This window comes from Azospirillum sp. HJ39 (assembly GCF_041507355.1).
In the GTDB taxonomy this organism is placed as follows: domain Bacteria; phylum Pseudomonadota; class Alphaproteobacteria; order Azospirillales; family Azospirillaceae; genus Azospirillum; species Azospirillum thiophilum.
Genome location: NZ_CP167911.1, coordinates 1,983,268 through 2,433,385 on the forward strand (window position 1 = coordinate 1,983,268; position 450,118 = coordinate 2,433,385).

The window sequence follows — 450,118 nt, forward strand, 5'->3', positions numbered from 1 at the left end:
ACAGTCGACCATTGCGCACAGGCCGACAGCAGGCCGATCCCAACCAGCCAGGGCAGATCGCCAACCGGCGGCTCCACCATGACAGCGGAAGCCGGCACCGCCACGATGGCACTGACCAGGATTGCGGCAACCGCAACCACCACGGAGGCCGGGTTCGTCCTGGCGAGCCGACGCATGGCGATCTGACTGCCGGCCCCGGCGAAGGCGGCGACCGCCAGAGAGGCGACAGACCAGTCCCAATGCGGAGTGCCGATCGACATCAGGCGGGGCCAGAGCGCCACCAGTGCGCCGAAGATGCCGATGCCGGCGGCCACCCACACCCGGCGGTCCGCGCCCTCGCCCAGGAACACGCGCTGCATCGGGATGACCAGCAGGACCCGCGTGTACATGAAGGCCGTCACCAGGGCGACCGGGAGCGCGGACGAACTGTAGGCATGGACCAGGGCCATCAGCGACACCGCACCCACCGCGGCCCGGATCAGGTGTCCCTTGGGGTCCTGGAGCCGGCGCAGATGCAGGAAGGCCCGCCATGCCACCACAGCCAGGATGATTCCGCCAGCAGAGCGGAACAGGGCCATCTCCAGGGCGGGGAGCTTCGTGGAGAGATGCTTGATGAGGAGATTGGCCGCCATGAAGCTGAGGGCGGACGCCAACGTCCACAAGGCACCCTTGGTCACGGTTCCCACGGTCGTATTCCTTACGATCTTGTTGTCCGGTAGATCGGCGGGCCGCATCGGTCGACGAAGGCCATCGTTCATCCAGAAGCTGGACCAGAGCTGGGGACGCCCGTGCAATTGCGGAGTACCAGCCCGCCCGGCAGCAATGGCCAATCTAGTGGCGGCTTTAAGGAGAACGCACGAAGTTTGCGAGGAACCGATGGCAGTCGGATCGGATCACATAAAATCGGCATCGATTCGAAGCGTGAATCCGATCGCCAGACGAAGCCGTCAACTCGGCTCCCGACCGGTTACTGCAAAGTCGTATGTTCCGGCATGACAGGCGACGCTTGATCGGTGTTCCGTCGCTTCGAGCAGCGAAACCTCAGACGCGGCCTGCTCTCCTCGACCACCGCACGTAGCAGGCCGTACTGGTCAAGCTGGTTGACCAAGCCGCGGAAATAGCTCAGCGCAGTCAAGCGCAACCCGTCGGTCAGGGAACCGCCACCGCGTGCCAAGTCCACCTCCGCTGCCAACGCAACCACTGAAACCCCGCGCCTCCGCGCGACATCCTCCAGCGCCTCCCAATAACTCTGTTCCATCCGCACGCTGGTGCGACGTCCATTGACCCTCAGGTTCCGGCAGATCATCGACATTTCTCCTGCACTTGACACATATCGTCGTATGCAGGCCATCGGGATAGGTCTGTGAAGTTGTTCACTCCCTTGAACGGGGAGCCTGCGACTGCCTGTCGCATCCGCCACAAATGGTGGATTGACCGATAGATTGGACATCTCCACTGAGGGCCGCCTGTGCAACATAGGGCCCGACGTCTGAGCTTTGCGTGGCGCGTCATCGCTCGGACGCAAACCAGTTGCAAATATCATGGCTTATCAGCGGGTCGAGGTTCTGACGGGGACGGAACCGCGGCGGAGTTACACGCCGGCAGAGAAGGCCCGGATGGTCGACGAGGCGTTCCGCCCCGAGGTGGTTGTCATAGTGGCGGCCTGCCGGCAGCTCGGCCGGCACAAGAGCTATGAGACGACGCGGCGCTATCTGCGTATCGCAGAGGCCGCCGCACGTCAGACCGTCGAGGGAGCAACCATGGCGTCGCTGCGTGTGGGAACCGGTTCGGCTTACACACAAGAGTTCCATGCGGCACCGATAGATGACGAATCGGCACCCGATGGTGCAGGCAAAGAAAAAGCCTTGGAACCGTTAGGTTCCAAGGCTTTTCCGCTCCCTTCGGAGATGGTCGGAGCGACAGGATTCGAACCTGCGACCCTCAGACCCCCAGACTTGAGAGGAACCGCTAAGGTGTTGAAATTGAATAAGAGAAGGGTGGCGTAAATCCGCCGAATATCAGCGATTTCTGCCAAGGTTCCCAAACAGCCTCCCAAACAGCCGGCTGCGGATGCAGGCCAAGCTGACGCTGCTGGAATTGATCACTGCTGGCCGCTAAGGTTCACTCCAGTGGTATAGGGGGGACGTTAATGCGCGCGGCACTTGTTGGCATCAGAAGCCGAGTCGGGGAGATGGGGAGCATCGCACGAGCGGTGCTCTGGGCGCTTGCCTCCTCCATCACCTTCCAAGGCCTTTCCACTCTGATGAAGCTGCTGGGCGCCACACTTCCCCCGCTGGAAATTGCCTTCGTTCGGGGTGCCGCAGCTCTGGCACTGTTGGCGGTGACATGGCGAGCGCTGAAGGCATGGCGATCAATCCGGGCCCCCTGGATCCATGGTCTACGGGCTGGGCTCGGTACCATCGCGTTGCTGTGCAGCGTCTACGCCCTTTCCACCAGTATGCCGCTGGCCCTCGTCAGCGTGATTCTCTACTCACGAATCCTCGTGATGATCCCGCTGGCCCGCATGACGCTGGGCGAACGGACAAGCCCGCGCCTGTGGCTTGCAACCATTGCCGGTTTCGCCGGGGTGCTTTTGGCTGTCTCCCCTGCCCTTGCGCTGCCGGACCAACTTCTGGGCGTGCTGGCCATCACTGCAGCGGCCATTACCTCCGCCGGATCGCAACTGGCAGTTCGCCGGCTAACTGCGACGAACCCCAGCAGCCTTATCGTTGCGCTCTATGCCCTGCTTTCCACGATCCTGCTGGCCGCGCCGGCCGCCGCGGTGTGGGTGCCGCCCTCCGAGGCGGAAATGATTGGGCTTCTGAGCATCGGCCTGTTTGGCGCGGCGGCCCTGTACTGCACTGCACAAGCCTACCGCCATGCCCCAGCCACCATCGTGGCTCCGCTCAGCTTCTTGGAGATCCCGCTGGCCGCCGGCCTGGATTACCTGATGTGGGGAAAGGTGCCCACATGGCAAACGGTGATCGGCGCCCTGGTCATTGTCTCAGCCACCTATGCGGTCACACGCGCCCAAAGTGTTCACGCGTGAACACTTTGGCAGAATGGAACGGCATCACGATCTGGTAACGCGGAACCTGCGTTGGACTCAATTCGCTGACCCAGTTGGATTTACCACCTATCGGAAGCTTGCCTGCCCTCAGCATCTGCCTTCCGCACCATCGTTTGATGTGTTACACCACATCAAACACTGTGTTGGGAGTGACGGTGCGGTGCCATACACTGAATTCCTTATCGAGCTAGAGCGAGCGGGACTCAGTGTGCGTAGCTTCGCTGAACTTATTGGCATGAACCCTAATTCAATTACAAATTACGCCGCGCGGGGAGTGTTGCCGCAACACATTGCTCTCGTGGCTGTCCTTGTTGCTGAAATGGCGGTGCATGGGATCGACTATCGGACAGCAATCTCAAAAGTTGCACCGACGAAGAAACCCCGTGGCGCCACGCATCGCGGCCATTTTGGTGGTGATCGTCAGACAAGTATGGATCTGCAATCGTGAGCATGCAGGTCTCAAAAGAGCCCAGCCATGACTAACTGGTTAGCGCTACTTGAAGATTTCGGCGCCGATCGGCAGGGGCTGCATGCGCTCGATTCCGATGGACCGGAGTTGCTCCCCTATGCCACGCTTGTCAACGCACGTCGCGACAACAATTCTATTTTAGGAGTCGTTGGCGCTGTCTACGAATGGCAAGAAGCGCCGCTCATTTTCCTCGTCGATGCTGAACAGATCGGCAGCGACATGAATATCCATGTGCTACGGCGCCTGCTAGCAATGCGGGGCGATGCCCCCTATCTCGGTATCGTCGCCCCTGGTCGGCTTGACGTTTATACCATTGCGCTTGACCGCAAGACACCTTCCAAGGCGAGAGTTACTCTCGACCGATCAACTCAATCAGCCAAGGATCTATTTCCCGATTTAGCCAATCGCCGCCCGAAAGCCACTAGAACGAAGCAGGGCTGGATTTCCAATGTTGTGCTCAATCTGCTTACTGACGCGATTGATCGTCTGATCGGATTAGAACTTGCACACGGAGACGCCATATCGTTAGTTGGTCGCGCCCTTTTTGCTCGCTTTCTTGGGGATCGTGATCTGCTTCCAGCAGACATGTCCGCACCCAGGGTGTCAGCTGCTCTTTTCGACAATAGCGATAACGCACGCGCAACATGCGTTTGGCTTGATGGGACGTTCAACGGCGAGCTTCTGCCACTATCGGACGATCTTTTCGACCGCTTACCAACTGAGGCATATCATATCCTTGGCAACATCATGGCTCGCGCCATGGGTGGCCAGTTATTTCTCGGTTGGGAGGAACGCTGGGATCAACTCGACTTTGCGCACATTCCAGTTGGGGTTCTAAGCCAAGCGTATGAATTGTATCTGCGCAGTCATGCTCCAGACAAACAGCAACGAGAAGGTGGATATTATACCCCCCGTCCCATTGCCGACTTGCTCGTACGCGCATCATTCCGTGCGCTGGAACGTAGCGGAACCAGCGTCAGTGCGCGTATTCTTGATCCGGCGGCTGGCGCGGGCGTATTTCTGCTTACTGCGTTCAGAGAATTGGTCGCCGCTCGATGGCGTGCAGACGGTAAGCGGCCGGGAACGCAGCAATTGCGCGATATTCTCTACAACCAAATTACGGGCTTCGACATCAACGAGGAGGCGCTTCGTTTCGCAGCCCTTGCGCTTTACTTAATTTCAATTGAACTCGATCCTGAACCTCAGCCCGTTGATAAACTTCGTTTCAATGATCTTCGCGGCAGCGTGCTGCATCGCGTTGAAACAAACACGAATGAACCTGGCGCAGGACTCGGCAGTCTTGGGCCTTTGGTCGGTGATCATCATAATGGACAGTATGACATAGTTGTTGGCAACCCACCTTGGCCAGCGGGTACAAAGCTGTCAAATTGGTCAATGGTGGTGACGACGGTCAGCCGCATTGCCAGTAATCGCGTCGGCACAAAAATAGCGCCGCCGCTTCCCAATGAAGTGCTCGACCTTCCATTCGTTTGGCGCGCAATGGAATGGGCAAAACCAGGCGGTCAGATTGCCCTTGCACTCCATGCTCGTCTGCTTTTCCAGCAAGGGGACGGCATGATCGAAGCACGGCAAGCGCTCTTCCAAGCCCTTGATGTGACCTCGATTATTAATGGCGTCGAGCTCCGGCAGACTAAGGTCTGGCCAGAGATCGATGCGCCTTTCTGCTTGTTGATCGCAACTAACCGTAAGCCAGAGGTGGGCGCTGGTTTCCGCCTGATCAGTCCTCGACTCGAAAACTCACTCAATGCATCTGGCGCCATGCGCATTGATGCTCACTCAGCAGAGATCATTGCAACGCAGCAGTTGATCGAAACGCCGGACATCCTCAAAATTTTGTTCCGCGGAACTAGAGCGGATCTAGGGTTGATTGAGCGCATTAGGACAAAAGGATTCCCCTCGCTTGAGATGTTCTGGCGAGATGCAATTGGTACATCTGAACGGGGCCGTATGTTAGGGTCTGGACAGGGGTATCAGGGTCTTCGAGAAAGCAGTCGAATTAGGAAAAATGGTGATGGCAAGCCGGGTGCCGATGCGCGTTATTTGCACCAACTGCCAGATGTTACCGTCGATTCCTTGAAGAATATTTTGATCGATACAGATCAACTCGATCCTTTTTCTCGTGACCGGATTCACGATCCTCGTGATCCGCGTCTGTTTGATGCTCCAATTACGATTGTACACAAATCACCGCCTGCAGAGTATTGCCGGATCCGTGTCGGGATCTCTGATAAGCCCGTTGCTTATAACGAAAGCTTCTACGGCTATGCTCCTGGGAAGTTCGAGGGGGCTGACTTGCTAGTCCGCTACCTCGCGCTCGTACTTGGCAGCAAGTTCACTCTATGGCTAGCACTCATCACAAGCGGTGAGTTTGGGTTTGAACGCGAGGTTATCGAGAAGGCCGCGCTTGATCGTATTCCATTGCCAGACTTCCGTGATCTGACGCCCGGCAATTTGGATGAGATTACTACACTCTTTGAGGGGTTGCGCCGCTCCGAAAGGAGCTGGGACGATGTTGACCGCTGGGTCGCGGAACTGTACGGCCTCGGTCCTATCGATTTGCAGATCATTTCCGATACGCTTGCCTTCAATCTCCCCTTCGCCGAGACACGAAGTGCGGCCCAGGCTAGGCCGGACCAGACCACTACGGCGGATTTCTGTGCACTGCTCCAGAACGAGCTTACGCCCTGGGCTAAGCGCTTCAGGTCGGAAATCAGGGTGAGCATGGTGGCTAACCGTCCGACCTCCCCCTGGCTCGGATTTATTTTGTATTCTGGTCACAAAGTGCCGAGCGCCGACGCCGAACAGGATTGGGATGGGCTGCTGGCCATGGCCGATGCTACTGCCTCAAGTGAAATGATGGTGGAGGATAATAGCGGTGCACTCCTTGTTGTGCGTCTGGCCCAGAAACGCTACTGGACTAAAACTCAGGCGCGTTTATTAGCTCAGCATATTATCTGGTCACGCCTTGATTTCTTGAAAGGGCTATTTCAGAAATGACATCGACGGCACTATTACCCCGTCCAGACCAAATCGCCGAACTGACGCGTGGGCTCGACTTACCGCTGCCACCGATCGATGATTTCCTCCTTTCTGTTATAGCTGACGGGGTGGTTCAGGCCTTTAAGGATGTTCGCCATGATTGGCCAAATGAAATTTCGACGGGAAACGAAGATGAACTCACAACCAAGTTGCAATCGCGCCTTAACGCCATGATTGATGATGACCCACTTTGGGGTCAACTCGTGGCATCTGTCGGACGAGGTCAAGAAAGCTTGAACTTTGACGGCTCCCATTTGCATAAACGCCCGGATCTCACAATTAATCTTACGGCCAGAACGCGCCGGTTCCCACTAACTGCTGAAGCTAAAATCATCGACGCTTCCAAGGGAGAAAACCTCTATTGCAGCGAAGGCATACGACGGTTTCTCAACGGCGAATATAGCTGGGGTAGTCGTGAAGCGTTCATGATCGCCTATGTGCGCGATGGCTCCACTATTGCAACCCGCTTGGAGCCGTATTTATCGCTGCCAACACAGAAGACGATCTATGCAGTCGAAGATCTCAAAACCTCATATACGCTAGACCCATGCGACACAGCAAAGTCACGGCATAGCAGGTCTTTTGTCTACACTCACATGACCCCGCCTGCGAACGCCCCGGGATCCATTAATCTCTGGCACCTCTGGGTTGACGCAACAATAGTCGCGCTGCCCTAATGAGCAATAACTCAAATTGCTTCTACTATCTGTTTTCGTGCTAATCGATCCGAATTGACTTCAGTTTGTTTCAGCTATCTTTTGCGATCGATCGCCACCCGCATAGCCGGGCACCGGTCAGATTGTGCGCCAGCAGCTGCTCGGCCGTGCGATCGGTGAACACATCGGCCCGGCTTGTGTAGATCGGGCGGAAGGCGGCGCACCCCCCTTCAGTCCCTGCTCCACTGGTCGCGCAGCCGGTCAGCAGCGCCAGCAGGATGCCGGCGCAGATCATCCTCAATCCCATGGCGCACCTCTGCGTTCCGGAGTGCCTGTGTGGTCGACGCGATGGCGGCGTCCTGCCGCCCGGCCTGGCGCTGAAGCGCGCCATAGGCGGCAATCCCCGCCAGCACGGCGCCGGCGAGGATCAGGCCGGCCGCGGCCCGGCCCCAGCCCGTGGCAAGAAAGGCCAGCATCATGCCGCCTTGCGCCGGTCGTCCCAGCGCCTGACCAGCATCACCGCCACCGCCAGCCCCAGCAGGGCGGCCACCGTCCAGCCCAGCGCCCCCGACGGCAGGGCCTGCAGCAGTTCCTTGATGGCGGTCGAGACGTCACGCGCCTGGTCCAGCAGCACCGCGATACCGGCGAGGCCGAGCGCCCCGCCGCCGCTGACGGCGCTGACCGACCGGGTCATCGGCTTCATCGCCGGCGCCGGCTCGGCACCCCGGCCGACCGGGTGCGTCCCGTCCGACAGGAACAGCGACGCCTCGGCCGCCCGGCGCTTCACAAGGCCGGCCATCACCTTGCCGCCGCCCCGGGTCCATTTGGCGAACTCGGCCGCGGCGCCGGCGACGTCACCAAGGTTCAGCTTGCGCAGCATCGTGGAGGGCTGGCCGGTCTTCAGCGTGACGAACCCGTCCTTGCCGGCATCCCGGCCCTTGGCCTTCCGGCCGGCGCCGACATTGAAGACGAAGGACACCAGCGCCCCGAACTGGTTGTCGGTCAGCTCCACGGTGACGGCGCGGTCGACGATCGCCGCGGCCTCACCCAGGTCGGCCTGCAGCAGCTCCTCGGCCTGCGCCTGGGCGATGCGCAGGCCGGGACGGACGTCCGGGCCGGTGTGGCCGTAACCGATCGTCCAGGGAGCGCCGCCGGTGGCGGGATCGGGGTAGGCGGTGAGGCGCAGGCCCTCGGCCTCCTTCACCAGGTCGACGGCGGCTTGCGGAATGGCGCGCATGGGATCCTCCGGGCATGAAAAAGGCGCCTCGCGGGCGCCGGGTCGGTCGGGGTTGGAGTGTTGTCGCGGCCTATCCGGGCCAGCCGGAAAGCTCGTCGACCGTGGCGGGATCGTCGGAGGCCTGCGCCGCGTCCTTCAGGTCGCGGGCGTGCTGGACGATGGCGGAATAGGCGATCCCCACCGCGGCGGCCAGGGCGATGCCGTCGGCGGGACCGGGCAGCGGCAGGCGGGTGTTGTCGATGGCGATCCAGCCTTGGGCATAGCTTTCGGGCCAGGTTGGCAGCGCACCCGACAGCACCAGCCCCGCCGTGGTCGCCATGCCGCCCAGGTCGGTGCGGCTGCCGTCGGCCATGCTGAAGCGCTTGCCGGCATGCAATGCCCCCAGCCCGAGCCGGCGGTCCCGCTCGGCATCGATGGCCCGGGCCTTGACGCGGCGTGCGGTGGCAGCTTGCGCCTCGATCTCGGCTGGCGTCAGGTCCACCTGTTCATAGGTGACGGTGGCCGCCTCGTCGCCGATCTCCCATGCTTCGACCGGCCGGCGGACTGCGCGCTTGCCGGCCGTCGCTGGCGGGCCGGGGTCGACGACCGGCCGAACGGTCAGGCCCGGGCACATGGCTGCCCAATCGTCGGCCGCCCACAGCGTCCAGGCCTCCGGCGGGTGGGCGATGACTTGCACCTCCTCCTCCTCGACCATTTCAGGCGGCGCGTCCGGGTCGTCGCCCTGGACCGGCCGCTGGACGGTGACGCGGGTTTCGCAGGGGAAGCCGGCCGGCGAGTGGAACACGGACCTGGAGCCGTCCGGATAGATGATGATTGCGGGACGTTGCATGGCCGCGATCCTCAGCAGGGCGGGAGAGTGGGAAGGGTGTAGCTGGAGGCGGTGGTGATGCAGGCGCCGTATACACTCAGGTCGTTGAATGCCATGTACAGGGACTGGCCTCCGGCGACATCAGACCCCACGCATGCAGTCGTCCCCGCGACCTTCGTATAAGCCCCGGTGACACTGGCGACTTGTACCCCTTGGCAATAGCCCCTGGTTGTCGTGCCGTCGTAAGTGATCAGCAACTCGCGGAAAGCATGGTCATTCCAGGAGCCCGACGTCGCCGGCATTGTCATTACCGTTGGACTCCCCGTTCCAAAAAATTCCCACTTGAGGGCCGGAGAGGGACACCAGATGTGGTTCTGAATGCCACCGGCACCCCACGAACCTGCACCCGCGCCATTCTGCAACACCACGCCTGCGGCAGGCCCAACGGAGCCGAAGATCGCCAAGCGCATCAGAATAGAGAAGGGTGCGCCACCGATACCCAGGTCCCATTTGGCCGTCGGCATCACTATGCGGCCGCTTTGCTCTGTCCGCATGGTGGATTGATAGTCGGGCCATTTCTGCGGCACGACGGCACTCAGCCCGATGGACCCGTAGTAGGTCAGCGGGTTGCCCAAATCATCCGTTACCGGCTGTGTGCCCGGCACGCCGTCGGCGCGTAGGAAGAATGTGCGCGACCCGGCAGCCGGATCAATGGCGCAGGCTTTACCAGCTCCCATTCGCATGGTCCCGAATACGGCCATCATGCCCCTCCGGCGATGCTGTAGATGATGACGCTACTGGAGACGATCCAGTAAGTGATCACGCTGTACTTGCCGGCGGCGGTATTGACGGTGCCGTTGCCCATCTTGATCCAGTTGGCGCCGAAACTGACCGTCCGGCCGCCGGTCGCGTCCTCATGCAGCAGGATTTCACCGCGCTGCCCGACCGGGTATGTGGACGGATTGGCCAGCGTCAACGGGCCGGTCAGGTCGCCGACGGCGAAGTCCTGATAGGTCGCGAAATCCAGCGTCAGGGTTGCAGCGTAAGCGATTGCCCCCTGCTTCGCCGTCGCCGGGCCGCGGAACTTCGTCGCCTCAAGCTCGATCGGGCCTGTGTTCGGGATGCGCAGCCGTTCGGTGCCGTTGTTGACACGGATGCTGTAGCCGCTGGCGGCTGTCTGCAAACCGTTGAGGACCAGATACCCGGTCGCCGCATCCCGCTGGACCGAGTAATCCTCACCTGCGCTCGGACCCATCAGCCAGATCGCAGGGTTGTAAGCGGCGCGGCCGGGGTTCAGGTGGACGGCCCCAGGAACCCACCGCATCGACTCTATCGCAGCAACCACCGCCGACAGCGTGTCCGCCCCGCCGACCTGGGCGATGCCGGTGTTGCTGTCCCCCATCACCGCCAATCCTGGCGCCGCCACCGATCCCGGGGGCAGGCTGGCGCCACCCACATCGCCCTTGTCGCCGGTCCGCGTCCAACCGATTGCCACGGTATCGCCGGCGGCAAAGCCGCCCGGGCCGCCGATGCAGGCAACCGCCACCGTCCTATAGGCACCCGAGCCGGACACGCCGGTCACCTGCAGGTCGAGATACTTGCCGGCATCGCCCACCTTCACCAGCCGCGCCCGCGCCTTGGCTGCCGAACTGCTGGCGCCCAGGTCGGTCAGCATGTCGCCGATACCGGTCCCGGCAGCGTCGGTGACCGACACCAGCAGGCTGTAGCTGCCCACTGCCGGGGCGGCGGTGGTGGCGCGCAGCGTGCCGGCTGCCGGGGCGGCCACCAGGGTGGCGGCGTCCCATTTCAGCACGACGACCGACTGCGCCGCGGCCATGGCCCCAGCGATCTCACCCACCCCGTTTGCCACCGTGCCGATGTCCTGGATGCAGGGATCCCAATTGTCGGCCATGCCGCCGACCCCGGTGAGGCCGCCCGGGTTCTGCGCCGTCTTCTCGTCGCCGTTGTAGTAGCCCAGCAGGCGTTGCGCCGCCGCCAGCATGGCCGCCAGCATCGTCATGTCGTCACCTCACCAAGGGAAATCGTCGCGGCGCTGTGCAGGTCGTTCAGGTACTTGTGGGAGAAGTCCTCGATGACCTGGAACAGCCCGCCATAGCGGAAGCAGTCGAAGGGGCTGTCGGTGTCGGGCAGCCACACCGCCGGCCGGTCGGCGTCGAGGAAGGCGACCAGGTCGAACAGCCGGTCGCGGTCCCCGGCCTCGTTCACCGTGCGATCGAGCGTGGCGGTGCGCCGGCCGCGGCCGGGCTCCACCGCCACCCCGCCGCCGGCCAGCTCGGTCGCCTTGCCGCCGCGGCGGTAGCCTTCCGCCGACGCGCCGGCATGGCGGTCGATCGCCAGGCTGTCGCCGGCCCAGCCATGGCCGATGCGGTAGGCCGGTTCGGTGGTGGCGTAGCGGCTGCCGGTCACCCGGTAGGCCGGGCCGTAGAGCGTCCAGCGCAGCACCTGCGCGCTGCACAGCGGCATCGTCACATGGATGTTCGTCGGGTAGCGCAGGAACTCCCGGGCGCCGAGCTGGCCCAGCACGGTGTTCTCGCCGCCGAAGCGCAGGGTCTTCGGGTCGTAGAGCCCGGGCAGCACCAGCCGGTCGATGCCGCCGGCGGATTGGGTGGTGAAGGCCAGCGAGGTCCGGGCGCTGGTCTTGAACGCCTCCAGCCGGATACGGCCGGTCTTCCACAGGTTGGTGCGGTAGAGGCCGGCATAGGTCAGGTCGATCGGCCGCGGCCACTCCATCTCCAGCACCACCGGCTCGTCGCGGGTGCCGATCCGGGTGGACACCGCGGCGTCCACCAGCGGCAGCGTCTTCAGCGCATCGAGCGGCGCCGTTGCCGCCCAGCCGCCAGCTTGGCCGGTGACGTCGCAGTCCTGTTCCGACAGCTCGTTGATATGGGCCAGCAGTCCGGTGGCCATGGCTCACCGCGCCACGTAGAGGGTGGCGCCGCCGGCGCGGTCGGCGATGGTCCGGCCATAGACCACCACCGGCGCCCCGTCGGCAAAGCCGGCGATGTCGTCCTCCACCGTCACGGTGTCGCCGATCCAGACGCCGGGCGCCCCGTCCAGCGCCGGCAGCTCGTAGAGGGTCGGCGGTGCCGACAGCTCGGCCACCCAGGCCGGCAGCTCCGCCGCCGCGTCGGTGCTGAAGGTCAGGGCGGTTTCGATGGTGGCCACCTTGGCCGTGCTGCCCCAGGCCGCGGCGATCTCGTCGTCCACCGCGGACGGCACCTCGATCCATTCCTGCGTCCAGCGGGTGGCGTCGGCCGCGGTGGCGTCGGTGGCGGCGCTGCTGTACGGGCTGGGGTTGTGGGCGCAGCGCAGCACCACCTGTTTGGCCGGCGGGTTGTGCTGACCCTCGACATATTGCAGGCCCGTGGTGGTGCCGGCGGCGCTGCTGTAGGCGCGCACCGCCGCCGCGACGGTGGGACGGGGAACGCGGGTCACCACCAGCTGGCCGGCAGTGCCGACATACCAGCCGCCGCGCGGAACGCTACCGACGAATTTGGCATAGGCGGCGGCATGGGTGGTGCCGTCGCCGGCGGCGAGGAACAGCCCCACCGTGCGCGGCACAGCGTCCATGCCGGCGCTGTCCACCGTGCTGGCCAGCCCGGCGCCGGTGGCCAGGGCGGCGATCAGCTCGCCGATATAGCGGCGGTAAACGCCGGCGAATTTCCGGCCCAGCACCTCGACGCGGAAATCGGCGTATTTCACCGTGGTGGTGATGATCCCGCTGGCGAGGTCGACCGTGAAGTGCGCGTTGTCCGCCGGCGTGGTGCCGCTTTGCTTGGCCACCCCGACACCGGATGACCAGCCGCGCGGCACGTCCTGAACCGGCTTGCCGCCACCGACGGACCAGCGGTGGAAGCCGTCGATGATGCCCAGATAGGTCGGCTGCGCCATCGGGCAGTGCCCGAGCGGCAGCTCCTTCAGCGTGTCCTTCAGCTCGGCCGGCCCCTCGTAGCCGCCGGTGCCCTTGTAGCGGTCAACCTGGATCGGCGTGTCGTAGTCGAGGCGCTGGTCGTAGATCGGCAGGGCGATCTCGGTGCGCTTGGGCTTGGGCTGGCCAACCCGGGCGGTCCAGATGGTCACCGCCTCGGCCAGCGGCGCCCCGTCCTCGATCTCCCGCTCGGTCACCGACTGGATGACATAGTCGCCGGTCAGCAGCAGGTTGAGCGGCCGGTCATCGAGGGCGACGCGCAGCCAGGCGCCGGTGTCGAGGTCCTGCAGGGTGGGAAAGCGCTGCGCCGGATTGCGGGTGGCCTCGTTGCGCAGCACCAGATCGCCAATCCGCAGCTCGGCTTGCCCGTCCGCCGCGCCCAGGCTGCCGATCGACACCGACGCATCGGCGCCGGCGGTCACCAGCGGCAGCCAGGTGATGTTGGGCGGATCGTCGGCCGGGCCCGACTGGTAGCCGGGGAAGGTGGCCAGCGGCAGCCGGTGGCGGTGACCGCTGGGGCGGTGGAACAGGGTCAGGTCGACAAGACGCACCTTCATCATGCGGCCCTCCGGGTGTTGGCGAGTTTGCGGGGCAAGTCGCCGGTGGCAGCCTCGACGCGGGCCAGCAGGGCGGCGGCATCGGCACCGATGCGGGCACGCTGGGTCAGGGCGTCGCGGCCGAGCGCGCGGACCTCGTCGCGCAGGCCTTCGACCGCCGACAGCAGCTCGGCGACGCCGGCGGCGCCGGCATCGAGCTCAGGACGGCGGAAGGAAACCATCGGCGCCGGCGGCATCGGGTCGCTGCCGGGCAGCCGCAGGTCGAGGGCCACCGGGATGCGCCGGCCGTCGGGCAGCGGCACATGGGCCTCGGCGGTGTGGGCGCCTTCCGACACCCATGCCAGTTGCGGACCGTGGGAAATGCCGCCAGTGGCAAAGCCCGGGATGCCGGCACCATGCGCCTGTGCCAGCACATTCGCCTCGAAGGCGGCCCGGTGGCCGAGCTGCACCCAGGCATTCAGCCCGGCATCGAGCCCGCCGTCATAGCCGGCACCCCGCACCGCGGCGAGCCGTTGCGCCTGGGTCAGCGCCTCCCACGCCCGGCCGACGTCGTCGGGAGCGCCGTAGCGCGCCCCGCCGGCGATGGCGGTGACGTCGGCGCCGAAGGTGGCGGCGCGCTGGGTCGAGCTGGCCAGCCACAGGTTGAAGGCCTCGTCGATGTCCCCGCCCCAGCCCATGGCGCGGGCGATGCCGTGCTGCTGCTCGGCCGACAGGCCATCCCATGCCGTCTGCACCGCCACCGGCGCGCTGTAATGCATCCGACTGTCTGCTGTGCCGGTAAGCTGCAGCAGCGGCGTCAGCGCCGCCTGCCAGACGGCGTTGCTCTGGTCCAGTACGTCGCGCAGGCCGGACAGGCTGCCCAGCTGGCGCTGTCCGATCGCCGCGGCCTCGGCCCGGGCGCGTTGCAGCTCCTTCAGCTGGTCCTGCGCCACCTGCAGGTCCTTGGTGGCGGTGTCGAGGCTCAGCCCGCTGGTGTCGCCCAGCTCGGCAAAGACCGCGTCCACCTTGTCGAACAGCGCCGACGCGGTGCCGCCGCTGGCCGCCTTCTCCAGCGCCACCAGGGTCGGGCCGAGCTGCAGCAGGGTCTGGCGCGCGGTCTCCCTGTCGGCATCGGTGGAACCGGCGTCCTTCAGCACCGCATAGGCGGCGTCGAAGCGGCCGGTCGCCTCCTCGATCTTGCGGCGCGGCGCCAGCGGCGAGTCGTCGCCTTCGCGCAGCGCCGCCCGGGCGTCCTTGAACTGCTGGGCGGCCTGCAACAGGGCGATAGCGCCGGACTGGATGGAGTCGACCACCTCCTGTTTGGCGGCGATCTCCCGATCGTAGGCGTCCAGCAGGTCCTGCTGGGCGAGTTGGAAGGCCTGGGCGGCCCGCTCGGCCGCCTGCACCAGGCGCAGCTGGGTGGTGTCGTAGCCGGCCGCGGCGGCTTCAGCGAGGGCCGTCGCCTGCTGGGCGTCGAGCGCGATCAGCCCGGCGCCGCGGCTGTTGCCGACCGCCGCATGCATGCGGCCGGCGATGTCGGCCTGGTAGGAGGCAAGCGCCTTGGCCTTCTCGGCCGCCGCCTGGGCCGCGTCGGCACTGTCCTGCCACGCCTGGGTGAGCATGCCCACCATGCCGGTGTACTGGTCTCCGGAAATGGTGCCGTCGTACAGCGCACTGTTCAGCCGGCCCAGCGCCGCCCGCTCGGCCTCGATCGTCAGTACGCCGCTGGACGCCGCCTTCTCCACCCCCTCGATGACAGCGGCGAGGGCGGTCACCGCCGCGTCGGTGCGGTCAAGCCCCAGCCCCTGCAGCCGGTCGAGCGCGCCGGTCCTGGCGGTCGGGTCGATCAGGGCCTCGATGGCGACGGCGCCTTGCCGCTGCACATAGGCCACCGCGTCGGCGTAGCTGTCCTGCAGGCGCCTGGTGTAGCGCGTTGCCAGTTCGGCCACCTCGCCGGTGGTGTAGCCCAGCGCCAGCAGGGCCGGCCGGAACTGTTCGAACTCGATTTCCGCCTGCCTGGTGGCGGCGGCCATGCCGACCAGCGGCTTGGTCGCCGGGCCGAGCCCCATCATCGCCTCGATGCCCTTACGGGCGGCGCCGGTCAGCTCCGACTCGGTGGCCAAACCCAGTTCGCTGGCCTTGTCGCGCCAATCGGTGATGTTTGTCCTGACCTGGTCGCCAATCGCCTTGGCCGCTTCGGTGAAGGCCTTGATCTGGTTGTTGGTCGGATCCAGGCTGGCGTTCATCAGGTCGAGCTGCTGGCGGAAACCGGCGGCAAAGCCCAGGTCGGTGGCCAGCCCTTCGGCGGTCGTCGCCTTGGACGTGGCCAGCGCCTTCCTGGTGTCGTCATTGAGGCCGGTCAGCTGGCCGGTGCCGATCAGCCCCTTCAGGCTTTCGCGCATGTAATACTGGATCGCCTCGTCCTGCGACCCGAACGACGCCCGCTTGCCGGCGTTCTCGCCCTGCTGCGGCGTGACGTACCATTTGTTGTCCTTGGCGAAGAACTGCAGCAGGCCGGTGTTCAGCCCGTCGCCGCCGGTCAGTTTGCCGCCGACACCGGCCACCACCGTGTTCATGGCGGTGGCGACGGCGTCGGTGACCTGCTGCATCTGGCCGGCGTCGGCGCCGTTGTCGGCGAGCGCGGTGTCGGTGCGGAACCCACCCTTGCCGTCGATGACGACGTTGCCCGACGCGTTCGGCCCGACGCTCGCCTTCTGGGTGCCGACCATGCCCATGATCGCGCCGACCACGGCGCCGATCGCGATGCCGATCGGACCGCCCAACGAGGACAGCCCCATGATCGACGCGAGATAGGCCGACCCGGCCCCGGCCGCCGCGCCGGACAGGCCGCCCACCGCCTTGCTGTTGGTCGCGGTGCCGAGCGCGCCGCCGACCAGGCCGCCACCGAAGGCGCCGGCGCCGGCGGCCCCCAGAACGCCGCTCAGCGTGCCGCCCGCCGTGCCGGCCGCGCCGCTGGCGGTGCCGCTGTAGGACGCGTTCAGCGCCGCGGTGTTGCCGGCGTTCACGATGCCGTTGGCCGCGTTCAGGCTGCCGGCCTGGATCGCTCCGGTGGACGCGCCGATGATCGGGTTTGCCGTGCCGATGACGGTGGCACCGCCGCCGACCGACGACATCGAGACGGCCGAGCCCCACAGCGGGGTGTTCATGATGCTGTCGAGGCCGCTGGTCAGCCCCAGCTTGTCCGCCGCCCAGCCGGCCCCCTTCGACAAGGCGGTGTTGGTCAGGCTGCCCGCCAGCCCGCCACCCTGTCCCGTTTGCCCGCCGTTGCCGCCGCCCAGGTCGAACAGGGTGGGCAGGTTGGTGCCCAGCACCGCGTTCTTGACCGGGTTGATGACGGCCATCTTCAGCGCGAGTTGCTGCAGCTCGACGCTGACGGTGGCGATCGCGTCGGCCCACGACATCGTCGATTTGCCGGCGGCGGACAGCTTCTGCAGGATGGCGTCGAAGCTGCGGTCCCCGAACTGCTCCAGCTCCTGATAGGCGGCGCTGGTGCGCTCCAGCGCCAAAGTCTGCCGGGCGAGGGCTTCGGCGTTGGCCAGATAGGCCTCCCCCTCCCGGCTGGCGGCGTCGATGTTGTGCTCGCGCAGGTCGATCAGCGCCTGGGTGCGGGCCAGCTCCACCGCGCGCTGCTCGGCCGACGCGCCCATCAAGGCCAGCTGCTGCTGTCCCAGCTCCAGCTGGTCGCGCTGCCGCTGCAGCAGCGGCCCGGCCGCTGCCGCCGACTCCAGCTGCTGCGCCCGGGTCAGCAGTTCGATGTAATGGGCCTTGGCCTCGTTGTAGGCCTGGGTTCCGTCCTCGCCCTCCTTCAGCGCCAGCGTGTGGGCCTGTTCGGCGACCTCGGCCGCCTCCACCGCCTTCGGACCCTGTTCATAGGCGGCCACCAGCGCCGTGGCCGCGCGGATGCGGTCCTGGATCGGCTGGTCGGCGTCCTTGCGCAGCTGCTGGACAGTCAGCGCCTCGAGGCGGGCTTCAGCCGATGCCGCCGCGTCGCCGTAGCCCTTCAGCCCGGCCGCCGCCACCCGGTTGGCCGAAGCGGCGGCGCGCTGGGCGGCCTCGCCCTTGCCGGCGGCAGCGGTCAGGCGCTGCTGCGCGGCGACGTCGAGATTGATCTGGGTGACCTGCGCGCCCACATCGCCGCTGAACTCGGCCCGGGCCTTGCGCAGCAGCTGGGTGCGGACGGCCGACTCTTTCGTCGGATCGAGGCCCTCGCGCAGCCGCTTGGCGACCTCGACGTCGACCTCCGCGACCTTGATGCCCCAAGGCTCGGCAGATGCGCGAGCCTTTGACAGCTTTTCGGTGGCGTCGGCCTCCAACTTCAGCAGCCGCACCGCTTCCGCCGCTTCCGCCGGAATCACACGATTCTGCAGGACCGTGCGGGCGACGCTGCGCTGGGTGTCCCAGCCCTGATAGGCGGTGTCGTCGGAAGAGCGGCTGCGGTCCTGCAGGCCGGTCACCACCGGCGTCTTGGCCTCCGGCGGCGGGCCGACCATCTCGCCGACCCGGCGCTCCAGCCCGTCCGGCAGCGACAGGGTCCAGCTCTTTCCCTGCAGCTCGGCCAGCTTGGACGCCACGCCACCCACCGCCGAGCCCAGCCCGGCGAAACGCGAGGCGGCACCGTCGGCGGTCTGGCCGGCGGCGAGCACCGCCCTGGCCGCCTCGTTGGCCGGGTCGTTCAGCAGCGCCAGCCGGGCGGCCAGCTCCTTCGCCGTCCGGGAGGCGGCTTCGGCCTTGGTTGCCGGATCGGCCAGCCGCTGCGCCAGCTCCTGCAGCGGCCGGCCGGCGGCGCCGGCGGTGCGGCCGACCTCGTCCAGCACCCGCACCAGGGTGGCGATGGCGTCGGGATCGTCGGCCGCGGCCGAGTGAAAAGCGGCGAACGCCGTTCGCAGCCGGTCGACCTGGTCGGCGGCCAGACCCATCGTCTCGTAGACGCGGGCCGAGCTGGCGCTGTCGGTCGAGACGTTCCAGTTGCCCGACACCGGCCGGGCCAGCGAGTCGGCACCATAGACCGCGGCCGACGCGGCGGCGCGCTGGGCGGCGATCGCCTTGGCCTGTTCGGCGAGCGCTTCGTCCAGCTTGATCCGGGTCACCGCCCGCATGGCATCGGACAGCCGGCCATACTCGCGGGCCAGCCGCTCGACGTCGCCGGCGGCGTCCTTCACCGCATCCTGCGCTGCGCGCTGCGCATGCTCGAAGCTGCTGGCCGCCTCTTCGGCCACCGTGGTGCGGGTGGCGAAGATGGCCACCGCCGCGGCGCCGGCCAGCAGGGCGGCACCGACCGGACCGCCGACCAGGGCCATGGCGCCGGACAGCAGGGCCATGCCGCGCGCCGCCACCGTGGCGGCGACGCCGGTACCGGCGATGGCGGAGGCCTGGGCGCCCGTCGCCATGGTCAGCGCCGCCGTGGTCTCGGTGACGCGCAGGTCGGCCGCCGCCCGGGCGTTGCGGGCGACGATCAGCGCCTCCTCGGCCTGCACCAGGCGCGCGGTGCGGCCGATGGCGCCGTCCAGCGCAAGCGCCGCCTCATACTGCGTGGCGCGGGCGGCGAGGTCGGCGCGGGCCTTGGCCTGGGCGGCCTGCGCCGCGGCGACGTCGGCGGTTGCCGCCTCGACCGACGCGGCGGCGCCGGCGCGCAACGCCGCCTCCTTCTGCAGCAGGTGGCCGGTGTTGCTCACCAGCTCTTTGCGCAGCGCCACCTGGGACGCGACGAACTGCGCCCCGGCGCCGATCGCCGGCGCCAGCCCGCGGGCGGCATAGACCGCGCCCAGCGCCGTGGCTGCGGTCAGCGCACCGGCGGCCAGCGTGTCGAAATTGTCGGCCACCGCCAGCAGGCCGCGCGACAGCGCCGCCGTGGTGCCGGTCGCCTGGTTCAGCTGGCCGATCTGGCGCTGGGCGGCGTTGGCCAGCACGGTCAGGCTGTCGCTTACGCTGGTGGCGATGCGGCCGAACTCGCCGTCGATGGCGGTGCTCTGGCGCAGCAGCGCGGTCACCACCTTGTCGGCGGTCAGCGCCCCCTGTTCGGCCAGCGACTTCAGCGCGGCGCGCGGCACCCCCAGCCCGTCGGCGAGCGCCTTGGCCAGCCGGGGCGAGGCCTCCATCACCGAATTGAACTCGTCGCCGCGCAGCACGCCGCTGCCCATCGCCTGCGACAGCTGCACCAGGGCGCCGGCGGCGGTGCCGGCCTCGGTGCCGGAGATGCGGAAGGTCTTGGAGATGGTCTCGGTCAGCCGGATCACCTCACCCTGCGACTTGCCCATGGTGAGGGCTGCATCGGCCAGCGAGGTATAGAGCCCGACCGTCGGCTCCAGCGCCGAGCGGGCGCGCTGGGCGGCCTGGAACAGCTGCTCCTGGACGGCGGCGGCCTTGTCGCCGGCACCGGCATAGAGGGCGATCTTGGAGGCGGCGAGCGACCACGCGTCTGCGGCACGGATCGCCTCGCCGGCCCCCTGCGCCAGCCCGATGCCGGCGACCACCCCGGCGACACGGCCGGCGGCACTGCCCAGCAGGTCGAAGCTGGAGGAGGCCCGGCGCACGGAGCCATCGACGCGGCCGGCGAACTGGTCGACGCGGGCCTCGGCCTGCGACAGCACCCGCCGCAGGCCGCTGTCGTCCGCACCGACCGGCACCATCATGCCGGGGAAATCAGCCATGCCGGTCTCCGGAAACGAAAAGGGCGCCGGTCACCCGGCGCCCATGCCCTGTTCCGGGCGCTTCAGGCCGAACACGGCCCGCGCCCGATCCTTCAGCTCCGCCACGTCCTTGGGCTTGCGGCGCGTCCTGCGCCTGGCCCCGGGGGTGGTGGCGGCGAGGAAATCGACCTTCCCGTCCAGGGCGAGCTGGATGTCGGGGAACGGGGCGCCCAGCGCCTCGCTGCGCGACCATCCGAGCCACCCCGTGGCGTATGCGAACATCCGGTCCACATACTCCGGGAAGGTCAGCCGGCTTCCCCCGACGGGGCGGCCTCGCCGTCCGCCTTCACGCTTTCCGACTTGGGCGCCTTGCCGCCGCCGGCAAGGAAGTTGAGATACAGCAGCACCTGCGGCGCCACCGTGATGACGCCTTCGGCGAAGATCGCCTCGGCGGTGGCCTCGGCCGCCTTGCCGACCCGGCCGGCGGCAGCGCTGACGACGTTGACCAGCGTGTCGAAGTCGAAGGCGTTGGTGTTGGTGAAGGCCTGGTTCAACCCGCCATAGAGGCGGCAGATGGTGCGCGACGCGCGGACGTTGGCGAACAGCTCGACGTCGTCGCCGTCGAGATGGATGGTCATCACGCCGTGCGCGAAGCGCGGCGCCGTGCTGGGGGCGGTCATGGCTGGATCTCGCTATGGACGGGGAAGGTGCCGGCAGCCAGGACGGGCCGCCGACGTCAAGGGCGGGAGGTCTGCGCCGGCGCTTAAGCCTCGTCGGCGGCCACCTCGATGGGCTCGGCGTCGATCTCCAGCCCGACGCTGGCCTCGATCACCTTGTCGTTGGAGCCGATCTCGGTGGTGTAGGACATGACGTAGGCGCGCAGGTAGATCGTGGTCGGGGTGCCGCCGTCGGGGGCGTCGTCGAACTCGATCTTGATGTTGTAGGCCGCCTTGCGGTTCTTCGCCGCGGCGCGGATCGCCGTCTGGCCGGCGCCGGTCGGCACCCGGGCCAGCTTCAGCGTGCCCGAGCCATAGTCGACGGTGCCCTTCTTCTTGTGGACCGCGCCGTCGCCCAGCGTCTTGTAGGTGACCTTCTCGAAGGTCTCGCCGAAGGCGCCGATGTCCTCGATCTCCTCGACCTCGGTCCAGGCGAGCGCCTTGTACTGCGCTTCGGTGGTGCACAGGGCGGTGGTGGACAGGAACAGGCGCGTGCCGGCGCTCTGGACAGCGTTGCCGCTCATGGGAATGCCCCTCCTTCGGGCAGAGAAAAGGCCGCCCGGAAACCGGACGGCCGCGATGGGATGGACGTGGGACTCAGGCGCCCGGCTCAGGCACCAGGATCAGGCATCCGGCTGGCCGTAGCCGGTCTGGTAGGTCACGGCGAACTGCAGGCGGGTGACGCCGGCCTTCAGCTCGCCGCCGGTCAGGCGGTCGGTGACGGTGCGCACCAGCTCGATGCGGTCGACCAGCCCGCCGAAGCGCCGGCCGGCGGCCATCGCCTGCTCGATGCGCAGCGCCATGGCGTCGAGCCGGTCGTCCAGGTCGCCGGCGGTGCCGTCGGCGCGGACATAGCCGTCGACATAGAGGTCCAGGCGCCGCAGCTGGCGCCGGCTGCCCATGGTCAGTTCCTGCGCCGTCTCGTCGGGGGTGAACAGGCCGATGCAGGGCAGCGCGTCGGCCGGCAAGGGATCGTCCCGGTTGGCCGTGACCGGGGCGACCGCCCCCAGCGCCGCGGCGATGGCACTGCGGATCTGCGTGCGCCGGTGCATCACCGCGACTCCCGCAGCAGCAGCACGGTCATGCCCTGCCCATCCGGCCGCGGCTCCGACACGGTGAAGGTCAGGCCGCGCACCTCGATGGCGGCGCCGGCGGGCACCGGCCCGCCAAGCTCGGCGTCGACCACCGCCAGCGAGGTCACCAGCGTCGACACCGGCCCGCCGTCGGTGTCCTGCTGGTAGTGCCGGCGGTCGAAGATGCCGGTGACGGTGATGTCGGGCCGGCCGGGCCGGCGGATCACCGCCGGTTCACCGAAGGCGCCGGCGCAGGCGCTGTTCAGGTCATCGAAGAACATCGGCAATCCTCGAAACGCGACGGGCGGCCCGAAGGCCGCCCGTGTCGCGTCGCTGCTGGTAATGATGGTGCGGATGGAGCCTCACCCCTGCAGGGCCGCCCAGGCCCGGTCACGCTGGTCGGCGGTGACATCCACCCCCAGCAGCTCGCCCAGCGCCTTCAGCTCCGGCTTGCCGGCCTTGAAGTGCTTGGGGTTGGCCGGGTCGAGCCGGCCGATCGCCGCGATGAGGCGGTCGGGCGGCAGGTCATCCTCCCCGGCCTCGTCGCCGGCCTTTACCCAGCGGGCGAAGCCGCGGGCGACCAGCGAGGCGGCGTCGGCATCGTCCGGATCCTTGACCTCGATGACGGCCCCCGGCCGCAGCGTGGTGTCCTTGTCCACCTTCACGGTGGCCAGCAGGCGCAGCTTGGCCATGGCTCACCTCACCGTCACGGCCATGCAGGCGTTGGGACGCCGCGGGTAGACCAGCGGCGCCGACTGGCTCAGCAGCAGGCGCCGGCCCGGGTTCTCCTCGATCCAGCTCTTGGGGAAGACCTCGAGCGCCTGGTAGCCGGCGCGCGGGTCGAGGATGGCGCCATGGGCCTGGGTGCCCTCCATCGCCCCGGTGGCGCCCAGCAGCACGGTATGATCGGGCAGCAGCGCCCGGGTCGCCCCGCCGTCGGCGTAGGTGTCGTTGTAGGTGTACAGCTCGACCATCCCGATGCGGCCCTTGAACACCGGCGTTCCGGGAACGCCGGGCTGAAAGCCCATCTGCACGATGGCCGCCTGTCCCAGGGTCCGGTCCAGCACCTTCTCCAGCTTGGGGTCGGCCTCGAACAGCGCCCAGGCCTTGGCGTCCATCACCACGACATTGACCGCGGCGCCGGACTTCCGCCCGACCAGGTCGATCCACTCCGACAGGTCGGCGAAGGGCGACACCCCGGCCTCGCCCCAGCGGGCGGCGGCGGACAGCAGCAGCGACAGCTCGCCGGCGCGCTGGAAATCGACCAGCACCTCCGGATAGTCCGGCCCCTTGACCACGCATTTGCCGGTGCGCAGCACTTCGGCCGCCATCACCTCCTTGCGGCGCAGGATCTGGGTCAGCTGGCGCTGCAGCTTGGCCCCCAGGATCGCCTGTTCCCGCGCCCCGGCCGACAGGGCGCCGCCCAGCGGCTCGCCGGCGAGACGGCGCAGCGGCTCGTCCGGCTTGATGTCGTGCAGCGGCTTCACATAGGCCGGGGCGAACATCCGGGTCTCATAGCCGGTGTCCGACCCGACGCGGCCGGCCGACAGCGGCGAGACGAAGGGCGCGACCTCGATGTCGTCGACCTCGACGTCGAACAGGATCTTCCCGGTGTCGCTGAAGCTGGCCAGCGGGAAGAACATGTCCAGCAGGAAGCGGGGGGCCTTGGCGCGCAGCGACCGCAGCACCCCCAGCATGGCGAGGGTGGAGTAGATGTCCATGGGCGGGTGTCCTCAGAGGAAGATCGACAGGTCGCGCAGCGCGTCGGCCACGCTGTCCGCGCTGTGGCCGGCGCCGAAGGTCAGTTGGTCCGCGGTGAAGGCGCCGGTGAAATAGGCGATGGCCTCGACGTCGGCCGCGGTGGCGTCGACCGGCTCGGCCAGGATGGCGCGCACCGCTTCGGAGCCGTCGCCGGCGGCGGCAGCCGACAGGGTGAGCTTCTTGCTGGCGGCGATGCGGCCGAGCACGGCGCCGGCCGGGAGCACGCCGGAACCGCCGGCGATGGTCACCAGCCGGGTGACGCGGGGGAAGTCGCCGCCGATCAGGGACGGCAGCGGCTGGTTGCTCTGGGAAGAGAAGCTGGCGGAGCTCATCGGGTGCCGTCCTTCTTCGGAATGAGGCCGACGGCGGCCATGCTGGCCAGCACCGCGGCGGCGGCCTTGTCGTCGTCGCTCAGGCTGCCGGCGTCGGTGGCGGCGCCGACGGTCGGGGTGGGGTGGGCGTCCATGGCGGCGAGCGCCAGCGGGTTGCCGGCCGGCGCCGGGGCGGGCACGCTGGCGCCGGCCGGCGCGGCCTCCAGCGCGGCGCAGGCGGCCTCGACCGTCAGGTCGGTGTTGAAGGCCAGATGGGCGGCGAGCTGGACGCGGCCGGCAGCGGCGGGCGCGGCGAAGATGGCGGCGCAGCGCTCGCGCTCGCCGGGGGCGGCGGCCTGCTGGCCATTGGCTTCCGGCTCGTCTCCCGGCGCCGGCTTCTCCTGGTCCTCATCCTGCGGCGCGGCATCGTCGCCGGCGCCGGCCTTGGTGGTGGTGTCGTCCTGCGCGTCCTCCCCGGCCGCCTTGGAGCGGCCGAAGGGGTTCAGGTGGGCGAAGCTGAAGCTCTTCACGGATTGTCCCTCACATGGTCCAGCAGGGCCGAAAAGGCCCGGTCGGGTGGCAGGACCGCATCGGCCAGCCCAAGGCGCACGGCCTCGGCGGTGCCGACCGGCCCCTGGAAACAGCGGGCCTCGGTGGCAAGGACCGCCGCCAAATCCAGCCCGCGGGCGCGGGCGACGGTTTCGGCGAAGAGCTGGCGCAGCGCGTCGACCTGCCCCTGCCAGTCGGCACGCACAGCCTCGGGCAGCGCGGCATAGGGGTGGCCGTCGGTCTTGTGGGCGCCGGATTGGACGATGGTCGGCACCAGCCCGGCCTCCTCCATCATCCGGGACTGGTCCCAGTGCATCAGCCAGACGCCGATCGACCCCACCCCGCCGGTGCGCGGCACGGCGATGCTGTCGGCGGCGCAGGCGAGCGCGTAGGCGGCGGAATAGGCCTCCTCGCTGCAGATTGCTGCGACCGGCTTGCCCGCGGCTTTCTTGGTGGCGACGATCCAGTCCACCAGGTCGAAACAGCCCTGGGCGATGCCGCCGCCGCTGTCGATGTCGAGGCAGATCGCCCGCACGTCCGGATCGGCAAAGGCATGGGCGAGCTGGACCCGCAGCCCGTCATAGCCGGTGGCCCAGCCGGCGCCGATATAGCCGAGCTTGGGCACCAGCAGCCCGGCCACCGACACCAGCGCCACGCCCCGATCCACCTCGTAGGGCCGGCGCGCACCGTTGACCTCGCCCAGCCGGAGGCAGCCAGCCGGCAGCTCGGCCCCGGCCCGGCCCAGCTGCACCAGGCGCGCGGCCGCGATCTCGGCCCATGCCGGGGCCACCAGCAAGGGCTGCATCGTCTTCAGCATGTCGGGGGGACTCCGTCAGGCGCCGGCGGCTGCCGGCTCGGGCTGCGCGTTGTCGGTCGGGTCTGGAGAGGGCATGAAATTCACCTCGGGCAGGGTCAGCCCGCGCGCCTTCAGCGCCTCCTGTTCCAGCGCGATCTGGTCCAGCAGGTCGTCGAGGTCGCGGCCCTGGTCCAGCGCCTCGTCGCGCAGGGTCGAGATGCCAAGCCGGACCCGCATCGCCGCGGCGGTGATTTCCTTCACCGGGTCGACCCAGCCGCGCGCCGGACCGCGCCACACCCCGCGCAGCCAGGCCTGCCGCCGCGCCCGGCTCTCCGCGAAGCCCGGCAGGTCGAGGTAACCGCGCCACACCGCCTCCTCGATCACCAGGTCGAGCGTCGGCCGGCACCAGGTCAGCGTCTTGTGCATGCGCAGGAACAGCACGAAGCGCCAGCCCTCCAGCAGCGACGCCCGGGCCGAGCTGTAGTTCGTCTTCGAGAAATCGCGCATGAAGGTCTCGTAGGTCATGCCGATGCCGGTGGCGATCAGCCGGCTGACCGTGGTGACGAACCCGTCCATGCCGGCGCTCGGCCGGTTGGACGAGTAGCCCTTCAGCGTCTCGCCCGGCAGCAGCCGCGGGATGGCGCCGCCCGGGCCGATGCCGAGCTGGACCGCCGGCTGGGCGTTGCGCATGTCCATGTAGGCGTTGGCATCGCCGAACAGGTCGACCAGCGTCTGGCCGTCGGCCGGGCTTTCCAGCACCGCGGCGATCACCGCGTTGACCACCGCCGCCTGCAGCTCGGCGCGCTGGAACCGGGCGCGCTGCTTCAGCTCGGTCATGACGGGTGCGAACACCGACACGCCGCGGTGCTGGCCCGGCCGCTTCTGGTCGAAGGAGTGGATCACGACCCGCCGCCCGCCCGGCCCGCGCAGCGCCACCCGCTGCCACTCGGGCGCCGCCACTGCCGCCGCCACCGCCCACGGCATGTAGAGGTCGCCCGGATGGCTGGACCGGATGTGGTAGGCGACCGGGGCGCCGTAGCCGTCCAGCTCGACGCCGTCGCGCAGGCGCGGGTCGCCGATGCGGTCCTGCGGGTTGGACAGGCGGTCGGCCTCCACCGTCTGCATGACGGTGGCGAAGCGGCTGCCCAGCCGGCGCTGCCGCTCGGGCAGCCACAGGGCGAGCTGCAGGCTTTCGCCGTTGACCAGGTCGGACTGCACCGACTGGCGCAGCATGGCGCCGAAGGGCAGCTGGCCAGTGACGTCGCAGGCGTCGCGGTCCTCGCTCCATTCGTGCCAGATCGCTTCGATCCGCCGGGCGGCGTCCTGCGCCCGGTCGCGGCCGATGCCGAGCGCCCGGTAATCCGGCATCGACTGGAAATCCAGCCCGAAGCCGATGGCGCTGTCCTTCAGCGACTGCACCGCGCCGGAGACGAGCGCGTCGTTGCGTTCCAGGTCGCGGGCGCGGGCGGCGATGGTCTGGCGGTCGCCGTCGAGGTCGGCATCGGCCGAGCCCGCCGCCGGCGTCCAGTCGCGCAGCTCGGGCGCGCTGCCCGATCCGGCAAGGAAGGCGCCCATCGCCGCCTGCGCCCGGGCGCGGCGGATGTCGGATTGCGGGATCGGCCGGCCGTGCCGGTCGAGGATGACCGGAGCGGTCGCCATCAGCCGATGGTCCGGACATAGGGCGACACCGCCGGTCCGCGCCGGCCCCGGGCCGCGGCGATCCGGCGCTCCAGCGAGGCGATGTAGCCGGCGAGCGCCTGGACGTTGGCCGGGGCGTACTCGACCACGCGGTCGCCGAAGCGGACGCTGACCGTCTGCCGGCCGAGCTGCAGGGCATGGTGGGCGGCCCGCGCGTCGGCGAGCCACGCCTCCAGACTGGTGACGTCGGTCATAGGTAGAGTTCCCCCTTGTCGGTCGAGGCCGCCGGCGCCGGCGGTTGGACTGCCGCGGCCGGCTGGCTCAGCCTGCGCGCCCGGGCGACCGCCGCCGCGATGGCGTCGGCGGGTGTCGACTCCGCGTTGGCGGCCTCGACCTCATCCGCCGGCGCCGCATCGGCCTCGCCCAGCTTGACGTATTTGCCGGACAGCGCCTGAAGGCCGCACACCGCGGCATAGGCGTAGACGAAGCACACCCCGGCCTCATGGGCTTCGGCCGGCTTCTGCCACACCGTGTATTGCTGGCCGCGCGGCACGATCAGCCGCTCGCGGGTCAGCTGGGCGAAGAACTCCTCGTCCAGCTCGCGGGCGCCGTCGATGGCGGCTTGCGGGAAATGCACCCGCCGCGGCCCCGGCCTGTCCACCGGCAGCGAGCCATAGGCCCAGTCGCGCGCCGCGTTGCCGCCGATCATGTACCAGACATGGCCGAGCTTGCTCGACGGCTTGCGCGGCCACACCCGGCCCCGCTGCCCCCGGCTTTCCGAGCGGCCCTTGATCGCCCACACCCGCCGGGCCCGGCGCTTGTTGGCGAAGGCATAGACCTCCTGCGTGTGGTGGCCGCCCGAATCGATGCAGGTCGCCTGCACGTCCAGCGTGCTGCCGTCCGCCTTGCGGTAGCGCCGCAGCAGCACCCCCTCATCCAGCGCCGCCCACACCTCGGCCTTGGTCGGATCGCCCGGCAGGATGAAATGGCCGATCAGCCAGACCTCGAGCCCGCGGCCCCAGCCATAGGCCGATGCCTCCAGCCGCGGGTTGACCTTGCCGGACTGGACGTCCACCCCCACCGTGATGAACTCCACCCCGGCCGGCACCTCTGCCGGGTACGGCTCCATGCGGTCGATGAAGCTGGCGCTCCTGATCTCCTGCCCATAGGTCGCCCGGTAGGGCCGGCCGAGCCGCAGGTTGACGAAGGGCTGCACCAGCGTCGCCGGGTCGGCCTGCGCCTCCAGCCATTCCTGGACGATCACCGGCCACGCCGCATTGGGGTTGAGCGACATGCCGGTCCACAGATGCATCCCGACATGGCCGGGCACCTTGGCCCTTGCGGTCGGCCGCCACTCGCCGTTGGCGTCCATCCACGCCTTGTGCCGCTCCTCGATGACGCAGCCGCAGGTGCCGACGTACCACACCTTGTCCAGGGTGCCCTCGGCGTCCAGGCTCCATTTCAGCCCGTGCGGCACGTCCGGCCCGCCCCAGTCGAGATACTGCCAGCCGTCGAGCCGGCCGGCGGCCTCCGAGCATTGCGGACAGGGCACGAAGTAACGCCGCTGGTCCGACGCCAGCCACAGCCGCCACACCCGGCTCGTCTCGTACAGCAGCGGCGTGGAGCCGCGCACCATCGAGCGGTTCCAGAAGGTTTCGCCGCGGGTCCAGAACAGCTTGAGCTTGTCGCCCTGGGTCCTGGCGCCGGGCGTCCAGCCGTCGCCGTCGATCTCGTCGGCGAACAGGAAGCGGGCCGAGTAGCGGCGGAAGGCGTCGTCCGACGCGGCCCCGACCACCCGCACGCTGGCGCCGTTGCTCAGCTGGTAGAAGGCGGCGTTGTCCTGTTTCTCGCCCTTCCTCACCGGCCGCAACAGCGGCTTCAGCGCCGGGGTGTCGCGCAGCATCGGCGCGATCTCGCCGCTTCCGAAATCGTCGGCATCCGGCACGGTGGGTTGGGCGATGGCGCACAGCGTCGGGTCCTGGTGCAGGTGGTAGCCAACCGCCAGCGTGGCGCAGCGGGTGTAGCCGACGCGTGCCGCCTTCAGCACCGTCAGCAGCGGCACCGCCGGGTCGCACATGGCGTCGACCAGCCCGCGCTGGTAGCCGTAGAGCGTCACCTTGCCGTGCTCGGCCCCGGTGCCCTTCGGGATCCAGCCATGGCGCTCGGCCCACACCGAGCCGCTCATCCGTTCCTGGAACTTCAGGCTGCCCTCGAACAGGGCCAGCAGCGCGGTGCGCAGCTCGCCCCGTCCGGTCCGGTAGTCGCCGTGACGGTGGGCGCTGACCCGCGCCGCCGCTTCAGGCCCCCGACTCATCGCCCCACATCTTGACCAGCTCGCCCCGTGCGGCATCGAAGGCCTGGTTGATTTCCTTTTCCGCCAGTGCCTGGATTTCCGGCGCCCCGGTCATCGCCGCGGCGCGGCCGGCGATCTTGGCCACCGCGTTCGACAGGCCGGTGCGCAGGGAGATGCAGAAGCCGGCGACGTCGGCCGCCGCCTCATGACGGTTCACCACCTCGTTCAGCGCCTCGTCCGCCCGGATCTCGGCGACCACCGCATCGGCCACCGCCTTGCGGCGCTTGGCCTCGTCGGCGGTGATGACGCCGATCTCGCCCTCATAGCCGGCGGCAACGTCGGCCACCGCGCGGTCGACCAGCCAGCGATGGACGTCCGCCGTCGCGAAGGCCCATTCCCGGCCCTTGGCCCCCTTCTCGGCGAAGGGGCAGCCGTCGCGCACCCATGCGTCGACGGTGGGCAGCGAGACGCCGAACAACTCGGCCAGCTCGGCCCGGTTCACCCGTTGGCCCGGCTTGGACATAAACAAAAACCTCGATTCAAAAATGTCTCACGGAGGGGACCGGTGCGGCCCGAATTCCCCTCGCGGGGGGCCCCCCGGGGAAGGACCCGTCGCCCCCGGCCCGTCGTCGCCAGTCCGTCAGCGCCGGGCGGCGAAGCGGGCGTTGACCGTCCGCACCGCCTCCTCGATGCGGCGACCGACGTTGGCCCGCACCGCCCGCTCGACGATGTCGTGGAAGCGGAAGCGCGGGCGGTAGCTCGGCGCCCGGACGAAGATCACCACCGGCCGGGCGTCGGCGCCGTCGCGCCGGTAGATGCCCGGCGGCAGCCCGCCAGCGTTGCCCGGCAGCGCGGCGAAGTGGCCGCTGCGCCGGCGCTTCCTCATGCTGCGGGCGCTGCCCGTGCGGTTGGCGCTGTAGCCCTGTTCCCCGAAGGCCCGGGTCTGCGACAGGATGCGCACCACCTCCGACCGCCGCATGTTGCCGTAGGCGTCGAGGCTGGCCTCCTCGCCCGGGACGGCGAACATCCCGGCCGGCAGCAGGCCGGCGGCCCGCAGCTGGCGCTCCATCCGCTTGTCCCGGCGCGGCCCGCCCTCGACGTTGGGCAGCAGGTAGCGCGCCGCCGGCGTGCCCTTGCCGGCGTCGCCCTTGAAGCCCACCCACGCCACCGGGTCGGCCTTGGTGGCGGGCCGGACGAAGGTGGAGTTGATGGTGTAGGGCGTCGGCCGGTCGAAGGTCTGCGGCAGCGCCCGCTGCACCGCCAGCCTGGCATCCTGCGCCGTCCGGGTCAGCGCCAGCGGCAGGGCGTAGCGGGTCAGTTGGTCGCCATACTGGCGGATGGCCCCCTTCACCCGGTCGGCGGAAGCCCGGATCGTCGCGTCGGTCATATCGATTTCGTCCCGATTGTGACGGTCGTCACTGCCGGCCGGCGCCCGAAAGACGAGACTGGCGACACGATGCCGCTCAACCGAAGGCCCTCCGGAATGTGCAAAACCGCCAGGATCGTCATATTTCAGAAGCCCCAGCCTCTGGCGATCTGCCTGGAATGCGGAGCGCCCTACGGCACGTTGGAGGCGATCACCCACGGGTGCAGAACCCGGACCCCCACCGGCCGGTGCGAGGGTGAGGTCGTTGCACGCTGGAACGACGACGATTGGACCGCCTGCCCATCCTGCGACAGCACCGGCTGCCCGGGCTGCGGCGATGTCGGCTGGCTCGCCGTGCCCTACTGAGTCCGCCGACGGCCTCACCGCCTGGGATCGTCGAACTGTTCACGCGTGAACGGTTTGCCCGGCCGCCGCAGCCGGTCGCGGACGTCCAGCGCCAGCAGCACCAGCCGCCCGACCACCAGCGCCACCGTGCCCCAGAAGGCCAGCTCCTGCGCCGGCCCGTGCAGGGCGTCGAGCCACCAGCCCATCGTCCCGCCGATGGTGACGATCACCCCGTCGGCCGCGGCGCGGTTGGTGAGGCCGTGCATCACGTCCTCCATCTGCATGGTCATGCCGCCAGTTCCTCGACCAGGCCGGCCAGCCGCTGCCAACCGGTTTCGAAATAGCGCCGGTCGCGCTCGATGCCGACGAAGCGCCGGCCGGTGCTCAGCGCCGCATGGCCGGCCGATGCGCTGCCGAAGAACGGGTCGAGCACCGTCTCGCCCGGCGGGCAGACCGTGCCGATCAGCTCGGCCAGCAGTCCCACCGGCTTCTCGGTCGGATGGGCGCCCAGCCGCACCGGCGGATGACGCAGCACGTTGGCCACATTGCGGCGCAGCGGCTCGGCCCCCTTGCCCTTGGTGAAGTGGTGGATCAGCTCGTGCTGGTGGCGGAAATGCGTCCCCATGCCGAAATGGGTCTTGTCCCACACCAGCAGCCCGACGCGCTTGAGGTCGGCGCTTTCCATCGCGTCGGCCGCATGGCCATTGAGGAACAGCGCCGCCTCGCCGCCGTCGATGGCGTCGGCCAGATGGTCGCCCATGCGCCAGTCGATGAAGGCCAGCACATGGCCGCCCGGCTTCAGCACCCGCTGCCACTCGATGGCGCAGGCGCGCAGCAGGTGGAGGAAGCCGCGCGTGCTCAGGCTGTCGGAGCCGAACCACCGGTCCCCGCCACCCTTGGTTGACCGGGTCATGGTCTTGCCGCAGGCGGTGCGGCCGGCTTCGCGGGTGGCGCCGCTGGAATAGGGAACGTCGGTCAGCACCAGGCTGACCGAGCCGTCGGGCAGCTCCCGCATCCGCTCGATGCAGTCGCCCAGCATCAGCGTCGCGGCGCCGATCGTCACGGAATTGGGGATCATCGCGAAACCCTTGGATTTCTGCCGTTTTTCAGGGGGAAGCTTGCGATAATGCGGGTTTTCGCAAGCTCAAGGACTCAGGCCGCCGCGACCGTCAGCGGCTTCACATAGAAGGCGTCGTCGCCGCCCTCGACGGTGACGCCGTCGATGGTCGCCGCCACCTTCGGCTCCGCCAGCAGCGCGGCCTGATCGACCTCGTTCCTGGTGCGGATGAAGCGCCGCAGCTTGCGGTCCGCCTCCAGCAGCGCCAGCAGCGCGCCGGCATCGGCCACCACCAGCTTGAGCGGCACCTTCTTCAGCCCCATCGTGCCGGTGGCCAGCGCCACCGACTTCTTGCCGCCGGTCAACAGGTTGGCCCGGTTGGCGTCGAAATAGCCGCGCAGCAGCTCGGTATCGGCGGCGATCTTCGCCCGCAGCGGCGCGGCGGCCTCCTCATAGGCGAGTTTCGCCTGCGCCACCGCCACCTCCGCCGCCGCCTTCAGCCGGCCGAGCTGCACTTGCGCGGTGCCGATCCGCCCGACCACGGCCGCGGCCTGGTCGGCGGTGCGGACCCTGGTCGGCGCCGGCCTGCGGGCCGGGACGGTTTCGCCCATCTCAATCCTCCGTTATCAGCGCCGCCATCTGGCCCGCCAGATCGGCGCGGTTGTCGTCGTAGGTCTGCAGCACCCGAACATCCCGGTGCCGCGAGAAGCGTTGCACCGCCCGGATGTTGCCGTTGCTGGCGTCCAGCGCCGCGGTGATCGCCGAGTGCCGCAGCCCGTGCGGCCGGGTGGCGAGCCCCACCCCGGCGCCCAGCTCGCGCACGATCCGGTAGACCGCCGCCCCGGTGAGGCGCCCCTCGCCGCGCCCGGCGGCATCGAGGCGATGGAACAGCGGCCCGGGCGCCTTGCCCCGCACCGCGATCCAGCCATCGAGCGCCGCCCGGGTCGCCGCCGGCAGCGTGACCCGCTCGCGCTGGGTCCGCCCCTTGCCCAGCACCGCGACGGTGCCGCGCCGGCTGTCGTAATGGTCGAGGTCGAGCGACACCGCCTCGCCGCGGCGCAGGGCCACGTCATGCAGCAGCCGGACGATGGCGGTGTCGCGCAGCCCCTTGGCGTCGGTCCGCCCCCTGGCCTGCGCCACCATCGCCCGCACGCCGTCCCGCCCCGGCCCCCGGGTGTCGCGGTAGGCGACGGCGTCGACATTCTCGATCTCCAGCCCCCAGGTGACGAGCCCCAGCGTGTTGCCCAGCTTCACCACCGACCGCAGCGCCGCCAGCCGGCGGTTGACGGTCGCCGGCTGAAGCCCCCGCCGCAGCATGTCGGTCCGGTAGCCCAGCGCCAGCGCGTTGGCCTGCCCATGCGCCACCGCCAGCAGCATCCGCACCGCCTGTTCGGCGGTGGCGGCGAAGCGGCCGAGCCCGTCCTGCCGCACCACGAAGGCACGGAAATCCTCATGGTCGCGCCGGTAGGCCCGCACCGTGTTGGCCGAGCGCCCGGCATAGAAGGCGTCCAGCAGATGTTCCTGGATACGGTCCAGCCGCAGCGCCGGAGCATGCCGGGCGTCGCTGACGTCCTGTCCGGCCGCATCGCCCGGCAGGACGGGGAGCGTCATCCGTCCAGCGCGTCGCGCAGCTCGGCGACGGTCAGCTCCTCCGGCAGTTCGCGCAGCGTCGCCGCCACCTGCTGGCGGAAGCACTCGACCGCGCCGTCCGACGGCCACGCCGCCGCCGGCCGGTCGCCATGGGAAAGGCCGGCGCCGGCGGCCAGCGCTTCACGGATCAGCTCGTCCATCCGGATATCCTGTCAGGGCTGCCGCGCGACCGCCCGCGCATCGGCGGTGCGGCCAGCGGCATGGTCGCGCAGCCTGTCGAAGAGGGGCGCGCAATCCTCCACCAGCCCGATCAGCCAGGGCGCCCCGATCCAGCCCTGTTCGGTCCGGATCTCGATCGCCTCGATGTCGGCGCGGAAGGGTCCGGCCCGGTAGAGGATGCGCACGTCGAACCGACGATCCACCGGGCCGAGCCGAAGCCGCAGCACCCCGTCCCATTCGGTCCGCATCGCCGCCCCCGGACAGCAGAAGGCCCGCCGCGGCAACTGCCGGGCGGGCCTTCGATCACACGCAGTTCGTCCCGCTCACCCTGTCAAGGAATTGACCTTCCGTCAAGGACTATATTCCCATGGCGCGGCCAGTGCGGCAAAGCCGGTGAGCACATGATCGCGCAATCCCCGGCCATCGATCCACCCCAGCAGCGCCGCCATGCCGGCATGCCAGCCGGCATAATCGGTGTTGGCCTCGACGATCTCGGCGTCGCTGTGCGCCGGTTCCAGCGGGCACCATTTCACCTGGACCTGCCGGCGCCCGTCGCCGAAGGTCCGGAAATGGAAGCCGCGCTCCTCCTCGACGATCCGCCGTTGCCCGCGGGCGTCGAACAGCGACTGGCCGCCCAGCAGATACCGCTTGGCCAGTTCCGAGCGGGTCGGCACGACCTCCCACCGCTCGGCCAGCACATGCCGGTATCGGCCGCGCGCCTCGCTCGGCCGCTTGACCGCGACCATCGGCGGCACCAGCGGCAGCCAGTCCGGCCGGGTACCGGCGCGTCCATGGAGCTGGACGAGGCGCCGCTGCCAGGGATCCAGCCAGCCCAGCGCGTTGGCGACGGCTTCGGCATCGGGATGGACCTTCACGGCGATGCCGCGCACCGGCCCGCCGCCGTCCACCCGGTCGCCGGTCTCGTTCCGGCGCAGCAGCGCGGCCACGCCGTCGCCGCTCACCCCGCGCGGCTGCCATCCGCGGTCGTTCGCCGCCGCCTCGATGTCGAACAGCCCGGACTGGGCTCGGTCGGCCTGCTGGTCCCGCAGTGCCCAGGTGACGAGGCGTTCCAGGTCGAGCCGCCGGCGGGTGTCGCAGCGGGCGAAGGCGATGGCCATGATCCAGCCCTCACGCCGCCACGGTGAGCGGTGCCGTGCCCGCCTGCGACAGCCCGGGCCCCAGCAGCAGCGCCACCCCGGCCACCAGCGTATCGAGCGCTTCCATCGGGATCAGGCTGGGGTCGATCCGCCCACAATCCTGCAGGTAGCGCGCCTTGGCGAACAGATCGTCGGCCGACACCACCTCGCCGGCCGCCAGCAACTGCTCCAGCCCGCCCCGCAGCCGGTCGGCCGGCTCGCACTCCGCGCAGCCGGCCAACTGTTGGTAGGCGAGGAACAGCGGCATCAGCGACGCGGGTTTGGACATGGGCAACCTCCGGGCAAACCCCTGGCATGGCAGCACCACACCGGAGAGTTAGGATTGTTTGCCCAAAAGGATTACCAATTCCTTGCCGATTGTCACATCGATCAAATTTTGCAGCTGAATTTCACTATACCGCTATCGCAATGAACAAATACTCAACATTAAGTGCGATAATCCTTTATGGAATTTTTATCCAATTCATTTGCTGGAACCAATTTATAATGCCGCTCTTCGACCACCTTCACCTCATCGTCTTGAAGAGTCAATTCAAACAAGGCAACGATACCGTCTTCCATGAACTGCGCAGATATAGCTCTGCATCGCATTCCAGGGAATTTTTGTTCTACGAAACGAACATCCTGCGTTGTTTGTACAACGCCGATTTGGTCGGTCCCGCCTTTCGCCTGGACCGGAATGATATAGTGGCAGCCATGCTTATCGAGTCCGACATACAGCTCGTCGATCTCGATTTGCCCTATTCCTTTGACCGTTGTCCGCAGATGGTTCTGCAGACTGTATGTTGTAAGACCCAGAAAGGTGTCGATCAGTCGATTGTACCGGACGATGGCAAGCAGGGCCTGTTCATCGTCGAGCGCATAGGCCCGGATCAGTTCCGGCGTGGCATCGGGAATGGAAATCCGCGCCAGATCCTGGCGCGGCAAGATACGAGTCTTCTTCACCAACCTGAAACGATAACGCGCACGTCCGGCCCCCTCGATAATCCACTCCAGGCCTTCCGGTTGCGTGCTAAGGATACGATCTGGAAAACCGATCCTGTAGCGGAGGGCATAGGGAACATCGCCCTGATTTTTCGGCAGCTTCACACCAAGCTCTTGCGCAACCGTCTCGATTTCGGTCCGCTCGAACTCGAACTGCGCCTCCCCCTTCTTCCAATGCTTGAAGAAAATCGACTCTATAATTAATTGATACGTATTAGGACGCTCGACTTTATTAGCCATTTGCAATCTTTATCCTTTTATATTCCGCTTCAATTTCTTCTTGCTTGCGCTTCTTAGCGCCGCTTTTCCGGTCCCGTTTGCTGCTAGGCCGCGCAACGGAGAAATGTTCCGAGGCCTCCGACAGATCCATATAGAGAAGGCCGACATCGCCCAACCGGATCGCCTTCTCCGGCCGGACCGGCTCGACACCCAAAGCCTCGATCGCGCATTCCCCGATCGCCCGCGCCAGCGGCGCCGGAACCGCGTTCCCAACTTGCCGGGCACCGTGCCATTTCGTGGCGTGAAGCCTGAACCAGTCGGGAAAGCCATGCAGACGCGCCATCTCGCGGACGGTGATGCAGCGATCGAGCTTGTAATGGATGGGCCGGGGACTGGTGAACGCGCCGCGCGCTCCGTCGGTGCCGGCGCGCAGGGTATTGCAAAGCCCTTGCGGCGCCAGCTTGAAAAAGCGGCTGATCGGCTCGACGGAACCGGGTTCGGTCGCCCCGAAGCGGCGGCGCGATATGGCGGTATGGTCGGTCCGGGCGCTGGACGTCAGAAGCCCCGGATCCCACTCCCTGGTGTAACCGTAATGCCAGGCCCCATTGCTCAGGCACCGCATCTCGGAGGCATAGGCCGACGGCTTCCCGAAGCCGGTCGTGCGCACGCTGTCGCTATCGACCAAGCCGAAGAACCCATCCGCATCGGGAAGATCGCCGATCGCATCCGCGCAGGTCGGCCCCGTCGACAATCCCTTCACCGGCTTGCGCGCATCGGCGGCGTTCACGCTCGGCGTTGGATAGTCCGGGAGCGCCAACCCCTTCTTCGCCCCTAGAAGAATCAGGCGCTGCCGATGCTGCGGCGTTCCGTAATCGGCCGCGTCGAGCACCTTCCACGGCAACCGAACCGCATAGCCTGCGCGGTCGAACGCCTCCACCAGTTCCTGAAGAAACGCCTTGTGCTTACCGACGGTCAGACCCTTGACGTTCTCGAACACGAACGTCTTGGCATCCAATTCGGCGACGATCCGCACGAACTCCAGCACCAGGCCGTTTCGCGGATCCTCCAGCGCCCGTTGCCCGATGAGCGAAAATCCCTGACAGGGCGGACCGCCGAACACACAATCGACCGGCCGGCTGCCGATACCGGCGGCGACTCGGATTTCGGCAGCCGTCAAACCGACGACCGACCGCGGAATCACTGCGGTCTCGGGGAAATTGAACTTGTGGACAGCGCAGTGGATCGGATCGATCTCGACCGCCGCCACGACATCGAAACCTGCCTGCTCGAACCCGAGCGACAATCCGCCGGCCCCTGCGAACAAGTCGATAGCGATGGGTCTCACGCGTGAAGCTTTCTGAACCGGTTAAGCGTCCAGCACGTTAGCCGGTTTCGGAAGCGCTGTGGACCGGGATTTTGCCGCTCTCCAGAACGGGTAGCAGGACTGCCGAGAGGGTCGCCTCGTCCGCGATCTCGCACTGCCAGAGCGTCAGAACCCGCCAGCCCAACGCCTCCAGTTCGGCCGCCTTCACGGCGTCCCGCCGGCGATTGGCTTCGAGCTTCGGCCCCCAATACTCCAACCGAGACTTCGGCGCGCGGCCCTTCTCGCAACCGTGATTGTGCCAGAAACACCCGTGAACGAAGATGGCAAGGCGGCGCCCTGGAAGCACGATGTCCGGCCGCCCCGGCAAATCCTTGCGATGCAGGCGGTACCGGTATCCGCGCGCATGCAACCACCGCCGAACCGCCCATTCGGGTCCGGTGTCCTTGGTCTTCACCGCCTGCATGATGCGTCGGCGCTGTTCGGGCGTGCGGGTGTCCGTCATCCGCAACGATATAGGGCGATCGGATCGGCAATGCTTGGAGGCGACCGAATTTGCAGCTCCCACCCAATCCCGAACAGCAAGGCGCGGGGTTCTTCGTCGGCCCGAAGCCTATCCCGGCGGAATGGCGGACGGCCCTACGGACCGCCGGCCATTCCTTTGGATCGCCACGAGATCGCTTTTGCCCGCCGCCCCTACCCCACCCGGCCCGCTTGGGCGGCGATGGTCTGACGGATGAGGGTCGCCTCGCGTTCCAGGATTTCGGCGACGGTGTCGAGCGGAGAGTTGATCGCCTCGGTCGCGGTCTTCAGTTCCTTCAGGGCGTCGCTGTGGGCCTTGATGGCGTGCATCAGGCGGAAGCCCTCCTGCCGCAGCTCGGGCGGCAGGGCGCGCAGATGGGCAAGGGCGAGGTCCATGCTCTCCTCGCGCGTCCGGGCGGGCGGCGGGGGCAGAGCGGCGGGCTCCTCCGGCCGGGCGGCGGACAGCGAGGCGATGTCGATCCGCTCACCCCGGCGCAGACGGTCGAGCGCCCGGTCGGTCAGGGCGGAGCGCGCCCGTTGCTCCTCCTCCTGCCCGATCCGGCGGGCGCGGCGGTCGATGGCGTCGATGTCGGCGCGGGTGAGGGCCGGCGCCGGGGCGGGATGCGCGGTCCCGCCGGTCACGGCGTCGAACAGCTCGACCATCTGGATCGTCACCAGCGCGGCGCGCTCGGTGTCCGACTTCGCCGTGATGTAGAGCGCTTGCCGTTTGGTGAGATAGAAGCTCTTGGACGGACGACCGCCACGCCGGCTGGGTTTCTCGGCTTGCCGAGAAACCTCCCCGAAGGTCGTGAGCGCGTCCATGTGCCGCTCGATCAATTCCCGGATCGAATGCAAATTTTTCATCCCCAGAGCTTCGGCAAGCCGAAGGTCACGGATACGCGGCTCATGATTGATCGTGATGTCGATGTCGATAGGTGATAACGCGGGCAAGACTTGCCCGTCGTCGCCCATGCTGTCCATGGCGATAGCCTCCTAGTCGGCGTTGCCGACGGAGGGCCGCTTGTCACGACGACCCTGGCGCCGGGGGCTGACAACCTGACTAGGACAGGCCGGACTATTTCCCTTGCGGGTGTTGTATTCATCCGTCCCCCGGCATAGGGGCATGCACCGGACAGACTCCGGGCATGAAAATAGCCGCATCGCGAAAAACGCGCGGGCGGCTTGCCGCCTAGTCATGGAGTTGTCAGGCTCCAGGCCGAAAGATCGCTCCACCGAGGCGGAGCGTCAAGGGTGACGATACCGCAATCCTTAGCTGATGCTGTTATGGTTCCCAATCCCATGGGACTGAATTAGCTTGATATTGTTGCCAATCGCGTTCTGAACCAGCGACTGCCCTTCCGGCATCTTTTCCGTCAACAGCGCCCGCAACTCGTCCAACAGAGCGGGGTTGTCGGTCAGCAGCTTGGTCAGCTGTTTGCGCACGTCACCCTGGTTGTCGGCATCGGCAGGCGCCTGTTCCAGTTCCGCCAACGCCTCCGCGCCCCGTCCGGTCAGCTTGTCGCGCATCCACCCCAGCAGCTTGAACCCCTGCCCCGCGACCTCTTTCCCCACAGCCTTCGCCGCCTCCTTCCCCGCCTCCGTCAAATACGGCGATAGAGCGTCTACCGCAGCCTTAGAAACGTCCATTGCGGTGATCAATGTGTCACTCATGCCTCTGGCTCCTCGGATTTGTTTTGAAGACGCTGGAAAACTTCCGCGATCGGCATGAGCAGCCTTTCATCAGGCTCCTGTTCCAGGCGCCCGCACCGTTCGATGTACCGCCGGGCAATTCCTCCCATCAAACCGGCAAAAGCTTGCGGAAGCTGAAGAAATAGAGATGAAAGCGTCGCAATCGCCTCCCGATCCAACTCAAGGGCGGCGGCCCCATCCCCCAAGCCATCCTGGCAATTTGCCAACACTGCCAAGGACCGGGCGAGATCGGGGGTGAAGGCGTCGGGACGCTGTTTGGCCAGCTGGCGGTATAGGTCGGCTGCCTCGGTCGCAGCGGCCAGCGCGTTCTCTCGACGGCCCAAATTGCTCAAGCTGATCGCCAGATTGTTCAGGCTGGTTGCGAGATCGGGGGTGAAGGCGTCGGGACGCTGTTTGGCCAGCTGGCGGCGCAAGGTGACGGCCTCGGTCGCAGCGGCCAGCGCGTCCTCTCGACGGCCCAAGTCGCTCAGGAAACTCGCCAGATTGTTCAGGCTCATGGCGAGATTTGGGGTGAAGGCGTCGGGACGCTGTTTGGCCAGCTGGCGGTATAGGTCGGCTGCCTCGGTCGCAGCGGCCAGCGCGTCCTCTCGACGGCCCAATGCCATCAAGAGGTTCGCCAGAGTGTTCAGGCTGCCCGCGAGATCGGGGGTGAAGGCGTCGGGACGCTGTTTGGCCAGCTGGCGGTATAGGTCGGCTGCCTCGGTCGCAGCGGCCAGCGCGTTCTCTCGACGGCCCAAATTGCTCAAGCAGATCGCCAGATTGTTCAGGCTGGTTGCCAGATTTGGCGTAAAGGCGTCGGGACGCTGTTTGGCCAGCTGGCGGTATAGGTCGGCTGCCTCGGTCGCAGCGGCCAGCGCGTCCTCTCGACGGCCCAATGCCATCAAGAGGTTCGCCAGAGTGTTCAGGCTGCCCGCGAGATCGGGGGTGAAGGCGTCGGGACGCTGTTTGGCCAGCTGGCGGCGCAAGGTGACGGCCTCGGTCGCAGCGGCCAGCGCGTCCTCTCGACGGCCCAAGTCGCTCAGGAAATTCGCCAGATTGTTCAGGCTGGTTGCGAGATCGGGGGTGAAGGCGTCGGGACGCTGTTTGGCCAGCTGGCGGCGCAAGGTGACGGCCTCGGTCGCAGCGGCCAGCGCGTCCTCTCGACGGCCCAAATTGCTCAAGCGGATCGCCAGATTGTTCAGGCTGCCCGCGAGATCGGGGGTGAAGGCGTCGGGACGCTGTTTGGCCAGCTGGCGGTATAGGTCGGCTGCCTCGGTCGCAGCGGCCAGCGAGTCCTCTCGACGGCCCAATTCGCTCAGGAAACTCGCCAGATTGTTCAGGCTGGTTGCGAGATCGGGGGTGAAGGCGTCGGGATGCTGTTTGGCCAGCTGGCGGCGCAAGGTGACGGCCTCGGTCGCAGCGGCCAGCGCGTCCTCTCGACGGCCCAAGTCGCTCAAGCGGATCGCCAGATTGTTCAGGCTGCCCGCGAGATCGGGGGTGAAGGCGTCGGGACGCTGTTTGGCCAGCTGGCGGCGCAAGGTGACGGCCTCGGTCGCAGCGGCCAGCGCTTCCTCTCGACGGCCCAATTTGCTCAGGCAAGCCGCCAGATTGTTCAGGCTCATGGCTATATCGGGGGTGAAGGCGTCGGGACGCTGTTTGGCCAGCTGGCGGCGCAAGGTGACGGCCTCGGTCGCAGCGGCCAGCGCGTCCTCTCGACGGCCCAAGTCGCTCAGGAAATTCGCCAGATTGTTCAGGCTGGTTGCCAGATTGGGGGTGAAGGCGTCGGGACGCTGTTTGGCCAGCTGGCGGCGCAAGGTGACGGCCTCGGTCGCAGCGGCCAGCGCGTCCTCTCGACGGCCCAAAGCGCTCAGGCAAGCCGCCAGATTGTTCAGGCTCATGGCTATATCGGGGGTGAAGGCGTCGGGACGCTGTTTGGCCAGCTGGCGGCGCAAGGTGACGGCCTCGGTCGCAGCGGCCAGCGCGTCCTCTCGACGGCCCAATTTGCTCAGGAAACTCGCCAGATTGTTCAGGCTGGTTGCCAGATCGGGGGTGAAGGCGTCGGGACGCTGTTTGGCCAGCCGGCGGCGCAAGGTGACAGCCTCGGTCGCAGCGGCCAGCGCGTCCTCTCGACGGCCCAAAGCGCTCAAGTTGTTCGCCAGATTGTTCAGGCTGGCAGCCAGAATTACGGCCTTATCAGGATTATCATCGATGCCCTGTCGCCGAAGAGTGACCAGCCGTTCGTTGGCAGCGCACGCACATTCCCGCAGTGCCACGGTCTGTTCCGGGATCGCGTCCGCTATGGCGGCAAGCACATCGTCCGACTCGGCCCGTCCGATCAGATGATCCAGCCATTGCAGGCTGTCATGCTTCGGATCATGACCGGCATGGTCAACGGCGGTGCGGATGATGGTCTGGGCGACTGCGACGCCGGCCCGGTCCCATGCCCGGCCAACAATCACAATCTGCTTGGTTAAAGACCGTCCTTTGCAGCGTAAGACCTGTAGAAGGAAAGCGCCGCCGATCAGATCGGGGCGGACCGCATCGACTCCCCAGTTAGGTCCAGGCAATCCGTCGGCCAGCCATTCGGCGATGCTCTCGGGGGAAACGTTGGTCCATGACGGGTTGGTGGTTCGCTCTTGATCGACCAGCTGTTCCGCTTCGTCCCGGTCGCATCCACCTTGAAGGGTGACGCAGGCCGCCAGATGGCTGAAGAACGACTCGGCGACACCATGCGCCTTCGCGATCCGCCCCAACCGCGCCTCCTCCTTCGCGGCGATGTTTCCGGCCAGTTCCGTCCGCGACCGCGATAGGGCGGCGCGCGCGCCCACATCCAGCGCCACGATGGCCGCCATCATGAGATACAGCGGCTCGTTGTCGAGGCTGTCCGCTGCCAGGTCGCGGTCGAACACCGGGTCGGCCCCCGGCGCCGGCGGGCGTGGCGCCGGCGAAACCGACTCCAGGCGCGCCGCCTGCTCCATGATCTCGGCCATCAAGCTGCGGCGGTCTTCCACATTCGCCAGGGTCGGCAGGGCGAACGGCTCCACCCCTTCCAGGAAATAGTCGCCACCACGGCGGGACAATCCCTTTTGCCGGCCCAGATCGGCCCACCAACCGAGGTCGCGGTCGGCATGACGTTCCAGCAGCAGGATGCGCAGCGGATGCTTCTCCGCGTCGGGGTCCGGGCGGAGGGCCAGTTCGTCCAACCATTGCCGCAGGATGGCCGTATTTTCGGCGGCGTAGTCGATGACCAGCAGGGTCGGACCTTTCCACAGCCAGGTGGACAGGTTCTGATCGTTATAGAAGGTGACCAGTCTGTCAGAGTTGACGAAGCCGGCGGTCCAGCCAGCGGTTGCGGCCCGTTCGCACAGTTCGATGCCGAACCGCGTCTTGCCCGCCCCGCCCCGCCCGATCACGCAATCCACCGCGATCGGCGCGGGAGAGGTCAGCCACCGACCGAACCGTTCCAGGGCATCACCCCTCCCGACCAGCGTGGTGGTCCGGAAATCGGCAAACAGCAGTTCGCGGTTCGACCTGGGCACGGTCCCTTTCCGCTTGTGCGCTTGGTAAAGGGTAAGGGACGCGCGGCCCAGCGTGATCGTTACGGTGTTGTTGTTCCCATCCACGGAAACGAGAACGTTGTTATGACCGTTCGCTGTCTGCTCTGGCACGGGCGACATCTCCTGGTTTTCTCAATCTTATGGAGAGAATCGGAGATCGTCACGCACTGAACGAACGACAGACGGCGACAAAAACACGCGAGCGGACTTGCCTCGGCGGAAGGGTGGCCGCTACCCCCGCAGCCCCGCGTTGTGCAACTCCACCACATGCCGGACCACATCCGCCGCAGCCGGATCGGGGGCCACCATCACCAGCAGGTAGCGGCGCACGCCGTCCAGCTCGACGGTGATGGCGCCTGGATCGTCCGGGTCCGTGCTCCACGGCAGCGACAGCGCCGCGGCGAAGCGCGACTCGCGGGGCGGCCGGGCCGGCGCCGGCGTCACCGCCGGCACCTTCAGCGCCTCCACCTCCGCCCTTGTCACCGCCGGGTGGATCGTGCCGGCGTCCAGGGCCTGCTGGCGGGTGTCGTCCGGCAGGGTGGCGATGGCGTAAAGCGTGCTCATCGCTTCCGGCAGACGGTCCAGAGGCACCTGCCCCTCGTCCACGAAGGCGGCGATCTCGCGCAGCTTGCGGGCGGTCGAGGTGCTGAACGGAAGGTCGGTCGCCACCATCGCCTCGTACTCGCCATGGGGCAGAGCCGCCTTGGCCTCGTTCAGGCGGCGGCCGACGGCGATGGTCGCCTCCAGAGCGTTCGACCATTCGCGGCGGATGTCGGCGGCGAACTCGGCCCGCGTGGTCAGCGGGCGCGGGGTGGCCAGCATCGACAGGCGGGCGTCGCCCAGGCTGCGGCGGGCGGGCGGCCTGGGATTGTGCTTGGGCCCTGAGTCGGATCGGGACATGGGGTCAGCCCTCCATCGCGGCGGACAGGTGGAGCCAGAGGTCGCGGAACAGCGGGCCGGTGCGGGTGCCGGGGATCTCCGCCGTGCCCAGCCCGGCGATGAAGCTGCGCGGCACCTCCTGAAGCTGCGGGATCTCCACCGGCGCCACCGCTCCCATGGCGGAGACGATGGCGCGGGTGTCGGCGGTCTCGCGCAGGCGCGGGACGACCTGGCTCAGCAGCAGACGCATCGGCCGGCGCCGGGCGCGCAGGTAGGGCAGCATGGCCTGCATGCTGACCAGATCCTCCGGGCCGGGGCGGACGGGCACCAGCACCAGATCGGCGCAGTCGAACAGCAGGGCGGTCGCCTGGGGGAAGTTCTCCACCGCGGTCGGGGTGTCGATCACCAGCAGGTCGAGGCCGGGCGGAGTCGGCCGCTCCGTCACCGCGCCCAGCGGGCGCTGTTCGTGGAGGATCGGGGCGGCGTCGGCCGGGCGCAGGCCGTGCCAGTGGGTCAGCGAGCCTTGCGGGTCGGTGTCGAGCGTGCCCACCCGCCGGCCGGCGACGGTGGCCGCGACGGCCAGATTGCGGACGGTGGCGGTCTTCGGACCGCCGCCCTTCCCCTGGACCACCAGGATCGTCCTCATGCCCGGTCCCCCTGCCCGGCCCGGCCCGCCTGGGCGGCGATGGTCTGGCGGATGAGGGTCGCCTCGCGTTCCAGGATTTCGGCGATGGTGTCGAGCGGGGAGTTGATCGCCTCGGTCGCGGCCTTCAGCTCCGCCAGGGCGTCGCTGTGGGCCTTGATGGCGTGCATCAGGCGGAAGCCCTCCTGCCGCAGCTCGGGCGGCAGGGCGCGCAGATGGGCAAGCGCGAGGTCCATGCTCTCCTCGCGCGTCCGGGCGGGCGGCGGGGGCAGAGCGGCGGGCTCATCCGGCCGGGCGGCGGACAGCGAGGCGATGTCGATCCGCTCGCCCCGGCGCAGGCGGTCGAGCGCCCGGTCGGTCAGGGCGGAGCGCGCCCGTTGCTCCTCCTCCTGCCCGATCCGGCGGGCGCGGCGGTCGATGGCGTCGAGATCGGCGCGGGTGAGGACCGGCGCCAGGGCGGGATGCGCGGCCCCGCCGGTCACGGCGTCGAACAGCTCGACGATCTGGATGGTGACGGTGATGGCGCGTTCGGTCTCGGCCTTGGTGCAGAGATAGACGGCCTGCTTCTTCGTCAGCCAGAACTCGGTGGCGGGGCGTCCTCCCTTCCGGGAGGTTTGCGCCACCGTGGCGCAAACCTCTCCAAGCCGTTCCAGAACCCCCCGGTGGCGCTCGATGAGCTTCCGAATGTCGCGGACTTGGGAGAAGCCCAGAACCTCCGCAAGGCGGAGGTCGAGGACGCGCGGCTCACCGCTGATGGTGGTGTCGATGTCAGACAGAGATAACGCGGGCGTGACTTGCCCGTTATCGCCCATGGTGATCATGGCGAAGCCCTCTTGTGCGGCATTGCCGGCAACAGGAAGGCTTCTGAAGACCGCCCTGGTGCCGGGGGCTCAGAACCTGCACAAGCCAGGCCGGACTATTCCCCTTGCGGGTATTGTATTATCCGACCCCCGGCGAAGGGGCATGCTACGGACGGAATCCGGGCATGAAAAGAGCCGCGTTGCGAAAATCGCACGGGCGGCTGACCGCTTGTGGGGAGGTTCTGAGGCTCCGGTGGGAAGGGTCGCTCCGTTGGGTGTGGGGCGTCAAGAGCAGAGACACCCCCACACAGTCAAACAGCGAAACTAAGCTGCCTCGAAGACGAGCTAGATTCCCGGCTCCATATCCATGCATCAAAGTCGCGGCGAGACAGTTCCAGAAGATCGGCCGCGAAACAGAAAACCTTTCTCAAAAAGAGGTAGTCATCATTGCTCACGCCAACTCGTTTCGCAAAATTACGCACATGCCTATCCACTGCAATGGAGTCGACTCCAACTAAACATGCCATATAATCCACAGTTTTCGGCCCGACCCCATTTACGCCCTGAATTTCTTCGCAGAATTCTGCATCCTGAAGATGATTTTTCAAGTCTCTCGCAAGCTCGATATTTCTATCTTGCAAGAAGCAGACAAGTCGCTCGAAACGTGCGATCTTCTGTGGATGGTTCCAATTCAGGAAAGAAGACGTCATCCCTTCTTCGACCACTTCCATCAAAGACGATGTCGTATCCTTCTCAGGGTACAAACGCAAGATTGCCACCACTCGGGGGCGAACGACTGATTTATAATTTAGGCCTGACTGAAGCACGGCATCTGCAAGTATACCGCCCATATGCTGACAACTGGCTCGGGCGCCCACCTGCCTATAGAGCACGCCCTCGTCCTTCGCGTGATCCGCAATGCGGCGTGCTGCAAGCAGCATTTCCATGGTCGAAGTGCACATTAGAATACCTCGATCTCCATGAGCCCAGCTGTCTTCAGGTCTATACGAGCTTGGCCTCCACGAGCGCCTTCAGCCGTTCTACGCAGTTCGGACACGCTCCGCAAGGGAAGTTACTAGCAGCTTGACAGGAATAGGTTCTGCCAATTGGGACACCAAGCTCAACAGCCCTGCGTGCAACCTCCGCTTTTGAAGAATAGCGAAAGGGAGAGAAAAAACGAACAGGCCCAATACTCTCAGATAATTGCTCCATTTTATTCATAAATTCCGCAGTGCAATCAATTTCCTTAGCATGATTGCTATTTATGAAACCTGTATAGACTTCTGTTAAGCCAACCGTCTGCGCACGTGCAGCTGCTGCCGCGTAAAATAATGTGGTGCGGTAAGGAACATACAGATCGTCGTCCTTGACATCATCCGCCCAAAGGTCAGCTTCTTTTATAAGTCGAGATGACGACCCCCTAAACAAATCTGAGATATTAACCCTTTCCGGCTTTTGCATCGAAGGGGGTAACACCTCATTAACTTTTTCCCATTCTGTCTCGACGCAATGTTGTCCATAATCGAAGAACAAAGGGTAGACAGAAACACCTTCAGAAATCAGTTGGTATGCAACGGTTGTTGAGTCTAGGCCACCAGATGCCATTAACATTACTTTATTCATTTCCCGACCCTTATCTTTGACAATTCCTCAAACAACCCGTTGAGACATCTGTCCAAATCAGACGAATATACATCACTACCCGAGATAACCATCGTATTGTTGTTTTCCACTCTCGGATCAAATGTTATTACAGGCTTCCCCATAGAAATAGCCATACCGATCTCGACCAGCGTGCCAGGATCTCGGCCTAACGGAACAGCGAATACAGCCTTACAATCATTAAGAAGAGAGCAGTCTTTTTGATATGTGGCCTGAAGCACATCAGGGGTTGAGTCCACCTTCATTTCGCCATTTTCTAGAACCGGGCGTCGCAGGCGGAAATTATGATAATTTAATGATGCAATAGCTTTGTCTAGTTCTGGTTTTTGAATATATGAGAAATCTGGTGCCGCTAGATACACCTGAATGTCTTGACGCTCATGCCAAGGAAGAACCGTTCCTCCCAATGACTTTAAGTCATCAAGGCTAAGGCACAAATCCCTTTGAAAATCCCGTTTCAGGTCGTCGGGAAAGGTTGTTTGAGAATAATACATGGCCGCGCGTGAACCTCTCCACGCAGCTTCAACCCATCCTCGTTCCGAATATCCGACCATAACAGCCGAGTAAACATCTCCAACACCAACTGAATTTACCGTTGACCCAAGAACAGCGGGTATCATCTCCGCCCGCCCGACTCCTATTTCAAATAATCTGCTTCCTCCCCTGTTTTCTTTCAGAAGAAATACTTCAGGTCTAACTGCGTTTACATGTGATATAATGTTGTCAACGCAATCCTTCCCATATTTTAAGAACATATCAGAAGAAGTTGATATTATTATGGATTTTACTTTTCCGTCATAAGAGGAAAGCGAATGAATGTCAGGAACATTGTAAGCAATATCGAAACTGAATTTAACATCATCTTGAAATTGCTTTCTCAAGTCTCCTAAATTGTAACTTCCTGGAAATATTAGCACCTCTTTATATGGAGCGAGCTGACCGCTCACATCGAAAACATTGACTGTCTTTTCGTCTCTTAAGATGTCTTCATATCCTTGATCAGCGACTTCCGTCACATCGCCAATCACCATTACATTTGGAGAACCGTCAACCTCTCCAAGAAATATGAATTCTGAACATCCATGATGATGAAGAAAATTCCTGGCATTACCGACCAGATATTTTGGGCATATAGCAGCTACGGCATAATCTATACCAGCTGCCCACAGCCCTCTAGCCGCATGTACTACTCCTCCCAATCGAAGTTTGCACTCAACTCCCGGCCGAGCGAGCGTAAAATCAACAATAATCTCACCAACAATCAGTAATTTCCCGGCCATCACATTATTACCTTGGCACAAAATCAGCAGTAACAGATGGAACAGGAGAGTTCGTAGAGGCAGTAACGATGCCGTCGTAAACAACTCCACTCTTTACGCACGCTGCATAACGATTAAGTGACGTAGGAAGCGCTCCAACTCTGAGCCCCGCACTGTCAACAGCATAAAGCCGGACGTTGAAAATGACCCTAAGGGGGGTGCCTACCCCCGGCACAGTACCATGCGTGGTATAGTAATTGCAGAGAGCAACCTCTTCAAGAGTGCATTGGAATGCTTGTCTGCAGGGGTCGTTACCACTCGATCCGCCGGAACTGCCACCACCGGTCTTTGAAGAGGTCGAGCCAGAATAATCCGTGAAGCTACCGCCACCTGAACTGCCCATTTTCCCACCTTGAATGCTTTGTTTACGACCTATGATTCATAGCGGGCAGAATTTTACCTCTTTAGAGATGCTCTTCAAGCATTTTTGCAACGCACCTCACGTCCGATAGACAGCCGGATCAGGTCCGCCGTGGTCAACAGACGCTCGTTCACCCGGTGTAGCGCGCCGCACCGATAGACCCTATGGCCGGCGGCGCGCAGGGCCTGGACGGCGCGATAGAGGGCATCGGCCTCGCGCTGGGGCTGCACCGGCTGGTGGCGCGCGGTGCGGGGCGGATCGCCCAGATCCAGGCGGAACTGCCGGTCGGGCCGGCGGCGGGACAGGGTGCCGGGCTGGACGGGCATGGCTCAGGCCCTCCCCTCGATGCCGGCGGCGAGATGGGCGCGGACGGCGGCGATGGCCGTGACCGGGATCTCACACTCCGGGCTGTCGGGCGGATCGCCCCAGAAGCTGTTCCAGCCCGGCCGGCCGCAGTTGAACCAGCGGTCGAGCTGCTGGGCGAAGTCCCGGACGCGCATCGGGTGCAGCTGGGGGCATCGCTCGGCCAGGATGGCCTCGATGGTCGTCCGCGACGGACGGTGCGTGTCCAGCGGCTCCGGCGCCGGCGACCGTCCGCAGGCCTTGATCCGCGACTCGGGGGCCGGCGGCATCGGATCGTCGGTCCAGCGCTCTTGGACCAGCCATGTGGCCGGATTGCAGGGCCGGGGCGCGTCGGGTTGCGCCAGCCGCTCGCGGTAGCGATCCACACCGGATAGCAAATCCTCCCGCGCCGCTCCCCGTTTCCGGGCGGCGAGGTAGGCGCGTTCGGCAGCGGCCCGGCCGACCCGGTGCGGATAGCGCCCGTACCAGTCGGCGAAGTCCGCCGCCAGCGAGGACCGGGCGGGCGGCGGATGCGCCAGCGGTTCGGCTGGTGGATCGGCCGGGGGATCGGCTGTCGGCGGGGGGCTTTGGGGGGTGTTTTTTCTTTCTGTAATCTGGACTCTGGAATCTGCCGCGCGCAGAGGCGGTGACGTCACAGCCGCCGATTCGCCGGCCGGTTCCTCGACGGCGGTTCGGCGGGCCCGGTGATCGCGCATCCGCTCCGCGCCGTTGTGGTCGCTCTTGAACTGGCGCTTGTCCCAGGCGCTGAGACGGTCGCCGTCCAGCGTCACACCCTGCATGGCGGCGCGAATCGAGGCGACGGCGGCGGCGGACAGGTCCAGCGCCGCGCCGATCAGGCGGTCGCTCCAGCCGGCCAGCGTGCCGCGCGGCACGATTCCGGAGGCGTGGCACAGCATGGCCGCCCACACCGCCAGCACGGCATGCACCGGCTGGCCGCTGTCGGCCGCGACCAGCCGCCATTTCGGATCCATGGCGGTCTCGTTGTACAGGCGAACCCATTTCATGACGAATCCTCCCCCGGCGGCGCGGTGGCCGGCCGGTGGCAATGCGGCTCCCTGCGGGCGCACGGGTTCGTGGCTGCAAGGAACAGCGGATTTTAATCCTGATTTCTGTTAGCCTCTGGACGCAGATCGCCGCGTTCCCGCCGTGGGCACGGCAGGGGCATCGGGCATTGGCGATGATTGCGGTCCTAGCGGGGCGGCCCCGGCGGGGCCGTCCCGTCTCAGGGCGGGGCGCGCGGATACAAGGCGAGGCTCCAGCGTTCACCGCCGCGCGGGCGCGCAACGGTGGGGACAAGACGGGTGCGGCGCGGCCACCGGCAAGGGCGGACGCTGGGCACCGGATGACGGGGGCTTACGGGGAGAAGCCGGCGCCGGTCAGGGCGGCGCGCGTGGCGATGCCATCGGGCAAAGCTCCAGGGTTCACCGGCGCGGGGGCGCGCGGCGTTGGGGTGCAGACGCGCATCGCTTCCGGCCGTCTGGCGGCCGAAAGCGGCGCGGTCTTCAAAGTCGATGGGGGCGGCAGACTGGCGACCGTGGAGCGGTCGCACGGCGGGCCGCGCGCCATGGCGCAGCCGGCGCGATGGCGGACCGGTCGGCGGAAGCGACTGATTTTCAGGATAGATCTGGGATCCGAAGGTGAGCTGGCAGTCGGGCGACGCCCGATCATGCGGATCCCCGATGCGGAGATGCCGGCCGCAAGGCATGCAGGCGGTTGGTGGCGCGCTGCATCAGCGCCAGCAGCTCGGCCGCGTCGTCGTCCGGCAGATCGGCCAGAGTGTCGACATGGTGGAGCGCCCGCACCAGGCGGTCGACGCTGCCCCAGGTCACCGCGGCAGCGGACTGGAACGCCGGCCACGCGGCCAGAACGGCGCGCTGCGCGTCGGTGAGGGCCGGGTCAGCGGGCGGCATGGCCGGCCCCAGGCAGGGAAAGCGGCCGGAGTCGGATGGCGACTCCGGCCGCAGCCGCTCCGCCGGTACGGACAAGGGACTCGGCGGAACGGTGACGGTGGCGCCGGGCGAATCGGCCGGCCGGACTCGGGGCGCTCCCGATTGACCGGGCCGGGCGGGCGGCGCCTGATTCGGCGACGGGAAAGCGTTGCGCCCGAGCCGGAGCTTGGGGGTTGCGCAGTCGCCCACTGCGAGCGATGCTTCCCACCGAAACAACCAAGGGTGTGGCGCCTTGCCGAGTCTCCCTGTTCATGTCCGTCGCCTCTTCCCACGCGGCTTTCCCAGGATCGGCGCGCTGAGGTCGCTGGCGGCCAGCGCGATGGGATCGGTCATGAAGTCGGCGGGAATCACCGCCTCCATGGCCCGCAGGGTCGTGGCGGTGGGGTTGCCTTCCTGGCGGAGCACGTCACGCACGGTGCTGGGCGGCACGGCTGCGGCTCGGCCGAATGACTGCGCGGTCCACCCCTGATGCCGGGCGAAGGCGCATATCCGATGAATCGAGGCATCGATGTGCATGACGTGTTTCATGCCCATCAAAATCAATCGCTATACCGAGACTGTCAAGAGGATGCTTCGGTGCTGCACGAGATGAATTCATCGGTACGGCGTTCTCGCGCTTTTGCACGGGGTCCGCATAATGCCGGCATGGATACGCCGCCCAAGACCGACATCGCCGCAGCACTCAATCGTGTTCTGCAAACGCACAAAGAGCGTCTGCGGTCCAAGAACCATTGGGCTGGATTGTCGAAGCTGCCAGCCACAACGGTCCTGGACGCATTCAATGGCGCGAACAGCACCATCGACACCTTAAACAAACTTGCGGACGGCGCCGGCATGTCGCTGGCCGAGCTGCTGGCCTACGGCGACCCCGATTGGGAAATGCAGGTGAAGACCCGCCGGACCTTCCGCTGCTGGTCTACCGAGGACTTTGACGCCCTGATTCGGGTTCTTGAGCGGCGAATCGAGCCGCGCGACTGCGACGCATCCTGATCCACCGCTCGATCAGCGGCAGGACCTTGTCCGCGCCTTCGCGCCGGCACAGCTGCGTGACCAGTTCGGTTGCGCGGTCCTCGCGCGCCTTGCGATGCGATAAGTCTTCGGTCTGTACGTTCTTCGGTGTGTTTGGCACCGCCAACCCCCCATAAATCAACACTCCACCGGGGCCGGCCCCGGTAGGCGGACAGGTGTGCGGCTGGGCACGGGTGCGCGCCCCAGCTCAGCACGGCTCATCGATGCGGTTGGCAGCCGCGTGGGTGGGGAGATGGGGTCTCCCTGCCTCCGCCTCCCCAGGCGGGGAGGCAACAGGCCACGGCATCCTATGGCAGAGCCCCAGCTGCGTTAAAGGAAAAGTTGCGTCGTTCCACATCCGAACTCCGGAGGTTGCGCGACAGGCGCGCGTGACGGCGGCAGGCCTTGCGCGAAACGCGCGCGGACAGGGCCGAAGAGTTGGTCGCTTTACCGTGTTTTTTGGGATTGACTCGATAACGGTATACCGCCCATCCTAATACAGGGTATGGCGTGGATGCCAGACCCGTTGAGAGGATGCTTTCGGGGAGTCAGCCGATGAAGGTGGCGATCAAGGTTCCGTTACAACGGCGGGACGGGCCGCAGAATGTGCCGATGGACCGGTCCTTCGGCCGGCTGTCGTGCCGGATGGAGCGCACGCTGCGCCACATGGTGCCGGCGCTGCCGAAGGGCGGCTCGACGCCGCTGGTCGCCTACAACGTGGTGGTCGACAACCGTTGGACCTCGCACCGGACTTCGATGCGGCTGGACGTGACGTCGTGGCTGCTGCTCGACCACATCGCCGAGACGGAGGGTTATGCGAACCGCGACGTGCTGATCAGCGCGGTGCATGAGCGGTTGCACACCGCGGACCTGCCGCTGACGGCGATGGTGCGGCTGTTCCTGCAAACCTACACGGCGCCCGAAGCGGTGCTGGAGTTCCTTGGCCAGTCGCCTCGGGCCCATGGCCGGGGCTTCGTCACCAATCCGCTGACGAACTGACATGGCGTGCGCAGGGCAAAGCACGGCCAGCCTGATCCGGTGGCATCTGGAAGAAGCCGGACGGGCCGAGCTGGAGGCAGGGAACACCAACCTCCCCCACCGCCGGATGCGCCTGCTGTCCGCTGCCCGCTTTCACCGCGATTGCGCAGACTTGGCACGGGAGGAACTGCCGTGATGTCCACCCTTGAGGCGACCGATTGGCGGGTGTGCCACGCCGCGCGCTTCGACAGCCCGGGCGAGGTCCGCCGGATCCAGTTCCGGCTGGGCGAGCGACTGGTTATCCTCGCCGTGGGCGAGGTGCCGGTGGTGTGCGACATCCTCGCCCCCGGCGTCTACACCGTCGACATCCCGGCCCACTACCCGCGCGCCAGCTTCCCGGTGCTGGTGGTCGCGGTGCCGTCGATCGTCGCCTATCTGCTGGCCCATGGCGGCCCGACGAAGGCACTGCCGGCCGTCCCGCTGGCCGATCCCCACACGGGAGGTGCGAGAAGGTGAGCACGCTCCGCATCGCGGCCGATCCGGCGGCCCTGGAAAGCCTCTATGGGCTGGACCGCTCGGTTCGCGTGGCGACCGCCGCCACGCTTCTGGATGCCGACGAAAGCCATATCCGGCAGTTGCTTCGGGAAGGGGAGTTGGAGGGCCATCGCCTCGGCAAACGCGGCGTGCGCATCTCCGTTGCCTCGATCGAAGCATACCGGCAACGCGGCGCCATCCGGCCGGCGAAGCGGTCGGCGCAGAAGCCTCCCAAGCCGGCGCCGGCGACCGCTGCCCACCGTGAAGCCCTCGCCGCCTTGCGGGACATGGGAGTCCTGGCGCAGCCTGCGTTGACCAAACCCACAACGCGGCGACGGGGATGACTGTTTACCTAAACAAGGCGCGCGGCCGCTGGATGTATAATTTCGTCCGGAATGGCCAGCGGCATGCCGGCTATTGCGTCGATCCGGCGTCGGGCGAACCGGCGAAGACCAAGACGGACGCCAAGCGCATCGAGGAGGTGCTGAAGGTCGAGGCGGCCAAGGAACAGCCAAGGGCGGTTCCGGCCGGCGCCTTCACGCTCGCGCAGACCTTCGCCGCGCTTGCGACGCGCAAGCGTGGCGGAAAGAACTGGCCCAACGAGACCGTCTATATCCGCGAGATGCTGGTCTGGTTCGGTGCCGACGTGCCGGCATCGGAGATCACCGAACAGCGGATATGGGAGTATGTCGCCTGGTCGCGCGAACAGCCGGTCATGATCTATGTCGGCGGATCGAAGAAGCGGGATCCCGAGTCGGATCCGGCGAAGCTCTACCGGCCATCCGACCGCAAGCGCGCCGACTCGACCATCAACCGCTATCTGATCTGTCTTGGCGAGGCCCTGCGGCTGGTCCATGGGCTGAAGGACACCGGCGGACGCCCGCTCCTTGCCGAGCTGCCCAAGGTGCCCCGGCTGGCGGAACCGGAGCACCTGCCCCGCCCGGTGTCCGACGATGACCTGCAGGCGATCATGCAGAGGGTGCCCCAGCATCTCGCCGACGGCATCCTGCTGGCCCGCCTCATGGGCTTCCGGAAGGGGGAGGTCTTCGCCCTTACGGTCGATCAGGTCGATTTCCAGAACCGCGGGGTGTGGCTGGAGGCCAGCTCGACGAAGGCGAACCGGGCCGAGTTCATCGCCGCCGGAACGGAGGCCATGGAGGTGCTGACCCGGCTGGTCGCCCAGGCGCGCGGTTGGAAGCAGCTGCACCTGCTGACCTACCAGCGCGGCGAGAAGGGCAAGCGCCTGCCGGTGAAGAACCCGAAGCGGGCCTGGCAGACGGCCATGAAGGCGCTGGGGCTGCAATACCGCTTCCATGACACGAAGGCGAGCTATGTGACCGCCGTGGCCCATGTGGCGACCGCCGCCGTCACCCAGCAGCTGGCCCGGCACCGGAGCTATGAGACGACGAAACGGTATCTCCGGGTGGCCGACCAAGCGGCGCGCAACGCGGTGGAGGCGATCCCGATGAAGGCCTTCGCCAATGCGATGGCGTCGCCAAGTCGCAAACAAGAGTCGCAAACGGATGGAATGGCGGCGACGAAGGCACCGCAGGAACCGGGCAAAGAAAAAGCCTTGGAACCGTTAGGTTCCAAGGCTTTTCCGCTCCCTTCGGAGATGGTCGGAGCGACAGGATTCGAACCTGCGACCCTCAGACCCCCAGTCTGATGCGCTACCAGGCTGCGCTACGCTCCGTCATTTTCACCGCAGTTGCTTGCGGCTTGGTTCCTGAAGGGAACGGGACTATAGCGAGACGCTTTCGCGGGCGCAACCATTCCCGTAAGGTTTTTTATGTCTTTTTATCACTCCTTTCAGACAGACGTGACAAGACGGAACGCAACGATCTGAGCTCGTCCACCACCAGCATGATTTCCTGGCGCAGGCTGTCGGACAGCACCGACATGTCATCACCGTCGAGCGGATCGCCTAAAGCCATCTCCTCGCCGTCTTCGGATTCCGGCTCGTCGACATCCTCGGGCGACGGCGGCGGCGGATCCGATATGCGCCCTTCCTTCAGAAGGCGTTGGACGCCCTTGATCGTATAGCGGTCTTCATACAGCAGCACCTGGATGCGCCGCAGCAACTCCACATCCTCCGGCCGATAATAGCGCCGGCCTCCGCCACGCTTCAGTGGACGGATCTGGGGGAACTTCGTCTCCCAGAAACGCAGGACATGCTGAGGCACATTCAGGTCGGTCGACACCTCGCTGATCGTGCGATAGGCCGTGGCGGATTTCATGGCACGATCAGGCCGCCATCCGGCAGCGGGCAAGCCAAACCACGATCGGAGCGGCGATTCGGCACGGCAACGGGCGAGGACGTCGTGTCATCGGGCACGACCGTTCTCAGGACAGCGCCCGTGCAGGCGTCGGCGCCCCCCCCTCCTGCACCTCGTTGATGCGGTTCTTCAGCACATGGCTGGCGCGGAAGACCAGGACCCGGCGCGGCAGGATCGGCACCTCTTCACCGGTCTTGGGGTTGCGGCCGACCCGCTCCCCCTTCTGGCGGACCTGGAAACTGCCGAAGGACGAGATCTTCACCATCTCCCCCCGTGACAGCGCGTCGGAAATCTCATCCAGGACGGTTTCGACCAGATCGGCCGATTCGTTGCGTGAAAGACCGACTTCCTGATAGACGGCCTCGCTCAATTGGGCGCGCGTGACGGTGTTCTGGGACATGGCTCGACCTCCCCCGCAACCATTGCGAAGACGGTAATCCGGGGGAAGAAGGTCCGTCAATTCAAAAGCTTGGCAGCAGCAAACCGCCCGGGCGACGCCAGGGCGGCAGTGCAGTGCAGCAGAACGCCAAGCCGGTACCTGGAAATGGGTCCTACCAGCGGATCAGCGCCGAACCCCAGGTCAGGCCGCCGCCGATGGCCTCCATCAGGATCAGATCGCCGCGCTTGACCCGGCCGTCCGCCACCGCCTCGCCCAGGGCCAGCGGAATCGAGGCCGCCGAGGTGTTGCCATGGCGGTCGACCGTCAGCACCACCTTCTCCGGCGGCAGCTTCATCTTGCGGGCCAGCCCGTCGATGATCCGCCGATTGGCCTGGTGCGGCACCATCCAATCGATGTCGGAGGCCTCCAGGCCGTTGGCGGCCAACGCCTCCTCCACCACCGCCGACAGCTTGGACACGGCGTGACGGAAGATCTCCTGTCCGTGCATGCGGACATGGCCGATGGTTCCGGTCGACGACGCCCCGCCGTCGACATAGAGCAGGTCGTACTGGCTGCCGTCGGAATGCAGATGAGTGGACAGCACGCCGCGGTCGCTCGAGTCGCCCTTGCCTTCATAGGCGTCCAGCACGATGGCACCGGCACCGTCGCCGAAAAGCACGCAGGTGGTACGGTCGTTCCAGTCGAGCAGCCGGGAGAAGGTCTCCGCCCCGATCACCAGGGCGCGGCGGGCCTGGCGATTGCGCAGGAAATTGTCGGCGACCGAAAGCGCATAGACGAAACCGGCGCAGACCGCCTGGATGTCCATCGCGAATCCGGTCGTGCCCAGGGCAGCCTGGACCTTGGTCGCGGTGGCCGGAAAGGTGTTGTCGGGGGTCGTCGTGGCCAGGATGATGCAGTCGATGCTGGCTGCAGGCACCCCGGCATGTTCCAGCGCACGCATCGCCGCCGCAATCGCGAGGTCGGAGGTCTTCTCCCCCTCCGCCGCGATATGGCGGGACTTGATGCCGGTGCGCTGGACGATCCACTCGTCTGTCGTGTCGACCCGCTGTTCCAGATCGCGATTGGTGACGACGTTGCCCGGCAGGAAGATGCCGCAACCCAGGACTCGGGAACGCATGACCATGTTCAGCCCGCCGCCGCCTTCGTGTCGGGAAGAGAGGCCGCGTCGGCTATGCGTCCCATCTCTTCCTTGATGCGTTCGTTGAATCCGTGGGTCGCCAGATTGATGGCGACGGCAACCGCGTTGGCGAAGCCGACCGCGTCGGTGCCGCCATGGCTCTTCACGCAGACGCCGCGCAGCCCCAGGAACATCGCGCCGTTGTAACGCCGCGGATCGATCCGTTCACGGAAGCGCTTGAAGGCGCCGCGTGCCAGCAGATAGCCAATCCGCGCCAGGAACGACGTCGCGAAGGTCCGGCGCAGGAATTCGGAGAACAGCTTGGCCGTCCCCTCCGCCGTCTTCAGCGCCACGTTGCCGGTGAAGCCGTCGGTGACGATGACATCCACTGTGCCGAGCCCGATGTCCGTACCCTCGACGAAGCCATGGAAACGGCCGGGCAGCGGCATGTCGCGCAGGCTGGCCGCCGCGGCACGCACCACCTCGTTGCCCTTCATGTCCTCCGACCCGATGTTCAGCACACCGATCGACGGCTCCGGCAGGCCCAGGATGGCACGCGCGAAGACGGCCCCCATCACGGCGAACTGGACGAGATTCTCGGGCTGGCATTCGGCGTTGGCGCCGAGATCCAGCATCACGCTCTCGCCCCGTTGCGTCGGGAAGAAGGATGCCATCGCCGGCCGGTCGATTCCCGGCAGCGTCTTCAGCACGAATTTCGCCATCGCCATCAGGGCGCCGGTGTTGCCCGCCGACACCACGCACGCAGCCTCGCCCGCCGCAACGGCGTCGATGGCGAGGCGCATGCTGGACTGGCGGCCGGCACGCAGCGCAACCGCCGGCTTGGCGTCACCGGCCACGAAGTCGGCGGTATGGCGGATTTCCGCCACCGCCTTCAACGCAGGCCGCTGGTTCAGCAGCGGTTCGACCCGCTGCCGGTCGCCATACAGCAGAAAACGCACGTCGGGATGGCGCTCCCGCGCGATGTCCGCCCCGGCCACGACCATGTCGGGGCCGAGATCGCCACCCATGGCATCCAGGGCGATGGTCAGGCGCTGGCTCACCGCGAACAGGCTCCCCGGCTAGGACCCCGGCAGGGACGGCAAACGCCCCCGGTCATCGGGACCTCAGACAACGCGATCGGGATCAAGCGGCCGCGGTGCCGCTCTGAACCACTTCGCGCTGGTCGTAATGGCCGCAAGACCCGCAGACGTGGTGCGGACGCTTCAGCTCGCCGCAGTTCGGGCACTCGTTGTAGGCCGAGGTCGGCAGAGCGTGGTGCGAACGCCGCATGTTGCGCCGCGACTTGGAGGTCTTCTTCTTCGGAACAGCCATGACCGTAAACTCTCTTCATTGGAAAGGGCGGCCCGAACAGGGGCCGCCCAGCGCGAGCGGCATTCAATAAGGCAAATGCCCCCAAAGGGCAAGCCCGAACAACCCCCTTTTCACACAGGAAAGACCACTCATTGGAGGGGGCGAAATCCTTTGTGAAATCCTCGGGCACCGCGGGGGTCAGCTCCGCGATTTCAACTGCTGCAGCACGGCGAAAGGGTTCGGCTTCTCGGGCTCCTCCACCACCGCCGCCTCGTCCGGACCGTCATCATACCCTTCGAACGCGACGCCAGGGGCCTGGGGATAGGGGTCGAGGCCCAGCGACAGATGCTGCGCCGCCAGCTCGCCGATGTCGATTCGGTTGTTCTCCATCGGCTCGGGACTCTCCTCGTCCGACAAAGACGGGTCGATATCGATCTCCAGCCCCGGATCCTCGATCATCGACTCCGGCGCGAACAGCGCCTCGAACGATTCGCTGACATGGGCCGGCACCGGTTCCAGCGAGACGACACAGGTCTGGACCACGTCGGCCTCCAGCGTGCCGGACACGCGGATCATCTGGCCGCCGCGCACCGCGCGCAGCCGCACGGTCGCGGTCAGGCTGCCGATCTCCTCCAACTCCAGCCGCTCGGCGAGCGCGCGCCGCTCCGCCTCCGTCGCCTCGATGGTCTCGGTCACGTCTGCGCGCCGCACGGCGTCGGCATTGACGATTCGCGAGAATTCAGGGGCCGGCATGGCGCGGTTCTCAGGGCTCATGGCGAAAGACTTTCTGATCGGAAAACAGCGGCGGGCGACCGGGCGCCCCATTCCTTCTGTCACATGCAGCCGCGGACGGCGAAAGGCAAGCCCTCAGACGCCGCGCGGACACGGCATCCACATGGATCCATATAGATATAGAGTGCAGCCATCATGCCGGCACCGGAGCGAAGCGGGCCTCGCCCCGCAGCAGCGTCTCCAATGCGAGCGCATCGAGCGTCGCCGCCGACGCGCGGACATAGGCGGCCATCGCGGCGAGCGCGCCGTCCGGCACCGGGTCGACCGTGCCGTACAGGTTGTTGTCGAGCGCGACCTCCAGCCTCCGGTCGCCGGTTTCGGCCAGCGCCTCGTCATAGGCGCGGATGCGGCCGGCCATGCCGCGGGCCATGGTCTTGACCCGGCGGGCGATGCCGCTGTCGCCGGCCCCCATCTCCATCAGCGACTTCTCGAAATCGTCGACCATGGTTTCGTAGAGGCGCCGGGACAGCGCGGCCGCCTCGCCCCCCTGCCCCTTCAGCCGGCGCATGACCAGGAACAGATGCAGGGCCATCATCTCGAACCGGCCGTCCAGCGTATCGGGCACGCCGAGCACACGATAGAAGCCAGGTTCGCGGGCCTGGCCGACCACCGCGGTGAACAGGCCGGCGACCGCCGCGGCGATGCCGGCCGACCCGCCGCCACCGATACCGCTCCCAATCCCCAGGCGGCCCATCAGCCGGCCGATGATGCTGTCCGACACGAACGGATCCCCTCTCCCGACTCGGAGTCTCGTTGACAGGGCGAAGCGCCCGGTGCGATTGTCCGGAATTGCGTGGACGGTCGTCCGCTGCCGGCGCCGTCCGCCCCGCCGGCTCCATCATAGCCCGAGCACCATGACCAGATCGAACTTTTCCGCTCTCCGCACCGCCCTGCTGGGCAGCGCCCTGCTCGCCGCCACCGCAGCGGCCGGCTGCTCGCCCACCGTCGCCACCCGCGGCAACCTGACGGACCCGGAACTGGTGGCCGAACTGCAGCCCGGCCAGAGCCGCCGCGACGATGTCGCCGCTGTGCTGGGCACGCCGACCTCGGTGGGCACCTTCGATCCGAATGTCTGGTACTATATCGGGCAGAAGACCGAGAAAACCGCCTTCTTCGAGCCGGAAGTGACCGAGCGCCGAGTCGTCATCGCCCATTTCGACGATGCCGGCATCCTGCGCCAGCTCAAGACGCTGGATAAGTCGAACGGCAAGGACATCGACCTTGTCGAACGCACGACGCCCACCTCGGGCCGCGAGATGGGCTTCCTCGAGCAGATGATGGGCAACGTCGGCCGCTTCTCCGCCAAGGACGCCAAGGGCAAAGGCCCGGGCAGCTGATCGGACCGGCTTCGGTGAGTACTGCCGAAACCGACCTGCGCCATATGCTGGCCGCCCTGTCGCTCGCCGCGCGCGGGCTGGGGCGGACCTGGCCCAATCCGGCGGTCGGCTGCGTGCTGGTCCGCGACGGTTCCGTGATCGGCCGCGGCTGGACCCAGCCGGGTGGCCGTCCCCATGCGGAGACGGAGGCGCTGGCCCATGCCCGCGCCCTCTCCGGCGGGGCGGCGGGCGCAACCGCCTATGTCACGCTGGAACCCTGCAACCATTACGGCAAGACACCGCCCTGCGCCCTGGCCCTGGTCGAGGCGAAGGTGGCGCGCGTGGTCGTCGCCTGCGGGGACCCTGACCCGCGGGTCGCCGGCGGCGGGCTGGCCCGGCTGCGCGACGCCGGCATCGCCGTCACCATCGGCCTGTGCGAGGCGGAGGCACTGGCCCTCAACGAGGGCTTCTTCAACCGCATCACGCTGGGCCGCCCACTGGTCACCTGCAAGGTCGCCAGCACGCTGGACGGCCGCATCGCCACCCGCAGCGGCGAGTCGCAATGGATCACCGGCCCGACCGCGCGGGCCTGGGGCCATCGGCTGCGCGCCAGCCATGACGCCATCCTGGTCGGCATCGGTACCGCGCTGGCCGACGACCCCGAGTTGACCTGCCGCCTGCCCGGCCTCGAAGACCGCAGCCCGGTGCGCGTGGTGGTCGACAGCGGCCTGCGCCTGTCCCCGACCGCTAAGCTCGCCACCGGTGCCCGTCGCATTCCGACCTGGGTCGTCACCCGCTCCGCCCCCGATGCCGCCCGCGCCGAAGCACTCGAAGCCCTCGGAGTGGAGGTGATCCAGGCCGCCGCCGGTCCGGACGGCCGCGTCGATCCTGCCGCCGCCCTCGCCGCGCTGGCGTCCCGCGGCCTGACCCGCGTTCTGGTCGAAGGCGGCGCCACGCTGGCCGGCGCGCTGTTCGGCGCCGGGCTGGTCGACCGGCTGGAATGGTTCCGCGCCGCGTCGCTGATCGGCGGCGACGGGCTGCCGGCGGTCGCCGGCTTCGGTGTCGAGGCGCTGGCAGCCATGGCCCGGTTCGAACGCACCGCCGTCCGTGCCGCCGGGGCCGACCTCGCCGAAGGCTACCGCCGGGTCGAAAGCTACCGCCGGGTCGCACCGGCGGAAACGGCCTGACCGGATATGTTTGGCCGACGCAACAGACCGTTGCGTCCCACGCGGCATCGCGCGCGCTTCCCCTGGCCGTGAAACCTGCTAAATTCGCCGCATGTTCACCGGAATCATCACCGATGTCGGGCGCGTCCGGGCCGTAGAGCGGCAGGGCGACACCCGGTTCACCATCGAGACCGCCTTCGACACGGAGACGATCGCGATCGGGGCGTCCATCGCCCATAACGGCGTCTGCCTGACGGTCATCGAAAAGGGACCAGGGGTCTACGTCATCCAGGCGTCAGGGGAGACCCTGTCGAAAACGACGCTCGGCGGCTGGGAGCCCGGCACTCGGATCAACCTGGAACGCGCGCTGAAGGTCGGCGACGAGCTGGGCGGCCACATCGTGTCCGGCCATGTCGACGGCGTCGGCCGGCTGCTGTCGATCCGCCCCGACGGCGAGTCGCTGCGCCTGACCTTCGAGGCGCCGGACAACCTCGCCAGATACATCGCCTCCAAGGGCTCCGTCGCCATCGACGGCGTGTCGCTGACCGTCAACGAGGTCGACGGCAACCGCTTCGGCGTCAACATCATCCCCCACACCCAGACCGCCACCACCTTCGGCGGGCTGAAGGAGGGCGATGCGGTCAATCTCGAAATCGATATGCTGGCGCGCTACGTCGCCCGGCTCGCGGGGCAGGAATGACGTCCGAGTTTCACAACTACCTGTCGACCGCCGAAGAGATCATCGAAGAGGCGCGTCAGGGCAGGATGTTCATCCTGGTCGACGACGAGGACCGGGAGAACGAGGGCGATCTGGTGATCCCCGCCTCCTGCGCCACGCCGGAAGCGGTGAACTTCATGGCCAAGCATGGGCGCGGCCTGATCTGCCTCACCATGGACCGGCCGAACATCGAACGGCTGCGCCTGCCGCTGATGGCGCAGCAGAACGCCTCGCGCCACCAGACCGCCTTCACGGTGTCCATCGAGGCGCGCGAGGGCGTCACCACCGGCATCTCCGCCGCCGACCGCGCCCGCACCATCGCGGTCGCCATCGACCCGGCGTCGGGTCCGCAGGATCTCGCCACCCCCGGGCACATCTTCCCGCTGCTGGCGCGCGAGGGCGGCGTGCTGGTGCGCGCCGGCCATACCGAGGCCTCGGTCGACATCGCCCGGCTGTCCGGCCATTCCTCGTCGGCGGTGATCTGCGAGATCATGAACGACGACGGCACCATGGCCCGCCTGCCGGACCTGGTGCAGTTCGCCCAGTTCCACGGGCTGAAGGTGGGCACCATCGCCGACCTGATCGCCTACCGCCGCCGCACCGAGACCATCGTCGAGCAGGTGCTGGCCGGCAATCTCGACAGCAGCTACGGCGGTCGTTTCCAGAGCTACGTCTACATCAACAAGATCCAGTACGCCGAACACATCGCGCTGGTGCGGGGCGACATCTCCGGCGACGAGCCGGTGCTGGTGCGCATGCATGCCCAGTCGGTGCTGGACGACGTGCTGGGCGACCGCAACTCCGGCCGCGGCAACGACCTCCATGCCTCGATGGAACTGATCGCCAGGGAAGGCCGCGGTGTCGTCGTGCTGCTGCGCGAGCCGAACCCGAACGGCCTGTCCACCGTCCTGAAGGCCCGGCTGGAAGGCCAGGCCAGCAGCGCGCCGGAACTGCGCGATTATGGCATCGGCGCGCAGATCCTGCTGGATCTGGGTGTGCGCAAGATGGTCCTGCTGTCCAACCGCAAGAAGCCGATCATCGGGCTGGAGGGCTACGGCCTGACCGTGGTCGGCCATCGTGCGATCACGCCGGGCGCCGCCGATCCCGGTGACGACTGAGGGTTACGACTGAGGACAAGACCGCCGCCGGATGACCGACACGCCCCACATCATGGTCGTGGACGCCCGCGTCCATGAGGACATCGCCGAGGAGCTGGTGCGTGGCGCCGTCGCGGAGCTCGACCGCGCCGGGGCCACGCACATCCGTTATGGCGTGCCCGGCTGCCTGGAGCTTCCGGCGGCGATCATGTACGCCATCCGCTCGATGGATTTCTTCACCGCCCGCAAGCGCTTCGACGGCTATGTCGCGCTGGGCTGCGTGATCCGGGGCGAGACGACACGGTACGACACGATCTGTGCCGAAAGCGCCCGCGGCTTGCAGGATCTGGCGCTGCGCTACAGCCTGGCGGTCGGAAACGGCATCCTGAATGTGGAAAATCGCGAGCAGGCCTGGGCGCGGGCCACCGTCGGATCGGTCAATATGGGGGGGCGCGCCGCGCGGGCCTGTCTTGACATGATTGACCTGAAGCGCAAATTCCGCCTCTATCCGCGCTGATCCCGGCATCTCCCCTTTTTTAGCGACTGCATGACCATGAGCAACGACGACGCGGGCAGCCCCGTGACACCCGAACGCGCCCCCGGCGAATCCAAGGGCGGGAAAAGCAAGTCCCGCAAGAACAAGACCGGCGGCGGCTCGGCCAAGGCCCGCCGCAAGGCTGCCCGTCTGGCCGCGGCCCAGGCGCTCTACCAGATCGACCTCGCCCAGGCGCCGGTCGAGAATGTCGTCGGCGAGTTCGTTGCCCACCGGCTGGGCGAGGAGATCGACGGCGCCAAGTTCGTCTCCGGCGACCCGCAGCTGTTCGCCGACATCGTCCGCGGCGCCACTCACCGCCGGGCCGAGGTCGACGGGGTTCTGGGCGCCGCGCTCGACCCGCGCTTCCCGATCGAGCGGCTGGAGCTGCTGCTGCGCGCCATCCTGCGGGCCGGCGCCTATGAGATCGCGGTCCATCTCGACACCCACCCGCGCATCCTGATCAGCGAGTATGTCGATGTCGCCCGCGCCTTCTTCTCCGGCCGCGAGCCGGCGATGGTGAACGGCGTCCTCGATCATGTGGCCCGCGCGCTGCGCGCCGACGACCTCGCCAAGCCCGACCCCGACCGCAGCCCGGCCGACGAGTGAGCCGGGAGCCCTCTCCCCACCAGGGAGAGGAGCAACAGGCGTCCCCACCAAGAGCACGCCCAAGACCATGGCCACCAGCACCACCGGCGAGTTCGGCCGCATAGCCCGCTTCTTCAAGCCGCTCGCCGCCGGTTTCGCCGGGGCCCGCGGCCTGCGGGACGATGCCGCCGTGTTCGGCGTGCCGGAGGGGCGGGAACTGGTGGTCACCACCGATGCCATGGTCGCAGGCGTCCATTTCTTCCCCGACGACGCGCCCGGCGACATCGCCGCCAAGCTGATGCGCAGCAACCTGTCCGACCTCGCCGCCATGGGGGCGGAGCCACTGGCCTACACGCTGGTGACCGCCCTGCCCCGCGGGCTGCCGGACTCCTGGCTGGAGGCGTTCGCCGCCGGCCTGGGCGCGGATCAGCAACAGTTCGGGATCGCGCTGGCCGGGGGCGATTCGGTGTCGACCACGGGTCCGGTCACCCTGTCGGTGACCGCCTTCGGGCTGGTGCCGGCAGGCCGGGCCCTGCCGCGCTGGGGCGGGCGACCGGGCGACCGGGTCTTCGTCACCGGAACCATCGGCGACGCCGCGCTGGGGCTCGAGATCGCCTATGGCCGGCTCGACCTGCCGGACGAGGAAGCCAGCGGCCATCTGTTGCGCCGCCTGCGCCGGCCGGACCCGCGCACCGGCATCGGCCCCCGCCTGATCGGGCTGGCCGGCGGCGCGCTCGACGTGTCGGACGGTCTGGTCGCCGATCTGGGCCATCTGTGCGAGGAGTCGGGCTGCGCCGCCCTCCTGCAGGCCGATGCGGTCCCGCTGTCGGACGCCGCCCGCGGGGCCATTGGCGGCGACCCGGCCCGGCTGGCGCTGGCGATCACCGGTGGCGACGATTACGAACTGCTGTTCAGCGCGCCCGAATCGGCGCGGGACGCCCTCGCCGCCCTGTCGGCCGCCGGCGGCGTCGCCATCACCGAGATCGGCTTGCTCCTCCCAGGGGAGGCCGGCGCCGTCACCGTCCTCGACGGCACGGGCACGGCCCTGCCGCTGACCCGCCGCGGCTGGGACCATTTCTGACCCCGCTTGCGCCTTTGCCATCGGTCCCTATGACACCTTAAGACAATGGAAAGCATCCGCGTCGCAGGGTGCGGCTTGGTGTTTTGCGAAGGTGTGCTGCGGTGGTCAAGGCCCTGATCGTGCTCGTGCTGGGCATCGTGCTGCTGGGCGGCGCCAGCGTCGGCGGCTGGTTCGCCTATCAGAAATACTATGTAGACCGGCAGGACGAGCCGAAGAAGGTCGAACCGCCGCCCAAGCCGCCCACCGCATTCGTCCGGCTGCCGCCGTTGGTGGTGCCGATGATCGGCCCGTCCCGAGTCGAGCAGTTCGTGACCGTCGTGGTGGCGGTCGAGGTGGTTCTGGAAAAGCAACCGATGGTCCAGGCCAACCAGCCGCGCCTGACCGATGCCTTTCTGACCGCGCTCTATGGCGGCATCGCCGACCAGTCGATCCTGAAAGGAGCATTGGTCAATATTCCTGCCGTAAAGGCCAAATTGGTGGAGGCTGCCGGCAAAATCGTGGGCAAGGATGCGGTGCAGGACGTTCTTGTCCAGGCGGTTACGCAGCGCAATCTCTGAACGCTTCTCCCCCCACACGCATTCGGCACCCATTGTGCGGTGCAGAAGCGCAGCGGTACCGACAAAGGTCAGTACCACCCCTGGCCATTTCGCCGCGCTGCCATTGACGGTGCGGCGGTTGCAAAGCGCTGCCGCGGGGGGCATGCTTTTTCCGACAATACTTGCGCCCGACTACTCCCTCTCTTCGCAGACATCGGGAGACAGCCTTTCCGGGGCGCGACCTTAAAATCAAACGGGGGATGCGATGGCTTTAGCGTTCATCGTCATCATCGCCGCCGGCCTGCTTGCGCTGGCCTACGGTTTTCGCACCGGAAAAGAAGTCATGGCCGCATCGCCGGGATCCGAACGGATGCAGGCCATCGCCGCCGCGGTGCAGGAGGGGGCGCGTGCCTATCTGAACCGCCAATACACCACCATCGCCATCGCCGGATCCGTGCTGCTGGTCATCCTGTGGGCGACTCTCGGCTTTCCGGTCGCGCTGGGCTTCCTGATCGGCGCCGTGCTGTCGGGCAGCGCCGGCTACATCGGCATGAACGTGTCGGTCCGCGCCAACGTCCGCACGGCGGAGGCGGCGACCCGCGGGCTGGCGCCGGCGCTTGACATCGCCTTCAAGTCGGGCGCCATCACCGGCATGCTGGTGGTCGGGCTGGGGCTGCTGGGAGTCGGCGGCTATTTCGGCGTCCTTACCCTGATCTACCGCGTCAACGACCCGGTGGAGGTGCGCACCGTGCTGGAGGCGCTGGTCGCGCTCAGCTTCGGCGCCTCGCTGATCTCGATCTTCGCGCGGCTGGGCGGCGGCATCTTCACCAAGGGGGCCGACGTCGGCGCCGATCTCGTCGGCAAGGTCGAGGCCGGTATTCCGGAGGACGACCCGCGCAACCCGGCGGTCATCGCCGACAATGTCGGCGACAATGTCGGCGACTGTGCCGGCATGGCCGCCGACCTGTTCGAAACCTACGCCGTCACCATCGTCGCCACCATGCTGTTGGCGGCGATTTTCTTTTCCGGCGGGGTTTTGCGGCTGATGCTGGTCTATCCGCTGCTGATCGGCGCGGTCTGCATCCTGGCCTCGGTCGCCGGCACCTTCGCGGTGAAGCTGGGCGCCGACAACGCCATCATGAAGGCGCTCTACAAGGGGCTGGCGGTGGCGGCCGGGTTGTCGCTGGTGCTGATCCTGATCGTCACCGCGATCCTGTTCGGCTTCACCCGCGCCATCGTCATGGCCGACGGCACGGCGATCACCGGGTTCAACCTGATCGTCTCCGCCCTGGTCGGGCTGGGCGTCACCGGCCTGCTGGTCTGGATCACCGAGTACTACACCTCGACCGCCTTCCGGCCGGTGCGCAGCGTCGCCAAGGCGTCGGAGACCGGACACGGCACCAACGTCATCCAGGGGCTGGCGGTGTCGATGGAATCGACCGCCCTGCCGGTGATCGTGATCTGTGCCGGCATCCTGATCGCCCATGGCCAGGCCGGAGTCTTCGGCATCGGCATCGCCGCGACGACGATGCTGGCGCTGGCCGGCATGGTGGTGGCGCTCGACGCCTATGGGCCGGTCACCGACAATGCCGGCGGCATCGCCGAGATGGCAGACATGCCCGCCAACATCCGCGTCACCACCGATGCGCTGGACGCCGTCGGCAACACCACCAAGGCGGTGACCAAGGGCTATGCAATCGGCTCGGCCGGGCTGGCGGCGCTGGTGCTGTTCGCGGCCTATGTCCAGGATCTCGGCCACTATTTCCCCAACGTACCCGTCGAGTTCCGGCTGAACGACCCCTATGTCGTGGTCGGGCTGCTGGTGGGCGGGCTGCTGCCCTACCTGTTCGGCGCCATGGGCATGACAGCGGTCGGCCGTGCCGCCGGATCGGTGGTGGTCGAGGTGCGGCGCCAGTTCCGCGAGATCCCCGGCATCATGGAGGGAACCGCCAAGCCGGACTACGGCCGTGCCGTCGACATGCTGACCCGGGCCGCGATCAAGGAGATGATCATACCGTCCCTGCTGCCGGTGCTGGCCCCGGTGGTGCTGTACATGGTCATCGCCGCCATCGGCGGGCAGGCCGCCGGCTTCGCCGCACTCGGCGCCATGCTGCTCGGCACCATCGTCACCGGCATCTTCGTCGCCATCTCGATGACCTCGGGCGGCGGCGCCTGGGACAATGCAAAGAAATACATCGAGGAGGGCAACCACGGCGGCAAGGGGTCCGACGCCCACAAGGCGGCGGTGACCGGCGACACCGTCGGCGACCCCTACAAGGACACCGCCGGCCCGGCGGTAAACCCGATGATCAAGATCACCAACATCGTGGCGATCCTGCTGCTGGCGATCCTGGCGCAGTATGGATGAAAGGTTGGGGCGGGGAGCATAGCGAATTCAGCTGCTGCCCCCGCCCCAATGGAACTTACACCCCCGGCGAAGCCTCCGGAGCCAGCTGCTCCACGAACTCGTTGAAGTCCGAGGCTTCGCGGAAGTCCTTGTAGACCGAGGCGTAGCGGATATACGCGACCTGATCCAGGGTCTGCAGGGCCTCCATGATCTTCTCGCCGATCTGCTTCGACGGGATCTCGCTCTCGCCGGAGGATTCGAGCTGGCGGACCAGGCTGTTCACCACCCGGTCGATGCGGTCGCCGTCGATCGGGCGCTTGCGCAGCGCGATCCGCATCGACCGCAGCAGCTTCTCGCGGTCGAAGGGTTCGCGCTGGCCGTTGCTCTTCACCACCGTCAGCTCGCGCAGCTGGACGCGTTCGAAGGTGGTGAAGCGGGCGCTGCAGCTCGGGCAGAAGCGCCGCCGGCGGATCGCCGAGTTGTCCTCCGTCGGGCGCGAGTCCTTGACCTGGGTGTCCTCGTTTCCGCAGAACGGGCAGCGCATCTCGTGGTTTCCCCGTGGATTACAGCGTGGGCGATCACAGTGTCGGGTAGATCGGGAACTGACGGCACAGGCCGCGGACACGCTCGCGCATCGCCGCCTCGACCGCCGTGTTGTCGCCGGAGTTGCTGGCGGCCAGCCCGTCCAGCGTCTCCACGATCATCTCGCCGACCTGTTTGAACTCGGCAACGCCGAAACCGCGGGTGGTCGCCGCCGGGCTGCCCAGACGGACGCCCGAGGTGATCATCGGCTTCTGCGGATCGAACGGCACGCCGTTCTTGTTGCAGGTCATGCCGGCATGCTCCAGGCTGGCTTCCGCCGCCTTGCCGGTCAGGTTCTTCGGCCGCAGGTCGACCAGCACGATGTGGCTGTCGGTGCCGCCCGACACGATGTCCAGCCCGCCGTCGATCAGCGTCTTCGCCAGCACCTGGGCGTTGTCGACCACCGCCTGGGCATAGGTCTTGAACTCCGGACGCAGCGCCTCGGCGAAGGCCACCGCCTTGGCGGCGATGACATGCATCAGCGGGCCGCCCTGGAGGCCGGGGAACACCGCCGAGTTGATCTTCTTGGCGATGTCTTCCCGGTTGGTCAGCACCATGCCGCCGCGCGGGCCGCGCAGCGTCTTGTGGGTGGTGGTGGTGGCGACGTCGGCATAGGGGAAGGGGTTCGGGTAGACGCCGCCGGCGATCAGGCCGGCATAGTGGGCGATGTCCACCATGAAGTAGGCGCCGACCTCGTCCGCGATGGCGCGGAAGCGCTGATAGTCGAGCACGCGCGGATAGGCGGAGCCGCCGGCGATGATCAGCTTCGGCTTGTGCTCGCGCGCCAGCGCCTCGACCTGATCGAAGTCGATCAGGTGGTCGTCCTTGCGCACGCCGTACTGAACGGCCTTGAACCACTTGCCCGACATGTTGGGCGCGGCGCCATGGGTCAGGTGGCCGCCCGCGGCCAGCGACATGCCGAGCACGCAGTCGCCCGGCTGCAGCAGGGCCAGCATCACCGCCTGGTTGGCCTGGGAGCCGGAGTTGGGCTGCACGTTGGCGAAGTCGCAGCCGAACAGCTTGCAGGCGCGCTCGATCGCCAGCGTCTCGGCGACGTCGACGAACTCGCAGCCGCCGTAGTAACGCTTGCCCGGATAGCCTTCGGCATACTTGTTGGTGAGGACGGAGCCCTGCGCCTCCAGCACCGCCTGCGAGACGATGTTCTCGGACGCGATCAGTTCGATCTGCTCCTGCTGGCGCACCAGCTCGTCGCGCACCGCGCGGGCCAGTTCGGGATCGGTCTCGGCGAGCGAGGCGGCGAAGAAGCGGCCGATCTCGGCGGCGTTGGTGGTGGTCATGGCGGGAGGCTCCTCATCGAAGGCATGAAGCGGTCCGGCAAGGATCGGACAGGTCGCTCCAAACGGGTCGTACCGGGATCTTTCGCGCCCCGGTTGCGGGCCTTGCGGCCGAGTTCGTCAGGTTCGCGGACGGGCTTCAGCCCATCCCGGCAAAATGGGCGTCAGCCCATCTTGGCGATGCGGCGGCTGTGGCGCTCGCCGCCTTCGAAGCCGGCTTTCAGGAAGACCTCGACGCAGTCCTTGGCGATCTCCGGACCGACGATGCGGGCGCCCAGCGCGATCACGTTGGCGTCGTTGTGCTCGCGCGACAGGCGCGCGGTCGTGACGTCGTGGACCAGCGCGGCGCGGATGCCGGGATGGCGGTTGGCGGCGATGCTGATGCCGATGCCGCTGCCGCAGATCAGCACGCCGCGCTGCGCCCGGCCGTCGGTGACGGCAGCGGCCAGGGCCGCGGCGAAGTCCGGGTAATCCACCGAGGCCGGACCGTCGGTACCGAGATCGAGGACGGTGTAGCCGGCACCTTCAAGTTGCCGGGCGATCTGAGCCTTCAGCTCATAGCCGGCGTGGTCGGAGGCGAGCGCTACGGTGCGGACGGTCATGACGGCGGAAACTCCGGTGCGTGCAGTACGGATACGGTAACGGATGCTGCGGCAAAAGACGCCGGAACCCTACCAGATGTCGATGCGAACCGCCACTGCCACACCATGACATGGATGCATGGCAATGTTGGGAATGACGAGGCCGGGAACGGCGGTGACCCCCGGGCCGATTACGCTCTTCCCCTCCCGGCATCCCCGATGCCACAGCACCACGCCCCTGCTTCTGTCACGGCTCCTGCCCCGACATCACGAAAGTTTAGACACGGATTTCACCTCTTCGTTGTCGAGCTGGCCAAACAAGGGAGATAGCCGATTCGTTATAGGACGAGGCAATCGGCCAATTGCCGCACCGGGGTCGGCGGAAAATCCAAAGCCGGGTCTTACTAGACAGCCCTTAAAGGCGCGGCACAGCCACAACCGGCGGACGGTTTTCAGCGAAGGCTGATTTATGCCGTATTCCTTTGTTCTGATCGACAAGAGCAACTAATTTGCCGCTTGCCGAATTTATATTGACACCCAAATCACGGTATGCAACTTGGTTCCTACGGACAAATGAAAAACCAGGACACAGTGCAATGAGCGACCAGCTTCGCGCCGATGTACCGGACAATGCGCTGCTGCGGATGACCGCCGACATCGTATCGGCGTATGTCAGCAAGAACGTATTGCCTGCTCAGCAAATCCCCGACGTGATCAATACGGTCTATTCGTCGCTGACCGGCCTGAATGGTCAGCCGCGTGAAATCGCGGCGGAGCCGCTGAAGCCTGCCGTTCCGATTCGAAAGTCGGTCACGCCGGAATACATCGTCTGCCTGGAAGACGGTAAGAAGCTGAAGATGCTGAAACGGCACCTTCGCTCGACCTACAACATGTCGCCGGACGAATATCGGGTCCGTTGGGGACTTCCGCCCGATTATCCGATGGTTGCACCGAATTATGCCGCGCAGCGTTCGGAATTCGCCAAGCGCATCGGCCTGGGCCGCAGTTCCGGCCGCCAGACCCGCCGCAAGGCCGGCTGACTCCGCATCGTCCGTATGCAACGCGGGCCGGTTCCCCTGGGAACGCGGCCCGCGCGCGTGTCCGGCCCAGCCGACCGAGCCGTACTGGATTCACGGAGCTCGCGTCGGATCGATCGAAGGCGGGATCGCTTCCACCTGACCGGCGGCCTCAGTTGGCACAGCCCTTGCGGCCGGAAAGGCGGCAGTTGAAGCGCTCGACATTGCGGCCCAACTCCCGCCCGGTCGCCATATTCTCGTCATTCAGGCAGGTCAGGTAGGCCATAGACTTGTCGACATAGTCCTTCACCTCGCCTTGGCAGGACGACATCCTGTCGGCGCTGAAAAAGGTGGACGGATCGTCCATGCACAACGGCACGCCCGGCTTAAGGCACCCCGCAACCGTTGCGGCCGGCTGGGTTTCGGCGGCATTCGCCGGGGCGGCCGGCTTGTCGCCCGGCCGCCCCCCGCCGGCATGGCTCTGCGACGTCTGGTTGGCGGCGGAGGCCGGCCGGGACGCCGCCTGGGATGCCAGCAGGGTAGCGGCCAGCACCGCCGATATCACCGACACCCGCAGGAAAGCCGTCACACGAGCCATCGCCCCGATCCTCCGCTGTTTCGTTCTTCCAGCCGAACGGCGCCGGACGAGCGCCCTTCATAAGCGCCGTTCGTTCAGCGAAGGGCGGTTCTACAAGCGTTACACCCCCTGCGCCAGTGTCAACGGGCAGGCATAGGTCTACTGTCCGGGGCGAGCGGTTCGCTCTACGACCGGCGGTTCGGCACTGGGCAGTCACACCCGGCCTCCACCGTCGGCGTGGGCATGCCGGCGCTCACCATCAGCAAAAGCCAGACTTCGATCCGCGCCGCCGGGCTCTGCCCGACGGCGCGTTTTCTTAGATCGGATCAAAAGCGGCATCGATTTGAAGCGTGAATCCGATCGCCAAACGAAGCTGCAACGGACGCAGTCAACGCCCGCCGCCCAATCCCTACCTGCCCGGCGCCGGCTTGCCCGGTCCAGGCTTGCTCTGCACGAAGCGCAGCTTGTTGATCGCGGTGCGCTTCAGCAGTTCCAGACTGCCGGTCGCAGGGCCGGCCACCGTCACCTCCACGCCGGTCTTGGCGTCGATGGCGACCACCTTCAGGTAGCTGCCCACCCGCTGGAACTCGAACAGGACCTCGCCGTTCCCGCCTGCCGCCGTCATATGCCCCTCCTTTGCCCGAAGGCCAGCTCCGTTCGAGACCGCAACACCCGGCCATCGTTCCTGTTGTCCACGCTGCCAAGTCGGCGCGCCGGAGCCCCGCTCCGCAAACATCCACAGCGACGAAGGACCACACCCATGGCCGCCAAGACGATGCAGGATCTGCTGATCGAGGATCTTCGCGACATCTACCACGCCGAGAAGCAGATCGCGAAGGCCCTGCCCAAAATGGCGAAGGCCGCCAAGTCCGACCAGCTGCGCCAGGCGTTCGAAGCCCATCTGGAACAGACCAATGGTCAGATCGAGCGGCTGCAGCAGATTTTCGAGGAGTTGGACACCCGGGCACGCGGCAAGCATTGCGACGCGATGGAAGGGCTGATCAGCGAGGCCCAGGAAATCCTGGAGATGGGGCTGGCCCCCGAGGTGCAGGATGCCGCACTGATCGCCGCCGCCCAGAAGGTGGAGCATTACGAGATCGCCAGCTACGGCACGCTGCATGCCTACGCCACCGCCTGCGGCCTCGACAGGGTCGCCCAACTGCTGGACGAAACGCTGCAGGAGGAGAAGGATACCGACATGCTGCTGAACAAGCTCGCCATCGGCGACGTCAACAAGAAGGCACTGGCCGCCGGCGGGAAGAAGGCCGCCTGACCTGCGGCAAACCCTGACTTGACGCCCCTGGGCCGTCGAACGGCCCAGGGCGCGGTTGCAACCGCCGCATCGGACCGGTAGGCTCCATCCTTCCGGTCCTTTGCGGTGTCCTGCCATGCGCGGCTTTCTGCCTGCCCCGATTCTTGCCCTGCTCCTGATGCTTTCGGCGGCGGCACTCCATCCCGCCACCGCATCGGAAGGGGCGCCGGGCGCCCTGCCGCCGTCGGTGCGCATCAAACCGCTGATGGTGCCGGTGGTGAATGGCGGCCGGATCGAGAAATACACCCAGGTCGAAGTGAACCTGGAGATCGGCGACGCCCTGCGTCTGGGCGAGGTGCAGCTCAGCATTCCCCGCCTGCACGACGCCATCCTGACCGCCATCTACACCGGCATCGACGAAGGGTGGATCGTCCGCGGCAACATCGCCAACGTCCCGGCGCTGCGCCGCCGCATCGGCGAATCGGTGGTCGCCATGTTCGGCAAGGATGTCGTCACCCGCATCCTGATCACGCCGATCGCGCGCCAGTCTTCGCTGCAATAGGCCTGGATCGAGGATCGGACGCATGGCACTCGTCTATGTCGCGCGCAGCGCCGCCCTGACCAAATGGGCTTCCGACGTCGGGCAGGGCAAGCAGATCTTCAAGCTGGCCGTCGCCGGGAACGAGGCGGAGGCCAAGGCCGCGATCGCCGCCGGCTGGGGCGGCGAGACCGATTGGAAGCTGATCCAGTCCAAGGAGGTCGAGGGGCTGGACGAGGAGACCGCGGTCGCCCGGCTCACCCGGCGGGAGAAGGTGATCGATCCCACCTATTACCCCCGCCTGAAAGGGGCCGCCGGCGTGTTCCGCATCACGCTGACCAATGTGCAGAACGCGTTGCTGGTCGCCAAGGCAATGACGGCCGACGAGCCGCTGACTGACGTCAAGGTCAAGCCGAAGGACATCGCCGACTACATGATCCGCAACGCCATCGCCTGACGGCGGGCTGAGGGGGGGCGCTCTGTCCGCTCCGTGTCGAAGCGGAGCCGGACATCCCGCTCCGTCCCTGCCGGGTGTCTTGCCGTTTCGAACCTCCCCTGCCACAGCCCCCTCATCCAACGGTGCCGCATGCCCGTACTGCCGATCCGCCGCCGTCCGTTCGACGCGCTGACCCTTCGCGAACTGCATGACCTGCTGGCCTTGCGCAGCCGCGTGTTCGTGGTGGAACAATCATCCCCCTATCCCGACATCGACGGCCGCGATCCCGGAGCGCTGCACCTGATCGCAACCGATGGCACCGGTGCCGTCGTCGGCTGCGCCCGCTGCCTCGACCCGGACGGCGACGCTCCCGACGCCCCGGTGTCCTTCGGCCGGCTGGCGGTCGATCCGTCGCAGCGCGCCACCGGACTGGGACGGGCGCTGGTCGCCGACTCCCTGGCCGTGCTGGCCGACTCCTGGCCCGACCGCGACGTCGTCATCGGCGCACAGCTGTACCTGGAGCGCTTCTACGGCGGCTTCGGCTTCCTGCGGGACAGCGAGGTCTATGACGACTTCGGAATACCTCACATCGACATGCGGTTGCGCCGCTGATTTCTGAAAGAACCCCTCTGGTATCCAAAGAGAAACGGACCACCTTCACTTGCATACCGTTGCATTGCAAGTGAAGACTCCTGCCATGATTGGCATAACCAGCGGCCTCCATTGGTTAGACTTTCGCCGGTCGTTCTATTCCTTATGTAACAGGCCACGGATTTCGGCATACGCGGAATTTTCGATGATCGAAATCGATTTCGCCACCGTATCTGAAGCGGTGTCCGATCGGGTCAGGCCCTGACCTTTTCGACCACCACCTCCGAGCGGGGCGATAGTCCGCGCGAACGTCAAGTCCATCCGGTCACATGAGGCGCATGAAGATGTCCTGGTTCACCAACCTTCGAATCGGCGGAAAGCTGCTGACGGCCTTTGCCGCGCTGATCGTCATCACAGGTGCGATCAGTGTCGGCAATTATGCCACCTTGTCCTCGATCCAAACCTCGATCGGCTGGACGCAGCACACATATCGCGTGCTCCAGACCACCGACGCGGCGATGACCGCGATGATCGACCAGGAAACCGGGTTGCGCGGCTATCTGCTCAGTGGCGACGAGGCCTTCCTCGAACCCTATCGCCGGGGCGGCCAGGCGTTCGACCGGGCGCTGGCCGAAGTAAAGGCGCTGACCGCCGACAATCCGCAGCAGCAGGCACGGCTGGAGCAGTTGCGCGGGCATGCCGCCACCTGGCGACAGACCGTCGCTGAAAAGGAAATCGCCCTGATGGCGAAGGCGGAAACGCGCGAGGAAGCCCGCATGATGGAAGCGGAGGCGCATGGCAAATCCTCGATGGACGGCATCCGGACGCTGGTTGTGCAGATCGAGGAGGCCGAACGCGCTTTGCTGTCGCTGCGCGACGCGGAACAGAAGGCCGCCTTCTCCACCGGCTATACCACAGCCATCGTCGGCGCCCTGCTGTCCCTCCTGATCGCCGTCGCCGCCGGCCTGCTGCTGCGCGGAGCCATCGCGGCGCCGATCCTCGCCATGACGACCGCGATGGGCCGGTTGGCCGGCGGCGACCGGTCGATCGAGGTTCCCGGCGTCGGCCGCAGGGACGAGATCGGCGCCATGGCCGAGGCCGTCGACGTCTTCAAGCGCAACGCCATCGAGGCAGATCGCCTCGCTGCCGAACAGCGCACCGAGGAGGAGGCGAAGGCACGCCGCGCCGCCCGCCTGGAAGAGCTGATGCGTGCCTTCGAAGGCAACGTCACCACCGTGGTACAGAACCTGTCGGGCGCGGCGACACAGATGCAGCAGTCGGCCGGCACGCTGAACGCCACCGCGGACGAAACCAACCGCCAGAGCACCACCGTGGCGTCGGCCGCCGAACAGGCGTCCGCCAACGTCCAGACCGTCGCCGCCGCCGCGGAAGAACTCTCCAGTTCGATCGCCGAGATCGGCCGTCAGGTCAGCCAGTCGACGCGCGTCGCCGAACAGGCGGTCAGCGGGGCGAACCGGGCCAGCGACGTCGTCTCCAGCCTTGCCGACGGGGCGCAGAAGATCGGCGAAGTGGTCGAGCTCATCAACGACATCGCCGCCCAGACCAACCTGCTGGCCCTGAACGCCACCATCGAGGCCGCCCGAGCCGGCGAAGCGGGCAAGGGATTCGCCGTTGTCGCCAGCGAGGTGAAGAGCCTCGCCAACCAGACCGCCAAGGCGACCGAGGGCATCACCGGCCAGATCGCCGCAATCCAGGGAGCCACCCGCGAGGCCGTTGCCGCCATCGGCGAGATCGGCCGCATCATCACCGAAATCAGCCAGATCTCGGCAACCATCGCGTCCGCGGTCGAACAGCAGAGCGCGGCGACCCAGGAAATCAGCCGCAACGTCCAGGAGGCGGCGCAGGGCACCCAGCAGGTGACCGGCAACATCGTCGGCGTCACCCGTGCCGCCGGCAACACCGGTCGAGCCGCCGGAGAGGTCCGCTCCGTGGCCGACCATCTGAGCACCGAATCCGCCCGCCTGCGCCAGGAGGTCGAGAGCTTCCTCGACGGGGTGAAGGCTGCGTGACGGTTGCTTTCGGGGGGCATCGCGGCGATGCCCCCTCGCATACCCGCAGGCATGCCCGCGGGCGTGCGCTGTCAGTGCGACAGCAGCAACGGCACCGGGCAGGTCCGCAGGACATGCCGCGTCCCGCTGCCGCGGTGCAGGAACGGGAAGCCGTAATGGCCGTGGGCACCCATCACCAGAACATCGGCACCGGTGTCCATGGTGCGGGCCAGCAGGGCGTCCATCGCGCCGATGTCGGTGACGGTGAAGTGGGTCTGCTCCGCCGTCACGCCGTGGAAGGCGAGATGGTCGAGCACCCCGACGCGCGGCGCCTCCGCCGTCGCGCCGGACGCCTGGGTCAGCACCGTTACCACCGTCACCTCGTCGGCCTTCTCCAGGATCGGCATGGCGTCCGACAGCGCACGGGCGGCCTCGCGCTCGGCATTCCAGGCCACTGCGACCCGCTTGCCGATCACCGGGAAGCGGCCGGCATAGGGAATGACCAGCACCGGACGGCCCGAGTTCAGCACCACCTGCTCGTTCAACTCCTCCGGCGCCGCGTGCGACCCGGCTTCGCGGTCATATTGGCCCAGCACCGTCAGGTCGGCGAAACGCGACCAGATGATCACCTCGCGGATGACGTGGTTGTATTCGCCGTGGGTCAGTCCGTGCCAATGGCCCTGCAGCCCGGCGGCGGCCAGCTTCTCCTTGAACAGCTCCTCGCTGCGGGCGGCGGCTTCGACCAGATGCTCGCTGGACCGGCGGGCGATCACGCTGGTGGCGTTGCGGTCGCCCTGGGCGAACAGGCCGCGCAGGAAGGCACCGTGGCGCTGCGCCAGCGCGATGGCGGCGTCCAGCCGCGCCTCGACATGCGGGCTGCTGTCGAGATGCACGAGGATGTGCTTGTAGGTCATGCGGGCTCTCCCGGTATGTGGGGCGATGTCTTGTGACGTCGGCCATTCTCCGCCAGCCGGATGACCGGACCCGCGGATTGTTTCATCTGCATCATGTTTGAGCACACGGCATCCGTCCAGCCTGCCGTCCGTGCAGCCTGCGGTGAAAGGTCGCAAGGGCAGGCCAGGCGCCCATGCGCACCGGCGCCGCACCGGTCAGGCGTCGCGGAAACGCCCGTAAGTGTAATGCGCTGCGCAGGCGCCCTCCGCCGACACCATGCAGGATCCCATGGGATTTTCCGGCGTGCAGACGGTGGCGAACAGCTTGCAGTCGACCGGCCGCTTCACCCCGCGCAGGATGGTGCCGCAGTCGCAGCCCTTGTGGTCGGGCACGCTGGCGCCGGCGATGGGGAAGCGCCGCTCGGCGTCGAAGGCGGCATAGGCCTCGCGCAGCATCAGGCCGCTGTGGGGGATGCTGCCCAGACCGCGCCATTCGAAGGACGGTCGCGTCTCGAAGATTTCCGCCACCATGGCCTGGGCCTTGCGGTTGCCGTCGGCGGTGACGGCGCGGGTGAACTGGTTCTCCACCTCCGCCCGCCCCTCGTTGATCTGGCGGACCAGCATCAGGATGGATTGCAGCACGTCCAGCGGCTCGAATCCGGAGATCACCACCGGCTTGCCATGCTCTGCCGCCGCCGGCGCATAGGCCTCGGACCCGATGACGACGGAGACATGGGCCGGCCCGACGAATCCGTCGAGCGAAAGCCCCTCCTCCGCCCCGGACAGGATGCCCTGGATGGCCGACGGGGTCAGGACATGGTTGCAGAAGACGGTGAAGTTGGTGAGCCCCTGTGCCGCCGCGGCACGCACCGCCAGGGCGGTGGGCGGAGTCGTCGTCTCGAAGCCGATGGCGAGGAACACCACCTGCCGGTCCGGATTTTCCGCCGCGATCCGCACCGCCGCGTCGGCCGACACCACCATGCGGACGTCCGCGCCCTGCGCCTTGGCCTTCAGCAGGCTGAGCCGGCCCGACCCCGGCACCCGCATCACGTCGCCATAGGTGCACAGCGTCACCTCCGGCCGGCGGGCCAGCGCGATGGCGTCGTCGATCCGCCCCACCGGCAGCACGCAGACCGGGCAGCCCGGCCCGTGGATCATCCGGACAGTGTCCGGCAGCAGGTCGGGGATGCCGTAGCGTGAGATGGCATGGGTATGGCCACCGCAGAATTCCATCAGATGGTAGGAGCGGTCCGGCCGCACCTCCCGCGCGATGGCTGCTGCGACGTTGCGGGCAAGGACCGGATCGCGGAACTCGTCGACATACTTCATGGGCGCTCCCTCTGGCCCGCCATTTCACCCGCAAGCCGGACCGTTCGCGTTGATACGGATCAAGACGAAAGCCGAAGCGCCGTCGCGCCCCTCCCCCCGCCGGGCGGGAGCATTGGAGCGCCCGCCCCTACGCCTCCACCGGCTCGGCGTCCTTCAGCCGCTCCCAGATCGCTTCGAACTCCGCATGCCGGCCGGCGAACAGGCCGATCAGGCGGGGGTCGAAATGGGCCTTCGGATCGAGGCGGTCATCGCCGTTCAGCAGGATGTCGACCGTCTTCTCGTGGCTGAAGGACGGCTTGTAGGGCCGGGCGCTGCGCAGGGCGTCGTAGCAGTCGGCGATGGCGACGATGCGGGCGGCGAGTGGGATTTCCTCGCCCTTGAGGCCGCGGGGATAGCCGGTGCCGGCCCATTGCTCGTGGTGGCACAGCGCGACCTCGGCCGCCATCTTCAGCCGGTCGGATGCGATCAGGATGTCGTGGCCGTAGACCGGGTGGCGCCGCATTTCCGCCATTTCGCGCTCGTCCAGCCGGCCCTTCTTGTGCAGCACGGCCTGGTCGACGCTCATTTTGCCGACATCGTGCAGGGCGGCCGAAAAGCGGATCTCCTTGCAGAAGGCGCGGCTGCAGCCGGCCCAGGTCGCCAGTGCGTAGGAATATTCGTTGACCCGCAGGATGTGGTTGCCGGTGTCCTCGTCATGCACCTCTGCGGCCCGGGCCAGCAGGTTGACCGACACCATGAAGGCGCGTTCCGTCTCTGCCTGCAGTTCGGCGACCCGGCGGCGCTCGCGGGTCAAGGCACGGTTGCGTTCGGTCAGCCGTTCCATCGTCGCGGTGCGCTCCAGGGCGCGGCCGACGATGTGGTTGACCGGGGCGATCATCTGCTCGTGCTCGGCCAGGAAGGTCAGCGGCCCGCTCTCCCCGCTCGACGGGTGCCTGTTGATCAGCTGGACGACGCCGATGGGTTGGTCGCGGAAGCCCTTCAGCGCGAACGCCATGATCGAGCGGGTGCGGAATCCGGTGCGCAGGTCGAAGGCCGGATTGAAGCGGTATGGCCGGTCGTCCGGAATGGCATAGGCATCGTCCAGCAGCAGGGTTTCGCCCGTGGTCGCGACATAGCCGACGATGGAGGTTTGGTCCACCGGCAGCGTGAAGACAGTCGAGCGGGCGCGGACCACGTCGTTCTGCACGCTGACGGCTTCCAGTTGCCGGCCCCGCCCCCGTCCATGCAGCATGAAGATCGTGCCGGCCTCCGCCCCCGTCACCTCGCGGCATTTGCGCAGCACGCGGGCGCTCAGCGCGCGAAGCGACTGGTTCGGCTCGCTTTCGATGAATTCCAGAAACTGGCCGACCAAACCCACAGCGCACTCCCCCACACCGATGCGCCAGAAGATTACTCCATATGCCGCAGTACGATGAAGGGGCAAGCAATGGCCGAGATCACCCAAAGATCACAAGTCACAGCCATCGCGAATCACGTCCATTGCGACTCACAGGGCCATCCAGCCGCCGGCCCACAGCCAGACCGCCGCCACCGCCATGGACAGCAGCGCCATCGGCACGCCGCAGCGGGCATGTTCGACGAAGCCCAGCCGCACCCCGGCCGCCGCCGCACGCTCCGCCACGATGATGTTGGCGAGGCTGCCCGGCAGCAGCAGGTTGCCGGCCAGCGTCGACAGCAACGCCAGCCCGTACAGCGCCCCCTCCGGCGGCGACGGCCAGGCGGCCAGCAGCAGGATCACCGCCGGGACGTTGCCGATGCTGTTGCTGCCGGCCAGCGCCAGCGGCAGCATCACCGCCAGCCGGTCGGGCAACCAGCCCGCGGCCTGCAGGTCGCCGACGAAGGCGGCCGGAATGCCGGTCAGCCCAAGCGCATGGTTGATGGCGAACAGGGCGGCGAACAGCACCAGCAGGTGCCAGTCGACCATGCCCAGCATGTCGCGGCTGGCCATACGGCGGCTGATCATCATCACCCCGGCCACCAGCAGCACCGAATGCTCCTGCGGGATGTCGCGCGTGAACAGCAGCAGAAGCGCCAGCGTCGCCGCCACCGCCTTGCCCAACTGCCAGCGGTCCAGCGTCACCGGCGCCACCTCCCCCATCCCGTCGGGCAGGCCGAACCGGCCGCGCCAGACCAGCAGGACGGTGACATAGACGATGACCATGGCCGCCAGCGCCGGGACGCCGCACACGGCCAGAAAGCGCCAGAAATCGAGATGCCCGACCTGCCCGATCAGGATGTTCTGCGGATTGCCGATCACCGTCGCCGCCGACCCGGCATTGGCCGCCCCCGCCAGCGCGATCAGGTAGGGCCGCGGGTCGAGCCGCCGGGCCTGCAACCCCAGGCACAGCATCGGCGTCATGGCGAAGACGACCACGTCGTTCGCCAGCACCGCCGACAATCCACCGGCGACCGCGACGATCACCGCCAGCAGCCGGGCCGGCGACCGTGCCGCCCGGGCCACGCGCAGGGCGCACCAGTCATAGAACCCGCTGCCGGCATATTGCGCCGACAGGATCATCAGCCCCAGCAGGATGAAGATCGTCGGGAAGTCGACCGCCTCCACCACCTGGCCGGTGTCGAGCGCGCCGGCCGCCAGCAGCAGGATCGCCGCGACCAGCGCGATGCCGGTGCGGTCGATGCGCAGGCCGGGGAAGCGCCCCAGGGCCATGCCCAGATAGGTCGCGGTGAACAGAAAGAGAATGGTGGCGGTCATGGATACCGGATCGCGGGGGGGAAGGCTCAGTCGAGCGAGATCGTCGTGCCCTCGCGCGCGGCGAAGCAACTCGGGAACTCCGCCTTGGCCGCGGCCTCGATCCGTTCCATGGTCGCGTCGTCGTGGTCGGGATCGTGGTGGAACAGGCCCAGCTTCTTCACATGGGCGGCGCGGGCGATGCGCACCGCCTCCATCCAGGTCGAATGGCCCCAGCCGACGCGCTGCGTCCATTCCTCGTCGGTGTAGGTCGAGTCGTAGAGCAGCAGATCGACGCCGTCGACCAGATTCAGGATGTTGCGGTCGGGCTGGTCCGGCACATGTTCGGTGTCGGTGACATAGGCGACCGCCCGGCCCTGATATTCGATCCGGTAGCCGGTGGCGCCGTCCGGATGGTTCAGCGCCGCGGTGTGGATGCGCACCCCGCCTTCCAGCTTGAAGCTGTGGCCGGGCGGCACCTCCAGGAAGCCGATGTCGCCGCCCATGGTGCGCAGCGGCACCGGGAACAGCGGCCGTTCCATCTGGCGCGCCATCACCGTTTCGATGTCCGGACTGCCGGTCAGGTGGCCGGAGATCACCCGCAGGCTGAAGCCCTTGGTATAGGCCGGCGCAAAGAAGGGAAAGCCGCTGATATGGTCCAGATGGGTATGGCTCAGCAGCAGCGTCGCGCTGGTCACCCCCTCGGCCAGCAGCTTGCGTCCCAGCATCCGCAGGCCGGTCCCGGCATCGATGATGATCCGCTGCCGCCCGGCCTGCACCTCGACGCAGGAGGTGTTGCCGCCGAAGCCCAGATGCGAGGCCATCGGACAGGGAATCGTGCCGCGCACGCCCCAGAAGGTGACCGTGAACCCCATTACCCCGCCTCCAGGGCGCAAGCCTGCGCCGCATCAACCCCTTTTGGGTGGCGAGTTTACCGCGATTCATCGCGATGTAAGCAGGATTTCCCAGGCCGGGCCATCTGTGGCCCGATCCGGGAAAACCTGCTTACACGGATGTCGCACCGGCAGCGGGCTCTCACACCTTGTAGGCCAGCCGCAGCCCGCCCCAATGGCGGCCGCGGACGGTCACCGGGGCCGAGACGTCCTTCATCAGGACGAACTTGCCGCCGCCCATGTCGCGCCGGTAGGTCTGCAGCAGGAAGGGCTTGGTGTTGCGCCCGGCGGCCAGCCCGACGCGGTCGTTGAAGATGCGGCGATTGCGGCAGTTGGCGGCATTCCACACCGGGTCGCGGCCCTGGGGCTGGCTGAACTGGCGATTGTGGGTGGGCAGATAGCCGTTGTCGTCCACCGTCACGCAGAACACGATCCGGCCGTTGGCGGACAGCACCGGCTCCTGGATGCCGGGCAGCACGCGGTCGCACAGCTGGGTGAAGCGGGCGGTCACCTGCTGCGGGTCCGATCCGGGAACCGGCTGGTAGGCACGGTCGAACAGGTCGGCCTCGCTGATGTCGCCACGGGCCAGAGCATCGTCGAAGGCGGCGGACACCTTGGCGGCGGCGTTCTTCACCGCGGCGATGAAGGGGGTGTCGACCGTCTCGATGTTCAGTTCGGCGGTGACGCCGATCAGCCGCTCGCTCATGCCGACCAGGCTGTTCACCCGGTCGCGCGCCTGGGCCAGATTGTCGCTGGACAGCTTCACGCCGGCCGCCAGATCGGTGATCTCGCGTTCCAGTTCGCCGCAATTGGTGCCGATCTCGGCGGACGCCGCGTCGATCTTGTCGGTCTCGCCGGTCAGTTCGCGCATGGCGCGGCCGACCGTCTCGATCACCGTACCGATGGCCGTGGTGCCCTCGTTGACGGCGCGGGCCTTGACCGCGCTCGCCGCGCTCTCGACCATCAGCCGCTGGGCCTGCTCGTTCAGGTATTTCAGCGTCGCATCGATCTCGGTCGTCGCCTCGCTGGTCTTGGTCGACAGCGACTTCACCTCGTTGGCGACCACGGCGAAGCCGCGCCCGGCCTCACCCGCCCGGGCCGCTTCGATGGTGGCGTTCAGCGCAAGCAGGTTGGTCTGCTTGGCAATGGTGAAGATCTCCCTGGCGACCTTGCCGACCCGGTCGAGCGCATCGCGCAGACCGGCGATCTGCGCTTCGATGCCGGTCACCGACGACACCAGCGCATGGATGTCGGACAGCGACCGCTGCACCTGGTCATGCGAACTGTCGACCTCCTGCCGCGCCTGTTCCGTCACCGACCGGGCGACCGACGACGCTTCGGAGATGCGCTGCGTGCTGCGCGACATCTTGGCGCCGGTGTCACGTAGCTGTGCGAAGACCTCTGACTGGTGGGTAACGCGTGCGTTCACATCCTCGATGTGGCCGGCGATGTCTGCGATCTCGATGCCGAGATTGCCCGCCTCAGTCGCGATGTCCGCGATCAGATGCGGCCGAAGCCCGAAGCTTCCATCCATTATGCCCACCGTTCTTGCTGTTTTGTAGCTAGGCGCTTTCTCCCAAGCACTATTATTGCGTTTTTTAGATAGTTTCGCAACGGATCGGCAGGCCGAGTCGAACCCGGCCCCCCTGTCCATTGGTAGGATACCTTTAGGGGAGGGTACGCCATGAGATTGTGCGGCATGGCCCTTTCAGCCCGATATACGCGATATACGGGTTTACCCGAAGTCCGGCGGATCTCCGGAGGACAGGTGCGCACCCATCTCTTCCCGCGCCCCTCATCCCGCGATGCGGTTGTCGAGACGCTCGTCGGCCAGCCCGGCCGGCTCCTGATGGACCAGCACCTCGGCATTGACGAAGGCGTCGCGCAGCCGACGCTCCACCCGGTCGGCGATGTCGTGGGCGGCGGTCAGGGTCAGCGCGCCGTCCAGTTCCAGATGGAGCTCGATGAAGAGGCCGGTGCCGGCATTGCGGGTCCGCAGGTCGTGCAGGCCGCGCACCCCCGGTTCGGCACGCGCCAGTTCGACGATGCGGGCGCGCTCCTCCTCCCCCAGTTCCCGATCCATCAGCACGTCCAACGCGTCGCGCGCCACGGTGCGGGCGCCGTTCAGCAGGAACAGCGCGATGCCGATGCCGAACAGGGGATCGACGATGGCGAGCCCGGTGGCCCCGGTCAGCAGGATGGCGGCGATGACGGCGCCGTTCATCAGCAGATCGCCGGAATAATGCAGCCGGTCCGCCCCGATGGCGACGGAGCCGGTGGCCGCCTGCACCCGGCGCTGGAAGGTGACGAGGCCGGCCGTCAGCACGATGGACAGCAGCATCACCGCAATGCCCATCGCCCCTTCGCCGATCGGCTCCGGCCGGATCATGCGGCGCGCCGCCTCGACGCTCAGCAGCACGGCCGAGCCGGCGATGAAGGCCGCCTGGGCCAGTCCCGCCAGCGCTTCCGCCTTGCCGTGGCCGAAGCGATGGTTGGCGTCGGCCGGGCGCAGGGCATGGCGCACTCCCAGGAGCGTCACCACCGAAGCCATCAGGTCGGTGCAGGAATCGATCAGCGATGACAGGATGCTGACCGAGTCGGTCAGCAGATAGGCCCCCAGCTTCGCCACGATCAGGGTGGAGGCCACCGACACGCTGGCGTAGGTGGCGTAACGGCGCAGGCGATCCCCCTGCGCGTCGCTTTCCATTCGTCCGCTCACATCCACCCCCTGGCCCGATCGGCACCCTGTCCGCCTGCGCCCGCGGCTGCCGCCGCTTACGGATACAGCCGTTCGGTCGACCAGACCGGTGGATTGCCGTCCGCGTCCCCGCCGGCGCGACTGTAGACCAGCCGGTCATGCAGCCGGAAGGGGCGGTCGCGCCAGAACTCGATGCGCGACGGCAGCACGCGGAAGCCGGTCCAGTGCGGCGGCCGCGGCACCGCGCCCAGCGCGAACTTCGCGGCGAATTGCGCCACCCGCTTCTCCAGCTCCCACCGGCCCTCCAGCGGGCGCGACTGCTGCGAGGCCCAGGCGCCGATCCGGCTTTCGCGCGGGCGGCTGTCGAAATAGGCGTCGGCCTCGGCATCGCTGACGATCTCCACCGGGCCTTCCACCCGCACCTGCCGGCGCAGGGTCTTCCAGTGGAAGCACAGCGCGGCGTTCCGATTCGTCAGCAGTTGCCCGCCTTTGCGGCTCTCGGTGTTGGTGTAGAAGACGAAACCGTGCGGATCGATGCCCTTAAGCAGCACCATGCGGACCGACGGCACCCCTGCCGCGTCGGCGGTGGCCAGCGCCATGGCGTTGGGATCGTTGGGCTCGCTCTGTTCCGCCTCCTTCATCCATTCGGTGAAGAGTTCGTAGGGGTCGCGCTCGTTGGTGTCCGTCATGCCTCGTGGGTCCTGTCCCGATGGTCCCGTTCCGTCCCGCCGCCGGCATGGGCCGGCGCGGAGCGATCCCGTGCAAGAAAGCGTAAGGGTCACAGCCTCATCACAATTCACAGCAAGGATAGGGTCGCTTATATCACTGTCCACCGCGACGCCACCGATAAGCTGCCGCGGCAACCAACCTTTTCGAGGCGCAAGTATGTTCGTGAAGAAAGTCGTTCCGGCCCTGATCGTGACGGCCCTGCTGGCCGGCTGCACGATGGGCGGCCAGAAGGAAACGGTCGGCACCGTCGGCGGCGCCGTGGCCGGCGGCCTGATCGGCTCACAGATCGGCGGCGGAACGGGCAAGCTGGTCGCAACCGGCGTCGGCACGCTGCTGGGCGCCTTCATCGGCCGCGAGGTCGGCAGCTCCCTCGACAAGGCCGATGCCGGCTATGCCGAGACTGCGGCCCGCCGGGCCTATGCCGCCCCGCTCGGCGACCGCATCGACTGGAACAACCCGCAGTCGGGCAACTCCGGTACCATCGTAACCACCCGCGACGGCTACAGCAACACCGGCACCTACTGCCGGGAGTTCCAGCAGACCATCGTGGTGAAGGGGCGTACGGAGCAGGCGTACGGAACCGCTTGCAAACAGGCCGACGGTACGTGGAAGATCGTCGGCAACTCGTAACCCGCAACCCTTGAGCCCCGGTTGGGGCGGGAATTCTCTGCCCGTGGCAACGCGCGATCCCTACAGCGTTCTCGGCGTCAGCCGGTCCGCCAGTGCCGACGACATCAAGAAGGCGTACCGCAAGCTCGCCAAGCTGCATCACCCGGACCTGAAGCCGGGCGACTCCGCCAACGAGGAGCGGTTCAAGGAAATCTCGGCCGCCTACACGCTGCTGTCGGATGCCGAGAAGCGCGCCCGCTACGACCGGGGCGAGATCGACCCGTCGGGGCAGGAACGGCACGCGGGCTTCGGCCCGCGCGGCCGGACCAGCCGCGGCCGGGCCTACAGCGGTACCGCCGACGATTCCGCCTTCAACGGCGGCGGCGGCGACGACTGGTTCTCCGACCTGTTCGGCGGCGGCCGGCGCCGCCCCGGCACCGCAGGGGCGGGAGCTGGCGGCGGTTCCGCCGGCCCCAAGGTGCGGGGCAGCGACATCTCCTATTCCGTCACCGTCCCCTTCATCGAGGCGGCGGCCGGGGCCAAGCGCCGCATCAACCTGTCCAACGGCAAGAGCATCGACGTCGCCATCCCCCCCGGCACGGAGAACGAGACGAAGCTGCGGCTGAAGGGCCAGGGCCTGCCCGGCATGGGCGGCATGCCCGACGGCGACGCCATCGTCGAGGTGCATGTCGAGCAGCACCCCTATTTCACCCGGCAGGACAGCGACATCCATGTCGAGCTGCCGATCACCCTGAACGAGGCGGTGCTCGGTGCGACCATCCATGTCCCGACCATCAGCGGCAAGGTCGCGGTGAAGGTACCGGCGGGCGCCAACACCGGCTCTGTCCTGCGGCTGCGCGGCAAGGGGGTCATGAACCAGGCCACCAAGCAGCCGGGCGACCAGTATGTGAAGCTGAAGGTTGTCCTGCCCGACCCGCCCGACGCGGAGTTGGTCAAGTTCGTCGAGCAGTGGGCGAAGACCCGCAGCTACGATGTCCGCAAGAAGGCGGGTTTGGAGTAAGAGCAGGCCACGCCTGAAATGCTGTTCAGGCGTGGCTTTGCCCGCCCACACGCTACCCGTTTTGCTATTGGCGCATATCCACCGGCTGCCCAATGACGCGCGGCCTCGATATCGCTCACCTCTCTCGATCTGTGCCTTCAATTTGCAGGCTTTCGATGCTACGGTGATTTCCAGCCGCCGAAACACCGTAAAAGTAAAAAAGAGTAAATAAGCGATGTCTGCTACCAGAAGCGACCTGGGTGAATGGGTTCTTTATGTTGACAAAAAATATGGCGGAGCCCTCGGAACCCCGGATTTTCTTAGAGAATTTGGGAATTTCAGGATAACACTGGACACAAAAGTCGACGAAACCCTTTGCCCATTTTCAGAAGAGTATTTCAACCAACAACTTTCGGTCTATGAGGAAATTTCAGGGCGACGGCTGAACCAATCGGATGGAGAATTGCATCCGGTTAACATCCCGTCACTGCTTCACGCTGCAAATCCACTAGGAATTCGTAACGTTTCGCATGCTTCGGAGTTGGCACGCGCCCTTACCGCGCTGCTGTCGATTTCCCAGCTTGGCGTTGGCGCCAAGGTATTGGATATGGGGGCAGGCCATGGCCTCAGCTCCGAGCTGTTTTCCTTCTGCGGAGCGAATATTCACGCGATCGATATCGACCCGGCCCTCTCGGAACTCAGCAGACTCAGGAGCCAAAGACTGGGATATCCAATAAAACGAAGCATGATGAATTTTGACGATTCCGCAATACTTGAAAACAAACACTACGATGCCGCCTATTTTTTCCAGTCGCTCCATCATTGCATCAGGCCGTGGCAACTAATATCAATACTAAAAGAGAAAATCGTTGACGGTGGAGTCATAGGATTTACCGGTGAGCCCATCCAAAAATCTTGGTGGAAGCATTGGGGGATTCGGCTCGACTATGAGTCTGTGTATGTTGCACGTAAATATGGCTGGTTCGAATCCGGATGGTCTCACAAATTCATCCGTGATTGCTTCGAGCGGAACTCAATGAAGCTGAAGTTCTTCAGCGGTGGCCATGGCGGCGGAGAAATCGCCATCGCTTCCGCCGATGAAAACAGGTTGGCAGCCATAGCCGGCCGTGCCCGTGCCCTTGGGCACGCGGAAGTCATGAGAAGCGGCAACGAGTCCCAGCCTTCCGAGCATTATCAAACCCAGATTGGCGAGGCGGCGGAACTGTGCGGACGGACCGCATTCCGCACCAGCGTTCCACGGCGCAATGGAAGCTACCTGTGTTTCGGGCCTTATGCGACCCTGGAACCGGGGCACTATAGCGTATCGCTTCTGCTGGAGCGCTCAGACGGTCACGATGCGGCTACACCCGAGTCACGGGCCGTATTCGATGTCGTGCGCAATTGGGAAAGGAATATTATTCTCCAGAAGGAGTCTTATTCCGTCGAGAAAAACAAGCTCCTTCTCATAGAGAAAAATTTCACGATAGACAGCGAGCTCCAGAATATGGAGGCCCGGTTGGAAATCATCGGGCCTGATACATGGACCTGTACATACCCTCATTTCCGGAAACTCTGATCCGGGAGGCGGCAGCCTAGCCGGTATTCTGGCGTTCAGCTGAGCGCCAACCGGATGGGAGCATTCAGGTTTTCACTGCGCGCAACGGAACCGCTCCGGTCCCTTGCCCCATCGGCTGCCCTTCCGGCGGCGGCTCGTCGTTCAGCAGCAGCTTGATCGGCACGTTCAACAGATCGCCCTGCCGCGCCTCGGCGGCGTCGAGCAGGCGGGCGGTGCGCTCCTGCCAGGGCAGGTCGAGCCCGCCCAGCCCATGGACGGAGCCGCGCATGCCGATGCCGAGCGCCTTCATCAGGTCCAGCAGCGTCGCCTCTCCCATGTCGCGGGTCGCCACCCAGGCGTCGCGCGTGGTGTGGGCGACCCAATGGGCGTCGCGCAGCTGTTCCAATATGCCGTCGATCAGCAGGGTACCGACCGGCACGCGGCCGACCAGGGTGCGGCGACGCAGGCCGACGCCCAGCCGGCTCGCCTCCATCAGCTCGTGCAGCACGGCCAGCGCCAGCGCCAGCCGCTGGGCCGGCAGCAGCCCCTCCATGCCGCCGCGGGTGACCTTGCCGGCCCGCCATTCCGGCAGCGAGGCGGCGACCACCGCACCGAACAGCACCGTCGACCAGGCGATGTAGAGCCAGAACAGGAAGATCGGCACCACCGACAGGGCGCCGTAGATGGTCTGGTAGGCCGGATATTCGCGCATGTACCAGCCGAAGACCGCCTTCGACCCCTCCAGCAAGATCGAGCCGATGGCGCCGCCGCACAGCGCATCCAGCCAGAAGACATCGCGGTTGGGGATGATCAGGTACAGAAGCGAGCAGCCCAGCAGTTGCAGGCCGAAGGGCAGCAGCATGCCGATGCCGGCCAGCGGATGGACCACTCCTTCCAGGTGCGCCAGTTCCAGTGCGGTCCACAGCGTGCTGGACAGCGACAGGCTGGCGCCGGCGAACAGCGGCGTCAACGAGACCACCGCCCAGAAGGACAGGATGCGGGTCACGTAGGACCGGGGTTCCCGCACCCGCCAGACGGTGGCGAAGGATCCCTCTATGGTCCAGATCAGCAGAACCGCCGACATCGCCAGCCCGATCACCCCGAAGATCGGCATCTGCCCGGCATTGGCCATGAAACGGCCGAGATATTCCAGGATCGCGTCACCGATCTCCGGCACCAGGTTCTTGATCAGGGCGGTCTGGATCCGCATCTGCAGCGCGCTGAAGGCCGGAAAGGCCGAGAAGATGGCGAAGCCGATGGTCATGATCGGCACGATCGCCAGCAGCGAGGTGTAGGTCAGCGCCGCCGCGGTCTGGAAACAATTGTCGTTGTAGAAGCGCAGCATCGAATGGCCGAAGAAGCCGCCCAATTCCCGGAGGCCGGACAGGATGCGGCCGCGCTCCTCCTGGTGGCGGAAGCCGTCAGGATGGGGCATGCGACGACTCCCGTGGCAAGACCGCCCGCGTCGGTTTGACCGATGGATGCTTTCGTGTAGGATGCGCCCCACTTTTCGCGGCAATACCCGCAGCACTTCCGTCGTTCACGAGGTTCCGATGTCCAATCCGATGCCGCTCATGGCCGGCAAGCGTGGCCTGATCATGGGCGTGGCCAACGATCGTTCGATCGCCTGGGGGATCGCCTCCACCCTGGCCCAGCACGGGGCGGAGCTCGCCTTCACCTATCAGGGCGACGCCCTGCTGAAGCGGGTGAAGCCGCTGGCCGAACAGGTCGGCGCCAAGCTGGTCCTGCCCTGCGACGTGACGGACGAAGCCAGCATCGACTCGACTTTCGCCGCCATCGAGACGGAATGGGGTGGGCTGGACTTCGTGGTTCATGCCATCGCCTTTTCCGACAAGAACGAGCTGGACGGGCTGTATCTGGATACGACGCGGGCAAACTTCCTGCGCACCATGGACATCTCCTGCTACTCCTTCACCGCGGTGGCGCAGCGCGCCGTGCCGCTGATGAAGGACGGCGGCAGCCTGCTCACCCTATCCTATTACGGCGCCGAGCGCGTCATGCCCCATTACAATGTGATGGGTGTCGCCAAGGCGGCGCTGGAGGCCAGCGTGCGCTATCTGGCCGTCGATCTGGGTGGCCGCGGCATCCGTGTCAACGCCATCTCCGCCGGTCCGATCAAGACGCTGGCCGCCAGCGGGATCGGCGATTTCCGCTATATCCTGAAATGGAACGAGCTGAACGCCCCGCTGAAGCGCAACGTCACCATCCAGGAGGTCGGCGGCGCCGGCTTGTTCCTGATGTCCGACCTGGGCAGCGGCGTCACCGGCGAGGTGATGCATGTCGACAGCGGTTATCACACCGTCGGCATGGTCGCGGTGGACGAGGCGGCCGAGGTCGCCAGCCTGCTGGGCTCCCTGGGCGGCGGGGCGAAGACGGGCGCCTGAGCCGGCCGTCCTTGCCGCACCGGCAATGGCCATCGTCATGATGAGGAGGGGGATCGGTCTGCCGATCCCCCTTTGCGTTTGCGAAAACGGCGTCTATGATTTGTACGAAATTCGCGGAGCTAGGTAATATTCATGCGCGCTCGCAAGAAAATGGACTCGGTTTCTCCGATTCTTGAGCAAATTCTCTACGGCGGCTCCAGCGTGTCGATGAATCTCATCGCCATCACACGCGAGATCCCCGAAGAACAGCGCATGTTCAAGGCGCAGGGGCTGAACAACTCCATCCTGTTCAAGTACCCCAGCTTCGACGATCGCGACGACGACGGCGGCGATCCGATCGCAGAGGACGAGGAGATGGAGGGCGGCGAACGGCCGGTGGAAACCGGCATCTACGTGCCGCACAACGCCAAGTCGCCGGAGGCCGGCGGCGTCGCCGTCTATCTGCGCGGCCGCAACAGTGCCGCGCTGCTGGAAGAACAGTTCGGCATCAAGCACAGCCCGCAGGAAAACGGCATCATCGGCGACATGAAGATGCTGTCGATGATCGACGACGTGCCGTCGCTCGACGCCTTCCTGCTGAAGACCTGCTTCGAGGCCGAGAAGGTCAACGTCGATCCCCGCCATTGGCTGATCAGCAACGAGGAGGACCACCAGCTTCGCCGCCTGATCCGCGCCCGCATCGAACCGATCGTCCGCAAGGCCCTGTCAGGCAGCCAGGGCAGCGCCCAGAGCGTCGAGCGCTTCCTGGAAGCGATCTGGAATCCCAACCTGGAAGAAGCTGGCCTGTTCGTGTCCGCCTTCGGCATCGAGCGGTCGGAAGCCGACACCATCTTCAGCGCCTGGAAGGGCACCACCTTCTACGAATACCAGTTGCGCCGCATCGCTCCGCGCGCCCGCACCATCCTGACCTGGCTGAAGTCGCGCGACTGCATCCCGGTCGACATCCGCATGCACAAGCCCTACGAGACCCAGCTGCTGATGCACATCGAGAAGGTGGGCAAGCTGCTGGAGACGACACTGCTCGACATCCGCACCATCCTGTCGGATTACGAGACCTCGTTCAGCAGCTTCATGAACGGCCAGCCGGAACCCTTCCGCGACTATCTGCGCAGCATCCGCTCGCGCTACTGGCTGCTCGGCTACTGCGTGTCGGCGCTCACCAGCGTGGCCCATCTGGACGCCCGCTGTATGAAGAACACGCCGTCGCGCAAGCTCTATTTCGAGGGTTTGCAGAAGCTGCTGCGCCAGTTCGACGTCGCGCTCGACCGTCGGCGCGAGCAGAAGGGCGCCTTCTGAGGCGGCCTCTTCTCTCCCTCGCCGGAAGCCCCAAAGAAGAAGGGCGGCGCCTCGCAGCGCCGCCCTTCTTCTTTTCGGAACCAACCGGTTCGGGTGGATCAGGTGCCCTGCGGCTCCGGACCCATGCCGCTGCCTTCCTGCCCGCTGCTCGGCGGGACGGAGGAGCGGCGGCCGCTGCCGGTGGTCGGACGCGGCGGGACGGCGGAGATGCTGTCGCGGTCGTCGTCGCGCAGGATCGGCTCGCCGCGCAGCAGGCGGTTGATCTCGTCGCCGCTCAGCGTCTCGTACTCCAGCAGGCCCTTGGCCAGGGTGTGGAGCTGGTCGATGTTCTCGGTCAGGATCACCCGGGCGCGGTCGTAGCTCTCGTCGACGATGCGGCGGATTTCCTCGTCGACCAGCTGGGCGGTGCGATCGGACATGTTCTTGTGCTGGGTCACCGAATGGCCCAGGAACACCTCCTGCGTCGGCTCGCCGTACAGCAGCGGGCCGAGCTTGTCGCTCATGCCCCACTCGGTCACCATGCGACGCGACATCTCGGTCGCCATCTTGATGTCACCCGACGCGCCGGTGGTCACCCGATCCTTGCCGAAGATCAGCTCCTCGGCGATGCGGCCGCCCATGGCGACGCACAGGTCGGCCAGCAGCTTGGCCTGCGACAGGCTGATGCGGTCGCCTTCCGGCAGGCGCATCACCATGCCCAGCGCACGGCCGCGCGGGATGATGGTGGCCTTGTGGACCGGATCGCTGTCGGCGCAATGGATGGCGCAGATCGCGTGGCCGGCCTCATGGTAGGCGGTCAGCTTCTTCTCGTCCTCGGTCATCACCATGGAGCGGCGTTCCGCACCCATCATGACCTTGTCCTTGGCGGCCTCGAACTCGGCCATGCCGACGACGCGCTTGCCGATGCGGGCCGCCAGCAGCGCCGCCTCGTTGACCAGGTTGGCCAGATCGGCGCCGGAGAAGCCGGGCGTGCCGCGGGCGATGACCTTGGCGTCGACGTCCGGAGACAGCGGCACCTTGCGCATGTGGACCTTGAGGATCTTCTCGCGGCCCAGCACGTCGGGGTTCGGCACCACGACCTGGCGGTCGAAGCGGCCCGGACGCAGCAGCGCGGGGTCGAGCACGTCCGGACGGTTGGTCGCGGCGATGAGGATCACGCCCTCGTTCGCCTCGAAGCCGTCCATCTCGACCAGCAGCTGGTTGAGCGTCTGCTCACGCTCATCGTTGCCGCCGCCCAGGCCGGCACCACGATGGCGGCCGACCGCGTCGATCTCGTCGATGAAGATGATGCAGGGGGCGTTCTTCTTGCCCTGCTCGAACATGTCGCGGACACGGCTCGCGCCGACGCCGACGAACATCTCGACGAAATCCGAACCGGAGATGGTGAAGAACGGCACGTTGGCCTCGCCGGCGACGGCGCGCGCGGTCAGCGTCTTGCCGGTTCCGGGAGGGCCGACGAGCAGGCAGCCCTTCGGGATCTTGCCGCCCAGCCGCTGGAACTTCTGCGGGTCCTTCAGGAACTCGACGATCTCCGTCAGCTCCTGCTTGGCCTCGTCGATGCCGGCGACGTCGTCGAAGGTCACGCGCCCGACCTTCTCGGTCAGCAGGCGGGCACGCGACTTGCCGAAGCCCATCGCCTTGCCGCCGCCGGACTGCATCTGGCGCATGAAGAAGATCCAGACGCCGATCAGCAGCAGCATCGGGAACCAGGACAGCAGCACCGAGAACAGCGACGGCACGTTGCTGTCGTCGGGGACCGCATTGATCCGGACGTTCTTGTTGGTCAGGCGCTCCACCAGCCCCGCTTCGGGCGGGACATAGGTGCTGAAGGAGCGGCCGTCGGTGAAATGGCCGGAGACCTGGTTGCCTTTGATCGTCACGTCGGCGACCTGGCCCCGATCCACTTCGGCGAGAAGCTCGCTGAACGGAACGGTCGTCTGCGGGCTGCGGGTGGAGGAACTCTGGAACAGATTGAACAGGGCCACGAGCAGCAGCCCTATGATGATCCAGAGCGCGAGGTTCTTGCCGAAATTGTTCACGTCACACGCCTTTCTGCGAACCCATCGCCATGCGGTGCGCCGACAAGGCCGCACCCCGGTCTCCTACGGGCACGTTCCCAGATTAAATAATGCCGCCCCGGTCCGAAACAACCGTAAAAGCTGGTCTTCCCAACGACAAAAGCGGAACGAAGGTCGCGCGATCCATCGGGTGCTGTCCATCCGCGTCAAACCCGTATGCGCCGCCAAATGTCGGCAATGCAAGCAGTTCGTTTCCCGACCAAAGGCTTGGCAGCGAATCCCGCACCGGGGCGGGCAACTCGGGCACGCTTCCGGCAGGCTGCCGGCCCACCCATTCGCGCCAGCCGGCGGCCCCCAGCGCCGCCACCGTGACGGGGCGCTGGCGAAGCGGCGACAGCCGGAGGTCGAAGCGACGGTCCCAGCGGATCCGCCCGCCAGGCGGCACGGCCAGACGTTCGACCGCCGCCGCCGGTTCGCGCGCGATCATCACCGTGCCGCGCCGCATCCGCACCGTGCAGCCGGCGAGCGTGCCGCCCTGCCCTGCAGCCAAGGCGCCGAGCAGCCGCTCGACCGCCTCGTCGCGAATGGGATGGGCCGGGGCGCCGATGGCCGAGAGCCCACGGGCCAGCAGCCGCAACGCGATCTCCTCCGGCGCTGCCAGCAGCGGTCCGGGCGCCAGCGTCATCCAGCCTTCGGGGTGCAGGGTCGCGGTCTCCGCCAAAAGCGCGGCGGTCACGCGCTCCAGTGCGGCGCGCGCCCGGCCGGCGCGGCGGGCGACGTCGCACAGGCGGTCGCGGTCCAGCCCCTCCTCCGCCAGCGTTTGGCGGACGGCGCGCAGCCGGGCACGGGCGAAACGGGGATTGCGGTTGGAGGGATCCTCGACCCAGTCCAGCCCCTCGGCACGGCAGGTCGCCAGCAGCCGGTCATGGGGGAAGCCCAGCAGCGGCCGGATCACCCGCACGGCGCCCTCGGCGCGCACCGGCGCCATCCCGGCCAGTCCGTCAATGCCGGAGCCGCGGGCCAGCCGCAGCAGCACGGTCTCCGCCTGATCGTCCTGGTGATGGGCGAGCGCCAGATGCAGGATCCCGGCATCGGCGCAGGCATCGGCGAGCAGGCGGTGCCGTGCCTCCCGCGCCGCCGCCTGCAGCCCGGCGGCCGGTTTGTCGCCCTCCCAGCGCAGGATGCGGTGCGGCACGCCGAGCCCGGCCATTGTCCGGCCGACCGCCTCCGCCTCCGCCTCCGAGTCGGGGCGCAAGCCATGGTCGACCGTCAGCGCCAGCAGGCTGCCGCCGCGCTGGGCGATCCAGCGGCGCAGCAGCAGGACCAGCGCCAGGCTGTCACCGCCGCCGGACAGGCCGACCGCGACCGCCGGAGCCGGCTCGAAGCCCCCTCGCACCGCCCCCGAAGACGCCCCCGGAAAAGTCATCGCGCGGTCGAACTCGCCCGACTCGATCGGGCGGACGTGGTCGCGACCGGATGCAGTCCCGGCCATCAGGCCGGGCAATTGATGCGCTTGCGCTCGGTATCGGCCCGGCGCTTCACGCTGGCCGATGCCTCGGGGAATTTGCTCAGCAGCTGGGCGAAGGCGGTGCAGGCGTCCGACTTCTTGTTCATCTGCTGCAGGGTCATGCCCAGCTTCAGCAGGCTGTCGGCCGCCTTCGGGTTGTTGCGGTACTTCGACAGCACCTCGGCGAAGGCCTGGGCCGCTTCCGGGAACTTGTTGCGGACGTAATAGCTCTCGCCCAGCCAGTACTGCGCGTTGCCGGCATAGGCGTGGCTCTTGTTCTTGACGATGAACTCCTGCAACGCCTTCTCCGCCCGGTCATAGTCGGAGTTGCGCAGCAGCTCGAAGGCCTGCTCATACTGCTTTTCCGGCGACAGGCCGGCGGTGGAGGGCGGATTGGCCGCCGCACTCTGCGCCGGCTTGTCGGCGGCCTTCCTGTCCTCAGCCTTCGCGGCCTTGGTCGGGGCCGAATCGGACATCGCGCCGCCCATCGCTCCCCCCATGGCGCCGCCGCCCTTCTCCAGCTCCTTCAGGCGGAAATCGATGTCGGCGTTCACCTTCTCCAGCCGCTCGCGCAACTGGGAAACCTGATAGGTCGATTCCTCGTACTTGCCGGTCAGGTCCGACATGACCCGTTCCAGGTTCTGCAGCCGGATCTCGAAATCGGCGGCCACGGACGGCGACAGCTGCGCCACCTCCACCGGGCCTCCCGATTGAGCGCCGCCAAGCGCCGCCACCTGGGTTTCCAGCGAGTGCAGGCGGTCGATCTGGCTCTTCGACTGGGCAAAAGCCGGGCTTGCCGCGAGCAGGCTGCCCAGCATCAGGGCGGCGACGGGACGGATGTTGGTCATGCGCGTGGGATCCTGGGAGAGATCTGGGAGAGACCTTAGGAGAGATCGGGGCCGGAAGCGGGCCGAAGCCCTGCCCACGGCGACCGTAGGAAACGAAAGAGGCGAGGCGATGGCGGCTGTTTAGCAGAACTCGCGCGCGCCCGCCAACAACCAGCCGACCAAAAGACCCGGGCCAAAAGAAAAGGCGCCGCACCGGTTGCCCGGCGGCGGCGCCCCTTCCAATCCCCCTGAGGCGGGGACCGGCGTCAGTTGACGACGGTCACGCCACGGCGGTTCTGCGACCAGGCGGCCTCGTTCGAGCCGACCACCGCCGGACGCTCCTTGCCGTAGGACACGACATTGACGCGGTTGGCGGGGATGCCCTTGGCGGCCAGGTAGTTCTTCACCGAGTTGGCGCGGCGCTCACCCAGAGCCAGGTTGTACTCGCGGGTGCCGCGCTCGTCGGCATGGCCCTCGACGGTGACGGTGACCGAGCCGTAGGTCTGCAGCCACTTGGCCTGACGGTCCAGCGTGGCGCGGGCCTCCGGCGACAGGTCGAAGCGGTCGAGGCCGAAGAAGACGCGGTCGCCGACGTTGACGACGAAATCTTCCGCCGAGCCCGGACGGACCGACGACTGCTGGGCACCGGTGTTGGCGCCGTTGGCGGCGTCGTTCGGCGTGGATTCGCAAGCGGCGAGCAGAGCGACCGCGGCGAGAGCGAGGAACTTCATACGCATGTTCAGGGACCCCTTGAACGACACTCGTTGATTGGCCGGTTCTTGTCTGCACGGGAACCGCTTCTTTCCGCCAAGCCCCGACGAAAAGACGACATCCGACCTTTGTCTTGAGCATTGCTCCCGCGCTGCCGCAAAATAGGACTACTCCACTAGGGAATCAAGGGCGACCACGCCGGATCCGATCCGTCGACGGGCGTGCTGACCCGGCGTTCGTTCGCGCCGGTGATGTCGATGCTGTACAGCTTGGCATTGCGGCCGCGGCCGTCGCCCGACGGCAAGTCCTTGAAGAACATGAGGACGCGGCCGTTGGGTGCCCAGGTCGGCCCTTCGACATGGAAGGCTTCGGTCAGGATCCGTTCTCCCGTCCCATCCGGACGGACTACGCCGATTGCAAAGCTGCTACCCCGTTGGCGCGTGAAGGCGATCAGATCGCCGCGCGGCGACCAGACCGGCGTCCCATAGCGGCCCTCGCCGAAGGTCAGCCGCTTCACGCCCGACCCGTCGGCGCTCATGGTGTAGAGCTGCTGCGTGCCGCCGCGGTCCGACTCGAAGACGATCCGCTGGCCGTCAGGCGAATAGCTGGGGCCGGTGTCGATGCCCGGCGCGTCGGTCAGCTGGGTCTGGCGGCGGGTGCGCAGGTCCAGCGTGTAGATGTCGGTGTTGCCGTTCTGGGCCATCGACATGATGACCTTGTTGCCGTCCGGCGAGAAGCGCGGAGCGAAGGTCATGCCGGGGAAGTCGCCCAGCACCTCCTGGCGGCCGGTGTCGATGTTGAACAGGTACACGCGCGGCTTCTTGTTGAAGTACGACATGTACGTGATTTCCTGCGACGTCGGCGAGAAGCGCGGCGTCAGGACCAGCGTCTGGCCGTCGGTCAGGAACTGATGGTTGGCGCTGTCCTGGTCCATGATGGCCAGCTGCTTCTTGCGCACGTTCGCCGGGCCGGATTCGGCCACATAGACGATGCGCGTGTCGAAATAGCCGTCCTCGCCGGTCAGGCGCTTGTAGATGGCGTCGGCGACGATGTGGGCGATGCGGCGCCATTCCTGCGGCGAGGCGCTGTAGCTCAGCCCCTGCATATACTGGCCGGCGGCAACGTCCCACAGGCGGAAATCGACCTTCATCCGGCCGTCGCCGCCTGTCGTGGTGTTGCCGGCGACCAGCGCCTGGGCGCCCAGCGCCTTCCAGTCCTGGTAGCGCGGCTCGCCGGTGCGCAGCTGGTCCGGCGTCTGCAGGAAGCCGCGCGGGTCGAGCGGCTTGAACAGGCCGGAGCGCTCCAGGTCGTCGGAGATGACCTTGGAGATGTCGGCGCCCATCTGCGCGTCACGCCCGCCCGATCCGGCGAAGCTGGTGATCGCGATGGGCAGCGGCTCGGACACGCCCCGCGTGATGTCGATGCGCAACTCGGCGCGCGCCTCCTGCGGAGCGGCAACGCCGAGGGAGAGGAGAAGCGCGCCGGTGGCCCCGGCCAGCTTCATCAGAAGCCTGGTCTTCGTCTTCATGGTCAGAACATGTCCCTCGGGTCGAAATTGAACACGATGAAGCGCCAATCCTCATAGGTCTGGGGCGTGAACTCGCTGGCCAGCAGTTCCAGCGGGCTGGAGCGCTTGACCGCGCGCACGGCGGCATCCGCCGACGCGCGGAAGGCCGCATCGCTCATGTAGCGCGACCGGTACTTGTCGTCGATCCAGGCGCGCACCACGCTGTGGTCGCGGCCGACCTCGACATGGATCTCGATCTGCATCGAGCCCGCGTCCTTGCGGCCGCTGTCGAAGTTCCAGTTCTTGCTGAGCTGCCCGCGGATGGCGTCCAGCGCCCGGCCCGACGGCTTGAACGGCCGTTCGGGGCCGTTCGTCGCCTTCGCCGCCCCGGCCGGAGCCGCGGATGCGGTCTTCTGGCTGGGCTTGGCGTCGCTGTTGGCGCTGGCCGATGCCTTGCCGTCAGCCTTCGGGTTGTCCGACGGCTTGATCTTCCCGACGTTCGACAGCAGGTCGGACAGCGGGTCGGTCTTGGCCGCCGGCTTCTCCGGCTGCTTTGCCGGGACGTCGGGCTTCTTGGCCTCGGCCTTGGGCGGCTCGGCCTTGGCGACCTCCTTGGCCGGCTCCGGCTTCTTCGGCTCCGCCTTGGGCGGTTCCGGTTTCGGCGGCTCGGGCTTCTTGGGCTCGACCTTGGGGGGCTCCGGCTTCGGCGGCTCGGGCTTGGGCGGCTCGGGCGGCTTCGGAGTCGGCGACGGCGCCGGATCCGGAGGCGGAGGTGGCGGCGGAGGTGGCGGAGGCGCCGGGGTCGGCTTGGGTGGCGGCGTCGGCTCGCGCGGGGGCGGCGGCACCTGGGCGACCTTCGGCGGCTCCGGAATCCTGGTCGGCGGCGGGGGCGGCGGAGGCGGTTCGTCCTCCTCGTCCGGCGGCTCGGGGGCCGGGGGCGCCGGTTTCGCCTCGGGCACGGGCGGGCGGGCCGCGGCGTTGGCCGCCGGCTTCGGTTCGCCCTTCTCGACGCGGGCGGCCTGGGTGATCTCGCCGATGTCGACGATCTCGATCGGGATCGAGGCCGTCACTTCGAGCTTGCGATCGCTGGGCGGCAGGCCGAGCACCATCAGCGCAACCAGCGCGACGTGCAGCACCGCCGAGGCGATCAGGGGCTTGCGCATGGGAGTTCCGCCCGCCTCAACGCGCCGGACCGGGCGCGCCGACCCGCGCGCTGGACGCGGCCGGACCGTTCGGCATCTCGGCGACCAGCCCGACCTTCTTGAAGCCGGCGGCGCTCATCGTGCCCATCACCTCCAGCATCTTGCCGTAGGCGATCTTGGCGTCGCCGCGGACCAGGATGCGGGCCTCGGGGTTGTTGTTGGTCACCGCGATCAGCAGCGGCACCATGTTGGTCAGTTCCACCGGCGTCTCCTGCACGAAGACGCGGCCGTCGGTCTGCACGGTGACGAACAGCGGATCCTTCTGCTGCTCCAGCGGAGCGGCGTTGGTCTTGGGCAGGTCGACCGGCACGCCGACGGTCAGCATCGGGGCGGCGACCATGAAGACGATCAGCAGGACCAGCATGACGTCGATGAACGGCGTCATGTTGATCTCGGCCATCGCGCGATAGCCCCGGCGCTTGCCGCGCCCGTGGGATTTGCCTGCGAGTTGTCCGGCCATGGTTCAGGCGGCTCCCCGCTCCTCGAGGTGGCGGGACAGGATCGCCGAGAACTCGCCCGAGAAGGTGTCCAGCCGGTCGGCATAGCGGCCGAGATCGGTGGAGAACTTGTTGTAGGACAGCACCGCCGGGATGGCGGCCAGCAGGCCCATGGCGGTGGCGAACAGCGCCTCGGCGATGCCGGGCGCCACCACGGCGAGGCTGGTGTTGCCGGAACCGGCGATCGAGGTGAAGGAGTTCATGATGCCCCACACCGTGCCGAACAGGCCGATGAAGGGGGCCGTCGAGCCGACCGAGGCCAGGAAGGTCATGTAGCGCTCGGCCCGCGCCATCTCGCGGCCGATGGTCACCGCCATCACCCGCTCGACCCGCTGCTGCAGCGAGCTTTTCATCGTGCCGCCGATGCCGCGGTCGGCGGCGTGGCGCCATTCGCGCATGCCTGCGGCGAAGGTGGCGGCCATCGGATCGGCCGGCGTCTGGCCGATGCGGTCGTACAGCGCGTCGAGCGAACCGCCGGACCAGAACGCCTCCTCGAAGGCGTCGGCCTGGGCATTGAGCCGCCGGATGCGCATCAGCTTCTCGATGATGATCGCCCAGCACCAGATCGAAGCGACGACGAGCATCAGCATCACGATCTTGACGATCGCATCCGCCTGCCAGAAAAGGCCGAGGATGGTGATCTCATGTGCCGTCGTGGCGGCGGCATTGCCGGCCAGTTGGGCGGTTTGCAGGGCGTCCATCGCAGTCAGTCTCGCGTTTGCGCAGTTGGCACGGGGTAGAGGCGGGAAGAAGGGTCAGGCAGGCTGTAGGGATTTTTGCTTGGCATGCAGTGTCTCCATCGCCGTACGCACCGGTTCGGGAAGGCGCACGGCCCGCCCGGCCCGGTTGATGGTCACCAACTGCAGGTCGGCGCGCGCTAGCACGCGACCGTCGCGGCGGATGGCTTGTGCAACTGCGAAGGAGGCACCGCGGATATCGACCATTCGGGTTTCGACTTCAAGCGTGTCCTCCAGCTTGGCAGGCGCGTCAAAATCGATGGTCAGGCGCCGTACCGCAAATGACACACCTGTGACATCGCCCGAGCCGGCTGCCATTTCCGCCTGACGGAAGCCCATCAGGGTGAGCATCTCCGTCCGCGCCCGCTCGGCGAAGCGCAGGTAGTTGGCGTGGTAGACGATGCCGCCGGCATCGGTGTCCTCGTAATAGACCCGCAGCGGGTAGCGGTGGGTGCCGTCCGCCGCGAACCAGCCGGACAGCGACGGCGCGGAGATCGGTGCGGCGTCACTCATCGGCGTCGCCCCCGGTGGCATCGCCCTCGGCGGCGTCCGGAATCCGGTCCAGCAGGTCGAGCTGCCGGATCGGCGCGCTCGGCGGGTTGAGGCCGAGATAGCGGAAGCCCTGGTCGGTCAGCATGCGCCCGCGCGGGGTCCGCTGCAGGAAGCCCTGCTGGATCAGGTAGGGTTCGACCACTTCCTCCAGCACGTCGCGCTGCTCGCCCAGCGCCGCGCCCAGCGTCTCCACCCCGACCGGCCCGCCGCCATAGTTGGTGGCGACCAGCCCGAGATAGCGGCGGTCCATGCTGTCCAGCCCCAGCCGGTCGACCTCCAGCCGGGTCAGGGCCGCGTCGGCGACCCGCTTGTCGACCTCCTCCACCCCGGCGACCGCGGCAAAATCACGCACCCGGCGCAGCAGCCGGCCCGACACGCGGGGCGTGCCGCGCGCCCGGTTGGCGATCTCGCGCGCCCCCTCAGGCGTGATGCCCATGCCGAGCACGCCGGCGGCGCGGCGCACGATCAGTTCCAGTTCGTCCGGTTCGTAGAATTGCAGGCGGACGGGAATGCCGAAGCGTTCGCGCAACGGGCGCGTGATCAGGCCGCTGCGCGTCGTCGCGCCGACCAGCGTGAAGGGCGGCAGGTCGATCCGGATGGACCGTGCCGAGGGGCCTTCGCCGATGATGAGGTCGAGCTGGAAATCCTCCATGGCGGGATAGAGCACCTCTTCCACGGCGGGATTAAGGCGATGAATCTCGTCGATGAAGAGGACGTCGTGCGGCTGCAGGTTGGTCAGCAGGGCGGCGAGGTCGCCCGCCCGTGCGATGACCGGGCCGGAGGTGGCGCGGAAGCCGACCCCCAGCTCGCGGGCGACGATCTGGGCCAGCGTGGTCTTGCCCAGCCCCGGCGGGCCGAACAGCAGCACATGGTCGAGCGCCTCGTTGCGGGAGCGGGCGGCCTGGATGAAGATCGACAGGTTCTCGCGCGCCTGGCGCTGGCCGATGAACTCGGCGAGCGTCAGCGGGCGGATCGACGACTCGGACGAATCGCCGGAGCCCTGGCCGGGCTGGACCAGACGATCGTTTTGGGGGTCGCTCATTGGCTCAGTTCCTTGAGGCCCTGGCGGATCAGATCGGACACGCCGGCGTCATCGCCCAGCACGCGCCCGGCGGCAACGACCGCGCCGAAGGCCTCCGACCGGCCGTAGCCGAGATTGACCAGCGCCGACACCGCATCGGCCAGCGCCGGGCCGGTGCCCGGAGCGGCGGCGGGGGTACCCTTGCCGGCCGGCGCGCCCGCACTTGCCGCGGGGCCGAGCGCCAGATTGCCGACCTTGTCCTTGAGTTCGTTCAGGATGCGCGCCGCCACCTTGGGCCCGACGCCGTCGGCGCGCACCAGCGCCGTCTTGTCCTGCGCGGCGATGGCGCGGGTCAGCTGGTCGGGGTCGAGCACGCCGAGGATCGACAGCGCCAGCCGGGCGCCGACGCCCTGGATGGTGGTCAGCAGCTTGAACCAGTCCCGCTCCGCCTGGTCGCCGAAGCCGTGCAGGACGATGCGTTCCTCGCGGATGAAGGTTTCGACCACCAGCGACAGCCGCTCGCCCACCGCCATGCGCGACAGCGTGCGGTTGGAGCAGGACAGCAGGTAGCCGACGCCGTTCACGTCGAGCACGACCCAGTCGGTGCCGGTGGAATCGACGGTGCCGGTCAGCTTGGCGATCATGGATCAGGACTCCGAATCCCTCTCCCGCCCCGGGAGAGGGTGGCCCGCAGGGCCGGGTGAGGGGTTCGCCGCGGCGACCGGCCGTCGCAGGACGGAGGTTTCGTCCAGGCGTGCCTTGATCATCGTCAGGACACCGTCGAGGTTGTCGCCGACATCCGTGTTCCAGAAGCGCATGATGCGGAAGCCGGCCTGCTCCAGCATCTTCGTGCGCCGCTCATCATGGGAGGCGCTCAGTTCGGCGTGCTGGCCACCATCGAGTTCGATGATCAGCCGGTGGTCGTGCGAGACGAAGTCAACGGTGAACCCAAATATGGGTTCCTGACGCCGGAATTTTGCCCCAAGCTGGCCGTTGCGCAGCTTCTGCCACAGCATTTTTTCCACCTCGGTGGAATCGCCGAGAAGCACACGGGCGCGTTCGGTTTCCTGAGGGCTTGGGAAGCGTTTGGCCTGATTGGCGAGGGACGGTGCGGATAACCCCTCACCCTCCCCGCCTACGGCGGGTCCCCTCCCTCTCCCGGGGCGGGAGAGGGCGCTTTGCGCCTGTTTCGGCACGTCCCCCCGCCGCCACATCTGCCAGCTCGCGCGGTGGTGCGCGTGGCAGATCGCCACGGCCAGCGCGTCGGCGGCGTCGGGGCTGCCGATCTCGCAGCCGGGCAGCAGCAGGCGCACCATCGTCTGGACCTGCGCCTTCTCCGCGCGGCCCTGCCCGACAACCGCCTTCTTGACCATGTTGTTGGCGTATTCCGCCACCGCCAGCCCGGCCTGGGCCGGCACCAGCAGGGCCACGGCGCGGGCCTGCCCCAGCTTCAGCGTGGAAACCGCGTTGCTGTTGACGAAGGTTTCCTCCACCGCCGCCTCGTCGGGGCCGTAGCGCTCGACCACCGCCGACAGGGCGTCGTGCAGCTGCACCAGCCGCTCGGCCAGCGGACAGGAGTCGTCGGAATGCACCGCGCCGTCGGCGACGTGGGTCAGGCGGTTGCCCGCCACGTCGATGATGCCCCAGCCGGTGTGGCGCAGGCCGGGGTCGATCCCCAGCAGCCGCACCGGCGAAGGCCCCGCCGCATCATTCCGCCGTCCGGCCCGCGCAAACACGGCACCCGCTCTCCGCCTGCAAGACCAGCGCCCAGATTACGCGGTCAGCTTCTGCATCAGCTCGTCGGAGATGTCGAAGTTGCCCTCGACCACCTGGACGTCGTCGTTGTCCTCCAGCACGTCCAGCAGCTTCAGCAGGCTGGCCGCGGCATCCTCGGAGGGCGCGACGGTGTTCAGCGGACGCCAGGTCAGGCGCGCGCTCTCCGCACCGCCGAACCTGGCCTCCAGCGCGTCGCGGACAGCGCCGAAATTCTCCACCGTGCTCGTCACCTCATGGCCGTTCTCGTCGGATTCGACGTTGTCGGCACCGGCCTCCAGCGCGGCCTCGAACACGGCGTCGGCATCCGCCGCGGCCGCCGGGTAGAAGATGGCGCCGATGCGGCTGAACATGAAGCTGACCGAATTGGTCTCGCCCAGGCTGCCGCCATACTTGGTGAAGCTGGAGCGCACTTCCGCGGCGGTGCGGTTGCGGTTGTCGGTCAGCGCCTCGACGATCAGCGCGACGCCGCCGGGGCCGTAGCCCTCGTACCGCACCTCTTCATAGTTGGCGTCGTCGCCGCCGCCGGGCGTGCCCTGCTTGATGGCGCGGTCGATGCGGTCGCGCGGCATGTTCTGCGCGCGGCCGGCCAGGATGGCGGCTCGCAGGCGCGGGTTGGCCGCCGGGTCCGGCAGGCCGCTCTTGGCGGCGACGGTGATCTCGCGGGCGAGCTTGTTGAAGATCTTGGACCGCTTGGCGTCCTGCGCACCCTTGCGGTGCATGATGTTCTTGAACTGGGAATGACCGGCCATGGGTCGAACGAGCCTCGAAACGGAATTTGAGCGATCGGCGGGGTGAGCGCACGACACATGTAACAGGTCTGCCGCCCCACCGCACCTCTTCGGCGCGGGAGACGACACCCACGGGATTAGAAAGTCAATATGGCGAGAGTGCGGCGCCGATGGCAGCGCGCGTCACGCCGCCCGGCCGGCTACTGCATGCGTTCCGGCAAGGTCTGGCTCAGCCGGCCGCCGATGCGCAACGGCTCGATGCGGAGCGCCAGCCCGCTGCGGTCGTCGGTCTCGACATAGCAGCCGCAGACGGTGCCCTCGCCTTCGGCCGGCGTCAGCCGCTCGGTCGGCAGCTTGCGCACCATCTTGGCCAGCGCAATCTCCTTCTTCATGCCGATGGCGCTGTCATAGTCGCCGCACATGCCGGCATCCGACTGGTAGGCGGTGCCCTTCGGCAGGACCATGTGGTCGGCCGTGGGCACATGGCTGTGGGTGCCGACCACCAGCGAGGCGCGGCCGTCGCAGAAATGGCCCATGATCATCTTCTCGCTGGTCGCCTCGCCATGCATGTCGATCAGCACGGCATCGACGCCGCCCGCTCCCTGGCCGGCCCCGAGCCGGTGCGCCTTCAGCACGCGGTCGACCGCGGCGAAGGGATCGTCCGTCGGTTCCATGAACAGGCGCAGCAGGACGTTGACCACCAGCACCTTGCGCCCGCCGCGCGCCTGCAGCAGGACGAAGCCGCGGCCGGGCGTGCCCTCGGGGTAGTTCAGCGGCCGGATGATGCGCGGCTGCTGCTCGATGGTGCCGACCAGTTCCTTCTGGTCCCAGGTGTGGTTGCCCAGCGTGACGACGTCGATGCCGGCGGCGAAGAACTCCTCGGCGATCTTGACCGTCACGCCATAGCCGCCGGCCGAATTCTCGCCGTTGACCACGGTCAGGTCGGGGTCGAGCCGCTCGCGCAGCGCCGGCATGTGGGCGATCACCGCATCGCGCCCGGCCCGGCCCACCACGTCGCCGAAAAACAAAATCCGCATCGCCGCCCCTGCTCCTGAAACCTATTTGCGTATCCGAAGCGTCTCGCGCTCCGTGACGATCCAGTCCAGCCGCTCGTCGTGGCCGTCCACCGGCACTGCCGGCACCTCCTGTGCGGCGAAGGCCACGCCGACCGCCAGCACCGCCCCCTCATCCCGCAACCCGTCGAGCGTCCGGTCGTAATAGCCGGCGCCGTAGCCCAGACGGTGGCCGCCGCGGTCGAAGGCGAGCAGCGGAACCAGCAGCAGCGACGGGCGCAGCAATGCGCGGCCCTCCGGCGGCTCGTGGATACCATAACGCCCGACCGTCATCGGCCCGCCGGGATCCCAGTCGCGGAAGGCCAGCGCGGTGCCCCGCGGGCCCGACACCGGCAGGGAAACCGGGTACCCGAGATGTCCAAGATGGAGCAAAGCCGGCCGCGCGTCGAGTTCCGAGCCGAGCGGCCAGTAACCGCCTGCGGCACCGCGCGGCAGCTGCCCGTCCCGCGCCAGTTCGGCGATGCGGTCGCGCACCGCAGTGGCGGCAACGGCACGGTCGGGATCGGCGATGGCATCGCGCCGGGCACGCGCCTCGCGTCGGGCGGCGTCCTTGGCTTGCGGGTTCGTCATCGCGGATCGGGATTGCAGGCGCGGGCGGGAGGAAAAGGGTGGAAGGTGCCGCCTCGGCCGGTGGCCATGTGCCTATCCTCCATGGCCTGCATGAGCAGGTGGGCGCCATGTATCCGGCCCGATGAGCCGGACAGGGACAGCTCCCTAGAGATCAAGGTTATCGGCCCTGGGGATTAATGCGGCCTGTCGAACCAGGCAGCGGTCCTTCCGTGTACCAATCTAGGCGCGCTCGAGCCGCGCGGCAACCTCTTCGATGCGTTTTGCGACATGATCGAGTGCGCCGGCGACCGCAGCCTCGTCGATGGCGGGCGCGATTCCCTTGCCGGACAGCACGTCCTGCAGTTCGTCGGCCAGCACCAGGCAGGTCATCAGCATCATCTGCGCTTCCGAACCGCTACGGCCGCCGCCGGTCAGCCGGCGCAGGCGCTCGTCGACATAGGCGGCCAGTTCGCGCAGCCTCGCCTCCTGCCCGTCCTCGCACAGCATGCGGTAGAGGCGGCCGTTCACCTCGATGTCGACCTGGGGCATGGTGTCAGCTCTCCAGCACGTGTTGCAGGCGGGCGATGGCGACCTCCAGCCGCTGGGACACCGCCTCCGCCGTCGCCTGGGCGGTCGCCCGCTCGGCCCGCGCCGTCTCCAGCGCCTGCGCCAGTTCCTGTTCGCGCCGGCCGACCCGTTCCTCGCGGGCGGCGGCCGCATGGTCGAGCCGTTCCACGGCCCGGCCGAGGCGGTCGATTGCGGCTTTCAGGGTATCCATCAAGTCAACCTCGGCCTGTGGGCACGTCATGCCGAAGCGGCGAAGGCCGGAGGCGAGGCACCCGCCAAGCCGAGCCGCTGCGGTTCGGAACGCATAGAGTTGGGCCGGCACCGGGGCCGCGTCAACCGTTACGACCGCATCTTCCGCGGAAAGCCGATACCGGATACCAGGACGTGACGGAAGGCCGCAGCCCGCCGGACGGACCGGCCCGCCTTCCGCAGGTCGTCTTCTGCCATGCCCGCGCCTATCCCATTCCCATGTTGACCTGCGGACGGCGGTTCTGCATGGTGCGCCCGTTTCGCGGCGCCCAAGGGGCGACCCGCGCGACCAATATTGCCGACGCCGCACCGCGCACCCGCCCCATCAGGAATCGCCAGATGTCCGCTGCCTCCGCCCAGCCCTCCCTCCACACGATGGCCAGCGCGATCCGCGCGCTCTCCATGGACGCGGTCGAGGCCGCGAAGTCCGGCCACCCGGGCATGCCGATGGGCATGGCCGATGCCGCCACGGTCCTGTTCACCCAGTACCTGAAATTCGATCCGAAGAATCCGGCCTGGCCCGACCGCGACCGTTTCGTGCTGTCGGCCGGCCACGGCTCCATGCTGCTCTACTCGCTGGCCTACCTGACCGGCTACGAGCGCATGACCATCGACGAGATCAAGCGCTTCCGCCAGTTGGGCAGCCTGACCCCCGGCCACCCGGAAGTCGACCCCAGCCTCGGCATCGAGATGACCACCGGGCCGCTGGGCCAGGGCGTCTCCACCGCGGTCGGCATGGCGCTGGCGGAGCGGATCACCAACGCCCGCTTCGGCGACGAGCTGATCGACCACTACACCTACGTCATCGCGTCCGACGGCGACCTGATGGAGGGCGTCAGCCACGAGGCCTGCTCGCTCGCCGGCCATCTCGGGCTGAACCGCCTGATCGTGCTGTGGGACGACAACCACATCTCCATCGACGGCTCGACCGACCTCAGCTTCACCGACGACACCCAGGCGCGCTTCCGCTCCTACGGCTGGAACACCATCGCCGTCGACGGCCACGACACCGACGCGGTGTCGAAGGCCATCGCCCAGGCGCGGACCTCCACCGACAAGCCGACGCTGATCGCCTGCCGCACCATCATCGGCAAGGGTGCGCCGAACAAGGCCAACACCCATGGCTGCCACGGCTCGCCGCTGGGCGCCGACGAGGTCGCCGCGACCCGCGCCGCCATCGGCTGGACCCATGAGCCCTTCGTCGTTCCCGACGAGGTGCTGTCGGCCTGGCGCGCCGCAGGCACCCGCAGCGCCGACGCCTACAGCGCCTGGAGCAGCCGCCGCGCGACCATTACCGAGGCCGCCGGCAAGGCGTTCGACGAGGCTTTCGGCCGCGGCGTGCCCAGCGCCCTGGCCGACACCATCGTCGCCTTCAAGGAGAAGGTCAGCGCCGACAAGCCGAGCTGGGCGACCCGCGTCGCCTCGGGCAACACGCTGGAGGTCCTGGTCCCGGCGATCCACGAGCTGATCGGCGGCTCCGCCGACCTGACCCCGTCGAACAACACCAAGGTCAAGAACACCGCAGACGTGAAGGGCAAGGGCGAGTTCGCCGGCCGCTACGTCCGCTACGGCGTGCGCGAGCACGGCATGGCGACGCTGATGAACGGCATGACGCTGCATGGCGGCGTCATCCCCTACGGCGGCACCTTCATGCAGTTCGCCGACTATTGCCGTCCGGCGATCCGCCTCGCCGCGCTGATGAAGCAGCGCACGGTCTTCGTGATGACCCACGATTCGATCGGGCTGGGCGAGGACGGTCCGACCCACCAGCCGGTCGAGCATCTGGCGGCGCTGCGCGCCATCCCCAACCTGCTGGTTCTGCGCCCGGCCGACGCGGTCGAGACCGCCGAGTGCTGGCAGATCGCGCTGGAGGCCACCGGCGCCCCGTCGGTGCTGGCGTTGACCCGCCAGAACGTGCCGACGCTGCGCACCGAGCACACGCCCGAGAACCTGTCCGCCCGCGGCGCCTATGTCCTGGCCGAGGCCGAGGGCGAGCGCAAGGCCACCCTCCTCGCCACCGGCTCGGAAGTGTCGCTGGCGATGGAGGCCCGCAAGGCGCTGCAGGAGCAGGGCATCGGCACCGCCGTTGTGTCCATGCCGAGTTGGGAGCTGTTCGAGCGCCAGGACGACGCCTACAAGGCATCGGTGCTGGGCACCGGCGTGCGCGTCGGCGTCGAGGCGGCGATCCGTCTGGGCTGGGACCGCTGGCTCGGCGACAAGGGCGCCTTCGTCGGCATGGCCGGTTTCGGCGAGTCGGCGCCCTACCAGGAGCTGTACAAGCATTTCGGCATCACCGCCGAAGCGGTCGTGGACGCCGTCAAAGCCCGTCTGTAAGGGCGCGTCTCTGAGAGAAGCCGAAGGGACGCCCCGCCCATCCCGGGCGTCCCGTATCCAAACTGGAGGAAGTCATGGCTGTACGGGTAGCGATCAACGGTTTTGGCCGCATCGGCCGTCTGGTTCTGCGCGCCATCTACGAGAGCGGCCGCAAGGACGTCGAGGTGGTGGCGATCAACGACCTGGCCGACCTGAAGGCCAACGCGCACCTGCTGAAGTACGACAGCGTCCACGGCCGCTTCCCCGGCACCATCGAGACGGGCGACGGCGTCCTGATCGTCAACGGCCACTCCATCAAGGTCGTGCAGGAACGTGACCCGGCCAAGCTGCCGTGGAAGGAGCTGGGCGTCCAGATCGCCATGGAATGCTCGGGCATCTTCACCAAGCGCGCCGATGCCGCCAAGCACCTGGAAGCCGGCGCCGAGAAGGTGCTGATCTCCGCCCCGGCGACCGACGAGGACATCACCGTCGTCTACGGCGTCAACCACGACAAGCTGACGGCCGAGCACAAGATCGTCTCCAACGCCTCCTGCACCACCAACTGCCTGGCCCCGGTGGCCTTCGTGCTGAACAATCTGGTCGGCATCGAGAAGGGCTTCATGACGACGATCCACTCCTACACGGGTGACCAGCGGATCGTCGACACCAACCACAAGGACCTGCACCGCGCCCGCGCCGCGGCCCTGAACATGATCCCGACCTCGACCGGCGCGGCCAAGGCGGTCGGCAAGGTCCTGCCGGAGCTGAAGGGCAAGCTGGACGGCACCGCCATGCGCGTTCCGACCCCGAACGTGTCGGTCGTCGACTTCAAGTTCACCTCCAAGCGCGCCACCTCGGTCGAGGAGATCACCAAGGCGATCAGCGACGCCGCCAACGGCCCGCTGAAGGGTGTGCTGGAAGCGTACACCGAGGATCTGGTCTCGACCGACTTCAACCACGACCCGCACAGCTCGATCTTCGCGCTGAACGAGACCAAGGTCATCGACGGCAACTTCGTCCGCATCATGACCTGGTACGACAACGAGTGGGGCTTCTCCAACCGCATGAGCGACACCGCCGTCGCCATGGCGAACGCGAAGTAATCTCCGCTCCGGCATGAAAAAGGCGCCTTCCTCCGCGGGAAGGCGCCTTTTTTGTCTATCCCCTTATGCGGCCCGCACGGTCGCCAGGAAGTCGCCGACCTGCGCGGTCAGGCCAACCGCCTCCTTGGACAGCCCGGCCAACGCCTGGGCCAGTTCGCGCGCGGTGCGGCCGCTTTCGTCGGACGCCGCGGTCACCCCGGAGATGCTGGACGACACCTCCCCCGTCCCGGCCGCCGCCTGCTGGACCGACCGGGCGATCTCGGCGGTTGCGGCATTCTGCTGCTCCACGGCCGCTGAGATGGCGGTGGCGATGGCGCTCAGCCGTTCTATGACCGCCGAGACCTTCTGGATCTCCGTCACCGCCTGACCGGTCACGGCCTGGATGCCGCTCATCTGGCCGCCGATCTCGTCGGTGGCCTTGGCCGTCTGGTTGGCGAGCGCCTTCACCTCGCTCGCCACCACGGCGAAGCCCTTGCCCGCCTCGCCGGCCCGCGCCGCTTCGATCGTCGCGTTGAGCGCCAGCAGGTTGGTCTGTCCGGCGATGCTGTTGATCAGCCCGACGACGGCACCGATCCTGTCCACCGCCTGGGCCAGGCTGCCGATGCGGCCGGTCGCTTCCTGGGCCATCCCGACGGCGTCGGTCGCAACGCGGCTGGCCTCCGACACCTGCTGCCCGATCTCGACGATGGAGCCGGACAGCTGCTGCGACGCGGCGGCGACGGTCTGCACATTGGCCGCCGTATCGGTGCTGGCGGTCGCCATCACCCCGGCAAGCCGGCTGGTCTGTTCGGCCGCCTCCGACATCGCCCGCACCTTCTGCTCCAGCGTGCCGGTCGTCGTCGTCACCGAGCGGACCATGCCTCCCACGGTTCCCTCGAAGCGGGCTGCCAGCTGGTCCATGGAGCGCCGCCTGTCGTCCTCGGCACGGCGGGCGGCGTCGGCCTGCTCGGTTTCAAGCCGCCGGCGGGCCCCGGCATTCTCCTTGAAGATCTGCACCGCCCGGCCCATGTCGCCCAGCTCGTCCCGGCGGTCGATTTCCGGAACGACGACCGACAGGTCGCCGTCCGCCAGGGAGCGCATGCTGTCCGACAAGCGGCGGATCCGCCGGCTGATCGAGTTGCCGACCAGCGCGATCAGGACCACCACCGGCAGGGCCAGGCCGCCGACGATGGCCGCCATGGTCCAAAGACTGCTGGTGAAGCGGGCGTCGAGATCGTCGATGTAGACACCGGTGCCGATCGTCATCTGCCAGGGCTCGAACATCTTGACGTAGCTGAGCTTGGGCAGCGGCAGTTCGGTGTTCGGCTTGGGATACATGTACTCGATGAATCCGTCGCCCTGGTTCCGCGCGGTATCGACAAGCGCACGGACGAAGTACACGCCGTTCGAATCCTTGTTGTCGCGCTGATCCTTGCCGATGACGTCGGGCCGGACCGGATGGATGATGGTCTGGTAGGTCATGTTCTGGGCGAAGATGTAATCCTTGCCGTTGTAGAACATGGTATTGACGTTCGCCTTGAACCGCTCGAACGCCTGTTCGCGCGTCAGGCGTCCCGCCTTGACCTCCGCCTCGTACCCGGTCGCCAGCCCATGGGCCGCCTGCACGACGGAGCGCAGGGTTTCCTTCCGGTCCTCCAGCATGCTGCGCTGGTTGAGCCACAGGGCCGAAGCGGCAAGTGCGATGGACACGGCGCCGGCCAACGCCACAAGCGCCCACAGCCTCGCCCGCAAGGTCATCTTCGGTCCGTTCATTGCGGCAATCTCCCTTATCGTTCAGGGATCCTGCAGCAAGGACGATGCCAATCGAAAGGGCCGGCGGCGCTACGGCCGCGCAACGATCAAGCACACGGACAGCTTGCCATTCCGCCAATCCGTCAGGGCGGCATGGGCATTCGGCATCGCATTTTGCGACCGCTCACCCGGCCTTCGCATCCATCACGCCGGCGGCACGGCCCAGGCATTCGGCGATCCAGGCGGACAGGCTCTTCCCTTCGCGCGCCGCGCAGTCGGCAAGCGCCCGGTGCAGGATCGGGTTGATGCGGATGGCAAGACGTCCGGAGAAAGGCTGCTCCCCCTCCCCCCCCATGTCGCAGGAGAGATCGAGGTAATCATCCACCGCACGACGGAAAGACTCCTGCAGCTCGTCCACAGACCGGCCGGAAAAGGTGATGCCGTCGTGGGTGTTGATGACCTCGCCGACAAAGACGCCTTCGTCGTTGTCGAAGTCGATCTGGGCCTTGTAACCCTTGTATTCCATCATCGCGGCAATCCCGAGGGAGCTATTCCCATGAAACGGACACCGGCATGCACATGCCGTGTCCGATATGACCGACCATATACCGGGAGCGCGATCGCAGGGTTTGACCTGCCTCAATTCTCTCAACCGGTTGGCCGGGAGTCGGCCGAATCGCCGGTTCCGGTTGTGCCGCGGCCGGCGCTAGACTGCGCCTTTCCCCGCCCGCCCTGCCCGTCCGTCAACCGATGATCCCGCCCATGCCGCCCTACCCGATCCTGATCCGCGGCCTCGATGACGCGCTGGCCGCCGCCGCCGCCGCCGATGCGCTGGCTTTGCCGCTGACGCTGATGGCGCCGGAGGGTTGCGGCGCGCTGTGGCTGCTGGAACTGCTGGAGCGGGTGCGGCGTGCCCATCCGCGACTGGAGGTCGCCGCGCTGCTCGATTGCGGCGACCGCGCCGGGGAGGCACAGGGTGCGCTGGCGGCCGGCGTGCCGCAGCTGCTGTTCACCGGACGCGCCGATCTGGCCGGGCGGCTGGCGGCCATCGCCGCGGCCGGCGGGGCGACGCTGCTGACCCGCTGCCCGCCGCTGCTCGACCTAGGCACCTGCGGCCCGGCCGAAGGTCAGGGGCTTCGCCGCCGTTCCGCACGGGAGGCCCTATGCCGCGACTGGCTGTCCGGGAACCAAGGTCAGCCCGGGACTACCGCTTTTTCGCACAGCGCCGCCGCGCAAAGGTGGTGTAAATTCACCTAACGATATTTTTGTGACACGCGCCTCCTCCCTCCGATGTCGGACGAAACGCCCATGAGCATCACCAGCCTGACCCCGCCGGAGAAGACGATCGCGCAGCCCCGCCATTCGGGACAGGCCGGACTCCACCGCCTGGATGGACGGGCGGGACGCCATCCGGCCGATCCGGAGCCCGGGTCGGAAAAGATGCGCGGCCTGCGGCTGGTGGCCGTCTGGGTTGGGCTGACAGCGGCGTCCTGGGCGGTGCTGGGCGGCGCCGGCTATGGACTCTATGCGGTGGTCGGGTCTCTTCTGCCCTAGCCCGTTCGGCCGGCGGAAACCGCCCGGCCGGGCCGCCGCCGGCCGCAGGCCCTAGGCCGTTCAGGCGTGGCAAATGGCCGCTTTATGCCCCTCCCGCCGTTGCAAAATGGCCGAATACGGGCTAAGACGGCGCCATTTCCAAGAATGCCCCAGGGGAAGAGCCACAATGAAGCTCACGCGCCGCGTCAAAGACATTCTCGCCAATTACGAGAGCGACAATCCCGGCACCAAGGCGAACCTCGCCCGCATCCTGATGGAAGGCAAGCTCGGCGGCACCGGCAAGCTGGTGATCCTGCCGGTCGACCAGGGCTTCGAGCATGGCCCGGCCCGCAGCTTCGGCCCGAACGACGCCGGCTACGACCCGCACTACCACTACCAGCTGGCCATCGACGCCGGCTGCAACGCCTACGCCGCCCCCCTGGGCTCGCTCGAGGCCGGCGCCGGCACCTTCGCCGGCTCGATCCCGCTGATCCTGAAGATGAACAGCGCCAACAGCCTGTCGACCCAGAAGGAAGCGGCCGACCAGGCCGTGACCGCCTCGGTCCAGGACGCGCTGCGCATCGGCGCGTCGGCCATCGGCTTCACCATCTATCCCGGCTCCGACTGCATGTACGACCAGTACGAGGAGTTCCGCGAGCTGTCGAAGGAGGCGAAGTCCTACGGCCTCGCCACCGTGCTGTGGTCCTACCCGCGCGGCGGCGCCGTCACCAAGGACGGCGAACTGGCCATCGACGTGATCGGCTATGCCGCCCACATGGCCGCGCTGCTGGGCGCCCACATCATCAAGGTCAAGCTGCCGTCGGCCACGCTGGAGCAGCCGGAAGCCAAGAAGATCTACGAGTCCAAGCAGATCCCGATCGCCACCCAGGCCGAGCGCGTGAAGCACATCATGCAGTGCGCCTTCAACGGCCGCCGCATCGTCGTCTTCTCCGGCGGCGCCACCAAGGGCGAGGACGCGGTGTTCGAGGATGCCCGCGCCATCCGCGACGGCGGCGGCAACGGCTCGATCATCGGCCGCAACGCCTTCCAGCGCCCGCGCGAGGATGCCCTCAAGCTGCTCGACCGGATCATGAAGATCTACCAGGGCCGGGAGTAACACTTGGCCAAGGGAAAGCCGTCGCAGGTGGAACCTGCCGCCTGCCGACTGTACCTCGTGACGCCGCCGGCCCTGGAGCCGGCGGCGTTCGCGCCGCTTCTGGCGGAGGCGCTGGATGCCGGCGACGTCGCCTGCGTCCAGCTGCGTCTGAAGGACTGTTCCGACGACGACATCCGCCGGGCCTGCGACCTGCTGCGCCCCATCGCGCAGGAGCGCGAGGTCGCCTTCATCCTCAACGACCATCCCCGGCTGGCTCGCGAGACGGGATGCGACGGCGTGCATGTCGGCCAGTCCGACACCCCCTATCGCGACGCCCGCAAGATCCTCGGCAACGATGCCATCGTCGGCGTCACCTGCCATGACAGCCGCCATCTCGCCATGATCGCCGGCGAGGAGGGGGCGGACTATGTCGCCTTCGGCGCCTTCTTCCCCACCGCCACCAAGACCGCCGAGTATCAGGCCGAGCCGGAGCTGCTGCGCTGGTGGTCGGAACTGATGGAGGTTCCCTGCGTGGCGATCGGCGGCATCACCGCCGACAACTGCGCGCCGCTGGTCACCGCAGGCGCCGATTTCCTGGCCGTGGTCAATGCGGTCTGGGGCCATGCCCAAGGTCCGGCTGCCGGGGTCAGGGCGCTGAATGCCGCCATCGAGGCGGCGCTTGCCGGTTCGGCCGGCTGAGCGTACATATGCCGGCCCTGCCGGTTCGTCTTCTGGATGCCGGCCCTGCCGACCGGCACCCTTAAGCGGACTTTCCCAGGATCATGGACCTTCTGACGCCCGAGTCGCTGGGCATCCTGTTCGCCGTCGGCCTGCTGGCCGGTTTCGTCGATTCCATCGCCGGCGGCGGCGGCCTGCTGACCATCCCCGCCCTGCTGGCGGCCGGACTGTCCCCCGCCGAGGCGCTGGCGACCGGCAAGCTGCAATCGAGCTTCGGATCGCTGTCCGCCACCATCAAGTTCGTCCGCCGCGGCGAGGTCCATCCCTCGGCGATGCGGACGATGATCGTCTGCACCTTCGTCGGGGCCGGGGCCGGGGCCACGCTGGTCCAGATGCTCGATCCCAGCTTCCTGCGCGACATCATCCCGATCCTGCTGATCGGCATCGCCGTCTATCTGCTGCTGTCGCCCAAGGCCGGCGACGTCGACGCCCACCAGCGAATCGGCGAACACGCCTTCGCGCTCAGCATCGGCACCGGCATCGGCTTCTATGACGGCTTCTTCGGGCCTGGCACCGGCACCTTCTTCGCCATCGCCTTCGTCTCGCTGCTCGGCTACAACCTGCGCAAGGCGACGGCCCATACCAAGGTGCTGAACCTGACCAGCAACGTCGCGTCGCTGCTGTTCTTCATCGTCGGCGGCCATGTGCTGTGGACGGTGGGGCTGGTGATGGGCGTCGCCCAGTATATCGGCGCCCAGGCCGGCGCCCACATGGTGATCCGCAACGGCGCGCGCGTCGTGCGGCCGATGCTGGTGGTCGCCTCCATCGTCATCACCGCCAAGCTGGTGTGGAGCGACGACCAGAACATCCTGCGCCAGATGTTCTCCGCCGCGGTCGCCTGGATCGCCTGACGGCCTCGGCCCGCCGGCCGTCCGCCGGCTTTTCCCATTTTCCCGATCGCCCGCGATAATTCGCCGCACCGACTGACCGGCGAAGGTCCGCACCGCCGGAGCACCTCGTCCGGCCGGCGGCGGTACATCGCCTCATACATATTTTTTGCCTTCCGCTTTCCGATCAGGCCGGCAAGACTGTTCGTCCGTCCAACAAAAAGTGGTGGCCGCCCCTTTACGTAAGCGTCAGTTCGTGTATCATTGCGTCAACAACACAATTGGGGGAAGGAACCATGTCTCCGACGACGCTCAAGACACGCCTGATGACCGCCGCCGCCATCGCGGTGGTCGCGCCGCTCGCGACGGCCTCGACGGCCTTCGCCGCCGGCTTTGCGTTGAAGGAGCAGAGCGTATCCGGCCAGGGCACCGCTTATGCCGGCGTCACCGCCGGCGGCAACGGCGATGCCAGCGCCATGTTCTACAACCCGGCCACCATGGGGCTGGTCACCGGGACCGAGGTCGTCCAGACCGCCACCGGCGTCATCGTCAAGTCGAAGGTCGAGAACGCCCGCGCGACCCGCGCCGCAAGGCTGGGCGGCACCTCGATCGGCGGCAACGCCTCGCCCGGCGACATCGCCCAGGACGCCATCGTCCCGGCCGGCTATTTCGTCTATTCGATCGACGACGACCTGAAGGTCGGCCTGTCGGCCAACGGTCCCTGGGGTCTCGTCACCGATTACGGCGACAACTGGATCGGCCGCTACCACGGCATCCGGTCCGACCTGCGCACCTACAATTTCGTGCCGTCGGTGTCCTACCGCATCAACCCGACGATCATCATCGGCGGCGGCGTGCAGATCCAGTACGCCAAGGCGAAGCTGTCGCAGTCGTCGGACTTCGGCGCCAGCCGGCTCGGGCGCCCGGGATCGCTCGACGTCAAGAGCGACGTCACCGGCGACGATTGGGGCTGGGGCTTCACGCTCGGCGCCCTGGTCGAGCCGGTCAAGGGCACCCGCGTCGGCCTCGCCTACCGCTCGGCGGTGAAGCACACGCTGACCGGCAACATCTCCTTCACCGGCCTGCCGTCGGCGCTCTCCGGAGCCCTGCCGGCCCAGGGCGCCAACGCGGATCTGACCACCCCGGACATCGCCTCCATCGGCCTGTACCATGAGGTCGACGACCGCTGGGCGGTGATGGCCGACGTGCAGTGGACCAACTGGTCGCGCTTCCGGGAGCTGCGGGTCAACATCGCCAATCCGGCGCTCAACTCGGTGACCGAGGAGCATTGGAAGGACACCTGGTATTACGCGCTGGGCACCTCCTACAAGGTGACCGACAAGCTGACGCTGCGTGGCGGCATCGCCTTCGACAAGGGGTCGGTCGACGTCGACTACCGCACGCCGCGCATTCCGGAGCAGAACCGCTATTGGCTGTCGGTCGGCGCCGGTTATCAGGTCACCGACAGCATCCGGGTCGACGCCGCCTATTCGCATGTCTTCATCCCGAAGACCTCGGTCGCGCTGAGCGACGACCTGACCGGCCCCGAAGCCGGCCGCGGCAACCTGACGGCCGACTACAAGAGCAGCATCGACCTGATCGGCCTGCAGGCGAAGTTCACCTTCTGACCGGGCTTGCCCTCTCCCGCCCCGGGAGAGGGAGGGACCCGCCGCAGGCGGGAGGGTGAGGGGCAATCCGGACATGGATATTGATCCTTGGATTGCCCCTCACCCTTCCCAAGCTCAGCTTGGGCCCCTTCCCTCTCCCGGGGCGGGAGAGGGAGAGCCCCACCATCTCAGAATCCTGCCACCGGCAGCCACAGCACCTGATCGATGCTGTCCGCACCGCTGCACAGCATCGCCAGCCGGTCGAACCCCATGGCGATGCCGCTGCTCTGCGGCATGCCGAGCTCCAGCGCGGCGAGGAAATCCTCGTCGACCGGGAAGCGTTCGCCGTAGATCCGCTCCTTCAACTCCATGTCGGCCTCGAAACGGGCGCGCTGCACCGCCGGGTCGGTCAGTTCGCCGAAGGCGTTCGCCAGCTCCAGGCCGCAGGCATACAGCTCGAACCGTTCGGCCAGCCGCGGATCCTCCGGCTTCGGCCGCGACAGCGCCGCCATGCACAGCGGATAGTCGGTCAGCACGCAGGGCACCCCGGCGCCGAGATGCGGTTCGATCCGTTCGAACATGATGCGGAAGACGATATCCTCCCAGCGGTCACCCGCATGGGGCGCGATGCCGATGCGCGCGGCCTCCGCCGCCAGCGCCGCCGGATCGGGATCGTGGCTGCCGTCATAGGTCGCCATCAGGTCGATGCCGGCATAGTCGGTGAAGGCGTCCGGCACCGTCAGCACCCGCCACGGCGCGAAGGGGTCGCAGGTCATGCCGCGGAACTCGAAGCGCCGCCGCCCGCCCGCCTCGGCCCCGGCGCGCAACAGGTCCTGACAGTCGCCGATCAGGGTGCGGTAGCCGTCGCCCGCCCGATACCATTCCAGCATCGAGAATTCCGGGGCGTGGGTACCCGACCGCTCGCCGTTGCGGTAGACATGGGCCAGCTGCCACAGCCGCGGCACCCCCGCGACCAGCAGCTTCTTCATGGCGAATTCAGGGCTGGTGTGCAGGTACAGCCGCCGCCGGTCGTCGGGATGGGGTCCCTGCAGCTCGGTGGCGAAGGCCTGGAGATGCGGTTCCATCCCCGGCGAGACCTGGAGGGCCGGCGTATCGACCTCGACGAAGCCCTGGTCCTCGAACACGCGGCGGACGGCGCCCAGCACCCGGCCGCGCGCGGCCAGATAGGGCCGGCGGCGGGCCAGCGCCTCGGGATGCCAGGGGGGAAGACCGGAGGGGAGATCGGTGGATCGGGGACGAATGGACATAAGGAGCGCTCTTGAGGAAGGCTGGGGCGGAAATCGGGCCGGGAAGACTGGACGATGCTGCGGGCCGGCAGGACGATTTCCACCCTGACCTTATCGCTTCCGGAGCGGCGTGATAGAGTGGAACGGCCCGCATCCGATCCCGGAGCCTCCCGCATGTCCAGCCGCCGGCCGCCGGTGCGATCCCCGTTTCCCGGTTCGGACCGTCCCGGCCCGCGGCACAATGGAACATGGAACAGGGCCGGTCCACTGTTTCACCCGGTTTCAAATGTTCCATTCCTGCCGTCCGGCCGGCGGCCCGGCCCGATTCGCCACACAATCGCCCGGCACGCCGGCCTTTACCGTTCCGCGTCGTTGCCTATGCGCGGTCAAGCTGGTAGGGTCCGCGCCGCCCGCATCTTGGAATTCACGAGTACGCCATGAAGGTCAATGCCAATACGATGCGCCCCGGCCATGTGCTGGAGCACAACGGAAAGCTCTGGGTCATCACCAAAACCGCCATCGTGCAGCCTGGCAAGGGCGGCGCCTTCATCCAGCTGGAAATGAAGGACGTTCGCACCGGCAACAAGTCGATCGAGCGGTTCCGCACCCAGGAGACTGTCGAGCGCGCTCGCCTGGACGAGCATGAAATGACCTTCCTCTTCGCCGAAGGTGACAGCTTCACCTTCATGGACAAGGAATCCTTCGAGCAGGTCAGCATCCCGCGCGACATCATCGGCGAGCCGGCGGTGTTCCTGCAGGACGGCATGGAAGTCACCGTGCAGAGCCACGAGGGCAGCCCGCTGGGCGTCGAGATCCCCGGCAAGGTCACGCTGCTGATCACCGAATCCGACCCGGTGGTGAAGGGCCAGACCGCATCGTCCTCCTACAAGCCGGCCAAGCTGGAGAACGGCGTGTCGATCCTGGTTCCGCCGCACATCGAGGCCGGGACCCGGGTCGTCGTCGACACCGCGTCGGGCGAGTATGTCGAGCGCGCCAAGGACTGATCCTTCTCCGGTCCGTCCTGCTGTCACCGGTCTTCGCCAAGCGCGGAGGCCGGTGTATTGTTTTCTGGTTCCTGCATCAAACGGTACACCCACACCCATGGCCACCCGCTCCGCTCTCATCAACGTCATGGTCCGCGCCGCCGAGAAGGCCGCCCGAGGTCTCGTCCGCGACTTCGGCGAGGTCGAACATCTCCAGGTGTCGCGCAAGGGGCCGGCCGACTTCGTGTCCGCCGCCGACCTGAAGGCCGAACGCACCCTGCGCGAGGAACTGCAGAAGGCGCGGCCGGAATTCGGCTTCCTGATGGAGGAGAGCGGCGCATCCAAGGGCAGCGATGCCGATGCGCGTTGGATCGTCGACCCGCTCGACGGCACCACCAACTTCCTGCACGGCATTCCGCACTGGGCGATCTCCATTGCCGCCGAGCGGGGCGGCGAGATCGTCGCCGGCGTCATCTACGCGCCGATCGGCGACCAGCTGTTCTGGGCCGAGAAAGGTGCCGGCGCCTTCGTCAACCACTCCCGCCTGCGCGTGTCCGAACGCCGCCGGCTCGAGGATTGCGTGATCGCCACCGGCATCCCCTTCAAGGGCCGCGGCGACCATGCCGGTTTCCTGAAGGAGCAGGAGGCGGTGATGAAGGAGGTCGCCGGCATCCGCCGCTTCGGCGCCGCCTCGCTCGACCTCGCCTATACCGCCGCCGGTCGATTCGACGCCTATTGGGAACGCGGCCTCGCGCCGTGGGATTGCGCCGCGGGCGTGCTGATGGTCACCGAGGCCGGCGGTTTCGTCGGCGAGATCGACGGTGGACGCAACCCGGTCTTCACCGGCAACGTGCTCGCCGCCAACAGCCATCTCCAGGTGCCGGTCGCCCGCCTGCTGAAGAGCGCCAAGGGCTGAGGCGTTGCGGCTGGAGCGATCGATAGGCTATGGTTCGCAGATCAAGGGTTTGAGTGGACACATCGCTTTGGGCCGCTGGGAACACGCCGACCGCAAGCTCCGTGCCGTCGCCGCCACGCTGTGCGCGGTCTGGGCGCTCTGTGCGCCAGCGCAGGCGGCAGCCCCGCCTGCGCTGTCTCTGGAAAACGCGGTTCCGCTGCCTGTCCCGCCGCGCCCGAGCCTGCGCACCCCTCCGACCGTGAAGGCACCGCCGCGGCTCGTCCTGCCGCAGCCGCTGGAAGCGCCGCCGTTGCCCGACTTGACGGAAGGCCCGGCCCAACCGGCGCCGCGTACCGCCGCCCGCGATCAGGGGACGCAACCGTCCGCCCCGGCCTCCCAGGCGCCGGCGCCCCCGCCGGTCTCCGGCACCGCACCGGTGGAGCCGCCGCCTGCCCCGCGGACCGACACAGCGGCGCTGCCGCCTGCCCCGGAAGCGGCACCCCCTGCGGCTAGCCTGCCACCTTCGAGTGTTTTGAGCCTTGCGTTCCAGGGCGACGCCACCAATCTGCCCGATACGGCCGACGCCCTGGTCGACCGGATCGTCGAGCGGCTGCGCGCCAGCGACACCGCAAGGCTCCAACTGAGGTCCTATGCCAGCGGCACCGCGGACACGGCGCGCGAGGCACGGCAACGCTCGCTCGCCCGGGCGCTGGCCCTGCGCGAGCGGCTGACCGCCTTCGGGATCCGGAGCGCCCGCGTCGATGTCCGCGCGTTGGGCGTCGAAGAGGGAAGCGGGGCGGCCGACCGTATCGACATCGTATTTCTGAACGAGTAGCGCCCACCAGTAGAGCCCACAGTGCGCGGGGTCTGATCGGAACATCCCCTTCGGAGCATCATGACCGCCACCATCCCGACGTCCCGACCGCAGGAGATATCCGCCCTCATGACACGCCCCGCGCGGTTCCTGACCCGGATGATCCTGTTCCTGGTGGTTGTCGGCATCGTATGCGGGCTGCTGTTCCCCGCCCTGCGCTCCGCCTTCCTGAACAACGCGCCGCTGAACGGCGTCATCCTCGCCACGCTGCTGGCCGGCATTGCCTTCATCTTCCGCCAGGTGTTGATGCTGCGCCCGGAGGTGGACTGGCTGGAGCAGTATCAGAGCGGGGTTTCCCCCGCCACCCTCCAGGAACCGGTCCTGCTGGCGCCGATGGCCCGCATGCTCGGCGAGCGGCGCGGCCGGCTGACCCTGTCGGCGCTGTCGATGCGTTCGCTGCTGGACGGCATCGCGTCGCGACTCGACGAATCGCGGGAGCTGTCGCGCTACCTGATCGGGCTGCTGATCTTCCTCGGCCTGCTCGGCACCTTCTGGGGACTGCTGCACACCGTGCAGTCGGTCGGCAGCGTCATCGGCAGCCTGTCTGTGCAGGGCGGCGACGTCGGCACCATGTTCTCCCATCTGCAGCAGGGGCTGGAAGCGCCGCTGGTCGGCATGGGCACCGCCTTCTCCTCCTCGCTGTTCGGTCTGGCCGGATCGCTGGTGCTGGGCTTCCTGGAACTCCAGGCCAGCCAGGCGCACAACCGCTTCTTCCAGGATCTGGAGGATTGGCTGTCGAGCGCCACCCGGCTTTCGAGCGGCGCTGCCGGCGGGCTCGAATCGGGCGACCATTCGGCGTCGGCCTACCTCACCGCCCTGCTGGAGCAGACCGCCGAGAACCTCGACTCGCTGCAACGCACCGTCGCGACGGCGGAGGAAGGCCGCCGTGCCGCCAACGCCAACCTGATGGCCTTGACCGAACGGCTATCGAGCCTGACCGACCATATGAGGGCGGAACAGCAACTCCTGCTGCGTCTGGGCGAGAACCAGCTCGAGGTAAAGGGGTTGCTCGACCGGCTGGCGGACAATGCCACCGCCGGCTTCGACGACGCCTCGCGCCAGCATCTGCGCAACATGGACATCTACCTCGCCCGCATCGTCGAGGAGTCCTCCAACGGCCGCGTCCAGGCGGTGCAGGAAATCCGCAGCGAGATCAAGCTGCTGGCCCGCACCATCGCCGCGCTGGCCGAAGAAGCCGACCAGCAGCAGCGCTGATCTTACAGGGCGTCCTCGCGCCCGAACGGAGAGACCATGGCCAGCCTCAGCCGCCGCAACGGCCATCGCGACGCCAGCGCCTGGCCCGGCTGGGTCGACGCCCTGTCGTCGCTGGTGATGGTCGTCATCTTCCTGCTGATGGTCTTCGTGGTGGCGCAATTCTACCTTGCCTCCGCCCTGACCGGCCGCGACGAGCAGCTGACGGTGCTGAACCGCAAGATCGCGGAGATGAACGACCTGCTGGCGATGGAACGCGATGCCAACGCCGACCTGCGGGTCAACATCACCCAGCTGTCGACCGAACTGCAGACCTCCGTCGCCTCGCGCGACGACATGACGCTGACGCTGAGCCAACTCCAGGAAGACCGCGACCGCACCGCCCGCACGCTGGAGGAGTTGCAACGCAACGTCCGCGTGGACCGTGAAAGCCTGGACCTGAAGCTGAAGGAGATTCTCAGCCTCCAGGCCGACATCAAGGCGCTGCGCGACGCCCGCCAGAAGCTCGAAGGCGAACTGGCCGCCGCCGTCGCCGCGACCAAACTGACCGAGCAGCAGCGCCAGGCCCTGCTTGCGGAGCTGGGCACCACCCGCGACCGCGCCAAGGCGCTGGAAGCGGAGCTGGCCACCGCTGCCGAAAAGACGATGCTGGCCCAGAAGGACATCGACCAGCGCGACATCCGGCTCAAGGCCCTCGACTCCCAACTGGCCGACGCCCGCACCCAGGCGCAGACGGAATTGGCACAGCGCGACCTGCGCATCCGCGACCTGATGGCCTCCCTGACCGGCGAGCAGGCGGAGGGGACGAAGAGCAAGCAGCAGGTCGATCTGCTGAACCAGCAGCTTCTGGCTTTGCGCGAGCAGTTGGCCCGCATCGCCGCGGCGCTCGAGGCGTCGGAGAAGGCGTCGTCCGAGCAGAAGGTGCAGATCGCAGAGTTGGGCGCACGTCTTAACCAGGCGCTTGCCGCCAAGGTGCAGGATCTCGCCCGCTACAAGTCGGAATTCTTCGGCCGCGTGCGTGAGGCGCTGGGCAGCCGGCCCGACGTCCGCATCGTCGGCGACCGCTTCGTCTTCCAATCGGAACTGCTGTTCCCCTCGGGCTCGGCAACATTGGAAGAGGCCGGCAAGCAGCGGCTGGCCGACCTCGCCCGCACTCTGCTCGAGATCGGCAAGGCCATACCGTCGGACATCGCCTGGGTTCTGCGGGTGGACGGCCACACCGACGTCAAGCCGGTGCGCTTCCAGTTCGCCTCCAACTGGGAGCTATCGTCGGCCCGCGCCATCTCGGTGGTCAAGTATCTGATCGACCAGGGCATTCCGCCGGAACGTCTGGCCGCCGCCGGCTTCGGCGAGTTCCAGCCCCTCGACCCCGGCAATTCAGACGAAGCGCTGGCGAAGAACCGCCGGATCGAGATCAAGCTGGACCAGCGATAGGAACCGGCGGCCTCAGCCCTTCCACTCCTCGCGCAGGATGGCGTAGAGGACGTGGTCGCGCCATGCGCCGTCGATCCGCAGATAGCCGCGGGCATAGCCCTCGTGGGTGAAGCCGACCTTTTCCAGCAGGCCGCGGCTTGGCAGGTTGGTCGGCAGGCAGGCGGCCTCGACCCGGTGCAGGCCAAGCTGGCCGAAGGCGAAGTCGAGCACCAGCCGGGTACCGCCGGACACGTAGCCGCGCCGGGCATGGGGCTGGCCTGCCCAATAGCCGAGCGTGCCCATCTGCGCCACGCCACGGCGGATGTTGGTCAGGCCGAGCCCGCCGACCAGGGCGTCGGTGGCACGGTCGAAGATCAGGAAGCTGTAGCCGAGATCGTCGCGCCATTCCTGCGCCTGCCGCCGCAGCCGGCGGGCGAAGGCGGTGCGGGTCAGCGCATCGGCCGGCCAGGTCGGCTCCCATGGCGTCAGGAAGCCGCGTGAGGCGTCGCGCAGGTCGGCCCACTCCCGCCAATCCCGCGGCAGGGGCGGCCGGATGTAGCAGTGCGGCCCATCGAGCCGCATGGCCGGCGGACCGATCAGGCCGCTGCCGAGAAGGCGGATCATCGGATGACCGTATCCCCTCTCTCCCCCGAAAAGGGGGAGAGAGGCTCGGAAGGAGGGGCAGCGACCGCAGTCGTCATCGTCAGGCGAGGCGCTCCGCGATGCGGTCGTAGCTTTCCAGCTTGTCGATGGGACCGAGGGCAGCCACGGTCGGACGGCTGGTACGCAGGCGGGCGGCGGTCTTGATCACCGACTCGCGGTCGACGCCGTCGATCTTGGCGACGATCTCCTCCACCGGGATCGGGCGGTCGTAGATCAGCACCTGCTGCCCCAACTGCTCGCAGCGCGACATGGTGCTTTCCAGCGCCATAAGCGTCCCGGCCTTCAGCTGGGCGCGGGCGCGGGCGACCTCGTCCTCGGTGACGTCGGCCCCGACCTTGGCGATCTCGTCGCAGACGACCGGGATCAGTTCGGCCACCTCGTCCTCGCCAGTGCCGGCATAGACGCCGAACAGGCCGCCGTCATGGTAGCCGCCGGTGAAGGTGTAGATCGAATAGACCAGCCCGCGCTTCTCCCGGACCTCCTGGAAAAGGCGCGACGACATGCCGCCACCCAGCAGGGTGGAGAGCACCGAATGGGCATAGAAGTCCGGATCATGGACCCCCACCCCGTCGAAGCCCAGCACCAGATGCATCTGCTCCAGGTCGCGGTCCTCGCGGAAGTCGCCGCCGGTGTAGCTGGCCGGCTCCGGCTTGGGCGGCGCCCCGCTCGGCAGGTCGCCGAAGGCCTTCAGCGCCAGATCGACCAGCCGGTCATGCTCGATCCGGCCGGCGGCGGACAGCACCATGCCGGGCGCACCGTAATGGCCGGCGATATAGTCGACCAGCGCATCGCGCGGCAGCGCCCCGACGATCTCGGCGGAGCCCAGCACCGGGCGGCCGATGGCCTGCCCCGGATAGGCAGTGGACTGGAAATGGTCGAAGATGATGTCGTCGGGCGTGTCGGCGCTCTGCCCGATCTCCTGCAGCACCACGGTCCGCTCACGCACCAGTTCCTCGGCGTCTAGCATCGAGTGCTGGAGCATGTCGGCGATGAGGTCCAGCGCCAGCGGCGCATCCTCGTGCAGGACCTTGGCGTAATAGGCGGTCTGCTCGCGGGTGGTGTAGGCGTTCAGTTGCCCGCCGACATTCTCGATCTCCTCGGAGATGCGGAAGGCGGAGCGGCGGCGGGTGCCCTTGAACAGCATATGCTCGACGAGATGGGCAACGCCATTGACGCTCGCCGCCTCGTTGCGGGTTCCCACCCCGACCCAGCAGCCGAGGGATACGGACTGCACGTCGGGCATGGTGTCGGTCGCGACGCGAAGCCCGTTGGGCAACGTCGTCACACGAATGGAACTCATGCGGCCTCCTGGGCGGCGCGGGCGCGCGCGGTTACGAAGTCCTGCACTGCCTTCAAATCGTTCGGCAGCTCGGACAGGCGCTCCTCGCGCACATAAAGATCGGACAGGCGCGGCGGCAGGTCCGGCCGGCGGCCGGTCGCCTTCTCCACCGCGTCGGGGAACTTGGCGGGATGGGCGGTGGCAAGCACCACCATGGGAACGGACGGATCGACCCGGCCAGCGGCAACGGCGGCACGGGCGGCGCCGATGCCGACCGCCGTGTGCGGGTCGAGCAGATAGAGGCTGCCCTTCCAGACGTCGGCGACGGTCGCCATGGTGGCGGCCTCGTCCACCCGATGGCCGGAGAAGATCGCGAGTGCGCGGGCGAGCTGGGCCTCGGTCACCGCGAACTTGCCCTCGGTGCGGAAACGGTTCAGCGCCGCCGTCACCGCGGCGCCGTCACGGTCGAGCAGGTCGAACAGCAACCGCTCGAAGTTGGAGGAAATCTGGATGTCCATGCTGGGAGACAAGGTAGGCACGACAGGCGCCGCGACCATGGCCCCGCTGGCGAAAAAGCGCGCGAGGATGTCGTTGCTGTTGGAGCCCACCACCAGCGCCTCCACCGGCAGCCCCATGGCGCGGGCGCCGTAGGCGGCATAGACGTTGCCGAAATTGCCGGTCGGCACGGTGAAGGCGACCTTGCGCTCGGGCGCGCCAAGCGCCACCGCGGCGGTGAAGTAATAGACGATCTGGGCCATGATGCGCGCCCAGTTGATCGAGTTCACCGCCGACAGCCCCATCCGGTCGCGGAAGGCGGCGTCGTTGAACATCGCCTTCACCAGATCCTGGCAATCGTCGAAGGTGCCCTCCAACGCGATGTTGTGGACGTTGGGCGACAGCACGCTGGTCATCTGCCGGCGCTGCACCTCGGACGTGCGGCCCTTGGGGTGCAGGATGAAGATGTCGACGTTCCGGCGGTCGCGGCAGGCCTCGATGGCGGCCGAGCCGGTGTCGCCGGAGGTGGCCCCGACGATGGTCACCCGCTCGCCGCGCTTGGTCAGCACATGGTCGAACAGGCGGCCAAGCAGTTGCAGCGCCACGTCCTTGAAGGCCAGCGTCGGCCCGTGGAACAGCTCCAGCACCCAGGTGGTGGGGTCGATCTGCACCAGCGGGGTCACCGCGGCATGGTCGAAGCTGGCATAGGTGTCGCGGGCGATGGCGCGGAACTCGTCCTCGGCGATCGCGCCGCCCAGGAAGGGCAGCATGACCCGCACCGCGATCTCGCTGTAGGGCAGGCCACGGAGCGCGCGGATGTCGTCGGCCGTGAACTGCGGCCAGCTCTCCGGCACGTAAAGCCCGCCGTCACGGGCCAGCCCGGCCAGGAGAACGTCTTCAAAACCCAGGACCGGGGCCGCGCCCCGCGTGCTGACGTACCGCACCGTTTCCACTCCGTCCGATGAAGTGGGCATAGTTAGCGAGGACCCCGCCCGCACGCAAGCGGTGCGGGACGCGCGGCGCATATTCCCCCGGCGTGGGTGTGCCTGGTGAACGCGGGCCGCCGAGCGGGGATGGAACGTTTGGAACGCCGTGAAACGGTTTTCCGGGCGCTGTTCACCTGTTCCATCGCCCCGCGGGACAGGCCCTTACCCGAACAGGGCGTCGATATCGGCCTGGCTGATGTTGCCGCTGTCGGGGGTGGCCTCGGCCGGACCGTGCAGGTCGAGATCCTCGTCCTTCTTGGTGACCGACGGCGGGAGCGGCATCGCCTCGAACTCGCGCTTGTTCCACAGCCCCATCATCGCGTCGACGCGCTCCTCGATGAAGGACATGGCGCGGACGACCTTGGTGATGCGCTGCCCGGTCAGATCCTGGAAGTTGCAGGCCTCGTAGATGCGGACGATGACGTCGACCATGTCGTTGACGCGGTCGTTGTGATAACCCTCGGGCAGCGAGGATTTCAGCTCCGAGACCACCTCTTCCAACTCTTCGGCGCAGGCCATGATGGTGTTGGTCGCGGCCTCCGTCGCGGCGACGACGGCGCTCAACTCCTGGCTGGCCTGCTCGAACTTGTCGTCACCGGCCAGCGGGTGGCGGATGGCGGCCATCTCCACCTTGGTCGCCTTGATGCGGCCGGAGATGTCGGCGATCTCCACCTGGATCTGGTCGATCTGCGCCGCGTCCATTGCGAGGAAGCGGTCCAGCTTGGCGCCGAGATCGCCGATCGCCCGGATGACTTCGGTGTTGTCGGCCTGGACCACCTGGGTCGGCGCCGGAAGGGCGGCGGCTGCCGCCCCATCCTCGATCAGTGCCTGGAACGGGTGCCCGGACTTGCGGGCTTTCTGAAGCTCGGCCATGAAGGGCTTGGTCATCTGCTTCATCCTCGGTCCCGCCTCTCGGAAACGGCCGGCTGTGGCCTTGTGTGATGGATTGTCGGTGGAGTGTCTGCTGGCGTGTCTGTTCTGTGTCGTTAGGCTCGTCAGGCCCCGTCCGGCCAATCGGCCGGCCGGTCGGGTAGACCTGTTGGGGGACATCGGGTGGAAGCAGGCCGGCTGCCGGACTGGCCGGGCCGGCCGGCCTCCTATCCGAAGAGGGCGTCGATGGCCGCCTGGTCGAGCGGGGTCGGAGGCTCCGCTGCGACAGGCGCCGGGGGTGCGGCCGGCTTGGGCGGAGCCTTGGCCTTCGGCGCGGCGCCGGGGGGCTTCGGCACCGGCTTCTTCGCCGGCGGAGCGGCAGGCGCCGGGGCGTCGAACATGCTGTCGATGTCCGCCTGGCTCGCCTTGGCCGGAGCCGCGGCGGGTGAAGGCGCGTCGAACATGCCGTCGATGTCGGCCTGACTCGCCTTGGCCGGAGCCGCGGCGGGTGAAGGCGTATCGAACATGCCGTCGATGTCGGCCTGGCTCGCCTTGGCCGGAGCCGCGGCGGGTGCAGCCTGGACCGGAACCGGAGCATCGAACATGCTGTCGATATCCGCCTGGCTCGCCTTGGCCGGAGCGGCCTGAACCGGCGGCGGCGGTGGCGGAGGCGCGGCCATCGGCGCCGGACTGTCGAACATGCTGTCGACGTCGGCCTGGCTGACGCCGTGGCCGTCCAGTTGCGGGCCGTTCAGCAGATGGGCGTCGGGGCGGCTGTCGGTCTGCTCCTCCTTCACGACGATGCCGGCGAGGCCGTCCTCGCCCCAGATGCTGATCATCGCCATCACGCGCTGCTCGATGTAGCGGAGCGCGTTCACCACCTTGCTGGTGCGCTGGCCGGTCAGATCCTGGAAGGAACAGGCGGTGAAGATGTCGTTCACCTGCGTGTCGATCTCGTTGCACATCGACGGGTCGGCCCCGCTGGCGCGCAGCTTGCCCGCCAGATCCATCAGCCGTTCGGCGGAGTTCAGGATCTCGAAGGACGCACGTTCGGTCGAGATGACGATGGCGTCCAGTTCGTTGGTGGCGGACAGGATCTTGTCGCCCGACCCGTCCGGGGGCCGCAATGCCGCCACCTCGCGCCGCGCCTGCTCGATCGAGGCAGCCATCTCCATCAGCTCGCGGCGCAGGACGCCGACATGCTTGCCGGCCTCCACCGCCTCGTTCTGCCGGCTCCAGGAGTCGCGGAACTCCTGAAGCATTGCCCGCACCTCCTCCGTCGCGGCCCCGAGGGACCGCCGGTGAAGCCGCCGCAGGAACGCCCTGCCCTTCGCCGACCGGGCGATGGCGTCCTCGATCTGCTCGAACTCTTCATCGGACAGCTGCGGAAGCTGCTCCAAACCGGTCCACTCCCCAAACTGGATGCGTCAGACGCCGCCTGTGCAGGCGAAGCGCCGGACTTGAGCCGCCGTCCGCCCGAACCGGCAGCGTTGGCCGGTCGCGCTGGCCGATCCCCGGGATCGGCCGTCCCGATCAGCCGCCGATGACGGCCTGGATCTTCTGCTTCAGCGTGTCGGCGTTGAAGGGCTTGACGATGTAGTTGTTCACGCCGGCCTGCTTGGCGGCGATGACGTTCTCGGTCTTGCTCTCGGCGGTGACCATGATGAAGGGGGTCGCCGCCAGCTTGGCGTCCGCACGGATTTCCTTCAGCAGCTGCAGTCCGGTCATCGGCTCCATGTTCCAGTCGGAGATGATGAGGCCGAACTTGCTCTCGCGCAGCTTCGCCAACGCCGACACGCCGTCGCCGGCCTCGTCGATGTCGGTGTAGCCGATCTGGGTCAACAGGTTCCGCACGATGCGCCGCATGGTGGCGTAATCATCGACGACGAGGATCTTCATCTAGACGTCTCCGCAATATTCCGTTGCCGGTGTCTCACCGGCCGTTACGCCCACCCGGCGCGGGGGCTGCGCCGTAAACCGGGAAGTGATGCCGACTGTAGTGCCCTAACTGCCGCCAAAAGTCATCCCCTTGGGTCACACTGAAGCAGGTGGGTAAAGAACGTGTTACCACGAGCATCGGCATTCCGGCGATTCAGCCCGGCCGGCATCGGGAGCGCCCCCGATGGACAGCGCTCCCATGACAGGTCATGAGCCCCGGCCGGTCATGTGCCGCAGCTCACAGGGGCGCGGTCGCCGCTTCCAGCCAGCGGCGGGTCTCCCCGTCCAGCAGGGGGGACAGCGACTCGCACACGCGGGCGTGGTAGGCATCGACCCAGGCGGTTTCGGCACCGGACAGCAGCGCCGGCTCGATCGCCTTGCGGTCGATCGGCACCAAGGTCAGCGGCCGGAACCCCAGCATCGGCCGCTCGGCCCCCGCCAGTTCGCCCTCCGCCTCCAGCGGCTCCACGACGATCAGGTTCTCGATGCGGATGCCGTAGGCGCCGGTCCTGTAGTAGCCGGGCTCGTTCGACAGGATCATGCCGGGCTGGAGCGCCACGCTGTTGCCGATCTTGGAGATGCGCTGCGGCCCCTCATGCACCGACAGGAAGCTGCCGACGCCGTGGCCGGTGCCGTGGTCGTAGTCCAGCCCGGCCTGCCACAGCGGCAGCCGCGCCAGCGCGTCGAGCTGCGAGCCGGTCGTGCCGCGCGGGAACCGGGCGGTGGACAGGGCGATGTGGCCCTTCAGCACGCGGGTGAAGCGGTCGCGCATCTCCGCCGCGGTTTCCGGGGCGAGGTCGCCCACCGCCAGCGTGCGGGTGACGTCGGTGGTGCCGTCGAGATACTGGGCGCCGCTGTCGAGCAGGAACAGGCTGCCCGGCTCCAGCCGGCGGTCGGTCTCCGGGGTGACGCGGTAATGGACGATGGCACCGTTCGGCCCGGCCCCGGCGATGGTGTCGAAGCTGACGCCGCGGAAACGCTCGTTCTCGCGGCGGAAGGCCAGCAGCCGCTCCACCACCGCCAGTTCGGTCAGCCCGCCCTTCGGCGCCTCCTCCGCGAACCAGCGCAGGAAGCGGACGATGGCGGCGCCGTCGCGGATGTGGGCGGCGCGGGTGCCGGCCAGCTCCGCCTCGGTCTTGCAGGCCTTGGGCAGGGCACAGGGGTCGCCGTCGCGCTCCACCCTCGCCCCCGCCAGCTGCAGGCGGTCGACGATCCAGGCCGAGGTACAGGACGGGTCGGCAAGCACACGGGCGGAGCCGCGGGCGACGGCGTCCAGCGCCGGCCCGAACTCCTCCACCGGCCGCACGCGCACCCGGTTGCCGAGATGGGCATGGGTCTGCGGCGCCAGCTTGCGACCGTCCAGGAACAGGTCGACCGACGCGTCCGCCGACAGGATGGCGAAGGACAGCGGCAGCGGGGTGCAGGGCACGTCGGCGCCGCGGATGTTGAGCAGCCAGGCGATGCTGTCGGGCTGGGTCAGCACCGCGGCGGCGACGCCCTTGCGCCCGAGCTCCTCGGCCAGACGGCCGCGCTTGTCGGCGGAGCTTTCGCCGGAGAAGGCCTCGTCCTGCGGCACGACGGGGGTAAGCGGGGACGGCGGCTGGCCCTGCCAGACGGAATCGACCGGATTGTCCTCGCAGGGGAGCAGCAGGATGCCGGCGCGCTCCAGGACGGGGCGGGTCTTCTCCACCCAACCGATGGTGTGCAGCCAGGGATCGAAGCCGAACCGCCCGCCGCCGGGCAGCGCCGCGACGATCCAGTCGGTCAGCGGATCCTCGACCAGATGCCGGTATTCATAGAGGTCGGCCGGCACCTCGGCCCGGACCTGGAGCGTGTAGCGGCCGTCGACGAAGATGGCGGCGCGGTCGGCGGTGACCAGCATGTTGCCGGCGGAGCCAGTGAAGCCGGTCATCCAGGCCAGCCGCTGGGCACGCGGCGGCACATATTCGCCCTGATGCTCGTCGCCGCGCGGGACGATGAAACCGTCGAGGTCGCGGCGCTTCAGCGCGGCGCGCAGGGCGGCCAGCCGCTCCGCCGGACCGGGGCGGGCCGGCTGCGGCTCGGCAGCCAGCAGCGCCTTCAGCGCCTGGAGCTGGTCGGCCAGCGCGGGCGGCAAGTTCTCGCCGACCAGCACCAGCCAGGCCGCCGCATCCTCCGCCTCCGGCGCCGCCAGCACGCCGGCGAGCAGCGCGCGGACGTCCGCGGGGGTGCGGCCGGTCCCGGCCTCGGTCAGCAGGGTCGCAAGGGCGTCGTCGCCACGGTAAGCGCCGGAGTGGTTCGCGCTGGGCACGGAACGGATTCCTCGGAAGGGTGGAGCCTGTGTCCCCAGGCTAGGCACCCGGCCGGGTCTGCGCAAGCGGCGGTGCTGCGTCCATGGCGGTTGGGGTGGTCGGGTACGGCGGGTAGCCCCCACCTATCCTCCCTCGCTGGGCGGGGGAGGGTCAGGGTGGGGGCGAACTCCCCTAAACCGGCAACCCCGCGTCGTCGGGCAGTCCCAGCCGTTCCAGCACGCGCTTGCGCGCCTCGCCGCGCTCGACGTCTGAGACGTGCAGCAGCCCGCCGATCCGCCGCAGCAGGCTGGCCTCCAGGTCGTTCAGCACGCCGTCGGCGTAGGCGACCTCCCACAGCATCTCGACGATCCACAGGCGCCGGCCGGGCGGGCAGCGCTCCAGGATGACGGTGACATAGCGGTGGTAGGGGGAGACGTCCTCCGTGTCGAACACGGCGGCGGACAGCAGGTCCTGCGCCTCCTCCTCGCTCAGCTGGAAGTGGCGGCGGGCGGCGGCCATGATGCGGTCGCGCTCCGCCTGGGTGATGGTGTCGTCGGTGCGCGCGGCCTCGACCATCAGGGCGGCGGCGGCGGCCTGCAGGGCGTCCTCGCCCGGCTCGGCGCCCTCGTCGCCTGCGAACAAGGACCGGATGCGGTTCAGCATGGTGGCTCCCCAGGACTGTGTCGGGACATCGTCCCTAGGGGAAATCGCAATCCGGCCCTTTGGTTTCAACGGCCCCCGGCTTAACGCTTGACCACAAGAGTGGTCCATTCCCCGACCGGGATGCGGGCGACCAGCCGCAGGCCCTGGTTGCGGTGCGCCTGGATGACGTGGCGCTCCTGCCGGTTGAGCAGGCCGGCCAGCACGGCATAGCCGCCCTTCTTCAGGTGGCGGCGCAGCTGCGGCGCCATGCGCGACAGCGGGCGGGCCAGGATGTTGGCGGTGATCAGGGTGTAGGGCTTGTGCCGCCCGACGATGCGGGTGTTGTAGCCGTCGCCGCCCTGGGCGCGGATGCTGTTCTTCGCCCCGTTCAGCGCGGCGTTGATGCGGGTGACGCGCACCGCCTCCGGGTCGATGTCGACGGCGGTCACGGCGACGCGCCAGCGCTTGGCAACCGCCAGCGCCAGGATGCCGGAGCCGCAGCCCATGTCGAGCGCCCCGCGCCGGCCGCCGCGCGGCAGCTTCAGGTGGCGCGACAGCCGGTCGAGCGCCTGGAGGCAGCCGTTGGTCGAGCCATGCTCGCCGGTGCCGAAGGCGGTGGCGGCATCGACCAGCAGCGGGATGCTGCCGGCGGGAACGGTGCCCTCATGGTGCGAGCCGTGGACGAAGAAGCGCCCGGCGCGAATCGGCGGGAAGCCCTGGTAGCTGTGCGACACCCAGTCGATCGGCGGCAGGTTCTCCACCGCCAGCCTCGGCTCGTCGATGCCCAGCGCCTTGGCCAGCACGGCAACGCGGGACTGAAGGCGCGGTACGTCGGGGGGGCCGTACAGCGTCGCCTCGACCAGCCAGTCTCCGCCCTCCTCCAGTTCGAAGGTCGACACCGCATCGGCATGGTCGCCCACCGCTTCGGCGAAGGCCGGCACATGGGATTCGGGAACGACAAGCGCGATGCGCCAGAGCGGGGTTTGCGACATGACAGGGGCTTTCCGACGACGACGCGTGAACAGAGGCGGCGTTTTTAGCATCAAGCCGGAGCGAGACCAAGGCTTCCGGTTGTCGGGGACGATCCCTATCGCAGCCGTCCTAGCGACCCGGCCTCATCGCGCCGACAGCCGGTCGGCGATGTCGTGCATGCCCTGGGCGCGCAGGACCGTCTGGCGATGGCGCAGCAGGCGGCCTTCCAATGCCTTCTCCATCCCCGCACCGCCGAGCGTCAGGCCGTCGGCTCCCTTCAGCCGGTCGGCAAGGCCGCGGGTCAGCGCGCCTTCCGCCTTGGCGTCGCGGCGGTCGAGGGGCTGGTCGGTGGCGATGCTCCGGCGCAGGCGATCCACCAGCACGCTGCGGCTTTGTGGCGCACGGCCTTGGAAGGCCAGGCGGCAGACCCGGCGAAGCGATGCCGCCATCGGCGCCAGCGCCGGGTCGGGGTCGCGGTCGAACAGGCCGTCGGCCAGTGCGCAGAGACCGTCATGGAGGCTGGCCTGCGGCCCAAGCAGCTCCTTCACCGTGTCGGCGGACCCCATGACGTCGGCCACCACCCCATCCAGCAGCGCCAGATGGCGGGGCACGGCCCCGTCGCCCATCATCGCCAGCAGCAGGTCGAGCTTGCCTGCAAGCGGGCCGCCCGACTCCAGGTGCTGGGACAGCAGCGTCAGGAACAGGGCGTCATGGCCGGCTTCCCCCACCGCCTCGAAGATGCGGCGACTGGTCGCAGGCAGGTCGTCGGCATCGAAGCGGGGCAGCCGGCGCCGTTCGGCCAGCGCATCGCGGGCAGCCCCGGTGACCGCCTCCACCAATTGGCGCAGTTCGCGGGCGCGGGCGGCGTGCGATACGCCGTGGAGGTCGGCATGGTGGCGGGCGATGGCGTGGATGGCGGCGCCCAGCAGCGCCCCCTGCTCGTCCAGCCGGCGGAACAGCGGCCAGGAATGCAGCAGTTCGGTCGGGGTGACGCGCTGGGCATCCAGATAGGGGCGCAGCAGCCGGCCGATCACCACCCGGCTCTCGAAGCTCCGCAGATCGTCCGGCTCGCGGCAGAGCGGCGCCCCCTCCGCCGTGCCGCCGAGGGTCAGCCCCTTGTGCTGGGACCGGACCGCGGTCTTGTGCAGGATCACCGTTTCCAGCGACAGCCCGGCGACAGTGCGGAACTTCACCACCTTCGCCTCGTCGACGCCGGGGGCCGCCAGCTGCGAGCGGGCGGCGGACAGCGCCGACTCCTGGTCGGTGTAGGCGCCCTCGATGAGCCAACGGCCCTCGCGGCGACTCTGCACCTCGAAACTGATGCTGCCCGTCCCGAACACGGCGGAAGCCCCCGGTGCTGTTGCAGTCCTGCAATCCTGGACCACGACGGCCTGCAGGCGCTGTGACGACCGTCACAGTGCGGCAAACCGTCCACCCCGAGGGTCAGGTCGCCTTGTCGGCGGGGACGACGAAACTGTCCATCACCTTCTTGGCACCGGAATGGTCGAACTCGATCTCCAGCTTGTCCTCCGCCACCGCGATGACGGTGCCGTAACCGAATTTCTGATGGAACACGCGCGCACCCTTGGCAAAGGGCGCGTCGGGCCGCGGACGCGGCGCCGCGGCATAGGCGCCCTGGTCGAGCGTGATGGTCTTTGGCGCCGGAGCCTGCCGGGTGGAGCCGCGGAACTGGAAGCCGCCCCCCATTCCCCCGCCCATTCCGCCGGCACCGTAGCCTGCCGCCCCGCCGGCAAAGCCGCCGCGCCCGCCGCTGCCGGCGAACAGGCCGTTGGCCGCCTCGATCTCCACATTGTCCTGCGGCAGCTCGTCGACGAAGCGCGACGGGATGGAGCTGACCCAACTGCCGTAGAGCCGCCGGTTGGCCGCGTGGCTGACATAGGCGCGGCGACGCGCGCGGGTCAGGCCGACATAGGCCAGCCGCCTCTCCTCCTCCAGCCCGGCGATGCCGGTCTCGTCGAGCGCGCGCTGGTTGGGGAACACGCCCTCCTCCCAGCCCGGCAGGAAGACACGGTCGAACTCCAGCCCCTTGGCGCCGTGCAGGGTCATCACCGTGACCTGCTCGATCCCGGCGGCCTCGGCATTCTCCATCACCAGCGCGACATGCTCCAGGAAGCCCGGCAGGTTCTCGAACTCCGCCATGGCGGTGACCAGTTCCTTCAGGTTCTCCAGCCGGCCGGGCGCCTCGGGCGTCTTGTCCTCCTGCCACATGCGGGTATAGCCGGACTCGTCCAGGATGCTACGGGCGAGCTCGGTGTGCGGCACCGTCTCCATCAGCGTCCGCCAGCGGAAGAAGTCCTGCAGCAGGCCGCGCAGGGTGGCGCGCAGCTTCGGCTTCAGCTCGTCCGTTTCGGTCAGCAGCCAGCCGGCCTCGGTCAGCGACAGCCCGCGTGCCCGCGCCGCGGTGTAGAGGGTCTGCATCGCCGCCGGGCCGACACCGCGCTTGGGCAGGTTGACGATGCGCTCGAAGGCGAGGTCGTCGTCACTGGAATTCACCACGCGGAAATAGGCCATCGCGTCGCGGATTTCCTGCCGCTCGTAGAAGCGCGGGCCGCCGAGCACCTTGTAGGGCAGGCCGAGCGTGATGAAACGCTCCTCGAACTCGCGGGTCTGGAAGCCGGCGCGGACCAGGACGGCGATCTGCGACAGCGGCGTGCCCTTGCGCTGCAGCGCCTCGATCTCCTCGCCGACCCAGCGCGCCTCCTCCTCGCCGTCCCACACCGCCTTGACCTTCACCGGCTCGCCGCCGTCGGCCTCGGTCCACAGGGTCTTGCCGAGGCGGCCCTGGTTGTTGGCGATCAGGCCGGAAGCGGCGGCCAGGATATGGCCGGTCGAGCGGTAGTTCTGCTCCAGCTTGACGATGGTGGCGCCGGGGAAGTCGGTTTCGAAACGCAGGATGTTGCCGATCTCGGCACCGCGCCAGGCATAGATCGACTGGTCCTCGTCACCGACGCAGCAGATGTTCTTGTGCGCCTGCGACAGGATGCGCAGCCAGAGATACTGGGCGACGTTGGTGTCCTGGTACTCGTCGACCAGGATATACCTGAACTTGCGGTGATACTCGGCCAGCACGTCCGGGTGGCCCTGGAAGATCGACAGGTTGTGCAGCAGCAGGTCGCCGAAGTCGCAGGCGTTCAGGGTGCGCAGCCGATCCTGGTAGGCGCGGTAGATCGCCACCACCCGGCCGCCGGCCACGTCGCCGCCGTCGCTGTCCGCGAGGCGGTCGGGGGTCAGGCCGCGGTCCTTCCAGCGCTCGATGGCGCCCAGCACCTGGCGGGCTGGCCATTTCTTGGAATCGATGTTCTCGGCTTCCAGCAGCTGCTTGATCAGCCGGACCTGGTCGTCGGTATCGAGGATGGTGAAGTTCGACTTCAGCCCGACCAGCTCGGCATGGCGGCGCAGGATGCGGGCGGCCAGCGCATGGAAGGTGCCGAGCCACCAACCCTCCGGCTCGATCCCCATCAGGTGGGCGACGCGCTCGCGCATCTCGCGGGCGGCCTTGTTGGTGAAGGTCACCGTCAGGATCTGGAAGGCGGCGGCGCGGCGCGTCATCAGCAGATGGGCCAGCCGGGTGGTCAGCACCCGCGTCTTGCCGGTGCCGGCGCCGGCCAGCACCAGCACCGGACCGTCCAGCGCCTCCACCGCCGCCCGCTGGGTCGGGTTCAACCCGTCCAGATAGGCGAAGCGCTGCACCGCGGCCGCCAGGGCGGCGGAAGAGGCTGCGGGGGGAGCGGCGTGGCTCAGCGGATCGTCGTCGTACGCGTCTGACATGGGCGGCCCGGCCTGGGGATAAGGAGAAAACTCAGCGCAAGCATGGGAATGCTGTCTTGCGATTGGAACGTATATAGCACAGGCCGCGCGTCCACGAACCCCGTGAGAGGCCATCGCACCCATTCTGGCGACGCGCCTCGCGGCGCACCCGGGGCGGACGGGGTTCCAGCACTCCGTGTGGGGATGGCCGGAACGGGCCGCTCTACGGCATTGTGACGAATTCCGCTTAGGCCGAAAGGCCGATGGTGCAGCCATACGCCTCTACCGACCGGGCGACGGAACAGTCGTCCATGGCTTATTCCTGCCGATAATCAAGTCTCAGGGCGCTTATGCTCAGAGTCCCGATCAAATCAAGGGAAGCACGTTAACGATTTCCCCGTTTATGTCACAGGCAGTTACTCCTACAGACCAGAGAAAACACAATTATGACCGCATCTTGTCTTATCCGGTCTTACGGCATATGCCCATTGCTGGACGCGAAATTTACCTAAGCGAAATTTTGCAGCGCGCAAATCGGGGGTATCTATGGATCACAACGAGGCACCCCCGCACCCTGACGGGGAAGCGGACCGGACGCAGGAGCGACGGTCGGGGATGCCCCGGATGCGCCATTCGGCGCCACATCGATCGGAACGGAACAAAAGGCGGGCTGCGACCATGGATGCCATCAACGTTTTCCTCATCGACGCCAACAAGCTCTTCCGTGAAGGCATGAAGCGCCTGTTCGAAGGCACGCCCTTCAACGTCGTCGGCGAGGCCGGCACCCTGCGCGAGGGGCTGTCGTCGCTCGACACCGGCACCACCCCCGACCTGATCCTGATCGACCTGCCGAGCGGCGCCGATGAGGAGGTCGAGGCGATGCGCGTGCTGCGCGAAGCCCATCCGTCGATCCGGATCGTCATCCTGACCAACGACCTGTGCACCCGCCGCCTTTCGGCCGCACTCGGCGCCGGCGCCGGCGGCTATCTGCTGAAGGACATCGCCTGCGAGGCGCTGATGCAGTCGCTGAAGCTGGTGATGATGGGTGAGAAGGTGTTCCCGACCCATCTCGCCGCGCTGCTGGTCAGCGGCCGCACCGACGACATGGGGACCGAACTGCCGACCCGCCGCAAGGGCCTGTCGCAGCGCGAGGTCCAGATCCTGCGCTGCCTGCTGAACGGCAACAGCAACAAGATGATCGCCAACCACCTGAACATCACGGAAGCCACCGTGAAGGTTCACCTGAAGAGCCTGCTGCGCAAGATCAACGCCTCGAACCGCACCCAGGCCGCCATCTGGGCGCTGAACAACGGCATCGGCGACCAGACCGCCGAGGCCGGCGTCGCCGCCACCGTCTGATCCGCCGGCCTGCCGCTTTCTTCCGACTTCCGGTCCGACGTCCGCCATGGCCGTCCGCCCCTCCATCCGGGGGCGGCGGCTGGCGGAGCGGGTGCCGGACGACCCGCGGAGCGGGCGCCGGGCATAGAGGAACCGGCCTAAGACCAAAAGCGGGCTACAGGGCCGGAATGACCATGCTTATGTGAACGTCCGGGCCGATGGCGCCACCCCGGCGTCCCATCGCCGCAACATCTGGAAATGCCCGCGATGAACGTGCTGATCGCCGACGATCACCTGTTGTTCCGAGACGGTCTGCGCCGCCTGCTGGCGCAATTCGATGCCGACATGACGTTCTTCGAGGCCAGCACCTATGACGAGGTGCTTTCCCTGTGCGACGGGACGCGGCTCTTCGACCTGATCCTGCTCGACCTCGGCATGCCCGGCTGGACCGGCTTCTCGGCCTTGGGCGACATCCACGCCAACCTGCCGAAGGCGCTGCTGGTGGTGGTCTCGGGATCGGAGAAGCGCTCCGACCTGCTGGCCGCGCTGGAGAACGGCGCCGCCGGCTACATCCCCAAATCCTCCAGTGCCAAGGTGCTGCTGGGCGCCCTGCAACTGGTGCTCGCCGGCGGCATCTACCTGCCCGAGCAGGCCATCCGCGGCGGCGACCGCGTCGACCAGGCCCATGGCGGTCATGGCGGCAACGGTTCCGGCGAACAGATGGACGATTCCGCGCCGCTGGGGAACGGCAACGGCGACCAGCTGACGCCACGCCAGCGCGATGTTCTGGCCCGCCTGCGCGACGGCAAATCCAACAAGCAGATCGCCCACGAACTGGGGCTGACGGAAGGCACCGTGAAGGTTCACGTCACCGCCATCCTGCGGCATCTGGGCGTGCGCAACCGCACCCAGGCGGCCCTCACCGCGCAGAGCTTCTGACGCCGGACGGCCCGCCGCCCCGCGCGCCCGTCGAATTCCCTGTCGAATTGAGCGCAGGCGCATGCCTTGCCACCCGCCTCCGCGAGGAAGACGGGCGGCCTGAATAAACGGGCCGGGATGAGCGGGCGTGCCTGTCACCGGCGCGCCCGCTCCACCGCGGCGATCAGCGCCGCCAGGGCGCCGCGCAGTTCGGCCGCGTGGGTGCGCGGGCGGATCGCCGCGGCATCGGGAACCGCGACGACGGTCAGGGTGCGGCAACCGGTCAACCCGTTTTCCAGCCGGGTGAAAAGGTCCGCCGGGTCGCTGCCCTGCATCAGCGTCACCGGCACCTGCAAGGCCGGCAATTCGGATTCCAGCTCGCCCAGCCCATCGGGGGAAACCCGGCCGAAGCGTGCTGCCAGGGCGTTCCACTGCCGGCGCAATGGCGAACAGGCACCGGCATCGTCGACGATCATCACCCCGCCGACCAGATCGGGACGGTCCAGCACCACGGCGATGGCCAGCGGTGCCGTCACCGCGCCGGCCACCAGCACCGGCCGGCGTCCGCCACGCTCCACCAGCAGGGGCGACAGCCGCGCCGCACCGGCGGCGGCGGGCACCGTCAGCCATTCCTGGCCCGCCGGCACATGGTCGAGCAGGCGCCACCAGGCGCCCTTGCCGGGATGGAGGAAGACCACCCGCCGCCCCCACGGATCGCCCGCACGATCTCCGTTCCGTTCTCCGGCCCAGGGATCCGTGCCGTCCGGTACCGTACCCTTCACCGGGAAGCGGGCGGAGTCTGCCCGTCCGGTGCGGACGGTGGAAGGCTGGGTGTGAAAGAACACGGTCGGGATCCCCGATGCTGGCATTCCGCGATGGGACGGTCCCATCGCCGAAGCCAACCCTATCGAAGCCCGACGCACGTCGTCCCGTTCGATAAATCGGGCAGAACCTTTAACGCGCCCCTTGGGGCGGTCCTGCCCGCAAAAGGTTTCAAGCATGCATGAAACGGCTCAAAAGCAACGGAAAACCGGCCTCTTCCCGGTGCCGCCGGCGCCGGGTCAATGCAGCGTCACTTCATCCTCCTCCCCATTGGGGGCGACAGCCAGCGGCCGTCGCAGTTCGCCTGCCAGGCTGCGCCATTCCGGTGCCCCGCCCAGCTGTTGCAGCAACTGCGCGGTGAAGGCGAAGACCGCATGTTCCAGCGGCCCGTTGTCCTCGGCATGGGCGTTGACGGTCAGGCAGGATTCGGCAGCGCTTTCGAAGATGGCGGCGGCGGCGCTGCTCCCCGGCCCCGGACCGGGCAAGGGCACGGCCTGGGGCGTCTGTCCGCTCACGCGCAGCCGCGACAGATTGTCGGCCAGCAGCCGGGTGCGGATGGCGTTGTCGACCGCCGCGGCCATGGTGTAGCCGGCCTCCTCCTCGACGGTGGCGCGCAGGATGCGCAGGCCGGCGATCAGCCCGCGGACGACGTCCCCGCTGCCGCCGCGCTTCGCCGCGGCCGTGAGGGCGGTGCCAAGGATGGCCGCGACCACCGGCGACAGCGATTCGCCGTCGCGCGGCAGGTTCGGCGCATCGGCGCCGGCGTCGGTGTTCAAAGCCTCGTTCATGCGGCCTCCGATCGGTGTGATCCGGAAGCGGGCGGTCCGCCGGCGGTGCTGTCGGCGGAGGACCCGTCCGTACGCGTCGTCATGATGCCTGTCTCTGGATCTGTGGATCCGGCGGAACCGGTTCAAGGCATTGAAGGACCGGGCCTCCCCCTCTTTCGCGCCACCGGAAGGAGTGCCCCCGTTCGGCGCCCGCCGGGCTTTCGCTTGCAAAATCCGATTCCCTGAGAGGCGCCACCCTCCGCAGCCGCTGGTCCGGCGATCGGAGCCACGCTTCACATCGATTCCGATTTTACGCGATCCGATCTGGGAGACGGATGGGACCGTCCCCACATGTGCGGCGAAAGGGAGGGTCAGTCTCATGCCTCTGGTCAGTCTTCTCCTCAATGTCCTGTGGTTGGTCACGGGCGGCATCTGGATGGCGCTCGGTTGGCTGCTCGCCGCGGTGCTGATGGCGCTGTCCATCGTCGGACTGCCCTGGGCCCGCTCCGCCGTGACCATCGCCTGGTACACCCTGCTCCCCTTTGGACAAACCGCCGTGCGCCGCGATGAGTTCCGCGGGCGCGAAGACATGGGCACCGGCGCGCTCGGCTTCATCGGCAACGTGGTGTGGTTCGTGCTGGCCGGCTGGTGGCTGGCGCTCGGCCACCTGATTTCCGCGGTCGGTCTGGCCATCACCATCATCGGCCTGCCCTTCGCCTGGGCGCATCTGAAGCTGGCCCTGCTGGCGCTGTGGCCGGTCGGAACCGAGATCGTGCCGTCCGAGGACGCCGGACGCCGCCGCATGATGGGCCGCATCTGACCGTCCGCCGCGGGCGGTGCGACAGGACCGCGTGATCCCCCCGTCATCGCAGTGCCGTCATCGCAGTGCCGGCACCCGCCCCCTCCTCAGGGTGGGACCGGCATGACGGTCCGGACGAGAGGCTGGTCCCGCGCCTTCATCGCCTTCAGCATGACCGACGCGCGCCAGAAACCCAGATCGGCCCCATCGACGAAATGGACATGACGGTCGGCGGTCACGTCGCCCACCAAGCAGGTCACCGTCGTCGCGTCTGCCCTTGCGGTGCCGTAGCGGATCGTGCCGGCCTCCGCCGCCTGGGCCAGCAGCGCTTCGATGGCGTCCGCTTCCGCCAGGGTCACGTCCAGCACCAGCCGCGGCCCGCCCGCCGATTTCCGGAAGTCGGTGCGCTCGGCCATGCGATGGCGGTAATCCTCCGGATCGAAGCGCCCCAGTTTCAGGCCCAGCTTCAGCAACAGCACCAGCAGAGCCGAAGTCGCCAGGGCCGAGGCGATCCGCCGGGTCTGGACACCCCATCCAAGACGCCCGCCGCCCATGCCGCTGCCATTGCCGCCGGTGCCGCGCGCCTCCATCAGCAGGGCACGCCATGCCGGCGGCCAGCGCGCTTCCAGCCGCGTGCCGCTGCCCAGTGGCGCAGCTCCGGCGGTGGGCACGATGGCCTCGATGGCACGCTGGATACGGGCCAGCTCGCCCAGCCCGGCCGCACCGGGATCGACCGCGTCGACGATCACGCACAGCACCATGCCCCGACGCGGCGGCACCGGATTCCAGCGGCAGGAGACCGACTCCAGTCCCGGCAGCGGTCCCGGCCGCGGCGTCAGGCGCCAGCGCGCATCGTCCTTCACCCAGGCGTCGGCGGCCACCACGCCGGCCCCCAGGAACAGGCCGAAACAGTTGCCGTTGCCGAAATCATGCAGGGCGGCCAGCACCTCGAGCCCATGGTCGAGCAGCGCCCGCACCGGCACCAGGCCGACGCGCAACGGCACGTCCATCACCCCGGCCGACCAATCGGCAAGCGCGGCAAGCGCCACGCGTGCCGCCTCCTCCCGTCCCGGCGGGACCGCGGCGATGGCGCCGTCGCCGCCGAACTGGCAGGCGACCGGGTCGTCCCCGGCGCGCACCGCCGCCGACAGCACCGCGACCACGGCGGCGGCGACGAAATTGACGTCGCGGTGCCGCCCCTGTCCGGCCAGCCGCGTGCTGCCGGTGACATCGGCCACCGCCAGCGACCAATCGCCATCGAGGGCGGCATAGCGGCCGGGGTCCGACGCCTCGGCGGCGAAATCATGGATCACCGGCAAAGCGGACATGACGGCACCCTCACGAACGGGGCATGGCGGGACGGCTGGGCAGCCTATCATGGCCGCAACCATCGCGGCAGGACGTACTGGCGTCTTCGCAGATGCGAAGTTCCGGTGCCGTCCTTCCGCCACCGGTGCTCCATCGTCTCCGCGGTTCGGAAATTACAGAATCGTAACCGTCGTTCAGGCCATTAACTATTACTAAAGACTGTCCGCCTGAAACTGCCCCAATGTGTCGGGACGGTTTCAGGCTTCGGAAACCCAGGCTTAGGAAACCTGCCTCGGAAACAAGAGGACGCTGCTGTTCATGTCTTGGCTGTCGATTTTTTCCGGAGGCAACAAGGCGGCCGGTGATGGGAAGGCAGCAGGCGACAGCCGGCGGGAACGCCCGTCGACGCCGCCCAAGATCGTGATCGACCACCATGATTATGTTCCGGAGGAGTTCGTCATGGGCTCCTTCCGCATCCGTCCCTATGACGGCGACCTGATCGCCAAGCAGAAGTTCGACTTCCATCTGGTGTTCGACATCGGCGGCGACCCGGTGGACATCGGCTGCATCGGCATCGTGGTGAAACTGACCGAAGAAGCCGGCCTCGTCGCCCGCTACCAGTCGCCCCAGCCCTTCTATGAGCGCAAGCTGATCGACTATCTGAAGGCCTGGAAGGGCCTGTAAGCGGACCATGTCCGAAGATGGTGGTGTTGCCGGCGGCAGCCCACTATATCTATGGACATGCCGATCCGACTGCTGCCCGAAACCCTGGTGAACCGCATCGCCGCCGGCGAAGTGGTCGAACGTCCCGCCGCCGCCGTGAAGGAGCTGGTGGAGAACGCCATCGATGCCGGCGCCACCCGCATCGACGTGGTGGCACGCGACGGCGGCAAGTCGCTGATCGCCGTCACAGACGACGGCTGCGGCATGACCGCGGACGAGCTGTCGCTGGCGGTCGAACGCCATGCAACCTCCAAGCTGCCGGGCGACGATCTGCTCGACATCCGCTCGCTGGGCTTCCGGGGCGAGGCGCTGCCCTCCATCGGCGCCGTCAGCTGCCTGACCATCACCAGCCGCGCCCGCGGCGCCGACAGCGCCTGGAGCCTGACGGTGGATGCCGGGGCCAAGGGTGCGCCACAGCCGGCGGCCCTGGCCCATGGCACGCGGATCGAGGTGCGCGACCTGTTCGCCGCGGTGCCGGCCCGGCTGAAGTTCCTGAAGGCGCCACGCACCGAATACGACCACATCGCCGATTGCCTGGAACGGCTGGCGATGGCCCATCCCGGGGTTGCCTTCACGCTCAGCGACGGCGGACGCGGCGGCCTGCGGCTGAGCGCGGCCCAGGGCGAACTGCTGGACGCCCGGCTGACCCGGCTGGGCGCGCTGATGGGCCGCGATTTCCAGGAGAATGCGGTGCCGGTCCGGGCCGAGCGCGAAGGCGTGGCGCTGGCCGGCTGGATCGGCCTGCCCACCCTGCACCGCCCGACGGCCAAGCACCAGCACCTGTTCGTCAACGGCCGCCCGGTGCGCGACAAGCTGATGGTCGGCGCCGTCCGCGCCGCCTATGCCGATTTCCTGCCGCGCGACCGCCATCCGATGCTGGCCCTGTTCCTGGAGATCGACCCGCAGGAGGTCGACGTCAACGTCCATCCGGCGAAGGCCGAGGTTCGCTTCCGCGATCAGGGGCTGGTGCGCGGGCTGATCGTCGGCTCGCTGAAGCACGCGCTGGCCGAGGCCGGGCACCGCGCCTCCACCACCGTCGGTCTGGCGACGCTGGGCGCCCTGCGGCCGGAGTCGGCCGGCATGTCGCCGGACGACGGCGTCGTCACGCCCTCCCCCCTGCCTTATGGACGGGCCGGCAGCGGTGCGGGGAGCAGTTGGAGCGGTTCCTACACGCCGGCCGCCGTGCCGCGCGGGCTGGCCGAGCGTTCGGCCGCCTTCCAGGCACCGCTGCAGACCGGCCTGCCGCCGCTGCAGGGCCGGCTCAGCGGCTTCGGCAACGGCTTCGCCCCGGCCGCGCGCCCGCCGGAATACCGGCAGCCGGACCAGTCCGCCCAGAGGCCGGAGCCGCCGCCCGACAGCCACCCGCTGGGCGCGGCGCGGGCTCAGGTCCACACCACCTACATCGTGGCGCAGACCCGCGAGGGCATCGTCATCGTCGACCAGCATGCCGCCCATGAACGGCTGGTCTATGAGCGGATGAAGACCGCCCTGCTGGAGGGCGGCGTCAAGCGCCAAGCCCTGCTGATCCCCGAACTGATCGAGCTGGACGAACCGTCGGCCAACCGCCTGCTGGCCCGTTCCGCCGAACTGGCCGAACTGGGGCTGGTGATCGAGGGCTTCGGCAACGGCTGCGTCATGGTGCGCGAGGTGCCGGCCCTTCTCGGCCAGTCCGACGTCAAGAACCTGATCCGCGACCTTGCCGAGGAGCTGTCCGAACTGGGCGACGCCCTCTCCCTGAAGGAGCGGCTGGAGGAGGTCTGCGCCACCATGGCCTGCCACGGCTCGGTCCGCGCCGGCCGCAGCCTGAGCGTCGACGAGATGAACGCCCTGCTGCGGCAGATGGAGGCGACTCCGCACAGCGGCCAGTGCAACCACGGCCGCCCGACCTATGTCGAGTTGAAGCTGGCCGACATCGAGCGGCTGTTCGGGCGCCGCTAGAGGGCGCCGGCAACTGGCACCGATAGCCGGGTCCGATAACAATTCCCACTCTTACAGTAGGGCTTCACCGGGCGACCCTCCCCGATATAAGGTGTTGCACACCACCGCGTTCGGATAGTGCGATGCTGAAGCTGGCGTTCCTGCTGATCGGCCCCAAATCCTTCCGGTCCCGATGGCATGTCATCGCCATCGTCGGGGTCCTGCTGATCGGGCTCGGGCTGGCGCTGGCCGCCGGCATGTCGGGCATCGTCGCCGCGCTGACCTACGCGGCCTTGGGCGTGGCGTTCATCGCCGGCGGACTGCTCGCGCTGCTGGGTGGGCTGTCGGCCGCGGGCGGGGCCGACCGGCGCCTCGCGCTGGCCAAGGCCGGCGGAGCGATCGTCGCCGGCGCGCTGGTCCTGACCTCTCCCCTGCTGAGCGACTGGGCGCTGGCCCTGCCCTTCGCCGTCGTCTTCGCCGCCGACGGGCTGAACCGGGTCGCCGCCGCCCATGTCTTCCGCGTCCGCGGCTGGGGCCTCTTCGCGCTCTACGGAGCGGCGGAGCTGGCGCTGTCGGCGATGATCCTGGCTGGCTGGCCGCTGCCGCGGGACAGCAACACGCCGCTGTGCGTCGGGCTGTTCCTCGGCCTGTCGGGCTGGCTCCTGCTGCGGCTCGGGCTGATGCTGCGGACGCTGGAGGACGAGGCGGCCATCCTCAACCTGCCGATCTTCTCCAGCCGCGGCTGGTACGACAACGCGCCGGTGCTGGTGGGCGACGATCCGGCCCCCCAACAGCATGACCGGCCGCTGGTCGTCCGGATCTGGACGGCGGTCGGCTCCGCTTCGGCGCCGGTGGACCGCCGGCCGGTGCTCGACCGCTATGTCGCCGCCATCGACCGCAACGGCGTGGTGTCGACCGGCCACAGCGCGCTGGAACTGGCGCCCGACCTCTATATCAGCCACTATCCGGCGGTGGAGGTCGACCGGTCCAGCGTCAGCATCCTGACCGCCCTGCGGGCCGGCGCAGAAAACGACGTGGCCGGACGCTTCCTGCCCTCCTATGCCGAGGAGGTCGCCGACTGGCAGCCCGCCGACGCCAGCGTCGAGCTGTGGCACTACGACCTGCGCCGCCTGCGGGCGTTCTGGGCGGGCTACCGCCAGGACAACACCTACAACCTCGCGAACCGCAACTGCTCGGTCGTGGTCGCCTCCGCGCTCGACGCCACGCTGGAGGGGGCGCTCGCCACCCGCTTCCCCTGGCTGAAACTCGCCGGTCTGCTGATGAACCCGGATGTCTGGATGGCGTCGCTGATCCGCAGCCGGGCGAATTCGATGAGCTGGACCCCCGGCTTCGTGCTCGACTACGCGCGGGCGCTGTCGCGCATCGTCGACCGGCCAAGCCTGTCCTGGACCGAACGCTTCCGCGGCTTCGTGAAACAGCTGCGATCCGGCAACGACGACATGGAAACGGCGGCATCATGACCGACAGCGGCACTCCCCTCCCGGCCCGCGGCCTTCTGCTGTCGCGAGCGGCGGTCATCGCCACCGCGATGATGTTCGGCCTGACCTACAGCCTGAGCGCCGCCCTGATCGCGCTGGACCTGTCGCGGCGCAACCTGGACGACCTGACCATCGGCGCCAACGCGGCGATGCATGCGCTCGGCGTGCTGGCGATGGCCGTGCTGCTGCCGCGCATCGTGGCGCGGGCCGGCATCCGCCGCCTGGTCGTGCTGGCGCTGGTCGGGGCCGCAGTCCTGCTGATGGCCTTTCCGGCGATGCCGGTCTGGCTGTGGTTCCCGCTGCGCATCCTGCTGGGCGCCGCGTCGGAAACGCTGTTCGTCCTGTCGGAGACCTGGACCAACAGCCTGAGCACCGAATCGACCCGTGCCCGCGCGATGGCCGTCTACACCGCCGCGCTTTCGGTCGGCTTCGCGCTCGGCCCGCTGATGCTGTCGCTGCTGGGCTCGGCGACCGCCCTGCCTTATTTCGTCGGGGCGGGGGTGGCGTTGCTGGCGGCGCTGTTCGTCGCCTCGCCAGCGGTGACGGCGCCGGCCTTCGACCGGCCGTCGCGGGAAAGCCCGCTCTATTTCATCCGGCTGGCGCCGGTCGCCATCGCCGCCATCGTGCTGAACGCGGCGATCGAGACCGCCGGCCTGTCCTTCCTGGCGATCTATGCCGGCAATCTCGGCTGGTCGGACAGCGGCGCCACCAGCCTGATGTCCTGCATGATGATCGGCGCCATCCTGCTGCAACTGCCGATCGGCTGGCTGGGCGACAAGATGGACCGCCGCACGCTCGTCACCGTGCTGGCGGCCGGCGCGGCGGCCGGCGCCCTGGCCTGGCCCTTCGCGCTCGCCAGCGAGATCGCCACCTACGGCCTGCTGTTCGTCTGGGGCGGCGCCTTCGTCGGCATCTACACCATCATGCTCGCCATCGTCGGCAGCCGGTTCCAGGGGGCCGACCTCGTCGGCATCTATGCGGTGATGGGGTTGATGTGGGGCGTGGGCGCGCTGCTGGGGCCGGTGCTGGCCGGGCTGGCAATGGAACTCTCCGTCCATGGCCTCGCCTTCTTCGCGGCGGCGGCCTGCCTCGCCTTCACCGCATCGGCGGTGATGTCGCGGAAGGCGGCCGCCTGATGCCGCTTCCCCTCAGTACCCCACGGTGAAACGCTTGCGCTCGTGCGCCGGCGTCTCGATCTCGTCGACCAGGGCAACCGCGAAATCCTCGTAGGAGATCCAGCTGCGGCCGTTCGCATCCGCCAGCAGGCTGTCGTCACCCAGGCGGAACACGCCGGTGCGCTCGCCCAGCACGAATTCGGCGGAGGGGGACAGGAAGGTCCAGTTCAGCTCCGGCTCGGCCTTCAGGCGGTCGAGGAACTCGGCGCCCCTGGTCGCCTCGGCCTTGTAGATCTCGGGGAATTCCGGCAGATCGAGCACCCGGACGCCGGGGGCGACCTCCAGGCTGCCGGCGCCGCCGACCACCAGATAGCGCGGCACCCCGGCGCGCTTGACCGCGCCGATCAGCGTCCCGGCGTCGCTCATCAGGAACATGACGGCGCTGACCACGGCATCGTGACCGGCCAGCAGGGGGGCCAGCGACTCGCCATCGTTGGCGTCGCCGGTCTTCACGGTCAGGCCGGGGGCGGCGGCGACCTTGGCCGGATCGCGGACGATGGCGGTCACGGCATGGCCGCGGCGGAGCAGTTCGGCCTGGATGCGGCTGCCGGCACGGCCGGCGGCGCCGATGATGGCGACGTTCATGATGCTTTTCCCCAGGTAGGTTTCCAATGGTGACTTGATGCCGTTTTGGAAATCTGGTGTAAAGAAGGCACCTTTTCGTGACATGGTCACCCGCGCGTAACCGGCGCAAGGGGGCATTCTGGGAGGAGTGGAGGCCGATGGACGGAACCTTGCTGGGGCTGGGCGGGAAGAAGCCGTCGGAGGCGGTCCAGGATCCGAACGCCTACATCTCGGCCTGCCCGACCCGGCAGGCGCTGGACCGGATCGCCGACAAATGGACGGTCCTGATCCTGGGCCTGCTGGAAGGCGGGCCGATGCGCTTCAACCGGCTGCGCCGCGAGATCGAGGGCATCTCGCAGAAGATGCTGTCGCAGACGCTGAAAAGCCTGGAGCGCGACGGGCTGGTCAGCCGCAAGGTCTTCGCGACCGTGCCGGTCACGGTCGAGTATTCCATCACCCCGCTGGGCGCCACGCTGGCCCAAACGCTGGTGCCCCTGCGCATCTGGGCCGAAACCCACATCGCGCGGATGCTGGAGGCACGCACCGCCTATGACCGGGCGGAGGGCGACGGCCCGGCCCGGCTCGACGCCGCCTGACCGGCCCGCCAGTCCGATCCGATCTAGCTGCCGCTTGGAGTCTCCACCGCCTCCGTCCGGCGCAGCAGGTAATCCAGCCCGCCGACCCGGAACCAGCGATAGCCGTAGGCCTCCATCACCAAGCGATGGCGGCCTTCGGAATCGGGCTCGCTGTGGTCCTCCGACAGCAAATTGACCAGTCGGCAGGCCTCGCCATGCCCCTCGACATCCAGCAGGAGTTCGCAGGGCTTGTCCGACAGGTTGTGCAGCGCGACGACGCCGTTGTTGCGCCAGTCGTAGCGCAGGGCAAGCACCTCCCGCCGGCCGGTCTTCAGGATCCGGAAGTCGCCCCAGCCGATCTCCGGGCATTCCTTGCGCATGCGGATGATGCGCTCGGTCCAGTTCAGCAGCGATTCGGGGTCGCGGCGCTGCACCGCGGCGTTCACCCGCTCATAGCCGAACACGCCGCCGGAGATCACCGGCATCTCGGGCTCGCCGGACTTGGTGAAGCCGCCATGCGGCTCGTCCGACCATTGCATCGGCGTGCGGGCGCAGTTGCGCTCCGGCAGCGACAGGTCGTCGCCCATGCCGATCTCGTCGCCATAGCGGATGACCGGGGTTCCCGGCAGGGTGAACATCAGGCTGTAGGCCAGCTCGATCCGCCGCCGGTCGTCGTGCAGCATCGGCGCCAGCCGCCGCCGGATGCCGCGGTCATAGAGCTGCATGGTCTTGTCGGGACCGAAGGCGGCGAACACGGCCTGTCGCTGCTCCTCCGTCAGGCGCCCGAGGTCGAGTTCGTCGTGGTTGCGCAGGAAGATGCCCCATTGCGCGGTCGCCGGGCGCGGCTTCGTCATCTCCAGCGCCTTGGCCAGCGGTTCGGTGTCGGCGGTGGCCAGCGCGTAGAACAAATGCTGGTTGACCTGGAAATTGAACATCATGTGGCAGCGGTCGCCGTCGCTGCCGAAATATTCCAGATCGTCCTCCGGCAGGATGTTGGCCTCCGCCAGCAGAACCGCGTCGCCGCGGCGCCACTGCACGAATTCGCGGAAGCTGCGCAGCATGTCGAACTGTTCCCGAGGCTCCGTCACTGCCGGTCCCTTCTCGGCGATGATGAATGGAACCGCGTCCATGCGGAACCCGGCGACGCCCAGCTGGATCCAGAAGCCCATGATCTTCAGCAGTTCCGCCTGCACCTCCGGATGGGCGGTGTTCAGGTCGGGCTGGAATTTGTAGAAGCGGTGGAAATACCAGGCCCGCGCCTCGCGGTCGTAGGTCCAGGTCGTCTTCTGCACGCCGGGAAAGACCATGCCCTGGTCGGCGTTGTCCGGCTTCCTGTCGGACCAGACATACCAGTCGCGGTATCTGCTGTCGGGATCGCGGCGCGCCTCCTGGAACCAGGGGTGCCGGTCGGAGGTGTGGTTGATCACCAGATCGATGATGACGCGGATGCCGCGCTGGTCGCAGGCGTGGGTGAATTCCACGAAGTCGCCCAGCGTGCCATAGCGCGGATCGACGTTGTAGTAATCGGCGACGTCGTAGCCGTCGTCCTTCATCGGCGACGTCTGGAACGGCCCCAGCCACAGGCAGGTCACCCCCAGCCCGTGCAGATAGTCCAGCCGCCGCAGCAACCCTTGGAAATCGCCGACGCCGTCGCCGTTGGCATCCATGAAGCTGGCCAGCGACAGGTTGTAGATCACCGCATTCTTGTACCAGAGGTCCCGGATCATGCGCGCCGCTCCGTCCGCCGGCTCCCGGCGGGACGCCGGGGCAACAGGGCGGAAACAGCGGCGGGGCCGGATTCGTTGCTTGGTGGACCGATCGTTCGGGCAGGGAGCGGTCCAGCAAAGTTGCAGGTCAGGCAACCGGTATCTGGCATGCAAAACTTTTTGCGATGGCATGCCAGTTTGCTTATGTTGCAGCACAGCATGACCTTGGCTTGGCCGCGGGACGTCACCGTCCGCGACCTGCGCCGTTTGCCGTCATGCGCTGTTGATCCTGTCGATGCCCCTCCCTTGGCCCCTCCCTTCCGATAAGGATGACCTTGCCATGATCGAGACCCAGGCCCTTCTGTTCCTCGCGCTGACCGGCATGATCGGCCACGCCGTCTATATGGCGAGCGGCCGCGGCGGCTTTACGGTGATCCGGCCCGAGAAGGACGAGACCGAGGAAGAGCCGGGCATCCTGTTCTCCTCCGACCGCTTCCAGCAGACGCCCAAGTCCGACAAGGCCGAGGACCGGCCGTTCTGGATCGAATGAGGAGACGGACCGGAGCCCTTCGGCCACGGTCCGTCCTCCGTCTGGCACCCTCGCACCCGGATCAAGCCCCCGCTTGAACCGTTGCGCTTGAACCTATAACCCGTTGGCCGCTACCCGTTGGCGGTGCCGGCGGCTGCCCCGACCGGGACCGCACGGCTCACCTCGCCCTGCTCGGCGCGGCGGGCCAACTCCTCGTTGCGGGCATGGTGGCGGGCCAGCATCGGCTTCAGCACCAGGAGCGCACAGGCTGCGGCCGTCAGATCCATGGTCGCGGTGACATACAGCACGGTCGCCCAGGTGCCGGTGGCTTCCATCAGCAGGTTGCCCAGCGGCACCAGCAGAGCCGCGACACCCTTGGCGCAGTACAGGACGCCGTAGATCTTGCCGGCGTGCTTGGTGCCGAAGGTGTCGGCCGAGGTCGCGCTGAACAGGCTGTACACTTCGCCCCAGGCCAGGAAGACCATGCCGCTGAGGATCAGGAACATCATCGGGTCGTGGCCGAACTTGCTGAGCATGATGATGCCCAGCCCTTCCAGCGTGAAGGCGACGAACATGGTCGCCTCACGGCCGATGTGGTCGGAGATGAAGCCGAACAGCGGACGCGAGATGCCGTTCATCACACGGTCCAGCATCAGGGCGAAGGGCAGAGCCGCCATGGTCAGGCCGAGCACGCTGACCGGTGCTTCCTTCACGCCCAGATCGTGGGCGATGACGCCCAGCTGGGCCACCGCCATCAGGCCGCCGGTGACGGTGCCGATGAACATCGCCCACATCACCCAGAACACCGGGGTGCGGATCGCTTCGCTCAGCGTGTAGTCGCGGCGGGTCTGCGCGACCTTGGTCGACGCCTTGACATGCTCCTTCTGCGGCATGCGCAGGAACAGCGCGGCGGCGATGATGATGGCGCCCTGCAGCAGGCCGAACCAGAAGAAGGCCGTCTGGTAGCCGCTGGCGTGGATCGTCGCCGAGATCGGCAGGATGGTGAGTGCCGAGCCGGCGCCATAGCCGCCCGCCGTCAGGCCGACCGCCAGGCCGCGCTTTTCCGGGAACCACTTCAGCGCGTTGTTGACGCAGGTCGCATAGACGCAGCCGACGCCGACGCCGCCGATGGCCGAACCGACATACAGCATGCTGAGCGAGCCGGCATAGCTGTCGATGACCCAGGACAGGCCGGTAAAGAAGCCGCCGGCGGCGACGATCACGCGGGGGCCGTACTTGTCGATGAAATACCCTTCGATCGGCGTCAGCCACGTCTGCACGACGACGAAGATGGTGAAGGCGGTCTGGATCGATGCGCGTGTCCAGCCGTGAGTCGCCTGGATTTCCGGGACGAACAGCGTCCAGGCGTACTGGATGTTGGCCGCGGCCACCATGCAGACGATGCCGACGACGATCTGCGTCCAGCGGACGGCATCGGACACCGGCGCCGCCGCTGCCCCCGCCGGTTGTGAATTCATATGAGCCATCGTGCCTCCCATTGAGCTTGCCTGAGCCGGTGGCGCGACCCCTCTCCCGGGGGCCGGCGCACCAATCACGAGTGCGGACTGACCCGGACGGACCGTTCTTTTCGACGGTTCCGATCCGGAACTCGGCGCGGATGCCGACAATCGCTCGGAGTTCGATTGTCCCGGTTTTGGAATGCCAGATATGTAATCTGGTATACCAAAACCGGGGACAGAAAGACCCCAACGGACGTATCGACGCCGTAGACATATGCACAGTCCAAGTAGAACTTACGCGTCATACCTTCTTACGGGACCGGTCCACATCGGTTCTTGTGTTCCGCTTCCCAACCTTACCTATTTCCTGCAAAAAGAAGCCGTGCCGGTACCTGCACGGCCCCCTCGAACGAGGGTGTGCAGTCTTAGGAGATAGATAGATGCCGCCGTTTCCATAGAGGAACCGCATCGGCGACACATGATCTTTTACTCGGATTGTTTTGGAACTCAACAGTCCGTTTTGTCTTTCCGTATCATGGAAAAACACGGTTCCGTGCCTTGGAAGGCAAGCAGGGAGGCCGCTTCGGCAGAAAGGCCGAGGGGAGAAAAAATGGAACTCGGGGGGTTGAAAGCGGCGCGCGCGACCCCGGGGCACCGTGCCTCCGGGGGGCGACGCTAAGGTCAGGCCGGGCGGCCGACCGTCAGGAACGCGACGCGGGTATCGCCGTAGCGGCGTTCGTCGATCGCCGAAAAGCCGTCCGGCAGTGGCAGTGGATCGCGGTCGGCGACCTCAACCACGGCGAGCGCGCCGTCGGCGAGCCAGCCGGCCTTCAGCAGCCCATCCAGTGCGCGCGGCGCCAGCCCCTGGCCATAGGGCGGGTCGAGGAAGGCCAGGGTGCAGGCCCGCGGGGCTGTCGGCGGCTTGGCCGCATCCGCACGCAGGACCAGGGTGTTGTCCGTCTCATGCAGGGCGTCGAGATTGGCGCGCACGGCGTCCAGCGCCGCACGGCCCATGTCGAGGAAGCCGCACCATGCCGCACCGCGCGACAGGGCCTCCAGCCCGAGGGCGCCGGTGCCGCAGAAGGCATCGACCACCGCCGCGCCCTCGAAATCGGGCGCCCAGTCGGCATGTGCCAGGATGTTGAAGATGGCTTGCCGGGTGCGGTCGGTGGTCGGCCGGGTGTCGCGCCCGGCCGGCGCGACCAGACTCCGGCCGCGGTGCCTACCGCCGACGATCCGCACGCGGGCGCTCCGTCCGTCCGCCACCGCTCCCGGCCTTCGGGCCGCCCTTTGTCGCCGGGCCGGCACCCTTGGAACCGGCGCTCTTGGAAGTGCCGGGCTTGGAACCGCCGGGCTTGTGGGTATGCCTGGGATCGGATTTGGGGCCGGCAGGTTTGGGAGCGGCGGATTTGGCTGCCGCGGATTTGTGGTCAGCCGGCTTGGCGTCCCTGGGAGCAGCGCTTTCGGGGCGCCGGCCGTCGGGCTTGGAGGCCCCGGCCTTGAAGCCGGCCGGCTTTCCTCCCCGCGGCGGAGCTGCTGCGTCGCGGCTGTCCGGCTTGCCGGGCCGGCCGGGCTTGGTAGAGCCGGGCTTGGCAAAACCCGGCTTGTCGGATTGGGCACCGAGCGACAGCGTGCCGCGGGGCGAAGCACTGCGGCGGGCGGGCTTGGTCTCTTCGACACGGGCGGCTTCCGCCTCGTGCCGCTTGGTGGCGGAGCGCGGCGCACGCTTCGGTGCAGCCTTGGCATCGCTCTGTGCATCGGCCTTGCCGGTTTGACGGCCGGCCGGGGCCGCCTTGGCCGGGGACCTTGCCACAACAGACTTGGCCGGAGCGGACTTGACCGCCGCCTCGGCGCGGGCCTTGGCCCGCTGCTTGCTGCCGGATTCGGGGGCCTCGGCTCCCTCGGGCGTGCCGAAGAAGGGGGCGATCTGCTCGCGGACGACGCGCTTCGGCACCTCCTCCACCGCACCCTCCTCCAGCTTGCCGAGCTGGAAGGGACCGTAGGCGACCCGGATCAGCCGGTTCACCTGGAGGCCGAGCGACTCCATCACCTTGCGGATCTCGCGGTTCTTGCCTTCCTTCAGGCTGACCGTCAGCCAGGCGTTGCGGCCCTGGACGCGGTCGAGCGCGGCCTCGATCGGGCCGTACTGCACGCCCTCGATGGTCGGGCCCTTTCCCAGCGCGGCCAGTTGCTTCTCGTCGACCTCGCCGAAGACGCGGACGCGGTAGCGGCGGGTCCAGCCGGTTGCCGGCAGCTCAAGGAAACGGGCAAGCTCGCCGTCGTTGGTCAGCAGCAGCAGCCCCTCGGTCGTCAGGTCGAGACGGCCGATGGAGACCACGCGTGGCAGGTCGGGCGGCAGCCGGTCGAAGACGGTCTCCCGCCCCTTCTCGTCGCGGGCGGTGGTGACCAGACCCGAGGGCTTGTGATAACGCCACAGGCGGGCCGGCTCCGGTTCCGGAATGACCTTGCCGTCGACCTGGACGATGTCGCCGGGCCGCACCAAGCAGGCGGGGCTGTCCAGCACACGGCTGTTGACCGCGACGCGGCCCTCGGCGATCCAGCGTTCGGCGTCGCGGCGCGAGCAGAGCCCGGCGCGCGCCAGCCTTTTGGCGATGCGTTCACCGCCATCGGCGGCGGATTCGGATTTCTTGACGGTATCGGAGCGGTCCATGGCCGGGACCATAGGGCCTGGACGCGCCGCCCGCAACACGAGTCCAGCGGAAAAGCACCGGAATCCGGTTGACGGAGCGGATGGGCGGTTGGCACCCTGCCCGGCTATGCCGCATCACCGCCCCATGGCCCCCCCCATGGCCCGCCCCATGGACCTCGCCTTCGCCGCCGCCGAGGCCGCCGCAGAGCGCGGCGAGGTGCCGGTCGGTGCCGTGATCGTCGACCCCGCCACAGGCACCGTGCTCGCCGCCGCCGGCAACCGCACCGAAGAGCTCTGCGACCCCTCCGCCCATGCCGAACTGCTGGCGATCCGGGAGGCCTGCGCCGTCCGCGGCCAGCCCCGCCTGCCCGGCTGCGACCTGTATGTGACGCTGGAGCCCTGCGCCCTGTGCGCCGCCGCGATCAGCTTCGCGCGCATCCGCCGCGTCTATTACGGCGCCTACGACCCCAAAGGCGGTGCGGTGGACCATGGCCCGCGCTTCTTCGGCCAACCCACCTGCCACCATGCGCCCGAGGTCTACAGCGGCATCGGGGAAACTCGGGCGGGAAGGCTGCTGCGGGATTTCTTCAGGGAGCGGCGGTGACCCTTCGGCGGGGGGGCAAGGCATCCATACATCCAGCAAGCCGAAATAATAGTTCTCCAGTTACGAAATTGAATTTCCCACCAAACGTCCGAAATAGAACGAATCAGTTCTTGAGCAATCCACCTACACTTTTCGCATATGCACAAAATCTCGACTTCAATACGTACATAAATGTATAGCCGGTTAAGTATTTATTCAGCCAACATATGAGCATGTTGGCAATGTCGCTTTCAGTCATCAGGAGTTAAGGATGTTGTCGTTCCGCAAGCCGCAGGATAACCACGCGGCCGAAGAGTTGGCCCTGCTGGGCCGTCACGCGGGCGTTGGGCTGTGGGACGCGGTGATCCACAACGGCGATCCGATGCATGGGCAAAGCCACTGGCGCTGGTCGCAGGAATTCCGCCGCCTCGTCGGCTTCGACCGCGACGACAAGACCGGATTTCCGGATCTGGTCGGCTCCTGGGCCGACCGGCTGCATCCCGACGATGCCAAGCCGACCTTCGACGCCTTCATGGCCTGCCTGAACGACCGCAGCGGCCGCACCGGCTACGACGTCAACTACCGGCTGAAGGTGAAGACCGGCGGCTATCGCTGGTTCCGCGCCATCGGCGGCGTCGCCCGCGACACGAATGGCTTGGCCCTGCGCGCCTGCGGGTCGCTGATCGACATCGATGCCGAACGCAACGAGCTGGAGCGCGCCAAGCTGCTCGACCGTCATGCCGGCGTCGGGCTGTGGGATGCCGTCTTCCACAACGCCGATCCGATGCATGCGCAAAGCCGCTGGCACTGGTCGCCGGAGTTCCGCCGCCTGGCCGGCTTCGACCGCGACGACACCGTCGGCTTTCCCAACGGCGTCAATTCCTGGGCCGACCGGCTGCATCCCGACGATGCCAAGCCGACCTTCGACGCCTTCATGGCCTGCCTGAACGACCGCAGCGGCCGCACCGGCTACGACGTCGATTACCGGCTGAAGGTGAAGAACGGCAGCTATCGCTGGTTCCGCGCCATCGGCGGCGTCGCCCGCGACGTCAACGGGCTGGCTCTGCGCGCCTGCGGATCGTTGATCGACATCGACGCGCAGAAGATGGCCGAACTGCGCCAGATGGAGATGGACGGCGAGCGCCGCCGCACAGTCGCCGACCTCGCCCAGTCGCTCGACAGCGAGGTCGGCTCCGCCGCCGACCGCGCCACCGCCAACGCGCAGACCGTCGCCGCCGCGACGGAGGAGCTGTCGGCCTCGATCTCCGACATCTCCAACCGCGCCACCGAGGCATCCGGCGCCTCGCTGAAGGCGTCGGAGGAGGCGACGCGCACCAACGCCGCGGTGGAGGCCCTGGTCACCTCGGCCGAGCGCATCGGCGCCATCACCAAGCTGATCAACAGCATCGCGTCGCAGACCAATCTGCTGGCCCTGAACGCGACCATCGAAGCGGCGCGGGCCGGCGATGCGGGCCGCGGCTTCGCCGTCGTGGCGAACGAGGTGAAGTCGCTGGCCCAGCAGAGCGGCAGCGCCGCCGACGACATCGCCGCGCAGATCGCCTCGGTCCAGCAAGAGGCGCTGCACGCCGTCGACGCGATCCGCCGGATCGGCGCCATCGTGTCGGACGTCCAGCAGATCTCCACCACCATCGCCGCCGCGGTGTCGCAACAGGAATCGGCCACCAAGGAGATCGCGCACAGCGTCACCCGCGTGGTCCGCGACATCGAGGTGGTGTCCCAGAACATCGCCACCGCGTCGGAGCGGCTGCGGGCCTGAAAGCCAGCCGGCACCCCAGGGACGACGGGAGGAGGAGGCCGGGCCCTCCTCCTGCTCCGCCCCCGCCAGATCAGATGAAGGGAGCCTTCAGGTTGATCGGCATTCCTTCCACCTCCGCCAGCCCTTCATAGCCCCCCTTGATGATGACGACGCGATCGCCTTCCCAGAACAGCCCCCTCCGATAGAAGAACCGCCGCCGCGGATCGGCCAGGGCGTCCGTCCCCTTGACGCGGATGGTCGCGAATTCCCCGGATCCGCCGAAATTCTGGGAGCCGACCTGCCACTGTGCCGGTTCACCCAGGAAGAAATAGACGAAGTCGTGGAACCGGCGCCCTGCCGCCCCCTGGAATAGGTTGAAGTCGATGATCCTGTAATCGCGCATCGTCGTGCGCAACATCTCGCCCATTCCGGTGCCGCGGTCGCCGCTCAACCGGATCCGGCACTTCGCCCGATCCGGCCCGTTCCTGTAGATACCGGCGATGACGCTGTCCAAATAGGCCTTGCGCGAAAAATGTACCAGCGTTCCCGACGCGATCTCATCCAGGCGTCGTTTGCTGGCCGGTCCCGCCATTGAAAACCCGGCGCCAAGTATCTTGAGTATTTCCATTCCGAACCTCGACGGTCATATAAAAATGGAGGATGCTCCAAGATAGCAAAAGTCCGGCCGGACGATCAGCGAAGAGTTGCCGCACCATGGACACGGTATTCGCGCCGGATTATCATGTATGATAACTCACATTCTCTTGGCATGTCCGGGACAACAGACCGCCAGATCTCGCCACAAAGCCTCGTCACCATCGATGAACCGGGCACATTGTCCCAACCATCAGCGTTCGGCCCTATGGGATCGTTCGAACCGTAACCGGCGCCCTGGTGCCGGACCGCAGCAATGAAAAGGGCGTGGAGGGCCGCTCCGCAGCACCGCCACGCCCCGTTCGGAAAAAACAGACTTACCGCCCCACCGCCCGCCAACCGATGTCGCGGCGGCAGAAGCCGTCCGGCCAGTCGAGCGCATCCACCGCCTTGTAGGCCGCCGCCTGCGCCTCGGCCACCGTCGGGGCCAGCGCGGTGACGCCCAGCACCCGGCCGCCGACCGACAGCACCCGGCCATCCTCGGCCCGCTTCGTGCCGGCATGGAAGACGGTCACCCCGCCCACCGCGCCGGCCTTGTCGAGCCCGCGGATCTCGGTGTTCTTCGCATAGTCGCCGGGATAGCCGTTGGCCGCCATCACCACGCACAGCGCCGTCCGGTCGTGCCAGCGCAGGTCGATGCTGTCGAGCACCCCGTCGGCGGCGGCGACCAATGCCGCCAGCGCGTCGGATTTCAGCCGCATCATCAGCGTCTGGCATTCCGGGTCGCCGAAGCGGACGTTGAACTCCAGCGTCTTCGGCACCGGCCCGCCCGGCGTCGGCATGATCATCAGGCCGGCGAACAGCACGCCCTTGAAGGGCTTGCCTTCTGCCGCCATGCCCTTGACCGTCGGCAGGATGATCTCGCGCATCACGCGGTCCTGCAGGTCGGGGGTCAGCGCCGGGGCCGGCGAATAGGCGCCCATGCCGCCGGTGTTGGGGCCGGTGTCGCCGTCCCCCACCGCCTTGTGGTCTTGGGCGGACGCCAGCGGCAGCGCGTTCTCGCCGTCGCACAGCGCGAAGAAGCTGACCTCTTCGCCGTCGAGGAACTCTTCCACCACCACTTCCGCACCGGCGGCGCCGAACCGGCCGCCGACCAGCGCGTCGTCGATGGCCTCGAAGGCTTCCTGCTCGGTGCGGGCGACGGTGACGCCCTTGCCGGCGGCCAGGCCGTCGGCCTTCACCACGATGGGGGCGCCATGCCTGCGGACATAGGCCTTGGCGGCGTCGGGATCCTTGAACCGCTCGTAGAAGGCGGTGGGCACCCCGTATTTCGCCAGGATGTCCTTCATGAAGCCCTTGGAGCCCTCCAACTCCGCCGCGGCGGCGCTGGGACCGAAGGCCTTGACGCCGAGCGCCCCCAGCCGGTCGACCAGCCCCAGCACCAGCGGGCCTTCCGGGCCGACGACCACGAAGTCGATGGCGCTATCCTGGACGAAGCGCACCAGCGCATCCACGTCCTCCGACCCGATGGGAACCAGCGTGGCGACGTCGGCGATGCCGGCATTGCCCGGCGCGCAATAGAGCGCGTCGCACAGCGGCGAGTTGGAAATGGCCCAGCAGAGCGCATGCTCACGACCGCCCGATCCGACGACGAGGACTTTCATGGGGTGGCGCTCCTTCCGCCTTGTTGCGAACTGCGCGCCTTGTATCATGGCGGCGCCCCAACTCAAGAGCGCCATGACGTCCGATACCGCACCCCAATCCTCCTCCCCGCTGATCGCGCCGGAACCGCGGCCCGGCTCCAACCTGCCGGAATTCACCGTCGGCGACCTCGCCCGCCGGCTGAAGCGCAGCATCGAGGAGGAGTTCGGCTTCGTCCGCGTCCGCGGCGAGATCAGCCAGCCGAAGAAGCACAGCTCCGGCCATTGCTACATGCGCCTGAAGGACGACACCGCGGTGATCGAGGCGGTGTGCTGGCGCGGCACCATGGCGAAGCTGGCCATCCGGCCGGAAGAGGGGCTGGAGGTCATCGTCACCGGGCGGATGACGACCTACCCCGGCCGTTCGCAGTACCAGCTGATCGTCGAATCGATGGAGCTGGCCGGCGAAGGCGCGCTGCTGAAGATGCTGGAGGAGCGCAAGCGGCGGCTGGCGGCCGAGGGGCTGTTCGACCCCGCCCGCAAGAAGCGCATCCCCTTCCTGCCCGACGTGATCGGCGTCGTCACCTCGCCCACCGGCGCCGTCATCCGCGACATCCTGCACCGGCTGAACGACCGCTTCCCGCGCCATGTCCTGCTGTGGCCGGTCGCCGTCCAGGGCGAACGCGCGGCGGCCGAGGTGACGGCGGCCATACAGGGCTTCAACCGCATCGCCCCCGGCGGCACGGTCCCCCGCCCGGACCTGATCATCGTGGCGCGCGGCGGCGGCTCGCTCGAAGACCTGATGGCGTTCAACGAGGAGAATGTCGTCCGCGCCGCGGCAGGCAGCGCCATTCCGCTGATCTCCGCCGTCGGGCACGAGACCGACACCACGCTGATCGACTTCGCGTCGGACCTCCGCGCGCCCACCCCGACCGCCGCGGCCGAAATGGCGGTGCCGGTGCGCAGCGAGTTGCTGGCCCAGATCCTCGACGACGAGCGCCGGCTGCTCGCCTGCGCGTCGCGCGCGGTGGAGGACCGCCGCAACCGGGTCGAGGGGCTGGCGCGCGGCCTGGGCGACCCCCGCGCCCTGCTGGAAGGCCACGCCCAGCGGCTGGACGACCGCGCCGAACGGCTGAATCTCGCAGCATCCGCCCTGGTGGAGCGCCGCGGCACCCGTGTCGGCGAGTTGGCGGCGAAGCTGCGACACCCGCGCGAGAAGCTGGCCCAGGCCGAACAGAAGCTGGCGTCGGAGAGCCGCGCCCTCGATTCGGGCCTGCGCCATGCGGTGGCCGCCGCCGCCGGGCGGTTCGACCGGATCGCCGGCCGGCTGTCGCTGGCCCCGGCGCGGGTCAAGCTGGGCGAGGGCGAGCGCCGCCTCGCCGACCTGACGCCGCGCCTCGACCGCAGCCACGCCAAGGGCATTGCCGACAAGGCGGCAATGCTGGCGTCGCTGGGCCAGCTGCTGGAGAGCTACAGCTACAAGGGCGTGCTGGCCCGCGGCTTCGCCCTGGTCGAGGATCGCGACGGCCGGCCGGTCACCCGTGCCGACCAGGCGACGCCGGGGCTGGAGGTGACCATCGTCTTCGCCGATGACGCCAGGGTTGCGGCGACTGTCGATGGCGGCGCGCCAAAGCCTGAGAAGAAGACGGAGACGAAGAAGCCGCGGCCGATCCCGGTGCAGGGCAGCCTGTTCTGAACCGTTGCGGCGCGGCCGGCTATCCGCCGGCCAACCCGTCCAGCCGTTCCCGCGCGAGCCGCAGCGGCACGCTCCAATCCTTCGGCGCCAACTGGCGGCACAGCGTGACGGTCGGATACCAGGGCGTGTCCGTCCGCCCGCGCAGCCAGCGCCAATCGGCGGCGTGGGACAGCAGCGCGCAGGTCGGACGCCCCAGCGCGCCGGCCAGATGGACGGTGACGTTGGCGATGCTGACCACGAGGTCGGTGGCGGCGATAGCCGCGGCCAACCCGTCCAGATCGCTCCGGAGATCGATGCCGGGCGGTGCCCCGATGTCGATTCCCTCGGCCGCCAGGGCGGCGATCTCCTGCGCCCAGTCGCCATATTGCAGGACGACGAGGCGGACGCCGGGCCGGTGGAGCGCATGCGCCAGCTCACGCAGCGGGATATTGCGGCCGCGCCCGTATTTGGGGTTGACGGTGTGCCAGGCGATGCCGACCGCCAGCGTGCCGACCGGAACCGCCGCGCGCAGGCTTGCGACCCTTGCGGCATCGGGCAACAGATAGGGAGCAGCGGAGCGCGGAACGCCATCGGCGCCCGCCAGCAGGCGCGGCAGGCTGCCTGCCGGGATTTGCGCGGCGATCGGGGCGGCAATGTCCGGTTGCGTCAGGCGCGGGTCGGCGGGCGAACGGCGCGCGACCACCTCCACCTCCGGCAGCGAACGGGCGAACAGCGGGACCAGCCGCGGCTCGCATTCGAGCAGGCAGCGCACGCCCGCCCGGACCAGCAGCGGCAGCAGGCCGGCGAACTGGATTTCGTCCCCCACCCCCTGCTCGCCCCAGACCAGAAGCCGGTTCCCGCCAAGCGGCCGGCCAGTCCAGGCCGGTTGCGGGAAACGGCCGGCCACGAAGGACCAGGGCGGAACGGTCCAGCGGTCCTCCCACGCCGCCCATCCCTCGTCGAAACGGCTCATGCTCAGCAGGGCCATGGCGCGGATCAGGCGGGAGTCCCCAACCCCGAGATCGCCGGCCAGCGCCAGCGCCGCCTGCGCGTTGGCCAGGGCGTCTTCCGGCTGGCCGGCGAGCAGCAGGGCATCGGCGAGGTTGCTGCGGATTCCGGCCTCTCCCGGACGCAAGGCCGCTGCCCGGATTTGGCTGGTCAGTGCGGCGTCCAGATCGTCCAGACCCTTCAGGACATTCGAGCGGTTGTTCCACAATTCCGCCGCCGCCGGATCGACCGCAAGGCCGCGCTCGTAGGCCTGGCGGGCGTCCGCCAGCCCTCCGGCATCCTTGTGCAGCCTGCCGATCCCGTTCCATGCGCCATGATGGAGCGGATCGAGGCGCAGGGCACGGCGGAGGAGCCGGCCGGCCTCGCCGCCCGGCCCACCCTGCCTGTCCGCTTGCAGGAGGCGTTCCCCCAGCAGCCGCAACGCCTCCGCGTCGCCGGGAGCCAGCAGCAGGGCGATGCGGCGCTCCGCCGCCGCCGCCGCGAAGCGTTTGTCGGCGGTCAACGCCTCGGCCAGGTTGCAGCGCAGTTCGACGGCAAGGGGATGCAGCCCGACCGCCAGCCGGAGCGCCTGCACGGCCTCGCCCGGCCGGCCCGCCTTCAGGCGCCGCGTCGCAAAATCATTGAGCTGGACGATCCGGGTGGGGTCGAGCGTGGCCGCGCGGACCATCGGGTCCAGCGCCTCGCCCGGCCTGCCCAACGCCTCCAGCAGGCCGGCGAGGTTGGTGTGGAAATCGGGCCGCGTCCCATCGCCGGCGATTGCCTGCCGGATCAGGTCGCAGCCCTCGTCCAGCCGGCCGCTCTGCCCCAGCAGGACACCGCGCAGATGCAGCGCCATGACATGGCCGGGAACCGCGTCCAGAATCTGGCGGTAGATGGCATCGGCCTCGTCCAGGCGCCGGTCCTGGTGAAGGTCGAAGGCGATGAGCAGAGCTTCCTGAACCGTCGCCACGACCGTCTCCGTCCCTTGCCTGTCCGATGGGCCGATCCTCCGGAGCGTCACACCGCCCCGGCGAAGCTCCAGCGCAGGGTCTCGCCGCTGCGGAAGGGCAGCACCACGTCGCCCTCGCTGACCAGCAGCACGTCCGGCGCCACCGACGGACGGCGTTCCAGCGCCACGCGCTCCTCGCTGGCCGGCAGGCCGTAGAAGCGCGGGCCGTTCAGGCTGGCGAACGCCTCCAGCCGGTCGAGCGCGCCGGCCTCGTCGAAGGCTTCGGCATAGAGCTCCAGGGCGTTGGCGGCGGTGAAGCAGCCGGCGCAGCCGCAGGCGGATTCCTTGGCGGTCACGGTGTGCGGCGCGGTGTCGGTGCCGAGGAAGAACGGCCCCTCGCCGGAGGTCGCGGCCTCGACCAGCGCCACGCGGTGGGTCTCGCGCTTGGCGATCGGCAGGCAATAGAGGTGCGGGCGGATGCCGCCCTGGAAGATGTGGCTGCGGTTGATCAGCAGATGATGCGCGGTGATGGTGGCGCCGATGCGCCCGCTCGCCGCATGCGCCCGCACGAACTGCACCGCGTCGGAGGTCGTCACATGCTCCAGCACCACGCGCAGGGTGGGATGGCGCTCCAGCAGCGGGGCCAGGATGCTGTCGATGAACACCGCCTCGCGGTCGAAGATGTCGACGGACTGGTCGGTCACCTCGCCATGGATCAGCAGCGGCATGCCGATCTCCGCCATGCGCTCCAGCACCGGAGCGAGGCGGGCGATGTCGGTGACGCCATGGGCGCTGTTGGTGGTGGCGTTGGCGGGGTAGAGCTTGGCCGCGGCGAACACCCCGTCCTCGAAGCCCTGCGCCAGGTCGGCGGCATCGGTGCCGTCGGTCAGGTAGGCCACCATCAGCGGGGTGAAGGCCACGCCGTCGGGCAGGGCCGCCAGGATGCGCCCGCGATAGGCGACGGCGTCGGCGGATGTTGCGACCGGCGGCTTCAGGTTCGGCATGACGATGGCGCGGCCGAACTGGCGGGCGGTGAAGGGCAGCACCGCCTTCAGCATGGCACCGTCGCGCAGATGGACGTGCCAGTCGTCGGGACGGCGGATGACAAGACGGTCGTACGGCATGGCGAAAGGGTCCCGGCGCTGCTGCTCGATGGGGCGGAGATAGGGGTGGAAGACGTTCTAGCCCCATCGCCGCCGCATCTCAACAGGACCGGACGCCGGATCCGTCGTCCCGCCTTCGAGCCGCCGCGTCCCCCGCCCGCCGGCCGGCGTTGGCGGGTGGGGGACGCGGCCGGCAAGCGGGCGTACCGGGATGCCCTGCTTTACTGGATGACGGTCGAGGTCTTGACGCCCAGGATGCCGTCGATCTTGGCGGCCTGCTCGGCGGTCACCGGCTTGCCACCGATGGCGGTCAGCTGCTGGCGGGCCTCGGCAACCGCCTTGTCGCGGGCGGCGCTGTCCTTCAGCGCGTGGGCGGCCAGGATCTGCTCATGGTACTTGCCGAGCTGGAGCGGGAGCTGTTCGGTCGGCTTGGCACCCAGTTCCTTGGCGACGGCATCGGCCTGGGTCTTGGTCACTTCGGCCTTGGGGGTCGCGGCGACCTGATCGTGCTTCGGCTTGGCGGCTTCGGTCTTGGTGCCCTCGGTCTTGGTGGCTTCGGTCTTGGTCATGGCCTTGCCGTCGGCCTTCTGTTCGGCCTTCGGCGCAGGCGTGGCGGTGGTGGAGTCGGTCGTCGCGGCGGGGGCGGACGTGGCCGGAGCGGCCGGAGCGACCGTCGTGGCGCCCGCGCTCAGCACGGGGGCCGTCGCCATCAGGGCGACAAACGCAAAGGTCGAAACGGACGAGCGGATACGCGACCCAAAGACGGTGCCGGACATTTGGTTTCTCCGTTTTGATGAGCGATCCTCGGTGCGGGATCGTGCTTAGATGAACGCGGCGCCGCTTCCGTTCATTCCACGCCCTTCCAAAAAATTTTCGACCTGCCCCTAAAATTTTCCTGCCGGTTTTGGGCGCAGGTGACGGGGCCGGCGAAAGGGGCTAGAAAACCCACGCTTTTCCCATCCAGTCCGGACCATCCCGATGAGCCTGATCACGCCCCGCACCCCGCCCGGAACGATGGAGCTGCTGCCGCGCCAGCAGGTGGCTTTCCAGCGCATGCTGGACACCATCCGCCGCGGTTACGAGCGGTTCGGCTTCGTCCCCGTCGAGACCCCGGTGTTCGAGACGGTGGACACGCTGCTGACCAAGTCGGGCGGCGAGACGGAAAAGCAGGTCTATTTCGTGCAGTCGACCGGCGCGATCCAGCAGGGCCACAAACCCGAGCTGGCCCTGCGCTTCGACCTGACGGTGCCGCTCGCCCGCTATGTGGCGGAGCATGAGCGCGACCTCGCCTTCCCCTTCCGCCGCTACCAGATCCAGCGGGTCTACCGCGGCGAGCGGGCGCAGCGCGGGCGCTTCCGCGAATTCTACCAGTGCGACATCGACGTGATCGGCAAGGACAGCCTGTCCGCCCATTACGACGCCGAGATCCCGGCGGTCATCCACCACGTCTTCAGCGAGCTGGATTTCGGCGGCTTCACCATCAACGTGAACAACCGCAAGATCCTGCTCGGCCTGCTGGACGGGCTGGGCGTCGCCGACGCCGAGGCCCGCGTGCTGGTGCTGCGCGAGATCGACAAGCTGGACAAGATCGGCCGCGACAAGGTGCGTGCCAGCCTGCTGGGCCTCGGCGTGACCGAGCATGCCGCCGACACCATCCTGTCACTGATCGCCATGGAGGGCAGCAACGCCGAGACGCTGGCGGCACTGGGCGCGCTCGACATCGAGAACGCCACCTTCCGCGAGGGCGTCGGCGAGCTGACCACCGTCATCGACGGGCTGACCGCCTTCCAGGTGCCGGACGGCGTCGTCCGCATCAACCTCGCCATCGCGCGCGGCCTCGACTACTACACCGGCACTGTCTACGAGACCTTCCTGAACGACCATCCCGGCATCGGCTCGGTCTGCTCGGGCGGGCGCTACGAGAATCTGGCCAGCCACTACACCAAGTCGAAGCTGCCGGGCGTCGGCATCTCCATCGGCGCCACCCGGCTGTTCTACCAGCTGATGGAGGCTGGCATCATCAAGGACGCCGCCCCCACCGCGCAGGTGCTGGTGACGCAGATGGACCCGTCGCTGTCCGCCGATTATTTCCGCATGGCCAGCGAGCTGCGCGCCGCCGGCATCAACACGGAAATCCAGCTGGACGGCGGCAAGGTCGCCAAGCAGATGAAATATGCCGACCGCGCCGGCATCCCGGTCGTGCTGCTGATGGGCTCCGACGAGAAGGCACGCGGCACCGCGACGCTGAAGCATCTGGTCAAGGGCGAACAGGTCGAGGTTCCGCTGCCCGAGCTGGCGGTGCGGGCAAAGGCGCTGCTGGAAGGGTGAAGGCTCTGGCTTAAACCGCCTGTTAACCATGACTCCCCTACCGTTCCGGCCGACACCGACATCGTGGGTCGGGCGGCAGGGGACACGCATCCGGTATGGCGACGGCGTGGGTTCGCAAGGTGGCGCTGGCAGGGCGCTGGACGCGGCGGGCGGTGGTCGGCGTCTCGCTGGCCGTCACGCTTGCCGCCGCCGGCTATGCCGGCTGGCGGGAGATGGAGACGTCCCGCCTCCAGGCCCGGCTGCTGTCCGGCGCCGCCCAGTCGATGACCGTGTCCTTGCGCGAAGGCCCGAACCCGCAGGCGCGCTATCCCAAGCACGGGCCGTACAATGAGCGGCTGGGCTACACCGCCCTGCCCGGCCAGCTCGACGCGCTGACCCGCGACCTCTACGCCATCGAACGGCAGGCGGTTCTGTCCCCGGCGCTCGACCGCTTCATGGCCGGCGGCGGCTTTCCCATCTACCGGGAAAAGACGCAGGGCGGGCTGACCCTGCTCGACCGCAACGGCGCCACCATGTATGCGGCGCGCTATCCCGAACGGGTGTTCGACGGTTTCGACGACGTGCCGAAGCTGGTCGCCGACACGCTGCTGTTCATCGAGAACCGCGAGCTGTTGGATGAGGACGAGCCGCGCCGCAACCCGGCAGTGGAGTGGGACCGATTCGGCGCGGCGGTGGCGATGCTGCCCTTGCAGGCGATCCGGTCCGGCCAGCGCTCCCCCGGCGGCTCGACGCTGGCCACCCAGATCGAGAAGTACCGCCATTCGCCGGACGGCCAGACCACCGGCAGCGTGGAGAAGCTGCGCCAGATGATGTCGGCCAGCATCCGCGCCTATCGCGACGGCGAGGACACCAGCGAGGCGCGGCGGCACATCCTGGTCGATTACCTGAACTCGACCCCGCTGACGGCGAGGCCGGGCTATGGCGAGGTCAACGGGCTGGGCGACGGGCTGTGGGCATGGTTCGGCACCGACCTCGCCATCGCCAAGCGGGTGCTGGCCGAGCCCGCGGTGGAGCCCCGCACCCTGCGGCTGAAGGCGCTGGCCTACAAGCAGGTGCTGGCGCTGCTGCTGGCGCAGCGGCGGCCATCCCATTACCTGATCCAGGACCGGCCGGCGCTCGACCGGCTGGCCGACGCCCATCTGCGGGCGCTGGCGCAGGCCGGGGTGATCGACCCGGCGCTGCGCGACGCGGCGCTGGCCATCCCGCTCGCCTTCCGCGAGGACGCGCCGCCGGCACCCGCCACCTCCTTCGTCGAGCAGAAGGCGACCAACGCCATCCGCGCCCGGCTGCTGGGCATGCTGGGGGTGCCGAGCCTCTACCAGCTCGACCGGCTCGACCTCACCGCGCAATCGACACTGGATGCCGGGACGCAGGCCCGGGTGGTCGAGGTGCTGGGCCGGCTGAACGAGCCGGATTTCGCCCGCTCGATGGGGCTGACCGGCGAGCGGCTGCTGGATGCCCGCAACAACGACCTGTCGAAGCTGGTCTATTCGATCGCGCTGTACGAGCGCGGACCCGAGGCCAACTACCTGCGCGTCCAGGCCGACAATCTCGACCAGCCGTTGGACATCAACGACGGGGCGAAGCTGGACCTGGGATCGACCGCCAAGCTGCGCACGCTGGTCACGTATCTGGAAATCCTGGCCGAGCTGCACAGCCGCTACGCCCATCTGCCGAAGGAGCTGCTGACCGACGTCGGCGACGAGGCGTCGGACACCCTGACCCGCTGGGCGACCTCCTGGCTGGCCTCGGCCCCCGACCGCCGCCTGCCGGCCATGCTGGGCGCGGCGATGGAGCGGCGCTATTCCGCCAGCCCGGGCGAGGTATTCTTCACCGGCGGCGGCCAGCACAGCTTCGTGAACTTCAACAAGGACGACAACGGCCGGATCATGTCGGTGCAGGACGCGCTGCGCAACAGCGTCAACCTGCCCTTCATCCGGCTGATGCGCGACATCGTGCAGTTCTACATGGACGAAGGGGCCGACGACGGCGCCGACATCCTGCGCACCCCCGACCATCCGGCACGCCAGGCCTATCTCGCCCGCTTCGCCGACCGCGAGGGATCGGACTTCCTCAACCGTTTCTACAACGACTACCGCAAGCGCAGCCCGGACGAGGCGCTGGCCCGGCTGGCGACGCGCTCGCGCCCGGTGCCGCACCGGCTGGCGGTGATCTTCCGCACCGTGCGGCCCAAGGCCGGGCTGGCGGAGTTCTCCGCCTTCCTGCGCGGGCGCCTGCCGGGGGCGGCGCTGTCCGACGGCGAGCTGTCGGCGCTCTACGCCAAATACGGGCCGGACCGCTTCCCGCTGAACGACCTGGGCTATCTCGCCCGCGTCCATCCGCTGGAGCTGTGGCTGGTCGCCTATCTCCAGGAGCATCCCGGCGCCAAGCGGACCGAGGTGCTGGCCGCCAGCGCCGACGAACGGCAGGAAAGCTACCGCTGGCTGTTCAAGAAGGGCATGGCGGCACAGAACACCCGCATCCGCATCGGGCTGGAGGAGGAGGCGTTCCAGCGCATCACCGCGCAATGGCGCAGCGTCGGCTACCCCTTCGAGACGCTGGTGCCGTCGCTGGCGACCGCGATCGGCAGCTCGGCCGACCGCCCGGCGGCGCTGGCGGAACTGATGGGGCTGATCCTGAACGACGGGGTGCGCCAGCCGACGGTGAAGATCCGCTCTCTGCATTTCGCCGCCGATACCCCTTATGAGGCGAAGCTGGGGCTGGGGCCGCTGAAGGGCGAGCGCGTGCTGCACCCGGAGGTCTGCGCCACGTTGCGCCGCGCCCTGATGGACGTGGCGCAGAACGGCACCGCCAAGCGCGTCTGGGGGTCGTTCAAGGATGCGGCAGGGGCACCGGTGCCGATGGGCGGCAAGACCGGCACCGGCGACCACCGGCTGGACCGCTGGGGGCCGGGCGGTGTTCTGCTGGAGTCCAAGGCGGTCAACCGCACCGCGACCTTCGTCTTCTACATCGGCGACCGCTTCTTCGGCACCATGACCGCCTTCGTCCATGGACCGGAGGCCGACGACTACCGCTTCACCAGCGCCCTGCCCGCCCAGTTGCTGAAGAGCCTCGCCCCGGCGCTCCAGCCGCTGATCGACCAGGGCGTCACGCGGACCGCCGACACCGGAATGCCGCCGACCGGGCTGTAATTGGCGAACACATCTATATCTTTCGAGATCGCCATCCAGCAGATGGTCTTTCTATTTATTCATTTACGGCCTCAGCTGAAATATTTTTCTATGCACGAAAACCTACCTGAAAATCTTAAATACAGCGGCAACCGCAATAACACTTACAGCGCCGATCTTCATCGCATCCTTCCAAAAATCGTTATTACTTTCGTTCATTTTTTCTAGAGACTTGGCCATTTCACCACTACATTTTGCCAAATCCACAATAGCTCCGGAAACAATATTCCGAGTCTCCTCAGAGTCCATATAGCCTAACAAACTCTCTATCGCCTTTGACTGAGTGTCGATACTAGATTTTATAGCTTCAATTCCAGAAAGTTGCGATTTGGAAGCTGCTTCTGCCACAGCTTTGAAGGATTGGACGGATTCTCTTGCCAGCTCTACAAATTGTGGGAAGTTTTCCATTAGAAATTTTACATGTTCCCTTCTAAGACGTCCCTGCCCTGCAAGATCAATGATCTTCCTACCTTCTTCCCGGGTGATATTCTTAGTATCCATAACTCCGGCAACTTTTTTTAAGTCCGCAACAACCGCATCATTTTGCATTTTTTTCCTCCAAATCGGCCGCACCCAGAGATGGTGATGCGCATAAATTTCGCCTGCCCGAGGCTTTATCGGAGCGCTCCACCACCATGGTAAGAGATGTTATTGTGCGGATCTACTGCCGACTTGCCTTTCTCAAGCTTGAAAAATGTTGAAACGCGTTCCCCTTGACGCGCCCCCCCGATTGCCTTAAGGACACCGCGCACGCGTCGGCACCCCTGGAGGCCGGCGCCCTTTTCGTTTTGGAGCATCGTCATGACCAAGATCATTCCGCTCGGCGCTGAGACGCGCGAACGGGCCGGCAAGGGGACCGCCCGCCAGACCCGCCGTGACGGCCGCATTCCGGCCGTCATCTACGGTGGCAAGCAGGCTCCCCTGACCATTTCGCTCGAGAAGTTCGAGTTCACCCGCGTCCTGCATCAGCCGGGCTTCTTCACCCACCTGTTCGACGTGACCGTCGACGGCGCCGCCCACCGCGTCCTGCCGCGCGACGTGCAGTTCCACCCGGTGACCGATTTCCCGCTGCATGTCGACTTCCTGCGCGTGTCGTCCGACACCCGCATCAACGTGCAGGTTCCGGTCGAGTTCGCCGACCAGGACAAGTCGGCCGGCCTGAAGCGCGGCGGCGTCCTGAACATCGTCCGTCACGAGCTGGAGCTGAGCTGCCCGGCCGACAGCATCCCCGAGCACATCACCGTGTCGTGCGAGGGCTTCGATGTCGGCGACTCGATCCACATCTCGGCGGTCAAGCTGCCGGAGGGTGTGACCTCGACGATCACCGACCGCGATTTCACCATCGCGACCATCGTTGCCCCGTCGGGCCTGAAGTCGGACGAGAACGCCGCTTCCTGATCGGAGCGTCCGTTCTTCGAGGATGGGTACAGCGGGGGGCTTCGGCCCCCCGCTTCGTTTGTGGAGACTGCCTTCCAAAGGGTGAGGGACATGCTGCTTCTGGTCGGACTGGGCAACCCCGGCAACGAGTATGCCCGCAACCGTCACAACATCGGTTTCATGGCGGTGGAGACCATCGCCCAGCGCCACCGCTTCACGCCGTGGAAGAAGCGCTTCCAGGGCCAGACCGCCGAGGGCACAGTCGCCGGCGACAAGGTTCTGGCGCTGGAGCCCGCCACCTTCATGAACCTGTCCGGCCAGTCGGTGGTGGCGGCCATGCAGTTCTACAAGCTGAAGCCCGAGAATGTGGTGGTCATCCATGACGAGCTCGACCTGCCGCCCGGCAAAATCCGGGTGAAGAAGGGCGGCGGCCATGGCGGCCACAACGGCCTGCGCTCCATCGACGCGCATATCGGCAAGGAGTATTGGCGCATCCGGCTGGGCATCGGCCATCCCGGCAACAAGGATCTGGTCAGCGGCTATGTCCTGCACGACTTCGCCAAGGCCGACCGGGACTGGATCGACCCGCTGCTCGACGCCGTGTCCGACAATCTGCCGCTGATCGTCGACGGCCAGCCCGAGCTGTTCATGAACAAGGTGACGGTGGCGACGCAGGGCAAGTAGGAAGGCCGGGTGGACGTCCGCTTCCCCGCACTCCTCCACTTGGCATTTGCGCTTTGCCCCCCGGCGTAGGATAAAGCGCCTCAATTCCAGATAATTTCCGACGGCGAGCACCCAACCCATGGGCTTCAATTGCGGCATCGTCGGCCTGCCGAACGTCGGCAAGTCGACCCTCTTCAACGCGCTGACCGCCACCCAGGCGGCCGAGGCGGCGAATTTCCCCTTCTGCACCAAGGAGCCGAACGTCGGCCGCGTCGGCGTGCCCGACCCGCGGCAGGACAAGCTGGCCGAAATCGCCAAGTCGCAGAAGGTCGTCCCGACCCAGCTGGAATTCGTGGACATCGCCGGCCTGATCCGCGGCGCGTCGAAGGGTGAAGGGCTGGGCAACCAGTTCCTCGCCAACATCCGCGAGGTCGACGCCATCGTCCATGTGCTGCGTTGCTTCGAGGACGACGACATCACCCATGTCGAGGGCAATGTCGATCCGCTGCGCGATGCCGAGGTGGTCGAGACCGAGCTGATGCTCGCCGACATGGAAAGCCTGGAACGCCAGCTGACCAGCCTGCAGAAGAAGGCCAAGGGCGGCGACAAGGACAGCAAGGTCAAGGCCGACCTGATGGAACGCGCCCTGAAGGTGCTCCAGGACGGCAAGCCCGCCCGCGTGGTCGAGCTGTCGGACGACGAGCGGCCGGTGTTCAAGCAGTTCATGCTGCTGACCGACAAGCCGGTGCTCTATGTCTGCAACGTCGAGGAGGCCTCGGCCGCCACCGGCAACGACTTCTCCGCCAGGGTCGCCGAAAAGGCCAAGGCCGAGAATGCCGAGGTCGTCGTCATCTCCGCCGCCATCGAATCCGAGGTCGCCCAGCTCTCCGACCCGGCCGAGAAGGCCGAGTTCCTGGAATCGATGGGGCTGGAGGAAACCGGCCTGAACAAGCTGATCCGCGCCGGCTTCAAGCTGCTGGACCTGATCACCTTCTTCACCGTCGGCCCGAAGGAGACGCGCGCCTGGACCGTGCGCCGGAACGCCAAGGCCCCGGAGGCTGCCGGTGTCATCCACACCGACTTCGAGCGCGGCTTCATCCGCGCCGAGACCATCGACTATACCAGCTTCGTCACGCTGGGCGGCGAGCAGGGGGCGAAGGACGCCGGCAAGATGCGCCAGGAAGGCAAGGAATATGTCGTCCAGGACGGCGACATCTTCCACTTCCGCTTCAACGTCTGAAATCGGGGGGTAGCCGCTGCCCGGCCGGCCCGGACAGGGGGAAAACGGGCGTGGCGCCCCTCCCCCGACGGGCCCCGGCAGAGGCAGCGCTTCGCCTCTTTCTTGTCACCCGGCCAGTAATGTTAACTCTTTCGTAACCATATAAAATTCGTCAAGCTCTTTCGCGACATGGTTAACAAACCGACCCTGTGGTTGTTATGCCCCCATGGCCGCCATGCCGGGGCAGGCCACGGGACGGTTGTCGGGAGGGGGCTGACGGTGGCGAACACGCACGCGACGGCGAACGGGTCCAAAACACCGGAGGCATCCGGGGCCGGATTTGCGGAGCGGGTGCGCGACGCCATCGAGCGGCGGGAGCTGTCCCTGGTCTACCAGCCGCAGGCCGATGTCTTCACCAACCGCCTGACCGGGTTCGAGGCGCTGTCGCGCTGGCGCCTGTCCGACGGGACCATGCTGCCCCCCGACGTCTTCGTGCCGATGGCCGAACAGGGCGAGGCCATCCACCTGCTGGGCGAATGGACCTTGCGGACGGCATGTGCCGCCGCCGCGGACTGGCTGCACGCCGGGATCACGGATGCACCGGTGTCGGTGAACCTATCGGCCCGGCAGCTCGACGATCCCGGGCTGGTCCGCAAGGTGCTGGGGGTGCTGGCCGACACCGGCCTGCCGGCGGCGAACCTGAAGCTGGAGCTGACCGAAACCGCCCTGTTCAGCCAGGCCGCCGAGGCGCGCGAGGCCCTGCTGCACCTGCGCGGCGCCGGGATAAGGCTGGTGCTGGACGATTTCGGCACCGGCTGGTCGTCGCTGGCGACCTTGCGGCGGGTGCCGGTCGAGGCTCTGAAGATCGACAAGCAGTTCGTCCAGGCGATGGTCGAGGATCGCGACGCCGCCGCCATCGTCCAGGCGGTGGTCGCGCTGGCCCATGCGCTGGGGCTGGGCGTGGTGGCGGAAGGGGTGGAGACGCCCGAGCAGCGCACCTACCTGCAGGCCTATCGCTGCGACACGCTGCAGGGCTATTGGCTGTCACGCCCGCTGACGGTGGACGGGATTGCGGATTTCCTCGCCGGGCGGCCCCTCATCGCCGACCCGGATTTTCCTGGGCTGGGCGCGGGGCCAAGCGCTGGGCCGCCGACATCAGGATGACCCGCCGGGTTTCGTCCCATTCCGTCAGCTCCCCGGCCTCGTCGGCGGTCGCCCAGCAGGCCTCCAGCGCATCGTCGGCGCAGACCGGGTCGCCCTCCGCGCTCTCCGCCGCCACCTCGACCAGTGTGTAATGGTAGTGGACGCGCCCATCGGCATCGGGAGTGATGGCGTCGACCACGGTGACGATGCCGGTCGGCACGATCTCCAGCCCGGTTTCCTCGCGCACCTCGCGCACTGCAGTCTCGAACACGGTCTCCCCCACCGACTGGGCGCCACCCGGCAGGCTCCACTGTCCCAGCCGCGGCGCCTTGCCCCGCCGGATCAACAACACCCGGTCTCCGCGCCAGACGACGGCCCCGACCCCGACCCACGGACGGTCGGGATATTCGCGGCTGGAACGGTCGGCGGACGGACTGGTCATGGATGGTCCCCTAATCGATGGATCGACCCGGCGATGGCTTGACCCGAGGTTAGCGCGGTCCGACACTCGGACGCCAGACGCCAAGGCAACTGCACTGCGCCGCGTCGCTCCCCCGGTCATCATGGCGGCCCATGAAGCTCAACGAGATCCGCACCTTCATCGCCGTGGCCGATGCGCAATCGGTCCAGGAGGCCGGCAACCGGCTGGGGCTGACCCAATCTGCGGTGTCCCGGCTGATCCAGCGGCTGGAAGCCGAGCTCGGCGTCACCCTGTTCGACCGCCAGACCAAACCGCTGGTACTGACCCGCGACGGGGAACTGGCGCTGGGCCACGCCCGGCGCATCCTGGCGGCGACGAGCGACTTCAGCGATGCCTTCGCCGGATCGGCCGAGCCGCGCGGGCCGCTGCGGCTGGGGGTGGCGCATGTGCTGATCGCGCTGGCGGCCGGGCGTCCGCTGGACGACCTGCGCGCCGGCTTTCCCGGCCTGACCTTGCGGCTGCAATCCGACTGGAGCGGCCCGCTGATCGATCAGGTCCGCAGCGGTGCGCTCGATGGCGCGCTGGTCCTGCTGTGCGAGGAGCAGGAACCGCCCGACGACCTGCCCGCCCGCCGCATCGGGGTCGAGCCGGTCAGCGTCATCGCCGCCCCCGACAATTGCACGGGCGGCAGCCCTGCCGTGAGCCTGGCCGCGATGAATGCGCGCGGCTGGGTGCTGCAACCGAACGGCTGCCGCTACCGCAACGCGCTGCAGCAGGCGCTGGCGCCGCTCGGCCTGCAGCCGAACGTGACGGTCGAGGCCTATGACCAGAGCCTGCTGGTGGGGCTGGTGGCCCGCGGCGTGGGATTCGGGCTGGCGCCGATGGGACTGATCGCCCCGATCCCGGCCGCGGCGACGGTGCAGCCGGTCGATCTGCCGGATTTGCGGATGTCGGTCACGATCTGGCTGGTCCAGGCCCGGACACCGGGCCGCATCGCGCCGGTGTTCGACCGGCTGGAGGATGCGCTGCGGCGCCAGCTCGACGCCGGCCGGCGGATCGGGCGCATCGCAGCCCTGCATTCCGCTGCGGAATGACCCGCTTGCCGATTATGAATTTGTCGAACTATCGATGGCCGCTTATCGTCGGCTGCACATCGGTTCCATAAGCACGCCGCGCAAAGCCGGCAGCATCCGGGAGGACGCCTTGACCACCGCCACCCCCAAACCGGCGCCGTCCTCCTGGAGGACACCGGCACTCGTCGTCATCTGCGGCTGCCTGATCTCGATGCTGGCCTTCGGGCCGCGGTCGAGCATGGGGCTGTTCATCGGTCCGCTGTCGGAAACCCGTGGCTGGGGCCGCGACGTCTTCGCGCTGGCGATGGCTATCCAGAACATCCTGTGGGGGGCCGGCGGCCCCTTCGCCGGGGCTCTGACCGACCGCTACGGCCCTGCCCCGGTGCTTGCCGGCGGCGGACTGCTCTATGCCGCCGGGCTGGCGCTGATGCCCTATGCCGAAACCAGCGTCGAGCTGTACCTGACGGCCGGCGTGCTGATCGGGCTCGGGCTGTCCGGCGCGTCCTTCGGGATCATCATCGCTGGCTTCACCCGGCTGCTGCCGCCGGAACAGCGCAGCTGGTCGGTCGGCATCGCCACCGCCGCCGGATCGATGGGGCAGTTCCTGTTCGCGCCGATGGGCCAGGCCTTCATCGCCGGCTTCGGCTGGCAGACCGCCCTGATGCTGATGGCGGCCTCGATGATCGCGGTGCCGCTGCTGGCCGGGGTCTTCCCAGGCCCCAAGGGCATGGCGGCCGGCGGCGTGCCGGCGGTGACCGGCGCAAACATCGGCTACGTCGCCGCGGTGCGCCAAGCCTTCCAGCACCGCAGCTATGTGCTGCTGGTCGCCGGCTTCTTCGTCTGCGGCTTCCAGCTGGCCTTCATCACCACCCATCTGCCGCCCTACCTGACCGCCGCCGGGATCAGCCCGTCGCTGGCCGCCTGGGCATTGGCGCTGATCGGGCTGTTCAACGTCATGGGCTCCTACGCGTCGGGCGTGCTGGCCGGCAAGATGAGCAAGCGCTACCTGCTGTGCGCCAACTATTTCTCGCGCGGGATCGCCACCGCCGCCTTCATCCTGCTGCCGATCTCGCCGGTGACGGTGATCGCCTATGCCGCGGTGATGGGCCTGCTGTGGCTGTCCACCGTGCCGCCGACCTCCGGTCTGGTCGCGCTGATGTTCGGCACGCGCTACATGGGCACGCTCTACGGCTTCGCCTTCTTCAGCCATCAGGTCGGCGGCTTCCTCGGCGTCTGGCTGGGCGGGGTGCTGTACGAACGCACCGGATCCTATGACGTGGTGTGGTGGCTGGGCGTGGCGCTGGCCATGTTCGCGACCATCATCCACTGGCCGATCGCCGAAAAGCCCGCGCCGTCGCTGGCGGCAGCGGAGGCGAAGGCGTAGGATGGACGGCATGAGCGACGGCCCCTCCTCCCCCCTCCCGATCGGCCACGGCCTTGCGGCGGCGCTGCTGGGCGGCATTCTGCTGGTGTGGGCGGGGTTGATGGGGCTGTCGCTGCAACGGGCCGCCCTGCCGGACACGACCGACGGGCTGATGCTGGCGGTCTTCAGCCCCGGCACCGGCGACGACGAGGCGCTGGCGGCGATGGTGCGGGCGGGGGGCGAGCCGGTACGCCCCACCTGGCTCGGATTCGCCTGGGTCGCCCGTGGGGTGGAACCCGGCTTCGTCGGCCGGCTGAAGGCCGAGGGGGCGCTGGCCGCCTTCGGCGAGCTTCCGGTCGGCCCGACGCTGGGCGGCTGCACCGCCACCCCGGTCGACACCGCCCGGATCGCCGCCACCCGCCTGCAATAGCCACCCCTTTCCGCAAGAGCGGGCGAGCGTGGGCGTCACCAACGGTGGACGTGCGGCGCTTGCGGTGTCATAGTGCGGCCCGCATTCGACCAGCCCCGTTTCGGCGGGGCCAGACTCCGGAATTCGTGAGCGACGATGAGCGAGCCGATCTCCCTGTTCACCAAACTGGCGAACATCCACATCCGTTACGTCACGTGGCGTCGGGGCGCCAAGGTCGGCAGCGACCGCTTCGGCAACGTCTATTACCGCAGCAAGGACACCCAGCCCGGCACGCGCGAGCGCCGCTGGGTGCTCTATGCCGGCGAGCCCGACGCATCGAAGATCCCGCCGGAATGGCATGGCTGGCTGCACCACACCACCAGGGAGCCGCTGCCCGAGGGGTCGAGCGCCTTCCACAAGCCGTGGCAGAAGGAGCATCTGCCGAACCTGTCCGGTTCGGTCCAGGCCTACCGCCCGCCCGGCCATGTGCTGGCCGGTGGCCAGCGGGTGCCGGCCAGCGGCGACTACGAGCCCTGGTCACCGAACTGAGCTCCGTCAGGCCTGACCGTCACGTCAGAGTGGAAAACCCGGCCCGTTTCGGGCCGGGTTTCGATTCGGGAACTCGCAGCAGGATAGCCTCATGCGCCGGAATGTGATCGAAACCGTGCTGGGCGGCGTCGTGCTCGCCGTGGCAGCCGTGTTCCTTACCTTCGCCTACAAAAGCGCCGACCTGCGCAAGGTGCAGGGGTATGACATCACCGCCAACTTCAGCAGCATCACCGGCCTGCAGAGCGGCGCCGACGTGCGCATCAGCGGCGTGAAGGTCGGCACGGTCACCGGGCTGACGCTCGATCCGACCAGCTATCAGGCGGTCGTGCATCTGTCGGTCGACAATTCGGTGAAGCTGCCCAGGGACACCGCCGCGGTCATTGCCTCGGAAAGTCTGCTGGGCGGCAAGTTCCTGTCGCTGGAGCCGGGCGGCGATCCCGACCTGATCAAGCCGAACGGCAAGATCGAATTCACCCAGAGCACGCCGGGCCTGGAACAGCTCCTGGGCCAGGTCATCTTCTCGCTGCAGAGCATGAGCAAGCCGGCCGACCAGTCCGCCGGCGGCCAATCCTCCTCGCAGGCCCCGGCCCAGCCGCCGAAGCTGTAGCCGGGCAATCGGCGCCAGCGCCCGGAACCCACGCCCACGCTCAAGCGTTCCTCCCGGTCCCATGGCGATGCCGAGGCGGCGTCGCCGGACCACGAAGCGGGAGGAAATGCGATGCGCCCATCCCTATTGGCCGCGTTCGGACTGGTCCTGGCGACCGCTGCCTGCGGCAACGGCATGGAGGAGAAGCCGGCCAGCGCCGGGCTGGGCAGTGCAGCCGCCGGTGCCGGCATGGGTGCGGCGACCCAGGCGATCGGAGAGCGCGAACAACAGAGCGGCAGCGGCTCAACCTACAGCGCCCCGGCCTCGCGCAGCACCGCCACGCGCTGAACCACCCGCCCGACACAGGTCACTCCGGCGTTGCCGGCCCCTGGACGCCACCCCACCTTCCGGGATAGAAGGCGGGGCGACCCGGCATTGCCCCGGCAGGCCGGGGCGCCGTCCGCAACAACGGAAGCGATCCGACGTGACGAGACTCCCGAGCTTTTTCCAGAGATCCGCTTGCCTGATGGCCGCCGCGGCGGTGTTGGCGCCGCTGGCCGTTCATGCGGCCCCGGTCCCGAGCCAGATGATCGAGCAGCCGGCCGCCAAACTGCAATGGCTGGACAAGGTGACCGCCCGCACATCGACCTTCGCCATCAAGGTGGGAGAGACGAAGGCGATGGGCAGCCTGCGCATCACGTTGCGCGCCTGCCGCGAGAATCCGCCCATCGAGACGCCCGAATCCGCCGCCTTCCTCGAGGTGGTGGAGATCAAGCCGGGCGAACAGGCGGAGCAGGCCTTCAGCGGCTGGATGTTCGCCTCGAGCCCCGCCCTGTCGGCGATGGAGAACCCGATCTACGACGTCTGGGTATTGGGCTGCGAGCAGTAGGCAACACTGCGCCGACCAGGGCAAAGCTGCCTTGGCCGGCGCCCTGGCTCTTCAGCAGCACCCGTCATGTGGCCCCGGGGACATCACCGGGCCGGCACCGTCATTCCGCAACGGCGGCGACCGGATTGCCCAGCGCCTTGCCCAGATAATCGTCCACCTGCACCGCAAGGTCGTCGGTGCGGTTGACGAAAAAGTGGCTGGCGCCGGGGACGACGCGATGGTCGATGCGGATATCCTTCTGGTGCGACAGCTTGGTCACCAGCTTGCTCACAGCGGCCTGGGGCACCACCTCGTCCTTGTCGCCGTGGATGATCAGGCCCGAGGACGGGCACGGCGCCAGGAACGAGAAGTCGAACAGGTTGGCCGGCGGCGAAACCGAGACGAAGCCGTCGATCTCCGGCCGGCGCATCAGCAGTTGCATGCCGATCCAGGCGCCGAACGACACGCCGCCGATCCAGCACAGCGGCGCGTTCGGGTTGTAGGTCTGCAGCCAGTCGAGCGCCGCCGCCGCATCGGCCAGTTCGCCTTCCCCCTTGTCGTAGGTGCCCTGGCTGCGCCCGACGCCGCGGAAGTTGAAGCGCAGGGCGGAATAGCCGCGCTTCGTGAAGGACTGGAACAGGGTGAAGACCACCTTGTTGTTCATCGTCCCATTGTGCTGCGGGTGCGGATGCAACAGCAGCGCGACCGGGGCGTTCGGCTGTGTGCCATGGGTGTAACGGCCTTCCAGGCGACCGGCGGGACCGTTGAAGAGCACTTCAGGCATGGGAACGACGTTCCTGACGCGGACAAAGGGTTGTTGGGAGCGCCGCAGCGACGAACCGGATATCATCCGGCAGCCGCCCCGGCGCAAGGGCCTCCCGGCCCGTCATGGATTTTCCCGCCTTGGAGTGGGGTTTTCCGCACACAATTCTTGACCGTTTTGCTCGGTCATCATATATGCGTCGTAACGTCCTCCGGGGCAACCCGCCTGACTAGCCCGATCGGCCCTGGCGCCGGCGGGACCTTCCGGTCCGGAACCGAAAGGTTCCGACCGGCCGATGCCTGGCGCGGGCGGCCGATGAGAGCGGCGGACTATACCACGGCGGGTGACGGCGTGTTCAAGCATCTTCGCGAAGAGATCGACGGGATCATGGCACGCGACCCCGCGGCACGCTCCCGTGTGGAGGTGGCGTTGTGCTACCCCGGATTGCACGCGATCCTGCTTCACCGCATCGCCCGGCGCTGCCGCGACGCCGGATGGCTTCTGACCGCCCGGCTGGTGTCGCAGATCGCCCGCACGCTGACCGGCATCGAAATCCACCCCGGCGCCACCATCGGCCGCCGCTTCTTCATCGACCACGGCATGGGCGTCGTGATCGGCGAGACAGCCGAGATCGGCGACGACGTCATGCTCTATCACGGCGTCACTCTGGGCGGCACCTCGCTGAACCCGGGCAAGCGCCATCCGACGCTGGGCGACGGCGTGATCGTCGGCGCCGGCGCCAAGATCCTGGGCGCCATCACCGTCGGACGCGGCGCCCGCATCGGCGCCAACGCCGTGGTGGTGGCCGACGTGCCAGCCGGCACCGCCGTGGTCGGCATCCCGGCGAAGCCGGTCGCTCCGCGCGACCGGGCGGAGACCGGGGCGTTCCTGCCCTACGGCACGCCCTGCGGCGACATCCCCGACCCGGTGGCCCGCGCGCTGTCCGGCCTGCTCGACCAGGTGACGGCCCTGCAGGCCCGCATCGGCGAGCTGGAGGCCGGCCGGCCTGCCCTTCCCCCCCATTCCCTCCCTCTTTCCCCCCACGCACCGATCGAGACGGTGGCGTCCCGCAATGGCGGGATGCAGGACGCACAAGGAGAAGCGCGATGAGACTCAGCACCAAGGGACGCTATGCCGTGATGGCGATGGTCGATCTGGCCGCGACCAGCCAGGGCAGCCCCGTCGCGCTGGCCGACATCGCGGAGCGGCAGGAGATCTCCCTGTCCTACCTGGAACAGCTCTTCGCCAAGCTGCGCAAGGGCGGGCTGGTGAAGAGCGTGCGCGGCCCCGGCGGCGGCTATCTGCTGGCCCATCCGGCCGACGCAACCCGGGTGTCCGACATCATCCTGGCCGTCGACGAGCCGATCCGCACCACGCGCTGCGCCAACGGCACGCCCCAGGGCTGCCGCACCAACCGCTCGCGCTGCCTGACCCACGATCTGTGGGAAGAGCTGGGCAACCAGATCCATATGTATCTCAGCTCGGTCACGGTGGCCGACGTGGTCGAGCGGCGGATCATCGGCACCAGCGGCCTGAACCTGCTGCGGCCGCCCGCTCCCGCCGAAACCGGCGCCGCCGTCGCCGCGGAATGACACCGGACCCGGACAAGCCTGCAAAGTGACCGCTTCATTCGGCATCGCGTTCGGCCGCACCGGCATCTATCTGGACCACAACGCCACCACTCCGCTGAAGCCGGAGGTGAAGGCTGCGATGGTCCAGGCGATGGATCTGGTCGGCAACCCGTCCTCCGTGCATGCGTTCGGCCGCAGCGCCCGCCGCGCGGTGGACGAGGCGCGCACAGCCGTCGCCGCGCTCGTCGGCGCCAAGCCGGCCCAGGTGCTGTTCACCGGCAGCGGAACGGAGGCGAACAACTTCGCCCTGCGCGGCTTCCCCGGCCGCCCTGTCCTGACCTCCGCCATCGAGCATGAGTCGGTGCTGGCCGCCTGTCCGGACGCCTTGCGTTTCGGCGTGACCCGCGACGGCACCGCCGACCTCGACCAGTTGGACCGGCGGCTGGCCGAAGGCCGGCCGGCGCTGGTCTCGCTGATGCTGGTGAACAACGAGACCGGGGTGATCCAGCCGGTGGCCGACGCCGCACGGATCGCCCGCGCCCATGGCGCGCTGATCCATTGCGACGCGGTGCAGGCCGCCGGGCGGCTGCCGCTGTCCCTGCCCGCTCTCGGCGCCGACCTGATGACGCTGTCGGCCCACAAGCTGGGCGGCCCCGCCGGCATCGGTGCCCTGATCCTGGCCGACGGGCTGGAGCCCGAGGCACTGATCCGCGGCGGCGGTCAGGAGCGGCGCAAACGCGCCGGCACCGAGAACCTGCTGGGCATCGTCGGCTTCGGCGCGGCGGCGCGGCTGGCGCTGGACGAGCCGGCCGTGGCGGGGAAGACGGCGGCGGACCTCGCGTCCCTGCGCGACCGGCTGGAGCGGGAGGCGCTGGCGGCCGTGCCGCAGGCCCGCGTGATGGGCGCCGGCGCGGAACGGGTCGCCAACACCAGCTGCCTGATGCTGCCCGGATTGCCGGGCGAAACGCAGGTGATGACGCTCGACCTCGCCGGGGTGGCGGTCAGCGCCGGGTCGGCCTGTTCCAGCGGCAAGGTGAAGCCCTCCCATGTGCTGGCGGCGATGGGCGAAGACGAACGGTCCGCCGCCAGCACGATCAGGGTCAGCCTCGGCTGGAGCAGCGACGACGAGGCGGTGGACCGTTTCCTGGCCGCCTGGACCGCGATGGCCCGGCGAAGCATGCCCGCAAATGGCTGAGAACTCCGCCGGCAACCCCGCTGCCGACACGGCCTCCGGCTCCGGGGCGAATGCCGCGCGACCTTCTGTCTTCCACCCGGCAAGTCCGCATTCGCGCATTGCGCCGGATGCGGCTTCTGGGTATGACCCCGCGGAAGGCCCGCCGATCGGCGGCCGTGGCCTCCTGTCGGACAATCGATCTCATCGACCGATCCCTCTGGCGTTTTGACGGACCGCGCATGACCCGTTCCAAATCCGGCCCGCCCGGCAACAGCGGCGGCATTTCCGGCAGCATCGCCGGCGATCTGGAGCCCTGCGGCGCCTGCGGCCGCTCGGTTGCCCCGCGCGCGCTGTTCTGCCATGCCTGCGGCGCCGCGCAGCCGCCCCGGCCGCTCGACCCCTTCACCCGGCTCGGGCTGGAACGGCGCTTCGACATCGACCTGGACCAGTTGGCGAAGCAGCATGCCGGTTTCTCACGCGCCATGGACCCGGAACGCTTCGCCGCCCGCGGCCCGCGCCAGCAGGCCAATGCCAAGGCGCAGGCCGATGCGCTGCATGACGCCTACGAGGTGCTGCGCGACCCGATCCGCCGCGCCCATGCGCTGCTCGCCCTGCTGGGCGGCACGCCCGTCACCGACGACGAGGACGAGGAGATCGCCGACCTCGCCGCCCGGCTGGCCCGGGCCGGCGACGCGCCGGAACTGGATCGGATCGGGCTGGACCTGGGCCAGCGGGTCGAGGCCTGCATAAAATACCTGCCGCCGGCCTTCCGCAAGGCGCAGGGCACAGGCCCGGCCGATGGCAACGCGCTGGATGGCGCGGCCCGCATCCTGGCCCGGCTGGAGCGGCTGGAGACACTGGCCGCCGATGCCCGCGCCCGCCGCGCCGCCCGGACCCAGCCGCACCACTGAGCCGCATCCCTGACCGCCGCGGCCGGACGATCCCCATTGGTCGCCGTTCCGGATCACCCCCCGATCAACCCCCGATCAACCCCCGCTAGGCAACCTTAGAAAAAACGAGGACCCCATGCCCAAGATGACCTTCATCGAGTCCGACGGCAGCCGCCGCGAGGTGGACGCCCCGCTCGGCCTGTCCGTGCTGGAGATCGCGCACAAGAACAGCCTGGATCTGGAAGGGGCCTGCGAAGGCTCGCTGGCCTGCTCCACCTGCCATGTCGTGATCGAGCCGGAATGGTTCGACGTCCTGCCGGACGCGCAGGAGGACGAGGAGGACATGCTGGATCTCGCCTTCGGCCTGACCAAGACCTCGCGTCTCGGCTGCCAGATTATCATGACCGAAGAGCTCGACGGTCTGGTCGTCCGCCTGCCGGGCGGCAGCAACAACGCCATGAAGGGCTGACGTCCCGGGCAAAAGGGGAAGCCATTCCCGCCGCCGGGGCCGTATCGACATCCGTCGCCCGCGTCCCGGCGGCCCTTTTCCCCTTTCCCGCACGCCTGCCCGCCCCATATAGGGCGCCATGAACTCCCTCGGTCTCCCGAAAGCCCCCCAGGACACCCGCGTCGTCGTGGCGATGTCCGGCGGGGTGGATTCCTCCGTCACCGCCGCCCTGCTGCGGGAGGAGGGCTACGACGTCGTCGGCATCACCCTGCAGCTCTACGACCATGGGCTGGCCCTGCAGAAGCCGGGTGCCTGCTGTGCCGGGCAGGACATCTACGACGCCCGCCAGGTCGCCGACCGCATCGGCATCCCGCATTACGTCCTGGATTACGAAGGCCGCTTCAGCCAGGACGTGATGGACGATTTCGCCGACAGCTACCTGCGCGGCGAGACGCCGATCCCCTGCGTCCGCTGCAACCAGCGCGTCAAGTTCCGCGACCTGCTGAACACCGCCCGCGACCTCGGCGCCGACGCGCTCGCCACCGGCCATTATGTGCGCCGCGTCGCCGGCCCGCAGGGCGCCGAACTGCATCGTGGCATCGACCCAGCCAAGGACCAGAGCTATTTCCTGTTCGCCACCACGCGCGAGCAGCTGGACTTCCTGCGCTTCCCGTTGGGCGGCCTGGGCAAGCCGGAAACCCGCGCGCTGGCCGGGCGTTTCGGCCTGGAGGTCGCGGCCAAGCCGGACAGCCAGGACATCTGCTTCGTCCCCAACGGCAACTATGCCGAGGTGGTGGCGAAGCTGCGCCCCGGCTCGGTCGAGCCCGGCGACATCGTCCATGTCGACGGCCGGGTGCTCGGCCGCCACAAAGGCGTGGTCCATTACACGGTGGGCCAGCGCAAGGGGCTGGGCATCGGCGGCATCCGCGGCCAGGAGGAGGAGGCGCTCTACGTCGTCCGCCTGGAGCCGGCCCGCCGCCGCGTCGTCGTCGGCCCGCGCCGCGACCTCGCCCGGTCGCTGGTGACGGTGCGCGACGTCAACTGGCTCGGCCCGGAGCCGGCGGACGACGACGGCATCGAGGTGTCGGTCAAGCTGCGCTCGGCCCAGCCGGCAGCGGCCGCGGTCTGGCGTTCCGGCCCCGACGGCACGGCCACGGTCGAGCTGCGCGAGCCCCAGCACGGCATCGCCCCCGGTCAGGCCTGCGTCGTCTACCAGGGCGACCGCGTGCTGGGCGGAGGCTGGATTTCCGCGACCGCAGGGGGTGTCGAAACCATTTGAATCAGCGGCTTATCCAGGGTTCCGGACCGTCCCCGGAAAAAAATGCATCCCCCGATAATTCCGCGTTGACAGGCCAAGCCGCCCTATCCTATATAGCGGCTCCCGGCGGCAACGACGGGACAGGATGGTAGCCAACGGCGGCGGAAACGCCAACATCGGCGATCACGATGGCAGCGTAGCTCAGTGGTAGAGCAGGGGAATCATAATCCCTTGGTCGGGGGTTCAAATCCCTCCGCTGCTACCATCTGGACAGTAATATGTCCCTGCAAAACCTCTCCAGGCTTGCGCCTGGGGAGGTTTAGCATTTCTGCGACCACGCCCACCAGCCGCAGCTCGTACTGTCCGCGACCATTGAGCGGACGCACCTCCACGCGGTCGATCATCTGGCGCAGGGCAGCCATCGCCTCCGCGCGCTCCGCGTCGCCAGCCTCCAGCGCACGCTCCAGGATCTCCACCTCCTGCCGGTAGCCCTGTGCGGCCGACGGATGCAGCGTGACCACATTGTCATCGGCCTTGCACTCCGCCAGATCGCGCTCCAGCCGCATCCGCTCCGACTCCAACTCGGTCAACCGCGCCTTGAGCGTCGGCGTCACCAGCCCCTCGGCGATGGCGTCCACGATCCGGCCGATCTGCTTTGTGATGTCGGCGAGGCGCGTTGTGGCCGTCGTGCGCTTCTGCCGGCTCGCAGCCTCAAGCTGCTGGCGCTCGGCATGGTAGGACTGGACGAACGCCGCGATCATGGCGGGCGACATCAGCTTCTCTTTGATCCCGCCCAGCACGCGCTGCTCCAGCGCGGCGATCTTGATGGTGCGGTTGTTGGAGCAGGCCCCGGCCCCCGACTCGCGGTGCGTGCTGCATCCCATATAATCCTGGGTCTTGACGACGTAGGCGCCGCCGCAGACGGCGCACCGCACCATCCCGGACAGCAGATGCTTTGCTCGCGGCCGGGCGGTCAGCGGGAGCCGGGCATGCTCCTCCTTCACGGCCTGGACGGCATGCCACACCTCGTCCGTGACGATCCGCAGCTCCGGCACCTCCACCACGGTCCATTTGTCGGGCGGATTGAGGCGCGGCACCCGCTTGCCCGTCTCTGGATCCTTCACGAAGGTCTGCCGGTTGTAGACCAGCTTTCCGATGTAAAGGGCGTTCCAGAGGATGCCGTTCCCCCGCGCCTTGTTCCCGTTGATCGTGCTGGCGAGCCATGCCTTGCCGGTGGGCGATGGGATGCCTTCGCTGTTGAGGTCGCTGACGATGGATCGCGGCCCCCGGCCGGCGGCGTATTCGCGGAAGATGCGGCGCACCACCTCCGCCTGGGCCTCGTTGATGACGCGCTTCCCCCGGATCGGCTCCCCCCGCGCGTCGAACTCGCGCACGACGTCATAGCCGTAGGAGAGGCCGCCGGCCATCTCACCCTGTAGCGCCCTGCCTTGCTGGCCGCGTCGCACCTTCTGCGCCAGATCGCGGAGGAAGAGGGCGTTCATCGTGCCCTTGAGGCCGACGTGCAGCTCGGAGATGGCGCCTTCCGAGACGGTGACAAGCTGGATGCCCGCAAAGGAGAGCCGCTTGTGAATGCCGGCGATGTCCTCTTGGTCGCGCGACAGGCGGTCCAGCGCCTCCGCCACGATGACGTCGAACATCCCGGCTCGGGCGTCCTCAAGCATCCTCATGACGTTGGGACGGGACTTCAGGTGCGCGCCGCTTAGGGCATAGTCGGCGTAGACCTCCACCACCGTGCCGTCCAGCCGGGCGGCGTGCTCACGGCACAGCCGGATCTGATCGTCGATGCTCCGCTCGTGCTGGTTCTCGCTGCTGTATCGAGCGTAGATCGCGACCCGCATGTTCAACTCCGTTGTGCTTCCGCCTGGGCTTGCGCCCTGGCCTGAGCTTCTGCGTGGTGCCGGCGGGCGAGCTTGCGCCCAAGGATGCGAGCGATCGTGCATAGAGCTTCATGCATGACCGCCTCGGGATCGGCGGCGGCGGCGGACGTGGGTGTCTGGGCCATGGTTAGCGCTCCCGTGATGACGTTCACGGGGGCGACGATAAGTTTTGCTTAGCGTCGCGTCAACACTGCTTAGCGTCGCTTAGTGCTCGTCTCTTCGATCACACACCGCTGAGGAGAGCCGGGTGCCGGCGGTAGACCCGCAGAACGGCCTCCAGGTTCGCCCGCATTTCCTGCCCCGTGCGAGCGCCGGTGGCGGCGTCGGTATAGACGGCCCTGACCACCTCCGTGATGGTCCAGGTGGGGGCAATACCCATCTCACGGCACAGATCGGTGACCGCGCGCTGGCATTCCATCAAAAAATTTGTGTCCAGCGCTGCGCCGTGGCCGCTGCTCGCCAAAGTAAACGCTTCATTGTTCAAAGCGTTTTCTTCGGCATTCTCGGGGATTTCTCCGCCTTCCAGAAGCCAATGCGTGGTTACGTTGCCGATCCTTGCAATATCACGCAACCGTGCATGGTTCGGCTTCGTTCTATTTGCTTCCCATTGGGCAACAGAAGGCCCGGAAACGTTCAACAGATTGCCAAACCCGACTTGGGAAAGGCCCATCTTTTCGCGAAGTTGCTTGATGCGAGAACCGACGGTCATTTGAGCCACCACTAAGAAACGCTTAGTTAAGCTAAGTCGCGGGGGCCTTGACGTCAATGCTAAGTTTCGCTTAGCGTGGCGTGCATGAAAGACGAAGCACTTAGTAAGGCAATAAGCGCAGCGGGTGGCGTGACGCAGCTCGCCGATGCTCTCGGGATCACCACCGAGGCCGTCTACCAGTGGAAGCAGTGCCCCCAGCGGCGAGTGCTCGCTGTGGTCGCTGCGACCGGTGGAAAGGTGAAAGCCTACCAACTGCGGCCGGACCTGTACCCGGCCCCGGCCCCGCGCAAGCGCCGGGCGCCGCTCGACAGCCCCAAACAGCAAAGCGCCCAGCCGTAGCAGCGGCCGGGCGCTTCCCCTGAATGCAGCGGTAGCAGCCGCTGGCATCAACTAACGCATGGGATGTATCCATGGTTTCCAAGAACTCTACCACAGCAGGGACGGAGGGCAAGCCGCTCGTCCAGCCCTGTGGGGGCACCCCGACGGGGGCACCCGAAGGGTTGGCGGCAATGTGCGACGAGTTCGCCGCTGCCAACCTGACCGACTCGCCGCGGATCACCACCGCGGCCACGCTCGCCACCATGAGCCGCATTCTGACCGAACGCGGCTGGATCGCGCCTTCCACCACCGAATATGAACCGGGCTGCGCCCCCTGGTGGGCGGCTGGTGCGGTGGCCCCGGTCAGTATTCACGGCGCCTATGAGTTGGCCCTTCGCGAGCTGCACGGCGCCGATGCCCTGCCGCTGGCGGCCTACGGCCAGCAGGTGGCCCTCCACTGCATTTCGTGCGCGGCCGGCGAGCCGATCATCATGTGGGAATGCGTGCCGAAGCGCGCGGCCTACGAGGTGACGAAGCTGCTGGACCAAGCCCAGCAGGTGGCGGCCGGCCAGCCCATGGACATGAAGCCCCTCCCCCATGGCCTGCATCTGCGGGCGGTGAAGCGGCGCCTGAACCTGGACATCTGGAAGGAGGTGGTCAGCCTCGACGGCCAGCCCATCGGCACGGTGTCCATGGAGGTGGGGCAGACCCGCCGGCGCGGGTTTAACACCGCGATGCGGTTCTACGGTGTGACCGCGACGGTCGAGGGGGAAAAGCTGGAGGTGGAGGGGAAGGATTACGCCTCCACCTGCCACTGGCTCGCGGTCAAGGTGGTGGGCGCGCTCCGCGCCGCCCTGGATCGGAAGGGGCGCTAACCATGGCCCCTCAACGACGTTACCCCCTCAACGACGTTACCCCGTTCGCCGACATCGACGCGGCGGCCACGCGCATCTTGGGCGCTGGTGGCGTGACCCCGGACGTTGCCGCCCCGGTGGCTGCCCTGATGGAGGTCACCGAGCACTGCGGCGACGTCAAGCCGGAGCGGGTCATCAACGTGGTGCTGCTCGCGGCCTACGTGCTGGGCATGTCCGCGCTGGAGAACGCCCACCCGCTGGAGGCTCTGCACGTTACGCAGAAGATCGCCGATGGCATGGGCAAGGTGCTCGCCGAGCTGAACCGGGCCGCGTCGGGCAACATGGGGGGCGGCACAGCATGAGCCTGCCGGCCCAGATCATGGCGGAGTTCGCCACCGCAGAGGCCCGCACGCTGGCCGCACGCTTTATGTGCTCCACGCCCCGCACGGTCGGTGACGTGGCGGCCGAGGTGATGCGGTTGCTCGGGCATCCGCCCCGCAAGTGTGCCGCCGGCCTGATCTGGTCCGACGTGTTCGAGCTGGTGGCTACGCTGGCCGCCGAGTCGCCCACCTATGCCGCCGCACTGCGCCGCGCTGTAGCCGCCGCAGAACAGGCCGCCTCCCCCCTCGAAGAAACCGCGCCCGCCGCGCTGGCCGCGAACAGCGGGTGCCGCTGATCCTGGAGATCGACTCCATGTCCAAACAGTTTTTGCCCCTTCCCGAGGGGCTGTCATTCGATGACGTCGCCGCTCTGATCCTTGTGGTTACCGAGCTTGGCCGTCAGCGCACCGCTGAACGGTTCGCTGCTGCGCACGACGATCACCATACCGACGGCTCCCTGGCCGCCGCCGGTGGCTGCTACCTCCTCCATGCCGGCGCCACGCCGACGGTGCGCGATCTGTACCCCGCTGGCACCCCCTGTGACCTGTGGCCGTGGGGCGTCAACTGGTGGAAGCCGCAGACCCCGCAGCGTGACGCGGTGCGTGGCGCGGCGCTCGGCGTCGCCGAAATCTCCCGCCGCCTCCGGGCCGGCGAGAAGGTGGAGGGCTGACCCGATGATCGTGGAAGGAAATTGCTCCTGCTGCGGCGAGGCCGCCCTGCTGGATCCCCGCATCGGCGTCTGTGACGACTGCCAGGACCGCGAGGCGGAAGAAGCGTCGACCTCGATTATGCTGGCGGAGGTGGCCGTCACCTCCCCCGCCCTGTCCATGGCGCTGGCCGCCTCGCAGGAGGGCCGCTTCTGATGGACGGCCTTCTCTTCGACCTCCCATCTGTCCGCCGATACGTCCGCGAACCATCCCATGACGAAATCATCGTCGTGGGCTTCGCCGGCGGGGGCGGGACTTGCGAGGGCATCAAGATCGCGCTCGGCCGCAGCCCGGACGAGGCGCTGAACCATGACGAAGACGCCGTGTCCATGCACGCCGTCAACCACCCGGAAACCCGCCACTGGTGCCAGAACATTTGGCAGGCTGAGCCGGCGCTGGTGTCGGCCGGGCGCCCCATTGGGCTGGCATGGTTCAGCCCGGATTGTACCCACTTCAGCAAGGCCAAGGGGGGCGTCCCCCGGAAGAAGAACATCCGCGATCTGGCCTGGATCGTGGTGGCCTACGCCAAGCTCCCTCGGCACCTCCGCCCGCGCGTCATCATGCTGGAGAATGTCGAGGAGTTTCAGACCTGGGGGCCGCTGACCGAAGAAGGGCACCCCTGCCCCGACCGGCGGGGCCAGACCTTCGCCGCCTGGGTCGCGGAGCTGCGCCGCCTGGGCTATCAGGTGGAGTGGAAGGAAAGCCGGGCCTCGATCTACGGCGCCCCGACGATCCGCAAGCGCCTGTCGGTCATTGCCCGCTGTGACGGTCGCCCCATCATCTGGCCTGCCCCCACGCATGGCGCCCCGGACGATCCCGAGGTGCTGGCCGGCCGGCTGCTGCCGTTCCGCACGGCGGCGTCCCATGTGATCGACTGGTCCATCCCCTGCCCCTCCATCTTCCTGACGAAGGAGGCGGCCCGCGCACTTCGGGTGAAGCGACCGCTGGAGGCGAACACCCTCCGCCGCATCTTCGCGGGACTGAAGCGCTACGTCATCGACCACGGCAACCCGTTCATCATCCCCGTCACCCATGGTGGGGACAGCCGGGCGCACGCCATCCACGACCCGTTGCGCACCGTGACCACGGCCAACGGCGGCGAGTTCGCGCTGGTGGCCCCGTATCTGGCCGGCTGCGGCGGTCGGGCTGGGCAATCGCCGCCGAAGTCGGTGGACGATCCGGTCAACACCGCCACCACGAAGGCCGATCAGGTGCTGGTCACGCCCTTTCTGGCGACCATGCGGAACGCGGCGAAGCCGGTCAACGGTGCCGACCAGCCGACGCACACCGTCACCGCCGGCGGGGCGGGCCTGACGCTGGTAGCCCCCTGGATGGTTCAGCAGAACACGGGCGTCGTCGGCCACCCGATCAACAGCCCCACCTCCACCATCCTCAACACCGGCTCGCACCAGATGCTGGCCGCCGCCCACCTGACGAAGCTGTACGGCACCTGTCGGGACGGCCTGCACCCCGATCAGCCCATGCCGACGGTCACCGCTGGCGGCGGCCATGTGGCCGAAGTCCGGGCTTTCCTGACCAAGTATTACGGCGAGGGCGGGCAGGACCAGGATTGCCGCGACCCGCTGCACACCATCCCGACCAAGGCCCGCTTCGGCCTGGTCACCGTCCACGGCGAACCCTTCCAGATCGTGGACATCGGAATGCGGATGCTGACGCCACGGGAGCTGTTCCGCGCCCAAGGCTTCCCCGACAGCTACGTCATCGACCGCGGGCATGACGGCCGAACCTTCAGCAAGGCCGCACAGATCCGCATGTGCGGCAACAGCGTGTCCCCTCCCTGGGCTGCTGCCCACGTCGCCGCGAACGTCCCCGAGATGGCGCGCTTCGCCCGTCCCCTTCCCATCCAGGCCGCGGAGTGATCCCCATGGCGAACGAGAACACCCTGCCGGTCATCACCGACGAAATGTGCCGTGCCGCCATCCTGGCCGGCAAGACCGACCGCATCCAGGGCTTCAGCTACGGCCCGGATTTCACGGCTCCGCACGTCGTACGCGACGTCGCCCGCCACCCGGAGGAACAGGTGCTGTGGAGCGGCGCCAGCCACGACGAAATGATGGACCGGCACGCCATCGAGCGGATGCGCCTGCAATTGGCCGCCGCGCTCGCCGCCCAGCAGGCCGAGGCGCTGACCTTCCGCATCGTGCCCTACACCGACGAGGAGGAGCGCCCCGATCCGGCCATGGCCGGGCTGGTGATGCTGTCCATCGGCCGCGACGGCGAGATCCCCGTCGAGGTGCTGGACCGCATTCCCGAGGCCGCCGCGAAGGTCATCTGCAAGCTGGCCTCCGCTTCTGGACGGAAAGGGGGCTGACCATGGATCACCAGAAGGCAACCGCAGCCCTGGAAAGGCTCGCCATCGAGCGGTACGGCAAACATGAGTTGGCTCCCGCCGATACCAAGTCTTGGCTGGTTTCCCATCAGGGAAAGAAGGGTGGAAATTACTGGTTTACGGTGACCTGGAGCTATCCGGGCATTCTCAACGTCGGCGGTGATATCGGAGAAATCACCCTCACCCATTACAACGCCATGGACACATGGGTGAATGCCGCCTCTTGGGTTCATCGGGGCGACTACGATTACCTTCTCGGCAAGTCGAACCTGAGACCTGAGTTCGACTCGGATGCGACCTTTGACGCCCTGGTCGAAGATCTTGTCCGCGAGGCCAAGTACTCGCTGATCGAGCGCCGAAACGCTCTCCGTGAATGGCGAGCCGACATGCGGGCCGAGAACGAGCCGCGCATGCCGGAACCTTGGGAAGCCCCAGACGAATACGGGCCGTTCTGGATCGACAAGCCGGAGCCGCTGCGGTGCGTCTTCACCCCCGCATATGACTGGATGCCGGCACTCAATCAGGATCAGGAAGCCAAAACCCATTGGCCGGGCCGGGACACGGTGAAGGTGGAGGCGCCGGAAGGCTGGGAAGGCTGGCTCCGCCTCTACAACGCCGTAGGGGAATGCTGGAACAAGCCGGACGAGATCTTCGACGCGAAGGGCCGTCGCTCGCTGCTGGACACCCTCCGCGGTCGCCTGGATGACCGTGATGGGGCAGTTGACCTTTGCGTCAATCTTGGCGGAGGCGACTTCTACGGCAGCTATGGCTGGTCGCATCACGCGATCAACATGATCGCCGCGCTCCACCGCTGGGCGGCGCTGGTGGTGGCTGGCGACGAACACCGTGTCGCCAAGGCTCGCGCCGAAGCGCTGGCCGAGCACCGGATGCACGCCGCCATGTTCGACCGCCGCATGCCCCGGCATGGCTACCGCGACATCTACGACTATGCGCCCGGCGTCATGCCGCTCGTCCCGGTGCTCTTTCCGAGGGAGGCGGCTTGATGGCTTCCCTTCAGGAACTGGAGGCCGAGAACGCCCGCCTCATGCGGACCTTCGGCGATGAACTCCGCGATATGCCGCGCTTGTGGCGCACCTACACCAACAACGCCCTCGCGATCAAAGCGCTGAAGGCGACCGAGTCCGCGCGTCGCTTCGGGCCGGCCAAAGAACAGGAGGGCTGACCGTGGCCCGGAAGAAGAAAATCCAGAAGGTGGACGAGCTGATGGGGCCGCCGGTTGTCGGCCGGTTCTACCTCGTTCCGACCATCGAATACCCGCTGTCCGGCAAGGTTGGGCACTGGCCGGTGCTCGGCCCGAAGCACACCGACGCCGAACACTTCGGGTTCCCGTGGGAGCACTACCACATCGACACGCGCTTCTGGTCTGGCGCGATGCAGCGGAAGTTTGGGGCACGGAAGACCGGGATCCGCCCCGGTGTGGCGACGAACTATCCGCTCTGCACCATTGACTTCGGGGCGGTCAGTCGCGCGGTGCCCCACCCGCCGGTCGAATACCGCCGCCTCCGGTGCGTCTCGGCGACGATCCTCTACCAGTTCGCCGGGCTGGAGCCGGTGCTGTCCTTGCGCCGGCACATGGGCGAGGCCGCCATGGTCGACACCGACCACGGCCCGATCTGCCCGCACCGCGGGTTCCGCCTGGGTTCCGTGCCGGCCGACGCCGACGGGATCATCACCTGCCCCCTCCACGGCCTTCGCTTCTGCGCCAAGAGCCGCAAAGCGGTCCCCCCGGCCGCAACCGAGGTGCCCCATGCCGCGTGACATTCCCATCATCTTCAGCGCGCCGATGATCCAGGCGCTGCTCGCCGAACGCAAGACGCAGACGAGGAGGATCATCAAGAAGCCCGCCGCCTTGAACGCCCTGGACGTTTTCGGGCCGTCGTTCCTCCTGAAGCCCGGCAACGTCGATCTGATCCGCTTCGCAGTCGGTGACCGGCTGTGGGTGCGCGAGAGCGTATGGCAAAACGGCACATGGGTGCGCGACGAAGACGAAACGGGCGAAATCGGCTCGAAATGGGTTGGCACCGCCAGCGTCAGAATGATGGCCGATGAGGAGAAACCGGCCGGATCCGGCAATTTCGTGTGGCGCTCCATCCCGTCCATCCACATGCCCCTCTGGGCCTCCCGCCTGACGCTGGTGGTGGAAGAAGTGCGGGTTCAGCGGCTCCACGACATCAGCGAGACGGACGCCATCGCTGAAGGCGTCGAGATGTGCTCGCCTCGACCGCATGGGATGAGTGGGTGGCGTGATTATGGTGACAAGCCGGAAGACACGTCTCGTCGCTACTTCAGCGACCCGCGCAAGAGCTTCCAGTCCCTCTGGACCAGCATCAACGGCCCTTCTGCCTGGGATGCCAACCCGTTCGTCGTCGCGCTGACCTTCCAGGTCCACCGCTGCAACATCGATTATCTGGACTCCAATCTGGCTGCCCTGGAGGCGCGGTCATGATCGAGGCGAAGGGAACCGATCTGATCCGCAAGGGATCGGCGGACGAGATCGTGGCGAAGCGGGACCGCGCCCTGGATCTCTACACCCGCGGCGTCCAGTTGCTGGCCGATGCCGTCCGCGTCCACATGGAGGTGGGCGGCACCAGCTACCCGAGCCTTACCACGGCGCTGGATCGCAACGGCATTCACCTGATCGAGCAGGGCCGCACCGCCGAGGTGGTGGAGGCGCTGCGCAAGGGGCTGGACGGCCATGTGTGGGAGCACATCACCGGTGCGCTCGGCCTTCTGAACCTCATGAATGCGGCCCAGCTTGAGGCGTTCCAGGAGCAGAACCGCACCGCCCCGCCGGAGGTGACGCGGGACAACCTCACCGCCACCTTCGAGCGCCTGACGGCCGAGAGCGACACCATGTTTCGGCAGGGCGTCATCGACTTGTTCAAGGGCCTGGACCGGAAGTTCGCCAGCAACCCGGCATACCGGATCGGCGAGAAGCTGATTTTCGCTCGCGCTCTGTCCGAACATGGCGGGTGGAACCATTACGGCGGTCGGCAAGCCGAGATGCGCGACCTGGACCGCATCTTCCACCTTGTCGACGGGAAAGCCCCGAAAGACCACCGCGGCGACGCGGCGGCCATGGTGTCGCAGATGTCCCGCCAGCAGCACGGGGGCACGGTCGAAACCGACTACTTCGAGATCCGCACCTTCAAGAACTGCAACGTCCATGTGCGGTTCCGTCGGCCGGACCTCGTGGCGAAGGTGAACCAGATCATCGCCGACTACTTCGGGGCTGCGCTGGCGCACGAGACGCGCGGCGCCCGCCGGCGGAGGGCGGCATGAACCGGCCCCCGTACAACGTGGATCCGGCGTTGCCGCCGCCCGAGTGGAGGCCGCCCCAGGCGCCCGTCTGGTGCGACCCCAACGGGCCGAATGAAGATCCGACGCTCCGCTTGGTCAAAGCGATCAACAGCATTCTGCGCATTCACGGCCCGATAACGGCCGAACAGGTGGGGCTGGCTCTCGTCATCTACGGCTACGGCCCGATGCTTGTGGCGCTCGACGCACCGCCGCCAAAGCCCCCCCGCCTCAACCGCGAATGCAGCGGCCCACGCTGGAGGCAGGGCAGCCTGCCGGGAGTCGAGTGATGGCCCAGAACCGTAGCCATGCGGTGATGTCCCAGCGCACCGAACCGCACAACAGCTTGGACTTCTTTCCGACGCCCTGGTGGGCGACCCGCGCGCTCTGCGAGTACGTCATCCCCTCCGCCATGCATGTGGCATGGGATCCGGCCTGTGGCTGCGGTGACATGGTGCGCCCCCTGATGGAGTACTTCCTCGCGGTCGCCGGCTCCGATGTCCACGATTACGGTGCCGGGTTCGTGTTGCACGATTTCCTCATGCCGTACATGCCGGACGGGATCGGCGGCACGGACTGGATCATCACCAACCCGCCGTTCCGGCTGGGCGAGCAGTTCGCCCGGCACGCCCTGAAGCTGGTGGCGAATGGAGCCGTCGAGAAGGGCGTCGCTCTCCTCGTTCGTACCGCATTCCTGGAGGGCGTGGCACGCCACCGGCTATTCGCCGAACACCCGCCGGCCTGCATCGCACAGTTCGCGGAGCGGGTGCCGATGGTGAAGGGGCGCCTGGACCGCACCGCCTCCACCGCCACCAGCTACGCCTGGATCGTGTGGAGGCGCGGAAGCACTGACACCCGCATGCGCTGGATCCCGCCCTGCCGGAAGGCATTGGAGCGTGACAGCGACTGGCCCGAAGGAAGGGCAGCATGACCATCCAAATTCTGACCGGTGACTGCCGAGCCATGATGCAGACCTTGGACGCGGAAAGCGTGCAATGCTGTGTCACCAGCCCGCCGTATTTCAACCTTCGCGACTATGGGGTGGATGGGCAGATCGGTCTCGAACCGACCCCCGAGGCTTTCGTCGCTGCTCTGGTGGAGGTCTTCCGCGAGGTGCGCCGCGTCTTGCGCCCCGATGGCACCGTCTGGCTGAACCTGGGGGATAGCTACGTCACCAACCCCGGCAACGGCCGATCCAGCGATGAACGCGCTGGCCTCGGGAATGGTGGTGGCCGTCCTCACCGCTCCGCGGCGGACAAGTCCGGTTGCGGGCTGAAGCCGAAAGACCTCCTGATGATCCCGGCGCGCGTCGCTCTGGCGCTCCAGGCGGACGGCTGGTGGCTGCGGTCTGACACGATCTGGCACAAGCCGAACCCCATGCCGGAGAGCGTCACCGACCGGCCGACGAGCGCGCACGAGCACATTTTCCTGCTCGCCAAAAGCGAACGGTATTTCTACGACGCCGACGCGATCCGCGAGGCGGAGTCGGTGCCGGATTGGGACGATGGCTCGCGCGTGTTCGGAGGCGTCAACAAGCACGGCGCCAACGCCCAGCATGGGGACAGGACCACCGGCCGGCGCGCCACCTCCAGGAAGCGGGGCCTCCCGCCGCGGCATGCTCAATACCCGGAGTCGTCGGACCAGTCGGGCCTTGATGCGGTGCCCCGCGGCGTCGGTCGGAACGCCCGCAATGTGTGGACGATCCCGACCAAACCGTTCCCAGAGGCGCACTTCGCGACGTTCCCGCCGGAACTCGCCGAACGGTGCATCAAAGCGGGCAGCAAGACCGGCGACACGGTGCTGGACCCCTTCGGGGGCGCTGGCACCACCGGCTTGGTCGCCGACCGACTCGGCCGGCATGCGGTCCTGTGCGAACTGAACCCCGACTATGTGGCGCTGGCCGAGCGGCGCATCAGAAGGGACGCCCCCCTCCTCGCTGACACCAGGGTGACGGCATGAGCGCCCGCCGCATCATCGAGACGCCGTGGGGCACCGACGTGGAGGTGGAAGTCGTCCCCGACGGTGCCGGCGGCGAGCGGCTGGTGTGGAGCCATGCCGCGACCGCCCTTCACCACGGCATCCATGGGCCGGAGAAGCGCGCGGCGTTCGTGCTGGACGCCGAAGACGCCGAACGGGCCGGCGGCACGCCTTCGATTGGCGAGCTGCTGGTGCGCTACCACTGGATCCCGAACACGCCGCAGCCCCTGCCGGCTGCCCTGCCCCCGGTTTACCCGGCGCTGGTGGCCCGCCTGCCGAAGCCTGCCGTCCAGGCGCTGGATAGCTGGTGCGCCCGCGTGGCCGGCCTTCCTGGCTGGCGCCAGCGGGCACCCGCGCTGCTGTCCATGATCGACGGGGTTATCCGCGCTGGTAGCCGGCCGGGGCCGGGCTACTGCGAAGATCCGTCGGACATGGGCGCCCGCATCTCGCGGACCCTGACGGCGGTGCTGGAGCACCTGGAAGACCCGGCCGTCGACCGGATCGAGGTGGCCGCCTTCTACGCTCTCTCGGACCATGTGGCGTGGCGCATGGCCGCGCTGCACTGGATCCGCGACTGCCGGCAAAGCTGGTGGCGCGACTGGATCAAGGCACGGTCGGACTACCGGCTCGCGGCCAAGCTGGTGGCGCTGCACACCCCAACCCTCCCGACCTACGTCTGGAGGTGGTGATGGCCCGCCGCGGTGGTCGCAGCAAGGGACAGGGCGTGCATGTGCCGTCGCTCGGCCCGTGGGCGCAGCGGCAGATCGAGGCTTTCCTGCTCGCCCAGCACGAGCAGCGGCGCCTCCGCGCTGCCTTCACCGGCCAGCAGCAGCCCGAGAAAAAGGCCAACAAGTTCGGCGCCCGCCGGACGGTGGTCGACGGGATCAGCTTCGCCTCCGCCTTGGAGGCCAAGCGGTGGGTGGTGCTGCGCCAGCGTGAGCGCCTCGGCCTGATCCGGGATCTGAAGCGGCAACCGCGGTTCGTGCTGCGCGTCAACGGGGTGAAGGTCTGCACCTACGTTGGCGATTTCAGCTACTTCGACAAAGCAAACACGTTCGTCCTCGAAGACGCGAAGGGCTTCAAGACGGACGTCTACAAGCTGAAGAAGCGCCTCTTAGAGGCTTTGCACCCAAACCTGAAAATTACTGAGGTGACATCATGTCTGACGTAGGGGGAATTGCGTCTGAACGCTTGCGGTCTTTCATAAACCGCATTCGTAATCTTCGAGCAGAAGTCAAGAGCATTAACGAGGATGTAAAAGAGGTCTTCGCCGAAGCCAAGGGAACGGGCTTCGACACCAAGATCATGCGGAAGATCATTTCCTGGATGGACGCGCGGGAGAAGAACGCGGCCGACCAGCAGGAACAGGAGGCGCTGTTCGACCTCTACAAGGAGGCCCTGGGTTACGGGGAAGGCTCGGCCGTCGATATTCCGCTGAACCCGACTCCGGCAAAAAAGGGGAAGAAGGCCACACCCGCCCCGGCGGTCGACCCGGACCAGATCGACATCGAGGATCATCTGGTGAATACGCCCGCCGCTTCGAGCGGGACCGATGACGCCTTCGACCCCGCCCCTGATCTGCAACCGGCGGAACCCACTCCCGCCCCCGTGTCTGCGGATGAAGCCAAGGCGATGGGCCATGCCGCGGGCGCGGCTGGCGTGCCCATCACCGGGAACCCGTTCGACGCCGCGGATCCGAACCGCGGTCATTGGGAGCTTGGCTGGTGCGAAGAAACCGGCTCCGACGGCATGGACATTCCGCAGGCTCCGCAGCCGGCCAAGGGCGGGAAGCCGCGCAAGGGCGCGAAGGGCGGGAAGGGCGGGAAGGGTTCCACCGATCCGCAGCCGCCGGCCAGCCCGCCGAGCGACGGTGACGAGTGGCAGAACGTGGACAACAACTTTTCTAGCGGTCGGTGATCGTCATGGCTGAAGCCTTCGTTCCCTCGCACGCCATCCGGCGCTTTGCCGAGGTATTGATGCCCGAAGCATGTGAGGCACCGATCCTCAGCCGCCCGGTACGCACCGCAATCCACCAATGGCGGGTTGAGCTTGGAGCCGGTACCGAACTCGAAGCCGTCGGCCTGAAGCCGCGCCGCAAGGCGATGCTCTACGGGCCGCCGGGCTGCGGCAAGACCACGCTCGCACATCACCTGTCCGCCCGTTTAGGGCTTCCGCTGGTGCTGGTCAATGCAGCGGCCATGATAAGCAAGTACGTCGGCGAGACCGGCGCGAACGTCAATGAGCTGTTCGACCAGATCATTCAGCAGCAGGATCGGTGCGTGCTGTTCCTGGATGAGTTCGACAGCCTTTGTGCAAAGCGCATGTCGGAGCAGAGCGGAGCGGCGCGTAACCGCAATGAAACTGTCGTCGCGCTGCTGCAAAAGATCGACCAGTTTGCGGGCACGCTGCTGGCCGCCACGAACCGCAGCGATGACATTGACCCGGCCATCTGGCGTCGCTTCGGGATGCACCTGGACATTCTGGAGCCGGATGACGAATGCCGAATGGCGATCATCACCCGCTACCTCGCGCCCTTCACCCTGGATCAGCGGGCGCTGGAGGTGCTGTGCATGGCGACCGCCGGTGCAAGCCCGGCTCTGCTGCGCCAGCTTATGGAAGGCGTGAAGCGCGACATGGTGATCGCGCCGAAGCTCAAGCTCCCGATGGACTGCAAGTCGGTGTTCTCCCGCCTGATCGTCTCGGTTCGGCCGCACGCCGACATGCAGCAGCCGCCCCTCTGGGCTGTCGCCGACGCCCGCAGCCGCGTGGAAGCCATGCCGTGGCCGCCTGTGTTGCCCGACGCTGGCGGGGAGGGCTGACGCCATGGAACAGCACCGCACGCGCTGGCAGGGCCTGACAGCGGCCTTGCGCTGGCTCTGGACGCGGGGGCGTACCGCCCTTGGGTGGGGCTTCTTCCTGGTGTGCCTGTGGGGCTGGCAGGGCTTGCCGCCCGCCCAGCAGATCAGTTGCGCCATCATCGTGGGCTGCGTCGTGATCGCCATGTCGATCCCCGAGAAGGTGGAGATCGTGCATCGCGTGAAGCTGGAGCAGCGGCCCGGCAAGGGCGGGGAGGCGTAGATGCCCGTCCCGCTGGACATAGCGCAGGGCGTGACATTCAGCGTGGAGTTCCTTCAGCGCCTCTCTCAGGAGGCGCTGAAGGAATCCCCCACCTGCCGGGCGCGGTCGCTCTGCCTCTCCGATGCGGCCGAGCGGCTGCAACGGGAGGCAGGCCGGCCGGCTGCGCCCTCGAAACCAGCGCCCACTCCGCCGCCCCCGGCGGACGATCCGCTGGACCTGTTCGCCACCACCGCCCAGCCCGGCCCTGCCGATGGGCGGCAAGATGACCGCTGAAGCGGCACGGGAGCGACCCATGAGCCAACCAGTCGAAGATATGGTCTGGGCGGCCGACATCAGAAGCACGCCGAAATTCGTCCTGCTGCGGCTGGCCCGCTATTCGGCGGACGATGGCACGAGCGTGTATCCGAGCATCGGTTCCGTGGCCGCCGCCGTCGGTATGTCCGAGGTGGCGGTGCGGAAGGCTGTTCAGGAGCTGCTGGCGCTCGGAGTGCTGTCGTTGGTGGCGCTGGAGGACCAGAGCACCCACCGGCCGCGCGAATACCGGATCATGCTCGACGCCCTCGCCGCCCGCCGGGCGCCCGGCACCCCCATAACGACGTTACCCCCCACCCCCTCAACGACGTTGGGGGGAGGGGGCAATGTCATACCCCTAACCCCTAAACCACGTTTACCCCCCACCCCCTCAACGACGTTGGGGGGAGGGGCAAACGCCGTTACCCCGTCCCCCCAACCACGTTGCCCCGTCCCCCCAACCACGTTGCCCCATCCCCTCAACCACGTTGCCCCGAATATAGCTGCTATAGCTTCTGCTGCTGCTGCTACAGCAGACGCGGGAAATGGAGATAAGGCTGTTCTCAGCCCGACAGCGATCATCGACGCTTTCGACGCCGCCCTGGTGGAGGCTTTCGGCCCTGAACGCGCCCGTCGCCGGCCGGCCGATACCGATCAGGAGGTGGCCGCCGCCTGGATCGACCAGGGTGTGGATCTGGCGCTGTGCGAGGGCCTGTTCATCAGCGTCCAGGCCCGCCGGAAGAAGCTGCACCAAGAGCCGGTCGGTTCCCTGGCGTGGTTCTCCAACCGCGTGGCTGCCCAGCTTGACGCCCGCTCGGCGCCATTCCCCGAACTGACCGCCTCCCGCAGCGGCTTTGCGCTGTCCGAGCCGGCACCGCAGGCCGGCCAGCGGGAACCGATGTTCGGGCGTTCCTCGCCGGCTACCCGCCCCGTCTGGCGGCTGCGGCTGACCGAATGGCGCGACAAATCGGTCTGGCTGCCCGCCTGGGGCGCGAAGCCCGACGAACACGGCTGCGAAGCGCCGACCGACCTGATCGCAGAGATTTTCCCACAACGCGAGTTGCTGTGACCGGTGGCCCCGCCCAGCCCCTCCAGCAGCCCCTGATTCCCAAGGTGCCCAGATGAAGCCCGCCACGAAGCCCCCCACCCCTGCCGTCTCCGCCCCCGCCTCCCTGCCCGTGGTCCTCACGCTGACCGTGCCGGCCCAGCGCCGGGCGGACCTCCCCGACATCTACACCGCCGAGGTGGAACAGCGCGGCCGGGTGCTCCTCCGCCGCCATTTCCGCCGGGCTGAAGACGGCGGAACGGAAGACGTCACCGAACTGGTCACCGAAATCCTGCTGGCGAAGGCCAAGGGCGTAAAGGACGCCGAGCAGGTGGTGCAGGCCGAGCAGGTGGCCCGCGTCGGCGCCACCACGCCGAACCAGCACCGGGCGGCACGCGGCAGTGTGGTGGGCGAGCAGACGGCGGTCGCCGGCAAGACGCGCGCCCGCGCCCTGTCCTCCCTCGATGTGATCCGGAAGCGCGATCTGTTGACCACCCGCCAGTGGGAGGCCGGGGACCGCATGGCACAGGACGCCAAGGTGGTAGCCGGTGCCCGCGAGCCGAAGGACGAGGCGGTGGTGGTCGACCAGAACGCCGGCCGGGCATGGGAGGATTTCGCCATCGACGCGGGGAACCGGCTGAACCTTGCGCGCGAAACCTGCCAAGCCATGCCCTCGTACGAGGGGACCAGCCCCTGGACCATGGTGGAGGGGGTGGTGCTGCTGGACCGGGCAATCACCGATATTGTCGCCAGCACGAACCAGAACGTCCTCCGCCGCGCGAAGATCGCTCTGCGGATCGGGCTGGACGCTGTGGGTGATGTCTATCGGCTGCCCAGCGCGGTCACCCGCACCCATGTGCTGGGCGCAGACGGGATCCCGGTGCCGATGACGGTGACGGAAGACCTGGACGGGCTGGATCGGCAGGAGCAGCAGCGCCGCATGTGGCGCTCCATCAAGCTCGGCGACCGGCTATATGTAGCCGTTGGGGATACGATGTCGGACCTATATGCGGTAGCCAAAACGGAGCTAAAGCGCCGCTCCAACCCGAAATAGTTGACGCGGATACGACTTCGTGCTTCTTTCGGTATGCCCCCGAAAGGGGGGCGTGAAAATCAGCCCTGCAACTCGGATACGAGATGCGGGGCTTTTTCATGCCCAGCCGGTGGAGACCGGAGACGGGGGTTACACGGGTGGTGACTCACCCTTTCACCGCGAGCGCTAGACCCGCACGTCCGACCAGAGCCGGTTGATCGTCCATCCCGTCATCGCTCGCGAGGCGACGGGCGCATACGGACGTAGTAACCCGTTCAGGTCAAGACCGACTCGGACACCGCAACAGCATTTCACCGGGCGATGGAGTCGCGCCGGCCTTTTTCGCGTGTCCGCGTCTTGGCGCGGAGTTCACTGTGAAGCCTGGGATCAGGATTGATTACCTTCCGCTCGATGGGCTGCGGCCCTACGACCGGAACCCGAAGACGCATTCCCCCGAACAGATCGAACGGCTGGTCGCCAGCCTGACGGAGTTCGGGTGGACCCGGCCGCTGCTGATCGGCGACGATGGCACGCTGGTGGCCGGTCACGGAACATGGACAGCCGCCAAGCTGGTGCGAGACCGTGGCCTGTCGATCCCAAACCATCCGGATCCGGCAGTAGCGCCGACCGTGGCGCTGGCGCATCTGACACCAGACCAGCGCCGGGCCTATGTGATCGCCGACAATCGCCTGTCCGAACTCGGCCGGTGGGACGACGATCTGCTCGGCGCCGAGCTGGCCGACCTACAGGGCCTCGGCGTCGACATAGGCACCATCGGGTTCGATATCGCCGACCTGGAGGCGCTGTGTTCCGATGGCACCAGCACCGGAACCGGGGCAAGGGATGGCGCCACCGGCAAGACGCTGGTGGAGCGGTTCGGCGTCCCGCCCTTCACGATCCTGGACGCAAAGCAAGGCTACTGGCGCGACCGAAAGGCCGCCTGGACAGCGCTTGGCGTGCATGCCGAGGAGGGGCGGGAGAACCTGCCGGACACCAACGTCGCCACCGACTGGATGCGCCGCGGTTCCGCCGTTGGCGGTTCCGCCTTCGACCCGGTGCTGGCCGAGTTGATCTTCCGGTGGTTCACCCCTGGCATCGGATCGGCCGTTCTGGACCCATTCGGAGGCGAGGCCACGAAGGGCGTCATCGCTGCGGCGCTGGGCTACGAATACACCGGCGTCGAGCTGCGGGCCGAACAGGTGAAGGCCAACCGGGAGCAATGGGAGCGGGTCCGCGACCGGCTGCCCCCCGAGCGGCTGGCGCAGGTTCGGCGCGATCCGGTGTGGATCGAGGGCGACAGCGCACGGATCGACAGCTTGTTGCCGGCCGGCCGCTCCTACGACCTCGTGTTCACCAGCCCGCCCTACTACGACTTGGAGATCTACTCCAAGGGCGAGAAGGACGGATCGGCGTTCGAGACCTACGAGCGCTTCATCGGCTGGTATCGGGATATCTTCCGGCAGGCATGCGGCCGGCTGGCGCCCAACCGCTTCGCCGTGGTGAAGATCGGTGACGTCCGGGACGAGCGGGGCTTCTACCGCAACTTCCTGGGGGACAACATCGCCTGTTTCCTCGATGCGGGGATGGGCTTCTACAACGAGGCGGTGCTGGCAACGCCCATCGGGAGCTTAGCGCTCCGGGCCGGCCGGCAGTTCACCGCCTCCCGGAAGCTCGGCCGCGGTCACCAGAACGTGCTGGTCTTCTTCGGCGGAGACCCGGGGCGGATCAAGGCGGAGTTTCCGCAGGAGATCGAGGTGGGCGATGTCGCCCCTGACGATACCGCACCGTAAGGCGCTCCGCGCCGCGGTGATCGCCCAGCACGTCCGCGAGTCGGGCCTGCCGGGTGTCGTGTGCTTCTCGTGCGGGAACGCGAGCCGCGCCCTGAAGGAGGCGGGCCTGTTCGTGGTCGAAATCGCGCCCGGCGGCGACCTGTCGACTGGACGGTGGTGGACCGCTCCGGAGATAGCGCGGGCATGGCCGCACCTGTTCGACGCTACCAGCGGTCATCTGGCCTTCCCGGTGATGGCTGCGGTGGCGGATGCGCTGCGGGTCGACCTGGGCGAGTTGCCGGCGGGCACCTACAGCGTCCCGACAGGATCGGGCGAGACGCTCGTGTGCCTCTCCATGGTCTATCCCGCCTGCCGGTTCCTGCCGGTCTATGGGATAGGACAGGGGACGCAGTTCGAGCCACGCGCCCCGCTCAACGGTCTGGTCCAGGCGCTCGCCGCTGGCGGGGATGCCGCGAAGGTTTCGTAGACCTACGGGAGGGGTCCACGGCGCCGATTTTCGTTTCGTAGACCTACGGGAGGGGTTTGGCGGTCGGCGGCGGACGGTTGGACCATGTGGTGCCTTCCACACCCGCCGGCCGTCATCCATCTGTCGTCGCCGGCCTCCCCCGCCGACCGGCAGCCTCCCCGTCGACGGGCGGCTCCCCCGCTGACCGGCGGCTCCACCGGAGCCGTCTGGATCGGAAGGGGCGCCACCTTCCGGCCGGTGCGGCACGGCGTGCCCTTCCGGCGGTTCGCTGGCGTGCTGGCGTGCTGGCGCTGGCGCTGGCGCTGGCGCTAAAGCCGGCAAGGGGAACAGAGACAGCCGCGCCTGTCCAGGCGCGGTTTTGGGGTGTGCGCCGTCAGCCCGGCACAACACCCCGCGGCGCTGGTGTGGTGGCAAGGGGGAACGGCGGGCGCTTCAAGCGCACCCCTTGCCACGGGCACACACCAGCGCCGCAACCCGCCTTCCGGTGTGCCCGCCTAAACGCGGACAGCACCCCCTGATTTCGACTTGGAGGATCGTCATGAACCTGCCACACCGCGGATGGAAACGGATGTGGACTTGCCGCATCCTCGGTATCTGGATTGCCCGTTCGAGCGACGGGCGTTGGACGCACAAGGGGAGTTTGATCGGCCGGGTTGCCTTTCGCCATGAGCGGTTGGCGAGTGGTAGGCACGTCTTCCGCGTTGTGCTTGGCGAGTTCGCGGGGGCGGTCATCATCGACCGAGGCCGCTTCCGCTGACGCCTAGGACGTAGAAAGCCGCGCTCCCATGGTGGGAGCGCGGCTTGTTGGTGCTGATGCTTGTAGGGAGGGGGCTGTTCTGCCGTCCGGTCAGTTGAACCGCACGCGCAACCCGGAGCCGGTGGCCTCCTCCGCGAGCGCCACAATCACCGGGGCGCGGTCTATGTGGGTGTCCCGCTCTGCGGTATGCCACGCGAGGCCGCGCCGCTCCATGAAGCCCCGTCCTTCGGCGGTGTAGTGCCGCAACAGGGTGTAGCCGTTTCCGATTGCCATGACGTGGAGGTCGGGGGACGAGGTGGTGCTGGCGCGCTGCATCGCGGTCTCCGTGGTGCGGGCATGAAAAAGGGGGCGGAAGGCCGCCCCCTGTTTTGGTCTGGTGTGCGGGGCGGGTTAGGCCGCGAGCGGCTCCTGCTGCTGCTGCTCGGCCTGCTGCTGTTCACCGGCCGGTGCCGGGGTGGCATAGGCCGCCGGGAAGGTGCCGAAATAGCGGCCTTCCTTCCCCTTCTTCCGGTATTCCAGATCGAGGCCGAAGGTCTCGTCCAGTTCGTTGAGGGTGCCGCTGCACTTCTTCCAGCCCACGGCGTCCTCCAGCTCCTTCATCGTCGCGCCATCGGCGCGGCACACCATGTCGATCAGGATCCGCTTCTTCGTGCCGGGAGCCGGGAAGGCCGGGCCGTTGCCGGTGCGCGGCGTGGAGCCGATGGCAACGTATTTCTCACCCTCGGCCAGCGGCCGGAAGAGGAACCCGCCCTCCACGGCCTCCACCTTGATCCGGTTCCGTGCGAACCCGTCGCACTTCGCCCATGCTACGGCGTGGTCGACGCTCGGGAAGGCGGAGCCGGTGAAGGTCACCACCGGGGCGGCCTTGGCCGGCTCGCTCTGCGGCTGGTCGGCGCCCTGCCCTTCGGTGCTGGTGCCGTCCTGCTGCAAGGCGCCCGTCTCGCCGCCCTGGTCGGCCTGCTGCTGCTCGGCGCCCTGCTCGGGCGGGTTCAGCGCCAGCGTCAGAGCGGCCTGCTTCGGGGCGTAGGTCCAACCGGCATCACCCTTCGTCACGGTGAACTCGCCGTCCGTCAGGCCAGCGTCACGGGCGGCGGTGGTGGCGGCGGTCTTGGTGGTGAACGTGGCGGTCATGGCTTGCTCCTTGGTTTGCTATCAGGGGTTCAGTTCGCGGCGGGTTGTTCACTCGCCTTGGTTGCACCCTACGGAGAGTTCGGCCGGTGAGCGAGAGGGAAAATTCCTGCCCCGGAGAGTTTTTTCGCCTGGACCGTGACCTGTCGCCCAGCAGCGACACACGGCACTCCTACCCCTTCCCCTTCCCCCTGCTGAGGCCGCCCCATGGACAGCTTGCCCCTCCCCCTTCCCGATGTGCCCGCCACGCTGAACAGCATCGGCGGCCTTCACCCCTACGCCCAAGTCGCCGCGGTGCTGGCTCTCGGTGCCGTGCTGGCGATCCTGATCTGGTCCCGCCGCCCCATGCCGGGACCGGGGAACGAAACCTTTCAGCTCGTGATCACCAGCATGACCGAGCAGGCGAAAGCCACCAACGCCCTCGCCGAGCAGGTGGAGCGGATCGTGGAGCAGAACGCGGCGATCCTGGAGCGCCTGCCGGGCGGCACCTTCGGCCGGGCGCAGACGCCGTGACGCGGTGCGAGGAGGTCTGCCACGCCGCTCCGGGGTGCGCGCCTTGCAGCCCTGCCAGCAAGCCCCTGTCCCAGAGCATCGCCGATGCGGCCGACACCGTGGAGCTGCAAGCCATCGCCGAAGGGTACGCCGACGCCTCCCGGTTCGTTCGGCCCCTGATGCATGACCGGCGGGATGGGCGCATTGCCGTGGGGGCGATGGACGGGTTCACCACGCTTGTTCCTGCCCCTGCCAAGCTGCCGAACGGGGAAGCGTGAAACGGGCCGACAGCCGGCCGGACAGCGGCTTGCGGCACCCTGCCCGGTACGAAGGGGGCGGAACCATGGCAAAGCGCACCACCGGGCAAGGCGCGGGCGCCGCAGCACCGCAGCCCACCCACCCCATACCGGCCAGCGTGCAAGCGAACAGCCGGGCAAGCGCGGTGTGGCAGGAGATGGCCGCCGGGCTGGGTCCGCGGCTGACGCTGGTGAAGATGCCGATCCTTGCGGCCTACAGCCTTGCTGTTGCGCGGCTGGAGGACGCACAGAGCAAACTCGGTTCGGTCGGGCCGCTGGTGAAGCGCAAGGATCAGGCCGAGGTGAACCCGTTGCTTGACGTGGTAGAGCGCGAGCTGCGGATCGTGCGGGATACCGCGAAGGAACTGGACGGCATCGCATCCCCGTGGAAGCGGGGCTGAGAATGCCATCACGCCCTCCAGTGTTCCGGCCGAAGGGGTGGCAGCCCGCACCGCGCAAGCGCCCACAGGTCCAGGACCCATTCTATGGCTCGGCAGAGTGGAAGCGCCTCCGCGAGGCGTGCTTGGCGCGGGACGGCCACCGTTGCACGGATCCGCACTGCACCACACCGGAACGCGGCGCCAACGGGCGCTTGATCGCTGACCACATTGTTCCCCGTCGCGAAGGCGGCGAGGACGCCTTGCCGAACCTACGAACCCTTTGTTCCGCTTGCGATAATCGCCGCCACGGGCGCCGCGGGGGGTAGGGGGGAGGCGATCCTTGGCGGGGCGCCGGGGGTCTACCGGTGGGTGGTCAAATTTGCGCGCGTGCAAAATGGAAACAAAAGGGTTCGGAGGCTGAAAATGGCAGGACGCCCCCCAAAGCCAACGCACCTCAAGCTGGTCAGCGGCACGGCGCAGAAGTGCCGCACCAACAAGCGCGAGCCGAAGCCCGAGCGTTCGATCCCGTCGCCGCCGGCCCACTTGACCGACAAGGCAAAAACCACCTGGGGCGCCGTCACGGTGATCCTGGACGAGATGGGCGTGCTGACGAAGGCCGACGGCATGGCGCTGGTCGGCCTGTGTGAGGCGTATGCCGATCTGCTGGCCGCGCGGGAGTCGCTGTCCCGCCCGCTGACAATGGACACGGAAGGCGGGAGCATGATCTTCGCCGAGGCGGGCGAGCGGTATTACTGGACCATGGGCAAGGGTGGGCCGATGCGCCGCGCACGGCCAGAGGTGGCCGACATCGCCGACGCTGACCGGCGGTTCGCCGCGTGGCTGGCGAAGTTCGGCCTCACGCCAGCGGATCGGACGCGCGTGGCGGGCAAGCTGCCCGACGCCGCAGATCCGTTGTCCGAGTTCTTCTGATGCCGCGCGCTCCTCGCCAGCACCAGCCGGGCGTCCGCCGCGGGCGCGGCGCCGGCAAGAGCGGCGTACCTTCCGGCCCCGTTGCCCATCCCCATGTGGAGATGGCGGAACGGTACATTGACGACGTGCTCTCTGGTGTGATCCCGGCGTGCAAGTGGGTGAAACTGGCATGCCAGCGGCACCGGGAAGACCTGAAGGCCGATAATCGGCCGGGCTGGCCTTACCGGTTCGATCCAGAGAAGGCGGAAAAGGTCTGCCGGTTTATCGAGCTGCTGCCGCACACGAAGGGAAAATGGCGCGGCGAGCCGCTGATACTGGCGCCCTGGCAGTGCTTCATCGTCTGCATGGTGTTCGGGTGGCTGCGGAAGTCCGATGGCTTCCGGCGGTTCCGACAGGTCTACGTCGAGGTGCCGCGCAAGAACGGCAAGTCGGCTCTGGTGTCGGCCATCGGCATCTACATGCTTTGCGCCGACGGGGAGAAGGGCGCGGAGGTCTACTCGGGCGCCACGACAGAAAAGCAAGCGTGGGAGGTTTTCGGGCCGGCACGACAGATGTTGATGATTCGCTCGGACATCCGAGACAAGGCTGGGATCGACGTCAACGCCTCCAACATCAGCATCATCGCCAAGGCCGCGAAGTTCGAGCCGGTCATCGGCAAGCCCGGCGACGGTGCCTCGCCCTCCTGCTCGATCACGGACGAGTATCACGAGCACCCGACATCCGAGCAGTACGACACCATGATCACCGGCATGGGTGCCCGAGAGCAGCCCCTCGCCCTGGTCATCACAACAGCGGGCGACAACATAGCCGGCCCCTGCTACGACATGCGGGACACGGTTCGGAAGGTGCTGCAAAAGGTCGCGAACGACGAAGAAATGTTCGGGATCATCTACACCATCGACGACGGTGACGATTGGTCTGATCCGGCAGTCATTCGCAAAGCGAACCCCAACTGTGGCGTGTCGGTGTTCGAGGAGTTCCTGCTGAACCGTCAGCGGGCGGCAATTCGCAACTCGCGGGAGCAAGGGCGCTTCAAGACGAAGCACCTCAATCTGTGGGTGAACGCCCGCTCGGCCTACTTCGACATGGCCGCGTGGGACAGATGCGCGGTTTCGGGTCTGAAGTTGGACGACTTCGCCGGCCGGCGCGTGGCGTTGGGTCTGGACCTGTCAAGCAAGGTCGATATCGCCGCGCTGGAGGTGCTGGTCCTGCCAGAGAGCGACGACGAACCATACCGGGTCTTCACCTTCCACTACCTTCCCGAGGATACGGTCCTGCTGCCTGAGAACGAGCATTATCAGGCATGGGACGCGGAAGGTTGGTTGATCGTCACCGGCGGCAACATCATCGACTATGGGGTGATCGAGGAAGACATTCTCGACCTCTGCCAGCGGTTCCAGGTTGAGAACATCGCCTACGACCCGCACCAAGCCACGATGCTGGTCACTCGGCTCCAGGCAAGGAAAGCGCCGGTGACGGAATACCGGCCCCTGGTGCTGAATTTCAGCGAGCCGATGAAGGAACTCGATGCCCTGATCCGGGCTGGAAAGCTCCAGCATGCCGGCGACCCCGGCATGAAGTGGATGATGTCAAACGTCGTGGCGCGCCCCGATAAAAAGGACAACGTCTATCCGACCAAGGAAAAAGACGCGAAGAAGATCGACGGGCCGGTGGCTCTGATTTCCGCGCTTGGCGTCTCCATGACGCCAGACGAAGACAATGGGCCTTCCGTGTACCACTCCGCGGAGCGCTCCGGCGGCTTCCTGACTATTTGAGGTTCCCATGGGAAAAAGAAAGAGGGAGCGACAGCAGACCGCTGTCGTTCAGAAGGATCTTGGCTCCTCGCAAAACCCATCGGAACACTTCGTGTCGCTGATGGGTGGCGCACCGGCGGCCTCGGGGGTGCGGGTTTCGGACACCACGGCGATGCGGGTCTCGGCCGTCTATTCCTGTGTCAGGGTGATCGCGGAGGATGGCGCGAAGCTGAAGCCTCAGGTGTGGCGTGCGCTGCCGGATGGCTCGCGGCAGCCGGCGGTCGATCACCCGTTGCATGAAATCCTCCGGCGGCCGAACCGGCATATGACCCCGGTTAGCCTTCTGCTCGCGATGTTCTCGGCCTGGGGTTTCCGGGGAAATTCCATCGCAGTGATCTTGCGGGATCGCTTTGGGAACGCCAACGGCCTGTGGCCGGTGCATCCGGGCAGCGTCACCATCTACGAGGCGATGGACGGGCGCCTGTTCTACGCCATATCCCGGCGGACGACGCTGGAGAACGCCATCCTCCGCAACGTCCCGTTGATGGTCCCGGACTACGACATCTTCCATGTCCGGGGAATGACCTTCGACGGCATCGTCGGCCTATCGCCGCTTGCCCAGCTTCGGGAGGCAATCGGGATCGCCATCGCTGGCGAAGAGATGTCGGCCAAGCTGATGGCGAACGGCGCCCAGCCGAGCGGCGTCCTGAAGCACCCGAAGGTGTTGACGAAAGACGTAGCCGACCGCTTGAGCACGAGTTGGAACAACCGGCACGGCGGCCCCGGTAATGCCGGCAAAACGGTGGTGCTCGAAGAAGGGATGGAGTTCGAGCAACTCGGCATGACGTCGGTGGATGCGCAGTTTCTGGAGCAGCGCAAGCTGACCATTGAAGAAATCGCCCGAGGCTTCCGTGTCCCTCTTCACATGATCGGCATGCTGGATCGCATGACGAACAATAACGTGGAGGCGCTGACGCGCGCCTACTACGACCAGACTCTTATGCCGATGCTGGAGGCTTTCGAGGCGGAGTTTTCCCGCGCCTTCAATCTGCCCGATGACGTGTATGTCGAGTTCGATGTCCGCCGCCTGTTGCGGGCTGACTTCAAGACCCGTCAGGAAGGCATGCGGACCATGTTCCAGTCCGGTGCCCTGACGCCCAACGAGTGGCGTGTCGAGGAAGGATACAACCCCTCTCCGGCAGGACGTGTCTTCGCCCGCCCGCTGAACACCGCCTACGTGGACGAGCAGGGCGCCGTCGTCGCTATCACCCCGCCCGGCGGCAAGGACCCGGCCGATCCGGGCGCCGCTCCTAAACCCGAGGATGCGAAATGAGCATGCAGCGCAAGGCCCACAGCGGCACCGCCACCACCCTGGCTGATCTGCGGCAAGTCCGCGTCATCTGTTCGGCGCCGGAGGTTGATCGAGCCGGCGACATGGTGGTTCAGTCCGGCATCGACCTTGCCGCCTACCGCACGAACCCGGTGGTCCTTTGGCAGCACGACCCGGACCAGCCGATTGCCCGGTGCGTGGAGATCGGCGTCACTGACGGGAAGCTGACGGCGTTGGTCCAGTTCCCGCCCGCTGGCGAAGATGAGCTTGCCGACCTGATTTACAACCGGGTGAAGAACAAGGTTGTGAACGCCGTGTCCATCGGCTTCATGGGCAAGAACCTGTCGGCGCTGGACCCGGCCAACCCGCCGCGGTTCGACGCCAACGGCTGCAATCTGGGCGGCGGGGTCAAGTACGAGACTTGCGAGTTGGCCGAGCTGTCCTTCGTGTCGGTCCCGGCCGTTCGTGGCGCCCTGGTGGTGGAGCGGTCGGGCACCGTGTCGATCGATGTCGCTGAACTGGCGAAGCTGCGGGCCGCTGCCGCCGCGCCCCAGAAGTTGGCGAGCAAATTCCGGGACATTGCCAAGACCGCGCCGAAGGGTGTGAAGGGGCAAATCCTCCGCCTCGCCAACATGGCGGAGAAGTCGGTCGACGGATCGGCTACCAAGGACGCCCCTAAGCTGACCGCAAAGGGGCTGTGGCATATCGGCTATCTCGCGAGCGCCCTGTCGGAAATCAACTGGATCCAGGGCAGCACCGCCTCCGAGGCCGATTACGAGGACGACGGCAGCGCCGTCCCCGGCATGCTGGCCGACGCGATGCGCCAACTCGGCGCTGCGCTGATCGCCATGACGCAGGAGGAGGTCGCCGAGTTGTTGGCCGAGCTTGAGGAGAGCGAGTCGGACGAGGCTTCTAAGGACGCCCCTCCCCTGACGGTCAAGGACATCATCGGCGCGCTGAACGGCAAGGCGATCCCTGGCATGACGATCAAGGCCGGCCGCGTCCTGTCCAGCACCAACGAGGCCAGCTTGACCCAGGCGCGCGATCTGATCGACGGCGTGATCCAGCAGGTTGCAACGGACGACGACGATCTGGAGACCAGGGCCGCCGCGCTGCGCATGCTGGAGTTGAAGACCCTCGAACTCACCCTCGCCTGACCGCAGGGGAAACCGATCCGCTTTCCTGGCGGATGCTCGGCCGGCCGCACCTCGCGCCCGGCCATTTTTTTGCGTGGAGCTTTTCATGAAGACGATCCCGGAAATCCGCCAGGCACTCGCCTCGGCGGTCGATAAGGCCAAGACCGCATCCACCAACATCACGACCACGAAGGCGGCGCTCCGCACGGCCGATGCCGCCGGCAAGGACGCCGCCGCCAAGGCCGTGGCCGACGCCGAGAAGGCGTATGCCGACGCCCATCAGGTCGCGAAGGATCTGGGTGATGAACTGGAGCGCGCTGTGTCGATGGAAACCATGGCCGCCAGCGGCGCCACGCCCCGCAGCGCCCCGGAGGGCACCTTCGCCCCGCTGCCGGCCGTCGCGAAGGGGAGCGAGGAGGTGGTCAAGATGGCGCCGGTGCGCCGCATGATCGCCGACATCATGGTCCGCCATTCCGGCGGCGAGCTGAACGCCGAGAAGTGGCTGGGGCAGGTGTACGGCGAGGACACCGTGGCCGTCATCCAGCGCTCGATGAACCTCAGCAACTATGCGGCCGGCGGCGCGCTCTCCCTTCCTGAGTTCGCCGCGGTGATCATCGAGGGCCTGGACAACATGACGGTTGTTCGCCGCATGTCTCCCCAGGTGCTCAACGTGCCGGGCACCATGATCCTGCCCAAGGAAACGCAGGTTCCGAACGGGGCGTGGACCGGTGAAAACACGGCACCGACGCCGGGCGAGTTCAAGTTCGGCGATATTCGCCTCGATCCGAAGCGCCTGCCCATCGAGGCCGTGATCTCCCGCCGGTTGCTGGATCAGGCGCGCAACGGCGGCGCGGCGGTGCGCAACCTGGAGGGCTACATCGTCCGCCGGCTGCGCGAGCGGCTGGCTGTCAATGAGGACTCGGGCTTTCTCCGTGGAGGCGGCACGGAGTACGTGCCGCTCGGTCTGCGCTCTCAGATCGCAGCCGGCAATGTCTTCGCCATCAGTGGCACCGACTCTGCGTCCATCGAGACCGATCTGCGCAAGGCGGTGACGCGGCCGAAGGAGTCGAACATCATCGTCACCAACGGCTATTGGGTGATGGCGCCGCGTACCGTGGCGAAGCTGGCCGACCTTCGCGACCCGAACGGGAACAAGATTTACGCGAGCATCGACATCAGCAACACCCTGTTGCGCTGCCCGATCATCGAGACCAATCAGGTTCCCACGAACCTGAGCGGGTCCAACACGGAGATCATGTTCTTCAACGGCCCGAGCATCATCGTCGCCAACGGCTCGGATGCCGAGGTGGTGGTGGACATGACCGGCGGCTACGTCGGCGCCGACGGGAAAAGCTACTTCCTGACCCAGACCAACGAGATCCTGATCCATATGGAGCTGTATGCCGACTGCAAGCTGGAGCGGCCGGAAGCCGGCTCCTGCATCACCGGCGTCAGCTACTAACCCGAGCGGAAGGCATATCAACATGCACGCATCCATGCAGAATGCGGCGGCGCTGATCGCCGCCCGCCACGGTGTTGCCGGTGTCGACGTGACGGCCGGCGGCGCGGGTGACAACGCCGAGGTCAACTGCGCCTGGGCCGACCGTCGGGGCTTCACCTCGCTCAAGGCCGTGGTCACCTACACGGCCACCTTGGCCGCCGCTGCGACGCTGACCTTCGCCGCCAACCTTCAGGACGCCAGCGACAGCAGCGGCGCCGGTGCGGACGACTACGGCCCGGCGCTGCCGGCCACGGTGGTCGCCACCGGGCCGGGTGGCGGCGGCACGGTGACCGGTGTGGTGGAACTGGACTTCGACCTGAGCGGCACGAACCGGTATGTCCGGCTCCAGGTGACGCCGAACCTGTCGGCGGCCAACACGGACGTCTGCGAGTTCGGGGTGACCTACATCCTGGCCGGCGCCACCGAGAACCCGGTCAGCGGCACGCTGGTCTGATCCTTCGCTCAATCCGAACCAGAAGGGGGCGGGGTCGCAAGGCCCCGTCATTCACCATGCTCGTGCGCTTCCTGAAGAACCACACGCCCTATCTCGCGGGCGAGACCGCCTCATTCGCCGCTGCCCAAGCCGCCGCCTTCATCGCCAAGGGCGTGGCTGTGGCGGTGACCTCCACCATGCCCGGCCGCGCGGAAGAGGGATCGGATACCATCGCCGAGCAGTTGGAGAGCCTGCTGGCTGGCTTCCGTCAGCGCGGGATCGATGTCGATCCGACCACGCCAATAGGCGATCTGATGTTCCATGCGGAAAGCATCCTGTCCGCGGAACGGGCCGCCGCCGAGGCCACGAAGTCGGCCACGGAGGGAACGACCGGCCCGACCGCCAACGATGACGGCGGCTCGAACACCACCCCCACCGATGGCGGCACCCCGCCCGAGCCGAAGCCCGAAGCGAGTGAAGGTCAGCGGCGCACCGTGACTCCTCCGCGCGTCGCCAGGAGCGCTCAGTGATGGCGAACACACCGGAGCGGGAGGGCGCCGCGAAGCCGGCACCCGTTGAACAGCCCCAGCGCATCACGCGCGATCTGCGCCCCGGCAAGCCGGCAGCAACGCCGCGGGGCGTTCCCTACACCACCAAGGGGTGATCCATGCCGACCGTCGCCGTCGCCGTGCCGGCCGCTGACCGCCGCCTGTGTGCCATTCCCGCGCTGAAGGCCGAGCTTGGCATCGCAGAGAGCGACAACCAGTTCGACGGCTGGTTGAGAGCCGAAGCGCTTTCGGCTTCCGACCGCGTGGCGGAAGCCTGCCGGGTTGTCGGGGACGATGCCGGCGACGCCCCGGCCACTTTCGCGGAGGAGGTGGCCGTCGTCACCTTCAGCCCCGATGAAGCCCGCAACGTGGCGGTCCTCGAACTGCCATGGCGCTACCCGGCCCGAGTGACTTCCGTCACCGTCGGCGGGGCGGCGTTGGGTGGGGCGCTCTATCGAGGGCAGCCGAAATCTGGACTGCTGTCTCGGACGGACAGCGCCGGCCGGTCCATCTGCTGGGAGCAACAGGAGACCGTCGTCACCATCGCGTCCGGCTGGTCCGTCGATAAAATGCCCACGGCGTTGCAGGACGCCGTGAAGCGGCTGGTGCGGCTGCGATGGGAGGCGAAGGATCGAGACCTGACGGTCAAGGCCGAACAGACCGAAGGCGCGGGCCGCACAGAGTATTGGGTCGGCAGCATGGCCGCCTCCGGCTCCGCCCTACCGCCCGACATTCTGGACGCACTTTATGCGGCCGGCCTCGTAGGAGGATGACGCCATGGCCCGGTCCCGCGAGGCGCGAATGATCGACCGGCGCGGCGCCCTGGTGGTGCTGCGCCGGCCGTCCAGCACCATCCCGCCCACCTTCACCGACGTCATCGTCAAAGCCTTCTGGATGGAGACCGGCAGCGACACGCTGGCCGGCAACGCGGCACAGCGGAAATTCTCCGTCATCATCGCCGCCGACACCCTGGCAGAGACCGCCTTCCCGGCGGGCGGCCCGGCGAAGGGCGATCACGTCATCATCAAGCCGACCATCAACAACGGCGTCTGGACCGGCGGCGGCCAGATGCTGACGGTCGACGGTCCAGGCGAGCGGCCGACGGGCTGGTGGATGGAAGCGAAGGGTTGAAACCATGTCGACAATCCACGCCTTCGACGCGATCCGGGCCTTTATCGAAGCGAACTGGTCGGACGCCGCGCCGCAGCCCTGTCCGCTGGCCTGGGACAACGAGCCGTTCACCCTGCCACAGCCCTTCGGCCCGACCGATCCGGTCACCCGCCTTCCCGAGATCCATGCTTGGGGGAAGGCGCTGGTGGACGGCGACCTGTGGGAGCAGACCAGCATCGGCGCTGGCAGTCCGGCAGATGACCGGTGGGAGGAAACGGGTTCGCTCACGCTGTTCATTTTCACCCCGGTCAACACCGGGTCCCGGCTGAACCGGGAGCTGCTGACCGCCTTCGGCGAGATGTGCCGGGGGCAGGAAATCGGCGGCATCGAATATCAGAGCATCCGCTTTGACCCCATCGGCACCAAGGACGACACCGGAAACTGGTGGGGCATGCACGTCGTCATCGAATGGAAGAGAGGATAGAAGCTATGGCCGAGTACACCGTCGTCACCCCCTTCAACACCCCGTCCCGCCGGTTCACCGCCGGCCAGACGGTCACCGACACCGATCTGGACGGCCTGCTGACCCTGGAAGATCACATTCGGCTCGGCAACATAGCCGCCCCGCCCCCGGCCAAGCCCGGCAAGGCGAAGGAAACCGTTCCCGCCCCCGATCAGGCCGATACGCCGGCCGGCTGACCCACCACCCCACCCCTGACGCCCACCACGCCGCCGGCCACCGCCGAGCGGCTTTTTTCATGCCCGGCTGAAAGGAGCCGCTGAAAATGTCCAGTTCCAACCGTGTCCGCCTGACTGGTGTGCAGGAGCAGACCTTCGGCACCACCCCCACCACCCCGCGCATGCGCAAGCAGCGCGTCACGTCCATCGGCCTGTCGACCAAGGCGGTCTATGTGGAGTCGGACGACATCCGCGACGACCGGCAGAACAGCGACCCGGCGATGGTCGGCCAGACGAACGACGGCCAGATCGGCATCGAGTGGCACTTCCCCGTCGATGGCTGCCTGCTGTCGAGCGAGATGGAGTCGGCCTTCGGCAACTACTGGATCAACACGCCGGCCCGCGACAACGACGGCGCCGCCGCTTCCGTGATTCAGAGCGTCACCGCGTCCTCCCAGGTGGTGGCGGTTGCCGCTGGCCCCGCCTTTGTCGCCGGGCATCTGGTCTACTTCTCGGGGTTCGGCACCGCCAACAAGGGCAAGCTCGCCAAGGTCACCACCGGCAGCGCGACCGCCCCCGCCTTCGTCGGCGCGGGCCTCGTGGACGAACCCAGCCCGGCCGCTACCGCCCGCATGAAGGTGGTTGGGTGCGAGGGCGCGGCCGGCGACATCGCGGCGGTCGCTGATGGTCTGACCTCCCAGGCCGGCGGCCTCGATTTCACCACGCTCGGTTTGAGCATCGGTCAGTGGGTCAAGACCGGCGACACCGGAGCCGGCTATCGCTTCGCGACCGCCGGGACCAACGGGTGGGCGCGCATCACGGCCATCGCCGCCCGCAAGCTGACGCTGGACAATCTGCCGGCCGCCTGGGCGGCTGACACCGGCACGGGAAAGACCATCCGGTTCTTCTTCGGCGACGTGCTCAAGAACGGCGTCACGAAGATCGGGGTGACCCTGGAGCGCGGCTTCATGGATCACACGCCGCCCACCTACACCGCACAGAGCGGTATGCGGGTCGGCAGCATGGAGTTCGGCGGGCAGGCCAAGGAGAAGGCCACCGGCTCGATCAGCTTCATGGGCATGAAGGCGGGCATTCCCGGCCCGACCACCCTCGACGCGACGCCCGACGACGAGCCGGACAGCGGCACCTATCCGGTGATGGCCTTTTCCTCCAACTGCGGTCGCATCGGCGAGGGCGGCGTCGCGCTAGGAAAACCCAATTGGGCCAAGGGCGTGAAGTTCACCATCACCAACAACCTCCGGGCCATCGACGCGGCGGCCGATGGTGACGACATCGCCCCGGCCCCGGTCGACGTGGTGGACGGCGCGTGCGATCTGGCCGTGGAGCTGAACACCCACTTCGGCGACCCGACCCTGGTCGCCAAGAACCTGAGCGGCACCGTCACCAGCATCAACACCCGCCTCCAGAAGGGGGTCCAGGCGATGATCTGGGACGCTCCGCGGCTGACGCCGAAGGAAGCCGACCCGAACGTCGGCGGCAAGAACCAGGACGTGATGTTGCCGGTGAAGCTGACCGGCTCGAAGGACAGCCTGACGGGTTCGACCGTCATCGTGAACCGCATCGAGTTCTACCGGTAAGGGGCGCGGCCATGCACGTAAAGGCAACCGACCGCGGCGCCAAGTTCGTGTCCGTGTTCGACGGCGAGACCGGCGAAAAGCTTCAGCGTGTGGTTGAGGCCAACGACGCCGAGGGCTGGTATCGCGCCTATGCGGCCGGTCCTGATGGGCGCGTGCTGCGTGACGGCGAGGAAGCCGTGATCGAGCGCGTGGAGCGGCCCATCCGCATCGAGGTTCCGGAGCAGTACCGGCACCTCTTCACCTGATCGAGAACCCGACGACCACGGGAAAGAGGCTGCCGGCCCTGCCGGCGGCGTGACGGCACGCGCGAGCCGCGGGCGGGCGTTTGGTCGGCGCCCGCCCATCCACCGCGCATTCATCCGACCAACCGACCAACCGACCAATCAAGGATACCGATCATGGCGAACCTCGCCTCCAAGAAGCGCTCCACCACCGCCTACACCACCGGCGTCTGGAAGCGCCCCGACCTCGACATGGACCTGGAAATTCTCACCCTGGGCATGGGTGACGAATACCTCGACATGCAGGCCGCCAAGCAGCGCAAGGCGGCCAAGGGCTTCGGCGGCGACACCGAGAAGCTGCCCTCCGCGCTCAAGCGCAAGATCAACATCGAGTGCCTGATCGCCTGCTGTCTGCGCGACGTCAAGTTCAAGGACGACGACGGCAACGTGGTCACGTTCGAGGAGTTCTGCGACTACATCCGCGACCCCGAATACCCGGACCTGTCGAACGCGGCCTTCACCGCGGCCACCATGGCGACCTCCGACCGCGAGACCGACGCCAAGGAAGCCGAGGGAAACTGACGGCGGCCCTACGGGATCATCTCAACCGCAAGGCGGACAGCCACGATCTGCTGGCCGACCTTGCGGATGATGACCCCGACGCGGCCGAAATGGTGGCTGCCTGCCTGGAGGACGAGGGCGAGGCGGTCGAACCCCTGCCGTGGTGCCGGTGGGCGTGGCGCGCTTGGCACGCCCTTTCCGATGACCGGCAGTGGCGCAGTGGCGGCATGGGGCCTCCATCCCCCTGCAACATCCCGTGGTCCGTCATGCGTGCCTACGCCGCTGACCACGGGTACGACCTCCCCCTCTTGTTCCGCCTGCTCCGCGCCATGGATGGCGTCTATGCCGAGTGGTGGGCCGAGAAGGTGAAGGAGGCGAACAAGAAACCGTCGGCGGAGTGACCCATGGCGAAAGCGGCAGCATTCAACGCCCGGCTGCGGGTCTTCGTCGACCAGGCACTATCCCCGGAAGCGCAGTCCCGCCGGCTGGCGGACATCGCCATTGCCGAGCGGGACCGGCTTATTGCCTCCGGCCGCGCCTCCCGTCGGTTCCGGCGCTGGGTCGATGGTGTGGAGGGGGCACCGGAGACGGCGGTTCGGCCGGCGGACGGCGGCCGGATCGTCTACCGCTTCTCGATCATGGGCGCGGTCTGCAACTTCGCCCTGTCGTTTCTCATCGCTCGCTCGCCGCCGCGGTCCTCCGCGCCGCTGAACCCCGGCACGGGCAAGACGGCGCATTACCGGGACGGCTTCTTCTTCGCCATCGCCGACAGCGCCTCCCCCCGATACCAATCCGGGGACTTCAGCGGGCGCCTTGTGCCGGCCGCGCAATTCAATCCGGCTGCCCTGTCGCCGACGATCACCGAGATCATCATCGGGAACACCCTGCCCTACAACCGCAAGGTCGACGTGCAGTTGATCGGCGGCCAATCGCTGACCTTCAGCGTGCCGCCCGGCCTGTTCGACGACGCCGTGAAGGCTATCCGCTCCCGCTTCGGCGACCTCGTAGAGGTCAAGCGCGTCTACACGATGAATTTCTACGGTCAGTACCTGCTCCGCCAGCGGCAGGTGTGGACCACCGGAAGGCACCGGGGCCTTTCGCGCGGCCGGCAAGGCACGCGCGTGGAAAGCCCCGCCCTCATTATTCGCCCCCGCCGCTGATACCCCGAGGATCCGCCAATGACCGATCAAGTCGAAAGCCTCGACGTAGGCTTCCAGGACGGTGTGTCGGCCGGCGCCAAAAAGGCGACCGACGCCGTTACCGGCCTGGGAAACGCCTTCACCGCGACCGAGGCGAAGGCGGAGCGTGCCGGCAAGGGCACGAAGAAGGCGACCGATGAAGCCGCAGCCGGTGCCGCCGCCGCTGGAAAAGCCATCGCCGACTATGCCGCCACCGTTGAGCGTGCCGACGAGCGCGTGAAGCGCCATGCGCGGACGGCCGAGCAGCTCGCCAACCAGTTCGACCGGACCAAGAGGGAGGCCGCCGCCGTCGCGCGGGCCATCGCGCCCTATCAGCGTGCGCTGGATGACCTGGAGGCGAGCAGCGCGAAGGTGGCGGAGAAGGAGGAGCTTCGCGCCACCATCACGGCCAAGATGGAGGCTGCCGCCGAAAAGGCCCGCGCGGCAGTGGCGCGCTACTTCAAGGACGTTGAAGCCGGCTCGGCAGCCGCGAACGCCGCTGCTGGCGGGCTGTCGGCTGGCATGGCCGCCGCCACGGCCTCGGCCGGCTCTTGGACGGGCGCGCTGGGCAAGGTCTATGAGACTGCCGGCAGCATGTCCGACGGGCTGAACCGTGCCGCCCGCGCTCTCCGGGATCTGAACACCTCTTTCGACGCCGGGCACTCCAGCTTTGCCGAGTGGGCGGCCGGGGCGAAGGGGCTGGAAGCCAGCTTGCGCGGCGTGTCCGCGGCGCAGAAGGCCATCAACGACTCGGTCGGCCTGTCGCGGCAGACGGCGAACACGGCGACTATCGGCCCGACGCGCTACGCCACCACCGGCCGTGGATCGAGCGGGACCGGCACCCTCACCTTCGGGGACGACGGATCGGCCCAGCGCCTGGACGACATCACCGCGGCCTTTGCGGCGGCGGACGCTGAGCTGGACGCCTACCGCGCCTCGCTCGGGCTGACCGATGTCGCCCAGCAGAAATATGAGGCCGGGCTGGCGAAGTTGCAGGCCACCATCCGCCGGGCTGGCGTTGAGGAGGCAGAGGCAACCCGCCTGCTCAACGCCTATGCCGCCGCCCACGACCCCGCCGCGCGCTCCGCCGGCCAAGCCACGAAGGCGGCGGAAGCCACCGCCTCCGAATGGCAGGCGATCCTCGTTCAGGAGGAGTTTACCGCTCGCGAGCGGATCGCCCAGACCAAGACCAACGTCGCCGCCAATTGGGAAGCGCAGTTGGCGATGGACGAGTGGGGGGCGCGCGAGGCGAAGGCACGGCTGGCGACCGAATGGGAGGGATTGCTGGCGCTCGAAGAGTTCCAGCAGCGCGAGCGGATCGCCCAGACGAAGGCGCAGGTGGCCGCCACCTGGGAAGCGCAGATCGCCATGGACCAATGGGGTGCGCGCGAGGCCAAGGCAAAGCTGGCGTCCGAATGGGAGGCCAGCCTTGCGATGGAGCAGTTCGACGCCCCCGTCGCCTACCGCAAGACGGTCGCCTCCTTCGACAAAGAGTCCGGCGACGCGCTGAAATATGCGGAAGCCCTGGACCGGCTGCGCAGCACTGCGGCGGCGGCTGGCGTGTCCATGGACCAACTGGCGGCCGATGAAGCCAAGCTCGCGGCCTCCCTCTCCCCCGCAGCCATCGCGGCGAAGAAGGAGGAGGAGGCGCTCCAGCGGCTGGTGGGCACCCTGGATCGCACCTTCGGCGCCACCGAGAAGCTGGCCGAGCGGCAGGCGCTGCTCGACAAGGCGCTGACGGATGGTGTCGGCGGGATCAGGCTGACCGCTGACCAGCATACCGCCCTGTCGGCGAAGCTGCGGGAGCAGCACGATCTGGCGACCCGCTCGGCCGCCTCCACAAAGCTGGCCGCGCACGAGACGCTGAACCTCGGCTATCAGATCCAGGATTTCGTTGTCCAGGTCGGATCCGGCCAGTCCGCCGTGGTCGCCATGCTCCAGCAGGCGCCGCAGGCTGTCGGGGCCGTCGGTGGCCTTTCGCGTGCCTGGGCGTTGCTGGTCTCGCCCGTTACGCTGGTAGCGCTCGGCGTGACTGCCGTTGTCGGTGCCTTCGCCTTGGTCGCCGCGCGGTCGGTCCAGATCAACGGCCAGTTGCGCGAACTCACCGCCACGATGCGAGCCTATGGCACCGAGGCGCAGGCGACGGCCGGGCATCTGCGGGGCGTCTCGACGGCGCTCTACGAGGGCGGCGTCAGTCGTGACGAGTCGTTCGCAACCGCGAAGGTGCTCGCCTCCACGCGCGGCATCTCTGCGGCGCGCGGGCGCGAGGTGGCGCTGCTCGCCAGCGACATCACCGCCGGCATGGGCGGGGCGGTCGATGACATGACGAAGCAAGTGGCGGCCATGGTGACCGAGGGATACCCGGCCATCATGAAGCTCCACGACGCTATCGGATTCCTCGCGCCGGCCGAGGTCGACGCCATCCGCGTGATGGCGGAGCATGGCCGCCAGTCCGAGGCGCTGGGGGTGGCGCTGGGCGCGCTCCATCGCCGGTTCGACGGGCTGCGGAAGGACGCGATGACGCCCGCAGGCGAGGCGATGCATCAGCTCGGGGTCCAGTTCAACCGGCTGGTGGACTCGCTCGCGACGTCTTCCCTCGTCGTCCATGTGGAGATCGCGCTCTCCGAGCGGTTCAAACTGCTGGCCGATTTCATGGAAAATCCGGGCATGGACACGTTCGGCAGGCTGGCGGCCTCTGGCCTGTCGGCCATGAGCCTGACGCCGGGCAAGATCGTCTATGATCCGCCGAAGCCGCCGTCTGACGCCCAGGTTGAGAAGGATCTGCGGACCCAACTCGACGCGGCCCGGACGAAGGTCCAGGAGCTTGAGCAGCAGGACATGGAACGCCGGATCTGGATCGGCGGCCCCCATAACAGCTATTCGCACGACAAGATCGTCCGCGGCTCTCTCGACGCGGCCCGCGCGGAAGTCGCTGGCCTGGAGGGGCGGCTTGCGACGGTCACGGAGAAGGCGGCGGCCAAGGCCGCATCGCTCGCCGCTGCCGCCTCCTCCTCCGGCCCGCCGGCGCACCGCGCCGCCAACGACCTGTCGTCGTCCGACCTTGCGTGGGTGGAGCAGAACCGCAAATCCACGGAGTATGTGAAGGCGCAGACGCATGAGGTCGACCGCCTGTCCGCAAGCCTCCTCGGCAATGCCGTGGACAGGGCGCTCGCGACGGCGGCGATGCGGGCCGAAGACGAGATCCGGGACAAGCATCTGGAGGGCGTCTCGGCCGAAAACCTGCTGCTGCTCCGCAGGCGCGAGGCCCTGCTCCAGCTTCAGGTCGCGGTGAACGACAACAACCGGGCTGCCGCTGCCGAGGTGGCCGGGGCCGATCTGGTGGCCCGCGCCTATGGCACGTCATCCGCCGCGGTGCGCGCGGCGGAGGTCCAGTCCAAGGCGATGGCGGAGGTGGCGCGCGGCACCATCGAGCCGTATGACGCCATCGTTGCCCGGCTGACGGCGCTGGATGCTGCCCAGCGCAAGGTCCAGGCGGCGCAGTTCGGCGCCACGCTGAAGCAGCAGACCGAGGACGCCCAGCGTCTGGCCGCCGCCTGGGGGCAAGGCGCGAACGCCGCGCGGGAAGCCGCGCTCGCGAATGAAGCTCTCGCGGAGGCGCGCAAGCGCGGCCTGGACCCCTCCCGCGACGCCGGGCAGATCAAGGACATCAGCACGGGCATCCTGGCTCGTGATGCGGCGCAGCGCGCCCAGCAGTTCGCCCAAATGGCGACGGAGCAGCGCCGGGCGGTCGACCTCGCCAACGCCGAGTGGGGCATGCTCGGGCAGAGCAACGCCGAGCGCGCGAAGGCCGTGGCCGTGCTCCAGACCACCAACGAGCTACGTGACAAAGGCGTCGACCTGACCGACGCCGGCACACAAGCCTACATCCGGCAGCAGGGGGAGCTTGCGCGCGTCAACAGCCAATTGCAGGACGCCGCACAGAACGCCGCCAACATCGCCCAGCCGATCACCACGGCGTTCGAGGACGTGATCGTCGGGGCGAAGAAGGCGAGCGACGCCGGCAAGGCATTGGCCGAGGACATGAAGCGGGTCATCGCCCGCGTGGTCATCACCAAGCCGGCCGAGACGTGGCTGACTGGCACGCTGACCAAGCTCATGTCCGGCCCGGTCAGCACGGCCAACGACAACACGCCCAAGCCGGCCAACGACCCCGGCAGCCTGACCCGCATCATGAACAGCGTCTCGGGCGGCCTCGGATCGTCCGCCTCGAATGCCATGTGGGTCCAGATGGCCGGCTCCGCGGCGGCGCTGGCGCTGGACCCGCGGGCGATGACGGGCAGCGCTCCCATGCCGGTGGCGATCAAGGACGGCGGGCAGGTTGTCGACATGCTCCGCTCGGAGGCCCGCACCCAAGGCGTGCCGGAAGATGTCGTCCTGGCCGTCGCCAAGATCGAGAGCAATTTCCGGCAATACCGCGATGATGGGCGGGTGCTGACCTCCAGCGCCGGGGCGCAGGGCGTCATGCAGCTCATGCCCGACACCGCGAAGTGGCTGGGCGTGGATGCGACCGACACGCGCGAGAACGTCCGGGGCGGCGTCAAGTATCTGGCGATGCTCGGTCGGCAGTTCGGCGGCGACTGGAACGCTGTGGCCGGCGCCTACAATGCCGGGCCGGGCCGGATGACCGACTATCAGCGGGACGGGCGGGCGCTGCCCTCCGAAACCGTCGCGTACATGCGCAATTTCGGCGTGACCGTGAAGTCGGTTGGCACGGACGTTGCCTCGCTCGGCTCCCGCGTCGATGGCGTCACCAAGGTTCAGGAGGATGCGCTCCAGGCGCAGCTTGACGCCGTGACCGCACAGAGGGCGGCGGCGGGTAGCGCACAGATCCTGACCGACTCGCAACAGACCCTGGTCGACTCGGTGCTCGGGGTGCGGGCCGCCAACGACGGCGCCACGTCGGCCATCGAGGTGCAGAGCCGCGCCGTCAGCCACATCGGTGCCGGCGCGATCAGCGCAGCCGACGGGCTGACCCAAGCGGGCACCAGCGCGACCGCGTTCGGCGCCGCTGCGGCCGATGGTGCCGACACCTTCCTCGGCGGCCTTCAGAAGATGCTGGGCGGCGCGAGCGACTGGCTTAGCGGCCTCTTCGGTGGCGGCGGCGGCCAGCAGCAGAAGGTCATCAAGAACGCGGACGGGAGCACGTCCTTTGCACCCGCGACGCAGGGCGTCGGCGGCTCGTGGCTGTCTCAGCCCGTGTTCGGCAAGGTCGAGTCGGCGCGGCCGGATGCCGGCTTCGTCGGGCCTATGCCCGGCACAGCCTCGGAAGGCATAGCGGGTTGGAACCCCAATTGGGGGCAACTGCTCCAGGGCGTCGGCGGGATCGCCAGCGGCGCCATGATGGCAACGCAAAAGGGAGCCACCACCGGCCAGAAGATCGGCGGCGGGATGATGGCGGCCGGCGGCGTGGCGGCGATGATCCCCGGCGGCCAGATCGTCGGCGGCGTGCTGATGGCGGCCGGTGCCCTGTTGAGCGCCGTATCGGGCGCCAAGGACAGGGGCGAGAAATACTCGATCTCGCACATCACCTTGGGCGCCAACGGTAAGTATGCGCTCGGCAGTTACGCCGAAGACAATGGGGGCGATCCAACCCGCTTCAACTCCGACGCCTCGAAGGTCGCCAAAGGACTGAACGACATTATCCAGCGTCTCGGCCTGACCGCAACGAACAAAGACAGCTACATTGACTCCAAGAACAAGTCTGCCGAGCAAGCCGCGCTTGATTTGTTGAAGGGGATGAAGTCGGGCGTGCCGGAAATCTCCTACGCCATCGCGCACGAGAGCGCGGTGTCGCTGGAGGACATGCTCAACCATCTGGAGTTCGCCAACGGCTTCAACGATCAGATCAAGGCGTTGCGTAGCTCGCTCTCTGATCTGTTCCCGCAGTTCCAAACGGGTGTCGAGGCGGCAAACAGCCTAGGCCGCGCCTTGCTCGACATCGTCGACAATGCGGGGACGGTGTTCAAGGTGTCTGCTGGCGCATCACTGCCCGGCTTCGCTCGTGGCACCCTCTCGGCCCCGTCCGGATGGGCGGTGGTTGGCGAGGAAGGGCCGGAGGTTGTGCGGCTGGCCGGCGGCGAGCGGATCTGGAATGCCAGAGAAAGCGCCCAGATACTTGCCCAGATGGGACAGGGCCGGGACGACACCCTGATCCATCTCCGAGGCGGCGACGAACTGGCGGCGGTGCGCCGGGCGTTGGGCCACCCTGGCACCATCAATCCGGACACCGGCTTGCTCGGCTTCGAGTATGGCGGCGGGGACCATGGCTCGCCCGGTTCCGGCGGTTCCGCAGGCTCTGGCGGCGGCTCGGATAGCGGTTCGTCGGGAGGCTCCGGCAGTGGTTCGTCGGGAGGCTTTGGCGGCGGAATGCGAGGAGTCGGCAGCGCGAATGCCGCCGATGGCACCGCCCACTCGACGACGACGGCTCGTGACGCGGCCTATGGCGGCGGCTGGGGGGCTGGATCGGGCGGCGGGGTGTATCGCGGCGTGAACAACGCCTATCCGACGAACGATGAAATCCAGGCGTCGGCGGCTGCGGTCGACAATGTGTACGGGACTTCGTTGTCCGGCTGGCTGGCAAATGCCGCGCTCAAGTATGGATTGAACATCAACAAATCCATCGGCGTCGATCCTGCAACCGGGCTGAACAACACCGAATTGAGCGTCAACGTCGCCGGTGTCGCTGGAGACCTCGCGAGCTTGGCGACGGGCATTCCGGGTCTCGGCTTGGCGATGGGTGCGCTCGCCGACGCGCTGGGCGTCGATCACCTCTCTATCGGAACCATCGACGCCAATGGAAATTTCAGCGGCGCCACGGGAACCGCGAGCGCCGCGTCCGGCGCCACTGCAAGAGATGGCGGAAACCCCGACCGCTACAGCACTTCCCTGGCTGCGGCGGAAACCCGCGCCGCAGCAGAGCGGGACGCGGCTGCGGCGGCTGAAAAAGCGGCCGCTGAAGCGGCAGCGCAGAAGGCCGCACAACGGGCGGCACTCCAGCCCCATCTTGACGCGGTCGGTCTGAGTGGTGACCGGGTTTCGGAGCTGAACGACATCGTCGTCAGCCTAGGCGCCAATACCTTCACTCCGCTGGGCAAGGACTTCGACAGGCTGTCGAGCGACATGCAGAAGGCGGCCACCGCCTATGTCGCCGCCGGGCAGGCTGTGCCTGATGGTCTGTATGGGGCCATGAAGCAAATGGAAGCCCTTGGCGCCGTCAAAAAGCGCCTGCTGGACGAAGTGGCTGGCGCCACCATCGAAAGCAGTCCCGAGCAGCAGAAGGTGGAGCAACTCAAAGGAAAGTGGTCGAACACAGCCACGGACCTCGTGAAGGCTTTCGCCTCTGTTGGCATCGTCGGCGATGAACTGGCCGCCAAACTCCAAGAGGGCTTCAACAACGGCTTGAAGAAGGAACAAAAGTCCTACAGCGACGGCTTGGACACCGCCTATCGGAAGTCCAAGGGAGAGGAAGGATACGACTCGGCCGTCACCCTGATCGACGCCTACAAGGCGTCGGTGAAGGACGTGAACGCCCTGTGGCCGGAAGGTGCTGACAGGGCCTCGCAGATGGCGAAGATCACTGGCACGCTGACCAACAACATGGGCGGGCTGGTCAAGTCGGGCAGCATCACCTCCACCAGCCTTCAGCAGATCATCGACACCTTCGCCGGCACACCGGAGGTGGTGAACGCGGCGCGGACAGCGCTCCAGGCGCTGAACGATGCCGCCGCGGAGTCGGTTCGGACATTCAATGCCGGCGTCTCGGCGCGGATGTATGCGTCGCTCGGGAATACTCGCGGTTCTGGTCTCATTACCCTGGACGAGCAGCAGCGGAAGGAGTTGAACGAAGCCACTACGGCCGGGCGCGACACGACTCAGCTTCGCCTCGTTCAGTCCGCAGAGCGTGCGTCGCAGGCGTTCACCCTGGCGCAACAGGATGTGTTGTCGTGGTACGACCAGGAGATCACGACTAGGCAGACGTTCATCTCTAACCTTCAGGACGGAGCACTGAAGGTCGCACAGGTGGCAAAGCAATTCGCGGCTGCCCGCGATGCGCTCGCCATCAGCGAAGACGCGCCGATCAGCCCGCAGGAGCGGCTGACGGAAGTAAGGCGCCAATGGGATGCATCTCTCGCCACCGTCCGCTCCTCGACCGCTAGCGAGGACGAACAGTCTACCGCCCGGTCGACGTTGACCAGCCTGTCGCAGACGCTGGTCAGCCTGGAAAAGACGAACTCTGCCGGCACCTCGCGCACCCTCTATGACGAGGTCATGCGGGTGCTGGGCGAGTTGGGCACCATCGCCCCGGACACCTCCGCGGCTACGGCCGAGGCGGACCTGAAGGTGGCGCAGGACAGCCTGAAGGAGTTGCAGCGTTCGCGGGCCGAGGCCGCGGCGGTTGGACAGCGCCAACTCGGCAGCCTGGACAACCTCAAGGACGTGATGAACCAGAGCCTCGCTGTCTGGCAGGCGGCTCTGTCCCCGCTTCAGCGCCTGACCGGCACCACGCCCGGAACATCGCAGCCGACCACGGTAAACCCCACCCGCTACGCGGCCTCGGCCGCGGTGCAATCGGCGTGGGACAGCCTGACGTCCGATCAGCAGGTGGCGGTCACCAGACGGATCGGTTGGCAGGGGGGCGTCGACGAGTCGCTGAACATTTGGCTCGCCACGACCGCCGGAAAGTCGAGCGCTTTCGAGACGGAGGTCTCCACAACCGCCGACAAGCGGCGGCGCCTGCTGGCCTTCACAAATGCCGACATAGAGGCGGCCTTCGGCGGAATGTCCGACATCCAGGCGGCGCGGGCAGCCGACCCGGCCTTCAACCTCGCCGCGTGGTTCCAGCGCTTTGGCATCGACGAGGTGCTGAACGGGCAGCGGAGCATTCCAGGCTTCGCGGTCGGCACAATGGCGACCCCTCCCGGTGCGGTGTGGGTGGGCGAGCGTGGCCCCGAGCTGCTGTGGCAGGGCGGCGGCGCGGCGGTCGCTTCCTCCGCCGATAGCATGCGGATTGCCGGCCTGTACCAGACGGCGGCCAACGACCGCTACCCGGCCAACGTCACCCCGATCCGGCCGACAGCCGGGCCGGTGGCGTCGGACAACCGCGAAGTCGTGTCCGTGCTGCGTGACATCGCCCGCCGCATTGAGCGGCTGGAGAATGCCATCCACGAGGCCGAGGGCGAGGCCCAAACCCAGCGCGCCCGCATCGCACGGGACGAAGTGAAGCTCATGCGCCAGCAACTGGACGAGTTGCAGGAGCGCCAGAAGCGCGTCGCATAAGGGGGTCTGCATGGATATCCACCTGTACGACCTCGTGGCCTTTCACCGGGCCACGGGGCACATTCACCGCTGGCCGCTCTGTGCCGGGTCGGTCGCCTACCAGTCCCGCAGCGACGACGACCCGGCATCGGTTACGTGGCTTCCGCTCGTCGGGCAGTGGCCGACCGTCGCGGTCACGGCGGCGGCCGACGGGGCGCGAGCGCAGATCGACGATCTGCGGCTGATGAATGTGCGGCAGACCGACGATCTGCCGCGATTTGCCTCCGTCTACAACATCACCACCGCCACCTGGGAGCGGGTGTTGCTGGGCGCCCGGCCGCTCAACACCCTATTGACCGACTACATCGTCCAATCGGTGACTGAGCGGGTGGTGGCCGCCGGGGCGCCCTTGAGCACCGCCGTGACTGTCTGGCGCGCCAAGGCGGGCAAGATCGCTCCGGGGCGTTCGGACCTGAAGCTGCCGGTGTACGACCGCCAACTGGACTTCGACACGCCGATCCAGAAGGACACAGCGAAGTATGCCGGCACCGGCGGCTACGAGGGGCCGGCGACGATGAAGAACACGCTGCGGGAGCGGTGCTTCGGGCACTGCCCCTTCGTCCAGCCTACCTATCTCGGCGTGATCGACCAGGGCAGCGGAAACGGTGGGCTGCTGCATGTCTGGTCCGTCAACGGCGGGCTGCCCATCGAGGACGTGCCGCGCGGCTGGTCCGGTGGCGTCGCCGTCAGCAAGACCGCCGGCATTCCAGGCTCCAACCAGTTCAGGGTCGATGTCGCGACCGGCAGGGTCTTCACGGCGATCCACTACGAGGATTTCAGGCTGGAGGTGAAGGGCGATAAGACCGGCGGTGTCTGGCGCCGCTACATCGGCGAGGTGGTGGCGTTTCTGGCGGTCCAGCACGGCGGGATCGTCACCGCTGCCGATGTCGGCGGCATGGATGCGGTGCCCCGGACCATCGGCCTCTACCTGCCGGCCGGCGATGGTCGCACCCACCGGGACGCCTATGGAAAGCTTGTCGGCTCCGTGCCGCGCGGGCGCTGGTTCATCGACCTTTCTGACAAGCTGGTGGTGACCCGCCTTCCGCGCGCCACCGCAGTCACGCCGACCCGCGCCTACAGCAAGGCCAGCGGCGCCATCGACGGTCTGAAGCCCACCGCCGGCAGCAGCGTCACGCCGACGAAGAAGGTCACCGTCCTCTATGCCGAAAACCCGAGCGCCGCATCCACCGCGGCGGCTGACGCAACAGCCGCGGACGCGGCGCTTTGGACGCAGCAGTGGCGCGAGTCCGACACCGCCACCGACGCCCTGATCGAGGCGGCCTATGGCGTCAGCGCGAAGACCGACCGCATCGAAACGGCGCTGACGCTGAAGGCCGACGCGGACGCAGAGGCGCCCCTCTGGTTGGCCGAACGCGCAAACCCGCCACAGCCCTATGAGGTGCGGGTCCGGGACGGTGCCCCCGGCCTGTGGATCGGGGGCGGAATAACGGTGGTCGACGACATCGCCGGCTTCGAGGAAGGCGGAACGCTGGTCATCACCGGCCGGACCAACCGAGACAGGGGCGGCGGCGCCACCCTCTACGCGGAGCGCTGACCATGGGATCTATCTACTCCTTCCTGGCCGACCGGAACGAGGTGCAGAACGGCCCGCTCGACAACCCGGTCACCATCACCAGCAACGTGCAATGGGCCGCGACGGCGCCGCTGGAGTCGATGCTCACGACCCCGGTCTCCGACCGGGCGGTGTCCCTGGCCATCGGTGATGTCGACCACGCCACCGGCGCACCGATCAACCCGGTGACCATCACTCTGACGTGGCAATACCCGATCTTCCTCACCGTGGCGTCGCTCTGCGACACGAACCTTCGACAGTATGCGTTCTGGCGAATGGAGGCGTTCAGCGACGCAGCCATGGGGGATGCCGATCTGGTGGCAACCTCGGTGGTGGATGGCGTGGACGCCAACGTGGTGCCGGGCCTGACTGACCCGGAGGAAATGCCGGCGGGAGCGCCCAACCAAATGCGTGGCGATCTTGATCCGCGCGACCTCCCGCTGCTGCCGATCAACATCCACTGTGCGGTGCCGCAGTGCCCCGTCGTCGTGATCCGCTGGACGCTGTGGGGCGGGGCATTCCGCCCGGACGGGACGGATGACAACGGCTATCGGATCGGCCTCGCGTGGGCAGGGGATGGCCTGATCTTCAGCCGGCACGTCGGAAAGAGCGGCGAAGGCGTCAAGGACAATGACGAGGTGATCGCCGGCACCGGCGGATCGGCCTGGGTCGAAGAGGGCATCGCCAAGCGGACGGTCACTATCGGCCGGGAGGTGACCGACCGAAAGCTCCGGGACGCGCTGTTCAAGATGGCGCTTCGGAGCGGCAAGCGGAAGCCGCTGCTCTACCTGCCCAGCATCGCCGACCCAACCGATCCGGCAAGCACCGCAGACCCGGCGGCAAACTTCCTCTATGGCGGCCTCTTCCGCCGATCCGCAGACCACAGTCAAACCTACATCAGTGGCCGCTACACCTCGACAAGCGCCGAACTTGAGGAGTTCAAGGAATGATCCTATCGCAACTGGTGCAAGACGCGATTGCGCGCCTCAAGCAATACAATCTCGGCCTCTATAACTCGGCGTCCAATAAATTCGGCCTGTCTGGTGTCGGCGGCATGGCCGCCAACTGGAGCCGCCACAGCAAGGACATTGCGACCACCTGTGAGGCAGTGGCGAGCATTGCCGACACCGTGGTTGCCAGCACCGCCGATGCAGCCGGTTCCGCGACCGCAGCGGCCGGCAGCGCTATTGCCGCCGATGCATCGCGCTCGGCCACACAGACCCTGCTGACCCAAGGGCAGGCGACGGTCCAGGGGCTGGTGACCCAGGCGCAGACGGCCCGCGACGGCGCCGCTGCCGACCGGGCGCTGGCGCAGAGCTACATCGGCACCGCCACCGACGTCCGGTTCCCGGCGATCAACTATCGCTTGGCCTCGGCGTGGGACGGCACCGGTCAGCCCGCCGTCTACTCGCTGACGGGGGTAGTGGCGGTATATCGCTACGACACCCGCCTCGATTGGGACCGGGGCGCCTGGCGCAGGGGCAGACTGGCGCGGGCGTCGACTTGGTATCAGGAGACGCTGAACACCGCCACCCGCGGTGCCAAGAGGGAGTTCCCGGTGGTGGCGCTGATCGTCGCCACCGCGTCATTGGTGGTGATCTACGACGCGCACGATCTGGACAGCTCCGGCTCTCCCAGGATGTGGATGGTGTTCTCGAATGGGAACGGAGCGCTGCCCATTGCTGCGGTCGCGAACCACGCCATCACCAGCATTTCGGCGCGCAACGGCCTGATTTACTTGGGCATGGCGGCCTCCACCGGCTCCCCCATCATCGGCATGCCGTTCTTGGACATGCTGAAAGACCGATCCGGCCGCATCACGGCCAGCGGGACATGCATCCGGACGGTCGGGCTGGCGAACCGCGGCGCCACCGTTTCCTTGGAAACCTCCTACCCGACCCCGGCCCTCGTCCACAATTCCGTGACATGGGTGGACATGCGCGTCCTGCCCGGCGCGCTGCTTGACCCGGTTTCTCGCCTGCCGGTCCCTACGGTCGCGGTGGCGACGGCAGGCGGGGCCTCGGTGCTTCATCCCACTGGTCTGGTGGCGAGCATCACCGGCACAGCCACCGGCTATTCGCGAGTCGTGCTGCATCCCGACGGCTGGATGATGCTACGCGACACCATCGGCGCAACCGTTCGCGCTGGCCGGCTGCCCTATGCCACCGTCACCGAAACCGCTTGGCAGGTGAAGCGCTACTTTCCGAGCGCCTATCCGGCTCTGCTGAACGCGAACACCATGGCCGTGTGCCCCATTGCGACCGGCCATGACGCCGGTCTGGTGATGTTGGCTGAAGATCGCGGCAACCCGGACAACGGCATGGTCGCGTACGTGACCAAGGATTATGCAACGGGCTGGATGCCCGGCGACACGCGGCTGGCGACCCTGTGCGACGGGGCCGGAAGCAATGGCACGAGCGGCGGAAATATCTTCACCGCCGGCAGCAACGGAACCATGGATAGCACTGCTGGATTTGCCACGATAAACGCCTCATTGGCGTCTACGGGTGGCGAACTGGTGGTGACTTCGACCACGACTTCCGGCCCTTCCATTGCTGACTCCACATATTCGGTTACGGCGGGTGTTCCGCTTACGGTTGAGGTGACTTACCGCAGGGGCACAACCGCCGGCCTTGTCTATATGCAGGTCACCGACGGAACTTCCGGCTCTCCTGTCCTGATCGGGACCGGCACCAACAGCACGACCAACATCACCGACCGAGTGACGGTTGTGCCGACCGGAACACAAATCACCATTCGCCTCTACCACGCTCCCAACGCAGTTGGTCAGACCGCGTTCTTCGATAATGTTTCGGTGCGGAGGGCCGGGCAGTTCAGCGATGTCATCACCCAGCAAACCGTGGTGAATGATGCTCTTTCGTCGGCAGGTTCCTGGACTCTTTCGGCCGTCACCGCGAACACCGCCGCCGGCACATTCGATTGGTCGGCCAGCGGGGGTTACGCCGACTTGGTCATGACCGGCCTTCAGGTCGGTCAGCAGTATGTCGTGGTCTTCGCCTTGTCGTCATGGACATCCGGTGTGTTGGAGTGCCGGTGCCCCTCCAACGCCCCTGATACGACCGCCCAGGCCGCCGCCGCCGGCACCTTCACCAAGTATTTCACAGCCACCTCCGCGTCGATGACGCTGCGCTTCATCGCGACAAGCACGCTCACGGCGAGTCTGACCTCCGTGCGCGTCGACATGCTGGCTGCTGACCGCTCCTGCAAAGGGAAGGGGCTTATCGCCGTTGGAACGCTGTCCCGGATGCTTCTGGCTTCCGTCAGCGACCAATGCGAATACAGCGGCTTCGGGGGCAATGCCTACTTCGACCAGCCATACAACCCGGATCATGACGCGGGGACAGGTGACTTGGTGATCCGTTTGCGCGGCGGGTCCAACGTCGCCAACGGGTATTTCTTGGACCGTGATAGCCCGAGCGCTACCGGCGCCCGCTTCAGCATCACCGCCAACCTGAACAAGGCGGCGTTTGTCATCAGCGATGGGACGAACAGCCTCAGCCTCGTCAGCTCCACCGACTTTACCGGCGCCAACAACCCGCGCCATGTCTGGACCTTCATCGTGCGCCGCGCGACGCAGACCGCGGAAATCTGGTGCGATGGCGCCCTCGACGTTTCGACCAGTTGCGCGTCTATTGGCAGCCTCACCAACACCTCCGCCCGGCTGCGCGTGGGCGAGCGCGTGGCAGCGTCTGCCCCAGCAACGGGCCTGTCGGTCTCCATGTTGCGGATTGGCACCTACGCCCCGCCCCCGGCGCAGATCCGCAAGATGGACGCGGACGAGATGGCCGCAGCCGCCGGCAAGATGATGTTGGGCGGCACGACCAACATTGTGCAGGGGCTTTCTCTGGATGAGGAGAGCGGCGTTCTGTCTGTGGCGACCGCGGACGGCGTGGATCAGTTCGCTGGGCTTCGTCGCATCGCTCACGTCAGCGCCTATTCGCAGACCACCGGCGCTGAGAAGGTGCCCAATGCCGGCGGACCATTCGCTGCCACAACCGGCTGGACATACAGCAACGCAACGTCGGCCGTCGTGAATGGCGAGATCCGGCTAACCCAGGTTAGCACGTCGAACTGGGGTGAAGGCCGCGTGGATATCCCGGTCACTGCTGGCAAGCCCTTGGTTGTGACATGCCGGTTGCATGTTGGGACCGCGGCGAGCGCGGACATTGCCATCTTCGACGGCGCCACCGGGCTTGGAGTGTTGCAGACGACCTCCACGACACTGGTCGAGAAATCCATGCTGGTCACGCCGTCGTCGTCGACGCTGACGCTCATCATGCGGAACCAATCTTTGGTGGCGGGCACGACCTCGGCCTTCGCGCTGGTCTCCGCCAAGGAGGTGGGGGCGGTCTCGGCCAGCAGCATCACCTCCGTCTCTGCCGGCGGCGGAGCGCTGCTGATCGGCACCGCGGCCGAGGCCGGTGTGGTGACCGACTTGCAGCCGCTCAAGGACGATCTGCGGCAGGCTCTGCCGCAGCCGGCCAACGACATCGTGATGGAAGGGGTGACGGTCGACGCAACCCCGCTCGATCTGGGCAAGGTCTTCGTGATGGAAGGCGAGTCCGTCCAGATCGAGATGGAGGTGCAGGCCACCGAATACGGGCAGACGCCAAGCGAGGGCGCCAGCTACACCGTCCGCGCCCGCGTGCGCCGAAACCTCGGCGGCAATGCCCAACTGATCGGCTCCGCCTATCACGTCACCGTGGACGAGACCACCAGCACCATGGACGCAACGGTGACGGTGGACACGAGCGCGCAAGCCTTCAGCGTCAACGTCACCGGCAAAGCCTCCACCCGCCTGATCTGGCGGGCGCGGCTGCGCCTCAACTGGATCTCGGAGGTCCGCCATGCTGCATGACGAATACAAGGATGATGGGGTGTGGCTGCGCCGCTGGACCCTGGTGGCCGGGTATCCCCGCTGCATCGAGGATGCGGTGCCGGTTGACCACCCCGACGCCGACGCAATCCGCGCCCGCAATGACCGGCTGCGGCAGGCGGTGGAGGCGGTGGAGGGCTTCGAGGCGGCGCAGCGCCTGATCGCCCAGGTGGAGGCCGGCACCCTGCCGGCCGAAACCGTTGAGGTGCCGGTGATCCAAGACGAGCCGCAGCCGAACCCGCGCCACGCCGCCTATGTGGCCGCCGTGGCACTGCTGGAGAACGCCCCGGACGAGCCGCTGCTCGCGGTGGAAATGCCCGGCATGGGCGAAATCGCCAATCCGGCCCGTACGGCGTGGCTGGATGCCCAGGCGCTGCTCGCGGCCGGGGAACCGGTCGAGACGGTGACGGTCCCGGTCGCCACGACCGAGGAGCAGCCGAACCCGGAATGGATCGCCTATCAGGAAGCGCAGGCCGTGGTCTCTGGTGCCGATGCCACGACTCGCGCGCTGGCGCTGATCCGCGCCACTGGCGAGCCGCCGGCCGAACGGCTGGAGGACGGCGCGGCGAACCAAGCGCGGGAGGAATGGCTCGCGGCGCTCGAACAGATGGAGGCGGTGAATGCGGACGAATAACCAGCGCGGAACCATCGAAGGCATGGGGGCGCCTTCCAACTCGGACGAGGCCGCCCGCAAGGCCGATGTGGACGCCATCAAGGGGGGCGTCACCTTCACCGGCCCCGCCATCGTGGCTGATGCGCAGGGCACCATCGCGAGCGGTGCCACCGCCACCCCCGACGTGACCCCGACCACCGGCAAGCAGTGCTTTTCCTACGCGGTCAATGGGAATTGCACCCTCGGCGCCCTGACGGGCACCGCGGCGATGGCGGCCGATACGGCGGTTGCCGGCTCGATCTATCTCACCTTCACCGGCGCCTATACGGTGACGCTCGCGGCCTTCTACAAGCTGCCGACCGGCGTCACCAACAGCATCGCAGGCGCCGCTGGCGAGGTGTGGCGGGTCGATTTCCAGTACCGGAAAACGGCGGCCCGCTGCTCTGCATCCGCTATCAAGGAGGCGGCGTAATGTTCCCCGGCGGCATGCTCGGGAGCGCCCGCAAGCTGAAGAAATACGGCCTCCAGATGAAGGGGGCCGGAGCCGGAGGCGGCGGCATCGACACGGGCGGCAACAATGTCGGCGGCAGCGGCAGTGACGGAAACACTGTCCGTGTCGATTTCTGGGCGTATCAGTTCGACCGGCTGGACCTCGCCATCGGCCCGAGAGGTGTCGCCGGCTACAAGGAGCCGTTCGATCCCATAAATTCCCCGCTACAGGGTGGCACTGGCGGCGGTCTCGGCGGTTCGCCAAGCGGCGTCGGCCAGAGCGGCGTCGGAGGCCAAGGCGGCGGAGCGACGCGCGCCACGCTCTGGGGCAAGCTCATGGCCGGCGCGGCCGGCGGCGGCGGCGGCGGCGGCGGTGGCCGGAACGCCAGCGGCGGCAACGCTGGGGAGTTCGGGACGAACCCGGCGGCCATGCCGTCAAATGGTTCCGGCCAGAACGGCGCCACCCCCTCGGGCGACGGCGGAACCGGCGGCGGCGGCGGCGAGGCCGGCAGCCCTACCGTCCCCGGTGGGCAGGGCGGCCAAGGCGGGCAAGACGACAGCGGCCGATCCGGCGGCGGCCGGAACGGAACCAATTTCACCGATCCGACCATGACAACGACGTTCAGCGGTTCGGCCGCGGACCTGTCCGCCTACGGCAAGGGCGGAAATGGGGGCAATCCCTCCACCAATTACGGCTACCGCGTGGGCGATGGACAGGACGGCACCGGCGGCGTCGCGCTGGTGACCGATTACGAGACAGGCCAGAGCTTTACGATTACCGGCAGTCAGGGTTTCACCCTGCCCTGATCGACCGCGACAACACTCCAAACCCGATCAACCCGGCGCCCACGAGGCGCCATTTTCATATCTGGAGTCTGCATCATGAACATCGCTCTCTGGCCGGCTGTCGCCGGCTGGCTGGCCGCGCACGCGCTCACTCTGGCGCTCGCGACCCTCACCCTGGCTGTTGCCTGCCGTGAACGCGGGCAAGGGCATTCCTGGCTCGGCACCACCGGCGCTCGGCTCCTGTTCTGGGCGCTGCCCGTCGGCGCCGTCGTCTATCTGCTGCTGGCCGGGCAGGCGCTCGATCTGCCGGCGGCTATCGCGGCGGCCGAGTGCGCCGGGCTTGCGTTCATCGGCATGGCGGCAATCCCCCACGGCGCTGGGCAGAACTTGCGGGTTCCGTGGTCGGTTGACGCTCACTCCGATAATTGGCCGGCCGACGACTCCCTGTGGGGCATCACCCGGCCCGAGCGGCTGGGCTATCTCCTGTCGGCGGGCGTGGTGCGCCTCTGGCTGCTGTCCCTGCCGCTGCTGTCCACCCACCCGGCCGCCCTGTGGCTGCCGCTCGGGGGCGTCGTCATGCCGCTGGGCTACCTGCTCGGCACCCGCATGCCCCTGCTCGGCGTGCGTTTGACGCGCGCCACCGAGTGGGGCGAGTTCCTGACGGGCGCCGGCTTCGGCCTCGTTCTGGCGATCACCCTGGCTGTGTGAGGCTCCCATGCCGAACGCTCCGTCCCCTGCCGAGCAGGAGGTGCAGCAGGCGCTGGCGGAATGCGGTGGCAACAAGGACGCCGCCCTTCTGCTGCTCGCCCTTCTGCTGACCAAAGCCCGCGGCGGGCTGTCCGCCGGGATGCTGCGGCTGCCGCCTGCTGACCGGCGATAAAAGCGTTACAGGCGACCTGTAACGCATAATTCCCCACCATGGAGACCATCATGGCTACCACGCCCACCGGCGCGGCGATCCCGCGCGACCCCATCGAAGCCATCATCGACACCATCCTCCGCCGCGAGGGGTGGCCCCGCTACACCGACCGTCCGTCCGACCGCGGCGGCCCGACGAAGGGCGGAATCACCCTGGAGACGCTGACCGGCTGGCGGAAGCGCTCCGTCATAGCGGCCGACGTCGCGGCGCTGGACGAGGCCGAGGTGCGGGCGATCTACCGCGCCCGCTACATCGAGGAGCCGGGCTTCGCCGGCATCACCGACGGCGCCCTCCGCGCCCTGGTCATTGACAGCGGTGTGAACCACGGCCCGGCCCGTGCCGGGACATGGTTGCAGGATGCGGTCAACGATCTGGCCGGCCGGCCGCTCCTGAAGGTGGACGGCGCCGTCGGTCCCAAGACGCTGGCCGCGGTCAACGGCGCCGATGCGGCCGGGCTGCGGCGCGCGGTCTTCGTGGCCCGGATGTGCTTCTACGGCGACCTTATCTCGGGCGATGCCCGGAAGCGGGGGCGCACCGACGACCAGGCGCTTAATGCCGCTGGCTGGCTGAACCGGCTGGCCGAGTTCATGGACGCCTGACCAGCCCAATCACTGATTCGTCTGTTCGCCCGCGCCATCCCGGCCGCGGGCTTTTTCATGCCCAGAAGGAGGCAACTATGGCTGTCGCTATCCCCCTCATCACCGCCCTGACGCCGCTCGTGGCGGATCTGCTCGGCAAGATCCCGGACCCGGAGGAAAAGGCGAAAGCCGCCGCGTCGGCGAATGCGCAGCTCGTCGCGATGCTCCAGGCCGGCGATACGGCGCAGATCGGCGTCAACACGGCGGAGGCCAGCAACCCGTCGCTGTTCGTCTCGGGCTGGCGCCCGGCTGGCGCCCGGCTGTCGGCTGGGTCTGCGTTCTCGGCCTGCTGGTCCAGACCGTCGGCTACCCGCTCATGGGCTGGGGCCTGTCGATCTGGTCGCCCGGCACGCCGATGCCCCAGATCGACACGGATACGCTGATGGGGCTGCTGGTGCCGATGCTCGGCCTCGGGGCCTACCGCACCTTCGAGAAGGTGAAGGGTGTGGCTCGTTGAGCATGGCAAGGGCCGCCCCAAACCGGGCGGCCCTTTTCTGCTGCACTCGCGGATTTGGGGAGCCTGGGCGCGACGCTCTACGGCTGGATGCGAGGTGCCGGCTTTATGCATACTCGGGAATGACGGGTTGTCCGTCTACACAGCCCAAGGGGGACATGCACATGCAATCAGCACAAATGAAAGTCAGCGACTCCCTGCCCTTGGCAACCGAGAGCCTGACGGCTTTACGCGCCAGCCTGACGGCCACGGCTGCCGAGCAGCAGTTGCGGCCGGTGGTCTCCGACGACTGGCAGGCGCTGGAAGCGCTGAACGCGCACCACCGCGACAATTGGTTCGAGCTGCTGCCCAGGCCGTCGGCCTCGCCGTGCTTCTGGATCGGGCTGGCGACGGCCGAGGGCGAGGTGGTGGCCGTCCAGGCGTCCATCCTGCTCGACTGCCGCGCCCGTCCCTACGCCGCGCGCCTCACCGATCTGACGGCCTTCTATGACGCTGGCGCCGCCCCTCCCGACGCCTATTGCTTCGCCGCCAGCCCGGAGGCCCGCGAGACGCGCGGGGCGGTGGCGATGATGTCCAGCGGTTGGGTGCATCCCGATTGGCGCGGCGGGCACCGCGACCTGTTCCACCTGTCGGGTCGCTTCAATCGCCTGGAGGCAATCGACCGCTGGTCGCCCGATCATCTGGTTGCCCTGGTCGAAAGCAACGTCTCCAGGATCTGGACGGAACGGGCGGTCGGGGAGCGGCATATGGACCGCCACCCGACCATCATGTTCCACCAGCCTGGAGAGGGCAGGATCACGCTGCATCTGATGCGGTTTCGACCGGACGCAGTAGTCGCGGACCTGCAACGTCGTGCATCTTCACCGCCGACAGGATCGCTCGATGCTGACCCTGCCGCCAGCCGATCAGCGCATGGCTGAAGGAGAAGGGGCGGCCGATCCCGGTCACCGACACCTCGTTGACCACGGCTTCCCCGCTCTCGATGGCCTCGGCGTATTCCCGCGCAATGGCCGCCGAGAACTCGCAATGGGGATCCTCCACCTCCGGCTTGCCCAGCACCATCCGGCCCCAGGCTTCGCCCAGCGTGTCCAAGGCGGGCCTGCCGATGAACCGGAAGAGTAGCGGCCCGCCGCCCTGCTCGGACGACAGGAAGCTACAGCGGGGCAGCAGACCGGACTCGCGAAGGAAGCGGACGAGTTCGGGGCTGCCGTGCGGGTAGCGCCGGGCCTCGTCCATAATCGCCTGCTGCCAGTCCAGCGCCTGCCGAACCGTGCGGCGCTGGACCACCACCTCGCAGGCGGGCGGCTGGATCGCCGCCGGCCGGAACTGGAGGATCTTGGTCACGCGGCCCTCCCGGCTAAGAAAGGCGCCATCATCGAGTCGTAGACCAGCCGCGCCTGTTCGGGGGTGATGCCCGCCTTGACGGCGGCAGCCTCCAACAGGCGGTCAGCCGGCACGGCCGGGACGTTCAGCATGGCCGGCGCCTCGGCAACGAAGGCGGCCTCCATGCACGGCAGCCCCGCGGCCTCCCGCAGTTGATGCGAGACCTGGATGCCGGCGAGGAACGCCCTGATGCTGTTGAGGGCGGTGACGTCCGCCTTCCCCTCCGCAGTGGTGTAGGACGGCAGGCCGGTATCAGGGCACAGCAGTTGATCGAGGATCGCCATCGTATCGCCGACCGTGTGCGGGGTGGCCGCGAGGATCGCGTCGATCATCGGCATCCACCGAGTCGCCACGGTCTCGTCCGTCTGGTGCGCGGCCAGCAACCGGCGGACAGCTTCGACCGCCTCCCGCAGCGTCATTCCGAGCGAGGGGATCATGCTGGTGTCGGCCGCGAGCCGGCCATCACCAGCCGCCGTTTCGTTGCCGGCGCTGGTGGTGGTATCGTCGCTGGTTCTCATTGGTGCTTGCTCTCCATGGGAACGAATTGCCGGACGATCTGCCGTCGTCCGGTAACGGGCGCCCGGCCTCGCCAAAGGCCGGGCGCCTACTCGGCTATCGAACCGAAACGTCGTAGCCAAACCATTGCGCCGACAGGCGCGAAGCGGTGCCATCTTCGGCCGCGCTGGCGATAGCCCTGGTGATGCGTCCGGCCAGCGGATTCCCCTTGCGCACCGCAACCCCCACCCCCGCGCCCAATACGCCCCGGCTGAATGCCGGCCCGGCCACCGCCACCCGCCCGTCGGCCTTCGTGATGGCTTCCAGCGCCGACCGGTTGCCCAGCAGCGCGTCGACGCGGCCGGCGGCCAGATCGAGCGCCGCGTGGTCGATCTTCTCGTAGCTGCGCACCGTGACGCCGGGAAACAGCGTCTCCATCATCCGGGCGTGGATCGTCTGGACCTGGACCGCCACCGTCTTGCCCTCCAGCGCCTTCGCCATCGCCGCGACGCCCGGCTGGCCATCGCCAGCCGCAAGGTCGATCCGCGCGATAGCCGGGAAGGAACCGCCGAGCGGCGAACCGTGCTGGACGGCGAACATGGCCGGATCGGCGGCATAGGCGGCGCTGAAGTCGACCATCCGCTCGCGCTCGGGGGTGATGCTGACGCCCGCGATCACCGCGTCATACCGGCCCTGCTGGAGGCCCGGCAGGATGCCGTCCCAATCTTGCGCCACGACTTCGCAGTCGGCCTCTATCCGGCGGCAGAGGTCGCGCACCAGATCCACCTCGAACCCGACCAGCTTGCCGTCCGCGGTGGTGGCGTTCCACGGCGCGAAGGCGCCCTCGGTGGCGATGCGGAGCTTCAGGTTCTCGGCGGCGGCCGGCGCGCTGAACAGGGACAGCGCAGCGGCGGCGAGAAGGAGCGAGCGGCGGATCAAAGCTGTCTCCATTGGCTGTATGGTCTATACGTTGGCTAAATAGGTAACTCGGTGGCGCTTGGCGGTCAAGCTCTTTGGTGTTAGTTTTAGCCAAACAGCTAATTCGGGGATTGACGTGACTGTGTTGGAGTTAAAGGGGGAGCAACTCCGAGCCGCGCGGGCACTGCTGCGCTGGTCGCAACAGAAGCTGGCGGAGGAGGCTTCTCAGGTCAGCCCGGTATCGGCGAACACCATCAAGCGCTGGGAAGCGATAGACGGGCCAATCAACGCCACGACCACGGCCATAAATGCCGTGCTGCGCGTGCTGCTGAACGAGGGGATCGAGCTGCTGAACGACGGCGCCCCTGGCGCGCGGCTGCGGCGCGGCAAGTAGGGGCGAACCCCGGAAAAAGCGGACACGGTAGGCACTCCAATTGCTACACATCGGCGTCGGCCGACAGTGGGCGGCGTCCAGCCCTCGCGTACGAGGGGGATGGACAATGGTTGGTGCGCCGGGTCCAGACCGGTGTGCTCGCGAGCCGGGGGAACTCCCACTCCCCCGGCCCCACTCTTCCGAGCAGGGCCGCACTCGCAGAAACACCATAGCGCGATCAAAAAGCTCCCAAAAGGGGGTATTTGATTTCGCGTGAGTAATGGTTGCATAACTCAGTATGCAAAATGCGACGCAAACAGCCTTTCGCGGCAGTTTTGCTGACGAATTGTGACGCAAGATGCGGCGGAATGACGCGCTGCCAGACGATCAAAGAAATACTTAGATGCAGAAGCATCTTCCCAAGGGACCGGCGCGAGGGTTAACCTTCGAGCGCTGGTGTGTCTGCTTCCCTTGTCTGCCGAACCGCTCGGTGACTTCCCAAGATAATCAAAACTTATACAGACAGCGAACCATTAGGAAGTGAAGTTTCCTAGGGGATTTTCAGCGCTGGCGTAAGGGGCGCCGCTCCAGCCCGTCAGCAGGCCACCGTTATGGTCAGCCGATCATTACTGTCCCGTCGGTAGCGGGCCGCTGCTACCATCGTTGCAGTCCTCCCGGCTGCACTGGAAGCCCCGCCCAGGTAATCCTGGGCGGGGCTTATCAGTTTTTCGATCAGCCCGAACGCCTTGACTTGGGTCTGGCCCCGCCGCTCCCCGGGATGAACATCGACGCGGGCGATCAAAGCCCGGGCGGCGTTCATCGCTTCTTGCCGCGCGACATCGTTCACGAAGGCGTCCTCGCACAGCGACTCGACCTGTTGCCGGTAGTGGTCGATCGTCGCCGTGGGGAACTCGACCACGCCGCCGGCCCTCCCCTCCATTCTTTGGATGGCTGCGAGTTCGGCCTCCGCCGCGACTTTCTCCTCCTCGAGCGAGGCCAGCTTCTCGCGCATGGTCGTGCTCGCGACGCCGTCCGCGATCGCGTTGACGATGTTGTCGATCTGCCGCGTGAGCTTCCCGAGGCGCGCGGCAATGTCCTCGCGCCCGCGTTGCCCCTCCTTCTCGAGGCGCCGACGCTCCTCGCCATAGACCTTCACGAAGAGGGCGACGGACGCGGACGATAGGAGGCGGCTCTTGATGCCGGCAATGACCCGCTCCTGAAGGTCGCCCACGCGGATTGTCCGGTTGTTCTCGCAGGTTCCCGACTCCCGGTACGTGGAGCAGGCGAGCTGGTCCTTGGACTTGACGGTGTAGGACCCGCCGCAGCAGCCGCAGCGGACCAGCCCGGAGAGGAGGTGCTTCGGCCGGCGGGCGTGCTCCGCTCCCCGCCGATTGGAGAAGCCGGCCTTGACCGCCTGCACCCGGTCCCACTGCTCGTCCGTCACGATGCGAAGTCCGGGAACTTCGGTAATCTTCCAGTCCTCGAGCTTGTTCAGCCGAGAAACACGCTTTCCGGTGTCGGGATCCTTGTCCATCCGCAATCGGTTGTAGATCAGGATCCCAATATACGCTTCATTGTAGAGAATGCCGTTCCGTCGAGCGGCGTTCCCGTTGATCGTCGACGCGTTCCATTTCCCGCCATCCGGCGAGGGAATGCCGCGGCTGTTCAGATCCTTCGCGATCGCCCGGGGGCTGAACCCCAAGGAGACCTTGTCGAATATCTCTCGAATGACAGCGGCCTGCCCCTCGTTCACGAGTCGCTTGCCGCGAACGAGCTTTCCCTTTTCATCGAATTCCCGCACTACGTCGTAGCCATAGCTCAGGCCGGCCGGAACCCTCCCCTCTTTTGCCCGCCCCTCCTGCCCGCGACGCACCTTGAAGGCGAGATCACGGAGGAACAGGGCATTCATGGTGCCCTTCATGCCGATGTGCAGTTCGGAAACGAGCCCTTCCTGCACCGTGTCGATGACAATGCTGCGATGCTTGAGCCGCTTGAAGATCGCCGCGATGTCCTCCTGGTCGCGCGACAGGCGGTCCAGCCCTTCGGTGATGACGGTGTCGAACAGGTTAGCCTTCGCATCCTCGAGCAACTTCTGCGCCTGAGGACGCGTCCTCAGATGGGAGCCGGAGATCGCGTAGTCGGAGTAGACGCCCACGATCGTTCCGCCCTGCCGCTCGGCATGCTGGCGACAGATACGGACCTGATCCTCGATCGACCGCTCATGCTGATTATCGGAGGAATAGCGTGCATAGATCGCGACTTTCATGCTGGTCCCGTCCTCTGAAAACGCGTTTGTGTGTGCTGGATGAATGGCGCTGGGGAACTCGCAACGGGTCCGTTACTTTGACGCACCCGGCATTCGCGATCCCCCTTCCAAGGTTCTCAAGCGCGGCGATGTGTGCGAGTGCCGGGATGAGTTCCTATTTGCAGCCGAGTTCCCGTTCCGCCTCGTGGCTGCCGCGCAGGTCGGTCGAGTCCCATCCCGCTTTCGCCTGCCCCTCCTGCCCACGACGCACTTTGATGGCGAGACGACGCAGGAGCAGCGGATTCATCGTGCCCGTGCTTCCGACATCCCGTTCGGAAATGGCCCCCTCCTCCAACGTGTAGCTGGTGATGTTGTTATGGGTGAGGCTCTTGAAGATCGTCGCGATTCCCGCCGGATCACGCGACAGGCAGTCCAGCCCTTCGGTGATCACCGTGTCGAAGAGTCCGGTCTTCGCGTCTTCGAGCAACCTCTGGAGGCCGGGGCGCGTCTCCAGATGCAAGCCGGAGAACCCGTCATCGGAATAGGTGGCGACGATCATTCCGCCATGCCGCTCCACGTATTCCTGACACAGCCGGATCTGGACATCGGTCGACCGATCCTGCTGGGTGATGGAGGCGCGGCGGGCGTAGATTGCGGCTTTCATTGAGGGTTCGTCCTTTGCGAATGTAAGCGTTTTGTGATGGATGGCGCCGGTCGCGGCGCGCCAGCGTTGGAAGATCGCGTCGGGCTCGTCAGTCGACGTGCCCGCTCTTCGCCGCCAACTCCTGTTCGTGATCCTTGCGAGCGGCGCCACGCGCCAGCGCCCGGATAAGGTCTTCCAGAAGCTGCTCGGCCTTGGCGTTGGAGCTGTTGTCGTTGGACTCCTGCGGGGTCTCCGGAGTCGGTTGCTGATGGGAACGCGCGGCCATCACGGAGCATTCCCCATCTCGAGGGCGGGATAGAAGGCCCCGGACCAACCGCTCCTGGGCGGAACGGAAGCGCATGGGCCCGACGTCCTCGGCCATGAGCGCAACCCGCAGAGCGGGCGCGGAACGCTGTCAGTCGGCTCCGCGCCTCCGACCATCATGACCTTCCCCTGTCCGCGCATCCTGCACCCTGTTCAGCCGGAGGGCCGGACGAAATGTCCAGCTGCTGCCTCGGCTCGGGCCATTTGGGGCCGTCGTTTTTCGGCATCCCCCGTACAGCGAAAAAAGTTCAAGACGTTTGAGCTGAAGCTTCTATTCGCCAGTCCAAGGACGTTCCAAACCCGTTCGGAATCTTGGACCGTTGTTTTCTCTGACGGAGCTGGCGCCTGTAGATGTCCGGTCGATGACGTGGACGGTCGCTGCGGCAGGCTGATACTTCCGGTCAAGCCAACCCTCATGGGCTTCGCTCGCGTCCGGGTGGTTGCGGCCGATCTCCTGGGTCAGGAATGCCTGGACCGCTTCCGAACTCCTGCCAGCGAGTCGTTCCGACAGCCAGCTCCGGGTGGCAATGAGAAGTGCCCGCCATGCCTGGTCCAGGCGACGCCGATGGGCATCAGGGTCATCACCCGAGAGCCGGCGAGAGTTCCACCAGTCCATCAGGGCGCCGGCGTAGATCCTGAGGAGGGTCACGATGCTGTCGTCGGGAGCGGGGGACGGGATGAGCGCGGATGCCGCCGACGTCGTGTGGCTCGGCGTCTGAGCCGTCAGGTCGTTGATCAACCGGGTGGTCAGCTTGGTGTTGTGCGCAGCGTGCCGGCGAGCCTCCTCCATCTGCGACACGGACGACGGATCCCAAGTCTGTCGGGCGCCGTAGTCCTCGCGCTCCAGCCGGTCAGGCATCGGGGGTGGGGATGGCCGGCGCCGGTCACGACTCGAGAGCCCAAGGCGGTCCAGGTGGTCGGCGGCCGGCATGTTGATCGGCATCGGCGGCTTGGTGCCCGCGCGGCTCCCGCTCCGATCGACAGCCACGGCGGGATCGTCCCGCTCGGGAGCGGGATTCTTCCGCCGATCGGCAATTGGAGATCGTTGAGCGGGTGTCTGCGATGGGATCTTCGCTCTGGCTGTTTCCTCCTGGACCTTCGCCGCCTTCCTCCGCCGTAGGGGCGCCGCCCTGACATGATCGAGGCCCGATGGAACGTCGGCGCTCGAGGTGGTTCCGGACCGCACATCCGGCGCGGCAGGCGGAACGGCGGCCGTTCCAGCCGCCGTCGGCAACGGAGAGGAAGCCGTGACGGGCCGAACAAGTTCCGCCGACGGTCCGTCCACCTCTCCCTCCTCAGCGTCCGCGGTGCCGTGGAAGCCGAAGGCGGAGCTTGCCTCTGGAATCGACGCGTCGGCCCCCAGCCGGCAGATGACGGGCATCGGCAGTGCCGGTGCCGATATCACGGGGATCTCGTCGTCGAATTCGCTTGCCCAGTACGCCTCGGCCTCATCCTCCAGTGTCGGCGCCGGCGTGGCGGACGTCTCGAGTTCGGCCGGCAGGACTGCCGGTGCGCCAACGAACGGGTCGGCCTTGTTCGAGCGCAGCCCCTTACCCTGCTGATCGGTTCCTCCATGCCGGCTGATGCGAAGCTCCTCGACACTCGGAAGCGCATCGATGACGCCCTTGAGGTCCCCGCGCACCCGCGCCGCCGTCCAGGCACCCCGCTCGCCGGTCCCCAGCAGGCGATGAAGCGCCCATGACTCGCCGCCGGCATCGACGGCGAGCACCGTGTCGCGCCGGTCGCCCCGAGCGAGAACGAAGCCTGCCTCGGCCAGGGCGGCGCGGCGCGCGTGCGGACCATCGGCGGAGTGCCATGCCGCGGCGACGATCTCAGCGGCAGCGGCCTTGCTGCAGCCGGAACGGCTTTCCTGCTGTGCTTCGCTCTCCGATCGCGCGGCCCTCGGACGCCGCCCTGCGGTCAACCTCCTCAGCTGTTCGGCTTCTTCGCTGTAGCCGTTCTGCTCGAGATAGTTCACAACCGCCCGATTATGGGCGCCCCGCGTCAGGGGATGCGCGAAGCTCAATTCGCAGAGCCGGGCGACGACCTCGTTTACGCGGTGTGTGAAGGCGAGATGAACGGCCCGACCGTCCGTCCGGACGCGCAGGTAAACGCGATGCCGGTGGCTGGGCCGGCCGGTTTCACCGGGCTTGCCGTGCTCCACCTCGATGTAGGGCTGTCCATGGAGGCAGTGCTGCCATTCATAGATCCTCCAGGCCTCGGCCCACTGCTCCCCCGACAGGGGCTGGGCGGGCGAGATGGCGGCGTGAACGAAGAAGTCGCGCGCTCTTGAACCGGAGAGCCTCCATTGCGCCTCGAACTGGCGGAGAGCGAGGTGGACATCCAAGGCGACAATGTCGCGCCCGCCGACGATCTCCACAGATTCGTTGGTGTCGGCGCGGGTCAGGTGAGCGGCGAGCCAAGCGGCACCATCGCGCTGAGATGTCTTGACGATCATGGTGTCCGCTTCCCCAGCGTGGCGGCGATGATCCGTTCGGCCAATTCCAGAACGGTCTTCTCGGCTTTGGCGTAGCCGGCCATGGCCGGCTTGACGGCGCCGGCGTTGCCGCGGGCGGCCAATTGATTGAGGAGCGTGCGGATGTGCCGTAAGTCGCTCTGTAGTGCGCCGAGGAGCGGAAGCGCGGCCTGAAGTTCCGGCGGCGCCACGACCGTCCGTGGGCGACGGATCTTCGGGATGGCATGCCCGGTGGCGGAGAGGGCGGCGGCACGCGCATACTGCGCCGCCGACATCCCACGTTCCTCGCCGGCGCGCCGAAGCGTGTCGAACTCGCTCGGCTTCACGCGGTAGGTGACGATGCAGGAAAGGGCGCGCTTTTCGCCACCGCTGCCGATGCTTCCGGGGCGTCGGGTCGTTCTCGGCATCGTGACCTCCTGGGCAGGGTCCGGAGAGGCAGGCCTCTCCGGCGGGCGGGTCCATGGGAGGGCGTCCCTCCCTGGCGGGGTCCACGGGGCGGAGCCCCTGGCCGGCCCTGCGCGTGTTGGAGCCCCTTGGGGGCGTAAACCGCGCACGGCTGGCCGTCGGCCCCAAGGGGCCAGGACGACTGCGGAGATGGCAGAGGACGACGGCGGCGCAACGGGGTGAGCTGCGGTTGAGAGGAGAGAAAGAACGGCGACGGCGGTCGCCGCCGTTCAGCGCGTCAGGTGGTGGGGGCCGGCGACATCGGCGGGCTGGGCGATTCCCCGTCAATCGAGGGCGGTGCAGCTAGCACCAAGTCAGCGAAGGGCAACGGCTGATCCGCAGATGTCGTCTCTTCACTCGCTGGCGGGGTATCGACGTCTTTCACCGTGTGGCCGGCGCCCGTCACCTTACCGGCGGTGTGTTTCGGCGAACGAGCGCCATTCCGAGATGGCACCGACGCCTTCGGCACGGCGGTGTGGGCCAGTCCGGTCAGACGGTCGACGACCTGCTCCAGCGCCTTGGCCCGCCCGATGGCCTCGGCGCCGGCAGCGGCGGCGGCCGACAGCTCAGCGATGCGGGTCTCGGAGGCTTGCGCGGCGGCCTCCAACGGGGGAACGCGGGCGGCGACCCTGGTCAATTCCTCGCATTTGCGCTCGGCCCGGCCGGCAGCTTCCCGCAGTTCCTCGATACGGGCGTCAGACGTTCTGAGATCGGCTTTCGACCGCTCGAGGTCGGCCTCCAGCGAGGGAACGCGTGCGGCGACCTTGCTCAGTTCCTCGTGTTGACGTTCGGCTCGGCCGGCGGCCTCCCGCAGTTCCTCGATGCGGCCCTCAGCCGTCCGAACCTCGGCCATCCGCTGCTCGAGGTCGGTCTCCAACGCGGGAACGCGCGCCGCCGCCGCCGTCAACTCGCGAATGCGATCGAGGGCGCGGTCGGCAATGGCACGCAGGTCATCGAGGTCGTCGGACGCCTCGAGATCCACGGCGGCCAACAGGGTGGCGACGATCTCCTGCAGCGCCTCGACCTCGCCGGCCGCAATGCTGAAGTCTGCTTCGGCCTGTTGCCGGCTCTCCTCGCAGGCCTGCCACAGCGCCTCGGCTTCGGCTCGCGCAGCGGCGACGGCGGCGCCTCGAGCCGCAGCTCCGGCTTCGAAAAGCTGCTGAGACCGCTCCCTCTCGGCGGCGATCGTCGTGGTCAGGATGCTGGCGAAGGTCCGGGTCAGCCCGTCCACGGCCTCCCGCCACTCGACCGGCAGTTCGACCGGCGCCTCTTCCGAGGGCGGCGCCGACGACGGCGTGGGCAGTGTTGCCGGCGGCGGCGAGGCGGCGGCGATCTCACGCAGGTGGCGGCAGACCGTCGTCTTTGAGCCGCGGATCAGCTCCACAATCTTGTCGGCTGAGGGCTCGATCCCTTGATTGCGGAGCGTGTTATAGGCGGCCTGCACCGTCGCACGCGTGGCTTTTGTGGCAGACATGTGATCACCTCCTGGGTTGGTGGCATCGGAGATAGGGGCACCAGAAGGACGATCCACACGACGGAGGAACCGGTACGGTACGGCCTGGAACGGTACAGGCCGGTATGGTCCGGTATGATCTCGACTCGGTATGGTACGGCACCCTCTCCCAGGCCATATCGAATCGTCCTGCCCTAGCGTCCTCCGCGACGGAAGGCGCCAGGGCAGATTGTCACGCTGTTTCTGGTCCCGGCCGAGGTCGTCAGGGGGCGTAGGGGGTCTCGACGCGCGAGAACGGCAGAGAGCGGCAGATGCCCCGCAGCGCCTGTAGGGTTGGACGCTCGAGCTCGAGGCGCAGGCGGTCGAGCTGCGCGTCGGGTACGGCGACGACGAGTCCCCCATTCGGCGCCCCGGCAGCCGCCAGAACGTCGTTGAGGCGGACCAGAGCCTTGGTGGCCTTGCCGGCGTCGGTCTCGATCTCGTAGAGCCGGTGGAGCCGGCCGCCGCGCAGCACGACGACGTCGACCTGGGCGAGGCTCCGTTCGGCGGCGGCCTGGCCGAGCGCCGGCAGGGTCAGCGTCAGCCGGCTTCGCAGTTCGGGGTGCCGGCCACGGTCACCGGGCGGGAGATAGACGGCGTCGCCGAGCAGGAGGTGAACGCTGGCCAGCAGCCCCTGGAGGCGCTCGTGCCGCGAGAGCGGGCGGGGGAGGCCGGCGACGGTCGCCGGCGCTCCGGCCCCCGACAGAGCGACGGCTCGGATGAGGGAACCGGGCTGCACCTCGATGTCGGGATAGGGCCGCTTCCGGGCCTGGGTCAGCAGCTTGGAGCGCAGCTCGTTGGCGATCTGCACCGTCGCCTTGCCGGCCCGGTGCGAGCCGGAGGCGACGGCCAGCAGTTCGGCGAGGCGGTCGGCGTGGAGCCAGCTGCCGAGGAGGTGCCGATGGCGCAACACCGTCAGGGCGTCATTGGCGAGGGAGCCCGGTCGATGGCGGACAGGGGCGGGCCTAGTGGGATCGACGATGGCGGAATCCAGAAGGTCGGGATGAAGCATGGCAATCTCCTGCCCATGATCTGCCGCCCGGCAGGATGCCGGTGGCGGGGCAAGACGGGCGGAATGACCGACCGGTGCCGCTGTTCTGCCGGATCGCCCCCATGGATCGCCACCCCGCCGAGCGGCGGCGGTGCGTCCCAAGGCGGTGTAAGTGATGCGCATTTTTCGGGAACCACCCCGCCGGCACGATCCCATATAAGCGTCAGCTCCTGCTCTTGACCGCACCGATCCACAAATCGGCCGCCGTCGTCATGACAGGAGGTCCTCCATGCGCGTTGTCTACATCCACTCTTCCGCTTCCTCGACGGTCGATCTGCTCGATCGGCACGCCGACGTGATCGCCGGCGCCCGGATCCTGAGGGACAGCAGCGCCGATCAGGCCGGCCGCGATACCCTGCTGACCCTCCTCGCCGAGGACGACGAACTTCTCGTTCCGGGTCTCGAGCATCTCGGCGCCAGCAGCAGCATGATCCTGGCGTCATTGCGCCGCGCCGTTGAGGCGGGCACCCGCGTCACCCTGCTGCAGGACGGCATCGACGGCGTCAGCATCCTGCGGGCCGCCGCTCTCCTCGAGGCACTGCCGGACGCCGATAGGCCATCGTTGCGCCGGAACAGCCGCCCTTACCGCCGCGCCACGCCCAAACGCGTCGCCGAGATCCTCGCCCTGACTGCGACCGGCACGCCGATCCGGGTGATCGCAGAGACGGTCGGGCTATCGTCCGGCACGGTCATGCGTGTCCGCCGCATCCATCGGGTTCTGCCCCACGCGTCCTGGCCTTCCGACTGCCTGGGCAGCGCCGACTGATCCTCACCGTCAGGAGCGAGACCCGATCCATGCAGCCCAACCGTCACATCCTCATTCATCTCGACGGCCGCCGCCCGACACGAACGGTCGCCGTGTCACTCGAGCGTTGCGTCGTGATGATCCACCGCTATACGCCCGACGGACTCTACGATTCCAGCGAAGTGATCGACCGGCTGCCGACTCCGGCCGAAGCCCGTGAAGCGCTGTGCCAAGCCCATCTGAGTGACCACTTCGCCGGATTGTCACAGGGCGATCGGGCGGACATCATCCGGAGGCTCGCCCTCATCGCGGTGGGAGATGCACCGCCGGGTGAGCATCGCACCCGGTAAGGCTGCCGGCCTGGCGGAATCGCTGATGCCGTGCAGCCGGTCGGTTGGGGACGGATTTCGAGATCGACGCCCGTCCCCATGGTCTTTCTCAGTCCCGGGCAGTTCCGCGTTGTTTCTGCCCTGAGGCCCAAGGTCTGTATCGACGGCGGCTTCGGCTTTCGAACAGAACCTGGTCTCAACCCTTCGCCATAGCGTCGCCGGTCATGGTCGAGGGGGGCCCCCCGGCGGTTGCCCCTTCCAGAGTGACGAACCAGCACTCACCGGGCGCGTCGGCCCCGCACGCCCCGGCCCGTCGCCGGAGGATCGTCGGCCTTGCCGATGGCGGGAAATTCCCCGTGTCGGTTGGCGTCGGTGACGCCGGCGAGCAGATCGTCCAGCCTGTAAGACGGGGGCATGCTCGAGGGTACAGCGACCGCACCATAGGCCCGCAGTCCCGGACCGCGCCGGTTCGGCGCGGTGCCGGTGAAGGCGATGCCCGGCAGCTGCGCCAGCATTGCCGTCACGCGCCTGACCTCCTCAGGATTGTCCCTCATCAACCGGATCTGCACAGCTTTGTCCATTGTCCATCCCTTTCCCGTAGAAGTTCCACACGCTGGTGCGCCGTCAGCATCTCCATCAGCGCATTCTCAGCCGACTGCTGCGCCTCCAGTTGGTTCTCCGCCCGCCCGATCCCAGGCCGGATGGCTGCATACAGGTTCGTCCGCCACCCCCATCCGATTCCCGGCTGGAGCGAGGGCCAGACCATCAGGAGCCAGCCGTCACCGCCGGAGCCTGGCGGCCTCCAGGACGTGAGGACGTCCCGCCTGCCGGAGCTTTTGAGAGGGGACCAGTCCAGGAGCAGATCGCTCATTCTCTGCCCCCGCGCCGAGGCAGCCGCTGCCGGATGAGCTCCGCCGCCGCATGCGCGGACAGCGCGCCCTGTTCCACCATGACGGCTTCGGCCGCCTGCTGCGCCTCCGCACGCTTCTGGAAGCCCCGCTGGCTCTGGATCGACGCCCCGATGAACCCGCCGGCACGTTCGCCGCTGTGGACGAGGTAGTGCCATCCATCGCTCTTGCGTGCCACGAGAGCCGTCCAGGATCCGGTGCTGAGGCATGTCACGCCTGTGACGGCGTCGGTCTCCCAAAACGCGCTGTCTTCGTTCGTCATGGTTCCCCCCTTTGCCTCTTTCACCACGATGAGCTGCGATTTGTCCGGTACGAAAGCGGCCACCTCCGCCGCCGGTCTTGAGTCCTCGAGGGATGCGGCGGCCCGGCGCGCCGCTTCAGGTATGATCGACCGCATGCTCCCAAGGCCGAGCCCCACCCTCGAGAGCCGCAGCCACCTCATGCGTTGCACCCGTCAGGCTCCTCCAGGTGGCGTTGCGGCGCATGAAAGGCCCCGTTCGCACCCACATGCGCAGCGTGCGCGGAAGATCCGACGCTTGAAGCGCCAGACCGGCCTGATCACCTCGACCTTCCCGGCCCATAGCGCTGTACAACGTCTCGAACCGCGGCGGTCTGCTCGTGGAACGTCAGAGTGGCATAGCGCGTGGATTCGATCAGCAGTTCCACCGCGACAACCGGCGACGTCTGATGCCGTCCGGCGCGGAGGCGGGCGAGAAACCGCTCGCTCGTCGGCAACGCCTGCCGGCTGCACGCAATGCCCCAGCCGCGGGTCCATCTCGGCCCCTTCAGCAGCATGCCCGGAGGCGCCTGACTGAACCGCGCCCCATAATGGCTCCATCTGCGGTTCCGCCACAGGGAGAGGGTCGGGTACCACCGGTGAGAGAGGTTGTACCAGCCCTGCGGCCCCACGGTGCGGGAAGGCATGAAGATTCGTTTCCGCATCCTGCTCCTCCTCGTCGCCCGCCTCTCTACCCGATCGCCCATCTCGATCTCCCCACCAGCCTCGCGTAGAGTCTAGCCCATGACTCCGCCCGACCGAATCCCCCGCAGATGGCTGCTGCGCGCGCAGTTCGCATGCGCGCTGGCCCTTGCCTCGCTTGGTGTCGCCTGGTTGGCGCTACAGTCGGAAGGGCTCCCGCTGCCGGCGGTCGCCGTGGCCCTGATGGGGCTGGCGTTGGCGGTCTATTTCAGGGCATGGCGCTGACGCGTCCCGTCAGAGCGGAAGGTCGGCATAGCCGCCGAGCGGCACGCCCAGCCTCGAGACGCCGTCGGCGAGGCCGCACACACCGGACAGATTGATCGCATCCTCGACATCGCCGCCGCACGCCGCTCCACAAGCGAACATGCTCATCGTCGACGCTCACGGTCGGCGGGCCGCGATGCAGGTGATGAAGTGCGTCGTGAACAAACCGGCGAACTTGCTCGCCTCTGTTTCGACCTCAACGTTCACCCGCGATGCGCCGCCGCCAAACCTGGGAGGCCGTCCATACGGCCGTGCGACACGGGAACCAATCACCCGTGTTCTTTTCGTTGTTGTGGTTGAGGTCTGGGTTCCGGAGAACGACCGACTGCCGGACTGCCGGATGTGTCCGCCGCGATGATCGGGCGATCCTGCGCGCACTCTGACCCGGCGTTGGCCTCGCTGACTGCCTGGACGACACGAAATGGCCCTCGGAAATCGTCGCGGCAGGCAGGCCCAAGACGGTTGCTCCGTACATCGTCACCGAGGTCACGATGAGGAGAACCGCTGACGGTGGGCCTGGCACAGGCTCTGTCTCCGGAATGATAGGAGTCGTGATCGACCTCGCATGAGGTTCTTCGACCGGAGTCATTGAAAGGTCCCGCTCTCCGACGCAGCGCCTTGTGGGGAGGAAGCCGGTGTCTATTTCGGGGGCGCTCCGGCGTCGCCGGGGCCGAAATGCGAAGCGCCCGGGGTAGGACCCGGGCGCTCCATCGGTCGAAACGTGTTGCGCCACGTCCGGCTCGATCACACTCGTCGAGATAGGCCCACGCCTGTCGTCGACAAGCCCGGATGTGGCCCGAGGAGGGCACATGGGACGATCCGCGTTGCCGCGGTTCCCGCTCCGGGCGGGAAGACATGGCTGATCTCAGGGAATTCGAACGCGGTGGCGTCGAACCGCCCCAACCGCACTACACCGTCGACACCCTACCGGCGGCCGAGGCGCAGACCCTTCTGCGGCGGGAGGCCGAGACTTGGGCCGCGGCGGCGCTCGCCGGCCCAAAAGGAGGTGCCCGGACCGTGATCGGCATCCGGGGTGCCGCCGGCTTGGGGAAATCGACGACCCTGCTCGAGGCCGTCCTGCCACTGCTGCGCGCCGGCCTTCGGGTGACGTTCTTCGTCCCGCGTCTCAACCTCGGGGACGAGTTGGCCGGCAAGGCCATCGCCAATCTCGAGGCCGTCGCCGAGGCCGAGCGCGGGGATTCCGATCCGTTGGAGATCTGGGAGCCGCCGCCCCCCCTGCCGCCCGTCGGCGTCCTGCGCGGACGGGAGGCGGTCGACGTCGCTGGCGCGGCGGTCTGTGGCCGGGCCGCCCTCGTCAATGCGCTCCAAAGGAAAGGTCTGTCCGCCTACCGCAATCTGTGCGAGCGCTTTGCCGTTCAGGATGGTTCGCCGGTCGCCCTTCTCTGCCCTATGGCCCACCGCTGCGCCCACTACCAGCAGTCGAACGACGCCCGGCCGGGTCTGTTCTTCGCGCCGCACGCATACCTGACGACGCCGGCGCCCAGCGGGCAGCGGAAGCCGGACGCGGTCATCATCGACGAAAGTTGGTGGCAGGTCGCCATCAAGGAGCGCAGCATCAACCTCGAGGACTGGCTGGCCGACCGGGTCTGGCTGGGCGACGCTCCCGTCGACGAAGACGACTTCACCCTCGGACTGGCCCGTGCCTGGCTCGTCAGGCGCGCCGGCCTCGTCCACCAGCTCATGCTGGCCGGCACAGCCCCGGCCGACTGGCCGGCCCACGGCCTGACGGCCGACGACTGCCGGCGGGCCGCGCGGCTGGAGGGAGAGAGCGCCGCGCCGGCCATCGACCCGGCCATGGCGGACACCGCCATCGGCGCCGTCCTGGAGGCCCATACCCCCACGCCGGCCTCCCGCCTCGCCGGACTGTGGCGCGCCCTCGCCGTGGAGATCGAAACCGCCCGCTCCGCGCTCCACTCCGTGACCCTGGGCAAGGCCGGTCCAACCGACGCTCGCCGGACCGTCATCGCCTGGTTCAAGCGATCCGACCTGCGCGGCGTCCCGGCCGAGGCTCCGGTCCTGCTACTGGACGCCTCGATGGACCCGGAGATCGTCCGTCTCTGGTTTCCGACCATCCGCATCGTCCGGCTGGACGTCGAGCGCAAGGCCCTCGTCGTCGGTCTGACCGACCGCGCGCTGGGGCAATCGTCCCTGGTGGAACTCGCCGACAAGAACGGCGGCTCCAACGCGGGCCGGACGTTTGCCCGCAACAACCGTCTCGCCCTCGCCAACCTATTCGAGGTCGTCAGCGCGACCGCCGGGCCGACGCTGCTGGCAACCTACAAGGCCATCCTGCCGACCCTGCGGGACCACCCGGACACCACCGCCACCGTGGCCCGTGCCATTTCCAAGAACCCCGCCATCGCCAAGATTTCCCCTCTCGGGCATCTGGGTGGTCTGCGCGGCTCGGACGACTATCGTGACTACGCCGCCGTCATCGTCGCCGGCCGCCTGCAACCGACGGTCCTTGCCGTCGAAAATCTGGCCCGAGCCCTGTTCTTCGACGCTGTCATGCCACTGGCATTCCTGGGCGCAAACCGTCTGCCGAAAGTGGAGCGCCGGCGCCGCATGCGGGACGGCTCCGAATCCGTTGCCCTGGTCGAAGCCCACCCCGCCCCCCGCATTCAGGCTGTCCTCGAGCAGTGCCGGGAACGCGAGTTGGAGCAGGTGGTCGACCGCCTCCGCCTGATTCATCGGATCCGCCCTGCCCTGGTGATCGTCGCCTCCTCCGTGGTGTTGGACATCACGTACGACGCCGTCCTGCCATGGTCCGACCTGGTGCCGTCGCGCGCCGTGTCCGCCCTGGTGCGCGGGGGCGTTCTACCGGCGAACGCGGGCCTACGCGCCGCAGCGTTCCCGGATCTCTGGACCAGCGCCGACGCCGCCAAGAAGGACGGTCAGCGAGCCGGCCAATTGGGGGACAATCCCCTGTGGAAGCTCATTCAGAGAGCTTTGTCCCCCAATTGCGGCACCGCGAAGCCCCTGGCGATGGACGCGACCTATCGGCGGGACGGGGTGCGCGGCTTGCCGAGCGCCGCCAAGGTCCTCGCGGACCTGACGGACGATGACATCAAGGCGGCACTTGAGGGACTCCACGGCGGTGCCATCAAGGACCTGCGGGTGGTACGTCCGGTCGCGGCGGAAGCCGTCCCGGAGGGTGTGTCAGATGCGACCGCGCCGGGGCACGGCACAGGTTTGCTCGCGGTCGGTGGGGTCGTTGTTCCCTTCCCGAACGCCATTCCGGGCACGGCCAATACCGACACAAGATGCAACTGCGGGGCCCGCCCGCAGTCAAGAATTGCCGCCGCGTAGCCGCCCGTTGGGTTCCAGTTCGCAGCCCTTCACTCAGCTTCGTTGTCGGGACCACGGGAGATCGGTTGGGCGCACTTGGCGTTTGGCCGGCTGCCCCGACGCCACCAGCTGGATGCCCTACGCCGGCGGTACTTGGGCTTCGCGTCGATCGATCACACCGTCGGTCCATGCCTCGCAGCGCCATCACCCTGAATTGGCTTCAGGACGGCGCCTTGGCGCCTTGGTCAGTCGTCGCAGGACACTCGATCCGCATCGGCCGCGACCTGTCCAGGGCCTCCGGCTCGCGCAAGTATGCCGTGAAGGAGCGGACGGCGGAAATCGCCTCGGCCTTCCTCCGCGCCGCTCTCAGAATCGTACCCCCCATCTGGAATGCCGACTACATCGGCGCCTGGATGGATGGCTGCGCCACGATGGTTACGCCATCATCCGCGCCGACAGCCACCCGAGTTGACCGAATCCTCGGAAACGAAAGCGCACCACACACGCTTTCCAGGATGCGACCGATCGTTAGGTCGGCGCTGACCTCAGGGAGCTTGCTCGGCCAGGCCGCCGGAAGAACTCAAGACGGTGCGGATTGGTATCGTGATGCCCTCGTCCTCGTAGGGTCGAATCCACCGCCTGACCATTCACGCTTCCTTTCTTTCCAGGACTCGACCATCATGCACAGCCCATACGTGTGCAACTGACAGGCGCTTTGGTCGATGAAGCCTTCCCTCGGCGAGTTCGTTGAAGTCCGCAGCCGCCCTTGGTTGGTCGAAGGCATCGATGAAAAGGGCAGCGGTCTTACCGCGTTGCGCCTGTCTTGCATTTCAGACGATGCCCAGGGTGAAGTCCTCGAAGTCGCTTGGGAAGCGGAGATCGGCGCGCGGACGCTCGAAGGCGATCCTTGGTCACTCATCGCCGAGAACGGCACCGACGATCCATCCACGTTTGCCGCCTATCTGCGGACGTTGAAGTGGAACACGGCCACGGCCGCCGATCGTGATCTTTTTCAGGCGCCGTTCCGCGCCGGGATTCGTCTCGACGCCTACCAGCTTTTGCCCCTGCGTAAGGCCTTGCGGCTGCCGCGCGTCAACCTGCTGATCGCGGACGACGTCGGTCTGGGCAAAACCATCGAAGCGGGGCTGATCCTGCGCGAACTTCTGCTGCGCCGTCGGATCGACTTCGCGCTGGTCGCGGCGCCGCCATCCATGACCTTGCAGTGGAAGGACGAGTTGGAGGCGAAGTTCGGCCTGTCCTTCACCATCATCGACCGCGAGCGGCTGGCCGAGATGCGCCGCCAGCGCGGATTTGGCGTCAACCCTTGGGCGACCGCATCCCGCTACATCGTTTCACATCGCCTCTTAACCGACGAGACCTACACGGCCGGTCTGCGCGACGTCCTTGGCGCCTTTCGTCCGCGCGCCCTGCTCATCCTCGACGAGGCGCATCACGCCGCCCCGGCGAGCGGCGCCCGTTACGCGGTCGACAGCCAGTTCACCAAGGCCATGCGCGACCTCGCCGGCCGGTTCGAGCATCGGCTGTTCCTGACCGCCACCCCCCACAACGGGCACTCCAACAGTTTTTCCTCCCTGCTGGAGATGCTGGATCCCCAGCGCTTCACCCGTGGGGTGGAGGTGCGTCCGCGCGATCTCGACCCCGTCATGGTGCGTCGCCTGAAATCTGATCTGCGCCGGATCGGCGAATCCTTCCCCGAGCGTGTCGTCGATCCCATCCTTCTCGAGGGTCTCCCCGCAACCGCCCCGGAACTGCGGCTCTCCGGGATGCTGAGCGACTATGGCGCGTTGCGAGCCAAGCGCATCGCCCGGCTGCCACGCGGCGAAGCCAATCAGGCCAAACTGGTCTTCGTTGGCTTGCAGCAACGGCTGCTGTCGTCGGTCGCCGCCTTCGCGCGGTCGCTGGAGGTTCACCGCCGGACACTCCTGACCGCCATCGAACACGCAACGCGCGCAACTCCCGTCGGTGCCGGCGCCGCCTTTGTCGTGGGCGCGCCGACTGGCGACGAATTGCCGCTGTCCATGGATGAGGCGACGGCGGTGGAGCGACTGGCCGCCGACGAGGACGCGGCGGTGATGGCGGCGACCGACCTTGGCGCCATCGGCGCGACCGGCGACGACCTGCGGGCCGAACTGGCTCACATCGACGACACGCTGGCCTTCGCCAAACAGCACGCGAATAAGGCCGACGCCCGCGTCGTCTGGCTGGTCCGCTGGATTCGCGACAACATGCTGTCCGAGGGCATGTGGAACGACCGGCGTCTCATTCTCTTCACCGAGTATGAGGACACCCGCCGCTGGCTGCAACGCCGCTTGGCCGAGGCGCTGGCCGACACCGATCGGCCGGACGACCGCGTCGGCGTCTTTTCCGGGGCCACTGGCGGCGACCAGCGGGAGGAGATCAAGCGCGCCTTCAACGCCGATCCGGCGGTCGAACCCTTGCGCATCCTGATCTGCACCGACGCCGCGAGGGAGGGCATCAACCTTCAGGCCCGGTGCCACGACCTGATCCACATCGACCTGCCGTGGAACCCATCGCGGCTGGAGCAGCGCAACGGACGCATCGACCGCAAGCTGCAACCGTCCCCGACCGTCTTTTGCCGCTATTTCCGCTATGCCCAGCGGGAGGAGGACATCGTCCTTGACGCGCTGGTCTGGAAGACCGAGAGGATCCGCACACAGCTCGGCTCCGCCGGTCGGGTGATCGAGGAGCGGGTCTTCGCCCGCTTGGCCGAGAACGGCATCGAGCGGGGCAGAGCTCAGGCCCTGGCCGACCGCATCCGCGATGAAAACGATGACGAACGCCTGACCCGCGCCCGCGCAGAAATGGATGACGACGAACGGGCGCGCTACGACCGAATCCTAAAGGACAACGCCGACCTCCGGCATGTTCTGGAGGAATCGCGCAAGCGCGTCGGCGTCAACCCACGGGAATTGCGGCAGGTCGTCGGCGTCGCCCTGGCCCGCGCCGGGGCCGATCTGGAGGGCGCGCGCGGCGATCCGGTGGGGCCGGTGGACACCTTCCGCTTCGACCCGTCATCCCCAGTCTTCGCCGCCGATCCCGGATGGCTCGACGCCTTCGACGACCTGCGCCCGCGTCCGCGCCGTCGCGGCGAACGGTTCGGGGAGTGGCGGCAGGCCGCCCCGATCCGCTCCATCGCCTTCGAGCCGCCAATTCAAGGCGATGGATCGGACGCCGCCAACGTGGTGCAAGTCCATCTGGAACATCGTCTGGTGCGCCGCCTGCTGTCGCGCTTCCTCTCCCAAGGGTTTCAGTCGGGGCTGGAGCGGGTCTGTGCCGTGATTGGACCGGGGGCCGAACCGCGCGTGGTGATGATCGGGCGGCTGGCCGTCTACGGACCGGGCGCCGCTCGTCTGCACGAGGAGTTTCTCCCCGTCACCGCGCTATGGACCGAAGCCGGGCGGACCGAAGCCGGCCGTCCAGGAAAATCATTGCGACCCTTTGGTCGTCAGGGCGGCGAAACCACGCTGGCCCAGTTGGAGGAGGCTCTGCGCGACACCCGTCGGCCGCCGCCGATGGCACTCGCCCGCATCCGCGCGTTGGCCCGGCGGGACGCCCAGGATCTGGAGCCGGAGTTGCGCCGCCGCGCCGAGGACCGCCTCGCCACCGTGATCCGCGACCTAGCGGCGCGGGGGGACGAGGAGGCGACATCGCTCACCAAATTGTTGGACGGCCAGCGCGCCCGCATCGCCAAGGCCGAGGCTGGCATCGACCCCAATCAGCTTTCCCTTCCCGGCATCGCCGATCAGGAGCGGGAGCAGCTCGCCCGCGACCGCCGCCATTGGGCGGTGCGTCTGCGGGAGATTGAACGGGAAATCGCGGAGGAGCCGAAGCGCGTCCGCGAATCCTACACCGTCCGCGCCCACCGGATTGAACCGGTCGGCCTGGTTTATCTTTGGCCCGTTTCCGGCTGAGTCATGACTGAAATCCTGTCGTTCGACCCCGATCTTGAGTGGCTCGACCACGTCCAGCCCGTTGGCCTTGTCGTTGGATCCAGCCTGCTGAAGGAACTCGGCCTCGTCCCGCCGATCCAGACCCAGCGCGACAGCGCCGAGGTGGCGGAGCTTCTTGCCGGACCAGAGGCCGCCGATTCCAACGCCCCCGCCCTGCCCGATCCTTGGGCCTTCGTCGAGGGGGTGTTGAACTGGCCGGCGGCGCTGGTGGCGGGATCACCCGGTGGTCCGGCGCTGCCCGACGAGCTGTTCGTCCGCCTGCCAGAACACGACACGGTCTTGCAGCCCCATTGGGCGGTGCGGGCCGGCGCCCGCGATCCCGGTTGGCAATTGCTGGTGCGGATCGAATCGGCGGGGGTGAAACCCGACGACCGCGGCGCGCTGGACGGGTGGGAGGCCACGCCGCACCAGCGGTTCGAGCGTCTGCTGCGTGAAACCAACGTCCCCGCCGGACTGCTGATCGCCGACCGGGAATTGCGGCTGATCCACGCCCCCCGTGGCGAGACGTCGGGCTGGATCACCTTCCCCCTGGCCCCGCTGGGGACCGTCGCCGGCCGGCCAATGCTGGGCGGGTTGAAGCTGGTGCTCAGCGCCTACCGCCTGTTCAACGACGCCGACGACCGCCGGCTGCCCGCCCTGCTGCGCCGCAGCCGCGAGGCGCAGGCCGCCGTGTCCTCCGCCCTGGCCGAACAGGTATTGGGCGCCCTGCACGAGTTGCTGCGCGGCTTGACGACGGCGGAGCCGGAGCGCGTCGCCGCGCTGGCCACCGACCATCCGGCACAGCTTTACGAGGGGTTGCTGACCGTCCTGATGCGGTTGGTCTTCGCGCTCTACGCCGAAGATCGCGACCTGATCCCGTCGCGCACCGACGCCGACGCGCGGATGTTCTACGATCAGGGTTATTCCGTGCGCGGCCTGCATGGCAAGCTGCTGGAGGATGCCGCCCGCACCCCCGACACCATGGAGGAGCGGCTGGGCGGCTGGGGCCGTCTGCTGGCGCTGTTCCGGCTGGTCCATCGCGGCGACGGCACCGGCTGGATTCGCGGGCGCGGCGGCAAGCTGTTCGACCCCGACGCCTTCCCCTTCCTGGAGGGCCGGGCCGCCCTGTCCGACCCGCCCCGCGTACCCAAGGTGACGGATGGTTGCATCCTGCGTCTGCTCGACGGGCTGGTGACGCTGAAGGGCGAGCGGCTGTCCTACCGGACCTTGGATGTGGAGCAGATCGGCTCAGTCTATGAAACCGTGATGGGCTTCACGGTGGAACGGGCGGCGGGGCCGGTGCTGGCCATCCGTGCCGGCAAGAACAACCACACCCCCGTCTTCGTCGATCTCGCCGCCTTGGCCGAGGCCAAACCCGACGCCCGCCTGAAATCGCTGAAAGAGGTGTCCGGCCGCGCCAGCCTGACCGCCAAACAGCAAAAGGCGATCAAGGAGGCCAAGGGCGTGGACGGTCTGGCCGCCGCCCTGGAACCGATCGTCGACGAACGCGCCTCCCCCCACCGCCGGGTGATGGCGACGGGAACGCCGATTCTCCAGCCGACCGACGAGCGGCGGAGCACCGGCAGCCATTACACCCCGCGCGGCCTGACCGAACCCATCGTCCGTCACGCCCTGGCCGATTCCTTCGCCCGGCTCGGCCCCGACGCCACACCCGAACAGGTGCTCGACCTGAAGGTCTGCGACCCGGCCATGGGGTCCGGCGCCTTTCTGGTCGAGGCCTGCCGCGCCGTGGCGTCGCGTCTGGTCCAGGCCTGGGCACGCTGGCCGGAAACCCGCCCGATCATTCCCGCCGACGAGGACGAGGATCTGCACGCCCGCCGGCTGGTCGCCCAGCGCTGTCTGTACGGGGTGGACAAGAACCCGATGGCGGCGGATCTGGCCCGCCTGTCGCTGTGGCTCGCCACGCTGGCCCGCGATCATGAATTCACCTTCCTCGATCACGCGCTGAAGGCGGGGGACAGTCTGGTCGGGCTGACGCGGGCGCAGATCGCCGCCCTCCATTGGGACGCGGCGCGCGCCGGTCTGCCGCTGTTCCGCGCCCTGGTGAACGAGCGGTTCGAGGCCGCCGTGCAGGGCCGCGCCGAAATTCGCGACGCCGAGGACAACGTGTCGCGCGCCATCCAGGAAGAGCGCTACCGGAAGATCGAGCAGCGGCTGGACTCCGCCCGGCAGATCGGCGACGCCGTGGTCGCCGCCTTTTTCGCCGCCGACAAGCCCAAGGGACGGGAGGCCCGGCGGCAGGCGATCGAAAACTGGGTCAACGGCCCGGCGGCGGAGCTGTGGCCGAAGCTGGAAACTCTGCGCCGGACGCTGACGGCGGGCGGCGCCCACCCCACCCATCCCTTCCATTGGGAGCTGGAGTTTCCCGAGGTCTTCGCGCGGGACAATCCGGGATTCGACGCCATCGTCGGCAACCCGCCCTTTGCCGGCAAGAACACCATCGCCGCCGGCAACCAGGGCGGCTTCATCGACTGGTTGCAGACTCTGCACGCGGGCGCCCATGGCAACGCCGATCTGGTCGCCCATTTCTTCCGCCGCGCCTATGGGCTGCTGCGGGTCGGCGGGGTGTTCGGCCTGATCGCCACCAACACCATCGGCCAGGGCGACACCCGCCAGACCGGGCTGGCCGCCATCCTGAAGGCGGGCGGCGCCATCCCGCGCGCCGTCCGTAGGCTGAAATGGCCGGGCGAGGCGGCGGTGGTGGTGTCGGTCGTCCATGTCCGCCGCGATCCGCCCCCCGCGCCGCCGTCGTCGGCCTTTTTCGGCACGCTGTTCGACGCCCCACCACCGCCCCCGCCCGCCGCGCCGCCGACCGTTCCGCGCGGCGCCGTGCTGGACGAACGCCCGGTGTCGCGGATTTCCGCCTATCTGGTGGAAGGCGACCGCGACGACCCGCCCGCCCGCCTCGCCGCCAACGCCGGCATGGCGTTTCAGGGGTCCATCGTTCTGGGCATGGGCTTCACCTTCGACGATCAGGCGGCGGCCAAGGGCACTGCCTCCTCGCTCGACGAGATGCGCCGCCTGATCGCCAAGGATCCGCGCAACGCCGAGCGGATTTTCCCCTACATCGGCGGCGAGGAGGTCAACAACGACCCGCGCCACGCCCACCGTCGCTATGTCATCGACTTCGGCGACATGCCGCTGAAGCGCGACGAGCGCGAACGTGGCTGGTTCCTGATGACGCCGGAAACCCAGGCAAAGAATCTGCGCGAGGGATCGGTGCCCCAGGATTATCCGGAGCCGGTGGCCGAGGATTGGCCGGATCTGATCGAGATCGTACGGCGGCTCGTGAAGGGAACAAGGGGGAAGCACTCCACTGCTCATTGGTGGCATTTTGAGCGTAGAAGGGGGGATTTGCTTAAGGCCATGATAGGCAATGATTCATTCTTAACTATGGCTAGGCATTCACCTCAATTTTCTATAGCAACAATAACCGGATTTAATATTTCAGCGGAAAGTTTAATTGTATTTCCGGCAAATGAATTGAATAGTTTTTTCACAGTTGTTCAAGGCAGGACTCATGAGGCCTGGACCCGCTTCTTCGCATCATCCATGAAGGATGATCTCCGCTACACCCCCAGCGATTGCTTCGAGACCTTCCCCTTCCCCCAGGCCTTCGAGACGAACGCCGCCCTGGAGGCCGCCGGTCAAGCCTATCACGACCACCGCGCCCAGCTGATGGTGACGCGAAACGAGGGGCTGACCAAGACCTACAACCGTTTCCACGACCCGGCGGACACCACCCCCGACACCCGGCGCCTGCGCGACCTGCACGCGGACATGGATCGCGCCGTCCTCCACGCCTATGGCTGGGACGATCTGGCTCGCCGCGCGCAACCGATTTTCCTTGATGCCACGAACGAGGACGACCACAAATACCTTAACCGCCTCTTCTGGCCCGCCGACCTCCGCGACGAGGTCCTGGCCCGCCTCCTCGCCCTCAACGCCACCCGCGCCGCTGAGGAAAAGGCCCAAGGCCTAACCCAGCCCCCCGGCTGGTCGGAAGAGGAAGACTTGGAGGAGGTGTAGCCGTTGGCCTTATTCATCAAGTGCAGTGCGCCCGCCGTGACCAATGGCATCCTGATTTTTCAGGGAAAGGTCGAGAAGGATACCAGACTCGAGGACGGTGACCCCGTCTTCATCTGGAGTTCAGAGACGAAGGGCGGCATTGGGCTTGCGATGAAGGGACATCTGAAAATCCCCGCCTCGGCCACGAAGCGGTCGACGCTGACGGTGGAGATCTCCAACGACAAGCCGAAGAGTTCTCTGACCAACGACCGGCTGGACAAGGAAAGAGATCAGCAGAAACTCCCCCCTGGATTGTGGGACAAGGTGCGAGGCTTCGCCCATCAGCGAGCGGTGGCACTCGATCCCGACGAGGCCGCGTATTTCGACTCCTATTTTACCGAATCGGCGTCATGGAGCATCGACAATGCCCCCATCGTCCTGCTGCACGGCATCGGCCTGACCCGCTACGACGGCACGCTCGACGGCTTCGTTCCCGGCGGCTTCAAATTTGCGGTCGCTCATGGCTATGGGCACGAAGTGTTCAACTTCAAGCCGTATCGCGGGCGCTGCTACGGGTATATGGAGATTCCCGGCCGCGAGAATGAGGACGAGGAATGGATCGGAAACTCCCTGAGTTTGGAGAAGGTGGGGGCTGATCGCGGCGACGCCTCCGTCGGGGGTGTTTTGGCGGTCTGGACAGCGCCGGACCCAGAAAGGCGCGGGCGTATCGTCGTCGGCTGGTACAAGAACGCGACCCTGTACCGCACGTCCCAGACGCCTCAAGGGCAGCACGCCAAAGCCCGTATTTTTGAAGAGGACGTTTGCACCTACCGCGTGTCGGCGAAGGCCGAGGATTGCCGCCTGTTGACGCCGGAAGAGCGCGTCCTGCTGCTTCCAGGCGGTGGCGTATCCGACATGCCGGGGCGCAGCAACATCTTCTACCTTTGCGACAAAGAGGCGCCCATCGCACGCAAGTTGGAAAAGCGCCTTCGCGCCTTCATCAAGGGCGACACGGTGGAACCAACGGCGAAACCTTTGCCGATTGGCACGCTGCAACAAGATCTTGAACGCCGCAAGAAAATCGAAAAAGCCGCTGTCGATCTGGTTTGGAGCCATTTCGAGGATCTCGACTACACAATTGAGGATCTGCAAAAATACAACGTCGGGTATGATCTGCGCGCCATTCGGGGCGATGAGGTTCTCTGCATTGAAGTCAAGGGACGTTCCGGAACCGACGTGATCGCCGACTTCACCGTGAACGAATACAATCATATCAACATGGCGACGGCGGGAAAATACCCGAACGGCGACAGCTATCGCATCTGCATTGTTACGGATGCTCTGACAGAGGGTCCTGGCTCGGAACTTCACCATTTTCGGTGCTGGCGTCAGAAGGGGGAGGATGTGGAGTGGCGGCGGGTGGACGGCACAGGACGATTGATCTTCGAGGATCGCGTTGCCGCCCGTGGCTCGATTTCGGAAGACTGAAACGATGGCCTTCACCGCGAAACCCCAGCGGATCCGCGACCCGCTGCACAACCTCATCGAATTCGACACCCGGCAATTCGAGCGGATGATCTGGCAGGTCATTCAGACCCGCCCGTTTCAGCGTCTGCGCCGCGTCCGCCAACTGGGCTTTTCGGAACTCGTCTACCCCGGCGCCACGCACACCCGCTTCGCCCACAGCATCGGCGTCTTCCACACCGCGCGGCGCCTGATGACGCTTATTGAACGCCATCTTGGCGACCAGTTCCAAGGTCATCAGGCGCATGTCGCGATGGCGGCCGCCCTGGTCCATGACGTCGGCCATGGAATGTTCAGCCATGCCTTCGAAGGCATCGGGAAGACCCTGAAGCTTCCCATGGCGCACCACGAGGCGGTCAGCGACCTGCTGATTCGCGACAGCGAGATCAGCGAGGCCTTCCGCAAGGAGTTTGGCAGCGGCTTTGCCAACGATGTGGCGGACGTGATCAAGCGCGGTCCCGGCAACCTCTATGACGCGGTCGTCTCAAGCCAGTTCGACGCGGACCGTCTGGACTACATGCAGCGGGACCGGCTGATGACCGGCGTCCGCAACAGCGCCATCGATTTCGACTGGCTGGTTGCCAATCTGGAGGTTGGCACCGTCACCCACGGCGTTGACGAGGAGGCCCTGCGGGAGATCGAGACCTTCGTGGTCGGGCCGAAGGCGCTTCATGCCGCCGAAACCTATGTGCTTGGCCTGTTTCAGCTCTACCCGAACGTCTATCTGCACAAGACGACGCGGGCCGCCGAAAAGGTGTTCTCGCTGCTGCTGCTCCGCGTCATAGAACTGGCGCAAGCCGGTCATGTGGCCAAAACCGGACTTTCCGACCGGCATCCGATCGTCCGCTTCGCCCTGGACCCGAATTCGCTCCCGCGCGCCCAGTCCTTGGACGACACGGTGTTCTGGGGCGCCTTGTCCATGCTGGCGGAGGCCGAGGATGCGGCGATTCGCGAAAACGCCCTGCGCCTGAGCGAGCGGCGCCTTCCCAAATGCGTCGACATCCGAAACGCCATGATCGCCGCGATGCGGATCGACCGCGCCAAGCCGTCCACGAAAGAGGAAAAGGACGAGGTCGAAAAAGGTCTGGAACGGGCCGTCCTGACCGTGGGGCAGCGCCTGAAGGAGTGGAGCGACACAAAATCCACCGGCACCCCCCGAATTCTCATCGACCAGGATTCCCGGGGAGCCTACAAACGCGTCCAGGAATCCAAGGGGCCTCTCAATCAGCTTCGCATCCGCGCGGCAGATGGTAGAATCCTGGATATGGCAGAAATCTCGCCCGTCGTGGCGGGTATCGAAAAATTCAAGCTCTTCCGTGCCTATTACGGCGAACAGGACGTTGAAGCCAAGACCGTGATCGACAGCATCATCCAGGAAGAATGCGGGAGACGAGACCATGATCCATCAGAAGCCTGACTGGCAGAAGGCCGCCGAGATCGTGCGGGACGCTGGCGGCCAGATCGTGGGCCGCACCCGATTGCAGAAAGTCGCCTTTCTCCTCGAGCTTGCCGGCTTCGGGGAAGGCTTTCCCTTCGAGTATCGCCATTACGGCCCCTACAGCGAGGCTCTGGCCGATTCCATCCGCGCGGCCAGCGTCTTCGACCTCGTCGATGAACGAGAACAGACGGCCAGTTGGGGGGGCATGTACTCCATCTATTCGGCGACTCCAGAGGCTGGCCTGCGCCGCGATGACGGGCGCGCGCGTTTTGCCGAAGCGGCGGCATCCATCGACTCGATCGAACTGGAACTCGCAGCAACCGCAGCTTTTCTGGCGGCCGTGGAGCGCAGCGACGACCCATGGGGGGAAACCGCGCGTCGTAAACCCGAGAAGGTGGAGGGTGGTCGGCTGGATCGGGCCAAGGACGCCTATCGCCGTCTCCTTTCGCTGCCGACCTCCAAGCCGCTTCCCCGCATCGTCTGATCCTAACGCCGTGTCCGGAGCGCCGTCCCTTGACCACCAGCGCCGATGTGCGTGCCCATCTCGTCACCACGCTGCGCCGCGATCTGGTCGGCCCCGGCCCGGAACAAGACGATGAGTATCTGTCCCGTGAACGGCTGTCCGAGAATCCGTCGCGCTGGTATCTGACCGGCTTTCTCGCCCCGTCCGACGACGCGCCCGCCCCCGACGATCCGCAGACGCAGGAAGAACGCGACATCTTCGCGGACCTGTCCGACGACGAGGGCGCCGCCGCCGACGAGGGCGAGACGGAGGCGCCGAGCGCGCGGCGGCGCTTTCTTCCGTCCTCGATCGGCCTGACGGTGCTGCTCGCGCCTGAGGTGACGGACTTGCAGGCGGTGGTGTCGTGGGGCGATTACGTCACCGAACCGCCGCTTCCCCCGACCATCCTGTTGGAGCCAGCGGAGGACCGTGGCGAGGACGGCGGCGGCAAGAAATCAGCCAAGCCCAAGGTCGAGTGGGTGCGCGTCCCGCGTCGCAGCGTGGTTCGCCTGCCGCTTCCCGATCCCGATGGGCGCGGCGCCGTCATCGTGCCCGACAGCGCGGCGGCGATGATGGCGGGTGGTGGGATGGAACTGCAGGTGCATGCCCGCACCCATCGGTTCGAGACGCCGGACGGCCCGGTGACGCAACGGGCCGTCACCGTGTTTCTGATCAATCGGCGGCCATCCATTTCCCGGCTTTACGCCGATGTCACCTATGCCTTCCAGGCGAGGCTCGATCTGCACTGCGACGCCGGGTTCCTGCCGCGCCACGATTTGTCCGGCTACCGCTCCCCCGACGACGATCTGCGTGTAGCCGACCTTCATTACCGCGACGTTGAGGAATACGCGGTCGGCCGCAACACCGCCGCCACCTGGGTTTCCAGCCCCGCGCGCCCTGACGGCGCACAACATGTTGTGCGACAGGTCCACACCGATCCGCTGCCGCTGGCCGAAGTCGAGCGTGTCGCCCCCAACCTGTCCATCGACGGCGTCGAGTTCGGCATGAGGATTCTGGCCGATCTGGCGGAGAGCGGGGCCGACGCCCTGGCGGCGAAGCTGGCGCCTCTGCCCCCGCTCTATTGCCAGTGGATCGACGCCCAGCGCGAGCGTGCAGACGCTTTGACCGCCTCGCGACGCCGGGAAACGGCGGAAACGCTGTTGAAGGGGATGGCCGACGCCCGGGACCGCATCGCCGACGGCATCGACCTGCTGCGGACCAACGATCGCGCCCGACTGGCGTTCCGGCTGATGAATCTGGCGGTCGAACGCGCCGCCCGCCGCCGCATCGCTGGTCCCAGCGGCGACCCGGACAAGGTCGGGGCGCAAATCTGGCGCCCGTTCCAGCTCGCCTTCATCCTGCTCAATCTGCGGGGGCTGGTCGAAAAGGGGCATCCCGACCGGGAGGTCGTCGATCTGCTGTTCTTCCCCACCGGCGGCGGCAAGACCGAAGCCTATCTGGGACTCGCCGCCTTCGCCATCGCCCACCGCCGCCTGTCCGCCAGCGGCGTTCTCGGGGCGGGCGTGACGGTGGTGATGCGCTACACGCTGCGTCTGCTCACGCTCGACCAATTGTCCCGCGCCGCCGGGGTGGTCTGCGCCCTGGAGCTGATGCGGACCGATCCAACCTTGACGGATGGAAACGGACGCCCTCTTCTCGGCGACTGGCCGATTGAGATCGGGCTGTGGGTCGGCTCCGACGCGTCGCCAAACAAGCTTGGCGGCAAGGGGAACACCGGCGACGACACCGCTGTGACCCGCGTGCGGGCGTTCCGCAAAACCGGCAAGCGCGCGCCGGCGCCGATCAAGGCTTGCCCCTGGTGCGGGACGGCCTTCGGTAAGGAATCCTTCGCCTGCGTCCCGAACGATCAGGCGCCGCACAACATGGAGGTGCGTTGCGTCAACCCCCACTGCGACTTCACGGGCAACCGCCCGCTGCCGCTGTTGACGGTCGATGAACCGATCTACCGCCGCCTGCCGGCTTTTCTCATCGCCACGGTGGACAAGTTCGCCAGCCTGCCCTGGGTGGGGGCCAGCGGTGCCTTCTTCGGCCATGTCGATCGCTTCCAGCCCGGGGTGGGCTTCCTTGGCGCCGCCGAACCGAAGGGCGGTGAAAGGCTTTACAACGGGTGGACGCTCGATCCGCCGGACCTGATCATCCAGGACGAGTTGCACCTGATTTCCGGCCCGCTCGGCACGGTCGCCGGTTTGTACGAGACGGCCATCGACCGGCTCGCCACGCGCGGCGAGGGGAGCCAGCGCATCCGGCCCAAGGTCATCGCCTCCACCGCGACGGTGCGCCGCGCCGCCGGTCAGATCCGCGCCCTCTTCGACCGCGAACGAACGGAGATTTTTCCGCCGCCCGGCATCGAGCGCACCGACAGCTTCTTCGCCCAGACCGTTCACGACGCGGACAACCCGCCGCGCTGGTACCTTGGGCTGGCGGCGCAAGGGCGCGGCCCGAAATTGGTCTTCCTGCGCGGATTGACCACCCTGCTCGCGGCGGCCGCCGCGGCCTTCGAGGATGGCGGTCCCGGTCCCAAGAATCCCGCCGATCCGTACATGACGGCGCTCTGCTATTTCAACGCCCTACGCGAATTGGGCGGCGCCCGGCGCATCGTCGAGGACGAGGTGCGCGACCGTGCGGGGCGTTACGGCACACAGCGGCGCCGTCTGGCTCCCGCGGATGGACCGTTCCAGGACCGCCGGATCGGTGAGCCTCTCGAACTCACCTCCCGCGTCTCCACCGATCAGGTCGCCGAGGCAAAACGGCGACTGGAACGGGTGTTCGGCGAGCATGACGACACGGTGGACGTGGCGCTGGCCACGAACATGATTTCCGTCGGTTTGGACATCACCCGCCTTGGCCTCATGCTCGTGCAAGGACAACCTAAGACAGCGGCCGAGTATATTCAGGCCACCAGCCGGGTGGGGCGCGATCCGGGACGCCCCGGTCTGGTCGTGACGGTTCTGAACCTTCACAAGCCCCGCGACCGGATGCACTACGAGCAATTTTGCCAGTTCCACCGCAGCTTCTACCGCGCCGTGGAGGCCACCAGCGTGACGCCTTGGGCCGCCCGCGCGCTCGACCGTGCGCTGGCCGCCATCGTGGTCGCGCTCACCCGCCATCTTGATCCGGCCCTGACTCCCGAACTCGCTGTCCGACGGCTGAAGGATATGCCGGACGTTCGCCGGAAGGTGCGGGACGCCATCGTTGAACGCGCGCCCGGTGGCGCTGTGGCCGGTGGCCGGGCGCATCTGGCAGCGCTGATTGATTCCCTTCTCGACGATTGGATTCGGGTCGCTGACGAACAGACAGCCAGTGGCTCGTCCTTCGCCTATGTGGATGCCCGCCTCCCTCGAAGGCTTTTGCACGCGCCCCTTGATCCCGCCGCGCAGGATCTGCCGGATGAGCATCGACGCTTCGTCGCTGGGCGCTCCATGCGCGATGTAGAGCCGAACGTGCTGCTGAAGCTGCGCGATCCCTGGGGCAATCCGATCAAGAACGCCGACGACGCCGTCTGAAGGACCGAGGCATGCCGAAAAACCTGCAACGCCAGAGCCAGATCATCACCACCTTCGGCCCCGGCGCCATGCTCGACCTGCCGACTCGGTCCGTGCTTGTTCGTGGCCTCGAGCATTGGGATATGAGGGAAAAAGCCTTCAAGCCCATTTCCGAGGCGCGGCTTGCGACCAAGCTCCAAAAGGAGTTGATCAAGTCCGGTCGTTTTCCCGAGGGAGTGACTCTGTCTTTGCGCTCGCCGCCGCTGGACAGCGACATCCCCGGTCGGGAGCCCCCCGGCGTCGAGGTCACGGTTTTTCCCACATGGTTCGTCTGCGATCCCGAAACGACGACCCTATTGGGGCCAGAACCTCGACGGCGCCGGCTGGTTCCCTGGAAGCAACTCGGCATCACCGGGGGGCGGCGGCAGTACGAACTCGACAGCGGCAAGAAAGTCGACGTCACCCCCATACGGTTCGTCGCCGCTTGCGAGAACGGGCACCTGCAAGACATCGACTGGCACTTCGTGGTGCATGGCAAGGCTCCTTGCTCGGAAACGATGTGGCTTGAGGAAAAGGGAACGAGTGCCGATCCACGCGATACCCGCATAGTTTGCGATTGCGGCAAGGCGCTGTCGCTGGCCCAGCTTTTTCAGCCTGGACGCTTGGGCATGTGCTGCGGCGAGCGCCCCTGGATCGGGGATCGTGACCCGATGGGCTGCGCGGAGAAGCTTAGGTTGCTGACACGAACCGCGACGAACACTTACTTTCCCCAGGTGGCCACCGTGATTTCGCTGCCACACGGCGAAGACGATCTCTCTCGGATCGTTCAGTCCCATCTGACCGATCTGGGAGACGTTCGATCCGTCGAGGACGTCGGACTGGCACGCCGCTTCAATCCTGCGGCTCGCGCATCGATGGAAGGCTACTCGAACGCGGACGTTTTCGCCCGTCTTGAGCGACTGCGCACGCAAAGCGAACAGGACGCCTCGTTGTCAACACGCGTGGCGGAGTTTGACGTCTTTGCCAGCGGACGCCGCGTCATTGGCGAAAATCGGTCAGACGCCCTTCTGTTTGCTGAAACCTTGCAACGTGACCACTGGGACCCGCAGGGATCGCCCCTTGCAAAAGGAATCGCGAACCTCGTCGCGGTCCATCGCCTTCGTGAGGTCTCCTGCCTGTATGGCTTTACCCGCTTCGAACCGGCGCCAACCTCGGTCGATGGCGAATTGGAAGATGTTCATCTTGCCGTTCATGGAGCGCCGTTAAGCAAGGATGCCGATTGGCTGCCAGCCGTGGAACAGTTCGGGGAAGGCCTGTTCATTCATGTGGACGGCGGGGCCATGGGCGAATGGCTGGCACGTCCCGCCGTTCAGGACCGGTTCCATCAACTCTTAGCCGGCCATCAGCGGTGGACGGAGCGACGACCCGAGGCAGCAAAGCGACCCTACAACATGCCGTACGTCATGTTGCACAGCCTTTCCCATGCCTTGATGACTGAAATCGCGCTCGACTGCGGCTATCCCGCGAGCGCACTCAAAGAACGTATCTACGCATTGGAAAGTCCGGCCCAAAAATCCCGAATCGACCGTTGCGGTATCCTAATCTACACAGCAACCGCCGGAAATCAAGGAACGCTGGGAGGCCTTGTCTCTACTTCCACCCGCTTCATTAGTATTCTTACTTCAGCGTTAAATCGTCTTTCTGTTTGCTCCAACGATCCGATTTGCGCAGATCATGAACCAGCATCAACCGAGGATGACCGTGCCCTACATGGGGCAGCGTGTCATGGATGCCTGCTGATCGCAGAAACGAGCTGTGAAAATCGTAATCTGCTGCTTGACCGTGGGGTTCTCGTGGAAACGATGAGTGACCACAAGGCTGGATTTTTTGGGGATCTCAGTGCTCCATAAGCCCCCTTAGAATGGCGGAAGTTTCATCAATACTGAAGATGCTTCCATCAATGTTGGGCGTAAAATTCACGGTGGAACCATACAGGATTTTGTCACTGCCCCTGTGCGATTAGGGCATCAAACGCGGCAATGATCCGGATATGCTCGCCGTCGAGATTCCCCACCGCGGGACCGAGCACGCGGGTGGGAATGGTCGCCATCTGAAGCGGGTTCAGGATGACCGCCGTGCCGTCGATGGTGAATTCCGGGTTCAGGATCGGGTCGCGATACCCCACTTCACTCGCCAGGACCAGCGGTGCGACGACACGATCGGCGCGGTCCTTCCAGCGGTCGCCCTGCACGACGAGGACGAACGGGATCGCGGCCCTGGTGCGACCTGGGTTGCGGTGGACGTCGAACTGCGACATCAGCCGTCCTCGTCATCCGGCATGAAGTCTCGGCTCCACTCGTCGGCGAAGCGACCATGCCGCTCGTCGAAGGCATTCCACGCCGCGGCGACCATCCGACGGTGTTCCTGATCGTCCTCCCGCTTCCGCCGTTCCGTCTGCGCCCACATAGCGAGGAGCGTCTCGATGGTCCCGGAGAGGTTGTCGGTGTAGGCTTGCGCGACGCGAACGAGGTCTTCGTTGAGCGTGACGTTGACACGCTTCTTCGAAGCCCCGACATCGTAGCCCGCTGCAGTTCGCTGGATGTGACTCATGTCGTCCTCCGCCGTGTCGTGTGTATGGTAATGCGCATTAGCGAGGCATGCAACTCCTCGGGGAGCGATGGAGTTCCTCCAGACGCCGGTTAGTTCGTCTCGTCTCGGGAGCCGTTTCCAGCATGCGAGCCGCCGTGATCCATGCCCAACGGCGAGCCCCTTTGGCGATGTCCTCGTGCGTCCCCTGAGCCTCTAATCTGTTCGGGGTAAAACGGTGTCCGGCCGGATGGAGCGCCGTCGCCTCGAGGACATCGAGTTCACTCCTGCTCGCTGCCTACCAGTGCAGGCGCAGGATGATGCGCTCGTCGGCCACACAGAGCGGCTGGCCCCGCTCGCTGGCCTTCTCGACCGCGGCGCCGGCGCCACGCAGCGCCGCCAGCGTCTTGGCCACATCGCCGACATAGCCGCCGATAAGTTCAGCCTCGGCCATGGCCAGCCGGATTCGGCCGCCTGTGCTGGTCGGGGCGCTGTGGCGGCGGCGCAGGCGCGCGAGATCCCGATCCAACTCGTCGAGACTGTCGGCGAGGGTCTCCGCGGCCGAACGCGCTGCCGGTGGGAGAGGCCGGTCGAGAGTGGCGCGGGGATGGCGACCGGCAGCGATCTCGCGTACCAGCGCGGCGGCGAGGCTACCGTCCTCCGCGTTGCCGGCGATGGCGGTCTGTGGGAACATCACGGTGTCGGGCATGCGGCTCTCCATGGTTGGCGGCCGTCCACCACCGACGGTGGCGGTTCTGGTGCCAAGCATGGAGAAGACGAAGATGGGAGCGTGTTGGTCCTGCTGAACCTACCGCCCAATCGGTCGCAGCCGGCCCGCCCATTCATCGACGCCTCGCATCGTCCACTCTGGACATATGGGATCGCTCCGACGCCAATGGGAAGTGGACGAGGCAACCTGCTCAAATCCTCAGCAGTCGATCTCGATCACAGGACTGTAACGATGAGAGCTCTCCGCTGCTACCATCATTGAAAACCCCCTGGCTTTCGCGAGAAAGTCAGGGGGTTTTTCTTTGTGCGGCTTCAAGAGGGCATGCAGTCGATTGCGGTTCCGCTGCAGCCGGGAGCATCGATGGTGCCGGGCCGACCCTACAACCGCCCCTTGCCCCGCCCCTACCCAGCCCCTACCCCGCCAACGACTTCGGCAAGCCGATCTGCGGTTCGACATCCACCCGGTTGCGGCCGGCATTCTTGGCGCGGTAGAGGGCGGTGTCGGCACGGGCCAGGATGGGTTCGATGCCGGTATCGCTGGCATTCAGCCATCCCAGGCCCAGGCTGACGGTCAGGTGCAACTCACCGCCGGTCTCCAGCGGGATGGCGGTCGCGGCGATTTTCTGGCGCAGGCGCTGGGCCGCGGCGAAGGCGTTGACCGGCGGGGTTTCCGCCATCACCACCGCGAACTCCTCTCCGCCCAGACGGCCGATGATGTCGCAGGCGCGCAAGGTTTCCTTGCAGGCGCGCACGGTGGCGCGGATCGCCTCGTCGCCGGTGGCATGGCCATGGGTGTCGTTGACCCGCTTGAAATGGTCGATGTCCAGCATCACCACCGACAGCGGGCGGTCGTATCGTCGCGAGCGGGTAAACTCTTCAGCCCCCCGTTCCAGGAAGCGGCGGCGGTTCAGGGCGCCGGTCAGGGCGTCGGTGGTCGCCAGCCTTTCCAGGTCGCGCTGCATCGCCACGACGCGGGAGGCGGCCAGCAGGCGCGCCGCCGTCCATTTCCAGTCCAGCGGCTTGCGCAGGAACTCGTCGGCACCGGCCTCCACCAGCTCGTGGAACTGGTCGGTCATGCTGCCGGGGATCATCAGGATCAGATAGAGATGGCGCAGCCCCTGGGCGGTGCGCAGGTGCCAGCACAGCTCCAGCCCGGTCATGTCATCCAGCCGGATGTCGGCCATCACCACGTCGAACCGCTCGCTCGCCACGGCCTCGATGGCGGCCGCGCCGGTCTCGACCACGCTCGTGGCGTAGCCGAGCTTGTTCAGCTCGTACACCATCATGGTCAGATGGCGCGGTGAATCGTCGACGATCAAGATCCGCAAAGTTGAAGGCTCCCGGCGATCCCGTCCCGTTTATGGAGCATGAGGCCGGACGTGTGCAAATGTCCTTAACGTCAGGTCACGGAAACATAACGAAAAGCCGGGTGATAAGGAATTTCTCCCACCTGGGCGGCAGGGAAAGACCCGCGTTCCGGTCTGATGCTTTTGCACACGTTGCGTCCCGGGCCGCCGGATTGCTACTGTGACCGCAATCCGTTCGCTGGGCAAGCGGACGATAAATGCGGGAGGCACGACCATGGACAGCGCGCGCGCGGCCCACATCGATGAACTCGTCCGTGTATCCGCCGGCGTGGCGTCGAGCCGCGATCCCATCATCGAAACCTCGTGGCGGCGCTGCGTCGCCGACCACAAGCTGGACCCCACCGTCGGGCGCGAGGCGCACATCCTGCCGCAGGAGCGGCTGCGCGAGCACCGCGACGCGATGGACGAATTCCTGCGCATGGCCCGCTTCGGGCTGGAGGCGCTGTACCGGCAGATCGCCGGCATGGGCTATGTCCTGCTGCTGACCGACAGCAAAGGCGTCACGGTTGACTTCATCGGCGACCCGACCTTCGACAACCACCTGCGCCGCGCCGGGCTGTATCTCGGCTCCGACTGGAACGAGGGCCATGCCGGCACCTGCGCGGTCGGCACCTGCATCGCGACAGCCGAGGCGCTGACCGTCCATCAGACCGACCATTTCGACACCACCCACATCCCGCTGACCTGCACCGCCGCCCCGGTGTTCGACAGCGGCGGCGAGCTGGCGGCGGTGCTGGACATCTCCGCCCTGCATTCGCCGGAGCCGAAGATCAGCCAGTATCTGGCCCTGCAGATGGTCAAGGCCTATGTCCACAAGATCGAAACGGCGAACCTCTACAACAATTACCGCCGCGACTGGGTGGTGAAGCTGTCCGCCTCGCAGGAGTTCGCCGAGGTCGACCCCGACTTCGTCCTGGCGCTGGACAATGGCGGGCGGGTCATCGGCTTCAACCACAAGGCCCATGACCTGCTGGCCGAGAACGGGGTGTCGCCGCTCGGCCGTTCCTTCGCCGAGCTGTTCGATTGCGAGGTCGAGGATCTGGTGCGCTTCGTCCGCTCGCTGCCCACCGACCAGCGCACGCTGCGCCTGCGCCGCACCGGCCTGCCGCTGTTCGCCCAGGCGATGCCCCCACCCGCCCTGACCCTGCCCCGCGGCCATGGCGCCGACCATGCCGCCGACGCCGCCCCGCTGCCGGAACCGCTGCGCGCCGTATCCGGCGGCGACCCGGCGCTGAAGGCGGTGCTGACCCGGGCGGCCAAGCTGGTCAACACGCGCATGAGCCTGCTGATCCATGGCGAGACCGGCACCGGCAAGGAGCATCTGGCCAAGGCCCTGCACAAGGCCAGCATCCGCCGGGCCAAGCCCTTCGTCGCCATCAACTGCGCCGCCCTGCCGGAGAACCTGATCGAGAGCGAGCTGTTCGGCTACGAGCCCGGATCCTTCACCGGGGCGACGGCGCGCGGCAAGAAGGGGCTGATCCTGGAGGCGGACGGCGGCACCCTGTTCCTGGACGAGATCGGCGACATGCCGCTGGCGTCGCAGACCCGGCTGCTGCGCGTGCTGGCCGAGCGCGAGGTAACGCCGATCGGCCGGACCAAGGCGGTATCCGTCGATGTCCGCGTCATCGGCGCCACCCACCGCGACCTCATCGAGCTGGTCAAGGCCGGCAGCTTCCGCGACGACTTGTACTTTCGTCTCAACGGCGCGGTGTTCACCGTGCCGCCGCTGCGCCAGCGCGGCGACCTCGACTGGCTGATCGAACGGCTGCTGGCCGAGCGCGCCGACCGCGACGACATGCCCTACCGCCTGACCCCGGCGGCGCTGGCGGCGCTGCGCGGCCATGGCTGGCCCGGCAATGTGCGCGAGCTGGTGAATGCGCTGGATTACGCCTGCGCGGTCAGCGACGGCGGATCGATCGACCTGGCCGATCTTCCGGAACCGGTGCAGCACAGCGGCCTGTTCCAGGCCTGGCCGGCGCCGGAGGAGATCGCGGAAGGTCCGGTCGCGGCGGAGGAGGATCCCGCCACCCGGCTGCGCGAAACTTTGCGGCGGCAGCATTGGAACGTATCGGCCACGGCGCGGGTGCTGGGGGTCGACCGGTCGACCGTCCACCGCCAGATGCACCGCTTCGGCATCGTGGCGCCGCACCGGGTGGAGTGACGGGGCAGAGTCGTTGCTGCGCATGCCCCCACCCTAACCCTCCCCCGCCTCGCAGGGGAGGGAACTCCGCCGCCCCGCTGCGAAGCATTGCGCTCACAAGCATCTTGCCCCCTCCCCCGCCCAGCGGGGGAGGGTTGGGGTGGGGGCATCCTCCCCGGGAACTTCCCTTACCCCGCCGCCCCATAGCCGCCGCCGCCCGGCGTCTCGATCACCAGTGCGTCGCCCGGCACGACCGCGGTGCGGTCCTGCGAGGCCAGTTCCTGCACGGTGCCATCGGCCCGCTGCACCCAGCTGCGGCCGAGCGCGCCGTCGGCACCGCCCTTCAGCCCGAAGGGCGCCACCTTCCGGTGGTTGGCGAGGATGGCGGCGGTCATCGGCTCCAGGAAGCGCAGGCGGCGGATCACGCCGTCGCCACCGCGCCAGCGCCCGGCCCCGCCGGACCCTTTGCGGATGCGGAAGCTCTCAACCAGCACCGGGAAGCGCCATTCCAGCACCTCCGGGTCGGTCAGGCGGGAGTTGGTCATGTGGGTCTGCACCGCGTCGGTCCCCGCGAAACCGTTGCCGGCGCCGGAACCGCCGCAGACCGTCTCGTAATACTGGTGCCGCTCGTTGCCGAAGGTGGTGTTGTTCATCGTGCCCTGGGCCGATGCCATCACGCCCAGCGCGCCGAACAGCGCGTCGACGATGCACTGGCTGGTCTCGACATTGCCGGCGACCACCGCGGCGGGCGGGTTGGGCGCCAGCATGGAGCCGGGCGGGATGACGATCTCGATCGGCCGCAGGCAGCCCTCGTTCATCGGGATCTCGTCGTCCACCAGACAGCGGAAGACATAGAGCACCGCCGCCCGGCAGACCGCGGAGGGGGCGTTGAAGTTGTTGGGCAACTGCGAGCTGGTGCCGGAGAAATCGACGATGGCCGACCGCGCAGCCCGGTCGATCGACACCCGCAGCTTGATCACCGCACCGTTGTCGAGCGTCACCGCGAAATCGCCGTCGCTCAGCACGCCGATGGCACGGCGGACCTGCTCCTCGGCATTGTCCTGGACATGGCGCATGTAGGCGGTGACGGTCGACAGGCCATGCAGGCGGACGACGCGGTGCAGGTCGCGCGTTCCCTGCTCGTTGGCTGCGATCTGCGCCTTGAGGTCGCCGATGTTCTGCGCCGGGTTGCGCGCCGGGTGCGGACCGGAGCGAAAAAGCTCAAGCAGCGCCTCCTCACGGAACTGGCCGTTCTCCACCAGCGGCACGCAGTCCAGCAGCACGCCCTCGTCGGCGATGGTCCTGCTGTCCGGCGGCATCGAGCCGGGAGTGATGCCGCCGACATCGGCGTGATGCCCGCGCGAGGCGACGAAGAACAGCAGGTCCCGGCCCGCCTCGTCGAACACCGGCGAGACCACCGTGATGTCCGGCAGATGGGTGCCGCCATGATAGGGGTCGTTGAGCGCGAAGCTCTCGCCGGCCGCGAACTTGCCTGCCTGCCGCTCGATCACCGCCCGCACGCTCTCGCCCATCGATCCCAGATGCACCGGCATGTGCGGCGCATTGGCGATCAGCCCGCCCTCGCGGTCGAACAGGGCGCAGGAGAAGTCCAGCCGCTCCTTGATGTTCACCGACCGCGCGGTCTTCTCCAGCGTCACGCCCATCCGTTCGGCGATGGACATGAACAGGTTGTTGAAGACCTCCAGCATGACGGGATCGACCTTCGCCCCGCCCTTGATGCCGGCGGCCTGACGCTGGGCCGCCGGTTCCAGCCGGGTCAGCACCAGATGGTTCTTGCGCGTCACCTCGGCCATCCAGCCCGGCTCGACCACGGTGGTGGAGACCGCTTCGGCCAGGATCGCCGGGCCGACGACACGGTTGCCGGGCTGCAACTGGCTGCGGTCGTAGAGCGGCGCCTCGCGGCGCTGCCCGCCGGTGTGGATGGCAACGGTGGCGAGCCGGCGCGGCAGCACCGCGGTGGCGGCGATGCGGTCGGGATCCTCCAGCACGTCGGTCAGGCCGACCGCCTCCAGCGTCACCGACTCGACCTCCAGCGCGGTGCCGGGGGTGAGGAAGCCGTAGCGCCGGCGGTGCGCCTCCTCGAAGGCCTTGGTCATCGCGACCCTGGAGCCGAAGGCGACGGTCAGGGTGGTGTCGGAGCCGGCGGCCTTCAGATGGACGCGGCGGTTGATCGCCTGCCGGCCGGCATCGACGCCCTGGCGGGTCAGCTCGGCCCGGCCCTCGGTCTCCAGGTCGGTGAACAGCATGGTCAGCCGGTCGACCACGGCGTCGCTGAGCGGCCCCTCGACCGCGCGCTCGCGGATGGCGACGGTGTCGGCCAGCCCGATGCCGTAGGCGGACAGGACGCCGGCCTGCGGGTGCAGGAACACCCGCGTCATGCCGAGCGCGTCGGCGACGGCGCAGACATGCTGCCCCGCCGCCCCGCCGAAGCCGTTCAGCGTATAGCCGGTGACGTCGTGGCCGCGCTCCACCGAGATCGTCTTGATGGCGTTGGCCATGTTGTCGACGGCGATGCGCAGGAAGCCTTCCGCCACCTCCTGCGGCGTCATCGCCGTGCCGAGCTTCGCATTGACGGTGGCGGCCAGTTCGGCGAAGCGGGCCTTCACCACCTCGGCGTCGAGCGGCTGGTCGCCGTTCGGGCCGAAGAGCTGGGGGAAGAAGCGCGGCTGGATCTTGCCGACCATCACATTGCAGTCGGTCACGGTCAGCGGCCCGCCGCGGCGGTAGCAGGCCGGGCCGGGGTTGGCGCCGGCACTGTCCGGCCCGACGCGGAAGCGGGTGCCGTCGAAGACGCAGAGCGAGCCGCCGCCGGCCGCCACGGTGTGGATGTGCATCATCGGCGCACGCACCCGCACGCCGGCAACCACCGCGTCGAAGGCGCGCTCATACTCGCCGGCATAATGCGAGACGTCGGTGGAGGTGCCGCCCATGTCGAAGCCGATCACCCGGTCGAAGCCGGCCATGCCGGCGGTGCGCACCGCGCCGACCACGCCGCCGGCCGGCCCCGACAGGATGGCGTCCTTGCCCTGGAAGCGGCGGGCATCGGTCAGGCCGCCGTTGGACTGCATGAACATCAGCGGCACCGGCATGCCGTCGACGCTGAGGTCGTTGGCGACCCGGTCGACATAGCGGCGCAGCACCGGCGAGAGATAGGCGTCGGCGACGGTGGTGTCGCCGCGGCCGACCAGCTTCATCAGCGGGCTGACCAGATGGCTGACCGAGACCTGGGTGAAGCCGACCGCGCGGGCCAGCGAGGCGACCTGCCGCTCATGCTCGGGATAGCGGTAGCCATGCATCAGCACGATGGCCGCGGCGCGGAAACCCCGGCGGTGGGCCTCCTCCAGTCCGCGGCGGACAGCATGCAGGTCGACCGGCTTCAGCACCCGGCCGTCGGCCATCACCCGCTCCGGCACCTCGACGACGTGGGAATAGAGCTGGTCGGGCAGATGGATGTGGCGGGCGAAGATCTTCGGGCGGGCCTGATGGCCGATGCGCAGCTGGTCGCCCAGCCCCTCGGTCACCAGCAGGATCGTGGGTTCGCCCTTGCGTTCCAGCAGCGCGTTGGTGGCGACGGTGGTTCCCATCTTCACCACCTCCACCGTGTCGGCGGGGATCGGCTGGCCGGGCTTCAGGCCCAGCAGGTCGCGGATGCCCTGGACGGCAGCGTCGGCATAGCGTTCCGGATTTTCAGACAGCAGCTTGTGGGTGACGACCGCCCCGTCCGGCCGGCGGCCGACGATGTCGGTGAAGGTGCCGCCCCGGTCGACCCAGAACTGCCAGCGGGCCGGTCTGGCCATGTCCGGCTTGGCCCCGTCCGCTCCGCCAACCGCCGCCCTGTCGTTCACGCCCATGGTCGCACCCGCCGAAATCCGCGCGCGGCAACCGCACCGCGCGTGGGCCGGAGTTTCGCGATCCGGCGGCGAATTTCAACCGCAAGCATGGCGGGCCGCACACGGGACGCGGCGCCGCGGCGGAAAGAGCACAGGGGATCAGGCGGCCAGACGGTCGCGCTGGAGACCGGACACGCCGGACAGGATGCTGTTGAAGGCGCCGCTGCCATCCTCCAGCGCTTCCAGCGCGATGGAGAACTGGTTGGGCGGCGGCAGTTCGAACATCGCGGCGACCTCGCCACCGTCCAGCGCGATCCGGCCGCCGAATCGGCGGGCCAGCGCCCGCATGCGGGCATTCTCCGGCAGACACATCATGTGGACATGGCGGATGCCGCGGTTGCGCGCGGCGGTCAGGGTGCGGCGGACCAGCGTGCTGCCGATCCCCTTGCCCTGCAGCGCCTTCTCGATGCCGATGCCGAATTCGGCCTGGTTCGGCCACAGGATGCGGTCGCCGCACAATTCGACGGCGCCGCGCAGCACGCCGCCCTCGAAGGCGCCGAGCAGGATGGTGCGGCCCCAGTCGATGGCGGCGCAATGACGCTCGACCGCTTCGTCGGACAGCGTGCCCATGAAGCGGGAATAGCGGTCGGTGCGGTCGAGTCGGAGAAGATGCGCCCGGTACTGCGACAGTTCGGTCGGCATGATCTTGCGGATGACGGTCATGGCTCTGCTCACGGGTTCTCGAAATTCGAAAACGCATTCGCGCAGAACGTTTTCCCCAGACCTTCGGACCATGCCCGGCGATCCCGGCGGATCGGGCGGGCGGCCACATGCTTATCACGGTGCGGGTGCTCTCGGCGGCACCCTTTGTTGCATTGCAACATGGCGCCTCGGGCGAATTCCGCAAGCGCTTATTAGAAATTTGCGATGCCAACAATGCAGGCCTGTTGCCGGGACGACACAGTTGGCCGACCCTCCCCCGGCCGCTATGCTGCCACGCGGTATCGGCCGGTTCGGGCAAGGGCCTGAAGACGAGAGCGGAAGACGGACAATGAGCATTTGGGGCAAGATTCTCGCCAGCGCGGCCGGGCTGTTCGCCGGCGGGCCGCTGGGTGCCCTGCTCAGCGGATTGGCGGGCCATGGGTTGGACATCTGGTCGCCCTGCGGCGCCAAGGACGAACCGCGCAAGCCGATGAGCGATGCCGAGGCGGAGGAGGCCAAGCAGACCGTCGCCTTCACCATCGGCGTGATCGCGCTGGCCGCCAAGATGGCGCGTGCCGACGGGGTGGTGAAGCGGGTCGAGGTCGATACCTTCAAGCGGCTGTTCCGCGTCCCGGCCGACGAGCTGGCGAATGTCGGCCGCGTCTTCGATCTCGCCCGCCGCGATATCCACGGGTTCGAGGAGTATGCCCGCCAGATCGCCAACCTGTTCGAGGATCGGCACGCGGTGCTCGAGGAACTGCTCGACAGCCTGCTGATGATCGCCGAGGCGGACGACGAGCTGCACGACACCGAGGTCGAATATCTGCACGCCGTCGCCGTCATCTTCGGATTCGACGAGGCCGAGTTCCGCCGCATCGTCGCCGGGCACCATCTGGCCGGCACCCCCACCGGGTCCGATCCTTATGCGGTGCTGGGCGTGCCGCGCCATGCAGACGGCGCGGCGATCAAGGCCGCACATCGCGCCTTGGTGCGCGAACACCATCCAGACCGGCTGGTGGCCCAGGGCATGCCGCAGGAATTCATCGATCTGGCGACCCAGAAACTCGCACTGGTCAATGCCGCCTACGACCGCATCCGCCGCGAACGGGAAGGCGCCGCCGCCCTGTCCTGATATCCGCGCACCAGGACGGAGCGCGTCGATTCCAGGTTGATTTCCGATAGCCTCTTTCCCGCATCGTGATTTATTGTTCCGGCGGGGCGGGTCACGCAAGGCCCGCGGATATCGGGAAGCGGAACGGCGATGCGGCGCACGGTCATCCGGACGATCTTCGGTGCGGTTCTGGGAACGGTCCTGACGGCGGTCGCTGCCTGCGGCGCGGGCGCACAGACCACGTCCCTTCCAGGCGGCGACGGCCCGCTGGTGCTGGGCCAGCCGCTCACGCTGGTGCTGGGGGCGCCGCCCGCCGGCACTGACTGCACTGCACAGGCGACGGCGATGAACGCGCAGGGGCTGGTCCTGGTCGCCAACGGCCAGGCCATTCCCGGAGCCCGCGCCAGCTTCGCCTGCAGCGCCAGGGGGGAGCTGGTGGGCACCGCCTCCACCTCGATCGCCGGCAGCGGCGACGAGGCCGCGCAACGGCGGGCGGCCTGGCAGGCGGCCTTCAACGGCTTCTTCAGCCTGGCGGGCGCCAAGACCCTGCCGGTCGCCTTCGGCCCGGCAACCGGCGGCATCGCCACCATGCCCAGGATGGTTTCGATCCAGGGCGCCAGCGAGCGCGACCTCGGGCTGGCGGCGATCTGGTTCGCCCTGGTGGCGTCGCTGTTCCTGTTCGCCTTCTTCCGCCATTTCGGACGCACCGATACCATCACCCCGGTAGCCGGCGTGCCGATGCCGGCCGGCTACCGGGCGCCCTACAGCCTTGCCCGCTTCCAGCTGCTGTGGTGGAGCGGAATCGTCACCTCCTCCTATGTCGGCATCCTGACCGTCACCGGGTCGATGGACACCGTCACCACCGGCACCATGGCGCTGATGGGAATCGTCGGCGGCACCTCCGTCCTCGCCGCCTTCCAGGACCGCAGGCCGAGCGACGACGACGACCGGCGCCGGCAGCATGCCGCCGCCTATCAGGCTGCCGCCGCGGCGACCCCGCCCGACCGGGCGGCGATGGCCGCCAGCCTGGACGAGATCTATCCGCCGTCGCAGGGGCTGCTGCCCGACCTGTTGAGCGATGCCGCCGGCTACAACATCCATCGGCTGCAGCTGCTGGCCTGGACCATGGTGCTGGGCATCACCTTCCTCTACGAGGTCACCCGCACGCTGGGCATGCCGGAGCTGTCGGCCAACCTGCTGGCCCTGACCGGCATCAGCAACGGCACCTATTTCGGCTTCAAGATGCAGGAACAGCAGGTGGCGACTCCAACAGGACCGGTGGCCTGACCGGACCCGGCCCGCAGGACGCAACCCGCCCAACCGTTTTTCCAGGTCGCGGCGGAGGGGGACGGCGCGCTATAACCCTTCCCCTCCCCTCAGTCTTCCGGCACACGAACGGTCCATGGCTCCTCCCGCACCCATCACGGCGCTCCAGGGCGTCACCGTCACCTTCGGCGGCGGCCCGCTGTTCGACGGCATCGACCTGTCGATCGCCCGCGGCGACCGCGCCTGCCTGGTCGGGCGCAACGGCTCCGGCAAGTCGACGCTGATGAAGGTGCTGGCCGGGTTGATCCATCCGGACGGCGGCACCGTCTTCGTCCAGCCGGGAGCCCGCATCGCCTATCTGCCACAGGAACCTGACTTCACCGGCTGCGCCACCGTCCACGATTATGTGGTGCAGGGCCTGCCCGCCGACGAGCAGGACGAAGCCCACCGGGTCGAGGCGGTGCTGGACCGTCTGCAGGTGGATGGCGGCCGAGATCCCCGCACCCTGTCGGGCGGCGAGTCGCGCCGTACCGCGCTGGCCCGCACGCTGGTCGGCAACCCAGACGTCATGCTGCTGGACGAGCCGACCAACCATCTCGACCTCCCCACCATCGAGTGGCTGGAGGGCGAGCTGCTGTCCTTCCGCGGCGGGCTGCTGCTGATCAGCCACGACCGCGCCTTCCTGAACCGGCTGGCCCGGCGCACGCTGTGGCTCGACCGCGGCACGGTGCGCGCGACCGACCGCGGCTTCTCCGACTTCGAGAGCTGGCAGGCCGAGGTGTTCGAGGCCGAGGAGGCCGCGGCCCACAAGCTGGACCGCAAGATCGAAAGCGAGATGAAGTGGCTGCGCGAGGGCATCTCGGCCCGGCGCACCCGCAACATGGGGCGCGTGCGCAACCTGCTGGACCTGCGCGGCGTGCGGGCCGAGCAGATCAAGGGCGGCCAGCAGGCCAAGCTCGCCATTGCCGAGGCCGAGCGCGGCGGCCGGCTGGTGATCGAGGCGACCGGGATCGCCAAGGGCTTCGACACCCCCGAGGGCCGCAAGACCATCGTGAGGAACTTCTCGACCCGCATCCTGCGCGGCGACCGGGTCGGGCTGATCGGGCCGAACGGCGCCGGCAAATCGACCCTGCTGAAGATGCTGACCGGACAGCTGGCGCCCGACGAGGGCACGGTGAAGCTGGGAACCAACCTCGACACCGCCTATTTCGACCAGCGGCGCGAGGGGCTGGATCCGGAGGACACCATCCGCAAGGTGCTGTGCCCCTTCGGCGGCGACGCGGTGATGGTCAACGGCCAGTCGCGCCACGTCGCCGGCTACATCAAGGACTTCCTGTTCGATACCCGGCAGCTCGACAGCCCGGTCAAGGCATTGTCGGGCGGCGAGCGCAACCGGCTGCTGCTGGCCCGCCTGTTCGCCAAGCCCAGCAACCTGATGATCCTCGACGAGCCGACCAACGACCTCGACATGGACACGCTGGACCTGCTGGAGGATGTGCTGGGCGACTACCAGGGCACGCTGCTGCTGGTCAGCCACGACCGCGACTTCCTCGACCGGCTGGTGACCGCCACCATCGCGCTGGAGGGCGACGGCACCGCCACCGAATATGCGGGCGGCTACTCCGACTATCTGGTGCAGCGCCCCGCCAAGGCGGCCCCCATCGCCACGGCCAAGCCGAAGGCCGCCGCCGCGGCTCCCGCCACGGCCGCCAAGCCGCGCGGCAAGCTGAGCTACAAGGACCAGCGCGAACTGGACGAGCTGCCGGCCCGCATGGACGGGCTGGGGGCCGAGATTGCCAAGCTGGAGAAGGCGATGTCCGATCCCGACCTGTTCGCCCGCGACCCCGCCAAGTTCCAGAAGACCGGCGAGCAGCTGCACGCCAAACAGGACGCCCTGGCCGCGGCGGAGGAGCGCTGGCTGGAGCTGGAGGCGATGCGCGAGGATCTGGAAGGCGGCCGGGGATGAGCCTCGCCCACACCCTCCAGGCACTCTTGGTGATGGCGTTGTGGGGGCTGAATTTCGTCGTCGCGAAATGGGCGCTGGCCGAATTCCCGCCGCTGTTCGTGATGTTCATCCGCTTCGCCCTGGTGGCGGCGCTGATCGTCCCCTTCTTCCGCATTCCCCGCGACAAGCTGTGGAAGATCGTGCTGCTCTCGGTGACGCTGGGCAGCATCCACTTCCCGATGATGTTCAGCGGCCTGAAGGGCATCGACGCCGCCACCGCCTCGCTGGCGGCGCAGGCGCAGGTGCCCTTCTCGTCCCTGCTGGCGGCGCTGGTGTTCAAGGACAGGTTGGGCTGGCGCCGCGGCGTCGGCATGGCCGCCGCCTTCGCCGGCGTGGCGGTGATCGCAGGCGAACCGCGGCTGGGCGAGTCGCTCCATTCGCTGCTGCTGATCCTGGCGGCCAGCATGGCCTTCGCCGTGGCCAGCGTGCAGATGAAGCTGATCGGATCGGTGAACGGCTTCGCCGTCAACGGCTGGATGGCGCTGTTCGCCATGCCGCAGCTGCTCGGCCTGTCGCTGCTGCTGGAACAGGGGCAGATGGCCGCGCTGGCCAACTCGACCTGGGTCGGTTGGGCCTCGATCGCCTACATGGCGGTCGGCGTCACCATCGTCGCCTACGGGCTGTGGTATCCGCTGCTGGGACGCTATGACGTCAACCAGACCATGCCGTATCTGCTGACCGTGCCGGTCTTCGGCGTCGCGTCCGGCGCCCTGCTGATGGACGACCCGCTGACGATCAACCTCGCCATCGGCGGGCTGTTGACGGTGGGCGGCGTGGCTGTGATCGTGAAGCGGCGCCCGCGCACCGTCAGCGAGACGGTCACCAACCCGACCTGATGTCGACATGAGCAGCTTCCGCCGGATCGACCGCCCTTCCCCCAACCATGGCCCGCGGGCCGCGGATGCGCGGGTCGAGCTGCTGATCCTGCATTACACCGGCATGCCCAGCGCCGCCCATGCGCTGGACCGGCTGTGCGACCCGGCGTCCCAGGTCAGCGCCCATTACACGGTGGACGAGGACGGCACCGTCTATGCCCATGTCCCGGAAGACCGCCGTGCCTGGCATGCCGGCCGGTCGAGCTGGCGCGGGGCCGGAGACGTCAACGGCCGTTCCATCGGCGTCGAGATCGTCAATCCCGGCCACGAGTTCGGCTATCGCCCCTTCCCGCCCGTCCAGATGGCGGCGGTCGCGGAGCTTTGCCGCGGCATCGTCGCGCGGCACGCCATCGCCCCCGCCGACGTGCTGGGCCACAGCGACGTCGCCCCGGACCGCAAGGAGGATCCGGGCGAACTGTTCGACTGGCCCGGCCTCGCCGCCCAGGGCGTTGGGATCTGGCCCACGCCGTCCCAGGCCGACGACGGTCCCGTTGCGGATGCGGATGTCGCCGCCCTGCTGGGGCGCTACGGCTACGATCCGGCCGGGCCGCGGGCGCTGCTGGCCTTCCAGCGCCATTTCCATCCCGGCACGCTGACCGGCGCCGCCGATGCCGGAACGGTGCGAAGCCTGCGCGCCCTGCTGCGGCTGACGGGGCGGTGACACCGGTCTTCCCGGCCAGCGCCGGGCGGGCCCGATTTCGCGCGGCACCCAGGATTTGGGATTTGCCCCCACGGCCGCTTCCCTATATGAACGACCGCGCCAGATGGCCGGATGGCCGCCTTCGGTTTCGACCGGGGGAGGAAAGTCCGGGCTCCACGGAAACACGGTGCCGGCTAACGGCCGGCGGGGGCGACCCTAGGGAAAGTGCCACAGAAAGCAAACCGCCGGGGCTTCGGCCCAGGTAAGGGTGAAAGGGTGCGGTAAGAGCGCACCGCGGACCCGGCAACGGGGACGGCACGGTAAACCCCACCGGGAGCAAGACCGAATAGGAGCGGCCCGGCCACCGTCCCCGCAACGGGACGGGCGTGGGCCAAGCGCGTTTCTGCGCCGCCGCTCGGGTTGGTCGCGCGAGGCGTCCGGGCAACCGGCGTCCCAGACGAATGGCCATCGCCCGATCCTTCGGGATCGGGATACAGAACCCGGCTTACAGGCCATCTGGCGCTTTTCCCCCTATCCCCTGCTCTTCCGTCCCGAAATTTGGCCCGGTCGGGCCGCATCCATCGACGGCCGTCCCATGGCGCCCCATGGGGATGCCCACCCATGCGCCCGCCCTCGACCCCGGAGGCCTGGATGGCCTGGGGATGGGACGGAATGGGCGTCATCCACAGCCCTGCGACGATATGGCCTGCCCCGCGCCACTCCCGCACCCGGCTCCCAGCCAGGCTTTTTAACGGTCATCCCCGAACCCTTCACGGTCCCGTCCACATTTTCCCCAGACTAATCCACAGCCGGTGGATAAGTGTGGGGCGCATTCCCATGCCATCCCATGATCGACCAGGCGTCCCCACCCAAGGACCTATGCCGTTCGCAGGGGTCGATTCGTACGCCCGAGAAACTATGGAACGCCTGCATTTTATTAAAGTGTCGGAACATTTGAGGAACGCGTGTGGATAACCTTATCCACATCGGCAGAGTCCAGCACAATACTGCGAAGATACTGAGAATTCGTACACCAACTTGCCCGGATGCCACAGCGTCACCCAAAAGTCTTGACACCCCCGTCTGAATACTCGGGGGAGCGTTGACGCCCATGCCGTCCCATGCTATCCCAAGAATGCCCATTTAAGGGGGGCTCTTGCCCATTTTGGTTAACACCTGGGGCGGGAGCCGAATGGGCCAAGCGGAGCTGGCGCGGGGCACCCGACCGCGCATGGCGGGGTCGGGGGATAACAGGGGGGACCACCGGGCCGATGGCCGTTTTCCTGTCCACATACGTCAATAAGGTTGACAGGAAAGGGCGTGTGTCCATCCCGGCACAGTTCCGGCAGTCGCTTGCCAAAAGCTCGGCGGCCAACACCGTCTATCTCTGGCCCTCGCTGAACCACCAGGCGCTGGAAGGCGCCGACCAGGACTATCTCGACGTCCTCTCCGAAAGCCTCGAATCCCCCGACCTCGATGCCGACGAGCGCGATATGATCGAGACCTTCATCTTCGGCAAGCTGATCCCCGTCTCCCTCGACGCCGAAGGCCGCATCGTCCTGCCCAGGGAACTGGCGGAGTTCGCCGGCATCGGCGAGGAGGCAGCCTTCATCGGCCGCCGCAAGACCTTCCAGATTTGGGAGCCCAACGCGTTGAAGGCCCACGAAGCCGCGCTGCGCGAGCAGGTCGTGCGCAAGGACATCTCGCTCAGCCAGATCGTGGCCAAGGCGTCGCGCGGCGCCGCCAGCCGGAGCGGGGAGGGCGCATGACAGCCGCCCCCGTCCATATCCCGGTGATGCTGGCCGAGGTGATCGCCGCGCTCGCCCCGCGCGACGGCGGCATCTATGTCGACGGCACCTTCGGTGCCGGCGGCTACAGCCGCGCCCTTCTCGAATCGGCCTCCTGCCGCGTCATCGGCATCGACCGCGACCCCGCGGCGATCGAGCGCGGCCGCGCCCTGGCCCAGGCATTTCCGGGCCGGCTGGAGGTGATCGAGGGCCGGTTCGGCGACATGGACCGGCTGGTCGCGGACCGGCTGCTGGCGGAGCATGGCGTCGCCAAGGTCGACGGCGTGGCGCTCGATGTCGGCGTCTCCTCCCCCCAGATCGACGAGCCGGAACGCGGCTTCTCCTTCCGCTTCGACGGTCCGCTCGACATGCGGATGGGACGGGATGGGCCGACCGCCGCCGACGTGGTCAACACCGCCGGCGAGGCCGAACTGGCCGACATCGTCTATCATCTGGGCGAGGAGCGGATGGCGCGGCGCGTCGCCCGGGCCATCGTCGCCGCCCGCCGCGACTCGCCGATCGAGCGCACGGCACGGCTGGCCGACATCGTCCGCTCGGTGGTGCCGAAGGGGAAGGGCGACGCGATCGACCCGGCCACCCGGACCTTCCAGGCCCTGCGCATCCATGTGAACGACGAGTTGGGCGAACTGCGGCGCGGCCTGTCCGCTGCCGAGTCGCTGCTGGCCCCCGGCGGGCGCCTGGCCGTCGTCTCCTTCCATTCGCTGGAGGACCGCGAGGTCAAGGCATTCCTGCGGGACCGCTCCTCGCCGCCCGCCTCCCCGTCCCGTCATACGCCCGTGACCGCGGTCGCGGCGCACCACTCATCCTTCCGCCTGCTCTCCCGGAAACCCGTGGACCCGAGCGACGCCGAAGCCCGCAACAACCCTCGCGCCCGGTCCGCCCGGCTGCGCGCGGCTGAACGTACCGAGGCGGCCGCGTTTCCGGCGCCCGGCAAGGAGGCAGCATGAAAGGCAAGACCTGGCTCTTCTGGGGAGGCCTGATCGCCGTCGCCGGCGGCGTGCTGTTCCAGACCAGCTACGACGTCCAGGATCTCGAGGAGAAGCTCGCCGGGCTGAACCGCAAGATCATCCAGGAACAGGAGTCCATCCAGGTCCTGAAGGCCGAGTGGAGCTATCTGAACGACCCGACCAAGCTGGAGCAGATGGCGCACGCCTATCTGGCGATGCAGCCGACCGAACCGCGCCAGTTCATGGCGATGGACGCGATCCCGATGCGGCCGGGCGATGCCGTCGTGCAGCCGCCCGCCGCCCTGCCCGGCGCGGCACCGCTGCCGCCGATGGTCCGCGCGCCTGGCAGCGGCGCGCCGCAGGTCGCCGTCGCCCGCGCACCCGCAGCCCTACCGGCCGCGGTTTCCGGCATCGTCCCGGTCAGCGCGCCGGCCGGCCTGCCGCGGCCGTTGCCGATGGACAAGGCGCTGGAACGCGCGCCGGTGGTGGTCCCCGCCGCCCTGCCCTCCTCCGGCGGCATTGCCGAACCGAGCCCCGTCAACCGGATCAAGCCGTCGGCGCTGGTGCCCGGCAACGCCCGCGCACCGGTCGAGAAGGCCCCGGAGAAGCCCGCCGCCGCCGGCAAGCTGGCGCCCGGCGCCCCGACCGCGCCCCGGCCGACCGAGCTGGCCGCGCGGCCGATGCCGCCGGCACCGGCCGCAGTCAAGACCGCCGCCGCCCAGCCGCAGCAGCCCTACCAGCCGAAGCCGACGGACAGCCTGGGCCTGCTGGTCGCCCGTCTGGGTGCCAACCGATGACCGGCTACGACCAGGGCGGCCAACCCGGCGGCGGGGTGCCGCACAGCCCCGGCAGCACCTATGTCCCGCCCCCGGCGCCGACGCCGAACCATCAGGCGCAGCATTCGGCATCCAAACCGCGGACATCGCTGGCCGTCGCGCTTGACCAGAGCCGCTACCGCCTGCTGGTGACGGCCGCCGTGGTCACCACCGTGTTCACCGCGATCAGCGTCAAGCTGGCGATGGCCACCCTGTTCGGCGGCGGCGGCGAGCCGCGCCAGCACGTCGCGCTCGAGGTGGACAACACCACCACGAACCGGGCCGACATCCTCGACCGCAACGGCAACCTGCTGGCGACCTCGCTGGTCACCCAATCGCTCTATGCCGACCCCAAGCTGGTGTCGCGCCCGGAAGAGGCCGCGCAGAAGCTGGCCGGCGTCCTGCCGGAACTGGATTACAAGGATCTGGTCGCCAAGCTGTCCGGCGACCGCCGCTTCGTCTGGCTGAAGCGCAACCTGACGCCGAAGCAGCAGGCCGCCGTCCACCGCCTGGGCATCCCCGGCGTCGCCTTCGAGCGCGAGGAGCGCCGCTTCTACCCGGCCGGTCCGCTGACCTCGCATGTGGTGGGATTCACCGGCATCGACAACAACGGCCTCGCCGGAATGGAGCAGGGCTTCAACAAGCGCCTGACCGAGAACCCCGGCACGCCGCTGCAATTGTCCATCGATCTCCGGTTGCAGCATGTCCTGAAGAAGGAACTGGCCGCCACGGTGCAGGAGTTCAGCGCCATCGGCGCCGCCGGCATCGTCTTCGACGTGCGCAACGGCGAAGTGCTGTCGATGGTCTCGCTGCCCGATTTCGATCCGCAGGATCCGACCGGCCTCGATCCCGACACGCTGTTCAACCGGGCGACGCTCGGCGTGTACGAGATGGGCTCCACCTTCAAGATCTTCAACTCGGCATTGGCGTTCGATACCGGCAAGATCCGCGCGTCGGATCTGTTCGACGCAGCGCATCCCGTGAAGATCGGCCGCTTCACCATCAACGACTATCACAGCCTGCACCGTGCCCTGACGGTGGCGGAGGTGTTCCAGCACTCCTCCAACCTCGGGTCGGTCCGCATGGTCCAGCAGGTGGGCATCGCGGCGCAGAAGGCCTTCATGACCAAGATGGGCTTCACCAAGCCCACCGGGCTGGAGTTGCCCGAAAGCGGCTGGCCGCTGGTGCCCAACCCGTGGCGCGAGGTCAACAGCTACACGATCTCCTTCGGCCACGGCATCTCGGTCAGCCCGATGCACACGGTGGCCGCAGCCGCCTCCGTCATCAATGGCGGCTTCTTCCACAAGCCGACGCTGCTGAAGCGCCAGCCCGACGCCGAGATTCCGACCGAACAGGTGGTGTCGCGCCAGACCTCCGACATGATGCGGCGCATGTTCCGCTTCGTCGTCGCCGACGGCACCGGCAAATCAGCCGAAGTGAAGGGCTATGTCGTCGGTGGCAAGACCGGCACCGCCGACAAGCAGAAGGGGCGCCACTACCAGAAGAACTCGCGCATGTCGTCCTTCCTGGGCGCCTTTCCAATGCAGGATCCGCGCTACGTCGTCTATGTGCTGGTCGACGAACCGAAGGCGACGGCCAAGACTTACGGCTACGCAACCGGCGGCTGGGTCGCCGCGCCGGCGGTCGGCCGCATCGTCAAGCAGATCGGCCCGTTGCTGAACGTGCCGACGGTGGACGAGAACGCGCCGGAGATCCTGAACTCCACCTACCTGAACGCCGCCGGCTCCACCAACTGGCAGCAGGCGCTGCCTCCCGTCACCGCCCCACCCCCGCCGAAGGGAAGCACCGTTGCGTCTTTCCCAACTCAGACCAAGCCCCGCTGATACCGGTCCGGCCGGCAGCGATCCCGACATCGCCGGGCTGACCGCCGACAGCCGCGCGGTCAGGCCCGGCTTTGTCTTTGCCGCCCTGCCGGGCGTGAAGACCGACGGGCGCGCCTTCATCGCCGACGCGCTGGCCAGGGGTGCCGTGGCGGTGCTGGCGCCCGAGGGCACGGTGCTGCCCGCCGACTCGGCTGCCACCAATTCCACTGCCGTCCTGCTGACCGATCCGCAGCCCCGCCTCGCCTTCGCCCGCATGGCCGCCGCCTTCCAAGGCGGGCGCCAGCCGAAGACCGTGGTGGCGGTGACCGGAACCAACGGCAAGACCTCCACCGTCCAGTTCGCCGCCCAGATCTGGACGCGCATGGGGGTGGCCGCCGGCAGCATGGGCACGCTGGGGCTCCTCGGCCCTGGCCTGAAGGGCTATGGCGGGATGACCACGCCCGACCCGGTGTCGCTGCACCGCGACCTCGCGGCGGCCAAGGAGGCTGGCATCGACCATCTGGCGATGGAGGCGTCGAGCCACGGGCTGGAGCAGTTCCGGCTCGACGGCGTGGCGGTCAGGGCGGCCGGCTTCACCAACCTGACGCTGGACCATCTGGACTATCACGGGACGATGGACGCCTATCGCGACGCGAAGGCGATGCTCTTCCAGCGTATACTACCGCCAGGATGCACCGCGGTCCTGAACGCGGACAGTGACGACTTCCACTTTTTTGCCGCAATTTGTAACGAACGTGGCCACCACGTCCTGTCCTATGGTCTCGCCGGCACCGGGCTGCGGGTGACGGGGGTGGAGGCATTGGCCCATGGCCAGCGGCTTTCCCTGTCCGTCCTCGGTCGCGAGGTGACGGTGGACCTGCCGCTGGCTGGGCGCTTCCAGGCCTGGAACGTGCTCTGCGCGCTGGGATTGGTCATCGGCTCCGGCGGCGACGTCGAGCAGGCCCTGGCCGCCCTTCCCACGCTGGAAGGCGTGCCGGGCCGGCTTCAGCATGTCGCGACCCACCCCAACGGGGCAGCGGTCTATGTCGATTTCGCCCACACGCCGGACGCGCTGGAAACGGTGCTGCTGGCACTGCGGTCGCACGCCTCGCGCCATCTGGTGACGGTGTTCGGCTGCGGCGGCGACCGCGACCGGACCAAGCGGCCGGTGATGGGAGCGCTGGCCGCCCGGCTGGCCGACCGCGCCATCGTCACCGACGACAACCCGCGCACCGAGAACCCCGCCTTCGTGCGGAGCGAGGTGCTGGCGGGGGCCGCCGGCGAACTGGCGGGCCGGCTGGAGGAGATCGGCGACCGGGCCGAGGCGATCCGCACCGCGGTGCGGCAGCTCCAGCCCGGCGACGTCCTGGTCATCGCCGGAAAGGGGCACGAGCAGGGACAAACGATCGGCACCGAGGTGCGTCCGTTCGACGACGCGGACGAGGCCCGGAAAGCCGTAGCGGAGGTTGGAGCATGAGCGACCACAGGCCGGTCACGCAGACTGCGGACAAGACGATCCTCCGGACCGCGGCGGGCGAAACGGCCCTCTGGACCGCAGCGGACGCGGCGGACGCCACCGGCGGGCGGACGTCCGGCCCGTCCGCCTGGGCCGCCACCGGTGTCACCATCGACAGCCGCAAGGTCGCGCCTGGCGACCTGTTCGTCGCCATCCGCGGCCCGAACTTCGACGGGCATGCCTTCGTCGGCGCGGCGCTCGCCGCCGGGGCCGCCGCGGCGATGGTCGACCATGTGCCGGACGGGCTGCCGGCCGACGCGCCGCTGCTGCTGGTGCCGGCCGACACGCTCCAGTCGATGGCCGCCCTGGGCGCCGCCGCGCGGGCACACTGCGGGGCGCGGTTCGTCGGCGTCACCGGCTCGGTCGGCAAGACCGGCACCAAGGAGACGCTGCGCCACGTCCTGTCGGCGCAAGGCCCGACCTATGCCACCGAAGGCAGCCTGAACAACCATTGGGGCGTGCCGCTGTCGCTGGCCCGCCTGCCGGCATCGAGCGCCTATGGCGTGTTCGAGCTTGGGATGAACCATGCCGGCGAACTCGGCCCGCTGTCCAGACAGGTCAGGCCGGACGTCGCCATCGTCACCACGGTCGAGGCCGCGCATCTGGAGTTCTTCTCGGGCGTCGAGGCCATCGCCGACGCCAAGGCCGAGATCTTCGAGGGGATGGGCCCCAACGGCGTCGCCGTGCTGAACCGCGACAACGGGCAGTTCGCCCGTCTGGCCGCGGCTGCCGCAAGCCATGGCCTGTCCCATATCTGGGGCTTCGGCAGCGACGACCGGGCCGACGCCCGCCTGCTCGACTGCTCGCTGCACGCGACTTGCAGCGCTGTGACCGCGGTCGTCCGCGGCGAGCGGCTGCAATATTGCCTATCGCTTCCCGGCAGACACTGGGTGATGAACAGCCTCGCCGTCCTGCTGGCGGTCAAGGCGCTGGGCGCCGACGTCGCCGCTGCCGCCCGGTCGCTGTCCAGCCTGCAGCCGGTCAAGGGCCGCGGGACCCGCAAGCGCATCCAGGCGCCCCAGGGCGCCTTCACCCTGATCGACGAAAGCTACAACGCCAGCCCGGCGGCGATGGCCGCGACGCTGGAGGTGCTGGGCAAGATCGATCCCGGCGCCGGCGGACGCCGCATCGCCGTGCTGGGCGACATGCGCGAACTCGGCGACCGGGCCGACGCCCTGCATGCCGCCCTGGCCGAACCGCTGCGCGCCGCCCAGGTCGATGCGGTCTATGCCTGCGGCCAGCACATGCGGGCGCTGTTCGACCGCCTGCCCGAGACGATGCGCGGTGCCTGGAGCGAGTCCAGCGTCGATTTGGCCCCCATCGTGACCGCATCGGTGAAGGGCGGCGACGTGGTGATGGTCAAGGGGTCGCTTGGCAGTCGCACAGGTCTGGTCGTCGATGCGCTCGCGGCACTCGACAGAGGCCGCGAAAGCGAGGACAAAGCCGCCTCCCGAATCACCAACCAGCCGCAGGCGGCCGCGCACTCCGCGCATGCACCGCGAGGCTGACGGACCCAAATGCTCTACAATCTCCTCTTCGGTCTGGCCGACGTCTTCACGCCGTTCAACCTGTTCCGGTACCTGACCTTCCGGACCGGCGGCGCCGTGATCACGTCGCTGGTCATCAGCTTCGTGTTCTTTCCGCGCCTGATCGCCTGGCTCAAGCACAAGCAGGGCGAGGGACAGCCCATCCGCGCCGACGGCCCGGAGTCCCACTTCAAGAAGAAGGGCACGCCCACCATGGGCGGCCTGATGATCCTGATCGCCATGACGGTCAGCACCCTGCTGTGGGCCGACCTGACCAACGCCTACATCTGGATCGTGCTGCTGGTCACCATCGGCTACGGCCTGATCGGCTTCGGCGACGATTATCTCAAGCTGACCAAGCGCAACACCAAGGGACTGTCCGGCCGCTTCCGCCTGGGCTGGGAGATCGCCATCGGTCTGGTCGCCTCGGCGCTGATCATGTGGGTGTCGGCACCGCCGCTGTCGGGCGGCGTGGCGGTTCCCTTCGTCAAGGATTTCCTGATCCAGCTGTCCTGGTTCTTCGTCCCCTTCGGCGCCTTCATCATGGTCGGCGCGTCGAACTCGGTGAACCTGACCGATGGGCTGGACGGGCTCGCCATCGTGCCGACGATGATCGCCGCCGGCTGCTTCGGCCTGATCTCCTACCTGTCGGGCAACGCGATCTTCGCCAACTACCTGCAAATCCACCATGTGCCGGGATCGGGCGAGCTGACGATCTTCTGCGGCGCGCTGGTCGGCGCCGGGCTGGGCTTCCTGTGGTACAACGCCCCGCCGGCCATGGTCTTCATGGGCGACACCGGGTCGCTGTCGCTGGGCGGCGCGCTGGGCGCCGTCAGCGTGGTGACCAAGCACGAAATCGTGCTCGCCATCATCGGCGGCCTGTTCGTGCTGGAGACGGTGTCGGTCATCGTGCAGGTCGCCTCCTTCAAGCTGACCGGCAAGCGGGTCTTCCGCATGGCGCCGCTGCACCATCATTTCGAGAAGAAGGGCTGGGCCGAACCGACGGTGGTGATCCGCTTCTGGATCATCGCGTCGATCCTGGCGCTGGTCGGCCTGTCCACGCTGAAGCTGCGCTGAGGGGGCCGACGATGATCGACCTGTTCTATATGCAGGAGCTGCCGGTGGCGGTGATGGGGCTGGGCAAGTCCGGCCTTGCCACCGCCCGGGCGCTGCGCGACAGCGGGGCCGAGGTGCGGGTGTGGGACGACAACCCGGCCTCGCGCGCCGCGGCGGAAGCCGAGGGCTTCGCCGTCGCCGATCTCGCCACCGCCGACCTGTCGGACCTGACCACCATCGTCTGGTCGCCCGGCATTCCCCACACCCACCCCAAGCCGCACCCGGTGGCCGAGCGCGCCCGCGCGCTGGGGATCGAGCTGGTCTGCGACATCGAGCTGCTGGGCCGGGCCGAGCGCGACTGCGCCTTCATCGGCATCACCGGCACCAACGGCAAATCGACCACCACGACGCTGATCGGCCACATCATGGCCGCGGCCGGCCGCCGGATCGCGGTGGGCGGCAACCTGGGCACGCCGGTGCTGAGCTTCGATCCGCTGGGATCGGGCGGGACCTGCATCCTGGAAATGTCGAGCTACCAGCTGGAGCTGACCCACTCCATCACATTCGACATCGCCGTCCTGCTGAACATCACCCCCGACCATCTCGCCCGGCATGGCGGGATGGATGGCTACGTCGCCGCCAAAAGGTTGATCTTCCACCGCCAGACCCGGCCGCGCACCGCGGTGATCGGCGTGGACGACGAGCATTGCCGGGCGATTCACGCCGATCTCGTCGCGGCCGGCGACCAGCGCATCTGGCCGGTCTCGGCGCAAGGGCCGGTGGCGGGCGGCGTCTATGCCGCCGAGGGCTGGCTGGTCGACGACACCGACGGCGCGGCCGTGCGCGTGGTGGAGCTGTCGACGCTGCCGACCCTGCTGGGCGCCCACAACTGGCAGAATGCCGCCGCGGCCTTCGCCGCCTGCAAGGCGGCCGGCCTGCCGGCACCGGCCATCGTCGCGGCGATGGCGAGTTTCCCCGGCCTCGCCCACCGGCAGCAGCTGGTCGGCAGCCTGGAGGGCGTGCGCTTCGTCAACGACAGCAAGGCGACCAATGCCGACGCGACCAAAAAGGCGCTCGCCACCTTCGACCCGATCTACTGGATCCTCGGCGGACAGGCCAAGGACACCGGGCTGAACGGTCTCGAGGGCTACGGGAGCCGCGTCCGCCACGCCTTCCTGATCGGCGAGGCGCAGGATCAATTCGCCGCATGGCTCGACGCGCAGGGCATTGCCTATACACGGTGCGGCACGCTGGACGTCGCCACCGCGAAGGCGGCCGGCATGGCGCTGGCGGAGCGGCTGGAGGGCGCCTGCGTGCTGTTGTCCCCAGCTTGCGCGTCGTGGGACCAGTTTGCCAATTTCGAGAAGCGCGGCGAAGCCTTCTCGGCCTATGTCGCGGGCATCATCGGCGCGCACGCGAACAGCGACGTCGGGACCAGCGGGGGCAGTGCATGATCACCTTCGACCGCACCGACCAATCGATCTTCGGCCGCTGGTGGTGGACGGTCGACCGCTGGCAGCTGGGCGCCGTCGCCCTGCTGATGTTCCTCGGCACGGTGCTGATCACCGCGGCCAGCCCGCCGGTGGCCGAACGCATCGGCATCCAGGACACCTTCTATTTCGTCGAACGCCACCTGATGATGCTGATCCCCGCGATCATCATCATGATCGGCGTCTCGCTGCTCAGCCCGCGCGGCGTGCGGCGGGTGGCGCTGGGCGTGTTCCTGCTGTCGGTCCTGCTGGTCTACGCCACGCTGGTGGTCGGCGTCGAGATCAAGGGCGCCCGGCGCTGGATCCATGTGCCCGGCCTGTCGATCCAGCCGTCCGAGTTCGTCAAGCCGGCCTTCGCGGTGGTGGCGGCGTGGCTGTTCTCGCTGTCGCGCACCAATCCGGGCTTCCCGGGCGCGCTGGTGTCGATCGTGCTCTACGGCGTCACCATGGCCGGCCTGATCCTGCAGCCCGACCTTGGCATGACCTTCGTCGTCTCCGCGGTGTGGTTCACCCAGTTCTTCCTGGCCGGGCTGAACCTCGTCCTGGTGATGGGGCTCGGCGGGCTGGGCGTGGTCGGGCTGATCGGAGCCTATTACACGCTGCCGCACGTCACCAGCCGCATCGACCGTTTCCTCGACCCCCATGCCGGCGACAACTATCAGGTCAACCGCTCGCTGGAGGCCTTCGCCAACGGCGGGCTGATGGGCACCGGTCCCGGCCAGGGCACGGTGAAGTTCTACCTGCCCGACAGCCATGCCGATTTCATCTTCGCGGTCGCCGGGGAAGAGCTGGGCCTGATCTTCTGCCTTGGGTTGGTGGTGCTGTTCGCCTTCGTCGTGTTGCGCGGGTTCGCACGGGTCTTCAACGACAACAATTACTTCGTCCTGCTGGCGGCCGCCGGCCTGCTGATCCAGTTCGGGCTTCAGGCGGCGATCAACATGGGATCCTCCTTGCATCTCATGCCGACGAAGGGCATGACCCTGCCTTTCATTTCCTACGGCGGCTCCTCGCTGCTGGCACTCGGCTTCGGTATGGGCATGGTTCTGGCTTTGACACGCAAGCGCTTCGGCCCGCTGGAATGAGGAGGCCGACGGACTTGGATCCCACCGCGCACAAGGTGATCGTGCTGGCCGCGGGCGGCACCGGCGGGCACATGTTCCCGGCCGAGGCGCTGGCCCGCGAGCTGCTGGCCCGCGGCCGTGCCGTGACGTTGGTCACCGACAAGCGCGGCCAAGCCTTCGGCGACACCCTGCCGGAGGTGCCGGTGCACCGCATCCGCGCGGCCTCCCCCGGGGCCGGCCTGATCGGCAAGCTGAAGGCCGCGCTGCAGATGGGGCTCGGCCTGCTGGAGGCGCGTTCGCTGATGCGCCAGCTCGACCCCGCCGCCGTGGTCGGCTTCGGCGGCTACCCGTCCGTGCCCACCGTCTATGCCGCGATCCAGTCGCGCGTGCCGGCCCTGCTGCACGAACAGAACGCCGTGCTTGGCCGCGCCAACCGGATGCTGATCGCCGGTGCCCGGCGGCTGGCCGTCGCCTTCCCCGGCATCGAGAAGCTGGGCGAGGAGCAGCGCGCCAAGATCGTCCGCACCGGCAACCCGGTGCGTCCGGCGGTGTCCGCCCGCCGCCTCGCCGCCTATGCGGCACCCGAAGCGAACGGCCCGGTCCGGCTGCTGGTGATGGGCGGCAGCCAGGGCGCGCGCGTCTTCTCCGAGATCGTCCCGGCCGCCCTCGCCCTGCTGCCGGAGGAGTTGCGCGCCCGCATCCATCTGGCGCAGCAGTGCCGGCCGGAAGACCTGGAGGCCGCCCGCGACGCGCTGGAGCCGCTGGGCCTCGCGCGGCTGGAGTTGCAGACCTTCTTCCGCGACGTGCCGGACCGGCTTGCCACCTGCCACCTCGCCATCACCCGCGCCGGCGCCTCGACCATCGCCGAGTTGACCTGCATCGGCCGCCCGGCGATCCTGGTGCCCTACCCCTTCGCCACCGACGACCATCAGGCCGCCAACGCCCGCCATCTGGCGGAGGCCGGCGCCGCCTGGCCGATCCCGCAGCCTGCCTTCACCGCGCAGGCCCTGGCCGACCGGCTGGCCGGGCTGCTGGCCGATCCGCAGGCTCTGGCCGACGCCGCCCGCGCCGCCCACGGCTGGGGCACCGCCGACGCCGCCACCGCGCTGGCCGACGCCGTCCTGGCGATGCTGGGAGCCGGCGGCAGCGCCGCCAACAGCACGGGTGTTCATGGCGCCGGCGTGAGCCGGGCCGATCACGACCAGACCCACGACCAATCCCACGCCCGGCCGTCCGCCGCCGGGTCCAGCGCCAAGGGGGCCGCAGAATGATCAAGACCATGCGGAATCTCACCCGGCGGACACCGCGTCCCCTGCAGGACTGGCCGGCGGACATGACGCGGACCGAGGGCGGCTGGTACAACCGTCCGGGCTGTCCGCTGGTTCCGCGCTTCCTTGCCGAAAGCGGCTTCCTGCGCGACCGCCTGTCGATGATCCACGGATCGCAACCCCTTCCCCCCGACCTCTCCGACGGGGCGGTCGACGCCACCCTTCGCCTGATGCTTCGCCGCGGAAAGTAAGCCTGACATGCGCGCCCTCCCCCTCTCGATCGGCACCATCCACTTCGTCGGCATCGGCGGCATCGGCATGAGCGGCATCGCCGAGGTGCTGCGGAACCTGGGCTATACCGTCCAGGGCTCCGACCTCGCCGAGAACGCCAACGTCAAGCGCCTGCGCGAGCTGGGCATCAAGGTGTTCGTCGGCCACCGCGGCGAGAACATCGCCGGGGCCGCCGTGGTCGTCGTCTCCTCCGCCGTCAAGCGCGACAACCCGGAGGTGGTGGCCGCCCGCGCAGCATTGGTGCCGGTGGTCCGCCGCGCCGAGATGCTGGGCGAGCTGATGCGGCTGAAATGGGCGATCGCCATCGGCGGCACCCACGGGAAGACCACGACGACCTCGATGGTCGGCCACATGCTGGAGCACGCGAACCTCGACCCGACCGTCATCAACGGCGGCATCATCAACGCCTACGGCTCCAACACCCGGCTCGGCACCGGCGACTGGATGGTGGTCGAGGCGGACGAGAGCGACGGCACCTTCGTCAAGCTGCCGGCCTGCATCGCCGTCGTCACCAACATGGATCCGGAGCATCTGGACTTCTACGGCACCTTCGACAACGCCCGGGCCGCCTTCGACAGCTTCGTCCAGAACATTCCCTTCTACGGCTTCGCCGCGCTCTGCATCGACCACCCCGAAGTGCAGGCGATGATCCCGCGCGTGTCCGACCGCCGCATCGTCACCTACGGCTTCTCGCCGCAGGCCGACATCCGGGCGGTCAACGTCGAGCTGGGGCCCGACGGCGCCAAGTACGACGTGCTGATCTACGACCGCCACACCGGCGAGAGCCGCGCCATCGCCGGCGTGCGCCTGCCGATGTACGGGCCGCACAACGTCCAGAACTCCCTCGCCTGCTTCGCCGTCGGCAACGAGATGGGGCTGCCCGACGTGGTGATGCGCGACAGCATGGCCAAGTTCCAGGGCGTGAAGCGCCGCTTCACCAAGACCGGCGAGACCAACGGCATCACCGTGATCGACGATTACGGCCACCATCCGGTGGAGATCGCCGCCGTGCTGAAGGCCGCCCGCACCGCCGGCACCGGCCGCACCATCGCGGTGGTCCAGCCGCACCGCTACTCGCGCCTCGCCGCCCTGTTCGAGGAATTCTGCACCTGCTTCAACGACGCCGATGCCGTGATCGTCGCCGACGTCTATGCCGCAGGTGAGGCACCGATCGAGGGCGTCAGCCGCGACAGCCTGGTCGAGGGCCTGCGCATGCACGGCCACCGCCATGTCGTGGCCCTCCACACCCCGCAGGAGCTGGCCCAGGTGGTGCGCGAGATGGCCAAGACCGGCGACTTCGTCGTCTGCCTGGGCGCCGGCAACATCACCCAATGGGCCAATGCCCTGCCGGGCGAGTTGTCCGCCCTCTATGGCGCGGCGCGATGAAGGCGGCCCCGCGCATGAACGCCCCAGACGGCCATCTGATCGGACGGATGCCCGCGGTGCGCGGCCGGCTGACCGCCGACGCCCCGCTGGCGTCGGTGACATGGTTCCGCGTCGGCGGCCCGGCCGAGGTGATGTTCCGCCCGGCCGACGCCGACGATCTGGCTGGGTTCCTGGCCGCTCTGCCGGCCGAGGTGCCGGTGACGGTGATCGGCGTCGCCTCCAACCTGCTGGTGCGGGACGGCGGCGTGCCGGGCGTCACCATCCGGCTCGGCCGCGGCTTCACCGATATCGTGGCGGATGGGACCGGGGACGGCATGACGCTGACGGCGGGAGCCGCGGCGCTCGACCTCAACGTCGCCATGGTCGCCCGCGACGCCGGGATCGGAGGGCTGGAGTTCCTGTCGGGCATCCCCGGCACCGTCGGCGGCGCGCTGCGCATGAACGGAGGCGCCTATGGCCGCGAGCTGGCCGACGTGCTGGTCTCCGCCACTGCGGTGGCGCGCGACGGCCGGCGGCTGGAGTTCAGCCATGCCGGCATGGGCTTCACCTACCGCCACAGCGGCGCCCCGGAGGATTGCATCTTCACCGGCGCCATCCTGCGCGGCGAACCCGGCAACCCGCTGGAGATCGCGCGACGCATGGCGGAGATATCCTCCAAGCGCGCCGACAGCCAGCCGGTCCGCTCGCGCACCGGCGGTTCGACCTTCAAGAATCCCGACGGACACAAAGCCTGGGAACTGATCGACAAGGCCGGTTGCCGCGGCCTGTCCATCGGCGACGCCCAGGTGTCGGAAATGCACTGCAACTTCCTGATCAACAACGGCACTGCCACCGCCGCCCAGCTGGAAGCGCTGGGCGAGGAGGTCCGCCGCCGCGTGTTCGAGACCAGCGGCGTCACGCTGGAATGGGAAATCAAGCGCATCGGCGTCCTGGCCGCCGAAGAAAGCACCGCCCAATGACCGAAGCCCTGCTGCACGCCCACAAGAAGCATGTCGCCGTCCTGATGGGCGGCTGGTCGGCCGAGCGCGAGGTGTCGCTGGTCAGCGGGGCCGGCGTCGCCAAGGCCCTGGAAGAGGAAGGCTACCGCGTCACCGCCATCGACGTGCAGCGCGACCTAGGCGGGCTGATGCAGGCGCTGACCCACCCGCGCCCCGACGTGGTGTTCAACGCCCTGCACGGGCGCGGCGGCGAGGACGGGACGATCCAGGGCATCCTGGAGTTCCTGGGCTTGCCCTACACCCATTCCGGCGTCCAGGCATCGGCCATCGCCATGGACAAGGCGATGACCAAGCGGGTGCTGGAGACGGCCGGCGTGCGCTCCCCCAAAGGCATGGTTCTGTCCCGTGGGGAGATCACCGGCGGTACCCACCCCATGCCGGCGCCCTATATCGTCAAGCCTGTGGACGAAGGCTCGACCGTTGGCGTAACCCTGGTCCGCGAAGGGCAGAACAGCCCGGTCGGCGATGCGTGGACCTTCGGGGAACGCGCGCTGGTCGAAGAGTTCATTCCTGGTCGTGAGCTGACCGTGGGTGTCATGGGTGACCGCGCACTGGCGGTGACCGAGATCGCCTTCCAGGCACAGGTCTACGACTATACCGCGAAATACAGTGCCGGCCATGCCGTCCACACCATCCCCGCCGCGATCCCCGAGGTCGTTGCGGAGGAGGCGAAACGGCTGGCGGTGCTGGCGCACCACACCCTGGGCTGCCGGGGCGTGTCGCGCAGCGACTTCCGCTGGGACGACAGCCGGCCGGGAACCGACGGTCTGTATTTCCTGGAGATCAACAACCAGCCGGGGATGACGCCCCTGTCGCTGGTGCCCGAACAGGCCGCGCATGTGGGGATCACCTACGGCGCGCTGGTCGGCTGGCTGGTGGAGAATGCCGCATGTCAGCTCGCCTGATGGCCAACCCGGACTTCCGCGCCGCCGCCGCCGGCGCGCGGGCCCGGGACGAGATGCCGACCCCGCCGCGCGCCATGGCCGCGTCGGCGGAGAAAGGCAAGCGGCGACGCGCCTGGCCGCGCTGGACCCGCTCGGCCGTCAAGACGGCGCTGGTCCTGACGCCGGTGCTGGCGCTGACCGCTGCGGCCGGATCGACCTGGAAGCGCGGCAACCTGGTCGACACGCTGGATGCGGTGCGGGACAGCGTCATCCAGACCACCGGCGACATGGGCTTCCGCCTGTCGGAAATCCTGGTGGTCGGCCGCAGCGAAACCGAGCGCGACGCCGTGCTCGACGCGCTGGGCGTGCGCCGGGGCGAACCGATCCTGTCGATCGACCTCGCCGAGGCCAAGCAGCGGCTGGAGGAACTGCCCTGGGTGTCGTCGGCCTCCATCGAGCGGCGGCTGCCCGGCTTCCTCTACATCCGCCTGTCGGAACGCCAGCCGATGGCGATCTGGCAGCACGAGCGGCAGTTCACCGTCATCGACCGCGCCGGCCGGCCGCTGGCCGATGCGGCGGAGCTGGCGCGCCGCGGCAACCAGCGCATCGAAACCCTGCCCCAGGTGATCGGCGCCAACGCGCCGCAGCAGGTCCACACCCTGCTGTCGGCGCTGGACAACGCCCCCACCATCGCCCCGCTGCTGTCGTCGGCCAGCTGGATCAGCGACCGCCGCTGGAACCTGCAGCTGAGCAACGGCGTGACGGTGAAGCTGCCGGAAGGCACGACCGAAATGCGCCGGGCCCTGCGCCAGCTGGAGCAGATGCACACGGCCAGCCATGTGCTCGACCGCGACATCGTCGCCATCGACCTGCGCCAGCCCGACCGCGCGGCGATCCAGACCTCGGCCACCGCCCAGCTTCCGGGCTGGGAAGACGACACCAAGAAGAAGAACGGCAAGAAATCGTGAGCCGGCCGGCGGCGGGTGCTTGTGGGGAAGTACCGATTGCCGTGTGAAGACAGGAGTGAGGAAAGACTTGGGGGGCATGTTCGGTATGGGATTTAACGGCGCCAAGAAGCCGAAGCGGCCAGCACGTGGCGGAATCGTCACGGCGCTGGACGTCGGCTCGACGAAGGTGTGCTGCGTCATCGCGCGGATGGACGAGCCCGGCTCGCTCCGCGTGATCGGCGTCGGCCACCAGATCGCCACGGGCATCCGCGCCGGAACCATCATCGACATGGAAGCGGCGGAGACCTCGATCGGCGCCGCCGTGCATGCGGCCGAGCAGATGGCCGGCGAGACGGTGCACGACGTGGTGGTCAACCTGTCGATGGGCCATCCGCGCTCGCACGCCTTCACCGCCAGCGTCCCCGTGTCCGGCCAGGAGGTGACGGAGGGCGACATCCGCCGCGCCATGGCCCATGCCCGCACCCTCCAGGCCGGCCCCGACCAGGCGCTGATCCACACCATTCCCCTGGGCTTCACCCTGGACGGCAGCCGCGGCATCCGCGATCCCAAGGGGATGAGCGGGCATGCGCTGGGCGCCCAGCTGCATGTCGTGACCGCAGCGGCCGGCGCCATCCGCACGCTGCACGCCTGCATCGCCCGCTGCCACCTGAACATCGAGTCCATCGTGGTCAGCCCCTTCGCCTCCGGCCTCGCCTGCCTGGTCGAGGACGAGATGGAGATGGGCGCCGCCTGCGTCGACATCGGCGGCGGCGGCACCACCATCTCGATCTTCGCCGAAGGCAACCTGATATGGACCGGCTTCGTGCCGCTCGGCGGGCGGCACGTCACCAACGACATCGCCCATGGCCTGACCACGCCGCTGGTCCATGCCGAACGGCTGAAGGTGCTGTCCGGCAGCGCCCGGGTGAACCCGGCCGACGAGCGCGAGATGATCGAGGTGCCGCAGATCGGCGAGGACGAGCGCAGCGGCAGCGGCACCGCCAGCCATCCGCGCTCCTTCCTGGTCAGCATCATCCAGGCCAGGATGGAGGAAATCTTCGAGGAGGTGCGCAGCGCCATCGAGCAGTCGGGCCATTCCCGGCTGGTCGGCCGCCGCGTCGTGCTGACCGGCGGCGCCAGCCAGCTGCCCAACACGCGCGACCTCGCCTCGCCGATCCTGGACAAACAGGTCCGCATCGCCCGTCCGACCCGGATCGCCGGCCTCGAGGAGGCGCATGGCGGTCCGGCCTTCGCGACGGTCGCGGGCCTGCTTCTGCACGCCGTCCGCAACCCGACGGAGCTGATGGTGACCGGCCAGGAGGCGGTCGCATCCAGCGGGCTCCTGGGCCGCGTCGGCCTGTGGCTGCGGGAGAATCTCTGATGAGTCTCCCCGTGGCGATCCACCGATTCCCGATCGGACAGACACCGGACACAACCGGGCGCCGGTCGCGGCATATCAAACATCAAACCCAACGAAAACAGGTTGTGGAGGCCTGAATACGATGATCAACGTGACAATTCCCCAAATCGAGCCCGAGCTGAAGCCGCGCATCACAGTCTTCGGCGTCGGCGGCGCCGGCGGCAACGCTGTCAACAACATGATCAAGTCGAACCTGGAAGGCGTGGACTTCGTCGTCGGCAACACCGACGCGCAGGCGCTGAAGGGTTCCTTGTGCGAAAAGCGCATCCAGCTCGGCACCGGCACCACCCGCGGCCTCGGCGCCGGCTCCAAGCCGGATGTCGGCCGCGCCTCGGCCGAGGAGCAGATCGACGAGATCGTCCAGTATCTCGAAGGCTCCAACATGGTGTTCATCACCGCCGGCATGGGCGGCGGCACCGGCACCGGTGCGGCACCGGTCATCGCGCGCGCGGCCCGCGAGCGCGGCATCCTGACCGTCGGCGTCGTCACCAAGCCCTTCCATTTCGAGGGCGGCCACCGCATGCGGCTGGCCGAGGGCGGCATCGCCGAGCTGCAGCAGTATGTCGACACCCTGATCATCATCCCGAACCAGAACCTGTTCCGCATCGCCAACGAGAAGACGACCTTCGCGGACGCCTTCAAGATGGCCGACGACGTCCTGCATTCGGGCGTGCGCGGCGTCACCGACCTGATGGTGATGCCCGGCCTGATCAACCTGGATTTCGCCGACATACGGTCCGTCATGACCGAGATGGGCAAGGCGATGATGGGCACCGGCGAAGCCAACGGCGAGCGCCGCGCCATCGAGGCCGCCGAGGCCGCCATCTCCAACCCGCTGCTGGACGACGTGTCGATGAAGGGTGCCCGCGGCGTCCTGATCAACATCACCGGCGGCTATGACATGACCCTGTTCGAGGTCGACGAGGCGGCCAACCGCGTCCGCGACGAGGTCGATCCCGACGCCAACATCATCTTCGGCTCGACCTTCGACAGCTCGCTGGACGGGGTGATGCGCGTCTCGGTCGTCGCCACCGGCATCGATGCCGCGGCGATGGCCAACCCGCGCACCCTCCACCCGGTCAACCTGTCGCTGATCGGCGGCGACCGCGCCAAGAAGCCGGCGGCTCCCGGCAACCTGACCGGCGCCCCTGCCGCCGCCCCGGCCTCGGCGATCCCCAGCGCCGCGGCCGGCCTGCGCACCCCGCAGCCGGTGACCGCCGGCGCCGCCGCGATCCAGCATGACCCGGCGCACGCCGCTGCCCAGCACAACGCCGCCCAGCATGCCGCCGCCGAAGCCCAGAAACCGGCCGCCGGCCCGCTGCTGCACGGTGAGAACCAGGGCGGCCACTTCTTCGCGCCGAAGCCCGCCGACGCCGGCCCGCGCCAGCCGATGACCGTCGGTGCCGCCCCGATGACGGCCCCGCAGCAGCAGCCGATGCCGCAGCAGCAGGCCCCGGTGCAGCCGCAGGCCCCGCTGGCCGCCCCGCAGCACCAGCATGCCCCGCAGCACCAGCCGCAGCACCAGCCCCAACATCATCAGCCGCAGCATCCGGGCGGCCTGTCGGTCGGCCCGGCTCCGGCGCCCGCGCCGGAACCGGCCCCGGCCCGCAAGGGAAATTTCCTGTTCGGTCTGGTCACCGGTCTCGGCCGCAAGTCAGAGCCGGTGCCGCCGCAGGCCCCGCAACCCGCCCCCCAGACCTACCAGCATGCCCCGCAGCACCAGCCGGCGCCGCAGCAGGCCTATCAGCCGGCACCGCAAGGCTACCCGCAGCAGCAGCCTGCCTATCCGCAACAGGCGCCGCAGGGGTACCAGCAGGCGCCGCAGGGCTATCCCGCCGCCCCGCAGCAGCCGCAACAGCAGCCGCAGCAGGCCCCGGCCGTCCAGCAGAGCTACCCGGCCGCGCCGCAACAGATGGCTCCCGCACCGCGGGCCGATGCCAAGCCGGGTGAGCAGGAGGAACTGGATATTCCGGCCTTCCTGCGCCGGCAGGCCAACTGAGGAGCGACCGATCCTGACCGCCGCCACGGTGTGGCGGTCGACCCATCCCGGCGAAAGCCGGAGATAACCGCCGTCGCCGCAGCCTCCCAATCGCGGCGACGGCGGCTCCACAACCTGACCGGACCTTCGGAACCCCGGGACACCCTCCGTGTCTCCGGGGCTTTTTTGTTGCCGGGTCAAAATGGATGTACAGCGGATTATTTGGATTTCCCGCCTCTTTTGCCCTGCAACAAACGGTAACAATGAGTGATTTGCCGATTTCTAATCTCCGGTGTTACCTATCAGCATGGTCGAAAGCGAAAACTGCCGACGCGATGATCTTCCAAGGTCATCCGGCAAGGCATCGCCTAGAACCATTTCGTTCAGACCAAGATGGAAAAGACATCGTGGCCAACAATCGCAGCAACGCGGATGGCATGTTCCAGCAGACCTTGAAGAAGGCGGTCACCATCGCCGGCGTCGGGCTGCATTCGGGCGTCATCGTCACGCTGACGATTTCGCCGGCCGATGCGAATTCCGGCATCACCTTCATCCGCACCGACCGCCAGGGTGCCGCTGCCGTCATCCCGGCGCGCTGGGATACGGTGGTCGACACGCGGCTGTGCACCGTGATCGGCAACGAGCACGGCACCACCGTCGGCACGATCGAGCACCTGATGTCGGCGCTGGCCGGCTGCGGCATCGACAACGCCATTGTGTCGCTGGACGGCATCGAGGTGCCGATCATGGACGGCAGCGCCGCTCCCTTCGTCGCGGCCATCGAGCAGGCCGGCGTCGCTGTTCAGAAGGCTCCGCGGCGGATCATCCGCATCCTGAAGCCGGTCGCCATCGGCGATGGCGTCAAGAGCGCGTCCTTCACGCCGGATGACGCCACGACCTACAGCTTCGAGATCGATTTCGACAGCGCCGCCATCTCCCGCCAGTCCCGCGCGGTTGAGATGGATGCCGACAGCTTCAAGGACGAGATCAGCCGCGCCCGCACCTTCGGTTTCCTGCACGAGGTCGAGGGGCTGCGCAAGATGGGCCTCGCCCGTGGCGGCTCGCTGGACAATGCGGTGGTCATCTCCGGCGACACGGTGATGAATGCCGAGGGCCTGCGCTTCAGCGACGAGTTCGTGCGCCACAAGATCCTCGACGCCGTCGGCGACCTGTATCTGGCCGGTGCCCCGATCGTCGGGCATTTCCACGGCGTGCGGTCCGGCCATGCCCTGAACAACCAGTTGCTGCGCGCCCTGTTCGCCGACCGCAGCGCCTGGCGGTACGAGACGACGATGGCGCTGCCGTCCGTCCACCGCCATCTGGAGCAGCTCGCGGTCGCCTGATCGGCACACACCATCGCCTCCATGCCCCTGCCCTGCCCTGCCCTCCCCTTCCGGGGAGGGTTTTTTCTTTGCGCCCCCCCTCCCCTCTCGCGGGTCGCTGCGTCCTCCAAAAGAAAAGCGCCCTCCCCTTTCGGGTCGGGCGCTCTGGGAAAATGCGCACGCAGGATGCGCGATATGTAGAATTTCCAATTATTTCAGTATTTTAGGTTATTTTCTTCAGACAGCGCATTCACAAGGTCAGCAAGCCCCCTACTCCGCAATGGCAAGTTCCGCTTCGCTGTCGGCATATTCGCCGAAGCGGGTGTCCTCCCGCAGGATATGCTTGCCGAGCCAATCGGAGCAGAACAGGAACACCTCCTCTCCGGAAATCCCGCCGCGGTTGGTGCGGAACTCGCGAAGATAGCTTTCGACCTGGCTGGTCAGCTTGTCGTGCAAGGCCTTGTGCGCCGCGAAGGTCGGGTAGTTCAGCCGCTGCATCTCCGCCTCTTCCTCGGCGAAGTGATGGCGGGTGTAGACGATCAGTTCATCCAGGATGGCTTCGATCAGGGCGGGATCCCGACGACCGGCTTCGTCATACAGCTTGTTGACGATGGCGATCAGGACACGATGATCCTCGTCCAACGCGTCGTTCCCGACGCTCATCCAGCGCGACCACTGAATAGGCTCCATGGCGTTTCCTTTCTCCCCCGTTGTTGACCCCGCGTCCGGGTGCCGGGCGGAGGGGTGCGGGCATTTTCGGCCCGTCGTTGTCTCCCCCCTATGGCACCGTCCTCCTCGCGAAGGCCGGGCCGCCCGCCTGACATCGATCCGGAGCGTGCAATCGCTTGTCTCGAGTATCAGTCTTTTCTGATCTCACTCCCCGCCGCCCCTGCCGTCAATCTGTGCGGACGGGGATGCGACATTTTGGCAAGCCCCGTGCCGGACAGGACTCAACCGCCGATCTTGGCAAGCCAGTCCTCTTCGGTCAGAATCTCGACCCCCAGCTCCTTGGCCTTGGCCGCCTTGCTGCCGGCGTCGGCACCGGCGACGAGATAGTCGGTCTTGCCCGACACCGACCCGGCAACCTTGGCGCCGAGGGATTCGGCGCGTGCCTTCGCCTCCGACCGCGTCATCTTCTCCAGCGTGCCGGTGAAGACCACGGTCTTGCCGGCGATCGGGGAATTGCCAGCCTTCGGCGCCTCCGCCGCCAGCACGGTCAGCCGTTCGGCCAGACCGCGGACGACGGCGAGATTGCGGTCTTCGGCGAAGAAGCCGGCCAGTTCCTCCGCCGCCACCTCGCCGACATCCGGCGTCGCGGCCAGATCGAGCCAGGCACGGCCGGGTGCCTGCGCCACCGCCCGCTCCATCGCCGCCCGCCAGTCGGCAAGAGTGCCGTAGCGGGTGGCCAGCGCCTGGGCGGCGCGCGTGTTCAGCCGCTTGATGCCGAGCGAGCCGATGACGGTTTCCAGCCGCAGTGCGTCGTTGCCGGCATAGAAGTCCAGCTTGGACGCGCTCTCCGGATCGGCGAACCAGGCGAGGATGGTGTCGGCGGTGACCGGGCCGACACCGTTCAGTTCATGCAGCTCGCGCCATTCCTGCCCCGGCATCGCCTGCCCTGCCGCCAGCATGGCCTCGATCCAGCCGTCCATCGTCTTGTAATGACGGGCCAGCGATTTGGCCGTCACCTCGCCGACATGGCGGATGCCGAGTGCGAAGATCACCCGGTGCAGCTCGATGCCGGCGCGGCGCTGATCGATCGCCTTGAACAGGTTCTCGACCGACTTCTCCTTCCAGCCCGGCCGGCCGATCAGCTCGACCCGGCCCTTCAGCGTGAAGATGTCGACCGGCGACTTGATGAAGCCCTCGTCCCAGAACTCCTCGATGATCTTCTCGCCCAGCCCTTCGATGTCGAAGGCGTTGCGCGACACGAAATGGCGCAGCCGCTCCTTCGCCTGGGCGGCGCAGATCAGGCCGCCGGTGCAGCGGCGCACCACCTCGCCGGCCTCGCGGATGGCGAGGCTGCCGCAAACCGGGCAGGTCTCCACCGGGACATAGGGCACCGAGTCGGCGGGGCGCTGGGACAGCACCACCTCCACCACCTGGGGGATGACGTCGCCGGCCCGCTGCACCACCACGAGATCGCCGACGCGGATGTCCTTGCGGGCGATCTCGTCCTCGTTGTGCAGGGTGGCGCGGCTGACCACGACGCCGCCGACGGTGATGTCCTCCAACTCGGCGACCGGGGTGAGGGCGCCGGTGCGGCCGACCTGGATGGTGATCGCCTTCAGCCGGGTCTGTGCCTGTTCCGCCGGGAACTTGTGGGCGATGGCCCAGCGCGGCGCCCGGCTGACGAAGCCGAGCCGCTGCTGCATCTCCAGGCTGTCGACCTTGTAGACGACGCCGTCGATGTCGAAGGGCAGGCCAGCACGCCGCCGGCCGATGCCCTCGTAATAGGCCAGCAGCTTGTCCTTGCCGTCGCACAGTTCGGCCGGACGGTTCAACTGGAAGCCCCAGCCCTTCAGCCGTTCACGGACGCCCCACTGGGTCTCGGCGATCGGCTCGGACACCTCGCCCAGCGCGTAGCCGAAGAAGCAGAGCGGCCGGCCGGCGGTGATGGCGGGGTCGAGCTGGCGCAAGCTGCCGGCGGCAGCGTTGCGCGGGTTGGCGAACAGCGGCTCCTCCCGCTCGGCGCGGGCGGCGTTCATCGCCAGGAAGTCATCGCGGTTCATATAGACCTCGCCGCGGACCTCCAGAACATCGGGGACCGGGGCAGGCAGGCGATGCGGCACATCGCGGATGGTGCGGACGTTGGCGGTGACGTTCTCGCCCTCCGCCCCGTCGCCGCGGGTGGCGGCGAGCACCAGTTCGCCCCGCTCGTAACGCAGCGAGCAGGACAGCCCGTCGATCTTGGGCTCCGCCACGAAGGTCAGCGGGGCATCGTCGGACAGGCCGAGGAAGCGGCGGACACGGGCATCGAACTCGGCCACGTCGTCGGGCGCGAAGGCGTTGCCCAGCGACAGCATCGGCACCGCGTGGCGCACCTTGCCGAACCCGGCGGCCGGGGCGGCGCCGACGCGGAGGCTGGGCGAATCGGCACGGCGCAGCTCGGGAAAGCGCGCCTCTATCGCGAGGTTGCGGCGGACCAGCCCGTCATAGTCGGCGTCGGAGATCGCCGGCTGATCCTGCTGGTGATAGAGGCGGTCGTGATGGGCGATCTCGGCGGCCAGCGCCGCGAGTTCCGCCTGGGCCTGCTCCGGCGTCAGCGCCTCGACGTCGATGGTGCGGGGGTTGGGCGGGGTGTCGAACAGATCCTGCATGGCGCGTCTCGTGACGAATCGGGGGCTTCCGGGGAAGCGCGGCCGCGCAGGATAGCGCCTGACGTGGGCGAGCGGGAGTCCCGCCGCCCGGCTTCCATGCGACGGGCGGCGGGAGACCCTATATAGTAGGGGCACACCCGCCGGAGTTTCCTGTTCCGATGAGCAATGCCGCCGCACCGGGCCTGCGCATCGACGACCGCATGATCGTCGCCGCCGCGCTGGACCGCATCCTCTACGACGATCCCGACCGTTTCGCGGCGGAGGACGCGCGCACCGTGCGTCGCCTGATCCCGCCCAGCCGTTCGGGCTGGCTGCGGCTGGGCTTCCGCGCCGAGACCCAGGGACCGTCGATGAAGGGCGAGGCCGCCGGCATCGGCGACGTGCGGATGGAGGGCGACAAGAAGGTGGTGGAAGGCAGCGTCGGCGAAGCGACCAACTGGCGCTGCGGCCAGTACAAGGTCGCCAACCACGGCGGCGACCTGGAAATCTGGCAGGTGATGAGCGACGAATATGCGCCGGAACCCAAGGGCGCCCGGCTGGAGTTCGACACGCGGGGCGAACCGGAGCGGCTGACCTTTTTCCAGCCGCGGGACATCGAACTGCGCATTCCCTTCACCAGCCTCGCCGTCGGCGTGCGGCTGGGCGGCTGGGCGGCCTGGAAGCAGGTGGCGCAGGGGATGTGAGGGCATCGGACGATACCCCCTCCCCATCCCTCCCCCGCTTGCGCGGGAGAGGGGGCAGGACGCTTGTCAGCGCAACCCTATTGCCAAAGCAGCGGCAGTCCCCTCTCCCTCGAAGAGGGGGAGGGTTAGGGAGGGGGCACCCGAAGCCGATGATTCCCCCTGACGCGCCCTCAACCCTGGCGGTAGTTCGGCGACTCGTTGGTGATGGTGATGTCGTGGACGTGGCTTTCGCGCAGGCCGGCGTTGGTGATGCGGACGAACTGGCACTTCTCGCGCATCTCGGCGATCGAGGCGCTGCCGGTGTAGCCCATCGCCGCGCGCAGGCCGCCGACCAGCTGGTGGATGACCGCGGAAACCGGACCCTTGTAGGGAACGCGGCCTTCGACGCCCTCCGGCACCAGCTTCATGGTCGAAACCTCCTGCTGGAAGTAGCGGTCCGCCGAACCGCGCGCCATGGCGCCGACCGAGCCCATGCCGCGGTAGCTCTTGTAGGAGCGTCCCTGGAACAGGATGACCTCGCCCGGGCTCTCGTCGGTGCCGGCGAACAGGCTGCCCAGCATGGCGACGCTGGCACCGCCGGCGATCGCCTTGGCCAGATCGCCCGAATATTTGATGCCGCCGTCGGCGATGACCGGGATGCCGTGCTTCTCGCACTCGTCGACCACATCCATGACGGCGGTCAGCTGCGGCACGCCGACACCGGCGATGATGCGGGTGGTGCAGATCGAACCGGGACCGATGCCGACCTTGACGGCGTCGACGCCGGCATCGATCAGCGCCTTGGCGGCTTCCGACGTGGCGACGTTGCCGGCGATGACCTGGGTGTAGCCGGCCATGGCGCGCGCGGCGCGGACCTGCTCCAGCACCTTGGCCGAATGGCCGTGGGCGGTGTCGACCACCAGCACGTCGACGCCGGCGTCGAACAGCGCCTCGGCCCGGGCGAGGCCGTCATTGCCGGTGCCGGTGGCGGCGGCGACGCGCAGGCGGCCCTTGTCGTCCTTGCAGGCGTTCGGATAGGCCTGCGCCTTCTCGATGTCCTTGACGGTGACGAGGCCGATGCAGCGGTAATCCTCGTCGACGACCAGCAGCTTCTCGATCCGGTGCTGGTGGAGCAGGCGCTTGCCTTCCTCCTGGCTGACGCCCTCGCGGACCGTCACCAGATCCTTGGTCATCAGTTCGCTGACCGGCTGGTTGGGGTCGGTGGCGAAGCGGACGTCGCGGTTGGTCAGCATGCCGACCAGCTTGCCGCTGCCGAGCTGGTCGCGGCTCTCCACCACCGGGATGCCGGAGATGCGGTGGTCGGCCATCAACTGCAGCGCGTCGGCCAGCGTGGCGTTCGGCGTGATGGTGATCGGGTTGACGACCATGCCCGATTCGAACCGCTTGACCTTGCGCACCTCTTCGGCCTGCTGCGCGATGGTCAGGTTGCGGTGGACGACGCCGATGCCGCCGGCCTGGGCCATGGCGATGGCGAGGCGGCTCTCGGTCACCGTGTCCATCGCCGACGACATCAGCGGGATGCCCAGCTCGATGGTCTTCGTCAGTCTTGTCCGGGTGTCCACGTCGTTCGGCAGGACCGAGCTTTCGGCCGGAACCAGCAGCACGTCGTCGAAGGTCAGGGCCTCGCGGATTTTCGTGTCGCGCGCCATGTGTGAATCTCCCGGAAGATAAACGTGGCGCACTTATACACAAGACCATGGGCTTGTGAACCCGTGCGCACACAGCATCTGTTATGCAAGCCTGTGTGCAGGCGCGAAATGCGTCAGTCTTCGGCCCTGTCGTCGGGTCGGTCGCCGGCGTTGCCGCCGCGGAAGCCGGTGGCGACCACATAGGTCTCCGACGATTCGGCCCGGCTGGCCGGCGGCTTGGCATGCTTGACCACGGCAAAGTCACGCCGCAGCCGGTCGAGCAGTGACCGCTCCGCCCCGCCCTGGAACAGCTTGGCGACAAAGGCCCCACCCGGCGCCAGCACCTCCTCGGCGAAGTCGTAGGCGGCCTCGGCCAGACCCATGATGCGCAGATGGTCGGTCTGCTGGTGGCCGGTGGTGGGAGCGGCCATGTCGCTCAGCACCAGGTCGGCCTGCCCGCCGAGCGCTTCCTTCAGCGCCTCGGCTGCACCCTCCTCCAGGAAATCGGCCTGCATGATGGTGGCGCCGGGGACCGGGTCCATCGGCAGGATGTCGAGTCCGACGACCTTCCAGCCTTCCTTGGCAGCCTGCACCTTGTCCACCGCGATCTGGGTCCAGCCGCCGGGGGCGGCGCCCAGGTCGACCACGCGCTTGCCGGGGCCGAGCAGGCGGAACTTCTCGTCCAACTGCAACAGCTTGAAGGCGGCACGCGAGCGATAGCCACGCTTGGTCGCCTCGGCGACATACGGGTCGTTCAGGTGGCGCTCCAGCCAGCGCTTGGAGGATTCCGTGCGCTTGCCGGCGGTCTTCACGCGGACGGTGGCACGACGCCCGCCGGGGCGCGAGGACGGAGTCTTGTCGGTCATGGTCGCTGCTATTCCTCGGTCATCCGGTGCATGGGAGTTCGTCCCCCTGCCCGGTCATTCGCCGGCGGCCCCCATCAGGTCCACCAGAATTCCTTCGCGCAGGCCACGGTCGGCGATGCGCAGCCGCTCGACCGGCCAGACGTCGCACAGCGCGTCCAGAACGGCGCAGCCGGCGACCACCAGATCGGCACGGTCCTGCCCGATGCAGGGATGGCGGGCGCGGCCGTCGAAATCCTGCGCAACCAGATGGTCGATCACCGTGCGGGCGTGGTCGACTCGCAGATAGCTGCCGTCCACCGCCCGCCGATCATAGCGGCAAAGCCCCAGGTGAACGCCGGCGAGCGTCGTCACCGTGCCCGAAGTGCCGAGCATCTGCACCTTGCCGGCATCGACGCGGCTCTGGATGCGGTTGCGCGCCTCGAAGGACGCGATGGCGTCGGCCACCGCCTCGACCATGCGGTCATAGTTGACGCGCGTGACGTTGGGACCGCCATACTCCTCGGTCAGGCCGATGACGCCGCAGCGGACGGAGGTCTGGTCGAGCAGGCGCGGCGCCCGCCCCTTCTCCACCGCCAGCCACATCAGCTCGGTCGAGCCGCCGCCGATGTCGAACACCAGCGCATAGGGATGGGTCGGCTCCAGCAGCGCGGCGCAGCCGGCCAGCGCCAGCCGCCCCTCCTCCTGGCTGGAGATGATCTCGAGAGAAATGCCGGTTTCGCGCTCCACCGCCTCGACGAAGGCGGCACCGTTGACGGCACGGCGGCAGGCCTCGGTCCCGACGGCGCGCACCGCGGTGACCCCGCGCCGCTCGATCTTGGAGCCGCAGACGCGGAGCGCGGCGATGGTGCGTTCCATCGCCGGCACCGACAGATGGTCGTTGCGGCTCAACCCCTCGCCAAGCCGGACGATGCGGGAAAAGGCATCGATGACGCGGAAGCCGCCGGGGGCGGATTTGGCGACCAGCAGACGGCAATTGTTGGTGCCGAGGTCCAGCGCGGCGAAGACCGGGCGCGTCAGCGCCGACGAACGCAACCGTCCGGTGTCGTTCTGCCGCTCGCTTTGCACCTGTAGATCCACGAACCTTCCCCGCGCGCCTAAAGAGCGGAGTGTAACCCGGATCGCGGTTCGGCGGGAACCCCTCTCGGCCGCTTTTCCGCCGGCCGCGATCCGCAGGTCACGTCTGCACCAAGCGCCGGGCCGGCCTCATTGGGCCTTCACGAACGGACAGGCGCTGGCCTCCAGCGGCAGGAAGGCTTCGGCGGCCGGGATGCTGCGGACCTGCTTGTAATAGTCCCACGGCGCCTTGCTCTCCGCCGGGCTCTTCACCTGATACAGCTCGAGGTCGTAGAGGACGCGGCCGTCCTTGCGGATGCTGCCGGGGGTGCCGAAATAATCGGTCGGCATCGCCTTCATCGCGGCGGTGACCGCTCCCGCATCGGTGGTTCCCGCCGCCTTCACCCCCTTCAGCCAATGCAGGGTGGCGAGATAGGTGTTCGCCTGCTCCTTGGTCGGCATCTTGCCGTGGCGGTCGAAGAAGCGCTTGCTCCACTGCCGCGTCCCGTCGTTGCGGTCCCAGTAGAAGCCGCTGGTGACGTACAGCCCCTTGGCGAGATCGAGGCCGAGGGAGTGGATGTCGGTGATGAAGACGATGTAGCCGACCAGCCGCTGGCCGGACTGGGTCAGGCCGAACTCGCCCGCCTGCTTGATGGTGCCGATGGTCTCGGCGCCGACATTGGCCAGCGCCACCACCTTGGCGCCGCTGCCCTGCGCGCTCAACAGATAGGAGCCGAAGTCGCTGGTGCCCATCGGGTGGCGGACGCCGCCGACCACGGTGCCGCCGGCCTGTTTGATCGCGTCGGTCGCCGCCTTTTCCATCGCAGAACCGAAAGCGAAGTCGGCGGTGATGAAGTACCAGCTGGTGCCGCCCGACTGCACCACCGCCTTGGTCGTTCCCACCGCCAGCGAGGCGGTGTCGTCGGCCCAATGGATCGTATAGGGCGAGCATTGGGCGTTGGTCAGCTCGGTCGTCGTCGCGGCGCTGATCATCAGCACCTTCTTCTTCTCGCGCGCGACCGCCTGCACCGCAAGCGCGACCGAAGAGACGGGGATGTCCGTCACCATGTCGACGCCGTCAATGTCGAACCAGCTCCGCACGATGTTCGACGCCACGTCGGGCTTGTTCTGCATGTCGGCCGACAGCACCTCGACCGGCCGGTCGAGCACCTTGCCGCCGAAATCCTCCACCGCCATCCGCGTGGCGAGCACCGCCCCCTTGCCGCCGATGTCGGAGGCGAAGCCGGCCTCGTCGGCCAGCACGCCGATGCGCACCGGCTTGGCGGTCTGGGCGTTGGCGCCGACGCTGGCACCGAAAGCGGTGGTGGCCAGGAGCGCCGCGGTCAGCGCGAGCGGCCGTAGGAACTGGTTCATGCGATCCTCCCCATCCTCGTCTTGTCCGGCCGGTTTTCCGTTCGGGACTGCTTCCCGTTTGGGCTGCGGCGTCCCGCCGCATCGGCCATGTTCGTGGATAGCGGGATTTGATTTCATACGCAAACAGTATCGTTTGAAACCTATTGGCTGGAGAGCGTCCCGCTCTCAGGCTGGAACGCAAGAGCCACACCCCCGAAACACAAAGGCCCTCGCTCCGGATCGGGAGCGAGGGCCTTCGCATCGGGCATCAGCAGCCCAAATGATATCGCCAATCAGGCGGATGAATTTCTGACTGAAACCTGAGTTGCCAGTGCCGAACAAATCGGCATGATCACGTAAGCGCCGGTGGAGTCATGATCTTACTCACCCTCCCTGGTATCGGTCTCTACTGTCTCGCCCAAGCTGTTTGCTTGGACGTCGCGGTCGTTCCGAATTCCGCTCACTTCACCTCGGTGTCTATTACTGTAAGACGAAGCCTGCTCCCCTTTGCGATGGCTGTCAAGAAAATCGCACATTGCGTTGCAGCACCATCCGGGCACCCTCTGCCGGCCTCCTCCGTCGGGGAGGGGGTGGCCTTTTGCACGGCCCGCACCCACCTTGTGGGCATGCCGGAACACGAAGAGAACACATGGGGCGGACGGGTCGCGCGGTATGCGCGGGTCGGCACCGCCGTCGGGGGGCTGGCCGCAAGGCTGGCGGGCGAGCGCGTGCTGGGCATCCGCCTGGAACGCGACCGCCATGCGGCGGAGCTCCGCGCCGCGCTGGGCGGGTTGAAAGGGCCGTTGATGAAGGTGGCGCAGATCCTGTCCACCATCCCCGACGCCCTGCCCAAGGAATACACCCAGGAACTGTCGCAGCTTCAGGCCGACGCCCCGTCGATGGGCTGGCCCTTCGTCAAGCGGCGGATGGCGAGCGAGCTCGGCCCCGACTGGAACTCCCGTTTCCAGAGCTTCGAGCGCACGGCCGCCGCCGCCGCGTCGCTGGGCCAGGTTCACCGGGCGGTCGGGCCGGACGGGCGGCAGCTGGCCTGCAAGCTGCAGTATCCCGACATGGGCTCGGCGGTCGAGGCCGACCTCAGGCAGCTCGGCCTGATCTTCGCGATCTTCGAGCGCACAGACAGCGCCATCTCCACCCGCCAGATCCAGGCGGAGATCGGCGCCCGCCTGCGCGAGGAGCTGGATTACGAACGGGAGGCCCGGCAGGCCCGGCTCTACCGGTCCATGCTGGCCGACACGCCGGGCGTCCATGTGCCCGACGTGGTGCCGGATCTATCGACCCGCCGGCTGCTGACGATGGAGTGGGTGGAGGGCCGCCGGATCCTGGATTTCGTCGCCCAGCATGGGGAAGCGCGCAACGAGCTGGCGATGAACATGTTCCGCGCCTGGTACGTGCCCTTCTACAATTACGGCGTCATCCATGGCGACCCGCATCTCGGCAACTACACGGTCCGGCCCGACCGCTCGATCAACCTGCTGGATTTCGGCTGCATCCGCGTCTTCAAGCCCAGCTTCGTCAAGGGGGTGATCGACCTCTACAACGCGCTGCGCACCGACGACCGCGAGCAGGCGGTGGAAGCCTACCGCAGTTGGGGCTTCGTCGATCCGTCGAACGAGCTGGTCGACGTGCTGAACATCTGGGCGCGCTTCGTCTATGCCCCGATCATGGAGGATCGCCAGCGCAGGATCGAGGAAACCAACGGCGGCCATTACGGCCGCGAGACCGCCGGCAAGGTCCATGCCGAACTGCGCCGCATCGGCGGCGTGGAAATCCCGCGCGAGTTCGTCTTCATGGACCGCGCCGCGATCGGGCTGGGATCGGTCTTCCTGCATCTGAAGGCGGAACTGAACTGGTACCAGATGTTCCAGGGGCTGATCCGTGACTTCGACGTCGACGCGCTGACGGCCCGGCAGAGCGCGGCGCTCGCGGCGCAGGGCTTGCCGCAGGCGGAGTGAGGGGGCGCGCGTCGCAAAACAGGGATGCCCCTCCCCATCCCTGCCCCGCCGTTGGCGGGAGAGGGGGCAGGAGTCTTGTCGGATTGCGGCGGCAGTCCCCTCTCCCGCGGAACGCGGGGGAGGGTTAGGGAGGGGGCATAGGTCCGGCACGCCCCAAACCCTTCCCATCCGCCCGCAGTTCAGTCTATAGCTGCCCCCTCCATGAAGACCGCCGATTTCGACTTCGACCTGCCGCCCGACCGGATCGCCGAGCATCCCGTCCGGCCGCGCGACGCCGCCCGCCTGCTGGAGGTGGGTTCGACCTTGCGCGACCTGACCCTGGGCGACCTGCCCCTGCGCGACCTGATCGTCCGCGACCTGCCCGCGCTGCTGCAACCGGGCGACCTGATGGTCGTGAACGACACCCGCGTCATCCCCGCCCGCCTCGACGGCCGGCGCGGCGAGGTGGCGGTGGAGATCACGCTGCACAAGCGGTTGGGCGAGCGGGACTGGGCGACCTTCTCCAAGCCCGGAAAGCGGCTGAAGCCCGGCGACGTCATCCGGATCGCCGAGGATTTCAGCGCCGAGGTCGTCGCCAAGGACGGCATGGAGGTCCGGCTGCGCTTCTCCGCCGGCGGGGCGGAGCTGATGGAAGCACTGCACCGCCATGGCCGGATGCCGCTGCCGCCCTACATCCGCCGCAAGGCCGACGAGGGCGACGATGCCGATTACCAGACCGTCTTCGCCGCGCGAGAGGGCGCCGTCGCCGCCCCCACCGCCGGTCTGCACTTCACGGCCGACCTGCTGGCGGCGCTGGACGACCGCGGGGTGCGCCGCGTGCCGGTCACCCTGCATGTCGGCGCCGGCACCTTCCTGCCGGTGAAGGTCGACGACATCGCCGACCACAAGATGCACAGCGAGTGGGGCGAGATCCCGCCCGAGACCGCCGCCGCGGTGAACGAAACGCGGGCGGCCGGCGGCCGGATCGTCTCGGTCGGCACCACCGCGCTGCGCATCCTGGAGACCGCCGGGCGGCCGGACGGGACGCTGGTCCCCTTCAGCGGCGACACCGACATCTTCATCACCCCCGGCTACCGCTTCCGCATCGTCGACCTGCTGTGGACGAACTTCCACCTGCCGAAATCGACCCTGTTCATGCTGGTCTGCGCCTTCGCCGGCTATGACCGCATGCGGGCGGCCTACGCCCACGCCATCGACCAGAACTATCGCTTCTTCAGCTATGGCGACGCCTCGCTGCTGCACAGGACGGACCCATCATGACCGGCATCGGCTTTGACCTTCTGGCGACCGACGGGCGGGCGCGGCGCGGCCGCGTGACCACCGCCCACGGCACCATCGAGACGCCGGCCTTCATGCCGGTCGGCACCGCGGCGACGGTGAAGGCGATGACCACCGATGCGGTGGCCTCGACCGGCGCGGAAATCCTGCTGGGCAACACCTACCACCTGATGCTGCGGCCGACGGCGGAACGGGTTGCGCAGCTGGGCGGGCTGCACCGCTTCATGAACTGGGACAAGCCGATCCTGACCGACAGCGGCGGCTTCCAGGTGATGAGCCTGTCCGACCTGCGCACCATGTCGGAGGAAGGCGTCACCTTCAAATCCCACCTGGACGGTAGCCGCCACCACCTGACGCCGGAGCGCTCCATCCAGATCCAGCACATGCTGGACAGCAACGTCACCATGTGCCTGGACGAGTGCACGCCCTTCCCGGCGACCGAGGCGCAGGCCGAATCCTCCATGCGCCTGTCGATGCGCTGGGCCCGGCGCAGCAAGGACGCCTTCGTCGAGCGGCCCGGCTATGGCCTGTTCGGCATCGTCCAGGGCGGCATCTATCCGGAGCAGCGGGCGGAGAGCGTGGCGGCCCTGACCGACATCGGCTTCGACGGCTACGCCATCGGCGGGCTGGCGGTCGGCGAGGGGCAGGAGACGATGTTCCGGGTCCTGGACTTCACCGAGCCGCTGATGGTCAAGGACCGCCCGCGCTACCTGATGGGCGTCGGCCGGCCGAGCGACCTGATCGGCGCGGTGCGGCGCGGCGTCGACATGTTCGACTGCGTGATGCCGACCCGCTCGGGCCGCACCGGTCAGGCCTTCGTCCGCCGCGGCACCATCAACATCCGCAACGCCCGCCATGCCCATGACGACCGCCCGCTCGACGCCGACTGCGGCTGCCCGGCTTGCCGCAGCTACAGCCGGGGCTATCTGCATCATCTGTTCAAGGCCGACGAGATGCTGGGGCCGATGCTGCTGACCTGGCACAACCTGCATTACTATCAGGATTTGATGCGGACGATGCGGCAGGCGATCGCCGACGGCAATTTCGAGGAGGTCGCCGGCGCCATGGAAGCCCGCCTGACCGAAGGCGACGTCGAAGCGACGCTGGACCCCATCGCCAAGCCCGGCAAGCCGCCGAAACAGGGCCGCCCGCCGAAGAAGGACCGGGTGGCAGAGGACAAGACCGATGAGTGAGAACATCTACGCCAACCTGACCCAGCTGGGCGGCGCCACCGTCCAGCCCAGGACGCCGGAAGAGGCGGTGCTGGAGCGGGTGCCCAACCCCAACCCCGGCGATCCCTATTGCGTGCGCTTCACAGCGCCGGAATTCACCTCGCTCTGCCCGATCACCGGCCAGCCGGACTTCGCCCATCTGGTCATCGACTATGTGCCCGGCGACTGGCTGGTCGAGTCGAAGTCGCTGAAGCTGTACCTGACCAGCTTCCGCAACCACGGCGCCTTCCACGAGGCCTGCACGGTCGGCATCGGCAAGCGGCTGGTGGACGAGCTCGCGCCGGTCTGGCTGCGCATCGGCGGTTACTGGTATCCGCGCGGCGGCATCCCGATCGACGTCTTCTTCCAGACCGGCGAGCCGCCGAAGGGCGTCTGGATCCCGTCGCAGGACGTCCCGACCTACCGTGGCCGCGGCTAAGCCCACCATCCCATTTTCCGCAGGCCCGGCCGCGGCCCCGGCCGCAGCCATGGCCATCGCCCCGGCGCGGCTGCGCGACGCCATCCGCAACCGGGCGCTGGCAGCCGGATTCGACGCGGTGGGCTTCGCCCCCGCCGCCCTGGGGCCGGAGGCCCGCGAGCGCCTCGCCCGTTTCATCGCCGAGGGGCGGCACGGCGACATGGGCTGGATGGCCGAGCGCAGCGACCAGCGCAGCCATCCGCAAGCCCTGTGGGAGGAGGCGCGCACCGTCATCGCGCTCGGCACCAGCTACGCCCCCCATGAGGATCCGCGTCGGCTGCTGGAGCATCCAGACCGCGGCATCGTCTCGGTCTATGCCCGCAACCGCGACTATCACGACCTGATCAAGGGGCGGCTGAAGATGCTGGCCCAATGGCTGGCCAGCAGTAAGGCCCATGGCGCCAAGGCGGGGGTGAAGGTGTTCGTCGACACCGCACCGGTGATGGAAAAGCCGCTGGCGGCGCAGGCCGGGCTGGGCTGGCAGGGCAAGCACACCAATCTGGTGTCGCGCGACCATGGCTCCTGGTTGTTCCTGGGCGAGATCTACACGACGCTGGAGCTGCCGCCCGATCCGCCGGGGCGCGACCGCTGCGGCTCCTGCGACCGTTGTCAGGTCGCCTGCCCGACCGCCGCCTTCCCGGCGCCCTACCAGCTCGACGCCCGGCGCTGCATCAGCTACCTGACCATCGAGCACAAGGGGCCGATCCCTGACGAGCTCAAGCCGCTGATGGGCAACCGCATTTATGGCTGCGACGATTGCCTGGCCGTCTGCCCCTGGAACAAGTTCGCCCGCGCGACGACCGAGCCGGCTTTCCTGCCGCGCGCCGAGCTGACGGCGCCGCGGCTGGCCGACCTCGCCCAACTGGACGATGCCGGCTTCCGTCAGGTCTTCAGCGGCTCCCCGATCAAGCGCATCGGCCGCGACCGCTTCGTCCGCAACGTCCTGGTCGCCATCGGCAACAGCGGCGACGTCCGCCTGCGCCCGGTCGCCGAGACGCTTCGGCTCGATGCCAGCGACGTGGTGCGCGAGGCGGCCGGCTGGGCAGCGGCCCGGCTGGCCCGGCTCGACGAATCGGAGGCGGCGGATGGCTGATTTCCCGGACCGGCAGGACATTCCATCTCCCCCGGACTACGGCCCGGCCCATCCCGACGAGTTGGACGACATGGCCCGGCTGGCGCGGATGGGATTCGGGCTGTCGCGTGACCTGTTCGACCGCTACGCGGCGCTGTTCGGCATCGACGGCATCCGGCGGCTGCGCCTTTCCCGGGGAGGCCGCTCCAGCGTCGTCGCCTGCGCCGCCCACTGGATGATGGACCAATGGTTCGGCGGACGGCCGGTCCCGGTGCAGGCGGTCGCCATGGTCGCGGTGGATCCCGCCCTGCGCGGGGCCGGCCATGGCAGTGCGATGATGCGGGCGTTGCTGATGGAAGGGCGTGCGGCGGGGGCGGTGCTGTCGGTCCTCTGCCCCGCCACCCTGCCCTTCTATCGCCGCCTCGGCTATGGCCGTGGCGGCGTCACCTGCCAATGGAGCGCTCCACCCGCCGCCTTCGACCTACAGGCGGGCTTGGCAGGGACGGCGCCGCTATGGCCGGCCGATCCGCTCGACGCCGGGCCGCTCGCCGCGCTGCGCCGCCCCCTGCTGGCCGACGGCAACGGCCTGCCGGAGCGGACGGAGGCATTGTGGACGCTCGCCCTCTGTCCGGATGGCGAGCCGGCCGACCTCTATCGGAACGCCGCCGGCTATATCGCCGTCATGCCACCGAAGGACCGGCGGTTGACCGTCGCCGACGTCTGCCTGCCGGCCGGCGAGGCAATGCGGCCGGCGCTGGTCCTGCTGGCCGGCTATCGGGCCCAGGTCGACCGGGTCGTTTGGCCGGGCGGTCCCGACGACCCGCTTGCCCTCATGGCAGGAGACGGGGTGACGCTGGACACGCGGGAGGACTGGCTGGTACGCCCGTTGGACGTCGTCCGGGCACTGGAAGCGCGGGGTTACCCGCCGGGGCTGGAGGAATCCGCCAGTTTCGAGCTGAAAGATCCTTTGATTTCCGATAATTGCGGATTGATTCACCTTGAGGTTGCTTCTTCCGAAGCAAAAATCTCCAAACTCGCGCAAGTTACCGGCTCCCCGGCACAGATGGGCATCGACGCCTTCGCCAGTTTGTTCACCGGACATGCAAGCGCTCGCGCGCTGTGGCGGGCAGGAATGCTTCATGGTGAAGAAAAGATGATCGACCGCCTGCACCGCATATTTTGCAGCGCACCAGCCTGGATGCCGGATCGCTTCTGAAATAAGGCGATTTCCTGACCTGAATCAAACCGGTCGTTAACCGCGATGTGGTTCAATCGAATCCATGATTCAGGGGAGGAGCGTCGCCCGCAGAGGCAGACGCCATCGGGGAGTCCACCATCCATGACGATCGGAACACGGATTGCGCTCGGTTTCGCCACCGTGCTGCTTCTGACCGTTGCCGTGGCGTTCGTCGGCTGGAGCAGCCTGAGCACCTACGCCGAACGCGTCGATCTGGCCGCCCATACCGCCGACCTCGATGCCCGGCTGAAATCCGTCCGGCTGGAGGAGGCGCGCTTCGTCACTGAACGCGACGCCAAGGCCGCGGCCAATGTCCCCGGCATGCTGGACGCCCTGCAGGCGGAGGCGCTGGCCACCCGGGCCGCCCTGATCGACGGCGAGGGACGGCGCCTGCTGGACGAGGTTCGGTCGGGCATCGACGGCTACCGCGCCGCCTTCACCAATTTCGTCGCCCAGGACGGCGAGGCGCATGCCCGCACCGCCAGCATGGAGACGCGCGCCCGCGCGCTGCGCGAGATCGCGGAAAAGATCGGCAAGCAGCAGTCGGAGCGCTATGACCTGAACATGGCCAGCCAGCGCGATGCCGATGCCGAGCTTCGCCACAGCATGGACACGGCCGAGCGGGCCAACCGCATGATCGAACGGGTGCTGGAGGTCCGCCGCCAGCAGAGCGAGCTGAGTCGCAACGGCGAGGAGTCGCTGGCCGGCCGGATCGTGGCGGATCTCGACGAGCTGGTGCAGACCACCGCCACCGTCGCCAAGGATCTGGTCGGCACCAATGACGAGGAGTTGGCGGCGCGCATCGCCGACGACACCCGCGCCTTCCGCGACACCGTCCAGGCGCTGCAAAGCAGGGGAGCGACGGCCCTGGCCGGTGCCGGCGTCGCCGCCGGCCTGGACGAGGCCGCGCGCGGCGTGCAGGAGCGCGCGATGGAGCTTCAGCAGAATCAGGCCATGGTCACCGAGGCGCTGCGCGAGGCGTCCAAGTACGCCCAGAGCGAGGTGAACGAGGCGGTGATGCTGCGCGGGCTGGCGATGCGGCTGGTCCAGGGCGCACAGGCGGCGATGCTGGGCCAGCGCGACTTCCTGCTGACCGACGCGGCGGAGTCCAAGACTGCGGTGACCGCCGCGGTCAAGGACATGCTGGACCTCGCCGGCAAGGCCGGTGCCGTCCTGGTCGACCAGGAAGGCCGCGCGCTGATCGCCGCCATCACCGACGCCGCCCACGCTTTCGACTCCGAATTCGCAGCGCTCTCGGCGGCCATCGCCAAGCAGCACGAGGCATCGCTCGCCATGGCCCAGGCCTCCGCGACGGTCAGCGGGCAGGTCGGCCGGCTGGTGACCCTGCAACGCGAGGATCGCGAGGCCGGCCGCGCCAGCGCCGGCATGGTGATCGCCGTCGGCGCCGCGGTGGCCCTGCTGTTGGGCGCACTGATGGCCTGGATCATCGACCGTGCCATCACCCACCCGTTGCATGCGATGACCGGCGCGATGGGCCGGCTGGCCGAAGGCGACCTGTCGGTCGACATTCCCGGCGGCGACCGCAAGGACGAGTTGCGCAACATGGCCGACGCCATGACCATCTTCAAGGACAACGCCCTGGAGATGCGCCGGATGGAGCGCGAGCGGGAGGAGATGCGCGTGCAGATCGACGCCGACCGCCGCCGCACCATGAACGAGTTCGCCAACGGCTTCGAACAGGCGGTGTCGGGCGTGGTCCTGTCGCTGACCGACTCGGCCAATTCGCTGGGCCGCGACGCACAGGAGATGTCGTCGGACGCGGCGTTGACGACCGCCAAGTCGACCGCCGTCGCCACCGCGTCCCAGCAGGCGACCGCCAACGTGCAGACCGTCGCCGCCGCCGCGGAGGAGTTGTCGGCCTCCATCGCCGAGATCTCGCGCCAGCTCAACGCCAGTTCGGCCACCGCGTCCGGCGCCGCGGACAAGGCGGTGCAGACCAACGGCATCGTCGAGGGGCTGTCGCTCGCCGCCGAGCGGATCGGTCAGGTCGTCGGGCTGATCGGCGAGATCGCCGAGCAGACCAACCTGCTGGCGCTCAATGCCACCATCGAGGCCGCCCGTGCCGGCGAGGCCGGCAAGGGCTTTGCCGTGGTGGCGACCGAGGTGAAGAATCTCGCCGGCCAGACCGCCAAGGCGACCGAGGAGATCTCCGCCCAGGTCGCCGAGATGCAGACGGCCACCACCAGCGCGGTGGAGGCGATCCGCACCATCTCCGACGCGGTGACCGCCATCAGCGGCACCGTCACCGAGATCGCCCAGGAAATGGAACAGCAGGGCAGCGCCACCCGCGAGATCGCCCAGAACGTCCAGCAGGCGGCCGAGGGCACCCAGCAGGTGATGCGCAACATCGCCGAGGTGACCACCGCAGCGACCAAGACCGGCGGCGCCGCCGACGCCGTCCTGGATGCCAGCCGCACGCTGGCCGCCCAGGCCGACCGCCTGCGCGGCGAGGTGCAGGGCTTCCTCAACAAGGTGCGCACGGCGTAGCGGGAGTCATACCGGCGCCGGCCGGTGCTGGCCAGCGCCAGCGCCGGCGGCAAGACGCCTTAAGCCGCCTCGGCCGGCCAGCACCGGATGGGTGTGCGGGACAGGGCCGAATTGCCGTAGGCGCGCAGCGTGGTGACCTCGGCGCCGATCCAGTCGGGCAGCGGCACGGTCTGGTCGGGGTCGTCCAGTTCGACTTCGGCGATCACCAGACCGGCATTCTCGCCATGGAAGACGTCGATTTCCCAGCACAGCCCGTCCTGGCAATGGCGGTATCGCGTCTTCTCGATCGTCCGCCCCGTGCAGCGATGGCGCAGGAGTTGCCGCGCGAATTCGAGCGGCAGAGGATGTTCCACCTCGTCGCGGCAGGCGCCGCGCTTCAACGACTTGATGGTCAGGGTGGCGCCGCCTTCCGCGATCCGGACGCGGACCGTGCAGGCGCCGTCGGACGGCAGGTATCCCTGCACAATTCGGACACCGTCCCGGCAGAGATGCCGGACATCCTTGCGGACCAGGAAGCGCCGCTCGATTTCCAGTGCCATGACCAGGCCCCTCGGACGATCTCACCGAAGACCTTAGTCGAAGATCGGCGCGGCCTTCAATCTCGTTGCCCCCGTGTGCAGCGCAATGGAGACCGCACACGCGCACCTTGCGATGCGGCGTTCGGTCGCAAGATTCAGGGAAAGGATGCTAAGCTGGACCGATGAACGCCCAACTTTCCGACGCCCTTCCCTGGCTGATCCCGTTCGCCTTCTATGGGCTGCCGCTGCTGCATGTGGCGCTGTCGCGACGTGGCGGAGGCTGGCGTCCACCAGCGGGATCGCGTTGCCCCTTCGGACCGCGCGCCGGCTGGCTGGTGATGGTGCTGATGCTGGGGCCGGTCGGATGGCTGATGTTCGCGCTCCGCCGGCCTCGCCGCGTGCGCGGCCGCCAGAGCTGACCGCACAGGGCCGGGGCGCCCGATCGGGGGCACGGATACGTTCGCAGAACCAAGCTGTTGGAGCATCGCGCGCTTCAGGTCGACCGCATGATGCTCCAACCGCCGGACGGATCAGATCCGCCCCATCAGCAGCAGCACGATCATGACGATCAGCAGCACGCCGAGGATGCCGCTGGGACCGTACCCCCAGCCGCGGCTGTGCGGCCAGGCAGGGACGGCACCGAGAAGCAGCAGAATCAGGATGATGAGCAAAATCGTGCCGAGCATGGCCTTCTCCCTTCCGGTGGAGCTTTCATAACGGGCAAGCGGAACCTGAACGGGTTCCGGAGAGGATTGTTCCTGTCCGGCTCGAACGTGACCGTCCGCCACCACCAAGGGAGGACGCGGCGCCTCCGGCGCTCCCCGAACGCGATATGCCCGGTCTTTCGGGATGCCGGCTGCGGGGGTGGCCTCAGCCCGGCGGCCGGTCCACCCGGTACAGCTCGTCGACGAAGCTGGCGAAGGCCGCGATCCGGCGGCGCATGAAGGCGAGCATGGCGGGGGTGCGCGGGAAGCTGTCGATCCGCCATGTGCTGTCCGGGCCCAGCCGCTCGGCAGCGACCTGATGGACACGATGGAACATCAGCAGCAGCGGGCCGATATGCTCGATATCCCGGCGCACCGCGGCACCGTGATACCAGACGGTGTCCGGGGGCTCCAGCCGCGCGAACATCCAGCCCGCAACGACTCCGTCCCGGCGCACCATCCAGCTGTTGTCGGGCCAATGTTCGAACTGTGCGGCCATCGCGAAGGGGCTGAAGTCCGCATCGATGGCCCCGGCTGCGATCAGCCGTTCCACCTCCGCCCGGTCGTCCGGCGTCGCGTCGCGCCAGAGCGCCAGGCCGTAACCGCGCAAAACCCGCAGCGCCGGAGAATGTGCCTCCGCCCAGTCCAGGACCGCCCGCGGCGTGCCGGCTGCCCGCATCGATTGTAGCACCGGTTCGCCCCAGCCCTGCCGGCGCAACAGCCCTTCGAATGCCGTCCGCGCCGGCAGGCGGGAGGAGTAGGTGGCGGTCAGCCGCTCCCCGGCAGGAACCGCAGCGGCCAGCGCCTCCATCAGCCGCCCCCCGACCCCACATCGCCGCCAACCGGAAGCGACCGATACCGACAGCAGTGCTGTCCCCTCCTCCTGCCGGCGCGCCAGGATCAATCCGGCGGGGATGTCGCCGACCCAGGCGCCGAACGCGACTGTGCCCGTGCCGACCGGCGCCAGGAAGCTGCGGTATGCCGGATAGGTCAACCGGGCGAAGGCGTACCCGTCACCCTCCAATGCCGCGATTCGGAGATTGGGAAAGGCTGCGAGCTGAGGGTTGGCAGCGAACGGGTCGGTCATTGGCTGGACAATCGTATCGGAGCGGGAGGCCGCAGGTTCCACTTGCTAATCATGGGATTGCAAATTGTATGCTTTCCAACACAAGCCGCCGCTACGCGAGACGACCGCCATGACCGCATTCCTCAGCATCGCCGACAAGCGCCACATCGAAGAAGCAGCCGCCGATCCCGCGGTGCGCTCCAGCCTGCTCAGCGACCCGCGCAGCGGCATGGAGCGGATTCTCGGACGCCCGCTCGGCGATGTCGGCATCCGCCTGCACGAGGAACCGGCCGGCGCGATGTATTTCGCCCTGCCGGCGCCGGGCCAGGGCGGCGCCGTGCCGGAAGCCAGGACCCGCCGCCAATTCTTCGAGAACATGCTGTTCGAGATGGCGGAGCGCAGCCCCGCACTGCTGCGGCAGGCCGAGGCCGATCCGCGCCGCATGTTCTTCGACCTGACCGGCAACGACGTCGACCTGCCCCCCGGCCACCAGCCGGTGATCTTCGCCGACGGGCCGTCGGAAATCCATGTCGTGCTGCCGCAACCCTCCGAATCGATCGAGGACGAACTGCCCGACGACCTGCTGGAGTTCGTTGCCGGCGGTGCGCCGTCCCCTTGCAACAGCCGCGCCGGCGAAAACAAGAGCTCGGTAGCCGCCGGCTTGGACAAGCTGTCTTTGTAAACGGGCCGTCTCCGGCAAGGTTGACCGGCCGGCGGCAACACCGTAGGGTGGCGGGCATGAACGCGCTTCGTCTCGACGGCATTCTGCGAATTAGTGGCCCGGCTCTCCTTTGAGGGCCGGGGATTTTCCACGCCCATTCCGCAGACCCGATTGAAGGCCTGACCGCGTCATGTCCACCCTCCTGAACACGGTTTCCACCGCCACGGCCCCTGTGGCTGTCCCTGCGTCCACTCCGGACGCCCGCCCCATGGCCCCCGGCCGTCAGGTCGCATTCTCCCTGCTGGCCGATGCCGATCCCGGCACCCTGCCCCGCATCCTGGAACTGGTCGCCAAGCGTGGCCACGTCCCCCTGTCGCTGCGCAGCGACTGCACCGGCGATAGCCTGGCGATCGAAATGAAGGTCGGCGACCTGCCGCAGGCGGAAACCGATCACATCTGCCGCTGCCTGAGCCAGATCCCCATGGTCGCACGGGTCACGGTGACGGATATCACCGCGGACTCCGCCGCATTGCTGGCTGCGGCGGAGTAACCATCGCCCGGTAGCCATCCGGGCCGGTCGCCAGTCAGGCCGGCCTGGATGGTTCCCTGTCGCCCGCCGGCCCTTCCGGTACGGTGGCGGTGCCATCCGCCTTGTCCATCGTCGTATCGGGACCGGTATCCGCTCCGCCCTCCGCCGAGGTCTCGACGATCTCGGTGCGCATCAATTCGGCGGCATGCTGCAGCTTGCGGAACTGGATGACCGAAAAAGGCAGGGTCGCCATATAGGCCAGCCCGACGATCGACAGCGTCCACCAGGGCTGGCTGACCATCATGGCCGCCAGCAGGCCGACGCCGGCCAGAGCCGGGACCACCCAATGGGCCGGCACGCGGGCGCCCTTGAAGGAGAAGGTCGGCAGGATGCTGACCATCAGCCCGCCGATCAGCAGGGTCCAGGGCACGATCACCGCCGGGTGGCCGGGCAGGTCCGGCCCGATCTCGAAGCCAAGGATCATCGGCAGCAGCACGAGGCCGGCACCGGCCGGGGCCGGGACGCCGGTGAAGTAGTTGTAGGCCCAGGGCGGCAGGTCGACGACGCCGAGTCGCGAGTTGAAGCGGGCCAGACGCAGGGCGCAGCACACGGCATAGGCCATGGCGGCGATCCAGCCCAGGCTGCCCGCCCCGTTCAGCCCCCACAGATACATCATGAAGGCCGGCGCCACGCCGAAGCTGATGGCGTCTGACAGGCTGTCCAGCTCCGCGCCGAACTTGCTCTGCCCATTCAGCAGGCGGGCGATCCGGCCATCCAGCGCATCGAGGATGGCGGCGATGACGATGGCGATGACCGCCGGCTCCCACCGCTCCTGCATGGCGAATCGGATCGCCGTCAGGCCGGAGCAGAGCGCCAGCACCGTCAGCACGTTCGGCAGCAGGTGATTGATCGACAATCCCTTCAGCCGCGGGTGCGGCCGTCCGGGCCGGCGCACCCGGCCCGGACGGAAGATCTGCTGGCGCAAGCCGGGGGGGCGCTTCATCGCCGGACGTCCCCCTGCCGCTGCGGCTCGGTGCCGTTCAGGTCGGCCAGGATGGTCTCGCCGCCGATGGCGGTCTGGCCGACGCAGACCAGCGGGGCGACGCCGTCGGGCAGATAGATGTCGGTGCGGCTGCCGAATCGGATCAGGCCGAACCGCTCGCCGGCCTTGACCTCCTGCCCCGGCTTCGTCCACCACAGGATGCGCCGTGCCACCAGCCCGGCGATCTGGACATAGGCGATCTCGCGCCCGTCGGGCAGGCGCTGGCGGAAGGCCATCCGCTCGTTCTCGTCGCTCGCCTTGTCCAGCGCCGCGTTGACGAAGGTGCCCTTGTGGTATTCTGCCGCCACGATGGTGCCGTCGGCCGGCACGCGGTTGACGTGGACGTTGAAGACGTTGAGGAAGACGCTGATCCGGGTCAGCGGCTGGTCGCCCATTCCCAGTTCCTTCGGCGGAACGGCGGGGACGATCATGGTCACGCGCCCGTCGGCCGGACTGACCAGCAGGCCGGGCCGGGTCGGCGTCACCCGGTCGGGGTCGCGGAAGAAGTAGGCGCACCACAGGGTGAGGACCAGCCCGATCCAGCCGAGCGGCGCCCAGACGGCGAGGCCGAGGACCAGGGAGACCACGGCGAAACCGGCGATGAAGGGCCAGCCGGCACGGTGGATGGGGACGACGACGGTATCGATGGCGGACATCGCCTGCTTTCTTCGTATTTCAGACCACAGCGAACAGCCATTCTAGACGCCCGTTCCCGGCCTTTACAGAATTTTAGCAGGCGAAGCCCATGCTGTCGTCTCCATCGCCCCAGAAGCCGAGCGTACCGCCTTGTCCGTTCCCGATCTGAAGACCATTCAATCGCTGGCCGAGGTGCCGGATGGCGCCCTGCCGATCACCCCCGGCTCGATCGTGATGACGCCGGAAGGGGTGCTGGGCATCGCCAAGCCGCCGCGGCCTTCCAAGCTGACCTTCATGGCCGACGGCCTGCCCTTCAACGTCGCCGTCCGGCACGAGGGCGAGCAGGAAGGCGGCGGCTCGATCTGCCAGATCTGGGCCGATGTCGGCCATGTGCCCTACACCGCCCAGGCCCCGGAACGCCGCCGCGCCCTGCTGGCGGTCCTGCGCGGGATCGACGGGCTGCCGCATGTCCGCTTCATCGTCCAGGGTGGACAGAAGATCATCCTGTTCTCGGAAATCAGGCTGGAACACCACGCCTCGCCCGAGGATCTGTTCCACCAGACCATCCTGGTGCTGCAGGAGGCGCGGCCATTCCTGCGGCTGCTGGGCGAGTATCTGTAAGCCGGGGCGGCGGCGCCACACGCCGCTCAGGCTTCCGGCCAGAACGACGCGCTCATCATCTCGGCAAAGCTCCATGGGCACTCCGCCGGAAATTTCGCTTCGTCCAAGCCCGTCCTGATAACGGCCTCCAACCGCGCCATGCAATATGCGCCGATCAGCACATCATCCAGCTCGCCTGCCAAGCTGGGGCTATCACTTAAAAGATACCCAATTCGCCTGCGGTCGAGGGTGATCCTTGACTGCCAGGAGCCGCAGCGTCCGCCCGTCAAACGAGTCCAAACCAGCAGGTGCCGAAGAAGCGCGCACAGGCTGTCGCGCAGTTCGCGCTTCTCATGGCGGGCTATGCTCTCGATCTCCTCGGCGATGTTCTCGATGTCCGCCGCGTCGAGCTTGCCGGCCCGCAGGAGAGCCGCCTGTTCAATGGCCCAGGCGTAGAAATCGCGGTCGTAGAGGCTGCTTCCGTCCATGGCCCACCCCCGTCATATCGACGTGCGCGTGACCGGCCGGAGGCGCTCCCCCCGGCCGGCTCGCATATCGCAGCGCTTACTTCGGAACCTTGCCCTGCACACCCTCGACATACCAGTCCATCTTCAGGATCTGTTCGTCGGTGGCGGTCTTGCCTTCCGGGATCACCACCTTGCCAGACTGGTCCTTGACCGGACCCTGGAAGGAGTGGCGCTTGCCCGACACGATGTCGGCCTTGAGCTGATCGGCCAGCTTCACGACGTCGGCCGGGATGGCCGGATTGTAGGGCGCCAGTTCGACCATGCCGGTCTTGATGCCGCCCCAGGTGTCGATCGGCTTCCAACTGCCGTCCAGCACCGCCTTGACGCGCTCGACGTAATAGCCGTTCCAATCCTCGACGATCGCGGTCAGGTGCGACTTCGGACCGAAGCGGGTCATGTCCGACGACTGGCCGACCGACCACAACCCACGCTCCTGCGCGGTCTGGATCGGGGCCGGGCTGTCGGTGTGCTGGACGATCACGTCGGCGCCCTGGTCGATCAGCGCCTTGGCCGCCTCGGCTTCCTTGCCGGGATCGTACCAGCTGTTGACCCAGACCACGCGGACCTCGGCCTTCGGGTTCTGCTCGCGCAGCGCGATGGTGAAGGCGTTGATGCCGCCGACCACCTCGGGAATCGGATAGGAGCCGATATAGCCGATGATGTTCGACTTGGTCATCTTGCCGGCGATGGCGCCCACCACCGTGCGGCCCTCATAGAAGCGGCCGGAGTAGGTCGCGACATTCTCGGCGCGCTTGTAGCCGGTCGCATGTTCGAACTTCACGTCGGGATGGCGCTTGGCCACCTTCAGCGTCGGGTTCATGAAACCGAAGGAAGTGGTGAAGATCAGCTTGTGGCCGCTGGCGGCCAGCTGCTCGATCACGCGCTCGGCGTCGGCGCCCTCCGGCACATTCTCGACGAAGGTGGTGGTGACCTTGTCGCCCAGCGCCTTCTCGACCGCGAGGCGGCCCTGGTCATGCTGGTAGCTGTAGCCGTGGTCGCTGACCGGCCCGACATAGACGAAGCCGACCTTCAGCTTCTCCTGCGCCTGGGCCGACATCATGCCGACGCCGAGAGCGATCGCTGCGCCGGCCAGCCCCAGCATCGCCTTGCCCATCGTCCTTCTGTTCACGTCGAAGCTCCTTGGTCTTGGTGTCTTTGCGATATGGGCTTTGTTTCGAGTTCAAAACGACGCGTCAAGCATCGGGATGAAACAGTTTTCCCAGACAGGCCGGCGCGTTCAGGCGGATGCGGGCCAGATCCCGCGAAATCATCACCAGGACCAGAACGGTAGCCAGATACGGCAGCATCGACAAGAGCTGCGAGGGCACGTCGATGCCCAGCCCCTGAACGTGCAGTTGCAGGATGGTCACACCGCCGAACAGCCAGGCACCCAGCATGACCCGCACCGGCTTCCAGGTGGCGAAGACCACCAGCGCCAGCGCGATCCAGCCGCGCCCCGACGTCATGTTCTCGGCCCACATCGGTGTATAGTCCATCGACAGGAAGGCGCCGCCCAGCCCGGCCATGGCACCGCCGAACATCACCGCCAGGAAGCGGATGCGCAGCACCTTGTAGCCCAGCGCGTGGGCAGCGGTGTGGTTCTCTCCCACCGCGCGCAGCACCAGCCCGGCGCGGCTGCGGTAGAGGAACAGATGGACCAGCGGCACCGCGGCGACCGCCAGATAGACCATGATGTCCTGTCCGAACAGCGCCTGCCCCACCACCGGCAGGTCGGTCAGGCCGGGGATGTTCAACTTGGGGAGCCCCTCCAGGGGAATGCCGACGAAGCCCTGCCCGATCAGGGCCGACAGGCCGACGCCGAACAGGGTCAGCGCCAGGCCGGTCGCCACCTGGTTTGCCAGCAGGAACAGGGTCAGCACGGCGAACAACGAGGCGGTGGCGGCCCCGGCGAGCGCCGCCACGACGAGGCCGGTCACGGCGCTGCCGGTCTGCACCGTCACGGCGAAACCGCAGACGGCGCCGACCAGCATCATGCCCTCGACGCCGAGGTTGAGGACGCCCGACTTCTCCACCACCAGCTCGCCGAGCGCCGCGAACAGCAGCGGCGTGGCGGCGGCGAACATCGCGGCCAGGATCGGGCCGACCAGCGCGAAATCGCTCATGCCACCGCCCTCCGCGCCCCGAAGCGGACCCGATAGCGGATCAGCACGTCGCTCGCCAGCAGGAAGAACAGCAGCATGCCCTGGAACACTCCGGTGATGGCCTTGGGCAGGCCCATGGCGATCTGCGCCGCCTCGCCGCCGATGAAGGACAACGCCATCAGCAACGCCGCCAGCAGGATGCCGACCGGGTGCAGCCGGCCCAGGAAGGCGACGATGATGGCGGTATAGCCGTAGCCCGGCGAGATGCCGGCCGTGACCTGCCCGATCGGGCCGGCGACCTCGCCCATGCCGGCGATGCCGGCCAGCGCGCCCGACAGCAGCAGCGTCAGCCAGACGATGCGCTTCTGGTCGAAGCCGGCATAGCCGGCAGCGGCCGGGGTCAGGCCGATCACCTTGATCTGGAAGCCGACGAAGGTCCGCGCGATCAGCAGCCAGCCGCCCGCCACCGCCGCCAAGGCGAACAGCGCCCCCAGATGGACGCGGGTTCCGGCCCACAGCACCGGCAGCACGGCGTCGGCCTCGAACAGCCGTGACTCCGGAAAGGCGAAACCGTCGGGATCCCGGTAGGGACCATGGACCAGATAGTTCAGCAGCAGCAGCGCCACATAGTTCAGCATCAGGCTGGTCAGGATCTCGCTGGCGTTGAAGCGCAGCCTGAGGAAGGCCGGCACCGCCGCCCACAGCGCGCCGCCGGCCGCCCCGCCGAGCACCATCAGCGGCAGGAGCCACCAGCCGCCTTCGCCGTAGAATGCCAGCGCCAGCCCGCCGCCGGTGATGGCGCCGAGCGTCAGCTGCCCTTCCGCACCGATGTTCCAGACATTGGCGCGGAAGCCGATGGCGAGCCCGACGGCGCAGAGCACCAGCGGCGTCGCCTTGACCACCAGTTCGCCGACTCCGCGGATCGAGGTGACCGGCGCGACGAAGAAGGCATACAGTGCCTTAAGCGGGTCGAATCCCATCGCCAGGAACAGGATGAAGCCGCTGAGCAGGGTCAGCGCCACCGCCAGCAGCGGGGTGGCGTAGACCATGGTCTTCGACGCCTGCCCGCGCGGCTCGAGACGAAGCAGGCTCATGCGGCGTCTCCGGCGCTCAAGAAACCATCACACCGCACGCGCGATCTCCCCGTCTTCGTCCGGCGGCGTGCCGAACAGGCCGCCCATCAGCAGGCCGATGCGTTCCACCGTGGTTTCGTGCGTCGGCCGGCTGTCGGACAGGCGGCCGTGGAACAGCACGGAAATCCGGTCGCTCAGCACGAACAGCTCGTCCAAATCCTGGCTGATCACCAGCACCGCGGCGCCGGAGCGCGCCAGCCCGATCAGCGCCTTGTGGATCGCCGCGGCGGCGCCGGCATCGACGCCCCAGGTCGGCTGGCCGACCACCAGAAGCTTGGGCCTCTGCAGGATTTCACGGCCGATGATGAATTTCTGCAGGTTGCCGCCCGACAGCGACCGCGCCTCGGCCCGGTGCCCGTGGGCGACCACGTTGAAACCGCGGATGATCGTCTCGGCATAGGCCCGCGCCCGGCCGAAATTGACCATGCCGCCGCGCACCAGCGGTTCGCTGGCATAGCCCGACAGCAGCGCGTTCTCCGACAGGCTGAGTTCCGGGACGGCACCGCGGCCCAGCCGCTCCTCCGGCACGAAGGCGAGGCCGAGCGCCCGGCGCGCCCGCGGCCCGAGATGGCCGGCCGACGCGCCCTCGATCACCACCGCGCCGGCATCGGCGATCAGCGCCTCGCCGCTGAGCGCCGCCATCAGCTCGGCCTGGCCGTTGCCGGCGACACCGGCGATGCCCAGGATCTCGCCCGCGCGCACCTCGAAACAGACGTCCTTCAGGTTGGTGGCGAAGGGGTTGTCGGAGGTGGTGGACAGGTGGCGCACCGACAGGCGGGCAGCCCCGGCGACGCCCTGCGGCGGCCGTTCCGGCATGGCCAGCTCGGCCCCCATCATCATCTCGGCGAGGCCGCGCGCCGTTTCCTGCCGGGGATCGCAGGCGCCCACCACCTTGCCGGCGCGCAGCACGGTGGCGCGGCTGCAGAGCGCGCGGATCTCCTCCAGCTTGTGCGAGATGTAGAGGATGGTGCAACCCTCCGCCGCCAGCCGGCGCAGGGTCTCGAACAGCTTGGCGGCCTCCTGCGGCGTCAGGACCGAGGTCGGCTCGTCCATGATCAGCAGCTTGGGGTCCTGCAACAGGCAACGCACGATCTCCACCCGCTGCCGCTCGCCCACCGACAGGTGGAAGACGTGGCGCCCGGGGTCGAGCGCAAGGCCATAGCGTTGGGAGACGGTGCGGATCCGCTCGGCGAGCGCATCCATCGGCCCGGCATTGTCGAGGCCGAGGGCGATGTTCTCCGTCACCGTCAGCGTGTCGAACAGCGAGAAATGCTGGAACACCATGCCGATGCCGAGCCGGCGGGCGCCGGCCGGATCGGGAACCGTGACCTCCCGCCCCTGCCACAGCATGGTGCCGGAGTCGGGATGCAGCACCCCGTAGATCATCTTGACCAGGGTCGACTTCCCGGCGCCGTTCTCGCCCAGCAGCGCATGGATCTCGCCCGGCTGGAGGACGAGGTCGACATGATCGTTGGCGAGGCAGCCGGGGAATCGCTTGGTGATGCCGCGCAGCGCCAGTCGGGGCGGCGGAGCGTCCGGGGGATAGGTCTCGGCGTGCGAATGCAAGGAGGAGCAATCCGGGAAAAGGTCAATTTTGCGTGGCAATGCCAGAGCCATGCCACCGCTGCCGACAGAGTAATCCGCTCGCACCACCGGCCGTCAACACCCGATCACCTGCCCATCCAAGATGCAATTGCCGATTTGGTCATCACAAGGCGGCAACCCTGCCCGTCGCACCGCAGCAAGCCCTTGCCAGCGCCTCCGATCCGACCAACACTCCAGTCGATCGGATGATGCGGAGGCTAGGATGTCGGCGGGTTACGCGGTGCTGGACCAGCGGAGCGTCGTTGCGGTGACGGGCGAGGATCGCAAGCCCTTCCTGCAGGGGCTGGTGTCGAACGACGTCCTGCGCGTCACGCCGGAGCATGCTGCCTACGCGCTGTTCCTCACCCCGCAGGGCAAGTTCCTGCACGACTTCACCATGGTCGATTCGGACGGCGATCCGGCGGCAATTCTGCCGGCAATTCTGATGGATGCCGAGACGGAGCGGCGGACCGACCTGCTGCGCCGGCTGAAGATGTACAAGCTGCGCTCCCGGATCGCGCTGGAGGACCGGGCCGACCGGCTCCTGGTCGCCGTGGCCTTCGGCGGGGACGTGCCGGCGGCATTGGGACTGCCTGGAGAAGCCGGGGCGGCCCGTCCCTTCGGCGGCGGCGTCGCCTTCATCGACCCGCGGCTGCCGGCGCTGGGCGCCCGCCTGTTCCTGCCCGCCGACGGGCTGGCGGCGCTGGAAGCGGCAGGACTGACGCGACGAGATGCCGCGGACTTCGACCGGCTGCGGCTCGGTCTCGGCGTGCCCGACGGCACCCGCGACCTGATCCCGGAAAAGTCGATCCCGCTGGAAAGCCGCATGGATGCGCTGAACGCCATCTCCTGGGACAAGGGATGCTACATGGGGCAGGAGCTGACCGCCCGCACCAAGTACCGCGCCCTGATAAAGAAGAAGCTGTTCCCGGTCGCCTTCGACGGTCCGGCGCCGGAGGCCGGCACGCCGGTGACACTGGACGGCAAGGAGGCAGGCGAAATCCGCAGCAGCCGCGACGGCGCCGGGCTGGCCCTGCTGCGGCTGGAGGATGTGCAGCGTGCGGCCGAAGGCGGGCTGCCCTTCCAGGCGGGTACGGCGACGCTGAAACCGCAGGAACCGGAGTGGGCATCCGCCACGAAGGGGTAATCCCACACCCAAAGAGTTCGCGTCCGGCGAGATCAAACCGGCTCCTCCGGTGTTGTTCAAGTGTCACGACACAACGACAAAGGAGCCATCCCATGCGTCGCACCCTGATCGTCACCGCCGCAACGCTGGCCCTCATGACCGGCGCCGCCGTCGCGCAGACCACCTCGCCGACCGTGGGCAACCCGTCCTCGTCCACCTCCAGCATGTCGAACAGCGCGATGCCGGACACCGCCACCCCCGGCAGCACCACGTCGGCCAGCCCGACCGGCGGACAAATGGCCAGCGCCGACGAGTTGATCGGCAAGAATGTCTATGGCCGCGACAACAACAAGATCGGCGAGGTCGACGACGTGATCCTCGACGGCACCGGCCAGGCCAAGCAGTTGGTGGTCAGCTCCGGCGGCTTCCTCGGCATCGGTGAGAAGCAGGTCGCCATCGACTATACCGCCGCCAATTGGGACGCGCAGAACAACCGCCTGAACCTGGCCGGCATGACCCGCGAAGACATCGGGGCGATGCCGGAATTCCAGTATGACGATACGATGACGTCGCTGAACAAGAACCGCAAGCCGGCCGACGCCGAGCCGATGGCTCCGGGCGCCGCCCCGGCTCCAGCCCCGGCCACCGGTTCGAGCACCGTGAAGTAAGGGGTTCGCCCCGTGCCCGTCATCCCCGCAAAATCGCCGCGGGGGTGACGGGCTTGCGGATTCTTCCGCCTTCCCTCTATCCCCGCAGCAGATCCACGAAGCGCCGGCAGGCCAGGATTTCGGCGCGCACGTTGGCGCGGCGCTTCGTGGCCTCGGCGTCTTCGCCCCATTGCTCGATCTGGTAGGTTTCGTCCAGTTGCGAGACCTCGAAGGCTTCGTCCGGACCGATCCGCCCCTCCAGCAAGGCAAGCGCCACGACGATCGAGCCGCATACACCCGTCGCGGTCTGCAAGGCCGCCAGATACCAGTCGTCCGTCGCCTCCACCACATTGTGCAGCGCGCCCAGCGCCTCGTCCGGCTGCGGCTTCGGCATCAGGCCGGCGCAGACCCGCAGCGGCGCGTCGTAGGTCAGGGCCGCCCAATCCAGCAGCGGCTGCCAGAGCCGGGCCTGACGCTCGACCAGCGGCTGGGGATGTTCGGCGCGGTAGCACAGCAGGTCGGTGCCGGCATAGGCGCTGACGGCCGGGACGATCTCGTGCCGCTTGGCCGGGATCAGGTCGACGGCGGTGCTCGACAGCTGCATCAGCGGCATCGCATGGGCGTCGATCCGCTCGCCCTGCGCTGCCCATTCGTCGGCCACGCCCTGCGCCAGCGGCCGGCTGGGGAAGACCAGCGGCGCCTTGGCCGGGCTGCGCACCGGACGGCCGTCCAGCTCGACCCGGAAGCCGCCTTCGGCCTCGCCGACCCCCGCCGCCTTGTAGAAACGCTTCATCGCTTACCCTTCCAAAAGCTCCAGCACCGCGCCGGCGACCTCGCGCCCGCGGTGGACGATCCGGTCGGCCCCGGCCCGCTCCAGTTCCGGCACCGCATGGTAGCCCCAGGAGACGCCGACCGACCGCACCCGCGCGTTGCGGGCCATCTGGATGTCGTAGGTGGTGTCGCCGACCACCACCGTTCCCGCCGCCTCCGCGCCGGTTTCGGCCAGCGCGCGCTGGACCATGTGCGGGTTCGGCTTGCCCGGACCGACGTCGGCGGTCTGCAGGGTCACGAAACGCCCGGTCAGCCCGTGGCCCTTCAGCACCGCGTCCAGTCCGCGCCGCGACTTGCCGGTCGCCACCCCCAGCAGCACGCCCGCCGCCTCCAGCGCCGCCAGCGTGTCGAGGATGCCGGGAAACAGCGGTTCGTCCACCTCGCCGCGCCCGCGGGCGGCGGCGAAGGCCCGCTTGTAGCTCTCCGCCACCGCGACATGGGCGTCGGCATCCAGCACCGGCAGCAGCAGCGCCACCGCCTCGACCAACGACAGCCCGACCATGCGGCGAACCTCTGCCGGGTCGGGCTCGCCCAACCCATGTTCGGCCCAGGCCCGGTTCATGGCGTCGATGATGGCGAACTGGCTGTCCACCAGCGTGCCGTCGCAATCGAACAGGGCGAGGCGGAGCGGAGACCCCGACGGGACCGCCATCACTCGAAATCCTCGAACGGGTCGTCGCGCAGGTTCGGGCTGAAGCCGAGATATTTCCAGGTCGCCTGCATGTGGTCGGGCAGCGGGGCGGTGACGTCGATGGTCTTGCCGCCGCGCGGGTGCGGCAGGACCAGCCGACGGGCGTGCAGATGCAGCTTCTTCGTCACCTCCGCGCCGGGCAGAAAGGCGCCCTGCCCGGCATATTTGCCGTCGCCCAGGATCGGCGTTCCGACGGCGGCCATATGGACACGCAGCTGGTGGGTGCGGCCGGTCAGCGGCCACATGGCGACGAAGGCGGCCTGCTTGCCGGCATTCTCCTGCACCGAATAGACGGTGACGGCGCGCTTGCCCTCTTCCTTGTTCTCGGCCACCCGCTCGCCTTGCGGGCCGCCTTCCTTGGCCAGCGCCAGATCGATCTTGCCCTGGTAGGGCTTCGGCACGCCGACGGTGGCGGCCCAATAGATCTTGCGCACGGCGCTGCCGCGGAACATCTCCGTCAGCTTGCTGGCCGCGAATGTGTTGCGGGCCAGCAGCAGGACGCCGGAGGTGTCCTTGTCCAGCCGGTGGACAAGCTTCGGCCGCTCCTTGCCGTCGAAACGCAGGGCATCCAGCATGGCGTCCAGATGTTTCGTCGTTCCGGTGCCGCCCTGGACCGCCAGCCCGGCCGGCTTGTTGATGGCGATGACGTCGGCATCGCGGAAGAGCACCAGCGCCTGCAATTCGGCGATCTGCTTGTCCGACATCGCCTTGGGCTTGCCGGCGGCCGGATTGGGGCCCCTGACGGGCGCCGCCCAGGCCGCCAGCGGCGGAATACGCACGCTCTGCCCGGCGGCCAGCCGCGAGGAGGTCTCCGCCCGCTTGCCGTCGACACGAACCTGACCGGTGCGCAGCAGCTTCTGCAGATAGCTGTGGTTCACGTCGGGAAAATGCCGCTTGAACCAGCGGTCGAGCCGCATGTCGGCCTCGTCGGCCGTCACGGCGCGGGTCTCGACCTTGCTCTCGCCGCTCTTGCCACCTGTATCGGGGGCGTCGGTATCGAAGTCGTCGTTGTCGGAATTGGCGGCGGGATCGCGGGAGTCAGTCATCAGAGGGACACCGAAACAAGAGAACGCACGGCCCACAGGCCGGCAAAGAAACCCAGCACGCTGAACAGCGTCGAGGCAAGGAAATAGCCGGCCGCCGCGACGATCTCGTCGCGGGCGACGAGGACGCCGATGTCGAGCGTGAAGGAGGAGAAGGTCGTGAAGCCCCCGAGGACGCCGACCAGCAGGAAGGCGCGCAACTCCGGCGACGGCGACCAGGTCAGGGCCGCCAGTTCCGACAGCACGCCCATCGCCGTACAGCCGAGCACGTTGACGGCGATGGTGCCGACCGGAAACCGGATACCGGCCCACTGTGCGACGGTCATCAACATCAGGTAACGCGCCACCGATCCGGCGGCACCGCCGGCGGCAACGGCAAGCAGCGACAGGGGGGATGCGAGCACGACTCCTCCGGGACAGGCGCAGGATTGGGAGAACGGGGTGGAGCGCCGGATTAGAGCCAGAAACCGGCGCACTTGTCACGCGATGGAACTTGTCATGCGATGGATGGCACCCCCAGAATGGCCGGCATGGAAACCCAACCATTGCGTCCCGTGCCATCGAATGCCGCACTGCTGATCGTCGACCTGCAAAGGGCCATCGACGACCCGCGCTGGAGCCGCATCGGCCCGCGCAACAACCCGCAGGCCGAGGCCAACATCGCGGCATTGCTGGCCGCCTGGCGGCGCGACGGCCGTCCCATCGTCCATATCCGCCACGATTCGACCGAACCCGGCTCCACCTACCGCCCCGGCGGCCCGGGCCATCCCTTCAAGGACGAGGCGATGCCGCTGCCGGGCGAAACGGTGATCGGCAAGAGCGTGAACAGCGCCTTCATCGGCACCGGCCTGGACGACTGGCTGCGCAGCCGCGGCATCGCCACGCTGGCGGTCGCGGGCGTCATCACCAACAACAGCGTCGAGGCCACCGTGCGCATGGCCGGCAACCTCGGTTACGACGTGCGGCTGGTGGCCGATGCCTGCTTCACCTTCGCCCGGCTCGACCGCTCGGGCCGGCTGCGCACCGCGGACGAAGTCCACGACCTGTCGCTCGCCAACATGGACGGCGAATACGCGACGGTGGTGGAGACGGCGGAGCTGTTGGAAAAGCTGTCGCGCTGAATGCCCCCTCCCCATCCCTCCCCCGCTTCGCGGGAGAGGGGCAGGAGCTTTGCGGGAGCGATGCAGGGTTTGGGCGGTGGCTGTCCCTTACGCCAGCTTCGCCTTCAGGAACTCGACCGTCCGCTTCCAGGCCAGATCGGCGGCCTCCTTGTTGTAGCGCTCCGCCGACGTGTCGTTGTGGAAAGCGTGGTTGACACCCTCGTACATATGGATCTGGTGTTCGACCCCGGCCTTCTTCAACGCCTCGTCATATGCTGGAATGCCGGCGTTGATGCGCTGGTCCAGCCCGGCGAAATGCAGCATCAGCGGCGACTTGATGGTGGTGACCAGCGCCGGGTCGGGCGTCGGGCCGTAGAAGGCGACGCCGGCCTTGAGGTCCGGAGCCTTCAGCGCGAGCCGGTTGACCATCCCGCCGCCCCAGCAGAAGCCGACGACGCCAACCTTGGCCGAGGAATAGCGATAGGCCATCAGATAGCTCATCGCCGCGATCAGGTTGTTCACCGTCTTGTCGGCGTCGAGCTGGCCGATCATGTCGCGGGCCTTGTCGGGGTCCTGCGGAGTGCCGCCCAGCGGCGACAGCAGGTCGGGCGCCAGCGCCACGAAGCCTTCGGTGGCAAGGCGGCGGGTGACGTCCTCGACATAGGCGTTCAGGCCGCGGTTCTCATGGATGACGATCACCGCCGGGGCCTTGTCGGCCAGCTTCGGCCGGGCGAGATAGCCGGCGACGTCGCCGGTCGCCCCCTGGAAGGACACCTTCTCCGCCGCCAGACGCCCGTCATCCGCGCCGACGATGGCTGCGCGGGCATAGTTCGGCTCGATCGCCGCCAGGATGGCGGGAATCGCCGCCGCACTGCCCGCCAGTCCAGCCAGCCGTTCCAGGAAGACCCGGCGCGGCAGCGGCGCATGGGTGTATTCGTCGTAAAGGTCGATGATCCGCTGATCCATCCCCTATGCCCCCTGTTCGCATATGCCGCAGCTCAGCCGGTGCGGTCGCGGTTGAGAGTGGTGACGCGGCGCCGGCTTGGCAACCGGGGGAACGACCTGCTTTCGGCCTATGACGGCAGTTACGCTCCCTCGGGCGCCGCTTCGGCGAACGGGACCAGCTCCGACGGCTGATATTCCACCAGAAGGCCGTCGCGCATCTCCAGCACCCGATCCATGCGCCGGGCAAGCTCCAGATTGTGCGTCGCCACCAGTGCCCCCACCTTGGCCTGCCGGACGATGGCGGAGAGCATGGCGAAGACATGCTCTGCCGTGTGGGGGTCGAGGTTGCCGGTCGGCTCGTCCGCGATCAGCAGGGACGGCGCATTGGCCAGCGCCCGCGCGATGGCCACCCGTTGCTGCTCGCCACCCGACAGCCGGGCCGGACGGTGGGTACCGCGCTGCTCCAGCCCGACCATGCGCAGCAACTCGTCGGCGCGCTGCCTGGCGACGGGCTTCGGCACGCCGGCGATCATCTGCGGCAGCACGATGTTCTCCCGCGCCGTGAACTCCGGCAGCAGATGATGGAACTGGTAGACGAAGCCGATGGAACGGCGGCGCATCTCCGTCCGCTTGCCGTCGTCCAGGTTCGACACGTCGGCACCGGCGATGCGCACCGTACCGGCGGTCGGCCGCTCCAGCAGGCCGGCGATGTGCAGCAGGGTCGATTTGCCGGCGCCCGACGGGCCGACCAGCGCGACCAGTTCCCCGGCGCCGACGGTCAGGTCGACGCCGCGCAGCACCTCCAGCGTCTCGCCCGCCTGCTCGAAGCGGCGGACGATGCCCTTCAACTCCAGCATCGGCTTCGACATCCTGTCCATGGCGGCGTCACTCATAGCGCAGGGCCTCCACCGGATCGAGCCGGGCGGCTCGCCAGGAGGGGTAGATGGTGGCGGCGAAGGACAGGCCGAGCGCCATCAGCGTCACCTGCACCACCTCGCTCCAGTCGATCTTGGCCGGCAGGTGGGACAGGAAATAGATCTCGGCGTTGAACAGGTTGGTGCCGGTCAGTCCCTGGATGACCTGCCGGATGCTCTCGATGTTGAGCGCGAAGGACACGCCGAGCGCCAGTCCGAGCAGCGTGCCCGTCACCCCGACGCTGGCGCCCGACAGGAAGAAGATGCGCATGACCATGCCGCGCGTCGCCCCCATGGTGCGCAGGATGGCGATGTCGCGCCCCTTGTCCTTCACCAGCATGATCAGGCTGGAGATGATGTTGAAGGCCGCGACCATGATGATCAGCGACAGGATCAGGAACATCACGTTGCGTTCGACCTGGAGCGCGGTGAAGAAGCTGGCGTTGGACTGCTGCCAGTCGACCACCCGTCCCTCCCCCGCCACCACCGATTGGACGGCGGCGCGGGCGGCTGCGATCTGCATCGGCTCGCTCACGAAGACCTCGAGCGAGGTCACGGCGTCACCGGTGCGGAAGAAGGCCTGGGCCTCCTCCAATGGCAGGAAGATGAAGCTGTTGTCGTATTCGAACATGCCGACGTCGAAGATGGCGCCGATGGGATAGCTGCGCATCCGCGGCACCGTGCCGAAGGCGGTGACGTTGCCCTGCGGCGCGATCAGCGTGATCTGGTCGCCGACCGACAGGCCGAGCCGCTGGGCCATGCGCGAGCCGATGGCGATGCGGTCCTCCCCGAACTCCTCGGCCGAGCCGCGGACGATGTTCTTCGCCAGCGTCGGCCGCACCCGGAAATCCTCCGGCCGCACGCCGCGGATGACCGCCCCGGAGGCGGCACCGCGCACCGACACCAGCGCCTGCCCCTCCACCGTCGGGGTCACGTTGTCGACGCCGGGCGTGTTGCGCAGCTTGCCGGCCAGGATGTCGAAGTCCGGCAGCGGCCCGCCGCGCATGTTGTAGACGTTGAGGTGCCCATTGAGGCCGAGCACCCGGCCCAGCAGCTCCGCCCGGAAGCCGTTCATCACCGCCATGACGATGATGAGAGTCGCCACGCCGAGCGCGATGCCCAGCAGGGAGAACCCCGCGATGACCGAGATGAACCCTTCCTGGCGGCGCGCCCGGAGGTAACGCATCGCGACCATGCGTTCGAAGGCATTGAAGATCATGAGGGAATCCGGCCTGCCGGTGGGAAGGACAAAAAAAGCGGCGAACCTTGAGGTTCGCCACCGGAAGATAGGATACCTTGCGAGGCTGCGCAAAGACTGCCTTATGAGATTGCCTTGTGATATCGGCCGTTCGTCGGCCGTTCAAAGGATCTCTGTCACCTCGGCAAAGGACCACGCGGCAAACACGCCATTTGGGCTGCTGGCAGCCGAAACGCGCAGCTGAACCGAGCGGGCGCCGCCTGCGGTGCTGATAACCGCATGGGCGACCGGCTGCTGTGACCATGGCGTGGTGTTGGTGGGCGGAATGTGCTGCGATGTGACGCCGACGAACTGACCGGCGGTCATGTCGTACCAACAGGTTTGAACCGAACCGTTGTTGTTGGAAAAACTGAAGGAAAGTCCCGACGTCAGCCGGAACATGCGGTTCTCGGGCAACTGTATCGCATAGCCGGCCAGTGCCAGGGTTCCGGCAGCGACCGTATCGAAGCGGATGGGATTGTTGACCGTCAGCCCGGTCGTCTGGTTGGCGGATAGGCGGAACATCCCCCATCGCGACGCCGCAACGGGTGCGACTGCCCTCAACGCCATGTCACTGCCCCTCGCCGGTGGTGACGTCCAGTACCGTCCCACCATTCACGCCGATCCCGGTGATGAAACCGTTGGCCTGACGGTCGAAGATCTCGACGGTGCGGGCCATGATCGTCAACGTGTTTACGGTCGACGAGGAAAAGGTCGCGGTGAACTTGATCCATGCGTCCGACGGCCCGAGATTTGCCACCCGGACATTGCGGCCGATTGCAGGCAGCGCAAAGGTTCCGGTGCTGGTGGGGGTCAGGCTGAAGCGCTGGCTTTCGATTGGGGAAAAGGCAAACGACATGATCGGTCTCCCTTGGCAATTGATTCCCAGCGGCCCCGCTCAGCACGACATTTTCGAAATGAAGAAGAGACGGAAACTGCTGCAGTCCGACTGTGACCAAGGAACTGGCCCAAGTCAAATCCGGTAGAAAAATCCATTTCAATTCAATCTACAAGGCATTCTTGAGAGCCAAAACACCCGTGAAATGCTCCGCTCTGTTCCCATATATTCCACTGCAGCTGCCTGGGCGATTCGAAAAAAAACGCCGGGCTATAGCCCGGCGCCTCTGTCATCGGTTGGGTAAGGATCAGCCCAGCAGCTTCGCCAGCGCCGCCTCGACCGGCAGCTCTTCCTTCACGCCGGTGGCGCGGCGCTTCAGCTCGACGACGCCGTTCTTCAGGCCGCGCGGGCCGACCACCAGCTGCCAGGGAACGCCGATCAGGTCCATGTCGGCGAACTTGGCGCCGGGACGTTCGTCGCGGTCGTCATAGGCGACGTCCAAGCCAGCCTTCTCCAGCTTTTCATAGAGGTCGGCGCAGACCCGGTCGGTTTCCGCATCGCCCGACTTCAGGTTGATCAGCCCGACATTGAAGGGAGCGACGGCGTCCGGCCAGACGATGCCGTTGTCGTCGTGGCTGGCCTCGATGATCGCGCCCATCAGGCGAGACACGCCGATGCCGTAGCTGCCCATCTCCACCGGGATCGACTCGCCGTTCGGGCCGGCGACGACCGCGTTCATCGGCTTGGAGTATTTGGTGCCGAAGTTGAAGATGTGGCCGACCTCGATGCCGCGGGCCGACACCAGATCCGATTCCGGAACCGGGCAGCTGGCGGCGTCGTGCTTCTCATCGGTGGCGGCGTAGATCGAGGTGGTGCGGTCGAAGAAGGGCTGGAGGTCGTCGGCGAAGCCCGGCGCATCCTTCAGCACGTCCAGGTCGAGCCAGTCCTTGTGGCAGAAGACGCCGCTTTCGCCGGTCTCGGCCAGGATGATGAACTCGTGGCTGAGGTCGCCACCGATCGGGCCGGTGTCGGCGCGCATCGGGATCGCCTTCAGCCCCATGCGGGCGAAGGTGCGCAGATAGGCCAGGAACATCTTCTGGTAGGCGCGACGGGCGCTGGCCGGATCGATGTCGAAGGAATAGGCGTCCTTCATCAGGAACTCGCGGCCGCGCATCACGCCGAAACGCGGGCGGATCTCGTCACGGAACTTCCACTGGATGTGGTAGAGGTTCAGCGGCAGCTGGCGGTAGCTCTTGACGAAGGCGCGGAAGATGTCGGTGATCATCTCCTCGTTCGTCGGGCCGAACAGCATCTCGCGGTCGTGGCGGTCGGTGATGCGCAGCATCTCCTTGCCGTAATCGTCGTAGCGGCCGCTCTCGCGCCACAGATCGGCCGACTGGATGGTCGGCATCAGCAGTTCCTGCGCGCCGGCCTTGTCCTGCTCTTCGCGGACGATCTGCTCGATCTTGCGCAGCACCCGATAGCCCAGCGGCAGCCAGGCATAGATGCCGGCGCTGGTCTGGCGGATCATCCCGGCCCGCAGCATCAGGCGGTGCGAGACGATCTGCGCCTCGGTCGGGGTCTCCTTGAGGGTGGGCATGAAGAAGCTGGACAGCCGCATGGCTCTGCTCTCGTGTGCGAGGTGTTCGACAAGTCCGCGCGAACATGCCCTTTTCTGAAAAAAGGACGGATCCGGGCGGCGGGTGAGCGACTTTAGGAAGGTCGCCCGCACTTGTCCACTGTAAGCCCCCGCTCCTCCCCCGCTCCTCCCCAGGGCCGCCCATGCCCCTATCGGGCGCGGCAGTAGGCATAGAGACGATCCTCGGCCCCCGGATCGATCTGCTGGCCGTTGAGATAGAGCCTGTCTCCGACCACGCTCAGCCACACCGCGGTAACATCGTCGGGCAGGCGGGGCACCGACGGCAGGGCGATGCCCATGCGGCGGGCAAGATCGATAGACAGCGGCAGGTCGATCGGGATCGGCGGCTGTACCCCGGCCGACCCCGGCAGATCGGCCGGCGCCACCGGCCGGCCATGCACGTCGACGCCGGGCTTGTACTCCACATCCGGCGCCGGGACATGGCGGGTCAGCCGCCGGCACAGCGACAGATCCACCACGGGACGCTCGCGGCCGGCATCGGGCGTCAGTTGGATCGGACCGGGAAGCGGCGGTTGGGTCTGCGCCGGTGCCGGGCCGGTCGACAGGGCAAGCACAAGTGCGGCCAGCCCGGCTCGCAAGAGACCGCGCGTGCTCACAGCGTGTGCCGTTCGGCCACCGGGGCCGGGTTGCGCATGGCTTTCCAGTAGACCGCGAGATAGGGCATGCCTTTTTCCGCCTCCTCCTGGGTCCGCGCCGACTGGCGGATATATTTGCCGATGAAGGGTTTGTTCACATGCTCGAGGTCTACGGCGGCCTTCAGCACCAGGAACTCGCCGATCTTGTCGGGCAGGTTATAGTGCCATTTCTGCAGGCATTCCGAGGTCACGCCCGGCTTCGCCTGCTCCTGTTCGGGCAGATAGAATTCCTGATGGTGGTACTGCGTGATTTCCTTCCAGGCCTGGGCGACACGGCCGGGCTTCAGCCGTGGCAGCGCCTTCAGGATGCGGACATCCTCGTGGAACAGCGGCAGGAAACCACGTTTCTCGGCCAGTTCGGTCAACATGATGTGCAGCCCGGCCATCACGCCGCCCTCGGCACCGTTGCCTTGACCGGCATCGGGCTTCTCGTCCCGCTTGCGGCTGAAAAGTGCGCTGAAGAACCCCTTCTTCTGCTTCACATTGCCGGCGGCGGCGCTGTCCTGTCCAACCTTGCGTTCGTCCCACAGCGAATCCCAGGCATATTCCCAGGCGGTGAAGACGGCGTTGGAGCGGTCGTCCAACACGGTCAGCAGATATTCGCGCCCTTCCCGCGCCCAATCGACGTCGCCGACGATGGCGCGGACCGGACGGCGGCTTAACACGACCGGCAGGATGCCGACGCGCACCAGCTCCTGATAGAATTCGACGAAGGACGGCGTCTGAATGAAGGGCAGCAGGGAGCAAGGCTGCTCGTCCGGCGCCAACAGCTCCATGCTCTTCTTGGTCCGTTCCAACAGCTCGGTCGACAGAACGGCCGCGAACTGATTGAATCGTTCGTTTTCATTCGCGGCCATCGGCGCCTCGACTGTCGTCCTTTCCCTGCCGGCCCTTGAGCGAGCCAAAACAGATAGGCCCCCGGAATGGAACCCCCTCCCGGTGGCTGTTGCACGCCCATTATGCAGGAGAATCCCTATGGGAGCTAAGCGAAGCAACGCTACCAAGTAAACCGTTAACGTTTCCTGGAGCGGATGCGGAAATTTCCGCCCGCACGCCCCGTCCACCGGCCAGCCGGTTGGAATCAGCCATGTCCAGGATAAAGAAAGGCCGCGCGGCAGAAGCGGCGCGGCCTGTCGAGTTTAGGGAGGAATCGCCACCAGGCGTCGGAAAGGGGGAAGATCCCCCTCGTCACATCAAAAGAGTGGACCCCGGCCACGGCCATGGCAAGCCCAAAACAGAGGCAACACCCCCCTTTGCCCAAAGATTTTGCATTTCTGCACAGTGTCTCGGCGATTGCCGCCATTATAATCCGGGTTTTGCCTACTTCATGGGCTCATACCCGCGATACCCGGCATCGACCGCCATCTTCCAGGGCGGACTCTGCTCCAACACCATTGCCTGGACCGGACAATCGGGCTGATGCGCGCCCGGCAAGTACCCCAGGCTCATCAGGAATTCCCCGACGATTTCCCCGCCGGTGAAGCGGAAGGTTTTGGCGAACAGCTTGACCCACTCCGGCTTGCTCAGCGGATGGTGGGCGCGCAGCCAGCCGTCGAAGGATCCGAAGGTCTGGCGCAGGGCGATGATGCGGCGGGCATTGTCGATGACCGCATCCACCTTCAGCCGGTTGCGGATGATGCCGGCATCGGCCAGCAGCCGGTCCCGCTCGGCCTCGCCATAGGCGGCGACCCTGTCGATGTCGAAACCGTCGAAGGCGGCGCGGAAGGCGTCGCGCTTCTTCAGGATGGTCAGCCAGGACAGGCCGGCCTGGTTGATCTCCAGCACCAGACGCTCGAACAGCACCCGGTCGTCGCTGCTGGGAAAGCCGTATTCGCCCTCATGGTAGGGACCATGGTGGGGATGGCCGGGCGCGGCCGCGCAATAGGTCAGACTCACCCGATCGTCTCCCGTCGCCTTCTGCCGTGGTTCTTGGTCACATCATGTCCCGGGCCATGTCCCGGAACGAGATGATGCCCGATCGCTCGACCCCGAAGATCACCAGCCACACCAGCAGTGCGACCACCGAGGTGATCATGAACTTGCGCAGAATGCGCGGATTCTCCGGCGCAGACGAGGCCATGCCCGGCTCCGGCCTCTCCGGCGTCCGCACGCCCCAGGGCAGCACCGCGAACAGCACCACCCACCACACCACGACATAGACGAAGGCGCCCGTTACCCAATTGTCCATCGACCCTCTCCGCGCCGCACCGGGATCGAGACCGGATCAGGCCTGCTCCAGTTCGACCAGCGTCCCGCAGAAATCCTTGGGATGCAGGAACAGGACCGGCTTGTCATGCGCGCCGATCTTCGGCTCGCCGTCGCCCAGAACCCGGGCGCCCTGCGCCTTCATCCGGTCGCGGGCGGCGAGGATGTCATCCACCTCGTAGCAGATGTGGTGGATGCCACCGGACGGGTTCTTCTCCAGGAATCCGGCGATCGGCGATTTCTCGCCGAAGGGATGCAGCAACTCGATCTTGGTGTTCGGCAGTGTGACGAAGACCACGGTGACGCCGTGCGGCGCCAGATCCACCGGCTGCGACACCGCCGCACCCAGCGTATCGCGGTAGAGCGCCGTCGCCGCCGGAAGGTCCGGAACGACAATGGCGACATGGTTGAGTTTCCCGATCATGCGTGCGTCCTCTCGCTGGCTGTCCGCTCGGCCCGTTGGCGGGCTCTGGTCCGCGTCTTATACACCCTTGCTCAAATCCTCGGTCCGGTCATACGCGGACCAGATGGACCTCCGTCACCGGCTTCTTGCCATGGGACGCATTGAAGCAGCGGCGCAGGGCGATCCGCGCAGCCTCCTTCACCTGCGCGTCGTCGGCCCGCGCCGACCGGGGCAGCAGCGCCACCGCCTCGCGCACCGCGTCGATCACGTCCAGCAGCAGGTCCCGGTCGGTCGCCTCGTCGATCAGCCCCATCACCGCCACCTGAGGCGCGGTCAACAGCTCGCCGGTCCCTGTCATCACCAGCGTGACGACGGCGGCGCCGTTGTTCACCATGCGGTTGCGCGCCCGCATCATGCCGGTGTCGAGCGGCACCAGCCGCTTGCCGTCCAACGCCATCCGGCCGGCACGCACGGTGGCCACCACCCGCGCTCCCTCCGCCCCGTCGAGCCGGATCAGCTCGCCATTGGCCGGCACGAGGCTGTGGGCAACCTGGCAATCCTCGGCGAGCGCGGCGTGGGCCTGCTGGTGGCGCTGCTCGCCATGCACCGGAACGGCGATGCGCGGGCGCACCCACTGGTACATGCGGACCAGCTCGTCGCGGGCCGGGTGGCCGGAGACATGGATCGGCGCATCGTCCGCCGTCACCAGCTCGACGCCTTGGGCGACCAGTTGGTTCTGCATCCGGCCGATGGCGCGCTCGTTGCCGGGAATCTCGCGCGAGGAGAAGATCACCACATCGCCGCGCGACAGCGTGATCTGCGGATGGTCGTCGGCCGCGATACGGGCGAGCGCCGAGCGCGGCTCCCCCTGGCTGCCGGTGCAGATCAGCACCAGCTTCTCCCGCGGCAGGTAGCTGGCGTCATGCTCCGACAGGAATTTCGGCACCTCGGCCAGATAGCCGTTGGCCCGCGCCGCCTCGTTGATCCGCCAGAGCGAGCGGCCGACCAGAGCCACATGGCGGTCATGGGCAGCGGCGGCGGCGGCGATGCTCTCCAGCCGCGCCACGTTGGTGGCGAAGCAGCTGACGGCGATGCGGGCGTTGCGGTAGCGGCCGAACAGCTCCATCAGCGACGCCCGCACCGTCGCCTCCGACCCGGCGGAGCCCGGCACCAGCGCGTTCGTGCTGTCACCGACCAGCGCCAACACCCCTTCGTCGCCGATGGCGCGCAGCCGCGCCTCGTCGGCGGTATCGCCGACCAGCGGGTCGGGATCCAGCTTCCAATCGCCGGTGTGCAGGACGGTGCCGGCCGAGGTGCGGATGGCGAGCGCATTCGGCTCCGGGATCGAATGCGTCATGGTGACATATTCGACCGAGAATGGACCGATCTCGACCGTGCCGCCCAGCGGAATCTCGACGATCGGCACGGTGGCGCTCAGGCCGCGCTCATGCAGCTTGGCACGCAGGAAGGACGCGGTGAAGGGCGTGCAATAGACGGGGCAGCGCAGTTCCGGCCACAGATACTGAACGGCGCCGAGATGGTCCTCATGCGCGTGGGTCACCACCAGCCCAACCAGATCGCCGCGGCGCTCCACGATGAAGGCCGGGTCGGGCATGATCACGTCCAGCCCGGGCATGGTGTCGTCGGCGAAGGAGATGCCGAGATCCACCATCAGCCATTTGCCTTGATGGCCATACAGGTTGAGGTTCATCCCGATCTCGCCGGAACCGCCGAGCGGCAGGAAATACAGCGCGCCATCCTCCGGAACGAAGGGCTCCGCCGGGGTTTCGGGCGTTCCGGCGGTTGTCTTGGAGGATTGTGTCATTGGACCGTGTTGCGCTTGTGGATCAGGAGAAGGCCGCGGAGCGTCAGTTCGCTGTCGGTGTGTTCGATCACATGGGTGGCCTTGGCGAAAAGAACAGCCAGTCCGCCGGTCGCGACCACCCGCATCGGTTCGCCGTACTCCGCCCGGATGCGGCTGATCAACCCTTCGATCAGGCCGACATACCCCCAGAAGATGCCCGACTGCATGCAGGCGATGGTGTTCTTACCGATCACCTCGGCCGGCTGCTGGATTTCGACCCGCGGCAACTTCGAAGCCGCCATCTGGAGCGCCTCCAGCGACAGGTTCAGTCCGGGCGCGATCACTCCGCCACAATAATTGCCATCGGCATCGACCACGTCGAAGGTCGTCGCCGTGCCGAAATCGATGACGATCAGCGGGGTCTTGTAGGTGGCCGCCGCCGCCGCGGTGTTGACCAGCCGGTCGGCCCCGACCTCCTCCGGCCGGTCGACCAGCGCCTTGACGCCGAGATCGACGCCGGGCTGGCCGACGATCACCGGATCGCAGCCGAAATGATCCTTGCACAGCCGCTTGAGGTTGAAGGTCGCGCCCGGCACGACGCTGGCGATGATCGCGCTGTCGATATCGCCGGGCGCAAACCCCTTCAGCGCCATCAGGTGGGTCAGCCACACCATGTATTCGTCGGCGGTGCGCTTCTGGTCGGTGGCCGTACGCCAGATGCCCGCTTGACGGTCACCGTCATAGATGGCGAACACCACGTTCGTGTTTCCGGCGTCGATGGCAAGCAGCATGGCAGGATCCGTGCGGGCGATGGGCGGGCGATGGAGGCGGGCGATGGACGGCCAGGGTTCAGGTCTGGGATGGGGCGGCGAAGAACACATCCCCGGCGGCGATCCGCTGTCGCGGTCCGCCATCCGTTGGATCAAGCAACAGAACGCCGTCGCTGTCCAGATCGGCGAAGATGCCGGAAATCGACCGGTCGGCCAACCGGACCAGGATCGGTCCGCCCAGCCCCTTGGCGCGGGCGAGCCATGCGTCACGCACCGGGCCGAAGCCATGAGCCCGCCAGCGTCCGTACCAGTCCGCCAGATGGCAGGCATAAAGCTCCAGCAGCGCACCCGGGCCCATGGCCGGCGCGCCTTCGGCGATCAGCGAGGTGGCACCGTAATCGGCGGTCGCGGGAAAATGCCGCAGGTTGATGCCGACGCCCAGCACGACCCAGGCGACCGTCCCGTCGGCCGCCGGCTCCGACTCGAGAAGGATGCCGGACAGCTTGCGGTCATGCACCAGCACGTCGTTCGGCCATTTGCAGCGGATGCCGCTCGGATCCGGCAGCACCGATTCGGCGGTCTCGGCGATGGCGAGGGCGGCGACAAAGGAAATCTGCGCCGCTTCGGCCGGCGGAAGACCGGGCCGCAGGATGGTCGTGCTGTAGAGGTTGCCCTCGGGAGAGGCCCAGACCCGCCCCCGCCGCCCCCGCCCGCCTTCCTGCCGGCGGGCCCAGACGATGGTGCCCTCGGGCGCGCCGGCACCACCGGGACCCGGACGCGCCAAGGCCTTCGCCTCGTCGTTCGTGCTGACGACGGAGGCGAAGGCCTTGACCTGGAAGCCGGGAGGCAGGCGCAGCCGCGCCGCCTCCGCTTCGAGCGATAATGTCATCTGCTCGTCGTCACCCGGCGAACAGAGCGGCAGCGGCAGCGGCCGCACCGTTCAGGATCGGTGCCGGAGCCACGAAGAACAGCAGGGTGAACAGGCTGGTGACGACCAGGACGCCGGTCATGCCATCGTCGGACATCTTGTCGACCACCACCGACGGCTCGTCGAAATACATGATCTTGATGATGCGCAGATAGTAGAAGGCGCCGACAACACTGGTCAGCACGCCGACCACGGCCAGCGTGTACTCCTGCGCCGCGACGGCGGCCAGGAAGACGTACAGCTTGCCGAAGAAACCCGCCATCGGCGGGATGCCGGCCATGGAGAACATGAAGATCGCCATGGTCGCGGCCAGCATCGGGTTGGTCTTGGACAGGCCGGAGAAGTCCTTGATCTCCTCCAGCATCTGGCCCTTGGCCTTCATGCTGAGGATGACCGCGAAGGCGCCGATGTTCATGGCGATATAGAGCGCCATGTAGATCAGCACGCCGCGCACGCCGTCCTGCGTCCCGGTGGTCAGGCCGACCAGGGCGTAGCCGACATGGCCGATGGAGCTGTAGGCCATCAGGCGCTTGATGTTGGTCTGCATGATCGCGGCGAAGGAACCGATGACCATCGACAGGATCGCGGTCGCCACCAGAACCTGATGCCACTGGGCGGCGAGATGGCCGAACGGCTCCATCACCACGCGGGTCAGCAGGGCGATGGCCGCGACCTTCGGGGCCGCCGCGAAGAAGGCGGTCACCGGCGTCGGCGCGCCCTCATAGACGTCGGGGGTCCACATGTGGAACGGCGCGGCCGAAATCTTGAAGGCCAGACCGGCCATCACGAAGACCAGGCCGATCACCAGACCTGGCGACACATGGGCGCCGCCGGCGAACAGCGCCGCGACCTTGTCGAAGGAGGTGGTGCCGGCAAAGCCGTAGACCAGCGAGGCACCGTACAGCAGCATGCCCGACGACAGCGAGCCCAGCACGAAATACTTCAGGCCGGCTTCCGACGACTTGGCACTGTCGCGGCGGAAGGCCGCGATGACGTAGAGCGCCAGGCTCTGGGTTTCCAGGCCGACATACAGCGAGATGAAATCGTTGGCCGAGATCATCATCAGCATGCCGAGCGTGGCGAACAGCATCAGCACCGGGAACTCGAAGCGCGCCATCTGCTCACGCTCGTTGAAGCCGAGCGAGAGGACGACCGCGAAGGCAGCCGACACCAGCACCAGCACCTTCATGAAGACGCCGAAGGCGTCCATCACGAACATGCCGTTGAAGGTGACGACGCGGCCGCTGCCATAGCCCATCGCCAGGACGGCGGCGAGCAGCATGCAGACGATCGCCAGGTAGGAGACGGGACGGGTGAAGCCGTCGCCGCGGAACACGCCCAGCATCAGCAGGGCGACGCCCGACAATGCCAGGAAGATCTCCGGCAGGGCCGGCCAGATGTCGGGAAACACTGCGGTCATGTCGAAGAACCCCTTACCGAGCGGCGACCGAGACACCGGACGCGGCGTGCGACGCGGCCAGCTTGGTCTGGTAGGTCTGGATCAGCTGCTCGACCGATGCCGAGGTGACGTTCAGGAAGCTGCTGGGATAGACGCCCATCCACAGGACGACGGCGACCAGCGGCAGGAACACCGCGATCTCGCGCGGGGTCATGTCGAACATCGCCTTGACGTCCGGCTTGGTCAGCTTGCCGTAGACGACGCGGCGGTACAGCCACAGCGCATAGGCGGCACCCAGCACCATGCCGGTGGCGGCGAGCGCCGCGACCCAGGTGTTGTCGCGGAAGACGCCGAGCAGGACCAGGAACTCGCCGACGAAACCGGCGGTGCCCGGCAGGCCGACCGAGGCCATGGTCATGAACAGGAAGACCACCGCGTATTTCGGCATGTTCTTCACGAGGCCGCCGTAGCGGGCGATCTCGCGGGTGTGCAGCCGGTCATAGACGACGCCGACGCACAGGAACAGCGCACCCGACACCACGCCGTGCGACAGCATCTGGAACACCGAGCCCTCGATGCCCTGCTGGTTCAGCGCGAACATGCCGATGGTGACGAAGCCCATGTGGGCGACCGACGAGTAGGCGATCAGCTTCTTCATGTCCTCCTGGGCCAGCGCGACCAGCGAGGTGTAGATCACGGCGACGACCGACAGGGTGTAGATCAGCGGCGCGAAATATTCCGTCGCTTCCGGCAGGATCGGAATGTTGAAGCGCAGGAAGCCGTAACCGCCCATCTTCAGCAGCACGCCGGCCAGGATCACCGACCCGGCCGTCGGTGCCTCGACGTGGGCGTCCGGCAGCCAGGTGTGGACCGGCCACATCGGCACCTTCACCGCGAAGGAGGCGAAGAAGGCCAGCCACAGCCAGAGCTGCATGTTGCGCGGGAACTGGGTGGCGGTGATGGTCGGGATGTCGGTGGTGCCGGCCACGTAATACATGGCCAGGATGGCCAGCAGCATCAGGACCGAGCCGAGCAGCGTATAGAGGAAGAACTTGAAGGCGGCATAGACGCGGCGCGGGCCGCCCCAGATCCCGATGATCAGGAACATCGGGATCAGGACGCCTTCGAAGAACATGTAGAACAGCACGAAATCCAGCGCGCAGAACATCCCGATCATCAGGGTTTCCAGCGCGAGGAAGGCGATCATGTATTCCTTCAGGCGAAGCTGGACCGACTCCCAGCTCGCCAGGATGCACAGCGGCATCAGGAAACCGGAGAGCACGACGAACAGCACCGAAATGCCGTCGACGCCCATGTGATAGTTGATGCCGAATTCCGGGATCCAGCCCGCCTTCTCGACCATTTGGTAGCCGGGATTGCGCGGATCGAAATTGGCCCAGACGAGCAGCGTCAGCACGAAGGTGATGAGCGTCGTCCACAGCGCGATGTAACGCACGTTCCGCAGCACGTCCGGAGAGGTGCCCCGGCAGAACAGCAGGATCAGCGCGACGCCTACGAGCGGCAGGAAGGTCGCGAACGACAGGATCGGCCAGCTAGCCATTGTTGTTGTTCTCCTTCGAAACCGCTCAGCCGAAGACCGACAGCCAGGCGACGAGCAGGACGACCCCGATCACCATGGCAAAGGCGTAATGATAGACGTAGCCCGACTGCAACCGGCTGGCGCGCGCGGCGATGTCGCGGGTGGCGGCGGCGATGCCGTCCGGCCCCACGCCATCGATCACCGCCCCGTCGCCCGACTTCCACAGGCCATAGCCGAGGGCCTTGGCCGGACGGGTGAACAGCGCGTCGTACAGCTCGTCGAAGTACCATTTGTTGTAGAGGAACTGGTGGACGCCGCGGAAGGTGCCGGCGATCTTGCCCGGCAGATGCGGCATCATGATGTAGCCGACATACGCCATGGCGATGCCGAGCAGGCCGACCACCAGCGGAGCCAGCTTGACCCAGCCCGGAGTATGGTGGTGCGCGGCCTCGACAGTGTCGTGGTCGTGCAGAACCATCAGGGCCTTGCCCCAGAACTCGGCGCGGTCGTGGCCGATGAACCACTCGTGGAAGCCGACGCCGGCGAACAGGGCGCCCAGCGCCAGGACCGCCAGCGGCACCAGCATGACGACCGGCGACTCATGGGCGTGGTCGTAGACTTGACGGTCCATCCGCGGCGTGCCGTGGAAGGTCATGAACAGCAGGCGCCAGGAATAGAAGGCGGTCAGCAGCGCGGCGGCGATGCCGAGCGCGAAGGCGAAGCGCCCCACCCCGCTGCCCGAGGCAAAGGCCGCCTCCAGGATCATGTCCTTGGAGTAGAAGCCGGCGAAGAAGGGCAGACCGGCGAGCGCCAGGTTGCCGATCCACATCACCGCGTAGGTGAAGGGAATCTTGCGCCATACGCCGCCCATCTTGCGCATGTCCTGCTCATGGTGCAGGGCATGGATGACCGAGCCGGCACCGAGGAACAACAGCGCCTTGAAGAAGGCGTGGGTGAACAGGTGGAACATCGCGGCGCCATAGGCCGACACGCCGATGGCGAAGAACATGTAGCCGAGCTGGGACATCGTCGAATAGGCGATGACCCGCTTGATGTCGAACTGGGTGAAACCGATGGTCGCGGCGACGAAAGCGGTCAGGCCGCCGACCACTGCGACGACTTCCAGCGCCGTCGGCGCATACTCGAACACCGGAGACAGGCGGCAGAGCATGAAGACGCCGGCGGTGACCATGGTTGCGGCGTGGATGAGGGCCGACACCGGGGTCGGGCCTTCCATCGCGTCCGGCAGCCAGGTGTGCAGGCCGAGCTGTGCCGACTTGCCCATGGCACCCATGAACAGCAGCAGGCAGGCGATGGTCAGGCCGTTGAAATCCCAGCTGAGGAAATGCAGCGTCTCGCCGGTCAGCGTCGGCGCCTTGGCGAAGATCGCATCGAACTGGACCGAGCCGGTCAGCACGAAGATCGCGAAGATGCCGAGCGCAAAGCCGAAGTCGCCGACCCGGTTGACCAGGAAGGCCTTCATCGCGGCGGCGTTGGCCGAGGGCTTCTCGTACCAGAAGTTGATCAGCAGGTAGGAGGCGAGACCGACGCCCTCCCAGCCGAAGAACAGCTGGACCAGGTTGTCCGCCGTCACCAGCATCAGCATGGCGAAGGTGAACAGCGACAGGTAGCCCATGAAGCGCGGCTTCTGCGGGTCGTCGGCCATGTAGCCGACCGAGTAGACATGGACGCAGGCCGAGACGGTGTTGACGACGATCAGCATCACCGCGGTGAGCTGGTCGACGCGCAGCGCCCACTTCACGTCGAGCGTGCCGCTCTGGATCCAGGTCATCAGCTCGATCGTCCGCGGATGACCGCCGACGGCGACGTCGAAGAACAGGATCCAGGACAGGATCGCCGACACCAGCACCGCACCCGCGGTCACGAACTGGGCGACCCGGTCGCCGACGGTCGGCGGCCCGGCGACGACATGATGGTCGTCGTGGGCGTCGTCGTGGCCATGATCATCGTGGGAATGGTCGTCATGGGCATGGGCGATCTGGGCGTGCCCGTGATCGTCATGGCCATGACCGTGGCTTCCGTGACCGCCAGCCGCCGGCAGGGCCTTCGGCCCGCCGAACAGCGCGATCGATCCGGCGACGAGGAACGCCAGGAGCGGAAGGAATACGACTAGCACTTCCATGGCGCCGCCTCAGCCCTTCATCATGTTGATGTCTTCGACTCGGATCGAGCCGCGGTTGCGGAAGTAGACCACCAGGATGGCGAGGCCGATGGCCGCCTCGGCGGCGGCGACGGTCAGGATGATCATGGCGAAGATCTGGCCGACCAGATCGTGCAGGTAGGTCGAGAAGGCGACGAGGTTCAGGTTCACCGCCAGCAGCATCATCTCGATCGACATCAGGATGATGATGACGTTCTTCCGGTTCAGGAAGATCCCCAGCACGCCCAGCGTGAAGACGATGGCCGAGACCGTCAGGTAATGTCCGAGACCGATCTCCATGATCACACGCCCTCCCCGGTCGTGACCTTGCGAATGACGACCACGTCTTCCCGGCGACGGGCGATCTGTTCGCCGACATTCTGTTTACGCACACCCGCCCGCTGCCGCAGCGTCAGCACGATGGCGCCGATCATGGCGATCAGCAGGACGATGCCGGATGCCTGGAACAGGTAGACGTACTGGGTGTACATCAGCCGGCCCAGCGCGTGGGTGTTGGACACCTGATCCAGCGCCGGCGTCGGTGCACCCGCGATGCTCGCCACATTGGGAGCGACAATCCAGCCGCCGAGCACGGCCGCCAGTTCGGCCAGCAGGATCAGCCCGACCAGCGCACCCAGCGGCAGCGCTTCCATCGCACCCTGCCGCAGTTCGCGGAAGTTGATGTCGAGCATCATCACCACGAACAGGAACAGCACGGCGACGGCGCCGACATAGACGATGATCAGAATCATCGCGATGAACTCCGCACCCATCAGGACGCAGAGACCGGCAGCCTGGAAAAAGGCGAGGATCAGGAAGAGGACGGAGTGAACGGGGTTCCGCGCCGAGATGACCATCACACCGGAGGCCACCAGCAGCGCGGCGAACACGTAGAAGGCGATGCCTTGGAGTATCATCGTTTTTCTCGCTTCCGCTTACCGGTAAGGAGCCTCGGCCGCGAGGTTCTGGGCGATCTCCGCCTCCCAGCGGTCGCCGTTCGCCAGCAGCTTCTGCTTGTTGTAGAAGAGCTCTTCACGGGATTCGGTGGAGAACTCGAAGTTCGGCCCCATGACCACCGCATCGACCGGGCAGGCCTCCTGGCACAGGCCGCAGTAGATGCACTTGGTCATGTCGATGTCGTAGCGCGTGGTGCGGCGGCTGCCGTCGTCACGCGGTTCGGCCTCGATGGTGATGGCGAGAGCCGGGCACACCGCTTCGCACAGCTTGCAGGCGATGCAGCGCTCCTCGCCGCTCGCATAGCGGCGGAGCACATGCTCGCCGCGGAAGCGGGAACTGATCGGCCCCTTTTCATACGGGTAGTTCAGGGTGACCTTGGGCTTGAACATGTAGCTCAAGGTCAGCGCCATGCCACCCAGCAGCTCGGTCAGGAACAGGCTGCGCGCCGCGCGGTCGAGGAACGCCATGGCCTCTTCGTCTCCTTCCTCGCCGGCGGTCGCCCCGTTGTTCGGACGGCTCGCCGGCACTCAAATCGACACGTCAATGGTGGGTTCGGTGCAGGCTGGCTTGTACGGTGCCGGTTACTTGGGCAGCCAGCCGAAGGTCACCAGGACACCTGCGGTCAGCACCACCCAGAACAGCGAGAAGGGCAGGAAGACCTTCCAACCCAGCCGCATCAGCTGGTCGTAGCGGTAACGCGGCACCGTGGCGCGAACCCAGACATAAGTGAACAGGCACAGCGCGATCTTCAGGGCGAACCAGACGATGCCCGGCACCCAGGTGAAGGGCGCGAAGGGCAGCGGAGGCAGCCAGCCGCCGAGGAACAGGATGCTCGTCATCGCGCTCATCAGGATCATGTTGGCGTATTCGCCAAGGAAGAAGAGCGCGAAGGGGGCGGAGCTGTATTCGACCATGAAGCCGGCCACCAGCTCCGACTCGCCTTCCGGCAGGTCGAAGGGGGCGCGGTTGGTTTCCGCGAGGGCCGAGATGAAGAACATCACGAACATCGGCAGCAGCGGGACGCAGAACCAGACGGTTTCCTGCGCACGCACGATGTCGGTCAGGTTGAGCGAGCCGACGCACAGCAGAACGCTGATGATGATGAGGCCCATCGAGACCTCGTAGGACACCATCTGTGCTGCCGAGCGCAGCGCGCCGAGGAAGGCATAGCGCGAGTTCGACGCCCAGCCGGCCATCACGATGCCGTACACGCCCAGCGACGAGATCGCGAACAGGTACAGCACGCCGACGTTGATGTTGGACAGAACCACCCCGTAATCGAACGGGATCACCGCCCAGGCGATCAGCGCCAGGAAGAAGGTCAGCATCGGCGCGACGTAGAAGACGACGCGGTTGGCGCCTTCCGGCAGGATCTGCTCCTTGGCGAACAGCTTCAGGCCGTCGGCGAAGGGCTGCATCAGGCCGAAGGGACCGACGATGTTGGGCCCCTGGCGCATCTGCATCGCGCCCATGATCTTGCGCTCGGCATAGGTCATGAAGGCGACGGCCACCAGCAGCGGCACGGTGATCGCCAGGATTTGCAGGACCATAATGATCAGCGGCAGGAGAAAGCCGCTCCAGAACTCAGCCATGGGTGCCAGTCCTCTCCTGAGCAGGGCCCGCCAGCGCTTCCGTGCAGTTGGCCATCGTCACCGACGCCCGGCTGATCGGGTCGGTCATGTAGAAGTTGGTGATCGGCGTCACGAACGGGGCGGCGTCGACCGCCCCCTGCGCGCCGAAGGGGGCCCAGGCCGCAGGCGTCGTCTCGCCGACCGCCGCGAAGATCGGGTTCGCCGCCATCAGCCGCTGGCGCAGCTGGGTCTGGCTGTCGAAGGGCAGCGTGGTGCCCAGGACTTCCGACAGGGCGCGGACGATCTTCCAGTCCTCGCGCGCTTCGCCCGGCGGGAAGACCGCGAGGCGGGCGAGCTGCGGACGGCCCTCGGTGTTGACGTAGACCGCGTTCTTCTCGGTGTAGGCGGCACCCGGCAGGACGACGTCGGCACGGTGGGCGCCGGCATCGCCATGATGACCCTGGTAGACGACGAAGGCGTTGCCCAGCTTGGCCATGTCGATCTCGTCGGCACCCAGCAGGTAGACGAACTCGATCTCGCCCTTGGCCGCCCCCTCGAGGATGCCGTGGATGTCGCGGCCGCCCTCGCCCGGCAGGAAGCCGGCCTCGATGCCGCCGACGCGCGCCGCGGCGGTGTGCAGCACGTTGAAGCCGCTCCAGTCGTCGCGGAACATGCCGTAGACTTCGCCGACCAGACGGGCGGCGGCCTGCACCGCGAGCCCGTCGGCGCGCTGGAAGGCACCCATGCCGACGATGATCATCGGGTTCTTGGCGGCGCGCAGCGTCTCGGAGAACGGATGGCTGCCGTCGACCAGCTGCTGCAGCGTCTCCGGGCCGGACCCGATCACGCTGTAGGGATAGGTCAGGTCGCGCTGCTCGCCGATCGAGGCGATGGTGACGCCGCCGGCCAGATAGCGCTTGCGGATGCGGGCGTTGACCAGCGTGCCTTCCCAGCGCGGGTTGGTGCCGACCAGCAGGATGACGTCGGCCTTCTCGATGCCGGCGATGCCCGAGTTGAACAGGTAGCCGGCACGCACCGAGGTGTCGAAGCGCGCACCGTCCTGGCGGCAGTCGAGGTTGGTCGACCCCAGACGGGACAGCAGCTCCTTCAGCGCGAACTGCGCCTCGACGTCGATCAGGTCGCCGGCGATGGCGGCGACGCGGCTGCCGGACAGGCCCTTCAGCCGGGCGGCGATGGCGGTGAAGGCCTCGGCCCAGCTGACCGGGACCAGCTTGCCGTTCTGGCGGACATAGGGGCGGTCCAGCCGCTGGCGCTTCAGGCCGTCATACGAGTAGCGGCTCTTGTCGTTCAGCCACTCCTCGTTGATGTCGTCGTTGACCCGCGGCAGAACGCGCATCACCTCGGGCCCGCGGGCGTCGACGCGGATGTTGGAACCGACGGCATCGAGGACGTCGATCGTCTCGGTCTTGCGCAGCTCCCACGGCCGGGCCGTGAAGGCGTAGGGCTTGTGGGTCAGCGCGCCGACCGGGCAGACGTCGGCGAGGTTGCCCGACAGCTCCGAGCCGATCGCCTTCTCGACGAAGGTGGTGATCTCCATATGCTCGCCGCGATAGACGGCACCGACGTCCGGCACACCGGCCACTTCGTTGATGAAGCGGACGCAGCGGGTGCAATGGATGCAACGGGTCATGATGGTCTTGATGACCGGACCCATGTACTTGTCCTGCACCGCCCGCTTGTTCTCGCCGTAGCGGCCGCGGTCGAAGCCGTATGCCATGGCCTGGTCCTGCAGGTCGCACTCGCCGCCCTGGTCGCAGATCGGGCAATCCAGCGGGTGGTTGATCAGCAGGAATTCCATGACGCCCTTGCGGGCCTTCAGGACGGTTTCGCTGTTGGTGCGGACGACCATCCCGTCGCCGCAGGGCATGGCGCAGGACGCGACCGGCTTGGGCGCGCGCTCCATCTCCACCAGGCACATGCGGCAGTTGGCCGGCACGCTCAGGCGCTCATGGTAGCAGAAGCGCGGAATCTCGATCCCCAGCTGTTCGCAAGCCTGGAGGATCGAGGTGCCCGGCTCGACCTCGATCTCGATCCCGTCGATGGTGAGTTTCGGCATGGGAACGGGAACTCCTTACTCGGCCGCCAGCGGCGCAGCATTGCGGTAGGCCTGGATGCGCCGCTCGACTTCCGGGCGGAAGTGGCGGAACAGGCCCTGGATCGGCCAGGCGGCGGCATCGCCGAGCGCGCAGATGGTGTGGCCTTCGACCTGCTTGGTGACCTGCAGCAGCATGTCGATCTCTTCCAGCCGCGCATTGCCGGTGACCATGCGCTGCATGATGCGGCTCATCCAGCCGGTGCCCTCGCGGCACGGCGTGCACTGGCCGCAGGATTCATGCGCGTAGAAGGACGACAGGCGGGCGATCGCCTTCACGATGTCGGTGGACTTGTCCATCACGATCACCGCGGCGGTGCCCAGGCCCGACTGCACTTCGCGCAGGCTGTCGAAATCCATCAGCACCGTGTCGCAGATCGACTTGGGCAGAACCGGAACCGACGATCCGCCGGGGATGATGCCCAGCAGATTGTCCCAGCCGCCGCGCACGCCGCCGGCATGCTTCTCGATCAGCTCCTTCAGCGGGATGCCCATCTCCTCTTCCACGTTGCACGGATTGTTCACGTGCCCGGAGATGCAGAAGAGCTTGGTGCCCGAGTTCTTCGGGCGGCCGAGGCCGGCGAACCAGGAGGCGCCGCGACGCAGGATGGTCGGAACCACCGCGATCGATTCGACGTTGTTCACCGTGGTCGGGCAGGAATAGAGGCCGGCCTGGGCGGGGAACGGCGGCTTGTTGCGCGGCTGGCCCTTCTTGCCCTCGATTGACTCGATGAGCGCGGTTTCCTCGCCGCAGATATAGGCGCCCGCACCGCGATGGATGTAGACGTCGTAGCTATAGCCGGTGCCGCAGGCGTTCTTGCCGATCAGCCCCGCTGCGTACGCCTCGTCGATGGCGCGCTGGACGTTGGAGCCCTCGTTGTAGAACTCGCCGCGGATGTAGATGTAGCAGGCGCTGGCGCCGATGGCGAAACCGGCGATCAGGCAGCCCTCGATCAGCTTGTGCGGATCGTGGCGCAGGATGTCGCGGTCCTTGCAGGTGCCGGGCTCGCCCTCGTCGGCGTTGATGACGAGGTAGACGGGCTTGTCGGTCACGTTCTTCGGCATGAAGGACCACTTCATGCCGGTCGAGAAGCCGGCGCCGCCGCGGCCGCGCAGCCCCGATTCCTTCACCTGCTCGATGATCCACTCGCGGCCATTGGCCAGGATCGCCGCCGTGTTGTCCCAGTCACCGCGCTTGCGGGCTCCCTCCAGACCGAAGTCCTGGTAGCCGTAGAGGTTGGTGAAGATGCGGTCCTCATCGCGAAGCATCGCTGTCCCCTCCCCCTCAATCGTCCGCTTGCGCGGCAGTGGCGTCCGCTTGCGCGGTGGTGAATGCCTTCAGCGTCGTCGGGCCGCCAACCGGCTCCGACGATCGGCGGCCGGTCTGCGAACCGGGCTTCGGCGTCTCGCCGCGGGCCAGCGCGTCGAGGATGCGCTCCATATGCTCCGGACCCACGTCTTCGTAGTAATCGTCACCGATCTGCACAACCGGCGCGTTGACGCAGGCGCCCGAGCATTCGACCTCGCCGAGCGTGAACTGGCCGTCGGCCGTCGTCTCGCCCACCTCGATCCCGAGCTTCTTCTTGCAGGCGTGGACGACGTCGTCCGACCCGCGCAGCCAGCAGGGCGTGGTGGTGCAGACCTGGATGTGGTGCCTGCCGATCGGGTTCTTGTTGTACATCGTGTAGAAGGTCGCGACCTCGTACACGCGGATGCGCGGCATGCCCAGCAGGTCGGCCACGGCGTCCATGGCGACGCGCGGCAGCCAGCCGCCGTTCTGGCGTTGGGCGACGTCGAGCAGCGGCATGCAGGCGCTCGCCTGCTTGCCGGCCGGATACTTGGCGATGATGCGCTTCGCCAGCTCCAGGTTTTCCGGAGTGAAGGTGAAGCTGGTCGGCTCAGCGTGGCCGTGATCGGAAGCGGGCGCGCTCATCGATCGATCTCTCCGAAAACGATGTCCATCGAGGCGATGTTGGCGACGGCGTCGGCCAGCATGTGCCCCTTCGACATGAAGTCCAGGCCCTGAAGATGGGCGAAGCCCGGCGCGCGGATCTTGCAGCGGTAGGGCTTGTTCGTGCCGTCCGACACCAGATACACGCCGAACTCGCCCTTGGGCGCCTCGATGGCGGTGTAGGTCTCGCCGGCCGGGACGTGGAAGCCCTCGGTGAAGAGCTTGAAGTGATGGATGAGCGCTTCCATCGAGCGCTTCATCTCGCCACGCGGCGGCGGCGACACCTTGCGGTCCTCGATCTTGTAGGGACCGGCCGGCATCTCCTTGCAGCACTGGCGGATGATGCGCAGCGACTGCTTCATCTCCTCCATGCGCACCAGATAGCGCGCCCAGCAGTCGCCGGTCAGACCGACCGGCACGTCGAACTCCATGCGGTCGTAGACCTCGTAGGGCTGCGACTTGCGCAGGTCCCAGGCAACGCCGGAACCGCGCAGCATCGGACCGGTGAAGGCCCAGTCGAGCGCCTGCTCCTTGGTGACGATGCCGATGTCGACCGTGCGCTGCTTGAAGATGCGGTTTTCCGTCAGCAGGCTTTCGAGGTCGGCCATGAATTTCGGAAAACGCTCGGTGAAGGCCCAGATGTCGTCCAGCAGCCCGTCCGGGATGTCCCAGGCAACGCCGCCCGGCCGGAAATAGTTGGCGTGCAGGCGCGCACCCGACACCCGCTCGTAGAACTCCATGAGGATTTCGCGTTCCTCGAAGCCCCACAGTGCCGGCGTGATGGCGCCGACGTCGAGCGCACCCGTCGTGATCGACAGGATGTGGTTCAGGATGCGCGTGATCTCCGAGAACAGCACGCGGATGTACTGGGCGCGCAGCGGCGCCTTGATCTGCAGCAGGTTCTCGATGCCGAGCACATAGGCGTGCTCCATGCACATCGGGCTGACGTAATCCAGGCGGTCGAAATAGGGCACGGCCTGGATGTAGGTCTTGTACTCGATCAGCTTCTCGGTGCCGCGGTGCAGCAGGCCGATGTGCGGATCGCAGCGCTCCACCACCTCGCCGTTCAACTCCATCACCAGACGGAGCACGCCGTGGGCGGCCGGGTGCTGCGGCCCGAAATTCATCGTGTAGGGCTTGATCTGCGTCTTGGTCTCTGGACCGGTGGCGCTGATCGGCCCGCCGGGTCCGGCCACAACGACGCCGGTCGCCGATTCGGTCGAAACGGTCATGCTCACGGCTTCTTGCTCCCGTCCTGGAGGGCGGCCTTCTCGTCGCCGGGCAGCATGACGTTGGTCATGCCTTCCCACGGGCTGAGGAAGTCGAAGGCGCGGAAATCCTGGGTCAGACGGACCGGCTCGTAGATCACGCGCTTCTGGTCCTCGTCGTAGCGGGCTTCGACGTAGCCGGTCAGCGGGAAGTCCTTGCGGAAGGGGTGCCCCTCGAACCCGTAGTCGGTGAGGATGCGGCGCAGGTCGGGGTGGTTCTCGAAGAAGACGCCGAACAGGTCCCACGCCTCGCGCTCGAACCAGTTGGCCGCGCTGAAGACGGAGACGGCCGACGGCACGGGCGTGTCCTCGTCGGTGGCCAGCTTCACGCGCATGCGCCGGTTGTGGGTGTAGCTGAGCAGCTGGTAGACGACCTCGAACCGCTCGATGCGGTCCGGGTAATCCACCGCGGTGATGTCGGTCAGCTGCTCGAACCGGATGGCCGGATCGTCGCGCAGCGCGGTCAGCACCGTCAGGATCGACGGTCGGGCGACCGTCACCATCAGCTCGCCGAGCCTTACCTCGACCTTCAGGACGTCGCCGCCGAGCTTGGCCGCGATGACGTCCCCGAGTTCCTTCAACGCCTGTTCGGACATGGGTGGGACCCTGCCTTCCTACTTGTCTTCAGCGCGCTTCTCTTTCGATCCCGCCCGAGGCCCGGAGGCCCGGACGGGACAGTCCGCTAGGCTCAGCGGGCGATGCGGTTGCCGCGACGGATTTTCTTCTGGAGCTGGAGGATGCCGTAGATCAGCGCCTCCGCCGTCGGCGGGCAGCCCGGCACATAGATGTCCACCGGCACGATCCGGTCGCAGCCACGCACCACCGCGTAGGAATAGTGGTAGTAGCCGCCGCCGTTGGCGCAGGAGCCCATCGAGATCACCCAGCGCGGTTCCGGCATCTGGTCGTAGACCTTGCGGAGCGCGGGGGCCATCTTGTTGGTCAGCGTGCCGGCGACGATCATGCAGTCGGACTGGCGCGGGCTGGGACGCGGGATCACGCCGAAACGGTCCAGGTCGTACCGGCTCATGTAGGCGTGGATCATCTCCACCGCGCAGCAGGCCAGGCCGAAGGTCATCGGCCACAGCGAACCGGTCCGTGCCCAGGCGAGCAGATCCTCGTACTTCGCCAGCACGAAGCCCTTGTCCTGGATCTCGTCGGAGACCGCGCGGATGTAGGCGTCCTGTTCCGGTCCGGGCGGAATCGGCGCCAGCGGCTTGGCGACCTCTACTCCCATTCCAGAGCTCCTTTCTTCCACTCATAGATGAAGCCGATGGTCAGGATGCCGAGGAACAGCATCATCGACCAGAAGCCGAACAGCCCGATGTCGCCCAGCGCAATCGCCCAGGGGAACAGGAAGGCGACTTCGAGGTCGAAGATGATGAACAGGATCGAGACCAGATAGAACCGCACGTCGAACTTGGTGCGCGCGTCCTCGAACGGCTCGAAGCCGCATTCGTAGGGGGAGACCTTCTCCGCGTCCGGGTTCTTCGGGCTGATGACGTAGGATGCCCCAACCATCACCGCGGCCAGCGCGATGCCGATCAGCAGAAACACCAGGATCGGAAGATACTCAATGATCAGCGGAGTCGACACCGCGTTCCTCCCATAAGCCCACGACCACGGGCGCCGTTCCAGCCGCGAAATCGGCGGAAGCGCAAAGCCGTGGCAGCCATGCCTTGGATTAGCCCATCAGACGGGCCGGAATATATGCCGAGAGCGTGGGCAAGGAAAGCGCTTTGAATCGCTTTTCACTACGCGGAAGGACAAGCCTATCCCTGCGCCAGAGCTTGGTAATACCACGTTTTTAAAAATCGGCAAAGGAAAGACTATTTGCATGCAAAAAAGGACCCGCAATCTGCGAGTCCTTGCGCCGTACTGGGGAATTCCGGGGAATTTCTGTAATGAAAATGGCGCGAGTGACGGGACTTGAACCCGCGGCCTCCGGCGTGACAGGCCGGCGCTCTAACCAACTGAGCTACACCCGCGCAGAGCGACTTTCTGTAAACAACGACCGGCCAAAGAGCCAAAGCTTTGAGCTGTCTGCTGTTTTCACCGGGACCGTTTATGGCCCCCGTCGTTCGGTGGGCGGTTTGTAGTCGGCCCGATGGCCGCCTGTCAATCACCAAATTGCAGAAAACAACGGATGCTGAGCCACCTGCCCCGCCGGACCGCTCAAGGCAGCCGGTGCGCGTCCCGGCGCAGTTCATCCAGCCTGTCGAAGGCGTGCAGCAACCCCGCCGACACCTGACGATGGTCGACGGCATCGGGTCCACCGAAGCGGGTCAAGGTTTCCTCCAGCGCGCAGGCCAGATGCTCGGCGACCTCCAGATGCTTCTGCTCCAGAGCCAGCTCCAGTGCGGCGAGGATGCGGTCGCCGAGCCGCCGGTCGTTCGAGATCATGCGTTCCCCCGCCCCCATGCTGCCGTCGGCGACAGGCCTTTACCGCAGCGTCATTGCAGGACCCGAGCATAGCAGCTTCCCCTTCACGCGGCGGCGGGAATCGCACCGCTGCGACATTTCGGAGGCACCGCTTCCGAATCCACGCCGCCTCATGCGATAGTCGGCCCATGAGCTTCCGCGACTCGCCCATCCCGCGCCGCTGCGCCGTCCTGTCGGCCGCCCTGATGTCCCTGACGGCGGCGGGCAGCGCCCTGGCCGCGTCCAACGTGTCCGCCGCCCAGGCGGAAGCGAAGGAAATCGCCAAGTCCATGGGCAACTGCACGCCGGCAAAAGTAGAGGTGCTGCGCTACACGGTGGGACGCGAGGGAGCGACCACCTTCAAGGTCGGTTGCACCGAGGACAAGGATGCCTTCGTCCTGGTGCAATGCCGGTCGCGCATCTGTGCGCTGCTGCGTTGAGCCCCTCCCCAGGGGGTGAATTCATCGCTTGTTAACCGCGTTCGCGCGCAATGCATCATGAGGCATGGTCTGCTTGCGGCTTGGGGGGCGGAAGGCGATGGGCGCGAGGGGAGCGGTCTGCGGGCTTGGGTGGCTGGCGGTGGTTGCGCTGGCGCCAGGATTGGCCGGCTGCACGTCGCCGATCGGGCTGGCCGCGGCCGGCGCGGACGTGGTGACCCTGAACGCCACCAAAAAGACCATCGGCGACCATATCGTCTCGGCGGCGACCGGACGCGACTGCTCTATCGTCAGCTTCGAGACAACCGGCGATTATTGTCCGGACAAGGTGGTGGTCGACCGTTCGCGGCTCTATTGCTATCGCACGCTGGCCGACGTTCAATGCCACCACATTCCCGACCCCTACCGCAACGGCCATACCGCGCTGGCCAGCCCGCCGCCGGACATCAGGCCGGTCCCGCGCCAGCGCAGCTGGTTCGACGACGCCACCCCTTACAACGCCGACAACGGGTCGTGATCCGCAAATCGTGAGTGCCGGCTCGCAGGCGGGTTCAGCGCACCTTCTTGGCGACGAATGCCTTGGCGATGGCCATCATCGCCTTTTCGTGGGAGGGACCGCCTGCCGGCGCCTCATGCACCGTGGTGCCCTTCTTCCCCGGAGCCGCCGCCTTGCCGGCAGCCGTGGGGCGCGCGTCGGCAGGCCCGCCTTCGTCACGGCCCAACTGGTTCAGCAGATTTTCCAGCGCATCGCGGCTGAGACCGGACGCCGATGGGCGCCCTCCCCCCGCGGCAGCGGCGGGACGGGCTGCCGGGCTGCGCGCGGGCGGACGGCCGGCACGCTCGATGGCGGCGGCGGCGATGGCCTTCAGGAAGGGCTGGGCGATGCCGCGCAGCAGGTCGGGATCCTCGACCGCCCAGGCCATCAAGAGCTTCTGCGCGTTGGTCCGGCTGCCCTTGGCCGCCATGATCGCTTCGCGCACCTTGCCGTCGACGTAGGAGTTGCTCATCGCGTCTCGCCCACCGGGAAATATCCGCCACACCGCCGAATCCGCTGCCGGGCAGGCAGGCCGCTTCCGGACCGGCAGAGCCAATCCGGACTCTCGGGCCGACTCGGTTAACAAAGGGTTGCAGGCGGGTGCGACGGAAGAAGCGGTTGCCCGGGGCCGGCGGCTCGCCGATAGTGATGGAATGCTGATCGAAACCTTCGCCGACCTGATCTGCCCCTGGTGCTATATCGGCAAGCGCCGGCTGGACCGGGCGCTGATGCAGCGGCCCGCCTTGCGGCCGGAGATCCGCTGGCAGCCCTTCCAGCTGAATCCGGACATGGTCCGCGGCGGGATGTCGCGCGACGACTATCTGGCCGCCAAGTTCGGCGGCTTGGAGCGGGCACGGCAAATTCACCGGGTGGTGGAGGAAACTGCAATGCGCGACGGGCTGCCGCTGGCGCTCGACCGCATCCAGCGCACGCCCAACAGCTTCGACGCGCATCGGCTGGTCCGCATCGCCGGCCGGCAGGGCCTGGGCAACGTCATGGCCGATGCGCTGTTCACCGCCTATTTCGCCGAGGGGGTGGACATCGGCGACCTCGACGCCCTGGCCGGCGTCGCCGCCGGACTGGGACTCGAGTTTCCCGACATCCGGCGCCAGCTGTCCACCGACGCCGAATCGGCGGCGGTCCATGCCGCCGACACGCTGGCGCGCCAGATGGGGCTGCAGGCCGTCCCCTGCTACATCTTCAACCGCCGCTATGCGCTGTCCGGCGCGCAGGAGCCGGCGAGCTTCCTGCCGCTGCTCGACCTGGGCAGCGAGGAGCCGGAGAACCTGTCGGTCGTCTCCGGCTGAATCAACGTGAATGGCGGACGGGGACGGCCCGAAAGCCGCCCCCTGCTCAAGCCTTCAGTCCGGCGTGCCGCTGGTTTTGGCATAGCCCAGCGTCTTCAGCGCGTCGGCGATCTCCGGCAGGATGCCCGGATCGTCGATGGTCGCCGGCATCTTGTAATCCTGGCTGTCGGCGATCTTCTGCATGGTGCCGCGCAGGATCTTGCCGGAACGGGTCTTCGGCAGCCGATCGACCACCAGCGCCCGCTTGAAGTCGGCGACCGGGCCGATCTGCTCGCGCACCAGCTGGACCACCTCCTTCACGATCTCCTGATGCGGGCGGGTCACGCCGGCCTTCAGGCAGACGAAGCCGAGCGGCACCTGTCCCTTCAGGTCGTCGGCCACGCCGATCACCGCGCATTCGGCGACGTCCTTGTGGCTCGACAGCACCTCTTCCATCGCGCCGGTCGACAGGCGGTGGCCGGCGACGTTGATGATGTCGTCGGTGCGCGCCATGACATAGACATAGCCGTCGTCGTCGACGAAGCCGGCATCGCCGGTCTGGTAGTAGCCGGGGTAATCGGCCAGATAGGATTTCTTGTAGCGCTCGTCGGCGTTCCACAGGGTCGGCAGCGTGCCCGGAGGCAGCGGCAGCTTCACGCAGATCGCGCCGATGTCGCCGCGCGGCACTTCCTTCAGCTCGGCGTTCAGCACCCGCACATCCCAGCCCGGCATCGGACGGGTGGCGGAGCCGTACTTGATCGGGAACAGGTGGACGCCCAGCGGATTGCCGGAGATCGCCCAGCCGGTCTCGGTCTGCCACCAATGATCGATCACCGGCACCTTCAGATTGTCCTCGGCCCAATGCAGCGTGTCGGGGTCCGACCGCTCGCCGGCCAGGAACAGGGCGCGGAAATGCGACAGGTCGTACTTTTTCAGGTAGGTGGCGTCCGGATCCTCGCGCTTGATGGCGCGGAAGGCGGTCGGGGCGGTGAACAGGGTGCCGACCTTATGCTGCTCGATCACCCGCCAGAAGGTGCCGGGATCGGGGGTGCCGACCGGCTTGCCCTCGAACACAACCGTGGTGCAGCCGGTCAGCAGCGGCGCATAGACGATGTAGGAATGGCCGACGACCCAGCCCACGTCCGACGCCGCCCAATACACCTCCCCCGGCTTGACGTTGTAGATGTTGGTCATGGTCCAGCGCAGCGCCACCGCATGGCCGCCGTTGTCGCGCACCACGCCCTTGGGCTGGCCGGTGGTGCCGGACGTGTAGAGGATGTAGAGCGGGTCGGTCGCCTTGACCGGCACGCAGCCGGCAGGCTCGGCCGCCGCCGCCGCCTCGGCCCAATCGACGTCTCGCCCGGCGACCAGCGCCGCCGCTTCCTGCGGGCGCTGCCAGACGATGACGCTGCCGGGCTTGTGGGCCGACTGCTCGATCGCCGAATCCAGCATCGGCTTGTACTTGACGATCCGGTTCGGTTCGATGCCACAGGAGGCCGACACGATCGCCTTCGGCTTGGCATCGTCGATGCGCGTCGCCAGCTCGTGCGGGGCGAAGCCGCCGAACACCACCGAATGCACCGCGCCCAGGCGGGCGCAGGCCAGCATGGCGACGACCGATTGCGGGATCATCGGCATGTAGAGCAGGACGCGGTCGCCCTTCTCCACGCCCTGGGCGCGCAGCACGCCGGCGAAGCGGGCGACCTGATCCAGCAACTCGGCATAGGTGATGGTCTGGACGGTCTGCGTCACCGGGCTGTCGTAGATGATCGCCGGCTGGGCGCCGCGACCGTCCTCGACATGGCGGTCCACCGCGTTGTAGCAGGTGTTCAGCTCACCGCCGGTGAACCAGCGGTAGAAGGGGGCGTTGCTGTCGTCCAGCACCTTGTCCCAGGGCTTGTACCAGGAGATCTCCTTGGCGGCCTCGCCCCAGAATCCCTCGGGATCCGACAGGGAGCGGGCATGCATCCGGTCGTAAAGCTCGGCGGTCGTGGTGCTGGCGGTCGGGCTCATGGCAGGGCGTCCCTCATTCTATTTTGGCACTATTCGGTGCGCATTTCCTCTCGGCCACGAAACGAACCGTTACGCAGCCTCCACAATCTGCGACAAAAGCATAAGGGCAGGCAAATGTCTGAAGGTCGGGGGTGCGGCGAGCTGTCGCATTCCCCGACAGTGAAACATCCTTCCGGAGCGCTGGATTCAAAAGGACGCGCAGACCGGCCGGATGGCAAGCCCAACCGACTGCTGGTGGAAGCGCTCCTTGTACAGGTCGACGATTTCGCGGATCAGATGCAGTGTCGCCGGATCGCGGTCGGCCAGCAGGGTGACGATTTTGCTGGGCTCGCGGATCAGGCGGCCGGTTTCGCTGTCCCGCCAATGGCCGGAAGCGTCGGTGACGGTCAGGCCGTTGGGAAAACGGGGCGTCACCTCGTCATCGAGAAAGCCGCTCCAGTCGCGCTCGCTGACGCCGACCTCACTGCCGATGTTGCGGCCGAAGAACAGCTGCGCCTCGATCATCGGGTTGGCCGCATAGGCTTCGCAGCCGGTCGCGATGGCCTGCTGTGCGGGAACCGGCTGCGCGGCGACAGGGCCGGCGGCGATGAGCAATGCCGGCAGAATGGCCGTGAGAGCGGTGAACGACACGGTCGGGACCAGGCGCATCGGCGTTTCTCCGTTCGAACGGGCGACGGAGCGTCCCGACCTGTGCTAAGCGACGCACTGGTCAGGACGCCCCCGGACCGTTATGCATGGAACATGGCCGCCGATCCACCCATCACCGGAATCCGCCCGATCCTGACCGTCGTTCACGGCAACGGCGAGCGGCTGATCGTGGCCCGTCTGACCAATCTGGGCGGTGGAAGCCAGTCCAACCGCTTCGTGCTGCGCCGCGCCGACTTCCGGGCGCCGTGGGAGCAGCCGGAAAAGGGCTATTTCGGCTATGCCGAGGTCGCCCGCGCGCTCGATGCCAACGGCTGGCGAGGCTGCGCCATCGAAGCGATGGCGACCACCGACCTGGAGGAACGCCGCGCCCGCCAGCTCGCCCGCAAGAAGCTGCACCTGCAATGCGTCGAGGCGGCGATCCGCCGGGCGCAGGAGGCAGGAGCGCAGGAGGCCGGGGCGCAGGGCGCGGAATAGCTCCCGACGTCAGGACCTGCCCAAGGCCGTGAAGCGGCGGTCGAAGTCGGCGGCGAGATCGGCAAGCGTCACCATGCCGAGACGGCGGACGAGCACCGCCTCCGCCTCCCGCAAGGCATCGTCCAGGGCGGCGTTGACCGCCTGCTCCACCAGACAGCTCGGATCGTCGTCCGTCGGCCCGATGGCGAAGACCGTCGGTTCGCCGAGCGCAAGATGGATGTCGAGCAGCGTGATCCCATCGAGCGGGCGTGCCAGCCGCCAGCCGCCGCCATGGCCCTTTTCCGACCGCACATAGCCGGCATCGCGCAGTCCGGCCATCGTCCGGCGGATGACCACCGGGTTGGTGTTCAGCATGGCCGCGATCGCCTCCGACGTCAGGGCACCCTCATGGCGGTCCATATGGATGAGCACATGCAGCATGCGGGAAAGGCGGCTGTCCTGTCTCATCGGCGATCGTCTCCCGCTCGCATGTCCGATCCAACTCACGACACTTCATGAGTTACATGCCACGTTGACCGCACCCACTCACGTAACTTACGATGTGTCGTGATGGCCCATCCCGCAGGACGGCCGTGAGAGCGCGCTGAACGATTCACTCATGGAAGGAAAAGAGCCGATGACCTACGACGCGATCATCGTCGGCGGCAGCTATGCCGGCATCGCAGCGGCCCTGCAGCTCGCCCGCGCCCGGCGCCGGGTGCTGGTGATCGACGAGGGGGTCCGGCGCAACCGTTTCGCCTCACACTCCCACGGCTTTCTCGGGCAGGACGGCCGGCCGCCGGGAGAAATCGCCGCCGAGGCCCGGGAGCAGCTGATGCGCTATCCCACCGTCACCTGGGAGACCGGCCGGGCCGAGCGGGCGGAGCGGACGGGCACCGGCTTTCGGGTCGCGGATGCCGCAGGCCGCAGCTTCGCGGGCCGGCGCCTGCTGCTGGCCATCGGAGTCGTCGACGATCTGCCCGCCATCCCCGGTCTGGCGGAGCGCTGGGGACGCTCCGTCTTCCACTGTCCCTACTGCCATGGCTACGAGTTGATGCAGGGGCGGATCGGTGTCATCGCCGTGTCCGGCCAGTCGATGCACCATGCGCTGATGCTGCCGGATTGGGGGCCGACGACCTTGCTGCTCAATGGAGCGTTCGAGCCGGATGCCGACCAGTCGGCCCATCTGGAACGGCGGGGAGTCGCGGTCGAAACGGCCCTCGTCGCCGGTATCGACGGCAGCCCCGCCGACGTCGCACTCGCGGATGGACGTGTCCTGCCCTTCGCCGGCCTTTTCGTTCTGCCGGCGAGCCGTGTCGCCAGCCCGCTGGCCGCCCAACTCGGATGCGCCTTCGACGAGGGGCCGCTCGGCGCCTATATCCGGACGGACGGGATGCAGGAAACCAGCGTTCCCGGTATCTTCGCCTGCGGCGACGCGGCACGGGCGGCGGGATCGGTGGCTCTGGCCGTGGGAGCCGGCACGATGGCAGGAACGGCGCTCCACCGGTCGCTGCTGTTCTGCGAGGACGGCGACCTGTTCGCCCGCCCCTAACCCGCCAGCAGGCCGGCGGCGATGGCCCACATCACCAGGGCGATGACCCCATCCATCACCCGCCACGCCGCCGGCCGGGCGAACAGCGGGCGCAGCAGCCGGGCGCCATAGCCGAGCGCGAAGAAGAACAGGAAGGAGGCCGTCATCGCCCCCAGCGCGAAGGCGCCCCGCGCCTCTGCGAAACGGGAGGAGACGGAGCCGACCAGCACCACCGTGTCGAGATAGACATGCGGGTTCAGCCAAGTCAGCGCCAGACAGGTCAGCAGCGCCGGCAGCAATCCACCCGGCTCCCGGTCCGCCGGCGCCAACCCGGACCCGCCCTTCAAGGCCGAATGGGCGCTGCGCAGCCCATAGACCAGCAGAAAGGCGGCGCCGGCATAGCGCATCAGCGGTTCCAGCCACGGCCAGCGCGCCCCGGCCGTGGCGAATCCGCTCACCCCGACCAGGATCAGCACCGCATCCGACAGGGCGCAGGTGGCGCAGATCGCCAGCACATGCTCGTTGCGCAGGCCCTGGCGCAGCACGAAGGCGTTCTGCGCCCCGATGGCGACGATCAGGCTGAAGCCCAGGAACAGGCCCGGCAGGAAGGCGGGCATCAGCGAAGCGGGGGTGAGGTCGGTCATCGTGGTTGTTCCGAAAGGGGGCAATGCCATTCCGCTACCATCGGACCAAGCTTCGCTGTACTTAATCCTTCTTGCCCTGATGAAGCGATGCTAATCCATGCTCGATTATCCGCTGCTGGCGGCGCTGGCCGCGGTGATCCGAACCGGCAGCTTCGAACGCGCAGCGCTGCAACTGCACGTTACGCCGTCCGCGGTGTCGCAGCGGGTGAAGCTGCTGGAGGAGCGGCTGGGCAGCGTGCTGGTGGTGCGCGGACAGCCCTGCACCGGCACCGCTGCCGGGCAGCGCCTGTGCCAGCATGTCGAGCAGGTGGCCCTGCTGGAAAGCGAGTTGCGCGGCGCCCTGCCCGGGCTGGCTCCGGCGGACGGACCGACCACCCTGCGCATCGCGGTGAATGCCGACAGCCTGGCCACATGGTTCATCGCCGCGATGGCGGATGTGTCGGGCTGCCTGTTCGACCTCGTGCTGGACGACCAGGACCACAGCGCCGAATGGCTGCGCAAGGGCGAGGTTCTGGCCGCCGTCACCGCCAGCGCCGCCCCGGTCCCCGGCTGCAACAGCCATCCCCTGGGCGCGCTCCGCTACCGCGCCACCACCAGCCCGGATTACATGCGCCGCCATTTCGCGAATGGGGTGACGGCCGCCGCGCTGGCGGGCGCCCCCTGCCTGACCTTCAACCGCAAGGACCGGCTTCAGGTCCAATGGCTGCGTCTGGCGCTGGGCGACATGGCTCCGGGGGATGTGCCGGCTCCGCCGACCCATTGGCTGCCGTCGACCCATGCCTTCGTCGACGGGGCGCTGGCCGGAATGGGATGGGGGATGAATCCCGAACCGCTGGTCGCCGACCATCTGGCGGCGGGACGGCTGGTGGAGCTGGTGCCCGGCCGGCCATTGGACGTGCCGCTGCATTGGCAGCAGAGCCGCATCGCCAGCACGACCCTCGCCGACCTGTCGCGCGCCGTGCTGCGCGCCGGGCGCCGGGCGCTTCATCCGGACGGCACCGCGGCCGGATGAGGACTTTGCCCGCGGCGCGTGCGCGCTTATATGGATCCCACCAATCTCTGGAGCGATTCGATGACCAGCAGCGCCGCCACGGCCGCAAACGACACCCCCGATCTGGGCGCGCTTCCCACCTGGGACCTCAGCGACCTCTATCCCGGCATGGAGTCAGCCGAGCTGAAGGCCGACCTCGACCGCATGGAGCGGGAGTGCAAGGCCTTCCGCGAGCGCTATGCCGGCAAGCTGGCGGCGCTGACCGGCGACGATCTGGCCGCGGCGATCCGCGGCTATGAGGACATCGACGAGACGCTGTCGCGCGTCATGTCCTATGCCGGGCTGGTCTACAACGGCAACATGGTCGACCCGACCATCGCCAAATTCTACCAGTCGGCGCAGGAGCGGGTGAACGACATCTCCGCCCACCTGATCTTCTTCACGCTGGAGATCAACCGGCTGGACGACGAGGGGCTGGCAGCCAAGCAGGCCGCCTCCGCGGCGCTTCGCCAGTACGAGCCGTGGCTGCGCGACGTCCGCCTCTACCGCGACCACCAGCTGTCGGACGAGATCGAACGGCTGCTGCACGAGAAGCATGTGGTCGGCCGCGCCGCCTGGAACCGGCTGTTCGACGAAACCATCGCCAGCCTGCGCTTCCCGATGGGCGGCAAGGATTTGACCTGTGCGGAGGCGCTGAACCGGCTGTCCGACCGCAACCCCGCCGTCCGCCGCGAGGCCGGCGAGGCGGTGGGCAAGGTGCTGGGCGAGAATGCGCGCCTGTTCGCGCTGATCACCAACACGCTGGCCAAGGACAAGGAGATCGAGGACGACTGGCGCAATTACCCGACGCCGACGTCGGCCCGCAACCTGTCCAACCGGGTCGAGGACGAGGTGGTCGACGCGCTGGTTTCCGCCGTAAAGGGCGCCTACCCGGACCTGTCGCACCGCTACTATGCGATGAAGGCGAAATGGTTCGGCCAGGACCATCTCGACTATTGGGACCGCAACGCTCCCCTGCCCGAGGATGCCGACCGCAGCATTCCGTGGGGCGAGGCGCGCGACATCGTGCTGGGCGCCTATGGCCGCTTCTCCCCCGACCTCGCCAGCCTGGGCAAGCGCTTCTTCGACAATCCCTGGATCGACGCGCCGGTCCGCCCCGGCAAGGCGCCGGGCGCCTTCGCCCACCCGACCGTGCCCAGCGTCCACCCCTATCTGCTGGTCAACTACCAGGGCAAGACTCGCGACGTGATGACGCTGGCCCACGAGCTTGGGCACGGCGTCCATCAGATCCTGGCCGGGGAACAGGGGCATTTCCTGTCGGACACCCCGCTGACGCTGGCGGAAACGGCGTCGGTGTTCGGCGAGATGCTGACCTTCCGCGCCCTGCTGGCGGCCGAGACCGACCCCAAGCGCCGCCGCATCATGCTGGCCGGCAAGGTCGAGGACATGCTGAACACGGTGGTGCGCCAGATCGCCTTCTTCGATTTCGAACGCCGCGTCCACACCGAACGGCGCGAGGGAGAACTGACGTCGGACCGCATCGGCGAGATCTGGATGGCGGTGCAGAGCGAAAGCCTGGGCCCGGCGCTGCGCTACGACGAGGGATACCGGCACTACTGGTCCTACATTCCCCACTTCATCCACTCGCCCTTCTACGTCTACGCCTACGCCTTCGGCGACTGCCTGGTGAACTCGCTCTATGCGGTCTACCAGGATGCGGAACAGGGCTTCGCCGGGAAGTATCTGGCGATGCTGTCGGCCGGCGGCACGCTGCGCCACAAGGACCTGCTGGCGCCGTTCGGGCTCGACGCCTCCGACCCTGCCTTCTGGCAGAAGGGGCTGGGCGTCATCCGCGGCTTCATCGACGAGCTGGAGGCCGGCGAAGGCGCCGCCTGAGATCCCGACGGCTTGACCGGCGTCAAGAGACCCTGTCCCGATTAAGGGTATGGTGGCCTTCGGAGCATCGCCTCCGAAGGCCATCGCCGTTCAGGGACACAGGAACGATCATGCTCGCGCCGGACAGCATCACCTTGGGTTACGCGGTCATGGACCGCGACCACGCCGACTCCCTCGCCCTGTGGGAGGCCGCCTGCGCCGCCCCCGCCGGGGCGCTCCAAGCCCCATTCGGCGCCTTCGCCGCGCATCTGCGCGAGCATTTCGCCCGCGAAAATGCGCTGATGACCGAACATGGCTTCTTCGCGCTGCATTGCCACATGGAGGAGCATGCCCGCGTCCTGGCCGTCATCGCGATGATCGAGGCGGAACTGGGCGAGGGCAAGGAGGAGCGGGCGCGCAAGTATCTGCGCTTCCATTTCCCGGACTGGTTCCACACCCATCTCGCGACGATGGACCGCGTCACGGCGGATTTTCTGGCACGGGCGGAGGGGTAGAAACGGGCGGCGGCGGCGGTCCGGTCAAACGTTCGCGGGTTCACCGGGCCCGGAAATGGCAAGGGGCCGAAACCTGTTCGGTTTCAGCCCCTTATGGATGGTGGGCGCACAAGGACTCGAACCTTGGACCCGCTGATTAAGAGTCAGCTGCTCTACCAACTGAGCTATGCGCCCATCCGTAGGATGTTTTCAAGAGATGGTGGGCGCACAAGGACTCGAACCTTGGACCCGCTGATTAAGAGTCAGCTGCTCTACCAACTGAGCTATGCGCCCATCTCTTGCTGCGGTGAACCTGGCTGAAACCAGCCGACTGTTCATCGCCCCGGCCAAGCCGTTGTCCCGGCCGGTGTGGCGCGGTTTATAACGAAGGGCTTTTGGCCTGTCGATAGCAAAATCACGCTCCATGTGAATTTTTTGGCCCACCCTTTCCGCCATGCTTTTCATCATGCTTTTCAGTGGCCGCCGTCTGCCCCCGGCAGCTACATCAGCGGCATCGGACCGGGGATCAGGGACCGAGCACCGGAAAGCGGGAGAACGAGCATGAGCGGCTGGACCGAGGGCTATGTCGGCGGGATCGACTATATCCGCGCCGTCTATCGCGACTGGTCGCCGGCCCTGCTCTGCTTCGCCCTCACCTTGCACGGCTGGCGCCCGCCGGAAGGCTTGCGCCGCGGCCGCTTCACCATGGCGGAACCCGGCTGCGGCCATGGGCTGACCAGCGCGCTGCTCGCCGGCGCCCATCCGGCGGCGCGGTTCGAGGCGATGGACTTCAACCCCTCGCACATCGCCGGCGTCCGGCGGCTGGCCGCGGACGGCGGCCTGGCCAACGCCGAGTTCCTGGAGGAAAGCTTCGCCGATTATGCCCGGCGCGACGGGCCGATGCTGGACGCGGTGGCCCTGCACGGCGTCTGGTCCTGGGTGAGTGCGGAGAACCGGGCGATCCTGCTCGATGTGCTGCGTCGGCGGCTGGCCCCCGGCGGCGTGCTGTTCGTCAGCTACAACGCGCTTCCCGGCACGCTCGCCCATATGCCGCTGCGCCGCCTGCTGGTGGAGCGCTGTGCGGAGGGCGACGGCCCGCTGCCCGACCGCATCGCCCGCGCGGTAGACTTCGCGGCGAAGATGGCGGCGCAGGGCGGCGGCTGGCTCGCCGGCACCGACGGCGTCGCCGAGCGGATCGAGCAGTTGCGCCGCAAGTCAGCGAACTACATCGCCCATGAATATCTGAACGGCGACTGGACCGCCTTCTACCATGCCGACGTCGTGCGCGGGATGGCGGCCGCCAAGCTGGAGTTCGCCGGCGCCGCCGTGCCGATGGAACAGTTGGACGACCTCGCCCTCTCCTCTGCCCAGTTGGCATTGGCGGCGGAGGCGCATGACCCCGCCCAGGCCGAGACCCTGCGCGACATGATGACCAACCGCAGCTTCCGCCGCGACCTGTTCGTCAAGGGGGGCGAGCGGCTCGGCGTCGCGGAGCGGCGTTCCCTGCTCGGCGAAACCCGCTTCATCCTGCTGGTGGCGGCCGACGACCTGCCGGAGGTGGCCTCGACCCCCATCGGCCGCTTGCCCTTCCCCCCGGCGCTCTACCACCCGCTGGGCGAGGCGCTGGCCGAAGGACCGCAGAGCCTCGATGCGCTGCTCTCCCGTCCGGCGCTGGCGGCCCAGGGCGAGGCGGCGGTGCTGCGCGCCCTGATCCTGCTGACCGGCCTGTCGCTGGCAGCCCCGACCATGCCGGAAGACGGCTTGGAGGAACGCCGGACCTCTGCCGACCGTTTCAATGCCGCGGTTCTGGAGCGCCACCGATTCGGCGACACGCCGGGGCAACTCGCCTCCCCCCTGCTCGGGGCGGGCGTGCCGGTATCGCGGATCGAGGCGCTGTTCCTGCTGGCGGCCCGGCGGGGGACGGAGCCCGCCGCCTTCGCCTGGCATCACCTGTCGGCCGATGGCATCGCACTGGGACGTGACGGCGAACGCTGCGAGGGGGAGGAAGGCAACCGGGCGGAGCTGACACGCCGGCACGCCGCGTTCGTGCAACGGCGTCTGCCGCTGCTGCAAAAGCTCGGGGTGGCCTGAGGCCGCCCTCACCTGTCGGGCGTGGTCTTCGGCAGCTTCTCGGCGATGCCGTACAGCGCCTCGCGCCGGCGGATTTCGGCGAAGACGTCGTCGGGGTGGATGTCCAGCGTCGCCCACAGGACCGACAGGTTGTAAAGCAGGTCGGCGCTTTCGTTGATGACGCCCTGGCGATCCTCGTTCATGGCATCCAGCGCCACCTCGACCGCCTCCTCGCCCACCTTCTTGGCGATCTTCTTCGGACCCGCAGCGATCAGCCTTGCGGTCTTGGAGTCCGCCGGGTCCATGCTCCGGCGGTCGAGGATGGCACCATAGAGGCGGATCAGGTCGTCGGTCATCGGCGGAGGGGCGTCTCTTTTACGGGCGGAGGAGGCATCGTTTCGATAACGTGACCACTCCGCACCGAAATTGCTATCCCCCATCGGCCCGGTGCGACACCGCAAAACGGACTTATTCCGCCTTATGACCTGCGGGCACCGCCGGCCCCCGACCCCTCCCGCCGGGTTCAGCCCGCCGGGTCGTAGGAGTGGTCCGCCTTCGGACGCTCGTCCAGCAGGGCCTGACCGGTGCTGACGAAATAGACCACCTCGGCGATGTTGGTGGCATGGTCGCCGATCCGTTCCAGATTCTTGGCGATCATCATCAGGTGCATGTGGGCGCCGAACTGGTCCGGTGCCGCCAGGGCAGACCGTTCCACTTCCGCAACGAGGCTGGTGTAGAGGGCATCGACCTCGTCGTCGGTGCGCCAGATGCGCAGGGCGGCCTCGCCGTCGCCGTCGACATAGGCGTCGATCACGGTGCCCAGCCGCTCACGCACCAGCCGGCCGAGCTGCGGCAGGCCGGACAGCGGCGCCGAGTCGGCCAAGCTGAAGATGGCGACCGCCCGCTTGGCGGTGTTGGCGGCATGATCGCCGATCCGCTCCAGGTTGCCGGCGATCTTCAGCGCCGCCACCACCTCGCGCAGGTCGTCGGCCACCGGCTGGCGCAGCGCCAGCAGGCGCATGCAGTGCGCTTCGATGTCATGTTCGAAGGTGTCGAGTCGGGCATCCGATTCAACGATCTCGCGCGCCAGCTCCGGGTTGCGCTGGGCCAGACAGGTCAAAGCCTGGTCGATCTGCGTCTCCGCAGCGCCGGCCATCTGCACGATGGCGGATTTCAGCCGCTTCAGCGCGTCCTCGAACGCGGACACGATGTGCGGAGCGGAGGTCTTCATCGTCACCAGGCCCTTCCCGACGGTCTCTATCCAGAGCCGCGACAATAGCGCGCGGACGTTACGGTACGATGACAACGGCGATCGGGCAGACAATCGGGACCGTGCGGCCGGAGGTCCACGGCACGTCCATCACGGAAATCTGAATTGCCCTGTTGATTTTGCGCCGCAGCATTGCGACACCTCCGGCGTGGCCGCAAGCGCAGCGGCCCCGTTCCCCACCACGCCCCCCACCGACCACGACCCAGACGCCGCCATGATCGAACGCCGCTTTGAACAGGTCATCTTCGCCAGCCGCTGGCTGCTCGCCCCCTTCTATCTCGGGCTGGTGGTCTCTCTGGCCCTCCTCCTGGTCAAGTTCATGCAGGAACTTCTGCACATCGTCCCGCATGTGCTGGAGATGAGCGAGAAGGACGTGCTTCTCGCCGTGCTGACGCTGATCGACCTGTCCTTTGCGGGCAACCTTCTGCTGATGGTGATCTTCGCCGGCTACGAGAACTTCGTCTCGAAAATCGATGTCGCGAACCACGAGGACCGGCCGGACTGGATGGGCAAGGTCGATTTCGGCGGACTGAAGCTGAAACTGATCGCCTCCATCGTCGCCATCTCCGGCATCCATCTGCTGAAGGCCTTCATGAACCTGGCCCAGACCTCGCGCGAGGAGCTGATGTGGCTTGTCATCATCCACATGACCTTCGTCGTGTCGGGCGTTCTGCTGGCCTGCATGGACCGGCTGGAAGGCCACCATCATGCGCAGGCCCCGAAAGGCGGGTCCAAACCCGACGCCGGACAGCACTGACCGGGCCTGCCCGAAAAGCCCGTTGCGGCGCAGCATCAACAGGACTAGACACTGACCCGTCACACCGGCTTGCGGGCAATTCGGCGGATCGGGTGGGGTTGACCGCAAGGCATGTCCGTTGACGGAAAATTAACCCTGACCCGCCAGTTTGCCGTCACCAGACACCGCAAGGCGGCGGACCGGCCATCCGGATCCGTCCTTCCAGAACGGGTCAGGCCTGCCGGGCGCACTCTCCGCTTGAGCGTGCGGACGCATTCGACTATGGAACCGTCGGCGGACGTGCTATGCCAATCCGCCGGCTCGGCCGTCTCAACCGCTTTGATAGAGTTCGTCAGCTCCATGCTCTCCAAACTGCTCGGCGTGCTGTCCGCCGACATGGCGATCGATCTGGGGACGGCCAACACCCTGGTCTATGTCAAGGGCCGCGGCATCGTCCTGAACGAACCGTCTGTCGTCGCCATCGCCAACGTGCGCGGCAAAAAGCAGGTCCTCGCCGTCGGTGACGAGGCGAAGATGATGCTCGGCCGTACCCCAGGCAACATCCAGGCCATCCGGCCGCTTCGCGACGGCGTCATTGCCGATTTCGAAGTCGCGGAGGAAATGATCAAACATTTCATCCGCAAGGTTCACAACCGCCGCAGCTTCGCCAGCCCGCAGGTCATCATCTGCGTGCCGTCGGGCTCGACCGCGGTGGAACGCCGGGCGATCCAGGAATCGGCGGAGGCCGCAGGCGCCCGCCGCGTCTTCCTGATCGAGGAGCCGATGGCCGCCGCGATCGGCGCCGGGTTGCCGGTGACCGAACCGACCGGCTCGATGGTCGTCGACATCGGCGGCGGCACCACCGAGGTGGCCGTGCTGTCGCTGGGCGGCATCGTCTATTCGCGGTCGGTCCGCGTCGGCGGCGACAAGATGGACGAGGCCATCATCGGCTACATCCGCCGCAGCCACAATCTGCTGGTCGGCGAAGGCTCGGCCGAGCGGATCAAGAAGGAGATCGGCTCCGCCTGTCCTCCGGAGGACGGCGAAGGCCGCATCCTGGAGATCAAGGGCCGCGACCTGATGAACGGCGTGCCCAAGGAACTGATCATCTCCGAGCGCCAGATCGCCGAGTCGCTGGCCGAACCCGTGTCGGCCATCGTCGAGGCGGTGAAGGTGGCGCTGGAGCACACCGCTCCGGAACTCGCCGCCGACATCGTCGACAAGGGCATCGTGCTGACCGGCGGCGGCGCCCTGCTGGGCAACCTGGACTTCGTCCTGCGCCACGCCACCGGGCTGCCGGTGTCGATCGCCGACGATCCGCTCTCCTGCGTGGCGCTCGGCACCGGCCGCGCGCTGGAGGAGATGAAGACGCTGCGAAACGTCTTGGTCAGCGCCTACTGATTGGTGTATCCCTGGTTTGGAAGGCCTCCGGTCCCCTGCCCTTATCCCGGGCGCTGAGGACCGGAGACGGACCGCGTATCTGGACGGGAATTTCCTGTGAAGTCACGCTCATCCGGCTCCGTCATCCGCCTTGCCGCCCCCCTGCGGGCTCTCGCACAGCGTTTCTCCTTCCTCCTGCTGGTGCTGGCCTCCATCGCCCTGATGATGGTCGGCAAGATCGAGGCGGTGTCGGTCGACAGCGCCCGAGCCCGGGTAACGGATGCCTTCGCCCCGATCCTCGACGCCATCTCGCGTCCCGCCGCCACCGCGGCCCGCGTTGTCGAATCCGCGGTCGAGATTGAGAACGCCTTCGACGAGAACCAGCGCCTGCGTGCGGAGAATGCCCGCCTGCTGCAATGGAAGCAGGCTGCCCAGCGGTTGGAGGCGGAGAACCACAGCCTGCGCAGCCTGCTGCGGGTGACGCCGGAACCTTCCGTCTCCTATATCGCCGCACGCGTCATCGCGACCCCCGGCAGTTCCTTCGTCCGCACGCTGGTGGTGACCGCCGGCAAGCGCGACGGGGTGCGCAAGGGGCAGGCGGCGCTGGCCGGGGCCGGCCTGGTCGGCCGGGTGATCGAGGTCGGCGAATGGTCGTCGCGCGTCCTGCTGCTCACCGACATCAACGCGCGCATTCCGGTGGTCCTGGCCAACACGCGTCAGCGCGCGATCCTGGCCGGCGACAATTCCGACCAGGCGAAGCTGCTGTATCTGCCGCCGGACTCGCCGATCCAGGTCGGCGAACGGGTGGTGACGTCGGGCGATGGCGGGCTGTTCCCCCCCGGCCTGCCGGTCGGCGTGGTGACCGCGGTCAGCGAGCGCGGCGTGCGCGTTCTGCCCAGCGCCGATCTGTCGCGCATCGAGCATCTGCGGCTGGTGGATTTCGGGCTTCCCGGCACGGATCTGGACCCTTCGCCGGAATGGAAGTGAGACCGGTGGCGCTGAAGCCGGGCACGTCAGCCAGCGAACGGGCGGGTGGAAGGCTGCCGGCATGACCGCCACCTTCTGGCAGCGGCTGGACAAGGCCGGGCGCAATCTGGCGCCCTTCGCCGTGACCGTGATGATGGTGCTGGTCGGCATGATTCCGCTGCCGGTGCCGGGTTACGCGCCGGTGGCGCCGAACCTGACGCTGGTCTCGGTCTATTACTGGACGATCCACAGGCCTGACCTGATGCGCCCGGGGGTGGCCTTTCTGATCGGTCTGCTGCAGGATTTCCTCACCGGCGGGCCGCTGGGTGTGAACGCGCTTCTGCTGGTGGTGGCACAATGGGCCGTGCTGAACCAGCGCCGGGTTTTCCTGGCGAGCACCTTCGCACTGCTGTGGTTCGGCTTCACGCTGGTGATGGCGGGGGCCGTTGTCCTGCAATGGCTGGCCTTCTCGGTGCTGAGCGCCTCCACGCTGTCGGTTCTGCCGGCGCTGTTCCAGGGGTTGCTGACGATCGCCGCTTTTCCTGCGCTGGGCTGGCTGCTGATCCGCGTCCATCGCGCTTTTCTGAACGGGTAAAGGGTCCCGACGGGTCTCATGAGCTCCATCGATCGCGATACCGACCGGTCCCGCCTGCTGGCGCGCCGCGCCCTGGTTCTGGGGGGAATCAAGCTGGCCGGCCTGTCCGCGCTGGTCGGCCGCCTCTATTACCTGCAGGTTCTGGAGTCCGCCCGCTACACCATGCTGGCGGAGGAGAACCGTATCAGCCTGAGGCTGATCGCCCCGTCGCGCGGCAACATCGTCGACCGTTTCGGCGTGCCGCTGGCGCTGAACCAGCAGAACTACCGCGTCGTCGTCGTGTCGGAGCGAACCCACAACATCCAGGAAACGCTCGACAAGATCTCCCGCATCGTACCGTTGACCGATGGCGACCGCCGCCGCGTGCTGCGCGAGTTGAACCGCAAGCGCCGTTTCGTCCCCGTCACCGTGCGCGAGAACCTGACCTGGGAGCAGGTCGCGACGCTGGAAACCAACACCCCCGACCTGCCCGGCGTGGCGATCGAGGTGGGCGAGTTGCGCTACTACCCGCAGGCCGACGCGACCGCCCATATCCTGGGCTATGTCGGTGCCGTATCGGAAGCGGAGTTGAGCGGCAACAGCGATCCGGTCCTGTCGCTGCCCGGCTTCCGCATCGGCAAGGCCGGCATCGAAAGGTTCCACGAGAAGGTGCTGCGCGGCACCGCCGGCACCAGCCAGCTCGAGGTCAATGCCGTCGGCCGCGTCATCCGCGAACTGTCGCGCGACGAGGGGCAGCCGGGCCGCGAAATCCAGCTGACCATCGACATGGCGCTGCAGCGCTTCGTGCAGGAACGGCTGTCGCAGGAGGTCAGCGCCTCGGCCGTGGTGATGGATGTGCACACCGGCGGCATCTATGCGCTGAGCTCCCATCCAAGCTACGACCCCAACCAGTTCACCATGGGCATCAGTGCCGAGCTGTGGGAGGAACTGCTGTCCAACCCGGCGACCCCGCTGAACAACAAGGCGGTGGTCGGCCAGTATCCTCCAGGCTCCACCTTCAAGATGATGGCGGCGTTGGCGGCTCTGGAGTCGGGGGTCGTCAGCAACCGGCACACGGTGTTCTGCCCCGGCCATCTGGAGTTGGGCGACCACCGCTTCCACTGCTGGAAGCGCGGCGGCCATGGCACGGTCGATTTCGTCGGGGCGTTGCGCCATTCCTGCGACGTCTTCTTCTACGACGTGTCGCGTCGTGTCGGCATCGACCGCATCGCCGAGATGTCCAACCGCTTCGGCCTGGGCAACCGCACCGGCATCGATCTTCCGCACGAGCGCGCCGGCCTGATCCCCTCCATCGCCTGGAAGAAGGCGACGCTGGGCAAGGGGTGGGACATGGGCGAAACGCTGGTCGCCTCGATCGGCCAGGGCTATGTGCTGACCACGCCGCTGCAACTGGCGGTGATGACCTGCCGGATCGCCAATGGCGGCTATGCGGTCAAGCCGCACCTGACCAAGCAGATCAAGGCGGTCAGCGGCGAGCAGACCGCCTGGCCCAGCATCGGCGTGAAGAAGGAGAATCTCGACATCGTGCTGCGCGGCATGACCGAGGTGGTGAACGCCCCCAACGGCACCGCCTACAAGTCGCGCATCACCGAGATCGGCTATGAGATGGCCGGCAAGACCGGGTCGGCACAGGTCCGCCGCATCACCATGGCGCAGCGTGCCGCCGGCCTGAAGAAGCAGGACGAGATCCCGTGGCGCGAGCGCGACCACGCCCTGTTCGTCGCCTTCGCCCCCATCCAGGCGCCGCGCTATGCCTGCGCGGTGTTCGTCGAGCATGGCGGCGGCGGCTCCACCGCAGCCGCCCCGATCGCCCGAGACATCCTGCTGGAAACCCAGAAGCGCGACCCCGGCCGCGCCACCGTCGCGGAAACCCCGCCGATGGATTCAGGAAAGCCGCGGGGCTGACGCCTCCGCGACCGGAAGAGCGGTTCCGCCCAAGATCCGCAGACATGCGGCCGCGCACCGCGGATCACCGGTCCGTCAGACCGCGCGCAGCGCAAGCAATGCCGCCCCCAGAAGGCGGGTGTCCTTGCTCCGAGAATCCACCGTCGCAGGACGCACGGCATCGGGAGCCTCGATCCACAGTGTGACGAGACCGTCTTGCTTGTCCCCACACCGGTGGATCGGCAAGCTCACCGACACGGTTTGACCGAAGACCAGCTTGCACTCGACGGGCGGAGCAAAGTTCAGGGAGAGGAAGATCGACTGCCGCTCGCGATAGGGTAGCCCCGCCAGCGTGACAACCAGTGCCTGAGCGTCTGGACCCGGTATGCGCAGCACGACGACCGCCTGCCTGCTGGTCCAGATCCAAGCCGTCTCATGGAGATGGAACCCGCTCCAGCGTGAGAAAGCGGAACCGACCCCTTCCACCACCATGCACTGCTGTCCACGCAGCAAGGTGACGATGGGAGGAACTGCCGGGATATGGGGCCGGCTCCCTTCATCCGCTCCTGTCGTCCGGGGAGCCGGAGCGGCGTGCGTCCCGGTAAGACGGTTGCGGCACCGGATCCAATTGTCGCTCTGCGCCAGAAAATCGGCACTCCAGCGCGCCTCGATCGCCGACACCCGCTCGGGATCGAGCTTTCCCTGGGTGCGCAGCCAGGCGATGTCGCGCAGGCGCTGGGCACTGACCATGAGCTTCAAGGCAGCCGCATGCTCCTGGCCGGCCAGATTCGAACTCGGCCATCCGGCGACCCGGTGGCTGTTGCTGGAATGCTGTCGCCAACCGACCAGGGGACGCGCCAGATAATACTGGCTTCCGAGCAGCGTCGCCCTGAGACCGGTGAGGAGATCGAGGCCGTAAGGGCAGAGCTCGGGGTCGAGCGGGGGGAAGTCCTCGAGGACGGAACGATGATAGGCTGAAGAAGCACCCAGCCAGCACGATTCCGTCTGACGGTCGGCCAATGCAAGGGGGTCGTCGAAAACCGTGTCAGCCGTCTCCGTGTCCAGCAGGGAGATCGGGACGTTCCCCTCACTCAGCAGGACCGCGTTGGAGGTCAGCAGCCTGCAATCCGGGTGGGCGGCGAAATGATCGATGATCGTGTCGAGCCGACCCGGCAGGGTGATGTCGTCGCTGTCCGCCTGGATGAGCAGAGGCGCTCGCGAGAAGGAGACGACGCTGGACAGCATGCCATGCCCAATCGCCTGGCCGTTTCTCATCACGGTCGCAGCCACCTCCGGCCGGCCGGCGAGCCGATCCAGCGCTACGGCAAGACTGCCGTCATCGGATCCGTCGTCGACCAGAACGAGTTCGGTGTCCGACCGCCATTGGGAGAACAGGCTGTCCAACTGTTGGCCGATCCAGCGCGCATGATTGCGCATGGGAATGAACACAGTCGCCGCGAAGGTCGTGCGCGGGGCGGCCGGCACCGGAGCGGACTTATCCTCGGCCCAGCGGTCGATGGCGGCGGCGATCTCGTCGGTGCCGTAATAACGGCTGACGTCCGGATGGGCGTAGATCGCTTCCAGCGCCGGCCGGGGCAGACGAAAACAACTCTTCAGGGCATGATAAATTCCGCCCGTCGCTTTCGCCATGCCGTCATTGGCATGCGGCAGGCGGAAATTCATCCCGGGGAAGAGTTCCGCCAGCCCGTTCTGGATCGCCATTGGCGCGTTCTCATGGCGGAACAGCAGGAGTCGGACGTTCCCCTCGGTCATTATCGAGTAACCACGCGCGCGATCGAAGGGATGCGCCCGCAGATCGAAACCGAACGGCCTTTCGATTTCTTCCCGGAACCAGATCAGGGGCGCCCGGATCATCCGCTCGAGAAAGGTGCGGTTGGGATCGCCGTCGGTCGTGTCGCGGAGCCACAGATCGGCGATGCGCGCCGCGAGCGCCTCCGCCGTCGCCTCCGCCGTCGAGGCGAAGCAGTCGGCAAAGTCCGTTTCGAGGTTCTGAATGGCAACCGAGATCGAACGGGCGATGGGGTCGCGGACACCGCTGACGATGGTTATGGGCTCGCCGCTTGCCATGGCCTCCGCCAATCGACGCGCGATCCCAGGCGCCTCGGTGTGGAATAGCGGCATGTCCGGCTGTCTGGCCCCCCGTGAGGCAAGAGCCTGCGCCAGTGGTTCATGCAGCCAGGATTCGAGGCCATGGCTGTTGAAGACCTCGCCCGGAAAGCATGCGGCCAACAGTTCGCTGGTGGAGGTCGTGCAGACCTTGGCATAGGTAAGGACGAGGATCATGATCTTGCCCGTGTGACGGAAGCAGACGAGAGGACAGGCGGAACCGTGCCGAGCCGGCGGCTCGCCCGGGTCTGCTCAACATGGCCGAACCCAAATCCCGCGTGATCGCGAATGCTTGGGACGCCGTTGTCGCGCTGGGGAACCTTCCGGCTGCCGGTCGGTCCATGGATTATCCGCCGGCTGGCCGGGCCCTGCCGAAGGTGAGGCGGGTCCTGACGGTTGTCGAACGTTCGCAAATGGCTATGGAGCCATCCGGCATATCGTTCCGCACGACCGCATTGACGCCGATCCGGCAATCGTCACCGATGGTGACCCCGGCATGGATGCGCGCGCCCATCCCAATCATGCACCGCTTGCCGATCCGCGCATCGCTCGCCACGGTCGCATGGGGCAGGACGACGGTGAAGTCGCCAATCGAGACCCGCGCGCCCAGGACGTTATGCGCAAAGAGATGGACATGCCTGCCGAGGACAATGTCGGTCACAATTGCAAAGGGACCGATGTAGCACCCCTCACCCATCCGGGCGTGGGACGAAACCACAGAGGATGGATGGACGATGCGCGGCCACCGGCAACCGCGCAAGGCCGGCCGCTCGCGGATCTTCTGTGCCTTATCAGGATCGGCAACGGTCAGGAGGGCATCGACCGCCGCTCCGTCCACATCATCGATGAAACCGACCTCGTGCCCCAGAAGCACCCCTACGCTGCGGTCGTCCACGACCCCGCGGATTGCGATCCCCACCGCTTCCAGGATGCAAACCAGATTATGGGCATTCCGGCCGCCGCCAACCAACAGCAAGCCCTCGGGCTCCGCGCGAGAGGAGGTGTCCATTTCCAACACAGGCATCAAATTTCCTTCGACAGACGCTGTCATTGCGACTGTTGCAGCCCCCGCAGGCCACTATATCAAAACTGAAACGGGATGCGCGCCCGATTTGCAGCGGGCGTATGAGAGCACCGGCATGCGCCGCTCAAACGACAGCGGAAAGGGAGCCGGATACATGGCTTCCTGTTCGGTCGCGAAGAGCATGGAAATACTGGATCCGATGGACTCGAATGGAGTCTCTCGAATCGATCACAGGAAATCCGGGAGCATGGAGTTCAGTTCATGCCAGCCCTCTCCTGGCACCCCGGCCGGTCTGGGATGGAGAGGGGACTTTGCGGGAACATGTGCGGCCAAAGGAAAAGCGCGCCCCCGAAGGGACGCGCTTTCCAACGAACCGGTGCGGCTTTCGCCGGATCAGTTCTTCGACTTGTCGACCAGACGGCGCTCGGCGATCCACGGCATCATGGCGCGCAGCTTCTCGCCGACCTGCTCGATCTCGTGCTCGGCGTTGCGGCGGCGGATGGCCTTGAAGGACGGCTGGCCGGCCTTGCATTCCAGCATCCAGTCGCGGACGAAGCGGCCTTCCTGGATGTCGGTCAGCACGCGCTTCATCTCGGCCTTGGTCTCGGCGGTGATGATGCGCGGGCCGGTGCGGTAGTCGCCATATTCGGCCGTGTTGGAGATCGAGTAGCGCATGTTGGCCATGCCGCCCTCGTACATCAGGTCGACGATCAGCTTCACTTCGTGCAGGCACTCGAAGTAGGCCATCTCGGGCGCATAGCCCGCCTCGACCAGCGTCTCGTAACCGGCGCGGATCAGCTCGGTCAGGCCGCCGCAGAGCACGGCCTGCTCGCCGAACAGGTCGGTCTCGCACTCTTCCTTGAAGGTCGTCTCGATGATGCCGGCGCGGCCGCCGCCATTGGCCGAGGCGTAGGAGAGCGCGATGTCCAGCGCGTTGCCCGAGGCGTTCTGATGGACGGCGACCAGCGACGGCACGCCGCCGCCACGCTGGTATTCGCTGCGCACGGTGTGGCCGGGGCCCTTCGGCGCGATCATGAACACGTCGAGGTCGGTGCGGGCCTCGATCAGGTTGAAGTGGATGTTCAGGCCATGGGCGAAGGCGAGCGCGGCGCCCTGCTTCATGTTCGGGGCCAGATCGTCCTTGTACAGGTCGGCCTGCAGCTCGTCCGGCGTCAGAACCATCACCACGTCGGCCCAGGCGGCGGCCTCGGACGGGGTCATCACGGTGAAGCCGGCGGTCTCGGCCTTCTTGATGGTGGCCGAACCCGGGCGGAGCGCGATCCGCACATCCTTGACGCCGCTGTCACGCAGGTTGTGGGCGTGGGCATGGCCCTGGCTGCCGTAGCCGACGATGACGACCTTCTTGCCCTTGATCAGGTTGACGTCGGCATCACGATCGTAATAGACGCGCATGGAGATGGTTCCTCGAATTCGCAAAGAACAGAGACAGAGTGCGTTTCCCGGGGCGGATTACTCCATTGAGCAAAGCCACCCGTCAAGGGAAACAATCGCTCGACCGGGCGGCAAAATGCAAAGCTTCCTTGCGTTTTTGCCGCCCCGATCTTGCGCAGAATGATCTTCCGCGGCTGAAGGCGTTTCAGAACGCCGCCGGCCCCTTCGACATGGCGACCACGCCGGTGCGGCTGGCCTCGACGAGGCCGAGCTGGGTCATCAGCCCGACGAAGTCGTCGACCTGGCTCGTCGTGCCGGTCAACTCGAAGATGAAGCTGGTCAGCGTGGCATCGACCACCTTGGCCTTGAAGATGTCGGCAAGGCGCAGCGCCTCGATCCGCTTGTCACCGGTGCCGACGACCTTCAGCAGAGCCAGCTCGCGCTCCACCGCCGGCCCCTCGTCGGTCAGGTCGTGGACGCGGTGGACCGGAACCAGCCGGCCGAGCTGCGCCTTGATCTGCTCGATGATCATCCGGGTGCCGGAGGTGACCAGCGTGATGCGCGACAGGTGGTCGGCGTTGTTCACCTCCGCCACCGTCAGGCTTTCGATGTTGTAGCCACGGCCGGAGAACAGCCCGATCACGCGGGCGAGCACGCCCGGCTCGTTGTCCACCAGCACGGCGATGGTGTGCTTTTCGATCGCGTTGAGATCCATGATTCCCGTCCCTTCGTTCGTTCGTCGTCAGCCGGTCAGACCAGCACCATGCCGTCTTCCGGCGTGGCGTCGGACGGGCTGTCGTCCGGACCGAACAGGATCTCGTTGTGGGCCTTGCCACCCGGGATCATGGGGAAGCAGTTCTCCTTCGGGTCGACGGCGATGTCGATGATGCAGGGGCGGTCGGTGACGGCCAGCATCTTCTCGATCACCTGATCGACCTCGGCCACCGTGGTGGCACGCAGGCCGACGCAGCCCCAGGCCTCCGCCAGCTTGACGAAGTCGGGCAGCGCTTCCGAATAGCTCTGGGAATAGCGCGAGCCATGCAGCAGTTCCTGCCACTGGCGCACCATGCCCATATACTGGTTGTTCAGGATGAAGATCTTGACCGGCGCGCGGTACTGCACGGCGGTGCCGATCTCCTGCATGTTCATCAGGAAGCTGGCCTCGCCCGACACGTCGACGACGATGGCGTCCGGGTGGGCCAGCTGGGCGCCGATGGCGGCCGGCAGGCCATAGCCCATGGTGCCGAGCCCGCCCGAGGTCATCCAGCGGTTCGGCTGGTCGAAGGGCAGGAACTGGGCGGCCCACATCTGGTGCTGGCCGACTTCCGTGGTGATGTAGTGGTCCTTGCCGCGCAGGGCCTCGCGCAGGCGCTCCAGCGCATACTGGGGCTTGATGACCGATTCGGTGCGGTTGTAGTTCAGGCAGTTGCGGGCGCGCCAACCCTCGATCTTGCCCCACCACTCCTTCAGCGCGGGCTTGTCGACGCTCTTGGCGCGCGCCTTCCAGATGCGCAGCATGTCTTCCAGCACGGCGCCGCAGTCACCGACGATCGCGAGGTCGACCGCCACGTTCTTGTTGATCGAGCTGGGATCGATGTCGACGTGGATCTTCTTGGAGCCCGGCGAGAAGGCCGACAGCTTGCCGGTGACTCGGTCGTCGAAGCGGGCGCCGATGTTGATCATGACGTCGCATTCGTACATGGCGAGATTCGCCTCGTACGTGCCGTGCATGCCGAGCATGCCCAGCCACTGATTGTCGGACGCCGGGAAGGCACCGAGGCCCATCAGGGTGGAGGTGATCGGGAAACCGGTGGTCTTGACGAACTGGGTCAGCAGCTTGGCGGCGAAGGGGCCGGCATTGATGACGCCGCCGCCGGTGTAGAAGACCGGCCGCTTGGCGTTGGCGATCATCTCCACCGCCTCTTCGATGCGGGCGATCTCCGGCTTCACCTGCGGCCGGTAGGTCTTGTGCTTGACCTCGGCCGGCGGGACGTAGGTGCCGTCGGCGAACTGCACGTCCTTCGGGATGTCGACCAGCACCGGGCCGGGACGGCCGCTGCGCGCGACATAGAAGGCCTCGTGCAGGGTGCGGGCCAGGCTGTCGACGTCCTTCACCAGGTAATTGTGCTTGGTGCAGGGCCGGGTGATGCCGGTGGTATCGGCCTCCTGGAAGGCGTCGTTGCCGATCAGGTGGGTCGGCACCTGCCCCGACAGGCACACGAGCGGGATGCTGTCGCACAGCGCGTCCAGCAGGCCGGTCACCGCGTTGGTGGCGCCGGGGCCGGAGGTCACCAGCACGCAGCCGACCTTGCCCGTCGAGCGCGCGTACCCTTCGGCCGCGTGAACCGCGGCCTGTTCATGGCGTACAAGGACATGCTTCAGGTCGTTCTGCTGGAACAGCGCGTCGTAGATGGGAAGTACGGCGCCGCCGGGATAGCCGAAGATGATGTCAACGCCCTGATCCTTCAGGGCCTTGATGACGATCTGGGCGCCGGTCAGCTTCTGTTCGGACATCGCTCACGACCTTCTCATGTGGGCGCCACCTCTAAGGCGCCCGGTTCCTTGGACTTGTCACCAACCCGGATCGGGGGGGATGCCATCGGAACAACGGCTTAGCCCCGATGGCTCAGGCTGGGAGCGGCAAATTAGTCAATTCCCCCGTCACAGGTCAACCCATTTTGCGAATGTTCGCAAAGTTTTTTTGCCGCAGTTTTTCCAATTGTTGCGCAATGGCTTTCCGATCGCCCCACCCGGCCCGGTTCCGCCGGAAACGGAAACGGCGGCCGCACCGGAGCGCGGCCGCCGTTTTCCGAAGAGGCGGGGAGGCTGTTCGCAAACCGTCAGGCGGCGGTCTTCAACAGCCCGCACAGCCGGCGGATGCCCTCGCGGATCTGGGCCGGCTTGGTGACCGAGAAGGCCAGCCGCAGCGTGTTCCTGCCCGACCGGTCGGCGTGGAAGGCCGAACCGGGCACGAAGGCGACGTTGGCCTCCTTGATGGCGCGGGCCAGCAGTTCGGTGCCGTCGACGCCCTCCGGCGCCTCGACCCAGACGAAGAGGCCGCCTTCCGGCTTGGTCCAGGTCACGCCCGGCGGAGCGAACTCCTCCAGCGCGGCCAGCATGGCGTCGCGGCGCTCCTTGTACTGGGTGCGCAGCAGCTTGAGGTGGCTATCGAAGATCTGCGAGACGACGTCGTGCATGACGATCTGGTTGATCGTGCTGGCATGCAGGTCGGCGGCCTGCTTCATCAGCACCAGCCGGTTCACCACCTCGGGCGCCGCATTGACCCAGCCCACGCGCAGCGCCGGGACCATCGTCTTGGAGAAGGTGCCGCCGAAGATGACGTTGGTCAGCTTGCCGCCGTTGCGCTGGCAATCGAGCGCCGCCATCAGCGGCAGATGCTCGCCGTCATAACGCAGTTCGCAATAGGCCGTGTCCTCCACCACCGGCACGCCGGCGGCCTCGCAGGCATCCAGGATCGCTTCGCGGCGGGCCAGCGTCACCGTGGTGCCGTTGGGGTTCTGGAAATCGGGGACCAGGTAGAAGAACTTCGGCTTCTGCGCCAGGGCGGCGGTCAGCGCCTCCATCTCCGGCCCTTCCTCGTCCATCGGAATGGAGAGATAGACCGGCTCGTAGGGCGAAAAGGCCTGGAGCGCGCCGAGATAGGTCGGGCGGGTCACCACCACCTTGTCGCCAGGGCCGATCAGCAGCTTGCCGACGAATTCCAGCACCTGCTGCGAGCCGTTGGTGACGAGGACGCCGTCCAGCCCGACAGTGACGCCCTTGCCACCCATATAGTCGCAGATCCATTCCCGCAGCGGCGTATAGCCCTCGGTGATGGAATATTGCAGGGCCGAACCGGCGCCGGCATTGGACTGGAAGATCTTCTCGTAGGCCCGCGCGATGGCCGCGCTGGGGAACAGGTCCGGGTCGGGAATGCCGCCGGCGAAGGAGATGATCTCCGGGCGATCGATCAGCTTCAGCAGTTCCCGGATTTCGGACGCCGTCATGCCGCCCACGCGGCCCGCGAACACTTGACCCCAATCAACCGACACGTCGCTTCTCCTTCGGATCAGTAATTTAGTATCGTTCCAAGGCGGTCGAGCATTGCATTTCGTACCGCCCCTGAACAGGGTGAATCGATGGTATGGCAGCTATGCTGTCCTGTATGACTTACCAGCATATCGGGTGTTTTGCCAACTATCTGATGCCGGAACCAAGTGACCTGCCGTTTGGCATAGCGCCGGGTCGATTGCTGGGCCAACGCGACCGCTTCCTCCAGCGCGATGTCGCCCTGTAGGAAGCGGCGCAGTTCCGGAACGCCCAACGCCTTCAGCACCGGCAGGTCGGGCGCCAGGTCCTGCTCGCGTGCCAGGGCATCCAACCTCCGTACCTCCTCCAGCGCGCCCTGTTCCATCATCAACTCGAAGCGCCGGTCGCACTGGGCATAGAGGTCGGCGCGCGGCGGGTCGAGCACATGGACGATGAAGCGCAGATCCTCCGGCGCGCCCTGCGGGGCAAGGCTCTGCCAATGCGACAGCGGCTGGCCGGTGGCCTCAAGCACCTCCCAGGCGCGGGTGAGGCGGGTGGTGTCGCCGGGGTTCAGCTTGGCCGAGGCCGGATCGCGGGCGACCAGCTCGGCCCGGAAGGCCTCGCCGCCGACGGCAGCCAGCCGGGCATGGGCGGCAGCGCGGATGTCGTCGGAAACGGCCGGCACCTCGCTCAGCCCCTGCATCAATGCCCGCAGGTAGAGGCCGGTGCCGCCGACCACCACCGGCAGCCGGCCTTCGGTCCTGGCGGCGGCGATCTCGGCCAGCGCCATCTCGCGCCAGCGCGCCGCCGACCCGCGCTCGGCCGCCGTCAGCACGCCGTAGAGCCGGTGCGGGGCGCGGGCCAGATCCGCGGCCGGCGGACGGGCCGTCAGCAGGTCGAGATCGGCATAGAGCTGCATGCTGTCGGCATTGATGACGGTGCCGCCGAACGCCTCGGCGATGGCAAGCGCCAGCCCCGACTTGCCCGACGCGGTCGGGCCGCCGATGACGATCACGTCGGTGGGGGGCATGTTCGGGTCTTCCATCGCCCTTCCATGGGGCCGCGGCGTTCCCTTTGCAACACCCATCCGCATGCCTGCGCCGAAGCTGCGGCCCAAGCTTCGGCCCAAGCTTCGTTGGACCCGGCTCCCTGCCTGTGGTAGGCAGCGCGCAAAGGCCCTCTTTTCCTCGGGATACCCGCCGATGAACGCCGTCGCCACGCTGATCGCCCCCCGCACCGCCACCTTCGACGAGTCCGCCGTCCAGACCGCCAAGGCGGCATTGGTGGCGCTCGGTGCGGATGCCGGGGCACCGGACTGGCTGGCGCCCGGCACCGCCTGCGACCTGCCCTTCGGCAATCTGGCGCCGGAACAGGCCGAAGCGGCGATCCGCCATGCCCTGGCATCGGCCGGAACCGGCGCGGTGCTGGACATCGTCGCCCAGCCGGCGGCGACGCGGCGCAAGCGGCTGCTGGTCGCCGACATGGAATCGACGATCATCGAGCAGGAGATGTTGGACGAGCTCGGCGACTATGTCGGGTTGAAGGACCACATCGCCGCCATCACCGCCCGGGCCATGAACGGCGAGATCGACTTCAAGGACGCGGTGCGCGAGCGCGTCGCCCTGCTGAAGGGGCTGAAGGAGACGGTGATCGACGAGGTGTGGCAGCGCGCCACCCTGATGCCGGGGGCGTCCCAGCTGGTCGGCACCATGCGGGCCAACGGCGCCGTCTGCGTCCTGGTGTCGGGCGGCTTCCGCTGCTTCACCGGCCGGGTGCGCAGCTGGATCGGCTTCGACGACGACCGCGGCAACGAGCTGGAGGTGGTGGACGGCGTGATGACCGGCAAGGTGATCGAGCCGATCCTCGACAAGGACAGCAAGCTCCAGGCGCTGATGGCCTATGCCGGCGAGCATCGCGTGCCGGTGGCGGAGACCATGGCGGTCGGCGACGGCGCCAACGACCTGCCGATGCTGCTGGCCGCCGGTCTCGGCGTCGCCTTCCACGCCAAGGCGGTGGTGGCAGCGGAAGCCCGTGCCCGTGTCGACCATGGCGACCTGACCGCGCTGCTCTATGCCCAAGGCTACCGAGCGACGGAGTTCGTGAACTGAGCCGGGGGCTGAGCCGCTTGCCTGTGCTCCCTCACGCCCAGACGCCACGGACATAGGGCGTCAGCTGGGTGTCCATCAGGATGATGTGGCGGACCAGCCAGTCGGCGGTGAATTTGTAGAGCTTCTCGGCATTCTCGTGCGTCGGTTCGATGGAGAAGCGGTTGGACAGCTCGCTGACCTTCTGGACCGCCGCCCGGTGCATGGCGACATGCTCCTCGAATTTCGGATAATGCACGATCTGCATGATCCGTTCTTCGCGGGCGAAATGCTCCTTGGTGTATTCCAGCAGCTTGAGCAGGATCTTGGCGACGCGGACCGGCTGGAACCGCTGAGCGCACAGCGCCGCGTCGAGTTCGTTCAGATACTCGATCAGGTGCTTGTGATCCTCGTCGATGGCCGGCTGGCCGACGCTCAACTGCCGCCGCCATGTGATGGCGCCCATTGCCCTGCGGCCTCCCCCCTTACCGGCTCTTCATTGGCGCCGATTATGGCCGGTATGACCGGCGCCCCCAAACAGCCGGGGAGTCACACGGCAATTTGACGCACCCGTGCGGGGAAGTGGCGGGCCGGAACGCAACGGGGCGGATGCGTCGCCGCACCCGCCCCTTTCCGTTCGGACAATCGCCGATCTCAGCCGATGATCGAATAGCCGCAGTCGACGTAGGTGGTGTTGCCGGTGATGCCCTTGGCGCCGTCGGTGGCGAGGAAGGCGGTGGTGTAGCCGACCTCCTCGATGGTCACCAGACGACCCTCGGGCGCGCGCTCGGCGGCCTTGTCCATCAGCTCGTCGAAATGCGCGATGCCAGAGGCGGCGCGGGTCTTGATCGGGCCGGGGGAGATGGCGTGGACGCGGATGCCCTTGGGGCCGAGTTCGGACGCCAGGTAGCGCACGCTGGCTTCCAGCGCGGCCTTGACCGGACCCATGACGCCGTAATTGTCGATGACGCGGTTGGCACCGAAATAGGACATGGTGAACAGCGACCCGCCATCCTTCATCAGCGGCTCGGCATAGCGCGCCATGCGGATGAAGGAATGGCAGGAGATGTCCATCGCCTGCTGGAAGCCTTCGCGCGAGCAGTCGACGACGCGGCCGTGCAGGTCGTCCTTGGGAGCGAAGGCGATGCTGTGGAGCGCGAAGTCGAGCTTGCCCCACTTCTCGCCGATCTTGTCGAAGATGGCCTTCAGCTCGCCCTCGCCGGTGACGTCCACCGGTTCGAAGATCTCGGCTTCCAGCTGCTGGGCCAGCGGCTCGACGAAGCGCTTGGCCTTCTCGTTCAGATAGCTGACCGCGAGGTCGGCGCCCAGCGCGCGGAAGGCGCGGGCGCAGCCCCAGGCGATCGACTGGTCGTTGGCGATGCCGAGGACGAGCCCCTTCTTGCCTTCGAGCGTGGCGGCGGCGGGAATGATCGTGGTCATGGCGGACTGTCCTGCGGTCGATGTGACGGGAGGAGCGGCCGCCGGTGGCGGCCTATCGCCGGGTGGAGACACACGGCGTTCCTTGTGCAGTGCACCATAAACCAGACGCGACAGGCCCGCAACGTGTAATGGGCGCAATCCGCGCATGCGCCTCAATCATCGCGCAGCATTTCATCGGCCATATTCAGTAAAAGCTGAGATACCGGTTACTCTCGCTTTCAATGATCCATATCAAAACGGCCCACCGTCGTTGGACGTTAGGGCCGCTTCTTGATGACATTTCTGTTATGGCATCATGCCATCTGCCTGTACCGCATCCTTAACGGGAGACGCCGGGCGAGAAGGAGGGCGGGTCGCTGGCCGGGAAGGATTCCTGCGACGCCTCGTCGACGATCTCCTTCTCGCAATCCTGTTCATAGATGTCGCCGGGATGGCGGGAATAGCGGTCGATGCCATGCTCGACGTCCTGTGCCGGAATGGTCGCCCGGCCATCGTGCATCCAGTCGGACAGCATCGATTTGGCCGGGCAATAGCCGGTCAGCCCGCGCGCAACCAGCGCGCCGCCGGTCAGCGCCATCGCGGCCCCGGTCCAGTTGGGCCGGCGCAGTCCGAGAACCGCCAGCAGCACGCCGCCGGCCAGCGACGCCAGCCTTTCATTGTGGCCGACATTGACGGTGTGACCGCCGGTGAGATGCATGCGGTCGTCGAGGCTGCGCAGGTTGCGCCGGGCCGTTTCGCCGATGGAGTCGGTGATCGAAGAGAGTTCCATGTCGGTCCTCCTGAATGCGGATCCTGCCGCGGAATCGTCCATGGCCGGATCGTTGTCGCGTCACTGTTGGGAAACCGGCGGCTGGGGGCTGTCGTTCCCGGCGGGCGTCTGCTGTGCACCCTGGGACGGGCTCTGCGATGCCCCGCCCTGCCCGGTCGCGGCATCGGCCGGCGCACCGCTGGAGCCGGCGGCACCGCGCGCCTGCTGCAGTTCCCGGTTCAGCCGCGCCACCTCCTGGGACAGGCGCTGCACCTCCTGGCGCAATGCTCCAGCCGCCGAGCCGTTGCCGCCGTCCGCAGCACCGGCGATGGCGGTCAGCGTCGCCGAATCGCGCATCCAGTAGGGTGCGACGCCGTAATAGGTGTGAACCGCCATCGCCCATTGGCGGTCGTTCATGTTAGGGCGGTTCTTGTCGTCGAAGCGCGGGGCGTTGGTCAGCGTGTCCTTCGGCACATTCAGGACATAGCCGTCCCCCGACGGGGCAAACAGCGCCCAGGGCACCGGGAAATCGGCATCGCCGATGCCGAGGAAGCCGCCCAGTTCGACCACCGCATAGGCGACGCGGCCGGTGCCGGGGTCGATGATCAGTTCGGAAATGCTGCCCAGGTCATTGCCGTCCGGGCTGCGCAGCTTGGCGTCCTCGAGGTCGTCGGCCGCGATGGCGCGCGGGTGCGTGATCGATTCCTGCAAGGCCGCGGCCTCGCCCAGGATGGCCTGGCAGGCCGGGGCGTTGCCCTTCTGCGCGGCAGCCTGGGCGGCCTGCTGCAGGGCGCGGAGCTGGGCGGTTTCCTGGGCGGTGACCGGCGCGGGATTGCCGGGACCGGCAGCCTCGAGAGCCGCCGCCTGCTGACCCAGCCGGTCCAGCCCTGCCGCGCAATCGTCGGCCGCCATCGCGGGCGCTGCGGCGGTCAAGGAGCCCAGCGCGGCCAGCAGCAGGGCCGTGCCAAGGGTGGGTCGCGTCATCGGGGCATCCTCCGGCTTCGATCGTCTGATGCTGCATGAACAGCACAGCCAAGCCGGAGGTTCCCGCGACCGGTCCTCCCGGAGTTGTAAATCCCTCAGCCGGGCAGCGGCAGGCCACCGCGCTGGACGATGAAGGACTGGATGGCGTCCACCCCCTCGCCCGCCTTGACGTTGGCGAAGACGAATGGCCGGTCGCCCCGCATCTTGCGGGCGTCGCGGTCCATCACCTCCAGGCTGGCGCCGACCATCGGTGCGAGGTCGGTCTTGTTGATGACCAGCAGGTCCGACCGGGTGATGCCCGGCCCGCCCTTGCGCGGGATCTTGTCGCCGGCCGACACGTCGATGACGTAGATGGTGAGGTCCGCCAACTCCGGCGAGAAGGTGGCCGCGAGGTTGTCGCCGCCCGATTCGATGAAGATCAGGTCGAGGTCGGGGAACTTCGCGTTCATCTGGTCGACGGCGGCGAGGTTGATCGAGGCATCCTCGCGGATCGCGGTGTGCGGACAGCCGCCGGTTTCCACCCCCATGATCCGTTCCGGCTTCAGCGCGCCTGAGCGGGTGAGGAACTCCGCATCTTCCTTGGTGTAGATGTCGTTGGTGATCGCCGCGACTTCCCAATCCTCGCGCATGCGCTTGCACAGCGCGTCGGTCAGCGCGGTCTTGCCGGACCCGACGGGGCCGCCGATGCCGACGCGGAGCGGGCCGGCGTGGCTCTTTTCGATAGCGGGGAGAGCGCTCATGAGCGGAACAGCCTCGTATATTGGGTTTCGTGGATCATGGAGGTCCAGTCGACGGCCATCGCCCGGCCGCCGAGATCGTCCAGCGGCGCGGCCAGCGCCGTCTCCGCCGCCCGGTGGGTGATGGGGTCGAGTGCCGCCAGCGCCCGCTGTCCGTCGGTCTGGCCGAGCGGGACCAGCCGCACCCCGGCGGAAACCAGGTTGGCGGCGAAGGCGTGCAGATAGGCGGTCAGCGCCGGGCCTTCACCGACCCCGATCAGGGCCGAGACCAGCGCCACCGCCACCGCATAGGCCGGCGGCCGGCCGGTGGCGGCGATGACCGCATCCCAGCGCGGCAGCCCGTCGAGCGGCCAGGCCGCGCGGATCGCCAGCAGGAAGGCCTGCCCCTGGGCGCGCGATTCGAGCGCCGTCTCGGAAGAGGCGCGCAGGATGTCGGCCCGCTCCACCGCCCAGGCGAAGGCCGCCTCGTCCCCGGCGCGCACCGCGCGATGCGCCGCGGCGAACAGCATGCCGTCGGTCCGCCCGGCGCCATGGCGCAGGATGCCGTCGAGCCAGACGATCAGCGAGGCGCGGTCACGCACCAGCCCCTGTTCCACCGCCGCCTCGATGCCATGGCTGTAGGAGAAGCCGCCGACCGGGAAGCTGGGCGACAGCCACGCCAGCAGGCGCGTCAGGGCGTGGGTGGAGACGCCCTCCATTCCCCTCTCCCGCTTGGGAAGAAGGGGATCGTCAGTGCCCGTGGCCATGCCCACCGCCATGCGAATGCCCGCCATAGGCACCGCCCTCCGGCATGAAGGGCGCCTCGACGTCGCGAACCTCGGCCCCCAGCCCGCGCAGCATGTCCTCGATCACATGGTCACGGCGCAGGCGGATGGTATCGCCGACGATCTGCACCGGCAGGTGACGGTTGCCGAGATGCCAGGCGACCCGCGCGAAGGCTTCCACCGGACCGGGAACCCGGACCTCCATCAGCGCCTCGGGTGCTGCGACGACCCGCAGGATGCCGCCGTCGCCCAGCTCCAGCCCGTCGCCGTCGTCGAGCGCCACCGCCCGCGGCAGGTCGAGCAGGAAGGCGCCGCCGGCATCGTCGGTCATCGCCATGCGGCGGCGGAAGCGGTCGTCGAAGGCCAGCGTCACGGTACCGGCGGCGCGTTCGGCCGGCCAATGGCCGCGGGCATGGACCCGGGTGGCGCGGCGGGTGGGGTCGGTCATCAGCTACAGCCGTTCGAAGGGGGTCGGGTGGCCGAAGAAGCGGCCGGCCAGTTCGCTGACCAGCGGCGCGTCCCCGGTGGTGAAGAAGCGCAGCCCCCGCTCCGCCGCATCGGGTCGGTATTCGGGGTGGCGCTCGAAATACTGCTCCAGCGAGCGGGCGGTCAGGGTCGGCTGGCACAGCACCTCGACCCCCGGCGGCAGCGCGCGTGCGAACAGGTGCGCGACCAGCGGGTAATGGGTGCAGCCCAGAACCACCGCGTCCAGCGGCTGGCCGCCCAGCTTGTCCAGCAGGATGCGGACATAGCGGACGACCGCCGGTTCGATCTCCGCATCCGGCGCCCCCCGCTCGATCAGCGGGACGAGATCGGGGCAGGCCTCCTGCACGACGCGGACGGCGGGGGCGCGCTTGCCGATCTCCCGCGGGAAGGAGCCCGAATTGACCGTCGCCGCGGTGGCGAAGATGCCAACGGTCCGCGGCTCGGCGAGGTGATCGGCCGGGACCGTGTCGATCATCCAGGGAACCCGCGTGATCGCCTCGACCATCGGCACCAGCACGCCCAGCACGTTGCGGCCGGGATAGGCCGACGGCAGCCATTCCTGCTGGAGACGGCGCAGCGCCACCGCGGCGGCGGTGTTGCAGGCGATGACGATCAGCCGGCAGCCCTGGGCGAACAGCCGGTCCATCCCGGCGACGGTCAGCCGGTAGATGTCGTCCTCGCTGCGCGGGCCGTAGGGGGCGGCGGCATGGTCGCCGAGATAGACGAAGGGCCGGCCGGGAGCCGCGTCCACCAGGGCGCGCAGCACCGTCAACCCGCCATGTCCTGAATCGAATACACCGATCACGAATAGACCCTGCCAAAAGCCCCTTCTCCCCCCTGGGGAGAAGGTCGGGATGAGGGGGTTCGGCGCAGCCGAAATGGTCCGGCCTGCGCATCCCCCTCACCCTAACCCTAACCCTCTCCCCAGGGGGGAGAGGGGATAAAAAAAGCGCATCAGAACAGGAAATAACGCTGCGCCATCGGCAGGATGTCCGCCGGTTCGCAGGTCAGCAGCTGCCCGTCCGCCCGCACCTCGTAGGTCTCGGGATCGACCTCGATGTGGGGCATCGCGTCGTTGTGGATCATGTCCTTCTTGCCGACGGTGCGGGTGCCCTGGACGGCGATCATCTCGCGGTGCAGGCCGAGATGGCGGCCGACCTCCAGCTCCAGCGCCTTGGCACTGACGAAGGTGACGCTGCTGGCCTGGATCGCCCGGCCGAAGGCGCCGAACATGTGACGGTAATGGACCGGCTGCGGCGTCGGGATCGAGGCGTTGGGATCGCCCATCAGCGCCGCGGCGATGGTGCCGCATTTCAGCACCATGTCCGGCTTCACCCCGAAGAAGGCCGGCGACCACAGCACCAGATCGGCCAGCTTGCCGACCTCGACCGATCCCACCACATGGCCGATGCCGTGCGACAGCGCCGGGTTGATGGTGTATTTGGCGATGTAGCGCTTGACCCGGAAATTGTCGTTGTCGCCGGTTTCCTGCGGCAGCCGGCCGCGCTGGAGCTTCATCTTGTGCGCAGTCTGCCAGGTGCGGATGACGACCTCGCCCAGCCGGCCCATCGCCTGGCTGTCCGAAGAGATCATCGAGAAGACGCCCAGATCGTGCAGGATGTCCTCCGCAGCGATGGTTTCTCGGCGGATGCGGCTTTCGGCGAAGGCGACGTCTTCCGGGATGCGGGCGCTGAGGTGGTGGCACACCATCAGCATGTCGAGATGCTCGTCCACCGTGTTGATGGTGAAGGGCCGGGTCGGGTTGGTCGAGCTGGGCAGCACGTTGGCCAGCCCCGCCACCCGGATGATGTCCGGCGCATGGCCGCCGCCCGCCCCCTCGGTGTGGAAGGTGTGGATGGTGCGGCCCTTGAACGCCGCGATGGTGTCCTCGACGAAACCCGATTCGTTCAGCGTGTCGGTGTGGATCGCCACCTGGACGTCGAGCTGGTCGGCGACCGACAGGCAGGTGTCGATGGCATCCGGCGTGGTGCCCCAATCCTCGTGCAGCTTCAGGCCGCAGGCGCCGGCGGCGACCTGCTCGATCAGCGCGTCGGGACGGCTGCTGTTGCCCTTGCCGAAGAAGCCCAGGTTGATCGGCAGCCCCTCGGCGGCCTGCAGCATCCGCTCCATGTGCCACGGCCCCGGCGTGCAGGTGGTGGCCGCGGTGCCGGCCGCCGGCCCGGTGCCGCCGCCAAGCATGGTGGTGACGCCGCTGTTCAGCGCCTCGTCGACCTGCTGCGGGCAGATGAAATGGATGTGGGCGTCGATGCCGCCGGCGGTGACGATCTTGCCTTCGCCCGCGATCACCTCGGTGCCGGGGCCGACGATGATGTCGACGCCGGGCTGGACGTCCGGGTTGCCGGCCTTGCCGATGGCGGCGATGCGCCCGCCGGTGATGCCGATGTCGGCCTTGACGATGCCCCAATGGTCGATGATCAGCGCGTTGGTGATGACGGTGTCGACCGCCCCCTGGTGGCGCGAGCGCTGGGATTGCCCCATGCCGTCGCGGATCACCTTGCCGCCGCCGAACTTCACCTCCTCGCCATAGACGGTGTGGTCGCGCTCGACCTCGACGATCAGGTCGGTGTCGGCCAGCCGGACGCGGTCGCCGGTGGTGGGACCGTAGAGGGCCGCATATTCGGCCCGGTCGATGCGGTAGGACATGCTGGTTCGCCCCATTTCCGGCCCGTCAGAGGGCGCCGTTGACCTTGCGGTTGAAGCCGATCACCACGCGGTCGCCGCCATAGGCGACGAGCGTCACGCGGCGCGTCTGGCCGGGCTCGAAGCGCACCGCCGTGCCGGCGGGGATGTCGAGCCGGAAGCCGCGCGCCTGTTCGCGGTCGAAGGTGAGCGCGCCGTTGGTCTCGTAGAAATGGAAGTGCGAGCCGACCTGGATCGGCCGGTCGCCGGCATTGGCGACGTCGAGTTCCACCGTGGCGCGGCCGTCGTTCAGCACGATCTCGCCGGCCGCCGGGAAGATTTCACCGGGTTTCATCGGACTGCCCCCCTCAACGGATCGGCTGGTGGACGGTGACGAGCTTGGTGCCGTCGGGGAAGGTCGCCTCGACCTGGATGTCGTGGATCATCTCGGGGATGCCCTCCATCACCTGCTCGCGGGTCAGGACGGTGGCGCCGTCGCGCATCAGCTCGGCCACCGTGCGGCCGTCGCGCGCGCCCTCGACCACATAATCGGTGATGAGGGCGACCGCCTCCGGATGGTTGAGCTTGACGCCGCGCTCCAGCCGCCGCCGCGCCACCATCGCCGCCATCGCCACGAGCAGCTTGTCCTTCTCGCGCCCTGTCAGGTTCATCGGGGGATTGCCCTTTCGCCGCCCTGTTCGTTGCCGGCGTCGTTGCCTGCCGGTCGGCAGCGATTATGCCACGATGACGCGGTGCGCCAAGTGCGTCGTATGACGTAGCCGATTGAAACGATTGGGCGTCGACCCCGGACGCGGTGCTTACACCTCCCACAGCCGCGGCAGCCGGGTCGGCAGGCCGGCGGCCTCGGCGCGCAGGCCCGACCACAGAGCGGCATAGGCCCGGCGCACGGCGCGGGCGTCGCCGCCCAGGATGCGGACGACCAGCAGGCCGTCCAGCGCGGTGGCGCCGATGCGCGCGCCCTCCAGGGAAAGCGGCTCGGCCAGCGCGCGGACGGCGTCCAGATGGCGGGCGGCGTCGATCGCCGCGTGCAGCAGCGTGGCACAGGCGGCGGCCCCGCCGAAGCCGGCGGGGTGGGCGAGCGCCTCGCCGATGTCGTCGTCCAGATGCAGCGCGTCGGCCCAGATCAGCCGGCCGTCGCGGGCGATCTCCCAGGCATCGCGGATCAGGCCGCGGGTCACCGTCTCGCCGAAGGCGGCACGGCCGAAGACCAGCATCTCGCCGGCGATCGCGCGACCGTCGCCCGACAGGTCGAGCCGGGTCAGACGGCGCAGGCGGGAGCCTTCGAAGACGATGGCCTCCTGCGGCAGCCATTCCAGCCATGCGCCGTCCTCCACCGACACCACGGTGTCGATGCGGCAATCCGCGCCGGTGGACCGGTAGACCTTCTCCGCCGCCTGGGTGGTGACAAGCGCCATGGACCCCGGCCCGGCCGACAGCGCGATGTCCATGCGGTCGCCGCCCACCATCCCGCCCGAGGTGGTGGCGAGCACCGCGATGGGCAGGTCGCCGCGACGCGGCGTCGGCATCAGCACCCGCAGCGGGTCGTGATGATAGAGCGTCGCCAAGCGCGTCTCGCCGTGGCGACGGTCGAACCGGACGGTCGCGGCGCCATGCACGGCGACCTTCTTTTCCTCGCGTCCCGGTTCCCGTACCGCGTCCTCGAGCCTGCCGGCCGTCACCGCCTGATCCAATGCGCCCCGCTCCCCCTCGGATGATGCGGGGGCCAGTCTGCCGGAAGCGGGGCCGGTTGTGCAATGCGGGGTTCGGAGTGCCGATCCTGCGACCCCGCCCGGGTCAGCCCTCCCCTTCCCCGGAGAAGCAGCCGTTGCGCGCGGCGACCACCGCCACCTGGGTGCGGTTGCGCACGCCCAGCTTCTGCATGATGGCGCGGACATGGACCTTCACCGTGCCTTCCAGCACGCCGAGCCCGCGGGCGATCTCCTTGTTGGAATGGCCGGCCAGCAGCAGCTCGAAGACGTCGCGCTGGCGGCCGGTCAGGCGGTCGAGGATGTCGTCGTTGCCGCGCGGACCGTCGGACAGCGCGCCGTTCAGCACCGCCCGCGGCAACGGCAGGAAGATCTCGCCGCTGAGTGCCAGCGAGATGGCGTGCTCCAGCACCTCCGGCGGGCTGGTCTTCAGCACATAGCCGCGGGCGCCCATACGGACGCTGTCGACGATGTCCGCCACCTCGTCGGAGTTGGTCAGGATCAGGATCGGCACCTCGCCCAACGTCTCCCTCAGGCTGCCCAGCCCGGCCAGCGCGCCGCCGGTTTCTGCGTCGCCGGGACGCGGCGGGCCGGGATCGTACAGGACAAGGGCCAGTCCGGGATTGTGGCGGCCGACATCCAGCGCGTCTTCCAGCGACCCGGCCTCCAGCACACGCGCATCCGGACAGATCTCGCCGATGGACAGGGCGAAGCCGTGGCGGACCATCGGCTGTTCGTCGACCACCAGAAAAATCCGCGTAGGATTGCCCGCGCTACGCGAACCGCCGCGCGCTTGAAGCTCGAACTCCATCGTGTCCCCTTATTGTCAGCGGACCGCTTTTCAGAAGGGCCAAGAACACCAAAAAGCCCCGATGCGAAAGCGGTTCATTCGCGCCGCTCTATGACGCGCCTACCCCTAAATATCGAATGAACGAATCTCCGTTCAATTTCCTGCAAAATCTAATCTATTGGCTGTGACTTTCCTGTTCTCACCTTGCGCCGTTGGTTAATGAACCGTATAAATCATCCCGGCATGAAGCGTAAAGCCCGCTGTTCCGAACAATATTGTTCTAATTTTTATGTTCGGAGTCCGGTGGGCCGGTCCAGGCGGGCCGGTCCTTTGCCTGGAGTCTTCGGGAACGGACCAAGGGGGGGATCGCCGCCGCCCGGCAAAGGGCGGCCCAGCGGAGGATGATCGATGAAGACATGGAATGTGATGCTGGTTGACCACGACCGCCTGTTCTCGGCGGCCCTGGCGACGTTGATCGGCGGCGGCCCCTTCCGGGTCAGCACCCACGCGGCCAGCGCCGACGACGCGCTGGACCTCATTGCGGAGGGCGACCGGCCCGACCTGATCGTGCTGGCCCTGCAGGACGGCATGCCGGAGGAGATCGCCGGCATCCGGCGCCTGCGCGAGGGCACCTCGGCGCGGATCGTCGTGCTGGCCGACACCATCGCAGACCGCAGCCTGTCGCAGTCGCTGAAGGCAGGCGCCGACGCCTATCTGAACAAGAGCATGTCCAGCGAGAGCCTGCTGCGCTCCCTGCGGCTGGTCATGCTGGGCGAGGTGGTCTACCCCACCAATGTCGCCGGCCTCCTGATGGCGGCGGTCAACGAGCGCCCGCTCAGCCCGACGCCGATCACGATGCCACCAAGCGGCGATTTGTCGAAACGCGAGGTGCAGATCCTGCGCTGCCTGCTGGCCGGCCAGTCGAACAAGGCCATCGCGCGCAACCTGCACATCACGGAATCGACCGTGAAGATGCATTTCAAGAATGTGATGCGGAAGATCAACGCGCAGAACCGCACGCAGGCCGCCGTGTGGGCGATCCAGAATGGACTGTCGCCGCTGGTCACGGCGTAGGGACATGTGGTGACAAGATGTCGGCTTCGATGCCCCCACCTTGATCCTCCCCCGCTGGGCGGGGGAGGAGACGACTGACGAGATGGGAAATTGCTTGATATTGAGAGCAGAGGCAGTCCCTCCCCCACCCAGCGGGGGAGGTTAGGTGGGGGTCTAACTCCGTAAGAAACCTGCCCCCTACTCCGCCGCGTGGCGGTGGCCGGTGTGGCGGCCTTCGGCGAACTCCTCGATCATCTTGCGGCAGAAGGCCGGAATGTCGTCGGGCTTGCGGGACGTGACCAGCCCGCGGTCGGTCACGACCTGTTCGTCCACCCACTCGGCGCCCGCATTGCTCAGGTCGGTCCGCAGCGACGGCCAGGAGGTCATGCGCTTGCCACGCACGCCACCCGCGTCGATCAGAGTCCAGGGACCATGGCAGATCGCGGCGATGGGCCGGCCGGACTGGACGAAGCTCCTCACGAACTCGATGGCCTTGGGCTCCAGTCGCAGCGCATCGGGATTGATCACGCCGCCGGGAAGCAGCAGCGCGTCGTAACCGGCGGCGTCCGCCCGGTCGAGCGTCACGTCGACCGCGACCATGTCGCCGCGGTCATGGTGGTTCCAGCCCTGGATTTGGCCAGCCTTGGGGGCGACCACATGGACGGTGGCCCCGGCATCGCGGAGAGCCTTCACCGGCTCGGTCAACTCGACCTGCTCGAAACCGTCGGTGGCGAGCACGGCCACGGTCTTGCCGTTCAATGTCTGGGTCATGAGGGTTCTCCTTCGCTGTTCGCCTGACCGCAGCAACCGGATTACCCCTGGATGGTTCCCTGGGAACCGTTCCTCAATTCCTATGTTGATTGTGACATACGAGCCACACATCAGCGATGGGAGCCCTAACCATGCGGTTCCAGACCATGTTGGCCAGCCTTGCGCTGGCGGCAACCCTGCCCTTCGTTCATGCCGAGTCGGTCCTGGCGGCCGATCCGCGTGCCGGTGACGACCTCGTCGGCATCGAAGTGACAGGACTGCTCGGCGAAGAGCTGGGGCAGATCGTTTCCGTTTCCCCCGGAGCCAACGGCAAGGGCGACGCCGTTCTGGTCGAGGCCAGCGGCATGCTGGATGTCGGCCACCGCTTCTTCACCGTCCACCGCTCGCAATTGTCGCCGGGCGAGGATGTGGACACCGTCACCTACAAGAAGACGGCACAGGATGTGATCCGCCGCCTGCACAGCGATACACAGGTCGCGGAGCGCTGATCCAGCCTGTCGGGACTTCAGACGGCCTCGTCAGGGTGGCAGGGCTTGCAGCCGGTGGGCCAGGGTTCGCCCAGATCCTCGACCACCATGCGCCAGGACGGTCCGTCGAGCCGGATGCAGCCGCCGCCGGCGAAATGCAGGGCGATGCCGCCCTCCACCGTCTCCAGGGACAGCAGTTCCAGCATCTGCCCGCGATCCTTCAGATCGAACCCGCGCAGCTTGGCGCCCGTCACCCCCTCGACCCGCAAGCCGCAATGGACCCGCTCGTAGGGGGCGAGATCATCATCGTCGGCGGCAGGGCCGGGACGCGGCCGGTCGGCCGCCTCCCAGCGGAAACGGTTGACGACCATGACGAACCGTTTCTCGTCGGGCAGGAAACACATGTCGCCGACCGGCAGGATGGCGTCCTGCAGACAGGCGGAAACGACCTTCAGATCCTCTTCGTCCTCCGCCCTCAGGCGGATCGGGCTCATGGCCGTCATGGTTCGAGGCACCTCCCGCGAAAGGTCAACCAAAGGGACGAAATCAACCACAGGGACGGCGGAAGGACGGGCCGCCCCCCTTGTTCGCCACCGCTCCTTATTCGTCTCCGCCATGGATGCGCTCGATCTCCGCACCGCAGGCGGCCAGCTTCTCCTCCACCCGCTCATAGCCGCGGTCGAGGTGGTACACGCGGTTGACCGTCGTCTCCCCCTCCGCCGCCAGCCCGGCGAGCACCAGCGACACCGAGGCGCGCAGGTCGGTCGCCATGACGGGCGCCCCGGTCAGCCGCTCCACACCGCGCACGAGCGCCGACGAGCCGTGGACGGTGATCCGTGCGCCCATCCGCGTCAGTTCCGGCGCATGCATGAAGCGGTTCTCGAAGATCGTCTCGGTGATCATCGCCGCACCCGTCGCCGTGCACATCAGAGCCATCATCTGGGCCTGAAGGTCGGTCGGGAAACCCGGGAACGGCTCGGTCATCACATCGACGCCATGCAGTTCGCCGTTGGCGCGCGACACCCGAATCCCGTTCTCGATCTCCTCGAAGGCGACGCCGGCCGGGGCCAGCGCCTTGACCGCCGCCTTGATCAGATCGAGCTTGGTGTTCAGGATGTCAAGACGGCCGCCGGTGATGGCCGCGGCCATGGCATAGGTGCCGGTCTCGATGCGGTCGGCCACCACCATGTGGCGGGCGGCATGCAACCGGTCGACGCCCTCGATCACCAGCCGGTCGGTGCCGATGCCAGTGATCTTCGCCCCCATCTTGACCAGGCATTCGGCAAGGTCGGTCACCTCCGGCTCGCGCGCGGCGTTGACCAGGATGGTGGTGCCCTTGGCAAGGGTGGCCGCCATCAGCAGATTCTCGGTGGCGCCGACCGATACCTTGGGGAAGACGTATTCCGCACCGCGCAGGCCGCCGGCCGGGGCCTTGGCGACGATGTAGCCGGCATCGATCCGGATGTCGGCGCCCATCGCCTCCAGGCCCTTGATGTGCAGGTCGACCGGACGCGCGCCGATGGCGCAGCCACCGGGCAGCGACACCTTGGCCTCGCCGCAGCGGGCCAGCAGCGGCCCCAGCACCAGGACGCTGGCGCGCATCTTGCGCACCAGATCGTAGGGGGCGGTGGTGTTGGTGATGTCGCGCGCGGTGAAGTCCACGGCACGGCCGGCGCAGTCGCCCCCGGCACCCGCCATGTGGATCGCCACGCCATGCTGCAGCAGCAGGTTGCACAGCGTGTTGATGTCCGCCAGGATCGGCAGGTTGGTCAGCGTCAGCGTCTCGTCGGTGAGCAGCGACGCCGTCATCAGCGGCAGGGCGGCGTTCTTGGCCCCACCGACCGTGATGGAGCCGTTCAGCGGGCGGCCGCCGCGGATGCGGATCTTGTCCATGGACCTGTTTCTTTCGCGGATACGCTGTGTCAAGGACGCCGGTTGAAGGGCGCCGGCACGAGGAAGGATCAGAGACGGGGCAGCGTGACGCCTTTCTGCCCCATGTATTTGCCGGCCTTGTCGGCGTAGGACACCTCGCACACGCTTTCGCCCTTCAGGAACAGGAACTGGCACAGCCCCTCGTTCGCATAGACCTTGGCGGGCAGCGGGGTGGTGTTGGAGATCTCCAGCGTGACATGCCCCTCCCACTCCGGCTCAAGCGGGGTGACGTTCACGATCAGGCCGCAGCGCGCATAGGTGCTCTTGCCGAGGCAGATCACCAGCACGTCGCGCGGGATGCGGAAATATTCGACCGTGCGGGCCAGCGCGAAGCTGTTGGGCGGGATGATGCAGACGTCGGTCTTGCGGTCGACGAAGCTCGAGTCGTCGAAGCGCTTGGGATCGACGATGGCATTGTCGACATTGGTGAAGATCTTGAACTCGTCGGCGACCCGGGCGTCGTAGCCGTAGGACGACACGCCGTAGGAGATCACGCCTTCGCGCTTCTGGGTCTCGACGAAGGGTTCGATCATGCCCTTGGTCTCGGCCATCTCGCGGATCCAGCTGTCCGGCATGATGCCCATCGCGGGGGTACTCCTTGGCGTATCGATTGGATTGAGGGTCGTGAAGGCTGGTTTGTAGCCGAGCCCGCGGCAAGGCTCAAGGAAACGAAGGCCGCTCGGCACGCATGGTCGGCTCTTTATCACGGCGCTGGTCTTCGCCGCCGCGGGCATTAAGCTCGGCCGCCATGAACCGGAGCCTCACCCTGTCCGTGACGGACACCCCCGCCCCGGCCGATCTGGCCGGAGTCTATGACGGCCTGCGCGCCTACAACGAGGCGTCGCTCGGCCGCGCCTACGACCGCCGCGACCTGGTGGCGGCGGCCCGCGCGCCGGACGGCACGCTGAAGGGCGGGCTGGTCGGCTACACCAACTGGGACTGGCTGTATGTCGACCTGCTGTGGGTCGACGAATCCACGCGCGGCAGCGGGCTCGGCGGACGGCTGCTGGACGCGGCGGAAGCCGAGGCGCGGGCGCGCGGCTGCCGCTGGTCCCGGCTCTACACCTACGACTTCCAGGCCCCCGGCTTCTATCCGAAGCAGGGCTACGAGATCTGGGCGGAAATGGAGGGATACCCGCCGGGGCACCGGCAGATCTGGTTCAGGAAGGCGCTGGGCTGAGCGTTCCACCCCACGCCATCGCGGCCATGGAGGCGGGGCTAACCCTCCTCCTTCTCCCGTTGCCGGGCCTGTTCCTTGCGCTTGCGCAGATTGTCGCGCAGGCGGGCGGCGAGACGGTCGTCACGCCCACCCGCCGGCTTCGGCTTCGGCGGAGCCGGCGGGGACTTCATGCTTTCGGCGCTATCGTCCATCGGCGCGGCTCCGCCTCCGCGGGCTCAGTGGTCGGAATGGTGCAGGATCTGGTCGCGCAGGCCGGTCTCATAGCCGACGCCGGTGGCGGTCAGGATCGCGGCGCCGGGAGTGCGCTTGACGATGCCCTTGCGCTCCAGGATGGTCCAGACCGCATCGTTCTGCAGGCCGGTGGCGTCCTTGGTGGCGACGACGGCATGGCCGACGTGGAAATGGTTGCCATGTGCATGCGGCAGGGCGGTGATCTGGAAGCCGCCCTCCTCATCCTCCGCCGGCTTGTTCTCCAGCCGGGCAAGCTCCTGCAGCAGGGTCAGGGTGCGCAGTTGCAGCGGGTTCAGGTTCAGCGGATTCTTCTTCGGGGGCATTGGAATGGTCCCATCGGTCCTGGTGGTGGCTTGTCGCCTGTGTCGCGGTCGCGCAGTAGACCGGCAGGGCCGAGCGGCTGTCAAGCACCCGACCGCCGGACCGCAGGCATGGGAAGGAGGCTGGCGCCCCGGTCGCCGCTGGGGCATAAGACCGGCGGACCATCGGCAGAGAGGCCCCGACCATGACCATCCTCGTCACCGGCGCAGCCGGCTTCATCGGATCGCACGTCGCCGCGGCGTTGCTGGACCGGGGAGAGGGTGTGCTTGGCATCGACAACCTGAACGACTATTATTCAGTGGCGTTGAAGGAGGCGCGGCTGGCCCGGCTGCTGGATCGGCCCGGCTTCCGCTTCGTCAAGGCCGACATCTCCGACCGGGCGACCGTCGAGGGACTGTGGCCGCAGTTCGTCGACGTGACGGGCGTGATCCATCTGGCGGCGCAGCCGGGCGTGCGCTATTCCATCGAGAACCCCTATGCCTATGTCGACGCCAACGTCACCGGACAGGTGACGCTGCTGGAGGCGGCGCGGCGGATGCCGGAGCTCAGGCATTTCGTCTATGCCTCGACCTCGTCGGTCTATGGCGCCAACCGCAAGATGCCCTTTTCGGTGGAGGACCGGGTGGACAGCCCGGTATCGGTCTATGCCGCCACCAAGAAGGCGGCGGAGATGCTGGCCTTCACCTACAGCCACCTCTACCGGCTGCCGATGACCGGCCTGCGCTTCTTCACGGTCTACGGCCCGTGGAGCCGTCCGGACATGGCGACCTGGCTGTTTGCCGACGCCATCACTGCCGGCCGGCCGATCCGCGTCTTCAACGGCGGCCGGATGAAGCGCGACTTCACCTATATCGACGACATCGTGGCCGGCGTGCTGGCCGCGCTCGACCGTCCCGCGCCCGTCGATGCGGAAACCGGCGCCCCGCACCGGCTGTTCAACCTCGGCAACAACCGGTGCGAGGAGTTGATGCATTTCATCGCCGTTCTGGAACGGGCGCTGGGCCGCGAGGCGGTGAAGGCGATGGAGCCGATGCAGGCCGGCGATGTGCAGGAAACCGCCGCCGATATCGAGCTGAGCCGCGAAATCCTCGGCTTCGCGCCCAAGACCCCGATCGAGGTCGGCCTTCCCCGCTTCGTCGAGTGGTACAAGGGCTACCACAAGATCTGATCCGTCCCATTCCCGTCCTCGCAGTTGGGCCGCCATGACATCCACCGCCTATTCGACCGCCCTGACCGGCGTCTTCCTGCTGTGCCTCGCCACCGGCTGGTATCTGTCGACGCGGGTGCTGCGATACCTGCTGGCCCGCCGGATCATGGACATCCCGAACGAGCGGTCGAGCCATCAGGCGCCGACCCCGCGCGGCGGCGGCTGGGCGGTGATGCTGACGGTCGTTCCGGTCTTCGCCGCCGCCGGGATCGTCTTCGGCAAGCCGCTGGAGACCGGGGCCGTGCTGCTGGGCACGCTGGCGCTGATGGGGGTGTCGTGGATGGACGACCGGCGCGCGCTGTCGCCGCTGCTGCGGCTGGCGGTGCAGGCGCTGGCGGTGGCCTTCGGGCTGCTGGCGCTGCCGGCCGACCAGATGGTGTGGCAGGGCTGGCTACCCTGGGGGCTCGACCGGGCGGCCACCGCATTCCTGTGGCTGTGGTTCGTCAACCTCTACAATTTCATGGACGGGATCGACGGGCTGGCCGGCAGCGAAACCGTCCTGGTCGGCGGCGGCATTGCCCTGGTATCGCTCATCACCGCGGATTTCGGGCTGACCGGCGTGGCGGGCGCGGCGCTGGCCGGGGCTGCTGCCGGCTTCCTCACCCACAATTGGCGGCCGGCCCGCATGTTCATGGGCGATGTCGGCAGCATCCCGCTCGGCCATATCCTGGCCTTCCTGCTGGCGTCCCTGGCGGCGCGCGGCGACTGGGCGGCGGCGCTGATCCTGCCCGCCTATTACCTGACCGACGCCACCATCACCCTGCTGCGCCGGCTGCTGCGCGGCGAGAAGATCTGGCAGGCACACCGCGAGCATTTCTATCAGAAGGCCGCCAAGGGCGTCGGCCGGCATGACCGCGTGGTGCTGACCATCATCGCCTACAGCCTGGTTCTGGTCGCCGCCGCGCTGGCCGCCGGCGCGTTCGGCGCCTGGACGCTGGCGCCCGGCGCCGTCACGGTCGTGCTGCTGCTGGCGACACTGACCCGCATGTCGAAGGCCTGACCCATCATGACCGCCTTTCTCGACCTGTCGGTCGTTCTCTACCGTCCCGATCCGGACCTGCTGGCCCGCTCGCTCGACACCATCGGGGCTGCCTCCGACCGGCTGGCGGCAGAGGCCGGCGTGCAGACCCGGCTGTGGGTGATCGACAACGGTGCGCCCCAGGCCGGCAACACCCCAAGCCCGTTCCGGGCGCTGCTGGACCGTTATGCCGAGGGGGGACGGCCGCCGGCGACGTTGATCGCCGGCCAGGGCAATGTCGGCTACGGCGCGGGGCACAATCTGGCTATCCGGCGGGGCGACGCGCCCTATCACCTGATCCTGAACTACGACATCCTGCTGGAGCCGGACGCTCTGCTGGCCGGCTGGCGCTACATGGAGGCGCATCCGCGCACCGTGCTGCTGACGCCCAAGGTGTTCGGCCCGTCGGGGGAGCAGGAGTTCCTGTGCAAGCGCCGGCCGACTGTGCTGGATCTGGCCTTGCGCGCCTTCGCGCCGGCAGCGGTGAAGCGGATGTTCGCAGCGCGGCTGGACCGCTACGAGATGCGCGACGTCACCGGCGACGCCGTCGTCACCGGGCTGGAGCAGGTCAGCGGCGCCTTCATGCTGTTCCGGCGCGACGCGCTGGCCCGGCTGGGCGGCTTCGACGACGGCTATTTCCTGTATTTCGAGGATTTCGACCTGTCGCGCCGGGCGATGGCGCTGGGCGAGATCGCCTATGTGCCCGACGTGCGCATGGTGCATTTCGGCGGCAAGGCGGCGCGCAAGGGCGGCGCGCACATCCGGATGTTCGCCCGCTCGGCCCTACGCTTTTTCAATGCCCACGGCTGGCGGCTGATCTGACGGGTGCGCCTTGCGCAGCCCCGGCCGGCCGCGCGTCTTCAGCAGCAGCGGGTTCCAGGCGATCATGCGGGCGACCTGCCACAGGCTGGCCTTGCGGTCGCGCTGGATGGCGCGGCGCTTGGCGATCATGCGCGGCAGTCCGCAAAGCGCGTCGCGGATGCCGCGGCCGATGGCACCGGTGCGCCCGCTGCCCAGGCTGCGGAAGACCAGGTAGACCACCAGCAGCGAATGGCCGAAGAATGCCAGCGGCAGCAGCGGCAGCGGCATGTTCTTCACCATGGTCCACACCAGATTGCGGACGCCGTGATACTGGGCGAAGGTTCCGTACTGCTTGGACACCCCGCTGCTGACATGCTCGACCACCGCGTCGCCGACCTGGACCGCCGGAGCGCCGCGCAGCCGGATGCGGAAGCCGAGGTCGACATCCTCGCAATAGCAGAAGAAATCCTCGTCGAAACCGCCGACGGCCTCGTAGTGGTCGCGCCGGTACATGGCGGCGGCGGCGCAGGGCGAGAAGACCGCACCGCTGTAATAGGGCGGCTTCAGCACGCGGCGGTAGTTGACCCGCCAGGCGAAGCCGAAGATGGAATATTGGTCGCCCTCCCCGTCCACCATGCGGGGATCGTGCGAGAACAGCTGGGTCGAGCCGAACATCGCCACGTCCGGCTGCGCCCGCGCCGCGCCCTGCAACCGTTCCATCCAGTCACGGCGCGGAAAGGCGTCGGGGTTCAGCGTGACGATCCAGGGGACGGCGGCGCCGGCGGCGCCGACATTGTTGGCCTTGGCGAACCCGACATTGCTGTCCATCCGGATCATGCGGAAACGCGGGTCGGCGGGCAAGGCGATGCCGTCGACGTCCTTCGACGCATTGTCGACGATCACGACCTCGAAAGCGGGATCGGTCTGGTCGAGCAGACAACCAATGACGCGGTTGACGAAGTCGGCGCAATTAAAGCTGACGATGATGATGCGGCTGTGCCGATCATTCGCACCGTCTACGAAATGTGACATGTCTTGGTAGCGTCCTTATTCACGCGTCCCTGTCCAGCTTATAACCATTCCCTCACCCGACCGAAAGCCGGAAAAGGGTCGTGGGACTTTGCGCCATGGCGCCACCAGGCCAAACCGGATAATAAAGCGCCGTTCAGTCGTCACTACGATTTCAGCCGGGACACTCCTGCACATGCGCGTTCTCCTGACCGGCGCGACCGGCTTCGTCGGCCGCAACACCGCCCCGCTGCTGGCCGCCCGCGGGCATCGGGTGCGCGCGGCGCTGCGCGCGCCCTCGGAGAGCCCATGGGAACCGGCGGTGGTCGGAGAGATCGGCCCCGATACCGACTGGACGGCGGCCCTGGCCGGGGTCGACAGTGTCGTCCATATGGCGGCCCGTGTCCATGTGATGCGCGACAACGCGGCAGACCCGCTGGCGGAGTTCCGCCGCGTCAACACCGCCGGCACGATCCGGCTGGCGGAACAGGCCGCCTCCGCCGGGGTGAAGCGCTTCGTGTTCCTCAGCAGCATCAAGGCCGTGGTCGACGAAAGCCGCCCCGTCTCGCTGGACGAGGCGACGCCCCCCGCCCCTCACAGCCCCTATGGGGTCTCGAAGCTGGAGGCAGAGCGGGCGCTGGCGGAGATTTCGGCCCGGACCGGCATGGAACTGGTGGTGATCCGCCCGCCGCTGGTCTACGGCCCCGGTGCCGCCGGCAACATGCGCTCCCTGGTGAAACTGGTGGCGACCGGCCTGCCGCTGCCGCTGGGAGCCATCCACAACCGGCGCAGCCTGATCTATGTCGGCAACCTCGCCGATGCGGTGGCGACGGTGCTGGAGCACCCGGCGGCAGCCGGACAGACCTTCCTGGTTCAGGACGGGGAACCGGTATCGACCGCCGGCCTGGTGCAGGCCATCGCGACGGCGCTGGGCCGGCCGGCGCGGCTGGTCCCGGTGCCGCGCCCGCTGATGGCGCTGGCGGCGGGCCTGACCGGCACGCGGGCGCTGTTCGACCGGCTGGCCGGAACGCTGACGGTGGACGATGGCCCCATCCGCGAGAGGCTGGGCTGGCGCCCGCCCCATGACCTTGCGTCCGGGTTGCGCGCCACCGCGGAATGGTTCAATGCTTCCCGCGACCGACCCCGCCGCCGCTCGCGCGGGCGGGCGAACGGCGACTAGATTGGCGACAAGGTTTAGCGGCATGCGTATCCCGTCCGCGCGGGCGTCCCTGGTGTTCCTGCACGATCTGGCGATGACCGGGGTGGCCCTGGTCGTCGCCCTGTACCTGCGGGTGGGCGGGTCCGCCTTCGGCCTCTATTCCGATGCGCTGGCGACGGCATTGCCGGTGCTGGTCGGCGTGTCGGCGGCGGTGTTCGTCCTGTTCGGGCTGTACCGCGGCATCTGGCGCTACGCCTCCATCCCCGACCTGATGCAGGTGGTGCGCGCCGTCACCGTGGCGGTGCTGTGCTTCGTGCTGGCAATGTTCCTGCTGACCCGCGCCGAACTGCTGCCGCGCTCGCTGCCGCCGATCCTGTGGCTGGTGCAGATGCTGCTGCTGGGCGGCCCGCGCTTTGCCTACCGCTTCCTGAAGGACCGCCGTTTCAGCTGGGCCGAGGCGGTGGAAGGCGTTCCGCGCATCCCCGTGCTGCTGCTCGGCGTCGGCGACGCGGCGGAGCTGTTCATCCGCTCGCTCGACCAGCCGGGGCAGTCGGCCTATCGCGTCGTCGGCATCCTCGACGACAAGGGCCGGCGCGTCGGCCATGCCGTACGCGGCGTGCCGGTGCTGGGCGGCCCCGAGGATCTGGAACAGGTGGTCCGGACGCTGGAGCGCAAGGGCGAGCGGCCGCAGCGGCTGATCGTGACCAAGGGCAACGCCGAGTTGAAGGGGTCGATCCTGCGCAGCCTGCTCGACCGGGCGGAGGCGCTGGGGCTGGTCCTGTCGCGACTGCCCAGCCTGACCGAGTTCAAGTCGGCGCTGGGCGAGGGCAAGGGCATCGAGGTGCGCCCGATCGCGCTGGAGGATCTGCTGGGCCGGCCGCAGGCGGTGCTGGACCGCGGCGCGATCTCCGGGCTGGTCGGCGGGCGGCGGGTGATCGTCACCGGCGCCGGCGGCACCATCGGCAGCGAGCTGGTCCGCCAGATCGCCGCGCTGGGGCCGGAACGGCTGATCCTGCTCGACGCCGGGGAGTTCAACCTCTACAGCATCGAGATGGAGCTGCGGGAGAAGTTCCCGGCCCAGGACACCCGCGCGGTGATCGCCGACGTGCGCGACCGCGACCGCATCATGCGCCTGTTCCAGGACGAGCGCCCCGCCCTGGTCTTCCATGCCGCGGCGCTCAAGCATGTGCCGCTGGTGGAGGCCAACCCGTGCGAGGGCGCGCTGACCAACGTCGTCGGCACCCGCAACGTCGCCGACGCGGCGCGCGCCGCCGGCTGCCTCGCCATGGTGCTGATCTCCACCGACAAGGCGATCCGCCCGACCAGCGTGATGGGCGCGGCCAAGCGCTTCGCCGAGACCTATTGCCAGGCGCTGGACGTGCTGCCGCCGCGCGACGGGACGGAGCATGCCACCCGCTACATGACGGTGCGCTTCGGCAATGTCCTGGGCTCGTCGGGTTCGGTGGTGCCGCTGTTCACCCGGCAGCTGGCCCAGGGCGGCCCGCTGACCGTCACCCATCCCGACATGCGCCGCTATTTCATGACGGTGCGCGAAGCGGTGGAACTGGTGCTGCAGGCGTCGGCCCATGGCGTCACCCGCGCCGAGGACCGCGGCAAGATCCTGGTGCTGGACATGGGGGAACCGGTGAAGATCGCCGACCTCGCCCGCCAGATGATCCGGCTGGCCGGCTACCGGCCCGGCGTGGACATCGCCATCGCCTATACCGGGCTGCGGCCCGGCGAGAAGCTGTTCGAGGAGATCCTGACCGCCGCCGAGGCGCCCAGCCGCACCGAGGCCGACGGCGTCTTCCTCGCCTCCCCCCGGCTGATAGACTATGCGCTGATCAACCGCGCGGTGGGCGAGCTCGAGGCGGTGGCGCGGGCCGGCGACGGCGAGCGGGTGCTGTCGATCATCGGCACGGTCGTGCCGGATTTCCGTGCCGAGGCGGTGCTTCCGCCCGCGGCGACGCAGGCGTAGGTCCGGGCATAAATCCGGAGACGGAAAAAACTGCGGCGTGGAGTGATTTTAAGCGCTTGCATCCCCCAAGGGCCTGTGGCATAACCCGCGCCACTTCGGGGGGCGGCCTAGCCTGGACGCCTCACCCGGACGCATCGCCCCGGCGATGATCGGTTATCGGGGCTGCCGTAGCTCAGTGGTAGAGCACTCCCTTGGTAAGGGAGAGGTCGAGAGTTCAATCCTCTCTGGCAGCACCATTCCTCCGATCCCGTCAGTGGGCGCCTGCATCTGGCGCTGCCGTAGCTCAGTGGTAGAGCACTCCCTTGGTAAGGGAGAGGTCGAGAGTTCAATCCTCTCTGGCAGCACCATTCCCCCTTTTTGAAGACACTCCTTAAAATCGGTTCATCGCTTCCTTGACCTTGCCGTCGAAAGGCCGCAAGAAACGCCCGCGCGTTCACAGATTGTGAAATCATGATTTCACACGGCGTGAAATCGCAGGCGCGGGTTCGTCTCGGGAGGATGTCACCATGGCCGGCAACAGCTTCGGCACGCTTTTCCGCTTCACCACCTGGGGCGAAAGCCACGGTCCGGCCATCGGCGTCGTCGTCGACGGCTGCCCCTCGCTGCTGGACCTGACGGAAGCGGACATCCAGCCCTGGATGGACAAGCGCCGCCCTGGCCAGTCGCGCTACACCACCCAGCGCCAGGAACCCGACCAGGTGAAGATCCTGTCCGGCGTGTTCGAGGGCAGGACGACCGGCACCCCGATCTCGCTGATGATCGAGAACACCGACCAGCGCTCCAAGGACTACAGCGACATCGCGGCCAAGTTCCGGCCCGGCCACGCCGACTACACCTACTGGCAGAAATACGGCATCCGCGACTATCGTGGCGGCGGCCGCTCCTCGGCGCGGGAAACCGCCTGCCGGGTCGCCGCCGGCGCGGTGGCGCGCAAGGTGCTGGGCAGCGCCATCCAGGTGCGCGGCGCCCTGGTGCAGATCGGCCCGCACAAGATCGACCGCAGCCGCTGGGACTGGGCGGAGATCGACAACAACCCCTTCTTCTGCCCCGACCCGGTCGCGGCCACGCAGTGGGCCGACTATCTCGACGGCATCCGCAAGAGCGGATCGTCGGTCGGCGCGGTGGTGGAGCTGGTGGCGTCGGGCGTGCCGGTCGGGCTGGGGGATCCGCTCTACGACAAGCTCGACAGCGACCTCGCCTGCGCGATGATGACCATCAACGCGGTGAAGGGCGTCGAGATCGGCAACGGCTTCGCCGCCGCGGAACTGACCGGCGAGGAGAACGCCGACCAGATGCGCATGGGGCCCGACGGCCTGCCGCAGTTCCTGTCCAACCAGTCCGGCGGCATCCTAGGCGGCATCTCCACCGGACAGGACATCGTCGTCCGCTTCGCCGTCAAGCCGACCAGTTCCATCCTGACGCCGCGCCAGACGGTGGACACCGCCGGCAACGACACCGACATCCTGACCAAGGGCCGCCACGACCCCTGCGTCGGCATCCGCGCCGTCCCGGTCGGCGAAGCGATGATGGCCTGCGTGCTGGCCGACCATCTGCTGCGCCGGCGGGCGGAGCGGCGCGAGTAAAGGGCGGAGGCTCCTTGGGAGGTTGGCCCCCACCTATCCTCCCCCGCTCTCGGCGGACCTTTGGTCCGCCTGCCGCGTCGGCACAAAGCGTTGCTTTGTGCGGGAGCCGGGCGGGGGAAGGACCTCCCCATCTCTCCCGCACGCAGTTTCCCGCACAAGCACTTGTCCCCTCCCCCGCCCAGCGGGGGAGGGTTAGGGTGGGGGCAAGACCCTCCCGTCTCAGAACAGCTCCACAGGACCGCCCCATGCCTGCCTCCCGCCACGGACTGCGCCTGATCCTCGCCCTGGCGATGCTGATCGCCGCCGCTCCCGCGGCTGTGGCGGACAACCGGCCCTTCCAGGAGTTCGACGAAACCTTCAAGTCCTGGAAGCTCTACTGCCAGCTCTGGACATCCACCCGGCAGGTGGAATGCGAACTGACCGCCCGCGGCGCCAACGACCGCACCGCCCGGCTGGTCTGGCTGCGGTCGACCGAGAAATGGCGGGAGGGGCTGCGCTTCCGAATCTCCGCGGACTCGCTGGATTTGGACAAGCTGGTGCGGGTCTGGTCCGACCGCGCCGTGTTCAAGCCCGATTCTCCCTGCAAGCCCTACCGCTTCGAAACCAACACCTGTGCGGTGGCCGATCCCGACATCAACCGCCGCATGGTCGAGAAGATCGCTCCGGCGCCGGAGGTTTCCATCGTCGGCCAGTCGCCGGCCGGCGAGAAGACGGAGGTGCGCTTCCCGCTCGCCGGCTTCCGTGAGGCGCTGGAGCGCAGCGAGGCGGTGCGCGCGATGGCAGGCCGGCCCTGGGCGACGAGCCCCGGCGCGGATTGATCCCCATATAGCCTTTCCCACGACAAGAACCGACGGACCCCCCGCCCCGTGACCGACAGCCGCTTTCCCAGCAAGGACACTGTCCTGGCCTTCATCCGGTCCAGCACCACCCCGGTCGGCAAGCGCGAGATCGCCCGCGCCTTCAAGCTGTCCGGCTCGGCCGACCGCGAGATGCTGAAGGATCTGCTGCGCGATCTGGAGGCCGACGGCGCGGTGGAGCGCGGGCGCAACAAGCGCGTCGCCCCGCCGCAATCCCTGCCGGCCGTCGCCGTGCTGCTGGTTACCGGCGCCGATGCCGACGGCGAGTTGTCGGCCCGCCCGCTGACCTGGACCGGCGAGGGCAACCCGCCGCGCATCTTCCTGCTGCCCGAACGCAGGAGCCGGGGCGAGGACAGGCCGCCGGCCGTCGGCGACACGCTGCTGGCGAAGCTCGCCCGCATCAACGACCGGCTCTATGAGGCCCGCGTCATCCGCCGAATCGGCAGCGGGGACGGTGGCGAGCGCGAGGGCCGCATCCTGGGCGTCTACCGGCCGAGCGCCGAAGGCGGGCGCCTCCAGCCGACCGACCGCCGCCACAAGACCGAATTCCTGGTACTGCCGCCCAACCGCGGCGAAGCGGAGCCCGGCGACCTCGTCTTCGCCGACATCCTGCCGGCCGGGCGCGCCGGCCAGCCGCAGGCCCGCGTGGTGGAGCGGCTGGGCTCCACCGAGGAGCCGCGCGCCTTCAGCCTGATCGCCATCCATGCCCATGGCCTGCCAACCGTCTTCCCCCACGCAGCGTTGCGCGAAGCGGAACTGGCGGCGGTGCCGGCGCTGATGCAGCGCGAGGATCTGCGCGACATCCCGCTGGTCACCATCGACGGGGCGGATGCCCGCGACTTCGACGATGCGGTGTGGGCCGAGCCCGACAGCGATCCGGAGAACCCGGAGGGCTGGCACCTGATCGTCGCCATCGCCGACGTGTCCTATTATGTGCGGCCCGGATCGGCGCTCGACCGGGCGGCATACGAGCGCGGCAACTCGGTGTATTTCCCCGACCGCGTCGTGCCGATGCTGCCGGAGGCGCTGTCGAACGGGCTGTGTTCGCTGCGGCCGGGAGAGGATCGCGCCTGCCTCGCCTTCCATCTGTGGATTGGCCGCAACGGTGTGCTGATCCGGCATCGGCTGGTCCGTGGCCTGATGCGGTCGGTGGCGCGGCTGACCTATGAACAGGTGCAGGCGTGCCACGACGGGCGGCCGGACGAGGAGACGGCGCCGCTGGCCGACAGCGCGATCGCCCCGCTGTTCGCCGCCTATGCCCGGATGGCCGGCGCGCGTGCCAAGCGCGGCACGCTGGAACTGGACCTGCCCGAACGCCGGGTGCGGATCGACCAGCGCGGCCGGGTCGCCGAGATCGCGGTGCGTGAACGCCACGACAGCCATCGGCTGATCGAGGAGTTCATGATCGCCGCCAACGTCGCGGCCGCCGAGGTGCTGGAGGGGCGCAGCATGCCCGGCCTCTACCGCATCCACGACCGCCCCTCGATGGACAAGATGGAGGCGTTGCGCGGCTTCCTCGCCGGCATCGGCCAGCCGCTGGGCAAGAGCGCCGACCTGACGCCCGACCAGTTCACCCGCATCCTGCGCAAGGTGGAGGGCACGTCGCATGCGACGCTGGTCAGCGAGGTGATCCTGCGCGCCCAGGCCCAGGCCGCCTACAGCCCAGACAACATCGGCCATTTCGGGCTCGCGCTGCACCGCTACGCCCATTTCACCTCGCCGATCCGCCGCTATGCCGACCTGATCGTCCATCGGGCCCTGATCCGCACGCTGGGGCTGGGCGTCGGCGGCCTGGACGACGAGACACTCGGACGGCTGGCGGAGGTGGGCGAGCATCTGTCCCGGACCGAGCGCCGCGCCGCCACGGCGGAACGCGATGCCGTGGACCGCTACACCGCCGCCTTCCTCGCCGACCGGGTGGGGGAGCGGTTCGGCGGCCGCATCTCCGGCGTCAGCCGCTTCGGCCTGTTCGTCCGGCTGGACGAGAGCGGCGCCGACGGGCTGATCCCGGCCAGCACCCTGCCCGACGACAGGTACGACCATGACGAAGCCGCACATACGCTGACCGGCCAGCGTACGGGCCGGACGTACCGCCTCGGCAGCCCGGTCGGGGTCCTGCTGGTGGAGGCGGACCCGGTCAGCGGCAGCACGCTGTTCAGGCTGGCCGACTCGAACGGCTAGGCAGTAACCATCCGATACCGTTGCGTCGCGGCAACGCTTGGCTGGTGTGGCGGTTTCGTGGCCGAGCCTGGGGTTTGTCACAGTCCCACCATACAAGCGTGGCCTTGGCGCCACAGATCGGGACATTTCACGATATTGCGAAATCCTCCGCAATTTTGTCCCGCCCGCCCTCCTGAACGAAGGTGTATCTATCACCCATCCGGGATCGGGAACATCCTCCTCCGATCCGGCTGCAGGAAAGGGAGGCCGCGGTTAGCCCCATGGCCAAGTGCGATCACACCGTCCCCTCGCGCGTATCGCCGTTTCGGATTCCCGCCATGTCGAGCCTGGCGCAGCGCCTGCGCCAATCGCTCAAATGTCCGGCATTCCGGCATCCGGCCCTCCTTCCCGCCGCCCTGCTTGCCCTCACCGCCACAACCACCCTCCATGCCGCCCCATCCCGGGCTGCGGGCGGAGCCGCGCCGGGCACCGTTTCCGAATCCGTCAGCGAGCAGGTCTTCGCCGTCGGCTTCGGCAAGATCGCCGAGGTCTATCTGGAGGCGGTGTCCTTCGACCGGCTGGGCATGGACGGGCTGAAGGGACTGACGTCTCTCGATCCCGCCGTGACGGTGGACCGCACCGGCAGCACCGTACGCCTGTACGTGTCGGGCTCGCTGGCGGCGGAGTACGGGATCGCCTCGGCAGTCGATGCCGGCGGCTGGGCCACACTGACCACCCGCGTCATCGACCGCGCCCGCAGCTATTCCCCGGCGCTGTCCAAGGCGACGTCGGAACGGCTCTACCAAGTGGTGTTCGACGGCGTCACTGCCGACCTCGACGGCTATTCCCGCTATACCGGCGTCCAGCGTGCGACCAACGAACGGGCGCAGCGCGAGGGTTATGGCGGCGTCGGCCTCTCGCTGGACAGCGGCACGAACGGCCGCGTGACCGTGCACGACGTCACGCCGCACAGCCCGGCCGAGCGCGTCGGCATCCTCGACGGCGACCAGTTGCTGGCGATCGACGGCGAGTTGACGAGCCGGATGACCGGGACGGACATGCGCGACCGGCTGCGCGGCCCGACGGGCACCCTCGTCACGCTGACGGTCGCACGCGACGGCGCCGCCCCCCGGCGCCTGCCGCTGCGGCGCGAGCGGGTCGTGCCCAACACCATCTCCTATTCGCTGTCCGGCGACGTCGGGCTCGTGAAGCTGGACCGCTTCAACGCCACCACGGCCTCCAGCCTGCGGACGGCGGTGACCACCATCCGCCAGACCGCCGGCCCGACCCTGCGCGGAATGGTGCTGGATCTGCGCGGCAATCCGGGCGGCCTGCTCGACCAGGCGGTTTCGGTGGCCGACCTGTTCATGCGCCGCGGCCGGATCATCTCCACCGAAGGACGAAACCCCGAAAGCCGCCAGCGCTTCGACGCCAATCCCGACGACCTGCTCGACGGGCTGCCGCTGGTGGTGCTGGTCGACGGCCGCTCCGCCTCCTCCGCCGAGGTGGTGGCGTCGGCATTGCAGGACTCGGGCCGCGCGGTGGTGGTGGGCGCCTCCAGCTACGGCAAGGGCAGCGTCCAGACGGTGACGCGCCTGCCGAACGACGGCGAGCTGTTCCTGACCTGGAGCCGCATCTACACCCCGGCCGGCTACACCCTGCACCGGCAGGGCGTGCAGCCGACCGTCTGCACCAGCCGCGCCGGCCAGACCGATCCGGAGGCGCTGTTGTCCGACCTGCGCGAGGGGCGGCTGCGCCCGGCCCAGATCGCCAGCTGGCGTTCCAAGGCGGCGGACGACGAACAGGCCCTGAGTCATCTGCGCGAGACATGTCCGTGGAAGGAGCATGAGCCCGACCTGGACCTGAAGGTCGCGATGCGGCTTTTGTCGGAGCCGGCGCTGTATCAGCGCGCTGTCGCCATGGCCGTGGTCAACACCGTGGCGGAACGCTGAACCGGAGGGCACCGGGCATGGGTGAGGCGTCGGTGGGGCATCCGCCGATTTGACCGCCGTCCGACCATCCATAGGGCTTGACATTGCGGCGTCAGACGGTATGTTCCGCCGCTACGACGCCGCCCCCGCCGGGCCGGCGGGGCACGGATTTTTTGTCGGGATCGAGATCATGGCCAAGCAGAACACCGTCCTCATCAAGCTGGTGAGCACGGCAGACACCGGTTTCTTCTACGTGAAGAAGAAGAACCCGAAGAAGACCACCGAGAAGCTGTCGTTCCGCAAGTACGACCCGGTGGCGCGCAAGCACGTCGAGTTCAAGGAAGCCAAGATCAAGTAAGGCTTGTCCGACACTGAGCTGTGCTTCGAATGAACAAGGCCGCCTTCCTGGCGGCCTTTTCGTTTTTTCCACCTTTGCCCGCGCAGCATCCGGCCGCTCCCGCTAATTGTGGTGACGGTCGCACCACGGATGCGTGCATTCCAATCGGTCCGTTCCAGGTGGACACTCTTCGGAAGACCTCGTTCCGGAGGGACCGCCCGTGCCCGACACGCATCCCATTCCACGTTCCGGCCCGCTTTCCAGCCCGGGGCCGGAAGCATCGACCGGCGACCGGCGCCAGGCGCTGGCGACCCGGTTCCAGAAGGCGCGCGCCCGCACGGCGGAACTGGTCGCCACCCTGACGCCGGAAGACCTGATGGTCCAGACGGTGCCGGACGGCGCCCCGGCGAAATGGCACCTCGCCCACACCAGTTGGCTGTTCGAGATCGCGGTGCTGATTCCCTTCAGCCCGGGCTATCGCCCCTGCGACCCCGCCTTCCTCGACCTGTTCGGGACGCGCGGCGCCCCGCATCCCGCACCGCCCCGCATGGTGTCGCGTCCCGCCGCCACCGAGATCATGCGCCACCGCGATCAGATCAACGCCGCGGTGCTGCACCTGATTGACCAGATCGATGACGGGTTGTGGGACGCGGCCGCATCGGCTCTGGCAATGGCCATCGCCCACGAACGCCGCCATCAGGAGCGCATGCTGCTGCACATCAAGCACGCGTTCTGGTCCAACCCGCTGCGGCCTGCCTACGAGCCGGTGCCCGACCACCTTCATCTTGGCGCGCCGCCCGACGGCTGGCTGGAGCAGCCCGGCGGGCTGGTGGAGATCGGCCGTCCCGAGCCGCTGCCCGGCTTCGACCATGAGGGGCCGCGCCACCGCGTCTGGCTGGAGCCCTACCGGCTGGCCGCCCGCCCGGTCACCTGCGGCGAGTTCCTGGCCTTCATCGAGGCCGGCGGCTACGGCGACCGCAAGCTGTGGCTGTCCGACGGCTGGGAAGTCGCCCGGGCCGAAGGCTGGATGGCACCGCTCTATTGGGAACGCAGCGGCAGCGGATCGGGCGGGAGCTCGGGGTCGGGCTGGCAGGTCTTCACCCTCTACGGCATGCAGCCGTTCGATCCCGGCGAACCGGTCTGCCATGTCAGCTGGTACGAGGCCGACGCCTACGCCCGCTGGGCCGGCAAGCGCCTGCCGCTGGAGGCGGAGTGGGAATCCGTGGCCGCATGCTGCGACAGCATGGGAAATCTGCTGGGCTCCGGCCACCGCCACCCGCGCGCCGGAACCTGCCACGGCACCGGCCCCTGGCAGATGTGCGGCGACGTCTGGGAATGGACCTCCGATGCCTTCACCCTCTACCCCGGCTACCGCCGTCCCGACGGCCCGGATGAAGCGGTGAACGGCCGCCTGGCAAGCAACCGCATGGTCCTGCGCGGCGGCAGCTGCCTGACGCCCTTCGACCATGCGGGCCCCTGGACCCGCCATTGCCTGCGTCCCGAAACCCGCTTGTCGATGACGGGGTTCAGGCTGGCGGGGGATGGAATCTAGGAGGTCGCAGAGCGCAGGCCCGGGCCATCGCCCGCGATCAATGCACGCGCCTGGCCCTGGGTGACGATTCCCCGCTCGGTCAGGCGGGCGAACAGCGCGGCGGCCAGTTCGGCCTGAGCGAGCGCTTCCGCCTGGGGGCCGACGCGCGGGCGGCGCGGCAGGGAGAAGGCATCCGCCAGCCGGTCGAAGGACGCGCCGGCCAGCGTCGGATCGAGCGCCGCCGCCAACCCGCCGATATCGAAGCCAGGCGGCAGGGCCGGTTCGGCGACACCGGCCTGGACGGCCGAGCGGCTCAGTGCCGCGAGTGCCGAATCGACACCGACCCCGACGGCGATGCAATGGTGCAGCGCATCCCGGATGGCCGGCCAGACTTCGGGAAAATGGCGTTCCCCCGCCACCATGGCGGTGTCGATGCCGTGGCGCGCGGTCGCTTCGGCCGGCACCGGATCGACCGGGTCGATCAGCAGAGACAGCGATACGGTGCGGAAAATGCGCGTTCCAGCAAGACGAACGGTGCCCACCGCGATCACCGGCCCGGAGTCCGGCTCGATGCCGGCGGTCGCCACCCACAGCGCGACAAAGGGCAGTGCGGCCAGCGGTTCCTCGTCGCCCAAGGCAACGGACGGCTGGGCCGGGCGCAGGCCGAGGGTGCGCAGGCCGGCGGCGTGACCCAGGCCACCATGGCCCAGACCGCCATGGCCCAGGCCACCATGCCCGGCAGCGAAGGCCGTGCCGCGGACAGGAAAGGACAGGACCACCCCGGCATTCAGGCCGAGGTCGGCGATTCGTGCCGGCAGTTCGCCGTCGTCGATCCGGCGCAGCACCGCCGCGACGGGGGTGCCGCTGCCGCGCGCCCGTTCGATGGCGCGGGCCAGATCGTCGCGGAACAGCGATTTGCCGATATCGCCGCCCTCCTCCGCCCCCAGCAGGCGAGCAGCGGCAGGGTTCTGCCGCTCCACCCGCCCATGCTCGTCGAGGATCAGCAGAGGCTCTTCCGTCAGCGCCAGCACACCCTGTACCACCCGCTCCCAGCGTCCGCCGCCTGGAACACCGCCAAGCGGACCGTCGCCACCGCGGACAAGCCCAGACACCGCGGCAGCCAGACGCGCCACCTCGCCGCCGCGCCCGCCGGACCACGGCACCAGGTCGACACGGCCCGATTTCCCCGACAGCCGGTCGGACAGGCGATCGAGATCGCGGAAGTGACGGGACAGCCTGGAAAAGACATACAAGACCGCCAGCAGCCCGACACCGCAGCCCGCCAGTCCGCGCACCAGAACGGTACGGGCATCGGCCGCATGCGCGCCGGCCGTCAGTTGCATGACCTCCACGCCCAGAAAGACCAGCGCGGCAGCCACCATCGCCAGACCCAGCATCACCACGCGCCACATGCCGCCCTTCATCGGGCCGCCTCCCCATCGTTATGTCCCAAGACTAGAGTTTCGTGCGTTCAATATGAAACGCACGAAACTCCAGCCTTGTATTTGGCGATCGGATTCACGCTCCAAATCGATGCCGATTTTACGCGATCCGATCTAGCCGGCGGAAGGGAAACGGTGAAGCGAAGCCGGTGGCCGGGACTCCGCCGTGAAAGCCAAGGATCGCTTAACGGAGCGGCCTGTCGGTGCCGATGCCCTACTTTTGTCTTCGCCACGCGGCAGTTTTGCGCCCAATTCGCAAATGGAGAACGGACTTCTCACGTCACGAGCAGGCGCACGCCCTTTGTTGCCCGCCCTGCGCTTTCAGGCTACCGCCTTTGCATAAAATACACGGAAACTCCTGACCAATCTTTTGCTCTATCTTTGCTGCATTTCCCGGTTTTCCTGCTTGTCGGATGATGCTAAGAGTCATGCATCCAATGACAACAGTCCTTTTCGCATAGATATTTGCTTGGGAGGCCGGCAATGACTTTGGTCTATCGTCCCCTGCCCTATGGCGGGCACGAAGACCGGCGGACGGGCCGCCACCTGCTGCTGGTGGTCGCCCTGATCCTCGCCATCCCGACCGCGCTCGGCGCAGGCTGTACCGTCGACGCCTTGCGCAGCTATGCGGTCGAAGCGCGGCTGTCGCAGGCTGTCGACTCCGCCGCGCTGGCCGGCGGGCGGGTGATGTTCGATTCCCAGCGCGATGGCCATATCAGAAGCTTCTTCGACAAGGCCTTCCCCAACGGCTTCCTTGGGTCGAGCCTGTCGCCGCTGACCATCGCGGAGGACGCGGCGGCCGGCACCCTGACGGTCAGCGCCCACGCCACCGTCAACGCCATCTTCCTGCGCCTGTTCGGCAAGAAGGAAGTGACGGTGGAGGCCCAGTCCATCGTCCGCCGCGCCCAGCACGCCCGCAGCAAGCTGCAATAGACAGCCGCGCCTCTCCCCTTACCCGTGCCCGATTCGGGACGCTCGCATTCGCGGAATGCAGCCCGCTGACTTCGCGACTGCGGTAGAAGGACGCCCAGAGCCCCTTCCTCCGGAGTCCGCGATGCTCGGAACCCTGACGCTTCTGCTGCTCTGCCAGTTGGCCGGTGAACTGATCGCCCGCCTGCTGCACCTGCCGGTTCCCGGACCTGTCCTTGGAATGCTGCTGATGTTCGGTGGCCTTCTGCTGCGCGGCGGCGTCCCGACGGCGGTACAGGACACGTCGGCCGGACTTCTGCGCCACCTGTCGCTGCTGTTCGTGCCAGCCGGCGTCGGTGTCATGGTCCATGCCACCCGGCTGGAGGCGGAGGCGCTGCCCATCGTCGTCGCCCTGTTCGGCAGCACCCTGTTCGGCGTGGCGGTGACGGCGAAGGTCATGGCCGCCCTGCTGCGCCGGACCGACGTCGGTCTGGAAGACGAACCGACGGAAGGAGAGCGGCCATGAGCGCCGACCTCCATCAGGTCTGGGTCTATCTGTCGGCGTCCCCGCTGGCCGGGCTGACCCTGACGCTGGTCGCCTACCAGATCGGCCTGTGGCTGTTCGAGAAGCTGGGCCGGCGGCCGGTCCTGAACCCGGTGCTGATCGCCGTCATCCTGCTTGCCGGCGTGCTGACGCTGTCGGGGATCGACTACCGGACCTATTTCGACGGCGCGCAATTCGTCCATTTCCTGTTGGGCCCGGCGACGGTGGCGCTGGCCGTGCCGCTCTACAACCAGTTCGAGGAGGTGCGGCGCTCCGCCCTGGCGCTGGTGGTGGCCCTGCTGGTCGGGTCGGCCGCCTCGGCGCTGAGTGCGGTGGCGCTGGTCTGGGCGTTCGGCGGCTCCATGGTGACCGTCCTGTCGATGGCGCCGAAATCGGTCACCTCTCCCATCGCCATGGGCGTGTCGGAACAGATCGGCGGCCTGCCGTCGCTGACCGCGGTGTTCGTCATCATCACCGGCATCGTCGCCGGCACCTTCGGCAGCTGGGTGCTGAACCTCGTGCGGGTGAAGGACTGGCGCGCCCGCGGATTCGGCATGGGGGTGGCGGCGCACGGCATCGGCACCGCCCGCGCCCTCCAGGTCAACGAGGTGGCCGGCGCCTTCGCCGGGCTCGGCATGGGGCTGAACGGGCTGGCGACGGCGCTCCTGCTGCCGACGCTGTATCGCCTGATCTGGGGCTGATTCGGGCTGATCCGGGGGCAGATGCGCAGGAGCGCTGCACGCCGCACCGGTTGCGGGGCATGCCGATAATCCGGGAAACGGGAATCCACCCTTGACAGCCTTGCCGCACCTGCGCACAGTGCGACCCATGATCACCATCGACCGCACGAACGCCCTTCTTCGACTTCTCGGCCCGGCGCTTTAAGCGTCCGGGTTTGTCGCGTTCGTCATCCGTCTCCATCGGTCGAAGTGTCTGTTCCATGAGCGATGTCTGCAAGGACGCCGGTATCGGCGTCGCCCGGCCGGGGCCGGGGCTGCGACTTACCGACGGTCGTCGAGCCACATCCGGCGGCTCCGCGGCCGTACTCCTCGCCGGTCCCTCGCCTTTGAAATCCGATCCGACGCCCCGTCCGCGCACATTGAATGCCGGGGGCCGCCACTGGAGCCGAACGACGCCATGACCACCGCGACCCAGACCAGCACCGCCGCCCAGACCGGCACCCAGACCGGCACCTCGTCCAACATCCCGGTCCTGCCGAAATCCCCGTCCAAATACGCCGCCTTCCCGCAGGTGCAACTGACCGATCGCCAATGGCCGTCGCGCACCCTGGACAAGGCGCCGGTCTGGTGCTCGGTCGACCTGCGCGACGGCAACCAGGCGCTGATCGAGCCGATGGGGCCGGACCGCAAGCGTGCGATGTTCGACCTGCTGCTGCGCATGGGCTTCAAGGAGATCGAGGTCGGCTTCCCCGCCGCCTCGCAGACCGATTTCGACTTCTGCCGCGAGGTCATCGACGGCAACAAGATCCCCGACGGCGTCACCATCCAGGTGCTGACCCAGGCGCGCGAGGAGCTGATCCGCCGCACCTTCGAGGGCATCAAGGGGGCCAAGCGCGCCATCGTCCATCTGTACAACTCGACCTCCGAACTGCAGCGCCGCGTGGTGTTCGGGCTGGACCGCCAGGGCATCGTCGACATCGCCGTCCAGGGGGCCAAGCTGATCAAGCAGCTGGCCGACGAGACGCCGGAGACGGAGATCGTCCTGCAATATTCGCCGGAGAGCTTCACCGGCACCGAACTGGACTTCGCCGTCGAGATCTGCGAGGCGGTCATGGAGGTCTGGCAGCCGACGCCCGAGCGCAAGATCATCCTGAACCTGCCCTCGACGGTCGAGATGTCGATGCCGAACGTCCACGCGGACCAGATCGAGTGGTTCTGCAAGACGATGAAGAACCGCGAGAGCGCCATCATCTCGCTGCACCCGCACAACGACCGCGGCACCGGCGTCGCCGCGGCGGAACTGGGGCTGCTGGCCGGCGCCGACCGCGTCGAGGGCACCCTGTTCGGCAACGGCGAGCGCACCGGCAACGTCGACGTCGTGACGCTGGCGCTGAACATGTTCACCCAGGGCGTCGATCCCGAACTGAACATCGACGACATCAACGAGATCGTCCGCGTGTCGGAATACTGCACGCAGCTGCCGGTCCATCCGCGCCACCCCTATGCCGGCGAGCTGGTGTTCACCGCCTTCTCGGGCTCGCACCAGGACGCCATCAACAAGGGCTTGAAGGCG

442 protein-coding genes, 7 tRNA genes, 2 other RNA genes and 1 pseudogene (2 of these 452 running past the window's edge) are annotated in these 450,118 nt (G+C 67.6%); 221 read left to right on the forward strand and 231 right to left on the reverse strand.

The window, feature by feature from the left end:
- Positions 1-686 carry the 5' portion of a DMT family transporter gene (locus ABMY26_RS22640; RefSeq protein ID WP_372396887.1) on the reverse strand. The gene continues 214 nt to the left of window position 1, outside the view, so the window shows 686 of its 900 coding nt (coding positions 1-686); the start codon lies at positions 684-686; its stop codon lies off the left edge, out of view.
- 281 nt (positions 687-967) lie between these two features.
- Complete coding sequence (locus ABMY26_RS22645) at positions 968-1,312, reverse strand: ribbon-helix-helix domain-containing protein (RefSeq protein WP_372396888.1); 345 nt, start codon at positions 1,310-1,312, stop codon at positions 968-970.
- A 304-nt stretch (positions 1,313-1,616) separates the two neighbouring features.
- Between ABMY26_RS22645 and ABMY26_RS22650 the strand changes: the two genes are divergently transcribed.
- The 5 genes from ABMY26_RS22650 (at position 1,617) to ABMY26_RS22670 (ending at position 7,276) form a co-directional block, all read left to right on the forward strand.
- The gene (locus tag ABMY26_RS22650) at positions 1,617-2,006 is read left to right on the forward strand and encodes a hypothetical protein (protein WP_372396889.1); all 390 of its coding nucleotides are present in this window, start codon (positions 1,617-1,619) and stop codon (positions 2,004-2,006) included.
- 185 nt (positions 2,007-2,191) lie between these two features.
- Positions 2,192-3,049, forward strand: a complete 858-nt coding sequence (locus ABMY26_RS22655) for a DMT family transporter (RefSeq protein WP_372396890.1) — start codon at positions 2,192-2,194, stop codon at positions 3,047-3,049.
- Positions 3,050-3,278: 229 nt separating this feature from the next.
- On the forward strand, positions 3,279-3,518 hold the full coding sequence (locus tag ABMY26_RS22660; protein ID WP_372396891.1) for an XRE family transcriptional regulator: 240 nt from the start codon (positions 3,279-3,281) through the stop codon (positions 3,516-3,518).
- A 27-nt stretch (positions 3,519-3,545) separates the two neighbouring features.
- Entirely contained in the window at positions 3,546-6,557 is a 3,012-nt protein-coding gene (locus ABMY26_RS22665) for a class I SAM-dependent DNA methyltransferase (RefSeq protein WP_372396892.1), read from the forward strand.
- On the forward strand, positions 6,554-7,276 hold the full coding sequence (locus ABMY26_RS22670) for a hypothetical protein (RefSeq protein ID WP_372396893.1): 723 nt from the start codon (positions 6,554-6,556) through the stop codon (positions 7,274-7,276). The genes ABMY26_RS22665 and ABMY26_RS22670 overlap by 4 nt, the downstream gene beginning before the upstream one ends.
- A gap of 209 nt (positions 7,277-7,485) precedes the next feature.
- Here ABMY26_RS22670 and ABMY26_RS22675 read toward each other — a convergent pair whose 3' ends face one another.
- From ABMY26_RS22675 to ABMY26_RS22785, 23 genes are all read right to left on the reverse strand, one after another.
- Positions 7,486-7,734, reverse strand: coding sequence for a hypothetical protein (locus ABMY26_RS22675; protein ID WP_372396894.1), 249 nt, complete (start codon positions 7,732-7,734; stop codon positions 7,486-7,488).
- The gene (locus ABMY26_RS22680) at positions 7,731-8,492 is read right to left on the reverse strand and encodes a lysozyme (RefSeq protein WP_372396895.1); all 762 of its coding nucleotides are present in this window, start codon (positions 8,490-8,492) and stop codon (positions 7,731-7,733) included. The genes ABMY26_RS22675 and ABMY26_RS22680 overlap by 4 nt, the downstream gene beginning before the upstream one ends.
- 70 nt (positions 8,493-8,562) lie before the next feature.
- Entirely contained in the window at positions 8,563-9,321 is a 759-nt protein-coding gene (locus ABMY26_RS22685) for a hypothetical protein (RefSeq protein WP_372396896.1), read from the reverse strand.
- An 11-nt stretch (positions 9,322-9,332) separates the two neighbouring features.
- Entirely contained in the window at positions 9,333-10,064 is a 732-nt protein-coding gene (locus ABMY26_RS22690; protein WP_372396897.1) for a hypothetical protein, read from the reverse strand.
- Positions 10,061-11,320, reverse strand: coding sequence for a hypothetical protein (locus ABMY26_RS22695; RefSeq protein ID WP_372396898.1), 1,260 nt, complete (start codon positions 11,318-11,320; stop codon positions 10,061-10,063). The genes ABMY26_RS22690 and ABMY26_RS22695 overlap by 4 nt, the downstream gene beginning before the upstream one ends.
- Positions 11,317-12,228 carry a hypothetical protein gene (locus tag ABMY26_RS22700; RefSeq protein ID WP_372396899.1) on the reverse strand — a complete coding sequence of 304 codons (912 nt, stop codon included), beginning with the start codon at positions 12,226-12,228 and terminating at the stop codon, positions 11,317-11,319. The genes ABMY26_RS22695 and ABMY26_RS22700 overlap by 4 nt, the downstream gene beginning before the upstream one ends.
- A gap of 3 nt (positions 12,229-12,231) precedes the next feature.
- Positions 12,232-13,809: a hypothetical protein gene (locus tag ABMY26_RS22705; RefSeq protein ID WP_372396900.1), complete on the reverse strand. Its 1,578-nt coding sequence runs from the start codon at positions 13,807-13,809 to the stop codon at positions 12,232-12,234.
- Positions 13,806-20,453: a tape measure protein gene (locus ABMY26_RS22710; RefSeq protein ID WP_372396901.1), complete on the reverse strand. Its 6,648-nt coding sequence runs from the start codon at positions 20,451-20,453 to the stop codon at positions 13,806-13,808. The genes ABMY26_RS22705 and ABMY26_RS22710 overlap by 4 nt, the downstream gene beginning before the upstream one ends.
- Positions 20,454-20,483: 30 nt before the next feature.
- Complete coding sequence (locus tag ABMY26_RS22715; protein WP_372396902.1) at positions 20,484-20,714, reverse strand: hypothetical protein; 231 nt, start codon at positions 20,712-20,714, stop codon at positions 20,484-20,486.
- Positions 20,715-20,737: 23 nt separating this feature from the next.
- Complete coding sequence (locus ABMY26_RS22720) at positions 20,738-21,112, reverse strand: hypothetical protein (RefSeq protein ID WP_372396903.1); 375 nt, start codon at positions 21,110-21,112, stop codon at positions 20,738-20,740.
- Between the two features lie 83 nt (positions 21,113-21,195).
- Complete coding sequence (locus tag ABMY26_RS22725; RefSeq protein WP_372396904.1) at positions 21,196-21,672, reverse strand: hypothetical protein; 477 nt, start codon at positions 21,670-21,672, stop codon at positions 21,196-21,198.
- A 99-nt stretch (positions 21,673-21,771) separates the two neighbouring features.
- Positions 21,772-22,200 carry a hypothetical protein gene (locus tag ABMY26_RS22730; RefSeq protein ID WP_372396905.1) on the reverse strand — a complete coding sequence of 143 codons (429 nt, stop codon included), beginning with the start codon at positions 22,198-22,200 and terminating at the stop codon, positions 21,772-21,774.
- The gene (locus ABMY26_RS22735) at positions 22,200-22,502 is read right to left on the reverse strand and encodes a hypothetical protein (RefSeq protein ID WP_372396906.1); all 303 of its coding nucleotides are present in this window, start codon (positions 22,500-22,502) and stop codon (positions 22,200-22,202) included. The genes ABMY26_RS22730 and ABMY26_RS22735 overlap by 1 nt, the downstream gene beginning before the upstream one ends.
- Before the next feature lie 81 nt (positions 22,503-22,583).
- The gene (locus tag ABMY26_RS22740; RefSeq protein ID WP_372396907.1) at positions 22,584-22,913 is read right to left on the reverse strand and encodes a hypothetical protein; all 330 of its coding nucleotides are present in this window, start codon (positions 22,911-22,913) and stop codon (positions 22,584-22,586) included.
- Positions 22,914-22,916: 3 nt separating this feature from the next.
- Entirely contained in the window at positions 22,917-23,942 is a 1,026-nt protein-coding gene (locus ABMY26_RS22745) for a major capsid protein (protein ID WP_372396908.1), read from the reverse strand.
- A 12-nt stretch (positions 23,943-23,954) separates the two neighbouring features.
- Complete coding sequence (locus ABMY26_RS22750; protein ID WP_372396909.1) at positions 23,955-24,314, reverse strand: head decoration protein; 360 nt, start codon at positions 24,312-24,314, stop codon at positions 23,955-23,957.
- Positions 24,311-24,823, reverse strand: coding sequence for a hypothetical protein (locus ABMY26_RS22755; RefSeq protein WP_372396910.1), 513 nt, complete (start codon positions 24,821-24,823; stop codon positions 24,311-24,313). The genes ABMY26_RS22750 and ABMY26_RS22755 overlap by 4 nt, the downstream gene beginning before the upstream one ends.
- Complete coding sequence (locus ABMY26_RS22760; protein WP_372396911.1) at positions 24,820-25,659, reverse strand: S49 family peptidase; 840 nt, start codon at positions 25,657-25,659, stop codon at positions 24,820-24,822. The genes ABMY26_RS22755 and ABMY26_RS22760 overlap by 4 nt, the downstream gene beginning before the upstream one ends.
- A 15-nt stretch (positions 25,660-25,674) precedes the next feature.
- Positions 25,675-27,297 (reverse strand): phage portal protein, encoded by a 1,623-nt coding sequence (locus ABMY26_RS22765; RefSeq protein ID WP_372396912.1) that lies wholly within the window; start codon positions 27,295-27,297, stop codon positions 25,675-25,677.
- Positions 27,297-27,530, reverse strand: coding sequence for a phage head-tail joining protein (locus ABMY26_RS22770; protein WP_372396913.1), 234 nt, complete (start codon positions 27,528-27,530; stop codon positions 27,297-27,299). The genes ABMY26_RS22765 and ABMY26_RS22770 overlap by 1 nt, the downstream gene beginning before the upstream one ends.
- Positions 27,527-29,590, reverse strand: a complete 2,064-nt coding sequence (locus tag ABMY26_RS22775; protein WP_372396914.1) for a terminase gpA endonuclease subunit — start codon at positions 29,588-29,590, stop codon at positions 27,527-27,529. The genes ABMY26_RS22770 and ABMY26_RS22775 overlap by 4 nt, the downstream gene beginning before the upstream one ends.
- Positions 29,574-30,092, reverse strand: a complete 519-nt coding sequence (locus ABMY26_RS22780; protein WP_372396915.1) for a terminase small subunit — start codon at positions 30,090-30,092, stop codon at positions 29,574-29,576. Before ABMY26_RS22780 ends, ABMY26_RS22775 begins: the two co-directional genes overlap by 17 nt.
- 117 nt (positions 30,093-30,209) lie before the next feature.
- Positions 30,210-30,956 carry a hypothetical protein gene (locus ABMY26_RS22785; RefSeq protein WP_372396916.1) on the reverse strand — a complete coding sequence of 249 codons (747 nt, stop codon included), beginning with the start codon at positions 30,954-30,956 and terminating at the stop codon, positions 30,210-30,212.
- A gap of 96 nt (positions 30,957-31,052) precedes the next feature.
- Between ABMY26_RS22785 and ABMY26_RS22790 the strand changes: the two genes are divergently transcribed.
- Positions 31,053-31,301 (forward strand): hypothetical protein, encoded by a 249-nt coding sequence (locus ABMY26_RS22790; protein WP_372396917.1) that lies wholly within the window; start codon positions 31,053-31,055, stop codon positions 31,299-31,301.
- A gap of 14 nt (positions 31,302-31,315) precedes the next feature.
- Here the strand turns inward: ABMY26_RS22790 and ABMY26_RS22795 are convergent, their stop codons facing one another.
- From ABMY26_RS22795 to ABMY26_RS22910, 24 genes are all read right to left on the reverse strand, one after another.
- Entirely contained in the window at positions 31,316-31,570 is a 255-nt protein-coding gene (locus tag ABMY26_RS22795; RefSeq protein WP_372396918.1) for a hypothetical protein, read from the reverse strand.
- Positions 31,567-32,358 carry a site-specific DNA-methyltransferase gene (locus ABMY26_RS22800; RefSeq protein WP_372396919.1) on the reverse strand — a complete coding sequence of 264 codons (792 nt, stop codon included), beginning with the start codon at positions 32,356-32,358 and terminating at the stop codon, positions 31,567-31,569. The genes ABMY26_RS22795 and ABMY26_RS22800 overlap by 4 nt, the downstream gene beginning before the upstream one ends.
- A 74-nt stretch (positions 32,359-32,432) precedes the next feature.
- On the reverse strand, positions 32,433-32,948 hold the full coding sequence (locus ABMY26_RS22805) for a host-nuclease inhibitor Gam family protein (RefSeq protein WP_372396920.1): 516 nt from the start codon (positions 32,946-32,948) through the stop codon (positions 32,433-32,435).
- A 1-nt stretch (position 32,949) separates the two neighbouring features.
- Entirely contained in the window at positions 32,950-33,948 is a 999-nt protein-coding gene (locus ABMY26_RS22810) for a tyrosine-type recombinase/integrase (protein WP_372396921.1), read from the reverse strand.
- Positions 33,945-34,127 (reverse strand): hypothetical protein, encoded by a 183-nt coding sequence (locus tag ABMY26_RS22815; protein ID WP_045580528.1) that lies wholly within the window; start codon positions 34,125-34,127, stop codon positions 33,945-33,947. The genes ABMY26_RS22810 and ABMY26_RS22815 overlap by 4 nt, the downstream gene beginning before the upstream one ends.
- A 12-nt stretch (positions 34,128-34,139) precedes the next feature.
- Entirely contained in the window at positions 34,140-34,394 is a 255-nt protein-coding gene (locus tag ABMY26_RS22820) for a hypothetical protein (protein ID WP_372396922.1), read from the reverse strand.
- A 102-nt stretch (positions 34,395-34,496) separates the two neighbouring features.
- Complete coding sequence (locus ABMY26_RS22825; RefSeq protein WP_372396923.1) at positions 34,497-35,264, reverse strand: hypothetical protein; 768 nt, start codon at positions 35,262-35,264, stop codon at positions 34,497-34,499.
- A gap of 10 nt (positions 35,265-35,274) precedes the next feature.
- Positions 35,275-35,571: a hypothetical protein gene (locus ABMY26_RS22830; protein ID WP_372396924.1), complete on the reverse strand. Its 297-nt coding sequence runs from the start codon at positions 35,569-35,571 to the stop codon at positions 35,275-35,277.
- Between the two features lie 158 nt (positions 35,572-35,729).
- Positions 35,730-36,527, reverse strand: a complete 798-nt coding sequence (locus ABMY26_RS22835; protein ID WP_372396925.1) for a hypothetical protein — start codon at positions 36,525-36,527, stop codon at positions 35,730-35,732.
- On the reverse strand, positions 36,520-37,851 hold the full coding sequence (locus ABMY26_RS22840) for a DNA cytosine methyltransferase (RefSeq protein ID WP_372396926.1): 1,332 nt from the start codon (positions 37,849-37,851) through the stop codon (positions 36,520-36,522). The genes ABMY26_RS22835 and ABMY26_RS22840 overlap by 8 nt, the downstream gene beginning before the upstream one ends.
- 37 nt (positions 37,852-37,888) lie before the next feature.
- Complete coding sequence (locus ABMY26_RS22845) at positions 37,889-38,332, reverse strand: very short patch repair endonuclease (RefSeq protein WP_372396927.1); 444 nt, start codon at positions 38,330-38,332, stop codon at positions 37,889-37,891.
- Positions 38,333-38,523: 191 nt separating this feature from the next.
- A complete protein-coding gene (locus tag ABMY26_RS22850; RefSeq protein WP_372396928.1) occupies positions 38,524-39,330 on the reverse strand; it encodes a Rha family transcriptional regulator in 807 nt (268 codons plus the stop codon).
- 288 nt (positions 39,331-39,618) lie between these two features.
- Positions 39,619-40,020, reverse strand: coding sequence for a hypothetical protein (locus ABMY26_RS22855; RefSeq protein WP_372396929.1), 402 nt, complete (start codon positions 40,018-40,020; stop codon positions 39,619-39,621).
- Positions 40,017-43,706 (reverse strand): tetratricopeptide repeat protein, encoded by a 3,690-nt coding sequence (locus tag ABMY26_RS22860; RefSeq protein WP_372396930.1) that lies wholly within the window; start codon positions 43,704-43,706, stop codon positions 40,017-40,019. Before ABMY26_RS22860 ends, ABMY26_RS22855 begins: the two co-directional genes overlap by 4 nt.
- Before the next feature lie 120 nt (positions 43,707-43,826).
- A complete protein-coding gene (locus ABMY26_RS22865) occupies positions 43,827-44,495 on the reverse strand; it encodes a DUF3102 domain-containing protein (RefSeq protein ID WP_372396931.1) in 669 nt (222 codons plus the stop codon).
- Positions 44,496-44,499: 4 nt separating this feature from the next.
- Positions 44,500-45,120: an AAA family ATPase gene (locus tag ABMY26_RS22870; RefSeq protein WP_372396932.1), complete on the reverse strand. Its 621-nt coding sequence runs from the start codon at positions 45,118-45,120 to the stop codon at positions 44,500-44,502.
- A complete protein-coding gene (locus tag ABMY26_RS22875; protein ID WP_372396933.1) occupies positions 45,117-45,938 on the reverse strand; it encodes a hypothetical protein in 822 nt (273 codons plus the stop codon). The genes ABMY26_RS22870 and ABMY26_RS22875 overlap by 4 nt, the downstream gene beginning before the upstream one ends.
- A gap of 290 nt (positions 45,939-46,228) precedes the next feature.
- Positions 46,229-46,864: a hypothetical protein gene (locus ABMY26_RS22880; protein WP_372396934.1), complete on the reverse strand. Its 636-nt coding sequence runs from the start codon at positions 46,862-46,864 to the stop codon at positions 46,229-46,231.
- Between the two features lie 55 nt (positions 46,865-46,919).
- Complete coding sequence (locus tag ABMY26_RS22885; RefSeq protein WP_372396935.1) at positions 46,920-47,540, reverse strand: 7-cyano-7-deazaguanine synthase; 621 nt, start codon at positions 47,538-47,540, stop codon at positions 46,920-46,922.
- A complete protein-coding gene (locus ABMY26_RS22890) occupies positions 47,537-48,859 on the reverse strand; it encodes a nucleoside 2-deoxyribosyltransferase (protein WP_372396936.1) in 1,323 nt (440 codons plus the stop codon). Before ABMY26_RS22890 ends, ABMY26_RS22885 begins: the two co-directional genes overlap by 4 nt.
- A 456-nt stretch (positions 48,860-49,315) precedes the next feature.
- A complete protein-coding gene (locus ABMY26_RS22895; RefSeq protein ID WP_372396937.1) occupies positions 49,316-49,585 on the reverse strand; it encodes a hypothetical protein in 270 nt (89 codons plus the stop codon).
- A 3-nt stretch (positions 49,586-49,588) separates the two neighbouring features.
- Complete coding sequence (locus ABMY26_RS22900) at positions 49,589-50,626, reverse strand: hypothetical protein (RefSeq protein WP_372396938.1); 1,038 nt, start codon at positions 50,624-50,626, stop codon at positions 49,589-49,591.
- A gap of 660 nt (positions 50,627-51,286) precedes the next feature.
- Positions 51,287-51,532: a hypothetical protein gene (locus tag ABMY26_RS22905; RefSeq protein WP_372396939.1), complete on the reverse strand. Its 246-nt coding sequence runs from the start codon at positions 51,530-51,532 to the stop codon at positions 51,287-51,289.
- A gap of 288 nt (positions 51,533-51,820) precedes the next feature.
- Positions 51,821-52,000: a hypothetical protein gene (locus tag ABMY26_RS22910; RefSeq protein WP_372396940.1), complete on the reverse strand. Its 180-nt coding sequence runs from the start codon at positions 51,998-52,000 to the stop codon at positions 51,821-51,823.
- A 63-nt stretch (positions 52,001-52,063) separates the two neighbouring features.
- On the opposite strand from ABMY26_RS22910, the gene ABMY26_RS22915 reads away from it, so the two are divergent.
- From ABMY26_RS22915 to ABMY26_RS22935, 5 genes are all read left to right on the forward strand, one after another.
- On the forward strand, positions 52,064-52,561 hold the full coding sequence (locus ABMY26_RS22915; RefSeq protein ID WP_372396941.1) for a hypothetical protein: 498 nt from the start codon (positions 52,064-52,066) through the stop codon (positions 52,559-52,561).
- Positions 52,562-53,134: 573 nt separating this feature from the next.
- The gene (locus tag ABMY26_RS22920; RefSeq protein WP_372396942.1) at positions 53,135-53,578 is read left to right on the forward strand and encodes a ribbon-helix-helix domain-containing protein; all 444 of its coding nucleotides are present in this window, start codon (positions 53,135-53,137) and stop codon (positions 53,576-53,578) included.
- A gap of 171 nt (positions 53,579-53,749) precedes the next feature.
- Entirely contained in the window at positions 53,750-54,073 is a 324-nt protein-coding gene (locus ABMY26_RS22925) for a hypothetical protein (RefSeq protein WP_372396943.1), read from the forward strand.
- Complete coding sequence (locus ABMY26_RS22930; protein ID WP_372396944.1) at positions 54,070-54,435, forward strand: excisionase family DNA-binding protein; 366 nt, start codon at positions 54,070-54,072, stop codon at positions 54,433-54,435. Before ABMY26_RS22925 ends, ABMY26_RS22930 begins: the two co-directional genes overlap by 4 nt.
- Before the next feature lie 626 nt (positions 54,436-55,061).
- A complete protein-coding gene (locus ABMY26_RS22935) occupies positions 55,062-55,757 on the forward strand; it encodes a tyrosine-type recombinase/integrase (RefSeq protein WP_372399053.1) in 696 nt (231 codons plus the stop codon).
- Here ABMY26_RS22935 and ABMY26_RS22940 read toward each other — a convergent pair.
- The 8 genes from ABMY26_RS22940 to ABMY26_RS22975 all read right to left on the reverse strand — a co-directional run bounded on the left by ABMY26_RS22940 (position 55,708) and on the right by ABMY26_RS22975 (position 60,708).
- Positions 55,708-55,784: transfer RNA gene (locus ABMY26_RS22940), tRNA-Pro, on the reverse strand. The genes ABMY26_RS22935 and ABMY26_RS22940 overlap by 50 nt on opposite strands.
- Positions 55,785-55,878: 94 nt before the next feature.
- Complete coding sequence (locus tag ABMY26_RS22945) at positions 55,879-56,328, reverse strand: MerR family transcriptional regulator (RefSeq protein ID WP_372396945.1); 450 nt, start codon at positions 56,326-56,328, stop codon at positions 55,879-55,881.
- Between the two features lie 106 nt (positions 56,329-56,434).
- Positions 56,435-56,767 carry an integration host factor subunit alpha gene (locus ABMY26_RS22950; RefSeq protein ID WP_045580549.1) on the reverse strand — a complete coding sequence of 111 codons (333 nt, stop codon included), beginning with the start codon at positions 56,765-56,767 and terminating at the stop codon, positions 56,435-56,437.
- 151 nt (positions 56,768-56,918) lie between these two features.
- Positions 56,919-57,890, reverse strand: coding sequence for a beta-ketoacyl-ACP synthase III (locus tag ABMY26_RS22955; RefSeq protein WP_372396946.1), 972 nt, complete (start codon positions 57,888-57,890; stop codon positions 56,919-56,921).
- 2 nt (positions 57,891-57,892) lie between these two features.
- Entirely contained in the window at positions 57,893-58,945 is a 1,053-nt protein-coding gene (gene plsX / locus ABMY26_RS22960; protein WP_045580551.1) for a phosphate acyltransferase PlsX, read from the reverse strand.
- Between the two features lie 82 nt (positions 58,946-59,027).
- Positions 59,028-59,216 carry a 50S ribosomal protein L32 gene (rpmF, locus tag ABMY26_RS22965; protein WP_012973646.1) on the reverse strand — a complete coding sequence of 63 codons (189 nt, stop codon included), beginning with the start codon at positions 59,214-59,216 and terminating at the stop codon, positions 59,028-59,030.
- 177 nt (positions 59,217-59,393) lie between these two features.
- Entirely contained in the window at positions 59,394-59,969 is a 576-nt protein-coding gene (locus ABMY26_RS22970; protein WP_372396947.1) for a DUF177 domain-containing protein, read from the reverse strand.
- Between the two features lie 151 nt (positions 59,970-60,120).
- Entirely contained in the window at positions 60,121-60,708 is a 588-nt protein-coding gene (locus tag ABMY26_RS22975; RefSeq protein WP_372396948.1) for a ubiquinol-cytochrome C chaperone family protein, read from the reverse strand.
- A 133-nt stretch (positions 60,709-60,841) separates the two neighbouring features.
- Between ABMY26_RS22975 and ABMY26_RS22980 the strand changes: the two genes are divergently transcribed.
- The 9 genes from ABMY26_RS22980 to ABMY26_RS23020 all read left to right on the forward strand — a co-directional run bounded on the left by ABMY26_RS22980 (position 60,842) and on the right by ABMY26_RS23020 (position 69,389).
- The gene (locus tag ABMY26_RS22980; protein ID WP_372396949.1) at positions 60,842-61,324 is read left to right on the forward strand and encodes an outer membrane protein assembly factor BamE; all 483 of its coding nucleotides are present in this window, start codon (positions 60,842-60,844) and stop codon (positions 61,322-61,324) included.
- A 14-nt stretch (positions 61,325-61,338) separates the two neighbouring features.
- Positions 61,339-62,490: a bifunctional diaminohydroxyphosphoribosylaminopyrimidine deaminase/5-amino-6-(5-phosphoribosylamino)uracil reductase RibD gene (ribD, locus tag ABMY26_RS22985; protein WP_372396950.1), complete on the forward strand. Its 1,152-nt coding sequence runs from the start codon at positions 61,339-61,341 to the stop codon at positions 62,488-62,490.
- Between the two features lie 91 nt (positions 62,491-62,581).
- Positions 62,582-63,169, forward strand: a complete 588-nt coding sequence (locus ABMY26_RS22990) for a riboflavin synthase (protein WP_372396951.1) — start codon at positions 62,582-62,584, stop codon at positions 63,167-63,169.
- A complete protein-coding gene (ribB, locus tag ABMY26_RS22995) occupies positions 63,166-64,305 on the forward strand; it encodes a 3,4-dihydroxy-2-butanone-4-phosphate synthase (protein WP_372396952.1) in 1,140 nt (379 codons plus the stop codon). Before ABMY26_RS22990 ends, ribB begins: the two co-directional genes overlap by 4 nt.
- Positions 64,306-64,336: 31 nt before the next feature.
- Positions 64,337-64,801: a 6,7-dimethyl-8-ribityllumazine synthase gene (locus ABMY26_RS23000; RefSeq protein ID WP_045580556.1), complete on the forward strand. Its 465-nt coding sequence runs from the start codon at positions 64,337-64,339 to the stop codon at positions 64,799-64,801.
- 36 nt (positions 64,802-64,837) lie between these two features.
- Entirely contained in the window at positions 64,838-65,425 is a 588-nt protein-coding gene (gene nusB / locus ABMY26_RS23005) for a transcription antitermination factor NusB (protein WP_372396953.1), read from the forward strand.
- Positions 65,426-65,492: 67 nt separating this feature from the next.
- A complete protein-coding gene (gene thiL / locus ABMY26_RS23010) occupies positions 65,493-66,485 on the forward strand; it encodes a thiamine-phosphate kinase (protein ID WP_372396954.1) in 993 nt (330 codons plus the stop codon).
- Positions 66,486-66,586: 101 nt separating this feature from the next.
- Positions 66,587-67,042: a hypothetical protein gene (locus ABMY26_RS23015; RefSeq protein ID WP_045580559.1), complete on the forward strand. Its 456-nt coding sequence runs from the start codon at positions 66,587-66,589 to the stop codon at positions 67,040-67,042.
- Between the two features lie 244 nt (positions 67,043-67,286).
- Positions 67,287-69,389 carry a sodium-translocating pyrophosphatase gene (locus tag ABMY26_RS23020; protein WP_372396955.1) on the forward strand — a complete coding sequence of 701 codons (2,103 nt, stop codon included), beginning with the start codon at positions 67,287-67,289 and terminating at the stop codon, positions 69,387-69,389.
- Positions 69,390-69,444: 55 nt separating this feature from the next.
- Here the strand turns inward: ABMY26_RS23020 and nrdR are convergent, their stop codons facing one another.
- The 3 genes from nrdR to rpiB all read right to left on the reverse strand — a co-directional run bounded on the left by nrdR (position 69,445) and on the right by rpiB (position 71,847).
- A complete protein-coding gene (nrdR, locus tag ABMY26_RS23025; RefSeq protein ID WP_045580561.1) occupies positions 69,445-69,912 on the reverse strand; it encodes a transcriptional regulator NrdR in 468 nt (155 codons plus the stop codon).
- A 34-nt stretch (positions 69,913-69,946) separates the two neighbouring features.
- Positions 69,947-71,248: a serine hydroxymethyltransferase gene (gene glyA / locus ABMY26_RS23030; RefSeq protein ID WP_372396956.1), complete on the reverse strand. Its 1,302-nt coding sequence runs from the start codon at positions 71,246-71,248 to the stop codon at positions 69,947-69,949.
- A 161-nt stretch (positions 71,249-71,409) separates the two neighbouring features.
- Positions 71,410-71,847, reverse strand: a complete 438-nt coding sequence (rpiB, locus tag ABMY26_RS23035) for a ribose 5-phosphate isomerase B (RefSeq protein ID WP_372396957.1) — start codon at positions 71,845-71,847, stop codon at positions 71,410-71,412.
- 575 nt (positions 71,848-72,422) lie between these two features.
- Here rpiB and ABMY26_RS23040 point away from each other — a divergent pair.
- Positions 72,423-72,866 carry a MucR family transcriptional regulator gene (locus ABMY26_RS23040; protein WP_045580563.1) on the forward strand — a complete coding sequence of 148 codons (444 nt, stop codon included), beginning with the start codon at positions 72,423-72,425 and terminating at the stop codon, positions 72,864-72,866.
- Positions 72,867-73,014: 148 nt separating this feature from the next.
- On the opposite strand, the gene ABMY26_RS23045 is transcribed toward ABMY26_RS23040, so the two are convergent.
- Entirely contained in the window at positions 73,015-73,440 is a 426-nt protein-coding gene (locus tag ABMY26_RS23045; RefSeq protein WP_372396958.1) for a hypothetical protein, read from the reverse strand.
- 388 nt (positions 73,441-73,828) lie between these two features.
- Positions 73,829-74,044 (reverse strand): hypothetical protein, encoded by a 216-nt coding sequence (locus ABMY26_RS23050; RefSeq protein ID WP_372396959.1) that lies wholly within the window; start codon positions 74,042-74,044, stop codon positions 73,829-73,831.
- Between the two features lie 135 nt (positions 74,045-74,179).
- Between ABMY26_RS23050 and ABMY26_RS23055 the strand changes: the two genes are divergently transcribed.
- The 5 genes from ABMY26_RS23055 to ABMY26_RS23075 all read left to right on the forward strand — a co-directional run bounded on the left by ABMY26_RS23055 (position 74,180) and on the right by ABMY26_RS23075 (position 78,266).
- Complete coding sequence (locus ABMY26_RS23055) at positions 74,180-74,692, forward strand: ferritin-like domain-containing protein (protein ID WP_372396960.1); 513 nt, start codon at positions 74,180-74,182, stop codon at positions 74,690-74,692.
- A 115-nt stretch (positions 74,693-74,807) separates the two neighbouring features.
- Positions 74,808-75,233 carry a hypothetical protein gene (locus ABMY26_RS23060; RefSeq protein WP_372396961.1) on the forward strand — a complete coding sequence of 142 codons (426 nt, stop codon included), beginning with the start codon at positions 74,808-74,810 and terminating at the stop codon, positions 75,231-75,233.
- Positions 75,234-75,255: 22 nt separating this feature from the next.
- The gene (locus ABMY26_RS23065; protein WP_372396962.1) at positions 75,256-75,666 is read left to right on the forward strand and encodes a hypothetical protein; all 411 of its coding nucleotides are present in this window, start codon (positions 75,256-75,258) and stop codon (positions 75,664-75,666) included.
- Between the two features lie 129 nt (positions 75,667-75,795).
- On the forward strand, positions 75,796-76,257 hold the full coding sequence (locus ABMY26_RS23070) for a GNAT family N-acetyltransferase (RefSeq protein WP_372396963.1): 462 nt from the start codon (positions 75,796-75,798) through the stop codon (positions 76,255-76,257).
- Positions 76,258-76,574: 317 nt separating this feature from the next.
- Positions 76,575-78,266, forward strand: coding sequence for a methyl-accepting chemotaxis protein (locus ABMY26_RS23075; RefSeq protein WP_372396964.1), 1,692 nt, complete (start codon positions 76,575-76,577; stop codon positions 78,264-78,266).
- A gap of 71 nt (positions 78,267-78,337) precedes the next feature.
- On the opposite strand, the gene ABMY26_RS23080 is transcribed toward ABMY26_RS23075, so the two are convergent.
- The 8 genes from ABMY26_RS23080 to pdxH all read right to left on the reverse strand — a co-directional run bounded on the left by ABMY26_RS23080 (position 78,338) and on the right by pdxH (position 87,436).
- Complete coding sequence (locus tag ABMY26_RS23080; RefSeq protein WP_372396965.1) at positions 78,338-79,159, reverse strand: universal stress protein; 822 nt, start codon at positions 79,157-79,159, stop codon at positions 78,338-78,340.
- A 195-nt stretch (positions 79,160-79,354) separates the two neighbouring features.
- A complete protein-coding gene (hypD, locus tag ABMY26_RS23085; protein WP_372396966.1) occupies positions 79,355-80,467 on the reverse strand; it encodes a hydrogenase formation protein HypD in 1,113 nt (370 codons plus the stop codon).
- 127 nt (positions 80,468-80,594) lie between these two features.
- A complete protein-coding gene (locus ABMY26_RS23090) occupies positions 80,595-81,824 on the reverse strand; it encodes an HD domain-containing phosphohydrolase (RefSeq protein ID WP_372396967.1) in 1,230 nt (409 codons plus the stop codon).
- A 129-nt stretch (positions 81,825-81,953) separates the two neighbouring features.
- The gene (locus ABMY26_RS23095; protein ID WP_372396968.1) at positions 81,954-83,180 is read right to left on the reverse strand and encodes an SLC13 family permease; all 1,227 of its coding nucleotides are present in this window, start codon (positions 83,178-83,180) and stop codon (positions 81,954-81,956) included.
- A gap of 26 nt (positions 83,181-83,206) precedes the next feature.
- On the reverse strand, positions 83,207-84,031 hold the full coding sequence (locus ABMY26_RS23100; RefSeq protein WP_372396969.1) for an MBL fold metallo-hydrolase: 825 nt from the start codon (positions 84,029-84,031) through the stop codon (positions 83,207-83,209).
- A gap of 160 nt (positions 84,032-84,191) precedes the next feature.
- Complete coding sequence (locus ABMY26_RS23105) at positions 84,192-85,583, reverse strand: methyl-accepting chemotaxis protein (protein WP_372396970.1); 1,392 nt, start codon at positions 85,581-85,583, stop codon at positions 84,192-84,194.
- Between the two features lie 261 nt (positions 85,584-85,844).
- Positions 85,845-86,756 (reverse strand): cation diffusion facilitator family transporter, encoded by a 912-nt coding sequence (locus ABMY26_RS23110; protein WP_372396971.1) that lies wholly within the window; start codon positions 86,754-86,756, stop codon positions 85,845-85,847.
- Positions 86,757-86,824: 68 nt separating this feature from the next.
- Positions 86,825-87,436: a pyridoxamine 5'-phosphate oxidase gene (gene pdxH, locus ABMY26_RS23115; protein WP_372396972.1), complete on the reverse strand. Its 612-nt coding sequence runs from the start codon at positions 87,434-87,436 to the stop codon at positions 86,825-86,827.
- 196 nt (positions 87,437-87,632) lie between these two features.
- Here pdxH and ABMY26_RS23120 point away from each other — a divergent pair, with 196 nt between their 5' ends.
- The 3 genes from ABMY26_RS23120 (at position 87,633) to ABMY26_RS23130 (ending at position 90,661) form a co-directional block, all read left to right on the forward strand.
- The gene (locus tag ABMY26_RS23120) at positions 87,633-88,106 is read left to right on the forward strand and encodes an RT0821/Lpp0805 family surface protein (protein ID WP_372396973.1); all 474 of its coding nucleotides are present in this window, start codon (positions 87,633-87,635) and stop codon (positions 88,104-88,106) included.
- Positions 88,107-88,149: 43 nt separating this feature from the next.
- Positions 88,150-89,106 carry a DnaJ C-terminal domain-containing protein gene (locus ABMY26_RS23125; protein ID WP_372396974.1) on the forward strand — a complete coding sequence of 319 codons (957 nt, stop codon included), beginning with the start codon at positions 88,150-88,152 and terminating at the stop codon, positions 89,104-89,106.
- A 214-nt stretch (positions 89,107-89,320) separates the two neighbouring features.
- A complete protein-coding gene (locus ABMY26_RS23130; protein ID WP_372396975.1) occupies positions 89,321-90,661 on the forward strand; it encodes a class I SAM-dependent methyltransferase in 1,341 nt (446 codons plus the stop codon).
- Positions 90,662-90,725: 64 nt separating this feature from the next.
- On the opposite strand, the gene ABMY26_RS23135 is transcribed toward ABMY26_RS23130, so the two are convergent.
- Complete coding sequence (locus ABMY26_RS23135; RefSeq protein WP_372396976.1) at positions 90,726-92,075, reverse strand: YihY family inner membrane protein; 1,350 nt, start codon at positions 92,073-92,075, stop codon at positions 90,726-90,728.
- A gap of 118 nt (positions 92,076-92,193) precedes the next feature.
- Here ABMY26_RS23135 and fabI (ABMY26_RS23140) point away from each other — a divergent pair, with 118 nt between their 5' ends.
- Both fabI (ABMY26_RS23140) and ABMY26_RS23145 read left to right on the forward strand, forming a co-directional pair.
- Complete coding sequence (fabI, locus tag ABMY26_RS23140) at positions 92,194-93,045, forward strand: enoyl-ACP reductase FabI (RefSeq protein ID WP_372396977.1); 852 nt, start codon at positions 92,194-92,196, stop codon at positions 93,043-93,045.
- 207 nt (positions 93,046-93,252) lie between these two features.
- Positions 93,253-94,341, forward strand: a complete 1,089-nt coding sequence (locus ABMY26_RS23145; RefSeq protein ID WP_372399054.1) for a hypothetical protein — start codon at positions 93,253-93,255, stop codon at positions 94,339-94,341.
- Positions 94,342-94,439: 98 nt separating this feature from the next.
- Here the strand turns inward: ABMY26_RS23145 and ftsH are convergent, their stop codons facing one another.
- The 19 genes and pseudogenes from ftsH to ABMY26_RS23240 all read right to left on the reverse strand — a co-directional run bounded on the left by ftsH (position 94,440) and on the right by ABMY26_RS23240 (position 109,824).
- A complete protein-coding gene (ftsH, locus tag ABMY26_RS23150; protein ID WP_372396978.1) occupies positions 94,440-96,380 on the reverse strand; it encodes an ATP-dependent zinc metalloprotease FtsH in 1,941 nt (646 codons plus the stop codon).
- A gap of 82 nt (positions 96,381-96,462) precedes the next feature.
- On the reverse strand, positions 96,463-97,851 hold the full coding sequence (gene tilS / locus ABMY26_RS23155) for a tRNA lysidine(34) synthetase TilS (RefSeq protein WP_372396979.1): 1,389 nt from the start codon (positions 97,849-97,851) through the stop codon (positions 96,463-96,465).
- Positions 97,851-98,714: a tol-pal system protein YbgF gene (ybgF, locus tag ABMY26_RS23160; RefSeq protein ID WP_372396980.1), complete on the reverse strand. Its 864-nt coding sequence runs from the start codon at positions 98,712-98,714 to the stop codon at positions 97,851-97,853. Before ybgF ends, tilS begins: the two co-directional genes overlap by 1 nt.
- 245 nt (positions 98,715-98,959) lie before the next feature.
- A complete protein-coding gene (gene pal / locus ABMY26_RS23165; RefSeq protein WP_045582361.1) occupies positions 98,960-99,430 on the reverse strand; it encodes a peptidoglycan-associated lipoprotein Pal in 471 nt (156 codons plus the stop codon).
- Positions 99,431-99,579: 149 nt separating this feature from the next.
- On the reverse strand, positions 99,580-100,932 hold the full coding sequence (gene tolB / locus ABMY26_RS23170) for a Tol-Pal system beta propeller repeat protein TolB (RefSeq protein ID WP_372396981.1): 1,353 nt from the start codon (positions 100,930-100,932) through the stop codon (positions 99,580-99,582).
- Positions 100,933-100,934: 2 nt separating this feature from the next.
- A complete protein-coding gene (locus tag ABMY26_RS23175) occupies positions 100,935-102,074 on the reverse strand; it encodes a hypothetical protein (RefSeq protein WP_372396982.1) in 1,140 nt (379 codons plus the stop codon).
- Positions 102,075-102,090: 16 nt separating this feature from the next.
- Positions 102,091-102,573 carry an ExbD/TolR family protein gene (locus ABMY26_RS23180; RefSeq protein ID WP_372396983.1) on the reverse strand — a complete coding sequence of 161 codons (483 nt, stop codon included), beginning with the start codon at positions 102,571-102,573 and terminating at the stop codon, positions 102,091-102,093.
- Between the two features lie 3 nt (positions 102,574-102,576).
- Positions 102,577-103,311, reverse strand: a complete 735-nt coding sequence (gene tolQ, locus ABMY26_RS23185) for a protein TolQ (protein WP_372396984.1) — start codon at positions 103,309-103,311, stop codon at positions 102,577-102,579.
- Between the two features lie 54 nt (positions 103,312-103,365).
- Positions 103,366-103,860 (reverse strand): tol-pal system-associated acyl-CoA thioesterase, encoded by a 495-nt coding sequence (gene ybgC, locus ABMY26_RS23190; protein ID WP_372396985.1) that lies wholly within the window; start codon positions 103,858-103,860, stop codon positions 103,366-103,368.
- Positions 103,853-104,941 (reverse strand): Holliday junction branch migration DNA helicase RuvB, encoded by a 1,089-nt coding sequence (gene ruvB / locus ABMY26_RS23195; protein ID WP_372396986.1) that lies wholly within the window; start codon positions 104,939-104,941, stop codon positions 103,853-103,855. The genes ybgC and ruvB overlap by 8 nt, the downstream gene beginning before the upstream one ends.
- The gene (gene ruvA / locus ABMY26_RS23200; protein WP_372396987.1) at positions 104,938-105,564 is read right to left on the reverse strand and encodes a Holliday junction branch migration protein RuvA; all 627 of its coding nucleotides are present in this window, start codon (positions 105,562-105,564) and stop codon (positions 104,938-104,940) included. The genes ruvB and ruvA overlap by 4 nt, the downstream gene beginning before the upstream one ends.
- Positions 105,565-105,567: 3 nt before the next feature.
- Positions 105,568-106,134, reverse strand: a complete 567-nt coding sequence (locus ABMY26_RS23205; RefSeq protein ID WP_372399055.1) for an endonuclease domain-containing protein — start codon at positions 106,132-106,134, stop codon at positions 105,568-105,570.
- Between the two features lie 6 nt (positions 106,135-106,140).
- Positions 106,141-106,608: pseudogene (ruvC, locus tag ABMY26_RS23210) on the reverse strand (crossover junction endodeoxyribonuclease RuvC); the annotation flags it as partial.
- A gap of 84 nt (positions 106,609-106,692) precedes the next feature.
- Positions 106,693-107,445: a YebC/PmpR family DNA-binding transcriptional regulator gene (locus ABMY26_RS23215; RefSeq protein WP_372396988.1), complete on the reverse strand. Its 753-nt coding sequence runs from the start codon at positions 107,443-107,445 to the stop codon at positions 106,693-106,695.
- Between the two features lie 179 nt (positions 107,446-107,624).
- Positions 107,625-108,461 (reverse strand): YmdB family metallophosphoesterase, encoded by an 837-nt coding sequence (locus ABMY26_RS23220; protein ID WP_372396989.1) that lies wholly within the window; start codon positions 108,459-108,461, stop codon positions 107,625-107,627.
- A gap of 21 nt (positions 108,462-108,482) precedes the next feature.
- Positions 108,483-109,067: a 5-formyltetrahydrofolate cyclo-ligase gene (locus tag ABMY26_RS23225; protein ID WP_372396990.1), complete on the reverse strand. Its 585-nt coding sequence runs from the start codon at positions 109,065-109,067 to the stop codon at positions 108,483-108,485.
- 41 nt (positions 109,068-109,108) lie between these two features.
- Positions 109,109-109,272, reverse strand: a non-coding RNA gene (gene ssrS, locus ABMY26_RS23230) — 6S RNA.
- A 14-nt stretch (positions 109,273-109,286) separates the two neighbouring features.
- A complete protein-coding gene (locus ABMY26_RS23235; protein ID WP_372396991.1) occupies positions 109,287-109,595 on the reverse strand; it encodes a cell division protein ZapA in 309 nt (102 codons plus the stop codon).
- 4 nt (positions 109,596-109,599) lie between these two features.
- The gene (locus tag ABMY26_RS23240; RefSeq protein WP_372396992.1) at positions 109,600-109,824 is read right to left on the reverse strand and encodes a hypothetical protein; all 225 of its coding nucleotides are present in this window, start codon (positions 109,822-109,824) and stop codon (positions 109,600-109,602) included.
- A 377-nt stretch (positions 109,825-110,201) separates the two neighbouring features.
- On the opposite strand from ABMY26_RS23240, the gene tkt reads away from it, so the two are divergent.
- Together tkt and gap are read left to right on the forward strand one after the other, a co-directional pair.
- Positions 110,202-112,196 carry a transketolase gene (gene tkt, locus ABMY26_RS23245; protein ID WP_372396993.1) on the forward strand — a complete coding sequence of 665 codons (1,995 nt, stop codon included), beginning with the start codon at positions 110,202-110,204 and terminating at the stop codon, positions 112,194-112,196.
- A 74-nt stretch (positions 112,197-112,270) separates the two neighbouring features.
- On the forward strand, positions 112,271-113,278 hold the full coding sequence (gene gap, locus ABMY26_RS23250) for a type I glyceraldehyde-3-phosphate dehydrogenase (protein ID WP_372396994.1): 1,008 nt from the start codon (positions 112,271-112,273) through the stop codon (positions 113,276-113,278).
- Positions 113,279-113,341: 63 nt separating this feature from the next.
- On the opposite strand, the gene ABMY26_RS23255 is transcribed toward gap, so the two are convergent.
- Positions 113,342-115,030, reverse strand: coding sequence for a methyl-accepting chemotaxis protein (locus ABMY26_RS23255; protein ID WP_372396995.1), 1,689 nt, complete (start codon positions 115,028-115,030; stop codon positions 113,342-113,344).
- Between the two features lie 163 nt (positions 115,031-115,193).
- The gene (locus tag ABMY26_RS23260; RefSeq protein ID WP_372396996.1) at positions 115,194-115,538 is read right to left on the reverse strand and encodes a type II toxin-antitoxin system HicB family antitoxin; all 345 of its coding nucleotides are present in this window, start codon (positions 115,536-115,538) and stop codon (positions 115,194-115,196) included.
- Positions 115,539-115,771: 233 nt separating this feature from the next.
- On the opposite strand from ABMY26_RS23260, the gene ABMY26_RS23265 reads away from it, so the two are divergent.
- The 6 genes from ABMY26_RS23265 (at position 115,772) to ABMY26_RS23290 (ending at position 120,831) form a co-directional block, all read left to right on the forward strand.
- The gene (locus tag ABMY26_RS23265; RefSeq protein WP_372396997.1) at positions 115,772-116,266 is read left to right on the forward strand and encodes a hypothetical protein; all 495 of its coding nucleotides are present in this window, start codon (positions 115,772-115,774) and stop codon (positions 116,264-116,266) included.
- A gap of 51 nt (positions 116,267-116,317) precedes the next feature.
- Positions 116,318-116,563, forward strand: coding sequence for a hypothetical protein (locus ABMY26_RS23270; protein ID WP_372396998.1), 246 nt, complete (start codon positions 116,318-116,320; stop codon positions 116,561-116,563).
- Between the two features lie 166 nt (positions 116,564-116,729).
- Complete coding sequence (locus tag ABMY26_RS23275; protein ID WP_372396999.1) at positions 116,730-117,659, forward strand: class I fructose-bisphosphate aldolase; 930 nt, start codon at positions 116,730-116,732, stop codon at positions 117,657-117,659.
- A gap of 3 nt (positions 117,660-117,662) precedes the next feature.
- Positions 117,663-118,337, forward strand: coding sequence for a thiamine phosphate synthase (thiE, locus tag ABMY26_RS23280; protein WP_372397000.1), 675 nt, complete (start codon positions 117,663-117,665; stop codon positions 118,335-118,337).
- 83 nt (positions 118,338-118,420) lie between these two features.
- Positions 118,421-119,227: a TSUP family transporter gene (locus ABMY26_RS23285; protein ID WP_372397001.1), complete on the forward strand. Its 807-nt coding sequence runs from the start codon at positions 118,421-118,423 to the stop codon at positions 119,225-119,227.
- Positions 119,228-119,499: 272 nt separating this feature from the next.
- A complete protein-coding gene (locus ABMY26_RS23290) occupies positions 119,500-120,831 on the forward strand; it encodes an OmpP1/FadL family transporter (RefSeq protein ID WP_372397002.1) in 1,332 nt (443 codons plus the stop codon).
- A gap of 167 nt (positions 120,832-120,998) precedes the next feature.
- On the opposite strand, the gene epmA is transcribed toward ABMY26_RS23290, so the two are convergent.
- Complete coding sequence (gene epmA, locus ABMY26_RS23295; RefSeq protein ID WP_372397003.1) at positions 120,999-122,078, reverse strand: EF-P lysine aminoacylase EpmA; 1,080 nt, start codon at positions 122,076-122,078, stop codon at positions 120,999-121,001.
- 416 nt (positions 122,079-122,494) lie between these two features.
- On the opposite strand from epmA, the gene efp reads away from it, so the two are divergent.
- The 5 genes from efp (at position 122,495) to ABMY26_RS23320 (ending at position 127,455) form a co-directional block, all read left to right on the forward strand.
- On the forward strand, positions 122,495-123,061 hold the full coding sequence (gene efp, locus ABMY26_RS23300; RefSeq protein ID WP_098740264.1) for an elongation factor P: 567 nt from the start codon (positions 122,495-122,497) through the stop codon (positions 123,059-123,061).
- 97 nt (positions 123,062-123,158) lie between these two features.
- Positions 123,159-123,956, forward strand: coding sequence for an inositol monophosphatase family protein (locus ABMY26_RS23305; RefSeq protein WP_045580608.1), 798 nt, complete (start codon positions 123,159-123,161; stop codon positions 123,954-123,956).
- A gap of 49 nt (positions 123,957-124,005) precedes the next feature.
- Complete coding sequence (locus tag ABMY26_RS23310) at positions 124,006-124,770, forward strand: OmpA family protein (RefSeq protein ID WP_372397004.1); 765 nt, start codon at positions 124,006-124,008, stop codon at positions 124,768-124,770.
- Between the two features lie 60 nt (positions 124,771-124,830).
- Complete coding sequence (locus tag ABMY26_RS23315) at positions 124,831-126,024, forward strand: flagellar motor protein MotA (RefSeq protein WP_372397005.1); 1,194 nt, start codon at positions 124,831-124,833, stop codon at positions 126,022-126,024.
- 36 nt (positions 126,025-126,060) lie between these two features.
- A complete protein-coding gene (locus tag ABMY26_RS23320) occupies positions 126,061-127,455 on the forward strand; it encodes a peptidoglycan -binding protein (RefSeq protein WP_372397006.1) in 1,395 nt (464 codons plus the stop codon).
- Positions 127,456-127,467: 12 nt separating this feature from the next.
- Here the strand turns inward: ABMY26_RS23320 and ABMY26_RS23325 are convergent, their stop codons facing one another.
- From ABMY26_RS23325 to ABMY26_RS23375, 11 genes are all read right to left on the reverse strand, one after another.
- A complete protein-coding gene (locus ABMY26_RS23325; protein ID WP_372397007.1) occupies positions 127,468-128,058 on the reverse strand; it encodes a GNAT family N-acetyltransferase in 591 nt (196 codons plus the stop codon).
- Positions 128,059-128,137: 79 nt separating this feature from the next.
- Complete coding sequence (locus ABMY26_RS23330) at positions 128,138-129,397, reverse strand: M16 family metallopeptidase (RefSeq protein ID WP_372397008.1); 1,260 nt, start codon at positions 129,395-129,397, stop codon at positions 128,138-128,140.
- Positions 129,394-130,815: a threonine synthase gene (gene thrC / locus ABMY26_RS23335; RefSeq protein WP_372397009.1), complete on the reverse strand. Its 1,422-nt coding sequence runs from the start codon at positions 130,813-130,815 to the stop codon at positions 129,394-129,396. The genes ABMY26_RS23330 and thrC overlap by 4 nt, the downstream gene beginning before the upstream one ends.
- A gap of 204 nt (positions 130,816-131,019) precedes the next feature.
- Positions 131,020-131,745 (reverse strand): protein phosphatase CheZ, encoded by a 726-nt coding sequence (locus ABMY26_RS23340; RefSeq protein WP_372397010.1) that lies wholly within the window; start codon positions 131,743-131,745, stop codon positions 131,020-131,022.
- Positions 131,746-131,954: 209 nt separating this feature from the next.
- On the reverse strand, positions 131,955-133,127 hold the full coding sequence (locus ABMY26_RS23345; protein WP_372397011.1) for a protein phosphatase CheZ: 1,173 nt from the start codon (positions 133,125-133,127) through the stop codon (positions 131,955-131,957).
- A gap of 133 nt (positions 133,128-133,260) precedes the next feature.
- Complete coding sequence (locus ABMY26_RS23350) at positions 133,261-133,626, reverse strand: chemotaxis response regulator CheY (RefSeq protein ID WP_012974572.1); 366 nt, start codon at positions 133,624-133,626, stop codon at positions 133,261-133,263.
- Between the two features lie 277 nt (positions 133,627-133,903).
- Positions 133,904-135,955, reverse strand: coding sequence for an aminopeptidase P family protein (locus ABMY26_RS23355; RefSeq protein ID WP_372397012.1), 2,052 nt, complete (start codon positions 135,953-135,955; stop codon positions 133,904-133,906).
- 172 nt (positions 135,956-136,127) lie between these two features.
- Positions 136,128-136,598: a TerB family tellurite resistance protein gene (locus ABMY26_RS23360; protein ID WP_372397013.1), complete on the reverse strand. Its 471-nt coding sequence runs from the start codon at positions 136,596-136,598 to the stop codon at positions 136,128-136,130.
- Between the two features lie 80 nt (positions 136,599-136,678).
- A complete protein-coding gene (locus tag ABMY26_RS23365) occupies positions 136,679-137,569 on the reverse strand; it encodes a 50S ribosomal protein L11 methyltransferase (RefSeq protein ID WP_372397014.1) in 891 nt (296 codons plus the stop codon).
- Between the two features lie 123 nt (positions 137,570-137,692).
- A complete protein-coding gene (locus tag ABMY26_RS23370) occupies positions 137,693-138,889 on the reverse strand; it encodes a hypothetical protein (RefSeq protein WP_372397015.1) in 1,197 nt (398 codons plus the stop codon).
- A 103-nt stretch (positions 138,890-138,992) separates the two neighbouring features.
- Positions 138,993-141,338, reverse strand: coding sequence for an ATP-dependent helicase (locus ABMY26_RS23375; RefSeq protein ID WP_372397016.1), 2,346 nt, complete (start codon positions 141,336-141,338; stop codon positions 138,993-138,995).
- Positions 141,339-141,995: 657 nt separating this feature from the next.
- Here ABMY26_RS23375 and ABMY26_RS23380 point away from each other — a divergent pair.
- Both ABMY26_RS23380 and ABMY26_RS23385 read left to right on the forward strand, forming a co-directional pair.
- On the forward strand, positions 141,996-142,676 hold the full coding sequence (locus ABMY26_RS23380; protein WP_045580620.1) for a response regulator transcription factor: 681 nt from the start codon (positions 141,996-141,998) through the stop codon (positions 142,674-142,676).
- Positions 142,677-142,922: 246 nt separating this feature from the next.
- Positions 142,923-143,594, forward strand: coding sequence for a LuxR C-terminal-related transcriptional regulator (locus tag ABMY26_RS23385; protein WP_372397017.1), 672 nt, complete (start codon positions 142,923-142,925; stop codon positions 143,592-143,594).
- A gap of 134 nt (positions 143,595-143,728) precedes the next feature.
- On the opposite strand, the gene ABMY26_RS23390 is transcribed toward ABMY26_RS23385, so the two are convergent.
- Both ABMY26_RS23390 and ABMY26_RS23395 read right to left on the reverse strand, forming a co-directional pair.
- On the reverse strand, positions 143,729-144,418 hold the full coding sequence (locus tag ABMY26_RS23390) for an alpha/beta fold hydrolase (protein ID WP_372397018.1): 690 nt from the start codon (positions 144,416-144,418) through the stop codon (positions 143,729-143,731).
- Positions 144,419-144,634: 216 nt separating this feature from the next.
- Positions 144,635-145,183 (reverse strand): hypothetical protein, encoded by a 549-nt coding sequence (locus ABMY26_RS23395; RefSeq protein WP_372397019.1) that lies wholly within the window; start codon positions 145,181-145,183, stop codon positions 144,635-144,637.
- Positions 145,184-145,541: 358 nt separating this feature from the next.
- On the opposite strand from ABMY26_RS23395, the gene ABMY26_RS23400 reads away from it, so the two are divergent.
- Positions 145,542-145,982 (forward strand): YccF domain-containing protein, encoded by a 441-nt coding sequence (locus ABMY26_RS23400; RefSeq protein WP_372397020.1) that lies wholly within the window; start codon positions 145,542-145,544, stop codon positions 145,980-145,982.
- 86 nt (positions 145,983-146,068) lie between these two features.
- Here the strand turns inward: ABMY26_RS23400 and ABMY26_RS23405 are convergent, their stop codons facing one another.
- On the reverse strand, positions 146,069-147,289 hold the full coding sequence (locus tag ABMY26_RS23405) for a DUF3095 family protein (RefSeq protein WP_372397021.1): 1,221 nt from the start codon (positions 147,287-147,289) through the stop codon (positions 146,069-146,071).
- 298 nt (positions 147,290-147,587) lie between these two features.
- Here ABMY26_RS23405 and ABMY26_RS23410 point away from each other — a divergent pair, with 298 nt between their 5' ends.
- The 4 genes from ABMY26_RS23410 to ABMY26_RS23425 all read left to right on the forward strand — a co-directional run bounded on the left by ABMY26_RS23410 (position 147,588) and on the right by ABMY26_RS23425 (position 152,544).
- The gene (locus tag ABMY26_RS23410) at positions 147,588-147,953 is read left to right on the forward strand and encodes a hypothetical protein (protein ID WP_372397022.1); all 366 of its coding nucleotides are present in this window, start codon (positions 147,588-147,590) and stop codon (positions 147,951-147,953) included.
- A 57-nt stretch (positions 147,954-148,010) separates the two neighbouring features.
- Positions 148,011-149,930, forward strand: a complete 1,920-nt coding sequence (mutL, locus tag ABMY26_RS23415) for a DNA mismatch repair endonuclease MutL (RefSeq protein ID WP_372397023.1) — start codon at positions 148,011-148,013, stop codon at positions 149,928-149,930.
- Positions 149,931-150,052: 122 nt separating this feature from the next.
- Positions 150,053-151,390 (forward strand): protease, encoded by a 1,338-nt coding sequence (locus ABMY26_RS23420; RefSeq protein ID WP_372397024.1) that lies wholly within the window; start codon positions 150,053-150,055, stop codon positions 151,388-151,390.
- The gene (locus ABMY26_RS23425; RefSeq protein ID WP_372397025.1) at positions 151,387-152,544 is read left to right on the forward strand and encodes an MFS transporter; all 1,158 of its coding nucleotides are present in this window, start codon (positions 151,387-151,389) and stop codon (positions 152,542-152,544) included. Before ABMY26_RS23420 ends, ABMY26_RS23425 begins: the two co-directional genes overlap by 4 nt.
- Before the next feature lie 12 nt (positions 152,545-152,556).
- Here the strand turns inward: ABMY26_RS23425 and ABMY26_RS23430 are convergent, their stop codons facing one another.
- On the reverse strand, positions 152,557-153,168 hold the full coding sequence (locus tag ABMY26_RS23430; RefSeq protein WP_372397026.1) for an NAD(P)-dependent oxidoreductase: 612 nt from the start codon (positions 153,166-153,168) through the stop codon (positions 152,557-152,559).
- Positions 153,169-153,305: 137 nt separating this feature from the next.
- Here ABMY26_RS23430 and ABMY26_RS23435 point away from each other — a divergent pair, with 137 nt between their 5' ends.
- The gene (locus ABMY26_RS23435; RefSeq protein ID WP_372397027.1) at positions 153,306-153,743 is read left to right on the forward strand and encodes a winged helix-turn-helix transcriptional regulator; all 438 of its coding nucleotides are present in this window, start codon (positions 153,306-153,308) and stop codon (positions 153,741-153,743) included.
- Between the two features lie 23 nt (positions 153,744-153,766).
- Here the strand turns inward: ABMY26_RS23435 and ABMY26_RS23440 are convergent, their stop codons facing one another.
- On the reverse strand, positions 153,767-155,449 hold the full coding sequence (locus tag ABMY26_RS23440) for an alpha-amylase family protein (RefSeq protein WP_372397028.1): 1,683 nt from the start codon (positions 155,447-155,449) through the stop codon (positions 153,767-153,769).
- 319 nt (positions 155,450-155,768) lie between these two features.
- On the opposite strand from ABMY26_RS23440, the gene ABMY26_RS23445 reads away from it, so the two are divergent.
- Positions 155,769-155,978, forward strand: a complete 210-nt coding sequence (locus tag ABMY26_RS23445) for a hypothetical protein (protein ID WP_372397029.1) — start codon at positions 155,769-155,771, stop codon at positions 155,976-155,978.
- Between the two features lie 110 nt (positions 155,979-156,088).
- Here ABMY26_RS23445 and oxlT read toward each other — a convergent pair whose 3' ends face one another.
- The 3 genes from oxlT to ABMY26_RS23460 form a co-directional block, all read right to left on the reverse strand.
- A complete protein-coding gene (oxlT, locus tag ABMY26_RS23450; RefSeq protein WP_372397030.1) occupies positions 156,089-157,435 on the reverse strand; it encodes an oxalate/formate MFS antiporter in 1,347 nt (448 codons plus the stop codon).
- 663 nt (positions 157,436-158,098) lie between these two features.
- Positions 158,099-158,659, reverse strand: a complete 561-nt coding sequence (rsmD, locus tag ABMY26_RS23455) for a 16S rRNA (guanine(966)-N(2))-methyltransferase RsmD (protein WP_372397031.1) — start codon at positions 158,657-158,659, stop codon at positions 158,099-158,101.
- Entirely contained in the window at positions 158,640-160,088 is a 1,449-nt protein-coding gene (locus ABMY26_RS23460) for a pseudouridine synthase (protein WP_372397032.1), read from the reverse strand. Before ABMY26_RS23460 ends, rsmD begins: the two co-directional genes overlap by 20 nt.
- Positions 160,089-160,236: 148 nt before the next feature.
- Here ABMY26_RS23460 and ABMY26_RS23465 point away from each other — a divergent pair, with 148 nt between their 5' ends.
- Both ABMY26_RS23465 and ABMY26_RS23470 read left to right on the forward strand, forming a co-directional pair.
- Positions 160,237-160,671 carry a nucleoside deaminase gene (locus tag ABMY26_RS23465; RefSeq protein WP_372399056.1) on the forward strand — a complete coding sequence of 145 codons (435 nt, stop codon included), beginning with the start codon at positions 160,237-160,239 and terminating at the stop codon, positions 160,669-160,671.
- Between the two features lie 250 nt (positions 160,672-160,921).
- A complete protein-coding gene (locus tag ABMY26_RS23470; protein WP_372397033.1) occupies positions 160,922-162,427 on the forward strand; it encodes a PAS domain-containing methyl-accepting chemotaxis protein in 1,506 nt (501 codons plus the stop codon).
- A gap of 70 nt (positions 162,428-162,497) precedes the next feature.
- Here the strand turns inward: ABMY26_RS23470 and ABMY26_RS23475 are convergent, their stop codons facing one another.
- Positions 162,498-163,034, reverse strand: a complete 537-nt coding sequence (locus ABMY26_RS23475) for a hypothetical protein (protein ID WP_372397034.1) — start codon at positions 163,032-163,034, stop codon at positions 162,498-162,500.
- Between the two features lie 343 nt (positions 163,035-163,377).
- Positions 163,378-164,664: a phosphoribosylamine--glycine ligase gene (purD, locus tag ABMY26_RS23480; RefSeq protein ID WP_372397035.1), complete on the reverse strand. Its 1,287-nt coding sequence runs from the start codon at positions 164,662-164,664 to the stop codon at positions 163,378-163,380.
- A 73-nt stretch (positions 164,665-164,737) separates the two neighbouring features.
- Between purD and xseA the strand changes: the two genes are divergently transcribed.
- On the forward strand, positions 164,738-166,336 hold the full coding sequence (gene xseA / locus ABMY26_RS23485; protein ID WP_372397036.1) for an exodeoxyribonuclease VII large subunit: 1,599 nt from the start codon (positions 164,738-164,740) through the stop codon (positions 166,334-166,336).
- Positions 166,337-166,355: 19 nt separating this feature from the next.
- Here xseA and ABMY26_RS23490 read toward each other — a convergent pair whose 3' ends face one another.
- The 3 genes from ABMY26_RS23490 to ABMY26_RS23500 all read right to left on the reverse strand — a co-directional run bounded on the left by ABMY26_RS23490 (position 166,356) and on the right by ABMY26_RS23500 (position 170,130).
- Entirely contained in the window at positions 166,356-168,272 is a 1,917-nt protein-coding gene (locus tag ABMY26_RS23490; protein WP_372397037.1) for a tetratricopeptide repeat protein, read from the reverse strand.
- A 47-nt stretch (positions 168,273-168,319) separates the two neighbouring features.
- Entirely contained in the window at positions 168,320-169,375 is a 1,056-nt protein-coding gene (pyrC, locus tag ABMY26_RS23495) for a dihydroorotase (RefSeq protein ID WP_372397038.1), read from the reverse strand.
- Positions 169,376-169,575: 200 nt separating this feature from the next.
- Positions 169,576-170,130, reverse strand: a complete 555-nt coding sequence (locus tag ABMY26_RS23500; protein WP_372397039.1) for a hypothetical protein — start codon at positions 170,128-170,130, stop codon at positions 169,576-169,578.
- A 202-nt stretch (positions 170,131-170,332) separates the two neighbouring features.
- On the opposite strand from ABMY26_RS23500, the gene hisS reads away from it, so the two are divergent.
- Positions 170,333-171,682, forward strand: a complete 1,350-nt coding sequence (gene hisS / locus ABMY26_RS23505) for a histidine--tRNA ligase (protein WP_372397040.1) — start codon at positions 170,333-170,335, stop codon at positions 171,680-171,682.
- 95 nt (positions 171,683-171,777) lie between these two features.
- Positions 171,778-174,834, forward strand: coding sequence for a transglycosylase domain-containing protein (locus tag ABMY26_RS23510; RefSeq protein WP_372397041.1), 3,057 nt, complete (start codon positions 171,778-171,780; stop codon positions 174,832-174,834).
- Between the two features lie 102 nt (positions 174,835-174,936).
- Here the strand turns inward: ABMY26_RS23510 and ABMY26_RS23515 are convergent, their stop codons facing one another.
- A complete protein-coding gene (locus tag ABMY26_RS23515) occupies positions 174,937-175,422 on the reverse strand; it encodes a hypothetical protein (RefSeq protein WP_372397042.1) in 486 nt (161 codons plus the stop codon).
- A gap of 252 nt (positions 175,423-175,674) precedes the next feature.
- Here ABMY26_RS23515 and ABMY26_RS23520 point away from each other — a divergent pair, with 252 nt between their 5' ends.
- The 4 genes from ABMY26_RS23520 to ABMY26_RS23535 all read left to right on the forward strand — a co-directional run bounded on the left by ABMY26_RS23520 (position 175,675) and on the right by ABMY26_RS23535 (position 179,296).
- A complete protein-coding gene (locus ABMY26_RS23520; RefSeq protein ID WP_372397043.1) occupies positions 175,675-176,271 on the forward strand; it encodes a 50S ribosomal protein L25/general stress protein Ctc in 597 nt (198 codons plus the stop codon).
- Positions 176,272-176,361: 90 nt separating this feature from the next.
- Positions 176,362-176,934 carry an aminoacyl-tRNA hydrolase gene (gene pth, locus ABMY26_RS23525; RefSeq protein ID WP_372397044.1) on the forward strand — a complete coding sequence of 191 codons (573 nt, stop codon included), beginning with the start codon at positions 176,362-176,364 and terminating at the stop codon, positions 176,932-176,934.
- Positions 176,935-177,052: 118 nt separating this feature from the next.
- Positions 177,053-178,153 (forward strand): redox-regulated ATPase YchF, encoded by a 1,101-nt coding sequence (gene ychF, locus ABMY26_RS23530; protein ID WP_372397045.1) that lies wholly within the window; start codon positions 177,053-177,055, stop codon positions 178,151-178,153.
- Positions 178,154-178,411: 258 nt separating this feature from the next.
- A complete protein-coding gene (locus ABMY26_RS23535) occupies positions 178,412-179,296 on the forward strand; it encodes an EAL domain-containing protein (protein ID WP_372397046.1) in 885 nt (294 codons plus the stop codon).
- On the opposite strand, the gene ABMY26_RS23540 is transcribed toward ABMY26_RS23535, so the two are convergent.
- A complete protein-coding gene (locus tag ABMY26_RS23540) occupies positions 179,229-179,717 on the reverse strand; it encodes an NUDIX hydrolase (protein ID WP_372397047.1) in 489 nt (162 codons plus the stop codon). The genes ABMY26_RS23535 and ABMY26_RS23540 overlap by 68 nt on opposite strands.
- Positions 179,718-179,848: 131 nt before the next feature.
- On the opposite strand from ABMY26_RS23540, the gene ABMY26_RS23545 reads away from it, so the two are divergent.
- From ABMY26_RS23545 to ABMY26_RS23575, 7 genes are all read left to right on the forward strand, one after another.
- Positions 179,849-180,790, forward strand: a complete 942-nt coding sequence (locus ABMY26_RS23545; RefSeq protein ID WP_372397048.1) for a LysR family transcriptional regulator — start codon at positions 179,849-179,851, stop codon at positions 180,788-180,790.
- A 109-nt stretch (positions 180,791-180,899) separates the two neighbouring features.
- Complete coding sequence (locus tag ABMY26_RS23550) at positions 180,900-182,153, forward strand: MFS transporter (protein ID WP_372397049.1); 1,254 nt, start codon at positions 180,900-180,902, stop codon at positions 182,151-182,153.
- 10 nt (positions 182,154-182,163) lie between these two features.
- On the forward strand, positions 182,164-182,562 hold the full coding sequence (locus ABMY26_RS23555) for a hypothetical protein (RefSeq protein ID WP_372397050.1): 399 nt from the start codon (positions 182,164-182,166) through the stop codon (positions 182,560-182,562).
- Positions 182,563-182,697: 135 nt separating this feature from the next.
- Complete coding sequence (locus tag ABMY26_RS23560) at positions 182,698-183,090, forward strand: NADH:ubiquinone oxidoreductase subunit NDUFA12 (RefSeq protein ID WP_372397051.1); 393 nt, start codon at positions 182,698-182,700, stop codon at positions 183,088-183,090.
- A gap of 91 nt (positions 183,091-183,181) precedes the next feature.
- Positions 183,182-183,697: an outer membrane lipid asymmetry maintenance protein MlaD gene (gene mlaD, locus ABMY26_RS23565; protein WP_045580648.1), complete on the forward strand. Its 516-nt coding sequence runs from the start codon at positions 183,182-183,184 to the stop codon at positions 183,695-183,697.
- A 111-nt stretch (positions 183,698-183,808) separates the two neighbouring features.
- Positions 183,809-184,024: a hypothetical protein gene (locus ABMY26_RS23570; RefSeq protein WP_372397052.1), complete on the forward strand. Its 216-nt coding sequence runs from the start codon at positions 183,809-183,811 to the stop codon at positions 184,022-184,024.
- A gap of 136 nt (positions 184,025-184,160) precedes the next feature.
- Positions 184,161-184,565 (forward strand): DUF2155 domain-containing protein, encoded by a 405-nt coding sequence (locus ABMY26_RS23575; protein ID WP_372397053.1) that lies wholly within the window; start codon positions 184,161-184,163, stop codon positions 184,563-184,565.
- A 100-nt stretch (positions 184,566-184,665) separates the two neighbouring features.
- On the opposite strand, the gene ABMY26_RS23580 is transcribed toward ABMY26_RS23575, so the two are convergent.
- Positions 184,666-185,328 (reverse strand): alpha/beta hydrolase, encoded by a 663-nt coding sequence (locus ABMY26_RS23580; RefSeq protein ID WP_045580651.1) that lies wholly within the window; start codon positions 185,326-185,328, stop codon positions 184,666-184,668.
- 294 nt (positions 185,329-185,622) lie between these two features.
- On the opposite strand from ABMY26_RS23580, the gene epsC reads away from it, so the two are divergent.
- From epsC to ABMY26_RS23615, 7 genes are all read left to right on the forward strand, one after another.
- A complete protein-coding gene (epsC, locus tag ABMY26_RS23585) occupies positions 185,623-186,417 on the forward strand; it encodes a serine O-acetyltransferase EpsC (RefSeq protein WP_372397054.1) in 795 nt (264 codons plus the stop codon).
- A complete protein-coding gene (locus tag ABMY26_RS23590; RefSeq protein WP_045580653.1) occupies positions 186,414-186,899 on the forward strand; it encodes an Rrf2 family transcriptional regulator in 486 nt (161 codons plus the stop codon). The genes epsC and ABMY26_RS23590 overlap by 4 nt, the downstream gene beginning before the upstream one ends.
- Before the next feature lie 25 nt (positions 186,900-186,924).
- The gene (locus tag ABMY26_RS23595) at positions 186,925-188,073 is read left to right on the forward strand and encodes a cysteine desulfurase family protein (RefSeq protein ID WP_372397055.1); all 1,149 of its coding nucleotides are present in this window, start codon (positions 186,925-186,927) and stop codon (positions 188,071-188,073) included.
- Positions 188,074-188,291: 218 nt separating this feature from the next.
- On the forward strand, positions 188,292-188,963 hold the full coding sequence (locus tag ABMY26_RS23600) for a molecular chaperone DnaJ (RefSeq protein ID WP_372397056.1): 672 nt from the start codon (positions 188,292-188,294) through the stop codon (positions 188,961-188,963).
- Between the two features lie 115 nt (positions 188,964-189,078).
- Positions 189,079-189,411 carry a ferredoxin family 2Fe-2S iron-sulfur cluster binding protein gene (locus ABMY26_RS23605; RefSeq protein WP_045580655.1) on the forward strand — a complete coding sequence of 111 codons (333 nt, stop codon included), beginning with the start codon at positions 189,079-189,081 and terminating at the stop codon, positions 189,409-189,411.
- A gap of 118 nt (positions 189,412-189,529) precedes the next feature.
- Positions 189,530-190,669: a tRNA 2-thiouridine(34) synthase MnmA gene (mnmA, locus tag ABMY26_RS23610; RefSeq protein ID WP_372397057.1), complete on the forward strand. Its 1,140-nt coding sequence runs from the start codon at positions 189,530-189,532 to the stop codon at positions 190,667-190,669.
- A 169-nt stretch (positions 190,670-190,838) separates the two neighbouring features.
- Positions 190,839-190,913 (forward strand) — tRNA-Met (locus ABMY26_RS23615).
- On the opposite strand, the gene ABMY26_RS23620 is transcribed toward ABMY26_RS23615, so the two are convergent.
- Together ABMY26_RS23620 and ABMY26_RS23625 are read right to left on the reverse strand one after the other, a co-directional pair.
- Positions 190,870-192,609 (reverse strand): recombinase family protein, encoded by a 1,740-nt coding sequence (locus ABMY26_RS23620; protein WP_372399057.1) that lies wholly within the window; start codon positions 192,607-192,609, stop codon positions 190,870-190,872. The genes ABMY26_RS23615 and ABMY26_RS23620 overlap by 44 nt on opposite strands.
- 160 nt (positions 192,610-192,769) lie before the next feature.
- Positions 192,770-193,255 carry a helix-turn-helix domain-containing protein gene (locus ABMY26_RS23625; protein ID WP_372397058.1) on the reverse strand — a complete coding sequence of 162 codons (486 nt, stop codon included), beginning with the start codon at positions 193,253-193,255 and terminating at the stop codon, positions 192,770-192,772.
- 84 nt (positions 193,256-193,339) lie between these two features.
- Here ABMY26_RS23625 and ABMY26_RS23630 point away from each other — a divergent pair, with 84 nt between their 5' ends.
- The 27 genes from ABMY26_RS23630 to ABMY26_RS23760 all read left to right on the forward strand — a co-directional run bounded on the left by ABMY26_RS23630 (position 193,340) and on the right by ABMY26_RS23760 (position 211,174).
- Positions 193,340-193,594 (forward strand): transcriptional regulator, encoded by a 255-nt coding sequence (locus ABMY26_RS23630; RefSeq protein ID WP_372397059.1) that lies wholly within the window; start codon positions 193,340-193,342, stop codon positions 193,592-193,594.
- 71 nt (positions 193,595-193,665) lie between these two features.
- Positions 193,666-194,448 carry a hypothetical protein gene (locus ABMY26_RS23635; protein WP_372397060.1) on the forward strand — a complete coding sequence of 261 codons (783 nt, stop codon included), beginning with the start codon at positions 193,666-193,668 and terminating at the stop codon, positions 194,446-194,448.
- Positions 194,449-194,450: 2 nt separating this feature from the next.
- Positions 194,451-194,789: a hypothetical protein gene (locus ABMY26_RS23640; protein WP_372397061.1), complete on the forward strand. Its 339-nt coding sequence runs from the start codon at positions 194,451-194,453 to the stop codon at positions 194,787-194,789.
- A complete protein-coding gene (locus tag ABMY26_RS23645) occupies positions 194,786-195,103 on the forward strand; it encodes a hypothetical protein (protein ID WP_372397062.1) in 318 nt (105 codons plus the stop codon). Before ABMY26_RS23640 ends, ABMY26_RS23645 begins: the two co-directional genes overlap by 4 nt.
- The gene (locus ABMY26_RS23650) at positions 195,094-195,477 is read left to right on the forward strand and encodes a hypothetical protein (protein WP_372397063.1); all 384 of its coding nucleotides are present in this window, start codon (positions 195,094-195,096) and stop codon (positions 195,475-195,477) included. The genes ABMY26_RS23645 and ABMY26_RS23650 overlap by 10 nt, the downstream gene beginning before the upstream one ends.
- 4 nt (positions 195,478-195,481) lie before the next feature.
- Positions 195,482-195,670 carry a hypothetical protein gene (locus tag ABMY26_RS23655; RefSeq protein WP_372397064.1) on the forward strand — a complete coding sequence of 63 codons (189 nt, stop codon included), beginning with the start codon at positions 195,482-195,484 and terminating at the stop codon, positions 195,668-195,670.
- The gene (locus ABMY26_RS23660; protein WP_372397065.1) at positions 195,670-197,394 is read left to right on the forward strand and encodes a DNA cytosine methyltransferase; all 1,725 of its coding nucleotides are present in this window, start codon (positions 195,670-195,672) and stop codon (positions 197,392-197,394) included. The genes ABMY26_RS23655 and ABMY26_RS23660 overlap by 1 nt, the downstream gene beginning before the upstream one ends.
- Before the next feature lie 5 nt (positions 197,395-197,399).
- Entirely contained in the window at positions 197,400-197,846 is a 447-nt protein-coding gene (locus tag ABMY26_RS23665) for a hypothetical protein (protein ID WP_372397066.1), read from the forward strand.
- Positions 197,847-197,848: 2 nt separating this feature from the next.
- Positions 197,849-198,868 (forward strand): hypothetical protein, encoded by a 1,020-nt coding sequence (locus ABMY26_RS23670; RefSeq protein WP_372397067.1) that lies wholly within the window; start codon positions 197,849-197,851, stop codon positions 198,866-198,868.
- A complete protein-coding gene (locus tag ABMY26_RS23675) occupies positions 198,868-199,047 on the forward strand; it encodes a hypothetical protein (RefSeq protein ID WP_372397068.1) in 180 nt (59 codons plus the stop codon). The genes ABMY26_RS23670 and ABMY26_RS23675 overlap by 1 nt, the downstream gene beginning before the upstream one ends.
- Before the next feature lie 2 nt (positions 199,048-199,049).
- Positions 199,050-199,643 (forward strand): Rieske 2Fe-2S domain-containing protein, encoded by a 594-nt coding sequence (locus ABMY26_RS23680; RefSeq protein WP_372397069.1) that lies wholly within the window; start codon positions 199,050-199,052, stop codon positions 199,641-199,643.
- Positions 199,633-200,331 carry a hypothetical protein gene (locus ABMY26_RS23685; RefSeq protein ID WP_372397070.1) on the forward strand — a complete coding sequence of 233 codons (699 nt, stop codon included), beginning with the start codon at positions 199,633-199,635 and terminating at the stop codon, positions 200,329-200,331. Before ABMY26_RS23680 ends, ABMY26_RS23685 begins: the two co-directional genes overlap by 11 nt.
- The gene (locus ABMY26_RS23690) at positions 200,328-201,167 is read left to right on the forward strand and encodes a DUF4942 domain-containing protein (RefSeq protein WP_372397071.1); all 840 of its coding nucleotides are present in this window, start codon (positions 200,328-200,330) and stop codon (positions 201,165-201,167) included. Before ABMY26_RS23685 ends, ABMY26_RS23690 begins: the two co-directional genes overlap by 4 nt.
- Positions 201,164-201,472, forward strand: a complete 309-nt coding sequence (locus ABMY26_RS23695; protein WP_372397072.1) for a hypothetical protein — start codon at positions 201,164-201,166, stop codon at positions 201,470-201,472. The genes ABMY26_RS23690 and ABMY26_RS23695 overlap by 4 nt, the downstream gene beginning before the upstream one ends.
- Positions 201,472-202,113: an SAM-dependent DNA methyltransferase gene (locus tag ABMY26_RS23700; RefSeq protein ID WP_372397073.1), complete on the forward strand. Its 642-nt coding sequence runs from the start codon at positions 201,472-201,474 to the stop codon at positions 202,111-202,113. Before ABMY26_RS23695 ends, ABMY26_RS23700 begins: the two co-directional genes overlap by 1 nt.
- Positions 202,110-203,141 (forward strand): site-specific DNA-methyltransferase, encoded by a 1,032-nt coding sequence (locus ABMY26_RS23705; RefSeq protein ID WP_372397074.1) that lies wholly within the window; start codon positions 202,110-202,112, stop codon positions 203,139-203,141. The genes ABMY26_RS23700 and ABMY26_RS23705 overlap by 4 nt, the downstream gene beginning before the upstream one ends.
- Positions 203,138-203,848, forward strand: coding sequence for a hypothetical protein (locus ABMY26_RS23710; protein WP_372397075.1), 711 nt, complete (start codon positions 203,138-203,140; stop codon positions 203,846-203,848). The genes ABMY26_RS23705 and ABMY26_RS23710 overlap by 4 nt, the downstream gene beginning before the upstream one ends.
- Positions 203,848-204,330, forward strand: a complete 483-nt coding sequence (locus ABMY26_RS23715) for a DUF1064 domain-containing protein (protein ID WP_372397076.1) — start codon at positions 203,848-203,850, stop codon at positions 204,328-204,330. Before ABMY26_RS23710 ends, ABMY26_RS23715 begins: the two co-directional genes overlap by 1 nt.
- Positions 204,318-205,076, forward strand: a complete 759-nt coding sequence (locus ABMY26_RS23720; RefSeq protein WP_372397077.1) for a DUF2312 domain-containing protein — start codon at positions 204,318-204,320, stop codon at positions 205,074-205,076. The genes ABMY26_RS23715 and ABMY26_RS23720 overlap by 13 nt, the downstream gene beginning before the upstream one ends.
- A gap of 5 nt (positions 205,077-205,081) precedes the next feature.
- Positions 205,082-205,978, forward strand: coding sequence for an AAA family ATPase (locus ABMY26_RS23725; RefSeq protein WP_372397078.1), 897 nt, complete (start codon positions 205,082-205,084; stop codon positions 205,976-205,978).
- A 4-nt stretch (positions 205,979-205,982) separates the two neighbouring features.
- Positions 205,983-206,237: a hypothetical protein gene (locus tag ABMY26_RS23730; RefSeq protein WP_372397079.1), complete on the forward strand. Its 255-nt coding sequence runs from the start codon at positions 205,983-205,985 to the stop codon at positions 206,235-206,237.
- Complete coding sequence (locus ABMY26_RS23735; RefSeq protein WP_372397080.1) at positions 206,238-206,510, forward strand: hypothetical protein; 273 nt, start codon at positions 206,238-206,240, stop codon at positions 206,508-206,510. It abuts the gene before it with no gap.
- A gap of 19 nt (positions 206,511-206,529) precedes the next feature.
- Positions 206,530-207,597, forward strand: coding sequence for a hypothetical protein (locus ABMY26_RS23740; protein ID WP_372397081.1), 1,068 nt, complete (start codon positions 206,530-206,532; stop codon positions 207,595-207,597).
- Positions 207,598-207,649: 52 nt separating this feature from the next.
- Positions 207,650-208,627: a hypothetical protein gene (locus tag ABMY26_RS23745; protein WP_372397082.1), complete on the forward strand. Its 978-nt coding sequence runs from the start codon at positions 207,650-207,652 to the stop codon at positions 208,625-208,627.
- A gap of 353 nt (positions 208,628-208,980) precedes the next feature.
- Positions 208,981-210,396 (forward strand): hypothetical protein, encoded by a 1,416-nt coding sequence (locus ABMY26_RS23750; protein ID WP_372397083.1) that lies wholly within the window; start codon positions 208,981-208,983, stop codon positions 210,394-210,396.
- Positions 210,397-210,508: 112 nt separating this feature from the next.
- The gene (locus ABMY26_RS23755; protein WP_372397084.1) at positions 210,509-210,862 is read left to right on the forward strand and encodes a hypothetical protein; all 354 of its coding nucleotides are present in this window, start codon (positions 210,509-210,511) and stop codon (positions 210,860-210,862) included.
- An 84-nt stretch (positions 210,863-210,946) separates the two neighbouring features.
- A complete protein-coding gene (locus ABMY26_RS23760; protein WP_372397085.1) occupies positions 210,947-211,174 on the forward strand; it encodes a hypothetical protein in 228 nt (75 codons plus the stop codon).
- A gap of 535 nt (positions 211,175-211,709) precedes the next feature.
- On the opposite strand, the gene ABMY26_RS23765 is transcribed toward ABMY26_RS23760, so the two are convergent.
- A complete protein-coding gene (locus ABMY26_RS23765) occupies positions 211,710-211,934 on the reverse strand; it encodes a hypothetical protein (RefSeq protein ID WP_372397086.1) in 225 nt (74 codons plus the stop codon).
- 75 nt (positions 211,935-212,009) lie between these two features.
- Entirely contained in the window at positions 212,010-212,750 is a 741-nt protein-coding gene (locus ABMY26_RS23770; protein ID WP_372397087.1) for a DUF3489 domain-containing protein, read from the reverse strand.
- 204 nt (positions 212,751-212,954) lie between these two features.
- On the opposite strand from ABMY26_RS23770, the gene ABMY26_RS23775 reads away from it, so the two are divergent.
- From ABMY26_RS23775 to ABMY26_RS23860, 18 genes are all read left to right on the forward strand, one after another.
- On the forward strand, positions 212,955-213,260 hold the full coding sequence (locus ABMY26_RS23775; protein WP_372397088.1) for a hypothetical protein: 306 nt from the start codon (positions 212,955-212,957) through the stop codon (positions 213,258-213,260).
- A 322-nt stretch (positions 213,261-213,582) separates the two neighbouring features.
- The gene (locus ABMY26_RS23780; RefSeq protein ID WP_372397089.1) at positions 213,583-213,936 is read left to right on the forward strand and encodes a hypothetical protein; all 354 of its coding nucleotides are present in this window, start codon (positions 213,583-213,585) and stop codon (positions 213,934-213,936) included.
- Positions 213,937-213,938: 2 nt separating this feature from the next.
- The gene (locus ABMY26_RS23785; protein ID WP_372397090.1) at positions 213,939-214,241 is read left to right on the forward strand and encodes an HNH endonuclease; all 303 of its coding nucleotides are present in this window, start codon (positions 213,939-213,941) and stop codon (positions 214,239-214,241) included.
- A gap of 97 nt (positions 214,242-214,338) precedes the next feature.
- Positions 214,339-214,845: a phage terminase small subunit P27 family gene (locus ABMY26_RS23790; protein WP_372397091.1), complete on the forward strand. Its 507-nt coding sequence runs from the start codon at positions 214,339-214,341 to the stop codon at positions 214,843-214,845.
- Positions 214,845-216,620: a terminase large subunit gene (locus ABMY26_RS23795; protein ID WP_372397092.1), complete on the forward strand. Its 1,776-nt coding sequence runs from the start codon at positions 214,845-214,847 to the stop codon at positions 216,618-216,620. Before ABMY26_RS23790 ends, ABMY26_RS23795 begins: the two co-directional genes overlap by 1 nt.
- A 100-nt stretch (positions 216,621-216,720) precedes the next feature.
- Positions 216,721-217,932, forward strand: coding sequence for a phage portal protein (locus ABMY26_RS23800; RefSeq protein WP_372399058.1), 1,212 nt, complete (start codon positions 216,721-216,723; stop codon positions 217,930-217,932).
- A complete protein-coding gene (locus ABMY26_RS23805; RefSeq protein ID WP_372397093.1) occupies positions 217,929-219,086 on the forward strand; it encodes an HK97 family phage prohead protease in 1,158 nt (385 codons plus the stop codon). Before ABMY26_RS23800 ends, ABMY26_RS23805 begins: the two co-directional genes overlap by 4 nt.
- 85 nt (positions 219,087-219,171) lie before the next feature.
- Positions 219,172-220,527 carry a phage major capsid protein gene (locus tag ABMY26_RS23810; protein WP_372397094.1) on the forward strand — a complete coding sequence of 452 codons (1,356 nt, stop codon included), beginning with the start codon at positions 219,172-219,174 and terminating at the stop codon, positions 220,525-220,527.
- Positions 220,528-220,549: 22 nt separating this feature from the next.
- Entirely contained in the window at positions 220,550-221,020 is a 471-nt protein-coding gene (locus tag ABMY26_RS23815; RefSeq protein WP_372397095.1) for a hypothetical protein, read from the forward strand.
- 56 nt (positions 221,021-221,076) lie between these two features.
- The gene (locus ABMY26_RS23820) at positions 221,077-221,529 is read left to right on the forward strand and encodes a hypothetical protein (protein ID WP_372397096.1); all 453 of its coding nucleotides are present in this window, start codon (positions 221,077-221,079) and stop codon (positions 221,527-221,529) included.
- Positions 221,529-221,663, forward strand: a complete 135-nt coding sequence (locus tag ABMY26_RS23825) for a hypothetical protein (protein ID WP_372397097.1) — start codon at positions 221,529-221,531, stop codon at positions 221,661-221,663. Before ABMY26_RS23820 ends, ABMY26_RS23825 begins: the two co-directional genes overlap by 1 nt.
- A gap of 3 nt (positions 221,664-221,666) precedes the next feature.
- Positions 221,667-222,320: a hypothetical protein gene (locus ABMY26_RS23830; protein WP_372397098.1), complete on the forward strand. Its 654-nt coding sequence runs from the start codon at positions 221,667-221,669 to the stop codon at positions 222,318-222,320.
- 4 nt (positions 222,321-222,324) lie between these two features.
- Positions 222,325-222,678 carry a hypothetical protein gene (locus tag ABMY26_RS23835; RefSeq protein WP_372397099.1) on the forward strand — a complete coding sequence of 118 codons (354 nt, stop codon included), beginning with the start codon at positions 222,325-222,327 and terminating at the stop codon, positions 222,676-222,678.
- 4 nt (positions 222,679-222,682) lie between these two features.
- Positions 222,683-223,141, forward strand: coding sequence for a hypothetical protein (locus ABMY26_RS23840; protein WP_372397100.1), 459 nt, complete (start codon positions 222,683-222,685; stop codon positions 223,139-223,141).
- Positions 223,142-223,146: 5 nt separating this feature from the next.
- On the forward strand, positions 223,147-223,356 hold the full coding sequence (locus ABMY26_RS23845) for a hypothetical protein (RefSeq protein ID WP_372397101.1): 210 nt from the start codon (positions 223,147-223,149) through the stop codon (positions 223,354-223,356).
- 86 nt (positions 223,357-223,442) lie between these two features.
- Positions 223,443-224,933: a phage tail tube protein gene (locus ABMY26_RS23850; protein ID WP_372397102.1), complete on the forward strand. Its 1,491-nt coding sequence runs from the start codon at positions 223,443-223,445 to the stop codon at positions 224,931-224,933.
- An 11-nt stretch (positions 224,934-224,944) separates the two neighbouring features.
- A complete protein-coding gene (locus ABMY26_RS23855) occupies positions 224,945-225,178 on the forward strand; it encodes a hypothetical protein (protein ID WP_372397103.1) in 234 nt (77 codons plus the stop codon).
- A 153-nt stretch (positions 225,179-225,331) separates the two neighbouring features.
- Positions 225,332-225,736 (forward strand): hypothetical protein, encoded by a 405-nt coding sequence (locus ABMY26_RS23860; RefSeq protein ID WP_372397104.1) that lies wholly within the window; start codon positions 225,332-225,334, stop codon positions 225,734-225,736.
- Between the two features lie 8 nt (positions 225,737-225,744).
- On the opposite strand, the gene ABMY26_RS23865 is transcribed toward ABMY26_RS23860, so the two are convergent.
- Positions 225,745-225,906, reverse strand: a complete 162-nt coding sequence (locus tag ABMY26_RS23865) for a hypothetical protein (RefSeq protein WP_372397105.1) — start codon at positions 225,904-225,906, stop codon at positions 225,745-225,747.
- Between the two features lie 213 nt (positions 225,907-226,119).
- On the opposite strand from ABMY26_RS23865, the gene ABMY26_RS23870 reads away from it, so the two are divergent.
- The 13 genes from ABMY26_RS23870 to ABMY26_RS23930 all read left to right on the forward strand — a co-directional run bounded on the left by ABMY26_RS23870 (position 226,120) and on the right by ABMY26_RS23930 (position 246,601).
- Complete coding sequence (locus tag ABMY26_RS23870) at positions 226,120-226,875, forward strand: hypothetical protein (RefSeq protein ID WP_372397106.1); 756 nt, start codon at positions 226,120-226,122, stop codon at positions 226,873-226,875.
- Positions 226,876-226,893: 18 nt separating this feature from the next.
- Positions 226,894-236,190 carry a transglycosylase SLT domain-containing protein gene (locus ABMY26_RS23875; RefSeq protein WP_372397107.1) on the forward strand — a complete coding sequence of 3,099 codons (9,297 nt, stop codon included), beginning with the start codon at positions 226,894-226,896 and terminating at the stop codon, positions 236,188-236,190.
- 10 nt (positions 236,191-236,200) lie between these two features.
- Entirely contained in the window at positions 236,201-237,784 is a 1,584-nt protein-coding gene (locus tag ABMY26_RS23880) for a hypothetical protein (RefSeq protein ID WP_372397108.1), read from the forward strand.
- Positions 237,785-237,786: 2 nt separating this feature from the next.
- Entirely contained in the window at positions 237,787-238,752 is a 966-nt protein-coding gene (locus ABMY26_RS23885; protein WP_372397109.1) for a hypothetical protein, read from the forward strand.
- Positions 238,749-242,681 carry a hypothetical protein gene (locus tag ABMY26_RS23890; RefSeq protein ID WP_372397110.1) on the forward strand — a complete coding sequence of 1,311 codons (3,933 nt, stop codon included), beginning with the start codon at positions 238,749-238,751 and terminating at the stop codon, positions 242,679-242,681. Before ABMY26_RS23885 ends, ABMY26_RS23890 begins: the two co-directional genes overlap by 4 nt.
- Positions 242,671-243,333 carry a hypothetical protein gene (locus tag ABMY26_RS23895; RefSeq protein ID WP_372397111.1) on the forward strand — a complete coding sequence of 221 codons (663 nt, stop codon included), beginning with the start codon at positions 242,671-242,673 and terminating at the stop codon, positions 243,331-243,333. Before ABMY26_RS23890 ends, ABMY26_RS23895 begins: the two co-directional genes overlap by 11 nt.
- Positions 243,320-243,784: a hypothetical protein gene (locus ABMY26_RS23900; RefSeq protein WP_372397112.1), complete on the forward strand. Its 465-nt coding sequence runs from the start codon at positions 243,320-243,322 to the stop codon at positions 243,782-243,784. Before ABMY26_RS23895 ends, ABMY26_RS23900 begins: the two co-directional genes overlap by 14 nt.
- On the forward strand, positions 243,784-244,608 hold the full coding sequence (locus ABMY26_RS23905; protein ID WP_372397113.1) for a hypothetical protein: 825 nt from the start codon (positions 243,784-243,786) through the stop codon (positions 244,606-244,608). The genes ABMY26_RS23900 and ABMY26_RS23905 overlap by 1 nt, the downstream gene beginning before the upstream one ends.
- 75 nt (positions 244,609-244,683) lie before the next feature.
- Positions 244,684-245,295, forward strand: coding sequence for a hypothetical protein (locus ABMY26_RS23910; RefSeq protein WP_372397114.1), 612 nt, complete (start codon positions 244,684-244,686; stop codon positions 245,293-245,295).
- 7 nt (positions 245,296-245,302) lie between these two features.
- Positions 245,303-245,467: a hypothetical protein gene (locus ABMY26_RS23915; RefSeq protein ID WP_372397115.1), complete on the forward strand. Its 165-nt coding sequence runs from the start codon at positions 245,303-245,305 to the stop codon at positions 245,465-245,467.
- Between the two features lie 50 nt (positions 245,468-245,517).
- Positions 245,518-246,105, forward strand: coding sequence for a glycoside hydrolase family 108 protein (locus tag ABMY26_RS23920; RefSeq protein ID WP_372397116.1), 588 nt, complete (start codon positions 245,518-245,520; stop codon positions 246,103-246,105).
- Positions 246,106-246,182: 77 nt separating this feature from the next.
- Positions 246,183-246,527, forward strand: coding sequence for a 3TM-type holin (locus ABMY26_RS23925; RefSeq protein WP_372397117.1), 345 nt, complete (start codon positions 246,183-246,185; stop codon positions 246,525-246,527).
- Positions 246,461-246,601 (forward strand): hypothetical protein, encoded by a 141-nt coding sequence (locus ABMY26_RS23930; RefSeq protein ID WP_372399071.1) that lies wholly within the window; start codon positions 246,461-246,463, stop codon positions 246,599-246,601. The genes ABMY26_RS23925 and ABMY26_RS23930 overlap by 67 nt, the downstream gene beginning before the upstream one ends.
- A gap of 792 nt (positions 246,602-247,393) precedes the next feature.
- On the opposite strand, the gene ABMY26_RS23935 is transcribed toward ABMY26_RS23930, so the two are convergent.
- From ABMY26_RS23935 to ABMY26_RS23945, 3 genes are all read right to left on the reverse strand, one after another.
- Complete coding sequence (locus ABMY26_RS23935) at positions 247,394-247,942, reverse strand: hypothetical protein (RefSeq protein ID WP_372397118.1); 549 nt, start codon at positions 247,940-247,942, stop codon at positions 247,394-247,396.
- On the reverse strand, positions 247,939-248,499 hold the full coding sequence (locus ABMY26_RS23940; RefSeq protein WP_372397119.1) for a hypothetical protein: 561 nt from the start codon (positions 248,497-248,499) through the stop codon (positions 247,939-247,941). Before ABMY26_RS23940 ends, ABMY26_RS23935 begins: the two co-directional genes overlap by 4 nt.
- A gap of 94 nt (positions 248,500-248,593) precedes the next feature.
- On the reverse strand, positions 248,594-249,415 hold the full coding sequence (locus tag ABMY26_RS23945; RefSeq protein ID WP_372397120.1) for a transporter substrate-binding domain-containing protein: 822 nt from the start codon (positions 249,413-249,415) through the stop codon (positions 248,594-248,596).
- A gap of 58 nt (positions 249,416-249,473) precedes the next feature.
- Here ABMY26_RS23945 and ABMY26_RS23950 point away from each other — a divergent pair, with 58 nt between their 5' ends.
- Positions 249,474-249,788: a multiprotein-bridging factor 1 family protein gene (locus tag ABMY26_RS23950; RefSeq protein WP_372397121.1), complete on the forward strand. Its 315-nt coding sequence runs from the start codon at positions 249,474-249,476 to the stop codon at positions 249,786-249,788.
- Positions 249,789-250,362: 574 nt separating this feature from the next.
- Here the strand turns inward: ABMY26_RS23950 and ABMY26_RS23955 are convergent.
- The 7 genes from ABMY26_RS23955 to ABMY26_RS23985 form a co-directional block, all read right to left on the reverse strand.
- The gene (locus ABMY26_RS23955; protein ID WP_372397122.1) at positions 250,363-252,033 is read right to left on the reverse strand and encodes a recombinase family protein; all 1,671 of its coding nucleotides are present in this window, start codon (positions 252,031-252,033) and stop codon (positions 250,363-250,365) included.
- 154 nt (positions 252,034-252,187) lie between these two features.
- A complete protein-coding gene (locus tag ABMY26_RS23960) occupies positions 252,188-252,676 on the reverse strand; it encodes a recombinase family protein (RefSeq protein ID WP_372397123.1) in 489 nt (162 codons plus the stop codon).
- Positions 252,677-252,764: 88 nt separating this feature from the next.
- Complete coding sequence (locus tag ABMY26_RS23965; RefSeq protein WP_372397124.1) at positions 252,765-252,941, reverse strand: hypothetical protein; 177 nt, start codon at positions 252,939-252,941, stop codon at positions 252,765-252,767.
- Between the two features lie 309 nt (positions 252,942-253,250).
- Complete coding sequence (locus ABMY26_RS23970) at positions 253,251-255,437, reverse strand: hypothetical protein (RefSeq protein WP_372397125.1); 2,187 nt, start codon at positions 255,435-255,437, stop codon at positions 253,251-253,253.
- A complete protein-coding gene (locus ABMY26_RS23975) occupies positions 255,434-255,862 on the reverse strand; it encodes a hypothetical protein (protein ID WP_372397126.1) in 429 nt (142 codons plus the stop codon). The genes ABMY26_RS23970 and ABMY26_RS23975 overlap by 4 nt, the downstream gene beginning before the upstream one ends.
- Positions 255,863-256,137: 275 nt before the next feature.
- A complete protein-coding gene (locus ABMY26_RS23980) occupies positions 256,138-257,373 on the reverse strand; it encodes a DNA-binding protein (RefSeq protein WP_372397127.1) in 1,236 nt (411 codons plus the stop codon).
- 241 nt (positions 257,374-257,614) lie between these two features.
- Positions 257,615-258,403, reverse strand: a complete 789-nt coding sequence (locus ABMY26_RS23985) for a hypothetical protein (protein WP_372397128.1) — start codon at positions 258,401-258,403, stop codon at positions 257,615-257,617.
- Positions 258,404-258,671: 268 nt separating this feature from the next.
- Here ABMY26_RS23985 and ABMY26_RS23990 point away from each other — a divergent pair, with 268 nt between their 5' ends.
- Positions 258,672-259,208 carry a hypothetical protein gene (locus ABMY26_RS23990; RefSeq protein ID WP_372397129.1) on the forward strand — a complete coding sequence of 179 codons (537 nt, stop codon included), beginning with the start codon at positions 258,672-258,674 and terminating at the stop codon, positions 259,206-259,208.
- 29 nt (positions 259,209-259,237) lie between these two features.
- A complete protein-coding gene (locus ABMY26_RS23995; RefSeq protein WP_372397130.1) occupies positions 259,238-259,537 on the forward strand; it encodes a hypothetical protein in 300 nt (99 codons plus the stop codon).
- Between the two features lie 257 nt (positions 259,538-259,794).
- On the opposite strand, the gene ABMY26_RS24000 is transcribed toward ABMY26_RS23995, so the two are convergent.
- From ABMY26_RS24000 to ABMY26_RS24010, 3 genes are all read right to left on the reverse strand, one after another.
- Positions 259,795-260,040, reverse strand: coding sequence for a hypothetical protein (locus tag ABMY26_RS24000; RefSeq protein WP_372397131.1), 246 nt, complete (start codon positions 260,038-260,040; stop codon positions 259,795-259,797).
- A gap of 343 nt (positions 260,041-260,383) precedes the next feature.
- A complete protein-coding gene (locus tag ABMY26_RS24005) occupies positions 260,384-260,686 on the reverse strand; it encodes a hypothetical protein (protein WP_372397132.1) in 303 nt (100 codons plus the stop codon).
- A gap of 951 nt (positions 260,687-261,637) precedes the next feature.
- Positions 261,638-261,775, reverse strand: coding sequence for a hypothetical protein (locus ABMY26_RS24010; protein WP_372397133.1), 138 nt, complete (start codon positions 261,773-261,775; stop codon positions 261,638-261,640).
- Positions 261,776-262,522: 747 nt separating this feature from the next.
- Between ABMY26_RS24010 and ABMY26_RS24015 the strand changes: the two genes are divergently transcribed.
- The 9 genes from ABMY26_RS24015 (at position 262,523) to drmB (ending at position 281,853) form a co-directional block, all read left to right on the forward strand.
- Positions 262,523-264,997, forward strand: coding sequence for a hypothetical protein (locus ABMY26_RS24015; RefSeq protein WP_372397134.1), 2,475 nt, complete (start codon positions 262,523-262,525; stop codon positions 264,995-264,997).
- A 167-nt stretch (positions 264,998-265,164) separates the two neighbouring features.
- Positions 265,165-265,683: a zincin-like metallopeptidase domain-containing protein gene (locus ABMY26_RS24020; RefSeq protein WP_372397135.1), complete on the forward strand. Its 519-nt coding sequence runs from the start codon at positions 265,165-265,167 to the stop codon at positions 265,681-265,683.
- Positions 265,684-265,698: 15 nt separating this feature from the next.
- Positions 265,699-268,929: a DISARM system SNF2-like helicase DrmD gene (drmD, locus tag ABMY26_RS24025; protein WP_372397136.1), complete on the forward strand. Its 3,231-nt coding sequence runs from the start codon at positions 265,699-265,701 to the stop codon at positions 268,927-268,929.
- Positions 268,930-268,932: 3 nt separating this feature from the next.
- Positions 268,933-272,997, forward strand: a complete 4,065-nt coding sequence (locus ABMY26_RS24030; protein WP_372397137.1) for an Eco57I restriction-modification methylase domain-containing protein — start codon at positions 268,933-268,935, stop codon at positions 272,995-272,997.
- A 3-nt stretch (positions 272,998-273,000) separates the two neighbouring features.
- Entirely contained in the window at positions 273,001-274,464 is a 1,464-nt protein-coding gene (locus ABMY26_RS24035) for a protein NO VEIN domain-containing protein (RefSeq protein ID WP_372397138.1), read from the forward strand.
- 4 nt (positions 274,465-274,468) lie between these two features.
- Entirely contained in the window at positions 274,469-275,917 is a 1,449-nt protein-coding gene (locus tag ABMY26_RS24040) for an HD domain-containing protein (RefSeq protein WP_372397139.1), read from the forward strand.
- On the forward strand, positions 275,898-276,422 hold the full coding sequence (locus tag ABMY26_RS24045; RefSeq protein WP_372397140.1) for a hypothetical protein: 525 nt from the start codon (positions 275,898-275,900) through the stop codon (positions 276,420-276,422). The genes ABMY26_RS24040 and ABMY26_RS24045 overlap by 20 nt, the downstream gene beginning before the upstream one ends.
- Positions 276,423-276,451: 29 nt before the next feature.
- The gene (drmA, locus tag ABMY26_RS24050; protein WP_372397141.1) at positions 276,452-279,964 is read left to right on the forward strand and encodes a DISARM system helicase DrmA; all 3,513 of its coding nucleotides are present in this window, start codon (positions 276,452-276,454) and stop codon (positions 279,962-279,964) included.
- Between the two features lie 11 nt (positions 279,965-279,975).
- Positions 279,976-281,853, forward strand: coding sequence for a DrmB family protein (gene drmB, locus ABMY26_RS24055; RefSeq protein WP_372397142.1), 1,878 nt, complete (start codon positions 279,976-279,978; stop codon positions 281,851-281,853).
- A 92-nt stretch (positions 281,854-281,945) separates the two neighbouring features.
- Here drmB and ABMY26_RS24060 read toward each other — a convergent pair whose 3' ends face one another.
- The 4 genes from ABMY26_RS24060 to ABMY26_RS24075 all read right to left on the reverse strand — a co-directional run bounded on the left by ABMY26_RS24060 (position 281,946) and on the right by ABMY26_RS24075 (position 284,586).
- Complete coding sequence (locus tag ABMY26_RS24060) at positions 281,946-282,260, reverse strand: CcdB family protein (protein ID WP_372397143.1); 315 nt, start codon at positions 282,258-282,260, stop codon at positions 281,946-281,948.
- Complete coding sequence (locus tag ABMY26_RS24065; protein WP_372397144.1) at positions 282,260-282,553, reverse strand: type II toxin-antitoxin system CcdA family antitoxin; 294 nt, start codon at positions 282,551-282,553, stop codon at positions 282,260-282,262. The genes ABMY26_RS24060 and ABMY26_RS24065 overlap by 1 nt, the downstream gene beginning before the upstream one ends.
- Before the next feature lie 274 nt (positions 282,554-282,827).
- The gene (locus tag ABMY26_RS24070) at positions 282,828-283,250 is read right to left on the reverse strand and encodes a hypothetical protein (protein ID WP_372397145.1); all 423 of its coding nucleotides are present in this window, start codon (positions 283,248-283,250) and stop codon (positions 282,828-282,830) included.
- A gap of 421 nt (positions 283,251-283,671) precedes the next feature.
- Positions 283,672-284,586: a GGDEF domain-containing protein gene (locus ABMY26_RS24075; RefSeq protein WP_372397146.1), complete on the reverse strand. Its 915-nt coding sequence runs from the start codon at positions 284,584-284,586 to the stop codon at positions 283,672-283,674.
- Positions 284,587-284,839: 253 nt separating this feature from the next.
- Between ABMY26_RS24075 and ABMY26_RS24080 the strand changes: the two genes are divergently transcribed.
- Positions 284,840-286,786 carry a sigma-54-dependent Fis family transcriptional regulator gene (locus tag ABMY26_RS24080; RefSeq protein WP_372397147.1) on the forward strand — a complete coding sequence of 649 codons (1,947 nt, stop codon included), beginning with the start codon at positions 284,840-284,842 and terminating at the stop codon, positions 286,784-286,786.
- 167 nt (positions 286,787-286,953) lie between these two features.
- Here ABMY26_RS24080 and ABMY26_RS24085 read toward each other — a convergent pair whose 3' ends face one another.
- Both ABMY26_RS24085 and ABMY26_RS24090 read right to left on the reverse strand, forming a co-directional pair.
- The gene (locus ABMY26_RS24085) at positions 286,954-290,637 is read right to left on the reverse strand and encodes a hydantoinase B/oxoprolinase family protein (protein ID WP_372397148.1); all 3,684 of its coding nucleotides are present in this window, start codon (positions 290,635-290,637) and stop codon (positions 286,954-286,956) included.
- Positions 290,638-290,775: 138 nt separating this feature from the next.
- Positions 290,776-291,339 (reverse strand): GNAT family N-acetyltransferase, encoded by a 564-nt coding sequence (locus tag ABMY26_RS24090; protein ID WP_372397149.1) that lies wholly within the window; start codon positions 291,337-291,339, stop codon positions 290,776-290,778.
- Positions 291,340-291,667: 328 nt separating this feature from the next.
- On the opposite strand from ABMY26_RS24090, the gene ABMY26_RS24095 reads away from it, so the two are divergent.
- The 24 genes from ABMY26_RS24095 to lpxC all read left to right on the forward strand — a co-directional run bounded on the left by ABMY26_RS24095 (position 291,668) and on the right by lpxC (position 319,772).
- Complete coding sequence (locus ABMY26_RS24095) at positions 291,668-292,450, forward strand: TerB family tellurite resistance protein (protein ID WP_372397150.1); 783 nt, start codon at positions 291,668-291,670, stop codon at positions 292,448-292,450.
- Positions 292,451-292,579: 129 nt separating this feature from the next.
- Complete coding sequence (locus ABMY26_RS24100) at positions 292,580-293,716, forward strand: hypothetical protein (protein ID WP_372397151.1); 1,137 nt, start codon at positions 292,580-292,582, stop codon at positions 293,714-293,716.
- 115 nt (positions 293,717-293,831) lie between these two features.
- Positions 293,832-295,661 (forward strand): ATP-binding cassette domain-containing protein, encoded by a 1,830-nt coding sequence (locus ABMY26_RS24105; RefSeq protein ID WP_372397152.1) that lies wholly within the window; start codon positions 293,832-293,834, stop codon positions 295,659-295,661.
- Positions 295,658-296,536 (forward strand): DMT family transporter, encoded by an 879-nt coding sequence (locus ABMY26_RS24110; RefSeq protein WP_372397153.1) that lies wholly within the window; start codon positions 295,658-295,660, stop codon positions 296,534-296,536. The genes ABMY26_RS24105 and ABMY26_RS24110 overlap by 4 nt, the downstream gene beginning before the upstream one ends.
- A 7-nt stretch (positions 296,537-296,543) precedes the next feature.
- Positions 296,544-297,236, forward strand: coding sequence for an N-acetylmuramoyl-L-alanine amidase (locus ABMY26_RS24115; RefSeq protein ID WP_372397154.1), 693 nt, complete (start codon positions 296,544-296,546; stop codon positions 297,234-297,236).
- A gap of 99 nt (positions 297,237-297,335) precedes the next feature.
- Positions 297,336-297,739: RNase P RNA component class A (gene rnpB, locus ABMY26_RS24120), an RNA gene on the forward strand.
- A 798-nt stretch (positions 297,740-298,537) separates the two neighbouring features.
- Positions 298,538-298,984: a division/cell wall cluster transcriptional repressor MraZ gene (locus tag ABMY26_RS24125; RefSeq protein ID WP_372397156.1), complete on the forward strand. Its 447-nt coding sequence runs from the start codon at positions 298,538-298,540 to the stop codon at positions 298,982-298,984.
- Positions 298,981-299,970 (forward strand): 16S rRNA (cytosine(1402)-N(4))-methyltransferase RsmH, encoded by a 990-nt coding sequence (gene rsmH, locus ABMY26_RS24130; RefSeq protein WP_045580688.1) that lies wholly within the window; start codon positions 298,981-298,983, stop codon positions 299,968-299,970. Before ABMY26_RS24125 ends, rsmH begins: the two co-directional genes overlap by 4 nt.
- On the forward strand, positions 299,967-300,767 hold the full coding sequence (locus ABMY26_RS24135; protein ID WP_372397157.1) for a hypothetical protein: 801 nt from the start codon (positions 299,967-299,969) through the stop codon (positions 300,765-300,767). Before rsmH ends, ABMY26_RS24135 begins: the two co-directional genes overlap by 4 nt.
- Positions 300,764-302,629: a peptidoglycan D,D-transpeptidase FtsI family protein gene (locus tag ABMY26_RS24140; protein WP_372397158.1), complete on the forward strand. Its 1,866-nt coding sequence runs from the start codon at positions 300,764-300,766 to the stop codon at positions 302,627-302,629. Before ABMY26_RS24135 ends, ABMY26_RS24140 begins: the two co-directional genes overlap by 4 nt.
- Positions 302,595-304,085: a UDP-N-acetylmuramoyl-L-alanyl-D-glutamate--2,6-diaminopimelate ligase gene (locus ABMY26_RS24145; RefSeq protein ID WP_372397159.1), complete on the forward strand. Its 1,491-nt coding sequence runs from the start codon at positions 302,595-302,597 to the stop codon at positions 304,083-304,085. Before ABMY26_RS24140 ends, ABMY26_RS24145 begins: the two co-directional genes overlap by 35 nt.
- Entirely contained in the window at positions 304,082-305,632 is a 1,551-nt protein-coding gene (locus tag ABMY26_RS24150; RefSeq protein WP_372397160.1) for a UDP-N-acetylmuramoylalanyl-D-glutamyl-2,6-diaminopimelate--D-alanyl-D-alanine ligase, read from the forward strand. Before ABMY26_RS24145 ends, ABMY26_RS24150 begins: the two co-directional genes overlap by 4 nt.
- A 9-nt stretch (positions 305,633-305,641) precedes the next feature.
- Positions 305,642-306,727, forward strand: a complete 1,086-nt coding sequence (gene mraY, locus ABMY26_RS24155) for a phospho-N-acetylmuramoyl-pentapeptide-transferase (RefSeq protein WP_045580691.1) — start codon at positions 305,642-305,644, stop codon at positions 306,725-306,727.
- Positions 306,728-306,738: 11 nt separating this feature from the next.
- On the forward strand, positions 306,739-308,160 hold the full coding sequence (gene murD, locus ABMY26_RS24160) for a UDP-N-acetylmuramoyl-L-alanine--D-glutamate ligase (protein ID WP_372397161.1): 1,422 nt from the start codon (positions 306,739-306,741) through the stop codon (positions 308,158-308,160).
- Positions 308,157-309,278 (forward strand): FtsW/RodA/SpoVE family cell cycle protein, encoded by a 1,122-nt coding sequence (locus tag ABMY26_RS24165; RefSeq protein WP_045580693.1) that lies wholly within the window; start codon positions 308,157-308,159, stop codon positions 309,276-309,278. Before murD ends, ABMY26_RS24165 begins: the two co-directional genes overlap by 4 nt.
- A complete protein-coding gene (gene murG, locus ABMY26_RS24170; RefSeq protein WP_372397162.1) occupies positions 309,275-310,528 on the forward strand; it encodes an undecaprenyldiphospho-muramoylpentapeptide beta-N-acetylglucosaminyltransferase in 1,254 nt (417 codons plus the stop codon). The genes ABMY26_RS24165 and murG overlap by 4 nt, the downstream gene beginning before the upstream one ends.
- On the forward strand, positions 310,525-310,776 hold the full coding sequence (locus ABMY26_RS24175) for a hypothetical protein (RefSeq protein WP_372397163.1): 252 nt from the start codon (positions 310,525-310,527) through the stop codon (positions 310,774-310,776). Before murG ends, ABMY26_RS24175 begins: the two co-directional genes overlap by 4 nt.
- Before the next feature lie 7 nt (positions 310,777-310,783).
- Positions 310,784-312,202 (forward strand): UDP-N-acetylmuramate--L-alanine ligase, encoded by a 1,419-nt coding sequence (murC, locus tag ABMY26_RS24180; RefSeq protein ID WP_372397164.1) that lies wholly within the window; start codon positions 310,784-310,786, stop codon positions 312,200-312,202.
- Complete coding sequence (gene murB / locus ABMY26_RS24185; protein WP_372397165.1) at positions 312,199-313,161, forward strand: UDP-N-acetylmuramate dehydrogenase; 963 nt, start codon at positions 312,199-312,201, stop codon at positions 313,159-313,161. Before murC ends, murB begins: the two co-directional genes overlap by 4 nt.
- Complete coding sequence (locus ABMY26_RS24190; RefSeq protein ID WP_045580698.1) at positions 313,158-314,105, forward strand: D-alanine--D-alanine ligase; 948 nt, start codon at positions 313,158-313,160, stop codon at positions 314,103-314,105. Before murB ends, ABMY26_RS24190 begins: the two co-directional genes overlap by 4 nt.
- Positions 314,090-315,052: a cell division protein FtsQ/DivIB gene (locus ABMY26_RS24195; protein ID WP_372397166.1), complete on the forward strand. Its 963-nt coding sequence runs from the start codon at positions 314,090-314,092 to the stop codon at positions 315,050-315,052. The genes ABMY26_RS24190 and ABMY26_RS24195 overlap by 16 nt, the downstream gene beginning before the upstream one ends.
- 76 nt (positions 315,053-315,128) lie before the next feature.
- Entirely contained in the window at positions 315,129-316,412 is a 1,284-nt protein-coding gene (gene ftsA / locus ABMY26_RS24200; protein WP_372399059.1) for a cell division protein FtsA, read from the forward strand.
- A gap of 121 nt (positions 316,413-316,533) precedes the next feature.
- On the forward strand, positions 316,534-318,450 hold the full coding sequence (gene ftsZ, locus ABMY26_RS24205) for a cell division protein FtsZ (RefSeq protein ID WP_372397167.1): 1,917 nt from the start codon (positions 316,534-316,536) through the stop codon (positions 318,448-318,450).
- Between the two features lie 386 nt (positions 318,451-318,836).
- Positions 318,837-319,772 carry a UDP-3-O-acyl-N-acetylglucosamine deacetylase gene (lpxC, locus tag ABMY26_RS24210; protein ID WP_372397168.1) on the forward strand — a complete coding sequence of 312 codons (936 nt, stop codon included), beginning with the start codon at positions 318,837-318,839 and terminating at the stop codon, positions 319,770-319,772.
- Positions 319,773-320,021: 249 nt separating this feature from the next.
- On the opposite strand, the gene ABMY26_RS24215 is transcribed toward lpxC, so the two are convergent.
- Together ABMY26_RS24215 and ligA are read right to left on the reverse strand one after the other, a co-directional pair.
- Positions 320,022-320,441: a bacteriohemerythrin gene (locus ABMY26_RS24215; protein WP_372397169.1), complete on the reverse strand. Its 420-nt coding sequence runs from the start codon at positions 320,439-320,441 to the stop codon at positions 320,022-320,024.
- Positions 320,442-320,701: 260 nt separating this feature from the next.
- Positions 320,702-323,068: an NAD-dependent DNA ligase LigA gene (gene ligA, locus ABMY26_RS24220; RefSeq protein ID WP_372397170.1), complete on the reverse strand. Its 2,367-nt coding sequence runs from the start codon at positions 323,066-323,068 to the stop codon at positions 320,702-320,704.
- A gap of 158 nt (positions 323,069-323,226) precedes the next feature.
- On the opposite strand from ligA, the gene ABMY26_RS24225 reads away from it, so the two are divergent.
- On the forward strand, positions 323,227-323,751 hold the full coding sequence (locus tag ABMY26_RS24225; RefSeq protein WP_372397171.1) for a hypothetical protein: 525 nt from the start codon (positions 323,227-323,229) through the stop codon (positions 323,749-323,751).
- A 170-nt stretch (positions 323,752-323,921) separates the two neighbouring features.
- Here the strand turns inward: ABMY26_RS24225 and guaB are convergent, their stop codons facing one another.
- From guaB to ABMY26_RS24245, 4 genes are all read right to left on the reverse strand, one after another.
- On the reverse strand, positions 323,922-325,400 hold the full coding sequence (guaB, locus tag ABMY26_RS24230; protein ID WP_372397172.1) for an IMP dehydrogenase: 1,479 nt from the start codon (positions 325,398-325,400) through the stop codon (positions 323,922-323,924).
- 113 nt (positions 325,401-325,513) lie between these two features.
- A complete protein-coding gene (locus ABMY26_RS24235) occupies positions 325,514-326,245 on the reverse strand; it encodes an RlmE family RNA methyltransferase (protein WP_372397173.1) in 732 nt (243 codons plus the stop codon).
- 54 nt (positions 326,246-326,299) lie between these two features.
- Positions 326,300-327,322 carry a Ppx/GppA phosphatase family protein gene (locus ABMY26_RS24240; RefSeq protein ID WP_372397174.1) on the reverse strand — a complete coding sequence of 341 codons (1,023 nt, stop codon included), beginning with the start codon at positions 327,320-327,322 and terminating at the stop codon, positions 326,300-326,302.
- Between the two features lie 126 nt (positions 327,323-327,448).
- Positions 327,449-328,672 carry an ABC transporter substrate-binding protein gene (locus ABMY26_RS24245; RefSeq protein WP_372397175.1) on the reverse strand — a complete coding sequence of 408 codons (1,224 nt, stop codon included), beginning with the start codon at positions 328,670-328,672 and terminating at the stop codon, positions 327,449-327,451.
- A 605-nt stretch (positions 328,673-329,277) separates the two neighbouring features.
- Here ABMY26_RS24245 and ABMY26_RS24250 point away from each other — a divergent pair.
- The 7 genes from ABMY26_RS24250 to ABMY26_RS24280 all read left to right on the forward strand — a co-directional run bounded on the left by ABMY26_RS24250 (position 329,278) and on the right by ABMY26_RS24280 (position 338,408).
- Positions 329,278-330,624 (forward strand): ABC1 kinase family protein, encoded by a 1,347-nt coding sequence (locus tag ABMY26_RS24250; RefSeq protein ID WP_372397176.1) that lies wholly within the window; start codon positions 329,278-329,280, stop codon positions 330,622-330,624.
- 201 nt (positions 330,625-330,825) lie between these two features.
- Positions 330,826-331,884 (forward strand): tRNA preQ1(34) S-adenosylmethionine ribosyltransferase-isomerase QueA, encoded by a 1,059-nt coding sequence (queA, locus tag ABMY26_RS24255; RefSeq protein WP_372397177.1) that lies wholly within the window; start codon positions 330,826-330,828, stop codon positions 331,882-331,884.
- Positions 331,881-333,095, forward strand: coding sequence for a tRNA guanosine(34) transglycosylase Tgt (gene tgt, locus ABMY26_RS24260; protein WP_372397178.1), 1,215 nt, complete (start codon positions 331,881-331,883; stop codon positions 333,093-333,095). The genes queA and tgt overlap by 4 nt, the downstream gene beginning before the upstream one ends.
- Positions 333,088-333,552, forward strand: a complete 465-nt coding sequence (gene queF / locus ABMY26_RS24265) for a preQ(1) synthase (RefSeq protein ID WP_045580710.1) — start codon at positions 333,088-333,090, stop codon at positions 333,550-333,552. Before tgt ends, queF begins: the two co-directional genes overlap by 8 nt.
- A gap of 49 nt (positions 333,553-333,601) precedes the next feature.
- A complete protein-coding gene (queG, locus tag ABMY26_RS24270; protein WP_372397179.1) occupies positions 333,602-334,684 on the forward strand; it encodes a tRNA epoxyqueuosine(34) reductase QueG in 1,083 nt (360 codons plus the stop codon).
- On the forward strand, positions 334,677-335,879 hold the full coding sequence (gene eis, locus ABMY26_RS24275; protein ID WP_372397181.1) for an enhanced intracellular survival protein Eis: 1,203 nt from the start codon (positions 334,677-334,679) through the stop codon (positions 335,877-335,879). Before queG ends, eis begins: the two co-directional genes overlap by 8 nt.
- 123 nt (positions 335,880-336,002) lie before the next feature.
- Positions 336,003-338,408: a methyl-accepting chemotaxis protein gene (locus tag ABMY26_RS24280; protein ID WP_372397182.1), complete on the forward strand. Its 2,406-nt coding sequence runs from the start codon at positions 336,003-336,005 to the stop codon at positions 338,406-338,408.
- A 59-nt stretch (positions 338,409-338,467) separates the two neighbouring features.
- On the opposite strand, the gene ABMY26_RS24285 is transcribed toward ABMY26_RS24280, so the two are convergent.
- The gene (locus ABMY26_RS24285; protein ID WP_372397183.1) at positions 338,468-338,947 is read right to left on the reverse strand and encodes a CYTH domain-containing protein; all 480 of its coding nucleotides are present in this window, start codon (positions 338,945-338,947) and stop codon (positions 338,468-338,470) included.
- 161 nt (positions 338,948-339,108) lie between these two features.
- Between ABMY26_RS24285 and ABMY26_RS24290 the strand changes: the two genes are divergently transcribed.
- A complete protein-coding gene (locus ABMY26_RS24290; RefSeq protein ID WP_372397184.1) occupies positions 339,109-339,345 on the forward strand; it encodes a hypothetical protein in 237 nt (78 codons plus the stop codon).
- A gap of 111 nt (positions 339,346-339,456) precedes the next feature.
- On the opposite strand, the gene ABMY26_RS24295 is transcribed toward ABMY26_RS24290, so the two are convergent.
- Complete coding sequence (locus ABMY26_RS24295) at positions 339,457-339,612, reverse strand: DUF3309 family protein (protein ID WP_045580715.1); 156 nt, start codon at positions 339,610-339,612, stop codon at positions 339,457-339,459.
- Positions 339,613-339,796: 184 nt separating this feature from the next.
- Positions 339,797-340,717 (reverse strand): GNAT family N-acetyltransferase, encoded by a 921-nt coding sequence (locus tag ABMY26_RS24300; protein WP_372397185.1) that lies wholly within the window; start codon positions 340,715-340,717, stop codon positions 339,797-339,799.
- A 109-nt stretch (positions 340,718-340,826) separates the two neighbouring features.
- Here ABMY26_RS24300 and ABMY26_RS24305 point away from each other — a divergent pair, with 109 nt between their 5' ends.
- Together ABMY26_RS24305 and ABMY26_RS24310 are read left to right on the forward strand one after the other, a co-directional pair.
- On the forward strand, positions 340,827-341,378 hold the full coding sequence (locus tag ABMY26_RS24305; protein WP_372397186.1) for a hypothetical protein: 552 nt from the start codon (positions 340,827-340,829) through the stop codon (positions 341,376-341,378).
- Positions 341,379-341,625: 247 nt separating this feature from the next.
- Entirely contained in the window at positions 341,626-341,907 is a 282-nt protein-coding gene (locus ABMY26_RS24310; protein WP_372397187.1) for a hypothetical protein, read from the forward strand.
- A 34-nt stretch (positions 341,908-341,941) separates the two neighbouring features.
- On the opposite strand, the gene ABMY26_RS24315 is transcribed toward ABMY26_RS24310, so the two are convergent.
- Positions 341,942-342,889 (reverse strand): phosphatidylcholine/phosphatidylserine synthase, encoded by a 948-nt coding sequence (locus tag ABMY26_RS24315; RefSeq protein ID WP_372397188.1) that lies wholly within the window; start codon positions 342,887-342,889, stop codon positions 341,942-341,944.
- Positions 342,886-343,584 carry a phosphatidylserine decarboxylase gene (locus ABMY26_RS24320; RefSeq protein WP_372397189.1) on the reverse strand — a complete coding sequence of 233 codons (699 nt, stop codon included), beginning with the start codon at positions 343,582-343,584 and terminating at the stop codon, positions 342,886-342,888. The genes ABMY26_RS24315 and ABMY26_RS24320 overlap by 4 nt, the downstream gene beginning before the upstream one ends.
- 130 nt (positions 343,585-343,714) lie before the next feature.
- On the opposite strand from ABMY26_RS24320, the gene ABMY26_RS24325 reads away from it, so the two are divergent.
- On the forward strand, positions 343,715-344,185 hold the full coding sequence (locus ABMY26_RS24325) for a hypothetical protein (protein WP_372397190.1): 471 nt from the start codon (positions 343,715-343,717) through the stop codon (positions 344,183-344,185).
- A 26-nt stretch (positions 344,186-344,211) separates the two neighbouring features.
- Here the strand turns inward: ABMY26_RS24325 and ABMY26_RS24330 are convergent, their stop codons facing one another.
- From ABMY26_RS24330 to ABMY26_RS24350, 5 genes are all read right to left on the reverse strand, one after another.
- The gene (locus ABMY26_RS24330; RefSeq protein WP_372397191.1) at positions 344,212-344,652 is read right to left on the reverse strand and encodes a DUF29 domain-containing protein; all 441 of its coding nucleotides are present in this window, start codon (positions 344,650-344,652) and stop codon (positions 344,212-344,214) included.
- Positions 344,653-344,728: 76 nt separating this feature from the next.
- Positions 344,729-345,805 (reverse strand): BMP family ABC transporter substrate-binding protein, encoded by a 1,077-nt coding sequence (locus ABMY26_RS24335; RefSeq protein WP_372399060.1) that lies wholly within the window; start codon positions 345,803-345,805, stop codon positions 344,729-344,731.
- A gap of 79 nt (positions 345,806-345,884) precedes the next feature.
- The gene (locus tag ABMY26_RS24340; RefSeq protein WP_372397192.1) at positions 345,885-346,814 is read right to left on the reverse strand and encodes an ABC transporter permease; all 930 of its coding nucleotides are present in this window, start codon (positions 346,812-346,814) and stop codon (positions 345,885-345,887) included.
- The gene (locus ABMY26_RS24345) at positions 346,811-347,887 is read right to left on the reverse strand and encodes an ABC transporter permease (protein WP_372397193.1); all 1,077 of its coding nucleotides are present in this window, start codon (positions 347,885-347,887) and stop codon (positions 346,811-346,813) included. Before ABMY26_RS24345 ends, ABMY26_RS24340 begins: the two co-directional genes overlap by 4 nt.
- A 27-nt stretch (positions 347,888-347,914) precedes the next feature.
- A complete protein-coding gene (locus tag ABMY26_RS24350; protein ID WP_372397194.1) occupies positions 347,915-349,492 on the reverse strand; it encodes an ABC transporter ATP-binding protein in 1,578 nt (525 codons plus the stop codon).
- A gap of 241 nt (positions 349,493-349,733) precedes the next feature.
- On the opposite strand from ABMY26_RS24350, the gene ABMY26_RS24355 reads away from it, so the two are divergent.
- Complete coding sequence (locus ABMY26_RS24355; RefSeq protein WP_372397195.1) at positions 349,734-350,657, forward strand: folate-binding protein YgfZ; 924 nt, start codon at positions 349,734-349,736, stop codon at positions 350,655-350,657.
- Positions 350,658-350,749: 92 nt separating this feature from the next.
- Positions 350,750-351,304 (forward strand): PRC-barrel domain-containing protein, encoded by a 555-nt coding sequence (locus ABMY26_RS24360; RefSeq protein ID WP_372397196.1) that lies wholly within the window; start codon positions 350,750-350,752, stop codon positions 351,302-351,304.
- 76 nt (positions 351,305-351,380) lie between these two features.
- On the opposite strand, the gene ABMY26_RS24365 is transcribed toward ABMY26_RS24360, so the two are convergent.
- The 4 genes from ABMY26_RS24365 to ABMY26_RS24380 are packed head-to-tail and all read right to left on the reverse strand — an operon-like array spanning position 351,381 to position 354,252.
- Positions 351,381-352,076 (reverse strand): ATP12 family chaperone protein, encoded by a 696-nt coding sequence (locus tag ABMY26_RS24365; RefSeq protein ID WP_372397197.1) that lies wholly within the window; start codon positions 352,074-352,076, stop codon positions 351,381-351,383.
- A 3-nt stretch (positions 352,077-352,079) separates the two neighbouring features.
- Positions 352,080-352,766 (reverse strand): HAD-IA family hydrolase, encoded by a 687-nt coding sequence (locus tag ABMY26_RS24370; RefSeq protein ID WP_372397198.1) that lies wholly within the window; start codon positions 352,764-352,766, stop codon positions 352,080-352,082.
- Positions 352,766-353,851 carry an RluA family pseudouridine synthase gene (locus ABMY26_RS24375; RefSeq protein WP_372397199.1) on the reverse strand — a complete coding sequence of 362 codons (1,086 nt, stop codon included), beginning with the start codon at positions 353,849-353,851 and terminating at the stop codon, positions 352,766-352,768. The genes ABMY26_RS24370 and ABMY26_RS24375 overlap by 1 nt, the downstream gene beginning before the upstream one ends.
- On the reverse strand, positions 353,851-354,252 hold the full coding sequence (locus tag ABMY26_RS24380) for a CrcB family protein (RefSeq protein WP_372397200.1): 402 nt from the start codon (positions 354,250-354,252) through the stop codon (positions 353,851-353,853). Before ABMY26_RS24380 ends, ABMY26_RS24375 begins: the two co-directional genes overlap by 1 nt.
- A 126-nt stretch (positions 354,253-354,378) precedes the next feature.
- Here ABMY26_RS24380 and ABMY26_RS24385 point away from each other — a divergent pair, with 126 nt between their 5' ends.
- Positions 354,379-354,969: a cysteine hydrolase family protein gene (locus tag ABMY26_RS24385; protein ID WP_372397201.1), complete on the forward strand. Its 591-nt coding sequence runs from the start codon at positions 354,379-354,381 to the stop codon at positions 354,967-354,969.
- An 87-nt stretch (positions 354,970-355,056) separates the two neighbouring features.
- On the opposite strand, the gene ABMY26_RS24390 is transcribed toward ABMY26_RS24385, so the two are convergent.
- From ABMY26_RS24390 to ABMY26_RS24535, 30 genes are all read right to left on the reverse strand, one after another.
- Entirely contained in the window at positions 355,057-355,914 is an 858-nt protein-coding gene (locus tag ABMY26_RS24390; RefSeq protein ID WP_372397202.1) for a dienelactone hydrolase family protein, read from the reverse strand.
- A gap of 119 nt (positions 355,915-356,033) precedes the next feature.
- Positions 356,034-356,786 (reverse strand): ABC transporter ATP-binding protein, encoded by a 753-nt coding sequence (locus tag ABMY26_RS24395; RefSeq protein WP_372397203.1) that lies wholly within the window; start codon positions 356,784-356,786, stop codon positions 356,034-356,036.
- Positions 356,779-358,026 (reverse strand): lipoprotein-releasing ABC transporter permease subunit, encoded by a 1,248-nt coding sequence (locus tag ABMY26_RS24400; protein ID WP_372397204.1) that lies wholly within the window; start codon positions 358,024-358,026, stop codon positions 356,779-356,781. Before ABMY26_RS24400 ends, ABMY26_RS24395 begins: the two co-directional genes overlap by 8 nt.
- Before the next feature lie 141 nt (positions 358,027-358,167).
- Positions 358,168-358,569: a hypothetical protein gene (locus tag ABMY26_RS24405; RefSeq protein ID WP_372397205.1), complete on the reverse strand. Its 402-nt coding sequence runs from the start codon at positions 358,567-358,569 to the stop codon at positions 358,168-358,170.
- Positions 358,570-358,615: 46 nt separating this feature from the next.
- Positions 358,616-358,903: a hypothetical protein gene (locus tag ABMY26_RS24410; RefSeq protein ID WP_372397206.1), complete on the reverse strand. Its 288-nt coding sequence runs from the start codon at positions 358,901-358,903 to the stop codon at positions 358,616-358,618.
- A gap of 286 nt (positions 358,904-359,189) precedes the next feature.
- Positions 359,190-360,503, reverse strand: a complete 1,314-nt coding sequence (proS, locus tag ABMY26_RS24415; RefSeq protein WP_372397207.1) for a proline--tRNA ligase — start codon at positions 360,501-360,503, stop codon at positions 359,190-359,192.
- Positions 360,504-360,670: 167 nt separating this feature from the next.
- A complete protein-coding gene (locus ABMY26_RS24420; protein ID WP_372397208.1) occupies positions 360,671-361,138 on the reverse strand; it encodes a hypothetical protein in 468 nt (155 codons plus the stop codon).
- Positions 361,135-362,034, reverse strand: a complete 900-nt coding sequence (locus ABMY26_RS24425) for a hypothetical protein (RefSeq protein ID WP_372397209.1) — start codon at positions 362,032-362,034, stop codon at positions 361,135-361,137. Before ABMY26_RS24425 ends, ABMY26_RS24420 begins: the two co-directional genes overlap by 4 nt.
- A 463-nt stretch (positions 362,035-362,497) precedes the next feature.
- Entirely contained in the window at positions 362,498-363,073 is a 576-nt protein-coding gene (locus tag ABMY26_RS24430; protein WP_372397210.1) for a DNA-3-methyladenine glycosylase I, read from the reverse strand.
- 37 nt (positions 363,074-363,110) lie between these two features.
- Positions 363,111-363,365 carry a DUF1467 family protein gene (locus tag ABMY26_RS24435; protein WP_372397211.1) on the reverse strand — a complete coding sequence of 85 codons (255 nt, stop codon included), beginning with the start codon at positions 363,363-363,365 and terminating at the stop codon, positions 363,111-363,113.
- A 36-nt stretch (positions 363,366-363,401) separates the two neighbouring features.
- A complete protein-coding gene (mce, locus tag ABMY26_RS24440; protein ID WP_045580738.1) occupies positions 363,402-363,806 on the reverse strand; it encodes a methylmalonyl-CoA epimerase in 405 nt (134 codons plus the stop codon).
- Between the two features lie 88 nt (positions 363,807-363,894).
- On the reverse strand, positions 363,895-365,610 hold the full coding sequence (locus ABMY26_RS24445) for a ribonuclease J (protein ID WP_372397212.1): 1,716 nt from the start codon (positions 365,608-365,610) through the stop codon (positions 363,895-363,897).
- Positions 365,607-366,380, reverse strand: a complete 774-nt coding sequence (locus ABMY26_RS24450; RefSeq protein ID WP_372397213.1) for a type III pantothenate kinase — start codon at positions 366,378-366,380, stop codon at positions 365,607-365,609. Before ABMY26_RS24450 ends, ABMY26_RS24445 begins: the two co-directional genes overlap by 4 nt.
- A 58-nt stretch (positions 366,381-366,438) precedes the next feature.
- A complete protein-coding gene (locus tag ABMY26_RS24455) occupies positions 366,439-367,248 on the reverse strand; it encodes a biotin--[acetyl-CoA-carboxylase] ligase (RefSeq protein ID WP_372399061.1) in 810 nt (269 codons plus the stop codon).
- A gap of 10 nt (positions 367,249-367,258) precedes the next feature.
- Positions 367,259-368,707: an NADH-quinone oxidoreductase subunit NuoN gene (gene nuoN / locus ABMY26_RS24460; protein WP_045580740.1), complete on the reverse strand. Its 1,449-nt coding sequence runs from the start codon at positions 368,705-368,707 to the stop codon at positions 367,259-367,261.
- Between the two features lie 13 nt (positions 368,708-368,720).
- Positions 368,721-370,247 carry an NADH-quinone oxidoreductase subunit M gene (locus ABMY26_RS24465; protein WP_045580741.1) on the reverse strand — a complete coding sequence of 509 codons (1,527 nt, stop codon included), beginning with the start codon at positions 370,245-370,247 and terminating at the stop codon, positions 368,721-368,723.
- Between the two features lie 25 nt (positions 370,248-370,272).
- Positions 370,273-372,369: an NADH-quinone oxidoreductase subunit L gene (gene nuoL, locus ABMY26_RS24470; protein ID WP_372397214.1), complete on the reverse strand. Its 2,097-nt coding sequence runs from the start codon at positions 372,367-372,369 to the stop codon at positions 370,273-370,275.
- 9 nt (positions 372,370-372,378) lie between these two features.
- Entirely contained in the window at positions 372,379-372,687 is a 309-nt protein-coding gene (gene nuoK / locus ABMY26_RS24475; RefSeq protein WP_045580743.1) for an NADH-quinone oxidoreductase subunit NuoK, read from the reverse strand.
- A 2-nt stretch (positions 372,688-372,689) separates the two neighbouring features.
- Positions 372,690-373,304 carry an NADH-quinone oxidoreductase subunit J gene (locus ABMY26_RS24480; RefSeq protein ID WP_372397215.1) on the reverse strand — a complete coding sequence of 205 codons (615 nt, stop codon included), beginning with the start codon at positions 373,302-373,304 and terminating at the stop codon, positions 372,690-372,692.
- Positions 373,305-373,322: 18 nt separating this feature from the next.
- Positions 373,323-373,811 (reverse strand): NADH-quinone oxidoreductase subunit NuoI, encoded by a 489-nt coding sequence (gene nuoI / locus ABMY26_RS24485; RefSeq protein WP_045582387.1) that lies wholly within the window; start codon positions 373,809-373,811, stop codon positions 373,323-373,325.
- Positions 373,812-373,925: 114 nt separating this feature from the next.
- Positions 373,926-374,936, reverse strand: a complete 1,011-nt coding sequence (gene nuoH, locus ABMY26_RS24490) for an NADH-quinone oxidoreductase subunit NuoH (protein ID WP_372397216.1) — start codon at positions 374,934-374,936, stop codon at positions 373,926-373,928.
- Positions 374,929-376,992: an NADH-quinone oxidoreductase subunit NuoG gene (nuoG, locus tag ABMY26_RS24495; RefSeq protein ID WP_372397217.1), complete on the reverse strand. Its 2,064-nt coding sequence runs from the start codon at positions 376,990-376,992 to the stop codon at positions 374,929-374,931. Before nuoG ends, nuoH begins: the two co-directional genes overlap by 8 nt.
- A gap of 15 nt (positions 376,993-377,007) precedes the next feature.
- Positions 377,008-378,297 (reverse strand): NADH-quinone oxidoreductase subunit NuoF, encoded by a 1,290-nt coding sequence (nuoF, locus tag ABMY26_RS24500; protein WP_045580747.1) that lies wholly within the window; start codon positions 378,295-378,297, stop codon positions 377,008-377,010.
- Positions 378,298-378,313: 16 nt separating this feature from the next.
- Positions 378,314-378,961 (reverse strand): NADH-quinone oxidoreductase subunit NuoE, encoded by a 648-nt coding sequence (gene nuoE, locus ABMY26_RS24505; RefSeq protein WP_372397218.1) that lies wholly within the window; start codon positions 378,959-378,961, stop codon positions 378,314-378,316.
- On the reverse strand, positions 378,958-380,106 hold the full coding sequence (locus ABMY26_RS24510; protein WP_372399062.1) for an NADH-quinone oxidoreductase subunit D: 1,149 nt from the start codon (positions 380,104-380,106) through the stop codon (positions 378,958-378,960). Before ABMY26_RS24510 ends, nuoE begins: the two co-directional genes overlap by 4 nt.
- Positions 380,107-380,213: 107 nt before the next feature.
- Positions 380,214-380,843, reverse strand: a complete 630-nt coding sequence (locus ABMY26_RS24515) for an NADH-quinone oxidoreductase subunit C (RefSeq protein WP_045580749.1) — start codon at positions 380,841-380,843, stop codon at positions 380,214-380,216.
- A 92-nt stretch (positions 380,844-380,935) separates the two neighbouring features.
- A complete protein-coding gene (locus ABMY26_RS24520) occupies positions 380,936-381,481 on the reverse strand; it encodes an NADH-quinone oxidoreductase subunit B family protein (RefSeq protein WP_200192574.1) in 546 nt (181 codons plus the stop codon).
- On the reverse strand, positions 381,472-381,840 hold the full coding sequence (locus tag ABMY26_RS24525; RefSeq protein ID WP_014248419.1) for an NADH-quinone oxidoreductase subunit A: 369 nt from the start codon (positions 381,838-381,840) through the stop codon (positions 381,472-381,474). Before ABMY26_RS24525 ends, ABMY26_RS24520 begins: the two co-directional genes overlap by 10 nt.
- 315 nt (positions 381,841-382,155) lie before the next feature.
- A tRNA-Asp gene (locus ABMY26_RS24530) sits at positions 382,156-382,232 on the reverse strand.
- Between the two features lie 187 nt (positions 382,233-382,419).
- Positions 382,420-382,647: a hypothetical protein gene (locus tag ABMY26_RS24535; protein WP_372397219.1), complete on the reverse strand. Its 228-nt coding sequence runs from the start codon at positions 382,645-382,647 to the stop codon at positions 382,420-382,422.
- A gap of 167 nt (positions 382,648-382,814) precedes the next feature.
- Between ABMY26_RS24535 and ABMY26_RS24540 the strand changes: the two genes are divergently transcribed.
- Both ABMY26_RS24540 and ABMY26_RS24545 read left to right on the forward strand, forming a co-directional pair.
- A complete protein-coding gene (locus tag ABMY26_RS24540) occupies positions 382,815-383,105 on the forward strand; it encodes a hypothetical protein (RefSeq protein WP_372397220.1) in 291 nt (96 codons plus the stop codon).
- A gap of 97 nt (positions 383,106-383,202) precedes the next feature.
- Positions 383,203-383,619: a hypothetical protein gene (locus ABMY26_RS24545; RefSeq protein ID WP_372397221.1), complete on the forward strand. Its 417-nt coding sequence runs from the start codon at positions 383,203-383,205 to the stop codon at positions 383,617-383,619.
- Positions 383,620-383,653: 34 nt separating this feature from the next.
- Here ABMY26_RS24545 and ABMY26_RS24550 read toward each other — a convergent pair whose 3' ends face one another.
- Entirely contained in the window at positions 383,654-384,109 is a 456-nt protein-coding gene (locus ABMY26_RS24550; protein WP_372397222.1) for a hypothetical protein, read from the reverse strand.
- Positions 384,110-384,290: 181 nt separating this feature from the next.
- Between ABMY26_RS24550 and ABMY26_RS24555 the strand changes: the two genes are divergently transcribed.
- A complete protein-coding gene (locus ABMY26_RS24555; RefSeq protein WP_372397223.1) occupies positions 384,291-384,944 on the forward strand; it encodes a DsbA family oxidoreductase in 654 nt (217 codons plus the stop codon).
- Positions 384,945-384,998: 54 nt separating this feature from the next.
- Here the strand turns inward: ABMY26_RS24555 and ABMY26_RS24560 are convergent, their stop codons facing one another.
- Entirely contained in the window at positions 384,999-386,936 is a 1,938-nt protein-coding gene (locus ABMY26_RS24560; RefSeq protein WP_372397224.1) for a propionyl-CoA synthetase, read from the reverse strand.
- A gap of 186 nt (positions 386,937-387,122) precedes the next feature.
- Complete coding sequence (locus ABMY26_RS24565) at positions 387,123-387,584, reverse strand: DUF3574 domain-containing protein (RefSeq protein WP_372397225.1); 462 nt, start codon at positions 387,582-387,584, stop codon at positions 387,123-387,125.
- A gap of 93 nt (positions 387,585-387,677) precedes the next feature.
- Here ABMY26_RS24565 and ABMY26_RS24570 point away from each other — a divergent pair, with 93 nt between their 5' ends.
- Positions 387,678-388,058 carry a hypothetical protein gene (locus ABMY26_RS24570; RefSeq protein WP_372397226.1) on the forward strand — a complete coding sequence of 127 codons (381 nt, stop codon included), beginning with the start codon at positions 387,678-387,680 and terminating at the stop codon, positions 388,056-388,058.
- A 9-nt stretch (positions 388,059-388,067) separates the two neighbouring features.
- Here ABMY26_RS24570 and ABMY26_RS24575 read toward each other — a convergent pair whose 3' ends face one another.
- On the reverse strand, positions 388,068-388,505 hold the full coding sequence (locus ABMY26_RS24575; protein WP_372397227.1) for an Rrf2 family transcriptional regulator: 438 nt from the start codon (positions 388,503-388,505) through the stop codon (positions 388,068-388,070).
- Between the two features lie 169 nt (positions 388,506-388,674).
- Between ABMY26_RS24575 and ABMY26_RS24580 the strand changes: the two genes are divergently transcribed.
- Positions 388,675-389,589, forward strand: coding sequence for an NAD(P)/FAD-dependent oxidoreductase (locus ABMY26_RS24580; protein WP_372397228.1), 915 nt, complete (start codon positions 388,675-388,677; stop codon positions 389,587-389,589).
- On the opposite strand, the gene ABMY26_RS24585 is transcribed toward ABMY26_RS24580, so the two are convergent.
- The gene (locus tag ABMY26_RS24585) at positions 389,586-390,212 is read right to left on the reverse strand and encodes a LysE/ArgO family amino acid transporter (protein WP_372397229.1); all 627 of its coding nucleotides are present in this window, start codon (positions 390,210-390,212) and stop codon (positions 389,586-389,588) included. The genes ABMY26_RS24580 and ABMY26_RS24585 overlap by 4 nt on opposite strands.
- A 97-nt stretch (positions 390,213-390,309) precedes the next feature.
- Here ABMY26_RS24585 and ABMY26_RS24590 point away from each other — a divergent pair, with 97 nt between their 5' ends.
- The 3 genes from ABMY26_RS24590 (at position 390,310) to ABMY26_RS24600 (ending at position 393,593) form a co-directional block, all read left to right on the forward strand.
- The gene (locus ABMY26_RS24590; RefSeq protein ID WP_372397230.1) at positions 390,310-391,224 is read left to right on the forward strand and encodes a LysR family transcriptional regulator ArgP; all 915 of its coding nucleotides are present in this window, start codon (positions 390,310-390,312) and stop codon (positions 391,222-391,224) included.
- Positions 391,225-391,284: 60 nt separating this feature from the next.
- A complete protein-coding gene (locus ABMY26_RS24595; RefSeq protein WP_372397231.1) occupies positions 391,285-393,099 on the forward strand; it encodes a M3 family oligoendopeptidase in 1,815 nt (604 codons plus the stop codon).
- A gap of 110 nt (positions 393,100-393,209) precedes the next feature.
- Entirely contained in the window at positions 393,210-393,593 is a 384-nt protein-coding gene (locus ABMY26_RS24600; protein WP_372397232.1) for a bacteriohemerythrin, read from the forward strand.
- Between the two features lie 98 nt (positions 393,594-393,691).
- On the opposite strand, the gene ABMY26_RS24605 is transcribed toward ABMY26_RS24600, so the two are convergent.
- Positions 393,692-393,767, reverse strand: a tRNA-Lys gene (locus ABMY26_RS24605).
- A 23-nt stretch (positions 393,768-393,790) separates the two neighbouring features.
- Positions 393,791-393,866: transfer RNA gene (locus ABMY26_RS24610), tRNA-Lys, on the reverse strand.
- 267 nt (positions 393,867-394,133) lie between these two features.
- Here ABMY26_RS24610 and ABMY26_RS24615 point away from each other — a divergent pair.
- Complete coding sequence (locus tag ABMY26_RS24615) at positions 394,134-395,663, forward strand: methyltransferase regulatory domain-containing protein (protein ID WP_372397233.1); 1,530 nt, start codon at positions 394,134-394,136, stop codon at positions 395,661-395,663.
- A gap of 8 nt (positions 395,664-395,671) precedes the next feature.
- On the opposite strand, the gene hisE is transcribed toward ABMY26_RS24615, so the two are convergent.
- Positions 395,672-395,998: a phosphoribosyl-ATP diphosphatase gene (gene hisE, locus ABMY26_RS24620; protein ID WP_372397234.1), complete on the reverse strand. Its 327-nt coding sequence runs from the start codon at positions 395,996-395,998 to the stop codon at positions 395,672-395,674.
- 167 nt (positions 395,999-396,165) lie between these two features.
- Positions 396,166-396,873: a phosphate signaling complex protein PhoU gene (gene phoU / locus ABMY26_RS24625; protein ID WP_372399063.1), complete on the reverse strand. Its 708-nt coding sequence runs from the start codon at positions 396,871-396,873 to the stop codon at positions 396,166-396,168.
- Positions 396,874-397,126: 253 nt separating this feature from the next.
- On the opposite strand from phoU, the gene ABMY26_RS24630 reads away from it, so the two are divergent.
- The 5 genes from ABMY26_RS24630 (at position 397,127) to mrdA (ending at position 402,494) form a co-directional block, all read left to right on the forward strand.
- Entirely contained in the window at positions 397,127-397,669 is a 543-nt protein-coding gene (locus ABMY26_RS24630; protein ID WP_372399064.1) for a TIGR00645 family protein, read from the forward strand.
- 339 nt (positions 397,670-398,008) lie between these two features.
- Positions 398,009-399,049 (forward strand): rod shape-determining protein, encoded by a 1,041-nt coding sequence (locus ABMY26_RS24635; protein ID WP_012974729.1) that lies wholly within the window; start codon positions 398,009-398,011, stop codon positions 399,047-399,049.
- A 96-nt stretch (positions 399,050-399,145) separates the two neighbouring features.
- Positions 399,146-400,015, forward strand: coding sequence for a rod shape-determining protein MreC (gene mreC, locus ABMY26_RS24640; protein WP_372397235.1), 870 nt, complete (start codon positions 399,146-399,148; stop codon positions 400,013-400,015).
- A gap of 61 nt (positions 400,016-400,076) precedes the next feature.
- Positions 400,077-400,589, forward strand: coding sequence for a rod shape-determining protein MreD (mreD, locus tag ABMY26_RS24645; protein ID WP_372397236.1), 513 nt, complete (start codon positions 400,077-400,079; stop codon positions 400,587-400,589).
- Positions 400,590-400,607: 18 nt separating this feature from the next.
- Positions 400,608-402,494, forward strand: a complete 1,887-nt coding sequence (gene mrdA / locus ABMY26_RS24650) for a penicillin-binding protein 2 (protein WP_372397237.1) — start codon at positions 400,608-400,610, stop codon at positions 402,492-402,494.
- A 75-nt stretch (positions 402,495-402,569) separates the two neighbouring features.
- Here mrdA and ABMY26_RS24655 read toward each other — a convergent pair whose 3' ends face one another.
- The 7 genes from ABMY26_RS24655 to miaA all read right to left on the reverse strand — a co-directional run bounded on the left by ABMY26_RS24655 (position 402,570) and on the right by miaA (position 412,075).
- The gene (locus ABMY26_RS24655; protein WP_372397238.1) at positions 402,570-404,777 is read right to left on the reverse strand and encodes a glycosyltransferase; all 2,208 of its coding nucleotides are present in this window, start codon (positions 404,775-404,777) and stop codon (positions 402,570-402,572) included.
- Positions 404,778-404,946: 169 nt separating this feature from the next.
- Positions 404,947-405,624, reverse strand: coding sequence for an acetyltransferase (locus tag ABMY26_RS24660; protein WP_372397239.1), 678 nt, complete (start codon positions 405,622-405,624; stop codon positions 404,947-404,949).
- Positions 405,625-406,017: 393 nt separating this feature from the next.
- Positions 406,018-407,037, reverse strand: a complete 1,020-nt coding sequence (gene ilvC / locus ABMY26_RS24665) for a ketol-acid reductoisomerase (RefSeq protein WP_045580770.1) — start codon at positions 407,035-407,037, stop codon at positions 406,018-406,020.
- 184 nt (positions 407,038-407,221) lie between these two features.
- Positions 407,222-407,731, reverse strand: coding sequence for an acetolactate synthase small subunit (ilvN, locus tag ABMY26_RS24670; protein ID WP_372397240.1), 510 nt, complete (start codon positions 407,729-407,731; stop codon positions 407,222-407,224).
- 35 nt (positions 407,732-407,766) lie between these two features.
- On the reverse strand, positions 407,767-409,530 hold the full coding sequence (locus tag ABMY26_RS24675; protein WP_372397241.1) for an acetolactate synthase 3 large subunit: 1,764 nt from the start codon (positions 409,528-409,530) through the stop codon (positions 407,767-407,769).
- Positions 409,531-409,856: 326 nt separating this feature from the next.
- A complete protein-coding gene (locus ABMY26_RS24680) occupies positions 409,857-411,068 on the reverse strand; it encodes a PLP-dependent aminotransferase family protein (RefSeq protein ID WP_372397242.1) in 1,212 nt (403 codons plus the stop codon).
- Positions 411,069-411,085: 17 nt separating this feature from the next.
- Positions 411,086-412,075, reverse strand: a complete 990-nt coding sequence (miaA, locus tag ABMY26_RS24685) for a tRNA (adenosine(37)-N6)-dimethylallyltransferase MiaA (RefSeq protein ID WP_372397243.1) — start codon at positions 412,073-412,075, stop codon at positions 411,086-411,088.
- 172 nt (positions 412,076-412,247) lie between these two features.
- Between miaA and serB the strand changes: the two genes are divergently transcribed.
- Positions 412,248-413,153 (forward strand): phosphoserine phosphatase SerB, encoded by a 906-nt coding sequence (gene serB, locus ABMY26_RS24690; RefSeq protein WP_372397244.1) that lies wholly within the window; start codon positions 412,248-412,250, stop codon positions 413,151-413,153.
- Between the two features lie 31 nt (positions 413,154-413,184).
- Here the strand turns inward: serB and ABMY26_RS24695 are convergent, their stop codons facing one another.
- From ABMY26_RS24695 to ABMY26_RS24755, 13 genes are all read right to left on the reverse strand, one after another.
- Positions 413,185-413,595: a bacteriohemerythrin gene (locus ABMY26_RS24695; protein WP_045580775.1), complete on the reverse strand. Its 411-nt coding sequence runs from the start codon at positions 413,593-413,595 to the stop codon at positions 413,185-413,187.
- A gap of 188 nt (positions 413,596-413,783) precedes the next feature.
- A complete protein-coding gene (gene fabI / locus ABMY26_RS24700; protein ID WP_045580776.1) occupies positions 413,784-414,569 on the reverse strand; it encodes an enoyl-ACP reductase FabI in 786 nt (261 codons plus the stop codon).
- 319 nt (positions 414,570-414,888) lie between these two features.
- A complete protein-coding gene (locus ABMY26_RS24705) occupies positions 414,889-415,338 on the reverse strand; it encodes a DUF2892 domain-containing protein (RefSeq protein WP_372397245.1) in 450 nt (149 codons plus the stop codon).
- 60 nt (positions 415,339-415,398) lie between these two features.
- Positions 415,399-416,301 carry a PRC-barrel domain-containing protein gene (locus ABMY26_RS24710; protein ID WP_372397246.1) on the reverse strand — a complete coding sequence of 301 codons (903 nt, stop codon included), beginning with the start codon at positions 416,299-416,301 and terminating at the stop codon, positions 415,399-415,401.
- A 95-nt stretch (positions 416,302-416,396) separates the two neighbouring features.
- Positions 416,397-417,041, reverse strand: coding sequence for an urease accessory protein UreG (gene ureG / locus ABMY26_RS24715; protein WP_200192527.1), 645 nt, complete (start codon positions 417,039-417,041; stop codon positions 416,397-416,399).
- Positions 417,038-417,784: an urease accessory protein UreF gene (locus ABMY26_RS24720; protein ID WP_372397247.1), complete on the reverse strand. Its 747-nt coding sequence runs from the start codon at positions 417,782-417,784 to the stop codon at positions 417,038-417,040. The genes ureG and ABMY26_RS24720 overlap by 4 nt, the downstream gene beginning before the upstream one ends.
- On the reverse strand, positions 417,768-418,250 hold the full coding sequence (locus ABMY26_RS24725) for an urease accessory protein UreE (protein WP_372397248.1): 483 nt from the start codon (positions 418,248-418,250) through the stop codon (positions 417,768-417,770). The genes ABMY26_RS24720 and ABMY26_RS24725 overlap by 17 nt, the downstream gene beginning before the upstream one ends.
- A gap of 3 nt (positions 418,251-418,253) precedes the next feature.
- Entirely contained in the window at positions 418,254-419,093 is an 840-nt protein-coding gene (gene murI, locus ABMY26_RS24730; RefSeq protein WP_372397249.1) for a glutamate racemase, read from the reverse strand.
- A gap of 149 nt (positions 419,094-419,242) precedes the next feature.
- Complete coding sequence (gene ureC, locus ABMY26_RS24735) at positions 419,243-420,952, reverse strand: urease subunit alpha (protein ID WP_372397250.1); 1,710 nt, start codon at positions 420,950-420,952, stop codon at positions 419,243-419,245.
- 25 nt (positions 420,953-420,977) lie between these two features.
- Positions 420,978-421,283 carry an urease subunit beta gene (locus ABMY26_RS24740; protein WP_045580782.1) on the reverse strand — a complete coding sequence of 102 codons (306 nt, stop codon included), beginning with the start codon at positions 421,281-421,283 and terminating at the stop codon, positions 420,978-420,980.
- A 13-nt stretch (positions 421,284-421,296) separates the two neighbouring features.
- Positions 421,297-421,599 carry an urease subunit gamma gene (locus ABMY26_RS24745; protein ID WP_045580783.1) on the reverse strand — a complete coding sequence of 101 codons (303 nt, stop codon included), beginning with the start codon at positions 421,597-421,599 and terminating at the stop codon, positions 421,297-421,299.
- Between the two features lie 147 nt (positions 421,600-421,746).
- The gene (locus tag ABMY26_RS24750) at positions 421,747-422,628 is read right to left on the reverse strand and encodes an urease accessory protein UreD (protein ID WP_372397251.1); all 882 of its coding nucleotides are present in this window, start codon (positions 422,626-422,628) and stop codon (positions 421,747-421,749) included.
- Positions 422,629-422,743: 115 nt separating this feature from the next.
- Positions 422,744-423,400, reverse strand: a complete 657-nt coding sequence (locus ABMY26_RS24755) for a LuxR C-terminal-related transcriptional regulator (RefSeq protein WP_372397252.1) — start codon at positions 423,398-423,400, stop codon at positions 422,744-422,746.
- Positions 423,401-423,853: 453 nt separating this feature from the next.
- Here ABMY26_RS24755 and ABMY26_RS24760 point away from each other — a divergent pair, with 453 nt between their 5' ends.
- Positions 423,854-424,519: a LuxR C-terminal-related transcriptional regulator gene (locus tag ABMY26_RS24760; RefSeq protein ID WP_372397253.1), complete on the forward strand. Its 666-nt coding sequence runs from the start codon at positions 423,854-423,856 to the stop codon at positions 424,517-424,519.
- Positions 424,520-424,696: 177 nt separating this feature from the next.
- Here the strand turns inward: ABMY26_RS24760 and ABMY26_RS24765 are convergent, their stop codons facing one another.
- Entirely contained in the window at positions 424,697-425,269 is a 573-nt protein-coding gene (locus tag ABMY26_RS24765) for a type 1 glutamine amidotransferase domain-containing protein (protein ID WP_372397254.1), read from the reverse strand.
- A gap of 131 nt (positions 425,270-425,400) precedes the next feature.
- On the opposite strand from ABMY26_RS24765, the gene ABMY26_RS24770 reads away from it, so the two are divergent.
- Entirely contained in the window at positions 425,401-425,757 is a 357-nt protein-coding gene (locus tag ABMY26_RS24770) for a hypothetical protein (RefSeq protein WP_372397255.1), read from the forward strand.
- A 17-nt stretch (positions 425,758-425,774) separates the two neighbouring features.
- Here the strand turns inward: ABMY26_RS24770 and ABMY26_RS24775 are convergent, their stop codons facing one another.
- The 3 genes from ABMY26_RS24775 to dcd all read right to left on the reverse strand — a co-directional run bounded on the left by ABMY26_RS24775 (position 425,775) and on the right by dcd (position 428,252).
- Positions 425,775-426,239: a DUF2948 family protein gene (locus ABMY26_RS24775; RefSeq protein ID WP_372397256.1), complete on the reverse strand. Its 465-nt coding sequence runs from the start codon at positions 426,237-426,239 to the stop codon at positions 425,775-425,777.
- 97 nt (positions 426,240-426,336) lie between these two features.
- Positions 426,337-427,629, reverse strand: coding sequence for a UDP-N-acetylglucosamine 1-carboxyvinyltransferase (gene murA, locus ABMY26_RS24780; protein ID WP_045580789.1), 1,293 nt, complete (start codon positions 427,627-427,629; stop codon positions 426,337-426,339).
- 68 nt (positions 427,630-427,697) lie between these two features.
- On the reverse strand, positions 427,698-428,252 hold the full coding sequence (gene dcd, locus ABMY26_RS24785) for a dCTP deaminase (RefSeq protein ID WP_372397257.1): 555 nt from the start codon (positions 428,250-428,252) through the stop codon (positions 427,698-427,700).
- 188 nt (positions 428,253-428,440) lie between these two features.
- On the opposite strand from dcd, the gene ABMY26_RS24790 reads away from it, so the two are divergent.
- Positions 428,441-428,848: a GNAT family N-acetyltransferase gene (locus tag ABMY26_RS24790; RefSeq protein WP_372397258.1), complete on the forward strand. Its 408-nt coding sequence runs from the start codon at positions 428,441-428,443 to the stop codon at positions 428,846-428,848.
- Between the two features lie 38 nt (positions 428,849-428,886).
- Here ABMY26_RS24790 and ABMY26_RS24795 read toward each other — a convergent pair whose 3' ends face one another.
- Together ABMY26_RS24795 and ABMY26_RS24800 are read right to left on the reverse strand one after the other, a co-directional pair.
- The gene (locus tag ABMY26_RS24795) at positions 428,887-429,039 is read right to left on the reverse strand and encodes a hypothetical protein (protein WP_372397259.1); all 153 of its coding nucleotides are present in this window, start codon (positions 429,037-429,039) and stop codon (positions 428,887-428,889) included.
- A 24-nt stretch (positions 429,040-429,063) separates the two neighbouring features.
- The gene (locus ABMY26_RS24800) at positions 429,064-429,402 is read right to left on the reverse strand and encodes a hypothetical protein (protein WP_372397260.1); all 339 of its coding nucleotides are present in this window, start codon (positions 429,400-429,402) and stop codon (positions 429,064-429,066) included.
- Between the two features lie 182 nt (positions 429,403-429,584).
- Between ABMY26_RS24800 and ABMY26_RS24805 the strand changes: the two genes are divergently transcribed.
- Genes ABMY26_RS24805 through ABMY26_RS24815 form a run of 3 tightly spaced genes read left to right on the forward strand, consistent with a single transcriptional unit; the run spans position 429,585 to position 432,447 of the window.
- Positions 429,585-430,568, forward strand: coding sequence for an NAD-dependent epimerase/dehydratase family protein (locus ABMY26_RS24805; protein WP_372397261.1), 984 nt, complete (start codon positions 429,585-429,587; stop codon positions 430,566-430,568).
- A gap of 34 nt (positions 430,569-430,602) precedes the next feature.
- Positions 430,603-431,607, forward strand: coding sequence for a glycosyltransferase family 4 protein (locus tag ABMY26_RS24810; protein WP_372397262.1), 1,005 nt, complete (start codon positions 430,603-430,605; stop codon positions 431,605-431,607).
- 6 nt (positions 431,608-431,613) lie between these two features.
- Positions 431,614-432,447, forward strand: a complete 834-nt coding sequence (locus tag ABMY26_RS24815; protein ID WP_372397264.1) for a glycosyltransferase family 2 protein — start codon at positions 431,614-431,616, stop codon at positions 432,445-432,447.
- Here the strand turns inward: ABMY26_RS24815 and ABMY26_RS24820 are convergent.
- The gene (locus ABMY26_RS24820) at positions 432,409-433,458 is read right to left on the reverse strand and encodes a glycosyltransferase family 2 protein (RefSeq protein ID WP_372397265.1); all 1,050 of its coding nucleotides are present in this window, start codon (positions 433,456-433,458) and stop codon (positions 432,409-432,411) included. The two genes, ABMY26_RS24815 and ABMY26_RS24820, sit on opposite strands and share 39 nt — an antisense overlap.
- A 172-nt stretch (positions 433,459-433,630) precedes the next feature.
- On the opposite strand from ABMY26_RS24820, the gene ABMY26_RS24825 reads away from it, so the two are divergent.
- The 10 genes from ABMY26_RS24825 (at position 433,631) to egtB (ending at position 444,991) form a co-directional block, all read left to right on the forward strand.
- A complete protein-coding gene (locus ABMY26_RS24825) occupies positions 433,631-434,614 on the forward strand; it encodes a UDP-glucose 4-epimerase family protein (RefSeq protein ID WP_372397266.1) in 984 nt (327 codons plus the stop codon).
- Positions 434,615-434,636: 22 nt separating this feature from the next.
- On the forward strand, positions 434,637-436,571 hold the full coding sequence (locus tag ABMY26_RS24830; RefSeq protein ID WP_372397267.1) for a polysaccharide biosynthesis protein: 1,935 nt from the start codon (positions 434,637-434,639) through the stop codon (positions 436,569-436,571).
- Between the two features lie 161 nt (positions 436,572-436,732).
- Positions 436,733-436,807, forward strand: a tRNA-Thr gene (locus ABMY26_RS24835).
- A 36-nt stretch (positions 436,808-436,843) separates the two neighbouring features.
- Positions 436,844-436,918, forward strand: a tRNA-Thr gene (locus tag ABMY26_RS24840).
- Between the two features lie 159 nt (positions 436,919-437,077).
- Entirely contained in the window at positions 437,078-438,154 is a 1,077-nt protein-coding gene (gene aroC / locus ABMY26_RS24845; RefSeq protein ID WP_372397268.1) for a chorismate synthase, read from the forward strand.
- 245 nt (positions 438,155-438,399) lie between these two features.
- On the forward strand, positions 438,400-438,972 hold the full coding sequence (locus tag ABMY26_RS24850) for a hypothetical protein (RefSeq protein ID WP_372397269.1): 573 nt from the start codon (positions 438,400-438,402) through the stop codon (positions 438,970-438,972).
- A 48-nt stretch (positions 438,973-439,020) separates the two neighbouring features.
- Positions 439,021-441,192 (forward strand): ribonuclease R, encoded by a 2,172-nt coding sequence (gene rnr, locus ABMY26_RS24855; RefSeq protein ID WP_372397270.1) that lies wholly within the window; start codon positions 439,021-439,023, stop codon positions 441,190-441,192.
- 317 nt (positions 441,193-441,509) lie between these two features.
- Positions 441,510-443,123 carry a S41 family peptidase gene (locus ABMY26_RS24860; protein WP_372397271.1) on the forward strand — a complete coding sequence of 538 codons (1,614 nt, stop codon included), beginning with the start codon at positions 441,510-441,512 and terminating at the stop codon, positions 443,121-443,123.
- 169 nt (positions 443,124-443,292) lie between these two features.
- Positions 443,293-443,460 carry a 50S ribosomal protein L33 gene (rpmG, locus tag ABMY26_RS24865; protein WP_012974790.1) on the forward strand — a complete coding sequence of 56 codons (168 nt, stop codon included), beginning with the start codon at positions 443,293-443,295 and terminating at the stop codon, positions 443,458-443,460.
- Between the two features lie 199 nt (positions 443,461-443,659).
- Positions 443,660-444,991: an ergothioneine biosynthesis protein EgtB gene (gene egtB / locus ABMY26_RS24870; RefSeq protein ID WP_372397272.1), complete on the forward strand. Its 1,332-nt coding sequence runs from the start codon at positions 443,660-443,662 to the stop codon at positions 444,989-444,991.
- Here the strand turns inward: egtB and ABMY26_RS24875 are convergent.
- A complete protein-coding gene (locus ABMY26_RS24875; protein WP_372397273.1) occupies positions 444,988-446,394 on the reverse strand; it encodes an exonuclease domain-containing protein in 1,407 nt (468 codons plus the stop codon). The genes egtB and ABMY26_RS24875 overlap by 4 nt on opposite strands.
- Before the next feature lie 501 nt (positions 446,395-446,895).
- Between ABMY26_RS24875 and ABMY26_RS24880 the strand changes: the two genes are divergently transcribed.
- The 4 genes from ABMY26_RS24880 to leuA form a co-directional block, all read left to right on the forward strand.
- Positions 446,896-447,345, forward strand: a complete 450-nt coding sequence (locus ABMY26_RS24880) for a pilus assembly protein TadG-related protein (RefSeq protein WP_372397274.1) — start codon at positions 446,896-446,898, stop codon at positions 447,343-447,345.
- Between the two features lie 121 nt (positions 447,346-447,466).
- Positions 447,467-447,847, forward strand: a complete 381-nt coding sequence (locus tag ABMY26_RS24885; protein ID WP_372397275.1) for a CidA/LrgA family protein — start codon at positions 447,467-447,469, stop codon at positions 447,845-447,847.
- Complete coding sequence (locus ABMY26_RS24890) at positions 447,844-448,566, forward strand: LrgB family protein (protein ID WP_372397276.1); 723 nt, start codon at positions 447,844-447,846, stop codon at positions 448,564-448,566. The genes ABMY26_RS24885 and ABMY26_RS24890 overlap by 4 nt, the downstream gene beginning before the upstream one ends.
- Positions 448,567-449,002: 436 nt before the next feature.
- Positions 449,003-450,118: the 5' portion of a 2-isopropylmalate synthase gene (leuA, locus tag ABMY26_RS24895; RefSeq protein WP_372397277.1), read on the forward strand. Its footprint extends 624 nt past the window's final position; the window shows 1,116 of its 1,740 coding nt (coding positions 1-1,116); the start codon lies at positions 449,003-449,005; the stop codon falls past the right edge of the window.

Bases quoted from the DNA above. Each gene is read 5' to 3' on its own strand.
- ABMY26_RS24070 (WP_372397145.1), bottom strand. From the start codon at position 283,250: ATGGAGAGCCGCATGCCCGACACCGTGATGTTCCCACAGACCGCCATC.
- ABMY26_RS24555 (WP_372397223.1), top strand. From the start codon at position 384,291: ATGCTGATCGAAACCTTCGCCGACCTGATCTGCCCCTGGTGCTATATC.
- ABMY26_RS24195 (WP_372397166.1), top strand. From the start codon at position 314,090: ATGTCAGCTCGCCTGATGGCCAACCCGGACTTCCGCGCCGCCGCCGCC.
- ABMY26_RS22870 (WP_372396932.1), bottom strand. From the start codon at position 45,120: ATGAGGACGATCCTGGTGGTCCAGGGGAAGGGCGGCGGTCCGAAGACC.
- ABMY26_RS23970 (WP_372397125.1), bottom strand. From the start codon at position 255,437: ATGATCGTCAAGACATCTCAGCGCGATGGTGCCGCTTGGCTCGCCGCT.
- ABMY26_RS23770 (WP_372397087.1), bottom strand. From the start codon at position 212,750: ATGACCGCCACGTTCACCACCAAGACCGCCGCCACCACCGCCGCCCGT.
- ABMY26_RS24560 (WP_372397224.1), bottom strand. From the start codon at position 386,936: ATGAGCCCGACCGCCAGCACCACGACCGCCGAGCTTTACGACCGGATG.
- ABMY26_RS24235 (WP_372397173.1), bottom strand. From the start codon at position 326,245: ATGACCGACAAGACTCCGTCCTCGCGCCCCGGCGGGCGTCGTGCCACC.
- ABMY26_RS23730 (WP_372397079.1), top strand. From the start codon at position 205,983: ATGGAACAGCACCGCACGCGCTGGCAGGGCCTGACAGCGGCCTTGCGC.
- ABMY26_RS23465 (WP_372399056.1), top strand. From the start codon at position 160,237: ATGGACCTCGCCTTCGCCGCCGCCGAGGCCGCCGCAGAGCGCGGCGAG.
- ABMY26_RS22815 (WP_045580528.1), bottom strand. From the start codon at position 34,127: ATGGACGAGCTGATCCGTGAAGCGCTGGCCGCCGGCGCCGGCCTTTCC.
- ABMY26_RS23630 (WP_372397059.1), top strand. From the start codon at position 193,340: ATGAAAGACGAAGCACTTAGTAAGGCAATAAGCGCAGCGGGTGGCGTG.
- miaA (WP_372397243.1), bottom strand. From the start codon at position 412,075: ATGCCCCCCACCGACGTGATCGTCATCGGCGGCCCGACCGCGTCGGGC.
- ABMY26_RS24320 (WP_372397189.1), bottom strand. From the start codon at position 343,584: ATGTCCGCCATCGATACCGTCGTCGTCCCCATCCACCGTGCCGGCTGG.
- ABMY26_RS23260 (WP_372396996.1), bottom strand. From the start codon at position 115,538: ATGATGGAATACAAGGGTTACAAGGCCCAGATCGACTTCGACAACGAC.
- ABMY26_RS24400 (WP_372397204.1), bottom strand. From the start codon at position 358,026: ATGATCTTCAATGCCTTCGAACGCATGGTCGCGATGCGTTACCTCCGG.
- ABMY26_RS23660 (WP_372397065.1), top strand. From the start codon at position 195,670: ATGGACGGCCTTCTCTTCGACCTCCCATCTGTCCGCCGATACGTCCGC.
- ABMY26_RS23910 (WP_372397114.1), top strand. From the start codon at position 244,684: ATGAACATCGCTCTCTGGCCGGCTGTCGCCGGCTGGCTGGCCGCGCAC.
- ABMY26_RS24105 (WP_372397152.1), top strand. From the start codon at position 293,832: ATGGCTCCTCCCGCACCCATCACGGCGCTCCAGGGCGTCACCGTCACC.
- xseA (WP_372397036.1), top strand. From the start codon at position 164,738: ATGACGTCCGATACCGCACCCCAATCCTCCTCCCCGCTGATCGCGCCG.
- ABMY26_RS22780 (WP_372396915.1), bottom strand. From the start codon at position 30,092: ATGTCCAAGCCGGGCCAACGGGTGAACCGGGCCGAGCTGGCCGAGTTG.
- ruvB (WP_372396986.1), bottom strand. From the start codon at position 104,941: ATGAGCGACCCCCAAAACGATCGTCTGGTCCAGCCCGGCCAGGGCTCC.
- ABMY26_RS23205 (WP_372399055.1), bottom strand. From the start codon at position 106,134: ATGTGGCGGCGGGGGGACGTGCCGAAACAGGCGCAAAGCGCCCTCTCC.
- guaB (WP_372397172.1), bottom strand. From the start codon at position 325,400: ATGGCGCGCGACACGAAAATCCGCGAGGCCCTGACCTTCGACGACGTG.
- ABMY26_RS24695 (WP_045580775.1), bottom strand. From the start codon at position 413,595: ATGGGCGCCATCACATGGCGGCGGCAGTTGAGCGTCGGCCAGCCGGCC.
- ABMY26_RS22915 (WP_372396941.1), top strand. From the start codon at position 52,064: ATGAATCGAGGCATCGATGTGCATGACGTGTTTCATGCCCATCAAAAT.
- ABMY26_RS23095 (WP_372396968.1), bottom strand. From the start codon at position 83,180: ATGACCGCCACCATTCTCTTTCTGTTCACCGCGACCTATCTGGGCATG.
- nusB (WP_372396953.1), top strand. From the start codon at position 64,838: ATGAGCAACGACGACGCGGGCAGCCCCGTGACACCCGAACGCGCCCCC.
- ABMY26_RS24095 (WP_372397150.1), top strand. From the start codon at position 291,668: ATGAGCATTTGGGGCAAGATTCTCGCCAGCGCGGCCGGGCTGTTCGCC.
- ABMY26_RS23715 (WP_372397076.1), top strand. From the start codon at position 203,848: ATGGCCCGCCGCGGTGGTCGCAGCAAGGGACAGGGCGTGCATGTGCCG.
- ABMY26_RS23905 (WP_372397113.1), top strand. From the start codon at position 243,784: ATGTTCCCCGGCGGCATGCTCGGGAGCGCCCGCAAGCTGAAGAAATAC.
- ABMY26_RS22720 (WP_372396903.1), bottom strand. From the start codon at position 21,112: ATGACCGCCCCCAGCACGGCGCCGCGCTTCGCGCACGGCGTGATGACC.
- ABMY26_RS23395 (WP_372397019.1), bottom strand. From the start codon at position 145,183: ATGAACGAGGCTTTGAACACCGACGCCGGCGCCGATGCGCCGAACCTG.
- ABMY26_RS24300 (WP_372397185.1), bottom strand. From the start codon at position 340,717: ATGACCGACCCGTTCGCTGCCAACCCTCAGCTCGCAGCCTTTCCCAAT.
- ABMY26_RS24705 (WP_372397245.1), bottom strand. From the start codon at position 415,338: ATGGAACTCTCTTCGATCACCGACTCCATCGGCGAAACGGCCCGGCGC.
- rsmH (WP_045580688.1), top strand. From the start codon at position 298,981: ATGACAGCCGCCCCCGTCCATATCCCGGTGATGCTGGCCGAGGTGATC.
- ABMY26_RS22735 (WP_372396906.1), bottom strand. From the start codon at position 22,502: ATGTTCTTCGATGACCTGAACAGCGCCTGCGCCGGCGCCTTCGGTGAA.
- ABMY26_RS23385 (WP_372397017.1), top strand. From the start codon at position 142,923: ATGAACGTGCTGATCGCCGACGATCACCTGTTGTTCCGAGACGGTCTG.
- queA (WP_372397177.1), top strand. From the start codon at position 330,826: ATGAAGACCGCCGATTTCGACTTCGACCTGCCGCCCGACCGGATCGCC.
- epsC (WP_372397054.1), top strand. From the start codon at position 185,623: ATGAGAGCGGCGGACTATACCACGGCGGGTGACGGCGTGTTCAAGCAT.
- nrdR (WP_045580561.1), bottom strand. From the start codon at position 69,912: ATGCGCTGCCCGTTCTGCGGAAACGAGGACACCCAGGTCAAGGACTCG.
- epmA (WP_372397003.1), bottom strand. From the start codon at position 122,078: ATGTCCATTCGTCCCCGATCCACCGATCTCCCCTCCGGTCTTCCCCCC.
- ABMY26_RS23920 (WP_372397116.1), top strand. From the start codon at position 245,518: ATGGCTACCACGCCCACCGGCGCGGCGATCCCGCGCGACCCCATCGAA.
- hisS (WP_372397040.1), top strand. From the start codon at position 170,333: ATGAGCCTGATCACGCCCCGCACCCCGCCCGGAACGATGGAGCTGCTG.
- ABMY26_RS22795 (WP_372396918.1), bottom strand. From the start codon at position 31,570: ATGACCATGCAGATGGAGGACGTGATGCACGGCCTCACCAACCGCGCC.
- ABMY26_RS23545 (WP_372397048.1), top strand. From the start codon at position 179,849: ATGAAGCTCAACGAGATCCGCACCTTCATCGCCGTGGCCGATGCGCAA.
- ABMY26_RS22645 (WP_372396888.1), bottom strand. From the start codon at position 1,312: ATGTCGATGATCTGCCGGAACCTGAGGGTCAATGGACGTCGCACCAGC.
- ABMY26_RS23075 (WP_372396964.1), top strand. From the start codon at position 76,575: ATGAAGATGTCCTGGTTCACCAACCTTCGAATCGGCGGAAAGCTGCTG.
- purD (WP_372397035.1), bottom strand. From the start codon at position 164,664: ATGAAAGTCCTCGTCGTCGGATCGGGCGGTCGTGAGCATGCGCTCTGC.
- ABMY26_RS24295 (WP_045580715.1), bottom strand. From the start codon at position 339,612: ATGCTCGGCACGATTTTGCTCATCATCCTGATTCTGCTGCTTCTCGGT.
- ABMY26_RS23135 (WP_372396976.1), bottom strand. From the start codon at position 92,075: ATGCCCCATCCTGACGGCTTCCGCCACCAGGAGGAGCGCGGCCGCATC.
- ABMY26_RS23060 (WP_372396961.1), top strand. From the start codon at position 74,808: ATGCGCGGCTTTCTGCCTGCCCCGATTCTTGCCCTGCTCCTGATGCTT.
- ABMY26_RS23860 (WP_372397104.1), top strand. From the start codon at position 225,332: ATGGCGAACCTCGCCTCCAAGAAGCGCTCCACCACCGCCTACACCACC.
- ABMY26_RS23430 (WP_372397026.1), bottom strand. From the start codon at position 153,168: ATGAACGTCGCCATCATCGGCGCCGCCGGCCGTGCCGGCAGCCGCATC.
- mrdA (WP_372397237.1), top strand. From the start codon at position 400,608: ATGAGCTCCATCGATCGCGATACCGACCGGTCCCGCCTGCTGGCGCGC.
- ABMY26_RS23670 (WP_372397067.1), top strand. From the start codon at position 197,849: ATGGATCACCAGAAGGCAACCGCAGCCCTGGAAAGGCTCGCCATCGAG.
- ABMY26_RS23410 (WP_372397022.1), top strand. From the start codon at position 147,588: ATGTCTTGGCTGTCGATTTTTTCCGGAGGCAACAAGGCGGCCGGTGAT.
- ABMY26_RS22785 (WP_372396916.1), bottom strand. From the start codon at position 30,956: ATGACCGACGCGACGATCCGGGCTTCCGCCGACCGGGTGAAGGGGGCC.
- ABMY26_RS24720 (WP_372397247.1), bottom strand. From the start codon at position 417,784: ATGGCCACGGGCACTGACGATCCCCTTCTTCCCAAGCGGGAGAGGGGA.
- ABMY26_RS23130 (WP_372396975.1), top strand. From the start codon at position 89,321: ATGTCTGCTACCAGAAGCGACCTGGGTGAATGGGTTCTTTATGTTGAC.
- ABMY26_RS23420 (WP_372397024.1), top strand. From the start codon at position 150,053: ATGCTGAAGCTGGCGTTCCTGCTGATCGGCCCCAAATCCTTCCGGTCC.
- ABMY26_RS22950 (WP_045580549.1), bottom strand. From the start codon at position 56,767: ATGTCCCAGAACACCGTCACGCGCGCCCAATTGAGCGAGGCCGTCTAT.
- pdxH (WP_372396972.1), bottom strand. From the start codon at position 87,436: ATGACGGACACCAACGAGCGCGACCCCTACGAACTCTTCACCGAATGG.
- ABMY26_RS23725 (WP_372397078.1), top strand. From the start codon at position 205,082: ATGGCTGAAGCCTTCGTTCCCTCGCACGCCATCCGGCGCTTTGCCGAG.
- ABMY26_RS23690 (WP_372397071.1), top strand. From the start codon at position 200,328: ATGATCGAGGCGAAGGGAACCGATCTGATCCGCAAGGGATCGGCGGAC.
- ABMY26_RS24860 (WP_372397271.1), top strand. From the start codon at position 441,510: ATGTCGAGCCTGGCGCAGCGCCTGCGCCAATCGCTCAAATGTCCGGCA.
- ABMY26_RS24370 (WP_372397198.1), bottom strand. From the start codon at position 352,766: ATGGCGGTCCCGTCGGGGTCTCCGCTCCGCCTCGCCCTGTTCGATTGC.
- ABMY26_RS24330 (WP_372397191.1), bottom strand. From the start codon at position 344,652: ATGGACGGAAGCAGCCTCTACGACCGCGATTTCTACGCCTGGGCCATT.
- ABMY26_RS24465 (WP_045580741.1), bottom strand. From the start codon at position 370,247: ATGGCTAGCTGGCCGATCCTGTCGTTCGCGACCTTCCTGCCGCTCGTA.
- ABMY26_RS24660 (WP_372397239.1), bottom strand. From the start codon at position 405,624: ATGCCTGTGTTGGAAATGGACACCTCCTCTCGCGCGGAGCCCGAGGGC.
- ABMY26_RS24410 (WP_372397206.1), bottom strand. From the start codon at position 358,903: ATGTCGTTTGCCTTTTCCCCAATCGAAAGCCAGCGCTTCAGCCTGACC.
- ABMY26_RS22650 (WP_372396889.1), top strand. From the start codon at position 1,617: ATGGTCGACGAGGCGTTCCGCCCCGAGGTGGTTGTCATAGTGGCGGCC.
- ABMY26_RS24360 (WP_372397196.1), top strand. From the start codon at position 350,750: ATGCGTCGCACCCTGATCGTCACCGCCGCAACGCTGGCCCTCATGACC.
- ABMY26_RS24815 (WP_372397264.1), top strand. From the start codon at position 431,614: ATGACCGCCTTTCTCGACCTGTCGGTCGTTCTCTACCGTCCCGATCCG.
- ABMY26_RS22830 (WP_372396924.1), bottom strand. From the start codon at position 35,571: ATGTCCAAACCCGCGTCGCTGATGCCGCTGTTCCTCGCCTACCAACAG.
- ABMY26_RS23065 (WP_372396962.1), top strand. From the start codon at position 75,256: ATGGCACTCGTCTATGTCGCGCGCAGCGCCGCCCTGACCAAATGGGCT.
- ABMY26_RS24335 (WP_372399060.1), bottom strand. From the start codon at position 345,805: ATGGGCAAGGCGATGCTGGGGCTGGCCGGCGCAGCGATCGCTCTCGGC.
- ABMY26_RS22750 (WP_372396909.1), bottom strand. From the start codon at position 24,314: ATGAGCTCCGCCAGCTTCTCTTCCCAGAGCAACCAGCCGCTGCCGTCC.
- ABMY26_RS23960 (WP_372397123.1), bottom strand. From the start codon at position 252,676: ATGAAAGCCGCAATCTACGCCCGCCGCGCCTCCATCACCCAGCAGGAT.
- ABMY26_RS24595 (WP_372397231.1), top strand. From the start codon at position 391,285: ATGACCAGCAGCGCCGCCACGGCCGCAAACGACACCCCCGATCTGGGC.
- ABMY26_RS23080 (WP_372396965.1), bottom strand. From the start codon at position 79,159: ATGACCTACAAGCACATCCTCGTGCATCTCGACAGCAGCCCGCATGTC.
- ABMY26_RS24245 (WP_372397175.1), bottom strand. From the start codon at position 328,672: ATGAACCAGTTCCTACGGCCGCTCGCGCTGACCGCGGCGCTCCTGGCC.
- tkt (WP_372396993.1), top strand. From the start codon at position 110,202: ATGTCCGCTGCCTCCGCCCAGCCCTCCCTCCACACGATGGCCAGCGCG.
- ABMY26_RS23180 (WP_372396983.1), bottom strand. From the start codon at position 102,573: ATGGCCGGACAACTCGCAGGCAAATCCCACGGGCGCGGCAAGCGCCGG.
- ABMY26_RS24480 (WP_372397215.1), bottom strand. From the start codon at position 373,304: ATGATACTCCAAGGCATCGCCTTCTACGTGTTCGCCGCGCTGCTGGTG.
- ABMY26_RS24445 (WP_372397212.1), bottom strand. From the start codon at position 365,610: ATGACACAATCCTCCAAGACAACCGCCGGAACGCCCGAAACCCCGGCG.
- ABMY26_RS22970 (WP_372396947.1), bottom strand. From the start codon at position 59,969: ATGAGCCCTGAGAACCGCGCCATGCCGGCCCCTGAATTCTCGCGAATC.
- ABMY26_RS23835 (WP_372397099.1), top strand. From the start codon at position 222,325: ATGGCCCGGTCCCGCGAGGCGCGAATGATCGACCGGCGCGGCGCCCTG.
- ABMY26_RS24885 (WP_372397275.1), top strand. From the start codon at position 447,467: ATGCTCGGAACCCTGACGCTTCTGCTGCTCTGCCAGTTGGCCGGTGAA.
- ABMY26_RS23685 (WP_372397070.1), top strand. From the start codon at position 199,633: ATGCCGCGTGACATTCCCATCATCTTCAGCGCGCCGATGATCCAGGCG.
- ABMY26_RS24805 (WP_372397261.1), top strand. From the start codon at position 429,585: ATGACCATCCTCGTCACCGGCGCAGCCGGCTTCATCGGATCGCACGTC.
- ABMY26_RS24565 (WP_372397225.1), bottom strand. From the start codon at position 387,584: ATGCGCCTGGTCCCGACCGTGTCGTTCACCGCTCTCACGGCCATTCTG.
- ABMY26_RS23110 (WP_372396971.1), bottom strand. From the start codon at position 86,756: ATGGAAAGCGACGCGCAGGGGGATCGCCTGCGCCGTTACGCCACCTAC.
- ABMY26_RS23775 (WP_372397088.1), top strand. From the start codon at position 212,955: ATGGACAGCTTGCCCCTCCCCCTTCCCGATGTGCCCGCCACGCTGAAC.
- ABMY26_RS22770 (WP_372396913.1), bottom strand. From the start codon at position 27,530: ATGACCGACGTCACCAGTCTGGAGGCGTGGCTCGCCGACGCGCGGGCC.
- ABMY26_RS23830 (WP_372397098.1), top strand. From the start codon at position 221,667: ATGCCGACCGTCGCCGTCGCCGTGCCGGCCGCTGACCGCCGCCTGTGT.
- ABMY26_RS23145 (WP_372399054.1), top strand. From the start codon at position 93,253: ATGAATCTCATCGCCATCACACGCGAGATCCCCGAAGAACAGCGCATG.
- ABMY26_RS23325 (WP_372397007.1), bottom strand. From the start codon at position 128,058: ATGATCCGCCTTCTCGGCAGCGGCCTGATCGGTCCGCCGGCCATGCGG.
- ABMY26_RS22775 (WP_372396914.1), bottom strand. From the start codon at position 29,590: ATGAGTCGGGGGCCTGAAGCGGCGGCGCGGGTCAGCGCCCACCGTCAC.
- ABMY26_RS22855 (WP_372396929.1), bottom strand. From the start codon at position 40,020: ATGAGTGACACATTGATCACCGCAATGGACGTTTCTAAGGCTGCGGTA.
- ABMY26_RS23285 (WP_372397001.1), top strand. From the start codon at position 118,421: ATGGACCTTCTGACGCCCGAGTCGCTGGGCATCCTGTTCGCCGTCGGC.
- ABMY26_RS24290 (WP_372397184.1), top strand. From the start codon at position 339,109: ATGAACGCCCAACTTTCCGACGCCCTTCCCTGGCTGATCCCGTTCGCC.
- ABMY26_RS23275 (WP_372396999.1), top strand. From the start codon at position 116,730: ATGAAGCTCACGCGCCGCGTCAAAGACATTCTCGCCAATTACGAGAGC.
- ABMY26_RS23635 (WP_372397060.1), top strand. From the start codon at position 193,666: ATGGTTTCCAAGAACTCTACCACAGCAGGGACGGAGGGCAAGCCGCTC.
- ABMY26_RS23050 (WP_372396959.1), bottom strand. From the start codon at position 74,044: ATGACGGCGGCAGGCGGGAACGGCGAGGTCCTGTTCGAGTTCCAGCGG.
- ABMY26_RS23055 (WP_372396960.1), top strand. From the start codon at position 74,180: ATGGCCGCCAAGACGATGCAGGATCTGCTGATCGAGGATCTTCGCGAC.
- ABMY26_RS22665 (WP_372396892.1), top strand. From the start codon at position 3,546: ATGACTAACTGGTTAGCGCTACTTGAAGATTTCGGCGCCGATCGGCAG.
- mreD (WP_372397236.1), top strand. From the start codon at position 400,077: ATGACCGCCACCTTCTGGCAGCGGCTGGACAAGGCCGGGCGCAATCTG.
- ABMY26_RS23435 (WP_372397027.1), top strand. From the start codon at position 153,306: ATGGACGGAACCTTGCTGGGGCTGGGCGGGAAGAAGCCGTCGGAGGCG.
- ABMY26_RS23805 (WP_372397093.1), top strand. From the start codon at position 217,929: ATGAGCATGCAGCGCAAGGCCCACAGCGGCACCGCCACCACCCTGGCT.
- ABMY26_RS22885 (WP_372396935.1), bottom strand. From the start codon at position 47,540: ATGAATAAAGTAATGTTAATGGCATCTGGTGGCCTAGACTCAACAACC.
- ABMY26_RS23510 (WP_372397041.1), top strand. From the start codon at position 171,778: ATGGCGACGGCGTGGGTTCGCAAGGTGGCGCTGGCAGGGCGCTGGACG.
- ABMY26_RS23500 (WP_372397039.1), bottom strand. From the start codon at position 170,130: ATGTCCGGCACCGTCTTTGGGTCGCGTATCCGCTCGTCCGTTTCGACC.
- ABMY26_RS24535 (WP_372397219.1), bottom strand. From the start codon at position 382,647: ATGATCTCGAACGACCGGCGGCTCGGCGACCGCATCCTCGCCGCACTG.
- ABMY26_RS23225 (WP_372396990.1), bottom strand. From the start codon at position 109,067: ATGACGAACCCGCAAGCCAAGGACGCCGCCCGACGCGAGGCGCGTGCC.
- ureC (WP_372397250.1), bottom strand. From the start codon at position 420,952: ATGTCCTACCGCATCGACCGGGCCGAATATGCGGCCCTCTACGGTCCC.
- ABMY26_RS23620 (WP_372399057.1), bottom strand. From the start codon at position 192,609: ATGCACGATCGCTCGCATCCTTGGGCGCAAGCTCGCCCGCCGGCACCA.
- ABMY26_RS23520 (WP_372397043.1), top strand. From the start codon at position 175,675: ATGACCAAGATCATTCCGCTCGGCGCTGAGACGCGCGAACGGGCCGGC.
- ABMY26_RS23290 (WP_372397002.1), top strand. From the start codon at position 119,500: ATGTCTCCGACGACGCTCAAGACACGCCTGATGACCGCCGCCGCCATC.
- ABMY26_RS23020 (WP_372396955.1), top strand. From the start codon at position 67,287: ATGGCTTTAGCGTTCATCGTCATCATCGCCGCCGGCCTGCTTGCGCTG.
- nuoH (WP_372397216.1), bottom strand. From the start codon at position 374,936: ATGGCTGAGTTCTGGAGCGGCTTTCTCCTGCCGCTGATCATTATGGTC.
- ABMY26_RS24615 (WP_372397233.1), top strand. From the start codon at position 394,134: ATGAGCGGCTGGACCGAGGGCTATGTCGGCGGGATCGACTATATCCGC.
- ABMY26_RS24395 (WP_372397203.1), bottom strand. From the start codon at position 356,786: ATGAGTGACGCCGCCATGGACAGGATGTCGAAGCCGATGCTGGAGTTG.
- ABMY26_RS23440 (WP_372397028.1), bottom strand. From the start codon at position 155,449: ATGATCCGGGACCTCTGGTACAAGAATGCGGTGATCTACAACCTGTCG.
- ABMY26_RS23765 (WP_372397086.1), bottom strand. From the start codon at position 211,934: ATGCAGCGCGCCAGCACCACCTCGTCCCCCGACCTCCACGTCATGGCA.
- ABMY26_RS22740 (WP_372396907.1), bottom strand. From the start codon at position 22,913: ATGGCCAAGCTGCGCCTGCTGGCCACCGTGAAGGTGGACAAGGACACC.
- ABMY26_RS22690 (WP_372396897.1), bottom strand. From the start codon at position 10,064: ATGATGGCCGTATTCGGGACCATGCGAATGGGAGCTGGTAAAGCCTGC.
- ABMY26_RS24800 (WP_372397260.1), bottom strand. From the start codon at position 429,402: ATGCCCCCGAAGAAGAATCCGCTGAACCTGAACCCGCTGCAACTGCGC.
- hisE (WP_372397234.1), bottom strand. From the start codon at position 395,998: ATGACCGACGACCTGATCCGCCTCTATGGTGCCATCCTCGACCGCCGG.
- ABMY26_RS24825 (WP_372397266.1), top strand. From the start codon at position 433,631: ATGCGCGTTCTCCTGACCGGCGCGACCGGCTTCGTCGGCCGCAACACC.
- ABMY26_RS23460 (WP_372397032.1), bottom strand. From the start codon at position 160,088: ATGGACCGCTCCGATACCGTCAAGAAATCCGAATCCGCCGCCGATGGC.
- ABMY26_RS24545 (WP_372397221.1), top strand. From the start codon at position 383,203: ATGGGCGCGAGGGGAGCGGTCTGCGGGCTTGGGTGGCTGGCGGTGGTT.
- tolQ (WP_372396984.1), bottom strand. From the start codon at position 103,311: ATGGACGCCCTGCAAACCGCCCAACTGGCCGGCAATGCCGCCGCCACG.
- ABMY26_RS23925 (WP_372397117.1), top strand. From the start codon at position 246,183: ATGGCTGTCGCTATCCCCCTCATCACCGCCCTGACGCCGCTCGTGGCG.
- ABMY26_RS22760 (WP_372396911.1), bottom strand. From the start codon at position 25,659: ATGCTGAAGACGATGCAGCCCTTGCTGGTGGCCCCGGCATGGGCCGAG.
- ABMY26_RS24030 (WP_372397137.1), top strand. From the start codon at position 268,933: ATGACTGAAATCCTGTCGTTCGACCCCGATCTTGAGTGGCTCGACCAC.
- ABMY26_RS24725 (WP_372397248.1), bottom strand. From the start codon at position 418,250: ATGACCGACCCCACCCGCCGCGCCACCCGGGTCCATGCCCGCGGCCAT.
- ABMY26_RS24850 (WP_372397269.1), top strand. From the start codon at position 438,400: ATGCCTGCCTCCCGCCACGGACTGCGCCTGATCCTCGCCCTGGCGATG.
- ABMY26_RS24770 (WP_372397255.1), top strand. From the start codon at position 425,401: ATGCGGTTCCAGACCATGTTGGCCAGCCTTGCGCTGGCGGCAACCCTG.
- ABMY26_RS23175 (WP_372396982.1), bottom strand. From the start codon at position 102,074: ATGCGCAAGCCCCTGATCGCCTCGGCGGTGCTGCACGTCGCGCTGGTT.
- ABMY26_RS22920 (WP_372396942.1), top strand. From the start codon at position 53,135: ATGAAGGTGGCGATCAAGGTTCCGTTACAACGGCGGGACGGGCCGCAG.
- ABMY26_RS24760 (WP_372397253.1), top strand. From the start codon at position 423,854: ATGAAGACATGGAATGTGATGCTGGTTGACCACGACCGCCTGTTCTCG.
- ureG (WP_200192527.1), bottom strand. From the start codon at position 417,041: ATGAGCGCTCTCCCCGCTATCGAAAAGAGCCACGCCGGCCCGCTCCGC.
- rpmG (WP_012974790.1), top strand. From the start codon at position 443,293: ATGGCCAAGCAGAACACCGTCCTCATCAAGCTGGTGAGCACGGCAGAC.
- ABMY26_RS22820 (WP_372396922.1), bottom strand. From the start codon at position 34,394: ATGCGGACCGAATGGGACGGGGTGCTGCGGCTTCGGCTCGGCCCGGTG.
- murC (WP_372397164.1), top strand. From the start codon at position 310,784: ATGCGCGCCCTCCCCCTCTCGATCGGCACCATCCACTTCGTCGGCATC.
- ABMY26_RS23580 (WP_045580651.1), bottom strand. From the start codon at position 185,328: ATGCCTGAAGTGCTCTTCAACGGTCCCGCCGGTCGCCTGGAAGGCCGT.
- ABMY26_RS24820 (WP_372397265.1), bottom strand. From the start codon at position 433,458: ATGTCACATTTCGTAGACGGTGCGAATGATCGGCACAGCCGCATCATC.
- phoU (WP_372399063.1), bottom strand. From the start codon at position 396,873: ATGAAGACCTCCGCTCCGCACATCGTGTCCGCGTTCGAGGACGCGCTG.
- ABMY26_RS23360 (WP_372397013.1), bottom strand. From the start codon at position 136,598: ATGCTGAACCGCATCCGGTCCTTGTTCGCAGGCGACGAGGGCGCCGAG.
- gap (WP_372396994.1), top strand. From the start codon at position 112,271: ATGGCTGTACGGGTAGCGATCAACGGTTTTGGCCGCATCGGCCGTCTG.
- ABMY26_RS24795 (WP_372397259.1), bottom strand. From the start codon at position 429,039: ATGGACGATAGCGCCGAAAGCATGAAGTCCCCGCCGGCTCCGCCGAAG.
- murG (WP_372397162.1), top strand. From the start codon at position 309,275: ATGAGGAGGCCGACGGACTTGGATCCCACCGCGCACAAGGTGATCGTG.
- ABMY26_RS22895 (WP_372396937.1), bottom strand. From the start codon at position 49,585: ATGCCCGTCCAGCCCGGCACCCTGTCCCGCCGCCGGCCCGACCGGCAG.
- ABMY26_RS23815 (WP_372397095.1), top strand. From the start codon at position 220,550: ATGCACGCATCCATGCAGAATGCGGCGGCGCTGATCGCCGCCCGCCAC.
- nuoG (WP_372397217.1), bottom strand. From the start codon at position 376,992: ATGCCGAAACTCACCATCGACGGGATCGAGATCGAGGTCGAGCCGGGC.
- ABMY26_RS22835 (WP_372396925.1), bottom strand. From the start codon at position 36,527: ATGGCTAATAAAGTCGAGCGTCCTAATACGTATCAATTAATTATAGAG.
- ABMY26_RS23045 (WP_372396958.1), bottom strand. From the start codon at position 73,440: ATGGCTCGTGTGACGGCTTTCCTGCGGGTGTCGGTGATATCGGCGGTG.
- nuoE (WP_372397218.1), bottom strand. From the start codon at position 378,961: ATGAGCGCGCCCGCTTCCGATCACGGCCACGCTGAGCCGACCAGCTTC.
- ABMY26_RS23895 (WP_372397111.1), top strand. From the start codon at position 242,671: ATGCTGCATGACGAATACAAGGATGATGGGGTGTGGCTGCGCCGCTGG.
- ABMY26_RS24575 (WP_372397227.1), bottom strand. From the start codon at position 388,505: ATGAGACAGGACAGCCGCCTTTCCCGCATGCTGCATGTGCTCATCCAT.
- ABMY26_RS23980 (WP_372397127.1), bottom strand. From the start codon at position 257,373: ATGTCTGCCACAAAAGCCACGCGTGCGACGGTGCAGGCCGCCTATAAC.
- ABMY26_RS24175 (WP_372397163.1), top strand. From the start codon at position 310,525: ATGATCAAGACCATGCGGAATCTCACCCGGCGGACACCGCGTCCCCTG.
- ABMY26_RS22980 (WP_372396949.1), top strand. From the start codon at position 60,842: ATGACCAGATCGAACTTTTCCGCTCTCCGCACCGCCCTGCTGGGCAGC.
- ABMY26_RS23875 (WP_372397107.1), top strand. From the start codon at position 226,894: ATGACCGATCAAGTCGAAAGCCTCGACGTAGGCTTCCAGGACGGTGTG.
- ABMY26_RS23475 (WP_372397034.1), bottom strand. From the start codon at position 163,034: ATGGAAATACTCAAGATACTTGGCGCCGGGTTTTCAATGGCGGGACCG.
- ABMY26_RS23400 (WP_372397020.1), top strand. From the start codon at position 145,542: ATGCCTCTGGTCAGTCTTCTCCTCAATGTCCTGTGGTTGGTCACGGGC.
- ABMY26_RS24100 (WP_372397151.1), top strand. From the start codon at position 292,580: ATGCGGCGCACGGTCATCCGGACGATCTTCGGTGCGGTTCTGGGAACG.
- ABMY26_RS23850 (WP_372397102.1), top strand. From the start codon at position 223,443: ATGTCCAGTTCCAACCGTGTCCGCCTGACTGGTGTGCAGGAGCAGACC.
- ABMY26_RS24875 (WP_372397273.1), bottom strand. From the start codon at position 446,394: ATGAAGGGCGGCATGTGGCGCGTGGTGATGCTGGGTCTGGCGATGGTG.
- ABMY26_RS24550 (WP_372397222.1), bottom strand. From the start codon at position 384,109: ATGAGCAACTCCTACGTCGACGGCAAGGTGCGCGAAGCGATCATGGCG.
- ybgF (WP_372396980.1), bottom strand. From the start codon at position 98,714: ATGACCAACATCCGTCCCGTCGCCGCCCTGATGCTGGGCAGCCTGCTC.
- ABMY26_RS22990 (WP_372396951.1), top strand. From the start codon at position 62,582: ATGTTCACCGGAATCATCACCGATGTCGGGCGCGTCCGGGCCGTAGAG.
- ABMY26_RS23625 (WP_372397058.1), bottom strand. From the start codon at position 193,255: ATGACCGTCGGTTCTCGCATCAAGCAACTTCGCGAAAAGATGGGCCTT.
- ABMY26_RS23470 (WP_372397033.1), top strand. From the start codon at position 160,922: ATGTTGTCGTTCCGCAAGCCGCAGGATAACCACGCGGCCGAAGAGTTG.
- ABMY26_RS22850 (WP_372396928.1), bottom strand. From the start codon at position 39,330: ATGGACAGCATGGGCGACGACGGGCAAGTCTTGCCCGCGTTATCACCT.
- ABMY26_RS22845 (WP_372396927.1), bottom strand. From the start codon at position 38,332: ATGACGGACACCCGCACGCCCGAACAGCGCCGACGCATCATGCAGGCG.
- ABMY26_RS22685 (WP_372396896.1), bottom strand. From the start codon at position 9,321: ATGCAACGTCCCGCAATCATCATCTATCCGGACGGCTCCAGGTCCGTG.
- ABMY26_RS23870 (WP_372397106.1), top strand. From the start codon at position 226,120: ATGGCGAAAGCGGCAGCATTCAACGCCCGGCTGCGGGTCTTCGTCGAC.
- ABMY26_RS23570 (WP_372397052.1), top strand. From the start codon at position 183,809: ATGCGCCCATCCCTATTGGCCGCGTTCGGACTGGTCCTGGCGACCGCT.
- ABMY26_RS22880 (WP_372396934.1), bottom strand. From the start codon at position 46,864: ATGGAAATGCTGCTTGCAGCACGCCGCATTGCGGATCACGCGAAGGAC.
- ABMY26_RS24315 (WP_372397188.1), bottom strand. From the start codon at position 342,889: ATGAAGCGCCCCCCCGGCTTGCGCCAGCAGATCTTCCGTCCGGGCCGG.
- ABMY26_RS23405 (WP_372397021.1), bottom strand. From the start codon at position 147,289: ATGTCCGCTTTGCCGGTGATCCATGATTTCGCCGCCGAGGCGTCGGAC.
- ABMY26_RS23315 (WP_372397005.1), top strand. From the start codon at position 124,831: ATGACCGCCACCATCCCGACGTCCCGACCGCAGGAGATATCCGCCCTC.
- ABMY26_RS23270 (WP_372396998.1), top strand. From the start codon at position 116,318: ATGAGCATCACCAGCCTGACCCCGCCGGAGAAGACGATCGCGCAGCCC.
- ABMY26_RS23890 (WP_372397110.1), top strand. From the start codon at position 238,749: ATGATCCTATCGCAACTGGTGCAAGACGCGATTGCGCGCCTCAAGCAA.
- ABMY26_RS24005 (WP_372397132.1), bottom strand. From the start codon at position 260,686: ATGACGAACGAAGACAGCGCGTTTTGGGAGACCGACGCCGTCACAGGC.
- ABMY26_RS24305 (WP_372397186.1), top strand. From the start codon at position 340,827: ATGACCGCATTCCTCAGCATCGCCGACAAGCGCCACATCGAAGAAGCA.
- ruvA (WP_372396987.1), bottom strand. From the start codon at position 105,564: ATGATCGCCAAGCTGACCGGCACCGTCGATTCCACCGGCACCGACTGG.
- ABMY26_RS24580 (WP_372397228.1), top strand. From the start codon at position 388,675: ATGACCTACGACGCGATCATCGTCGGCGGCAGCTATGCCGGCATCGCA.
- ABMY26_RS23940 (WP_372397119.1), bottom strand. From the start codon at position 248,499: ATGAGAACCAGCGACGATACCACCACCAGCGCCGGCAACGAAACGGCG.
- ABMY26_RS23255 (WP_372396995.1), bottom strand. From the start codon at position 115,030: ATGAACGGACCGAAGATGACCTTGCGGGCGAGGCTGTGGGCGCTTGTG.
- ABMY26_RS22695 (WP_372396898.1), bottom strand. From the start codon at position 11,320: ATGACGATGCTGGCGGCCATGCTGGCGGCGGCGCAACGCCTGCTGGGC.
- ABMY26_RS23330 (WP_372397008.1), bottom strand. From the start codon at position 129,397: ATGAGTTCCATTCGTGTGACGACGTTGCCCAACGGGCTTCGCGTCGCG.
- ABMY26_RS23915 (WP_372397115.1), top strand. From the start codon at position 245,303: ATGCCGAACGCTCCGTCCCCTGCCGAGCAGGAGGTGCAGCAGGCGCTG.
- ABMY26_RS23720 (WP_372397077.1), top strand. From the start codon at position 204,318: ATGTCTGACGTAGGGGGAATTGCGTCTGAACGCTTGCGGTCTTTCATA.
- mlaD (WP_045580648.1), top strand. From the start codon at position 183,182: ATGCGCCGGAATGTGATCGAAACCGTGCTGGGCGGCGTCGTGCTCGCC.
- ABMY26_RS24250 (WP_372397176.1), top strand. From the start codon at position 329,278: ATGCCGGAACACGAAGAGAACACATGGGGCGGACGGGTCGCGCGGTAT.
- ABMY26_RS24080 (WP_372397147.1), top strand. From the start codon at position 284,840: ATGGACAGCGCGCGCGCGGCCCACATCGATGAACTCGTCCGTGTATCC.
- ABMY26_RS24890 (WP_372397276.1), top strand. From the start codon at position 447,844: ATGAGCGCCGACCTCCATCAGGTCTGGGTCTATCTGTCGGCGTCCCCG.
- ABMY26_RS23955 (WP_372397122.1), bottom strand. From the start codon at position 252,033: ATGAAAGTCGCGATCTATGCACGCTATTCCTCCGATAATCAGCATGAG.
- rpmF (WP_012973646.1), bottom strand. From the start codon at position 59,216: ATGGCTGTTCCGAAGAAGAAGACCTCCAAGTCGCGGCGCAACATGCGG.
- ABMY26_RS24085 (WP_372397148.1), bottom strand. From the start codon at position 290,637: ATGGGCGTGAACGACAGGGCGGCGGTTGGCGGAGCGGACGGGGCCAAG.
- ABMY26_RS23990 (WP_372397129.1), top strand. From the start codon at position 258,672: ATGCGCGTTGTCTACATCCACTCTTCCGCTTCCTCGACGGTCGATCTG.
- ABMY26_RS22875 (WP_372396933.1), bottom strand. From the start codon at position 45,938: ATGATCACCATGGGCGATAACGGGCAAGTCACGCCCGCGTTATCTCTG.
- mnmA (WP_372397057.1), top strand. From the start codon at position 189,530: ATGAACTCCCTCGGTCTCCCGAAAGCCCCCCAGGACACCCGCGTCGTC.
- ABMY26_RS23425 (WP_372397025.1), top strand. From the start codon at position 151,387: ATGACCGACAGCGGCACTCCCCTCCCGGCCCGCGGCCTTCTGCTGTCG.
- ABMY26_RS23120 (WP_372396973.1), top strand. From the start codon at position 87,633: ATGTTCGTGAAGAAAGTCGTTCCGGCCCTGATCGTGACGGCCCTGCTG.
- ilvN (WP_372397240.1), bottom strand. From the start codon at position 407,731: ATGGATCTCAACGCGATCGAAAAGCACACCATCGCCGTGCTGGTGGAC.
- ABMY26_RS23790 (WP_372397091.1), top strand. From the start codon at position 214,339: ATGGCAGGACGCCCCCCAAAGCCAACGCACCTCAAGCTGGTCAGCGGC.
- ABMY26_RS22890 (WP_372396936.1), bottom strand. From the start codon at position 48,859: ATGGCCGGGAAATTACTGATTGTTGGTGAGATTATTGTTGATTTTACG.
- ABMY26_RS24425 (WP_372397209.1), bottom strand. From the start codon at position 362,034: ATGGCCGCGAATGAAAACGAACGATTCAATCAGTTCGCGGCCGTTCTG.
- ABMY26_RS22675 (WP_372396894.1), bottom strand. From the start codon at position 7,734: ATGATGCTGGCCTTTCTTGCCACGGGCTGGGGCCGGGCCGCGGCCGGC.
- ABMY26_RS22655 (WP_372396890.1), top strand. From the start codon at position 2,192: ATGGGGAGCATCGCACGAGCGGTGCTCTGGGCGCTTGCCTCCTCCATC.
- ABMY26_RS24045 (WP_372397140.1), top strand. From the start codon at position 275,898: ATGATCCATCAGAAGCCTGACTGGCAGAAGGCCGCCGAGATCGTGCGG.
- ABMY26_RS23600 (WP_372397056.1), top strand. From the start codon at position 188,292: ATGACCCGTTCCAAATCCGGCCCGCCCGGCAACAGCGGCGGCATTTCC.
- ABMY26_RS23560 (WP_372397051.1), top strand. From the start codon at position 182,698: ATGAGCGAGCCGATCTCCCTGTTCACCAAACTGGCGAACATCCACATC.
- ABMY26_RS23305 (WP_045580608.1), top strand. From the start codon at position 123,159: ATGGCCACCCGCTCCGCTCTCATCAACGTCATGGTCCGCGCCGCCGAG.
- proS (WP_372397207.1), bottom strand. From the start codon at position 360,503: ATGCGGCTGTCCAGCTTCTTCATGCCCACCCTCAAGGAGACCCCGACC.
- tilS (WP_372396979.1), bottom strand. From the start codon at position 97,851: ATGGCCGGGACTGCATCCGGTCGCGACCACGTCCGCCCGATCGAGTCG.
- tolB (WP_372396981.1), bottom strand. From the start codon at position 100,932: ATGAAGACGAAGACCAGGCTTCTGATGAAGCTGGCCGGGGCCACCGGC.
- ABMY26_RS24585 (WP_372397229.1), bottom strand. From the start codon at position 390,212: ATGACCGACCTCACCCCCGCTTCGCTGATGCCCGCCTTCCTGCCGGGC.
- ABMY26_RS23655 (WP_372397064.1), top strand. From the start codon at position 195,482: ATGATCGTGGAAGGAAATTGCTCCTGCTGCGGCGAGGCCGCCCTGCTG.
- ABMY26_RS23265 (WP_372396997.1), top strand. From the start codon at position 115,772: ATGCCGCCCTACCCGATCCTGATCCGCGGCCTCGATGACGCGCTGGCC.
- ABMY26_RS23785 (WP_372397090.1), top strand. From the start codon at position 213,939: ATGCCATCACGCCCTCCAGTGTTCCGGCCGAAGGGGTGGCAGCCCGCA.
- ABMY26_RS24060 (WP_372397143.1), bottom strand. From the start codon at position 282,260: ATGTCGCAGTTCGACGTCCACCGCAACCCAGGTCGCACCAGGGCCGCG.
- nuoI (WP_045582387.1), bottom strand. From the start codon at position 373,811: ATGGCGTTCCTCGACCGCGCGGCGCGCAGCCTGTTCCTGACCGAGCTG.
- ABMY26_RS22715 (WP_372396902.1), bottom strand. From the start codon at position 20,714: ATGTTCGCATACGCCACGGGGTGGCTCGGATGGTCGCGCAGCGAGGCG.
- queG (WP_372397179.1), top strand. From the start codon at position 333,602: ATGGCCATCGCCCCGGCGCGGCTGCGCGACGCCATCCGCAACCGGGCG.
- ABMY26_RS23975 (WP_372397126.1), bottom strand. From the start codon at position 255,862: ATGCCGAGAACGACCCGACGCCCCGGAAGCATCGGCAGCGGTGGCGAA.
- mce (WP_045580738.1), bottom strand. From the start codon at position 363,806: ATGATCGGGAAACTCAACCATGTCGCCATTGTCGTTCCGGACCTTCCG.
- ABMY26_RS23710 (WP_372397075.1), top strand. From the start codon at position 203,138: ATGAGCGCCCGCCGCATCATCGAGACGCCGTGGGGCACCGACGTGGAG.
- ABMY26_RS24215 (WP_372397169.1), bottom strand. From the start codon at position 320,441: ATGGAGCCTATTCAGTGGTCGCGCTGGATGAGCGTCGGGAACGACGCG.
- ABMY26_RS23540 (WP_372397047.1), bottom strand. From the start codon at position 179,717: ATGACCAGTCCGTCCGCCGACCGTTCCAGCCGCGAATATCCCGACCGT.
- ABMY26_RS23735 (WP_372397080.1), top strand. From the start codon at position 206,238: ATGCCCGTCCCGCTGGACATAGCGCAGGGCGTGACATTCAGCGTGGAG.
- ABMY26_RS23100 (WP_372396969.1), bottom strand. From the start codon at position 84,031: ATGGGGTTCACGGTCACCTTCTGGGGCGTGCGCGGCACGATTCCCTGT.
- ABMY26_RS24510 (WP_372399062.1), bottom strand. From the start codon at position 380,106: ATGAATTTCGGGCCGCAGCACCCGGCCGCCCACGGCGTGCTCCGTCTG.
- ABMY26_RS23590 (WP_045580653.1), top strand. From the start codon at position 186,414: ATGAGACTCAGCACCAAGGGACGCTATGCCGTGATGGCGATGGTCGAT.
- murD (WP_372397161.1), top strand. From the start codon at position 306,739: ATGATCGACCTGTTCTATATGCAGGAGCTGCCGGTGGCGGTGATGGGG.
- murA (WP_045580789.1), bottom strand. From the start codon at position 427,629: ATGGACAAGATCCGCATCCGCGGCGGCCGCCCGCTGAACGGCTCCATC.
- tgt (WP_372397178.1), top strand. From the start codon at position 331,881: ATGACCGGCATCGGCTTTGACCTTCTGGCGACCGACGGGCGGGCGCGG.
- ABMY26_RS24830 (WP_372397267.1), top strand. From the start codon at position 434,637: ATGCGTATCCCGTCCGCGCGGGCGTCCCTGGTGTTCCTGCACGATCTG.
- ABMY26_RS23885 (WP_372397109.1), top strand. From the start codon at position 237,787: ATGGGATCTATCTACTCCTTCCTGGCCGACCGGAACGAGGTGCAGAAC.
- ABMY26_RS24390 (WP_372397202.1), bottom strand. From the start codon at position 355,914: ATGGATCAGCGGATCATCGACCTTTACGACGAATACACCCATGCGCCG.
- ABMY26_RS24110 (WP_372397153.1), top strand. From the start codon at position 295,658: ATGAGCCTCGCCCACACCCTCCAGGCACTCTTGGTGATGGCGTTGTGG.
- ABMY26_RS24090 (WP_372397149.1), bottom strand. From the start codon at position 291,339: ATGACCGTCATCCGCAAGATCATGCCGACCGAACTGTCGCAGTACCGG.
- ABMY26_RS23350 (WP_012974572.1), bottom strand. From the start codon at position 133,626: ATGAAGATCCTCGTCGTCGATGATTACGCCACCATGCGGCGCATCGTG.
- ABMY26_RS22680 (WP_372396895.1), bottom strand. From the start codon at position 8,492: ATGCGCGCCATTCCGCAAGCCGCCGTCGACCTGGTGAAGGAGGCCGAG.
- ribB (WP_372396952.1), top strand. From the start codon at position 63,166: ATGACGTCCGAGTTTCACAACTACCTGTCGACCGCCGAAGAGATCATC.
- ABMY26_RS24140 (WP_372397158.1), top strand. From the start codon at position 300,764: ATGACCGGCTACGACCAGGGCGGCCAACCCGGCGGCGGGGTGCCGCAC.
- ABMY26_RS22865 (WP_372396931.1), bottom strand. From the start codon at position 44,495: ATGTCCCGATCCGACTCAGGGCCCAAGCACAATCCCAGGCCGCCCGCC.
- ABMY26_RS23900 (WP_372397112.1), top strand. From the start codon at position 243,320: ATGCGGACGAATAACCAGCGCGGAACCATCGAAGGCATGGGGGCGCCT.
- ABMY26_RS24570 (WP_372397226.1), top strand. From the start codon at position 387,678: ATGGCCGCCGATCCACCCATCACCGGAATCCGCCCGATCCTGACCGTC.
- ABMY26_RS24455 (WP_372399061.1), bottom strand. From the start codon at position 367,248: ATGACATTATCGCTCGAAGCGGAGGCGGCGCGGCTGCGCCTGCCTCCC.
- ABMY26_RS22935 (WP_372399053.1), top strand. From the start codon at position 55,062: ATGCAGAGGGTGCCCCAGCATCTCGCCGACGGCATCCTGCTGGCCCGC.
- ABMY26_RS22800 (WP_372396919.1), bottom strand. From the start codon at position 32,358: ATGATCCCCAATTCCGTGACGATCGGCGCCGCGACGCTGATGCTGGGC.
- ABMY26_RS24765 (WP_372397254.1), bottom strand. From the start codon at position 425,269: ATGACCCAGACATTGAACGGCAAGACCGTGGCCGTGCTCGCCACCGAC.
- ABMY26_RS24365 (WP_372397197.1), bottom strand. From the start codon at position 352,076: ATGAAGCGTTTCTACAAGGCGGCGGGGGTCGGCGAGGCCGAAGGCGGC.
- ychF (WP_372397045.1), top strand. From the start codon at position 177,053: ATGGGCTTCAATTGCGGCATCGTCGGCCTGCCGAACGTCGGCAAGTCG.
- ABMY26_RS23605 (WP_045580655.1), top strand. From the start codon at position 189,079: ATGCCCAAGATGACCTTCATCGAGTCCGACGGCAGCCGCCGCGAGGTG.
- ligA (WP_372397170.1), bottom strand. From the start codon at position 323,068: ATGCAGGATCTGTTCGACACCCCGCCCAACCCCCGCACCATCGACGTC.
- ABMY26_RS24135 (WP_372397157.1), top strand. From the start codon at position 299,967: ATGAAAGGCAAGACCTGGCTCTTCTGGGGAGGCCTGATCGCCGTCGCC.
- ABMY26_RS22825 (WP_372396923.1), bottom strand. From the start codon at position 35,264: ATGGCCATCGCCTTCGCCCGCTGCGACACCCGCCGGCGGCTCGACCTG.
- pal (WP_045582361.1), bottom strand. From the start codon at position 99,430: ATGCGTATGAAGTTCCTCGCTCTCGCCGCGGTCGCTCTGCTCGCCGCT.
- ABMY26_RS24745 (WP_045580783.1), bottom strand. From the start codon at position 421,599: ATGAACCTGACAGGGCGCGAGAAGGACAAGCTGCTCGTGGCGATGGCG.
- nuoL (WP_372397214.1), bottom strand. From the start codon at position 372,369: ATGGAAGTGCTAGTCGTATTCCTTCCGCTCCTGGCGTTCCTCGTCGCC.
- ABMY26_RS24435 (WP_372397211.1), bottom strand. From the start codon at position 363,365: ATGGACAATTGGGTAACGGGCGCCTTCGTCTATGTCGTGGTGTGGTGG.
- ABMY26_RS22745 (WP_372396908.1), bottom strand. From the start codon at position 23,942: ATGGACATCTACTCCACCCTCGCCATGCTGGGGGTGCTGCGGTCGCTG.
- eis (WP_372397181.1), top strand. From the start codon at position 334,677: ATGGCTGATTTCCCGGACCGGCAGGACATTCCATCTCCCCCGGACTAC.
- ABMY26_RS24600 (WP_372397232.1), top strand. From the start codon at position 393,210: ATGCTCGCGCCGGACAGCATCACCTTGGGTTACGCGGTCATGGACCGC.
- ABMY26_RS24880 (WP_372397274.1), top strand. From the start codon at position 446,896: ATGACTTTGGTCTATCGTCCCCTGCCCTATGGCGGGCACGAAGACCGG.
- ABMY26_RS23820 (WP_372397096.1), top strand. From the start codon at position 221,077: ATGCTCGTGCGCTTCCTGAAGAACCACACGCCCTATCTCGCGGGCGAG.
- aroC (WP_372397268.1), top strand. From the start codon at position 437,078: ATGGCCGGCAACAGCTTCGGCACGCTTTTCCGCTTCACCACCTGGGGC.
- ABMY26_RS23040 (WP_045580563.1), top strand. From the start codon at position 72,423: ATGAGCGACCAGCTTCGCGCCGATGTACCGGACAATGCGCTGCTGCGG.
- oxlT (WP_372397030.1), bottom strand. From the start codon at position 157,435: ATGAATTCACAACCGGCGGGGGCAGCGGCGGCGCCGGTGTCCGATGCC.
- ABMY26_RS22670 (WP_372396893.1), top strand. From the start codon at position 6,554: ATGACATCGACGGCACTATTACCCCGTCCAGACCAAATCGCCGAACTG.
- ABMY26_RS23665 (WP_372397066.1), top strand. From the start codon at position 197,400: ATGGCGAACGAGAACACCCTGCCGGTCATCACCGACGAAATGTGCCGT.
- ABMY26_RS23810 (WP_372397094.1), top strand. From the start codon at position 219,172: ATGAAGACGATCCCGGAAATCCGCCAGGCACTCGCCTCGGCGGTCGAT.
- ABMY26_RS24280 (WP_372397182.1), top strand. From the start codon at position 336,003: ATGACGATCGGAACACGGATTGCGCTCGGTTTCGCCACCGTGCTGCTT.
- ABMY26_RS24655 (WP_372397238.1), bottom strand. From the start codon at position 404,777: ATGATCCTCGTCCTTACCTATGCCAAGGTCTGCACGACCTCCACCAGC.
- rpiB (WP_372396957.1), bottom strand. From the start codon at position 71,847: ATGACCGTCCGCACCGTAGCGCTCGCCTCCGACCACGCCGGCTATGAG.
- ABMY26_RS22805 (WP_372396920.1), bottom strand. From the start codon at position 32,948: ATGGGCGAAACCGTCCCGGCCCGCAGGCCGGCGCCGACCAGGGTCCGC.
- murB (WP_372397165.1), top strand. From the start codon at position 312,199: ATGAAGGCGGCCCCGCGCATGAACGCCCCAGACGGCCATCTGATCGGA.
- thiL (WP_372396954.1), top strand. From the start codon at position 65,493: ATGGCCACCAGCACCACCGGCGAGTTCGGCCGCATAGCCCGCTTCTTC.
- ABMY26_RS24190 (WP_045580698.1), top strand. From the start codon at position 313,158: ATGACCGAAGCCCTGCTGCACGCCCACAAGAAGCATGTCGCCGTCCTG.
- ABMY26_RS24450 (WP_372397213.1), bottom strand. From the start codon at position 366,380: ATGCTGCTTGCCATCGACGCCGGAAACACGAACGTGGTGTTCGCCATC.
- ABMY26_RS23705 (WP_372397074.1), top strand. From the start codon at position 202,110: ATGACCATCCAAATTCTGACCGGTGACTGCCGAGCCATGATGCAGACC.
- ABMY26_RS23965 (WP_372397124.1), bottom strand. From the start codon at position 252,941: ATGGCCGCGCGTTCCCATCAGCAACCGACTCCGGAGACCCCGCAGGAG.
- ABMY26_RS22725 (WP_372396904.1), bottom strand. From the start codon at position 21,672: ATGAGCGGCAACGCTGTCCAGAGCGCCGGCACGCGCCTGTTCCTGTCC.
- nuoK (WP_045580743.1), bottom strand. From the start codon at position 372,687: ATGGAGATCGGTCTCGGACATTACCTGACGGTCTCGGCCATCGTCTTC.
- ABMY26_RS23215 (WP_372396988.1), bottom strand. From the start codon at position 107,445: ATGGCCGGTCATTCCCAGTTCAAGAACATCATGCACCGCAAGGGTGCG.
- ABMY26_RS24065 (WP_372397144.1), bottom strand. From the start codon at position 282,553: ATGAGTCACATCCAGCGAACTGCAGCGGGCTACGATGTCGGGGCTTCG.
- ABMY26_RS22700 (WP_372396899.1), bottom strand. From the start codon at position 12,228: ATGGCCACCGGACTGCTGGCCCATATCAACGAGCTGTCGGAACAGGAC.
- ABMY26_RS23760 (WP_372397085.1), top strand. From the start codon at position 210,947: ATGTGGTGCCTTCCACACCCGCCGGCCGTCATCCATCTGTCGTCGCCG.
- nuoN (WP_045580740.1), bottom strand. From the start codon at position 368,707: ATGACCGCAGTGTTTCCCGACATCTGGCCGGCCCTGCCGGAGATCTTC.
- ABMY26_RS24635 (WP_012974729.1), top strand. From the start codon at position 398,009: ATGCTCTCCAAACTGCTCGGCGTGCTGTCCGCCGACATGGCGATCGAT.
- ABMY26_RS23795 (WP_372397092.1), top strand. From the start codon at position 214,845: ATGCCGCGCGCTCCTCGCCAGCACCAGCCGGGCGTCCGCCGCGGGCGC.
- ABMY26_RS23235 (WP_372396991.1), bottom strand. From the start codon at position 109,595: ATGCCCCAGGTCGACATCGAGGTGAACGGCCGCCTCTACCGCATGCTG.
- ABMY26_RS23840 (WP_372397100.1), top strand. From the start codon at position 222,683: ATGTCGACAATCCACGCCTTCGACGCGATCCGGGCCTTTATCGAAGCG.
- drmB (WP_372397142.1), top strand. From the start codon at position 279,976: ATGCCGAAAAACCTGCAACGCCAGAGCCAGATCATCACCACCTTCGGC.
- ftsA (WP_372399059.1), top strand. From the start codon at position 315,129: ATGTTCGGTATGGGATTTAACGGCGCCAAGAAGCCGAAGCGGCCAGCA.
- ABMY26_RS23700 (WP_372397073.1), top strand. From the start codon at position 201,472: ATGGCCCAGAACCGTAGCCATGCGGTGATGTCCCAGCGCACCGAACCG.
- ABMY26_RS23930 (WP_372399071.1), top strand. From the start codon at position 246,461: ATGGGCTGGGGCCTGTCGATCTGGTCGCCCGGCACGCCGATGCCCCAG.
- ABMY26_RS22710 (WP_372396901.1), bottom strand. From the start codon at position 20,453: ATGGCTGATTTCCCCGGCATGATGGTGCCGGTCGGTGCGGACGACAGC.
- ABMY26_RS22765 (WP_372396912.1), bottom strand. From the start codon at position 27,297: ATGGCGACCGCTCCGGTCATCCTCGACCGGCACGGCCGGCCGATCCCG.
- ABMY26_RS22905 (WP_372396939.1), bottom strand. From the start codon at position 51,532: ATGCCGCCCGCTGACCCGGCCCTCACCGACGCGCAGCGCGCCGTTCTG.
- ABMY26_RS23800 (WP_372399058.1), top strand. From the start codon at position 216,721: ATGGGTGGCGCACCGGCGGCCTCGGGGGTGCGGGTTTCGGACACCACG.
- ABMY26_RS23985 (WP_372397128.1), bottom strand. From the start codon at position 258,403: ATGCTTCATCCCGACCTTCTGGATTCCGCCATCGTCGATCCCACTAGG.
- pyrC (WP_372397038.1), bottom strand. From the start codon at position 169,375: ATGCCGTACGACCGTCTTGTCATCCGCCGTCCCGACGACTGGCACGTC.
- hypD (WP_372396966.1), bottom strand. From the start codon at position 80,467: ATGAAGTATGTCGACGAGTTCCGCGATCCGGTCCTTGCCCGCAACGTC.
- ABMY26_RS23365 (WP_372397014.1), bottom strand. From the start codon at position 137,569: ATGTCGCAAACCCCGCTCTGGCGCATCGCGCTTGTCGTTCCCGAATCC.
- ABMY26_RS24675 (WP_372397241.1), bottom strand. From the start codon at position 409,530: ATGTCCGAACAGAAGCTGACCGGCGCCCAGATCGTCATCAAGGCCCTG.
- ABMY26_RS24810 (WP_372397262.1), top strand. From the start codon at position 430,603: ATGACATCCACCGCCTATTCGACCGCCCTGACCGGCGTCTTCCTGCTG.
- ABMY26_RS24150 (WP_372397160.1), top strand. From the start codon at position 304,082: ATGAGCGACCACAGGCCGGTCACGCAGACTGCGGACAAGACGATCCTC.
- ABMY26_RS23000 (WP_045580556.1), top strand. From the start codon at position 64,337: ATGACCGACACGCCCCACATCATGGTCGTGGACGCCCGCGTCCATGAG.
- ilvC (WP_045580770.1), bottom strand. From the start codon at position 407,037: ATGCGCGTCTATTACGATCGTGATGCCGACGTCAACCTGATCAAGGGC.
- ABMY26_RS24385 (WP_372397201.1), top strand. From the start codon at position 354,379: ATGGAAACCCAACCATTGCGTCCCGTGCCATCGAATGCCGCACTGCTG.
- ABMY26_RS23995 (WP_372397130.1), top strand. From the start codon at position 259,238: ATGCAGCCCAACCGTCACATCCTCATTCATCTCGACGGCCGCCGCCCG.
- ABMY26_RS23070 (WP_372396963.1), top strand. From the start codon at position 75,796: ATGCCCGTACTGCCGATCCGCCGCCGTCCGTTCGACGCGCTGACCCTT.
- ABMY26_RS24355 (WP_372397195.1), top strand. From the start codon at position 349,734: ATGTCGGCGGGTTACGCGGTGCTGGACCAGCGGAGCGTCGTTGCGGTG.
- ABMY26_RS23640 (WP_372397061.1), top strand. From the start codon at position 194,451: ATGGCCCCTCAACGACGTTACCCCCTCAACGACGTTACCCCGTTCGCC.
- ABMY26_RS24165 (WP_045580693.1), top strand. From the start codon at position 308,157: ATGATCACCTTCGACCGCACCGACCAATCGATCTTCGGCCGCTGGTGG.
- ABMY26_RS24710 (WP_372397246.1), bottom strand. From the start codon at position 416,301: ATGACGCGACCCACCCTTGGCACGGCCCTGCTGCTGGCCGCGCTGGGC.
- ABMY26_RS24015 (WP_372397134.1), top strand. From the start codon at position 262,523: ATGGCTGATCTCAGGGAATTCGAACGCGGTGGCGTCGAACCGCCCCAA.
- ABMY26_RS24515 (WP_045580749.1), bottom strand. From the start codon at position 380,843: ATGTCCGAACAGGCGTTGAAGGAACTCGGGGACGTCATCGCGGCCAAG.
- ABMY26_RS23340 (WP_372397010.1), bottom strand. From the start codon at position 131,745: ATGACCAAGCCCTTCATGGCCGAGCTTCAGAAAGCCCGCAAGTCCGGG.
- ABMY26_RS24340 (WP_372397192.1), bottom strand. From the start codon at position 346,814: ATGAGCGATTTCGCGCTGGTCGGCCCGATCCTGGCCGCGATGTTCGCC.
- ABMY26_RS24540 (WP_372397220.1), top strand. From the start codon at position 382,815: ATGAGCTTCCGCGACTCGCCCATCCCGCGCCGCTGCGCCGTCCTGTCG.
- ABMY26_RS24010 (WP_372397133.1), bottom strand. From the start codon at position 261,775: ATGAGCATGTTCGCTTGTGGAGCGGCGTGCGGCGGCGATGTCGAGGAT.
- ABMY26_RS23780 (WP_372397089.1), top strand. From the start codon at position 213,583: ATGGCAAAGCGCACCACCGGGCAAGGCGCGGGCGCCGCAGCACCGCAG.
- glyA (WP_372396956.1), bottom strand. From the start codon at position 71,248: ATGACCACCACCAACGCCGCCGAGATCGGCCGCTTCTTCGCCGCCTCG.
- efp (WP_098740264.1), top strand. From the start codon at position 122,495: ATGAAGGTCAATGCCAATACGATGCGCCCCGGCCATGTGCTGGAGCAC.
- drmD (WP_372397136.1), top strand. From the start codon at position 265,699: ATGAAGCCTTCCCTCGGCGAGTTCGTTGAAGTCCGCAGCCGCCCTTGG.
- ABMY26_RS22900 (WP_372396938.1), bottom strand. From the start codon at position 50,626: ATGAAATGGGTTCGCCTGTACAACGAGACCGCCATGGATCCGAAATGG.
- ABMY26_RS24115 (WP_372397154.1), top strand. From the start codon at position 296,544: ATGAGCAGCTTCCGCCGGATCGACCGCCCTTCCCCCAACCATGGCCCG.
- fabI (WP_372396977.1), top strand. From the start codon at position 92,194: ATGTCCAATCCGATGCCGCTCATGGCCGGCAAGCGTGGCCTGATCATG.
- ABMY26_RS24375 (WP_372397199.1), bottom strand. From the start codon at position 353,851: ATGACTGACTCCCGCGATCCCGCCGCCAATTCCGACAACGACGACTTC.
- ABMY26_RS22705 (WP_372396900.1), bottom strand. From the start codon at position 13,809: ATGATGAAGGTGCGTCTTGTCGACCTGACCCTGTTCCACCGCCCCAGC.
- ABMY26_RS23220 (WP_372396989.1), bottom strand. From the start codon at position 108,461: ATGCGGATTTTGTTTTTCGGCGACGTGGTGGGCCGGGCCGGGCGCGAT.
- ABMY26_RS22810 (WP_372396921.1), bottom strand. From the start codon at position 33,948: ATGACGCTCCCCGTCCTGCCGGGCGATGCGGCCGGACAGGACGTCAGC.
- ABMY26_RS22790 (WP_372396917.1), top strand. From the start codon at position 31,053: ATGTGCAAAACCGCCAGGATCGTCATATTTCAGAAGCCCCAGCCTCTG.
- ABMY26_RS23445 (WP_372397029.1), top strand. From the start codon at position 155,769: ATGATCGAGACCCAGGCCCTTCTGTTCCTCGCGCTGACCGGCATGATC.
- ABMY26_RS24630 (WP_372399064.1), top strand. From the start codon at position 397,127: ATGATCGAACGCCGCTTTGAACAGGTCATCTTCGCCAGCCGCTGGCTG.
- ABMY26_RS24345 (WP_372397193.1), bottom strand. From the start codon at position 347,887: ATGAGCCTGCTTCGTCTCGAGCCGCGCGGGCAGGCGTCGAAGACCATG.
- ABMY26_RS24740 (WP_045580782.1), bottom strand. From the start codon at position 421,283: ATGAAACCCGGTGAAATCTTCCCGGCGGCCGGCGAGATCGTGCTGAAC.
- ABMY26_RS23320 (WP_372397006.1), top strand. From the start codon at position 126,061: ATGGCCAGCCTCAGCCGCCGCAACGGCCATCGCGACGCCAGCGCCTGG.
- ABMY26_RS24775 (WP_372397256.1), bottom strand. From the start codon at position 426,239: ATGACGGCCATGAGCCCGATCCGCCTGAGGGCGGAGGACGAAGAGGAT.
- ABMY26_RS23240 (WP_372396992.1), bottom strand. From the start codon at position 109,824: ATGGATACCCTGAAAGCCGCAATCGACCGCCTCGGCCGGGCCGTGGAA.
- ybgC (WP_372396985.1), bottom strand. From the start codon at position 103,860: ATGAGTGACGCCGCACCGATCTCCGCGCCGTCGCTGTCCGGCTGGTTC.
- ABMY26_RS22945 (WP_372396945.1), bottom strand. From the start codon at position 56,328: ATGAAATCCGCCACGGCCTATCGCACGATCAGCGAGGTGTCGACCGAC.
- ABMY26_RS23825 (WP_372397097.1), top strand. From the start codon at position 221,529: ATGGCGAACACACCGGAGCGGGAGGGCGCCGCGAAGCCGGCACCCGTT.
- ABMY26_RS22730 (WP_372396905.1), bottom strand. From the start codon at position 22,200: ATGCACCGGCGCACGCAGATCCGCAGTGCCATCGCCGCGGCGCTGGGG.
- serB (WP_372397244.1), top strand. From the start codon at position 412,248: ATGAACGCCGTCGCCACGCTGATCGCCCCCCGCACCGCCACCTTCGAC.
- ABMY26_RS23845 (WP_372397101.1), top strand. From the start codon at position 223,147: ATGGCCGAGTACACCGTCGTCACCCCCTTCAACACCCCGTCCCGCCGG.
- ftsZ (WP_372397167.1), top strand. From the start codon at position 316,534: ATGATCAACGTGACAATTCCCCAAATCGAGCCCGAGCTGAAGCCGCGC.
- ABMY26_RS23740 (WP_372397081.1), top strand. From the start codon at position 206,530: ATGAGCCAACCAGTCGAAGATATGGTCTGGGCGGCCGACATCAGAAGC.
- ABMY26_RS23555 (WP_372397050.1), top strand. From the start codon at position 182,164: ATGAGCGACGGCCCCTCCTCCCCCCTCCCGATCGGCCACGGCCTTGCG.
- mraY (WP_045580691.1), top strand. From the start codon at position 305,642: ATGCTCTACAATCTCCTCTTCGGTCTGGCCGACGTCTTCACGCCGTTC.
- ABMY26_RS24520 (WP_200192574.1), bottom strand. From the start codon at position 381,481: ATGGGAGTAGAGGTCGCCAAGCCGCTGGCGCCGATTCCGCCCGGACCG.
- ABMY26_RS23380 (WP_045580620.1), top strand. From the start codon at position 141,996: ATGGATGCCATCAACGTTTTCCTCATCGACGCCAACAAGCTCTTCCGT.
- ABMY26_RS23645 (WP_372397062.1), top strand. From the start codon at position 194,786: ATGAGCCTGCCGGCCCAGATCATGGCGGAGTTCGCCACCGCAGAGGCC.
- ABMY26_RS23105 (WP_372396970.1), bottom strand. From the start codon at position 85,583: ATGGATGGAAGCTTCGGGCTTCGGCCGCATCTGATCGCGGACATCGCG.
- ABMY26_RS24225 (WP_372397171.1), top strand. From the start codon at position 323,227: ATGAGCAATGCCGCCGCACCGGGCCTGCGCATCGACGACCGCATGATC.
- pth (WP_372397044.1), top strand. From the start codon at position 176,362: ATGCTGCTTCTGGTCGGACTGGGCAACCCCGGCAACGAGTATGCCCGC.
- ABMY26_RS23855 (WP_372397103.1), top strand. From the start codon at position 224,945: ATGCACGTAAAGGCAACCGACCGCGGCGCCAAGTTCGTGTCCGTGTTC.
- mutL (WP_372397023.1), top strand. From the start codon at position 148,011: ATGCCGATCCGACTGCTGCCCGAAACCCTGGTGAACCGCATCGCCGCC.
- ABMY26_RS24405 (WP_372397205.1), bottom strand. From the start codon at position 358,569: ATGTTCCGCCTATCCGCCAACCAGACGACCGGGCTGACGGTCAACAAT.
- ABMY26_RS24020 (WP_372397135.1), top strand. From the start codon at position 265,165: ATGCCTCGCAGCGCCATCACCCTGAATTGGCTTCAGGACGGCGCCTTG.
- ABMY26_RS23675 (WP_372397068.1), top strand. From the start codon at position 198,868: ATGGCTTCCCTTCAGGAACTGGAGGCCGAGAACGCCCGCCTCATGCGG.
- ABMY26_RS23745 (WP_372397082.1), top strand. From the start codon at position 207,650: ATGAAGCCCGCCACGAAGCCCCCCACCCCTGCCGTCTCCGCCCCCGCC.
- nuoF (WP_045580747.1), bottom strand. From the start codon at position 378,297: ATGCTTCGCGATGAGGACCGCATCTTCACCAACCTCTACGGCTACCAG.
- ABMY26_RS23375 (WP_372397016.1), bottom strand. From the start codon at position 141,338: ATGTCAGACGCGTACGACGACGATCCGCTGAGCCACGCCGCTCCCCCC.
- fabI (WP_045580776.1), bottom strand. From the start codon at position 414,569: ATGACCACGATCATTCCCGCCGCCGCCACGCTCGAAGGCAAGAAGGGG.
- ABMY26_RS24310 (WP_372397187.1), top strand. From the start codon at position 341,626: ATGGCCCCCGGCCGTCAGGTCGCATTCTCCCTGCTGGCCGATGCCGAT.
- dcd (WP_372397257.1), bottom strand. From the start codon at position 428,252: ATGGGCATCATGCCGGACAGCTGGATCCGCGAGATGGCCGAGACCAAG.
- ABMY26_RS23515 (WP_372397042.1), bottom strand. From the start codon at position 175,422: ATGCAAAATGATGCGGTTGTTGCGGACTTAAAAAAAGTTGCCGGAGTT.
- ABMY26_RS24040 (WP_372397139.1), top strand. From the start codon at position 274,469: ATGGCCTTCACCGCGAAACCCCAGCGGATCCGCGACCCGCTGCACAAC.
- ABMY26_RS23695 (WP_372397072.1), top strand. From the start codon at position 201,164: ATGAACCGGCCCCCGTACAACGTGGATCCGGCGTTGCCGCCGCCCGAG.
- ABMY26_RS23880 (WP_372397108.1), top strand. From the start codon at position 236,201: ATGGATATCCACCTGTACGACCTCGTGGCCTTTCACCGGGCCACGGGG.
- queF (WP_045580710.1), top strand. From the start codon at position 333,088: ATGAGTGAGAACATCTACGCCAACCTGACCCAGCTGGGCGGCGCCACC.
- ABMY26_RS24285 (WP_372397183.1), bottom strand. From the start codon at position 338,947: ATGGCACTGGAAATCGAGCGGCGCTTCCTGGTCCGCAAGGATGTCCGG.
- ABMY26_RS24590 (WP_372397230.1), top strand. From the start codon at position 390,310: ATGCTCGATTATCCGCTGCTGGCGGCGCTGGCCGCGGTGATCCGAACC.
- ABMY26_RS22955 (WP_372396946.1), bottom strand. From the start codon at position 57,890: ATGGTCATGCGTTCCCGAGTCCTGGGTTGCGGCATCTTCCTGCCGGGC.